The organism is Oxalobacteraceae bacterium OTU3CAMAD1 (assembly GCA_024123915.1).
In the GTDB taxonomy this organism is placed as follows: domain Bacteria; phylum Pseudomonadota; class Gammaproteobacteria; order Burkholderiales; family Burkholderiaceae_D; genus Rugamonas.
Genome location: CP099650.1, coordinates 6,791,638 through 7,253,010 on the forward strand (window position 1 = coordinate 6,791,638; position 461,373 = coordinate 7,253,010).

At 64.2% G+C, this 461,373-nt stretch carries 408 protein-coding genes, 1 tRNA gene and 4 pseudogenes (2 of these 413 cut by a window edge); 175 read left to right on the plus strand and 238 right to left on the minus strand.

Going from position 1 to position 461,373, the window contains the following annotated elements:
- From NHH88_29035 to NHH88_29055, 5 genes are all read left to right on the plus strand, one after another.
- On the plus strand, positions 1-357 hold the end of the coding sequence (locus NHH88_29035; protein USX17467.1) for an amidohydrolase. The gene continues 669 nt to the left of window position 1, outside the view; the window shows 357 of its 1,026 coding nt (coding positions 670-1,026); its start codon lies beyond the left edge, outside the window; it ends in the stop codon at positions 355-357.
- 26 nt (positions 358-383) lie between these two features.
- Positions 384-1,082, plus strand: a complete 699-nt coding sequence (gene ligK / locus NHH88_29040; GenBank protein ID USX17468.1) for a 4-carboxy-4-hydroxy-2-oxoadipate aldolase/oxaloacetate decarboxylase — start codon at positions 384-386, stop codon at positions 1,080-1,082.
- A 103-nt stretch (positions 1,083-1,185) separates the two neighbouring features.
- Positions 1,186-4,380 carry a diguanylate cyclase gene (locus NHH88_29045; GenBank protein ID USX13650.1) on the plus strand — a complete coding sequence of 1,065 codons (3,195 nt, stop codon included), beginning with the start codon at positions 1,186-1,188 and terminating at the stop codon, positions 4,378-4,380.
- Between the two features lie 109 nt (positions 4,381-4,489).
- Positions 4,490-7,297, plus strand: a complete 2,808-nt coding sequence (locus NHH88_29050; GenBank protein USX13651.1) for a valine--tRNA ligase — start codon at positions 4,490-4,492, stop codon at positions 7,295-7,297.
- Between the two features lie 379 nt (positions 7,298-7,676).
- Positions 7,677-8,381 carry a PEP-CTERM sorting domain-containing protein gene (locus tag NHH88_29055; protein USX13652.1) on the plus strand — a complete coding sequence of 235 codons (705 nt, stop codon included), beginning with the start codon at positions 7,677-7,679 and terminating at the stop codon, positions 8,379-8,381.
- A 24-nt stretch (positions 8,382-8,405) separates the two neighbouring features.
- On the opposite strand, the gene NHH88_29060 is transcribed toward NHH88_29055, so the two are convergent.
- Genes NHH88_29060 through NHH88_29070 form a run of 3 tightly spaced genes read right to left on the minus strand, consistent with a single transcriptional unit; the run spans position 8,406 to position 11,003 of the window.
- On the minus strand, positions 8,406-9,386 hold the full coding sequence (locus NHH88_29060; GenBank protein ID USX13653.1) for a threo-3-hydroxy-L-aspartate ammonia-lyase: 981 nt from the start codon (positions 9,384-9,386) through the stop codon (positions 8,406-8,408).
- A 26-nt stretch (positions 9,387-9,412) separates the two neighbouring features.
- Complete coding sequence (locus tag NHH88_29065) at positions 9,413-10,387, minus strand: ornithine cyclodeaminase family protein (protein USX13654.1); 975 nt, start codon at positions 10,385-10,387, stop codon at positions 9,413-9,415.
- Positions 10,377-11,003 carry a PAS domain-containing protein gene (locus NHH88_29070; protein ID USX13655.1) on the minus strand — a complete coding sequence of 209 codons (627 nt, stop codon included), beginning with the start codon at positions 11,001-11,003 and terminating at the stop codon, positions 10,377-10,379. The genes NHH88_29065 and NHH88_29070 overlap by 11 nt, the downstream gene beginning before the upstream one ends.
- A gap of 110 nt (positions 11,004-11,113) precedes the next feature.
- Here NHH88_29070 and NHH88_29075 point away from each other — a divergent pair, with 110 nt between their 5' ends.
- Complete coding sequence (locus NHH88_29075; protein USX13656.1) at positions 11,114-11,560, plus strand: DUF2147 domain-containing protein; 447 nt, start codon at positions 11,114-11,116, stop codon at positions 11,558-11,560.
- 7 nt (positions 11,561-11,567) lie between these two features.
- Here NHH88_29075 and NHH88_29080 read toward each other — a convergent pair whose 3' ends face one another.
- Positions 11,568-12,338, minus strand: a complete 771-nt coding sequence (locus NHH88_29080) for a ThuA domain-containing protein (protein USX13657.1) — start codon at positions 12,336-12,338, stop codon at positions 11,568-11,570.
- 115 nt (positions 12,339-12,453) lie between these two features.
- On the opposite strand from NHH88_29080, the gene NHH88_29085 reads away from it, so the two are divergent.
- Positions 12,454-12,927 (plus strand): YbaN family protein, encoded by a 474-nt coding sequence (locus NHH88_29085; protein ID USX13658.1) that lies wholly within the window; start codon positions 12,454-12,456, stop codon positions 12,925-12,927.
- A 43-nt stretch (positions 12,928-12,970) separates the two neighbouring features.
- Here the strand turns inward: NHH88_29085 and NHH88_29090 are convergent, their stop codons facing one another.
- The 14 genes from NHH88_29090 to tyrS all read right to left on the minus strand — a co-directional run bounded on the left by NHH88_29090 (position 12,971) and on the right by tyrS (position 24,787).
- Positions 12,971-13,546, minus strand: a complete 576-nt coding sequence (locus NHH88_29090; GenBank protein USX13659.1) for a hypothetical protein — start codon at positions 13,544-13,546, stop codon at positions 12,971-12,973.
- A gap of 57 nt (positions 13,547-13,603) precedes the next feature.
- Positions 13,604-14,617 (minus strand): CAP domain-containing protein, encoded by a 1,014-nt coding sequence (locus NHH88_29095; protein ID USX13660.1) that lies wholly within the window; start codon positions 14,615-14,617, stop codon positions 13,604-13,606.
- A 129-nt stretch (positions 14,618-14,746) separates the two neighbouring features.
- Positions 14,747-15,232, minus strand: coding sequence for a YaiI/YqxD family protein (locus NHH88_29100; GenBank protein ID USX13661.1), 486 nt, complete (start codon positions 15,230-15,232; stop codon positions 14,747-14,749).
- A complete protein-coding gene (gene ruvB / locus NHH88_29105; GenBank protein USX13662.1) occupies positions 15,232-16,287 on the minus strand; it encodes a Holliday junction branch migration DNA helicase RuvB in 1,056 nt (351 codons plus the stop codon). Before ruvB ends, NHH88_29100 begins: the two co-directional genes overlap by 1 nt.
- 15 nt (positions 16,288-16,302) lie before the next feature.
- The gene (locus NHH88_29110; GenBank protein USX13663.1) at positions 16,303-16,599 is read right to left on the minus strand and encodes a hypothetical protein; all 297 of its coding nucleotides are present in this window, start codon (positions 16,597-16,599) and stop codon (positions 16,303-16,305) included.
- A gap of 638 nt (positions 16,600-17,237) precedes the next feature.
- Positions 17,238-17,816 carry a Holliday junction branch migration protein RuvA gene (ruvA, locus tag NHH88_29115; GenBank protein ID USX13664.1) on the minus strand — a complete coding sequence of 193 codons (579 nt, stop codon included), beginning with the start codon at positions 17,814-17,816 and terminating at the stop codon, positions 17,238-17,240.
- Positions 17,817-17,844: 28 nt separating this feature from the next.
- The gene (gene ruvC, locus NHH88_29120; GenBank protein ID USX13665.1) at positions 17,845-18,405 is read right to left on the minus strand and encodes a crossover junction endodeoxyribonuclease RuvC; all 561 of its coding nucleotides are present in this window, start codon (positions 18,403-18,405) and stop codon (positions 17,845-17,847) included.
- A 201-nt stretch (positions 18,406-18,606) separates the two neighbouring features.
- Entirely contained in the window at positions 18,607-20,193 is a 1,587-nt protein-coding gene (gene purH / locus NHH88_29125) for a bifunctional phosphoribosylaminoimidazolecarboxamide formyltransferase/IMP cyclohydrolase (protein USX13666.1), read from the minus strand.
- Between the two features lie 83 nt (positions 20,194-20,276).
- Positions 20,277-20,510 (minus strand): Fis family transcriptional regulator, encoded by a 234-nt coding sequence (locus NHH88_29130; protein ID USX13667.1) that lies wholly within the window; start codon positions 20,508-20,510, stop codon positions 20,277-20,279.
- A 109-nt stretch (positions 20,511-20,619) separates the two neighbouring features.
- Positions 20,620-21,588 carry a tRNA dihydrouridine synthase DusB gene (gene dusB / locus NHH88_29135; GenBank protein ID USX17469.1) on the minus strand — a complete coding sequence of 323 codons (969 nt, stop codon included), beginning with the start codon at positions 21,586-21,588 and terminating at the stop codon, positions 20,620-20,622.
- A gap of 162 nt (positions 21,589-21,750) precedes the next feature.
- Positions 21,751-22,401, minus strand: coding sequence for a histidine phosphatase family protein (locus NHH88_29140; GenBank protein ID USX13668.1), 651 nt, complete (start codon positions 22,399-22,401; stop codon positions 21,751-21,753).
- Entirely contained in the window at positions 22,398-23,069 is a 672-nt protein-coding gene (locus NHH88_29145) for a YbhB/YbcL family Raf kinase inhibitor-like protein (protein USX13669.1), read from the minus strand. Before NHH88_29145 ends, NHH88_29140 begins: the two co-directional genes overlap by 4 nt.
- A gap of 21 nt (positions 23,070-23,090) precedes the next feature.
- Positions 23,091-23,537 carry a D-aminoacyl-tRNA deacylase gene (dtd, locus tag NHH88_29150; GenBank protein USX13670.1) on the minus strand — a complete coding sequence of 149 codons (447 nt, stop codon included), beginning with the start codon at positions 23,535-23,537 and terminating at the stop codon, positions 23,091-23,093.
- Positions 23,534-24,787, minus strand: coding sequence for a tyrosine--tRNA ligase (gene tyrS, locus NHH88_29155; GenBank protein USX13671.1), 1,254 nt, complete (start codon positions 24,785-24,787; stop codon positions 23,534-23,536). The genes dtd and tyrS overlap by 4 nt, the downstream gene beginning before the upstream one ends.
- A 157-nt stretch (positions 24,788-24,944) precedes the next feature.
- Here tyrS and NHH88_29160 point away from each other — a divergent pair, with 157 nt between their 5' ends.
- Both NHH88_29160 and NHH88_29165 read left to right on the plus strand, forming a co-directional pair.
- Positions 24,945-26,327, plus strand: a complete 1,383-nt coding sequence (locus tag NHH88_29160) for a M23 family metallopeptidase (GenBank protein ID USX13672.1) — start codon at positions 24,945-24,947, stop codon at positions 26,325-26,327.
- Positions 26,328-26,497: 170 nt separating this feature from the next.
- Positions 26,498-27,595, plus strand: coding sequence for an anhydro-N-acetylmuramic acid kinase (locus NHH88_29165; GenBank protein ID USX13673.1), 1,098 nt, complete (start codon positions 26,498-26,500; stop codon positions 27,593-27,595).
- 172 nt (positions 27,596-27,767) lie between these two features.
- Here the strand turns inward: NHH88_29165 and erpA are convergent, their stop codons facing one another.
- The 5 genes from erpA to NHH88_29190 form a co-directional block, all read right to left on the minus strand.
- Positions 27,768-28,133 carry an iron-sulfur cluster insertion protein ErpA gene (erpA, locus tag NHH88_29170; protein ID USX13674.1) on the minus strand — a complete coding sequence of 122 codons (366 nt, stop codon included), beginning with the start codon at positions 28,131-28,133 and terminating at the stop codon, positions 27,768-27,770.
- Between the two features lie 118 nt (positions 28,134-28,251).
- Positions 28,252-29,289 (minus strand): N-acetyl-gamma-glutamyl-phosphate reductase, encoded by a 1,038-nt coding sequence (argC, locus tag NHH88_29175; protein USX13675.1) that lies wholly within the window; start codon positions 29,287-29,289, stop codon positions 28,252-28,254.
- 315 nt (positions 29,290-29,604) lie between these two features.
- Positions 29,605-29,997, minus strand: a complete 393-nt coding sequence (rpsI, locus tag NHH88_29180; protein USX13676.1) for a 30S ribosomal protein S9 — start codon at positions 29,995-29,997, stop codon at positions 29,605-29,607.
- 9 nt (positions 29,998-30,006) lie between these two features.
- A complete protein-coding gene (gene rplM, locus NHH88_29185; GenBank protein USX13677.1) occupies positions 30,007-30,435 on the minus strand; it encodes a 50S ribosomal protein L13 in 429 nt (142 codons plus the stop codon).
- Between the two features lie 129 nt (positions 30,436-30,564).
- Positions 30,565-32,778: an NHL repeat-containing protein gene (locus NHH88_29190; protein USX13678.1), complete on the minus strand. Its 2,214-nt coding sequence runs from the start codon at positions 32,776-32,778 to the stop codon at positions 30,565-30,567.
- 143 nt (positions 32,779-32,921) lie between these two features.
- Here NHH88_29190 and NHH88_29195 point away from each other — a divergent pair, with 143 nt between their 5' ends.
- Positions 32,922-33,347 carry an OsmC family protein gene (locus NHH88_29195; protein ID USX13679.1) on the plus strand — a complete coding sequence of 142 codons (426 nt, stop codon included), beginning with the start codon at positions 32,922-32,924 and terminating at the stop codon, positions 33,345-33,347.
- A 93-nt stretch (positions 33,348-33,440) separates the two neighbouring features.
- On the opposite strand, the gene coq7 is transcribed toward NHH88_29195, so the two are convergent.
- Positions 33,441-34,082 carry a 2-polyprenyl-3-methyl-6-methoxy-1,4-benzoquinone monooxygenase gene (gene coq7 / locus NHH88_29200; GenBank protein USX13680.1) on the minus strand — a complete coding sequence of 214 codons (642 nt, stop codon included), beginning with the start codon at positions 34,080-34,082 and terminating at the stop codon, positions 33,441-33,443.
- Between the two features lie 43 nt (positions 34,083-34,125).
- The gene (locus tag NHH88_29205) at positions 34,126-34,560 is read right to left on the minus strand and encodes a hypothetical protein (GenBank protein ID USX13681.1); all 435 of its coding nucleotides are present in this window, start codon (positions 34,558-34,560) and stop codon (positions 34,126-34,128) included.
- A gap of 121 nt (positions 34,561-34,681) precedes the next feature.
- On the opposite strand from NHH88_29205, the gene NHH88_29210 reads away from it, so the two are divergent.
- The 4 genes from NHH88_29210 (at position 34,682) to NHH88_29225 (ending at position 41,368) form a co-directional block, all read left to right on the plus strand.
- Entirely contained in the window at positions 34,682-35,461 is a 780-nt protein-coding gene (locus tag NHH88_29210) for an ATP-binding cassette domain-containing protein (GenBank protein USX13682.1), read from the plus strand.
- A 3-nt stretch (positions 35,462-35,464) separates the two neighbouring features.
- Entirely contained in the window at positions 35,465-36,661 is a 1,197-nt protein-coding gene (locus NHH88_29215; protein USX13683.1) for an ABC transporter permease, read from the plus strand.
- 219 nt (positions 36,662-36,880) lie between these two features.
- Positions 36,881-37,774 carry an ABC transporter ATP-binding protein gene (locus tag NHH88_29220; GenBank protein ID USX13684.1) on the plus strand — a complete coding sequence of 298 codons (894 nt, stop codon included), beginning with the start codon at positions 36,881-36,883 and terminating at the stop codon, positions 37,772-37,774.
- 9 nt (positions 37,775-37,783) lie between these two features.
- Positions 37,784-41,368: an ABC transporter permease gene (locus NHH88_29225; protein ID USX13685.1), complete on the plus strand. Its 3,585-nt coding sequence runs from the start codon at positions 37,784-37,786 to the stop codon at positions 41,366-41,368.
- Positions 41,369-41,478: 110 nt separating this feature from the next.
- On the opposite strand, the gene NHH88_29230 is transcribed toward NHH88_29225, so the two are convergent.
- From NHH88_29230 to NHH88_29240, 3 genes are all read right to left on the minus strand, one after another.
- On the minus strand, positions 41,479-42,345 hold the full coding sequence (locus NHH88_29230; GenBank protein ID USX13686.1) for an IS3 family transposase: 867 nt from the start codon (positions 42,343-42,345) through the stop codon (positions 41,479-41,481).
- Positions 42,342-42,701, minus strand: coding sequence for a transposase (locus NHH88_29235; GenBank protein ID USX13687.1), 360 nt, complete (start codon positions 42,699-42,701; stop codon positions 42,342-42,344). Before NHH88_29235 ends, NHH88_29230 begins: the two co-directional genes overlap by 4 nt.
- A gap of 77 nt (positions 42,702-42,778) precedes the next feature.
- Entirely contained in the window at positions 42,779-44,326 is a 1,548-nt protein-coding gene (locus NHH88_29240; protein USX13688.1) for a methyl-accepting chemotaxis protein, read from the minus strand.
- A gap of 218 nt (positions 44,327-44,544) precedes the next feature.
- Between NHH88_29240 and NHH88_29245 the strand changes: the two genes are divergently transcribed.
- Positions 44,545-45,234: a hypothetical protein gene (locus tag NHH88_29245; protein USX13689.1), complete on the plus strand. Its 690-nt coding sequence runs from the start codon at positions 44,545-44,547 to the stop codon at positions 45,232-45,234.
- Between the two features lie 184 nt (positions 45,235-45,418).
- Here the strand turns inward: NHH88_29245 and NHH88_29250 are convergent, their stop codons facing one another.
- The 4 genes from NHH88_29250 to NHH88_29265 all read right to left on the minus strand — a co-directional run bounded on the left by NHH88_29250 (position 45,419) and on the right by NHH88_29265 (position 51,159).
- The gene (locus tag NHH88_29250) at positions 45,419-48,109 is read right to left on the minus strand and encodes a DNA topoisomerase III (protein ID USX13690.1); all 2,691 of its coding nucleotides are present in this window, start codon (positions 48,107-48,109) and stop codon (positions 45,419-45,421) included.
- A gap of 262 nt (positions 48,110-48,371) precedes the next feature.
- Positions 48,372-48,836 (minus strand): DUF494 domain-containing protein, encoded by a 465-nt coding sequence (locus NHH88_29255; GenBank protein USX13691.1) that lies wholly within the window; start codon positions 48,834-48,836, stop codon positions 48,372-48,374.
- Positions 48,837-48,913: 77 nt separating this feature from the next.
- Positions 48,914-50,044, minus strand: coding sequence for a DNA-processing protein DprA (gene dprA / locus NHH88_29260; GenBank protein USX13692.1), 1,131 nt, complete (start codon positions 50,042-50,044; stop codon positions 48,914-48,916).
- 8 nt (positions 50,045-50,052) lie between these two features.
- A complete protein-coding gene (locus tag NHH88_29265; protein ID USX13693.1) occupies positions 50,053-51,159 on the minus strand; it encodes a LysM peptidoglycan-binding domain-containing protein in 1,107 nt (368 codons plus the stop codon).
- 245 nt (positions 51,160-51,404) lie between these two features.
- Here NHH88_29265 and def point away from each other — a divergent pair, with 245 nt between their 5' ends.
- The 4 genes from def (at position 51,405) to NHH88_29285 (ending at position 54,365) form a co-directional block, all read left to right on the plus strand.
- Complete coding sequence (gene def / locus NHH88_29270; protein USX13694.1) at positions 51,405-51,947, plus strand: peptide deformylase; 543 nt, start codon at positions 51,405-51,407, stop codon at positions 51,945-51,947.
- Positions 51,948-51,949: 2 nt separating this feature from the next.
- A complete protein-coding gene (fmt, locus tag NHH88_29275; GenBank protein USX13695.1) occupies positions 51,950-52,906 on the plus strand; it encodes a methionyl-tRNA formyltransferase in 957 nt (318 codons plus the stop codon).
- Between the two features lie 94 nt (positions 52,907-53,000).
- Entirely contained in the window at positions 53,001-53,636 is a 636-nt protein-coding gene (locus NHH88_29280; GenBank protein USX13696.1) for a nitroreductase family protein, read from the plus strand.
- A gap of 138 nt (positions 53,637-53,774) precedes the next feature.
- Positions 53,775-54,365 (plus strand): 2-hydroxychromene-2-carboxylate isomerase, encoded by a 591-nt coding sequence (locus NHH88_29285; protein ID USX13697.1) that lies wholly within the window; start codon positions 53,775-53,777, stop codon positions 54,363-54,365.
- On the opposite strand, the gene NHH88_29290 is transcribed toward NHH88_29285, so the two are convergent.
- Both NHH88_29290 and NHH88_29295 read right to left on the minus strand, forming a co-directional pair.
- Positions 54,362-55,279, minus strand: coding sequence for a DUF2145 domain-containing protein (locus NHH88_29290; GenBank protein ID USX17470.1), 918 nt, complete (start codon positions 55,277-55,279; stop codon positions 54,362-54,364). The genes NHH88_29285 and NHH88_29290 overlap by 4 nt on opposite strands.
- A gap of 24 nt (positions 55,280-55,303) precedes the next feature.
- Positions 55,304-55,759 carry a hypothetical protein gene (locus NHH88_29295; protein ID USX13698.1) on the minus strand — a complete coding sequence of 152 codons (456 nt, stop codon included), beginning with the start codon at positions 55,757-55,759 and terminating at the stop codon, positions 55,304-55,306.
- A gap of 231 nt (positions 55,760-55,990) precedes the next feature.
- Here NHH88_29295 and metH point away from each other — a divergent pair, with 231 nt between their 5' ends.
- Positions 55,991-59,791, plus strand: coding sequence for a methionine synthase (metH, locus tag NHH88_29300; GenBank protein USX13699.1), 3,801 nt, complete (start codon positions 55,991-55,993; stop codon positions 59,789-59,791).
- Positions 59,792-59,957: 166 nt separating this feature from the next.
- On the opposite strand, the gene NHH88_29305 is transcribed toward metH, so the two are convergent.
- The 8 genes from NHH88_29305 to rsmB all read right to left on the minus strand — a co-directional run bounded on the left by NHH88_29305 (position 59,958) and on the right by rsmB (position 68,206).
- Positions 59,958-61,238: an HDOD domain-containing protein gene (locus NHH88_29305; protein USX13700.1), complete on the minus strand. Its 1,281-nt coding sequence runs from the start codon at positions 61,236-61,238 to the stop codon at positions 59,958-59,960.
- 88 nt (positions 61,239-61,326) lie between these two features.
- Positions 61,327-62,100: a class II glutamine amidotransferase gene (locus NHH88_29310; GenBank protein ID USX13701.1), complete on the minus strand. Its 774-nt coding sequence runs from the start codon at positions 62,098-62,100 to the stop codon at positions 61,327-61,329.
- 136 nt (positions 62,101-62,236) lie between these two features.
- Positions 62,237-62,494, minus strand: a complete 258-nt coding sequence (locus NHH88_29315; protein USX17471.1) for a DUF3567 domain-containing protein — start codon at positions 62,492-62,494, stop codon at positions 62,237-62,239.
- 113 nt (positions 62,495-62,607) lie between these two features.
- The gene (locus tag NHH88_29320; GenBank protein ID USX13702.1) at positions 62,608-62,994 is read right to left on the minus strand and encodes a GTPase; all 387 of its coding nucleotides are present in this window, start codon (positions 62,992-62,994) and stop codon (positions 62,608-62,610) included.
- A gap of 46 nt (positions 62,995-63,040) precedes the next feature.
- Positions 63,041-63,751 carry a response regulator gene (locus NHH88_29325; protein ID USX13703.1) on the minus strand — a complete coding sequence of 237 codons (711 nt, stop codon included), beginning with the start codon at positions 63,749-63,751 and terminating at the stop codon, positions 63,041-63,043.
- A gap of 62 nt (positions 63,752-63,813) precedes the next feature.
- A complete protein-coding gene (locus tag NHH88_29330; GenBank protein USX13704.1) occupies positions 63,814-66,114 on the minus strand; it encodes an ATP-binding protein in 2,301 nt (766 codons plus the stop codon).
- Positions 66,115-66,687 carry a DUF4390 domain-containing protein gene (locus NHH88_29335; protein USX13705.1) on the minus strand — a complete coding sequence of 191 codons (573 nt, stop codon included), beginning with the start codon at positions 66,685-66,687 and terminating at the stop codon, positions 66,115-66,117.
- Positions 66,688-66,775: 88 nt separating this feature from the next.
- Entirely contained in the window at positions 66,776-68,206 is a 1,431-nt protein-coding gene (gene rsmB / locus NHH88_29340) for a 16S rRNA (cytosine(967)-C(5))-methyltransferase RsmB (protein ID USX13706.1), read from the minus strand.
- A 257-nt stretch (positions 68,207-68,463) separates the two neighbouring features.
- Between rsmB and argS the strand changes: the two genes are divergently transcribed.
- From argS to NHH88_29375, 7 genes are all read left to right on the plus strand, one after another.
- On the plus strand, positions 68,464-70,173 hold the full coding sequence (gene argS / locus NHH88_29345; protein USX13707.1) for an arginine--tRNA ligase: 1,710 nt from the start codon (positions 68,464-68,466) through the stop codon (positions 70,171-70,173).
- A gap of 21 nt (positions 70,174-70,194) precedes the next feature.
- The gene (locus NHH88_29350) at positions 70,195-70,926 is read left to right on the plus strand and encodes an SPOR domain-containing protein (GenBank protein ID USX13708.1); all 732 of its coding nucleotides are present in this window, start codon (positions 70,195-70,197) and stop codon (positions 70,924-70,926) included.
- Positions 70,927-70,947: 21 nt separating this feature from the next.
- Positions 70,948-71,631: a thiol:disulfide interchange protein DsbA/DsbL gene (locus NHH88_29355; GenBank protein USX13709.1), complete on the plus strand. Its 684-nt coding sequence runs from the start codon at positions 70,948-70,950 to the stop codon at positions 71,629-71,631.
- Positions 71,632-71,698: 67 nt separating this feature from the next.
- A complete protein-coding gene (locus NHH88_29360; protein ID USX13710.1) occupies positions 71,699-72,478 on the plus strand; it encodes an SDR family oxidoreductase in 780 nt (259 codons plus the stop codon).
- Positions 72,475-73,305, plus strand: a complete 831-nt coding sequence (locus NHH88_29365) for a biotin--[acetyl-CoA-carboxylase] ligase (protein USX13711.1) — start codon at positions 72,475-72,477, stop codon at positions 73,303-73,305. Before NHH88_29360 ends, NHH88_29365 begins: the two co-directional genes overlap by 4 nt.
- A complete protein-coding gene (locus tag NHH88_29370) occupies positions 73,302-74,084 on the plus strand; it encodes a type III pantothenate kinase (GenBank protein ID USX13712.1) in 783 nt (260 codons plus the stop codon). The genes NHH88_29365 and NHH88_29370 overlap by 4 nt, the downstream gene beginning before the upstream one ends.
- 26 nt (positions 74,085-74,110) lie before the next feature.
- Positions 74,111-74,809 (plus strand): SPOR domain-containing protein, encoded by a 699-nt coding sequence (locus NHH88_29375; GenBank protein ID USX13713.1) that lies wholly within the window; start codon positions 74,111-74,113, stop codon positions 74,807-74,809.
- A 173-nt stretch (positions 74,810-74,982) separates the two neighbouring features.
- On the opposite strand, the gene NHH88_29380 is transcribed toward NHH88_29375, so the two are convergent.
- The 9 genes from NHH88_29380 to NHH88_29420 form a co-directional block, all read right to left on the minus strand.
- Positions 74,983-76,140 (minus strand): septal ring lytic transglycosylase RlpA family protein, encoded by a 1,158-nt coding sequence (locus NHH88_29380; GenBank protein ID USX13714.1) that lies wholly within the window; start codon positions 76,138-76,140, stop codon positions 74,983-74,985.
- Positions 76,141-76,150: 10 nt separating this feature from the next.
- Complete coding sequence (gene mrdA / locus NHH88_29385; GenBank protein USX13715.1) at positions 76,151-78,253, minus strand: penicillin-binding protein 2; 2,103 nt, start codon at positions 78,251-78,253, stop codon at positions 76,151-76,153.
- Positions 78,250-79,395 carry a rod shape-determining protein RodA gene (gene rodA / locus NHH88_29390; GenBank protein ID USX13716.1) on the minus strand — a complete coding sequence of 382 codons (1,146 nt, stop codon included), beginning with the start codon at positions 79,393-79,395 and terminating at the stop codon, positions 78,250-78,252. Before rodA (NHH88_29390) ends, mrdA (NHH88_29385) begins: the two co-directional genes overlap by 4 nt.
- Positions 79,396-79,404: 9 nt before the next feature.
- Positions 79,405-79,617 carry a hypothetical protein gene (locus NHH88_29395; GenBank protein ID USX13717.1) on the minus strand — a complete coding sequence of 71 codons (213 nt, stop codon included), beginning with the start codon at positions 79,615-79,617 and terminating at the stop codon, positions 79,405-79,407.
- A complete protein-coding gene (gene rodA / locus NHH88_29400) occupies positions 79,617-80,729 on the minus strand; it encodes a rod shape-determining protein RodA (GenBank protein ID USX13718.1) in 1,113 nt (370 codons plus the stop codon). The genes NHH88_29395 and rodA (NHH88_29400) overlap by 1 nt, the downstream gene beginning before the upstream one ends.
- 10 nt (positions 80,730-80,739) lie before the next feature.
- On the minus strand, positions 80,740-82,722 hold the full coding sequence (gene mrdA / locus NHH88_29405) for a penicillin-binding protein 2 (GenBank protein USX13719.1): 1,983 nt from the start codon (positions 82,720-82,722) through the stop codon (positions 80,740-80,742).
- A gap of 22 nt (positions 82,723-82,744) precedes the next feature.
- Positions 82,745-83,257 (minus strand): rod shape-determining protein MreD, encoded by a 513-nt coding sequence (gene mreD / locus NHH88_29410; protein ID USX13720.1) that lies wholly within the window; start codon positions 83,255-83,257, stop codon positions 82,745-82,747.
- Positions 83,254-84,414 (minus strand): rod shape-determining protein MreC, encoded by a 1,161-nt coding sequence (mreC, locus tag NHH88_29415; GenBank protein USX13721.1) that lies wholly within the window; start codon positions 84,412-84,414, stop codon positions 83,254-83,256. Before mreC ends, mreD begins: the two co-directional genes overlap by 4 nt.
- A gap of 87 nt (positions 84,415-84,501) precedes the next feature.
- Positions 84,502-85,545, minus strand: a complete 1,044-nt coding sequence (locus NHH88_29420; GenBank protein ID USX13722.1) for a rod shape-determining protein — start codon at positions 85,543-85,545, stop codon at positions 84,502-84,504.
- A gap of 271 nt (positions 85,546-85,816) precedes the next feature.
- Between NHH88_29420 and gatC the strand changes: the two genes are divergently transcribed.
- The 3 genes from gatC (at position 85,817) to gatB (ending at position 89,197) form a co-directional block, all read left to right on the plus strand.
- Complete coding sequence (gene gatC / locus NHH88_29425) at positions 85,817-86,119, plus strand: Asp-tRNA(Asn)/Glu-tRNA(Gln) amidotransferase subunit GatC (protein ID USX13723.1); 303 nt, start codon at positions 85,817-85,819, stop codon at positions 86,117-86,119.
- Between the two features lie 110 nt (positions 86,120-86,229).
- Positions 86,230-87,714, plus strand: a complete 1,485-nt coding sequence (gatA, locus tag NHH88_29430) for an Asp-tRNA(Asn)/Glu-tRNA(Gln) amidotransferase subunit GatA (protein USX13724.1) — start codon at positions 86,230-86,232, stop codon at positions 87,712-87,714.
- A gap of 22 nt (positions 87,715-87,736) precedes the next feature.
- Positions 87,737-89,197, plus strand: coding sequence for an Asp-tRNA(Asn)/Glu-tRNA(Gln) amidotransferase subunit GatB (gene gatB, locus NHH88_29435; protein ID USX13725.1), 1,461 nt, complete (start codon positions 87,737-87,739; stop codon positions 89,195-89,197).
- 68 nt (positions 89,198-89,265) lie between these two features.
- Here the strand turns inward: gatB and NHH88_29440 are convergent, their stop codons facing one another.
- Positions 89,266-90,201, minus strand: a complete 936-nt coding sequence (locus tag NHH88_29440; GenBank protein ID USX13726.1) for an alpha/beta hydrolase — start codon at positions 90,199-90,201, stop codon at positions 89,266-89,268.
- 197 nt (positions 90,202-90,398) lie between these two features.
- Here NHH88_29440 and NHH88_29445 point away from each other — a divergent pair, with 197 nt between their 5' ends.
- On the plus strand, positions 90,399-90,944 hold the full coding sequence (locus tag NHH88_29445; protein ID USX13727.1) for a CGNR zinc finger domain-containing protein: 546 nt from the start codon (positions 90,399-90,401) through the stop codon (positions 90,942-90,944).
- A gap of 99 nt (positions 90,945-91,043) precedes the next feature.
- Here NHH88_29445 and NHH88_29450 read toward each other — a convergent pair whose 3' ends face one another.
- Entirely contained in the window at positions 91,044-92,123 is a 1,080-nt protein-coding gene (locus NHH88_29450; protein ID USX13728.1) for a hypothetical protein, read from the minus strand.
- 189 nt (positions 92,124-92,312) lie between these two features.
- On the opposite strand from NHH88_29450, the gene NHH88_29455 reads away from it, so the two are divergent.
- From NHH88_29455 to NHH88_29480, 6 genes are all read left to right on the plus strand, one after another.
- Positions 92,313-93,014 (plus strand): response regulator transcription factor, encoded by a 702-nt coding sequence (locus NHH88_29455; protein ID USX13729.1) that lies wholly within the window; start codon positions 92,313-92,315, stop codon positions 93,012-93,014.
- The gene (locus NHH88_29460) at positions 93,007-94,248 is read left to right on the plus strand and encodes a hypothetical protein (GenBank protein ID USX13730.1); all 1,242 of its coding nucleotides are present in this window, start codon (positions 93,007-93,009) and stop codon (positions 94,246-94,248) included. The genes NHH88_29455 and NHH88_29460 overlap by 8 nt, the downstream gene beginning before the upstream one ends.
- 77 nt (positions 94,249-94,325) lie before the next feature.
- A complete protein-coding gene (locus NHH88_29465; GenBank protein USX13731.1) occupies positions 94,326-95,201 on the plus strand; it encodes an alpha/beta hydrolase-fold protein in 876 nt (291 codons plus the stop codon).
- 97 nt (positions 95,202-95,298) lie between these two features.
- On the plus strand, positions 95,299-96,978 hold the full coding sequence (locus tag NHH88_29470) for an alkaline phosphatase D family protein (protein USX13732.1): 1,680 nt from the start codon (positions 95,299-95,301) through the stop codon (positions 96,976-96,978).
- Positions 96,979-97,333: 355 nt separating this feature from the next.
- Complete coding sequence (locus tag NHH88_29475) at positions 97,334-97,705, plus strand: BlaI/MecI/CopY family transcriptional regulator (GenBank protein USX13733.1); 372 nt, start codon at positions 97,334-97,336, stop codon at positions 97,703-97,705.
- On the plus strand, positions 97,702-98,967 hold the full coding sequence (locus NHH88_29480) for a M56 family metallopeptidase (protein USX13734.1): 1,266 nt from the start codon (positions 97,702-97,704) through the stop codon (positions 98,965-98,967). Before NHH88_29475 ends, NHH88_29480 begins: the two co-directional genes overlap by 4 nt.
- Positions 98,968-99,018: 51 nt before the next feature.
- Here NHH88_29480 and NHH88_29485 read toward each other — a convergent pair whose 3' ends face one another.
- The 3 genes from NHH88_29485 to pyrE form a co-directional block, all read right to left on the minus strand.
- The gene (locus tag NHH88_29485) at positions 99,019-99,879 is read right to left on the minus strand and encodes a lysophospholipase (protein USX13735.1); all 861 of its coding nucleotides are present in this window, start codon (positions 99,877-99,879) and stop codon (positions 99,019-99,021) included.
- A complete protein-coding gene (locus NHH88_29490) occupies positions 99,879-100,250 on the minus strand; it encodes a hypothetical protein (GenBank protein USX13736.1) in 372 nt (123 codons plus the stop codon). The genes NHH88_29485 and NHH88_29490 overlap by 1 nt, the downstream gene beginning before the upstream one ends.
- 118 nt (positions 100,251-100,368) lie before the next feature.
- A complete protein-coding gene (pyrE, locus tag NHH88_29495) occupies positions 100,369-101,037 on the minus strand; it encodes an orotate phosphoribosyltransferase (protein USX13737.1) in 669 nt (222 codons plus the stop codon).
- 98 nt (positions 101,038-101,135) lie between these two features.
- On the opposite strand from pyrE, the gene NHH88_29500 reads away from it, so the two are divergent.
- Positions 101,136-101,909, plus strand: a complete 774-nt coding sequence (locus tag NHH88_29500; protein ID USX13738.1) for an exodeoxyribonuclease III — start codon at positions 101,136-101,138, stop codon at positions 101,907-101,909.
- Between the two features lie 179 nt (positions 101,910-102,088).
- Here the strand turns inward: NHH88_29500 and NHH88_29505 are convergent, their stop codons facing one another.
- The 13 genes from NHH88_29505 to NHH88_29565 form a co-directional block, all read right to left on the minus strand.
- On the minus strand, positions 102,089-102,976 hold the full coding sequence (locus NHH88_29505; protein USX13739.1) for a pseudouridine synthase: 888 nt from the start codon (positions 102,974-102,976) through the stop codon (positions 102,089-102,091).
- The gene (locus NHH88_29510) at positions 102,976-103,857 is read right to left on the minus strand and encodes a M48 family metallopeptidase (GenBank protein USX13740.1); all 882 of its coding nucleotides are present in this window, start codon (positions 103,855-103,857) and stop codon (positions 102,976-102,978) included. Before NHH88_29510 ends, NHH88_29505 begins: the two co-directional genes overlap by 1 nt.
- On the minus strand, positions 103,844-105,100 hold the full coding sequence (locus NHH88_29515) for an AmpG family muropeptide MFS transporter (protein ID USX13741.1): 1,257 nt from the start codon (positions 105,098-105,100) through the stop codon (positions 103,844-103,846). The genes NHH88_29510 and NHH88_29515 overlap by 14 nt, the downstream gene beginning before the upstream one ends.
- Positions 105,100-105,723: a methionine biosynthesis protein MetW gene (gene metW, locus NHH88_29520; protein ID USX13742.1), complete on the minus strand. Its 624-nt coding sequence runs from the start codon at positions 105,721-105,723 to the stop codon at positions 105,100-105,102. The genes NHH88_29515 and metW overlap by 1 nt, the downstream gene beginning before the upstream one ends.
- Positions 105,720-106,862: a homoserine O-acetyltransferase gene (locus NHH88_29525; GenBank protein ID USX17472.1), complete on the minus strand. Its 1,143-nt coding sequence runs from the start codon at positions 106,860-106,862 to the stop codon at positions 105,720-105,722. The genes metW and NHH88_29525 overlap by 4 nt, the downstream gene beginning before the upstream one ends.
- A 107-nt stretch (positions 106,863-106,969) precedes the next feature.
- The gene (gene ptsP / locus NHH88_29530; protein ID USX13743.1) at positions 106,970-108,715 is read right to left on the minus strand and encodes a phosphoenolpyruvate--protein phosphotransferase; all 1,746 of its coding nucleotides are present in this window, start codon (positions 108,713-108,715) and stop codon (positions 106,970-106,972) included.
- Between the two features lie 44 nt (positions 108,716-108,759).
- On the minus strand, positions 108,760-109,029 hold the full coding sequence (locus NHH88_29535) for an HPr family phosphocarrier protein (protein ID USX13744.1): 270 nt from the start codon (positions 109,027-109,029) through the stop codon (positions 108,760-108,762).
- A gap of 92 nt (positions 109,030-109,121) precedes the next feature.
- Positions 109,122-109,523 carry a PTS fructose transporter subunit IIA gene (locus NHH88_29540; GenBank protein USX13745.1) on the minus strand — a complete coding sequence of 134 codons (402 nt, stop codon included), beginning with the start codon at positions 109,521-109,523 and terminating at the stop codon, positions 109,122-109,124.
- Between the two features lie 66 nt (positions 109,524-109,589).
- Positions 109,590-110,549: a glutathione synthase gene (gshB, locus tag NHH88_29545; protein ID USX13746.1), complete on the minus strand. Its 960-nt coding sequence runs from the start codon at positions 110,547-110,549 to the stop codon at positions 109,590-109,592.
- Positions 110,550-110,738: 189 nt separating this feature from the next.
- Positions 110,739-112,040, minus strand: coding sequence for a glutamate--cysteine ligase (gshA, locus tag NHH88_29550; GenBank protein USX13747.1), 1,302 nt, complete (start codon positions 112,038-112,040; stop codon positions 110,739-110,741).
- Positions 112,041-112,229: 189 nt separating this feature from the next.
- A complete protein-coding gene (gene amt / locus NHH88_29555) occupies positions 112,230-113,528 on the minus strand; it encodes an ammonium transporter (protein ID USX17473.1) in 1,299 nt (432 codons plus the stop codon).
- Positions 113,529-113,779: 251 nt separating this feature from the next.
- Positions 113,780-114,118, minus strand: coding sequence for a P-II family nitrogen regulator (locus NHH88_29560; GenBank protein ID USX13748.1), 339 nt, complete (start codon positions 114,116-114,118; stop codon positions 113,780-113,782).
- An 11-nt stretch (positions 114,119-114,129) separates the two neighbouring features.
- Positions 114,130-114,882: a TorF family putative porin gene (locus tag NHH88_29565; protein ID USX13749.1), complete on the minus strand. Its 753-nt coding sequence runs from the start codon at positions 114,880-114,882 to the stop codon at positions 114,130-114,132.
- Between the two features lie 288 nt (positions 114,883-115,170).
- On the opposite strand from NHH88_29565, the gene NHH88_29570 reads away from it, so the two are divergent.
- Positions 115,171-115,431 (plus strand): accessory factor UbiK family protein, encoded by a 261-nt coding sequence (locus NHH88_29570; GenBank protein ID USX13750.1) that lies wholly within the window; start codon positions 115,171-115,173, stop codon positions 115,429-115,431.
- 169 nt (positions 115,432-115,600) lie between these two features.
- Here NHH88_29570 and NHH88_29575 read toward each other — a convergent pair whose 3' ends face one another.
- Both NHH88_29575 and NHH88_29580 read right to left on the minus strand, forming a co-directional pair.
- Positions 115,601-117,037, minus strand: coding sequence for a hypothetical protein (locus tag NHH88_29575; protein USX13751.1), 1,437 nt, complete (start codon positions 117,035-117,037; stop codon positions 115,601-115,603).
- A 136-nt stretch (positions 117,038-117,173) separates the two neighbouring features.
- Positions 117,174-118,826, minus strand: a complete 1,653-nt coding sequence (locus tag NHH88_29580) for a glycoside hydrolase 43 family protein (GenBank protein USX13752.1) — start codon at positions 118,824-118,826, stop codon at positions 117,174-117,176.
- 155 nt (positions 118,827-118,981) lie between these two features.
- Between NHH88_29580 and kduI the strand changes: the two genes are divergently transcribed.
- The 8 genes from kduI to NHH88_29620 all read left to right on the plus strand — a co-directional run bounded on the left by kduI (position 118,982) and on the right by NHH88_29620 (position 128,313).
- Positions 118,982-119,830 (plus strand): 5-dehydro-4-deoxy-D-glucuronate isomerase, encoded by an 849-nt coding sequence (gene kduI / locus NHH88_29585; protein USX13753.1) that lies wholly within the window; start codon positions 118,982-118,984, stop codon positions 119,828-119,830.
- Between the two features lie 9 nt (positions 119,831-119,839).
- Positions 119,840-120,595, plus strand: coding sequence for a 2-dehydro-3-deoxy-D-gluconate 5-dehydrogenase KduD (gene kduD / locus NHH88_29590; GenBank protein ID USX13754.1), 756 nt, complete (start codon positions 119,840-119,842; stop codon positions 120,593-120,595).
- Positions 120,592-121,671 (plus strand): hypothetical protein, encoded by a 1,080-nt coding sequence (locus NHH88_29595; GenBank protein ID USX13755.1) that lies wholly within the window; start codon positions 120,592-120,594, stop codon positions 121,669-121,671. The genes kduD and NHH88_29595 overlap by 4 nt, the downstream gene beginning before the upstream one ends.
- A gap of 13 nt (positions 121,672-121,684) precedes the next feature.
- Positions 121,685-122,899: an AGE family epimerase/isomerase gene (locus tag NHH88_29600; protein ID USX13756.1), complete on the plus strand. Its 1,215-nt coding sequence runs from the start codon at positions 121,685-121,687 to the stop codon at positions 122,897-122,899.
- Between the two features lie 193 nt (positions 122,900-123,092).
- The gene (locus NHH88_29605; protein USX13757.1) at positions 123,093-124,976 is read left to right on the plus strand and encodes a glycoside hydrolase family 97 protein; all 1,884 of its coding nucleotides are present in this window, start codon (positions 123,093-123,095) and stop codon (positions 124,974-124,976) included.
- Between the two features lie 12 nt (positions 124,977-124,988).
- Positions 124,989-126,263 (plus strand): oligosaccharide MFS transporter, encoded by a 1,275-nt coding sequence (locus NHH88_29610; protein USX13758.1) that lies wholly within the window; start codon positions 124,989-124,991, stop codon positions 126,261-126,263.
- 16 nt (positions 126,264-126,279) lie between these two features.
- Positions 126,280-127,470, plus strand: a complete 1,191-nt coding sequence (locus NHH88_29615; GenBank protein ID USX13759.1) for a glycoside hydrolase family 88 protein — start codon at positions 126,280-126,282, stop codon at positions 127,468-127,470.
- A 15-nt stretch (positions 127,471-127,485) separates the two neighbouring features.
- Positions 127,486-128,313 carry a hypothetical protein gene (locus NHH88_29620; protein ID USX13760.1) on the plus strand — a complete coding sequence of 276 codons (828 nt, stop codon included), beginning with the start codon at positions 127,486-127,488 and terminating at the stop codon, positions 128,311-128,313.
- Positions 128,314-128,439: 126 nt separating this feature from the next.
- On the opposite strand, the gene NHH88_29625 is transcribed toward NHH88_29620, so the two are convergent.
- Positions 128,440-128,994: a lytic transglycosylase domain-containing protein gene (locus tag NHH88_29625; GenBank protein USX17474.1), complete on the minus strand. Its 555-nt coding sequence runs from the start codon at positions 128,992-128,994 to the stop codon at positions 128,440-128,442.
- A gap of 47 nt (positions 128,995-129,041) precedes the next feature.
- Positions 129,042-130,778, minus strand: a complete 1,737-nt coding sequence (locus NHH88_29630) for a proline--tRNA ligase (protein ID USX13761.1) — start codon at positions 130,776-130,778, stop codon at positions 129,042-129,044.
- 202 nt (positions 130,779-130,980) lie between these two features.
- Here NHH88_29630 and NHH88_29635 point away from each other — a divergent pair, with 202 nt between their 5' ends.
- On the plus strand, positions 130,981-131,637 hold the full coding sequence (locus NHH88_29635; GenBank protein ID USX13762.1) for an RNA pyrophosphohydrolase: 657 nt from the start codon (positions 130,981-130,983) through the stop codon (positions 131,635-131,637).
- Positions 131,638-131,740: 103 nt separating this feature from the next.
- Positions 131,741-132,169: a DUF1841 family protein gene (locus NHH88_29640; GenBank protein ID USX13763.1), complete on the plus strand. Its 429-nt coding sequence runs from the start codon at positions 131,741-131,743 to the stop codon at positions 132,167-132,169.
- 58 nt (positions 132,170-132,227) lie between these two features.
- Here NHH88_29640 and mqo read toward each other — a convergent pair whose 3' ends face one another.
- The 3 genes from mqo to NHH88_29655 form a co-directional block, all read right to left on the minus strand.
- Positions 132,228-133,835 (minus strand): malate dehydrogenase (quinone), encoded by a 1,608-nt coding sequence (gene mqo / locus NHH88_29645; GenBank protein ID USX13764.1) that lies wholly within the window; start codon positions 133,833-133,835, stop codon positions 132,228-132,230.
- 375 nt (positions 133,836-134,210) lie between these two features.
- Positions 134,211-134,552 carry a cytochrome c gene (locus tag NHH88_29650; protein ID USX13765.1) on the minus strand — a complete coding sequence of 114 codons (342 nt, stop codon included), beginning with the start codon at positions 134,550-134,552 and terminating at the stop codon, positions 134,211-134,213.
- A gap of 11 nt (positions 134,553-134,563) precedes the next feature.
- The gene (locus NHH88_29655) at positions 134,564-134,908 is read right to left on the minus strand and encodes a cytochrome c (protein ID USX13766.1); all 345 of its coding nucleotides are present in this window, start codon (positions 134,906-134,908) and stop codon (positions 134,564-134,566) included.
- A gap of 218 nt (positions 134,909-135,126) precedes the next feature.
- Here NHH88_29655 and NHH88_29660 point away from each other — a divergent pair, with 218 nt between their 5' ends.
- From NHH88_29660 to NHH88_29670, 3 genes are read left to right on the plus strand one after another with little or no spacing between them, the layout of a single operon-like run.
- A complete protein-coding gene (locus NHH88_29660) occupies positions 135,127-135,981 on the plus strand; it encodes a MoxR family ATPase (GenBank protein USX13767.1) in 855 nt (284 codons plus the stop codon).
- Entirely contained in the window at positions 135,981-136,574 is a 594-nt protein-coding gene (locus NHH88_29665; GenBank protein ID USX13768.1) for a GNAT family N-acetyltransferase, read from the plus strand. The genes NHH88_29660 and NHH88_29665 overlap by 1 nt, the downstream gene beginning before the upstream one ends.
- Position 136,575: 1 nt before the next feature.
- Positions 136,576-137,745 carry a hypothetical protein gene (locus NHH88_29670; protein USX13769.1) on the plus strand — a complete coding sequence of 390 codons (1,170 nt, stop codon included), beginning with the start codon at positions 136,576-136,578 and terminating at the stop codon, positions 137,743-137,745.
- A 111-nt stretch (positions 137,746-137,856) separates the two neighbouring features.
- Here the strand turns inward: NHH88_29670 and NHH88_29675 are convergent, their stop codons facing one another.
- The 10 genes from NHH88_29675 to NHH88_29720 all read right to left on the minus strand — a co-directional run bounded on the left by NHH88_29675 (position 137,857) and on the right by NHH88_29720 (position 148,774).
- Positions 137,857-138,546, minus strand: coding sequence for a winged helix-turn-helix domain-containing protein (locus NHH88_29675; GenBank protein ID USX13770.1), 690 nt, complete (start codon positions 138,544-138,546; stop codon positions 137,857-137,859).
- A gap of 22 nt (positions 138,547-138,568) precedes the next feature.
- Positions 138,569-139,507, minus strand: coding sequence for a lysophospholipase (locus NHH88_29680; protein ID USX13771.1), 939 nt, complete (start codon positions 139,505-139,507; stop codon positions 138,569-138,571).
- 70 nt (positions 139,508-139,577) lie between these two features.
- On the minus strand, positions 139,578-140,276 hold the full coding sequence (gene kdpE / locus NHH88_29685) for a two-component system response regulator KdpE (GenBank protein ID USX17475.1): 699 nt from the start codon (positions 140,274-140,276) through the stop codon (positions 139,578-139,580).
- Positions 140,277-140,290: 14 nt separating this feature from the next.
- Positions 140,291-143,086 (minus strand): two-component system sensor histidine kinase KdpD, encoded by a 2,796-nt coding sequence (kdpD, locus tag NHH88_29690; GenBank protein ID USX17476.1) that lies wholly within the window; start codon positions 143,084-143,086, stop codon positions 140,291-140,293.
- Between the two features lie 15 nt (positions 143,087-143,101).
- Positions 143,102-143,692 carry a potassium-transporting ATPase subunit KdpC gene (kdpC, locus tag NHH88_29695; protein USX13772.1) on the minus strand — a complete coding sequence of 197 codons (591 nt, stop codon included), beginning with the start codon at positions 143,690-143,692 and terminating at the stop codon, positions 143,102-143,104.
- 10 nt (positions 143,693-143,702) lie between these two features.
- Positions 143,703-145,748: a potassium-transporting ATPase subunit KdpB gene (gene kdpB, locus NHH88_29700; GenBank protein USX17477.1), complete on the minus strand. Its 2,046-nt coding sequence runs from the start codon at positions 145,746-145,748 to the stop codon at positions 143,703-143,705.
- Between the two features lie 72 nt (positions 145,749-145,820).
- Complete coding sequence (gene kdpA / locus NHH88_29705) at positions 145,821-147,638, minus strand: potassium-transporting ATPase subunit KdpA (protein USX13773.1); 1,818 nt, start codon at positions 147,636-147,638, stop codon at positions 145,821-145,823.
- Positions 147,638-147,727 (minus strand): potassium-transporting ATPase subunit F, encoded by a 90-nt coding sequence (locus NHH88_29710; protein ID USX13774.1) that lies wholly within the window; start codon positions 147,725-147,727, stop codon positions 147,638-147,640. Before NHH88_29710 ends, kdpA begins: the two co-directional genes overlap by 1 nt.
- Positions 147,724-147,816 (minus strand): potassium ABC transporter ATPase, encoded by a 93-nt coding sequence (locus NHH88_29715; GenBank protein USX13775.1) that lies wholly within the window; start codon positions 147,814-147,816, stop codon positions 147,724-147,726. Before NHH88_29715 ends, NHH88_29710 begins: the two co-directional genes overlap by 4 nt.
- Positions 147,817-148,018: 202 nt before the next feature.
- Positions 148,019-148,774 (minus strand): TorF family putative porin, encoded by a 756-nt coding sequence (locus NHH88_29720; protein ID USX13776.1) that lies wholly within the window; start codon positions 148,772-148,774, stop codon positions 148,019-148,021.
- A gap of 223 nt (positions 148,775-148,997) precedes the next feature.
- On the opposite strand from NHH88_29720, the gene NHH88_29725 reads away from it, so the two are divergent.
- Together NHH88_29725 and parC are read left to right on the plus strand one after the other, a co-directional pair.
- Entirely contained in the window at positions 148,998-150,995 is a 1,998-nt protein-coding gene (locus NHH88_29725) for a type IIA DNA topoisomerase subunit B (GenBank protein ID USX13777.1), read from the plus strand.
- Between the two features lie 12 nt (positions 150,996-151,007).
- Positions 151,008-153,461 carry a DNA topoisomerase IV subunit A gene (parC, locus tag NHH88_29730; protein ID USX13778.1) on the plus strand — a complete coding sequence of 818 codons (2,454 nt, stop codon included), beginning with the start codon at positions 151,008-151,010 and terminating at the stop codon, positions 153,459-153,461.
- Positions 153,462-153,581: 120 nt separating this feature from the next.
- Here parC and NHH88_29735 read toward each other — a convergent pair whose 3' ends face one another.
- The 5 genes from NHH88_29735 to NHH88_29755 form a co-directional block, all read right to left on the minus strand.
- Entirely contained in the window at positions 153,582-154,061 is a 480-nt protein-coding gene (locus tag NHH88_29735; protein USX13779.1) for a hypothetical protein, read from the minus strand.
- A gap of 158 nt (positions 154,062-154,219) precedes the next feature.
- Positions 154,220-155,671, minus strand: coding sequence for an IgA Peptidase M64 (locus NHH88_29740; protein ID USX13780.1), 1,452 nt, complete (start codon positions 155,669-155,671; stop codon positions 154,220-154,222).
- Between the two features lie 188 nt (positions 155,672-155,859).
- Complete coding sequence (locus NHH88_29745; GenBank protein ID USX13781.1) at positions 155,860-157,131, minus strand: cyanophycinase; 1,272 nt, start codon at positions 157,129-157,131, stop codon at positions 155,860-155,862.
- 85 nt (positions 157,132-157,216) lie between these two features.
- A complete protein-coding gene (locus NHH88_29750; GenBank protein ID USX13782.1) occupies positions 157,217-158,536 on the minus strand; it encodes a cyanophycinase in 1,320 nt (439 codons plus the stop codon).
- Between the two features lie 107 nt (positions 158,537-158,643).
- Positions 158,644-161,418: a TonB-dependent receptor gene (locus NHH88_29755; GenBank protein USX13783.1), complete on the minus strand. Its 2,775-nt coding sequence runs from the start codon at positions 161,416-161,418 to the stop codon at positions 158,644-158,646.
- Positions 161,419-161,631: 213 nt separating this feature from the next.
- On the opposite strand from NHH88_29755, the gene NHH88_29760 reads away from it, so the two are divergent.
- Positions 161,632-162,780, plus strand: coding sequence for a M14 family metallopeptidase (locus NHH88_29760; protein USX13784.1), 1,149 nt, complete (start codon positions 161,632-161,634; stop codon positions 162,778-162,780).
- 25 nt (positions 162,781-162,805) lie between these two features.
- Positions 162,806-164,200 carry a YfcC family protein gene (locus NHH88_29765; protein USX13785.1) on the plus strand — a complete coding sequence of 465 codons (1,395 nt, stop codon included), beginning with the start codon at positions 162,806-162,808 and terminating at the stop codon, positions 164,198-164,200.
- A gap of 134 nt (positions 164,201-164,334) precedes the next feature.
- On the opposite strand, the gene NHH88_29770 is transcribed toward NHH88_29765, so the two are convergent.
- Complete coding sequence (locus tag NHH88_29770; GenBank protein USX13786.1) at positions 164,335-164,760, minus strand: GNAT family N-acetyltransferase; 426 nt, start codon at positions 164,758-164,760, stop codon at positions 164,335-164,337.
- 106 nt (positions 164,761-164,866) lie between these two features.
- On the opposite strand from NHH88_29770, the gene argH reads away from it, so the two are divergent.
- On the plus strand, positions 164,867-166,264 hold the full coding sequence (argH, locus tag NHH88_29775; GenBank protein ID USX13787.1) for an argininosuccinate lyase: 1,398 nt from the start codon (positions 164,867-164,869) through the stop codon (positions 166,262-166,264).
- Between the two features lie 76 nt (positions 166,265-166,340).
- Here the strand turns inward: argH and NHH88_29780 are convergent, their stop codons facing one another.
- A complete protein-coding gene (locus tag NHH88_29780; protein USX13788.1) occupies positions 166,341-166,961 on the minus strand; it encodes a hypothetical protein in 621 nt (206 codons plus the stop codon).
- A 796-nt stretch (positions 166,962-167,757) separates the two neighbouring features.
- Between NHH88_29780 and NHH88_29785 the strand changes: the two genes are divergently transcribed.
- The 12 genes from NHH88_29785 (at position 167,758) to NHH88_29840 (ending at position 181,601) form a co-directional block, all read left to right on the plus strand.
- The gene (locus NHH88_29785; protein USX13789.1) at positions 167,758-170,310 is read left to right on the plus strand and encodes a M4 family metallopeptidase; all 2,553 of its coding nucleotides are present in this window, start codon (positions 167,758-167,760) and stop codon (positions 170,308-170,310) included.
- 73 nt (positions 170,311-170,383) lie between these two features.
- Positions 170,384-171,595 carry a type II secretion system F family protein gene (locus tag NHH88_29790; GenBank protein USX13790.1) on the plus strand — a complete coding sequence of 404 codons (1,212 nt, stop codon included), beginning with the start codon at positions 170,384-170,386 and terminating at the stop codon, positions 171,593-171,595.
- A complete protein-coding gene (locus NHH88_29795; GenBank protein USX13791.1) occupies positions 171,592-173,274 on the plus strand; it encodes a GspE/PulE family protein in 1,683 nt (560 codons plus the stop codon). Before NHH88_29790 ends, NHH88_29795 begins: the two co-directional genes overlap by 4 nt.
- The gene (locus NHH88_29800; protein USX13792.1) at positions 173,261-174,169 is read left to right on the plus strand and encodes a hypothetical protein; all 909 of its coding nucleotides are present in this window, start codon (positions 173,261-173,263) and stop codon (positions 174,167-174,169) included. The genes NHH88_29795 and NHH88_29800 overlap by 14 nt, the downstream gene beginning before the upstream one ends.
- Complete coding sequence (locus tag NHH88_29805) at positions 174,166-174,744, plus strand: hypothetical protein (GenBank protein ID USX13793.1); 579 nt, start codon at positions 174,166-174,168, stop codon at positions 174,742-174,744. Before NHH88_29800 ends, NHH88_29805 begins: the two co-directional genes overlap by 4 nt.
- Positions 174,732-175,331, plus strand: coding sequence for a hypothetical protein (locus NHH88_29810; protein USX13794.1), 600 nt, complete (start codon positions 174,732-174,734; stop codon positions 175,329-175,331). The genes NHH88_29805 and NHH88_29810 overlap by 13 nt, the downstream gene beginning before the upstream one ends.
- Positions 175,328-175,873 (plus strand): hypothetical protein, encoded by a 546-nt coding sequence (locus tag NHH88_29815; protein ID USX13795.1) that lies wholly within the window; start codon positions 175,328-175,330, stop codon positions 175,871-175,873. The genes NHH88_29810 and NHH88_29815 overlap by 4 nt, the downstream gene beginning before the upstream one ends.
- Complete coding sequence (locus tag NHH88_29820) at positions 175,870-177,822, plus strand: general secretion pathway protein GspD (GenBank protein USX13796.1); 1,953 nt, start codon at positions 175,870-175,872, stop codon at positions 177,820-177,822. The genes NHH88_29815 and NHH88_29820 overlap by 4 nt, the downstream gene beginning before the upstream one ends.
- Positions 177,823-177,824: 2 nt before the next feature.
- On the plus strand, positions 177,825-178,325 hold the full coding sequence (locus NHH88_29825) for a prepilin-type N-terminal cleavage/methylation domain-containing protein (GenBank protein ID USX13797.1): 501 nt from the start codon (positions 177,825-177,827) through the stop codon (positions 178,323-178,325).
- Positions 178,326-178,329: 4 nt separating this feature from the next.
- Positions 178,330-178,707 (plus strand): type II secretion system GspH family protein, encoded by a 378-nt coding sequence (locus NHH88_29830; GenBank protein ID USX13798.1) that lies wholly within the window; start codon positions 178,330-178,332, stop codon positions 178,705-178,707.
- Positions 178,682-179,203, plus strand: coding sequence for a type II secretion system protein (locus NHH88_29835; GenBank protein USX13799.1), 522 nt, complete (start codon positions 178,682-178,684; stop codon positions 179,201-179,203). The genes NHH88_29830 and NHH88_29835 overlap by 26 nt, the downstream gene beginning before the upstream one ends.
- A 127-nt stretch (positions 179,204-179,330) precedes the next feature.
- Positions 179,331-181,601 (plus strand): M4 family metallopeptidase, encoded by a 2,271-nt coding sequence (locus NHH88_29840; protein USX13800.1) that lies wholly within the window; start codon positions 179,331-179,333, stop codon positions 181,599-181,601.
- Between the two features lie 12 nt (positions 181,602-181,613).
- Here the strand turns inward: NHH88_29840 and NHH88_29845 are convergent, their stop codons facing one another.
- Positions 181,614-183,245, minus strand: a complete 1,632-nt coding sequence (locus NHH88_29845; protein USX13801.1) for an S-layer protein — start codon at positions 183,243-183,245, stop codon at positions 181,614-181,616.
- 174 nt (positions 183,246-183,419) lie between these two features.
- Between NHH88_29845 and NHH88_29850 the strand changes: the two genes are divergently transcribed.
- Together NHH88_29850 and NHH88_29855 are read left to right on the plus strand one after the other, a co-directional pair.
- Positions 183,420-184,649, plus strand: a complete 1,230-nt coding sequence (locus tag NHH88_29850; GenBank protein USX13802.1) for a Xaa-Pro peptidase family protein — start codon at positions 183,420-183,422, stop codon at positions 184,647-184,649.
- 8 nt (positions 184,650-184,657) lie between these two features.
- Complete coding sequence (locus tag NHH88_29855; GenBank protein ID USX13803.1) at positions 184,658-184,888, plus strand: hypothetical protein; 231 nt, start codon at positions 184,658-184,660, stop codon at positions 184,886-184,888.
- Between the two features lie 134 nt (positions 184,889-185,022).
- On the opposite strand, the gene NHH88_29860 is transcribed toward NHH88_29855, so the two are convergent.
- From NHH88_29860 to paaA, 12 genes are all read right to left on the minus strand, one after another.
- Positions 185,023-185,454, minus strand: a complete 432-nt coding sequence (locus NHH88_29860; protein USX13804.1) for a hypothetical protein — start codon at positions 185,452-185,454, stop codon at positions 185,023-185,025.
- Positions 185,455-185,526: 72 nt separating this feature from the next.
- Positions 185,527-187,590, minus strand: coding sequence for a phenylacetic acid degradation bifunctional protein PaaZ (paaZ, locus tag NHH88_29865; protein USX13805.1), 2,064 nt, complete (start codon positions 187,588-187,590; stop codon positions 185,527-185,529).
- Between the two features lie 17 nt (positions 187,591-187,607).
- The gene (gene paaY / locus NHH88_29870) at positions 187,608-188,219 is read right to left on the minus strand and encodes a phenylacetic acid degradation protein PaaY (GenBank protein USX13806.1); all 612 of its coding nucleotides are present in this window, start codon (positions 188,217-188,219) and stop codon (positions 187,608-187,610) included.
- 9 nt (positions 188,220-188,228) lie between these two features.
- Complete coding sequence (gene paaF / locus NHH88_29875) at positions 188,229-189,554, minus strand: phenylacetate--CoA ligase (GenBank protein USX13807.1); 1,326 nt, start codon at positions 189,552-189,554, stop codon at positions 188,229-188,231.
- 17 nt (positions 189,555-189,571) lie between these two features.
- Complete coding sequence (gene paaI, locus NHH88_29880) at positions 189,572-190,024, minus strand: hydroxyphenylacetyl-CoA thioesterase PaaI (protein ID USX13808.1); 453 nt, start codon at positions 190,022-190,024, stop codon at positions 189,572-189,574.
- Positions 190,017-191,609 (minus strand): 3-hydroxyacyl-CoA dehydrogenase PaaC, encoded by a 1,593-nt coding sequence (gene paaC / locus NHH88_29885; protein USX13809.1) that lies wholly within the window; start codon positions 191,607-191,609, stop codon positions 190,017-190,019. The genes paaI and paaC (NHH88_29885) overlap by 8 nt, the downstream gene beginning before the upstream one ends.
- A gap of 2 nt (positions 191,610-191,611) precedes the next feature.
- On the minus strand, positions 191,612-192,403 hold the full coding sequence (gene paaG, locus NHH88_29890) for a 2-(1,2-epoxy-1,2-dihydrophenyl)acetyl-CoA isomerase PaaG (GenBank protein ID USX13810.1): 792 nt from the start codon (positions 192,401-192,403) through the stop codon (positions 191,612-191,614).
- A 12-nt stretch (positions 192,404-192,415) separates the two neighbouring features.
- Positions 192,416-193,495 carry a phenylacetate-CoA oxygenase/reductase subunit PaaK gene (paaK, locus tag NHH88_29895; GenBank protein USX13811.1) on the minus strand — a complete coding sequence of 360 codons (1,080 nt, stop codon included), beginning with the start codon at positions 193,493-193,495 and terminating at the stop codon, positions 192,416-192,418.
- 5 nt (positions 193,496-193,500) lie between these two features.
- Entirely contained in the window at positions 193,501-194,055 is a 555-nt protein-coding gene (gene paaJ / locus NHH88_29900) for a phenylacetate-CoA oxygenase subunit PaaJ (protein ID USX13812.1), read from the minus strand.
- A gap of 10 nt (positions 194,056-194,065) precedes the next feature.
- On the minus strand, positions 194,066-194,818 hold the full coding sequence (gene paaC, locus NHH88_29905) for a phenylacetate-CoA oxygenase subunit PaaC (GenBank protein USX13813.1): 753 nt from the start codon (positions 194,816-194,818) through the stop codon (positions 194,066-194,068).
- Positions 194,819-194,830: 12 nt separating this feature from the next.
- Positions 194,831-195,115 carry a 1,2-phenylacetyl-CoA epoxidase subunit B gene (paaB, locus tag NHH88_29910; GenBank protein ID USX13814.1) on the minus strand — a complete coding sequence of 95 codons (285 nt, stop codon included), beginning with the start codon at positions 195,113-195,115 and terminating at the stop codon, positions 194,831-194,833.
- 78 nt (positions 195,116-195,193) lie between these two features.
- The gene (paaA, locus tag NHH88_29915) at positions 195,194-196,180 is read right to left on the minus strand and encodes a 1,2-phenylacetyl-CoA epoxidase subunit A (GenBank protein ID USX13815.1); all 987 of its coding nucleotides are present in this window, start codon (positions 196,178-196,180) and stop codon (positions 195,194-195,196) included.
- A gap of 182 nt (positions 196,181-196,362) precedes the next feature.
- Between paaA and paaX the strand changes: the two genes are divergently transcribed.
- Entirely contained in the window at positions 196,363-197,301 is a 939-nt protein-coding gene (gene paaX, locus NHH88_29920) for a phenylacetic acid degradation operon negative regulatory protein PaaX (GenBank protein ID USX13816.1), read from the plus strand.
- On the opposite strand, the gene NHH88_29925 is transcribed toward paaX, so the two are convergent.
- Positions 197,293-197,529 (minus strand): DUF4160 domain-containing protein, encoded by a 237-nt coding sequence (locus NHH88_29925; GenBank protein ID USX13817.1) that lies wholly within the window; start codon positions 197,527-197,529, stop codon positions 197,293-197,295. The two genes, paaX and NHH88_29925, sit on opposite strands and share 9 nt — an antisense overlap.
- A 193-nt stretch (positions 197,530-197,722) precedes the next feature.
- Between NHH88_29925 and NHH88_29930 the strand changes: the two genes are divergently transcribed.
- Positions 197,723-198,853 carry a M14-type cytosolic carboxypeptidase gene (locus NHH88_29930; protein USX13818.1) on the plus strand — a complete coding sequence of 377 codons (1,131 nt, stop codon included), beginning with the start codon at positions 197,723-197,725 and terminating at the stop codon, positions 198,851-198,853.
- Positions 198,854-198,994: 141 nt separating this feature from the next.
- A complete protein-coding gene (locus tag NHH88_29935; GenBank protein USX13819.1) occupies positions 198,995-200,161 on the plus strand; it encodes a hypothetical protein in 1,167 nt (388 codons plus the stop codon).
- Positions 200,162-200,175: 14 nt separating this feature from the next.
- On the opposite strand, the gene pmbA is transcribed toward NHH88_29935, so the two are convergent.
- Positions 200,176-201,528 (minus strand): metalloprotease PmbA, encoded by a 1,353-nt coding sequence (gene pmbA / locus NHH88_29940; GenBank protein ID USX13820.1) that lies wholly within the window; start codon positions 201,526-201,528, stop codon positions 200,176-200,178.
- 94 nt (positions 201,529-201,622) lie between these two features.
- Between pmbA and NHH88_29945 the strand changes: the two genes are divergently transcribed.
- The 3 genes from NHH88_29945 (at position 201,623) to NHH88_29955 (ending at position 203,655) form a co-directional block, all read left to right on the plus strand.
- Positions 201,623-202,225 carry a DUF615 domain-containing protein gene (locus NHH88_29945; protein USX13821.1) on the plus strand — a complete coding sequence of 201 codons (603 nt, stop codon included), beginning with the start codon at positions 201,623-201,625 and terminating at the stop codon, positions 202,223-202,225.
- A 3-nt stretch (positions 202,226-202,228) separates the two neighbouring features.
- Positions 202,229-202,876: a molybdopterin adenylyltransferase gene (gene mog / locus NHH88_29950; protein USX13822.1), complete on the plus strand. Its 648-nt coding sequence runs from the start codon at positions 202,229-202,231 to the stop codon at positions 202,874-202,876.
- 113 nt (positions 202,877-202,989) lie between these two features.
- The gene (locus NHH88_29955) at positions 202,990-203,655 is read left to right on the plus strand and encodes an alpha/beta hydrolase (protein USX17478.1); all 666 of its coding nucleotides are present in this window, start codon (positions 202,990-202,992) and stop codon (positions 203,653-203,655) included.
- Here the strand turns inward: NHH88_29955 and NHH88_29960 are convergent.
- The 4 genes from NHH88_29960 to NHH88_29975 all read right to left on the minus strand — a co-directional run bounded on the left by NHH88_29960 (position 203,639) and on the right by NHH88_29975 (position 205,599).
- Positions 203,639-203,875 carry a hypothetical protein gene (locus NHH88_29960; protein ID USX13823.1) on the minus strand — a complete coding sequence of 79 codons (237 nt, stop codon included), beginning with the start codon at positions 203,873-203,875 and terminating at the stop codon, positions 203,639-203,641. The genes NHH88_29955 and NHH88_29960 overlap by 17 nt on opposite strands.
- Before the next feature lie 301 nt (positions 203,876-204,176).
- Complete coding sequence (locus NHH88_29965; GenBank protein ID USX13824.1) at positions 204,177-204,701, minus strand: hypothetical protein; 525 nt, start codon at positions 204,699-204,701, stop codon at positions 204,177-204,179.
- Positions 204,701-205,009: a hypothetical protein gene (locus NHH88_29970; protein ID USX13825.1), complete on the minus strand. Its 309-nt coding sequence runs from the start codon at positions 205,007-205,009 to the stop codon at positions 204,701-204,703. Before NHH88_29970 ends, NHH88_29965 begins: the two co-directional genes overlap by 1 nt.
- A gap of 35 nt (positions 205,010-205,044) precedes the next feature.
- Positions 205,045-205,599, minus strand: a complete 555-nt coding sequence (locus NHH88_29975) for a carboxymuconolactone decarboxylase family protein (GenBank protein ID USX13826.1) — start codon at positions 205,597-205,599, stop codon at positions 205,045-205,047.
- A 125-nt stretch (positions 205,600-205,724) separates the two neighbouring features.
- On the opposite strand from NHH88_29975, the gene NHH88_29980 reads away from it, so the two are divergent.
- On the plus strand, positions 205,725-207,056 hold the full coding sequence (locus tag NHH88_29980; GenBank protein USX13827.1) for an aspartate aminotransferase family protein: 1,332 nt from the start codon (positions 205,725-205,727) through the stop codon (positions 207,054-207,056).
- Positions 207,057-207,137: 81 nt separating this feature from the next.
- Here the strand turns inward: NHH88_29980 and NHH88_29985 are convergent, their stop codons facing one another.
- The 4 genes from NHH88_29985 to NHH88_30000 are packed head-to-tail and all read right to left on the minus strand — an operon-like array spanning position 207,138 to position 211,817.
- The gene (locus tag NHH88_29985; GenBank protein USX13828.1) at positions 207,138-207,989 is read right to left on the minus strand and encodes a fumarylacetoacetate hydrolase family protein; all 852 of its coding nucleotides are present in this window, start codon (positions 207,987-207,989) and stop codon (positions 207,138-207,140) included.
- 31 nt (positions 207,990-208,020) lie between these two features.
- The gene (locus NHH88_29990) at positions 208,021-208,950 is read right to left on the minus strand and encodes a 2OG-Fe(II) oxygenase (protein USX13829.1); all 930 of its coding nucleotides are present in this window, start codon (positions 208,948-208,950) and stop codon (positions 208,021-208,023) included.
- A 7-nt stretch (positions 208,951-208,957) separates the two neighbouring features.
- Positions 208,958-210,349 (minus strand): MFS transporter, encoded by a 1,392-nt coding sequence (locus NHH88_29995; GenBank protein ID USX13830.1) that lies wholly within the window; start codon positions 210,347-210,349, stop codon positions 208,958-208,960.
- Between the two features lie 10 nt (positions 210,350-210,359).
- Complete coding sequence (locus NHH88_30000; protein USX13831.1) at positions 210,360-211,817, minus strand: lysine 2,3-aminomutase; 1,458 nt, start codon at positions 211,815-211,817, stop codon at positions 210,360-210,362.
- 236 nt (positions 211,818-212,053) lie between these two features.
- Here NHH88_30000 and NHH88_30005 point away from each other — a divergent pair, with 236 nt between their 5' ends.
- Positions 212,054-212,527, plus strand: a complete 474-nt coding sequence (locus NHH88_30005) for a cache domain-containing protein (protein USX13832.1) — start codon at positions 212,054-212,056, stop codon at positions 212,525-212,527.
- Positions 212,528-212,591: 64 nt separating this feature from the next.
- Complete coding sequence (locus NHH88_30010; protein USX13833.1) at positions 212,592-214,268, plus strand: methyl-accepting chemotaxis protein; 1,677 nt, start codon at positions 212,592-212,594, stop codon at positions 214,266-214,268.
- On the opposite strand, the gene NHH88_30015 is transcribed toward NHH88_30010, so the two are convergent.
- Positions 214,170-214,745, minus strand: a complete 576-nt coding sequence (locus NHH88_30015) for a DNA-3-methyladenine glycosylase (protein USX13834.1) — start codon at positions 214,743-214,745, stop codon at positions 214,170-214,172. The two genes, NHH88_30010 and NHH88_30015, sit on opposite strands and share 99 nt — an antisense overlap.
- A 262-nt stretch (positions 214,746-215,007) precedes the next feature.
- Between NHH88_30015 and NHH88_30020 the strand changes: the two genes are divergently transcribed.
- From NHH88_30020 to NHH88_30030, 3 genes are all read left to right on the plus strand, one after another.
- Positions 215,008-215,874 carry an HDOD domain-containing protein gene (locus NHH88_30020; GenBank protein ID USX13835.1) on the plus strand — a complete coding sequence of 289 codons (867 nt, stop codon included), beginning with the start codon at positions 215,008-215,010 and terminating at the stop codon, positions 215,872-215,874.
- A 15-nt stretch (positions 215,875-215,889) separates the two neighbouring features.
- The gene (locus NHH88_30025; protein ID USX13836.1) at positions 215,890-217,122 is read left to right on the plus strand and encodes a hypothetical protein; all 1,233 of its coding nucleotides are present in this window, start codon (positions 215,890-215,892) and stop codon (positions 217,120-217,122) included.
- 338 nt (positions 217,123-217,460) lie between these two features.
- The gene (locus NHH88_30030) at positions 217,461-218,639 is read left to right on the plus strand and encodes a tetratricopeptide repeat protein (protein USX13837.1); all 1,179 of its coding nucleotides are present in this window, start codon (positions 217,461-217,463) and stop codon (positions 218,637-218,639) included.
- Between the two features lie 317 nt (positions 218,640-218,956).
- Here NHH88_30030 and NHH88_30035 read toward each other — a convergent pair whose 3' ends face one another.
- On the minus strand, positions 218,957-219,181 hold the full coding sequence (locus NHH88_30035; protein ID USX13838.1) for an addiction module protein: 225 nt from the start codon (positions 219,179-219,181) through the stop codon (positions 218,957-218,959).
- A gap of 167 nt (positions 219,182-219,348) precedes the next feature.
- Between NHH88_30035 and NHH88_30040 the strand changes: the two genes are divergently transcribed.
- The 5 genes and pseudogenes from NHH88_30040 (at position 219,349) to NHH88_30060 (ending at position 221,910) form a co-directional block, all read left to right on the plus strand.
- Complete coding sequence (locus NHH88_30040) at positions 219,349-219,705, plus strand: metalloregulator ArsR/SmtB family transcription factor (GenBank protein USX13839.1); 357 nt, start codon at positions 219,349-219,351, stop codon at positions 219,703-219,705.
- On the plus strand, positions 219,702-220,781 hold the full coding sequence (locus tag NHH88_30045) for an SRPBCC domain-containing protein (protein ID USX13840.1): 1,080 nt from the start codon (positions 219,702-219,704) through the stop codon (positions 220,779-220,781). The genes NHH88_30040 and NHH88_30045 overlap by 4 nt, the downstream gene beginning before the upstream one ends.
- A gap of 172 nt (positions 220,782-220,953) precedes the next feature.
- Complete coding sequence (locus NHH88_30050; GenBank protein ID USX13841.1) at positions 220,954-221,115, plus strand: type II toxin-antitoxin system VapB family antitoxin; 162 nt, start codon at positions 220,954-220,956, stop codon at positions 221,113-221,115.
- Positions 221,112-221,507, plus strand: a complete 396-nt coding sequence (locus tag NHH88_30055) for a PIN domain nuclease (protein USX13842.1) — start codon at positions 221,112-221,114, stop codon at positions 221,505-221,507. The genes NHH88_30050 and NHH88_30055 overlap by 4 nt, the downstream gene beginning before the upstream one ends.
- A gap of 54 nt (positions 221,508-221,561) precedes the next feature.
- A pseudogene (locus tag NHH88_30060) lies at positions 221,562-221,910 on the plus strand (transcriptional regulator).
- A 13-nt stretch (positions 221,911-221,923) separates the two neighbouring features.
- On the opposite strand, the gene NHH88_30065 reads toward NHH88_30060, so the two are convergent.
- Positions 221,924-222,424, minus strand: a complete 501-nt coding sequence (locus tag NHH88_30065) for a DNA-deoxyinosine glycosylase (GenBank protein USX13843.1) — start codon at positions 222,422-222,424, stop codon at positions 221,924-221,926.
- Positions 222,425-222,553: 129 nt separating this feature from the next.
- Here NHH88_30065 and NHH88_30070 point away from each other — a divergent pair, with 129 nt between their 5' ends.
- The 3 genes from NHH88_30070 to NHH88_30080 all read left to right on the plus strand — a co-directional run bounded on the left by NHH88_30070 (position 222,554) and on the right by NHH88_30080 (position 224,482).
- Complete coding sequence (locus NHH88_30070; protein USX13844.1) at positions 222,554-222,991, plus strand: DUF962 domain-containing protein; 438 nt, start codon at positions 222,554-222,556, stop codon at positions 222,989-222,991.
- A gap of 79 nt (positions 222,992-223,070) precedes the next feature.
- The gene (locus NHH88_30075; GenBank protein USX13845.1) at positions 223,071-223,991 is read left to right on the plus strand and encodes an EamA family transporter; all 921 of its coding nucleotides are present in this window, start codon (positions 223,071-223,073) and stop codon (positions 223,989-223,991) included.
- Positions 223,991-224,482 (plus strand): GNAT family N-acetyltransferase, encoded by a 492-nt coding sequence (locus NHH88_30080; GenBank protein USX13846.1) that lies wholly within the window; start codon positions 223,991-223,993, stop codon positions 224,480-224,482. The genes NHH88_30075 and NHH88_30080 overlap by 1 nt, the downstream gene beginning before the upstream one ends.
- Before the next feature lie 209 nt (positions 224,483-224,691).
- Here the strand turns inward: NHH88_30080 and NHH88_30085 are convergent, their stop codons facing one another.
- From NHH88_30085 to NHH88_30125, 9 genes are all read right to left on the minus strand, one after another.
- Positions 224,692-226,215 carry an ABC transporter permease subunit gene (locus NHH88_30085; protein ID USX13847.1) on the minus strand — a complete coding sequence of 508 codons (1,524 nt, stop codon included), beginning with the start codon at positions 226,213-226,215 and terminating at the stop codon, positions 224,692-224,694.
- Between the two features lie 11 nt (positions 226,216-226,226).
- Positions 226,227-228,917 (minus strand): zinc-dependent metalloprotease, encoded by a 2,691-nt coding sequence (locus NHH88_30090; GenBank protein USX13848.1) that lies wholly within the window; start codon positions 228,915-228,917, stop codon positions 226,227-226,229.
- Positions 228,918-229,092: 175 nt separating this feature from the next.
- On the minus strand, positions 229,093-230,322 hold the full coding sequence (gene hutI, locus NHH88_30095; protein ID USX13849.1) for an imidazolonepropionase: 1,230 nt from the start codon (positions 230,320-230,322) through the stop codon (positions 229,093-229,095).
- A gap of 25 nt (positions 230,323-230,347) precedes the next feature.
- A complete protein-coding gene (locus NHH88_30100; protein ID USX13850.1) occupies positions 230,348-230,923 on the minus strand; it encodes a HutD family protein in 576 nt (191 codons plus the stop codon).
- On the minus strand, positions 230,920-232,317 hold the full coding sequence (locus NHH88_30105) for a formimidoylglutamate deiminase (GenBank protein USX13851.1): 1,398 nt from the start codon (positions 232,315-232,317) through the stop codon (positions 230,920-230,922). The genes NHH88_30100 and NHH88_30105 overlap by 4 nt, the downstream gene beginning before the upstream one ends.
- Positions 232,314-233,102 (minus strand): N-formylglutamate deformylase, encoded by a 789-nt coding sequence (hutG, locus tag NHH88_30110; protein ID USX13852.1) that lies wholly within the window; start codon positions 233,100-233,102, stop codon positions 232,314-232,316. Before hutG ends, NHH88_30105 begins: the two co-directional genes overlap by 4 nt.
- A gap of 11 nt (positions 233,103-233,113) precedes the next feature.
- Positions 233,114-234,661: a histidine ammonia-lyase gene (gene hutH / locus NHH88_30115; protein USX13853.1), complete on the minus strand. Its 1,548-nt coding sequence runs from the start codon at positions 234,659-234,661 to the stop codon at positions 233,114-233,116.
- A gap of 12 nt (positions 234,662-234,673) precedes the next feature.
- The gene (locus NHH88_30120) at positions 234,674-236,377 is read right to left on the minus strand and encodes a urocanate hydratase (protein USX13854.1); all 1,704 of its coding nucleotides are present in this window, start codon (positions 236,375-236,377) and stop codon (positions 234,674-234,676) included.
- A gap of 126 nt (positions 236,378-236,503) precedes the next feature.
- On the minus strand, positions 236,504-238,141 hold the full coding sequence (locus NHH88_30125) for an amidohydrolase (GenBank protein USX13855.1): 1,638 nt from the start codon (positions 238,139-238,141) through the stop codon (positions 236,504-236,506).
- A gap of 189 nt (positions 238,142-238,330) precedes the next feature.
- Here NHH88_30125 and msbA point away from each other — a divergent pair, with 189 nt between their 5' ends.
- Positions 238,331-240,169 (plus strand): lipid A export permease/ATP-binding protein MsbA, encoded by a 1,839-nt coding sequence (gene msbA, locus NHH88_30130; GenBank protein USX13856.1) that lies wholly within the window; start codon positions 238,331-238,333, stop codon positions 240,167-240,169.
- On the opposite strand, the gene NHH88_30135 is transcribed toward msbA, so the two are convergent.
- From NHH88_30135 to ada, 8 genes are all read right to left on the minus strand, one after another.
- Entirely contained in the window at positions 240,166-242,079 is a 1,914-nt protein-coding gene (locus tag NHH88_30135; protein ID USX13857.1) for a response regulator, read from the minus strand. The two genes, msbA and NHH88_30135, sit on opposite strands and share 4 nt — an antisense overlap.
- An 11-nt stretch (positions 242,080-242,090) precedes the next feature.
- On the minus strand, positions 242,091-243,482 hold the full coding sequence (locus NHH88_30140; GenBank protein ID USX13858.1) for a sensor histidine kinase: 1,392 nt from the start codon (positions 243,480-243,482) through the stop codon (positions 242,091-242,093).
- Positions 243,482-244,528, minus strand: a complete 1,047-nt coding sequence (locus tag NHH88_30145) for an ATP-binding protein (protein ID USX13859.1) — start codon at positions 244,526-244,528, stop codon at positions 243,482-243,484. The genes NHH88_30140 and NHH88_30145 overlap by 1 nt, the downstream gene beginning before the upstream one ends.
- Entirely contained in the window at positions 244,516-244,983 is a 468-nt protein-coding gene (locus NHH88_30150; protein ID USX13860.1) for an anti-sigma regulatory factor, read from the minus strand. Before NHH88_30150 ends, NHH88_30145 begins: the two co-directional genes overlap by 13 nt.
- Positions 244,980-245,336, minus strand: coding sequence for an STAS domain-containing protein (locus NHH88_30155; protein USX13861.1), 357 nt, complete (start codon positions 245,334-245,336; stop codon positions 244,980-244,982). Before NHH88_30155 ends, NHH88_30150 begins: the two co-directional genes overlap by 4 nt.
- Positions 245,337-245,343: 7 nt before the next feature.
- Positions 245,344-246,204, minus strand: coding sequence for an STAS domain-containing protein (locus NHH88_30160; protein ID USX13862.1), 861 nt, complete (start codon positions 246,202-246,204; stop codon positions 245,344-245,346).
- A 162-nt stretch (positions 246,205-246,366) separates the two neighbouring features.
- Positions 246,367-247,305: a 2OG-Fe(II) oxygenase gene (locus NHH88_30165; protein USX13863.1), complete on the minus strand. Its 939-nt coding sequence runs from the start codon at positions 247,303-247,305 to the stop codon at positions 246,367-246,369.
- Positions 247,298-248,389: a bifunctional DNA-binding transcriptional regulator/O6-methylguanine-DNA methyltransferase Ada gene (gene ada / locus NHH88_30170; protein USX13864.1), complete on the minus strand. Its 1,092-nt coding sequence runs from the start codon at positions 248,387-248,389 to the stop codon at positions 247,298-247,300. The genes NHH88_30165 and ada overlap by 8 nt, the downstream gene beginning before the upstream one ends.
- A 161-nt stretch (positions 248,390-248,550) precedes the next feature.
- Between ada and hutC the strand changes: the two genes are divergently transcribed.
- The 6 genes from hutC (at position 248,551) to NHH88_30200 (ending at position 258,279) form a co-directional block, all read left to right on the plus strand.
- Positions 248,551-249,303, plus strand: a complete 753-nt coding sequence (gene hutC / locus NHH88_30175) for a histidine utilization repressor (GenBank protein USX13865.1) — start codon at positions 248,551-248,553, stop codon at positions 249,301-249,303.
- Positions 249,304-249,549: 246 nt separating this feature from the next.
- On the plus strand, positions 249,550-253,896 hold the full coding sequence (locus NHH88_30180; GenBank protein USX13866.1) for a PAS domain S-box protein: 4,347 nt from the start codon (positions 249,550-249,552) through the stop codon (positions 253,894-253,896).
- Between the two features lie 258 nt (positions 253,897-254,154).
- Positions 254,155-254,481, plus strand: coding sequence for a thioredoxin TrxA (gene trxA, locus NHH88_30185; GenBank protein USX13867.1), 327 nt, complete (start codon positions 254,155-254,157; stop codon positions 254,479-254,481).
- Between the two features lie 168 nt (positions 254,482-254,649).
- A complete protein-coding gene (gene rho / locus NHH88_30190) occupies positions 254,650-255,912 on the plus strand; it encodes a transcription termination factor Rho (GenBank protein USX13868.1) in 1,263 nt (420 codons plus the stop codon).
- A gap of 259 nt (positions 255,913-256,171) precedes the next feature.
- Positions 256,172-256,441 carry a type B 50S ribosomal protein L31 gene (locus tag NHH88_30195; protein USX13869.1) on the plus strand — a complete coding sequence of 90 codons (270 nt, stop codon included), beginning with the start codon at positions 256,172-256,174 and terminating at the stop codon, positions 256,439-256,441.
- Between the two features lie 113 nt (positions 256,442-256,554).
- Complete coding sequence (locus NHH88_30200; GenBank protein ID USX13870.1) at positions 256,555-258,279, plus strand: glycosyltransferase family 39 protein; 1,725 nt, start codon at positions 256,555-256,557, stop codon at positions 258,277-258,279.
- A gap of 67 nt (positions 258,280-258,346) precedes the next feature.
- Here the strand turns inward: NHH88_30200 and NHH88_30205 are convergent, their stop codons facing one another.
- Positions 258,347-258,733: a gel scht gene (locus NHH88_30205; GenBank protein USX13871.1), complete on the minus strand. Its 387-nt coding sequence runs from the start codon at positions 258,731-258,733 to the stop codon at positions 258,347-258,349.
- A 465-nt stretch (positions 258,734-259,198) separates the two neighbouring features.
- Here NHH88_30205 and NHH88_30210 point away from each other — a divergent pair, with 465 nt between their 5' ends.
- Positions 259,199-261,103, plus strand: coding sequence for an AAA family ATPase (locus NHH88_30210; GenBank protein ID USX13872.1), 1,905 nt, complete (start codon positions 259,199-259,201; stop codon positions 261,101-261,103).
- Here NHH88_30210 and NHH88_30215 read toward each other — a convergent pair.
- Positions 261,100-261,735 carry a hypothetical protein gene (locus tag NHH88_30215; protein USX13873.1) on the minus strand — a complete coding sequence of 212 codons (636 nt, stop codon included), beginning with the start codon at positions 261,733-261,735 and terminating at the stop codon, positions 261,100-261,102. The genes NHH88_30210 and NHH88_30215 overlap by 4 nt on opposite strands.
- A 242-nt stretch (positions 261,736-261,977) precedes the next feature.
- Here NHH88_30215 and NHH88_30220 point away from each other — a divergent pair.
- Positions 261,978-262,062, plus strand: a tRNA-Leu gene (locus tag NHH88_30220).
- A gap of 106 nt (positions 262,063-262,168) precedes the next feature.
- Here NHH88_30220 and NHH88_30225 read toward each other — a convergent pair.
- Positions 262,169-262,363 (minus strand): hypothetical protein, encoded by a 195-nt coding sequence (locus NHH88_30225; protein ID USX13874.1) that lies wholly within the window; start codon positions 262,361-262,363, stop codon positions 262,169-262,171.
- 188 nt (positions 262,364-262,551) lie between these two features.
- Here NHH88_30225 and NHH88_30230 point away from each other — a divergent pair, with 188 nt between their 5' ends.
- From NHH88_30230 to NHH88_30245, 4 genes are all read left to right on the plus strand, one after another.
- Entirely contained in the window at positions 262,552-263,058 is a 507-nt protein-coding gene (locus tag NHH88_30230; protein ID USX13875.1) for a hypothetical protein, read from the plus strand.
- Between the two features lie 137 nt (positions 263,059-263,195).
- Entirely contained in the window at positions 263,196-263,906 is a 711-nt protein-coding gene (locus NHH88_30235; protein ID USX13876.1) for a choice-of-anchor J domain-containing protein, read from the plus strand.
- Positions 263,907-263,967: 61 nt separating this feature from the next.
- Positions 263,968-264,291, plus strand: coding sequence for a hypothetical protein (locus tag NHH88_30240; GenBank protein ID USX13877.1), 324 nt, complete (start codon positions 263,968-263,970; stop codon positions 264,289-264,291).
- 100 nt (positions 264,292-264,391) lie between these two features.
- Positions 264,392-264,910 (plus strand): glycine zipper 2TM domain-containing protein, encoded by a 519-nt coding sequence (locus NHH88_30245; protein USX13878.1) that lies wholly within the window; start codon positions 264,392-264,394, stop codon positions 264,908-264,910.
- Between the two features lie 47 nt (positions 264,911-264,957).
- On the opposite strand, the gene NHH88_30250 is transcribed toward NHH88_30245, so the two are convergent.
- Together NHH88_30250 and NHH88_30255 are read right to left on the minus strand one after the other, a co-directional pair.
- Complete coding sequence (locus tag NHH88_30250) at positions 264,958-266,514, minus strand: carboxypeptidase (protein USX13879.1); 1,557 nt, start codon at positions 266,512-266,514, stop codon at positions 264,958-264,960.
- A 122-nt stretch (positions 266,515-266,636) separates the two neighbouring features.
- Entirely contained in the window at positions 266,637-267,971 is a 1,335-nt protein-coding gene (locus NHH88_30255; protein USX13880.1) for a BNR repeat-containing protein, read from the minus strand.
- A 103-nt stretch (positions 267,972-268,074) separates the two neighbouring features.
- On the opposite strand from NHH88_30255, the gene NHH88_30260 reads away from it, so the two are divergent.
- Positions 268,075-268,521, plus strand: coding sequence for a hypothetical protein (locus NHH88_30260; GenBank protein ID USX13881.1), 447 nt, complete (start codon positions 268,075-268,077; stop codon positions 268,519-268,521).
- A 14-nt stretch (positions 268,522-268,535) separates the two neighbouring features.
- On the opposite strand, the gene NHH88_30265 is transcribed toward NHH88_30260, so the two are convergent.
- Genes NHH88_30265 through NHH88_30275 form a run of 3 tightly spaced genes read right to left on the minus strand, consistent with a single transcriptional unit; the run spans position 268,536 to position 271,794 of the window.
- A complete protein-coding gene (locus tag NHH88_30265; protein ID USX13882.1) occupies positions 268,536-269,759 on the minus strand; it encodes an ABC transporter permease in 1,224 nt (407 codons plus the stop codon).
- Positions 269,756-270,562, minus strand: coding sequence for an ABC transporter ATP-binding protein (locus tag NHH88_30270; protein ID USX13883.1), 807 nt, complete (start codon positions 270,560-270,562; stop codon positions 269,756-269,758). Before NHH88_30270 ends, NHH88_30265 begins: the two co-directional genes overlap by 4 nt.
- The gene (locus tag NHH88_30275) at positions 270,562-271,794 is read right to left on the minus strand and encodes an efflux RND transporter periplasmic adaptor subunit (GenBank protein USX13884.1); all 1,233 of its coding nucleotides are present in this window, start codon (positions 271,792-271,794) and stop codon (positions 270,562-270,564) included. Before NHH88_30275 ends, NHH88_30270 begins: the two co-directional genes overlap by 1 nt.
- Positions 271,795-272,086: 292 nt before the next feature.
- Here NHH88_30275 and NHH88_30280 point away from each other — a divergent pair, with 292 nt between their 5' ends.
- The 4 genes from NHH88_30280 (at position 272,087) to NHH88_30295 (ending at position 277,545) form a co-directional block, all read left to right on the plus strand.
- Positions 272,087-272,797: a dienelactone hydrolase family protein gene (locus NHH88_30280; protein USX13885.1), complete on the plus strand. Its 711-nt coding sequence runs from the start codon at positions 272,087-272,089 to the stop codon at positions 272,795-272,797.
- A 32-nt stretch (positions 272,798-272,829) separates the two neighbouring features.
- Positions 272,830-273,819: an alpha/beta hydrolase gene (locus NHH88_30285; protein USX13886.1), complete on the plus strand. Its 990-nt coding sequence runs from the start codon at positions 272,830-272,832 to the stop codon at positions 273,817-273,819.
- A 97-nt stretch (positions 273,820-273,916) separates the two neighbouring features.
- On the plus strand, positions 273,917-276,550 hold the full coding sequence (locus NHH88_30290; GenBank protein ID USX13887.1) for an ATP-binding protein: 2,634 nt from the start codon (positions 273,917-273,919) through the stop codon (positions 276,548-276,550).
- Positions 276,547-277,545, plus strand: coding sequence for a response regulator (locus tag NHH88_30295; GenBank protein ID USX13888.1), 999 nt, complete (start codon positions 276,547-276,549; stop codon positions 277,543-277,545). The genes NHH88_30290 and NHH88_30295 overlap by 4 nt, the downstream gene beginning before the upstream one ends.
- A 7-nt stretch (positions 277,546-277,552) precedes the next feature.
- Here NHH88_30295 and NHH88_30300 read toward each other — a convergent pair whose 3' ends face one another.
- From NHH88_30300 to NHH88_30350, 11 genes are all read right to left on the minus strand, one after another.
- Entirely contained in the window at positions 277,553-278,773 is a 1,221-nt protein-coding gene (locus NHH88_30300) for a pyridoxal phosphate-dependent aminotransferase family protein (GenBank protein USX13889.1), read from the minus strand.
- Positions 278,774-278,881: 108 nt separating this feature from the next.
- Complete coding sequence (locus tag NHH88_30305) at positions 278,882-280,312, minus strand: HAMP domain-containing histidine kinase (GenBank protein USX13890.1); 1,431 nt, start codon at positions 280,310-280,312, stop codon at positions 278,882-278,884.
- On the minus strand, positions 280,305-281,012 hold the full coding sequence (locus tag NHH88_30310) for a response regulator transcription factor (protein ID USX13891.1): 708 nt from the start codon (positions 281,010-281,012) through the stop codon (positions 280,305-280,307). Before NHH88_30310 ends, NHH88_30305 begins: the two co-directional genes overlap by 8 nt.
- Before the next feature lie 281 nt (positions 281,013-281,293).
- A complete protein-coding gene (locus tag NHH88_30315) occupies positions 281,294-282,445 on the minus strand; it encodes a glycosyltransferase family 4 protein (protein ID USX13892.1) in 1,152 nt (383 codons plus the stop codon).
- A 43-nt stretch (positions 282,446-282,488) separates the two neighbouring features.
- Positions 282,489-283,664 (minus strand): glycosyltransferase family 4 protein, encoded by a 1,176-nt coding sequence (locus NHH88_30320; GenBank protein USX13893.1) that lies wholly within the window; start codon positions 283,662-283,664, stop codon positions 282,489-282,491.
- Entirely contained in the window at positions 283,661-284,581 is a 921-nt protein-coding gene (locus NHH88_30325; GenBank protein USX13894.1) for a GDP-mannose 4,6-dehydratase, read from the minus strand. The genes NHH88_30320 and NHH88_30325 overlap by 4 nt, the downstream gene beginning before the upstream one ends.
- Positions 284,582-284,591: 10 nt before the next feature.
- Positions 284,592-285,635, minus strand: coding sequence for a GDP-mannose 4,6-dehydratase (gene gmd / locus NHH88_30330; GenBank protein ID USX13895.1), 1,044 nt, complete (start codon positions 285,633-285,635; stop codon positions 284,592-284,594).
- Between the two features lie 175 nt (positions 285,636-285,810).
- Positions 285,811-288,129 (minus strand): NADP-dependent malic enzyme, encoded by a 2,319-nt coding sequence (locus tag NHH88_30335; protein USX13896.1) that lies wholly within the window; start codon positions 288,127-288,129, stop codon positions 285,811-285,813.
- Between the two features lie 283 nt (positions 288,130-288,412).
- Positions 288,413-289,120: a hypothetical protein gene (locus NHH88_30340; protein USX13897.1), complete on the minus strand. Its 708-nt coding sequence runs from the start codon at positions 289,118-289,120 to the stop codon at positions 288,413-288,415.
- A 729-nt stretch (positions 289,121-289,849) separates the two neighbouring features.
- A complete protein-coding gene (locus NHH88_30345) occupies positions 289,850-291,373 on the minus strand; it encodes a hypothetical protein (protein USX13898.1) in 1,524 nt (507 codons plus the stop codon).
- A gap of 126 nt (positions 291,374-291,499) precedes the next feature.
- On the minus strand, positions 291,500-294,343 hold the full coding sequence (locus NHH88_30350; protein USX13899.1) for a TonB-dependent receptor: 2,844 nt from the start codon (positions 294,341-294,343) through the stop codon (positions 291,500-291,502).
- 329 nt (positions 294,344-294,672) lie between these two features.
- Here NHH88_30350 and thiL point away from each other — a divergent pair, with 329 nt between their 5' ends.
- Positions 294,673-295,641 (plus strand): thiamine-phosphate kinase, encoded by a 969-nt coding sequence (thiL, locus tag NHH88_30355; GenBank protein USX13900.1) that lies wholly within the window; start codon positions 294,673-294,675, stop codon positions 295,639-295,641.
- On the opposite strand, the gene NHH88_30360 is transcribed toward thiL, so the two are convergent.
- Complete coding sequence (locus tag NHH88_30360) at positions 295,626-298,232, minus strand: EAL domain-containing protein (protein USX13901.1); 2,607 nt, start codon at positions 298,230-298,232, stop codon at positions 295,626-295,628. The genes thiL and NHH88_30360 overlap by 16 nt on opposite strands.
- A 305-nt stretch (positions 298,233-298,537) precedes the next feature.
- Here NHH88_30360 and NHH88_30365 point away from each other — a divergent pair, with 305 nt between their 5' ends.
- The 6 genes and pseudogenes from NHH88_30365 to NHH88_30390 all read left to right on the plus strand — a co-directional run bounded on the left by NHH88_30365 (position 298,538) and on the right by NHH88_30390 (position 302,015).
- Entirely contained in the window at positions 298,538-299,056 is a 519-nt protein-coding gene (locus tag NHH88_30365) for a CinA family protein (protein ID USX13902.1), read from the plus strand.
- A gap of 129 nt (positions 299,057-299,185) precedes the next feature.
- Complete coding sequence (locus NHH88_30370) at positions 299,186-299,938, plus strand: hypothetical protein (protein USX13903.1); 753 nt, start codon at positions 299,186-299,188, stop codon at positions 299,936-299,938.
- Positions 299,939-299,944: 6 nt separating this feature from the next.
- Complete coding sequence (locus NHH88_30375) at positions 299,945-300,529, plus strand: hypothetical protein (GenBank protein ID USX13904.1); 585 nt, start codon at positions 299,945-299,947, stop codon at positions 300,527-300,529.
- Positions 300,530-300,630: 101 nt separating this feature from the next.
- Positions 300,631-300,957 carry a metalloregulator ArsR/SmtB family transcription factor gene (locus NHH88_30380; GenBank protein ID USX13905.1) on the plus strand — a complete coding sequence of 109 codons (327 nt, stop codon included), beginning with the start codon at positions 300,631-300,633 and terminating at the stop codon, positions 300,955-300,957.
- A 14-nt stretch (positions 300,958-300,971) separates the two neighbouring features.
- A pseudogene (locus NHH88_30385) lies at positions 300,972-301,139 on the plus strand (GTP-binding protein).
- 9 nt (positions 301,140-301,148) lie between these two features.
- Entirely contained in the window at positions 301,149-302,015 is an 867-nt protein-coding gene (locus tag NHH88_30390; protein USX17479.1) for a cation diffusion facilitator family transporter, read from the plus strand.
- Between the two features lie 92 nt (positions 302,016-302,107).
- Here the strand turns inward: NHH88_30390 and cysK are convergent, their stop codons facing one another.
- The 3 genes from cysK to tcdA form a co-directional block, all read right to left on the minus strand.
- Positions 302,108-303,040, minus strand: a complete 933-nt coding sequence (cysK, locus tag NHH88_30395) for a cysteine synthase A (protein USX13906.1) — start codon at positions 303,038-303,040, stop codon at positions 302,108-302,110.
- A 71-nt stretch (positions 303,041-303,111) separates the two neighbouring features.
- Positions 303,112-303,654: an FKBP-type peptidyl-prolyl cis-trans isomerase gene (locus NHH88_30400; GenBank protein USX17480.1), complete on the minus strand. Its 543-nt coding sequence runs from the start codon at positions 303,652-303,654 to the stop codon at positions 303,112-303,114.
- A 214-nt stretch (positions 303,655-303,868) separates the two neighbouring features.
- Positions 303,869-304,714 carry a tRNA cyclic N6-threonylcarbamoyladenosine(37) synthase TcdA gene (tcdA, locus tag NHH88_30405; GenBank protein USX13907.1) on the minus strand — a complete coding sequence of 282 codons (846 nt, stop codon included), beginning with the start codon at positions 304,712-304,714 and terminating at the stop codon, positions 303,869-303,871.
- A gap of 73 nt (positions 304,715-304,787) precedes the next feature.
- Between tcdA and pdxH the strand changes: the two genes are divergently transcribed.
- Both pdxH and NHH88_30415 read left to right on the plus strand, forming a co-directional pair.
- Complete coding sequence (gene pdxH, locus NHH88_30410; protein USX13908.1) at positions 304,788-306,035, plus strand: pyridoxamine 5'-phosphate oxidase; 1,248 nt, start codon at positions 304,788-304,790, stop codon at positions 306,033-306,035.
- Between the two features lie 95 nt (positions 306,036-306,130).
- The gene (locus NHH88_30415; protein USX17481.1) at positions 306,131-307,402 is read left to right on the plus strand and encodes a cyclopropane-fatty-acyl-phospholipid synthase family protein; all 1,272 of its coding nucleotides are present in this window, start codon (positions 306,131-306,133) and stop codon (positions 307,400-307,402) included.
- 32 nt (positions 307,403-307,434) lie between these two features.
- On the opposite strand, the gene msrA is transcribed toward NHH88_30415, so the two are convergent.
- Complete coding sequence (gene msrA / locus NHH88_30420) at positions 307,435-307,986, minus strand: peptide-methionine (S)-S-oxide reductase MsrA (GenBank protein USX13909.1); 552 nt, start codon at positions 307,984-307,986, stop codon at positions 307,435-307,437.
- A 147-nt stretch (positions 307,987-308,133) separates the two neighbouring features.
- On the opposite strand from msrA, the gene NHH88_30425 reads away from it, so the two are divergent.
- Entirely contained in the window at positions 308,134-308,637 is a 504-nt protein-coding gene (locus tag NHH88_30425) for a flavin reductase family protein (GenBank protein ID USX13910.1), read from the plus strand.
- Between the two features lie 88 nt (positions 308,638-308,725).
- The gene (locus NHH88_30430) at positions 308,726-309,910 is read left to right on the plus strand and encodes an acyl-CoA dehydrogenase (protein USX13911.1); all 1,185 of its coding nucleotides are present in this window, start codon (positions 308,726-308,728) and stop codon (positions 309,908-309,910) included.
- A 45-nt stretch (positions 309,911-309,955) separates the two neighbouring features.
- Here the strand turns inward: NHH88_30430 and NHH88_30435 are convergent, their stop codons facing one another.
- The 13 genes from NHH88_30435 to NHH88_30495 all read right to left on the minus strand — a co-directional run bounded on the left by NHH88_30435 (position 309,956) and on the right by NHH88_30495 (position 324,832).
- On the minus strand, positions 309,956-311,410 hold the full coding sequence (locus NHH88_30435) for a serine hydrolase (GenBank protein ID USX13912.1): 1,455 nt from the start codon (positions 311,408-311,410) through the stop codon (positions 309,956-309,958).
- 139 nt (positions 311,411-311,549) lie between these two features.
- Positions 311,550-312,248 carry an outer membrane beta-barrel protein gene (locus tag NHH88_30440; protein USX13913.1) on the minus strand — a complete coding sequence of 233 codons (699 nt, stop codon included), beginning with the start codon at positions 312,246-312,248 and terminating at the stop codon, positions 311,550-311,552.
- Positions 312,249-312,313: 65 nt separating this feature from the next.
- Complete coding sequence (locus tag NHH88_30445; protein ID USX13914.1) at positions 312,314-313,693, minus strand: SGNH/GDSL hydrolase family protein; 1,380 nt, start codon at positions 313,691-313,693, stop codon at positions 312,314-312,316.
- Between the two features lie 184 nt (positions 313,694-313,877).
- A complete protein-coding gene (locus NHH88_30450) occupies positions 313,878-315,395 on the minus strand; it encodes a lipase family protein (protein USX13915.1) in 1,518 nt (505 codons plus the stop codon).
- 257 nt (positions 315,396-315,652) lie between these two features.
- A complete protein-coding gene (locus tag NHH88_30455) occupies positions 315,653-316,723 on the minus strand; it encodes an L-threonylcarbamoyladenylate synthase (GenBank protein ID USX13916.1) in 1,071 nt (356 codons plus the stop codon).
- A complete protein-coding gene (locus tag NHH88_30460; GenBank protein USX13917.1) occupies positions 316,720-317,925 on the minus strand; it encodes a 5-(carboxyamino)imidazole ribonucleotide synthase in 1,206 nt (401 codons plus the stop codon). The genes NHH88_30455 and NHH88_30460 overlap by 4 nt, the downstream gene beginning before the upstream one ends.
- Before the next feature lie 16 nt (positions 317,926-317,941).
- Positions 317,942-318,445 carry a 5-(carboxyamino)imidazole ribonucleotide mutase gene (gene purE / locus NHH88_30465; protein ID USX13918.1) on the minus strand — a complete coding sequence of 168 codons (504 nt, stop codon included), beginning with the start codon at positions 318,443-318,445 and terminating at the stop codon, positions 317,942-317,944.
- 1 nt (position 318,446) lies between these two features.
- The gene (locus NHH88_30470) at positions 318,447-319,340 is read right to left on the minus strand and encodes a phosphoribosylaminoimidazolesuccinocarboxamide synthase (protein ID USX13919.1); all 894 of its coding nucleotides are present in this window, start codon (positions 319,338-319,340) and stop codon (positions 318,447-318,449) included.
- 107 nt (positions 319,341-319,447) lie between these two features.
- Positions 319,448-320,512: a fructose-bisphosphate aldolase class II gene (gene fba / locus NHH88_30475; protein USX13920.1), complete on the minus strand. Its 1,065-nt coding sequence runs from the start codon at positions 320,510-320,512 to the stop codon at positions 319,448-319,450.
- Between the two features lie 77 nt (positions 320,513-320,589).
- Entirely contained in the window at positions 320,590-322,035 is a 1,446-nt protein-coding gene (pyk, locus tag NHH88_30480; GenBank protein ID USX13921.1) for a pyruvate kinase, read from the minus strand.
- A 263-nt stretch (positions 322,036-322,298) separates the two neighbouring features.
- Positions 322,299-323,504, minus strand: coding sequence for a phosphoglycerate kinase (locus NHH88_30485; protein ID USX17482.1), 1,206 nt, complete (start codon positions 323,502-323,504; stop codon positions 322,299-322,301).
- 76 nt (positions 323,505-323,580) lie between these two features.
- Positions 323,581-323,940 carry an AzlD domain-containing protein gene (locus NHH88_30490; protein USX13922.1) on the minus strand — a complete coding sequence of 120 codons (360 nt, stop codon included), beginning with the start codon at positions 323,938-323,940 and terminating at the stop codon, positions 323,581-323,583.
- Between the two features lie 136 nt (positions 323,941-324,076).
- The gene (locus tag NHH88_30495) at positions 324,077-324,832 is read right to left on the minus strand and encodes an AzlC family ABC transporter permease (protein ID USX13923.1); all 756 of its coding nucleotides are present in this window, start codon (positions 324,830-324,832) and stop codon (positions 324,077-324,079) included.
- Between the two features lie 147 nt (positions 324,833-324,979).
- Between NHH88_30495 and NHH88_30500 the strand changes: the two genes are divergently transcribed.
- Genes NHH88_30500 through NHH88_30515 form a run of 4 tightly spaced genes read left to right on the plus strand, consistent with a single transcriptional unit; the run spans position 324,980 to position 327,280 of the window.
- Positions 324,980-325,192 (plus strand): zinc-finger domain-containing protein, encoded by a 213-nt coding sequence (locus tag NHH88_30500; GenBank protein USX13924.1) that lies wholly within the window; start codon positions 324,980-324,982, stop codon positions 325,190-325,192.
- A gap of 35 nt (positions 325,193-325,227) precedes the next feature.
- Positions 325,228-325,656, plus strand: a complete 429-nt coding sequence (locus NHH88_30505; GenBank protein USX13925.1) for a nuclear transport factor 2 family protein — start codon at positions 325,228-325,230, stop codon at positions 325,654-325,656.
- A 21-nt stretch (positions 325,657-325,677) separates the two neighbouring features.
- Positions 325,678-326,682: an alpha/beta fold hydrolase gene (locus tag NHH88_30510; GenBank protein USX13926.1), complete on the plus strand. Its 1,005-nt coding sequence runs from the start codon at positions 325,678-325,680 to the stop codon at positions 326,680-326,682.
- Complete coding sequence (locus NHH88_30515) at positions 326,675-327,280, plus strand: DUF2946 family protein (GenBank protein ID USX13927.1); 606 nt, start codon at positions 326,675-326,677, stop codon at positions 327,278-327,280. Before NHH88_30510 ends, NHH88_30515 begins: the two co-directional genes overlap by 8 nt.
- Here NHH88_30515 and NHH88_30520 read toward each other — a convergent pair.
- Positions 327,255-328,970, minus strand: a complete 1,716-nt coding sequence (locus NHH88_30520; protein USX17483.1) for a M48 family metalloprotease — start codon at positions 328,968-328,970, stop codon at positions 327,255-327,257. The two genes, NHH88_30515 and NHH88_30520, sit on opposite strands and share 26 nt — an antisense overlap.
- Positions 328,971-329,094: 124 nt before the next feature.
- On the opposite strand from NHH88_30520, the gene moaC reads away from it, so the two are divergent.
- Together moaC and NHH88_30530 are read left to right on the plus strand one after the other, a co-directional pair.
- Positions 329,095-329,601 (plus strand): cyclic pyranopterin monophosphate synthase MoaC, encoded by a 507-nt coding sequence (gene moaC / locus NHH88_30525; protein ID USX13928.1) that lies wholly within the window; start codon positions 329,095-329,097, stop codon positions 329,599-329,601.
- Between the two features lie 294 nt (positions 329,602-329,895).
- Entirely contained in the window at positions 329,896-330,606 is a 711-nt protein-coding gene (locus NHH88_30530; protein ID USX13929.1) for a flagellar brake protein, read from the plus strand.
- 57 nt (positions 330,607-330,663) lie between these two features.
- Here NHH88_30530 and NHH88_30535 read toward each other — a convergent pair whose 3' ends face one another.
- From NHH88_30535 to recA, 6 genes are all read right to left on the minus strand, one after another.
- Positions 330,664-331,116: a prepilin-type N-terminal cleavage/methylation domain-containing protein gene (locus NHH88_30535; GenBank protein USX17484.1), complete on the minus strand. Its 453-nt coding sequence runs from the start codon at positions 331,114-331,116 to the stop codon at positions 330,664-330,666.
- A 208-nt stretch (positions 331,117-331,324) separates the two neighbouring features.
- Positions 331,325-331,900, minus strand: a complete 576-nt coding sequence (locus NHH88_30540; GenBank protein ID USX13930.1) for an FHA domain-containing protein — start codon at positions 331,898-331,900, stop codon at positions 331,325-331,327.
- Positions 331,901-331,971: 71 nt separating this feature from the next.
- Positions 331,972-332,853 carry a succinate--CoA ligase subunit alpha gene (gene sucD / locus NHH88_30545; GenBank protein ID USX13931.1) on the minus strand — a complete coding sequence of 294 codons (882 nt, stop codon included), beginning with the start codon at positions 332,851-332,853 and terminating at the stop codon, positions 331,972-331,974.
- Positions 332,854-332,866: 13 nt separating this feature from the next.
- Positions 332,867-334,036, minus strand: a complete 1,170-nt coding sequence (gene sucC, locus NHH88_30550) for an ADP-forming succinate--CoA ligase subunit beta (protein USX13932.1) — start codon at positions 334,034-334,036, stop codon at positions 332,867-332,869.
- Positions 334,037-334,616: 580 nt separating this feature from the next.
- Positions 334,617-335,081 (minus strand): recombination regulator RecX, encoded by a 465-nt coding sequence (gene recX, locus NHH88_30555; protein ID USX13933.1) that lies wholly within the window; start codon positions 335,079-335,081, stop codon positions 334,617-334,619.
- A gap of 157 nt (positions 335,082-335,238) precedes the next feature.
- Positions 335,239-336,348, minus strand: a complete 1,110-nt coding sequence (gene recA / locus NHH88_30560) for a recombinase RecA (protein USX13934.1) — start codon at positions 336,346-336,348, stop codon at positions 335,239-335,241.
- A 174-nt stretch (positions 336,349-336,522) separates the two neighbouring features.
- Between recA and NHH88_30565 the strand changes: the two genes are divergently transcribed.
- From NHH88_30565 to NHH88_30610, 10 genes are all read left to right on the plus strand, one after another.
- Positions 336,523-337,239: a response regulator transcription factor gene (locus tag NHH88_30565; GenBank protein ID USX13935.1), complete on the plus strand. Its 717-nt coding sequence runs from the start codon at positions 336,523-336,525 to the stop codon at positions 337,237-337,239.
- Positions 337,240-337,262: 23 nt separating this feature from the next.
- Positions 337,263-338,789, plus strand: a complete 1,527-nt coding sequence (locus tag NHH88_30570; protein USX17485.1) for a sensor histidine kinase N-terminal domain-containing protein — start codon at positions 337,263-337,265, stop codon at positions 338,787-338,789.
- On the plus strand, positions 338,782-339,096 hold the full coding sequence (locus NHH88_30575; GenBank protein ID USX13936.1) for a DUF4212 domain-containing protein: 315 nt from the start codon (positions 338,782-338,784) through the stop codon (positions 339,094-339,096). The genes NHH88_30570 and NHH88_30575 overlap by 8 nt, the downstream gene beginning before the upstream one ends.
- The gene (locus NHH88_30580) at positions 339,093-341,159 is read left to right on the plus strand and encodes a cation acetate symporter (protein ID USX13937.1); all 2,067 of its coding nucleotides are present in this window, start codon (positions 339,093-339,095) and stop codon (positions 341,157-341,159) included. Before NHH88_30575 ends, NHH88_30580 begins: the two co-directional genes overlap by 4 nt.
- Positions 341,160-341,245: 86 nt before the next feature.
- Positions 341,246-343,297, plus strand: a complete 2,052-nt coding sequence (locus NHH88_30585; GenBank protein USX13938.1) for a prolyl oligopeptidase family serine peptidase — start codon at positions 341,246-341,248, stop codon at positions 343,295-343,297.
- A 90-nt stretch (positions 343,298-343,387) separates the two neighbouring features.
- Positions 343,388-345,442: a prolyl oligopeptidase family serine peptidase gene (locus NHH88_30590; protein USX13939.1), complete on the plus strand. Its 2,055-nt coding sequence runs from the start codon at positions 343,388-343,390 to the stop codon at positions 345,440-345,442.
- 44 nt (positions 345,443-345,486) lie between these two features.
- Positions 345,487-347,508, plus strand: a complete 2,022-nt coding sequence (locus NHH88_30595) for a prolyl oligopeptidase family serine peptidase (protein USX13940.1) — start codon at positions 345,487-345,489, stop codon at positions 347,506-347,508.
- 52 nt (positions 347,509-347,560) lie between these two features.
- On the plus strand, positions 347,561-348,775 hold the full coding sequence (locus NHH88_30600; protein ID USX13941.1) for a 6-phosphofructokinase: 1,215 nt from the start codon (positions 347,561-347,563) through the stop codon (positions 348,773-348,775).
- Positions 348,776-348,908: 133 nt separating this feature from the next.
- Positions 348,909-349,478: a polyphenol oxidase family protein gene (locus NHH88_30605; protein USX13942.1), complete on the plus strand. Its 570-nt coding sequence runs from the start codon at positions 348,909-348,911 to the stop codon at positions 349,476-349,478.
- 23 nt (positions 349,479-349,501) lie between these two features.
- Entirely contained in the window at positions 349,502-350,224 is a 723-nt protein-coding gene (locus NHH88_30610) for a hypothetical protein (protein ID USX13943.1), read from the plus strand.
- A gap of 190 nt (positions 350,225-350,414) precedes the next feature.
- On the opposite strand, the gene purM is transcribed toward NHH88_30610, so the two are convergent.
- The gene (purM, locus tag NHH88_30615) at positions 350,415-351,458 is read right to left on the minus strand and encodes a phosphoribosylformylglycinamidine cyclo-ligase (protein ID USX13944.1); all 1,044 of its coding nucleotides are present in this window, start codon (positions 351,456-351,458) and stop codon (positions 350,415-350,417) included.
- A gap of 356 nt (positions 351,459-351,814) precedes the next feature.
- Between purM and hda the strand changes: the two genes are divergently transcribed.
- From hda to panB, 5 genes are all read left to right on the plus strand, one after another.
- Positions 351,815-352,501 carry a DnaA regulatory inactivator Hda gene (hda, locus tag NHH88_30620; protein USX13945.1) on the plus strand — a complete coding sequence of 229 codons (687 nt, stop codon included), beginning with the start codon at positions 351,815-351,817 and terminating at the stop codon, positions 352,499-352,501.
- Between the two features lie 10 nt (positions 352,502-352,511).
- Positions 352,512-353,183 carry an HAD-IB family hydrolase gene (locus tag NHH88_30625; protein ID USX13946.1) on the plus strand — a complete coding sequence of 224 codons (672 nt, stop codon included), beginning with the start codon at positions 352,512-352,514 and terminating at the stop codon, positions 353,181-353,183.
- A complete protein-coding gene (gene pcnB, locus NHH88_30630; GenBank protein ID USX13947.1) occupies positions 353,176-354,600 on the plus strand; it encodes a polynucleotide adenylyltransferase PcnB in 1,425 nt (474 codons plus the stop codon). Before NHH88_30625 ends, pcnB begins: the two co-directional genes overlap by 8 nt.
- A gap of 15 nt (positions 354,601-354,615) precedes the next feature.
- Complete coding sequence (gene folK / locus NHH88_30635) at positions 354,616-355,131, plus strand: 2-amino-4-hydroxy-6-hydroxymethyldihydropteridine diphosphokinase (protein ID USX13948.1); 516 nt, start codon at positions 354,616-354,618, stop codon at positions 355,129-355,131.
- A gap of 67 nt (positions 355,132-355,198) precedes the next feature.
- The gene (panB, locus tag NHH88_30640; GenBank protein ID USX13949.1) at positions 355,199-356,077 is read left to right on the plus strand and encodes a 3-methyl-2-oxobutanoate hydroxymethyltransferase; all 879 of its coding nucleotides are present in this window, start codon (positions 355,199-355,201) and stop codon (positions 356,075-356,077) included.
- Between the two features lie 42 nt (positions 356,078-356,119).
- On the opposite strand, the gene NHH88_30645 is transcribed toward panB, so the two are convergent.
- Entirely contained in the window at positions 356,120-356,797 is a 678-nt protein-coding gene (locus NHH88_30645) for an FxDxF family PEP-CTERM protein (protein USX13950.1), read from the minus strand.
- 274 nt (positions 356,798-357,071) lie between these two features.
- Between NHH88_30645 and tkt the strand changes: the two genes are divergently transcribed.
- Positions 357,072-359,138 (plus strand): transketolase, encoded by a 2,067-nt coding sequence (gene tkt / locus NHH88_30650; GenBank protein ID USX13951.1) that lies wholly within the window; start codon positions 357,072-357,074, stop codon positions 359,136-359,138.
- 120 nt (positions 359,139-359,258) lie between these two features.
- Here the strand turns inward: tkt and tal are convergent, their stop codons facing one another.
- From tal to NHH88_30790, 28 genes are all read right to left on the minus strand, one after another.
- Positions 359,259-360,329, minus strand: a complete 1,071-nt coding sequence (gene tal, locus NHH88_30655; protein ID USX13952.1) for a transaldolase — start codon at positions 360,327-360,329, stop codon at positions 359,259-359,261.
- A complete protein-coding gene (locus NHH88_30660; protein USX13953.1) occupies positions 360,326-361,009 on the minus strand; it encodes an HAD family hydrolase in 684 nt (227 codons plus the stop codon). Before NHH88_30660 ends, tal begins: the two co-directional genes overlap by 4 nt.
- Positions 361,006-362,025, minus strand: a complete 1,020-nt coding sequence (gnd, locus tag NHH88_30665; protein ID USX13954.1) for a decarboxylating 6-phosphogluconate dehydrogenase — start codon at positions 362,023-362,025, stop codon at positions 361,006-361,008. Before gnd ends, NHH88_30660 begins: the two co-directional genes overlap by 4 nt.
- 170 nt (positions 362,026-362,195) lie before the next feature.
- Positions 362,196-363,557, minus strand: a complete 1,362-nt coding sequence (locus NHH88_30670) for an aspartate aminotransferase family protein (GenBank protein USX13955.1) — start codon at positions 363,555-363,557, stop codon at positions 362,196-362,198.
- Between the two features lie 10 nt (positions 363,558-363,567).
- The gene (locus NHH88_30675) at positions 363,568-364,905 is read right to left on the minus strand and encodes a glutamine synthetase family protein (GenBank protein USX13956.1); all 1,338 of its coding nucleotides are present in this window, start codon (positions 364,903-364,905) and stop codon (positions 363,568-363,570) included.
- Positions 364,906-364,917: 12 nt separating this feature from the next.
- Positions 364,918-366,252 (minus strand): type III glutamate--ammonia ligase, encoded by a 1,335-nt coding sequence (gene glnT / locus NHH88_30680; GenBank protein ID USX13957.1) that lies wholly within the window; start codon positions 366,250-366,252, stop codon positions 364,918-364,920.
- Between the two features lie 15 nt (positions 366,253-366,267).
- Positions 366,268-367,767 (minus strand): aldehyde dehydrogenase, encoded by a 1,500-nt coding sequence (locus NHH88_30685; GenBank protein ID USX13958.1) that lies wholly within the window; start codon positions 367,765-367,767, stop codon positions 366,268-366,270.
- Positions 367,768-367,791: 24 nt separating this feature from the next.
- Positions 367,792-369,129, minus strand: a complete 1,338-nt coding sequence (locus NHH88_30690; GenBank protein USX17486.1) for an aspartate aminotransferase family protein — start codon at positions 369,127-369,129, stop codon at positions 367,792-367,794.
- A 142-nt stretch (positions 369,130-369,271) separates the two neighbouring features.
- A complete protein-coding gene (locus tag NHH88_30695; protein ID USX13959.1) occupies positions 369,272-370,642 on the minus strand; it encodes a glutamine synthetase family protein in 1,371 nt (456 codons plus the stop codon).
- A gap of 124 nt (positions 370,643-370,766) precedes the next feature.
- Positions 370,767-371,525 (minus strand): gamma-glutamyl-gamma-aminobutyrate hydrolase family protein, encoded by a 759-nt coding sequence (locus tag NHH88_30700; GenBank protein USX13960.1) that lies wholly within the window; start codon positions 371,523-371,525, stop codon positions 370,767-370,769.
- Between the two features lie 147 nt (positions 371,526-371,672).
- Positions 371,673-372,518, minus strand: coding sequence for an ABC transporter permease subunit (locus NHH88_30705; protein ID USX13961.1), 846 nt, complete (start codon positions 372,516-372,518; stop codon positions 371,673-371,675).
- A complete protein-coding gene (locus tag NHH88_30710) occupies positions 372,515-373,423 on the minus strand; it encodes an ABC transporter permease subunit (GenBank protein USX13962.1) in 909 nt (302 codons plus the stop codon). The genes NHH88_30705 and NHH88_30710 overlap by 4 nt, the downstream gene beginning before the upstream one ends.
- A 12-nt stretch (positions 373,424-373,435) precedes the next feature.
- The gene (gene potA, locus NHH88_30715) at positions 373,436-374,563 is read right to left on the minus strand and encodes a polyamine ABC transporter ATP-binding protein (GenBank protein ID USX13963.1); all 1,128 of its coding nucleotides are present in this window, start codon (positions 374,561-374,563) and stop codon (positions 373,436-373,438) included.
- A 102-nt stretch (positions 374,564-374,665) separates the two neighbouring features.
- On the minus strand, positions 374,666-376,036 hold the full coding sequence (locus tag NHH88_30720) for a glutamine synthetase family protein (GenBank protein USX13964.1): 1,371 nt from the start codon (positions 376,034-376,036) through the stop codon (positions 374,666-374,668).
- Positions 376,037-376,087: 51 nt separating this feature from the next.
- Positions 376,088-378,811, minus strand: coding sequence for a molybdopterin-dependent oxidoreductase (locus NHH88_30725; protein ID USX13965.1), 2,724 nt, complete (start codon positions 378,809-378,811; stop codon positions 376,088-376,090).
- Positions 378,812-378,835: 24 nt separating this feature from the next.
- Positions 378,836-380,074, minus strand: a complete 1,239-nt coding sequence (locus NHH88_30730) for an FAD-dependent oxidoreductase (protein ID USX13966.1) — start codon at positions 380,072-380,074, stop codon at positions 378,836-378,838.
- A complete protein-coding gene (gene nirD, locus NHH88_30735) occupies positions 380,071-380,418 on the minus strand; it encodes a nitrite reductase small subunit NirD (GenBank protein ID USX13967.1) in 348 nt (115 codons plus the stop codon). The genes NHH88_30730 and nirD overlap by 4 nt, the downstream gene beginning before the upstream one ends.
- A gap of 11 nt (positions 380,419-380,429) precedes the next feature.
- On the minus strand, positions 380,430-382,961 hold the full coding sequence (gene nirB / locus NHH88_30740; protein ID USX13968.1) for a nitrite reductase large subunit NirB: 2,532 nt from the start codon (positions 382,959-382,961) through the stop codon (positions 380,430-380,432).
- 17 nt (positions 382,962-382,978) lie between these two features.
- Entirely contained in the window at positions 382,979-384,283 is a 1,305-nt protein-coding gene (locus NHH88_30745) for an MFS transporter (protein ID USX13969.1), read from the minus strand.
- A gap of 399 nt (positions 384,284-384,682) precedes the next feature.
- Positions 384,683-385,354, minus strand: coding sequence for a type IV pili methyl-accepting chemotaxis transducer N-terminal domain-containing protein (locus NHH88_30750; protein USX13970.1), 672 nt, complete (start codon positions 385,352-385,354; stop codon positions 384,683-384,685).
- Positions 385,354-386,160, minus strand: a complete 807-nt coding sequence (locus tag NHH88_30755; GenBank protein ID USX13971.1) for an ABC transporter ATP-binding protein — start codon at positions 386,158-386,160, stop codon at positions 385,354-385,356. The genes NHH88_30750 and NHH88_30755 overlap by 1 nt, the downstream gene beginning before the upstream one ends.
- Positions 386,161-386,171: 11 nt before the next feature.
- Positions 386,172-387,068: a nitrate ABC transporter permease gene (gene ntrB, locus NHH88_30760; protein USX13972.1), complete on the minus strand. Its 897-nt coding sequence runs from the start codon at positions 387,066-387,068 to the stop codon at positions 386,172-386,174.
- A gap of 28 nt (positions 387,069-387,096) precedes the next feature.
- Positions 387,097-388,269, minus strand: a complete 1,173-nt coding sequence (locus tag NHH88_30765; GenBank protein USX13973.1) for an ABC transporter substrate-binding protein — start codon at positions 388,267-388,269, stop codon at positions 387,097-387,099.
- 432 nt (positions 388,270-388,701) lie between these two features.
- A complete protein-coding gene (locus NHH88_30770) occupies positions 388,702-389,325 on the minus strand; it encodes an ANTAR domain-containing protein (protein ID USX13974.1) in 624 nt (207 codons plus the stop codon).
- Between the two features lie 77 nt (positions 389,326-389,402).
- Positions 389,403-390,275, minus strand: coding sequence for an ABC transporter permease (locus NHH88_30775; GenBank protein USX13975.1), 873 nt, complete (start codon positions 390,273-390,275; stop codon positions 389,403-389,405).
- Entirely contained in the window at positions 390,272-391,129 is an 858-nt protein-coding gene (locus NHH88_30780; protein ID USX13976.1) for an ABC transporter ATP-binding protein, read from the minus strand. The genes NHH88_30775 and NHH88_30780 overlap by 4 nt, the downstream gene beginning before the upstream one ends.
- A gap of 4 nt (positions 391,130-391,133) precedes the next feature.
- Positions 391,134-392,153: an ABC transporter substrate-binding protein gene (locus NHH88_30785; GenBank protein USX13977.1), complete on the minus strand. Its 1,020-nt coding sequence runs from the start codon at positions 392,151-392,153 to the stop codon at positions 391,134-391,136.
- A gap of 26 nt (positions 392,154-392,179) precedes the next feature.
- Positions 392,180-393,049, minus strand: coding sequence for a TauD/TfdA family dioxygenase (locus NHH88_30790; protein USX13978.1), 870 nt, complete (start codon positions 393,047-393,049; stop codon positions 392,180-392,182).
- A 353-nt stretch (positions 393,050-393,402) separates the two neighbouring features.
- Here NHH88_30790 and NHH88_30795 point away from each other — a divergent pair, with 353 nt between their 5' ends.
- From NHH88_30795 to NHH88_30810, 4 genes are read left to right on the plus strand one after another with little or no spacing between them, the layout of a single operon-like run.
- Positions 393,403-396,165 carry a type VI secretion system tip protein VgrG gene (locus NHH88_30795; GenBank protein USX13979.1) on the plus strand — a complete coding sequence of 921 codons (2,763 nt, stop codon included), beginning with the start codon at positions 393,403-393,405 and terminating at the stop codon, positions 396,163-396,165.
- Complete coding sequence (locus NHH88_30800; GenBank protein USX13980.1) at positions 396,162-397,766, plus strand: hypothetical protein; 1,605 nt, start codon at positions 396,162-396,164, stop codon at positions 397,764-397,766. The genes NHH88_30795 and NHH88_30800 overlap by 4 nt, the downstream gene beginning before the upstream one ends.
- Positions 397,767-397,768: 2 nt before the next feature.
- Positions 397,769-398,380, plus strand: coding sequence for a hypothetical protein (locus NHH88_30805; protein USX13981.1), 612 nt, complete (start codon positions 397,769-397,771; stop codon positions 398,378-398,380).
- A 44-nt stretch (positions 398,381-398,424) separates the two neighbouring features.
- Positions 398,425-398,691 (plus strand): PAAR domain-containing protein, encoded by a 267-nt coding sequence (locus NHH88_30810; protein ID USX13982.1) that lies wholly within the window; start codon positions 398,425-398,427, stop codon positions 398,689-398,691.
- 345 nt (positions 398,692-399,036) lie between these two features.
- Here the strand turns inward: NHH88_30810 and can are convergent, their stop codons facing one another.
- From can to NHH88_30860, 10 genes are all read right to left on the minus strand, one after another.
- Positions 399,037-399,714, minus strand: coding sequence for a carbonate dehydratase (can, locus tag NHH88_30815; protein USX13983.1), 678 nt, complete (start codon positions 399,712-399,714; stop codon positions 399,037-399,039).
- 106 nt (positions 399,715-399,820) lie between these two features.
- A complete protein-coding gene (gene dnaJ, locus NHH88_30820) occupies positions 399,821-400,951 on the minus strand; it encodes a molecular chaperone DnaJ (GenBank protein ID USX13984.1) in 1,131 nt (376 codons plus the stop codon).
- A 128-nt stretch (positions 400,952-401,079) separates the two neighbouring features.
- A complete protein-coding gene (gene dnaK / locus NHH88_30825) occupies positions 401,080-403,035 on the minus strand; it encodes a molecular chaperone DnaK (GenBank protein ID USX13985.1) in 1,956 nt (651 codons plus the stop codon).
- A gap of 119 nt (positions 403,036-403,154) precedes the next feature.
- On the minus strand, positions 403,155-403,694 hold the full coding sequence (gene grpE, locus NHH88_30830) for a nucleotide exchange factor GrpE (GenBank protein ID USX13986.1): 540 nt from the start codon (positions 403,692-403,694) through the stop codon (positions 403,155-403,157).
- 281 nt (positions 403,695-403,975) lie between these two features.
- Entirely contained in the window at positions 403,976-405,097 is a 1,122-nt protein-coding gene (gene hemH / locus NHH88_30835; protein ID USX13987.1) for a ferrochelatase, read from the minus strand.
- Between the two features lie 156 nt (positions 405,098-405,253).
- Positions 405,254-407,212 (minus strand): DUF3466 family protein, encoded by a 1,959-nt coding sequence (locus NHH88_30840; GenBank protein USX13988.1) that lies wholly within the window; start codon positions 407,210-407,212, stop codon positions 405,254-405,256.
- A 97-nt stretch (positions 407,213-407,309) separates the two neighbouring features.
- Positions 407,310-409,235, minus strand: coding sequence for a hypothetical protein (locus NHH88_30845; protein ID USX13989.1), 1,926 nt, complete (start codon positions 409,233-409,235; stop codon positions 407,310-407,312).
- A 288-nt stretch (positions 409,236-409,523) separates the two neighbouring features.
- The gene (gene recN, locus NHH88_30850; protein USX13990.1) at positions 409,524-411,176 is read right to left on the minus strand and encodes a DNA repair protein RecN; all 1,653 of its coding nucleotides are present in this window, start codon (positions 411,174-411,176) and stop codon (positions 409,524-409,526) included.
- A gap of 29 nt (positions 411,177-411,205) precedes the next feature.
- Positions 411,206-412,114 carry an NAD kinase gene (locus tag NHH88_30855; protein USX13991.1) on the minus strand — a complete coding sequence of 303 codons (909 nt, stop codon included), beginning with the start codon at positions 412,112-412,114 and terminating at the stop codon, positions 411,206-411,208.
- A 175-nt stretch (positions 412,115-412,289) separates the two neighbouring features.
- Positions 412,290-413,285 (minus strand): DUF3667 domain-containing protein, encoded by a 996-nt coding sequence (locus NHH88_30860; protein USX13992.1) that lies wholly within the window; start codon positions 413,283-413,285, stop codon positions 412,290-412,292.
- Positions 413,286-413,420: 135 nt separating this feature from the next.
- Here NHH88_30860 and NHH88_30865 point away from each other — a divergent pair, with 135 nt between their 5' ends.
- The 4 genes from NHH88_30865 to gloA all read left to right on the plus strand — a co-directional run bounded on the left by NHH88_30865 (position 413,421) and on the right by gloA (position 416,050).
- Entirely contained in the window at positions 413,421-413,672 is a 252-nt protein-coding gene (locus NHH88_30865; protein USX13993.1) for a hypothetical protein, read from the plus strand.
- A 39-nt stretch (positions 413,673-413,711) separates the two neighbouring features.
- Positions 413,712-415,046 (plus strand): sorbosone dehydrogenase family protein, encoded by a 1,335-nt coding sequence (locus NHH88_30870; protein ID USX13994.1) that lies wholly within the window; start codon positions 413,712-413,714, stop codon positions 415,044-415,046.
- Between the two features lie 93 nt (positions 415,047-415,139).
- Positions 415,140-415,571, plus strand: coding sequence for an OsmC family protein (locus NHH88_30875; GenBank protein USX13995.1), 432 nt, complete (start codon positions 415,140-415,142; stop codon positions 415,569-415,571).
- A gap of 71 nt (positions 415,572-415,642) precedes the next feature.
- The gene (gene gloA, locus NHH88_30880; GenBank protein ID USX13996.1) at positions 415,643-416,050 is read left to right on the plus strand and encodes a lactoylglutathione lyase; all 408 of its coding nucleotides are present in this window, start codon (positions 415,643-415,645) and stop codon (positions 416,048-416,050) included.
- Between the two features lie 11 nt (positions 416,051-416,061).
- Here gloA and NHH88_30885 read toward each other — a convergent pair whose 3' ends face one another.
- From NHH88_30885 to NHH88_30900, 4 genes are all read right to left on the minus strand, one after another.
- Positions 416,062-417,405: a TolC family outer membrane protein gene (locus tag NHH88_30885; protein ID USX13997.1), complete on the minus strand. Its 1,344-nt coding sequence runs from the start codon at positions 417,403-417,405 to the stop codon at positions 416,062-416,064.
- Between the two features lie 87 nt (positions 417,406-417,492).
- Positions 417,493-417,816 (minus strand): rhodanese-like domain-containing protein, encoded by a 324-nt coding sequence (locus NHH88_30890; protein ID USX13998.1) that lies wholly within the window; start codon positions 417,814-417,816, stop codon positions 417,493-417,495.
- Between the two features lie 14 nt (positions 417,817-417,830).
- Positions 417,831-418,484, minus strand: coding sequence for a protein-L-isoaspartate O-methyltransferase (locus tag NHH88_30895; GenBank protein ID USX13999.1), 654 nt, complete (start codon positions 418,482-418,484; stop codon positions 417,831-417,833).
- A gap of 168 nt (positions 418,485-418,652) precedes the next feature.
- Entirely contained in the window at positions 418,653-419,297 is a 645-nt protein-coding gene (locus tag NHH88_30900; protein USX14000.1) for a TetR/AcrR family transcriptional regulator, read from the minus strand.
- Between the two features lie 206 nt (positions 419,298-419,503).
- Between NHH88_30900 and NHH88_30905 the strand changes: the two genes are divergently transcribed.
- Positions 419,504-419,914, plus strand: coding sequence for a DUF1330 domain-containing protein (locus NHH88_30905; GenBank protein ID USX14001.1), 411 nt, complete (start codon positions 419,504-419,506; stop codon positions 419,912-419,914).
- A gap of 75 nt (positions 419,915-419,989) precedes the next feature.
- On the opposite strand, the gene NHH88_30910 is transcribed toward NHH88_30905, so the two are convergent.
- On the minus strand, positions 419,990-420,865 hold the full coding sequence (locus tag NHH88_30910; GenBank protein ID USX14002.1) for an AraC family transcriptional regulator: 876 nt from the start codon (positions 420,863-420,865) through the stop codon (positions 419,990-419,992).
- A gap of 173 nt (positions 420,866-421,038) precedes the next feature.
- Between NHH88_30910 and NHH88_30915 the strand changes: the two genes are divergently transcribed.
- The 4 genes from NHH88_30915 to NHH88_30930 all read left to right on the plus strand — a co-directional run bounded on the left by NHH88_30915 (position 421,039) and on the right by NHH88_30930 (position 426,006).
- Positions 421,039-421,929: a LysR family transcriptional regulator gene (locus NHH88_30915; protein USX14003.1), complete on the plus strand. Its 891-nt coding sequence runs from the start codon at positions 421,039-421,041 to the stop codon at positions 421,927-421,929.
- Between the two features lie 177 nt (positions 421,930-422,106).
- Positions 422,107-423,921: an amidohydrolase gene (locus NHH88_30920; protein USX14004.1), complete on the plus strand. Its 1,815-nt coding sequence runs from the start codon at positions 422,107-422,109 to the stop codon at positions 423,919-423,921.
- 14 nt (positions 423,922-423,935) lie between these two features.
- Positions 423,936-425,333 (plus strand): alginate export family protein, encoded by a 1,398-nt coding sequence (locus NHH88_30925; GenBank protein ID USX14005.1) that lies wholly within the window; start codon positions 423,936-423,938, stop codon positions 425,331-425,333.
- Positions 425,334-425,379: 46 nt separating this feature from the next.
- The gene (locus tag NHH88_30930; protein USX14006.1) at positions 425,380-426,006 is read left to right on the plus strand and encodes a response regulator transcription factor; all 627 of its coding nucleotides are present in this window, start codon (positions 425,380-425,382) and stop codon (positions 426,004-426,006) included.
- A gap of 33 nt (positions 426,007-426,039) precedes the next feature.
- Here the strand turns inward: NHH88_30930 and NHH88_30935 are convergent, their stop codons facing one another.
- From NHH88_30935 to NHH88_30950, 4 genes are all read right to left on the minus strand, one after another.
- Positions 426,040-426,930 carry a hypothetical protein gene (locus tag NHH88_30935; protein USX14007.1) on the minus strand — a complete coding sequence of 297 codons (891 nt, stop codon included), beginning with the start codon at positions 426,928-426,930 and terminating at the stop codon, positions 426,040-426,042.
- Between the two features lie 22 nt (positions 426,931-426,952).
- Complete coding sequence (locus NHH88_30940; protein USX14008.1) at positions 426,953-427,441, minus strand: hypothetical protein; 489 nt, start codon at positions 427,439-427,441, stop codon at positions 426,953-426,955.
- Complete coding sequence (locus tag NHH88_30945) at positions 427,428-428,048, minus strand: RNA polymerase sigma factor (protein ID USX14009.1); 621 nt, start codon at positions 428,046-428,048, stop codon at positions 427,428-427,430. Before NHH88_30945 ends, NHH88_30940 begins: the two co-directional genes overlap by 14 nt.
- 189 nt (positions 428,049-428,237) lie before the next feature.
- On the minus strand, positions 428,238-430,706 hold the full coding sequence (locus NHH88_30950; GenBank protein ID USX14010.1) for a glycoside hydrolase family 95 protein: 2,469 nt from the start codon (positions 430,704-430,706) through the stop codon (positions 428,238-428,240).
- A 211-nt stretch (positions 430,707-430,917) separates the two neighbouring features.
- On the opposite strand from NHH88_30950, the gene NHH88_30955 reads away from it, so the two are divergent.
- Complete coding sequence (locus NHH88_30955; protein ID USX14011.1) at positions 430,918-431,541, plus strand: PEP-CTERM sorting domain-containing protein; 624 nt, start codon at positions 430,918-430,920, stop codon at positions 431,539-431,541.
- On the opposite strand, the gene NHH88_30960 is transcribed toward NHH88_30955, so the two are convergent.
- On the minus strand, positions 431,534-433,492 hold the full coding sequence (locus tag NHH88_30960; protein ID USX14012.1) for a beta galactosidase jelly roll domain-containing protein: 1,959 nt from the start codon (positions 433,490-433,492) through the stop codon (positions 431,534-431,536). The genes NHH88_30955 and NHH88_30960 overlap by 8 nt on opposite strands.
- A gap of 263 nt (positions 433,493-433,755) precedes the next feature.
- On the opposite strand from NHH88_30960, the gene NHH88_30965 reads away from it, so the two are divergent.
- From NHH88_30965 to NHH88_30975, 3 genes are all read left to right on the plus strand, one after another.
- Positions 433,756-434,124 (plus strand): helix-turn-helix domain-containing protein, encoded by a 369-nt coding sequence (locus NHH88_30965; protein USX14013.1) that lies wholly within the window; start codon positions 433,756-433,758, stop codon positions 434,122-434,124.
- 3 nt (positions 434,125-434,127) lie between these two features.
- Positions 434,128-435,474 carry a type II toxin-antitoxin system HipA family toxin gene (locus NHH88_30970; protein USX14014.1) on the plus strand — a complete coding sequence of 449 codons (1,347 nt, stop codon included), beginning with the start codon at positions 434,128-434,130 and terminating at the stop codon, positions 435,472-435,474.
- A 168-nt stretch (positions 435,475-435,642) separates the two neighbouring features.
- Positions 435,643-437,688 carry a diguanylate cyclase gene (locus NHH88_30975; GenBank protein USX14015.1) on the plus strand — a complete coding sequence of 682 codons (2,046 nt, stop codon included), beginning with the start codon at positions 435,643-435,645 and terminating at the stop codon, positions 437,686-437,688.
- Positions 437,689-438,119: 431 nt separating this feature from the next.
- On the opposite strand, the pseudogene NHH88_30980 reads toward NHH88_30975, so the two are convergent.
- From NHH88_30980 to NHH88_30990, 3 genes and pseudogenes are all read right to left on the minus strand, one after another.
- Positions 438,120-438,821, minus strand: a pseudogene (locus NHH88_30980) (methyl-accepting chemotaxis protein).
- Between the two features lie 348 nt (positions 438,822-439,169).
- Positions 439,170-439,643 (minus strand): annotated as a pseudogene (locus tag NHH88_30985) (MCP four helix bundle domain-containing protein).
- A 243-nt stretch (positions 439,644-439,886) separates the two neighbouring features.
- Complete coding sequence (locus tag NHH88_30990; GenBank protein USX14016.1) at positions 439,887-440,861, minus strand: hypothetical protein; 975 nt, start codon at positions 440,859-440,861, stop codon at positions 439,887-439,889.
- Between the two features lie 270 nt (positions 440,862-441,131).
- Between NHH88_30990 and NHH88_30995 the strand changes: the two genes are divergently transcribed.
- A complete protein-coding gene (locus tag NHH88_30995) occupies positions 441,132-441,464 on the plus strand; it encodes a CzcE family metal-binding protein (GenBank protein ID USX14017.1) in 333 nt (110 codons plus the stop codon).
- A 63-nt stretch (positions 441,465-441,527) separates the two neighbouring features.
- Here the strand turns inward: NHH88_30995 and NHH88_31000 are convergent, their stop codons facing one another.
- Both NHH88_31000 and NHH88_31005 read right to left on the minus strand, forming a co-directional pair.
- Positions 441,528-442,928, minus strand: coding sequence for a glycoside hydrolase family 88 protein (locus NHH88_31000; GenBank protein USX14018.1), 1,401 nt, complete (start codon positions 442,926-442,928; stop codon positions 441,528-441,530).
- A gap of 118 nt (positions 442,929-443,046) precedes the next feature.
- Positions 443,047-443,487 (minus strand): ester cyclase, encoded by a 441-nt coding sequence (locus NHH88_31005; GenBank protein USX14019.1) that lies wholly within the window; start codon positions 443,485-443,487, stop codon positions 443,047-443,049.
- An 89-nt stretch (positions 443,488-443,576) separates the two neighbouring features.
- Here NHH88_31005 and NHH88_31010 point away from each other — a divergent pair, with 89 nt between their 5' ends.
- From NHH88_31010 to NHH88_31030, 5 genes are all read left to right on the plus strand, one after another.
- Positions 443,577-444,500, plus strand: a complete 924-nt coding sequence (locus tag NHH88_31010) for a LysR family transcriptional regulator (GenBank protein USX14020.1) — start codon at positions 443,577-443,579, stop codon at positions 444,498-444,500.
- 78 nt (positions 444,501-444,578) lie between these two features.
- Entirely contained in the window at positions 444,579-445,595 is a 1,017-nt protein-coding gene (locus NHH88_31015) for a zinc carboxypeptidase (protein ID USX14021.1), read from the plus strand.
- Entirely contained in the window at positions 445,592-446,377 is a 786-nt protein-coding gene (locus NHH88_31020) for an alpha/beta hydrolase (protein USX14022.1), read from the plus strand. The genes NHH88_31015 and NHH88_31020 overlap by 4 nt, the downstream gene beginning before the upstream one ends.
- 12 nt (positions 446,378-446,389) lie before the next feature.
- Positions 446,390-446,671 (plus strand): YkgJ family cysteine cluster protein, encoded by a 282-nt coding sequence (locus NHH88_31025; protein USX14023.1) that lies wholly within the window; start codon positions 446,390-446,392, stop codon positions 446,669-446,671.
- Positions 446,672-446,781: 110 nt separating this feature from the next.
- Positions 446,782-449,181, plus strand: coding sequence for an EAL domain-containing protein (locus tag NHH88_31030; GenBank protein ID USX14024.1), 2,400 nt, complete (start codon positions 446,782-446,784; stop codon positions 449,179-449,181).
- Here NHH88_31030 and NHH88_31035 read toward each other — a convergent pair.
- Positions 449,178-449,336 (minus strand): hypothetical protein, encoded by a 159-nt coding sequence (locus NHH88_31035; protein USX14025.1) that lies wholly within the window; start codon positions 449,334-449,336, stop codon positions 449,178-449,180. The two genes, NHH88_31030 and NHH88_31035, sit on opposite strands and share 4 nt — an antisense overlap.
- 157 nt (positions 449,337-449,493) lie before the next feature.
- Between NHH88_31035 and NHH88_31040 the strand changes: the two genes are divergently transcribed.
- The 5 genes from NHH88_31040 (at position 449,494) to NHH88_31060 (ending at position 454,688) form a co-directional block, all read left to right on the plus strand.
- Positions 449,494-450,390: a LysR substrate-binding domain-containing protein gene (locus NHH88_31040; GenBank protein USX14026.1), complete on the plus strand. Its 897-nt coding sequence runs from the start codon at positions 449,494-449,496 to the stop codon at positions 450,388-450,390.
- A gap of 54 nt (positions 450,391-450,444) precedes the next feature.
- Complete coding sequence (locus NHH88_31045; GenBank protein ID USX14027.1) at positions 450,445-451,188, plus strand: transporter substrate-binding domain-containing protein; 744 nt, start codon at positions 450,445-450,447, stop codon at positions 451,186-451,188.
- 287 nt (positions 451,189-451,475) lie between these two features.
- On the plus strand, positions 451,476-452,315 hold the full coding sequence (locus NHH88_31050; GenBank protein USX14028.1) for an undecaprenyl-diphosphate phosphatase: 840 nt from the start codon (positions 451,476-451,478) through the stop codon (positions 452,313-452,315).
- Between the two features lie 25 nt (positions 452,316-452,340).
- Positions 452,341-454,164, plus strand: a complete 1,824-nt coding sequence (gene recQ / locus NHH88_31055) for a DNA helicase RecQ (protein ID USX14029.1) — start codon at positions 452,341-452,343, stop codon at positions 454,162-454,164.
- A 2-nt stretch (positions 454,165-454,166) separates the two neighbouring features.
- Complete coding sequence (locus tag NHH88_31060; protein ID USX14030.1) at positions 454,167-454,688, plus strand: DUF1993 domain-containing protein; 522 nt, start codon at positions 454,167-454,169, stop codon at positions 454,686-454,688.
- Positions 454,689-454,772: 84 nt separating this feature from the next.
- On the opposite strand, the gene NHH88_31065 is transcribed toward NHH88_31060, so the two are convergent.
- Positions 454,773-455,687, minus strand: a complete 915-nt coding sequence (locus tag NHH88_31065; GenBank protein USX14031.1) for an AraC family transcriptional regulator — start codon at positions 455,685-455,687, stop codon at positions 454,773-454,775.
- Between the two features lie 104 nt (positions 455,688-455,791).
- On the opposite strand from NHH88_31065, the gene NHH88_31070 reads away from it, so the two are divergent.
- The 4 genes from NHH88_31070 to NHH88_31085 are packed head-to-tail and all read left to right on the plus strand — an operon-like array spanning position 455,792 to position 459,456.
- On the plus strand, positions 455,792-456,688 hold the full coding sequence (locus NHH88_31070) for an EamA family transporter (GenBank protein USX14032.1): 897 nt from the start codon (positions 455,792-455,794) through the stop codon (positions 456,686-456,688).
- A 12-nt stretch (positions 456,689-456,700) separates the two neighbouring features.
- On the plus strand, positions 456,701-458,497 hold the full coding sequence (locus NHH88_31075) for an amidohydrolase (GenBank protein ID USX14033.1): 1,797 nt from the start codon (positions 456,701-456,703) through the stop codon (positions 458,495-458,497).
- 39 nt (positions 458,498-458,536) lie between these two features.
- Positions 458,537-459,046 carry a hypothetical protein gene (locus NHH88_31080; GenBank protein USX14034.1) on the plus strand — a complete coding sequence of 170 codons (510 nt, stop codon included), beginning with the start codon at positions 458,537-458,539 and terminating at the stop codon, positions 459,044-459,046.
- Positions 459,046-459,456 (plus strand): hypothetical protein, encoded by a 411-nt coding sequence (locus NHH88_31085; GenBank protein ID USX14035.1) that lies wholly within the window; start codon positions 459,046-459,048, stop codon positions 459,454-459,456. The genes NHH88_31080 and NHH88_31085 overlap by 1 nt, the downstream gene beginning before the upstream one ends.
- On the opposite strand, the gene trmB is transcribed toward NHH88_31085, so the two are convergent.
- Positions 459,457-460,137: a tRNA (guanosine(46)-N7)-methyltransferase TrmB gene (gene trmB, locus NHH88_31090; protein USX17487.1), complete on the minus strand. Its 681-nt coding sequence runs from the start codon at positions 460,135-460,137 to the stop codon at positions 459,457-459,459. It lies immediately after the preceding gene.
- A 305-nt stretch (positions 460,138-460,442) separates the two neighbouring features.
- On the opposite strand from trmB, the gene NHH88_31095 reads away from it, so the two are divergent.
- A protein-coding gene (locus tag NHH88_31095) for a GH1 family beta-glucosidase (protein ID USX14036.1) crosses the window boundary here: on the plus strand, positions 460,443-461,373 show its 5' portion. The gene runs 410 nt beyond the window's last position; only the first 931 of its 1,341 coding nucleotides appear in the window; its start codon is at positions 460,443-460,445; its stop codon lies beyond the right edge, outside the window.

Below are 461,373 nucleotides of genomic sequence, written 5' to 3' on the forward strand. Positions count from 1 at the left end.
GGCGGCGGCGCCGTGCCGTACCACTGGGGGCGCTTTCGCGGGCTGGCGCAGGAGCTCAACAAGCCGCTGCTGGGCGAGCATCTGTTGAACAACATTTTCTTCGACACCTGCGTCTACCACCAGCCCGGCATCGACCTGCTGACCCGGGTCATGCCCGTCAAAAACGTGCTGTTCGCCTCGGAGATGATCGGCGCCGTGCGCGGCATCGATCCCGAGACCGGCCACCACTACGACGACACCCGGCGCTACATCGAGGCGGCCGATTTGACCGACGCCGAGCGCCACGCCATTTTCGAAGGCAACGCGCGCCGGGTCTACCCGCGCCTGGACGCCGCCCTGACCCGGAAAGGATATTGAGCATGAGCATGAACATGAGCATGAGCATGAGCACGCCCCTGATGCACCAGCTGGGCGTCGTCAAGCGCGGCGTCGCGCGCGCCGACCTCGCCCAGGTCGACCTGCTGGGCGGCTTCGGCAGCGCCACCGTGCACGAGGCCATGGGCCGGGTCGGCCTGATGAAGCCCTATATGCGGCCGATCTACCCCGGCGCGCAGGTGTCGGGCACGGCCGTCACCGTGCTGCTGCATCCGGGCGACAACTGGATGCTGCACGTGGCGGCCGAGCAGATCGCGCCCGGCGACATCGTCGTCGCCGCCCTGACGGCCGAGTGCTCCGACGGCTACTTCGGCGACCTGCTGGCCACCAGCTTCATGGCGCGCGGCGCCAGGGCGCTGGTCATCGACGCCGGCGTGCGCGACGTGCGCGTGCTCACGGACATGGGCTTTGCCGTCTGGAGCAAGAATATCAGCGCCAAGGGCACGATCAAGGCAACAATCGGCTCGGTCAACATTCCGGTGCTGTGCGCCGGCGCGCTGGTCCACCCGGGCGACGCCATCGTCGCCGACGACGACGGCGTCGTCGTCGTGCCGGCGGCCGACGTCGCGCGCGTGGCCGCCGTCGCCCGGCAACGCGAGGACCTGGAGGCGGACAAGCGCGCCCGGCTGGCCGCCGGCGTGCTGGGGCTGGACATGTACGACATGCGCGGCGCGCTGGCGCAGGCCGGCCTGCGCTATATCGACTAGATCCATGGACTAGACCCGGCGGCCGGCCGCCGCCGGTGCGTGGCGAAAATCCGACGCCCGGCCGCTTCCATGTGGCGAGGTGGGCCGTGGTGGACTTCGGCTGATGTATAGTCGATTTATGCCACAATGCAACTTCCATCGTCCCGCCGCCGTTCCCCGCGATGCCGCCCCCGCGGCGGGCCGGCCGTGGCAGTGGCAGCTGCTGCTGGCGCTGTCGGCCCTGCTGCTGGCGCTGTGCGTGTCCCCGCGCGCCGCCGTCGCCGCCGAACCGGACCGCTGGGCGGCGCTGACCCACACGGCGTTCAAGCACCAGCCCTATGCCGACACCGGCGCCGGCCTGTGTTTCGCCCAGGACCGCGCCGGCTTCGTGTGGATCGGCACCCAGACCGGGCTGGTGCGCTGGGACGGCAACCGGCCGCGCAAATTCGTCGCCGCCCCGCTGCGCGACGACGCCCTGCCGGACAATTACATCACCAGCCTGCTCGTCGACGGCGCCGGGCGCCTGTGGGTGGGCACCAGCTCGGGCGGCCTGGCGCGCTACGACGCCGAGCGCGAGACCTTCACCCGCTTCCCGCACGGCCCGTCGGGCCTGGGCAACGCCCAGGTCACGGCGCTGGCCGACGACGGCGCCGGCGGCGTGTGGGTGGGCACCGGCGGCGGCCTCGATCACATCGACGCCAAGGGCGCGGTCACGCGCGGCGCCGCCACCACCGCGCCGCTCGACGCGCGCGCGGTGCCGGCCCACCCGGTCGGCACCCTGCTGCGCGAGCGCGGCGGCACGTTGTGGATCGGCACGCGCGAAGGCTTGCTCAGACTCGAGCGCGGCGCGCCGGCGCCGGTGGCCGTCGCGCTCGAAGGGCGCGACGGCGCCAACATCAGCACCCTGATGCAGGACAGCTCGGGGCGGATCTGGATCGGCACGCGCAACCACGGCGCCTTCGTCATCGACCCCGGCAGCGCGGCGGCGCGCGCGGTGCGCGAGGGCGGCCCGGCGCCGACCTTGGACCGGGAGCGCGTCACCGCCATCGTCGAGGCCGGACTCGGCGAGGTCTGGCTGGGCACCGACGGCGCCAACGGCGGCATCGTGGCGGTCGATCCGCTGCTGGGCACCACCCGCCGCATCCGCCACCAGCCCGACACCCCCGACTCCCTGTACGAAAACGATGTGCTGGCGATGTTCCGCGAGCGCAGCGGCATCCTCTTTGTTGCCACCATGGGGGCGCTGAGCCAGCACGATCCGCTGCCGCGCGCGGTGACGACGATACGGGCCACCGGCGCCGTCGCCGCCAACAAACTGAGCGTGCCAAGCATGCTGGCCCACCCGGACGGACGGCTGTGGCTGGGCGTGGTGGGCGGCGGCATCGACATCATCGATCCGCAACTGGGGACCGTCGCCCACCTGACGCCGGCGCCGCCGGGCACACCCGGCGCGCTGCCGACCGGCCGCGTGCTGGGGATGACCCTGGGGCGCGGCGGCACGGTCTACCTTGGCACCGAGCAGGGCCTGTACCACGCCAACGCCGACGGCGGCGGCGTGCGCCGCCTGGCCGTGCCGCAACGCCGCCCCGAGGCGGCGGTGTGGGCCCTGGCGCTGGTCGGGGACGTGCTGTGGGTCGGCGGCATGGACGGCTTGTGGGCCCTGTCGGCCCCATCGGCCGACGCCGGCGGGCCCCTGGCGGTGCTGCGCCACGAACAGCACAGCCTGGGCGATCCGCGCGTGACGTACCTGCTGCCGGTCGACGACGGCATCTGGGTCGGCACCCGCGTCGGCCTGGCCATGGTGGCCTACGGCGGCGGCGTCGAGATGGTGCCGACGGCGCTGGCCGAAGCGGACCGCCTGCCGCCCGGCTACGTATCGTCGCTGCTGCTGGACCGCCAGGGGCGCCTGTGGCTGTCGCAGTTCGGCACCGGCATCGTCATCCTCGAGCGCACCGACGCCGACGGGCGGCGCCGCTTCCGCCGGCTCGGCACCGCCCACGGGCTGGAGGACAGCGGCGCCAACATGCTGCTCGAGGACGCCGGCGGCGCCATCTGGGCCAGCACCGACGCCAACCTGGCGCGGATCGATGCGCGCACCTTCGCCATCCGCACCTACGGGCCGGCCGACGGCGTCCACATCCCCACCTACTGGACCGCCTCGGGCGTGCGCACGGCGGCCGACGAGCTGGTGTTCGGCGGCCTGTCGGGCGTGACGGTGCTGCGCCCGGAGCGCCTGCGGCAGTGGGACTACCGCCCGCCCGTGGTGGCCACGCGCCTCCTGGTCAACGACCTGGAGGTCCCGGCCGGCCGCTATAACCACGGCCATGGCGAAGGCGGCGGCAAGCCGGCGCCGATCGCGGTCACGCCCGAGGGACGCGGGCGCGGCTTCTCGCTCGAGTTCGCCGCGCTGGACTACTCGGCGCCCGAGCGCAACCACTACACCTACCGCCTGGCCGGCTTCGATGCCGACTGGATCAAGGCCGACGCGACGTCGCGCCGGGCCGGCTACACCAACTTGCCGCCGGGCGACTACGTGCTGCAGCTGCGCGGCTCGAACCGCAACGGCGACTGGTCGGCGCCGCTCGAGGTGCCGGTCAGGGTGATGCCGGCGTGGCACCAGCGCCCGCTCGCGCGCATCGCCGCCGGCCTGCTGGCGGTGGCGATGCTCATCGCGCTGGTGCACGCCCGCACCACCCTGCTGCGGCGCCGCCAGCGCGAGCTGCTGGCCATGGTCGATGCCCGCACGGCCGAGCTGCGCGCCACCCAGTCGCAGCTCGAACAGCTGGCCTACGGCGACCCGCTCACCGGCCTGGCCAACCGGCGCCTGTTCAACGACGAGCTGCGCCACCTGGTGGCGCAGGCCGCGCGCGGCGGCCCCGGCTTCACCTTGCTGTTGATCGACCTCGACCACTTCAAGCAGGTCAACGACACCCTGGGGCACGACGCCGGCGACGCCCTGCTGGTGGCCGCCGCCGCGCGCCTGCGGGCGGCGGTGCGCGAGACCGACCGGCCGTTCCGCCTCGGCGGCGACGAGTTCGCCGTGCTGCTGGGCCAGACCACCGAGCGCGCCACCATCGAACCGGTCTGCCTGCGCATCCTGGAGAACCTGGCGCAAGCGCTGCCGCACGGCGCGGTCACGATGCGCATCAGCGCCAGCGTCGGCGCCGCCGTCCACGACGGCGGGGACGGCCGGGACGGCCAGGAGGGGCGGGACGGCAATCCTGGCACCCACGAGGAGCTCTACAAGCGCGCCGACGTGGCGCTGTACCGGGCCAAGGCCGCCGGGCGCAACGGCTGGCACCTGGCCGGCGACGATTGATTTTTTAACACGCCGGCGGCGGCGGCGGCGGCGTCCGCCGTCGCGTCATCTATAATGGTCGTTTTCGCGTACGCGCGTTTCACCATCCACTACCTACATCAGCCAAATCATGGAATTAGCCAAGTCTTTCGAGCCTGCCGACATTGAACAATTCTGGCGCACCGAGTGGGAACAGCGCGGTTACTACGCCGCCACCCTCGACGCCGGCAAGCCTTCTTTCAGCATCCAGCTGCCGCCGCCGAACGTGACCGGCACCCTGCACATGGGCCATGCCTTCAACCAGACCATCATGGACGGCCTGACCCGCTACCACCGCATGCTCGGCCACAACACCGCCTGGATCCCCGGCACCGACCACGCCGGCATCGCCACCCAGATCGTCGTCGAGCGCCAGCTCGACGCGCAAAAGATCTCGCGCCACGACCTGGGCCGCGAGGCCTTCGTCAAAAAGGTCTGGGAGTGGAAGGAAAAATCGGGCTCCACCATCACCGGCCAGATGCGCCGCCTGGGCGCTTCGCCCGACTGGCAGCGCGAATACTTCACGATGGACGAGACGCGCTCGAAGGTCGTCACCGACGTCTTCGTGCGCCTGCACGAGCAGGGCCTGATCTACCGCGGCAAGCGCCTGGTCAACTGGGACCCGGTGCTGGGCACGGCCGTCTCCGACCTCGAAGTGGTGTCCGAAGAGGAAGACGGCTCGATGTGGTACATCCGGTATCCGCTGGCCGACGGCAGCGGTTCGCTGACGGTGGCCACCACCCGTCCCGAGACGATGCTCGGCGACGTCGCCGTAGCGGTCGATCCGACCGACGAGCGCTACGCGGCGCTGGTGGGCAAGATGCTGGTGCTGCCGCTGGTGGGCCGCGAAATCCCGATCATCGCCGACGAATACGTCGACAAGGCCTTCGGCACCGGCTGCGTGAAGATCACGCCGGCGCATGATTTGAACGACTACGCGGTCGGCCAGCGCCACAAGCTGCCGATGCTGTCGATTATGACCCTGGAAGCGAAGATCAACGACGAGGCGCCCGAGGCGTACCGCGGCATGGACCGTTTTGTCGCGCGCAAGCAGATCGTCGCCGACCTCGACGCGCAAGGCTTGCTGGAACAGGTCAAGCCGCACAAGCTGATGGTGCCGCGCGGCGACCGCACCGGCGTCATCATCGAACCGATGCTGACCGACCAGTGGTTCGTCGCCATGAGCCAGCCGGCGCCGGAAGGCACCTTCTTCCCGGGCAAGTCGATCGCCGAGGTCGCGCTGGAGAAGGTCGCCAGCGGCGACATCAAGTTCGTGCCGGAAAACTGGAGCACCACCTACAACCAGTGGCTCAACAACATCCAGGACTGGTGCATCTCGCGCCAGCTGTGGTGGGGCCACCAGATCCCGGCCTGGTATGACGAGGCCGGCAACATCTTCGTCGCCAAGACCGAGGCCGAGGCGCTGGCCAAGCAGCAGGCGGCCGGCGGCACCGGTCCGCTGCGCCGCGACAACGACGTGCTCGACACGTGGTTCTCGTCCGCGCTGGTGCCGTTCTCGACCCTGGGCTGGCCCGAGGAAACGCCGGACCTGAAAGCGTTCCTGCCGTCGTCGGTGCTGGTGACCGGCTTCGACATCATCTTCTTCTGGGTGGCGCGCATGGTGATGTTCACGCTGCACTTCACAGGCAAGGTGCCGTTCGAGACCGTGTACGTGCACGGGCTGGTGCGCGACTCGCAGGGCCAGAAGATGTCCAAATCGAAGGGCAACACGCTCGACCCGATCGACCTGATCGACGGCATCGGCATCGACGCGCTGGTGGAAAAACGCACCACCGGCCTGATGAACCCGAAGGCGGCCGAGAAGATCGCCAAGGCCACGCGCAAGGAATTCCCGGAAGGCATCGCCGCCTACGGCACCGACGCGGTGCGCTTCACGATGGCGTCGTACGCCTCGCTGGGCCGCAACATCAACTTCGACCTGGGCCGCGCCGAGGGCTACCGCAACTTCTGCAACAAGCTGTGGAACGCCACCCGCTTCGTGCTGATGAACACGGAAGAGAAGGATTGCTCCGCTAGCGTCGCCGACCTGTCGAACGCCGACAAGTGGATCATCTCGCTGCTGCAAAAGGCCGAGCAGGACGTGGCCAAGGGCTTCGCCGACTACCGCTTCGACAACATCGCCTCGACCATCTACAAATTCGTCTGGGACGAGTACTGCGACTGGTATCTGGAAGTGTCCAAGGTGCAGGTGCAAAGCGGCACCGAAGGCCAGCAGCGCGCCACCCGCCACACCCTGCTGCGCGTGCTGGAAGTGGTGCTGCGCCTGGCCCATCCGGTGATCCCGTTCGTCACCGAGGCGCTGTGGCAGGCGGTCGCGCCGCTGGCCGGCAAAGCGACGGCAGACAGCGGCCAGTCGATCATGACGCAACCGTACCCGATCGCCAACACCGCCAACATCGACGAGGCGGCCGAGGCGTGGATGCAGCAGCTCAAGACGCTGACCGACGCCACCCGCAACCTGCGCGGCGAAATGCAGCTGGCGCCGTCGCTGCGCGTGCCGCTGATCGTCGAGGCGGGCAATGCGGCCGACAAGGCGGCGATGGAAGGCTTTGCGCCATACATCCAGTCGCTGGGCAAGCTGTCGGAAGTGCAGATCGTCGACGCGCTGCCGGAATCGCCGGCGGCCGTGGCGATCGTCGGCACGACCAAGCTGATGCTGAAGGTGGAGATCGACGTCAAGGCCGAGCGCGAGCGGCTGTCGAAGGAGATCGCGCGCGTCGAGGGCGAGATCAACAAGGCCAACGGCAAGCTGTCGAACGAAAGTTTCGTCGCCCGCGCGCCGGCCGAAGTGGTGGCGCAGGAGAAGGAACGCGTGGCCAACTTCTCGGCGACGCTGGACAAGATGCGCGAGCAATTCGCCAAGCTGCCGGCCGCCTGATCAGCTAGCACGCCGGGGCGAGCCAACCGCCCTGGAAAATCAGCCGGTTCTTCTTCAAGGAAGCCAGCAAGTCAAGGAAGCCGCGCGGTGCGAACCGCGCGGCTTTTTCAATTCCCGGAAGGGATGCCCATTTTTTGGGCGTTTTACTAAAACCCGCTAACCCTGACTACCTCTCGATAGTCAGCACTACTTTGCGCGAGTTCGCACTAATGTGGAACTAAAGAGTGCTAATCCGTTCTAACGAATAAGCGTCTGAAGAATAGTGTCGATTAGCAATCTTTAGTAAGGGTTCGCGCATCCGCTACGGCCCACTCTTGATAAAATTTACTTTTTAGCAATTTCATGTTCTAATTGGCTATCTTTTTTGATACCTAACGACATGAAAAAATACATCACGGCAGTTTTGAGCGGTCTCTTGTTGTCCGCCTCCGCGCACGCGGCCACGGTCACCTACAACTACACCGCGTCCGTTTATCTGATTTACAACTACGATTACACCCAACCCTTTCCGTTGTCGCCCGGATCGATCGCGTTGGGCGACGGATCCGTCGGCATCGGCGACGTCTATCACGGCCAGTTCAGCTATGACACCGCCACGCCGCTCCACACCAATCCGAACGACTACGATCCGACCTACTCCGGTGCCGCGCCGCTGAACGCCTCAACCGCGCAATTCGCCAGCGGCGTGACGTTCGCGTCGACCCCGGGCGCGGCCCAGTCCAGTATTGGCCTGTTCGATAACAATCCGTATCTGCACGACTACCTCACCCTTAGCGCCTACGCGGACGGCGACGTCGGTGAACGCTCAATGACCTTCAACTTCGCCACCGACAACGAGTCGGCCTTGAACGGCATGACGATCCCGGGCTCGCTGAACGCGTTCGGGAGTCGCTTCATCTACTTCTCCGGACGGATCAGCCCTACCTCGACGTACACCATCATGGCCAACATCGACTCGCTGACGCCGGCCGGCACGGCCGTCACGGCGGTACCGGAGCCGGAGACCTACGCGATGCTGCTGGCAGGTATCGGCCTGGTTGGCTGGAGCGCCAGCAAGCGAAAGAAAGCGGTCGCGGCCAGTTAATCAGGTAGCAAGCCAGGTAGCAAATCAGGTAGCAAGCAAGGCGGCGTAACGCTCGATGTCGACGTTGCCGCCGCTGATGATCACGCCCACCCGCTTACCGCGGAGTTGATCCTTCATCGCCCGCGCGGCCGCCAGTCCCAGGCAGCCGGTCGGCTCCACCACGATCTTCATCCGCGCCGCGAAAAAACGCATCTCGGCGCGCAATTGCTCGTCCGTCACCGTCAAAATGCCGTCCACATCGCGCTTGATGATGGGGAACGTCAGGTTGCCGAGGTGCTGCGTCTGCGCGCCATCGGCGATCGTCTTCGGCGTGTCGATATGCACGATCGCGCCGCTGCGGAACGATTGCTGCCCGTCGTTGCCGGCCTCCGGCTCCACGCCGTACAACGTCGTCTTTGGCGACAACGCCCGCGTCGCCAACGCCGAACCGCTGAGCAAACCGCCGCCGCCCAGGCAGACAAACAGATAATCCAGCTCGCCCACCTCCTCGAACAATTCCTTGGCGGCCGTGCCCTGCCCGGCGATCACGTCGGCGTGGTCGTAAGGGGGGATCAAGGTCAGGCCATGTTTGGCCGCCAGGTCGCGGCCGATCTGCTCGCGGTCCTCGGTATAGCGATCATAGAGCACCACCTGCGCGCCATAGCCGCGCGTGGCGGCCACCTTCGACGGCGGCGCGTCGTGCGGCATGACGATGGTCGCCGGAATACCCATCAACTGCGCCGACAGCGCGATGCCTTGCGCGTGATTACCCGACGAGAAAGCCACCACGCCGGCGCGGCGCTGCTCGGCGTCGAACTTCGCCAGCGCGTTGTAGCTGCCGCGGAACTTGAACGCGCCCATGCGCTGCAAATTCTCGGCCTTGAAAAAGACCTGGGCGCCCAGTTCCGCGTCAGCCGTGCGCGAGGTCAGCACCAGCGTGCGGTGCGCGTGCCCGGCGATGCGCTCCGACGCGGCGACGACGTCGGCGTAGGTTGGAAGTAGTACCCCTATCTGTTGTTCGCTCATCTTGCTCCTTTGTTGTTCCGGTGTGATTACCAGGGCCAGGCGATGCTGGTCCCGGCGCCGTTAGCCAAGGCGCGCCGGTACAGCATGCGCGCCACTGTAAGATCCTGCAGGGCGATGCCCGTCATGTCGAAAATGGTGATGGCGTCGGCGGCGATGCCTTCGCGCGCCGGCGTTCCGGCGGCCAGCAGCGCGCCGAGTTCCCCGGCCGCGTTCCCGGCCGCCCATTGCAGCTCGCCGATGGCGCGCGCCTGGGTCAAATCGTCGGCCCACACGCGGGCCAGCGCCAGCAAGCCTTCCGGCAGCTCGCGCTTGCCGCGCGTGTCGCTGCCGACGCAGTTCAGGTGCGTGCCCGGCCTGACCGCCCGCGCGGAAAACAACGGGCCGCCGCCACGCGTGGCGGTGATGACGATGTCGCTTTCGGCGACGGCGGTATCCGGTGTGGCGCCGGCGGCGACGTCGCAGCGCGCGGCGAACAGCGCCTCGAATCGCGGATCGCGGCGGCCGTCGGATGTCAGGTAGCGCACGCGCCGTATGCCGGGCATGACGCGCAGCGCGTAGTCGGTGTGCGCGACGCCCTGCACGCCGGTGCCGAACACGCACAGGCTCTCGCTGTCCGGCCGCGCCAACGCCCGCAAACCCACCGCGCCGGCCGCCGCCGTGCGCGTGGTGGTGACGGCGTTGCCGTCGATGACGCATTGCGGCCTTCCCGTCGCCGGGTCGAACAGCATGATCGTCGCCTGGTGGCCGTCGGCGCCCCGCGCGCGGTTGCCGGGCCAGAAGCCGGCCGCCTTCATGCCCAGCAGCTCCCGCTCCGCCACGCCACCCGATTTGATGCCGAAGACGCCGGCCGGCAGCGCCTCGCGCACCAGCGGGAAGATCTTGCCGGCGCCGCCGGCGTGCAGCAGGAAGGCGTCATGCACGGCGTCGAGCACGTCGTCCGGTTGCAGCAGCGCGCCGGCCTGGTCGCGGTCCAATAAGAGCAGGCTTGCGTTATCTGGCATCGTTGTACACCGTGGCGCGTGAGACGTTTAAATAAGCGGCGACGATTTCCATCGCGCGCCGCACATCGCTCAATCCCGCTTCCTTCAACTCGCGCATCAGCGCCTTGCGCTCGTCGGCCTTGAGGGCGCGCGGCGTGGTCGCCAGCCGCGCCGCGAACTGGTCGATGCGCGCGCGGAGGGCGTCGGCGCCGGCCGGCTCCAGGGTCTCGCTGACGCCGGCGGCGGTGTTGACATTGCCGAACTGCGTCAGCAGGCTGTTCAGGCTGCGGAACACGGTCAGGTCGACATTCATGCACAGCGCGGCGACGTAGCGCCCCTCGCTGTCCTTGATGCCGATCGAGGTGCTCTTGGCCAGGCGGCCGTCGGCGAAGGTGTTTGGGTAATTGGCGATCACCTGCGCGAAGTCCGGGTCGGCGGCGCGCGCCAGTCCCAGCTCGGTGGCCGGCGCGCCGACACTGCGGCCCGACAGGTTGTTGTGGATGGCCAGGATGGCGTGCTCGGGGTCGAGCAAATCGTGCAGCACGACCTCGCAAAACGGCGCCAGCGTCTGGCCCAGGCCGTCGGCGACCTGCTTCATCTGCGCCAGCAGGTTTTGCTGTTCGGGTGTTTTTTTCATCTGCACATATTATCTTGTTTTAGATAATTTGTGTAATTCGATAGAAAATAGTACGACCGGTCATTTATTTGCTACACTCGTCTGACAAAAAATAACCCTTGGAGACCACCATGAAATTTGCCGCATTCGCCATCACCGCGTTGCTCTCGATCGCCCCCCTCGCCCCCGCCTTCGCCGCCGACACGCCGGTCGGCTTGTGGAAGAACATCGACGACGAGACCGGCAAGCCGAAGGCGCTGATCCGTATCACCGAGAACGCCGGCGCGTTCCAGGGCCAGATCGAAAAGCTGTACCGCGAACCGAACGAAGACCAGAACCCGAAATGCGACAAGTGCGAAGGCGCGCGCAAGGACCAGCCCATCGTCGGCATGGTCATCCTGTCGGGCTTGAAGAAGGATGGCGAGGAATTCAACGGCGGCGAGATCGTCGACCCGAAGAACGGCAAGGTCTACAAGGCCAAGATGCACATGACCGACGCCGGCAAGAAGCTCAACGTGCGCGGCTACATCGGCATGCCGATGCTGGGCCGCTCGCAGGTGTGGGTGCGCCAGGAGTAAGCCGCGCCTATTGTTGGATGCCCCTGCCGGTGGCGGTCCAGTAAATGCCGCCCATCAGGTGCGACAGGTATTGCGGGTCCTTGTACATCTCGCCGTTGTGCCCCAGCGAGGTGACGAACACGCGGCCCTTCTCCACCTGGTGGTACCACGCCACCGGGTGGTCCTTGCCCATGCCTTTAGCCACCTGCCCCGGCCAGATCTTGGTCGGATCGTAGGTGCTTTCGTCGACGTTGAGCACCGGGTTGATCTTGATGTTGTGCGGGTTGTCGAACACGTACCACTCGTCGCTCCAGATCCAGCGCGCCGGCAAACCGAACGTCGCCGGGAATGTCTTGTCGACCACCTCGGCCACGCCGGTCTGCAGCATCGGATGGTTGCCGACCCGGCGTCCGACCAGCTTCTCGAACCACGGCCACGTATTTGGCGGAATGATCAGCGCGCGATGCACCAGCATGGCGTTGCCGCCGTTGCGCATGTACGCCTCGAACTTCCTGCGGCGCGGCTCGCTGAGTTCCTCGCCCGGCGTGTTGAGGAACATCACCATCGCATACTGGCCCAGGTCGCCGTCGAACACCTCCGGCCGATGCGTGTACACCATCTCGAACGCGTGCAGCTTGGCCTGCTTCTCCAGGCTTTCGCGGGCGATCGGGATGTACTCGTAGTGGTATTTGCCGGGCATCGCCAGCACCAGGATTTTGTACTGGTCGTCGGCGCGCGCGCCGGTCGCGAACAGCAACAGGCCGGCCAGGGCCATGCAGGCCAATATGATTTTTCTCATTCGATGTCTCCACAAAGTTAGCGCTATCATCGGGGCGGGTCCAATATACACTTTTTCGCCCGAGTGGTGATACGATTCTTGTTAGGCTTGCAGCCCAGCAAGCAACGGAAACGCGATGAAAATTGTATTGAATCTGATCGGATGCGTGGCGGTCGCGCTTGGCGTCCTGGGCATTTTTCTGCCGCTGCTGCCGACCACGCCCTTCCTGCTGCTGGCCTCGGCCTGTTTCGCGCGCGGCTCGAGCCGGCTGCACAACTGGCTGCAAACCAACCGTGTGTTCGGCAAATACCTGCGCGACTACGAGAACGGCAAAGGCATCCCCTTGCGCGGCAAGGTCTGGATACTCATTTTCATGTGGACGTCGATGGCTTATTCCATCTGGCGCGTCGGGACGCCGTGGATAGGCATCATGATCGCGATGACAGGATTGGGCGTGACGATTTATCTGATCCGCTTCGTTCCCAACATGTCACCGCTCGCCGGTGCTGAACTTCCAGGCATTGGAACGGGCATGGCCGTTGACGATGCCGGCGAAAGCGGCGGTATAGACGGTGTTCGGCTTCATCCGCGCGACCGGCACGATCGTTAGCGCGAACGGCAGGCCGGCCCAGTTCGGCCAAAGCCGCTCACACTCAATGTTTCAGGCGATTTGTGGAGCGACCTTGAACGGGATTTGTTAACTTGACTGGTAGTCCGACCAACTGCTGCTGGCTTTTTGTATCGACCGCTAAATCCCAATTGCAAAATGTCCGACCGATACAAGCCATCAGCATTCCATCGTTTATATCGTTCGCCTCCAAAACAGATACTTGAGTCAACTTGCCTTCGGGCGATATACGTAAGCCATATAAGATGGACGCGCCATTTGCCGGCCAGCCTTCCCTGTCGACATGGCGCTGAATGCATTTCCCCAGTGCGCGATTATTCTCGTTTAATAAGCGCCTTATTTGTGCGCCAGTCTCTGGATAGGCATCGATTGAAAGCGCTTTGCCAGAACGAAAATTCCCTGTCGGATCGCTGGCCATATAACATGCCGCAGGTTCGTCCGCTAAGGCGGCACCTGCGCAAAAGGCCGCAACGGTAATAAAAAAACGCATCAAAATGCCCAGAAAAAAATAAAGAATTATTATAAAAAAATATTTTCCGGCCAACCCCTCGGCAAGACTCGGCTGTTTGCTGTGGGGATATCCGAGCGCGCAGGATATCATATTGCCTAACCGAAAAATACATCCATTCCCACGGGGAGGCAACGGACGCGCTTCATGTCACCGCTCGCCGGTGCTGAACTTCCAGGTCTTGGAACGGGCATGGCCGTTGACGATGCCGGCGAAAGCGACGGTATAGACGGTGTTCGGCTTCATCCGCGCGACCGGCACGATCGTGAGTGTAAACGGCGCGATCATCTCGTCGTTCCGCAGGACCGGCCCGGTGCTGGAGAACGTGCCGCCGACCGGACTGACCAGGATTCTGGCGCCCAGCGGCTGCCCGTCCGGCGTGGCGATCGATACATGATCGACAACGATGGCCGGTTTGCTCCGGGCCGCCGGGAACGATGTCGTTTTGAAGTTCAAGGTCACGGGCGGGCCCAGCTCGACGTACTCGGGCAGTGGCGAAGGCTCCTCGGTATGGTTGTAGAAAACGGTGGGCACCTTGGTCTGGTCGGGATACGGATACACGCGGATCGTCCCGTCGTCGGGCAGTTGCTCGACCTGCGCGGCCCCCATGGAAAAGTTCACCACGCACACGGTGTACTTGCCGAATACCGGATCGTTCCTGGTCGCCAACGCGGCGATGCCGACGTCGCGCATGCCGGAGAAAAACAGGCCGACATGGTAAATGCTGTTGGCCCAGCTCGCGGCGCAGCCGGCGAACCGGCCCGCGCCGTTTGAACCATGCACCACCTCCTCGATGTAGGCGGCGCCATAACCGGCGGCCTTGCCCCTGGCGGTGGCGTCGGCGCCCGTGAAGCCGGTGTTTCCCGCCGTCTCGGCGTGCAAGTTCACGAAGTCGCTGGTGTTCAGGTACCGGTGGTGCGCCAGGGCGGCCTGGTCGAGTCTGGCATCCTGGGCCAGCAAGCCGGAGCCCACTTTTTCACGCAGCATGTTGAGGGCGTTGAACACGTGCGCGTTGCCACTGTCCTTCGCATATGAGGGAGCGGCCACGCGCCGGACCAGCGCGGCGGGGTCGGCGGGAGGGATGGCGTCCGCCGGCGCGGGCATTGGAGGGGGGCCGACGACGGAACCGCCGGCGCAGGCGGTCAACAACGAGGCAATGGCCATTGCCGTAAAACGTACACAACGCACTTCAGTCTTCCCAAATATTTTTATAGGTATCGAATTTCACATCGGCACAAATTGATGCCAAAATGGAATTTCAATTGATTATATTCTATATTTGGTGGATGACTGTTATTGACCCTTTGTGCTGACGCCTGCCGACGCCGGCGGCGTCGCGTATTTACGCAGGTGCCGGTCGAGGCTGTTGGCGAAGCTCTGGCGGTCGCCCTGGTTGAAGGCGGCCGGCCCGCCGGTGTCGACGCCGCTGCCGCGCAATTCATCCATGAAGGCGCGCATGCTGAGCATTTGCGCGATGTTGTCGTTGGTGTAGAACTCGCCGCGCGGGTTGAGCGCGTAACCGCCCTTCTTCAACACGTCCGACGCCAGCGGGATGTCGCCGGTGACGACCAGGTCGCCCGGCGCCAGCAGGCGCACGATTTCCTGGTCGGCCACGTCGGCGCCGGACGGCACCTGCACCGAGCGGACAAAGCGCGACGGCGGCACGCGCAGCAGCTGGTTGGCCACCAGGGTGACCTGCATCTGCATGCGCTCTGCCACGCGGTAAAGAATGTCCTTGATGACGGCTGGACAGGCGTCGGCGTCGACCCAGATCTGCATCACAGGTCCCACAGTTCGCCGTTGGGATTGGTGCGCGGCGGCGTCACGCCGAAATGCTTGTACGCGGCCGGCGTGGCCACCCGCCCGCGCGGCGTGCGCTGCAGGAAGCCCTGCTGGATCAGGTAGGGTTCGAGCACGTCCTCGATGGTGTCGGCCGCCTCGCCGATGGCCGCCGCCAGGTTGCCGATGCCGACCGGGCCGCCGCCGAATTTATACAGCACCGCCTCGAGCAGCTTGCGGTCCATGACGTCGAAGCCGACGGTGTCGACGTCGAGCATGACCAGCGCGGCGTCAGCCACGGTCTTGGTGATGTCGCCGTTGGCCTTGACCTCGGCGTAATCGCGCACGCGGCGCAGCAGGCGGTTGGCGATGCGCGGCGTGCCGCGCGCGCGGCGCGCGATCTCGACGGCGCCGTCCGGCGCGATGTTCGCCTTGAGCAGCGCGGCGCTGCGGGTGACGATCTTGGTCAGTTCCTCGGTGTTGTAGAACTCCAGCCGGGCGACGATGCCGAAGCGGTCGCGCAGTGGATTGGTCAGCATGCCGGCGCGGGTGGTGGCGCCGACCAGGGTGAACGGTTGCAGGTCGAGCTTGACCGAGCGCGCGGCCGGGCCCTCGCCGATCATGATGTCGATCTGGTAGTCCTCCAGCGCCGGATACAGGATCTCCTCGACCACCGGCGACAGGCGGTGGATCTCGTCGATGAACAGCACGTCGTTCGCTTCCAGGTTGGTCAGGATGGCGGCCAGGTCGCCGGGGCGCTCGAGCACCGGGCCGGAGGTCTGGCGCAGGTTGACGCCCATTTCGCGCGCGATGATGTTAGCCAGGGTGGTCTTGCCGAGGCCCGGCGGGCCGAACAGCAAAGTGTGGTCGAGCGCCTCCTTGCGGTTGCGCGCGGCGGCGATGAAGATCTCCAGCTGGTCGCGGATCTTGGCCTGCCCGACATATTCATCGAGATGCTTGGGGCGCAGCGCGCGCTCGATCGCCTCTTCATTGGGCGACGACGGCGCCGCGTCGATGATGCGCTGTTCGGTGAAGCTGTCGGTTTGGATGCTCATTCAGTTGCTGGTTGCCTATTTAAATCTTGTTTGAAATATGCGTTGATAATAATTGTCTATCTGTCTTTTGGTGATCCGCAGTTGCCGCTGTTCCCGCTCAGTCAACATGCGATACGGAACATTCGCCAGCTCGGGCGGCGTATCGATTTTCACCACAAGTGATTCTACCTTGCCTTCAGCCATCAACTGCTTCCAGACCCTCAATGATTCTTTCAGCTGTAGTAGTTTGGCTGAGATATCGGGCTTCTGACGCAGTGAGGCATTCGAACCCGAACCCGAATCGTTGTCGCCACCAGTATTCAATGTGTCCATGTTTCCTCCGTAGCTCTGACAATCGCGCGCTCGTGAGTGCCAACTCTGCCGAGTGGTCCTTTCCCGTTAAAACCGTTGCGCCGATGACGCACCCTTTCTGCGCAAGGATATGACCTCTTAAATTGGCGAGTGTTCCGCCTTGGCCGATAAAGTCATCGACCAGCAGGTAGTTCAGGCCAATTACAATCAGACCTGCGAAAAGCACCTGTCGTTGCAGACGCTCATAGCCAGTTGCGCCAGTGTGACTTACTTTGTTCGCTTGAAATATTCTACGCTCCCGGGGCCAATTGAGAACATCAGAGATCAGCCACGCCACCGCCCGAGGTATGGCGTTGACACCAGACGCCTCCTCCGCATGCGCGCTGACCAGTATTGGCGCCAGTCGTTAAACCGCTTCCAGAGCTGCTCCAAAGTTTTAATGGAAACTGCATCGCTAACCAGTTCCATCGCAGCGAGACTATCCCCAGACTTGGCTGCGGCATACGCATGATGCGTCTTAACGAAGCTCTCGCCCGCGTGAATAAACACGGCGGGAAGATAACTCCAGGGAAAGCGTGTTGCTTGTTCCATAATCGGCGCCTCTGCTTTGCTCGACCTTCAAGCATAGGCGGCGGCAGCGGCGCTTCGTTTGAGGCGAATCAGCCTTTGGACAGCGCTTTCAAGGCTTGCTTGATGCCGTCCGAGACGCCGCTGCCGGCCGGCACGGTCTTGAGCGCGAGCAGCGCTTCCTTGTCCGAGTAGCCCAGCGCCAGCAGCGCGTTGAGGATGTCCGACTGCGAATCGGGCACCGCGTGGCCGCCGCCGGCGCCGATGTCCGCGCCCAGCTTGCCCTTCAGTTCCAGCAGCAGCCGCTCGGCGGTCTTCTTGCCGATGCCGGGCACCTTGATCAGGCGTCCCGACTCCTGCAACGTCACCGCCTGCGCTAGGTCGGAGATCGACATGCCCGACAAGATCGACAGCGCGGTGCGCGCGCCCACGCCGGTGATCTTGATCAACTGGCGGAACACGGCGCGCTCCTCGGCGTTGCCGAAGCCGAACAGCAGATGCGCGTCCTCGCGGATCGCCTGGTGCGTGAACAGCACCACCTTTTCGCCGACGTGCGGCAGGTTGTAGAAGGTGCTCATCGGCACATCGACCTCGTAGCCGACACCGGCGCACTCGACCAACAGTTGCGGCGGATTTTTTTCAAGCAGAATACCGGAGAGACGACCGATCATCGTGTTGTAGCCTTCTTAATTAGGGGAGTTAGCCGACCAGGCGGCCGTTCTTCATGCGCAGGCCGGCCAGCGGACCGCTCTTGGCGGTGCTGGTGCCCTGGCCGGCGCCGGCGATCAGGGTCAAGGTCTCGCGGCTGTGGGCATGGCAAATGGCGATGCCGAGCGCGTCGGCGGCGTCGGTGCCGGGCAGGCCGGGCAAGGACAACAGCCGCGCCACCATGTCCTGCACCTGCGCCTTGACCGCGCGGCCGGTGCCGACCACGGCCTGCTTGACCTGCGTCGGCGAATATTCAGCCACGCTGAGCTCGGCCGACACCAGCGCGCAAATGGCCGCGCCGCGGGCCTGGCCCAGCAGCAAAGTCGATTGCGGATTGACGTTGACGAACACCTGCTCGATGGCCGCGCACTCGGGCTGGTAGATGCGGGCGACCTCGGCCACGCCATCGAGGATCACCTTCAAGCGCGCCGGCAGGCCGCCCTCGCCGCTCTTGATGGTGCCCGAGGCGACGTAATACAGCTTCGCGCCCTGCTTGCGAATAACGCCAAAGCCGGTCGTGCGCAAGCCGGGGTCGATGCCGAGAATTATCATTGATGGATTGTATGCAGTAAAGAAAGCGCCCGCAAGGTAGCGGGCGCTTTTATGTTCGGATCATGTCCGGGACCGTCGATTGACCACGGAGCCACGTAGGGCGGATTAGGCGGAACGCCGTAATCCGCCATCTATGAGCCGCCGACGGAGCACGCATTGGCGGATTACGCTGCGCTAATCCGCCCTACGTGGAACCGCGGCTTAGTGGCGGAAGTGGCGGATGCCCGTGTACACCATGACGACGCCGCGCTCGTTGGCCGCGTCGATCACTTCCTGGTCGCGCATCGAGCCGCCCGGATGGATCACGCAGGTCGCGCCGGCGTCAACCACCACATCCAGGCCGTCACGGAACGGGAAGAACGCATCCGACGCCACCACCGAACCGGTCAGCGACAGGCCGGCGTTTTGCGCCTTGATCGAAGCGATGCGGGCCGAGTCGATACGGCTCATCTGGCCGGCGCCCACGCCCAGGGTCATGTTATTGCCGCAGAAGACGATGGCGTTCGACTTCACATACTTGGCCACGCGCCAGGCGAACATCATGTCCTGCAACTGCTGCGGCGTCGGCTGCAGCTTGCTGACCACCTTCACGTCCGTCAACAGCACGTTCTTCGCATCGGCCGACTGCACCAGCAAACCGCCGCCGACGCGCTTGAAGTCCATGGTATTGACGCCATTGCCCAGCGGGATTTCCAGCAAACGCACGTTCTGCTTGGCCGACAGGATCTGCTTGGCCTCCGCCGAATACGACGGCGCGATCAGCACCTCGACGAACAGCTTGGCGAGCTCGGTGGCGGCGGCCGCGTCGATCTCGACGTTGAAGGCGATGATGCCGCCGAACGCCGACGTCGGATCGGTCTGCAGCGCGCGCTTGTAGGCGTCGGCCGCGTCGGTGCCCAGCGCCACGCCGCACGGATTGGCGTGCTTGACGATGACGCAGGCGGCGCTTTGCTGGAAGCTGCCCATGCTCTTGACGCATTCCCACGCCGCATCGGCGTCGGCGATGTTATTGAACGACAGTTCCTTGCCCTGCAGCTGACGGTAGTTGCCCAGCGCGCCGTCGGTGGCGGCGACGTCGCGGTAGAACGCGGCCGACTGGTGCGGGTTCTCGCCGTAGCGCATGTCCTGCACTTTTTCGAACGCCACGTTCAGGGTGGTCGGGTAGGCGTTGCGGCTGGCGTGCTGGCGGTCGGCGCCCAGGCTGGTCAGGTAGTTGGCGATGGCGCCGTCGTACTGCGCGGTGTGCGCGTAGACCTTGGTGGCCAGCTTGAAGCGGGTGTCGTAGCTGACATAGCCGGGCGCGTTGTCGGTGGTCTTCATTTCCGCCAGCACCACGCCGTAGTCGGTCGGATCGCAGATGACGATCACGTCCTTGTGGTTCTTGGCCGCCGAGCGCAGCATGGCCGGACCGCCGATGTCGATGTTCTCGATGGCGTCGTCCAGCGAGCAATCTTCCTTGGCGACGGTGGCCTGGAACGGATACAGGTTGACCACGACCATGTCGATGGTCGGGATGGCGTGCTCTTCCAGCTTGGCCACGTGCTCCGGGAAATCGCGGCGCGCCAGGATGCCGCCGTGCACCTTCGGATGCAGGGTCTTGACGCGGCCATCGAGCATCTCCGGGAAGCCGGTGTAGTCGGCGACCTCGGTCACGGCCACGCCGTTGTCGGCCAGCAGTTTGGCGGTGCCGCCGGTCGACAGGATCTTGACGCCCATGGTGGACAGCGCGCGGGCGAAGTCCAGCACACCGGTTTTGTCGGAGACGGAGATGAGAGCTTGTTTAATCATGGCTGTGAAAGGCTAGGTGGGTTGATGTCTGAGTGCGGCCCGACGGCCGTTCCCAGCCGCCATGCCGGAAAAATCGCCGCTGTTTACAGCAGGCCGTGTTCTTGCAGTTTCTTGCGCAGGGTGTTGCGGTTGATGCCCAGCATCTGCGCCGCGTGCGACTGGTTGCCGTCGGCGCGCGTCATGACCACTTCCAGTATCGGCTTTTCCACGGTCAGCACGACCATATCGTAGATATTCGATGCCTGCTGCTCGCCCAGGTCGTTGAAGTAATCTTCAAGGCTCTTCTGGACTACTTCCTGGATACTTTCTTTGCTCATTTTGATGTCGTTCGCTAAATAATCTGTTGACGCTGGTAAATCACTCCGGGACTCATGATCCAGGCGCTTACCCTTCTGATATAACTTTTTTAGTGCTGGCTAACTGTTCTTATGCGGCTTGCAAAACTTCAGGGAGGCGGTATTGTAACCGCTCGCCGTAAGTCCACTGGGATTCGAAAAACTGGTCGACGGCGATCAACTGCTCGTCGGTGGACTCCAGCAGATTCATCTTCTGGCGGAAATCCTCGCCGCCCTCGAGGTCGCGCACGTACCAGCCGATGTGCTTGCGCGCGGTGCGCACGCCCAGGTAGTCGCCGTAAAACGCATAATGGGCGCGCAGGTGTTCGTCCATCAGCGCGCGCACTTCGTCCACGTACGGCGGCGGCAGATGGGTGCCGGTGCGCAGGAAATGCTCGATCTCGCGGAAGATCCACGGCCGGCCCTGCGCCGCGCGGCCAATCATGACGGCGTCGGCGCCGGTGTAATCGAGCACGAATTTGGCTTTTTCCGGCGTGGTGATATCGCCGTTGGCCACCACGGGAATGGCCACCGACTGCTTGACCGCCGCGATCATGTCGTACTCGGCGTCGCCGGTGTAGCCGTCGGCGCGCGTGCGGCCATGCAAGGTCAGCATGGCGATGCCCGCGTCCTCGGCGATGCGCGCGATCCTCAAAGCGTTCTTGTTCTCGCGGTTCCAGCCGGTGCGGAATTTTAAAGTAACCGGCACGTCGACCGCGCCGACCACCGCTTCGACGATCTCCCTGACCAGCGCCTCGTTCTGCAACAGGGCCGAACCGCACCAGCTATTGCACACTTTCTTGACCGGGCAACCCATATTGATATCGATGATCTGGGCGCCGCGCTCGACGTTGAAGCGGGCGCAGTCGGCCAAATCCTTGGGATCGGCGCCGGCGATCTGCACCGCCTTCGGCTCCATTTCGCCGGTGTGGTCGGTGCGGCGCGAGCTTTTCTCGGTCGCCCACAGGCGCGGATTGGACGCCGCCATTTCGGATACCGCGTACCCCGCCCCCAGCTGTTTGCACAGCTGACGGAAAGGCCGATCCGTCACACCCGCCATGGGAGCGACGAAAACGTTGTTGCGCAGTAAATGAGGGCCGATTTGCACTGGCGATACCTGATGGGGAAGAAGGAACCTTCTATTTTAACCGAAGGGGTGCTCAAATAATAAGCACTATTTTTTATGAAAACTGCAAATGTGCAGTCTGAACGTTATGAACGATCAGATCACATCGTCCATCGCGGCCAGACTCAGGTGCTCCACCTCGCCCCAGCTAGTTAGCGCTAACTTCCCATCGGAGAACGTGAAACGGTTGATGCTGGCGTTCTTGACCTGGAAATCGCGCGGGCTGTCGAGCTGCATGCCGACCGCCTCGCGGTAGGCGCACTCCAGCACGCCGCCGTGGGCGACGATGGCGACGGTTTTGCCCGGATGGCGCTCGGCCCACTCGCCGATGGCCGAGATGGCGCGCGCGTAAAACTGGCGGAAACTCTCGGCCACCCGCTCGCCGGGCGGCATCACCGCGTCGATATCGCGCGCCTGCCACAGGGCGAAGTCGGCCGGATACTGCTGCTCGACGTCGGTATACAACATGCCTTCGAAAACGCCGTAGCAGCGCTCGCGCAGGTTGGCGTCGGTGTGAACCTGGGCGCCGTCGTACTGGTCGGCCACGGCCTGGGCCGTTTGGCGGGCGCGCTGCAGGTCGCTCGAGACGATCACGTCGACCGACTCGGCGGCCAGCGCCTGGGCCAGCGCGCCGGCCTGGCGTTCGCCTTCGGCGTTGAGCGGGATATCGATATGGCCCTGCAGGCGGCGCACGGCGTTCCAGGCCGTCTCGCCGTGGCGGATCAGCAAAATATTCGTGTTGTTCATGCGGTCTTTTTTCTTGGCTTGCGGGCCGGTTCGGCGGCCAGGGCCGGATTCAAAGTGTAGGTGCCGATCAATTGCGCCTCGTCGACGATATGGCCGTGGATGGCGTTGAGCACGTCGACACAAGTAAAGCGCCCTTCCAATGCCAGGCGCGGCACATCGAGCGCATACATGCGAAAAATATAATGGTGGACGCGCTCATCGTTCCACGGCGGACAGGGGCCATCATACCCGTAATAGTCGCCGGCCATCGCCGGGTCGGTGGAAAACCACCGGGCGTAATCGTTGACGCCCTGCCGCATGGCGGCGCCGTTCAGACTGATTTCCGGACCCGGCTTGCCGCGCGCGGCCACGCCGTCCGACAACGCGCCCTCGGCGATCTGGTGCAGGCCGACCGGAATATCGATCAGGCTCCAGTGGAAAAAATCGTCGCGCGGCATACTCGCCGGCAAGGTAATGCCCGGGCGGTTGACGTCGGTGGCGTCGGTTGGGACGTCGCCGTCGATGCACAGCAACACCAGCGATTCGGTGCCGGCCGGCACGTCACTCCAGCTCAGCTGGGGATTGCGGTTGCCCGACAGCGTCACCTGGCCGTCGGCGCCCATGGCGGCAAAGGCACAGGCGGCTGGAATCGCGGTGCCGTCCCGAAAGCTCTCACTCGACAGTTTCATCTCTGGTCTCCCCGACTGTTCTTATTTAGAGGTGGTCTGCAGCCAAAACGTTACAGGTCCGTCGTTGGTCAGCGTGACTTTCATGTCCGCACCAAACTGGCCCGTTTGCACCACAGTGTGCCGCAAACGCGCCTGCTCGACGAAATAATTGAACAGGCGCAAGCCGTCGGCCGGCGCGGCGGCCGGCGTGAACGAAGGACGGGTGCCGGACTTGGTGTCGGCCGCCAGGGTGAACTGCGGCACCAGCAACAGGCCGCCGGCCACGTCCGTCACACTGCGGTTCATCTTGCCGGCGTCGTCCGAAAACACGCGGTAGCCCAGCATTTTGGTCAACAAGGTGTCGGCGTCCTTCTCGGTGTCGTGGCGTTCGGCGCACACCAGCACCATCAGACCGGCCCCGATGGCGCCGATGGTGGCGCCGTCGACCACCACTTTCGCGTCGCTGACCCGTTGCAGCAGCGCGATCATGCGGACAGGGTCACGCGGGCGAACTTGCGCTTGCCCACTTGCAGCACGAAGGTGCCGGCCTCGATCTTGACAGTTTTATCGCTGATGACGGCGCCGTCCAGGCGCACGCCGCCCTGGTCGATCATGCGCATCGCTTCCGAGGTGGACGGGCACAGGCCTGCCATCTTCAGCAATTGCGGGATGCCGACCGGCGCGCCGGCCAGCGACACTTCCGGCACGTCGTCCGGAATGCCGCCCTTGGAGCGGTTGACGAAGTCGTTGAGCGCCTCGTCGGCCGCCGCCTGCGAGTGGAAGCGGGCGACGATTTCCTGCGCCAGCGCCACTTTGGCGTCGCGCGGGTTGGCGCCGCCGTCGATCGCGGCCTTGAGCGCGGCGACGTCGGCGATCGAGCGGAACGACAGCAACTCATAGTATTTCCACATCATCACGTCGGAAATGCTCATGATCTTGGCGAACATGGTGTTGCCCGGCTCGGTGATGCCGATATAGTTGTTCTTCGACTTGGACATTTTGTCGACGCCGTCCAAACCTTCCAGCAGCGGCATGGTCAAAATGCACTGCGGTTCCTGGTCGTAGTCCTTCTGCAGCTCGCGGCCAACCAGCAAGTTGAATTTCTGGTCTGTTCCACCCAGCTCAAGATCCGACTTCAAAGCGACCGAATCGTAACCCTGCATCAAAGGATAAAGGAACTCATGGACCGCAATCGGTGTCCCACCCTTGAAGCGCTTGCTGAAATCGTCACGCTCCATCATGCGGGCCACGGTATAGTGCGAGGCCAGCTTGATGAGGCCGCGCGCGCCCAGCGGATCGCACCACTCGGAGTTGTAGCGGATTTCGGTCTTGGACGGATCGAGCACCAAGGACGCCTGCTTGAAATAGGTCATGGCGTTTTGCTCGACCTGTTCCTTGGTCAGCGGCGGACGCGTCATGTTGCGGCCCGACGGGTCGCCGATCATCGACGTGAAGTCCCCGATCAGGAAAATGACTTGATGGCCCAGATCTTGCAACTGACGCATCTTGTTGAGCACGACGGTATGACCGAGGTGCAAATCCGGCGCGGTCGGGTCCAGGCCGAGTTTGACGCGCAGCGGAACGCCGCTTTGCTCGGAACGCGCCAGCTTTTGGGCGAACTCGCTTTCGATCAGCAACTCGTCGATACCCCGTTTGGTGATGGCGAGCGCCTCTTGTACACGGTCGGTCAGGGGCAGTACCTTAGAGGGAACCGGCGGTGTGGAAGAAGGGGTAGTCATATATTTTGGGAGTTTTTTTCAAAAAAAGGTAGTCAGCCTCAGGAGTTTGTTATAATCCTCGATCCATCAATCTTGCCGTACGAAAACGAAACCCGACAATAATTAGAAGAAATAAAAGGTTCCTGAATAGTTCAAGCGGCAAATTTTAACTGATTGCATGAACCAAATACATAAATTCACGAGCTCACGCTTGTACAGTCTGATAGCTTCAACGCGCAAAGCGCGCATTGTCAGCGCCTCGGCACTGTTCCTCACAGTATGTGCGTTCGGTGCGGCCGGCGTCGCGCCGCTCGCCCCGGATCCTGCCGATCTGCCGGTTAAATCCGTGCAGGAAGCGGTCACGATGCCGGATCTTGCACCACAGATCAACGCACTTGAGCAACAATCGTCCAGCGAGCACTTCGTCCACGAAGAACGCATCCGCGCCGGCGACACCCTGGCCACCTTGCTCACCCGCCTGGGTGTGGAAGACGACGCCGCCGAAAACTTCATCAAAAAAGACAAGGTCGCCAAAGGCGTCATGCAGCTGAAGACCGGCAAGCGCGTTCAGGCGCAGACCGACGACGAGGGCAATCTGCAATGGCTGCGCGCGGTCGTGGTCGACGGCAAGGATATCCCTGTCAAGAATATCAAGATTTCCCGCAAAAACGACCGCTTTGTCGCGGAAGAAGAGCCGGCCAAGCTGGAACGTCGTGTCGAGATGCATGCCCGCACCATCACCTCGACCCTGTTCGCAGCCACCGATTCGAACGAAGACGGCACCAAACTGCCGGATACGATCGTCAAGCAAATCGTCGAGATGTTCTCGACCAGCATCGACTTCCGGGGCGACCTGAAGCGCGGCGACCATTTCAACGTGGTGTATGAGACGTTCTGGCAGGATGGGGAATTTGTTCGCGCGGGCCGCATCCTGGCTGGCGAATTCACCAACCGCGGCACGACGTATCAGTCGGTGTGGTTTGAAGATCCGCAGACCAGGCAGGGCGGCGGCTACTACAGCTTCGACGGCAAGGCGCTGAAAAAAGCCTTCCTGAAGTCGCCGGTGGAATTCTCGCGGATTTCGTCGGGCTTCTCGATGCGCGTGCATCCGGTCTCGGGCGAGTGGAAAGCGCACAAGGGCATCGACTTCCCTGCGCCGACCGGCACGCCGATCCGCGCATCGGGCGATGGCGTTGTCGATTTCGCCGGCACGCAGAATGGCTACGGTAATTTCGTCACCATCAAGCACTGGAACAATTACTCGACCGCTTACGCCCACATGAGCCGCTTTGCGCCTGGCGTCAAAAAAGGCACCAAAGTCAGCCAGGGCGACGTGATCGGCTATGTCGGCAGCACCGGCTGGTCGACCGGCGCGCATCTCCACTACGAGTTCCGCGTCGGTGGCGAAGCCAAGGACCCGAGCAAGCTCAACGTGACGGCGCAGGCGCCCTTGACGGCCGCCGAACTGTCGCGCTTCAAGGTCTACGCGTCGGACATGTCGCACCGCTTCGCGCTGCTGCAACCAGGTGGCTCGACCGGCACCCGCGTCGCGGCAAAATAAGCCACAACGCTTTACACTGCTTCATCCGAAACAGGCCGCCGCATCGGCCTGTTTTTTTTTCGTCTGTTTCTTTTGCCCTGTAACCATAATGCTCCGCCCAGACCGCTTGTTCCGTGCGACACCACACGTAAGGTCAGGCAAAATAGCTTTTTCAGCTTGAGGAAACAACAATGCCCCACTATATCGGTTTGATGTCCGGGACCAGCCTGGACGGCGTGGACGGCGCGCTCGCCGATTTCTCCGGCCACACGATCGACACGCTGGCGGCGGCCTATATAGCCTTTCCTCCAACACTGCGCGCCGAACTGATGGCGCTGCAATCTTCCGGCGACAACGAGATCGAGCGCGAGGCGCTGGCCGCCAACCAGCTGGCGCAGTTCTACGCCCAGTGCGTGACACAGCTGCTGGACGAGGCCGGCCGCACGGCGGATACGGTGCGCGCCGTCGCCGTCCACGGCCAGACCATCCGCCATCGCCCGGAACTGGGTTTTACGCGCCAGACCAACAACCCCGCCCTGCTGGCCGAGCTGTGCGGCATCGACGTCATCGCCGACTTCCGCAGCCGCGACATCGCCGCCGGCGGCCAGGGCGCGCCGCTGGTGCCGGCCTTCCACCAGGCGCTGTTCGGCAAGCCCGGCCAGGCCCGCGTGGTGGCCAACATCGGCGGCATCTCCAATATCAGCGTGCTGGACGGCGAAGGCGGCGTGATCGGCTTCGACACCGGTCCCGGCAATGTGCTGATGGACGCCTGGATCGCCCGCCACCTGGACAAGGAGTACGACGCCGACGGTGCGTGGGCGGCCAGCGGCAAGGAAATCCCCGAGTTGCTGCAGGAATTGCTGCACGAGCCCTATTTCGCGCTGCCGGCGCCGAAAAGCACCGGCCGCGACCTGTTCCACCTGGACTGGCTCGACACGCGGCTGGCCGTGTACGGAGACGCCGCGCCGGAGGATGTGCAGTTCACGCTGACCAAGCTGACGGCGGTCTCGCTGGCGCGGTCGATACAGGCCTATGGCGGCGGCGCGGACGCGGTGTATGTCTGCGGTGGCGGCGCCTACAACGGCGTGCTGATGAGCGAACTGGGCGCCGCGCTGGGCAACAACGTGCTGGTGGCGTCGACGCAAGCCCTGGGCATCGCGCCGAACCGGGTCGAGGCGTTGGCGTTCGCCTGGCTGGGTTACCGCTTCAGCGAACGCCTGGCCGGCAATCTGCCGACGGTGACCGGGGCCAAAGGTGAGCGGGTGCTTGGAGCACTCTACCCCCGCTAATCCAGGCGGGACCCAACCCCCTATGCGTTTGGCGACCTGTATGCGTCGCGGCTTAGGGGTCGTACCCCGTGGGGTACGACCCCGCGTGGCGGTGCGGGTTTGCTGGCAGAGCGCACAAAAACAAACGGCGGACAACCGAAGTTGTCCGCCGCATTGTGCAACTAGAACTGATTTATACCGAGAACGACGAGCCGCAGCCGCAGGTCGACGTCGCGGTCGGGTTCTTGATGACGAATTGCGCGCCTTCCAGGTCATCCTTGTAGTCGATCTCGGCGCCCACCAGATACTGGTAGCTCATCGAGTCGATCAACAGCTGGACGCCGTTCTTGACCATCGTGGTGTCGTCTTCGTTGACGATTTCATCGAACGTGAAACCGTACTGGAAGCCGGAACAGCCGCCACCCTGCACGAACACACGCAGTTTCAGGTCGGGATTACCCTCTTCCTCGATCAGCTGGGCGACCTTTTCGGCCGCGCTATCGGTGAAGATGATCGGCGACGGGATTACATCTACTAGTGATTCGGCGACAGCATTCATTTCAGACTCCTACGTGAAAACATTTAGGTCATTATAGACCGTTGGCGTTGTTTATGCTCCAGACCCCTCGAAAATGGGGGGTCTTATGGCAAATATCAACGCCAGATTGTGCGCAAAGTTACGGCAGCAACGCGATCTGCGTCAGGCCGGTCGATTCTTCCAGGCCAAACATCAAATTCATACACTGCACAGCCTGGCCGGACGCGCCCTTGACCAGATTGTCCTGCACCACCAGCACAATGACGGTGTTGCCGTTGTCCGGACGATGCAGCGCCAGGCGCAGCACGTTGGCGCCGCGCGTCGAACGGGTCTCTGGATGCGAACCGAACGGCATGACGTCGACGAAAGGCGAGTCTTTGTATTGCTCTTCGAACAGTGCTTGCAGTTCCTCGTTGCTCACTTCCTTGGTCAGGCGACCGTACAGGGTCGAGTGCATGCCCCGGATCATCGGCACCAGGTGCGGCGTAAACACCAGGCCAACCTTGTCGCCGGCGAACTTTTGCAGCTGCGCCACGGTTTCCGGCGTGTGGCGATGGCCCGACACGCCATAAGCCTTGAAATTGTCGCTCGACTCGGAGAACAAGGTGCCGATCTCGGCTTTACGGCCGGCGCCGGAGACGCCGGACTTGCAGTCGGCGATCAGCGAACCGGCGTCGATCACGCCGGCCTTGAGCAGCGGGTAGTAACCCAGCTGCATCGTGGTCGGATAGCAACCCGGATTGGCGACCAAGCGCGCGCCCTTGATGGCGTCGCGGTTCAGTTCGGCCAGGCCATAGGCGGCTTCTTCCAGCAGATCCGGGCAGGTGTGCTCGATCTTGTACCATTTTTCAAAGACGGCCTTGTCCTTGATGCGGAAATCGGCCGCCAGGTCGATGACCTTGACGCCGGCAGCCAGCAGCTCCGGCGCCTGCGCCATGGCGACGCCGTGCGGGGTGGCGAAGAACACCACGTCGCACTGCTTGAGGTCGGCCTTGTCCGGCGACGAGAAAGCGATGTCCACGCGCCCGCGCAGCGAAGGGAACATATCGGCAACCGGCAAGCCATCTTCCTTGCGCGACGTGATAGCCGTCAGCTGCACATCAGGGTGGACTGCCAACAGTCGCAGCAATTCCACTCCGGTGTAGCCGGTGCCGCCGACGATGCCAACTTTGATCATGTTCGTTCCTTCAGTGAAGTATTACAGAATAAGAGAGGGCCAAAAACCGCAAAAGAACCACGGAAACACGTAGGGCGGATTAGGCGGAACGCCGTAATCGGCCATGCGTGAGCCGCCAATGACGCCGGCATGGCCGATTACGCTGCGCTAATCCGCCCTACGTGTATCCGTTGCCATATCACCGTGTCTGGAGGGCCATTTTATCAGGCATGCGCTACGGGCGTATGACCATACCCCATAGCAAAAAAGCCGCCCGACACAAGGCCGGCGGCTTTTTCGACAGCACGCCGCAAGCGGCGCGCCATAGCGTAAATATTAACGCTTCGAGAATTGCTTTGCGCGACGTGCTTTGCGCAGACCAACTTTTTTACGCTCAACTTCACGTGCATCGCGGGTAACGAAGCCGGCGCGCGCCAGATCGCCCTTCAGCGCTGCATCGTAGTCGATCAGTGCGCGGGTGATGCCGTGACGCACAGCACCTGCCTGGCCGGACTCGCCGCCGCCGTGCACGTTGACTTTGATGTCAAAACGCTCGACGTTGCCGGTCAGTTCCAGTGGTTGACGAATAACCATCAGGCCGGTTTCGCGGGAGAAGTACTCAGCCGCTGGCTTGCCGTTAACGATGATTTGGCCAGTGCCAACTTTGATAAACACACGAGCTACTGCACTCTTGCGACGGCCGGTGCCGTAATTGTAGTTACCGATCATGTCAGTTCCTTAGATTTCGAGTGCTTTAGGTTGCTGGGCAGCGTGCGGGTGCGAACCTTCAGCGTACACTTTCAGCTTCTTGATCATTGCGTAGCCCAGTGGGCCCTTCGGCAACATACCCTTGACTGCTTTTTCCAGAGCACGGCCTGGGAAACGCTGTTGCATTTTCAGGAAGTTGGTCTCGTAGATGCCGCCTGGGTAGCCCGAGTGACGGTAGTAGGTCTTCTCGGTGGCTTTGGTGCCGGTCACGCGCAGTTTGCCTGCGTTGATGATGACGATGAAATCGCCGGTATCGACGTGAGGAGTAAATTCTGGCTTGTGTTTGCCGCGCAGTCGGAGTGCCACTTCGCTGGCAACACGTCCGAGGACTTTGTCCGTCGCGTCAATCACGAACCAATCGCGCTGGACTTCATGGCCCTTAGCGGAAAAAGTTTTCATGTTGACTTCCTAAATAGTAAAACACGCTCAAATGGTGGTTCCGCCATTGCTTCAGCGGACTCGGCCTTCTTATTTACTTTCCTGAGCGAACGGAAAGCCGACAAGTATAAGCGGGAACCACCGGCCGAGTCAAGCCGCCATTTGGCCTTCCGCGATCTTGTCCTCCACCAGCTTCGGCGGACCGTAGCGGAAGACATTGACCACATTGAAAGTCGTGTCCGGCACGTACAGACGCCCGTTCGCCGCGTGGATGAAATACGGCATCCACACCCCGCCCGCGTCCGGGTACTTCTTGAACACGGAAATGCCGGTTTCGTAGGTCAGCGTGTCCTCGCCGATGCGGAACACCTTCAGCGCCCGGTTGACCAGGTCGTTGACCATCAGCCGGTCGCCGTCGATGCAGACGCTGGCCGGCAGCATGAACTTTTCGTAATCGACATCGACATCGTCGCAATAGCCGAGGTAGCCGTAGCTCCACAAGCTCCTGCCCTCGCGGTCGAACACGCGCAGGCAGTTGTTGAACTGGTCGCAGACGAACAAGCGGTCGTTGGCGTCGATGGCGATGTCGCACGGCGTGAAATCCTCGTCCGCATGCCAGCGGAAGTTCTTGCGGAACACCACGTAGCCGGTCGGCTGGATCTGCCACATCGAAATGCGGTTATTGAGCGAGTCGGCGATATAGATCTCGCCCCGGCTGTTGACGGCGATGCCTTGCGGCGCCTTCAGGGTGCCGTCGCCGCCGATGCCCTCGCGTCCAAAAGGCACGCCATAGTTGATCAGGAAGCCAGACGGGCTGAACTGATACATCGACACCGTGCACATATTGAAGTTGGTGACGAAGATGATCGGCGTGCCCGGGCAAATCTGCCCCAGCGGCGGCGTGTGCGGGTAATAGACATCCATCGCCAGGTCGCCGGGCACGAAGAAGCCGCGCATCATGTCCTGCATCTGGTGGTAGGGGTCGCTGTCGGTATTAAAGGTTTTCATGCACCAGTTGCCGGAGTCGATATTCAGCGAACCGCGCCCGATGCGCGCCAGCGGATCGATGCCCGAATGCGCGCGGAACTGGTCGTACCAATATTGATAGACGCGCGTGGTGGCCGCGGCCCACTGGTCGATCCAGCTGCCGCCGGCGACCTCCTGCGGCGGCGCGCGGCGGTCCGGATCGATGCCGAGCACGGCCGTCATGCAGTTGAATTGAGAAGTCTTGCGCAGACGGTCCTGGTCGTCGCGCCGGTGGCCGACGGACGCGATCAATAACGCCTCCTCCTCGCCCTTCATGCGCGGGATGCGCACCTTGATGATGCTCGACGCAAACGGTTCGCTGATGAAAAACACGTCCGGCTCGGTGGCCGCGCACACTTGATAGGGGCCGACGAAGACCACGTCCTCCAGCACGCCATAAATCAGGTCCGACATCGAATGCACCGGCTCCATGCGGTGGTTCCACAACGGCTGCAGGCCGTTGACGATGGTGACCAGCTCGCCCTCCAGGTTGTACACGGCGATGGCGTTCTCGATGTGGCCCGGCACGAACACGCGGTCGCCGAGCACGCACACCGAGCGCATCACGTTGAACTTGCCGATGCCGGTCGGTTTACCGTGCTGGTGCAGCATCACCGTCTCGTGCGGCGCCTGTACGCATTCATCGACGATGGGCCAGTCGGTGCTGATCTTGAGCACCTCGTAGTGGCCGGTGTTGGCGAGGTAAATATTGCCCTTGGAATCACTGGCGATGCCTTGCGGCCACAGCAGCTCGTGGCCGCCGCCATGCTCGGCGCCCGGGCAGGCGACCCGGCGGAACTGGCTGACGAACTTGCCTTCCAACGTGAACTTGACGCAGCGGCTGGCCAAGTCGTCCTGGGTGTGGAAGAACTCGTCGCAGATGTAGAGGTAGTCGACGCCGTCGCGTTCGCGCACGGTGGTGATGCCGTTCGGATCGGACAGCGGCAGATAGTCGTCACCACCCTCGCCGAACGCAAAGCTGAACCACACCTCGTGCTCGTCGTAGCCGAAGGCGGCCACCCGGCCGTGGCCCATGTCGGTGCAATACATAATCTTGTCGGTCGGATGCGGGCACACATGGAAAGGCATCAGCAGGCGCGGCGCCTGCGGCGTGGCCTCGCCGGGGCCTTCGATCACATGCAGCAGGGTGGACAGGTCGGGAGAGAACACCAGCAGGCGGCTGTTGCCGGTGTCGCATACCCACAGCCGGCCGTAGCTGTCGGCATGCACGCCGACCGGGGAATTGAGCGTGAAATCGTCGGCCAGTTCGCCGACGCTCGTGCTGCCCGGCTTGGTCAGATCACCATATGAACAAAGGTACTCAATAGCTTGGCTCATTAAATGCTCCTTGATTTTAGTCAAACAAAGCGCATTAAATTATCAAGCGGCTTGTGTGGATGTCCAAGCTAAAAAACTTCGTGCAAGCCACTCGCGGCCGGACTCCTTTACAATACGGGCAACGATTTTTAACGGAGAGAATGATGGAATGCAAAGTCAGCTGGAACGGCCCGTCGGGCATGAGTTTTTTGGCCCAGACCGGCTCCGGTCATCTGGTCAACATGGACGGCGCGCCTGAGGGCGGCGGTCACAACCTGGCGCCGCGTCCGATGGAAATGGTGCTGCTCGGCACCGGCGGTTGCACGGCGTATGACGTGGTGCTGATTTTGAAGAAGGGCCGCGCGGATATTCGCGGCTGCGAGTGCACCTTGAAGGCGGATCGCGCGGACGTTGATCCGAAGGTGTTTACCAAGATTAACTTCCACTTTGTCGTGACCGGCAAGGGCTTGAAGCCGGAGGCGGTGGAGCGCGCGATTTCGCTGTCGCACGATAAGTATTGCTCGGCGTCGATCATGCTGGGCAAGATGGCCGAGATTACGCATACCTTCGAGATCGTCGAAGTCGAGTGATGTCGTCTGGCGCCGCTGGCGGCGCTTGCATGGCGGATTACGCTTCGCTAATCCGCCCTACGTGTCTCCGTGGTCCGTTCAATTTGGTGGCCGTTAAATGTAATACGCGGTGCTGGTCATGATCTTGCCCATCACCGACATCACGGCTTGTACGGGCGCTGGCGTTTGCGCGGCGCCCAGCGCCTGCGCGGCAGCGCCGTGCTCGATCTCGTCGATGCGCATCTGCTCGACGATCGCGCGCGACTTGGCGTCCTGCGGCGGCAGCTTGTCCAGATGGCTGGCCAGGTGCGCTTCCACCTGGCGCTCGGTCTCGACCACAAAACCCAGGCTGCGGGCGTCGCCCAGCACCGCCGCCACCGTGCCGAGCGCATACGCGCCGGCGTAAAACAGCGGATTCAGCACGCTGGTGTGCGAGCCCAGCTCGTTCAACCGCTGCGCGGTCCACGCCAGATGATCTTCCTCTTCCCTGCCCGCCTGCTCGAACTGGGCGCGCATCTCCGCCGTCTTGGCGAAGCGGCCCTGCGAGTTGTACAGCGCCTGCGCGCAGACTTCGCCCACGTGGTTGACCCGCATCAGCCCGGCGCTGTGGCGCTGCTCCGCCTCGCTCAGCTGGCCGTCGTCGGACCTTAGTCCGGGGTTCGGGCGCGACGCCGAGGCGACGCCGGCGATCACGCGCAGCGCCTTGTCGGCGTCGGCGATAAAACGGTCCAGTGGGGTGTGGTGGAATGCGGCCATGGCGGTTCGTGGTTCGTCAAAACCACCATTATAGAGGCGCGTTTTAATTCGCGTCCGTCTCTTCGCGCAGTTGCCGCTGGCGCTCGATGTAGTCGGCCACAGGGCCGCGCACGTCGATCTTGGAGATATCCTTCGCCACGCCGAGGTTCAGCCCCAGCAGGAAGGGAATGTTCTCGACCGGCACGTCGTTGCAATGCTCGGAGAAGGCCTTGAGAAAGCGCTTGGACTCGACCACCCGCACCACCTTTTCTCCGCTCATGTATTGCAGAATGCTGGTGATGCTGTGGCCCTTGCCGATCGTGTGATAGATGAAACGGTTGAACTCGCGGTCCAGCACCTTGAAATCCAGGGTTTCCTTGGTCATCAGGCCGGCCAGGTAATACAGCCCCAGCGCAACGCGGAAGAAGCCAGTGCATTCGGTGCGGTCGACTCCGCACTGTGTCACCGCGAGTATTTTTTCCTGCAGTTGAGCATTCATAGTCCGCCGTTCTCCCTGTCATCACTATAACAAGACATTTGTCGCCATACTTGCTTGCAAGCCAGAATTTTTACATGCTATTCTAGAAATCTTTAATAAAAGAACAGCAAAGGGCAGCGAAATGATCGAGGTAAAAGGGCTGGCCAAACGCTTCCGTTTGCCCTCGCGTGGCGGCAAAGCCGCGCCGGCGCTCGATCCGCGAGATCACGACGGCTGGTTTCACGCGGTGCGCGACGTCAGCTTCAGCTGCGCGCCCGGCGAGGTGCTGGGCCTGCTCGGTCCCAACGGCGCCGGCAAGACCACCACCCTGCGCCTGCTGTCGACCGCGCTCAAGCCCGACGCCGGCAGCATCCACGCCAACGGCGTCGACCTGCTGCACAACCCGCTCGTGGCGCGCCAGCACATCGGCTTCCTGTCCGGCAGCACCGGCCTCTACGGACGCCTGACCGCGCGCGAGAACGTCGAATATTTCGGCCGCCTGCACGGCATGCGCGCCGAGCACCTGAAGCGCCGCTGCGACGAACTGTTCGACCTGCTGCAAATGCACGAGTACGGCAACAAGCGGGCCGACCAGCTCTCCACCGGCATGAAGCAGAAATGCTCGATCGCCCGCACCGTCGTGCACGAGCCGAAGATCGTCATCCTCGACGAACCGACCACCGGCCTCGACGTCATGGCCGCGAAGGTGCTGCTCGACTTCATCGCCAGCTACAAGGCGCTGCGGGTGCCGCTGATCTTTTCCACCCACCACCTGCACGAGGTGGAAAAACTGTGCGACCGGGTCTGCATCATCAACCACGGCAAGACCGCCTTCCACGGCACCGTCGACGCCCTGCGCCACCTCGGCGGCAGCGCCGATCTGTACGACGCGTTTGTCGGCGTCATCAACCGGGGAGACTGAGCCATGTGGACCATCTATCTGAAGGAATTGCTGGAGCTGGTGCGCGACCGCAAGACGTTTTTCTTTACCGTCTTCGTGCCGGTCATCGCCATGCCGCTGATCTTCACCGGCTTCGGCATGCTGTCGACCAATATGTTCAAGCAGGCCAGCCAGGCGCAGATGACCTACGCTATTTTCGGCAAGGAGCACGCGCCGCAACTGGCCGCCCGCTTCGCCGAGGAAAAAGGCTTGCGCGAGGTGGTGCTGTCGGGTCCCGACGAGATCAAGCGCGCCATCGGCGACGACCGCATCAAGTTCGCGCTGGTGATACCGGCCGACCTGGAAAGCACCCTGGCGCGGCACCAGCAAGGCGTCATCGAACTGCATTACAACAGCGCCTCGGCGATCGACATGACGCGCAAGCGCGTGGCGGCGGTGCTGGGCAATCACAACAACGCGGTGCGCGAGCTGGCGCTGCCGGCACTCAACCTCAACAAGGACCAGCTGCGCTTCGCGCTCGATCCGATCAAGCTGGAGGACCGCACCACCGCCAACAAACGCGAGCAAACCGGCGCCATGATCGGCGGCCTGGTGCCCTACATCCTGCTGATGGTGTGCCTGGTGTCGGCGATGTATCCGGCCATCGACACCGGCGCCGGCGAAAAGGAACGCGGCACCCTGGAAACCTTGCTGCTGGCGCCGGTCTCGCGCACCAGCATCGTACTGGCGAAATTCCTGATGCTGTTCACCGTCGGCCTGACCTCGGCGCTGTTGATGATCGCCAGCATTGGCGGGCTGATGATCTTCGGCGAGTCGCTGATGAGCGGCGACGTGGCGCAGATGGCGCGCTCGATCGGCCTGTTCGACCTGGCCATGGTGGCGTTGATGCTGGTGCCGACGGCGGCCATGTTCGCCGCCATCCTGCTGTCGATCTCGGTGTACGCGAAAAGCTACAAGGAGGCCTCCGGCCTGATCTCGCCGTTGATGATCGTCACCATCCTGCCCACCCTGGCGGCGCTGCTGCCCGGCGTGGAAATGAACTGGAAATGGGCCATGGTGCCCCTGACCAATGTTTCCCTGGCGATGAAAGAGCTGGTCAAGGGCACGATGGATTACAGCATGTTGTCGGTCATTATGCTGTCGACCACGGTCACCGCCGGCGCCCTGCTCGCGCTATGCCGCTGGTGGTTCAACCGCGAGGCGGTGCTGTTCAGAAATTGATGCCGAGAATGGTATTGAATCGGGCAAGTTGTCTATTCAAGCAAGTGGTTATGAACGGCGTTCTGGTAGGCCGTTTGAGCAGTCTGGCGCGCAGTTTCCGCCGCCCATCGCAATGGCGCCCCATGTATAGAACAAATTCAATACAATGCCATCATGTGAAAAGTGTATGGCCGTGCAGAAATGCTGGTTGTGCAGCGGCAGAATCATTCAGGAGTCAGCATGGAATTACGCATCAGCAACTTGTCTAAAACCTACGGCAACGGCGTCGTGGCGTTGGACAATATTTCGCTTACCATCCCCACCGGGATGTTCGGCTTGCTCGGCCCCAACGGCGCCGGCAAGTCGACCCTGATGCGGACCCTGGCGACGTTGCAGGAATGCGATTCCGGTTCGGTGTTCCTCGACGACATCGACGTGCTCGACGAAAAAGACGAAGTGCGCCGCCTGCTGGGCTATCTGCCGCAGGACTTCGGCGTGTATCCGAAGGTGACCGCCTACGAACTGCTCGACCATTTCGCCGAGCTCAAAGGCTTGTCCAACCGCAACCGCCGGCGCGAGGTGGTCGACGGCCTGCTGCAGCAAACCAATCTGTTCGACGTGCGCCACCAGCGCTTGGGCGGCTTTTCCGGCGGCATGCGCCAGCGCTTCGGCATCGCCCAGGCGCTGTTGGGCGACCCCAAACTGATCATCGTCGACGAGCCGACCGCCGGCCTCGACCCGCAAGAGCGGGTGCGCTTCCATAACCTGTTGTCGGACATCGGCGAGGACAAGACCGTCATCCTGTCGACCCACATCGTCAGCGACGTTGCCGACCTGTGCGCCAACATGGCGATCATCAACAAGGGCCACCTGCTGCTGTGCGGTCCCACCCAGGAACTGATCCACGAGGTCAGCGACAAAATCTGGGCCCGCTTCATCGACAAGCGCGACCTGCAATCGTTCCAGCTGCGCCACCCGGTCATCTCGTCGCGCCTGCTGTCGGGCCGCACCCTGATCCACGTCTACAGCGAGAACGATCCCGGCGACGGTTTCGAGGAGGCCATCGGCGACCTCGAGGATGTCTACTTCGCCACCATCGCCGGCCGCCACCAAGCCGCCGCCACCTGCGACTAAGGCGGCCGCATGTTCGCCATCGCCTTTTTTGAAGCGCGCCAGCGCCTCAAGCTGCTGTCGACCTGGGTCTACTTCGTCGGGTTCCTCGCGCTGTCGCTGCTGTGGATGGCCGCCGCCGGCGGCTTCTTCAAGGAAGCCCAGGTCACCTTCGGCAGCCTGGCGATCAATTCGCCGCGCTCGCTGATGTTCACCGTCAGCGCGCTCGGCTCGCTGGGCGTGGTGGTGATCGCGGCCATGATGGGCCGCTCGGTGCAGCAGGATTTCGAGTACGACATGCAGCACTTCTTCTTCAGCGCGCCGATCAAGAAGCACCAGTACATGTTCGGCCGCTTCCTCGGCGCCTATTTCACCTTGGCGGTGATCTTCACCAGCATCATCCTCGGCGCCTGGCTGGGCAGCATGCTGCCGGGCATCGACCCGGAACGCCTGGGCTTGCCGGGCCCGCTGGGCTACCTGATTCCCTACCTCGTCGTCATCCTGCCCAACATCTTCATCTTCGGGGCCGTGTTCTTCATCCTCGCCGCGCTGACGCGGCGCATGCTGCCGGTCTACATCAGCAGCGTGGTCATGCTGATCGGCTACATCGTCGCGCCCGGCCTGGCGCGCGACCTCGACTATAAAACGCTGGCCGCGCTGATCGACCCGTTCGGCACCACCGCCGTGCTGCGCCTGACCGAGTACTGGCCCATCATCGAGCGCAACACGCGCATGGTCTGGCCGGAGGGCGTGTACCTGATCAACCGCGTGCTGTGGTCGTCGTTCGCGCTGGCCGGCCTGCTGCTGGGCTACTGGCGCTTCCACTTCATCGCCACCGTCGACAGCGGCGCCAGCGGCAGCGCCAGCCGTGGCGAGGGCGAGCAACCGCCGCACCTGTCGGCCGTCTCGACCAATACGCAGGAAACGCCGGACTTCAAATCGCGCAGCCTGGCCGGACTGCTCATCAAGATGAGCTGGCTGAACCTGCGCGAAACAACCAAGAACATCTATTTCGTCGTCATCGTGCTGGCCGGCGTGCTGATGATGTTCGCCAGCGCGCTGGACATGGGATCGATGTTCGGCACCAATACCTACCCGGCCACCTACCTGATCCTCGACTCGGTGACGGAAACGTTCGAGCTGTTCATGCTGGTGATCACCACCTTCTACGCGGGCGAGCTGATCTGGCGCGAGCGCGAGGCGCGCATGGCGCAAATGCTAGACGCGCTGCCGATCCCGAGCTGGCTGCCGCTGCTGGCCAAGCTGTTCGCGCTGATCGGCCTGCAGGCCCTGCTGATGTTGGTCGTGATGCTGTGCGGCATGGCGATCCAGATCTGCAAAGGCTATTTCATCCTGGAGCCGGGGCTGTATCTGTACCAGCTGTTCCTGATCCAGCTACCCGAATACGCGCTGGCGGCCGTGCTGGCGATCGCGCTGCAGGTGCTGATCAACCAGCGCTACCTGGCCTATTTCGCGATGATCATGTACTACGTCGCGATGTTGACGATGAGCTCGATGGGCGTGGAAGAACCGATGCTGGCCTACGGCACCATGCCGCACTTCATCTATTCCGCCATGAACGGCTACGGCCACTACCTGCCGCGCGAGCGCTGGTTCGAGGCGTACTGGGGCGGCGCCGCGCTGCTGCTGGTGGTCGGCTCGCTGTTGTTCTGGGCGCGCGGCACCAACGACGGCTGGCGCCAGCGCATGCAACTGGCGCGCCACGCGCTGACCAGGCCGGTGCTCACGGTGATGGCGGCCGGCGCGCTGGTCTTCGCCGGCGCCGGCGCGGTACTGTTCTACAACACGCACATCGTCAACTGCTACAAGTCGACCTACGAAAAAGACGCCGAGCGCGCCGACTACGAACGCAAATACAAGCAATACGCGGCGCTGCCGCAGCCGCGCATTACCGACGTCAAACTCGACGTCGCCATCACGCCGGCGCAGCGCAGCCTCAAGGTCAAGGGCCGCTACGTGCTGCAAAACAAGACCACGCAGCCGGTCAGCGACATCATCGTCCAGCAGGACGCCGACGCCACCGGCTACAAGGCGCGCTTCAGCCAGGAAGTGCGCGCGGGCCTGCGCGACACCGACCTTGGCTTCTACACCTACAAGCTGGTCAAGCCGCTGGCGCCGGGCGCGAGGCTGGCGCTCGAGTTCGAGGTCGACTACGTGCCCAAGGGCATCTTGGGCATGGGCCAGGACACGCCGGTCGTCCACAACGGCACCTTCTTCAACAACAGCGTGCTGCCGCGCATCGGCTACCAGCAGGAGAACGAGCTGAGCGAGGCACGCGACCGCAAGAAGCACCAGCTGGCCGCGCGCGAACGCATGTTGCCACGCGACGATGCACGCGGCCTGGCCAACAATTTCAGCGGCAACGACGCCGACTGGATCAACTTCGACGCCATCGTCAGCACCAGCGCCGACCAGATCGCCATCGCGCCAGGCACGCTGGTCAAGGACTGGACCAGCAAGGGCCGGCACTACTACCATTACAAGATGGACCAGCCGATCCTGAACTTCTACGCCTTCCAGTCGGCGCGCTACCTGGTCAAGCGCGACTGGTGGCAGGATGTCGGCATCGAGATCTACTACCACCCGGGCCACGAATACAACCTCGAGCGGATGAACAAGGGCATCAAGGAATCGCTCGACTACTACACGCGCAACTTCGGACCGTACCAGCACAAGCTGGTGCGCATTGTCGAATTCCCGCGCTACGCCACGTTCGCGCAATCGTTCCCGAACACGATTCCGTACGCCGAATCGCTGGGCTTCATCGCCAAGGTCAGCGACAGCAATCCGAAGGACATCGACTACCCGTTCTACGTCACCGCGCATGAAATGGCGCACCAGTGGTGGGGCCACCAACTGGTCGCCGGCAACACACGCGGCGGCAGTGTGCTCAGCGAGACGCTGGCCGAATACTCGGCGCTGATGGTGATGAAGAAGAATTTCGGCGCCAGCAAGATGCGTCGTTTCCTGAGCTACGACCTGCACCAATACCTGCTGGGACGCGCGCTGGAGCGCAAGAAGGAACTGCCGCTGGCCGACAACGAAAACCAGAACTACATCCAGTACCGCAAGGGCAGCCTGGCGATGTACCAGTTGCAGGACGTGCTGGGCGAGGACAGGATCAACGGCGCGCTCAAGGAACTGCTGGCCAAACATGGGCGCAGCGGCGGGCCGTATCCGAGCGTCACGGTGCTGGTCGACGCGCTGCGCGCCATCACGCCGCCGGAATACGCCTATCTGGTCGACGACCTGTTCAACCACATCGTGCTATATGAAAACCACGGGGTATCGGCGACGGCGCGCAAGCTCAACGATGGCAAATACGAAGTCAGCTTCGTCGTCAGCGCGGCCAAGGTGCGCGCCAACGACCAGGGCGAGGAGCGGGACGTGGCGTTGAAGGACTACATCGACATCGGCGTCGACGACAAGGACGGCAACAGCCTGCTGCGCGAGCGCAAGCTGATCGACCGCAAGGACAACAGCTACACGGTCGTCGTCAGCGGCCGTCCGGCCAGGGCCGGCATCGACCCCGACAACAAGCTCATCGACCGCAAGCCCGACGACAACATGGTCAACGTCGAACTCCAAGCCCAATAAACCCCGGGGGTCAGGTCCGACATTCGGACACGGGCCCGTCCGTAAAGTGGTTCTACGGACGAGGTCGTGTCCGAATGTCGGACCTGAGGTGTTCCGGGTTTCGCGGACAGTTAATGAAGCACACGAAACTGCGCTTCAAAGGATGCAGGCGTTTGATAGCCCAAGGTCTGATGCAAGCGCATCCGATTGTAGTACACCTCGATGTAATCGCGAACCACGCCCAGGGCCTCGGCTCTCGTTGAAAAGAGTTGCCTATGCATGGTTTCGTTTTTCAGGTTTGAAAAGAAGCTTTCCGCCACGGCATTGTCCCAACAATTGCCTTTGCGACTCATGCTCGGCAGCGCCCCGTGTTTGGCTAGCAGGTTGCGGTAGTCGGCGCAGCCGTACACGGAGCCTTGGTCGCTGTGGAAGATGATCCCGGGCGCAGGTCGCCGGTGTTCCATCGCCATGGACAACGCCGCCATCGGTAACGTGGCCGCCTGCCTGGTGTCCGTCGACCAGCCCACCACCCGGCGTGCGAACAAGTCCAGTACCACGGCCAGATGCAAGAATCCCTCTTTAGTGCGCAGCACTGTCATATCGCCGACCCACACCTGGTTCGGAGCGCCGACCTGAAAGGCGCGCTTGACCAAGTCCGGCGCTGGTGGCAGCACCCGTTCTTTCGCCTTGCTGGCGCGAAAACGCTTGGCGCGGGTAGTTTGTATGCCCTCCAGCTTTCTCAGCCTGGCCACGCGGTGTTTTCCACAACAGATGCCTGCGCTATTGAGCAGGCGCCACGTTTTCAATATCCCGGGTGCCGAGCGGTGGCGCATATGGATCTTGACGATCTCTTGGCGCATGGCCAGATCTTCCCGGCTTCGCAGGCTCGGCGGTGCCGTCTTGAAGGCGTAGTAGCCGCTGCGGCCCACGTCGAGCGCCAGACACAGCGCTTTGACTGAAAACTCGCTTCGATGCTCGTCGATGACGGCGTACTTCACTTCTTGAGGCGAGTTAAGTACGCATCTAACTTTTTTAGGATGGCCAGCTCCTGTTCGGCCTTGGCCAGTTGGCGACGCAGTTGCTCGACCTCGCTCAATTCACTGACCGCAGGACGACCTGGCGAGCGCAATTGGCCGCCAGATGGCTGCTCTTCGAGCTGCTTGGCCCATTTGTAGAGCTGATTACGACGCAAACCAAGCTCCAACGCCAAGGCCGTCGCGCTCTGCTTGTCATCATGTAGCCGGGAGATCGCAGCGCGCTTGAATTCATCCGTAAACACGGCCCGCTGCTTCGGCACCGGCTCCGCCGATGTCGGAATGATCTCTCGTTTGGAAGGTGACTGTTTCTTTTCCATGAATATCCTCTCAGGACGTATTGTCCTCTATTTGGATGTCCATGAAACCCGGGCTATCTCAACCTGACCCCGCTGTTTTAGGCGGCGACTTTGAAGATGCTGACGATGGCGCGCAGGTCATCGGCCTGATCGTTCAGCGATGCGGCGGCGGCTGCGGCCTCCTCCACCAGCGCGGCGTTCTGCTGCGTGACCTGGTCCATCTGGATCACCGCTTGGTTGACCTGCTCGATGCCGGCGCTTTGCTCGTGGCTGGCCGAGCTGATCTCGCCCATGATGTCGGTGACGCGCTGGATGCTGTCGACCACGTCGCTCATCGTCATGCCCGCTTGCGTGACCAGGGTGCTGCCGGCGTCGACCTTCTGCAGCGAGTCGTCGATCAGCGCCTTGATTTCCTTGGCGGCCGTGGCGCTGCGCTGCGCCAGGCTGCGCACTTCGCTGGCGACCACCGCGAAGCCACGCCCTTGCTCGCCCGCGCGCGCCGCTTCCACCGCCGCGTTCAAGGCCAGGATGTTGGTCTGGAAGGCGATGCCGTCGATGACGCTGATGATGTCGACGATCTTGCGCGCCGAGCCGCTGATCGCTTCCATCGTGTCGACCACGTCGGCCACTTCCGTGCCGCCGCGCCGCGCTACTTCCGACGCCTTGACCGCGAGCTGGTTGGCCTGGCGGGCGTTGTCCGAGTTCTGCTTGACGGTCGAGGTCAACTCTTCCATCGACGCGGCCGTCTCTTCCAGGCTGGAGGCCTGTTCCTCGGTGCGTGCCGACAGGTCCATATTGCCGGCGGCGATCTCGCTCGACGCCGTCGAAATGCTTTCGGTACCGTGGCGCACGTCGTTGACGATGCCGATCAAGCCGTCGTTCATCGAGCGCAGCGCTTGCAGCAGGCGTCCGGTCTCGTCGGTGGTGCTGACTTCGATGGTCGATGTCAAATCCTTGTTGGCCACGGCCACGGCGATGTCGACCGCCTGGTTCAACGGCACGGTGATGCCGCGCGTCAAACGCCAGGCGCAAACGACGCCCAGCGCCAGCACCACCATACCGAAGACGATCATGAAACGGCGGCTGTTCTGATAAATCGTCTCGATCTCGGCGGCGTTGGCGTCGATGCTTTTACGCTGCATGTCCAGCAGACCGCTCAGCGAAGCCAGGTAGGCCTTGCCGTCCGGCGTGAAGCGCTGGTCGAGCACCTCTGCGGCTTGCTCGATCTGGCCTTCCTTCTTCAGCTTGACGATGGTGTCGCGCGACGCCAGGTAGCGCTTGCGGTTGGCCATCATCTGCTCGAACAGGGTTTTTTCCTGTTCGGTCTCGAGCAACGGCTCGACCTTCTTCTGCAAGCCGTTGACTTCGGCGGTGGAGGCGACCGTTTCCTCGGCAAAGAACGGGCCGAGCGACGGATCGGAGCTCTTCGAAATCGCCGACGTGCGGCGCACGCTGGTATGGATCAACCGATACCAGTCGCTGATCATGCGTTCCTTGGCCAAAGGCTGTTGCATCATGTCACGGGTAGCCTCGGCCACGTCTTGCATATGCGTGATGCCGATCACGGTCATCAAAGTCATCATGGCGAGGACCAAGCCGAAGCCTGCGGCAAGGCGCGTGCCGATTTTTAAATTTTTCATGGTCAAAATCCCGGTCGGGGAAAATATCTGGAAGTTAGAGCGGTGCGAAGTTTGAGAACCGCGAATCGGGCGGAAGGAGTGAATTGCCCCGAAGAATCAATAGTTTAGCACAGCAACTAATTTACTGCTGTAATAAAAGATTGTGATAACAGGTCGTTAAATATGTCAAAAAAGTAATTTCAGCAGGCTTTACCGGCGATGCCGGACCACTTACCATGTTGGACATGACAACCTTTATTCAGCGGTGCAAAACCGCCCTTTTCGCATTGGCGCTGACTGCCACCGCCGCCAACGCGGCCGACGCCACCCATGGACAACACGGCATGGCGCTGTTCGGCGGCAAGGAGGGGCTGTACGCGTCCCATTTACCATTGTTTCACGCGCCGCACGACCACCAGGTGATCCTGCGGGTGCACGTGGCAGATCCAACGACCGACGCTGCGCTGCGTGCCCGGCTCGACGGCAAGACCGCGCTGTGGACCATCGCGCCGGAAAAATTTGAGCTGTCGCGCCTGGCACCGACATCGGCCGCGCCGCTGCGCCAGTTCAACGCCGACCTGGTCCAGGGCCATTTCGAGCGCGGCGGCTTGACGCAATATGCGGCGGCCACCATCGTGGTCGACCAGGTGATCATGTTCCGCCAGCTGTCGCCGGCGGCGAAGGCCAACGCCACCGCCAGCTATATGCAGATCGGCGGCGGCAAGCAGCGCTATCTGATCAAGCAAATCGACAGCCGGCCGGACTTCGACCACATCGTCGCCTACACGGCCGCCGCCAATGCGCCGACGATGCGCATCACGCTGGGCAAGCCCACGCTCCGGCAGCCGTCCGACCAGGCGCTGGCCGACGCGCTGCACGTGCCCGTCAGTGCCATCACCGGAACGGTGTACTTTGAAACTGACGATTTGAAGTAAGGGAACTGCTGGCCCAAACGGTATCCCATATGCCGCATCAAGTCCGAGACAATATAAACGATGCTATCGCATCGTTTTCATCACGAAAATTAGCGAATTTCTCGAAAATGATGCATCTGCATCGATAAAAAAAGGACCGCGAAGTTGCCTTCGACGGTCCTTTTTTATGCTTGCCAGCCGAAGCTTACTCGGCGGTCGCAGCGGCCTTCTTCGGCGCGGCCTTTTTAGCCGGCGCTTTCTTGGCAGCAGCTTTCTTGGCTGGCGCGGCCTTGGCGGCGGCCTTCTTGGCCGGCGCTTTCTTGGCCGGAGCCGCCTCGGCCGCCGCGCCGTCGGCGCCCTCGTCCGCTCCCGCTGCCGCTTTGTCAGCCGCAGCTTTGCCCTTGGCGGGCGCCTTGGCCTTGCGCTCCTCGAACTCGAAGCTGATCTTGTTGTCCTTGCCCTTGACCAGGAAGGCCTTGAACGGACGACGCGTGCGCTGCGAAACAAAACCCGGCAGCAGATCGGTCTTGCCTTCGTTGATCAGCTTGGCCATCTGCTCAGGCAAAATCTCCTGCTGCAAGATGATGCGGCCGCTGCGGAAGTCGCACGTCTTCGGCTTGGCGACGCTGTTTTCGCAAACATACGCCAGACCCATTTCGTACACGCCGCCGGCGCACTTCGGACAAGGCCCCAGCGGGGTCTGACCGGTGAAGTCGACCGCTTCCGCGTCTTCCGAATCGTCGTTCTGGCCGAAGTCGAACTCCAGCTTGAAGTTCTTGATCTCCTCGTCGCGCACGATGCGCAGGATGGCCGCGAACGGACGTCCCATCTTCGAGCGGAAACCTTGCAGCGGACCGATGGTGCGTTCCTTGAGCAACTGTTCCACTTCCTCGATTTCAAACTGGCGGCTGCCCGGCGTTTTGCTCATCGAGAAATCGCACTTGGTGCAGGCGAAACGGCGATAGTTCTCTTTAACCACGCTGGCGCAGTTCGGGCACGGCGTCGTCAACGTCGCGTAATCGCCGGGGATCGTGTCGTTGTTGTATTCCTTGGCGCGTTTGACGATGACCTGCGTCATCTGGGCGATTTCGCGCATGAATTCCTCGCGCGAGATCTTGCCCTTTTCCATCTGCGACAACTTGTATTCCCACTCGCCGGTCAGTTCCGGCGCGGTCAGTTCGTTGACACCAAGGCCGCGCAGCAACGTCATCAGCTGCGACGCCTTGGCGGTCGGCATCAGTTCCCGGCCTTCGCGCAGCAGATAGCGCTCGGTCAGCAAGCCCTCGATGGTGGCCGCGCGCGTCGCCGGCGTGCCCAGGCCCTTGCCGGCCATGGCGTCGCGCAACTCGTCGTCCTCGACCAGCTTGCCGGCGCCTTCCATGGCTGACAGCAACGTCGCCTCGGTGTAGCGCGCTGGCGGCTTGGTGACCAGGCCGTTCGCGTTGACCTTGTCGGTCAGCACTTTCTCGCCCTTGGCGACCGGCACCAGATTGCCGTTGGCGTTGCCTTCCTTGTCGTCGTCGGTCGATGCTTCCTTGCCGTAGATCGCCAGCCAGCCCGGGTTGGTCATGACCTTGCCTTCAGTTTTGAACTGATGGCCGGACACTTCCGTGTAGCGGGTGGTGACCTGGAACTCGGCGGGCGGGAAGAACACGGCCATGAAGCGGCGCGTGACCAGGTCGTACAGCTTTTGTTCCGGCTCGGACAGGTTTTTCGGCGCGATCGTGGTCGGGATGATCGCGAAGTGATCCGAGATCTTGGTGTTGTCGAAGATGCGCTTGTTCGGCTTGACCCAGCCCTTGTCGAGGATCTGCTTGGCGAACTGGTGGTAGTTCGGATTCTCCTTGACCACTTCCAGCGCCTGCTGCACGGTCGGCATGTAGTCTTCCGGCAGGTGGCGCGAATCGGTACGCGGGTAGGTCAGCACTTTGTGCTTTTCGTACAGCGCCTGGGCCAGGCCCAAGGTGTTCTTGGCCGAAAAGCCGAAGCGCGAGTTGGCTTCGCGCTGCAGGCTGGTCAGGTCGAACAGCGCCGGCGCCATCGACGTGGTCGGTTTGGCTTCCTCGGTGACGATGCCCTGCTTGCCGCGGCAAGCCGTGGCGATCGAATCGGCGGCGGCCTTGCTCCACAGGCGCTCGGCGCGCTTCTCCGGATCGGTCTCGTCCTTCTTGAACTTGGTGTCGAGCCAGCGGCCTTCATACACGCCGGCGGCGCACACGAACTCGGCGCGCACTTCCCAGAAGTCGCGGGCGACGAATTTCTTGATCTTCTCTTCGCGCTCGACCACGATCGACAGGGTCGGCGTCTGCACGCGGCCCACGGTGGTCAGGTAGAAGCCGCCCTCTTTCGAGTTGAACGCGGTCATGGCGCGGGTGCCGTTGATGCCGATCAGCCAGTCCGCTTCCGAGCGGCAGCGCGCGGCGTCGGCCAGCGGCAGCATTTCCTCGTCGGTGCGCAGATGGGTGAAGCCTTCGCGGATCGCGCCGGGCGTCATCGACTGCAGCCACAGGCGCTTGACCGGTTGCTTGGCCTTGGCGTTCTGGGCGATCAAACGGAAGATCAGTTCCCCTTCGCGGCCCGCGTCACATGCGTTGATGAGGGTGGTGACGTCTTTACGCTTGATCAGCTTGTTCAGCACCTTGAGGCGCGCCTCGGTCTTGGCGATCGGATTGAGCGCGAAGTACGGCGGGATCATCGGCAGGTGCGCGAAGCTCCATTTGCCGCGTTTGACGTCGTGCTCTTCGGGCACGGCGATTTCCAGCAGGTGGCCGACGGCGGAGGACAGCACGTACTCGTCGGATTCAAAGTACTCATCGTGCTTGGTGAAGCCGCCAAGCGTCTTCGCGATGTCGTTCGCGACAGAAGGCTTCTCGGCGATGATGAGGGTTTTCGTCATATTTCGTATCTCGTTTTTTAACACTTGGGGTGGGTACAGCATGCGCATCATACATGGATCGCGCCGCAGTCTGCACTTTTGCGCCGCCGATGGCAAGGCCGGTGTGTGACAGTCTTGTCAAAGCGCAAATGATAAGCGGGTTGTCGGCAGGACTGCAAGCAAACCGCGCAGTGCCATAGCGCGAGTATGCGGCTAAGATGAGGCAAATGTGTTGCTTTTTGGAACGGAGAACGGTCACCGGCGGGCACGCCGGCTGTTCTTATTAGTGCAGCAGGCGCGGCGCCTGGTCTTCGTCCGAGCCGAACAGGTCGTCGAACATCAGCGCGTCCGGTTCCTTGCCTTGGCTCCAGAGCAACATCAGCACGATGACCTTGAGCTTGCCCAGGGTGACCGGCGCCTCTTCGAGCGCCAGCGCCCGCTCGACAACGATTTCACGTTGCAGCGGAGACAAGACCTTGGCCGATTCGAGGAACTGGATGAAGCCGATCGCGGCGGTGCCCAGCACGTCCTGCTCTTCCTCGACGTAGAAGCGGGTGCCGGTCGAGGCGGCCGTCAACGACTGCTCGACGCCGGCCATGGCGGTCAGGTCGTTGAGCCAGACCAATGCCTCGGAAATCTCGACATCGTCAAAACCAACAGCCGACAGCTTCTTGGCCAACGCAGCCGGTTCGGGGCAAGCATCGGGACGGTAATAAGTCTCGTAGAGATAAACAAGGATGTCGAACATGGCTCTACTCTATCAGCTAAAACAGATCGGACACAAGTACCGCACAGCTTGCCTATCAGTTTGCCATTGTCATCCGCTCACGAACGCAACCGTTGAAACATTCCGCCCGGCAAACGCTCCAGCAAACCGGCCAATTCCAGCGCCAGCAACTGCCCCTGCAGCTCGGCGGCGGACTGGCCCAGCATGACGGCCAGGGTGTCGGCGCGGGCCGGATGCTCGCCGATCGCGTCGAGCACCCGGTCGACGAAGCTGTCGTCGATCGCGGGCCGGGCGCCGGCCATGCCGTCGGTTGCCATTTGCATATCCTCCAGCACGTCGGCGGCCGTCTCGACCAGCTTGGCGCCCTCGCGTATCAAGCGGTGGCACCCCTTGGCCAGCGCCGCGTGGACCGACCCCGGCATGGCGTACACGTCGCGCCCCTGGGAGATGGCCAGCCGCGCCGTGATCAGCGAGCCGGACTTGGCGGCCGCCTCCACCACCAGCACTCCACACACCAGGCCGCTGATGATGCGGTTGCGGCGCGGAAAATTGTCGCGCAACGGCGGTGTGCCGAGCGGGTACTCGCTGACGATACACCCCTCGTCGGCGATCCGGCGCGCGAGGTTGCCATTGCTGGCGGGATAGATGCGGTCGGCGCCGGTGCCGATCACGGCCAGGGTGCCGCCTTCGCCGCACAGGCCGCCCGCATGCGCGGCCGCGTCGATGCCCAGCGCCAGGCCGGAGACGATGGTCAATCCCGCGTCCGACAGCGCGTGCGCCATGCGCTCGGCGTTGAGCATGCCCTGGACGCTGGCGTTGCGCGACCCGACCACCGCCAGCGACCTGCGCGTCAGCAGCTCGGCGCGCCCCTTGACGTACAGCATCAACGGCGCGGCGGCGATCTCGCGCAGCTGCGCTGGATAATCGGGATGGTCGAGGGTCAGGAAAAGGTTGCCCGGCTGCTCGCGCCAGGCCAGCACCGCGTCCGCCTGGGCCGTCAAGGCGTCCGCCTCGGACGGCGATGGCGGCCGCAGCAGGGCGTCGGCCTGGTCGGGTTTGACCAGCGCCAGCAATTGCTGGCGGCTGGCGTCGAAGATGGCTTGCGGCGAACCCAGCTTGTCGAGCAGCCGGTGCGCGCTCAGCAGGCCCACGCCTTCGGTGCGCTCCAGGCGCAACCAGGCGATTAGCGCGGGCGCCGTGGGAGGGGTGAGGTTTTCCGTGGCTTGCACGGCGGGGGTTACTCCGGCGACTTGGCGACGTCGCCCACTTCCACCGGCGCCGTCACCTGCATGATCAAGCCGTAGGAAATATGCTTGAACACGCGGAAGATAAACAGGGTGCCCACTCGCTCGTCCGGCAGCCTGACCTGCTGTTCGCGCATCCCCAGCCAGCTTTTCGGCGCGGTGGAATCGCGAACAGTTCTTCCCGCATGGTACAGCTGCAGCACGGCGCCGACATCGAGTCCGTCAAGCTTTCCGCGATTAATACTGACCACCTGGTTCTGGCCGGCGTGCGTGACGCCGCCGTAGATGGCCATCACGCGCGACTCCACCGCTTGCTCGGGCGGATGCGGCACGTAGTTCTGCATCGGCATCGGCGGAATGGCGCGCAACTGGTCGCCCTTGCCCATTTCCTCCTTGGCGCTGGCGACAACGAAGGTGTGCACATCGCCGCCGCCGGCGGGCTGCGCGGCGGCCTGCAATTTGAGCGTGCCTAAATAGAAGGCCTCGTGGCCAATCACTTCTTTGGTCACCGGGTCGCGCAGCGGGTTACCCGGCCGGAACACCTGGAACGAGGTATTGCCGTTGAGCTCGCCACGGACGTAGGCCTTGTCGTCCTTGCCGATGAACACATGGTCGTCCTGCGTGGCGATGATGCGCGGCGCACCCTTGAGCTCGTCGTTTTCGATGATCAGCGGCTGGCTCAGGAAAGGCTCGATGACGCCGGCCGGTATCGACGGCACCGCGTCCTTGCCCAAGCCCTCGACGCGCACACCAGGCGAGCGGCGCTGGACGGCGGGATCGTTGACGCCGCCGTTGGCCGCGAGCCTGTTGCCCAGGCGCAGGCGCCCCGCCGCGCGGTCGAGCCAGATGATCTGGCCCGGATAAATCCAGTGCGGATTGGCGATTTCGTCGCGGTTCATGCCCCAGACGGTGGGCCAGCACCACGGCTGTTGCAGGAATTTACCGGAAATATCCCACAACGTATCGCCCCGGACCACCGTGTGCTGGTCGGGGGCGTCGGCGCGGAACTCGCACGTGAGCGCGGCCGCCGGGGCCGCCACCACGCCGCAAAATAGCGCCGTCCATACTAAGCGGGTGCCGACTGTGCTAAAATTTTTCATTAGTAGGTCCGGTAGATGCGCCAGAAACCAGCGCCGGCACACAACAGCAAGCAGTGTCCTTATCAGAGGATAAGGTTGCTAATTTGAATCAAATTCTGCCCATAAAACCCTGAACTAGCAAGCGAAACCGCGCTACGGCAAGCAGCGCGGCTGTTGCATTTTTGGTGGAAAAAAATCGCCGCGGCACCGTCTTTCAGGACTGCGCGTTATCAAGGCAATCACATAGTTATCAACACAGTACAGACATGGCCATTTTAAATATTCTGCGTTACCCCGATCCGCGCCTGCACAAGGTCGCCAAGCCAGTCACCGTCTTCGACGAGCGTTTGGAGAAATTGGTCGCCGACATGGCCGAAACCATGTACGACGCGCCCGGCATCGGCCTGGCCGCCTCGCAGGTCGACGTGCACGAGCAACTGCTGGTCATCGACATCACCGAGACCAAGGACGACCTGGTCACCTACATCAACCCGGAAATCATCTGGGCCAGCGACGAAAAGCAGGTCTACGACGAAGGCTGCCTGTCGGTGCCCGGCGTCTACGACGGCGTCGAACGCCACGCGAAAATCAAGGTGCGCGCGCTCGACGTCAAGGGCCAGCCGTTCGAAGTGGAAGCCGATGGCCTGCTGGCCGTCTGCATCCAGCACGAGATGGACCACTTGCTGGGCAAGGTGTTCGTCGAGTACCTGTCGCCGCTCAAGCGCAACCGCATCAAGACCAAGATGATCAAGGAAGAACGTGGCCTCGAGCGCGAAGCGCAACTGCGCGCGCAGGGCCGCCGGTACTGATCATGAAAGTCATCTTCGCCGGCACCCCGGAGTTCGCCGCCGTGGCATTGCAAGCCCTGCACGAGGCCGGCTTCGAAATCCCGCTGGTGCTGACCCAGCCCGACCGCCCCGCCGGTCGCGGCATGCATTTGCAACCGTCGGCCGTCAAGCAATACGCCGTCGCGCACGGCATCGAGGTGCTGCAGCCGCTGTCGCTGCGCACCGACAGCAAGGACCCGCAGCGTGCCGAGGAGGCGCTGGCCGCCCACGCGCGCCTGCTGTCGACCCCGTATGACGTGATGGTGGTGGCCGCCTACGGGCTGATCCTGCCGCGCAGCACGCTCGACATCAAACCCTGCCTCAACATTCACGGCTCGCTGCTGCCGCGCTGGCGCGGCGCCGCTCCGATCCACCGCGCCATCGAGGCGGGCGACGACGAAACCGGCATCACCATCATGGAGATGGAGGAAGGCCTGGACACCGGCCCGATGCTGCTGATCGAGCGTGTCGCCATCGGCGAGGGCGACACCACCGGCATGGTGCACGACAAACTGGCCGCGCTCGGCGGCAAGATGATCGTCGAGGCGCTGCGCAAGATGGAACACAACCAGCTCGAAGCGGTCACGCAGCCGGAAGAAGGCGTCACCTACGCCGCCAAGATCAGCAAGGAGGAAGCGGCGCTGGACTTCAGCCAGTCCGCCATCGAGATCGGCCGCAAGATCCGCGCCTTCAACCCCTTCCCCGGCGCGCACGCCACGGTCAACGGCGTCAACGTCAAGCTGTGGGGCGCCGAAGTGGTGGAAGCCGACAGCAAGAGCCCGGCCGGCAAAGTGCTCGCGGCCGACGCGCAGCACGGCATCGTGGTCGCCTGCGGCAGCGGCGCGCTGCGCCTGACGGAACTGCAAAAACCGGGCGGCAAGCGCCTGCCGGCCGCCGAGTTCATCAAAGGTTTCCCGCTGGAGAACCTTACTTTCGAGTAAGTTCTGGGCGGCTTCAAGCAAGCTCTCCGATTGCACGCTATGATGGTTCCCCGCTTCCAGCCGCGCCTGGAAGCACTTTTGACAGGAGCCCCGCATGACCGATTTGACCGACAAACTGCACTGGCGCTACGCCACCAAAAAATACAATCCCGCCAAGAAAGTGGATGCCGAGAAGCTCGAGCGCATCCTGGAAGCGGTGCGCCTGGCGCCGACCTCCAGCGGCCTGCAGCCGTTCGAGGTGTTCGTCGTTGAAAACCCGGAGCTGCGCGCCAAGATCCGTGAAGTGGCCTGGGGCCAGTCGCCGGTGACCGAAGCATCGCACCTGCTGGTGTTCGCGGCCTGGGACGACATCACCGAAGCGCGCATCGACATGATGTTCGACCTGACCAACGAGCAGCGCGGCACCGTCAACGAAGGTTGGGAAGCCTACCGCGCCAAATTGAAAGGCATCGTCGCCGCGCGCGGCCAGCAGGGCAACTACGAATCGGCCGCCCGCCAGACGTACATCGCGCTGGGCGTGGCGCTGGTCGCCGCCGCGTTCGAGGGCGTCGACAGCACGCCGATGGAAGGCTTCAGCCCGGAAGCCGTCGACGATATCCTGTCGCTCAAGGAGCGCAACCTGCGCAGCGTCGTGATCCTGCCGCTCGGCTACCGGGAACCCGAAGGCGACTGGCTGGAAGGCCTGAAGAAAGTACGCCGTCCACGCGAAAAGCTGGTAACGGTCCTGTAACGCCGAAATACCTCGGAGACACGTAGGGCGGATTAGGCGGAACGCCGTAATCGGCCATCTTTGCGCCGCCGACGGCGCAACCATGGCCGATTACGCTACGCTAATCCGCCCTACGTGATTTAACGAAGGAGCCATGCCATGCCCATCGAATTCTGGTTCGACTTCGCCAGCAATTACAGCTACCTGAGCGTGATGCGCATCCGCCGGCTCGCCCCCGGCGGCGTGGTGTGGCGCCCCTTCCTGCTCGGTCCCATCTTCAAGGACGCGGGCTGGAACAACTCGCCCTTCGTCCTCCAGAAAGACAAAGGCGCCTACGTCTGGCAGGACATGCCGCGCCAATGCGCCAAGTACGGCCTGCCGTGGCGCCAACCAACCGACTTCCCGCGCAACTCGATGCTCGCCGCGCGCGTCGGCATCCTAAGCGAAAACCAGCCATGGATGTCGGACTTTTGCGAACGCGTCATGCTGGCCAATTTCGCCGACGACCGCGACATCGCCAGCGCCGACTGCATCGCTGACATCCTGTCGGCCCTCGGCCAGGACGCCGACGCCATCCTGCGCGACGCGCAAACCGACGACAACAAAGCCCGCCTGCGCGCCCGCACCGAACAAGCCAAGGCGCTGCACATCTTCGGCGCCCCGACCTTCATGGTCGGGGACGCGATGTTCTGGGGGAACGACCGGCTAGACGACGCCCTCGCCCACGCACAGCGCGACGCTAAGACCTAGTCCAACCGCACCACGCGATCGCCCTCTTCCGGCTTGCAGCCATCGGCGATCGGCGTCCAGCCGCGCCGGACGACGATCTGCCGATCATCATGGCAAAGCTCTACACGCTCGCTGGCGGGGAAGCGCGCCCGCACAAAGGTCTCTATCGTCGACGGCAGGCTGACCCGCAGCTTCATCTCCGCCACATCCTGCTGCGGATGATCGCTCAAGTGCACCAGCGGCACGAAGTACGACGCCAGCATCAGCAACCGTGACTTCACATCGACCGGCTGCGGCGCATACCCCTGTCCGCGCAGCCAATCCTGCGCGCGCTCGCGCAGATCGCCGCCGTCGGGCAGGTCGCCCCAGCCGGCTGCCAGCATCTCCATCACCCACTGATTACAGTTCTGATAGCGCGTGCCGTAAGCGTAGGCATTGGCGCTGTATTGCGCGGCCAACATGCTCTGCACGCGCGGCCGGTCCAGCAAGGCAGGACGCAAGGCCAACACCGATTCCGGCGGCAGCCGCACGATGCTCAGGTAGCCCACTTTGGGATCGTCGGTGCCCATGGCGAAACCGGCCAGGCCCTGATCGAAAATACGCGGCCGGCTCTCATCGCAGGCGTAGTACAACTGGCGCGCCGACCACACGCCCTCCTCCGAGCGCCACGCCAGCGACGCATGCGAATAGCGGATGCCGAAGCGCGACAAATCCAGGCCGGAGCGGCTGACCAGCGCCACGCTGTCGCCGCCGCCCGCCAATTCCTCGCGCAGCACGCCGGCGAAGCGCAGCAGGCGATCCTGCTCGGCCGCCGTCAGCGGCTGCGCGCGGTCGCAAAAGCGCGACGCGTTGGACGTGCCGGAAGCGCCGGCATGCGCCGCGCCGGACGCGCAGGCCACACCTAAAACGGCGCACGCCAGCAGCAGCGGCGCCAGCGCGCGCACGATCTTCACAACGATTTAAAGAGTGACCGGACGCGAAGCCAGTTCGCTGTACCACTCGTCGGCCAGCACCAGATAGAACGGCTGGCGCGTGTCGCCGCGACCGAACTCGATGCCGTAGACGCGGTTTTGCGCGTACATCTTGTCGCCGGCGGCCAGTTGCTGCTGCTCGAAGGTCGTCTGCGGCATGTCCAGCACGATGCGATCGTCCGGATTGTCGGCCTGCAGGGTCAGGCGGGTGCGGCCCGCGCGGTCCGGCGTTTGCGCGATCTGGATGATGCGGTAATCGCCATCGGCCACCTTGCGGTCGCCCTTGGAGCTGTCGCTGGAACCGGACAGGGAATCGGAAACGCTGCCGCTCGACGCGGAACCGGCGCTGGAGGCCGAGGAAGCGAAACTCTCGGCGTTGGCGCCCAGCGCCAGGGTCAATGCGCCGGCGGCGGCGATGCAACGAAATGCGAAGGAGATGGACATCAGAATTCCTTTAATTTACGAACGGGAAGTATAAATGCTTCCCCCTGTCCGCAGAGACAAAAGTTCAAAAGCGAACCGATGTGTACAGTATTTAGGGATCGATAAACCTTGTCAACCGAATTTCTGTTGCTGAGATGCAGCGGTGGCCTGAAGCTTATTCAGGGATGCCGTATAATTTTAGACCGGCGACCGCTCTCGTCCGCCGCGCCCTCCGATCAAAGAAAGTAATAAATGAATAACTCCGTGTCCCATACCGTCATGTCCAAGACCGATGCCCAACTGCGCGAAATCCTGGCGCGCCGCATCATGATCCTCGATGGCGCGATGGGCACGATCATTCAACAGTACAAACTGGACGAGACCGCCTACCGTGGCGGCCCGACGGGACGCTTCATCGACTTCGCCGCCCCCGCCGACAGCGGCGCGCGCGAGTTGTTCGTCAAGGGTAACAACGAACTGCTGACGTTGACGCAGCCGCACGTGATCCAGGAGATCCACGAGCGCTACCTGGCCGCCGGCGCGGACCTGATCGAAACCAACACCTTCGGCGCCACCACGATCGCGCAGGACGACTATCACATGGCCCACCTGGCCTACGAGATGAACCTGCAGGCGGCCAAGCTGGCGCGCGCCGCTTGCGACAAGTACAGCAGCGCCGACAAGCCGCGCTTCGTCGCCGGCGCGCTCGGGCCGACGCCGAAAACCGCGTCGATCTCGCCGGACGTCAACGACCCGGCCGCGCGCAACATCACCTTCGACCAGCTGGTCGATGCCTACCACCAGCAAACCAAGGCGCTGGTCGAAGGCGGCGTCGATGTGCTGCTGGTCGAAACCATCTTCGACACCCTGAACTGCAAGGCCGCGCTGTTCGCGATCGATAAATTCTATGCCGAGAACCCTGGTGTGCCGCGCCTGCCGCTGATGATCTCGGGCACCGTCACCGACGCGTCGGGCCGCATCCTGTCCGGCCAGACCGTGCCGGCCTTCTGGAACTCGGTGCGCCACGCCAAGCCGCTGACGATCGGCCTCAATTGCGCGCTCGGCGCGGCACTGATGCGCCCCTACGCGCAGGAGCTGTCGCAGATCGCCGACACCTTTGTCTGCATCTACCCGAACGCCGGCCTGCCCAACCCGATGAGCGATACCGGCTTCGACGAACTGCCGGCCGACACCTCGGCGCTGCTGCGCGAGTTCGCCGACGCCGGCTTCGTCAACATCGCCGGCGGCTGCTGCGGCACCACGCCGGACCACATCAAGGCCATCGGCGAGATGCTCGCCACCACCACGCCGCGCGCGGTGCCGGACGTGCCGGTGGCGCAGCGCCTGTCGGGCCTCGAACCGTTCACCATCGACGAGAGCTCGCTGTTCGTCAACGTCGGCGAGCGCACCAACGTCACCGGCTCGAAGGCGTTCGCGCGCATGATCCTGAACGAGCAGTACGACGAGGCGCTGTCGGTGGCCCGCCAGCAGGTGGAAAACGGCGCCCAGGTCATCGACATCAACATGGACGAAGCGATGCTCGATTCGCAGGCGGCCATGACGCGCTTCCTGAACCTGATCGCCTCGGAACCGGACATCTCGCGCGTGCCGATCATGATCGACTCGTCGAAGTGGTCGGTGATCGAGGCCGGCCTCAAATGCGTGCAGGGCAAATCGATCGTCAACTCGATCTCGATGAAGGAAGGCGAGGAGGAGTTCATCCGCCAGGCGCGCTTGTGCCTGAGCTATGGCGCCGCCGTCATCGTCATGGCCTTCGACGAAAAGGGCCAGGCCGACACCTTCGAACGCAAGACCGAAATCTGCGAACGCGCCTACATGCTGCTGGTCAACACCGTCGGCTTCCCGCCGGAAGACATCATCTTCGACCCGAACATCTTCGCCATCGCCACCGGCATCGAAGAGCACAACAACTACGCGGTGGACTTCATCAACGCCACCCGCTGGATCAAGGAGAACCTGCCGCACGCGAAGATCTCGGGCGGCGTCTCCAACGTCTCGTTCTCCTTCCGCGGCAACGACCCGGCGCGCGAGGCGATCCACACCGTGTTCCTGTACCACGCCATCAAGGCCGGCATGACGATGGGTATCGTCAACGCCGGCATGGTCGGCGTCTACGACGACCTGCCGGCCGAACTGCGCGAACGCGTCGAGGACGTGGTGCTGAACCGCCGCGACGACGCCACCGAGCGCATGATCGACATCGCCGGCACCCTGAAGGCCGGCGCCGGCAAGCAGGACGCGCAGAACCTCGAATGGCGCAACGCCCCGGTCGAAAAGCGCCTGGCGCACGCGCTGGTGCACGGCATCACCCAGTTCATCACCGACGACACCGAGGAGATGCGCCAGCAGGTATTGGCCGCCAACGGCCGTCCGATCCACGTGATCGAAGGCCCGCTGATGGACGGCATGAACATCGTCGGCGACCTGTTCGGACAGGGCAAGATGTTCCTGCCGCAGGTGGTCAAGTCGGCGCGCGTGATGAAGCAGGCCGTGGCCCACCTGATTCCGTACATCGAAGAGGAAAAGCTGGCCGAGGAAAAACGCACCGGCATCGTCGCCAAACCGAAGGGCAAGATCGTCATCGCCACCGTCAAGGGCGACGTCCACGACATCGGCAAGAACATCGTCTCGGTGGTCCTGCAATGTAATAACTTCGAAGTGGTGAACATGGGCGTGATGGTGCCCTGCTCCGAGATCCTGGCGCGCGCCAAGCTGGAAAACGCCGACATCATCGGCCTGTCCGGCCTGATCACGCCGTCGCTCGAGGAGATGGCCTACGTGGCGAAAGAGATGCAGCGCGACGAGCATTTCCGCATGCTCAAGATCCCGCTGCTGATCGGCGGCGCCACCACCAGCCGCGCCCACACGGCCGTCAAGATCGCCCACAACTACGAGGGCCCGGTGGTGTACGTGCCGGACGCCTCGCGTTCGGTGTCGGTGGCGCAGTCGCTGCTGACGCCGGAGAGCCGCCAGCAGTACATCGACGACATCGCATCGGACTACGTGCGCATCCGCGAGCAGCACGCCAACAAGAAGGCGCTGCCGATGCTGTCGCTGAAGGACGCGCGCGCCAACAAGATGAAGCTCGCCTTCGACGGCGCCAGCGCGCCGGTCAAGCCGAAGTTCATCGGCCGCCGCGAATTCAAGAACGTCGACCTGGCCACCATCGCCCGCTACATCGACTGGGGCCCGTTCTTCCAGACCTGGGACCTGGCCGGTCCGTTCCCCGCCATCCTGACCGATGAAGTGGTGGGCGAAGCGGCAAGCAAGGTGTTCGAGGAAGGCCAGGCGCTGCTCAAGAAAGTCATCGACGGCCGCTGGCTGACCGCGAACGGCGTCATCTCGCTGCTGCCGGCGAACACGGTCAACGACGACGACATCGAGATCTACACCGACGACACGCGTACAACCGTCGACTTCACGTATTACGGCCTGCGCCAGCAGGGCGTCAAGCCGGTGATCGACGGCGTGCAGCGGCCGAACCAGTGCCTGTCCGACTTCATCGCCACCAAGGAATCGGGCGTGAAGGATTACATCGGCATGTTCGCCGTCACGGCGGGCCTGGGGATCGAAAAGTACGAAAAGCGCTTCGAGGACGCGCACGACGACTACTCGTCGATCATGCTCAAATCGCTGGCCGACCGTCTGGCCGAAGCCTTCGCCGAATACCTGCACGAGCGCGTGCGCAAGGACCTGTGGGGCTACGCCGCCGCCGAATCGCTGAGCAACGACGACATGATCGCCGAGAAATACGCCGGCATCCGTCCGGCGCCGGGCTACCCGGCCTGCCCGGAGCACACGGTCAAGCGCGACATGTTCAAGACCATGCAGGCCGGTGAGATCGGCATGGAGCTGACCGAATCGTTCGCCATGTATCCGGGCGCGGCCGTCTCCGGCTTCTACTTCGCGCATCCGGAATCGAAGTACTTCGTGGTCGGCAAAATCGGCGAAGACCAACTGGCCGACATGGCCGCGCGCCGCAAGGTCGACAAGGCCGAGCTGGAGCGCTGGCTGGCGCCGAACCTGTCTTAAGAACCATGAGCCCACGTGGGGACACGTAGGGCGGATTAGGCGGCACGCCGTAATCGGCCATGCATGCGCCGCCGATGGAGCATGCATTGGCGGATTACGCTGCGCTAATCCGCCCTACGTGGTTCCGGGGTGATTGGGAAGTCACGGCAGAGCGTGACCGCCACCATTACAGCGCGTACCGCACCACGTTATCGCTCCACTCGAACGCGGCCAGCTCCAGCTCCACCAGCTCGTCGGTGGACATCGCCAGATTGCGCAGCGCCGGCACGATGTGCTCGTCCATCTCCTCGATGCGCTCGATGCATTCGGCCAGCTTGAGCAGGTCGCCGTAGAAACCATCGCGGTACAGCAGCGCTTTCGAAACGTCATCATTCACCGGAATCTGCGCCAGGATCTCCGCCATCGGCATGCCGAACAACGTGTCCATCAGCGACATGATGCCGACCGTGAAGGCGATGTCGGCCACGTGCCGCTGGCTCGGCCGCAGCTTGCCGGCCAACAGTTCCAGCAGGCGCCCGCGCGTGGTCGCCAGCATCAGCAATGGCGTCATGCTGTGGCCGCGCTTGCTCGGCTCGGCATATAGCATGATCTGCAGCCAGCGCTGCAACTGGCGCCGGCCCAGCAGGGTCACCGCCTGGCTCAAGGAATCGATGCGCTGGCGCGCGCCCACCGCTGGCGTGTTCACCAGCCGCAGCAGATTAAGCGCCAGCGAGACGTCGCGCTTGATCGCGCGCTCGATATCGATATTGTCGGCGTCCGACGTGACCAGGGTCATCAACTCCATCACCGCCAGCTGCGACGGCGACAGCTTCTTGCCGCTCATGATCACCGGACGCGAGAAGTAATAGCCCTGGAAATAATCGAACTCCAGGTCCAGCGCGTTTTTGAATTCATCGCGGGTTTCGACCTTCTCCGCCACCAGCTTCTTTTTCTGCTGGCGGAAGCGCGGTGCCAGCTTCATCAAGGTCGACAGCGGCGTGCTGCGCATGTCCATTTTGACGTATTCGATCCACGGCAGCAGCGCGACGACGGCGTCGTTCTCGCCGCTGACATCGGCCAGCGCGAAGCGGAAGCCCTGGCCGGCCAGCTCCTCCACGCGCGCCAGTAGTTGCGGCGTGGCCGGCTCGCTGGCGCACACCTCCAGCACCATTTTTTCGCGCGGCAGGAAGGAGAAAATGTCGGTCATGACGACATCGGCGTCGACATTGACAAAGCCGAGCGCGTCGCCGACGGTCCTTTCCATGCCCAGCTGCGAGGCGTGGGCGATCACCGCCGCTGTCGCCGAGAGCTCGGTGGTGATATGGGCCGGCCCCACCGGAGCATTACGGAAAAGCAATTCGTAACCGAACAGGTTCTGGTTGCGGTCGAGGATGGGCTGGCGTCCCAGATAGAATTCGCGCACGCGCAGATTGCGCGGGCCGGCGTCATGTTGGGAGAGATCGATCATTGCTTCTGCCATTCTTGTCAGGGAGCGAATATTTCGCTGTACTAAGATTTTGACAGTAATGACCCCGGCTGTCTTGAGAATTTAGCGTTTAATCAATCGCTTGTGGCACACCGTCGATAAAAAGCTTCAGTTCGCCACTGGCAAAAGCTGTCCATTTTTCATTGGTCGTTAGCGGTTGGGTAACGATAATCGCCACCCTGTCGTTGGGCGTGGTCACCTGGGAGAAATCGACGCTGACATCTTCGTCGGACAGCTTGGCGGTGTCGAACGGATATTTGCGCACCAGATAGAACAAATTGGTCGAGCAATGGGCGAACAGTTCGCCGCCGGACGACAGCAGCATGTTGAAGGTGCCATGGGCGGCGATCTCGTCGACCAGCGCGCCCAGGGCGGCGCGCAATTCCGCCAGCGCGGGCCGCTGTTCGCCGAAACGGGCGCGCAACTGCTGCAAAATATAGCAAAACGCGCGCTCGCTGTCGGTGTTGCCGACCGGCCGGAAGGCGCCGTTCAGCAGCGGATGGAATTCCTTGAGGTCGCCGTTATGGGCGAAGACCCAGTACTGCCCCCACAGCTCGCGCACGAACGGGTGGCAGTTCTCCAGCGCGACCTGGCCCTGCGTGGCCTTGCGGATATGCGCGATGACATTGGTGGATTTGATCGGATAGCGCTTGATCAGCTCGGCGATCGGGGAAGCGATAGCCGCCTGGTGATCGACGAAGTGGCGCACGCCGGCGCCTTCGAAGAAGGCGATGCCCCAACCGTCATGGTGGGTGTCGGTATGGCCGCCGCGCATGGCGAAGCCGGTAAAACTGAACACGATGTCGGTCGGGACATTGCAGTTCATGCCGAGTAGCTGACACATTATTTCTTTTCTCTTCGATTAATTTGCGACTGACAATTGCGACAGACAATATAACAGCCCCAAACGCCAACAGGGCGGATTACCCTAAGGTAACCCGCCCTGTCGATTCAATCCAGCGGTTAAACGGCTCAAGTCGTCAGTGCAACAGCACCGGATGGCTCATGAGTTCGTCATAACTGCCCAAAAATTCATCAATCTCGGCCATGGTCGGCTCGCCGGCGATCAGTTCGTTGACGTCGCGGCGGAAATTCTGTGCCAGGATGCCGTTGATAAAAATCTCCCGCTTGCCGCCTTTGTCGACGATTTCATAGCCGCCAAAGCGCAATGCATCCAGACTACGATCGGCGCCGAATTCGACAACGCTGTATTGCTCGCTGTTATAGATGAGGTTCATTTTGCTTCCTTTCTCCAGGGGCGAAACACTGCTCGGTTTCACTTCACTACCCACATGGGGCTTAAAGTGGACGATTCAAGTCTAAAGAACAGGACCCGATCTGCAGGCAGGGCTTAGGCCGCGATGTCGGATTGCAAATCTAGCAAGTCGCCGTACGGGGGCTCGGACAGCCATGCACGCAGCAGTTCGAGGTGTTCAGCAGTGGCCAGACTAATGTAGAGCCGCGCCGGTGGATGACGCAGCACACGGTTCAATGTTACCCGCAAAACGAGATTCCCGCTGCAATGGAGACAGCCAGGGGCAATTCGCAACACTTTTGGAACAGGAGCAACATCGACGGGAGCGTCGGCGGGATCGAAGGCGAGCGCCGAACCGCCGTCCGACAGACCTTCCAGAATAATAACAGTGGGCAATTCCATGCCGCCGTCGAAGGCCAGGCGCGCGGCGATGGCCGCTTCGCGCGTACCGGCGCGGTCGCCGGTCACCAGCCAGGTCGGCACCGGCGCCCGGACGGCGGCGCCGGCTACCCCAACACCACTCACGGCGTCAGAGGTTTTTTTTGGCCAGCTTGCCCGGCTCCACGCCCAGCTGCTTGAGCTTGCGGTACAGGTGGGTGCGCTCGAGGCCGGTCTTCTCGGCCACGCGTGTCATGCTGCCGCCTTCGCGGCCCAGGTGGTGCTCGAAGTACATGCGCTCGAAGGCGTCGCGCGCCTCGCGCAGCGGCAGGTCGAACGACAGGTTGAACATATGGTTGTCGGCGCCGGCGATGGTGGCGCCGCCGCGCACCGCGATCGCGGCCGCAGGGTTGGGCGGGTTGAAGCCGACGCTGGGCGCCTCCTCCTGCTGGACCGCCGCCGGACGTGGCGCCAGCACCGGCGCGCGCACGGTTTCCTGCGCCCGCGTCAAGCCCTGCTGAACCGCCTTGAGCAGCTTTTGCAGCGCGATCGGTTTCTCCAGGAAATTGAGCGCGCCGATGCGCGTGGCCTCGACTGCCGTATCGATAGTCGCATGGCCGGACATCATGATCACGGGCATGGTCAGCAAGCCATCGCGCTGCCATTCCTTGAGCAAGGTGACGCCGTCGGTATCCGGCATCCAGATATCGAGCAGCACCAGATCCGGCGCGCCGCCGGCGCGCGCTTCGCGTGCCTGCTGGGCGTTCTCGGCCAGCTGTATTGCGTGTCCCTCGTCGCTCAAGATTTCCGAGAGCAACTCGCGGATACCCATCTCATCGTCCACTACCAGAATGTTTGCCATCTTCCCTTGCCTTCCTCATTTTCGCCATCGATGCGGCAAATGATTTTGTATTGAACTTAACTTTAAGTATTGTGCGTCGTCGGTGCTAACTTTAACAGCAAAATCAGTATAGACGCGCCACTTCCATCGACATGATTCTGGATATCAATCCTGCCCCCATGCTCGTCGATAATTTTCTTCACCATCGCCAACCCCAAGCCGGTGCCGCGCGCCTTCGACGTCACGTACGGTTCGAACGCCCGCGCCAGGATCTTGGGCGCGAACCCCGGGCCGTTGTCGACGATCGCCAAACGCACCGCCACGCGCGTGCTGCCGTCCGCACCCTGATAATGGATGGCTTCGCTGACGACGTCAATGCGCGGCTGCATATCGGGCCGCCCGGCCGCCTGCTCGGCCATCGCGTCCTGCGCGTTTTGCAGCAGATTGTGGATCACCTGGCGCAGCTGCGTCGCGTCGCCCATCACCAGCGGCAGGCCGGCGGCCAGTTGCGGGTGGATGATGTCGTCGCCCTCGCCGCTCACATACAGGTGCAGGATCTCCTCGACCAGCGCGTTCAGGTCGAGCGGCTCCAGCACCGCCGGCGGCGTGCGCGCGTAGTCGCGGAAATCGTCGACCATGCGCTTCATCGCCGCCACTTGGTTGACGATGGTCGCCGTTCCCTTATTGAGCAGCGCCACGTCGTCCGCAGCCAGCTTACCCTCAAGTTTCATTTGCAGGCGTTCGGCTGACAACTGGATCGGCGTCAGCGGATTCTTGATCTCGTGGGCCAGGCGGCGCGCGACTTCCCCCCAGGCGATCGAGCGCTGCGCCGAGATGACGTCGGAGATATCGTCGAACACCACCAGGTAGCCGCTGCCGCCCTCGATCGGCAGGCGCGAGCCGCGCGTGAGCAGGGTCAAATCGTTGTCGTCCAGGCTGGCCGAGCGGCGCGGCACCTCGATCTGGCGCTGCCAGTGCATGCGCTGCAGGTTGCGGCCGGCGGCCGACTGCGCGCTCTGCGCGGCGAACGCGGCGACGATGGCGGCGCCGAATTCCTGCATGCCCTCGACCTCGTTGAGCTTGCGCCCGATCATCGTCACGCCGGCCTGCTGCAGGATGCGCTCGACCGAATCGTTGAAGCTAATCAGATGGAACTCGTGGTCCAGCACCATCACGCCGGCCGACATATTGGCCAGCACCGACTCCAGGTGGGCCTTGGCGTTTTGCAGCGCCGCGCGGTTGCGCTCGACGGCGCTGCGGGCGTCCGACAGCTGGCGCGTCATCGTGTTGAACGACTGCGTCAACGTGCCCAGCTCGTCGGAGGTGGCCACGATCGGGCGCGGCGACAGGTCGCCCTCGGCCACCGCGCGCGTGCCCTCGGCCAGCAGCAGCAGCGGCTGCGCCAGGTCGCTGGCGATCAGGAAGGCGCTAGCGATGGCGCCGAACACGGCCAGCAGCAGGGTCAACGTCAGGGTGACGATGTACATCTTGCGCAGGCCGACGCGGGCGACGAAGCGCTCCTTGTAGTTGGAATAGGCGCTGCGGATGGTCTCGCCGTCGGCGGCAAGTTGCGCCGGCGCCAGCTGGATCAGTTGCAGGTAGCGCGGCGCCAGCTGCGTGCCGTTGGGCCGCACGCGGTCGGGAATGGCCATCACCACCCGCAATCGCAGCTGGCTGAGGCTGTCCTGGGCGTTGACGGGCGCGTCGACCAGGTCGCTGCGCAGCTCGTTGCCGCCCTCGGGCGCGCCGTAGGATTCGTCGCTCTTGGCCTTGGCCATCATCTCGCGGGTCGGCAGGTCGGCGCTGAGGTTGCCGCTGCGGCTGGCGCGGGCGCTGACCACCAGCCCGCCCTCGGCGTCGACGATGATGGCGTTCTGCATGCCGGGCTGCTCCTTGACCAGCTGGGCCAGGATGAGGCGCTCGGTGCCGTCGCCCTCGCCGGCCAGGCGCTGCGTGGTGCGGGCGGCGGTCGCGGTCAGCTCGTTCAGGGAACGGTCCAGGCCTTCGCGGCTCAGGTTGATGCCCGATTCGAGCGCCTCCTCGACCGGCACGTTGAACCACGATTCGATCGAATGGGAGACGAACTGCACCGACACCAGGAAGATCACCAGCCCGGGCAGCACGCCGACGGCGGCGAACAGCAGAACCAGCCGCGTCATCAGCTTGGAGCCGAACTTGCCGCTCTTGTAGCGGGCATACAGGCGGAACAGCGACACCGCCACCAGCAGCAGCAGCGCCACGGCCACCGCCGCGTTCAGGCCCAGCAGCCAGGCGTAGTAGCGGTCGAAAAAGCCGGAATTGTCGGAGGCCGAGGCGAGCAGGAACAGCAGGATGCTGACGACGGCGCCGCCGATGACGGCAAAGTACCGGAGCGCTGTGCTCACCTACTCGGCCCTGTAGAGGAAGGTTTTCTTGTCGGACGCCAGGCGCCATTCATTATTATTGAGGGCGTTGATCTGGATCGGCTTGGGCAGGTAGTTCGGGTCCAGCCCCATGCTCAGCTTGACGCTGTAAGTCTCGCCGACCTTGAGCGCGCCGCGCGGCGCGACGATCCAGCGGTTGGGGCGGCGGATCAGGAACAGCGCGTCGTCGAGCGACGAGAAACTTTGCCGCACGCTGCCGATGACGGCCACGTGGTACTGGCGCGTGAGCACGTTGTACGACAGGCTGATGGTCTGGCGCGCAACAATAGCCTTCTCGTCGAACCAATACCAGCGCGGACGGGTGAATTCGATGCTGGTGGTGAAATACAGCACGACGCCGTATTGCAGGGTGTCTTCCAGGCCGTGGCTGAGGTCGAAGCCGTAATTGGCCGACAGGCGGTAGCCCTCGTCGGTCGCCTCCACGTAGGCCCGCTTGATCTCGACGCCGTCGGCAGCGCTGGCCGCCTGCGGCAGCGCGCAGGCCAGTATCAGCAGCAAGGGCCCGATCAGCAGGCGAAAAAATCGTTGTATCACGTGTGGGCCGGTGCTCAATAGGTGCGTAATACGCGGGGGTGCGACGGGAAATGCAGCAAAAAAACAGGCGAAAAACCAGGCAAAACGCTTACGCATTTTTCTGGAAAAGCGCGTAGAACAAACCATCGTGGTCCTGGCATTCGCCGCCGGCCGGCAGCAATTGACCGGGCGCGTCGAGCCGCACCGCATTGTTGCGCACGGCGAAGGCGGCGGCCTGCGCTTCCGATTCCTGCGGCCACAAGGAACACGTTACGAACAGCAATTTACCATCCGGGGCAAGCATCTGCCAAAGGTTGTCGAGGATTTTGGCCGAAAGTGTTGCAAGTTGGAGCGTGTCGCCCTTGCGGCGCAGCCAGCGGATATCCGGGTGGCGGCGCACGATGCCGGAGGCCGTACACGGCACGTCGGCCAGGATGCGGTCGAACGGTTTGCCGTCCCACCAGGTCGATGTTTGCGCCTCGGCGGCCTGCAATGCGGCTTTCAGCTGCAATCGCTGCAGATTTTCCTCGACCCGCGCCAGGCGCTTGGGGTCGGCGTCGAGCGCCGTCACATGGACATCCGCGTCGGCGCCGGCCAGTTCCAGGATGTGGCAGGTCTTGCCGCCAGGGGCGGCGCAGGCGTCGAGCACGCGCATGCCGTTTTGCACGTCCAGCAGCGGCGCTGCCAGCTGGGCGGCGGCGTCCTGCACCGACACCAGGCCGTCGGCGAAGCCGGGAATGAGGCTCACGCCGACCGGTTTGGCGAGGCGCACGGCGTAAGGGCCGATTTGCGTGGCGTCCATGCCGGCTTGCGCCAGGGTCGCCAGATACTGCTCCACCGAGGTTTTGCGGACGTTGACGCGCAACGTCAGCGGCGGCGCGGTGTTGCCGCTCGCCAGCACCGCCTGCCAGTCCTGCGGCCAGGCCGCGCGCACCGCGTCGATCCACCATTGCGGGTAGTTCCACTTGGCCAGCGGCTGCAGCAGCGCCGTCTCCAGCAGCGCCTTGCGCTCGCGCAGGAAGCGGCGCAGCACGGCGTTGACCATGTTTTTGGCGCGCGCGGTGTCCGGGTGGGCGTCGGCCGCCGTCACGGTCTGGTCGACAACGGTGAATTCCTCGTACGGCTTGACGGCGTCCGGCGCCGTCATCAGGGCCAGCGCGCAGGCCAGCAGCGCGCCGACCAGCGGGTCCGGCGCCTTGGGCGCCATCAGCGCGATCAGGGTCTCGCTCTGGCCCAGCTGGCGCATGCAGCGGTAGGCGATGTCCTGCATGGCGCCGCGCGCCTGCGGGGTGAGGTCGTTTTTGGCTTCGCTTTTGGCCCATACCTGCGCCAGCGCCTGCGGCAGATTGGTGCCGGTGCGGACCTGGGCCACCGCGTGGGCGGCGCCGATCAGGCTGAAAGCGAGCGAATCTGGCCGCAAGCCGGTCTGGAAGCTGGTTTGCAGCGCCGGTTTCAGGTCACGCGCATGGCTGGCGCGCAGCTTGGGCGCTGCCGCCTTGGCGGGTGACTTCAGTGAGAGCGTCGGGCGCTGCTTGTTCATATGCTAATTCCAGAGAGCGGCCGGCAGCCGTGATCGCGCAGTATACAGTAGTGCCACAGCAGCGCCTATGACAAGTCGCTGACAAGAATGTAAAAGTCGGTTAGCCGCAAGCCCGTCGCGCTGCGGCGCGGGCGCTCGGCTACCCTCACCGGCGCCGTGCAAACCAGTATAATGACCATTGTTTGGCCGGTGCCAGAGCGCCGGCCGTTTTCGCTTTCAGATGAATTTTTTAGCGCGGCCCGGCCGCCATTTCGCTCATGCTCGCCCAACAAAAACAAGATATCACCGCCCTGTTCCAGGCCGCCCTCGCACCGATCCTGGCCGGGACGGAAGTCACCAGCAACGTCGTGCTGGAGCGCCCGCGCGACCCGTCGCACGGTGACGTGGCCTGTAACATCGCCATGCAACTGGCCAAGCAGCTCAAAATGAACCCGCGCGAACTGGCCACCAAGGTGGTCGAGGCGCTGCTGGCCAACCCCGCCGGCAAGGGCCTGGTGGAGTCGGCCGACATCGCCGGTCCGGGCTTCATCAACCTGCGCGTGAGCGCCGCCGCCAAGCAGGCCGTGGTCAAGGCGGTGCTGGCGCAGGGCGCCGCCTACGGCAGCAGCGATACGGGCGACGGCAAGAGCGTGATCATCGAATTCGTCTCGGCCAACCCGACCGGCCCGCTGCACGTGGGCCACGGCCGCCAGGCCGCGCTGGGCGACGCGCTGTCGTCGCTGTTCGGCTCCCAGGGCTACAAGGTCACCCGCGAGTTCTACTACAACGACGCCGGCGTGCAAATCCAGACCCTGGCCAATTCGGTCCAGGCGCGCCTGCGCGGCTTCAAGCCCGGCGACGCCCAGTGGCCCGAATCGGCCTACAACGGCGACTACATCGCCGACATCGCCGAGGACTTCAAGGCCAAAAAGACCGTTTCGGCCTCCGACGGCGCCCCGGCCACCGCTTCCGGCGATATCGACGACATCGAATCGATCCGCGCCTTCGCCGTAACCTACCTGCGCAACGAGCAGGATATCGACCTGCAGGCCTTCGGCGTCAAGTTCGACAACTACTACCTCGAATCGTCGCTGTACGCCGACGGCAAGGTCGACGCGGCCGTCGACATGCTCAATAAATCCGGCAAGACCTACGAAGAGGAAGGCGCGCTGTGGCTGCGCACCGAGGACTACGGCGACGACAAGAACCGCGTGATGCGCAAGAAGGACGGCACCTACACCTACTTCGTGCCGGACGTGGCCTACCACATCGTCAAGTTCCAGCGCGGTTTCGGCCAGGCGATCAACGTCCAGGGCTCCGACCACCACGGCACCATCGCCCGCGTGCGCGCCGGCCTGCAGGCGGTCAACGTCGGCATCCCGCAGGGGTTCCCGGACTACGTGCTGCACAAGATGGTCACCGTGATGAAGGGCGGCGAGGAGGTCAAGATCTCCAAGCGCGCCGGTTCCTACGTCACCGTGCGCGACCTGATCGAATGGTCCGGCGGCGGCGACATCACCAAGGGCCGCGATGCGGTGCGCTTCTTCCTCATCTCGCGCAAAGCCGACACCGAATTCGTGTTCGACGTCGACGTCGCGCTGAAAACCTCGGATGAAAATCCGGTGTATTACGTGCAGTACGCGCACGCGCGTATCTGCCGCATGCTCGAACAGTTCACCGGCGACGTCGCCGCGCTGGCCGATGTCGACCTGTCGCCGCTGACCGCGCCGACCGAGGCGACCCTGCTGGCCACCCTGGCCGCGTACCCGGAGACCCTGGCGCGCGCCCAGGCCGAACTGGGCCCGCACCAGATCGCCTTCTACCTGCGCGACCTGGCCGCCAACCTGCACAGCTTCTATTTCGCCGAACGCGTGCTGGTCGACGACGAGGCGCTCAAGGCGGCCCGTATCGCGCTGATGGTCGCCACCCGCCAGGTGCTGCAAAACGGTTTGGCGCTGATCGGCGTCTCCGCTCCCAACAAAATGTAATTGCGAAGGATATCCCGCACAATGAATTTCCGTACCAGTCTCACCCCGCGTTCGCGCCAACAGGGCAACACCTTCATCGGCATCGTCATCGGCCTGGTCATCGGCCTGACCGTCGCCGTCGTCGTCGCGCTGGTGATCAACAAGGGGGCCTCCCCGTTCACCGACAAGGGGCGCAGCAACAAGAGTACGGAAACGACCGCGGGCCAGGCGGCCGATCCGAACAAGCCTATGTACGGCAGCAAGGAAGCGGCGCGCGCGGCGGCCAAGGACTTGAGCCGGGATACGCCAACCGCGCCGCCTGCGGCGCCCGCCGCGCCGGCTCCGGCCGCGCCGAAAGCGCCCGCGGCCGATCCGCTGCAGGCGGTGGTCGACCGTATCCAGGGTGCCGCGGCCGACAAGCCGAAAACCGTTCCTTCGGCGTCGAACGTGACGCCGACGCCGGTCGCCAAGACCCCGGCCAACACCGCCGCACCGGCGGCGGGCGCCACCGCCGCGCCGGCCAACGGCGGCGACGAAAAGTACATCTATTACCTGCAGGCCGGCGCCTTCCGCGAGGTGGCCGACGCCGAAAGCGCCCGCGCCAAGCTGGCGTTGCTCGGCTTCGAGGCCAACCTGTCGGACCGCACCACCGACACCGGCGTGCTGCACCGGGTTCGCATCGGCCCGTTCAACCAGGTCGAGGCGATGAACAAAGTCCGCAGCAAGTTGTCTGAAAACGGCGTCGACGTCGCAGTCGTGCGCAATCAAAAGTAACGAACCAAGCCAGGAGTAATGATGCGAATTCTGAAATACGTTTTGAGCGCGCTGATGCTGAGCGCAGTCGCCTTTTCACCGATGTCGGCTTCCGCATCCCCGGCCGAACCGAAGAACGGCGTCGAATACAAAACCTTGCCGACGCCGCAGCCCGTCGACACCGGCAAAAAGGTGGAAGTGATCGAGTTCTTCGACTACGCCTGCCCGCACTGCCACGCGCTGGACCCGTCCTTGACCGCCTGGGTCAAGAAGCAAGGCGACAACATCGTCTTCAAGCGCACGCACATTTCGCGCACCAACACCGAGCTGCCGCAGCAAAAAATGTTCTACACGCTGGAAGCCATGGGCCTGATGACCGAGGCGATCAACACCAAGATCTTCAACGAGATGCACGTCAACCGCAACCGCATGAACCGCGACGAGCTGGTGTTCGACTTCATCGCCAAGCAGGGCATCGACCGCCAGAAATTCATCGACACCTATCGCAGCTTCGGCGTGCAGGCCCGCATCCGCAAGGCCACCGCGATGATGGACACCTACGGCGTCGACTCGTGGCCGATGTTCGCCATCGACGGCAAGTATGTGACGTCGCCATCGATGTCCGACGAAGGCTCCAAGACCGCCACCAGCGAAGCCCAGCTGCACACCCAGGGCCTGCAAGTGATGGATATCCTGGTCGCGAAAGCGAAAGCGGAAAAGAAGTAAGCATGTCCTCCAAAGACGCGTTGACAACGGCTTCGGCCCGGCAGCCGGCGCCACCTGGCGCCCGGGCATGAGCGGTCAGCGCGTCTTCATCACCGGCGCCTCCAGCGGCATCGGCGCCGCGCTCGCGGCGCAATACGCGTCGCAGGGCGCCGTCCTGGGCCTGCTGGGCCGGCGCGGCGACGCGCTCGATAGCCTGATCGCCTCATTCCCCAATTCGGAAAAACACCGCGCCTACGTCGTCGATGTGCGCGACCACGCCGCCATCGCTGCTGCCGCGCGCGACTTCCTGGCCCATGCCGGCGGCATTGACGTGGTCATCGCCAACGCCGGCATCTCGGCGGGCACCTTGACCGAGTTCGCCGAGGACATCGCGGTGTTCGACAGCATCATCGCCACCAACGTGGTCGCCACCGCCGCCACCTTCGCGCCGTTCATCGCGGCGATGAGGGCGCAGCGCACGCCGGCGCGGCTGGTCGGCATCGGCAGCGTGGCCGGCATACGCGGCCTGCCTGGCGCCGAGGCGTACAGCGCCTCCAAGGCGGCCGTGATCAGCTACTGCGAATCGCTGCGGTTGGAGATGAAACCCTACGGCCTCAAGGTCGTCACGCTCTGCCCCGGCTACATCGATACGCCGATGACGAAGGTGAATCCTTATCCGATGCCGTTCCTGATGGCGCCTGAAAAATTCGCCGCCAAGGCCGCGCGCACCATCGCCGCCGGCGCCAGCTATGCCGTCATTCCGTGGCAGATGGGCGTGGTCGCAAAGGTGCTGCGCCTGATGCCGAACGCCGTCTACGATTTCGCCTTCGCCAGGGCGCCGCACAAACCGCGCAAGGCCGCACCATGACCGCCGCATCCCTATCGTTGTCGCCGGACGCCGTCGCCGCCCGCTGCGCCACCAGCGCCACCCACGTGGCGATCGAAGTCGTCGCCGAAACCGGCTCCACCAACGCCGATCTGCTGGCCCGCCTCGACACCTTGGACGGCCCGCTGCTGCGCATCGCCGAAAACCAGACCGCCGGCCGTGGCCGCGCAGGGCGCAGCTGGCTGTCCACGCCGGGCGCCGCGCTGATGTTCTCGCTGGCCTGGCGCTTCAAGGGACCGTTGCACCGCATGACCGGCCTGCCGATGGCGGTCGGCGTGGCGCTGGCCGAGACCATCGCCTCGCTGGGCGTACCGGTGCAAATCAAATGGCCCAACGACCTGCTGCGCGACGGTAAAAAACTGGCCGGCATCCTGGTCGAAACGCAAACCTCGCGCAAGGACGTCGATGGCGCCGTCTGGGCCGTCATCGGCGTCGGCATCAACCTGCTGATGCCCGACGAACTGGAAGAACAGATCGGCCGCGCGGTGGCCGCCGCGCCGTGGCTGGCGAAAATGGACCGCAACGAATTGATGGCCGCCTTACTGAGCCGCCTGGCCGCCGTGCTGGCCGAATTCGACGACACCGGCTTCGCGCCCTTCGCCGAGCGCTGGAACCTGCTGCACGCGTGGCAGGGGCGGGACGTCGTCATCCTCGACCACGGCCAGGTGCTGCAACAGGGCCGCGCCGCCGGTGTCGACGCCATCGGGCGGCTGATGCTCGACACGGAGCACGGACGGGTCGAGGTGCTGTCCGGCGACGTCTCGCTGCGCCTGTCGTCAACCATCCCCTCCTCCATCGGATTATCATGATTTTACTGATCGACGCCGGCAACACCCGCGTCAAATGGGCGCTGGCCGACGCGGACGCGCAGCCCGGCACGTGGCTGGCGCATGGCGCCGTGGTCCACGCCGACCTGACGCAGCTTGAACTGATCTGGAGCGAAGCCGTCGCCCAGCGTCCGGTCGAACGCATCCTGATCGCCAACGTGGCCGGCAACGCGCTGCGCGTCCACCTCGAGTATGTGCTGCAGCGGACCTTCCCCGCCATGCCGCTGGCGCAGGCGCAGGGGGTAGCTATAAGCTGGTTCGAATCGCGGCCGTCGCTGGCGGGGCTGACCAACGGCTACCGCAATCCCGCGCAACTGGGCTGCGACCGTTTCGCCGCCGCGATCGCCGGCCACACCCTGGCGCCGGGGCGCGCCATCATCGTCGCCAACTGCGGCACCGCCACCACCATCGACGCCATCACCGCCGACGGCGTATTCCTGGGCGGGATGATCCTGCCCGGCCTGGGCTTGATGGCCAGTTCGCTGGCGCGCAACACGGCGCAGTTGCCGCAAATTGCGCAAGACGGTAAGCTGCCTGACGGATTCGCCGACAATACCGACGACGCCATTTTGAGCGGCTGCCTGGCCGCGCAGAGCGGCGCCATCGAGCACGCGTTCGCGCGGCACCAGGCGGCGGAATGCATCATCTCCGGCGGCGCGGCGCCCTACATCGCGCCGATGCTCAAGGTGCCGCACCGTATCGTCGAAAATATCGTGTTGATAGGCCTGCACGCCGCCGCCGGCGCCGGGCGGACCGACTGAATCGAATTGCCCCACCGAGGAAGCCCGTGCTGAAGTTTATTTTCTGGTCGCTGTTAGCCGTCAACGCCGCGCTGTTCGCGTATGGGCGGGGCTATCTCGGTCACTTCAGCGGCAACGAGCGCGAACCGGCGCGCCTTGTCAATCAGCTCAACGCCAATCAGCTGACCATCGTTTCGGCGGAGCGGGCTGGCCATGCGCCTGCCGTTGCCGCCGCAGGCGACGCGGCCAGCGCGCCGGTTGACGGCAAGGCCGCGCCGCAGCCGCTGGCGTGCGTGGAGATCGGCAGCTTCGTCATCGCCGACGCGCGCCGGTTCGAAGCGCGTCTGGCCGCATTGAATCTGGGCGACCGCCAATCGCGCCGCAACCTGCCGGGCACCGAGATATCGAGCTACATCGTGAACATCCCGCCGATGGGCAGCAAGGAAGCCGCCGACAAAAAAGCGGCCGAACTGCGCGGACTGGGCGTGACCAACTTCTTCGTCATGCCGGACAATTCACCGATGCGCTGGGCGATCTCGCTGGGCGTGTTCAAGAGCGAAACGGCGGCGCAGAACCAGCTGGCGGCGCTGGTCAAGCAAGGCGTACGCACCGCGCGCGTCACGCCGCGCATGAGCGGGAGCAAGCTGCTGGCGTTCCAGTTCCGCGACGTCGACGCGGAATTGCAAGCGGATCTGGAAAAGATCCGCGCCGATTTCCCGAACACGCAAACCCACAGTTGCAAATAAGGGCCAGCAAAAGAGTATCCGCCGAGGAGATACGTAGGGCGGATTAGGCGGAACGCCGTAATCGGCCATGCATGCGCCGACGATAACGCATGCATGGCCGATTACGCTGCGCTAATCCGCCCTACGTGGTTCAGACAACGCATGCGTCAATACGCACCCCGACTGCCCATGCCTCAGCGCTGAACCACAATCGGCTTGAGGCTCAACGCCGGCGGCAATCCCTGCGCCGCCTGCAACGCCTCCTGGCGGCTGGCAAACGGCCCGCCGAACAAACGGTGCACAGGCCCGCTCTGCACCACTTCCAAGGTCGAAAAACCATTCCCCGTCAGCTTGCCCCGCACGGCTTCCGCATTCTCCGCCCGGGTATAAGCGCCAAGCTGCAGATAAAAGCCGCTGGTGGCCGCCGGCACGCTATCGGCCAGCATCAACGTCTCGATTTCGGACTTAGTGCCCGACGCCGCACCCGGCGCAGCCGCCGAAGCAACCGCCGGCGCGGCAGCCACACCGCTACCCGATACCGCCTTCGGCGTCAGCACCAACGGCTGCGGCGTCGTCGAAGGCTGCTTGCTACTCTCCCCCGCATACGACGACAATCGCGCCCCGGACTGCGACGACGTCTGCAAGCGCGGCGCCTTCGTGCCCGACACGCCCTCTTTCGTCGCCAGCATGCGGTCGATCTCCTCGGGCAGAATGCGCTCGATCTTCAGCTCATGGCTGCCCTTGCCCAGCAAGCCCAGTTTCAGCGCCGCCGTGTACGACACGTCGATGGCGCGCTTGGCATGGAACGGCCCCCGGTCGTTGATACGCACGATCACCGTCGCCCCGCTGACCATGTTCGACACCCGCGCGTACGACGGAATGGGCAGCGTTGGATGCGCGGCCGTCATCTTGTACATATCGTAAATCTCGCCCGACGACGTGCGCTGGCCGTGGAATTTCTTGCCGTACCAGGTGCCCATGCCCACCTGCGTGAAAGGCTCGTTGTCCGTGATCGGCGTATAGGTCTTGCCGAAGACGACATAGGGGCGGTTGGAGCGCGGCAGCAGCGGATCGTTGCGCACGTCGGCATCCGGCACATTGGCCAGATTCTCCGGCGGCGCGTCGCCGGGACCGTCGTCCTGATAGTAGCCGCCCCGCCCCGAGTTAGCCGGCGGCAGCACCGGCAGGCCGGTGGCAGGCTTGGTGGTGGACGGCGCCTTGATCACAGGTCCCGAGGCACGTGGTGGCCGGGAGGTCGTTTCGTCCGATGTCGGAACGGTGCCGCAGCCAGCCAGCGCCAGCAGGGCCAGTGCCGCGCAGGCGTTCCGTAGTTGGCTTCGGTTCATACACATGGCGTCATCCTCATTGGTTTTTCCGCACCACCGGTGCCGGTTGCGTGGTGGGCGCAGGAGCGGCCGGCGCCGGGGCTGGCGCGGGCGCCGGCGCGGCCGGTGCCGCCGGCTGTGCCGGCGCCGTGCCGTTCGCGTCGCCGGTCACACCGACGCCACGCTCCAGCCTTGCGGCGGCGGCCTGCTCTTCCAAGGTCTGACCTTCCACCGGCACGATTTCTTCCGCGTCTTCTTTTTCCACTTTGGTTGTATCCTTTCCGGCGGGGCGTTTGCCCAGCAGGTAATAGTCGAGGGCCTTGCGCGCGATAGGCGCAGCTTCCAGGCCGCCCTTGCCGGCGTTTTCCACGACCAGCGCGATCGCGATGCGCGGCTTCTCGGCCGGCGCGAAGGCGGTAAACAGCGCGTTGTCGCGCAGGCGTTCCGCCAGTTTGGCGGCATTGTACTTGTCGCCTTTCTTAATCGTGATCACCTGTGCCGTACCGGTCTTGCCGCCGACCCGGTATTGGGCACCGGTGAATGCCCGAACGCCGGTGCCGCCGGCCTCCGTGGTCACGCCGACCATCGCGTTCTTGATGAAATCGATGTTCTCCTGCTTGAGCGGAATCCGATAGCTCTCCTTCGACACCGTCAGCGCGCGCGCGCGCGTGGCCCCGTCCTCGATTATCTTGACCAAATGGGGCTTCATCACCACGCCGTCGTTGGCCAGGTTGGCCACCGCGTGCGCGATCTGCAGCGGGGTGTAGGCGTTGTAGCCGGAGCCGTTACTGATCGAGATCGTATCACCACCTACCCAGCGCCCGGCCGCACCCTTGAAACGCTTGCGCTTCCACTCCTGCGACGGCAGCACGCCGACCTTCTCGTTGAAAAGGTCGATGCCGGTCTTCTGGCCGAAGCCGAAAGGCTTCATGAAATCGTGGATCATGTCGATCCCCATGTCATGACCCAGCTCGTAGTAATAGGTGTTACAGGAGACGACGATGGACTTGTGCATGGCGACCGAACCATGGCCGCCGACCAAGTCGTCGTTGAATTTGTGGCCGCCCAGGTAGTAGTAACCCGGATCGTAGGTGGCCTGGGTGGTGGTGCGCTTGCCCAGCTCCAGCGCCGCCAGCGCCATGAACGGCTTGAAAGTGGAGCCCGGCGCATAGGTGCCCGACAGCGGCCGGTTCACCATCGGCCGGTCCAGCGAGGTGTTGAGTTCATTCCAGCTCTGCGTATCGATACCGTCGACGAACAGGTTGGGATCGTAACCGGGCCGCGACACGTAGGCCAGGATGTCGCCGGTGGAAGGCTCGATCGCCACCAGCGCGCCACGTCGGTCGCCAAAGGCGTCTTCCACAACCTTCTGCAACTCGATATCGATCGACAGGATCAGATTACTGCCCGGGATGGCGGGCTTGCGCGACAAGGTGCGCACCGCACGTCCGCCGGCCGTCACCTCCACCTCTTCATAGCCGGTGCGGCCGTGCAGCTGCTGCTCGTAGCTTTTTTCCAGCCCCTCTTTGCCGATATGGTCGGTGCCTTTATAGTTGGTGGCGTCCTCGCCGTCGTCGATGGCGTTGGCCTCGGCGCGGCTGATGCGGCCGATGTAGCCGATCACGTGCGACGCCGTCTCGCCCAGCGGGTACTGACGGAACAGGCGCGCCTGCACCTCGACGCCACGGAAGCGGAAGCGCTGCGCCGAAAATCGCGCCACCTCCTCGTCGGTCAAGCGGGTGCGCAGCGGCACGCTCTCGAAGCGCTTCGATTCCTCCATCAGCTTCTTGAAGCGCTTGCGGTCCTTGACTTCGATATTGACCAGTTTGGCCAGCTCGTCGATCGTCTCGTCCAGCGTGGCGGTCAGCTTGGAGGGCGTGATCTCCAGCGTGTAGGCCGAGTAATTGCGCGCCAGGATAACGCCGTTGCGATCCAAAATCAGCCCGCGATTGGGCGTGATCGGGACGATGGCGATACGGTTCTCCTCCGCCTTGACGACAAAGTCGTCATGTTTGATCACCTGCAGCCAGATGAAGCGCGCCAGCAGCAATCCAAAGCAGACGAACACCGCCAGCCCAAGCACCGCGATCCTCGTGCGGAACTCTTTCAGTTCGCGCTCGGTGTCTTTCATCTCCATCATGCCAGCGCACCCCAGGCCGGCGCGCCGGAACCGCTACGCACACCGCGGCTGTGCCGCTGGATGCTCATTAAAATGCCGGCGCCAAGGCCCAGTGTCAGCAGCGCCGTGCCGCCATAGCTCATGAAAGGAAGCGGCACGCCGACCACCGGCACGATCCCGCTGACCATGCCCATGTTGACGAAAGCGTAGGTAAAGTAAATCATCGTAATGGCGCCCGCCAGCAGGCGCGTAAAGAAAGTGGATGCATTGAGGGCGATGGAGAGTCCGCGCCAGATCAGCAGCAGGTACAGCACCATCAGCACCAGATTGCCGGTTAGGCCGAATTCCTCGGAGAAGACGGCGAAAATGAAATCGGTGGTGCGCTCGGGGATGAACTCAAGGTGCGTCTGCGTGCCCTGGGTCCAGCCCTTGCCCGCCGCGCCGCCGGAGCCGATGGCGATCATCGACTGGATGATATGAAAGCCCTTGCCCAGCGGGTCGTGATAGGGATCGATCAAGGTCAGCACGCGCTCGCGCTGGTAATCGTGCATCGCGGACCACAACAACGGCATGCCGACGCAGGCGGCCGCGCCCAGCGCGGCAAGCGCCTTCCACGACAGGCCGGCGAGGAAGATCACGCAGGCGCCGGCCGCCACCACCAGCAAGGCCGTGCCGAGATCCGGCTGGCGCGCGATGAGGACCACGGGAACCGCAAGCAACAACGCGGCGACCGCATACGCCTGCCAGCGCAGCTGGCCGGCCTGGCGCTGGAAGAACCACGCCAGCATCAGCGGCATGGCGATCTTCATGAATTCGGACGGCTGCAGCTGGATGCCGATGGTGATCCAGCGGCGCGAACCGCCTTTGATCGTGCCCACCAGCGCGACGGCGACCAGCAGCGCCACGGCCAGCGCGTACACCGGCACGGCGAGGCGCATCAGCGTTTGCGGTGGAATGTTCGCGGCCAGCCACATGACGAAGAAGGCGGCGGCGATATTGCGCAGCTGATCGGACACCTTGCCCGGAATGGCGATGCCGGCCGAATACAGCGTGACCAGTCCCACCGACAGCAAGGCGAGGATGATGAGCGCCAGCGGAATGTCGAACACCATGACATGGGGGCGGAGGCGCTGCCAAGGCGAGCGCCCGTCGTTGAAATGCATGCGGCGCCCTTACTTCGCGCCGGCGGGCGGCTGCCCCGACGGCTGCGCCGCGGCGCGATTCTGTTCGGCCATGACGGCATAGTCGTCATGCCGCACCACCTGCAACCAGACGATGCGCGCCATCAGCAGCCCGAGGCCGATGAACGCGACCATCGCCAGTCCCTTGAGGCGGCGGCGGAAGCGGCGCGCGTCGACGTCGTGGGTATCGGTATCGGCGCGCATCACGTTTGCACCAGCTTGCGGTGGCGCTGGATGCTCATCAAAATACCGCCGGCGATGCCCAGGGTGAGCAACGCGGTGCCGCCGTAGCTCATATACGGCAGCGGCACGCCGACCACCGGCAGGATGCCGCTGACCATGCCCATGTTGACGAACGCGTAGGTGAAGTAAATCATTGTCATGGCGCCGGCCATCAGGCGGCTGAAGAAATTGGGCGCGTTCCCGGCGATCATCAGGCCACGGCCGATCAACAGCAGGAACAGCAGCATCAGCACCAGGTTGCCCACCAGGCCGAACTCCTCGGAGTAGACGGCGAAGATAAAGTCGGTGGTGCGCTCCGGGATGAATTCCAGGTGGGCCTGCGTGCCCTGCGTCCAGCCCTTGCCGGTGATGCCGCCCGAGCCGACGGCGATGGTCGACTGGATGATGTGGAATCCCTTGCCCAGCGGGTCGGAGGTCGGATCGATCAAGGTCATCACGCGTTCGCGCTGGTAGTCGTGCAGCAGCGACCAGATCACCGGGAGGCTGGCGGCGAAGGCGGCCAGCAGGCCGGCCAGCGCCTTCCACGACAGGCCGGCCAGGAAGATGACCGAGAAGCCCGCCGCCACCACCAGCAGCGCGGTGCCGAGGTCGGGCTGCCTGACGATCAGACCCACGGGCATCATCAGCAGCAGCGCGGCGATGCCATAGCTTTGCCAGCGCAGCTGCCCGGCGCGATGCTGGAAGAACCAGGCCAGCATCATCGGCGTGACGATTTTCATGAATTCGGACGGCTGGATGTCGATCCCGACGTGCAGCCAGCGCCGGGCGCCAAGCTTGATGGTGCCGACCAGCGCCACCGCCACCAGCAGGATCATGCCGACCGTGTAGGCCGGCACCGCGATACGCATCATCATCTGCGGCGAGATGTTGGCGACGACCCACATCACCGCGAACGACAGCAGGATGTTGCGCATGTGGTCTTCCATCTTGCCCGGAATGCCGATGCTGGCCGAGTACAAGGTGATCGAACTGACCGTCAGCAGCATCAGGATGATGAAGGTCAGCGGTCCGTCGAAAACCGTGAAGTACGGGCGAAGGCGGCGCCACAGGGAACGCCTTTCGTTGATGCGCATGCAGATCCTTTTATTCGGTGTTGCCCGGGGTTTCAGCACCCGGCTTTTTTTCATCGACCACGCCCTGTTCGGCCTGGAGCTCCGGCAAGGAGCGCAGCACCGCGTCCTCCTTCGGCACGGGCGTGGTGTCCTTGTCGCCGGCGCGCTTGCCGAGCATGTAGTAGTCCAGGGCCTTGCGCACGATCGGCGCGGCCACGGCGGCGCCGAAGCCGCCGTTCTCCACCACCACGGCGATGGCGATGCGCGGCTTGTCGGCCGGCGCGAAGGCCGTGTAGAGGGCGTTGTCGCGCAGGCGCTCGGCGACCAGGGCGGCATTGTACTTCTCGTTCTTCTTGATGGCGAACAGCTGCGCGGTGCCGGTCTTGCCGCCGGAGGTGTAGCCGGCGTTGGCGAACGCGCGCGCGGCCGTGCCGCCGGTGGTCACGCCGACCATCGCGTTCTTGATGAAGTCGATATTCTGCTGCTTGAGCGGGATGCGGTAGCTTTCCTTGGGCACCGTCAGCCGGCGCGCGCGCGTGGCCGGGTCTTCGACGATCTTGACCAGGTGCGGCTTCATCACCACGCCGTTGTTGGCCAGGTTGGCCGTGGCGTGCGCCATTTGCAGCGGCGTGTAGTTGTTGTAGCCGTTGCCGATGCTGATCGAGATGGTGTCGCCGCCGACCCACTTCTGCGCCGCCACGTTTTTCTTGAAGCGGTTGCGCTTCCATTCCTTCGACGGCAGCACGCCCTGCTTCTCGTGTTCCAGGTCGATGCCGGTCAGCTGGCCGAAACCGAAAGGCTTCATGAAATCGCTGATCGCGTCGATCCCCATCTCGTTGCCGAGGATGTAGTAATACGTGTCGCAGGAGTCGACGATGGACTTGTACATGTCGACGGTGCCGTGGCCGCCCGGCTTGTCGTCGCGGAAGCGGTGCCCGCCCAAGGTGAAGTAGCCCGCGTCCGAGATCGACTGGTTCGGCGTGCGCTTGCCCAGCTCCAGCGCCGCCAGCGCCATGAAGGGCTTGAAGGTCGATCCCGGCGGATAGGTGCCCGACAGCGGGCGGTTCACCATGGGCCGGTCCAGCGAAGTATTGAGTTCGTTCCAGCTTTGCGAGTCGATGCCGTCGACGAACAGGTTGGGATCGTAGCCGGGCCGCGACACATAGGCCAGGATGTCGCCCGTCTCCGGTTCGATCGCCACCAGCGCGCCGCGCCATTCGCCGAAGGCTTCCTCGATCACCTTCTGCAGCTCGATGTCGATCGACAGTATCAGGTTGCTGCCCGGCGTGGCGTTGGTGCGCGACAGCGTGCGGATCGCGCGCCCGCCGGCCGACACCTCCACCTCCTCGTAACCGGTGGTGCCGTGCAGGTGCTTCTCGTAGCTTTTTTCCAAGCCTTCCTTGCCGATATGGTTGGTGCCGTTATAGTTGGCGGCATCATCGGTTTCGGCGATGGCGCGGGCCTCGGACTGGTTGACGCGGCCGATATACCCGATCACGTGCGAGGCGATCTCGCCCTGCGGGTACTGGCGGAACAGGCGGGCCTGGATCTCCACGCCGGGAAAGCGGAAGCGTTGCGCAGAGAAGCGGGCCACCTCCTCGTCGGTCAGCCGGGTGCGCAGCGGCACGCTCTCGAAGCGCTTGGACTCTTCCAGCAGCTTGCGAAAGCGCTTGCGGTCCTTGACCTCGATGGAGACCAGTTTGGCCAGTTCGTCGATCGTTTCGTCCAAGGTCATGGACAGCTTGGCCGGCGTGACCTCCAGCGTGTAGGCCGAGAAGTTACGCGCCAGGACCACGCCGTTGCGGTCCAGGATCAGGCCCCGGTTGGGCGCGATCGGCACGATGGCGATGCGGTTGTCCTCCGCCTTGACGGCGTAGTCGGCGTGCTTGACCACCTGCAGCCAGATGAAGCGCGTCAGCAGCAGCCCGAAGCAAATGAACACCAACCCGCCCAGTACCGTCAGGCGCAGACGGAACTTGTGCAGTTCGCGCTGGTTGTCCTTAAGCTCAGTCATGGCGGGGCCGGGATCAGATCGATCAGATCGGGCGGGTGTGGTCGCGGTCGACCGCGCGCCGCTGGGGCGCCAGCAGCAGCCAGGTGGCGATCGGCCACAGGGCCACGGCGATCACGCTTTCGACGAAGTAGTACCAGCTCGGGAACTTACCGGAGACGAAGAAGCGGATCACCAGCTGGATCGACTGCGCCATGAGCAGCAGCGGAAACACGTGCATCGCCTGCGTCAGCAGCGGGAACCACAGCACGCGCCGGTGCAGCATGATGGCGAAGTACGACAGCAAGGTATAGGCCAGCGCGTTCTCGCCCAGCAGGGTCGAGTCGTGGACGTCCATCAGCAGGCCAAGGAAGAAGGCGGTGCCGATGCCGACCTTGCGCGGCTGGTGGACGCCCCAGAACACCAGCACCAGCGCGACGAAATCGGGCACGCCGACGAACTGCCCCCACGGCAGCAAGTTCAGTAAAAAGGCGCAGAACAGGCTGAAGGCGATGAACAGCGGGCTGACCGGCAGCAGAATATAGTGTGGACGGTTCATCGTGCCGGCTCCTTCGGTGTGGTGGCGGCGGCCGGTGCTTGTGCAGCCGGTGCGGCCGTCGCCGGCGTGGTGGTCGTGGGTTTGGCTGCCGCGCCAGTGGCAGGCGCGGTGGCGGCGCCGTCTGTCGGCGCGACTTTGGGCGGCAGCGGCGGCGGCATCACCGGCATCAGTCCCGGCGCCGCGTTGTTGACTGGGGCGGTGGCAGCGGCGGCCGGCGCGGCCTGGCCGTCGGCGCCCTCTTTCGCCGGGTCCTTGACGGGCGCCATCTTGTTATTGCCCTTCTTCGGCGTGCGCGGCTCTTCCTCGGGCGGGCGCGGAGGCAGCTCCGGCGTCGACATCAGGATCAGCAACTGGGTATTGTTGGCGACGCCGGCCAGCGGCTGGCAGATCACGCCGCCGAAGGAACCGCCGGCGCTGTTTTCCACCTGCGTCACGCGCGCCACGGCCAGGCCGGCCGGATAGATGCCGTCCAGGCCCGAGGTGACGACGATGTCGCCGACCTGGATATCGGCGTTGGGCGCGGTGAAGCGCAGCTCCAGCGCGCCGATCTTGCCGCGGCCATAAGCGACGCTGCGCAAGCCGTTGCGCAGCAGCTGGACGGGAATGGCCTGTTCTTTATCGGTCAGCAGCGTGACCTCGGACGTGAACGGGAACACCCGCGTCACCTGCCCGACCACGCCCTGGTTGTCGATCACCGGCATGCCGAGCATGACGTCGCTCTTGATGCCGCGGTCGAGGATGATCTTGCGGCTGTTGGCGTCGCGCGCGTCGTACAGCACCTCGGCCAGCATCGACTTGACGGGCAGCTGCTCGCGCGCGCCCATCAGCTTGCGCAGCTGGTTGTTCTCGACGGTGCGAAGCTGCGCCTGCTGCAGCGCCTGGGCGTCGGCGATCTGCTGGCGTTTGAGCTCATTGACCTGCTTTTTCATCGACGACAAGGTGGAGAAGTAGTCGCCGACGCCGTAAATGGCGTCGCGCGGCAGCAGCGCGACCATCTGCAGCGGATACAACACGGTACCCGCGACCTGGCGCACGGTCGACAGGGTGCGCATGCGCGCGTCGACCAACAGCAGTGCAATCGATATGCACGCGAACACCGTCATCTTGACCCGGGCCGAAGCGCCTTGCTTGAAAAGTGGCGGAGGACTGTATTCCATGACTTCCAATAATCCGGCGCTCCCGCGCCAACGAGACTGTCAACTCACCCAAAGCACCGGGGCCGCTGTTTCGCGGCCCCGTCTTGATCATTCGTAGGAGAAGATCGAGCCCAGTTGGTCCATCCGCTCCAGCGCCATGCCCGATCCCCGCACCACGCAGGTCAGCGGGTCTTCGGCCACCAGCACCGGCAGGCCGGTTTCCTCCATCAGCAGGCGGTCCAGATCGCGCAGCAGCGCGCCGCCGCCGGTCAGCATCATGCCTTTTTCGGCGATGTCGGCGCCCAGTTCGGGCGGCGTCTGTTCCAGCGCGTTCTTCACGGCCGAGACGATGTTATTGAGCGGATCGGTCAGCGCTTCGAGGATCTCGTTGGACGAAATCGTGAACGAGCGCGGAATACCCTCGGACAGGTTGCGGCCCTTGACTTCCATCTCCTTGACTTCCGATCCCGGGAAGGCCGAACCGATGGCCTTCTTGATCGCCTCGGCGGTCTGCTCGCCGATCAGCATGCCGTAGTTGCGGCGGATGTAGTTGACGATCGCCTCGTCGAACTTGTCGCCGCCGACGCGCACCGAACCTTTATAGACCATGCCGCCCAGCGAGATGATGCCCACCTCGGTGGTGCCGCCGCCGATGTCGACCACCATCGAGCCGGTGGCGTCCGACACCGGCAGGCCGGCGCCGATCGCGGCGGCCATCGGTTCTTCGATCAGGTACACCTGCGAGGCGCCGGCGCCGAGCGCCGATTCGCGGATCGCGCGGCGTTCGACCTGGGTCGAGCCGCACGGCACGCAAATGATGATGCGCGGGGAAGGACGGAAGAATTTGGAGTCGTGCACCATGCGGATGAACTGCTTGAGCATTTGCTCGGTGACGGTGAAGTCGGCGATCACGCCGTCTTTCATCGGGCGGATCGCCTCGATGTTGCCGGGGACTTTGCCCAGCATCTGTTTTGCTTCCTTACCAACCGCTTGTATCGTTTTCTTGCCGTTAGGACCGCCCTCTTGGCGGATCGCGACGACCGATGGTTCATCCAGGACGATGCCCTGGCCGCGGACGTAAATCAAGGTGTTGGCCGTGCCCAAATCGATGGCCAGATCAGTGGAAATATACCTGCGTAAAAAACCAAACATGTGTGTCCTGTGGCGCCGCTGGGTGCGCGTAAGCTGTAGAAAGATGTCCTGTGGAGAGCGGCGGCGGCAATGATTCAGCCCCGGCAACGCATCAACCCGCCATTCTACCTTATAATTTGAATGCGATTTGCCGAAAATCCACCCAAAAGTGTATCGGCTCAGCTTGCAAGTTAAGCGGCAATCGTCCGCTTTTGCCAGCGATTAGCCAGAACTTCAAGTTTTTTATCAATGTAACAATTAAACCCCGCGCGGCCCGTCCGCGCCATTCGCTATGTCCCTGACCCTATCCGACGTAACACGCATTGCCAAACTGGCCCAGCTTGAGATGAGCGAGCAGCAGAGCGCCACCGCGCTCGAGCAGCTGAATGGCATTTTCGCGCTGGCCGAACAGATGCAGGCGGTCGACACCGACGGCGTCGCCCCGCTGAGCCACCCGCTGGCGGCGCACATGAACAACATCGCCCTGCGCCTGCGCGAGGACGCGGCCACCGAGTCCAATCGCCGCGAGGACTACCAGGCCGTCGCGCCAAAGACACAGGATGGCCTGTATCTGGTGCCGAAAGTGATCGAATAAGCAAGCCGAAAAAGCAAGCCGAGTAAGCAAGCCGACCACGCGCGTGGCTTTTGCCACGAGGCTTAGCCCCCATCTTCGCCTCGATCATCCCCGAATTGAATTGAAACGCCATGCACACCAAAACCCTTAAAGAGCTGTCCGCGCTCCTGCAAAGCAAAGCCGTCACCGCCACCGAGCTGGCCACGCACTTCCTCGACCGCATCGAGAAGAGCGACCTGAACGCCTTCCTGCACGTGGACCGCGCCCTGACGCTGGCGCAGGCCGCCGAGGCGGACGCCCGCATCGCCGCCGGCACCGCCACCCCGCTGACCGGCGTGCCGATCGCCCACAAGGATATCTTCGTCACGCGCGACTGGCGCTCGACCGCCGGCTCGAAGATGCTGGCCGACTACGTCAGCCCGTTCGACGCCACCGTCGTCGAGAAGTTCCGCAAGGCCGGCATGGTCACCTTGGGCAAATTGAATTGCGACGAATTCGCCATGGGCTCGGCCAACGAGAACTCGGCCTTTGGCCCGGTCAAGAACCCGTGGGACAAGAACGCCGTGCCGGGCGGCTCGTCGGGCGGCTCGGCCGCCGCCATCGCCGCGCGCCTGGCGCCGGCCGTCACCGGCACCGACACCGGCGGCTCGATCCGCCAGCCGGCCGCCTTCTGCGGCATCACCGGCATCAAGCCGACGTACGGCCGCGTGTCCCGCTTCGGCATGATCGCCTTCGCCTCGTCGCTCGACCAGGGCGGCCCGATGGCGCAAACGGCCGAGGACTGCGCACTGCTGCTCAACGCCATGGCCGGCTTCGACGAACGCGATTCGACCTCGCTGACGCCGGAACTGGGCGGGGTCGACGAAGACTTCACGCGTGAACTGGGCCAGCCCCTGACCGGCCTGCGCATCGGCGTACCGAAGGAATACTTCGGCGAAGGCCTCGCGGCCGACGTCGAACAGGCCGTGCGCGCCGCGCTGGCGCAGTACGTGGCGCTGGGCGCGACCCTGGTCGACATTTCGCTGCCGAATACCGCGCTGTCGATCCCGGCCTACTACATGATCGCTCCGGCCGAGGCGTCGTCCAACCTGTCGCGCTTTGACGGCGTGCGTTACGGCCACCGCGCCGCCGACTACAAGGACCTGTCGGACATGTACCGCAAGAGCCGCGCGGAAGGCTTCGGCGCCGAAGTCAAACGCCGCATCATGGTGGGGACGTATGTGCTGTGCCACGGCTACTACGACGCCTACTACCTCAAGGCGCAAAAGATCCGCCGCCTGATCGCGCAGGACTTCGAAGCGGTGCTCAACGGCCCGAACGCCGTCTGCGACGTCATCATGGGCCCGGTCGCGCCGACCGTCGCCTGGGACCTGGGCGACAAGTCCGACGACCCGGTGGCCGCCTACTTGGCCGACATCTTCACTCTGTCGACCAGCCTGGCCGGCCTGCCCGGCATGTCGATCCCGTGCGGCTTCGGCCAGGGCGACAAGAACGCCAACCGCCCGGTGGGACTGCAAATCATCGGCAAGCATTTCGGCGAAGCGAAGCTGCTCAACGTCGCCCACCAGTACCAGCTGGCGACCGACTGGCACACCCGCGCTCCGGCCGGCATCTAACATAGAACAGAGCGAGAATCATATGGAATGGGAAGTCGTCATCGGTCTTGAGAACCACGTGCAGCTCACGACCGAATCAAAAATCTTCAGCGGCTCGCCGATCAAGTTCGGCGCCGAGCCGAACACGCAAGCCAGTCCCGTGGACCTGGCGCTGCCCGGCGTGCTGCCGGTGATGAACAAGCAGGCCGTCGACCGCGCCATCCGCTTCGGCCTGGCCGTCGGCGCAAAAATCGCGCCGGCGTCGATCTTCGCCCGCAAAAACTACTTCTATCCGGACCTGCCGAAGGGCTACCAGATCAGCCAGTTCGAAGACCCGGTGGTCATCGGCGGCTCGCTGACGTTCGGCTTCGAAAAGGATGGCGAATTCGTCACCAAGACCGTCAACCTGACGCGCGCCCACCTGGAAGAAGACGCCGGCAAATCGCTGCACGAGGACTACGCCGGCATGAGCGGCATCGACTTGAACCGCGCCGGCACGCCGCTGCTGGAAATCGTCTCCGAGCCGGAAATCCGCAGCGCCGCCGAAGCGGTGGCCTACGCCAAGGCGCTGCACTCGCTGGTGATGTGGCTCGGCGTCTGCGACGGCAACATGCAGGAAGGCTCGTTCCGCTGCGACGTCAACGTCTCGGTGCGCCCCAAGGGACAGAAGGAATACGGCACCCGTTGCGAGATCAAGAACCTGAACTCGTTCCGCTTCATCGAGGAAGCGGTGCACGTCGAAGTGCGCCGCCAGATCGAGTTGATCGAAGACGGCGGCAAGGTCGTGCAGGCGACGCGCCTGTACGATCCGGACCGCAAAGAGACGCGCGAAATGCGCAGCAAGGAAGACGCGCAGGATTACCGCTACTTCCCGGACCCCGACCTGCCGCCGCTGGTGATTTCGGACGAATGGATCGCGAAGGTGAAGGCCTCGATGCCGGAACTGCCGGCCGCCATGCGCGCGCGTTTCGTCAGCGAGTACGCGCTGCCGGAATACGATTCGCTGGTGCTGACGGCGTCCAAATCGATGGCGACCTACTTCGTCGCCGTGGTGGAAAAAGCCGGCAAGGAAAACGCCAAGGCCGCCGCCAACTGGCTGATGGGCGACGTCTCGTCGACCCTGAACCGCGAAGGCGTGGACCTGGACGACTCGCCGGTATCGGCCGCGCAGCTGGCCGCGATGTTGAAGCGCATCGCCGACGGCACGATCTCCAACAAGGCGGCGAAGGAAGTCTTCGCCGGCATGTGGGAAGCCAAATCTTCGGATGAGAACCTGGTCGACACCATCATCGAAGCCAAGGGTCTGAAGCAGATCTCGGACACCGGCGCGCTGGAAGCCATCGTTAATGACGTCATCGCCGCCAACGCCAAATCGGTGGAGCAGTACCGCGCCGGCAAGGAAGCGGCGCTCAACGCGCTGATCGGCCAGGCGATGAAGGCGTCGCGCGGCAAGGCCAACCCGGCCCAGCTGACCGAGCTGCTGAAGGCCAAGCTGGCCGAATAAGCCTTTTCGCAAAACTGAAAGAAAACGCCCCGCCAGCCACAAGGCTCGCGGGGCGTTTTCATTTGTCGTCAAGGCTTGACGTTACGGTTCAGGAATTCCAGCATTTGCGTGGCGATCTCCTGGCCGTGGGTCTCGATGGCGAAGTGGCCCGAGTCCAGGAAGCGCACTTCGGCTTTAGGATTGTCGCGTTTAAACGCTTCGGCGCCGGCCGGCAGGAAGAACGGATCGTTCTTGCCCCAGATCGCCAAGGTCGGCGGGCGGTGGCTGCGGAAAAATTCATGCAGCTGGCTGTACTGCTTGATGTTCTGGCCGTAGTCGAGCAGCAGGTCCATTTGCACCTCAACGCCGATGCGCTCTATCGCCGCGTGCGCCAACTGCCATGTCTCTGGCGCAATCAGCGACGCATCGCGCACGCCCTCGGTGTACTGCCATTTGGTCATGTCCAGCGTATTGAAGCGGCGCAAGGCCTCGCGGTTGGCGGCGGTGGGATCGGCCCAGGCCTTGCGCATATCGGCCCACCCGTCGCTCAAGCCCTCTTCGTAGCCATTGCCGTTCTGGCTGACGATCGCCGTGACTTTTTGCGGATTCCTCACCGCCAGGCGCCAGCCGACCGGCGCGCCATAATCGAACACATACATCGCGTAGCGCTCCGCCCCCTTCGCCACAGTGAAGGCGTCGATCACGGAGGCGAGGTTGTCGAAGGTGTAAGCGAACTGCTTGCCGGGCATGACGCTCGTCTGGCCGAAGCCCGGCAAATCCGGCGCGATCACGTGGTATTTGGTCGCCAGTTGCGGGATCAGATCGCGGAACATATACGAAGAGGCGCCAAAGCCATGCAGCAGCAACACAACGGGCGCCTTGGCCGGGCCAGCCTCGCGGTAGAAGATGTTGACGCCCTGGACTTCCAGCGTACGGTGATGGACTTGCGCGGTATTGTCGGCGGCGTTGGCGACGAGGGCGGTGGCTAGGCTGGCTGCGGCGAACAGCGACGGTTTGAGGTTCATGTCGATTCCTTCGGCTAGTAAATGTTGAGCGGCTTGAATAACCGCTATAATTGACTCAAATTGGTTACTTAAGACGGAGTATCCGAAGTTTTAAGTAACCTGTCAACACAAACTTTAACGGTTATCAGATCATGAGAGCACAAAAGCATCCCGCTAGCGGGGTATCGGAAGCGCCGAGGGTGGGCGACCATCTGGCGATGGATCTGCTGAACACCGAGGCCAGCGTGGACGGCGAAACGGTCGACTATTGGGATAGCGGAGAGGACGTTCTGGCGTGGCTGGCGCGCCATGGCATCGCGCCGGTCGGCACGGAAAGCCCGGTGGACCTGGCCGCGCTGCTGACACGGGCGAAAACGCTGCGCGCGTTGGCAAGGCGGCTGATCGGGGAACGCAAGGATGACAGGCTCGGCGATATTGCCGGCCTCGACGCGTATCTGCAAGCCCACCTCACCGCGCCGCACCTGGCACGTGACAGCGAAGGCGGCTTGACTCTCACGCGGCAGGTCCGCGCCGACCCGGTCTCATCGATGTTGGGTGCGGTGGCCGAGGCAACTGCGCAACTACTGGTCGAAGGCGACTTCCACCTCGTCAAGCAGTGCGAGCACCCCGAATGCATCCTGTGGTTTTACGACCGCACCAAAGCGCACAAGCGGCGCTGGTGCAGCATGGCCCTGTGCGGCAACCGCTACAAGGCGGCCCAGTTTCGGAAGAAAGCGGGCCGGGGGACGGATACGGTCGAATGATCAGGTTGTACCCGCTGCTCTTCCACATCGCGATTGTGCGGGTCACTGGCTGATGCCCAAGGTTACTCGTGACCCCAGCGATGATGTGCAATGGCTGGCCTACCCGTACGGGCAAGGCGGATTCTCCTGCGCCGGTTCATGCCGCGCCGGCTCGTCTTCCTCCACATGGTCGCTGCCGACCCAGGCGCCGGCCTTGATGGGATTGAGCAGCACCGCGCCGTATTGGCCGTTCTTGCAGCCCAGGCCGACAATCTGCTGACGGTCGTTGATGCTGTAGGCTCCCTGGATGAACCAGCCGCTCGCCGGGTCCACCATGGCGTTCAGATCGCGCATGCCGAAGCGCCGGTGGTAGATGAAGGAGCGCCCTGTGTTTAACGAATACGAACCGACCACCTGGCCCAGATTATTGATCCCGCGCGCCCGCGACTTCGACCCCGGCGCCAGCGTGCCGAGGTCCAGCATGACGCCATCCTCGTACAGGAAGGCATGCTCGCCGTCGGGGTCCCCTTCGGGAAGCTCCGAGCCGCCCACCACTTGGCCACGCTCATTGATGCCAAAGGCCCAGCTGTTCCTACCACCGAGTGTGCCCAGGTCCGTCATGACACCGTTCTCGTATAAGAAGGCGTGCTCCGGCCCGCCGCCCCACTCGGACCACTGATACTCGGCAATGCCGGCGATCTGGCCACGATTGTTCATGGCCGTCGCAGAGCTAAATTTGCCCGCAGGTAAGGTGCCGAGGTCGTGGATGACGCCGTCGCGGTACAGGAAGGCACGCCCGTAGCCGTCCTTGACCACTGTGCCGGCCACATGGCCGGCCTCGTTGATGGCGTTGGCCGTCGAACCCGGGCCGGCGAACTCGTGCATGACGCCGTCGCTGTACAGAAAGGCGCGGCCCTCGCCGGGGCCATCCGACAAACCGCCCACGACCTGTCCCGAGCTATTGACGCCTTCACCTATGCCGTACGTTGGACTCGGCAGTTGCGTGAACACGCCGTGTGAATACAGGAAGGGCTTGCTTACCACCCTGCCGGTGACGTGACCCGCATTGCTAATACTCTGGGCCAAGCTTTTTTCGGACGTGAGTCCCACGGCGGTGAAGGCATAGCGCGGCGACGCTTGGGCGGCCACGAGAATGGCGGTCAAAGCGGTCAACAACAAACAACGGCAGGCGTGTGACATGATAGTCTCCTGGAGGGATGGGCCTCTATGCACACTACCGATTTGGGATGGGCCGGCTTGGAGAAATATCAACCTGCCGGCCCTTGTCCGCCGCCGACCCCGGCATGGTTGGTTGCCGCTATACTGCTGTGCGGCAGCGACCGCCACCCGTCGCACTTGCCGCGTCCACGTCCATCGCGCACCCAGATAATGAACCGCAACTCCCTGACCATCCTGGTGGTGGAAGACCACCCGACGATCGCGCGCCAGATCGTGGACTTCCTCGACGGCCTCAAGTGGCAAACCGACCATGCCGCCACCGGCGCGCTCGCCATCGAACTGGCGACGCGCGAGACGTACGATGTCGTTCTGCTCGACCTCAATCTCCCCGACATCGACGGCCTCGACGTCTGCCGCGCGATCAAGGCGCGCGCGCCGCGCAACGTGCCGATATTGATGCTCACCGCCCGCGACGCGTTCGAAGACAAGGCGCGCGGCTTCAACGGCGGCGCCGACGATTATCTGACCAAACCGTTCGACCTGCGCGAACTCGCCCTGCGTTGCGAGGCGCTGGCGCGGCGCGCGCAACTGCATGTCGGCCAGGAAGTGCGCGTCGGCCCGCTGACCTTGCTTCCCAGGGAAAAGCGCACGCTCCACAACGGCGTCCCGGTGCCGCTGACGCAGACCGGTTTCAAGATTCTGTCCGCGCTAAGCGCCGCGCACCCGCACGCGGTGTCCCGGACGGCGCTGACGCACGCGCTGTGGGGCGCGAACCCACCGGACAGCGACGCCCTCAAATCGCACATCTACGCGCTGCGCAAACAGCTGGAACTGGCCGGCGCGCCGGACATGGTCGCCACCATCCCGCAGCTCGGCTACCGCCTCAAGCTGGATGCGGAGGACCGTGTTTAAATCTATCCGCCACGGGCTGTTCGCGGCGCTGGCCGGCTTCACGGTGCTGCTGTGCGTTGGCTATACCGGCCTGGCGCTGATCATCTCCTACGTGACCGAGGACATGCTGGTCGACCGCCTGCTGGAGCGGGAAGCGGCCGTCGTGACCGCGCAATTCCGCTCGGGCGGCGACATACAGTCGACCGGCAACGACCTGATTCGCGTCTACCGGAACGCCGGCGCGCTGCCGCCCGTCGTGCGCGCGCAGGTGGCGGCCGGGCGCGAGCGCGGCGAGATATTCACCGACACCGGCCAGCACTTTCATCTGCGCACGCTCGACCTGCATGCGGCGGACGGCCGGCGGCGGCTCTACCTGCTGGCCGACGCCGGCCCGCTGCTGGTGGTGTCCAAACTGTTCCAGGATGTCGGCGGCGTGCTGGTCGCGGTCGCGCTGGGGCTGATCGCCTTGGCGCTGCTGCTCGCCTACCTGCTGTCGCGGCGCCTTGTGCTGCCGCTGCAGGTATTGGCCGACGAAGTAAAAAGCCTGGCGCCGGAGGGGTCGACCGACTTCAGCGCCCGGCAACGCCGCGATGAAATCGGCTACCTGGCGGACAAGCTCGGCACCACGATAGCCGCGTTGCACGCGGCGCTGCACCGGGAGCAGGCGTTTACCCGCGACGTCAGCCATGAGTTGCGCACGCCGCTGACCGTCATGAACAACGTCCTCGGCCAGGCCGCGTCGCGTCCGCTGCAAGCGCATGAGCTATCGCAGCTGCGGGCCGGCCTCGGCGAGCTCGGAGGCACCGTCGACGTCCTGTTCGCGCTGGCGCGCGCGGAGCACATCGCTAACGAGACGGTCGACCTGCGCGGCTGCATAGAGGACAGCCTGCTGCGCCTGCTGGAGGCGGCCGACTGGGACGGCGACCGCCTCGCGCTGCATCTGCCCGACCGGCTGGAGGTCACGGGAAACCGCCATCTGTCCATGCTGTTGCTGAACAACTGCCTGGGCAACGCGCTGTTCCATGGCGGCGCCGGCTCCCGGCTGAGGCTGTCGTTCGCGGACGGCGTGCTCAGCCTCGCAAACACGATCAATCCGGACCGGGCGGGCACGATGCAAGGCTTTCTGCACGGCCAGCATCTTTTGCGGCGCATCGCCAAGGCCATGGGCTGGGAAATCGCCTTCCACGCCGAAGCGGCGGCGTATCGGGTCGACATCGTACCCCTCGTGCCTCCCTTGCCACTACGCCCGCGCTGAAACCGGCCCGATTTCACCGCGATTTCACCGCCGGTTTTCTATGCTGCGTACTCCTCAACTTCTTCCGGGTACGCACCATGAAAATCCTGATCAGCCTGTTGGTCCTCGCATACGCCGCGCCGGCGTCTTTCGCGCAGGTGAAATCCCTTCCCCACAAGGAGGAAAAGCGCCGCTACCTCGTCTACACGCCGCCGTCGTATGACAGCGAGCCCCGCAAGGCCTTTCCGGTGGTGTTCAACTTCCATGGCGGCGGCATGACCATGGCCGAACAAATGCTCTACACGCAAATGAACCGCGCCGCCGACCGCCACCAGTTCATCGTCGTCTACCCGTCGGGCATCAAGCAGGACTGGAACGTCGGTTTCGGCATGTCCTATCTCGACGGCACCGACGACATCGGCTTTACCGAAGCACTGCTCGCCAGACTGAAGCAGGACTACCGCGTCGACGCCGAACGCGTGTACGCCACCGGCCTGTCGCGCGGCGGCTTTTTCGCGCTGCGGATCGCCGCCGAGTTGCCCCACCTGTTCGCGGCCGTCGCCTCGGTTGGCGCGCCGATGCCGGAACCGGTAATCAAACACCACACCAAGCCCGGCAAGGTCGGCGTGCTGCTGCTGCACGGCACCGCCGACCAGGTCGTGGCCCATGGCGGCAAGCCGACCGGGTATTTGTCGGCGGAGGAGACCTTCGGCTATTGGGCGAAATGGAACGGCGCCGGCGCCGACAGCGCCAGCCGCCGTGTCATCGACGCCGATCCCGGCGACGGCACCGACGTGACCTGGCTCGAACAGGGCAACGGCCGACAAAGCGTGGCGCTGGCGACCGTCAGGGAGGGCGGCCACACGTGGCCGGGCGCGGACCCGTTCAACGTCGGCCTGCCGATCGGCAAAACCACCCGCGACATCGATGCCAACGACGTCATCTGGCGCTTCCTCGACAAGCATCGCCGCTGACACCGGCGCTCTTTCCGCGTCCGATACACCATGTCATGAAAGCGTCATGCGGGCTGCTTAAGATACGCGTTCTTTCACTTTCGGCAACAGCCCAGCCATGACACCATCGAATTCGCGTCGCAAGTTCATCCGCAACTTTTCGGTCGGCACCGCCGCCATTTCGCTCAGCGCCTGCGGTGGCGGCGACCCGTACTACCAGCCGGTCAGCTTTGCGCACGGCGTGGCCAGCGGCGACCCGCTGAGCGACCGCGTGATCCTGTGGACCCGTGTGACGGCGACGCCCGGCGCCGACGACATGGACGTGGGCTGGATGGTGGCGGAAGACAGCGGATTCGCCAAGATCGTCGCCTCCGGCACGGCCCGCGCCGGCGCCGCCGGCGATTACACGGTCAAGGTCGACGCCACCGGCCTGTCGGCCAACCGCGCCTACTACTACCGCTTCCGCTGCCAGGGCGTGGACTCGCCGGTCGGCCGCACCAAGACCTTGCCGACCGGCGCCGTGTCGCGCGCCCGCTTCGCCGTCTTCAGCTGCTCGAACTACCCGACCGGCTACTTCAACGTCTACGGCGACGCCGCCAAATTCGACGACATCGACGTCGGCCTGCACCTGGGCGACTACATCTACGAATACGCGGCCGGCGGCTACGCGTCGCAGAACGCCGCCGCCCTGAACCGGGTGTCGCAGCCAGCCACCGAGATCATCACCCTGACCGACTACCGCCGCCGCTACCAGCAATACCGCACCGACCCGGACCTGCAGGCGGTGCACGCGCGCATCCCGTTCATCGCCGTCTGGGACGACCACGAGCTGGCCAACGACACCTGGCGCGACGGCGCGGAAAACCACAATCCCGCCACCGAGGGCCTGTGGGCCGCGCGCCGCCTGATGGCGATCCAGGCGTATCACGAATGGATGCCGATCCGCGTGCCCGATGCCAAGCGGCCCGACCGCATCTACCGCTCCTTCGACTTCGGCAACCTGCTGTCGCTGCACATGCTCGACACCCGCGTGATCGGCCGCGACAAGCAACTGGCCTACGCCAGCTACGCCGGCGCGGACGGCAGCTTCAACAGCGCGGCCTTCGCGGCGGACGTGTCGAACCCGACGCGCCAGCTGATGGGGACCGAGCAGACAGCGTGGCTGCAAAGCCAGATGAGCAAATCGACCGCCACCTGGCAAGTGCTGGGCCAGCAGGTGCTGATGGCGCGCATGCTGCTGCCGGCGCCGATGGTGCTGACCGCCACCGGCTACTCGTCCTATCTCGCCATCGCGGCCAAGGTGCGCGCGGGCGTGGCGCTGAGCGATGCGGAACAACAGCAACTGGCCGCGCCCAAAGTGCCCTACAACCTCGACGCCTGGGACGGCTATGCCGCCGCGCGCGAGACGGTGCTCGGCATGGCGCGCACGCTCGACAAGAACCTGGTGGTGCTGGCCGGCGACACGCACAATGCCTGGGCCAGCGACCTGGCCGACATCAACGGCCAGGCGGTCGGCGTCGAATTCGGCGTGCCGTCGGTAAGCTCGCCGGGCTTCGAGAGCTACTTCCCCACCGCCGCGCCGGCCACCGTGGCGGGCGGCATGGAACAGCTGATCGGACCGCTGCAATACGCCGAGACGGCCTCGCGCGGCTTCGTGGTGCTGACGGTCACGCCGACCGAAACGCGCGCCGAATACCGTTACGTCGACACCATCCAGTCGAAGACCTACACGGCGTCGGTCGGCAAGACCTTGCGCATGTTGCCGGGAGCGGCCAACCGGAAGATCGTCGCGGGCTGACACCACCCTCCACACACGCGCTGGCCCTGCTGGTGGGCGAAGACGGTAAAATTCAGCGATCGAAAGTGACAAGTCGAGCGGCCACGAGGACCTGGTCGAAGCGGCCCGCGTCAGCATCGCGAATGCAAATTCGTTCCCGGCAGGCTGCGCGGCAAGCCGCAAGAAGCGTGGCTGCAGATGCAATATGTCTGGACCTTGGACTAATAAGCAGCGCCGCGCCAGTCATCGAAATGATTGAACTAAACATACTTGTCTAGATAAAACAACGCCCTGCCCAGCTCTGCAAATTAAAGTATACATTTTTGTCTAGACAGACTAATCTACAAATACTTTAGCAAGCTTACAAGAGGCGATGATGTCCATTCCCAAACCGACGACGGCGGAGCTCGACCTGCTGCAAACCTTGTGGCCGCTCGGCTCGGCCACGGCCAAGCAGGTGCACGAGGCCATGCTGGCCGACAAACCCGAGCTGGCCTACGGCACGGTGCTGCGCCTGATGCAGATCATGCACACCAAAGGCATCCTCATCCGCGACGAAAGCCAGCGCTCGCACGTCTATGCGCCGGCACAGGCACAGGACGCGCTGCAAACCAACCTGCTCAAGGACCTGGTGCAAAAGGCCTTTGCCGGCTCGGCCAAGGCGCTGGTGCTGGCGGCGCTGCGCAGCGGCATCTCCAAAAAGGAGCGTCAGGAGATCGAGCAACTGCTGAAGGACGACGACAAATGAGCCACCTCACGTTCGCCCTGGGCCTGACCTTGATTCACTTCCTGTGGCAAGGCCTGTTGATCGGCTGCGCCACCGCGCTGGCGCTGGCGTTGATGCGCAACACGCGCGCCGAGTACCGCTACCTGCTGGCCTGCTCGGCGCTGATGGCTTGCCTGTGCTGGCCCGCGCTCGAGCTGTATCAGCGGCTCGGCGACTCGACCGCCGCCGCCGGCGTCGACTTCCAAATGATCCAGCTGGCCGCGCAGACCATCACCGGCGCCGGCGAATCGTTCGACTTGCGCGATTCGCTGCGCGGCATCGTCGGCCTGTGGGCGCTATGCGCGGCCGCGCTGGCGCTGCGCATGGCGTTCGGGCTGTTGTGGATACAACGCGCCATACGCGAAGAGGCGCCCCGCCACCGCGCCGACCGTCTGCGATGGGAGGCCAGCCTGGCGCGGCTGGCGCTGCGCTTCGGCGTGACGCGCACCGTACGCCTGCGGATCGTCGACACGCTGGCCAGCCCGGTCACCGCCGGTTGGTGGCGTCCGGTCGTGCTGGTGCCGGCGTCGCTGGTGTCGGGCATGCCGCCCGATCTGCTGGGCGCGCTGCTGGCGCACGAAATGGCGCATATCAAACATCACGACTATCTGGTCAACCTGCTGCAGAACGTGATCGAGACGGTGTTGTTCTACCACCCGGCGGTCTGGTGGATATCGAACCGCGTCCGGGTCGAGCGCGAACTGATGGCAGACGATTTAGCAGCAAGGACACTGGGCGAACCGCGGCGTCTGGCCCTTGCACTTTCAGAACTGGAAAAACTCCAGTTCTCCACCCACCACCTGGCCCAAGCGGCCAACGGAGGAAATTTAATGGAACGGATTCAACATTTGGTACGCCCCGCACCGCGGGCCCTGAACTGGAAAGCGGCGATCCCGATGCTCGGCCTGGCGCTAGCCAGTCTGGCGATCTACGCCGAGGCCGTCGCCGCCGACAAAGTCGCCGGGCAGACGCACGGCGCGGTGATGGACATCAACAGCTGCGCAAAGCCCGTGTGGCCGGATGGCGCTATTGCCCGCAAGGAGGAAGGCACCGTGACGCTGGCCTTCACGGTGGGTACGGACGGCAAGTCCAAGCGCTCCGAGGTGGTCAAGTCCAGTGGCTTCGCCCACCTGGACGAGGCGGCGCGCACCGGCATTGAGAAGTGCACGTTCAAGCCCGCCACCAAGGCCGGCAAACCGTTCGAGTCCACCATTGAGATGCAGTATGTCTGGGTGTTGAAGTAAGCACGACGGCGCGGGCCAGGCCCGCGCCCGCCGCCTCCGGTCCGATGACGATCAGCCGGCAGGCGGCAGCCGCATCCAATCGAGGATGTCGGCGAAGATTTGCTCGCGATTGAGCTCGTTGAAGTTCTCGTGATAATTTTGCGGATGGCGCTGATACGTCAACAGCGCCGCCGGCACCGACTTAAGCATCGCTTCGGCCGCGTCGGCGTCGGCCAGCTTATCGTCCCCCGCCACGACGGCAAACAAGCGATGGTTCCACGCCGGCAGCCGCGCCGCCAGCCCCCGCTGGGCCGCCGTCAGCGCGTTGCCGAAGCGGACCGTGATCTCGGTGGCGCGCACCCCGTCGCGCTCGTCGGCGTGATGGCGCGCGGTGATGGCGCCGTCGTGCGTGAGCACGTCCGTCAACGGCGCCAGCGGCACCTTCATGCGCGGCGCCAGCACCCCCAGCACGCCTGCCAGCGCCAGCAGCAGCGGCGACACCTTGATCGCGTTGACATAGTACGGCGACGAAAAAATGAAACCCTCGATGGCGGCGTCGCCGGCGAAACCGCCCAGTCCCAGATGGGTGGCGATCAGCGCGCCCATCGAGTGGCCCATCACGAAGATCGGCACGCCGGGATACTCGCGCTTGACCCATTGCAGGAACAGCACGCTGTCGTCGAGGAACACGTGGAAGCCGGGGATATCGACCCGGCGCGCGTCCTGGTGCCCGCACAGGTCGTAGGCGACGGTGGCGACGCCGTGCTGGCGGAAGAACAGCGCCGGGGTGACGTAGTCGCCGCCATGCGCCATGCCGCCGTGGATGGCGAGCAGCACGGCGCGAGGCGGCGCCGCCGCCGGCTCCCAGATGTGAATGCGCCGCTCGGCCTGCCCGCAACGAAAACCGGCAAGCCGCGTTTCGGCGAAGCGCATCAGGCGATGATGCTGAGCGTGATGCCCATTTCGACCAGCAAGGTCAAATCGGCCAGGGTGAAGTCCAGGCTGGGCGTCGCCGCGCCACGCTCGGTGGTGAAGGAGATGCGCAGTTCGGCGGCGACATCCGAGCGTTCGAAGTGGATGCCGCGCGCCTGGCATTCGGCCAGGTAGTGGCGGATCTGCTTGAGCAGCTCGTCCGGGTTCTCGTCCGTGCCGATGCCGACATAGAAACCGGAATCGATGCGCACCCGGCCGTCGGGCTTGACGTCGCCCTTCTGCCAGTCGCTATCCGGTTCGGTTGGCAAGCCGTCGCGGACGTCTGCCAGTCCGGCGTCGTCGCCGTGCACCTTCATTGTTGCGATGTTCATGGATCTGCCTTGTTTGTCCACGGTCTAAATGCCGTCTCAAAAGGTTACACCATAGAAATATCAAAGTCTAGCAATATGGCCGATTCGACAATCCATCAGCGCCAGACCAAATGATAGATCAGGCGATTCCGTAGCGTTCGCGATACGCCGCCACGGCGTCTTTATGCTGCAGCAACTGCGGATCGGCGCCCTTGCCGTTCAAATAGGCGAACAAATCGTCCAGGTTGCCGATCGAAATGACCGGGATATTGTAGAGTTTGGACACTTCCTGCACCGCCGAGTTCGGCGACATGACGCCGTCGGCGTTGGCCGAGCGCTCCATGCGGTCCAGCGCGATCAGCACGGCGCATGGCTCGGCGCCGGCGGCGCGTATCATGTCCACCGATTCGCGCACCGAGGTGCCGGCCGAGATCACGTCGTCGATGATGACGACCTTGCCTTGCAGCTTGGCGCCGACCAGCGAGCCGCCCTCGCCGTGGGCCTTGGCTTCCTTGCGGTTGAAGGCGAACGAGGTGTTGCGGCCCTTGCCGGCCAGCGCCACCGCCGTGGCCGACGCCAGGGTGATGCCCTTGTAGGCCGGGCCGAACAGCATGTCGAACTCGACGCCCGAATCGAGCAGGGTCTGGGCGTAGAACTGGGCCAGCTGGGCCAGAGTCGCGCCGTCGTGGAACAGGCCGGCGTTGAAGAAGTACGGCGACTGGCGCCCGGCCTTGGTGGTGAACTCGCCGAAGCGCAGCACACCGGTGTCGACCGAAAACTCGATAAATTGCTGACGTAAATTGTTCATGCTGCCTCATTTCTTTAAAGTGGCCGTATTTTAACGCTACACTAACGCATTCCAAAATTCTGTCTCATTTTTAAGCACTCTTTTTTAAGCACCTCTCCATGCCAAAAATCATTTCCGCCAACCTGAACGGCATCCGTTCGGCATCCTCCAAGGGCTTTTTCAAGTGGATGGCCACGCAGGACGCCGACTTCATCTGCGTACAAGAACTCAAGGCGCAGGCGCCGGACATGACGCCCGAGTTCCTGAACCCGGGCGGCTACCACGGCCACTTCCACTATGCCGAGAAAAAAGGCTACTCCGGCACCGGCGTCTACAGCAAAATCGAACCGGACCGCGTGGTCATCGGCTTCGGCGCGCCGGAATTCGACGCCGAGGGCCGCTATGTCCGTTGTGATTTCGGCAATCTTAGCGTGATTTCGGTGTATTGCCCGTCGGGATCGTCGGGCCCGGAGCGGCAGGAGGCCAAGTTCCGTTTCATGGCGCTGTTCCTGCCGCACCTGCAGCAATTGCATGCCGAGGGCCGCGAAGTGGTCATCTGCGGCGACTGGAACATCGCGCATAAAGAGATCGATTTGAAGAACTGGAAGGGCAACAAGAAGAATTCCGGCTTCCTGCCGGAGGAACGCGAATGGATGACGCGGGTGTTCGACGAGGTGGGTTTTGTCGACGTGCACCGAGGCCTCGACCCGCGCGAGGAGCAGTACACGTGGTGGAGCAACCGTGGGCAGGCGTATGCGAAGAACGTCGGCTGGCGCATCGACTACCATGTCGCGACCCCGGGCATCGCCGCCAAGGCCACCACGGTGGCGGTCTACAAGGAAGAAAAGTTCTCGGACCACGCGCCGTTGATCATCGAGTACGCGCACGACTGAGCGCTGCGACGTCGAAAACACCTCGGAGGCACCTCGGAAATACCCCGGAAACACGTAGGGCGGATTAGGCGGAACGCCGTAATCGGCCATGCATGCGCCAACGTAACGCATGCATGGCCGATTACGCTTCGCTAATCCGCCCTACGTGATTGACGGGTGATCAACCACCGACTAAACAATCACAAGCTGCGGCGGCTGCTGAACTCGCGCCAGTCGTTTGTCAGCGGGTCCAGGAACGAGATGCGGCGCGCCAGCAGTTTCAACGGCTGCGACACGTCGTCCGCCTTGCACGGCAGCGCCACCGGATAAAACGCGTCGTTGATGATCGGGATGCCGAGCGATGACAGATGCAAGCGCAACTGGTGCTTGCGGCCCGTGTGCGGAAACAGCCGGTACAAGGTGCAATCGGCGCGGTGCTCGATCACCTCGATGATGGTCTCGGAATTGGGCTCGCCCTCCTCCTCCTTCATGATGAAGAACTTGTCGCCGTCGACCATCCGGCTGCGGTACGTGAACGGATACTCGACACCCTTCAACGTCGGCGCCAACGCCTCGTATTCCTTCTCGATCACCCGCTTCTGGAACATCGATTGATACGCGCCACGGCTCTCCTGCTTGCGCGAGAAGATTACCACGCCGGCCGTCTCGCGGTCGAGCCGGTGGATCGGCGTCAGCGCTTGCTCGCCCAGCGTCTTCTTCAGCCGCACCAGCAAGGTCTCGTGCAGGAAGCGCCCGCCCGGCGTCATCGGCAGGAAATGCGGCTTGTCGACCACCACCAGATGCTCGTCCATGAAGAGGATCTCTTCGGCGAACGGTATCGGCGTCTCCGCCTCCAGCTCCCGGTAGTAAAAGATGCGCATGCCACGCTTGAAGGGGCTGTGCGGCGCCAGCGGCTTGCCGTCGCCGTCGACGACCTCGTCGCGCGCCATGCGCTCGTACCAGGTCGACGCCTCGACGTCGGGAAAGCGCGCCACCAGAAAGGTGATCAGGTCCGGCCACTGTCCTTCCGGCAGCCACAGATAGCTGGGCGCGACCCCGTCGCGCATCGGCAACGGTGGCCGCGACATCAGGACTTCGGCAGCGCCAGCGAGTGGTACTTGGGCAGGTTGTTCGGGTCCAGCCCCTTGGCGCGGGCGTACACCGGCAGCACCAGCGGCATGTTCTTGTTCATGTTGGCGATGCGGTCCTTGCCGGTCGGGTGGGTCGACAGGAAGCTGATCGGCTGGCTCTTGTTGATCGCGCCCATCTTCTGCCACAACGCCACGCCGGCGCGCGGATCGAAGCCGGCGCGCGCGGCCAGGTCGATGCCAACCAGATCGGCCTCGGTTTCATCGCCGCGCGAGAACGTCAACGCAGCGCCCTGGGAGACCATGCCGGCCGCCGCGTCGCCCAGACGCGGATCCACGCCGAAATAGGCCGAGCCGATGGCGCCGAGTATGCGCGAGCCGACCTGCGTGACGGTGTTCTTGCCGGCCTGCTCGCGCGCGTGTTCGCGCAGCGCGTGGGCGATCTCGTGCCCCATCACCGCCGCCACTTCATCGTCGGTCAGATTCAGCTTGGTCAGGATGCCGTTGTAGAAGGCGATGCGTCCGCCCGGCATGCAGAAGGCGTTGACGGTGTCCGACTTGAGCAGGTTGACTTCCCACTTCCATTGCGCCGCGTCCGGATTCCAGCGCGTGGTGAAGGGAATCAGGCGCTTGGCGATGGCGCGCAAGCGTATCAGCTGCGGATTGTTGTCGCTGGCGACGGCATCCTTGTCGTGCGCCTGCTTCAGCATCTGATCGTACTGAAGCTTGGACTGTTGGTCGAACTGCGCGGAATCGCCGCCAATCCCGCGCATGCGCGAGAGTTTTTCGACCGGAATGCCGTCGTTTTGCGCGTAGACCGGCAAGGCGCCCATCACACAGACCAGCGCCATGGCGGCGCTCTTCAATTTAAGCTTTTTCATTTGCACTATTCCAAGGAGCGATTTTCGGCAGCATCATCATCGCCGGGAAGGCGAGGATGAAACACACGATAAAGAACCAGAACCAACCCGTTTCGGCAACAATATAACCCACGGAGGAATTAATGAATGTGCGCGGGACCGCAGCCAGACTGGAAAACAACGCGTACTGGGTGGCAGTATAGCGGGGATCGGTCGCCCTTGACATAAATGCCACCAGCGCCGCCGATCCCAACCCCAGGCTGGCGAACGCCTCGAACCCGAACACGGCGCTCAATAGCACCGGGTCCGGCCCCACGTTGGCCAGCCAGGCGAAGCCCAGAATCGCGATCGCCTGCAGCACCCCGAACACCCACAGCGCGCGGTTGATGCCCAGTTTGATCATCCAGATGCCGCCGACGGCGCCGCCGGCCAGGCTGGCCCACCAGCCGGTGGCGTTGGCCGCGAGGCCGATCTGCTTGGTGGTGAAGCCGACATCGAGGAAGAACTTGGTCGACAACGCGGTCGCCATGCTGTCGCCGATCTTGTACAGCAGGACGAACATAATGATGATGACCGCCTGCTTCAAGCCGTCGCGCAGGATGAATTCGCGGAACGGCAGCACCACCGCCTCCTGCAGGTTCTTGGGCGGCGCGCCGTAGACGGCCGGCTCCTTCGCCAGCAAGGTGCAGACGAAGCCCGGCAGCATGAACGCGGCGACGATCCAGAACACCGCCTGCCACGACATCGTATCGGCCAGCACCAGCCCCAGCGCGCTGGGGATCAGGCTGGCCGCCTTGTAGGCGTTGACGATGATGGCCGCGCCCAGGCCCTGCTCGTCCTCGGCCAGGATCTCGCGCCGGTAGGCGTCGACCACCACGTCCTGGCTGGCCGACAGGAAGGCGATGACGCCGACGAAGACGGCGATCAGGGTCAGCTCGAGCTTGGGGTCGAGCATGCCCAACCCGCCGATGACCAGGAACAGGCCGATCTGCGTGACCGCCATCCAGCCGCGCCGCCGGCCCAGCGGGCCGATGGTGTAGCGGTCCATAAACGGCGCCCACAGGAACTTGAAGGTGTACGGGAACGTCACCAGCGCGAACAGGCCGAGCGCCTTCACATCCAGTCCGGACTTGGCCAGCCACGCCTGCATCAGGTAGATCAGCGTGTACAGCGGCAGCCCGGAGCTGAAGCCCAGGAACAGAATGGATACCGTGCGGCCGTTCAGATACGACAGCCAGTGTCGCTTCTGCTCCTGGGCGGCCATCAGTGTGCTGCCTTCGAGTCGACTTTTTTCCGCAGGCGGAACACCGCCAGGTCGCCACGCAGGTTGGGCAGGAACGACACGCGCCGCCCCTCGGCCAGGGCGACGTATTCGATCACTTCCAGCCCGCATTCGACGGCCAGGTCGCGGAAATCGTTGATGGTGGCGCAGCGCAGGTTGGGCGTGTCGTACCACTCGTACGGCAGCGACTCGGACACCGGCATGCGGCCCTTGAGCAGCGACACGCGGTGCGGCCAGTAGGCGAAGTTGGGGAACGAGACGATTGCCTCTTTGCCGACGCGGACGATATCGCGCAGCAGTGCTTCCACATGCTTCATCATCTGCAAGGACGACAGGCACAGCACCGTGTCGAAGGAGTTATCGCCGAACAGCGACAAACCGTTCTCCATGTCCTGCTGGATCACCTGCACGCCGCGTTTCGTGCTGTCCAATACCTTGTCGTCGGCGATCTCGATGCCGTAGCCGCTGCACTGCTTGTCGCTTTGCAGGTAGTCCATCATCACGCCGTCGCCGCAGCCGACGTCCAGCACGTGCGCGTTGTTCGGCACCCAGTGGGCGATGAAGGCCAGGTCCGGACGGGCCGTGCTTAGTTGGGTGAAGTTCATGCTGGCTCCTTGATATCGTTCCACACCTGGTCGTAGTACGCGCGCACCAGTTTCAGGTAGCGCGGGTCCTCCAGCAGGAAGGCGTCGTGGCCGTGCGGCGCGTCGATTTCTGCGTAGGTCACCCGACGGCGGTTGCTCACCAGCGCCTGCACGATCTCCTGGCTGCGCTCCGGCGAGAAGCGCCAGTCGGTGGTGAACGAGGCCACAAAGAACTTGGCGCGGGTGCCGGCCAGGGTCTTGGCCAGGTCGCCGCCGTGGTGGCGCGCCGGGTCGAAGTAGTCGAGCGCCTTGGTGATCAGCAGGTAGGTGTTGGCGTCGAAGTATTCGCTGAACTTGTCGCCCTGGTAGCGCAGGTACGATTCGATCTCGAAGTCGACGCCGAAGCCGAATTTGTAGTTGGCCGGATTGTCGCCCGGGACGCCGGCGATGTCGTCCACCGCCGCGCGCAGCCTGCGTCCGAATTTTTCGGCCATGTCGTCGTCGGACAGGTAGGTGATATGGCCGACCATGCGCGCCACGCGCAGGCCGTTCTTCGGCACCACGCCGTGCTCATAGAAGTCGCCGCCATGGTAGTCCGGGTCGGACAGGATGGCCTGGCGGGCGACGTCGTTGAAAGCGATGTTCTGCGCCGACAGCTTGGCCGTCGAGGCGATCACCACGCAGTGGCGCAGCCGCTCCGGGTACATGATGGACCAGGCCAGCGCCTGCATGCCGCCCAGCGAGCCGCCCATGACGGCGGCGAACTGGGTGATGCCCAGCGCGTCGGCAAGGCGCGCCTGCGCGGAGACCCAGTCTTCCACCGTGACGACCGGGAAGGCGGCGCCGTAAGGCTTGCCGGTGGCGGGGTTGTTGTGCATCGGGCCCGTCGAGCCGAAGCACGAGCCGAGGTTGTTGATGCCGATGACGAAGAACTTGTCGGTGTCGAGCGACTTGCCGGGACCGACCATGTTGTCCCACCAGCCCAGGCTTTTCGGTACGCCCTCGTATTCGCCGGCGACGTGGTGCGAGGCGTTGAGCGCGTGGCACACCAGCACCGCGTTCGATTTGTCGGCGTTGAGGGTGCCGTAGGTTTCGTACATCAGCATGTAGTCTTGCAGCGCGGCGCCGCTTTGCAGCGGCAGCGGCTGCGCAAAATGCATGGTTTGCGGTTTGACGTATCCCAGGGATGACATATTTTAATTAGAGTTTTGGGGCGGCCCCACGGGCCATGTATCAGGGCGGGACCGCGAGGATGGGTCCCACCGACTTACATCAGCTGCAATTGTTCGACCGCGTCTGCAATTGCACCTGGTTCCATCGAGCGCATGATCTTGCGGGTTTGCGGAACGATCCGCGCAAGGTCGCTATTCAGGATTTCCTGCTTGACCGACAGCAGCTGCGCCGGGTGCATCGAGAATTCGCGCAGTCCCATGCCCAGCAGCAGGCGTGTCAGTTTGACGTCGCCCGCCATTTCGCCGCACACGGCGACTTCGATCCCGGCTTTATGCCCGGCCGCAATCGTCATCGAGATCAATTGCAGCACCGCCGGATGCAGCGGATTGTAAAGGTGCGCGACCTCATAATCAACCCGGTCGATCGCCAGGGTGTACTGAATCAGGTCGTTGGTGCCGATCGACAGGAAGTTCATGCGCTTGACGAACATCGGCAGCGACAGCGCCGCCGCCGGGATTTCGATCATCGCGCCCACCGGCACCGTGTCGTCGAATTTGATCTTCGCCTCGCGCAGTTCGGCCTTGGCCTGGGCGATCATCGCCAGCGACTGGTCGATCTCGAACGCGTGCGCCAGCATCGGAATCAGAATTTTCACCTTGCCGAACGCCGACGCGCGCAGGATGGCGCGCAGCTGGGTGAGGAAAATCTGCGGCTCGGCCAGGCAATAGCGGATCGCCCGCAGGCCCAGCGCCGGATTGAGCGCGGTGTGCTCGGTCTGGTCGAGCGGCTTGTCGGCGCCGATGTCGAGCGTGCGGATCGTCACCGGCCGGCCCTTCATCGCCACCACGGCGCGCTTGTACTGCTCGAATTGTTCGTCCTCGGACGGGATCTTGCTGTTGCGGCCCATGAACAGGAACTCGGAGCGGAACAGGCCCACGCCGTTGGCCCCCGCCTCCATCGCCGCCGGGCAGTCGTCGGGCAGCTCGATGTTGGCCAGCAGCGTGATCTCGGTGCCGTCCTTGGTGATGGCCGGCGTCTTCTTGAGCTTATTGAGCTTTTTGCGGGCGCGCAGCGCGGCGCCCTGGCGCTCGCGGTACTGCTCCAGCACCAGCGCGCTGGGGTTGGCGATGACCACGCCGGCGTCGCCGTCGATGATCAGCCAGTCGTCCTGCTCGATCAGGGTGGAAGCGCCGGACATGCCGACGGCCGCCGGAATATCCAGGCTGCGCGCGACGATGGCCGTGTGCGAGTTCTGGCCGCCGACGTCGGTGACGAAGCCGATGAAGGAGCGGTCGCGGAACTGCAGCATGTCGGCCGGCGAGATGTCGTGGGCGACGATGATCATCTGCGCCTGGAATTCGTCGCCGCTGTTGGTGGTCGGCGGCAGGATCTGCGCGGTGCCCATCAAGACCTTGAGCACGCGCTCGGCCACCTGCTGGATGTCGGCCTTGCGCTCGCGCAGGTACGGGTCCTCGATCTCGTCGAACTGCGCCGACAGCTCGTCGATCTGGGTCAGCAGCGCCCATTCGGCGTTGTAGTGGCGCGCGCGGATAATGTCGAGCGGCGCCTCCGAGATCATCGGGTCCGACAGGATCAGCGCGTGGACGTCGATGAAGGCGCCCAACTCGGTCGGCGCGTCCTTGGGCAGCTCGTTCCACAGCGTTTGCAGTTCCTTGTGCACCTGGGCCAGCGCCTGCTGCAACCGCACCACTTCCGCTTCCAGATGCTCTTCGGCCACCAGGTAATGCTTGACGTCGAGCGCCGCCGGCGCCAGCTTGTGCGCGCGGCCGATGGCGATGCCGCGGGAGACGGGAATGCCGTGCAGTGTGAAAGAAGCCATGGGTGGACCAGTGAAAATGCGGGAACGGCTACGATCCGAGGGCATTACTCGCCTTCGCCGAACTTGTCGTTGACCAGCGCCGACAAGGCGGCGATGCATTCGCTTTCATCGGGGCCGTCGGCCTCCAGGGTGACCTTGGCGCCCTTGCCGGCGGCCAGCATCATCACGCCCATGATGGACTTGGCGTTGATGCGACGCGCGTTACGGGTCAGCCATACGTCGCTTTGAAACTTTGCTGCCAGTTGGGTAAATTTGGCGGAAGCGCGGGCATGCAGTCCGAGCTTGTTGATAATCTCAAGTTCTTGTTGAATCATTTTTCTTTTGTCTCAATGAGAAATCGGCGCAGCATCCGTTACAAAACATCCACCGCGCAAAATAAGCCGCACAAAAAATTCCCGCGTCGTCACTACACGACGCGAATCCGGTTGTCGACGCGCACCGCTCCGCTTTGCGCGCCGGCCAGGGCCATCTCGACGACCACGTCGAGCGTGTCGCGCCGGTAGGTGATGGCCCGCAGCAGCATCGGCAAACTGATGCCGGCGATGACCTCCACCCGGCCCGCGTCCGCCAAGCGGTCGCAACAATTGGCGGGGGTACCGCCCTTGACATCGGTCATGATCAACACGCCGTCGCCGTCGTCGAGCCGTTTGATCGCCGCCGCCGCCAGGGACTGCACTTCACCGAGGTCCTGGTCGGCGATCACATCGATCGCCTCGAGCCGCTCGGTCGGACCACGGAACACATGCGCGCAGGCGGCGATGAACGCCTGTCCCAGCGGTGCGTGCGTCATAAGCAGTATGCCAACCATATTCTTAAACCGCCAGTGAGCGCGGAGGTTTTTGAGGCCGTCCGGCAAAATTATTTTGAATAATCATCATCGAGCCGGGGTCGCCACTTCCACGGCCGCCTCCACCGCATCCATGAACATCGCCGCCACCGGGAAACCGGCCTGCTGGGTGATTTCCTGGAAACAGGTCGGACTGGTAACGTTAACTTCCGTCAGGCAATCCCCAATCACGTCCAATCCTACCAGCAACAAGCCGCGCGCGGCCAGTATCGGCCCCAGGGTATTGGCGATTTCGAAGTCCCGTTCGGTCAAAGGTTGCGCTACGCCAAGGCCGCCGGCCGCCAGATTGCCCCGCACCTCGCCGTTTTGCGGGATGCGCGCCAGCGAAAACGGCACGGGCTTGCCACCGATGACGAGGATGCGCTTGTCGCCCTTGGCGATGTCCGGAATGAAGCGCTGGGCCATGATGGTGCGCTTGCCGTTGTCGGTCAGCGTCTCGATGATGGCGCCCAGGTTCATCGCGTCCGGCTTGACGCGGAAGATGCCGGTGCCGCCCATGCCGTCGAGCGGCTTGAGGATGACGTCGCCATGCTCGGCCTGGAAGGCGCGGATGCGCGCCTCGTCGGCCGTCACCAGGGTCGGCGAGGTGAACTCGCTGAACTGGGCGATGGCCAGCTTTTCGTTGTGGTCGCGGATGGTCGACGGCTTGTTGAAGACGTTGGCGCCCTGCTTCTCGGCCAGCTCCAGCATATAAGTGCCGTAGATGTACTCCATGTCGAACGGCGGGTCCTTGCGCTGGATGATGGCGTCGAACTCGCCCAGATTGGTTTCCACGGCCGGCGCGGCGCGGAACCAGTCGGTGGCGTCGTCCAGGATGGTTATTTGAGCAACATTGGCGTAGGCCACGCCGCCGTTGACGGCCATGTCTTTTTGCTCGAAGGCGTAGACGGTATGGCCGCGTTTGGCGGCCTCCACCATCATGGCGTAGGTCGAATCCTTGTACGTCTTGAAACTGGCCAAGGGATCGGCGAGGAAAGCTATTTTCATGGGCGCATCCAATCTGGGTAATGCCTGATTTTAGCCGAGATTCGCCGGGGACACCGGCTCAGGCCGGTTGGAGGCCGCAGAGTGAGCCCCGCACTAACCCGCAAGGCCAGTCGGGGTCGTACCCCTTGGGGTACGACCCCTGCGTGCCGCCGTGCGGGTTAAAAGCTGGCGCCGCCGCGACGTAAGCGCTCAATACACTTCCGGATTCGGATCGGTGCGTTCCATTTCCAGCGACGCCGCCAGCAGCGCCAGCCGCGCCACCACGCCGTAGACGTAGAAGCGGTTCGGCGCCGCCGTGCCCGGCTTCGCCTTCAAATCCGGCACCGCGTGCTGCTGCGCGAACGCCAGCGGCACGTACTGCGAACCGGGCGCGTTGAGGTTCTGGTCGACGCCCTTTTCCGCGTGCACGCGGTAGAAACCGCCGACCACGTAGCGGTCGATCATGTACACCACCGGCTCGGCGACGTCGTCCTTGATGCTCTCGAAAGTCGGCACGCCCTCCTGGATGATGAAGTCGGTCACTTCCTTGCCATCCTTGATGACGATCATCTTGTCGCGCTGGGCCTGGCTCAAGTCCTTGATTTCGCTGGAATCCTTGATCGTCAGGATGCTGGTGCCGTAGGTCCCGGCGTCCGGCTTGACGATCACGAAGGGCTTGTGCTCCTTCATGCCGTATTCCTTGTACTTCTTCTTGATCTTGGCCAGCAGCGCGTCGACATTGGCGGCCAGGCAATCGTAGCCGTCTCCGGTGCGGAAGTTCACCGCGTCGCACTTGGCGTGGAACGGGTTGAGCATCCACGGATCGACGCCGATCAGCTTGCCGAACTTCTTGACCACCTCGTCGTAGGCGTTCAGGTGGTTGCTCTTGCGGCGCACGGCCCAGCCGGCGTGCAGCGGCGGCAGCAGGCTCTGCTCATGGATGTTCTGCAAGATCTCCGGAATGCCCGCCGACAGGTCGTTGTTGAGCAAAATCGTGCACGGATCGAAGTCCTTCAACCCGACGCGGCGGCCGTTGGCCGAGCGCACCAGCGGCTCGACCACCAGCATGTTGCCGTCCGACAGAGCGATCGGGGTCGGCTGCGTCACCTCAGGCGACAGCGAACCGAGGCGCACGTGCAGGCCGGTCTGGCGGAAGATTTGCATCAGCCGCGCGACGTTTTGCCAGTAGGTCGGGTGGCGCTGGTGGATTTCCGGGATCAGCAGCAGATTGCGCGCGTCCGGACAATATTTGTCGATCGCGGCCATCGCGGCCTGCACTGACAGCGGCAGCATTTCCGTGGCCAGGTGGTTGAAACCGCCCGGGAACAGGTTGGTATCGACCGGCGCCAGCTTGTAGCCGGCGTTGCGCATATCGACCGAGCAATAGAACGGCGGCGTGTGTTCTTGCCATTCCAGACGGAACCAGCGCTCAATGGCCGGCGTGGCGGCCAGGATTTTTTCTTCGAGATCGAGCAGCGGACCGGTCAGAGCCGTGACGAGATGGGGAACCATGATTACTTCCTTAAATGTGCGGGAGGACGGCCCTCCAGGCAACAGAACCTCAAATATTACCTTGCAGATAGCCCAAATCAGGGCGAAAACCCTATTTTAAAGGTGGAAATGGCGCGCAAACGAAAAAAGCGCCTCATTCGAGGCGCTTTTGTGGGCACCCGCCGAAGCGGGTTATTACAACAACAACGATTAAGCGTGGTAAGCGGACTCGCCGTGGGTGGTGATGTCCAGGCCTTCGCGCTCTTCCTCTTCAGGAACGCGCAGGCCGATGACCACGTCGACCAGCTTGTAGGCGATGAACGAGACGACAGCCGACCACAGGATGGTGACGCCGACGGCGGTCGCCTGGGTGGTGACCTGGCCCATGATCGAGTAGTCAGCCGATGCCTTGTTGGCAACGTAGTCCCAGATGCCCTGGCCGCCCAGCGATGGCGAAGCGAACACGCCGGTCAGCAGCGCGCCGAGGATACCGCCGACGCCGTGGACGCCGAACACGTCCAGGGAGTCGTCGGCGCCCAGCAGGCGTTTCAGACCGTTCACACCCCACAGGCAGACGACGCCGGCGGCCAGGCCGATGACCAGCGCGCCCATCGGACCGACGAAACCGCAGGCCGGGGTGATGGCGACCAGGCCGGCCACCGCACCCGAGGCGCCACCCAGCATCGATGGCTTGCCTTTGAAGATCCACTCGGCGAACACCCACGACACGGTCGCGGCGGCGGTGGCCAGCAAGGTGTTGACGAAGGCCAGCGCGGCGATGTCAGCGGCTTCCAGCGCCGAACCGGCATTGAAACCGAACCAGCCGACCCACAGCAGCGAGGCGCCGATCATGGTCATGGTGACCGAGTGCGGGGCCATCGATTCGCGGCCGTAGCCGACGCGTTTGCCGATCATGTAGGCACCGACCAGGCCGGCAACAGCGGCGTTGATGTGCACCACGGTGCCGCCGGCGAAGTCCAGCGCGCCTTTTTGGAACAGGAAGCCCGCTTTTGCCGCTTCGGTGGCGGCGGTGGCCGCGTCCTTGATCGCGTCCGGACCGGTCCAGAACCAGACCATGTGGGCGATCGGCAGGTAGGCGAAGGTGAACCACAGCACGACGAAGGCAAGCACGGCGGTGAACTTGGCGCGTTCGGCGAAGGCGCCGACGATCAGGCCGCAGGTGATGGCGGCGAACGTGGCCTGGAAGGCGACGTAGATAAATTCAGGAATGACCACGCCCTTGCTGAAGGTGGCGGCGTACGAGAACGCGCCCTTGGCCGGATCGAAGATGCCGTTCAGGAAGGCACGGTCGAATTTGCCGTAGAAGGCGTTGCCTTCGGTGAATGCCAGCGAATAGCCGTACACGCACCACAGCACCACGATCAGGGCGAAGACCATGAACACCTGCATCAGGATCGACAGCATGTTTTTGGAACGGACCAGGCCGCCGTAGAACAGCGCCAGGCCGGGAATCGTCATCAGGATCACCAGCAGGGTCGAGACCATCATCCAGGCGGTGTCGCCCTTCTGTGGCGTTGGCGCCGGTGCTGCGGGCGCTGCCTCGGCGGCCGCAGGCGCGGTGGCGGCGGGCGCGGCGGCCGGAGCGGCCGGCGCTTCAGGTGCGGCGGCGGCGGGCGCGGTGGCGGCGGCAGGCGCATCAGCCGGTTTGGCCTCCTGGGCGTGGACCGGCGCGGCGAGTGCGAACAGGATGGAAACCCCAGCGAGCAATGTTGTTATAGTTTTCTTCATCAATCTTCCCCTTAAAGAGCTTCGTGGCCGGTTTCACCGGTACGAATACGGATCACCTGTTCCAGGTTGTACACAAAGATCTTGCCGTCACCGATTTTGCCGGTGCGGGCAGCGCCTTCGATCGCTTCGATCGCCTGTTCGACGATGGCATCGTCCACCGCCGCCTCGATCTTGGTCTTCGGCAGGAAGTCCACGACGTACTCGGCACCGCGATACAGCTCGGTGTGGCCTTTCTGGCGACCGAAGCCTTTCACCTCGGTCACGGTGATGCCTTGCACGTTGATCGCCGACAAGGCCTCGCGGACCTCGTCGAGCTTGAACGGCTTGATAATGGCGGTAATCATTTTCATGCTGGCCTCGCTTAGAAGGTTTTGGAAATGGTAAGCACAGCCCCGGTTTTGCCGAGGTTTTTACCGCGTCCGACGTAGGTGTCCGTATTGGTAAAGACCGCCGCCAATGCCACCGTCGCTACGCCGAAATCTTTGGTGAAGCCCACTTTGTAATCGCTGTAGCTGGACGCGCTGTTGTTCTTGACCTTCTGATGGCCGGCGTGCAGGTTCAGGATGTAGCCGTCGTAGACGTCCTGGTTGAACTGGGCATCGACGTAGCCGCTGTTTTTACTGTCGGCAAAGCCGAACAGGTTGGTCGTCGAGTGCGAATATTTGAGCGAGAACGGGCCGGTGCCGACTTGCGCGTACAGCTCGAAGGTGTTGGCGCTCGGGGTCAGGCCGTTCGACGGGTAGATGTAGTACAGGCCACCGACGTCGTAGGTGAAATCCTTGGTGATCTCGCCGCGCTTGCCGGCGTAGACATCGACTTCGATATTGGCATCGCCGCCACCGTCCTTGACCCACTTGATGGAGGAGGCCCAGGTACCGACATACAGACCGGTCGGATTGTTGACGTAATCCACGCCGCCTTGCAGCGCTGGATTCAGACGGGTTTGCGATATGCCGCGATAGCGGTAGTCGCTGGTAACAGCAATGTTGTAGCTGATTTGGTTGTCTGGTACGGCTGCGGCTGCGGGTTGCGCGTCCTGGGCCTGCGCCGAGGCGCTCATGGTGGCGAATGCGATGGTCAATGCTGCGATCAGAGTCAGGTTCGTGCTTTTCATAATTTTGTCCTTGTAGTTATCGAACTTAGTCACAGATAGGGAATACGGTTACGGGTAAAATCCTTTTGAGGCAAAGCAGTGAGCGGCATTCATTTACCTCTTTAGCAGAATGCGTGCCAGCTAATGTTGCTCGGTAGATAGCCGCCGTAGCATCCGCGACAACGGACGTACTCCGACGAAAGTGAGAATTTGAAAGTGTCGAACGCAAGAGTCTTTGGTTTTGCACCACAATGACGCATGTCTGCACTTTTATAGTGCATACATAACCCCATCAGATCAAGGAATATTATGGATATGAACACTTTTTTTAACGACTTGCAAAACAAGATCAGTCAAGCCGTCCAAAACTCACCAGCAAAGGACATTGAGAAGAACGTCAAGTCCATGATGACGCAGGGATTCTCCAAATTGGACCTGGTGACGCGCGAGGAATTTGATGTTCAAACGCAAGTTTTAGCGAAAACCCGCGCGAAGCTGGAAACGCTGGAAACGCGTCTGGCGGAACTGGAAGCGAAAGCGGCGGCGCCTAAAAGCGATATCATCATCTAAGATGGTCGGAGGTCGCGGCGTTGCCATAGTGACACGTAGGGCGGATTAGGCGGAACGCCGTAATCGGCCATGCATGCATCGTCAGCGACGCATGCATGCATGGCCGATTACGCTTCGCTAATCCGCCCTACGTATTTCCCAGGTATTTTGATTGCCTGTCCGGCTAGGACTATTTGTATGTCACGCCTTCGACGAACTTGCCGATGTCGAGCACGTTCGCTTCGGCGCCCTTGATCTTGCGGCCGCCGACCGTCACGTTGTCGATGGTGATGTTCTTGACCTTGCGCGTCTCGTCATAGCCGTAGATCGCCGACGCGCTGGGGGAGCCGTTGCCGGAAAAATGAATGTTGCGCAACGTGACATTCTCGATGCCCCGCCCCGGGCTCGTATTGTATTTTGGCGTGAAGGCGATGTGCAGGTTGAACAGCTTGCCCTCTTCGATGCGCTCCACCCTGATATCTTCAAACACCACATCCCGCACCAGGTTGTCGTCGGCCGCCATAATGCCGATCGCGCCCTCGTATTCGGGGTCGTCCTCGTCGTGATCCAGAATGTCGATATTGCTGAAGCGGATGCGCTCCAGCACCTCCGGCTCCGGATGTACGGGCGACGGCGTGTTGCCGTGGATGCCGATCATCACCGCGTGCGCGATGTCGGCCCAGAGGGTCGAGTCCTTGACGACGATGTCGCGCGTGTTGCCCCAGATATCCCAGCGGTGGTTATATAAGGTGATGCAGTCGTCGGACGTGCGGATGAAGCTGTCGGCAACCGTCACCCGCTCGCAAGCGAAGTGGCCCAGTCCGTCCGACCACTTGCCGCCGCCAATGGTGCGGATGTTGCGCTCCTCGATATCCTGCGAGGTGATGCAGCGCATCGTCCCGTGTATCTGGTTGAAGAAGATCGGACCGTCGATCACCACGTTCTTCGAATCCTTGATCGTCAGCATATCGACGCTGTCGAACAGACCGTCGCTGATGACCTTCACGTTTTGCACGCCGTTGATGATCAGCGGGCGCTTCAGCATGGCCGAGCCGTCGATGTACACCGTGGTGTTGGAGCGCAGGTTGAAGTCGCCATCGTGCACGCCTGGGCCGAAGTACACCACCGGCTGGGTAAAGTCCGGCGTTTCGCCCTTGCCGATCGCCTCGTTGGGCTTGCGGGCTGGCGGCTTGGGCATGTCCTTGCGGATCGCGTGCGTGAACAGGTGCAGGTTGTGCAGGCGGTCGTCGTCGAATTCGATGCTGAGGTTGGCGGGACGGTTCAGCGTGAAGAAGGCGGTCTGGCCTTTGATGACCGGTTTGATGCCTTTGGCGTCCGGACGGATCGCCACGCTGGAGAAGCGGCCGTTGTTCTTTTGTACCGCGACTTCCACCGGGCCGTCGAAGTTGAAGTAGACCATCGAGGCGGTGCTTTGCGTATCGAGGTCCACTTTGACTTTGTATTCGTACAGGTCCTGCCAGACGCCGCCGGGGGTACGCACGCGTACCGTGAAGTCGTCGCTGTGGTGCGAGTACCTGATCTGCTCGGGGAATGGGAATACCTGCACCTGCGCCGAGGACGACGCACACCACAGCAAAGCCGCCGCCGTCAGTATCTTTTTGAACACGCTAGTCTCCTGATTTTATTTTCATGTTATCGATAACTTTAACACAGCCATGGTATCACGTAGGGCGGATTAGCGCAGCGTAATCGGCCATGGATGCGTCTCGTTGACGCATGCATGGCCGATTACGGCGTTCCGCCTAATCCGCCCTACGTGGAACACGTGTGACTCCCGTGACGCGGAAATAGTCGACGTCCATGTACGATGGCTTCTTTCCCGCCGCCGGCCAGCGCGTGCTGACCAGGCCGACCTGCGCGCCCACCCAGCGTCCCACGGTCGCCTGGAACGGCTTGCCTGCCGGCGTGAACTGTATGCCGTCGAGGCTATACGAAAACTTCACCATCGCGCCATCGCCAACCTCGGCGCGCAGATACACCGGCTCGCGGCCCACGTTGCGCAACGGTTCGACGCGCTCCTTGCACGTCAGCGCCGGCTCCTCGCAGGTGGACAACACCAGCTTTGTCACCCCATCGCTCTGGCGCAAACCCAGCCACGCATACCGGATCCCCAGCACCAGCAATCCGGCCCGCTGAAGATCGGTCCCGCGCGCCTCGATCTTTGTATCGACCGTGAAGACAGGCGCGGGGAACTTCTGCGTCAACACCGACGGCACCTCGCGCGCGCTGCCCTCCTCCGGCGCGGCCAAGGCCGGCAGCCGTAGGAAGCCCGGCCGCGCCTTCAGCGAATACCAGCCGCCTGCCGCGTTCGGCGCCGGATTGGCATTCCACTGCCACTGCAAGCCAAGCGCCCCAGCGCCAAACTCGTCCCCGGTCGGCGGCACCAGGATGCCGCGATCCTTGCCGGCCGGCTTGGCGTGGGTCAGCACCGGCTCGCCGACGCCGGTGTTGTCCTTGTCCACGCCGATCACCGGCCAGCCGTCGCGCCATTGCATCAGCTGCAAAAGAACGACCCGCCCGTACGCACCCTTGTCCTGGAAATGATAAAACCAGTCGCGCCCGTCCACCCCATCCACCCACGCGCCCTGGTGCGGCCCGTTGATCGTGGAGGTACCCTGCGCCATGACGATCTTGTCCTCGTACGGCCCCTCGATATTGCGGGACCTGAACACGGATTGCCAGCCGTGCTCGACGCCGCCGGCCGGCGCGAAGATGTAGTAGTAGCCATCCTTCTTGTGCAGCTTCGGACCTTCGACCGTGTGATAGCCCGGCAATTTTCCGCCGTCGATGATGTCCCTGCCGCGCTCGTCGAGCAGCTTGCGGGCGTCCGCGTCCATGCTGCGCAAGGTCAAAATGTTGTTGATGCCGGAGCGGCTCTTGGCCCAGCCGTGCACCAGCCAGGCTTTGCCGTCGTCATCCCACAGCGGCGCTGGATCGATGATGCCTTTACCGGCCAGCAGCAGATGCGGCGCGCTCCAGGGGCCGGCGAAGTTTTGCGCCGTCATCACATAGACGCCGAAATCCGGGTCCGGATAGAAAATCCAGAATTTGCCGGCATGGTGGCGCAGCGACGGCGCCCAGACGCCCTTGCCCGGCTGCGGCTTGGCGAACACATCCTCCGGCACCAGCTTCGGCAGCGCGTGGCCCACCAGCTCCCAGTTGACCATGTCGGACGATTGCAGCAGCGGCAGCCCGGGCGCGTTGCTGAAGCTCGACGACGTCATATAGAACATCTGCCCGACGCGGATCGCGTCCGGGTCGGAATAGTCGGCGTACAGGATGGGGTTTTGATACTGGCCGTTGCCCAGGTCGGCGACCCACGGCTGGCTGGACGGCGGCTGCGCGGCGGCCGAGGCGGCACACAGGCTCAAAAACAGGGCGACAGCGGTTTTCAACAGACCACTCCTCACGAATCACTCTTCAAGTTGATCAGGCCGGATCCCAAAAAACCACGATCCCCGGCTTCCTGTGCGTTGCTTTTCAAACGGGTATGCCATTATACTTGTTATCGATAACAGATATCAGTAGAATTCATTGCCAGGAGACCCAGATGTACGAAAAAATATTTCATGCCACTCATCCGGACATGATGACGCAAGTTAGCAATGAACAGTTACGCGAGCGCTATTTAATCAGCAACCTGTTCGTCAGCGACCGGATCAAGCTCAATTACTGCCACCACGAGCGGTTCGTGATCGGCGGCGCCGCGCCCGTCGCCGAGGCGATCAAGCTGCCGACGCACACGGAGCCGGTCTCCGCGCTGGGCCAGCCCTTCCTGTCGCGCCGCGAGCTGGGCGTGATCAACGTCGCCGGCGGCGCCGGCCGCATCACCGTCGACGGCCAAACCTTCGACATGGCGCCGCTCGACGGCCTGTATATCCCGATGGGCAGCAACGATGTCAGCTTCGAATCGGTCGATGCGGCCAATCCGGCGCGCTTCTACCTAGCCTCGACGCCGGCCCACGCCCGCCACGAACTGACCAAGATCACGCACGCCCAGGCCGTTCCGCTGGAGCGCGGCAGCGCCGAGACATCGAACGCCCGCACCATTTATCAGTACGTGATTCCCGGCGTGTGCAAGTCGGCGCAACTGCTGCTCGGCTTGACGATACTGAAGACCGGCAGCGTCTGGAACACGATGCCGCCGCACCTGCACGACCGCCGCTCGGAGGTCTATTTCTACTTCAACCTCGACGAGCAGCAGCGCATCTTCCACTTCATGGGGGAGCCGGATTCGGCGCGCCACATCATCGTCGCCAACGAAGAAGCGGTGGTCTCGCCGCCGTGGTCGATCCACATGGGTTCTGGCACGGCCAACTACGCCTTCATCTGGGCCATGGGCGGCGAAAACCTCGACTACACCGACATGAACGTGCTCGATATCTGTCAGCTGAAATAAGGAGCATCGATGTCCGAACTGTTTAACTTGACCGGCCGCACGGCGCTCGTCACCGGCGCCAACACCGGACTCGGCCAGGCGATCGCGATCGCGCTGGCAGGCGCCGGCGCCGACATCGTCGCCGCCGGCCGCAGCCCCGCCGACGACACCGCCGCGCAAGTCCAGGCGCTGGGCCGCCGCTTTCTGTTCGTGCGCGCCGATTTCGGCTCCACCGAGCCGGTGCAGCGCGTGGTGGAGGAGGCGATCGCCTTCAACGGCCAGCTGGATATCCTGGTCAATAACGCCGGCACCATCCACCGCGCCGACAGTCTCGACGTCACCGAGGAAAACTGGGATGCGGTCATGAACACCAATCTGCGCACCGTCTTCTTCCTGTCGCAGGCGGTGGCCAGGCACATGGCGACGCGCCACGGCGGCAAGATCATCAACGTCGCCTCGCTGCTGTCGTTCCAGGGCGGCATCCGCGTGCCGGCCTACGCCGCCAGCAAGAGCGCGCTGGCCGGACTGACGCGCGCGCTGGCCAACGAATGGGCGACCAAGGGCATCAACGTCAACGCGCTGGCGCCGGGCTACTTCGAAACCAACAACACCACCGCGCTGCGCGAGGACGCCCAGCGCTCCGAGGCGATACTGGCGCGCATCCCGGCCGGACGCTGGGGCAAGCCGGACGACCTGGCCGGCGCGGCGATGTTCCTGGCCGGCCGCGCCAGCGACTATGTGCACGGCATCACCCTGCCGGTGGACGGCGGATGGCTGGCGCGATGAACGATACGAACCGCATGAGTGAACGGGCTGAAAAAGAAACGCGCCGCGCGTGGCAACTGGCGTGGGACTTCGGCCGCGCCGAGGTGCAGGCCCTGGGCGGCATGCTCGGCCCGGTGAGCCTGCGGCTCGACGACGAGCGCGAGCTCGACATCATGCACGTGGCGCCATGGGCCAGCACCACCGGCGCCGCCGCCCTGCCCGGCCTGCTGCGGCGCATGCGCGGCGAATGGCCGTGCGTGCCCTTCGGCCGCACCGACGATCCCGGCGCCCTGCCGTCCGGCTGGCTGCGCACCATAGACAATGACAGAGCCAGCGGCGACGAGTGGATGCACGGCTACGCCGCCAACCACCACTGGCACTGCATTGAGGCCACGCCGCACCGCGTGCACCTGGCGATCGACTACCCGGCCGGCAGCGCAATCGCTCGCGTCGAACGGGTGATCGCGGTCGATCCGCGCGCCGCCGCGCTCGATATCAGCCTGGGCATCTGGTCGCGCCGCCCATCGCGCATACCGGTCGGCCTGCATCCGACCTTCCGCATTCCGCCCACGCCGGGACGGGTGAAGGTGGTGCTCGGCGAGCACGCCGGCATCCACAGCTATCCGACCGCCGCGCCCGGCGCCGTGTCGCGCCTGGTGCCCGACACGCGCTCCGGTTCGCTGTCGGCCATGGCCGGCGTCGATGGCGCACTCGATCTGGCGCAATTGCCGCTGATGATGCCGACCGAGGAGCTGATGCAGGTGAGCACCCTGGCGGCCACGGACGGGGCGCCGCCGTTCGCGCTGCACTACCTCGATTACGACGCCTGCGTCGGCATGTGGTGGGACACCGTGCAATTGCCGGACCTGATGCTGTGGATCAGCAACGGCGGCCGCATCAATTACCCGTGGATGAGCCGCCATCTGGCGATCGGCGCCGAGCCGGTCAACAGCCTGTTCGACCTGGGCCGCGTCGCCCGCGCGCCGGCCGGCCATCCGCTGGAAGACAGGCTCGGCGTCGCGCTGCGGCCGGAAGAACCGTGGCACACGCGCTACCGCATCGCCGCCTGGCCCAACGCCACGCCCCCCACCCGCTAAGGAGAACCGGACCATGCATCCCGACTTTCGCTCGCGCGACATGCTGCTGTCGCACATTGCGCACACCATGCGGTTCTACCACCCGCGCTGCATCGACCCGAGCGGTGGATTCTTCCACTTCTTCCTGGACGACGGCACCGTCTACGACCACCACACGCGGCACCTGGTCAGCAGCACGCGTTTCGTCTTCAACTACGCCAAAGCCTACCGCCAGTTCCGCGACCCGGCCTATCTGGAAGCGGTACACCACGGGGTCGCCTTCCTGCGCAACGTGCACCGCAACGCGCGCACCGGCGGCTACGCGTGGCAGTTGTCGTGGCGCGACGGCAAGAAGCAGGTCACCGACGGCGACAACCATTGCTACGGCCTGGCGTTCGTGCTGCTGGCGTACTCGCAGGCGCTGGCGGCCGGCATCACGGAGGCGCGTGTCTATATGAAGGAGACGTTCGATCTGATGGAGAAGCGCTTCTGGCAGCCCGAACACGGGCTGTACGCCGACCAGGCCAGCGCCGACTGGCGCGTGCTCGATCCGTATCGCGGGCAGAACGCCAATATGCATGCTTGCGAGGCGCTGATCGCCTCCTTCGAGGCGTCGGGCGAGACGCATTATCTGCAGCGCGCCGTCACCCTGGCGCGCAATATCACGATGCGCCAGGCCGGGCTGGCCGGCGGCATGATTTGGGAACACTATCAGGCCGACTGGTCGGTGGACTGGCACTACAACCGCCACGACAAGAGCAACATCTTCCGTCCGTGGGGTTACCAGCCGGGGCATCTGACCGAATGGGCCAAGCTGCTGTTGCAGCTGGAGCGGCATCCGGTGGCGCTCGACGGCGAGGTTGAGTGGATGGCGCCACGCGCCGCGCAATTGTTCGACATTGCGCTGGGCAAGGCGTGGGATGCGGAGCATGGGGGGATTTTCTATGGCTTCGGGCCTGCGGACGAGATTTGCGATGGCGACAAGTATTTCTGGGTGCAGGCCGAGAGTTTCGCGGCGGCGGCCATGCTGGCCGAGCGAACCGGCGATCCGAGGTATTGGGATTGGTACGACAAGATCTGGGCGTATAGCTGGGAGCACTTTGTCGACCACGAACATGGCGCGTGGTACCGGGTGCTGGGTCCATCGAACGCCAAGCTCAGTAATCAGAAGAGCCCGGCCGGGAAGGTGGATTACCACACGATGGGCGCATGTTATGAGGTGCTCAATCTGATCGCAAGCGAGCCCTGACAGTCTACAATCGATCCATAAGACAACTATAAACGAGACAAGAATGAATACACTGGCCCACACAAGCCACGCGTTACTACGGAGACACGTAGGGCGGATTAGGCGGAACGCCGTAATCGGCCATCTTCGAACCGTCGGCGACGCATGCATTGGCGGATTACGCTGCGCTAATCCGCCCTACGTGTCTCCGCGCATGATCTTGGTTCTGCTGCTTGCGGTTGCTGCGCAGAGCCACGCGGCGGAGCAACAGCATCTGGCCACCGTGCAGTCGCCCGATAAGAACCTGCAGTACATCTTCTATCAAACCACGGCAGCCACCGGCGAGCGGCAGCTGTATTACCGCGTCAACTACAAACACAAGCCCGTCATCCTCGATTCGCTGCTGGACCTGCAACTGGACAACCACCTGTCCGAAAGCTCGATGGCGCTCAAAATCGACCGCCACAAAAAATGGTTCGACAACCTGGCCATCACCGGCAACAGCACCACCACCCACGCCGCCACCTGGAAACCCCTGCACGGCGAACAAGCCGAGATTCCGGACAACTACAACCAGCTGACCGTGAACATGGTCAAGGACGACAATCCCGACTACACGATGAAGCTGGAAGTGCGCGCCTACAACGAGGGCGCCGCCTTCCGCTTCGTGTTCCCGGAAAACCCCAAAGGCAGCTACTACCGCGTCACGCAGGAAAACACCGAGTTCACCCTGCCGGTGGAAACCAAAGCCTGGTTTGCCGGTTGGGCGCAGGCGCCGTACAAAAAGCTGGAACTGGCCAACTGGCCCGACGAAGCCGAACGCCCGCTGACGCTTGAAGTGCTCGGCGGCATCCACGTCGCCCTGCTCGAAGCGCAAATGGTCGACTACTCGCGCACCAAGTTCAAACTGAGCAAGACCAAGCCGAACACCATCGTCACCGCGATGCACGACCCGGCCGACCTGATCTCGCCGTTCGCCACGCCATGGCGCGGCATCATGATCGCAGAATCTGCCGGCGCGCTGGTCGACAACAACCATTTCATCCTCAACCTCAACCCGCCGTCGAAGATCGCCAAGCCGGACTGGATCAAGCCCGGCAAGATCATGCGCGTGATGACGCAGACCACCGCCGCCGCCAAGGCCAACATCGACTTCGCCGTCAAGCACAAGCTGCAATACGTGCTGTTCGACTGGAAATGGTACGGCCCCGCCTTCTCCTTCGATTCCGACGCGACCAAGGTGGCGATACCGGACTTCGACCTGCCGGCGATCATCAAATACGGCAAGGACCGGGGCGTCGGCATCTGGCTCTACGTCAACCAGCAAGCGCTGCTGACGCAGTCGGATACGCTGTTCAAGACCTACAAGGACTGGGGCGTCAAAGGCGTGAAATTCGGGTTCGCCCAGGTCGGCTCACACCGCTGGTCCACCTGGGTCAACAAGGCCATCCAGCAGGCGGCTGATGCCCAGATCATGGTCAACATCCATGACGATTGGCGCCCCACCGGCGAACAGCGCACCTGGCCCAACCTGCTGACTTCCGAAGGCGTGCGCGGCAACGAGGAAATGCCCGACGCGACGCATAACACGGTGCTGCCGTTCACCCGCTATCTGGCCGGTGCGGCCGACTACACGATCTGCTATTTCGATCCGCGCATCAAAACCACGCATGCGCATCAGCTGGCGCTGGCGGCGATCTACTACAGCCCCTTGCAGACCTTGTACTGGTACGACCGGCCCGAAAAGGAAAACAACGAGCCGGAGCTGGAATTCTGGGACAAGATTCCGGTGAGCTGGGACCAGAGCAAGGTTATCTCGGGCAAGCCGGGAGAATCCGTCACGGTCGCGCGCCGCAGCGGCGCCGACTGGTTCATCGGCGCCATCACCAACAACGATGCGCGCAACGTCAGCATTCCATTGAACTTCCTGGAAAAGGGCAAGAAGTACCAGGCCACCCTCTATGCAGATGACGCAGCCGCACCGACAACGACCAAGGTCGGCATCGAGCGGCGCGCGGTCGATGCCTCCAGCGTTATCGAGGCCAAGCTGTCGGCCTCGGGTGGCGTCGCCATCTGGATCACCCCGGCCCAGCCATAACAGGAACCCGTCATGACCCAAACCCAATCGCATTTCCGGTTCCTGAGCGTCTTCGTCTTTGTGTACTTCTTTGCGCAGGCGATGAGCATCTCGCTGCTGACCCTGTGGCTGCGCAACACGCTGAAGTTGTCCGGCACCGAGGCCGGCGTGGTGTTCGCCGCCAACTTCGTCGCCGCGATGTGCTCGCAGCCGATCTACGGCTTCATCTCCGACAAGGTGGGCATGCGCAAGCACATCCTGTGGACCGTCAGCGCGCTGTGCACAATGTGCGGCCTGTTCTTCATGTTCGTCTACGCGCCGCTGCTCAAGGCCAACCTGCTGCTGGGCGCGGCCATCGGCGGCCTTTACCTGGGCGTGACCTTCATCGCCGGCAGCTACGCGATCGAATCGTATGTCGACCGCATCGGCCGCCGCTACGGCTTCGAATACAGCCGCGTGCGCCTGTGCGGCTCGCTCGGCTTCGCCAGCGCCGCGATGATGACCGGCCACCTGTTCAACATCAATCCCGGCATCAACTTCTTCATCGCCTCCGGCGCCGGGCTGTTGATGATTATCATGCTGCTGGTGTGGCGCACCGAGACCGACACCGGCACCGTCACCGAAGCGAACAAGGTCAAGCTGGCCGACGCGCTCGGCCTGCTGCGCGATCCCAAGTTCTGGCGCTTCATGGTGTTCATCCTGGGTGTGACGAATCTGTATCTGGTGTTCGACCAGCAATTCCCCAGCTACTTCGCCTCGCTGTTCCCGACGCCGCAAATGGGCGCGGCCATGTTCGGCTATCTCAACTCCGCGCAGATCTTCATCGAGGCGGGCGGCCTGTTCCTGTCGCCGATCCTGGTCAAGCGCATCGGCGCCAAGAACGGGCTGATGCTGGCCGGCGCCATCATGATGCTGCGCATCGGCGGCTCCAGCTTCGCCGTCGGGCCGGTGTCGATTTCGGTGCTGAAGATGCTGCACTCGGTCGAGTTGCCGATACTGGTGGTATCGGTTTTCCGCTACATCGCCCACCACTTCGACACGCGGCTGGCCTCCACCCTGTACATGGTCGGCGTCAGCTTCGGCCACTCGCTGGGGCTGGCGATCCTGTCGCCGATGGTCGGCAAGAGCTACGACCTGATCGGCTTCCCTTCGACTTATCTGGTGCTGGCGGGACTGGGACTGGTGTTCTTGGTGCTGTCGGCCTTCGCGCTGGAACCGACGCCGGCCGAAACGCCGCGCCGCAGCGCCAGCAAGCCCCAGGCTGACCGCGACGCGGACGCCGTCGAGCCACTGCAAAAGACTCTGTGATCATCAAGGAAAACCTATGTCCGTATCCCTGAACGCCGCCGTCATCGAACCGTTGAAAGGCGCCACCCCGCCCGACCAGCAAAGCCGGCAGATGCTCACGCGCGCGCTCGACCAGGCGCTGGCGTCGATCGACCGCAACCTGGCCCACTTCGGCGACGAGTTCCCGGCGCCATCGAGCACGGCCGGCGTCTACCCGGCCATCGGCAATATCGAATGGACCAACGGCTTCTGGACCGGCATGCTGTGGCTGGCCTACGAAGCGACCGGCGCCCAGCGCTACCGCGACGCCGCCGAGCGCCACGTGCTCAGCTTCCACCAGCGGCAAGCGGAAAAGATCAACGTCAACCACCACGACCTGGGATTCCTGTACAGCCTGTCGTGCGTGTCGGCGTACAAGCTCACCGGCAGCGCCGTCGCAGCCGAGGCGGCGATGGGCGCGGCGCATCTGCTGCTGGAGCGCTACCAGCCGCGCGCCGGCATCATCCAGGCGTGGGGCGACCTGAACGATCCCGAGCAAAGCGGCCGCATGATCATCGACTGCAACCTCAACCTGCCGCTGCTGTACTGGGCCAGCGAGCACAGCGGCGACCTGCGCTTCCGCCAGGCCGCCGACCGGCATATCGACATGGCGGCGCGCCACATCGTGCGGCCGGACGGCTCGACCTTCCACACCTTCTTCTTCGACACGGCCACCGGCCTGCCGCGCCACGGCAAGACGCACCAAGGCTTCGCCGACGACTCGTGCTGGGCGCGCGGCCAGGCGTGGGGCATCTCCGGCTTCCCGCTGGTGTTCCGCCACAACGGCGACACGCGTTTGCTGGACTTGTCCAAGGTGCTGGCCAACTACTACCTGAACCGGTTGCCGGAAGACGGCATCTGCTACTGGGACTTGATCTTCACGTCGGGCGAGGAAGAGCGCGACAGCTCGGCCGCCGCCATCGCCGCCTGCGGCCTGCTGGAGCTGGCCAAGAACCTGCCGCTGCTCGACCCGCTGCGCGCCGATTACGAGGCCGCCGCGTTGCGCACCGTGCGGCAGCTGTCCGAACACTACGCGGACACGAGCGGCGCGGCCGGCGGCGGGCTGCTACGGCACGCCGTCTATCACAAACCGCACCGCATCGGCATCGACGAAAGCTGCATCTGGGGCGACTACTTTTATTTCGAATCCCTGGTGCGCCTGAGCCGCACGTGGGAACCCTACTGGTAACGAGGACATCAACACATGACACTGACACACAAACTGCTCGCCATCGACGAAGGCCGCCAGCGCATTTCCCTGGTCGACACCACGCGTCCGGGGGCGCTATGGTCGCGCGATCTGGCCGACTTCCCGCTGGCGCGCGACATGCAGCGCCTTGACGACGACCGCGTGTTGATCGGCTTTGAACGTGGCTTCTTCGAGCTGCGGATCGGCACGGGCGAAGTACTGGCCTCGTGCGACCGCTGGAGCGACGTCACCTCCGTGTGCCGTCTGGACGATGGTTCGACGCTGGTGGCAGGCTACAACCTGGATGGCGCCGGCGGCATCAACGTGCTGACATTGGACCGCGATTTCAAACTGACGCACACGGCCCGCCGCGACGGCGACTACGTGCGGCTGATGCGGCGCACGGCCGGCGGCGGCTATCTGCTGTGCATGAACGATCACATCCTGGAGACCGACAGCGCGCTCAATGCCGTGCGCGAGTTGCGGGCGCCGGGCTTCTTTCATGCGTGGAAGGCGGAGCAATGCGCGGACGGCACGACGTTGGTCTCGGCCGGATATGGTGGTTTCATGGCGCGCTTCGACGCGCAAGGCGAGTTGCTTGCAACGTTTGGTGGCGAAGCCGACGTGCCGGCGGAAGTCGCGCCGTTTTTCTACGCCACCTTCCAGCAGTTGGACGATGGGCGGCTGATCGTCGCCAACTGGCAGGGCCACGGTCCGGACAACGGCGGCAAAGGACGGCAGTTATTAGAATTCGACAGTGAGGGGCGCCTGCTCGGCAGCTGGTCCGATCCCGAGAACATCTCGTCACTTCAGGGTATTTTGATACTGGGGCCTGGGACATAGACAAATTCTGAACCACGTAGGGCGGATTAGGCGGAACGCCGTAATCGGCCATCGACGAGCCGCCGACGGCGCAACCATGGCCGATTACGCTTCGCTAATCCGCCCTACGTGGTTTAGAAGACGTTCCTACTTCCAATTATTCCACGCCGTGAGTACGGCGTTCGGGTATTGCGGCCTGCCACGGCTGCCGTTGTAGCGGCCCAGCGCGAGGTAGAGGTTGCCACCTTCCATATCGATGTACATGCGCAAGATCGCGCAGCCGTACCGCAAGTTGGTTTGCATATTGAACAGGGCGCTGCGGTCGCGGTCGCCGATTACGTTGGTCCAGAACGGCATCACTTGCATATACCCGCGCGCGCCCACCAGCGAGACCGCGTACTTGCGATACGCCGATTCGACCTGGATCAGGCCCAGCACCATGCCCGGCTCCAGCCCGGCGCGGCGCGACTCGTACCACACGGTGGCAAGGAATTCATGGCGGGTTTGCTCGTCGGGCAGCTTGCGCTTGAGGCGCGCCGACATCTGCGCCAGCCAGCCTTCGTAACGCAGCCGTTCGGCGTCGTTACGGAAGGTGATGCGCGGCGGCGTCGCATCCTTGATGCTGTTGGCGAGGGCGACGCGGACCGAATCGGCCAGCGCCTCCTCCTTCTGATTGCCGGCTTGCGCGGCCGGCGCCATCATCGATGACAGCGCCAGAGCCAACAATGCGCCGGCTAGACTACATTTGTTCACTGCGACATTTTGCCCTGGATGAAGCTGATCACATCGGCCACCGGCACGGCGGTCGCTTCGGTGTCGCGGCGGCCCTGGTATTCCAGGTTGCCTTCCTTCAGGCCACGGTCGCCAATGACCACGCGGTGCGGCACGCCGATCAGCTCCCAGTCGGCGAACATGCCGCCCGGACGCAGGCCACGGTCGTCGAGGATGACGTCGATTCCGGCCGCCTGCGCGTCGGCGTACAGCTTCTCGGCCGCTTCCTTGACCGCTTCGCTGCGGTCCATGCCCATCGGGCACAGCACCAGTTCGAACGGCGCCAGCGATGTCGGCCAGATGATGCCCTTGTCGTCGAAGTTCTGCTCGATCGCCGCGCCCAGGATGCGGGTGATGCCGATGCCGTAGCAACCCATCTGCAGCGGCGCCGGTTTGCCGTTCTCGTCGAGGAAGGTGGCCTTCATCGATTCCGAGTACGCGGTGCCGAGCTGGAACACGTGGCCCACTTCGATGCCGCGCTCGATCGCCAGCACGCCCTTGCCGTCGGGCGAGGCGTCGCCTTCGACGACGTTGCGCAGGTCGGCGACGATGGCAGGTTCGGCCACGTCGCGGCCCCAGTTGGCGCCGGTGTAGTGGAAGCCGGCGTCGTTGGCGCCGCAGACGAAGTCTGCCATGTTGGCGACGGTGCGGTCGGCCACCACGGTGACAGCGGCCTTGGTGCCGATCGGACCCAGGTAGCCGGGCACGCAGCCGTACACTTCCAGGATTTCCGCCTCGGTCGAGAAGCGGTGATCGGCCAGGCCGGCCACTTTGCCCATCTTGACTTCGTTCAGCTCATGGTCGCCGCGCAGCAGCAACATGAAATACTGTTTAGCCACTTTGCCGTCTTTTTCGGTCTCGACGGTCAGCGCCAGCGTCTTGACGGTCTGCGCCAGCGGCAGCTTGAGCTGCTCGGCGACCAGCTCGCACTTGGTGGCGTCCGGCGTGGAAACTTTGGTCAATTCTTGGGCGGCGGCTGGACGGGTGGCGTTCAGCGGCAAGGCTTCGGCCGCTTCCATGTTGGCTGCGTAGTCGGAGGTCGGGCAGTAGACGACCGCGTCCTCGCCGGTGCTGGCGATGACGTGGAATTCGTGCGAACCGGTGCCGCCGATGGCGCCGTTGTCGGCCGCCACGGCGCGGAACTTCAGGCCGAAGCGGTTGAAGATGCGCACATAGGCGTCATACATGATCTTGTACGACGCTTGCATGCCGGCCAGGTCGCGGTCGAACGAGTAGGCGTCCTTCATGGTGAACTCGCGGCCGCGCATCAGGCCGAAGCGTGGGCGGCGTTCGTCGCGGAACTTGGTCTGAATGTGGTAAAAATTCAACGGAAGTTGACGGTACGATTTAATTTCCGAGCGGACAACGTCGGTGATGACTTCCTCGGCGGTCGGCTGGAAGGCGAATTCGCGGCCGTGGCGATCCTTGATGCGAAGCAACTCTGCGCCCATCTTGTCCCAGCGGCCCGTTTCCTGCCACAGTTCGGCCGGCTGGATCAGCGGCATCAGCAGCTCAATGGCGGCGGACTTGTTCATCTCTTCGCGTACGATCGCTTCGACTTTGCGGATGACGCGCAGGCCCATCGGCATGTACGTGTAGATGCCCGAGCCCAGGCGCTTGATCATGCCGGCGCGCATCATTAACTGGTGACTGACGATCTCGGCGTCGGAAGGCGCTTCTTTAAGCGTGGAAATAAAAAATCGTGAGGCGCGCATACGGTGAATTCTTTTTAAAAAGAGAGAGTTATAATCAACCTAATTTTAAAGGATTAGCTGGCTGATGCGTCCATACTTTATACAAATGCGTTCAATAGATGGCCCTTCGACCGTTTTCGTACCCCGAAAACCCAGCCGAAGAGTCTTTTTATGGGCAAAAATATAAGCAGGGAGCTCAGTCGCAGAAAGTTTGAGGTGCAATATGCTCGATCGGGAGGGGTTTCGGCCCAACGTCGGCATCATCCTGCTCAACGCCCAGAACGAGGTGTGGTGGGGCAAACGCGTGCGTGAGCATTCGTGGCAGTTTCCGCAAGGTGGCATCAAATACGGAGAAACGCCTGAGCAGGCGATGTACCGGGAGTTGGAGGAAGAGATCGGCCTGCGGGCCGAGCACGTAAAAATCGTCGGCCGCACCCGCGACTGGCTGCGCTATGAGGTGCCGGATCATTTCATCAAGCGGGAAATCCGCGGCCATTACCGTGGGCAGAAGCAGATTTGGTTCCTGCTGCGCATGTGCGCGCGCGACAACGACGTCAACCTGCGCCTGACGGACCATCCGGAATTCGACGCCTGGCGCTGGCACGAGTACTGGGTGCCGCTCGATGTGGTGATCGAGTTCAAGCGCGACGTCTACCAGCGCGCGCTGCAGGAGCTCTCGCGCTTCCTGACTTGGCCGGCCAACGGCCATGATCGACGCCAGCACGGCTCGCGCTACCTGCGCCAGCCGCACGCGCCGCGTCCGAACCCGGAACCACCGGGATCGGCCTGCGCGCCGGCCGAGGCGGTTTCAACGGCCACCGCGACCACCGTGGCCGCCGTCGCGGCAGGGCCGGCCGAGCCGGTCAAAAGCGACAGCTGAACGGTTAGCAGGACGGCAATAAAGACAGCAACAAGGACCACAACAAAAAAAGCGGGGCAGGCACACTGTCCCGCTTTTTTTTCGCCGGAGGTACAATGGCGGCATGTTCAATCCATCATCCGACGACGTCCGCCGCTTCTTCTGCGAGGCCTACCGCAAGCAGCGGGCCAACGAAATCCTCACCCCGCTCGAAGCGATGGCGGCCGACTGGGCGCGCCACCACCCCGAATACCACGACGTACTGGCCGACGTCGACACGGCGCTGTCGCGCGACTACTCGGTGGAGGGCGCGCAAGCCAATCCCTTCCTGCACCTGTCGATGCACCTGTCGATCGACGAGCAGATCTCGATCGACCAGCCGCGCGGCATCCGCGACGCCGCCACCGCCCTCACCCTCAAGCTCGACTCCGCGCACGAAGCGCAGCACGAGATCATGGAATGCCTGGGCGAGATGATCTGGAACGCCCAGCGCACCGGCACCCCGCCGGACGGCGACGCCTACATCGAAGCCGTCAAGCGCCGCATCAAATAAAACAACGGATGAAAAAAGCCACGCGGTTGCGTGGCTTTTGTCTTTGCGGCGGCTTGCTTTACTTGGCTGCGGTCTCCGCCGGAGCGGCGGCGACTGCCGGCTCGTCCAAGGTGAACGCCTTCAGACCCAGGATGTCGCTGCTGTAGTGGCGAATCTTGTTCGCCAGCACAGGATCGCTGTTCAGCTTGTGACCGTAGGACGGCACCATGGCCTTCATCTTCGCGTCCCATTCCGGCGTGGCCAGCTTGGCCTTGAACGCGGTCTGCAACACTTTGATCATGATCGGCGGCGCGGTCGAGGCGCCGGGCGAGGCGCCCAGCAGCGCGACGATGCTGCCGTCGGCCGAACCGACCACTTCGGTACCGAACTGCAGCAGGCCGCCTTTTTCAGGGTCGTCCTTGACGATCTGTACGCGCTGGCCGGCGTTTTGCAGCGTCCAGTCTTCCAGCTTGGCGGTCGGCAGGTACTCTTTCAGCGCGGCCAGACGGTCTTCAGGCGAGTTCATCACCTGGCCGACCAGATACTTGGTCAGCGGGATGTTGTCGTAGCCGGCTTGCAGCATCGGACGGACGTTGCCGCTGTCGATCGAGGCCGGCAGGTCGAGCCACGAACCGTTTTTCAGGAACTTGGTCGAGAACGTGGCGAACGGGCCGAACAGCAGCGCTTTCTTGCCGTCGATGATGCGGGTGTCCAGGTGCGGCACCGACATCGGCGGCGAGCCGACCGACGCCTTGCCGTACACCTTGGCCGCGTGCTGGTCGATCAGCGCCTGGTTGGTGGTGACCAGCCATTGGCCGCCGACCGGTACGCCGCCGTAGCCCTTGGCTTCCGGGATGCCCGATTTTTCCAGCAGCGGCAGCGAACCGCCGCCGGCGCCGATGAAGACGAACTTGGCGCGCACGGTCTTGACCGAGTCGTCGGCCAGGTTCTTGACGGTGACGTTCCAGTTGCCGTCGGTGCCGCGCTTGATGTCTTCCACCTGGTGACGCAGGTTGAGGGTGGTGCCGTGGGTGTCGGTCAGGTGCTTGACCAGCGCGCGCGTGAGGTTGCCGAAATTGACGTCGGTGCCGATTTCCATGCGGGTGGCGGCCACTTTCTGGCCCTTGTCGCGGCCGGTCATGATCAGCGGCGCCCATTGCTGGATGACGGCCGGATCTTCCGAGTACAGCATGCCCTTGAACAGGTTTTCCTTCTGCAACGCGGCGTAGCGCTTGCGCAGGAAGTTGATGTTGTCGTCGCCCCAGACAAAGGCCATGTGCGGCACGTTGTTGATGAAGGTTTGCGGCGCGCCGATGTACTTGTTCTTGACCTGGTAGGCCCAGAATTGCTTGGAAATCTCGAACTGCTCGTTGATTTCGACCGCTTTCTTGGTCTCGATGTGGCCGTCGGCCGCTTCCGGCGTGTAGTTCAGCTCAGCGAAGGCCGAGTGGCCGGTGCCGGCGTTGTTCATCGCATCGGAGCTCTCGGCGGCGACCGAATCCATGCGCTCGTAGATGGCCATGGTCAGGCTCGGGTCCATTTCCTTGAGCATCGCGCCCAGTGTGGCGCTCATGGTGCCGGCGCCGACCAACAGCACGTCGACCGGTTTGTCGGCTGAGGGCGCCGGCGATTTGCTACATGCCGCCAGGATCAGGCACGACATCAAAATTAATAATGACTTACGCATACGTAACTCCATTCATAGGTACTGACTGTATTCGGGACTGGCGTTACCGGCCATCCCGCACGCGATGGCGCCGGGAAGTGGCATTCGAAGGTGGCTGGTCGTCCTTGGCGGTGACTGCGCGCGGACGAAGAGGGTGACGGCTGCCGATGCTTGCCCAATGCTTATTGGCGGCGAAAACCGACAATAGAATTGAGCGAGTGTCCATAGATATTATCAAGAAAGAGGATTTTAGCAGCGCAAGGTTGGCGCAAGATGAGGGATAACACTTAAGGAAGGCGGAAGAAACTACGTAGACGGGCGCAAAAAAATCGGCAAAAAGATGCAAAAAAGCCACGCAATGCGTGGCTTTTCGGGGCTGGAGGTCACCGCGATGGCCTAGCGGTGCACCACCAGGCTGCCCGGCAGGCTGTTGAAATACGCCGCCAGATCCTTGATGTCCTGATTGGTCAGCGGCTTGACCTGGCCGGTCATGATGGCGTTGTTGCGGCCGTTGGCGCCATCGCCGCGCTTGTAGCCGATCAGCGCGTGCTGAAGGTAATCCTTGTGCTGGCCGGCCAGCTTCGGATAGCTGGGGTCGATCGGGGAGTTGTAATCCTTGCCATGGCAGGTGAAGCAGCTGTACTTGTCGGCCACGGCCTTGCCGGCGGCGACATTGCCGCCAGCGACGGCGGCGAACGACAGGGTGGAACAGAACAGTGCGGCGATCAGTTTTTTCATAGTGGCGGTCCTCATTTCGCGGCGGTGCGCGTCTGCTGCGCATAGAAGGCTGCAACGTCGGCGATATCCTGGTCCGACAGGCTGGCGGCGATGCCCTTCATGGATGGGTGCTTGCGATCGCCCTTCTTATAGGCCTGCAGCGCGTTTTCAATATACTTGGCCGACTGTCCGCCGATCATCGGCACCTGAAACACTTCCGGGAAGGTGGCTTTATAGCCCGGAATTCCATGACAACCGATACACATTTCAACCTTGGCCTTGGCGTTCTGGGCGTTGCCCACGATTTCCGCCGCGGTGGCGACCTGGACGGTCTGGGCGAGGCCTGCGAGCACGAGAAGTGCGGTGATTTTTTTCATGGTGTTTGCAAGGTAAGTAATCGGATACTACCGCGGATGCAAAACTTGACTTTTGCACTATTAGCCTGCGATTCTAACTCAAGAAATTTTTCTAAGCTACACAGAATCATTGCCGGAACAACACAGTGCCGAGGCCGCCTATCGGGGTGATACCGGGCCACAACATCGGCCAATCTCCCCTATACTCGACAAATCCCATTTTCACCGAGACATAACGCATGCAAGCCACCCCACGCTTTGAGGGTTCCGACCAGTACGTCGCGACCAATGACCTGAAACTGGCCGTGAATGCGGCCCTGACGCTGCAACGCCCGCTGCTGATCAAGGGCGAGCCGGGCACCGGCAAGACCATGCTGGCCGAGGAAGTGGCCGCCGCGCTGAACATGCCGCTGATGCAATGGCACATCAAGTCGACCACCAAGGCGCAACAAGGTTTGTACGAATACGACGCGGTGTCGCGTTTGCGCGACTCCCAGCTCGGCGACGAGCGTGTGCGCGACATCCAAAACTACATCGTCAAGGGGGTGCTGTGGCAGGCTTTCACGGCGCCGGAGCCGGTCGTTTTGCTGATCGACGAAATCGACAAGGCGGACATCGAGTTCCCCAACGACCTGCTGCGCGAGCTCGATCGGATGGAGTTCTACGTCTACGAGACGCGCGAAATGGTACGCGCGGTGCACCGCCCGCTGGTGATCATCACCTCCAACAACGAAAAGGAGCTGCCCGACGCCTTCCTGCGCCGCTGCTTCTTCCACTATATTAAATTCCCCGACCGCGACACGATGGAGCAGATCGTCGCCGTGCACTACCCTAATCTGAAGAAGGATCTGCTGGCGCAGGCGCTGCAAAGCTTCTACGAGGTGCGCGACGTGCCGGGCCTGAAGAAAAAGCCGTCGACGTCCGAATTCCTGGACTGGCTCAAGCTCCTGATGGCCGAGGACATCCCCGCCGAGGCGCTGCGCAGCCAGGACGCCAAAGCCATCGTGCCGCCGCTGCACGGCGCGTTGCTCAAGAACGAGCAGGACGTGCATCTGTTCGAGCGCCTGGTGTTCATGTCGAGGACCAACCGCTGATGAAAGTCCCCTCCCCGGTCATCCTGGAATTGAACGGCGTGCGCCTCGAGCCCCTCGGGCCGCAGCACGCCGAAGGCCTGCTGGCCGCCGCGCAGGACGGCGAGCTGTGGACCCTGCGAGTCACTTCCGTGCCGGCGCCGAACGAAGTGGACGCCTATATCGACAAGGCGCTGGAGATGCGTCCCACCCGGCTGGCCTTCGCCGTGATCGACACCGTCACCGGTGCCGTCGTCGGCACGACCAGTTATCACGACATCGTCCCGGGCATCGCTCGCATGGAGATCGGCTACACCTGGTACGCCAAAAGCCGTCAGCGCAGCCACGTCAACTCCACCTGCAAGCTGCTGCTGATGACGCACGCGTTCGAGAAACTGGGCGCGGCGCTGGTCGGACTGCGCACCGATAACTTCAACCACGCCTCGCAGGCGGCCATCGAGCGCCTGGGCGCGCGCAAGGACGGCGTGCTGCGCCACCACGCCGTGCGGCGCGACGGCACCGTGCGCGACACGGTCATGTACAGCATCACCGCCGGCGAATGGCCGGAGATCAAGGCGCAGCTGCGCTACCGTCTGGAACGGCACGGGAAGGCCTGAGATGCTGATCGATTTCTTCTTCACCCTCAAGGACGCCAAGATCCCGGTCACGATCAAGGAGTTTTTGACCCTGCTTGAAGCCATGCGAAAAAACGTCATCGACGCCTCGCTCGACGACTTCTATTACTTGTCGCGCCTCACCTTGGTGAAGGACGAGGCGCACTTCGACAAATTCGACCGCGCCTTCGGCATGTACTTCAAGGGTATTAACGATGTCTTCGAGACCAACAGCGCGATCCCGCTGGACTGGCTGCTGCAGCGCATGAAGCGTGAGCTCAGCGACCAGCAAAGGGCCGAGCTGGAGAAATTCGGCTACGACAAGCTGATGGACCGCCTGCAGGAACTGCTCAAGGAGCAGAAGGAGCGCCACGAAGGCGGCAGCAAATGGATAGGCACGGGCGGCACCTCGCCCTTCGGCAACGGCGGCACCAATCCGGAGGGCGTGCGCATCGGCGGCAAGGGCGGCAACCGCACGGCGGTCAAGGTGTGGGAGGCGCGCGCGTATAAAGACTACGACGGCGACAAGGAAATCGGCACGCGCAACATCAAGGTCGCGCTGCGACGCTTGCGCAAGTTCGCGCGCCAGGGCGCCGAGGAGGAACTGGCGCTCGACGCCACCATCCGCGCCACGGCCAGCAACGCCGGCTACCTGGACATCAAGATGCAGCCAGAGCGCAAGAACAACATCAAGGTGCTGATGCTGTTCGACGTGGGCGGGACGATGGACGATCATATCGAGCGCACCGAGGAGCTGTTCTCGGCGTCGAAGACGGAGTTCAAGAACATGGAGTTCTTCTACTTCCACAACTGCGTTTATGACTATATGTGGAAGAACAACCGGCGCAGGCATTCGGAGCGGTTTCCGACGTGGGACATCCTGCGCAAGTATCCGGCGGATACCAAGCTGATTTTTGTCGGCGATGCGACCATGAGTCCCTATGAGGTGCTGCAGCCGGGGGGATCGGTCGAGTACAACAACGCGGAAGCGGGCAGCGAGTGGCTGGCGCGCTTTACCAACGCGTTTCCGAAATTCGTCTGGCTCAATCCGGAGCCGGAGGGAATTTGGCAGTACCGGCAATCGGTCAGCATCATCCGCCAGCTGATGAACAACCGGATGTTCCCGCTGACGATGGATGGGCTGGAGCGTGCCATGCGGACCTTGAGCAAGTGAAACCCGCAAGGCCACAAAGGGGTCGGACCCCATGGGGTCCGACCCCGCGATGGCTCACCGCCTTGCGGGTTTGGTTACGCCGTTGAACGCGGTCGCCCGTCGCCACGATCATCAGAAAAACGCCGCCAGCCTGTTGCCACCGGTGGCCGTCAACGTCAACTCCCGCGAATCCCGCTCGCGGCGCAGCCACCCTTGATTTATCCAAGCTTCCAACATCGCCACGGCCAGCGGTCCGGCAAAGTGATCTCGCCGCTCGGACCAGTCGACACAGCCGTACAACTGCCGCCGCCCTGTCCGCGCTTCCAGCACCTCCTTCGGCACACCCATTTGCGCCAGTCCCTCGCGCCCTGCCGCCGTCAACGCATAATCGCGGCCGCCCTCCTCCATCACCCAGCCCTGCGCCACCATCGCCTCGCACAAGCGCACGCCAAGCTCCCCCGCCAAATGCCCATAACAACTCCGCGCATGACGCAACCCGCGCATCGCCGGCTCCCGCCAACGCGTGGACTCCGGCAGCGCGCCATCGGCCACCCGCAGCAGCGCCTCCAGCGCATGCGCGACATCCGCATCGGCCAACATGAAATAGCGGTGCCGCCCTTGCGCCCGTACCTGCGCCAGCCCCTCGTCCACCAGCAGCTTTAGGTGCTGAGAAGCGGTGGAGGCAGCCACACCCGCATGCTCGGCCAGCTCGGTGGCCGTATAACAACGCCCGTCGAGCAGCCGTGACAACATCAGCGCCCGCGTGGGATCGCCAATGGCGGCGGCCACGCGCGCGAAACGCGGCTGTCCCGGCGCCATCATGGTCGCACCGCCTCGATCATCATCATCCTCCACGCTCCTGCAAAAACTTGTTCACCTCATTGTAGAGGAGTCCGCGCCGCGCCTCCAGATGCATCAAATGCGTGGCGCCGGGGATAATCGCAGACACGCGCACGGCGCCGCCCAGCTCTTCCAGCAGGCGACGGGCGTCGTCGGCATCACAGACGCTGTCCCATTCGCCACGCACCAGCAAGGTAGGCGCCACAATGAGCGACGGATCGTAAAGCGCCTTCCCCGACCACATGGCCCGAACATCCAACTGCGGCCCGGCCGGCGTGCTCACCGCCGGCGGCGTGCGCAGGTGGGCATCGGAATCCGTTTTCAGGAAGGCCGCGCCCCAACTCTCAAAATGCGCTTCATCGAATACCTGCGGCTGGCCGCGCGGCACATCCTCGACAAAGCGGCGGTACTGCGCCCACAGCGTCAGCGGATAATGCGACGGCTGGCTGGCGGCCGACGGCGGCGGCGCGATTGCCGCCGATGCGCGTACCGTCACGGGCGCAAACAGCACCAACGCATCGACTTCATCCTGATACGCGGCGGCGTATGCGGCGGCCACCGTCGCGCCCCACGAATGTCCCAGCAACGATAGTCGACGCTGGCCGTTGCGCTGCCTTACCGCACCTACCGCCCTCCGCAACTGCGGCAGAACTTCGGCCAGGCTGCCGACAGCGTGGCCGGAAGCGACAGCATAGCGCTCGGACTCCCCATAGCCGGCAAAGTCGAGCCCCCAAACGGTGAAGCCGGCATCGTTCAAGGCATCGGCCCAACTGCGGCCGTCCAGCGCGTAAAGCACCGACAGATCCGCCCCGAATGTGGAGCCGTGAACGTACAGCACGTCGCCGCGCGAGCCGGCGGCGCGCCGCACCTGCATCGCCAGCTTCGGCCCATCAGGGCTGGTCACAAAAAAACGCTCATGCGGCACGGTTGTCTGCTCAGGCATATAGTCTCCTCGATAACGATGCGTAGACTATAGCGGCGCGATCGCCGCGACACTTCGGCGCGGAGCGAAGTTAGAATTGCAGGCGATAACCAACAGCTGTTTCGGTCAATAGGTGACGGGGCTGGGCCGGATCGGCCTCCAGCTTATGCCGCAGATGCCCCATGTAGATGCGCAGATAGTGGCCGTTCTCGCCTTGCGACGGCCCCCATACGGCGCGCAGTAACTGCGGATTGGTCATCACGCGGCCGGCGTTACCCACCAAAACCGCGAGCAGGCGATACTCGGTCGGCGTGAGGTGGACATTCTCCCCGGCGCGCGTGACGCGGCGATTCTTCAAGTCCACCGCAACGTCGCCGAAGACGATCAGGCCATCATTGTCGGCCGCCGGCTGGCGCTGGCGCCGCAAGGTGGCGCGCACCCGCGCCAGCAACTCGCCGACGCCGAACGGTTTGGTCAGATAATCGTCCGCCCCGGCGTCGAGCGCGCGGATCTTGTCGGCTTCGTTGACCCGCGCCGACAACACGATCACCGGCACCGTCGACCATTTGCGCAGATCGGCGACGAAATCGATGCCGTCGCCATCGGGCAGACCCAGATCGAGCACGATCAGGTCCGGTTTGCGGGTGCCGGCGTCGATCAGGCCACGCTGCATGGTCGCTGCCTCGTGCACCTGCCAGCCCTCCTCCTCCAACGCGGCACGCACGAAACGGCGGATCTGCGGCTCGTCCTCGACCAGCAAGGCAATGGGGGCGGTCGCTACGTCATTCATCTGCGTCATTCATATCAGCTATCCTGTTCCAGCTCCTGCATCTCCGGCATTTCCGGCGGCGTGCCAAGCGGCAGCGAGATCGTGAAGCCCGCTCCGCCCAACGGCGACGGCAACGCCGCGATGCGCCCGCCGTGCGCCTCGACAATGGCGCGGCAGATCGCCAGCCCCAGACCGACACCCGGCTTGGCCGATTCCCGTTCGCCGCGCGTGAATTTCTCGAAGACGGCTTCCTCGCGTCCCGGCGGCAAACCCGGACCGTCATCATAAACCAGGATATTGATCCAGGCGCCATGCAGTTCGGCGGCGATGACGATCTGCGATCCCGGCGGCGTATATTTGCCGGCGTTTTCCACCAGGTTGCACAGTACCCGTTCGATCAGCACGGCGTCGTAGCGCAGCAGCGGCAGGTCGGACGGCAACCGCGTGCGCACCAAATGGCCCTTCAACAGCGAGGCGCTGGCGCGCAGCGCGCTGCCCACCACCTCCTCCAGCGGCTGCCATTGGAGGTTGAATTTCACCTCCCCGCTCTGGATGCGCGCCATGTCGAGCAGATTCGAAACCAGGGCGCTCATGCGCAGCGCCTCGTCGTGCAGCGCGGCCGCCATATCCAACTGTGAGGGCGCGAGCGCAGGTTTCGATCCGGCCAGCGATTCGGACAGGCCGACCAGAGACGTCAGCGGCGTGCGCAGGTCGTGCGACAGCGCCGCCAGCAGCGAATTGCGCAGCCGCTCGGACTCCATGTTGACCAGCGCATTCTGCGCCACTTCAATGTAATGCACCCGTTCCAGCGCAATGGCGGCCAACGCGGCGAAGGTGTCGAGCTGCTGCCGCTGCTCGGGGATCAGTATCCAGCGCGCGTTCGCCGGTTCGATCGCCAGCACGCCGCGCGTGCGCATCGGCGCTTCCAGAGGCAGGTAGAAAATCCGGCTGGCCGGCAAGGTGCCGGTGCCCAGGCCCGCGCTTTCGGCGTGGTCGAACGACCATTGGGCGATAGCCATGTCGAGCGCGGAGCGGTGCGCGATATAGGCGGCATCGACGGCCTGGGCGCCGCCTCCGCCGTTGCCGGCTGGAGGCATCCGAAGATGGCCCTCGTCGTCCGGCACCATCAGGGTGGAGCGTGCGTGGAAGGCGCGCTGGACCGCCGCCTGCGTGGTCTCGAATATTTGCTCGGTTTGCAGCGCGCCGGACAGCTCGCGCGCGAACTCGTACAGCGCGCGCGAGCGCTTTTCGCGCTGCGATGCGATGCGCGCCTCGAAGCGCAGGCCGGCGGTCAAATGGCCGGTGATCAGCCCCACCGCCAGCATCACGACAAACGTGATCACGTACTGGAAATCGGTCACGGCGAACGTGAAGCGCGGCGGGACGAAGAAGAAGTCGAAGCAGGCCACACTCACGCAGGTGCCCAGCACCGATGGTCCGCGACCAAAGCGCACCGCCACCAGCACCACCATCAGCAAAAACAGCATCGCGATGTTGGCCAGGTCGAGCCAGACCGCCAGCGGCGTTGCCACCAGCGCGGTGGCAACGCTGGCCGCGACGGCGATCAGGTAACCGGTGGCACGGCTGCGCAGCCACGGCACTTTCACGCCGGGATCATCGGCGTCGCCGGCCAAGGCGCCTGCGCCGTCGTCGCGGCCAATGGGAACCGGCGATGCCGTCTCCGGCTCCTTGCTCGCCCGGCCAATTTCAATCAGGTCCAGGTCCGGCGCGTAGAGCGCCAGACGCTTGATATGCGGCGGGCGCCAAGGCCAAGTCGGCTGGGCGCGGCCGACCACGATCTTGGACAGGTTGTGTCCGCGCGCGTACTCCACGGCCGCCAAGGCGATGTCGCGCCCGGAAATGACCGCCGTGGTCGCGCCAAGGCTTTCCGCCAGCTTGAGGGTTCTGAGGATCTGCTCGCGCCGCGCGGCGGGCAGCCGGTGCAGCGAGGGCGTCTCGACGTAGATCGCATGCCAGCCGGTGCCAAGCTGGCCGGCTAGCCGCGCCGTGCTGCGCACCGTGTGCTCGCCGCCGGGACGCGGGCCGACGCAGGCCAGCAGCGCGGCGCCGGTCTTCCAGATGTCTGCGATCGATTGCTCGACGCGGTAGGCGCGCACGTCGTCCTCGACCCGGTCGGCGGTGCGGCGCAGCGCCAGCTCGCGCAGCGCGATCAGATTCCCTTTGCGGAAGAAGTTCTTCGACGCGCGCTCGGCCTGCAGCTCCTGATAGACCTTGCCGCTTTTAAGACGCGCCAGCAGCTCGTCGGCCGGGATATCGACCAGCACCACCTCGTCGGCCTGGTCGAACACCGTGTCGGGCACCGTCTCGCCGACCCGGATGCCGGTGATGCCGCCGACGACATCGTTGAGGCTTTCAAGATGCTGCACGTTGACGGTGGTGAGCACGTCGATGCCGGCGTCGAGCAGTTCTTCGATGTCCTGCCACCGTTTGGGATGGCGCGAGCCGGGCGCGTTGGAGTGCGCCAGTTCGTCCATGAGGATCAGCGGCGGGCGCCGGGCAAGCGCGCCATCGAGATCGAATTCGCTCAGGGTTTTGCCGCGATAGTCGATCCGCTTGGGCGGCAGCACGTCCAGGTCCCCCAGCATGGCGGCCGTCTCGCCGCGTCCGTGGGTTTCGACCACGCCGACCAGCACTTCCTGCCCTTCGGCCCGCAGCTTGCGGGCGGCGGCCAGCATCGCGTAGGTCTTGCCGACGCCGGCCGAGGCCCCGAAGTAGATGCGCAGCTTGCCGCGTGCCGCCTTGCGCTCCTGCGCCTGCACCTGCGCCAGCAGCGCATCGGGGTCGGGTCGTTGGCTCTCGTTGGGGAACATGGACATGCGGTGATTCTACCGCTTGTCGAGGCTTGCCGTCCCATCCAGCGCCAGATTCAGCACCAGAACATTGACCCTCGGCTCGCCGAAGAAACCGAACACCTGGGCGATCTGATGGCGGTCGATCAGCGCCAGCACCTCCTTGGCGGGCAGCTTACGCTCGGCGGCGATGCGGCCGGCCTGATAGCGCGCGGCGGCCACGCTGATCTCGGGATCGAGGCCGCTGGCGGACGCCGTCACCAGATCGACCGGAATGGGAGCGCTGTTGGAGGGATCGGCCGCCTTGAGCGCATCGATTCGCCCCTTGACGGCATCCAGCAGCGCGGGGTTGTTCGGTCCCTGGTTCGAGCCGCTGGACCCGGCCGCGTTGTTTGGCATAGGCCCAGTGGCCGACGGACGGCCCCAGAAATACTGCGGCGACGAGAACGACTGGCCGATCAGCGTCGAGCCGACCTCCTTGCCGCCTGCTTCCACCAGGCTGCCTGCCGCCTTGGCGGAGAACGCGGCGGCACCGATGCCGGTGACGGCGAGCGGGTAGACCACGCCGCAGATCAGGGTCAAGGCGCTGAAGACGACGACGGCGGGACGAATTGCGGAAAACGACATGATGTACTCCTTAAACCAGGTTAAGCGCCGACAGCAGCAGGTCGATGGCCTTGATGCCGACGAACGGCAGGATGATGCCGCCCACGCCGTACAGCAGCAGGTTGCGGCGCAACAGCGCGACGGCGCCGATGGCGCGGTAACGCACACCTTTGAGCGCCAGCGGGATCAGCGCGACGATGATCAGCGCGTTGAAAATGACCGCCGACATGATGGCCGACGACGGGCTGGCCAAGTGCATGATGTCGAGCGCCTTCAATTGCGGATAAGTGCCGACGAAGGCCGCCGGAATAATCGCAAAGTATTTGGCGATGTCGTTGGAGATCGAGAACGTTGTCAGCGAACCGCGCGTCATCAGCATCTGCTTGCCGATTTCGACGATCTCCAGCAGCTTGGTCGGATTCGAATCCAGGTCCACCATGTTGCCGGCCTCCTTGGCCGCCTGCGTGCCCGAGTTCATCGCCACGGCGACATCGGCCTGCGCCAGCGCAGGCGCGTCGTTGGTGCCGTCGCCGGTCATCGCCACCAACCGGCCCTCGGACTGGTAGCTGCGTATCAGTTTGAGCTTGTCCTCCGGCGTCGCCTCGGCCAGGAAGTCGTCCACGCCCGCCTCGGCGGCGATGGCGGCGGCGGTCAACTTGTTGTCGCCGGTGATCATGACGGTCTTGATGCCCATGCGGCGCAACTCGGCGAAACGCTCCTTGATGCCGCCCTTGACGATGTCCTTCAACTCCACTACGCCCATCACGCGGCCACCGTCAACCACCACCAGCGGCGTGCTGCCGCGCCGCGAGATGTCGTCGACGGCGCGGGTCACCTCGGCCGGGTATGGAAGGCCCAGGGACTCGACGTATTTGCGCACGGTGTCGGCTGCCCCTTTGCGGATCGCCCGGTCGCCGATATCGACGCCGCTCATGCGGGTTTGGGCGGTGAACGGCACGAACACCGCGTTCAGCGACGCCATCTCGCGCTCGCGCAGGTTGAACTTCTGCTTCGCCAGCACCACGATGCTGCGCCCTTCCGGCGTTTCGTCGGCCAGCGAGGCCAGTTGCGCGATGTCCGCCAACTGCTGGTCGGTCACGCCGGGCGCCGGCACGAATGACGACGCCTGGCGGTTGCCGAGCGTGATGGTGCCGGTTTTATCGAGCAGCAGCACGTCGACGTCGCCTGCCGCCTCCACCGCGCGGCCGGAGGTGGCGATCACGTTGGCCTGCATCATGCGGCTCATGCCCGCCACGCCGATGGCCGACAGCAGGCCGCCGATGGTGGTCGGGATCAGGCATACCAGCAGCGCGATCAGCACCGTGATGGTGACCGGCGTGCCGCTGCCGCTGGCCGCCACGGAAAACAGCGAAAACGGCAGCAAAGTCACGGTGACGATCAGGAACACGATGGTCAGCGCCACCAGCAGGATCGTCAGCGCGATCTCGTTCGGCGTTTTCTGGCGTTTGGCGCCTTCGACCATCGAGATCATGCGGTCGAGGAAGGTCTCGCCGGGGTTGGCGGTGACCTTGACCACCAGCCAGTCCGACAGCACGCGGGTGCCGCCAGTGACGGACGAGAAGTCGCCGCCGGACTCGCGGATCACCGGCGCAGATTCGCCGGTGATGGCGCTTTCGTCGACCGAGGCCACGCCTTCGACCACTTCGCCGTCGATCGGGATCACGTCGCCCGCCTCAACGAGGATGTAGTTACCCTTGCGTAGATCGAGCGCCGGCTGCGGCAGCCAGGTGGTGCCATGGTTCGGCGTGGCCAGTTTCTTGGCGACCACGGTTTGCTTCAAACTGCGCAGCGACGCCGCCTGCGCCTTGCTGCGGCCCTCGGCCATGGCCTCGGCGAAGTTCGCGAACAGCACCGTGAACCACAACCAGACGGTAATCGCCAGGATGAAACCGGGGCTGGTCTCGCCCTTGCCGAACAGCGCCTGCACATACAGCAAGGTGGTGATGATGCTGCCGACGTAGACCACGAACATCACGGGACTGCGCACCTGCGTTGCGGGACTGAGCTTGCGGAACGAGTCGGCGATGGCCGGCATCAGCAGCTCGCTATCGAACATGCCCTGCTTTTTGACCGGTGGATTGGTAAAGATGGTCATCTCTTTTTGGATAGTCTGCGACATGGTGATTCCTTATTTTGCAAACAGCTGCAAGTGGTCGACCATCGGGCCGAGCGCAAGCGCCGGAACATAATTGAGCACGCCGACCAGCGCCACCACGCCGCACAGCAGGCCGATGAACATCAGGCCGTGGGTCGGCATCGTGCCGGCATTCGCCTGCAAGCGGTTTTTACCGGCCAGCGAACCGGCGATGGCCAGGATCGGCACGATCATCGCGAAGCGTCCGAACCACATCGCCACCGCCAGCATGCTGTTGTAGAACGGCGTGTTGGCGGACAGGCCGGCGAAGGCGCTGCCGTTGTTGTTGGCGGCGGAGCTGAACGCGTACAGTATCTCGGAGAAGCCGTGGGCGCCGGGATTGGCGATGCCGGCCTTGCCGACGTCCGTCATGACGGCGATGGCGGTACCGACCAGCACCAGGGTCGGCGTCACCAGGATGGCGATGGAGGTCATCTTCATCTCGTAGGCCTGGATTTTCTTGCCCAGGTATTCCGGCGTGCGGCCGATCATCAGGCCGGCGATGAATACGGCCATGATAGCGAAGATCAGCATGCCGTACAGGCCGGAGCCGACGCCGCCAAAAATCACCTCGCCGAACTGGATCAACAGCATCGGGATCATGCCGCCGATCGGCATGAACGAATCGTGCATCGCGTTGACCGCGCCGCAGGAGGCGGCCGTCGTCACGGCGGCGAACAATGCCGAGGCGCTGATGCCGAAGCGGGTCTCCTTGCCTTCCATATTGCCGCCCGATTGCAGCGCGCTCATGGTCTGGTCGACGTTGAGCGCCTGTAGCGCGGGATGCGCCTGCTGCTCGGCGCCCAGCACCACGACCGTGGTGGCGACGAACAGCAACGTCATCGCGCCCAGCACCGCCCACCCCTGGCGCGGATCGCCCACCATGCGCCCGAACGCGAAGCACAAGCCCGCCGGGATCAGGAAGATGGCCAGCATCTGCATGAAGTTAGTCAGTGGCGTCGGATTCTCGTATGGATGCGCCGAGTTGGCGTTGAAGAAGCCGCCACCGTTCGTACCCAGCATCTTGATCGCCTCCTGCGATGCGACCGGTCCCATGGCGATGGTTTGCGTTTTGGCGATCAGCGTCTCGGTGACCGGCTCGCCCTTGGCGTCCTTCAGCGACTGGCCGTCGGCGCCGACTTTGGGCTGCGTGTAGGTGACCGGATCGAGCAGGGTCACCTCTTTATAGGCGGAGAAGTTCTGGATCACGCCCTGCCCCATCAGGAACACGGCGAAGACCAGCGACAGCGGCAGCAGCACATACAAGGTCGAACGGGTGGCGTCGACCCAGAAGTTACCGATCGACTTGGCCGAGCGCGAGGAAAAGCCCCGGATCAGCGCATAGGCGACGGCCATGCCGGTGGCGGCGGAGAAGAAATTCTGGCCGGTTAGCGCCAGCATCTGGGTCAGGTAGCTCATGGTCTGTTCGCCGCTGTAGCCCTGCCAGTTGGTGTTGGCGACGAAGCTGACGGCGGTGTTGAACGAGGAATCGGGGCTGATGTTGGCCATGCCCTGGGGATTGAGCGGCAAGAAGGCCTGCAGGCGCTGAAGCGCATAGACGGCCAGCGCGCCGATGCCGTTGAAGGCCAGTAGAGAGATGGCGTAGGCTTTCCAGTTCTGGCCTTCGGGCTTGCCGTCTTTACCGGTAATGCCGGCGGCGCGGTACAGCAGCGCCTCGATCTTGCCGATCCAGCCCATGCCCGGAATGGCGCCGTCGTCGCCGACGCGCGTCAACAGGATGCCCAGCGGGTAGGCCAATGCGATGACGGCGGCCAGGAACACCACCAGCAGAACGATCGATTGCATGGTCATCACAGTTCCTCCGCTTTCAGCAGCGCCACGATCAGATACACCAGCAGGCCGCCGGCGGCGACCGCGCCGATCACGTAGAAGAGGCTCATGGCTGGCCTCCCAGCTTGTCGCAACCGGCGGCAAAGGCCACGGTCACGGCGAAGAACACCACCATCGCACCGATAAATACTATGTCCATCACACCCTCACAGGTCTTGTTTTGATACTGGGAAGGTTAGCGGGATGGGTCTAAAGATTTTGTAAAGACTTGGAGGGGCGGTGTAAACAAACCGTAAAAATCAACGAAAGGCGCCGGTTCACCGCCGCACCCGAACCGTTGCGGGGTCGTACCCCGCTGGGTACGACCCCTGCTCGGATCTGCGGGTTGGGTGCTAAAAAGATTAAAAGACCTTACTGATGGTCAGTTGCAGCGCGGTCTTGCCGAGGAACTTGCCGTTGGCCGGCGATGCGTAGGCGGTCTTGCCGGCGTTCGTGCCGATCACCGCCAGCGCGCCGGTCACCACGCCGAAGTCCTTGGTTGCGCCGATCTTCCAGTCGGTGTAGCTCGAGGCATCGTTGTTCTTCACCTTCTGGTGGCCGGCGTGCAGATTGACGGTGTAGCCATCGCCGGTGTCGATGTTCGCGCCGACATCCACGTAACCGCTGTTTTTGCTGTCGACGAACCCAAACAAATTGGTCACCGCGTGCGAGTACTTAATATAGGCAGGTCCAAAACCCAGCTGCCCGTAAATCTCGGTGGTGTCGGCGTTGGCGAAGCCGCGCACGTTTTTCAGGTCGTTGGGCGGATACACGTAGGTCAGCACGCCCACATCGTATGACACGGCCTCGCCGACCTGCCCGCGCTTGCCCGCATAGATATCGACTTCGACATCGCCGTCCCCGCCCGCGTCCTTGGTCCATTTGATGGTCGACATCCAGACGCCGGCATACAAGCCGGTTGGATTGTTCACATAGTCGGCGCCACCCTGCAGCGCCGGCTTGAGGCGGGTCTGCGAGATCCCCCGGTAGCGGTAGTCCGAGAGGACGGCCGCATTGAAACTGGTCTCGTTATCCGGCTTGGGAGCGTCCTCCCCGGCGTACGCGTGGGCGCACGCGAAGGCGGCGCAGGCGGCTGCGGCGAGCATCAATCTGTTCATAAATCGGTTCTTTCGGGTGGTTGTGAGACAAAACAGCTTAGTCACACGCCCGTAAAAACGGTCTAAAAAGTCACGCTGCCGTTGTAAACATCGTGTATAAATTGGCCCGCAGCTATTTTTTGTCCCGTTTTAGGCCTCGATAGCACCCGGTTGAGGATAGAATACGCAAACGAACGTATAAAACTGTACATAAACCCAGTATTAAAATCACAAGCTTGAACGTATGGCCACTAAAAAACCAGTTTCCGACTACAGCGAATCATCCATCCGGGTCCTCAAGGGCCTGGAACCAGTCAAGCAACGTCCGGGCATGTACACCCGCACCGAAAATCCGCTGCACATCATCCAGGAAGTGATCGACAATGCCTCCGACGAGGCGCTGGGCGGCCATTGCAAGAACATCATCGTCACGCAAAACGCCGATGGCAGCATCACCGTCGAAGACGACGGCCGCGGCATCCCGGTGGGCCTGCACCCTGAAGAAGGCGTGCCGACGGTGGAAATCGTCTTCACCCGCCTGCACGCCGGCGGTAAGTTCGACAAGGGCTCGGGCGGCGCATACGCCTTCTCGGGCGGTCTGCACGGCGTCGGCGTGTCGGTCACCAACGCGCTGTCCAAGCGCCTGGAGATCACCGTCTGGCGCAAGGAGCCCGATGGCACCGGCCTGCACAAGCTGGCCTTCGAGCACGGCGACGTGGTCGAGCCGCTGTCCTCCGTAGTCGCCCCGCGCGACGGCAAAAAGTCCGGTACGCGCGTCACCGCCTGGCCGGACGCCAAATACTTCGACTCTCCCGCGATCTCGCAGACCGAACTTCAGCGCTTGCTGCGCTCCAAGGCGGTGCTGCTGCCCGGCGTGACCGTCACCCTGGCCAACGCAAAGACCGGCGAATCGCAAACCTGGCAGTACAACGACGGCCTGCGCGGTTACCTGACCGAGGCACTGGCCCAATCGACCGATGGCGAGACGCTGATCCCGCTGTTCGAGGGCGCGCAGTTCGCCGGCCCGGACGCCGAAGGCTTCGCCGAAGGCGAAGGCGCGGCATGGGTGGTGGCATGGACCGAGCAAGGCGCCGTGGTGCGCGAATCCTACGTCAACCTGATTCCGACGCCGAACGGCGGCACCCACGAATCGGGCCTGCGCGACGGTTTGTACGGCGCCGTGAAGAACTTCGTCGAGATGCACTCGCTGCTGCCGAAAGGCGTCAAGCTGCTGCCGGAAGACGTGTTCGCGCGCGTCTCGTTCGTGTTGTCGGCCAAGGTGCTGGACCCGCAGTTCCAGGGCCAGATCAAGGAACGCCTCAATTCACGCGACGCCGTGCGACTGGTGTCGACCTACTCCAAGCCTGCGCTGGAACTGTGGCTGAACCATCACGTCGACTACGGCAAGAAGCTGGCGGAGCTGGTCATCAAACAGGCGCAATCGCGCCTGCGCTCCCTGCAAAAAGTCGAGAAGAAGAAATCGTCCGGCGTGGCCGTTTTGCCGGGCAAGCTGACCGACTGCGAATCGACCGACGTGCATCGCACCGAATTGTTCCTGGTCGAGGGTGACTCGGCGGGCGGTTCGGCCAAGATGGGCCGCGACAAGGAGTTCCAGGCCATCTTGCCGCTGCGCGGCAAGGTGCTCAACTCGTGGGAGACGGACCGCGACCGACTGTTCGCCAACAACGAGATCCACGACATCTCGGTCGCCATCGGCGTCGACCCGCACACGGCCGACAGCACGCCCGACCTGTCCGGTCTGCGCTACGGCAAAATCTGCATCCTCTCCGATGCGGACGTCGATGGCTCGCACATCCAGGTACTGCTGCTGACGCTCTTCTTCAAGCACTTCCCCGGCCTGATCGCCAACGGGAATATCTGCATCGCGCGTCCGCCGCTGTACCGCGTCGACGCGCCGGCGCGCGGCAAGAAGCCGATCCAGAAGCTGTATGCGCTCGATCCGGGCGAGTTGGTGGCCATCGAGGACAAGCTGCGCAAGGATGGCCTGAAGGAAGGCGCCTGGGCGATCTCCCGCTTCAAAGGCCTGGGAGAGATGAACGCCGAACAGCTGTGGGAAACCACGATGAATCCGGACACCCGCCGCCTGCTGCCGGTGTCGCTGGGCGCTTTCGCCCACGGCGAATCGGCCGCGCGCTTCAATATGCTGATGGGTAAAGGCGAAGCCGCCGCCCGCCGAGCGTGGATCGAAGAACACGGCAACGAAGCCGAAGCCGATATTTAATTTTGAACGACTATGACTCAAGCAAATCTCTTTGACGAATCCGCGCCGGCGCTGGCGCAAGCCGGCCAGCCCCCTGTGCCTCCCGTTCCGCCGCAAGGCGGCGACGGCGGCGTCCCGCCAGACGGCGGCGATGGCGGCGTCCCGCCAGACGGCGGCGATGGCGGCGTCCCGCCAGACGGCGGCGATGGCGGCGACGGCGGCGAAACGCTGACCCTGTCCACCTTCGCCGAACGCGCCTACCTCGATTACGCCATCTCGGTGGTCAAGGGCCGCGCGCTGCCGGACGTGTGCGACGGCCAGAAGCCGGTGCAGCGCCGCATTCTGTACGCGATGAACGAAATGGGCCTGAACCCGACCGCCAAGCCGCGCAAATCGGCCACCGTGGTCGGCGACGTGCTGGGTAAATTGCACCCGCACGGCGACCAGTCGGTGTACGACGCCATGGTGCGCATGGCGCAGGACTTCTCGCTGCGTTACCCGCTGGTCGACGGTCAGGGTAACTTCGGCTCGCGCGACGGCGACGGCGCTGCGGCGATGCGATACACCGAAGCGCGGCTCACGCCGATCGCCAAGGTGCTGCTCGACGAGATCAATCTCGGCACCGTGGAATTCCAGGCCAACTACGACGGCTCGACCGAAGAACCGTGCCTGCTGCCGGCGCGTCTGCCGATGGTGCTGCTGAACGGCGCCTCCGGTATCGCGGTCGGCCTGGCGACGGAAATCCCGTCGCACAACCTGGGCGAGGTCACGCAGGCGGCCGTCGCCATGATCCGCAATCCAAAGATCTCGCACAGCGAGTTGATGGCGCTGGTGCCCGGTCCGGACTTCCCGGGCGGTGGCCAGATCATCACGCCGGCGGCGCAGATCAGCGAAATGTACGCCAACGGGCGTGGCAGCATGAAGGTGCGCGCGCGCTGGAAGATCGAAGAGCTGGCGCGCGGCCAGTGGCAGGCGGTGGTCACCGAACTGCCGCCGGGCACCTCGTCGCAGAAGGTGCTCGAAGAGATCGAGGAGCTGACCAATCCCAAGATCAAGATGGGCAAGAAGGCGCTGTCGCCGGAACAGCTGGCGCTCAAGTCGCTGATCCTCAACTCGCTCGACACCATCCGCGACGAATCGGGCCGCGCGGCGCCGGTGCGCCTGGTGTTCGAACCGAAGTCGAAGAACCAGGATCAGACGGAATTCATGCTGATGCTGCTGGCGCATACTTCGCTGGAATCGTCAGCGTCGATCAACCTGGTGATGATCGGCGGCGATGGCCGTCCGCGCCAAAAGGGCCTGGGCGAGATTCTGCAGGAATGGATCGACTTCCGCTTCATCACCGTCACCCGCCGCACCAAGTTCAAGCTGGGTAAGGTCGACGCGCGCATCCATATTCTGGAAGGCCGCGAGACCATTCTGCTGAACATCGATGAAGTGATCCACATCATCCGCAACTCGGACGAACCGAAAGCGGCACTGATGGAGCGCTTCCGCCTGTCGGACATCCAGGCCGAAGACATCCTGGAAATCCGCCTGCGCCAACTGGCGCGTCTCGAAGCGATCAAGATTCAGCAGGAACTGGCCGAACTACGTAAAGAGAAGCAGCTGCTGCAGGACCTGCTCGACAATCCATCGTCGATGAAGCGCGCCATCATCAAGGAAATCGAAGCCGACACCAAGCAATACGGCGACGCACGCCGCACCTTGATCGAAGAAGCGCAGAAAGCCGTGGTCGAACAGAAGGTGGTGGACGAACCGGTCACCGTCATCATTTCGGAAAAAGGATGGATACGCGCGCGCACCGGCATCGGCCACGACGCCACGCAGTTCACGTTCAAGGCAGGCGACACGCTGTATGGCGCGTTCGAGTGCCGCACGGTCGACAACCTGCTCGCTTTCGGCAGCAACGGCAAGGTGTACTCGGTACCCGTGGCCGCGCTGCCCAACGCGCGTGGCGACGGCGTGCCGATCACCACCCTGATCGACCTGGCTTCCGGCGCCCGCATCCAGCATTACTTCGCCGGTCCCGCCGCCACGCAGCTGATGATGGCCACCAGCGCGGGCTTCGGCTTCATCGCCAAAGCCGGCGACATGGTCAGCCGCATCAAGGGCGGCAAGGCGTTCGTCACCCTGGACGAGGGTGACGTACCGCTGCCACCGGCGGTGGTGGCGGAAGGCGCCAGCGCGGTCGCGGTCTTGTCGGCCAACGCGCGGGTGCTGGTGTTCGGCATGGACGAAATGAAGGTGCTGACCAATGGCGGCCGTGGCGTCATCCTGATGGAGCTGGACGACAAGGAGACCTTGATCGCGGCCAAACCGATCAGCCAGAAAGGCGTGATCGTCTCCGGTATCGGACGTGGCGGCAAGGCGCAGGAAGAGCGTCTGTCGGCATCGGCACTGGCTGTCCACTTCGGCAAGCGCGCGCGCAAAGGCAAAGCGCTGGCGACCAAAATCAAACCCACATCGCTGACGCCTATTACCTAGCGCTGCGGGTTTGGGGTCGGACCCTGCGGGTCCGACCCCGCCTTGCATTGCGGGTTTGCATGCGATCGAAAAGCGAAAAAAAAAGACGGGCAAGCCCGTCTTTTTTCTATTGCGCGCTAATTAATGCTTAGCGGCGGCTTCTTTGACTTCGGCAGCCGATTTGGCTTTCACCGCGTCGGTCTTGTTGGCGGCCAGCGCTTTGTCTTCGGTGGCGTCAACGGTTGCCTTGATCGCTTTGGCGTCGGCTTTCACGGCCTTTTTGTTGGCCTTTTCTTCGGCTTTAGCGATGTTCTTTTCGCCTTTGGCGGCAGCTTTGGCTTTGTCTTCTGGATCAGCCTTGGCGATTTTTTCGTTCGCTTTGGCGGCTTCCACGTTTACTTTAGCCTGGGCTTCGTCGTGGGTCTGATTGGCTTTGGCGACAGCCTTGTTGGCTTTTTTGTCTGCTTTAGCGTCAGCTTTCAGCTCTTTCTGCTCGGCCTTGGCGACGTCCTTGTTGGCTTCTTGCTGCGCCTTGGTGACTTCGGTGGTTTGCGCAGGGGTTTGTGCGAAAGCAGCGGTTGCGAACAGGCCGGCGATCAGGGTAGCGATGATTTTGCTCATGATATTTCCTCTCAAGTTTAATTTGGATGCGTTCTTATCTTATTAAAGCAAGGCCTCCGGCCTTGCCTGCGTTGCGCTCTTGTTTAGAAGCGCCAGATCACGTATCCAGAATAGCAACCCAAGCCGATGAGCTCTGTACGGTACCGTACTAAAACCGATTATTCGCTTTTCGGCCGGGAGTAGAGGTCGATGATGGTGCTGATCCCGTCCGCGCACACCGAACAGAATTTATCGCTGCGATCGAACATGATGCACTGCATCTCGGGACGGTAATACCCCTTGGCCTCGTAGTTCGCTCCCTCGAACGCGCCCACCGTGTGGCGGTGCGGATCACGGGAGAACAGTTCATTGGTGTGCTGCAGGTCCTTGTGGAACAAGGCGCTCATCTCCGATTCCGGCCGGTTGGCCTGGCGCAGCGCGACACGCTCCTTCTGATACGCGCGCGATGCCGCCTCGTATTCGTCCTTCTTCCACGGCGTCGGCAACGGCGTGCCCTCCTTGACGAACTTCTTCCACTTCACATTGGCCGGATCATGCAGCGCCGTAGCATTCGGCTCCCACGGTTCCTGGCGCGTGGCGCCGCCCGTGGCGTAGGCCACCGGCGAGGTGTAGTACTCGTCGGCCAGCCCGGCGAAGTGGTGGCCGAATTCGTGCACGAACAGATAGTTGGCCCAATCGTTGTTGGCCGCCGCTGTGCTGAACTGGCCGAAGATGCCGCCACCGCCATAGGTGTCGTTGTTGACGAGGATCTCGATGAATTCATACGGCGCGTTCTGCGCAAGTTCGCGCAGCGCGCGGTTGTCGGTGGTCAGCACATAACGCTCGCTGCCGAAGATGTCGTAGCGGGTGCCCAGCGGCGAGGCGTGATGCACGCCGGTCGACGGACGCGACACGCCCGATTCCTGCGTCGGCAAAGCCAGCGCCCAAACGTTGAAGTCCTTGGCGCGCTCCTTGAACGGCGAGGTGTTGAACAGATGGTCGGCCAGGCGGCGCGCGGTGGCCTCGAACTTCTTCATCTCCCCGGCCGTGTAGCCGTCGCCCAGAATCAGCAGATCGACCTTGTCCTTCGAGGGGCCGTTGACGCGGATGCCGATCGGCTTGGCCGGCGCGGGCGCCTGTTTGCGCACCACATCCATCGCGTCGGTATCGACGCTGGTCGTCCAAACCACCGAAAAGGCGCCGCGTTCGTCGCGCTTGAGGATGCGCACCTTCACCGGCTTGTCCGGTTTCGGAAAGCGCACCGACTCCTGGAAGCCGCGATTGGTCTTGCCGGCTTCCTCGGTGCTGGCCCACTCCGCGAAGACGGTCGAAAAACCGCGCGAGTACAGCACCTTGCCGGATGCGGCGTCGACCACCTCCACCAGGTTGTTACCACGATTGGTATCGTCGATGGTGCGGCGCATGTCGCCCGGCCACGGCAACGGCTCGATCACCACGCGCTCCATCGCGTACTGCTCGTTGAGCGCGTTGCCGCTGTGGATGTAGTCGAGACGGACGGTGGCCGGCTGGCCGCCCGCAGCAGGCGCTGCCGCCAACGCGGGAACGGCGCCTACGGACAACGCCAATAACAGCGCCGAGACAAAGCGGCGGGAGTGAACGAAGAGGCTCATGGGATTCCTGGCAAACGGTTGAAAACGTGACCGTTATTTTAGGTTGTTGCCGGTTCAGTGCCGCGAAATTTAGTATGGTTTAGCGTCACGCGCGGCAATTTTAGTAAGGAATAGCGCGGGCTAGCAAGGGTTAGCAAAGATTAGCGGCATTTAGTAAAAGCGATTTTTAGCGCCCCCGCCCTCCCCGCCTAGTTTTCCCGCGTCGTCATCGACTGGCCGATGTCGAGCGGACGGATATCGAGCCGGACGTTGAGGATCGAGTAGCTTTGCGCCGCAGCCGACGCCGACGCGTAGCCGACGCTGTCGCGCGTTTTGCTGAAGGTGAACTGGAATCCCAGCTCCGGCAGCAGCGATTGCGGGCCGCTGGTGGCGATGCCAATCGCTTCGACGCGGCGGTTGACGATCAGGCTTTCCATCAGTTCCACCACAGCGTTGCGGCCCAGGATATCGGGCGAGAACACCGGCTGGTGCAGCACCGCGTGCTCCGCCCGCAGCCGGCCGCCGGCCTTGGCCTCGGACGGCGTGAAGACATGCGAAGCCAGGTCGTAGCGGTCACCCCGATCCAGATAGCTGATCACCGCGTTGGAGACGTTGAAGCCAGCGCTGGCGGCATCGGTGGTGGCGCGCGACAGGTCGATCAGCAGCGCGCCCTTGTGGCCGACGATTTCCACGTTGCGGCGGCTGTCGACCACCATCGCCGTATTCTCGTCGATCCCCAGCCCGAACTTGTAGCCTTTCTTGAGCATGGCCGGGATCATGCGGGCGAAGCGTCCGCGCACCAGCAGGTGCTGGTCGACGAAGACGTCGTCGCCAATGAAGCCCAGGCCGGGCGCGATTTCACGGCCGTCGTTGACGCCGCCGCGCAGCATACCGAACACCGAACGCGGCGCATAAAACATGGTGCTGCTCATGATGGCGGCGCCGGCGCTGTCGCCGGCCACCACGCCGCCGTTGCGGTAGACGTCCCACACCGCCTCCAGCACCGCGCTGCGGCTGCCGTCCTCGCGCACCAGCGCGTGCGTGATGCGGGACTGGTCGCCGCCGGAGAAGAACACGCCGCCGGCGCCGCGCACGGCCGCCGCCAGCTCGCCATCCTCGGCCACCTGGCGGAAATCGCTGCCGTCCAGGCGCACCGCCAGCGGCACCACGAAGGCGGCGGCGCCATAGCCATTGAGACGCTCGACGATCCTGTCGCCGGTCCGCTGCGGATCGGCCGCCGCCGACGGCAGCACGGCGATGCGCGCGCCCGGTCCGCCGGCCAGCGCGACGATGCGCTGCCAGACGTCGGCGTTGTCGCCCCGCAGGCCGCCGCCGATGATCACCAGCGAACCCTTGGGAGCGGCCGGCGCCGGCTTGGCCGCCGATACAGGCGCCGCCATGCCGGCGGCGCCCTCCAGCGGAACGGCCAGCATCAGGACCGCCCCGATCAGGTGCTTCAACATGGTGCCCGGTGTGCGCATGGTGGCCGCCTCCCCAAATAAAAAGGGACGGCGCTTGGGGTGCCGTCCCTTTCGCCGTCCCTTTCAATATAACCCGGTTTGCCCGCTACCGGTATCGGTAAAGCGGCTGCTGGAGCTGGATCGGCCGGATGTCCATCCTCAGTTTGAGCACCGAATACGCCTCCACCTCGGTGGAGCTGTAACCGACGCTGTTGATGGTTTTACTGAACCGGAACTCGAATCCCAGGTCCGGCGACGAGTCGCGCGGATTGCCGAAGGCGATGCCGATGGCCTCCTGCTGGGCGTTGTCGATCAGGTTCACCATCAGGTCCAGCACCGCGTTGTTACCGAGGATGTCGTTGGTGTAGACGGTGCCGCGCATGTCCGGCTGGTTCGGATCGAGCTTGTTGTCGGCCTTGTCGGCCGACGGCGTGAACTCGCGCGAGACCAGGTTGAATTTGTCGCCCCGGTCCAGATAACTGATGGTGGCGTTGCTAATATTGAAACCCTTGATGCCACGGTCGGTGATCGCCGCCGACAAATCGAGCAGCAGCGCGCCGCTGTAGCCGATGATTTCCACGTCGCGGCGGGCGTTGACCACCATCGCGCTGTTCTCGTCGATGCCCAGGCCGATCTGATAACCTTTTTTCAACATCACCGGGATCATGCGGGCGAAGCGGCCGCGCACCAGCAAATGCTGGTCGACGAAGACGTCGTCGCCGATGAAGCCCAGGCCCGGGGCGATCTCGTTGCCGTCGGTGACACCCTGTTTGAGCATGTCCAGGGTCGCCTTGGCGTCGTAGAACATGGTGGTGCTCATGATGGCCGCGCCGGCGCTGGAGCCGGCCACCACGCCGCCGTCGCGGTAGACGTCCCACACCGCCTCCAGCGCCAGCGTGCGCGAGCCGTCCGGGCGCACCAGCGCCTTGGTGATGCGGGCCTGGTCGCCGCCGGTGAAGTAGATGCCGGTGGCCGAATGGATCAGCGCCACCACCTCCGGGTCCTCGGCGGCCTTGCGGTAATCGCTGTTGGGCAGGGTTACGCCGAGCGGGATGAAGAACGCCTGGGCGCCATATTGATTGAGTTTGTTAACCGTGTTTTGCGCCGATTTTTCCGGATTGATCGAGGCCGAGCCGAACACGCCGATGCGCGCGCCACGCCCGCCGGCCAGCTGCACGATGCGCTGCCAGACTTCCGCGTTGTCGGCGCGCAGGCCGCCGCCGATGACGACCAGGTTGCCCGCCGGCGGCGCCAGCACGGGCTTGGGCGGCGGCACCGCCTTGGCCGGCTTGCTGGCCTTGGTCCCCGACTGCGCCTTGGCCGACGACGTGGCGGCCGCTCCCTGGGCCGCATGCGCACTGACGCCGGCGAACACCAGCAGCCAAAGCAAGCAAAGGCGCTGGAACGTAGAACCTGTAAATTTCATGTTGCCCTTCCAATGATGAAACCGGCGCCGGGGCTTGCGCGCGGCGCCGTGGTAATACAGATGATACCAATCAATTACTTAAGCATGTATTACATTGTGGGGGGCTTTCATTTGAAGGCGTAGCTGGCGTTGGCGAAGAAGCGCCGGCCGCGCGGATCCGTGTAGGTCGGATCGTAGCCGGACAGGAAGAAATAGGCCTGGTTGGAGAACGGCGGCGCCTTGTCGAACAGGTTCTGGATGCCGGCGCGCAGCTTGAACGCCTTGCTCACCTGCCAGGCGCCCGACAGGTCCCACAGCGAGTAGGAGCTGACGCGATTCGGCGCCACCACCGTGCCGTCGTCCGTGTTGATGGCCGAGTTCTGGTCGTGGTAGCCGCTCGAGAAGGTGTTCGACAACGTGGCCGAATACGGCCCCATGTCCCAGTCGAAGTTGACGGTATGGCGCCAGCGCTGCACCACGCCGTCGGTGACGAAGCGTCCCAGGTTGCTGACATACGGGTCGCCGACGTCGTTCTGGATCTTCGAGGTGAGCACGTAGGTGCCCGACAGGCGCCCGCCGAAATTGCCGGCCCAGGTGCGCACGCCGTTGTAGTCGAGGATCACATCGATGCCCGAGGCCTTTTGCGCGCCGCGGTTTTCCTTGCGCAGTTCGATGTAGTCGATCACGCCGTCCTCGTCGCGGTGCACCAGGTTGCCGTACTTGGCCAGGTTGCCCAGGATGATGTCGTCGCCGATCTCGCTGATCAAGTCGGTGCGCTCGATGTTCCAGTAGTCGACCGTCATCGACGCGTTTTTAGACGGCTGGATCACCATGCCGGTCGAGAACTGGCGGCTGCGCTCGGGCTTGAGGTTGGCGTTCGAATAGCGGCGCGTGCTCCAGTTGTCGGCGCAATCGGCCAGCGTGGCGTCCTCCACGGCGCAGGCCACGGGATCGGGTAAGGTGGCGGTGACGCTGTAGATGTTGGCGCGATACAGGTCGGTCATCGACGGCGCGCGGAAGCCGCGCCCGGCCGAGGCGCGGAACAGCATGGTCTTGGTCGGGGTGTAGCTTACGCCCACCTTCGGACTGGCGGCGCCGCCGACCACCTGGTAATGGTCGTAGCGCGCCGACAGCTGCGCCTCCCACTGCTTGGTGAAGGGCAGCAGCAGTTCGCCGTACACCGCCTTGACCTTGCGGCTGTTGCTGTAGGCGCGCTCCTCCTCCGGCGCCGGATCGTTGTTGATGTTGTCGCTCAACAGCAGCTCCGACGGGTTGTAGCTGGTGCGCTCGCGGCGGTACTCGCCGCCGACGGCCAGCGCGGCGTCGCCGCCGGCCAGCGCGCCGATCGCGTGCGAGAGCTTGAAGTCGACCGAATCCATGGTGCCGCGCGCGCGCCGGGCGACGTCGTCGACCTGGATGCTGTTGAGCAGGTCGATGCCGGCCTGGCTCGACGGCCCGAACGGGTTGATCAGGCCGTCGGCGATCCCTTGCAGCATCTTGTCCTTCAACAGGTAGCCGTGGGTGTCGCGGTCCTTGATCTTGTTGACGCTGTGGTTGACGCCGACGTCGTAATCCCAGCCGTTGGCGGTGCCGGTCAGGCCGACCACGAAGCGCTGGCTCTCGCTGGTCAACTCGGTGGCGCGGCGCCCGGCCTCGTTCATGCGCATGCGCAGGCCGACGGTCACCGGCGCGTCCGGATCGGCGTCCTCGTCCGGCGAAAGCGTGAAGCCGGCGAAGGCGGGGATCTTCTTGTAGTCGATCTCGGCGTCGTCGGCGCGCGCGCCCGAGCCGATGTACTTCGTTTTCGAGCGGCTCAGCGCCACCTCGGCGTACAGCTGGCTGTTCGGGGTGAGCTGCAGCACGCCGCGCGTGAGCAGGTTGGTCTTGTCCGACTCGGGGAACAACTCGGTATCGCGCATGTAATCGTAGGTGCAGGCGTCGATGCCGCCGATGCCGGCCGGCAGATACAGGTTGGCCGGCGCCGCGCACGCGGGCACCGACGGATTGATGGTGCGGTTGGTGATCGGCTTGCCGTTGATGAGGAAGTTCTGCTCCTGCAGTTCGTCGCGCTGGGCGCTGGAGAGGCGGATGTTGGCCGGCGACGTGTAGCCCGACAGCAGGTGCGGCAGGCGCTCGGCCACCCGCAGGTCGCCGATGAATTTGCGCTGCGAGGTGCTCAGCGCGTTGGACTTCTGCACGTCGGCCACGGCGAACACGTTGAAGCCGTCCTTGGCCAGGTCGCCGAAACCGGCCGTGATGCTGGCCTTGCGCTTGCCGGCGCCGCCCTCGTCGGTCTTGAGGCCGTAGGCGTTCAGTTCCACGCCCTGGTAATCCTTGCGGGTGATGAAGTTGATCACGCCGCCGATGGCGTCGGTGCCGTACAGCGCCGAGGCGCCGTCGAGCAGCACCTCGACGCGCTGGATCGCGGCGGCCGGGATGTTATTGAGGTCGACGCCGGTGTCGTCGCCGGGGGAGGCGAAGTTGGCCATGCGGCGGCCGTTGAGCAGCACCAAGGTCGACGAGGTGCCGATGCCGCGCAGGTTGGCGCTGTTGAAGCCGCGCTGGTCGCCGCCGACGTTGATGCTGGCGCCGTCGGTCAGGCCGCCGACGTTGGCCGACAACCGGGCCAGGATTTCGGAAGCGGTGGTCACGCCCACCTTGTCGATCTCCTCGCGGGTGATGACCTGCACCGGCAACGCCGTTTCCGACTCGATGCGCTTGATCGCCGAACCGGTGATCTCGACCCGTGGCATCGGCTTGGCGGCGACGGCGTCCGGCGCCGCCGCGTCCTGGGCCAGCGCCAGGCCCGGTTGGCCGAGCACGCCGATCACCGCGCCCAGACCGATCGCGCGGCGCACCGAGCGCGCCATTGTGGAAATTCGCATGCCGTGCAATTCAGCCATAATTCTCTCTTCGCGGGTTGTTATGCTATATGTAAATAGTTCCAATCAACTAACTGTACGCAGTTCGCGTGGAAAACTCAAGAAAGCACCGTCCGATTCGGCCCGAACGATTTACTTTGTGAAAATAGTGCTACATACTCAAGCGTTGTGCACGCGTTGTGCACGTTCGCCAAGCACGTCAACCGCACCGTCAACCTTCCCTGCCAGACCATCATGCAAGTACAAAAACACCCCCTCTCCGGCCCGCACAGCAGCACCGCGTTCGAACTGACCAGCCTGCACTTCGGCACCCCGGGCGCCGGCAAAAAGGTCTACATCCAGGCCTCGCTGCACGCCGACGAGGTGCCCGGCATGCTGGTGGCGCAGTTCCTGCGCAAGCGGCTGGTGGCGCTGGAGGCGGCCGGCCAGATCGCCGGCGAGGTCATCCTGGTGCCGGCGGCCAACCCGATCGGGCTGGCGCAGGCGATCCACGGCGCCGCCTTCGGCCGCTTCGACCTGACCACCGGCGTCAATTTCAACCGCAACTACAAGCACGTGTTCGACGAGCTGAAAAAATCGCTCGACGGGCTGCTCGGCCAGGACGCCGACGCCAACGTGCGCCTGATCCGCGAGCACGCGCGCGCCGCCATCGCCGACTGGCGCCCGTCGACCGACGCCGACACCTTGAAAAAAGCGCTGATGACGATGGCCGTCGACGCCGACATCGTGCTCGACCTGCACTGCGATAACGAGGCGGTGATGCACATCTACGCCGGCACGCCGCTGGCCGACGCCATCGCGCCGCTGTCGGCGCTGATGGGCGCGCACGCGCTGCTGCTGGCCTACCAGGCCGGCGGCGAACCGTTCGACGAGGCGTGCAGCCGCCTGTGGTGGGACCTGGAGCGCCACTTCGAGGGCAAATATCCGATTCCGCCGGCCTGCCTGTCGACCACCGTGGAGCTGCGCGGCGAGATGGAGGTGGGCTACGACCTGGCCGAGAAGGACGCCGCCGGTTTGCTGCGCTTCCTGGCCTTGAACGGCGTGCTGCGCGACGACGGCAGCGGCGCCGGCGCCGCCGCCATCGCCGCCGCGCCGCTGCCGGCCGCGCTGTGCGAGGCCACGCCGCTCGAAGGCGTCGAGCCGCTGTACGCGCCGCACGCCGGGGTGCTGGTCTACACGCGCGAGCTGGGCGCGCGCGTCGCGCCCGGCGACGCCGTCGCCGACTTGATCGACCCGGTCAGCGGCGAGACGACGGTGGTGCGGGCCGGCGTGGCCGGCGTGTTCTTTGCCCGCAGCGCCCACCGCCACGTGCTGCGCGGGATGAACGTCGGCAAAGTGGCGGGCGCCCAGGCCTACCGCGCCGGCGATCTGCTGAGCCAATAAAAACAATACCAACCACGCCGCTCCCATGACCACCAAAAAATTCAAACTGCCGCACACCTTCGTCTTGCTGTTCATCATCCTGGCGCTGATCGCCGCCGCCACCTGGCTGGTCCCGGGCGGCAAATACGACACCCACCTGGTCGACGGCAAGCAGCTGATCGTGCCGGACAGCTTCCACTACGTGCCGAGCGCGCCGCAGGGGGTGGTGGCGCTGCTCAAGGCGCCGATCAAGGGCTTCGTCGAGGCGGCGCAAATCATCGGCTTCGTGCTGATCGTCGGCGGCGCCTTCGCGGTACTGCAAAAGACCGAGGCGATCGACTCGATGATCAAGGCGCTGGCGCGCGCGCACAAGGATTCGGCCTTCATCCAGAAGGCGCTGATCCCGGTGTTCGTCACACTGTTCTCGCTGGGCGGGGCCACCTTCGGCATGAACGAGGAGGCCATACCGTTCATATTGATTTTCGTGCCGCTGGCGCTGGCGCTGGGCTATGACACCATCACCGGCGTCTCGATCCCCTTCCTCGGTTCGCAGGTGGGCTTCGGCGCCGCCTTCCTCAACCCGTTCAACGTCGGCATCGCGCAGGGCATCGCCGGCGTGCCGGTATTCTCCGGCTGGGGCTACCGGCTGATCGCCTGGACCATCGCCACCGCCATCACCGCGGCCTTCCTGATGTGGTACGCGGCGCGCGTGAAAAAGAATCCGCAACTGAGTCCGACGTACGCGCTCGACCTGGAAAAGCGCAAGGAGCAGCCCGAGGGACTGGGAGAGCTGCACGCCATGACGGCGCGCCACAAGCGCGTGCTGTGGATCTTCGCCGGCTCGCTGGCCATCATGGTGGCCGGCGTGGTGCACTACGGCTGGTACATCGACGAAATCGCCGCGCTGTTCCTGACCATGGGCGTGGTCATCGGCCTGGTGGGGCGGCTCGACTCGGGGCAGATCGTCGAAGGCTTCATCCAGGGCGCGCGCGACCTGGTCGGCACGGCGCTGGTGATCGCGCTGGCGCGCGGCACGATGATCCTGGCGCGCGACGCGCAAATCATCGACACCATGCTGCACGGTTTGACGCCGCTGGTGCAATCGTCCAGCCCCATTTTCACGGCATGGAAAATGTTCGGCATCCAGACGGTGATCAACTTCTTCATCCACTCGGGCACCGGCCAGGCCGCGCTGACGATGCCGATCATGGCGCCGCTGGCGGACCTGGTGGGCGTGACGCGCCAGACCGCGATCCTGGCGTTCCAGTTCGGCGAGCTGACCACGCCGATGATCCCGACGTCGGGCATCACGGTGGGCGTGCTGGCGCTGGCGCGGGTGCCATGGATCACCTGGGCCAAGTGGATGATCCCCCTGCAACTGATCTACGCGGTGATGGCGATGGCGCTGCTGGTGCCGCCGGTACTGATGAACTGGCAGTAGGATAAAGAGCCAGTCTATGAACCCCGGGGGTCAGGTCCGACATTCGGACATTGGGGAGCAATTGGGGAACCTTTGCGGGTTGAAAAAGTTCCCGATTTGGTCGATTTGTCCGAATGTCGGACCTGACCCCGGGGTTAGCTGCGGTAGACGTCGGGGCAGTAGCGTTCCATCAAGGTCGCCGGGCGCACCGGCGGCGTGAACCCGAACTGCGCGTACAAGCCGTGCGCGTCGGCGGTGGCCAGGGTGAAGCGCCGCAAGCCCTGCAAATCCGGATGCGCGACGATCGCCTCGACCAGGCGCTTGCTGTAGCCGTGGCCCCGGTGCTCCGGCAGCACGAACACGTCGACCAGGTTGGCGAAGGTGGCGCAGTCGGTCACCACGCGCGCGAAACCGATCTGGCGCCCGTCCAGATACGCGCCGAAACACAGCGAATTGGCGATGGCGCGCTCCAGCACCGCGCGCGGCATGCCGATCGCCCACGTCGATTGCTCGCTGAGGAATTGGTAAATCAGGGGAACGTCAAGTTGCCCCTTGTCGGTGCTGATCTGCAGGGTCGTCATGTTTTATGTGGCCAAAATAGCAATAATGACATATTTTTGAGCAGTTGACGGTTTATAATCCGTCCTGACAATCGACACCAATACCGCGAAAGCCATTCCCACCACTATGACCGCACAACTTTCCAAAAAGAGCGAAGCCTGGTCGGCCCGCTTCAACGAACCTGTTTCCGACCTCGTCAAACGCTATACCGCCTCCGTCTTCTTCGACAAACGCCTGGCCAAGGCCGACATCCAGGGCTCGCTGGCGCACGCCGAGATGCTGGCCGCGCAGGGCATCATCAGCGCCGCCGACCGCGCCGAGATCGAGCGCGGCATGGCGCAAATCTCGTCCGAGATCGAAGCCGGCCAGTTCGAATGGCTGCTCGACCTGGAAGACGTCCACCTGAATATCGAAAAACGCCTGACCGAACTGGTTGGCGACGCCGGCAAGCGGCTGCACACCGGCCGCTCCCGCAACGACCAGGTGGCCACCGACATCCGCCTGTACGTGCGCGCCGCCATCGACGACGTGGTCGAACTGCTCGGCGCCCTGCGCGGCGCGCTGACCGACCTGGCCGAGAAGAACGCCGACACCATCATGCCCGGCTTCACCCACATGCAGGTGGCGCAGCCGATCACCTTCGGCCACCACATGCTGGCCTACGTCGAGATGTTCGGCCGCGACGCCGAACGCATGCTCGATTGCCGCAAGCGCGTCAACCGCCTGCCGCTGGGCGCGGCTGCGCTAGCCGGCACCACCTTCCCGATCGACCGCGAACGCGTGGCCAAAACGCTGGGCTTCGACGATGTCTGCCACAACTCGCTGGACGCCGTCTCCGACCGCGACTTCGCGATCGAATTCACCGCCGCCGCCTCGCTGATCATGACGCACGTGTCGCGCATGTCCGAGGAGCTGGTGATCTGGATGAGCCCCCGCGTCGGCTTCATCGACATCGCCGACCGCTTCTGCACCGGCTCGTCGATCATGCCGCAAAAGAAAAATCCCGACGTGCCGGAACTGGCGCGCGGTAAGACGGGCCGCGTCTACGGCCACCTGATGGGCCTTCTGACCCTGATGAAGGGCCAGCCGCTGGCCTACAACAAGGACAACCAGGAAGACAAGGAACCGCTGTTCGACACCGTCGACACCGTGGTCGACACCTTGCGCATCTTCGCCGACATGGCCGGCGGCATCAGCGTCAAACCGGAGGCGATGCGCGCCGCCGCGCTGCAAGGCTATGCCACCGCGACCGACCTGGCTGACTACCTGGTCAAGAAGGGCCTGCCGTTCCGTGACGCCCACGAAGCCGTGGCCCACGCCGTGCGCGCCTGCGACGATTTAAAAATCGACCTGTCCGAAATGACCTTGGAGCAGCTGCGCGCCTACTCGGCCCTGATCGAGGACGACGTGTTCGCCGTGCTGACGCTAGAGGGCTCGGTGGCCGCGCGCGACCACGTTGGCGGCACCGCGCCGAACCAGGTGCGCAAGGCCATCGCCCGCGTGCGCGAACAACTCGCCAAGTAACCCGGCAGGGCGGGGTCGTACCCCGAGGGTACTCGGCGCCCCCGTACGACCCCAGGTTGGCTGTGCGGGTTGAAAATCAGTGCATCACCAGCCGTGACAGCACCGAGAACGCCGCGCCGGTCTGCTCCTGCTTGAGCAGGATGGTCAGCTCGGTGTAGGTGCAGATCATGTTGACCAGATTGATCTTGTCCCAAGCCAGCTGTTTGAGAATGGCGTGATAGATGCCCGGCTCGCGGCTGGTGTCGGGATTGAGGTGCAAGGTCACGGCGTTCAGATCGTCCTGCCGCGCGAGCAGCCGCTCGCCGGCGAACACCTCCTCCACCACCGGCATCAGCACCCGGCTGCAGATCACCATCACCTCGTTGACGCCGCGCGTCACCGTCACGAAGGCGCCGCGCAAAGGTTCGGCCTTGGCCAGCAGCTCGCGGTGGCATTCGTGAATGCGGTCGGAGTGGCGGAACGTGTATTCGGTCAGCTCCGTGCGGGTGGTCAGCTCGCCGGTTTTGTGCACCAGCGAGATCCCCCTGCTTGGCTGCTCCGGCAGCCGTTCGGCCACGCGCCGCAGCGCCATCACCACGGCGGCCTGCCCCACCGGCTTCCACAGATCGCTCTCGATCTGCGGCTGCAGCTGGCGCGCCAGCTCCGACAGGTTGATCAATCCCCGTCTCAGTCCTTCCGTCAGAAAGGACGACTCCATAACAATGCGTTCCACCTTGGTGGCAATCGATAGCATAAAAGATCCCCCTGCCCGCGCGCCGGCGGACAAAACCTGAACAACTAGCTGGCGCTGCGTCCCGCGGCCCACCGTGATCGGCGGCCGCGGACGATGCGATACCCGCGCCGGCGTCCCGGATAGGGACTGGCCGGCGGCCGGTATGCAGCTAACGTGACAAACTACGCGACCGCGCTAGATGGGAGGCGGCAGCGCGGTACGGTTGGCGCGCAGGAAGCGCGTGGCGATGCGAACGTGTTGAGGGTGTGTGGTCATTTTCTCTTTTTCCTGAAGTTCCCGGGTCGCGCTTGCGGGGTCGTGCCCCTGCGCTTTTTATGCGCCGGCTCGTGGCAACAAGCTGCGGCCGGCATGACCTAGTTTAATTCGCAAGATTAAAAATTTGCAACAGCCTTGCTGAAAAGATGAGCATAGTGTTGCATAGCAACCGAAACTTGCGGCATCGATCAACTTCATGATTGATTTACGACAAAACGCGGCAATCGTGCGCGTGATAACCGGCCTTACGTGCTAGGGCTACCCACCTCCAAAGCCATAGATCCGCCACCCTAAATGTCTCATTTGAGACATTTTTTTGGTCCGCGACCAATTTTCAAAGATTTTTGACTTCGTGATCTTGAAAAGAATAGTGTCGTTTTTACTCGCCGTTTTGACGCAAAAAAAATCGCCGCGCAGCCATCCGTCAGCGCGGTATCGGAGACGCCGAGTTGGCCGCCACCATGGCCAGGCAAACCTTCGCGCACCTACCCACCCTGGAGAAGAGATGAACCAACGTAAGACCCTACTTACCGCATCCGTCGTCGCCGCAATGTCCCTACTCGCTTCGAACGGCGCCTGCGCGGCCGGCCCGCTGATGGCGGCCCCAGTCAACCTCGCCTCTCCACAAGAGACGGCGGGACTGGTCGCCAAACTGTCCGCGCTCGACGCGCGGCGCGGCATCGGCAGCGACAACAGCTTCCGCATCGCCAGCCAGCATCCCGGCGTCGTCGGCGAGAAGATCGTGCGCGCGCAGCACACCTACAAGGGCCTGCGCGTGTTCGGCTCCGAATCGGTGGTGGTGACCAACGGCGCCGGCGACATCGTTAGCGAATCGGTGGCGGACCGCCGCGCCGGATTGGATGCCAACGCCGCCAGCACCAACTCGCAGTCGGGCCGCCAGCTCGCCGCGCCCGTGACGGACCTGACGCCGGCGCTGAGCTCCGGCGACGCCATCGACAAGGTCGTCAAGGCAGTGGCGCCGCGCGGCGTACACCGCTGGACGCCCAGCGCCGAACTGCTGATCTATCCGGTGATGAAATCGGTGCGCGTGCCGTCCGCCGTCAACAAGTCCGAGGCCGCGCTCAACGCGCTCGATCTGGAGGAAGTGGTCGACCGCTACGTACTGGCCTACTACGTGCAAACCCGCATGGCGCAGGACCGCAAGCCGGTCTACTACGACACCATCATCGACGCCAAGACCGGCGCCGTGGTCGCGCAATGGAAGGCGCTGCAAACCGTGACCGGCACCGGCAACAGCCAGTACAACGGCGCGGTCCCGATCAATACCTCGCAGTCGGGCAGCACCTTCCAGATGCTCGACTCCAGCCGTGGCACCGGCGGCAAATTCGGCGGCATGGCGATCACCAACGCCAACCACGCATCGGCCGACAGCCCGAGCCCGGGCACCATCTACACCAACAGCAGCAACACCTGGGGCGACGGCCAGCAGTACATCAACGGCGGCAGCACCACCAACGCCAACGGCCAAACGGCGGCGGTCAACGCGCTGTGGGGCCTGATGAACACCTACGACACCAACAAGAACGTCCTCGGCTGGCAATCGCTCGACGGTAACAACACGGCGACCTACATCGCCGCCCACGTCGATACCGCCTACGACAACGCCTTCTTCGACCCTGGCTGCAAATGCATGTACATCGGCGACGGCGGCAGCAGCTTCTACAACCTCGGTTCGATCGACGTGATCGGCCACGAAATGTCGCACGGGATCACCGACGCCACCTCCAACCTGACCTACGCGGGCGAGTCGGGCGGCTTGAACGAATCGCACTCCGATATCGGCGGCGAAATGGTCGAAGCGTACGCGCGCGCCGGCGGCACCGGCACCGTGATCCCTGCCACCGGCAACGATTGGATGACGGGCAAGGAGATCGCCCGCAACGGACAGCCATTGCGCTGGCTGTACAAGCCAAGCAAGGATGGCCGCAGCCCGAACGCCTGGAGCAGCACGATCAAGAACATCGACGTCCACCTGTCGAGCGGTCCTAACAACCGCATGTTCTATTTCCTGTCGCAGGGATCGAACGCCACCACCACCAGCGACTACTACAGCCAATACCTGATCAAGAGCCCCGCCGCGATGACCGGCATCGGCAACGACAAGGCCTATCGCATTTGGTTTAAAGCGTTGACCACCAAGTTCACGTCGTCGACCAACTACGCCGACGCCCGCGCCAAGGTGCTGCTGGCGGCGCAGGAGCTGTATGGCACGGGTTCGAAGGAAGCCATCGCCGTGCAGCGCGCCTACGCCGCCATCAACGTCGGCGCGGACGTCGACGAAACCGGCGGCGGCTCCGGCGTCTCGATCTCGACCCAGCCGGCCAGCGTGACCGTGGCCGTGGGCGCGACCGCGTCGTTCAGCGTCGGCGCCAGCGGCGGCACGTCGCCGTACACCTACAAGTGGTTCCGCAACGGCGCGCAGATCAGCGGCGCCACCTCGGCCACCTACTCGCTGACGGCGCAAACGGCCGACAACGGCGCGGTGTTCAACGCCGTCGTCAGCGACTCGTCGTCGCCGGTCAAGACCGCGACGTCGGGCAACGCCACCTTGACCGTCGGCAGCACCGGCGGCGGCGCCGAGAAGATCGTCAACGGCGGCTTCGAATCCGGCACCACCGGTTGGGCCGGCACCACCGGCGCGATTGGCACCTTTACCGGCCAGACGGCCTTCGAAGGCGCGCGCTACGCCTGGTTGGGCGGCAACGGCAGGACCGCGACCGAAACGCTGACGCAGAGCGTGGCGATTCCATCGGCCGCCACCAGCGCCACGCTGACCTTCGCGCTGCACGTCGACACCGCCGAAAGCGGCACCACCGCCTACGACAAACTGGTCGTGACCGTGAAGAACAGCGCCGGCACCGTATTGGGAACCCTGGCCACGTATTCGAACGCGAATGCGGCCAGCGGCTACCAGACGCGCACCTTCAACCTGGCCGCCTACAAGGGCCAGACCGTGACCTTGTCGTTCGCGGCCACGGAGGACTCGTCGCTGCAAACCTCGTTCGTGGTCGATAAAGTCAGCCTGGTCACGCAATAAGCGTAGAAGGGGGCGGCGACGGCAGCATGGTCGCCGCCCTGTTTTTGAAGCCACTCGGTATGCAAAGTATGCGATGCAGTTTCGATTACAAGTGCAGGGCGGGCCTGGGGGCCGGCAAACCATAGCGATCGACGCCGCCAGCGAGGCGGAGGCGGTCCGGCAGGCGGCGCGCAGCGGCTGGCGCGTGCTTGCCATCGATAGCACCATCAGCACCGGCAACACCGGTGCGGGGGAGCGTGTACGCCCCGGCATCGGAAAGCAGCCCTTCCCGCTGCTGCAATTCAGCCAGGAGCTACTGGCGTTACTCGAAGCGGGACTCAATCTGAGCGAGGCCACCGCCACGCTGCTCAACAAGGAAACCCGCGCAGTCGCGCGCGCGACACTGACGCTAATACAGCGCTCGCTCCAGCAAGGCAAGAGCTTTTCCGACACCCTGGCGGACTTCCCCGCCGTATTCCCCGAACTGTACGTGGCCACCGTGCGCGCCGCCGAACGCTCCGGCAATCTGCCGGAGGCGCTGGCGCGCTTCGTCGGCTACCAGTTGCAGTTCGACGCCATCCGCAAAAAGCTCGTCTCGGCGGCGATCTACCCCGCCATGCTGCTGGTGGTCGGCAGCCTGGTCACCTTATTCCTGCTCGGGTACGTGGTGCCAAAATTCAGCGTGGTGTATGAAGGCTCCGGCCGCGATATTCCCTGGGCGTCGCAGATGCTGCTCGGCTTCGGCCAGGCCCTGGCCGCCCATCCCTGGCTGTGCGCCGGCGCACTGGCCGCCGTCAGCCTGGCGGCGGTGCTCGGCATAACCAACGCCGCGCTGCGACAGCGGCTGGTGCTGGCGGTGCTGCGGCTGCCGGTGTTGTCTGCCAAGGCGGCGGAATTCCGGTTGTCGCGCTTCTACCGCGCCCTCAGCCTGCTGCTGCACGCGGGCATCCCGCTCGCCAGGGCGCTGGCGATGACCAACGCCATGCTGCTGCCCTCGCAACAATCGCAATTGGTGCAGACCCGCCGCGCGGTCGAACAGGGGCTGCCCTTTTCCACCGCGCTGGAACAGAACGCGCTGGCCACCCCGGTGGCGCAATCGCTGCTCAAGGTCGGCGAGAACACGGGTCGCCTGGGCGACATGCTGGAACGCTCGGCCAAATTCCACGACGAGGAGTTCGCGCGCTGGGTCGACTGGGCTTCGCGCCTGCTGGAACCGGTTTTGATGACGCTGATCGGTGTGGTGATCGGCGGCGTGGTGGTGTTGATGTACATGCCGATCTTCGAGTTGGCGGGGAGTTTGTCATGAATGCACGCGAACCGGCCGTCCTCGGCCCCGACATGCTGCATAGCGCGCGCGCCGACGCGCTGGCGCAGGGCCGTCCGCCGATGACGGTGATGGAGGAAATGTCCGGCCTGACGCCGGAGGAATTTACGCGCCAGCTCGCGCAGCTGTTCTGCTATCCGGCCTGGCCGATGGCACGGCTGCAGGCGGCGCTGCCGGCCTTCGACCTGTTGTCCTTCACCGACTGCGCCCAGCGCGAATGCGTGCCGCTGCGCGCCGATGGCGGCGCCCTGGTGCTGGTGATCGGCAATCCGTTCGCGGACGACACCTTGCAGTGGGCCGACTACGCGATCGGCGCCGGCTACACCGTGGCGCTGGCGCATCCGGACGACCTGACCGCCTATCTGGCGCAGCAGGAGAACGTGCAGCAGGCCATGCAGGACATGATGGAGGACGGCAGCCACGGCGAGCTGTCCGGCCTCGATCAGAGCATCGAGGACATCTCGCTGATACGCATCAGCGAAGACAGCAGCCCGGTCGTCAAGCTGGTCAACTCGACCATCTACGACGCGCTCAAATTCCAGGCCAGCGATATCCACCTCGAGTGCGACGCGGCCAGTTTGATCATCAAATACCGTGTCGACGGGGTGCTGGTGCAGGCGGGCCAGGTGCAGGGCTTGCAGATGGCGGAGCAGATCATTTCCCGCATCAAGGTGCTGGCGGAACTGGACATCGCCGAGCGCCGCATCCCGCAGGACGGCCGCTTCAAGGTGCGCGTGAAAGGCAGCGAGATCGACTTCCGCGTCTCGATCATGCCCAACATCTTCGGCGAGGATGCGGTGCTGCGGTTGCTGGACCGGCGCGCGCTGACCGAGGCGGCGCAGGCGCTGCGGCTGGAAAACCTGGGCCTGAACAGCGACGCCATCGTGCAAATCCGGCGCCTGGCCGCCAAGCCGCACGGCATGCTGCTGGTGACCGGGCCCACCGGCTCCGGCAAGACCACCACGCTGTACGCGGCCATCACCGAGATCAACACGGGCCGCGACAAAATCGTCACCATCGAAGACCCGGTGGAGTACCGCCTGCCGCGCGTGCTGCAAATCCCCGTCAACGAAAAGAAGGGCCTGACCTTCGCGCGCGGTCTGCGCTCCATCCTGCGCCACGATCCGGACAAGATCATGATCGGCGAGATCCGCGACGACGAAACGGCGCAGATTGCGGTGCAGGCGTCGCTGACGGGCCACCTGGTTTTCACGACGGTCCACGCCAACAACGTGTTCGACGTTGTCGGCCGCTTCCTGCACATGGGCGTAGACCCGTACAGCTTTGCCGCCGCGTTGAACGGCATCGTCGCGCAACGGCTGCTGCGGCTCAATTGCGAGCATTGCGCGGTCGATATCGAGCCAGATCCGCAGGACTTGAAGGACAGCGGCCTGGCACGGGAGGATGTGGGCGAATGGCGTTTCAAGGCCGGCGCGGGGTGCGGTCATTGCCGGGGCACTGGCTACAAGGGCCGCAAGGCGGTGGCCGAAGTGCTGATACTGAACGACGCCATGCGCGAGATGATCTGTACCCGCGCGCCGGTCTCGCGCATGAAGGAGGAAGCCGCGACGATGGGATTCCGCCTGGCGCGCAGCGCCGGGCTGGATCTGGTGCGGCAGGGCGAAACCACTTTACTGGAGCTCAATCGTGTCACTTATTGAACGTCTGACCCGGCCTCTCCAGTCGGCCAGGTTACGCCCCCTTGCCGGGCGCCGCCTGCATATTCTGCTGGCGCCGCAACAGCTGTCTTGCGTTGTGCGCCAGGGCAGCCGTGTCATCGAGGGCAGCGCGCAGCAAATCGCGCTGGTCAATCCAGGCGGGCATTGGCAAGCCAGCCTCGATGCGCTGCGCGCGTTGCTGATCGAATCGGCGGCGACATGGGCAGGCCTGCAGCTTGAAATCAGTCTCTCCGGTCGCTGGAGCCATATGGTGGTGGCACCGTGGAGCGAAGCGCTGCTGTCGGAACCGGGCGCCGCGCACTTCCTGCAATCGCAACTGACCGCCCTTTATGGCGACGCCGCGCGCGGCTGGCATGTCGTCGGCGACGACGCGCCTTACGGGCAGGCGCGCGTCGTCTGCGGCATCGACGCCACGTTGCTGCACGCGCTCAAGGAATTGGCCGAAGAATGCGGTCACTCGTGCCGCGTCGTCGAACCCCTGCTCTGCACAGCGCTGCGCTCTCTGGCGGCGGAGGATGCACGCGCGCCCTCCGCCGCCCTGGCGCTGATCGAACCCGGACGTATCACCATGGCGGCGCTGGATCGGGGACGAATCGTGGCGATCCAATCGCAACCGGCCAGCGGAGCATGGCGGCAGGAGCTGCCGCAAGCCTGGCAGCGCTGGACCCTGCGCCTGCCGGAGTTGGCCGCCATCGAGCACGTCGCCGTGGTCGATCCGGGCACCGCCCCCGGTATTGGTCCCAATATCGCGTCCGGCGCCATCGTCCAACTGGTCGCGGATACCCTGCCGCCGCGCTTCCGTATCGTCGCCAACCCATTCGGCGTCGCCGTGATGGCGCCGCAGCCGGCGACCGCTTCATCGGGAGTCGCGGCATGACCCGCCTTGATTTTATTCCACGCGCAGCGCCGCTAACCGGCTGGCGGCTGGCTGTGCTTGCGGTCGGATTGCTGATGCTTCTGCCGGCGGCCATCAACTGGACGGCGCAGCGACAAACCGTCGCTCGTCTGCACGCACGGCTGGACGCGCAGTCGGCAACGCTGCAACCGCAACGCCTCACACGCCCCGCCCTGGCGCCGGCCCAGCAGCAGCAAATGGACCTTCAGGTGAAGGCGGTGGCGGAGGCGGTGCGTCAACTGAACCTGCCTGTCACGCGGCTGCTCAAGACTATCGAAGCCCGCGAGGATATGCGCATCGCCCTGCTGGGACTCGATCTGAATGGCGAGCCTGCGCAGGACGGCGAAGCGGCCGCGCTATCGACGCCGGCCGGAACTTTAAAGATCAGCGCCGAAGCGGAAACCGCACAAGACATGATCAATTACCTCGCCTTCCTCAATCAACAAAGGATGTTCCGGTCGGTGTACCTGCTCAAGCACGAGATAACCAGCGCGGCAGCCGGCGCCGGCGGTGAACGTCCGTATCAATTCCAGCTGGAGGCGCAATGGCGGCAGTAAAACCCGGCAAAGCTATAAAGCTGAACATAGCCCCCAATCTGGCGGGCCGGCTGGTTTGGGAGGCGCGGCGCCGGATGCGTCTCGCCGGCGCCGGTGCCGTCGTCGGCATCGCTTGCGCCCTGCTTGCGCTGCTGGCTCAATGGCACGCGACGCAACTGGAACAGCAGCTGATCGCCCTGACCGAGCAGCTGAACACCGCCGCGCGCACGGCCGCGATCCCCCCCGCCCCGGTGGTCACCACCGCCAGCGGCGTCGCCGCGTTCTTCAATCATCTGCCGCCGCATGACGCGATTCCCGACCAGCTCAAGGAACTGGTGCGGGTGGCGCAGCAAAGCAATATCCCCCTTTCCAAGGCGGAATACAAACCCGAGCAGGACGCCAACGCCGGATTCCTGCGCTACCGGATCACGCTGCCCGTCAAAGCCGATTTCGCCAACGTGCAAAGCTTCCTCATCACCGCGCTGCAAACGCTGCCGACGCTGACGCTGGAGTCGGTCGCGTTCAAGCGTGAGCAAATCGAGGCGGGCGATGTCGAAGCCCGCATCCAGTTCGTTCTGCTGGTGCGGCGACAGGAGGAGCGGCGATGAGGAAAATCGTACTTGGCACGGCGGCCGTGGCCACCTTGCTGGCGGCGTGGTTCGCGCCGGAGCAGGATGGCGGCGTGGTGGGTCCGGCGGCGGCCACCACTCGCGAGGTCTCGGTCCCCGCCAGCGCTCCGCAACCGGACGCGCTTCCTGCGGAAATCACCGCCGTGCAGGCGGCGCCTCCGGTCGGCGTCGATCTGCAAATCCACTCCCGCGTCGCCGACGATGAACTGGGTAACGTGTTCGCCAAACAAAGCTGGGCGCCGCAGTCGCCGCTCAAGGTGATGGCGGAACAATCGGCGCCAGCGCGCCAGCGCGCCACGCCATCCGGTCCGCCGCCGCTGCCGTTCCAGTTCATGGGACGCTTCTCCGACGAGGGCAAGACCGCCTACTTCCTGCAGATCGACGGTCAGAACGTGGTCGCCCGTCCCGGCGAAAGAATCAACGACAGCTACCTGCTCGACAGCGTAAGCGGCGACACGATGAACTTCATCTATCTGCCGCTCAATCAGAAACAATCTCTCGTCGTAGGGGACACCAATTGAACAAGACCATCGCCACGCGCTTCCACGTGATCGCAACCAGCCTACTGCTGTGCGCCTGCGCAGGCAACCAGACCTTCAAGGAAGGCAACGCGCTGCTGGACGCCGGCCAGATCGACCAGGGGCTGGCCAAGCTGGAACAGGCGGCCAAGGAAGACCCGCACAACGCCGAATACCGCATCGTGCTACTGAACCGCAGGCTCAAATTGGTCAACACCATGAACAGCCGCGCCGACGCGCTGCGCCTCAAGGGCCAGGGCACCGAAGCTGCCAAGCAGTACGAGCAGGCGCTGGCGATCGATCCCGCCAACCAGGTCGCGCGCCAGGGGCTGTCGGCGCTGACGCAGGACCAGCGCCACCAGCAGGTGATGGCGGACGCCGAAGCACTTTACCAGCGCGGCGGCGAAGCGGATCTGGCGCAGGCACAGGAACTGCTGCGCCCCGTGCTGGCACAGCGCCCGGGCCAGCGCGACCTGCTGCGGCTCAAGGCGCGCTTGAACGACGCGCAGACGCGCCTGCGGCCAGCTAGTGGACGTCTGGCCGCCGCCTACCGCAAACCCGTCACGCTGGAGTTCCGCGACGCGCCGGTGCGCGCGGTGTTCGATTTCATCGGCAAGGTGTCCGGCCTGAATTTCGTCTTCGACCGCGAGGTCGATCCGGCGCTGCGCGCGACGATCTCGGTGCGCGACACCAGCATCGAGGAGGCCATCGGCATGCTGCTCAGCGCCAATCAGCTGGAGCAAAGCATCACCGGCGACCGTTCCATCACCATTTATCCGAACAATCCGCAAAAGGTGAAGGACTACCAGCAGCTGGTGGTGCGTAACTTCCTGCTGGCGAACGCCGACGTCAAGACGGTTGCGTTTTCGCTCAAGACGCTGCTCAAGGCCAGGGACATCGTCACCGATGAACGTATCGGCAGCATCATCATGCGCGACACGCCCGCCATGATCCGCATGGCCGAGCGGATCATCTCCATGCAGGATGTGGCGGATCCGGAAGTCATGCTGGAGGTGGAGGTGCTGGAGGTGAAGCGCACGCGCGGCCAGGAGCTGGGCATACGCTGGCCCGATTCGGCCGGCCTGACCTTGCTGGGCAGCGGCGAGTTCGGGGCGTTGAACGTGGGCGATCTGCGGCACATCAACAGCGGCAAGATTGGACTGGAACTTGGTTCCGTCAAACTCAATGCCAACAAGACCGACACGGACAGCAATATCCTGGCCAATCCGCGCATCCGCGTGCGTAACAAGGATAAGGCCAAGGTACTGATCGGCGACCGCGTGCCCGTGATCACGGTGACGACCAACAATGGCGTGAGCGCGGACAGCGTCAATTATGTGGACGTGGGCCTGAAACTCGATGTCGAACCGAACGTGTATCTGGACGACGAGGTGGCCATCAAGATCAACCTGGAGGTGAGCAGCGTGGTCAAGGAGATCATCAGCAAATCCGGAACCCAGGCCTACCAGATCGGCACGCGCAGCGCAGCCACCGTGCTAAGGCTGAAGGATGGCGAGACACAGGTGCTCGCTGGCCTGATCAACGACGAGGATCGCACCACGGCCAACAAGATTCCGGGCATCGGCGATCTGCCGATGATGAGCCGCCTGTTCGGCAGCCAGAAGGACGACTCGACCCGCAGCGAGATCGTGCTGTCGATCACGCCGCGCATCCTGCGCTCGATACAGCGTCCGGAACTACCGGCGGCGGAATTCTACTCGGGCACCGAATCCGATGTCGGTGGACGCGGTCAGGCCGGCGTCACCTTGGCCTCGGCCGGTGACATGGCGCAGGGCATGGTGCAAGACAGCGCGCCCACGCAACCGGCTGCGGACAACCCGGCGATAAGCAGCGGTTCGGGCATGACCGGCGCCGATAGCGCGCTGATGCCACAGGCGGCCAAGCCCGAGCCCACCGGCCAGGCGCCCTATGCGCCGAAGAAGGGGCAATAGCCATGCCCAGGGCAAGCCAGCGTGGCTTTACCTTCATCGAATTGATGATCACATTGGCCATCCTCGCCACGCTGGCCATGGTGGCCGCGCCGATGGCGCAGGTGGCGGTGCAGCGCGAGCACGAACGCCAGCTGCGCACCGCGCTGATCGAGATCCGCGAAGCCATCGACGCCTACAAGCGGGCCGCCGACAACGGCCGCATCAAATTGGCGATCGGCGACTCCGGCTATCCGAAGAAGCTGGAAGATCTGGTCAACGGCGTGCCGGACCTGCGCAGCCCGCGCAAGCAGAACATGTACTTCCTGCGCCGCCTGCCGCGCGATCCCTTCGCGCCGCCCGACGGCAATGGCAACGGCTTCGCCAGCGGCGGAGCAGGCGGCGGCTGGGCGCTGCGCTCTTATGCTTCGCCGCCGGACAACCCGACCGAGGGCGAGGACGTCTTCGACATCAGCTCCCGTTCCACAAAAACGGGATTGAACGGCATTCCGCTCCGTCTATGGTGACGTCATGAACCGCACAAACAAGGGATTCACACTGGTCGAACTGCTGGTGGTGCTGGCGATCATATCGCTGCTGCTGACGATTGCCCTGCCCCGCTATTTCAGCTCGGTCGACAAATCGCGGGAGATCGCGCTGAGGGAGAACCTGCAGGTTCTGCGCAGCGGCATCGACAAATACTACGCCGACAATGGCGAATACCCGGCCGCGCTGGCGGATCTGGTGAACCACCACTACTTCCGCAAAATCCCGCTGGACCCGGTGACGGAATCCGCAGCGACTTGGCAATTGCTGCCGTCCGCAGACGCCGAGAAGCCCGGCGTGGCCGACATCCGCAGCGGCGCCAAAGGAAAGACGCGCGATGGCACGCCATATCAACAGCTCTAGCCAACTCCCCAAGCTACACCAGCGCGGCTTTGCCTATCTGTGGACGCTGATGCTGGTGGCGTTCATGGGCGTTGGCCTGACCATCGGCGCGGAGCTGTACGCGACCGCCGCGCGGCGCGACAAGGAGCGCGAGCTGCTCTTCATCGGCCACGAGTTCCGTCATGCGCTGGAGCGCTACTACAACGCCGGCGCGGCGGGCCAGAACCAGTATCCGCTGACGATGGAGGATTTGCTGAAGGACCCGCGCTTCGCCAATCCCAGGCGCCACCTGCGCCGGCTGTACACCGATCCCGTCACCGGCAAGGCTGAATGGCATCTGGTGCTGCAGCAGGGCCGCATCGTCGGCATCCGCTCCACGTCGACGCAGCGGCCGATCAAACAGGACAACTTCGACGACGACGATGCGGGGCTGGCCAGGAAGTCGCGCTACGCCGATTGGGTCTTCACCTATCCCCATGATCTTTTCACGGCCTCCCAGGGCGTCAATCAGAAGTAGTGCATAATTAATAATATTTTGATCTGTGACATAACGCCACCCGCGCGGACGGTCTAGCGTGGGTCATCCGCTTTTGCGGACTCGGCGCCATCAATCGATGCCCGCCGGAACGGATTCGGAGGATGAGATGAACCTGCACACGCCCTTACTCGTCACACGCGTTGCCACACGCATTGCCGCATGCATCGCCACCGCCGCCATGGCCGCCACCGCCGGTGCGCAACCGGGCATCCAGCTGATGGCGGCGCCGATCGCGCCCCCATCCCCGCAGGAGAGCGCGGGCCTGGTATCGAAGTTGACGGCGCTCGAAAGGTCGCGCGGCATCCCGGCCGATTACAGCTTCCGCATCAGCGTCCAACATCCCGGCGTCGTCGGCCAGAAGATCACGCGCGCGCAGCATACCTACAAGGGCCTGCGGGTGTTCGGCTCCGAGTCGGTGGTGGTGACCAACAACGCCGGCGACATCGTCAGCTCCTCGGTGTCGGACCGGCGCCCCGGCCTGGTGCCCAGCGCGGCCGCGACGCCAGTGGACATGACCCCGGCGCTAACGTCCGAACAAGCGATCGACGTCGCCGTGAGATCGGTCTCGCCGCGCGGCGTTCACCGCTGGACGCCAAGCGCCGAACTGCTGCTCTATCCGATCATGAAAACGGTGCGCACGGCCTCGGCGGCCAACAAACCCGAATCAGAACTCAATGCGCTCGATGTCCAGGATGTGGTCGAGCGCCACGAGCTGGCCTACTATGTGCGGACCCGCATGGCGCAGGATGGCAAGCCGTTCTACTACGACACCGTGGTCAATGCCAAGACCGGCGCGATCATCACCCAATGGCAGGCGCTGCAAACCGTCATCGGCCAAGGCAAGAGCCAGTACAACGGCGTGGTGCCGATCAGTACATCGCAATCGGGCGGCATGTTCCAGATGCTGGACCCGCTGCGCGGCACCGGCGGCAAATTCGGCGGCATGGCCATCACCAACGCCGATCATAGTTCGTCCAACAACCCCAATCCGGGCAGCGTCTACACGAACAGCACCAACAACTGGGGCGACGGCTTGCAATACAACGGCGGCAGCACCACCGACGCCAACGGCCAGACCGCCGCCGTCAACGCCTTATGGGGCCTGATGAACACCTACGACACCAACAAGAACGTGCTGGGATGGCAGTCGCTCGACGGGAACAACACCGCCACCCACATCGCCGTCCACGTCGACAAGAACTACGATAACGCGTTCTACGACGACAGATGCAAGTGCATGTACATCGGCGACGGCTCCTTCTTCCTCAGCCTCGGATCGATCGACGTGATCGGCCACGAAATGTCGCACGGCGTCACCGCCTCCACCGCGGACCTGATCTACGCCGGCGAGTCCGGCGGCTTGAACGAGTCGAACTCCGACATCGGCGGCGACATGGTGGAAGCCTACGCGCGCGCCGGCGGCACCGGCAACGTGGTGCCCGCCACCGGCAACGATTGGATGACGGGCAAGGAGATCAGCAAGAGCGGCGAGCCGCTGCGCTGGATGTACAAGCCTAGCAAGGATGGAAGCAGTGCGGATGCCTGGAGCAGCTCCCTCAAGAACCTGGACGTGCACCACTCCAGCGGGCCGAATAACCGCATGTTCTACTTCCTGTCGATGGGATCCAACGCCGATCCGGCCACCGACCATCACAGCAAATACCTGGTCAAGAAGCCGGCGGCGATGAGCGGCATCGGCAACGACAAGGCCTATCGCATCTGGTTCAAGGCGTTGACCACCAAGTTCACGTCGTCCACCAACTATGCGGACGCCCGCAACAAGGTGCTGGCATCCGCGCAGGAGCTGTACGGGGCCGACTCCAAGGAAGCCATCGCCGTCAAGCGCGCCTACGCGGCCATCAACGTCGGCGCCGATATCGATGAAGAAGGCGGCGACGGTGGCGGCGGGGACGCCACCGAACTTGTGGTCAACGGCGGCTTCGAAGACGGAACCACCGGCTGGCGCGGCACCACCAGTACCATCGGCAGCCTGTCCGGTCAGACCGCGCACGAAGGCACGCGCTTCGCCTGGATGGGCGGCAAGGGCCGGCGCACCAGTCAAACGCTGACCCAGGCGGTGACGATACCGGCGGAAGCGACCAGCGCGGAGCTGAGCTTCGCGCTGCACGTCGACAGCGCCGATACAACCAACACCGCCCACGACACGCTGGTGGTCACGGTGCGCGGCAGCTTGGGACGGGTGCTGCGCACCTTGGCCACCTACTCCAATGTCGATGCCGCCGACGGCTACAAGGTCCGCACCTTCGACCTCAGCGAGTTCAAGGGCAGGCAGGTGACCCTGCACTTCGCGATGCGCGAGAACGCATCGCTGAAAACCTCCTTCGTCCTCGACAAGGTCAGCCTGCTCGCCAAGTAAGGGCTGGTCCGGTTACCGCAGCGTGACGAACACCGGGTTCGAATAGAACCACAGGCTGCGGTAGTTACGGTCGTTGATGTCGTTGAAGCGCTGGGTGTTGTCGGTTGTGCCGGTGCGTTGATCCGCCAGCGGTTCACCGCCCTGCGTCAAGCCGGCGACATCGGTGCCGAGATTGGTGCCGCGCAGGCGGTAATACTGGTTCTTGGTGGCGGTGGTCTCGTAGCTGATGGTGAAGTAGCCGTCGGCGTCGACCTTCCAGTCGGCGCTGGTGAAGCGCTTGACCACCTTGGTGCTGGCGTTGGTGGCCACGCTGTATGCCGCGCTGCCCTGCGCAGCTTTGGTTCCCACATCGCCGACGATCAGGTCGACGTGGTCGACCACCGGTTTGACGTTGGCGGCGGTGCCGCTGTCGACCGGCTTCTCGTAGTTGTTCTTCGCCGGCGTCTTGAAGCGGATCGTGACGACCACCTTCTCGCCGCTGGCGACCTTGAGCTCTCCGCCCATCTCCTTGCGGTCATCCCTGCTGGCCAGGTTGAAGTCCAGCGCGTTGATCAAATCACCGTAGACCGAGAACATTTTTCCCGATCGCAGACCTTGCAGCAGGTCCTTCATGGCCGGTGCACCCTGCGCGGCGTTGAACACGTAGTTCTTCGCGTACTCGCCCGGGAAGTAGCCGCTGCTGTTGCCGTTGACGATCTTGAAATGGGTGTCGGAATCGGTCAGGTTCCAGACGCGGCGTCCCTCGCCCAGCAGCGCGTCCCACACGCCGCCGACCTTGGCCACCACGTAATCGACGCCCCCGTAGGCGCGCAGCGGCGCGTTTTCCGGCGTGTAGGCGGCGGTGTAGCCGCCGCGATCCGGCTCCATCTGGTTGCCGACCATGCCTTCGATGGCGAACATGATGTTCGGCGCGATGTCGTTAAAGCGGCGGAAATCATCGACCGTGTAGCTGCCCTTGTTGCGGGACGGGTGATTGATGACCGCGTAGCTGGTGTCCGGATAGTTGTCCTTCAACCAGCTGATCGCCTTGAGGGCGTCGTCGGCGGTCTTGTTGTAGCGGGTCTCGCCGTACTTCGCCTTCCACACGGCGACGTCGGCGGCGTCGAACATGGCCGGGTCGCGGGTGGTGAACAGGTATTCGAATTCCTTCATCCCCTTGACGCTGGCGGTCAGCTTATCCGTGCCCTGGAAGATGCCGACGCCAATATGGTCGTGGGTCGGCATATCCCATTCGAAGCCGCTGAAAATCAGCTTGTCGGCGTAGGTGCCGCCCGCCTGCAATGCCTGCACGCGCGGGATCTCGTAGCGCTCCACGCCGACCGACATCGGGATCGAGGTATCGAGCTTCGCGCCCTTCTCGTCGCGCGTCGATACGCGCAGGTGGTTGGACACCGCCATCCAGTCCAGGCCAAACGTGGTGAAGGCTTTGCCCAGTACCTTGTCCAGCGTCTGGCTGACATCCGCGTCGGCCGACTGCGTGGTGTGGGTGTGCAGATCGCCGGCGATCCAGCGGCCGCTCGGCAACGGCGGCACATTGCTGCCCACCGGCTCGTCGCCCCCGCCGCAGGCGACAGCCGCGACAAGGATCGCGGCGGCCGTCGGAATCAACAGGAGACGGGTGGAGAAGGCTTTTTTGCGCTGCATGCTATTGTCCTGAAAGTGAGTGCGGAGAAGCCGGCACACTAGCATTTGCTTGTTACGGCACGATGACGGAGCAAGACGGAGGGGAAAGGTGCCCCGCGCAAAACTGCTATCATCGGGGGCTGTCGCGGGCCGGTTCCGCGCGCGTTCGAAAACTCAAACAGGGATGTTAAAAAAATGACTATTGGCGGAAAGACCATAGAGCAGGCTTTGTCGACGTTATCCGACATGACCGCAGGCGCGGTCCCGATCGGCAAGGAGGAGCATCTGCAGCGCGTCGAACGCGCCCAGGCCTTCATGCGCAATCAGGGCATCGCGGCGATCTATGTTAACGCCGGCGCCAACATGACCTACTTCACCGGCACCAAGTGGCATGCCAGCGAACGCATGGTCGGCGCCATCATCCCCGCCAGCGGCGCGGTCGAATACATCGCCCCGGCGTTCGAAGAAAGCACGCTGAAGGACTTCATGCTGGTCGAGGGCGCGGTCAACTGCTGGCACGAGCACGAAAGCCCGTACCAGTTGTTCGTCGATACGCTCAAGCGCATGGGCATCGCGCCCGCCGCCGCTGGCGCCACAGCGCCGCGCGTGGGCATTTGCGAAAGCGCTGCCTTCTTTATCTACGACGGCATCCGCCCGCTGGCCGAAGGCTACGCGCTGGAGAACGCCAGTACCGTGACCGCGCATTGCCGCACCCGCAAATCGGCCAACGAGATCGCCCTGATGCAGCGTGCCAAGGACATGACGATGGCGGTGCACGTGGCCGCCGCCAGCATTCTGCGCGAAGGGATCACCACCGTCGAAGTGGAGGAATTCATCGACCGCGCGCACCGCAAGGTCGGCGCATCGGGTTCGTATTTCGTCATCGTGTTGTTTGGCGAGGCCACCGCGTATCCGCATGGCGTGAGCTATGTGCAGACGCTCAAACCGGGCGACACTGTGTTGATCGATACCGGCTGCAAGCTGCATAACTACATCTCCGACATCACCCGGACCTACGTCTACGGCGAGATCAGCGAGCGTCAGCGTTCGGTGTGGAACAGCGAGAAGGCGGCGCAACTGGCGGCCTTCAACGCGGCGCAACTGGGCGTGCCGTGCGAGGAAGTGGACCAGGCGGCGCGGCGTTCGCTGGAAGCCGACGGTTTCGGCCCGGGCTACAAGCTGCCAGGCCTGCCGCACCGCACCGGCCACGGGATCGGGCTGGATATCCACGAGTGGCCGTATCTGGTGGGCGGCAACAAGACGCCGCTGGACGTGGGCATGTGCTTCTCGAACGAGCCGATGATCTGCATCCCCGGCGAATTCGGCGTGCGCCATGAGGACCATTTCTACATGACCGAGAACGGTCCGAAATGGTTCACCGAGCCTGCGCACAGCATCGACGATCCGTTTGGCCTGGCGCGCTGAGAATCACCATGCAGACTGCGACGATACTCAGCCTGGCCGCATCGATAACGTGTGTCGGCCTTTTCACGAAACAGAAGAATTGGGTACTGGCGGCGGCTTTCGCCTTTTCCTCGATCTACACGATCTTGGACAAAGCGATCTACATCGCGGCGGTGCCGTCGTTTGTCATTCCCTGGTGCGCGTATATCTTTTTCGCGCTGGTGGGGTACGAGGTTTTCCGGAAAGTCGTCCTCAGCTAACGATTTGATGTTGATAACGCGGGGCGGATTAGGCGGAACGCCGTAATCGGCCATGGTTGAGCCGCCAGCTACTCAACCATGGCCGATTACGCTTCGCTAATCCGCCCTACGTGTTTTAGTGGTGCTTCTAACGTTTAAGCCTGGATGCGTTTGAGTGCGCGGTGGAAGCGCAGCGGGACGGTGACGGGGAACTCGTTGCCCACCGGCCGGCCGACGATGATCGGGCCGAACATCGCGCGCAGCGGCGAGGCGCTCTTGCGCACGAAGGTGCGGCCTTGCGCCGTTTCCTCCGCCGGGATGTAGCCGAATTGGGCGATCCGGCCCAGGAAGGCCGTGCTGCTCTCCGCCGACACCATGCCGCGCACCGGCAGATGCTCGATCGCCGCCGATGCGATGTAGCCGGCAAAGCCCAGCAACACTATCCGCAGCACGCCGACCAGATCCCAGCCACGCGGCAGCTGCGTTACCACAAATAGACATAACACCGCCACCGCGATGGTCAGCCAACTGCGCGGGTTTTCCAGCGGGTTGAGAACGATTTTGTGTTTGGTGATGGTGCTCGCCATGACTGCCGCCTGCTTAAAAATAAAGCGCTATTGTGACCGGCGGCAGTCAAAAAGGAAAGCACCCCTCCCCCATCACGAACGTTTCATCACCAGGGTGAGGATGTCGTAACTGGCCACCAGCTCGTCGTTCTGGTTGGTGACCTGCACGTCCCACGCGACCACGCCCTGGCCGACGCCCTTGTCGTCGGTGCGGTTGCGGTCCACTTTGCGCTTGCAGGTCAGGCGCGCGCGGATGGTGTCGCCGATGGCGACCGGCGTGATGAAGCGCAGGTTGTCCAGCCCATAATTGGCCAGCACCGGGCCCGGCGCCGGCGAGACGAACAGCCCGGCCGCCGCCGACAGCACGAAGTAGCCATGCGCGATGCGTTTGCCGAACTGCGTGTCCCTGGCGGCGATATCGTCGAAGTGCATGTAGAAGTAGTCACCCGAGACGCCGCCGAAGTTGACGATGTCGGCTTCGCTGACCGTGCGGCGGTGAGTGAGCAACGAGTCGCCGATCTTGAGGTCCTCGAAGTGTCTGCGGAACGGGTGCACTTCGCTCTCCTGCACCCTGGCCCCGCGCACGTACTCGCCGGTGACGGCCGCCAGCATCGTTGGCGAACCCTGAACGGCCGCGCGCTGCAGGAAATGGCGCACCGCGCGGATGCCGCCCAGCTCCTCGCCGCCGCCGGCGCGTCCCGGACCGCCGTGCTTGAGCTGCGGCAGCGGCGAACCGTGGCCGGTGGAGTCGACCGACGCTTCACGTTCCAGTATCAGCACCCGCCCGTGCGAGGCGGCGGCCACCGGCACGGCGTAGGCGGCGATGGCCGGCTCCTTGGTCACCAGGGTCGACACCAGGCTGCCCTTGCCGCGCGCGGCCAGCGCCAGCGCTTCGTCGATGCCGTTGTAGCTGATGATAGTGCTGACCGGACCGAAGGCTTCGACATCGTGCACGGCGTCGTTCACCATGCCGTCGCGGCACAATAGCAGCGTGAGTGCGAAGAAGGCGCCATCGGCGACACCGTCGCCCACCGGCTTGAAGCCGTCGCTCTCACCGAACAGCACCTCATTGCCGCGCGCGAGCATCGCCAGCCGCTCGCCGACATCGCGCTGCTGCTCCCTGGATGCCAAAGCGCCCATGCGCACGCCTTCGACGGACGGATCGCCGACGCTGACCTTGGCCAGGCGCTCGCGCAGCCGCGTGCCGACCGCGTCGACCATGTTCTCCGGGACGATGATGCGGCGGATCGCGGTGCACTTCTGCCCCGCCTTGCCGGTCATCTCGCGCGCGACCTCCTTGACGAACAGGTCGAACTCGGCGTCGTCCGGCGTCACGTCCGGCGCCAGGATGGCGCAATTGAGCGAATCCGCTTCGGCGGTAAACGGCACCGAGTTGGCGATCAGGTTGCGGTTAACGCGCAGCTTGGCGGCGGTATCGGCGGAACCGGTGAAGGTGACCACGTCGGCGCCGCCAAGGCGGTCCAGCAGGTCGCCGGTGCTGCCGATGACCAGTTGCAGCGCCCCTTCCGGCAGCAGGCCGGATTCGTGCATCATGCGCACCACCGCCTCCGTCAGGTAGCTGGTGGCGGTGGCGGGCTTGCCGATGCACGGCATCGCCGCCAGGAAGCTGGGGGCGAACTTCTCCAGCAGGCCCCAGATCGGGAAGTTGAAGGCGTTGATGTGCACCGCCAGGCCGCCGCGCGGCACCAGGATGTGGGTGCCGGAGAAGCCGCCGTTTTTACCCAGCGCCATGGCGGGACCTTCGTGCAGCACGTTCGACGACGGCAGCTCGCGCCCGCCCATGCTGGCGTAGGCGAACAAGGTGCCGGTGCCGCCTTCGATATCGACCCAGCTGTCGGCGCGGGTCGCGCCGGTCAGGTGCGAGATCGCGTACAGCTCCTCCTTGCGGCCGACCAGATACAGCGCCAGCGCCTTCAGGCGCGCAGCGCGCTGCTGGAAGTCGAGTTTCATCAATGCCGGCACGCCGGTCTTGCGGGCGTACGTGACGGCTTCGTCGAAGTCGATCCGCTCGGCGTGGGTGTGGTAGATCAGCGAGTTATTCAAGGCGCTGTGCAGCGGCGTCGAGGCTTCGCGGCCGATCCAGCGGCCGCCGATCAGGCTTTGCAGGGTTGATACCGGGGTTGAAATTCGTGACATGTTGTCTTCTCCGTGATTTATGCCGAGGCGTTCTTATGCAGGTGCAGCGGCAGCGAGCTTTCCCACTCGATGCGCTTGCGGTCCGCTTCCACTTCGGTCAGCGCGTCGACCTCGCGCATGGTTTGCATGGACCGCACGGCCAGCTCCTGGTATTGGCCGGTGCCGGCGGTCTTCCATTGAATCTCGTCGTCGCGCAGTTCGCGCATCACCTTGGCCGGCGTGCCCACCACCAGACTGCGGGCCGGCACTTCCATGCCGGCGCGGACGAAGGTCATGGCGGCGACGATGCTGTCGGCGCCGATGACGGCGTTATCCATGATCACGCTGTTCATGCCCACCAGCGCGTTGCGGCCGATGCGGCAACCGTGCAGCACCGCGCCGTGGCCGATATGGCCGTCCTGCTCGACGACAGTGTCGGCGCCGGGAAAGCCATGCATGACGCAGGTGTCCTGCAGGTTGGCGCCCTCCTCCAGTACCAGCCGTCCGAAGTCGCCGCGCAGCGCCGCCAGCGGACCGACATAGCAACGTGGTCCGACGATGACGTCGCCGATCAGCACCGCGCTCGGATGCACGTAAGCGGTCGGATGGACAACCGGGGTAACGCCATTGATTTCATAGACCTTGACCATGTTCGCCCCTCAGGCCCGGTCGCGCGGACGCTGGTCGACCACGCGGCGCGCCTTGCCGGTCAGCGTGCGCTCGATGCCGTTCGCGGCCATCAGTCGCACCTTCGTCGTTACGCCGACGTTGGTCTTGATGCGTTGTTCCAGCTCACGGGCCAACGCCTCGGTTTCGCCGGCCGGCAGGTCGCCCGCTTCGACGCGCAGTTCGGCCAGCACATCCAGCTTGTCCAGATGTCCGTCGCGGGAAACGATCAACTGATATTGCGGGGCCAGTTTGGGCATCTTGAGTATCAGTTCTTCAATCTGCGAGGGGAAGACGTTGACGCCCCTGATGATCAGCATGTCGTCCGAGCGGCCGGTGATCTTGCCGATGCGGCGCATCGAGCGCGAGGTGGCCGGCAGCAGCCGTGTAAGGTCACGCGTGCGATAGCGAATGATCGGCAGCGCCTCCTTGCTCAGCGACGTGAAAACCAGTTCCCCCTCCTCGCCATCCGGCAGCACTTCTCCCGTTTCGGGATCGATGATCTCCGGGTAGAAATGGTCTTCCCAGATCACCGGCCCGTCCTTGCTCTCGATGCATTCGCTGGCGACACCCGGCCCCATGACTTCGGACAGGCCGTAGATGTCGACCGCGTCGATGCCGGCGCGCTGCTCGATCTCGGCGCGCATGGCATCGGTCCAAGGCTCGGCGCCGAAAATGCCGACCTTGAGCGAACTGGCGGCGGGGTCAAGCCCCTGGCGCTGGAACTCCTCGATGATGTTCAACATGTACGACGGCGTGACCATGATGATCGACGGCTTGAAGTCCTGGATCAGTTGCACCTGCTTCTCGGTCTGGCCGCCGGACATGGGGATCACCGTGCAGCCAAGCCGCTCGGCGCCATAGTGCGCGCCCAAACCGCCGGTGAACAGGCCGTAGCCGTAGGAGATGTGCACCATGTCGCCGCGACGTCCGCCAGCCGCACGGATCGATCGCGCGACCACGTTGGCCCAGGTGTCGATATCGTTCTGCGTGTAGCCGACCACCGTCGGCTTGCCTGTTGTGCCGCTCGACGCATGCACCCGTACCACCCGGTCCTGGGGCACGGCGAACATGCCGAACGGGTAGTTGTCGCGCAGTTCCTTTTTGCCGGTGAACGGGAATTTGGCGATGTCTGTCAGCGTGCGCAGGTCGTCGGGATGCACGCCGGCGGCGTCGAAGGCGGCGCGGTAGTGCGGGACGTTGTCGTAGGCGTGCTTCAGCGACCACTGCATGCGTTGCAGCTGCAAGGCTTGAAGCTCGTCCTTGCTGGCGCGCTCGATCGGCTCCAGATCGGACGGTTCGGGAATGCGTTGCACCATCGGTGTCTCCTCCGTATTTATATGACTTCACCGCCGACGCGCAGCGACTTACCCCGGAACAGGGCAACCGTCCGGCCTTCCTGATTAGTGACCTTGACGTCGTAGACGCCGCTCTTGCCGTTCAGCGCCAGCTCCACCGCTTCGGCGGTGAGGACGTCGTGCAGCCTGCCCGGCGCCAGGTAATCGATGGTGCAGGCGGCGCCCACAGTGTTCAGGTTGTAGCTGTTGCAGGCGAAGGCGAACGCGCTGTCGGCCAGCGTGAAGATAAAGCCGCCGTGGCAGCTCTGGTGGCCGTTGAGCATATCTGCGCGTATGGTCATGGACATGCTGGCGCGACCAGGACCGACCGCGTTGATCGTCATGCCCAGCCCCTTGGAGGCGGGATCGCGCGAGAACATCGCGTCGGCGACTTTCTCCGCCAACGCTTGCGCATCGGCCGAAGACGGAATCGAAGGCAGTGGCTTATGCATGAAAACCGGCTCCGCTGGCGTGCTTGCGGCGCAGCAGCGGCGAGACCCGATAACGGTCCTCCCCGTAGCTCGCGGCCAGGTTGGTCAACACGGTGACGATCTGGCCGATGCCTACCGAATCCGCCCACGCGAGCGGCCCGCGCGGATAGTTGACGCCCTTCTGCATGGCGATGTCCGCCGCCTCGGCGCTGCACACGCCCTGGTTGACGGCGTCCGCAGCCTCGTTGGCGAGCATGGCGACGGTGCGCATGACGGCCATGCCGGGAACGTCCTCCAGACGGGTGACGGCAAAGCCGGCGGCCTGGAACAGGCCCACCACCGACTGGTACGCGGCCCGAGAGCATTGATCGGCGCAGGTGACGGCGATGCGGGTGGCGGTGGCGTAATCCAGCGCCAGGTCGAACAGAACGGTATCCGGATGCTGGTTGTCGCGCGCCCGGTCGGTGGCGCTGCGGCCGTCGGTCAGGTAGACGGCGGCGCCGTTGCAGTGGAACGCGGGCGCGCCATCCGCACCGGCGGCGTGACCGCGCGCCTCCGGCGACTGTCGATGGGTGACGTTGATACCTGCCGCGCGCAGACGTTCGGCCAGCGCGTCGGCCGCAGCGCTGCCCGCGACGCGCGGCGCGCCGGCCTTCGCCCCCTGTTCGACGGTGTAACTGACGAACTCCGGCACCGGCTGCGCGGCTTCGGTTTGCGGCTGCGGCAAAGCACTGGCGCCGTCGCCGTAGAGATAAAAACCCCGTCCCGATTTACGACCAAGATATCCGGCGTTGACCATCTCCTGCTGCAGCACCGACGGCGTAAAGCGAGGGTCGTTGAAGTAGGCATTGAACACCGATTGCGTCACCGAGAAGTTGACGTCATGCCCGATCAGGTCCATCAACTCGAATGGCCCCATGCGGAAGCCGCCAGCTTCGCGCATGACGGCGTCGATGGTGGCGGCATCGGCGGCTTGCTCGTTGAGCAGGCGCCAACCTTCTGCATAGAACGGCCGCGCGACCCGGTTGACGATAAAGCCCGGGGTCGATTTGGCGTGCACCGGATTCTTGCCCCACGCCGCGGCGGTGTCGCAGACGGTTTGCGCGACGGCGGCGTCGGTCGCCAGGCCGCTGATCACTTCGACCAGCGCCATCAACGGCACCGGATTGAAGAAGTGCATGCCGACCAGTCGCTCCGGCCTGCGCAGCTTGGCGGCGATAGCGGTGACCGAGATCGACGACGTGTTGGTGGCAAGGATGCAGTCGTCGGCGACGAACGCTTCCAGCTCGGCGAAGAGGCCGCGTTTGGCGTCCAGGTTCTCGACGATGGCTTCAACCACTAGACCCGCGCCAGCAACATCGTCCAGCGTGACGGCTGCCCGCAGGCGGGCGATTGCCGCCGCCGCGTCGACGGCGCTCATGCGCTCCTTCGCCACCAGCTTGTTGAACACCAGCGCGATATCGGAGATGGCCTTGGCCACCGCTTCGGGACGGGTATCGTACAACTTGACGGTGTAGCCGGCGACCGCGGCCACCTGCGCGATGCCTGCGCCCATGGCGCCGCTGCCGATGACGGCGACCAGGCGGTCCTTGCTCAAAGCTGCCATGCTTATTTCCCCTGGAATTGCGGTGCGCGTTTTTCCATAAAGGCGGCGACGCCTTCGCGGTAGTCCTCGGTGCGACCCAGTTCGCTCATCATGCCGCATTCGAGCGTCAACTGCTGTTGTAAGGTGTTGTGCGGACTGGCGTACAGCGCCTGCTTGGTGAAGGCCAGGCCCTTGGTTGGCGCGGTGGCGAAGTGGCGTGCCATGGCCATGGTTTCGGCGGCCAGTTCCTCGTCCGGCACCGCTTTCCAGATCAGGCCCCAGGCTTCGGCTTTCTCGGCGCTGAGTTTTTCGCCCAACATGGTCAGGCCCATCGCCCGGGCGCTGCCGATCAGGCGTGGCAGGAAGTAGGTACCGCCGGTGTCCGGGATCAGGCCCAGTTTGCAGAACACTTCGACAAACGATGCCGACTTGGCGGCGAGGACGATGTCGCACGCCAGCGCGAGATTGGCGCCGGCGCCGGCGGCCACGCCGTTGACGGCGCAGATGACGGGCATCGGCAAGCCGCGCAGCGCCAGCACCAGCGGCGCGTAGTTCTTTTCGACAGAGTCGCCCAGGTCGACGGCACGCGCTCCCGGCTCCACCGCGCGGTCCGACAAATCCTGGCCTGCGCAGAAGCCGCGCCCGGCGCCGGTGAGTATCAACACGCGCACGCTCTTGTCGGTGCCGACCTTGTGCACGGCGTGCCGCACCTCGTCATGCATCGCCTGCGTGAAGCTATTGAGCTTGTCGGGACGGTTCAGCGTGAGCTGGGCGATGCCGTCGTTGATCTCAAAAAGGATGTTCTCGTAGTTCATGGCGTCTCCGTTTTATTCGGCCTGGTCGAAGTCGATGACGACTTTATCGGTGATGGGGAAGCTCTGGCAGCTGAGGACATAGCCACGCGCGATCTCATAGTCTTCCAGCGCGTAGTTGACGTCCATGTCGACTTTACCTTCGAGCAGTTTGCAGCGGCAGGTGGAGCACACGCCGCCCTTGCACGAATAGCGCATGTCGATGCCGGCGCGCAGGCCGGCATCGAGCAGCGATTCCTTGTCCTGGTCCATGGTGAAGCTGCTGGCGCTACCATCCATGATGACGGTGACTTCGGTTTCGTGGCGCGCCGCAGCCGGATCGAGCGCGCGCGGCTTGTGCTGGTGTTTGGGGATGCTGGCGGCGAACAGTTCGACCTTGATGTTCGACTTCGGCATACCGGCTTCCTGCAGCGCTTCGGATACGCCCAGCATCATGTCTTCCGGACCGCAGATGAAGGCGACGTCGATATCGTCCACGCGTACCCAGTGGCGCAGGAACTGCGCGCATTTGTCCTTGGTGATGCGTCCGTTGAACAATTCGATGTCCTGCTGCTCGCGGCTCATGACGTAGGCCAGCTTCAAGCGGTCCATGTAAGTGTCTTTGAGGTCCGACAGTTCTTCCTTGAAGATCACCGACGACGAGGCGCGGTTGCCGTAAAAGAGCGTGAAGCGGCTGTGCGGTTCGGCCGCCAGCGTGGTCTTGATGATCGACAGGATGGGGGTGATGCCGCTGCCGGCGGCGAAGGCCAGATAGTGCTTGTGGTTGGCGGCGTCCAGCGGCACGTTGAAATGGCCCATCGGCGGCATGACGTCGAGCGTCAAACCAGGTTTGATCGACTCGTTTGCCCAGCTGGAGAAAAGCCCGCCCTGCGTGCGCTTGATGGCCACGCGCAGCGCGCCGTCCTGCACGGCCGAACAGATCGAGTAAGAGCGGCGCACGTCCTCGTCATCGATGATGGCGCGCAAGGTCAGGTGCTGCCCCTGCTGGAAGCGGAAGCTGTCTTGCAGCTCGGGTGGTAGGGCAAAGGTGACGGCGATGGTGTCGCGCGTTTCGTTGCGCACTTGCGAGACGGTCAGCGGGTGGAATTTGCTCATGGTCGTTAGTGGCACTTGAAGTAATCGAAAGGCTCGCGGCAGTCCAGGCACTTGTACAGCGCCTTGCAAGGCGTGGAGCCGAACTGGCTGGTGACCTCGGTGTGGTGTGAGCCGCAATTGGGACAGGCGATGGCAAGGCGCGGCTGCGGGCGGCGCGAGATGGCCGCCAGCGCGCCGCGTGGACCACCCGTCAGGCCGCTGATGTCGATCACCTGTTCGGCCGGCGGCGCGATGCCGTAGCCCGACAGCTTGGCCTTGCCCTCCTCGCTCATCCAGTCGGTGGTCCAGGCGGGCGACAGCTGGTTTTGCAGGCGCACATCCAGGACGCCATGCGCGTGCAGCGCCTCGGTGATCGCCTCGGCGATCACCTGCATCGCAGGGCAGCCGGAATAAGTCGGCGTGATGGTGACCGTGCAGGCGCCATCGTCCAGCCGCACGTCGCGCACGATGCCCAGGTCGACGATCGAGATGACCGGGATTTCGGGATCGGACACCTCCGCCAGCCACGACCAGACCTGGGCGGAGTTCAACACGGGGGGCTCTAAAACAGCGGCAGTCATCTTGATACTCCTACCACTCGGCGCCGGGATAGGCGCGCTGCAGGAACTGCATCTCGGCCAGGATGTAGCCAAGGTGCTCGGTGTGGCGCCCCTGCTTGCCGCCCTTTTGCATCCAGGCGTCGGCCGGCGGCATGGTCAAGGTGGCTTCGGTGAAGATCTCGGCAACGTGCGCCAGCCATTGCGCGCGCAGTTCGTCGGCCGGCGGCGCGATGCCCTCGTCCACCATGGCGTTGTCGATGGCGTCGTAGGCGAACACTTCGCCGCTGTACATCCACAGCTCGTCGGCGGCGGCCTGCGTGCGCGCGTGCGCCAGTTCGGTGCTGTCGCCCAGGCGCACGATCAAGTCGCCGCTGCGGCGCAGGTGGTACGTGACTTCTTTGAGCGATTTCTCGGCGATGGCGGCGATGCGCGGATCGGCGCTGCGCGTCAGGCCTTCGATCAGGAAGTAGTGCCAGGTGTCGAAGTAAAACTGCCGCATCATGGTGTCGGCGTAGTTACCGTTCGGCTGTTCGAGCAGCAGGCAGTTCTTGAAGTCATGGGCGTCGCGGTGGTAGGCCAGCTTGTCCTCGTCGCGGCCGGCGCCTTCCAGTTCGGCGGCGTATTCGTACCACAGGCGGGTCTGGCCGAGCAGGTCGAGCGCGACGTTGGTCAGCGCCATGTCCTCCTCCAGCGCGGGGCCTTTGCCGCATAGTTGCGAGAGCTGCTGGCTAAGTATCAGGGCGTTGTCGCCCAGGCGCAGAAGGTAATTGACTTTGTTATCCACGATGCGCTCCGCTTACAGGTTCTTGACTTCGGCCGGCATCGGGAAGAAGGTCGGGTGGCGATAGACCTTGCTGTTGGCCGGCTCGAACAGCGCGCCCTTGTCGCTTGGGCTGCTGGCGACGATGTCGGCGGCGCGCACCACCCAGATGCTGACGCCTTCATTGCGGCGCGTGTAGACATCGCGCGCGTTGTTGACGGCCATTTCGGCGTCCGGGGCGTGCAGGCTGCCGACGTGTTTGTGCGCCAGGCCGTGCTGGCTGCGGATGAAGACTTCCCACAGGGGCCATTCTTTGCTCATGTCTTGTTCCTCCTTTTTTTGCTGGTGGCTGCGCTTTGGGCCGATTACGCTTCGCTAATCCGCCCTACGTGGATCCGATCAAGCGGCGGCTTTCGTGGCCTGCTTTTCGGCGTGGACGACCAGCGCTTCGCGGAACCATGCGCCGTCCTCCCAGGCTTTTACCCGGGTGCGCAGGCGCTCGCGGTTGCACGGGCCGTTGCCCTTCAAGACGTTGTGGAATTCGCTCCAGTCGATGGCGCCGAATTCGTAGTGGCCGGTCTCCGCGTTGAATTTCAGGTCCGGGTCCGGCACCGTCAGGCCGAGGAACTCCGCCTGCGGGACGGTCTGGTCGACCATGCGCTGGCGCAGTTCATCGTTGGAGAACAGTTTGATGCGCCACTGCGCCGATTGCGCGCTGTTAACCGATTCGGCGTCCGAGGGGCCGAACATCATCAGCGACGGCCACCACCAGCGATTGAGCGCATCCTGCGCCATCGCCTTTTGCTCCGGCGTGCCCCGTGCCAGCGACATCATGATGTCGTAGCCCTGGCGCGCGTGGAACGACTCCTCCTTGCAGACGCGGATCATGGCGCGCGCATACGGGCCGTACGAGCAGCGGCACAGCGGGATCTGGTTGATGATGGCCGAGCCGTCGACCAGCCAGCCGATGGCGCCCATGTCGGCCCACGACAGGGTCGGATAATTGAAGATGCTGGAGTATTTGGCTTTGCCGCTGTGCAGGGCGGCCAGCAACTCGTCGCGCGAGACGCCCAAGGTTTCGGCGGCGCTGTACAGATACAGGCCATGGCCCGCCTCGTCCTGGATCTTGGCCAGCAGGATGGACTTGCGCTTCAAGGTCGGCGCGCGCGTGACCCAGTTCCCTTCCGGCAGCTGGCCGACGATCTCGGAATGCGCGTGCTGGGAAATCTGGCGGATCAAGGTTTTGCGGTAGGCATCCGGCATCCAGTCCTTGGCCTCGATCTTGACGCCGTCGTCGATGCGGGCCTGGAAGGCGCGCTCGTCGGCGGCCATGTCGTCGGCCGTGCGTACGGTGCTCAGGCCGGTTTCCACCATTTGTGCGTACATAGCTGTCTCCTCGTGTCACATCATATTACGATACACAATCTCATTTTACTACGATTTTTTTGAATCATATTAGAATAGAGTATCCCGATAGAAAGAAGCCACAAGCGGGCGACAAATAAATGCTGCGCCGCAGTCGAGGCAAAGTAAACTATTGTTTCCATGTACAGAACCGACGTTTGCCTATGAATTATTCCGAATGGATAGCGGATTGCCTCGCCGGCGATCCGCCGCGCTCGAAGTCGCTGGTGGTGACCATCTTCGGCGACGCCATCGTGCCGCACGGCGGCATGGTGTGGCTCGGCAGCCTGATCGAGTTGCTGGCGCCGTTCGGCGTCAACGACCGGCTGCTGCGCACGTCCGTGTTCCGGCTGGCGCAGGAAGGTTGGCTGGGCGCGCAGCGCGACGGCCGGCGCAGCTCGTACGCGATTACGCCCGACGCGATGGCGCGCTTCGTGCACGCCTACCGCCGCATCTACGCGCCGCTCAATGTGCATTGGGATGGCAGCTGGACCTTGGTGCTGAATGGCGACGGCGCGCTCAACGCTGCCGAGCGCAGCGCCGTGCGCAAGGAGTTGCTGTGGGAAGGTTACAGCGTGATCGCGCCCGGCATCATGGGGCATCCGGCGGCCGACGGCGGCGCGCTCAACGAGTTGCTCAAGCGGCTGGGCGTGGTGGGCAAACTGTTCGTGGTGCAGGCCAAGTCGATGGAGCGCGTCGCCGGCCGGCCGTTGAGCGATCTGGTGGCCAGCGGCTGGGATGTCAGCGACGTGGCGCTGGGGTACGAGAGCTTTATCGCGCGCTTCGAGCCGCTGTTGGCCGCGCTGCGCGGGCAAGGCGGCGAAGTCAAGCCGACGCCGGAGCAGGCATTTGTGATACGGACACTATTGATACATGCCTACCGGCGCGTGCAGTTGCATGATCCGCAATTGCCGGTGGAGTTGTTGCCGACGCCGTGGCCGGGGGCGCTCGCCTACGAGCTGGCGCGCGGTATCTATCAGGCGGTCTACGCGGATGCCGAGCGGCATGTCGAAGCAGTGCTGCGGCGCGAGGATGACGCCGCGCCCGCCGCCGAGCCGGCGTTTTTCGAGCGGTTTGGCGGACTAACGTCAGGGCTAGCGTAACCACGTGCGCCAGATCTGGCGCATTTGCACAACATGGTCGGCGATGAATTGTTCGGCCTCGCGCAGTTGCCGGTTCGATAAGCCGGTGTGCCACACCAGCGCGACATCGGGCTCGAGCCAGAACTTGGCCGTGCCGTCCGGGTGCGACACGTGGATGTGCATGCGCTTGTCGCCCCGGGCGAAAAAATAGTAGCGGAAGTCGTCGGCCTGGAATAGCGGCGGGTTCATGGCGGGCTCCTGGGCGGCGTTGAAGTCACTTCAACTTAGCAAACCGGCCGGCGTCCGGCTTGCGCTGGCGCAGGCGCACTTTGACCAGCGGCCGATCGGCGGGCGCCCGGCGCCGCCGCGAGCCTGTATGATGTCGGCACTGCGCCAAAAGTGCAAAAATACTCTTTACACTGAATCCACCAGGACTTACGCAATGTCTATCAAAATCAGCCAGCAATTCGACGCCGGCGCCATCGAAGTCGTGCGCGCCGACGATCCGGCGGCCATCGACCTCAACATCCGCAAGGATTCCCACGCCGACATCACGCAATGGTTTTATTTCCGCGTCCAGGGCGCCAAGGCGACGCCGTTGAACCTGCGTTTCCTTAACGCCGGCGCCGCCGCCTACCCGGACGGCTGGAAGGATTACCAGGCCGTCGCCAGCTACGACCGCGACAGCTGGTTCCGCGTGCCGACCACCTATGACGGCCAGGTCATGACGATCAGCCACACGCCGGAATACGACAGCGTCTACTACGCCTATTTCGAGCCGTACTCGTGGGAACGCCACTTGGCGCTGCTGGACAACGCGCAACTGTCGCCGCTGGTCAAACAGGTCGACCTGGGTAGCACCATCGACGGCCGCGACCTGAACATGCTGGTCATCGGCGATCCGGAAGCGGAGCAAAAGGTGTGGGTCATCGCGCGCCAGCATCCGGGCGAGACGATGGCCGAATGGTTTGTCGAAGGCATGGTCGAGGCGCTGCTGGACCCGGCCAATCCGTTCGGCCGCCAATGCCTGAAGGAAGCGGTGTTCTACGTGGTGCCGAACATGAATCCGGACGGCTCGGTACGCGGCAACCTGCGCACCAACGCGGCCGGCGCCAACCTGAACCGCGAGTGGCTCAATCCGACGATGGAACGCAGCCCGGAAGTGTTCCTGGTCAAGAACAAGATGCTGGAGATCGGCTGCGACCTGTGCCTGGACATCCACGGCGACGAAGGCTTGCCGTACGTGTTCGTGGCCGGCAGCGAATCGTTGCCGGAGTTCACGGCGGATCAGGCCGAGGCGCAACAGTATTTCATCGACAACTTCCTGATCGCCAGCCCGGACTTCCAGGACGAGTATGGCTACGGCGAAACGCCGTACACGCCGGAAACGTTGACGATGGGCTCGCCGCACATCACCCATGCGTTCGGTTGCCTGTCGCTGACCCTGGAGATGCCGTTCAAGGACAACGCCAACGATCCGGACCCGGACACGGGCTGGAACGGCGCCCGCAGCGCCGAGCTGGGCCGCGCCGTGTTGCAGCCGGTGTTGCAGTCGCTGCTGGCGCAGCAGTAAAGATGGAACCCCGGGCCGCCGCCATGGCGGCCTGAACGGCGCTTGAGCTCAGCCTCTGCGGCGCGACAATATGCGTGTCGCGGGGAAAAATACACTGGACCTCATACGGCACATCCCGCGTGCCGTTTCGGGAGGTTCAGCATGATCACCTTGATACTGTCGATGCGCCGCGCGCTCGCCTGCGCCATACTGCCCGCCCTGGCATTGCTGCTGGGCGCCTGCAGCACCCCCTACAGTCCACCACAATTTGTCGAGCCGAACCCGCAATTCCCCGGCCTGATCGATCTCGCCGCGCGCGCCGACGGCCGTCACGCCGACGTGTTGCTGGTGCACGGCATGTGCACGCACGACGCCAGCTGGGCGGCGCGAGTCGTCGCCCAGCTGACGCAGGCGCTCACCGACGCCACCACGCCACCCGATGCCCGGCCCCACACTGTGCCCCGCCCCGCCGTCGATCCGCAGATCCAGATCGTGCCGTCGACGGTCGAGACCCCGGCAGGGCGGCTGCGCTTCGATGCGCTGATCTGGTCGCCGCTGACGGTGCCGCTCAAGCGCCAGCTGTGCTACGACCAGACCGACAAATCGCCCATCTGCGCGGGCGAGCCGCCTTATCCCTTCATCCGCGCGCGCATCAACGCCCGCGTGAAGGATGTGCTGATCGACGATTGCCTGCCCGATCCGTTGATCTATCAGGGGGTGGCGCGCGACGAGATCCAGCGCCGCATGCGGGACGCGATCTTGCAGGTGCTGGCCGCCAGCGACGCGCCGGCGGGCTTGCCGCTGATGGTGGTGTCGGAGAGCCTGGGCAGCAAGATCCTGTTCGATACGCTGCTAGGCATGACGCACGAGCAAGCCGACTCGCGCGCGTCGCAAGTGGCGATACGCGCCGTCGATCGCTTGCGCTTTCTGGTGATGGCGGCAAATCCGATTCCGTTGCTGTCGCTGGCCGATCAGCAGATCACGGGAGGGGATGTGGGTGCGGTTCGCCAGGCTGTACCGGTTCCGCCCGACAGTTTGCAAGTGCTGTTGCAGGAGCGTCTGGCACGGCGGCCCCGTTCCTTGTTGAATCCGACCCTGCCCCTGGTCGCGTTGAGCGATCCGAATGATTTGCTGTCGTACACGCTGCCGTCCGAGCGTTATGCGCGCGAGGATGTCACGGTGTACAACATCCTCGTGTCCAACGCGCCGACCTGGCTGGGTTTGCTGGAGCGCCCGGACCGCGCCCACCTGGATTACCTGGACAATCCGGACGTGGGCCGGTTGATCGCCTGCGGCCTGCCGTCAAGCGCGCTTTGCAAGCCGAAGTAGCGAGACGCTGATCGTCAGCCGCCCGCCACCACCATGTTCTCGATCAGGATAGAGCCGGTTTCCTTGTTGCCGCGCACCAGCGTATCGGTGCCGACGGCGACGATCTGCGCCAGCATGTCTTTCATATTGCCGGCGATGGTGATCTCCTCGACCGGATACTGGATGATCCCGTTCTCGACCCAGAAGCCTGACGCGCCGCGCGAATAATCGCCGGTCACGTAGTTGGTCCCCTGGCCCATCAACTCGGTCACCAGCAGGCCGGTGCCCATTTTCTTCAGCATCGCCACGAAGTCGTCGCTCTTTTTCGTCAACGTCGACGTCAGCGACAGGTTGTGCGAGCCGCCGGCGTTGCCGGTGGTCTTCATGCCCAGCTTGCGGCCCGTGTACGTCGACAGGAAGTAGCCCTGCACCACGCCATCCTTGACCACGTCACGCTTGACGGTGCGCACGCCCTCGTCGTCGAACGGCGCCGAACCCACGCCGCCGACGATGTGCGGGTCTTCCTTGATCTGCACATGCTTGGGCAGCACCTGCTTGCCCAGCGAGTCGATCAAAAAGCTCGACTTGCGGTACAACGCCCCGCCGGACGTCGCCTGCACGAAGGCCCCCAGCAGACCAGCCGCCAGCGGCGCCTCGAACAGCACCGGGCAAGTGCGCGTATCGATGGTGCGGGCGTTCAGGCGCGCCAGCGCGCGCTCGGCGGCGTAACGGCCGATGGACTCGGGCGACGACATCTTTTTAGCGTCGCGCACCGACGAATACCAGTCGTCGCGCTGCATCTTGGAGCCCTTGCCGGCGATCGGCGCCACCGACAGCGTGTGGCGCGAGAACGGATAGCCGCCGATGAAACCGCGCGAGTTGGCCGACACGAAATGCGACTGCTGCACATGCACGTTGGCGCCCTCGGAATTGGTCACGCGCGGATCGACGTCGAACGCCGCCGCCTCGGCGCGTTGGGCCAGCGCCACAGCTTCCTCGGTGCTCAAATCCCACGGATAGAACAGCTTCAGGTCGCGCGGCGACAGTTCCAGCATGTCCTCGTCGGCCAGGCCGGCGCAATCGTCGTCGGCGGTGAAGCGGGCGATGTTGTAGGCCGCTTCCACCGTCGCCTTCAGCGCCGCCGGCGAAAAATCGGAAGTGCTGGCATTACCGCGCCGCTGGCCGATGAACACCGTCACGCCCATACCCTTGTCCTTGTTTTGCTCGATCGTCTCGATTTTGCTCTTGCGGACGGACACCGACAAACCACTGCCTTCGCTGATTTCGACGGCGCAATCGGTGCCGCCCTGCCCCTTGGCAAACGCCAGCACATCGCGTGCGAGCTGCTTCAACTGGTCCTGAGTGTGGGTGAAATGGGTATCGCTCATGGGCTGTTTTCTTCGGTTGGCCGCTAAAACAGTTATCATAGCAGTCGTTTACAGTTTACAGGGGCAGGTACACGCCCCACCGAAAGTTGATATTATGGTAAATCCAAATCGCGGCGCGGTCGGCTTCAGCTCCACCGAATTCGAGCAAGAATACGAACGCCCTTCCAAATCCGAGATGAAGCGCCAGTCCGACGCCCTGCAGAAAATGGGCGAAACGCTGGTCGAAGCGGCCCGTGACCGCGTCAAGCGCGTGCCGATGCCCGAGGACGTGCGCGACGCCATCCTCGAGTGCCAGCAAATCACCAACCACGAGGGCCGCCGCCGCCAGATGCAGTTCGTCGGCAAGAAGATGCGCACCCTCGACGAAGCCGAAGTGGCCGAGATCCAGAAAGCCATCGACAGCTGGAAAGGCGCCTCCAAGTCGGAGACGGCCGCCATGCACGCGCTGGAACGCCGCCGCGACAAGCTGCTTGCCGATGACAAGGCGCTGACCGTGCTGCTCGAAGAGAACCCGGAACTGGACGTGCAGCAGCTGCGCACCCTGATCCGTAACGCGCGCAAGGAACAGGCCGAGAACAAGCCGCCGAAGGCCTACCGCGAGATCTTCCAGATCCTTAAGCAGGTCGAGGGCAAGAAGAAGCAAGCGGCCACCGACGAAGGCGACAACGCCGACGACAGCGAGCAAGATGACGAGTAATAGATGACGAGTAATACAGCCATAGACGGCGTCACCGCCGTCGATCCCGCGCAATTGCTGGTCATCGGCCTGGTGTCGGTCTCGGACCGCGCCAGCGGCGGCGTGTATCAGGACCAAGGCATCCCGGCGCTCGAGGATTGGTTGGCGCGCACGCTGACCACCCCCTATCGCCTTGAAACCCGCCTGATCGCCGACGAGCGCGCGCTGATCGAAGCCACGCTGACCGACCTTGTCGACATCGACCGCTGCCACCTGGTGCTCACCACCGGCGGCACCGGCCCGGCGCGGCGCGACGTCACGCCGGAGGCCACGCTGGCCGTCGGCACCAAGGAAATGCCCGGCTTCGGCGAGCAAATGCGTCAGATCAGCCTGCACTTCGTGCCGACCGCGATCCTGTCGCGCCAGACGGCGGTGATCCGCGAGACGCCCGACCACGCGGCCCTGATCATGAACCTGCCGGGCCAGCCGAAAGCCATCGCCGAAACCCTGGGCGGGCTCAAGGACGCCGACGGCGCCGTCATTACCGGCGGCATCTTCGCCGCAGTGCCCTACTGCATCGACCTGATCGGCGGTCCCTACATGGAAACCGACCCGGCCGTGTGCAAGGCGTTCCGTCCCAAATCCGCGCTGCGCCCGCAGCCGGCCGCCTGAAGCGACACCCCATGGCCGGCATGCGCGCCTCGCGCCGCCGCTGGCTGGGCGCCGCCGGCGCCGCCGGCCTGCTATATTTCGCCCAACGACTATCCGCATCCCCAAGGAGCCCCATGAGCACGCTGCTGCAAACGATCGAAAAAGAAACCGGTGCCAATCCGAGTGTCGCCATCATCTGGATGCACGGCCTGGGCGCCGACGCCAACGACTTCGCGCCGATGCCGCAGGAGCTCGACCTGCGCGGCCTGCCGCCGATCCGCTTCGTCTTCCCTAATGCGGAGACGATGCCGGTCACGGTCAACGGCGGCTACGTCATGCGCTCGTGGTACGACATCGTCGCCAGCGACCTGGGACGGCAGGAGGACGAGGCGGGCCTGCGCGCCTCGCAGCTGAAGGTCGAAGCGCTGATCGCGCGCGAGAACGCGCGCGGCATCCCGACCTCGCGCATCATCCTGGCCGGCTTCTCGCAAGGCTCGGCGATGACCTTGCAAACGGGCGTGCGTCAGAAGGAAAAGCTGGCGGGCATGATGTGCCTGTCGGGCTACCTGCCAATCGCCGCCAAGGCCGGCGCCGAGCACACCCAGGAAAGCCTGGCTACGCCGATCTTCATGGCGCACGGCCGCATGGACCCGGTGGTGCCGCTGGCGCGCGCCGAGCAATCGCGCGACGCGTTGAAGCAGCTCGGCTACGACGTCGAATGGCACGAATACCCGATGCAGCACTCGTTGTGTCAGCAAGAGATCGTCGACATCAGCGCCTGGCTCAAGCGCGTTCTTTGATACAGGCGTCGGCCAGTTGCTCCCATTCCGGCTCAACGCGGTCGGAGTTGGAAAGCAAGATGATCGACATGCGCTGCTGCGGAAGACGCAGCAGCAGCGTGTGAAAGCCCCACAGCGAGCCGCCGTGGAAGACCACTTCCTGGCCGCCGCGCCGGGTCCATTCCAGGCCGAAGCGGTAGTCCGGCACCGTGCCGTCGTCCAGCGGCGACGGTTGCAGCATCGCGTCCAGCAGACTGTCGGGCTGCGCCCATTGCCGGTGCCAGCTTTATCGGCGGCGGCGGAGAGCAAGTTGCGAGCATTCGGCGAACTGCCAGCAGGCTTTAAATGGCTTCTCCCGTTAATAAAGCATGAGTAGGAAGCCTCCACCGCCAACAGACGCCATCGCTGGCCTTCATTTACCACTACAGCAACGCCACTGGGTTGGGTTAGCGACCATGCGGCGTCAATGCCAAGTATTACGTCCTTCACTTCGTGGCCTCCCTGGTCCGTCGCGTTCTCGGTAGTCTGGTTCAGTTCTAACGCTACACCGTGCCAGCGGCCTCGCGCATGTGCGTGAAATTAATGGCGTCGCCACCAGTCGAGACTGCGGAAATGTGTAGGTCGAGATCGTCCGTCAACAGCAAGGTATTTTTCTGCACCAAGGAAGTCAAACCGGCATCGGTTAACCCTAGTCGCGCGAACAGATTGGCATCGATCGCTGGACCATCCACATGGCATGACTTGAGCAAGCCGGGGCTTTCCAGGCAAAACAATGGATAGAGCCGCAGCGACAGCTCGTGCCTTAATCCGCCGCCAACAATCTGTCTGGCCAAATTGCTGGTCTCGGTCAACACGTGCTGGGTAGTAAGAATTTGACCAAACAGGCCAACAAACTGGGATACAATATCCGCATCGTCGATGCCATATTTGGACAAACGCTTTTGGCCTATCGCCGATGGCAACAACTTCCCGAATAGGTATAACAACAAGACATTGGTATCGATAAGAATGCCACGAGCGCTATGCTTACGGACCAACTTGAGCAATTGTTGCTCCAGGCTGGACATTACGATACCTGCCGAATATCCATTTTGACAAACTCGCCCGAAGCCGCATCGATAAAGACCGTTTTATAAACGCGATGGTCGATTTGGCTGGGCGCAGGATTAAAGATGGCGCCAATAGTGTTCGGGGTCTGCATGACCACCCCATTGTGCCGTAGAAATCCAAGCGTTACCGCCCACAGCTCACGGCCGTTATCTTTGATCTTCTCGATCTCCTCCAAGGCCATCGCCTTCGGAGGATCATCCTCGTATAACTCGAGCAACGCGTCCTTGGCGGCCTTCACCGCCTCCTTCACATTGATTTCCGCCATGACGAACCCCTTGAACGTTAGGCATCAGTATAAAGCTATTCCGGCAGCGGCACGGCGGCGGATGCCGGCACCTCCGTCTGGGCCGCGTTCATCACCATCGCCAAAAAAGTGTAGTAGCCGTTGATCCCCATCAAATCGACGACGCCATGCTCGCCGAACATCGCCAGCGCCGCCGCGTACGTGTCGTCGTCGACGCGCTGCCGTTGATGCAGCATCACGCAGAAATCGTGCACCAGCGCTTCGTCCGGCGCCATGTCCTCGGGCCGCCGGCGCGCCGCGATCGCCGCGATCACGCCGTCGGCGATGCCGTGGTCGCGCGCGATCGGCTCGTGGATCGCCCACTCCACCTGCTGGCTCCACTGGCGCGCCGTCACCAGGATCGCCAGCTCCGTCAGCCGCGTGCCGATGGCGCTGCGGTAGCGCAGGTACTCGCCCATGCGCTGCGCCGCCGCCATCAACTCCGGACTGCGGACCAGCGGCACGAACGGCCCGTACAACGCGCCGCGCGGGCCGTCGATGACCGCCTGCGCCGCCACCTGCTGGCTCGCGCTCATGTGTGCGAAGGGAATCGGTCCCAGTCGATCGTTCATAGCATTCTTCCTTGTGGCTTTGGGAAACAATTTACTTATGTTCAGGCATTTATCAAGGGAATACAAGCCGATCGGCGCTATCTTCTGCTGTCGGTCACACTCTTCCCCACGCCAGAAAGGACGCCATGAGCCACATCATCCACCGCAACCTGCGCCGCCCGCCGCCCCTGGCCGTCAGTGCCTCCGGGCTGACGGTGCGCGACAGCCAGGGCAACAGCTATCTTGATGCCAGCGGCGGCGCCGCCGTCTCGTCGCTGGGCCACGGCCACCCCGACGTGCTGGCCGCGATGCACGAACAGATCGACCGCAACGCCTACGCCCACACCGCCTTCTTCACCTGCGAACCGGCCGAGGAACTGGCCACCCGGCTGGCCAACGACGCCCCCGGCGACCTCAATCACGTCTACCTCGTCTCCGGCGGCTCGGAGGCGATGGAGACGGCGCTCAAGCTGGCGCGCCAGTACTTCGTCGAGGCGGGCAACACCGAACGCAGCGTCTTCATCGCACGCCGCCAGAGCTATCATGGCAACACGCTCGGCGCGCTGGCCATCGGCGGCAACGAGTGGCGCCGCCGCCCCTTCGAGCCGCTGTTGATGAACGTTCCGCGCGTGTCGCCCTGCTACGAATACCGCCACCGTCCCAAGGACCAGAGCGTCGACGACTACACCGACGGCCTGCTGCGCGAGCTGGAGGCGCGCATCCTCGCCGCCGGGCCTTCGCGCGTGATCGCCTTCTGCGCCGAGACGGTGGTCGGCGCCACCTCCGGCGCCGTGCCGCCCACGCCCGGCTACTTCCGCGGCGTGCGCCAGCTGTGCGACCAGTACGGCATCCTGTGGATCGCCGATGAAGTCATGTGCGGCATGGGCCGCACCGGCACCCTGTATGCGTTCGAGCAGGAGGGCGCGCTGCCCGACCTGGTGGTGCTGGGCAAGGGCCTGGGCGCCGGCTACCAGCCGATCGGCGCGGTGTTGGCGCGCGAGCACATCGTCGACCGCCTGCGCGGGGGTAGCGGCGCTTTCCAGCACGGCCACACCTACATGGGACATCCGATCGCCGCCGCCGCCGCGCTGGCGGTACAGAAGGTGATCCAGCGCGACAGCCTGTTGGGCGAGGTGACGGTGCGCGGCGCCAGCTTCCGCCGCATGCTGCGCGAGGCGTTCGGCGAGCATCCGCATGTCGGCGATATTCGCGGGCGCGGGCTGTTTATCGGGATGGAGATGGTCAAGGATCGCGAGAGCAAGGCGCCGTTCGATCCGGAGCTCAAGCTGCACGCGGCGATCAAGGAACAGGCGATGGCGGTGGGATTGATGGTGTATCCGATGGGCGGCACCATCGACGGCCGGCTGGGCGACCATATTTTGCTGGCGCCGCCGTTCACCAGCACCGAGGCGGAGTTGGCGGAGATTACCACGCGTCTTAAGGATGCCGTTAAGCGGGCGTTTGCCAGTGTGTTGTGACACCACGGACATCAAACCGCACACCGGACGATGGGGTCGTACCCGCTCGGGTACGACCCCGCGAGGGAGCGTAGTGCGGGTTTAGCGCGCTTGCCAGGCGATGACGTCCTGCTGCTGCTCACCCAGGCCGGCGATACCCAGGCGCAGCGTGTCGCCTTTTTTCAGGAAGCGCTGCGGCTTGCGCGCTTGCCCCACGCCCGGCGGGGTGCCGGTGGCGATCACGTCGCCCGGCTCCAGCGTCATGAACTTCGACAGATAGCTGATGATCTGCGCCACCGAGAACACCATCGTTTCGGTGCATCCGGTTTGCATGCGCTTGCCGTTCAGATCCAGGTACAGATCGAGCTTCTGCACGTCGTAGATGTCCTCCTGCGTCACCAGCCACGGGCCGATCGGGCCGAAGGTGTCGCAGCCCTTGCCCTTGTCCCATTGCGTGCCCATCTCCAGCTGGAAAGCGCGCTCCGAGACGTCGTTGACCACGCAATAGCCGGCCACGTATTTCAGCGCGTCCTGCTCGCTGACGTACTGCGCGCGCGTGCCGATCACCACGCCCAGCTCCACTTCCCAGTCGGTTTTCTTCGACCCTTGCGGCAGCATCACCGGATCGTCGGGGCCATTGACGCAGGTAACGGCCTTCATGAACACCACCGGCTCCTTCGGCGCAGGCATGCCGATTTCGGCCGCGTGGTCGGAATGATTGAGGCCGATGCCGATGAATTTGCCGACGCGCGCGATCGGCACGCCGTAGCGTGGATTGCCGCGCACCAGCGGCAACGATGCCTGGGGAATTTTCTCCAGCTTGCGCAGCGCCTTTGCCGACAGCTGCTCGGCGCCGATGTCGTCGATCACGCCGGACAGGTCGCGCAGCTTGCCTTCGTCGTCGATCAGGCCTGGTTTCTCTTTGCCGGGACGGCCGTAACGCACAAGTCTCATACAGTTCCTTGGTTAAGATGTCTGCGACATTCTAACCGTAGCGTCCCTGTCTCAACCACTTGTTGGCGATGATCTTGGTGCCGCTGACCACCGGCGCGCCGCCGTGCAGCGTTTGCCGGTCCGGCTGGTGGTTGGCGTCGGTGTTGAGGAACCACAGCGCGTTGCCCTTTTTAGGGAACACTTCCAGCCCGATGCCGGGGAAGACGGTGCCGCCGCCCTGCTCGACATCGCTCAGATAGAGGATGAAGGTGGCCAGGCGCTGGCCGCCGCGCTGCAAGTGGCTTTGATGGCCGCTGCTGTCGGGGTCGAGCCAGTCGAAGTGCGGCCGGTACTCCTGGGTGCTGTTGTACTTTTGCAGCTGGAACGGTTCGCCGCATTCGGCCGGCCAGTGCGCCAGCGCCGCCAGGCGCCGTTCGATGCGCTCGGCCACCTCGGCCTCGCCGCGCTGGATGAAGGCCATCTCGCTGGTGCGGCCCTCGTGCACCACGCTGGCGCCGTCGGCCTCGTCGGTGACCGTCGAGCGGGTGTAGCGCGTGCCGCAATGGGCGACGATGGCGTCGCACTCCTCCATGCTGAGCACATTGCCGAGCAGGATCACCTGCGGCTGTTTGAGCACAAACAGCAGCTCCACCTCGCGGTCCGGGGCGGCGACGCGATTGCGTTCGATGTCGATGAAGGGCATCTGCTGCGGCGCCACGAAGACGCTCTGCGCCGCCACCGGCTCACTGACGCCGGCGCCGTCGCTGCCATCGGCCCGGGCCCGCATGCGCAGGGCTTCGTCGATGGCGGCGCTGGCCGCGGCCATGCTGTACTGGCCCGAGCGGGCCATGCTGTTCGCCATATCCAGCGGGCTGCACGCGCGCGCCAGATTCTCCTTGATCCAATCCTGCCAGCTGCGCGGCAGGGAGGTGAACGCGTTGTCCGCGCTGTTTCCGTTCTGGGCCTGTTGAAGTTTGGTCATCGCGTCATTAAGGGCTGGTCGCCGGGTTGCCGGAATGGAGGTCCATTCTACCGGAACCCGCCGGCCGTCTCCAGTGCCGCCACACGAACCAACCCAACCCGGGCAACTGCAGCAACACCAGCACCGCGAAGCCGACCTGGTAGGCCTGGGCCGGATACTGCTGCATCAGGTTGGGCCGCCAGCAGCCGACCACCATGCCGAAGCCCGCCTGCACCGCGAACGCGCCCAGGAAAATGAGCAGGTTCAGACAGGTCGCGGCCCGTCCCGTCAAGGTTCCGGGCAGGTTCTGCGCGATGATCGCGTACTCGATACCGGTCACCGTGCCCACCAGCGTGAACAGCACCGACAAGGTCTGGAAGCTGGGCGACCAGTTGAACACGAAGCCCAATTGCACCAGGATGAACAGCGCCACGCCGGCCGCCGCCACGCGGATCGGCGGCACCCCGCGCCGGCCGGCCCACTCGGTGATCATGCCCACCGCGATGGCTCCAAAGATGATAGCCGCCATGCTCAGATACAGCAGGTAGCCGACCGCCTCGTCCGAAAAACGCGCCACGTCGGTCAGCCAGCGGCTGATCCACAGCCCCTGCATGCCGAAGAACACCGTGTGCGGGATCAGCACCAGCATGGCCGCCTCGCGGAAGGCCGGATGGCGGTACACCTCGCCCATCGTCGCCAGCAGCGATCCTTTACCCGATCCTGGCGGCGACAGCGGCTGCGACGGCGCCAGCATGCGGATCAGCAGGCCGGTGGTCACCGCAGCGATGGCCAGCACGACGAACAGGCCGCGCCAGTCCGTGTAGTGCAAGGCCAGGCGCACCGGCAACGTGGCCGACGCCGCCCCCAGGCCGCCGACGGCGATCAGGTAGCCCTGCACCGACGGCATGCGCGACGGCGCGATCCAGGTCGATATCGCTTTCACCGCCGACATGAAGCAGCCGCCCACGCCCAGACCGATGACGGCGCGCGCCACCAGCAGTTCGGCGAAGGTGTCGCCGCCGGAGAAGGCCAGCGCGCCCACCGCCGCCACGATCAGCATCGGCAGCTGCACCTTGGCCGGTCCCCAGCGATCGAGCGCAATGCCGACCGGTAGCTGCACCAGCGCGAAGGCGAAAAAGAAGGCGCTGGTCAGCAGCCCCAGTTGGCCGGGCGTGAGCGCAAGCGCCGTCACCAGTTGCGGCGCCACCGTCGCGTTCACGGTGCGCATCAACGCCGACAGGAAGTGGCCCAGCGCGAACGGCAGGAACACCAACAGGAACACGGCGCTTCCCGACAGTTTGCGCGCTGGCTCCCCCACCCCGCAAACCGGAGGCGCGGGGTCGGACCCCGTGGCCGCATTGCGGGTCGGCGGTGGCGGCATGCACACCAGGTCCTCCCGCGTCCGTTCCCCGGTCAGCATGGCGCCACCCCTATGCGGCGTTCGGTGCGCTGCAACCGGCCGACACCGCGGCGGCGGCGGCCTCCTGCCGCGCCGAGATCAGCGGGATCACCTTGCGGTGGCCGGGCGTCTCGATGCCGTACTCGCTGCGGCTGCCGCCCTCCTCCTCAAAGAAGAACTTCTCCTTGCCGAAGGCTGGTTTCAGATGGTCCATCCAGGTCGCGTTGGGATCGTACTTGGCGTAGAACGGACGGCGCACCCAGTTCGGATTGCGGGCTTGCAGGAACTGCAGCGCGAAGACCTTCTCGCCGCCGATGGTGACCACGCCGTCGATCACCACCTTGCCGGGAAAGGCGCTCATCGACGGACCGCGCACGGTGCGCGCCAGGCCCGACACCATCTGGTAGGCCTCCTGGAAGATCTCGTGCGCGCGCGCCAGCGGCAGCTCGAAGTACTCGCGCGGGCCGGTGTCGCGCTCGACGAACATGTAGTACGGAATCGCGCCCAGGCGCACGCCGGTCTGCCACAACTCGGCCCAGCTTTTCGGGTCTTCGTTGATGTGGCGGATCAGCGGGCCTTGCATGCGCAGGGTGGCGCCGGTGCCGACGATGCGCTTGACGGCAAGCTGGGCGATCTCCGAGCGCAGCTCCACCGCGTGGTTGTAGTGGCCCATGATGGCCATGTTCTTGCCGCTGGCGACCACCCGCTCAAAGAGGCGCAGCAGATCGTCGGCGTCGCGGTCGGTGACGAAGCGCTGCGGCCAGTACGCCACCAACTTGGTGCCGATGCGGATGTTCTGGATATGCGCCAGCTCCGGCACCAGCAGCGGCTCGATGTAGGCCTCAAGCGAGCGGGTGTTCATGATCAAGGGATCGCCGCCCGTGATCAGCACATCGGTCACCTCCGGATGCAGCTTCAGATAGGCCGCCAGCTCGTGCGACTCGCGGGCGTCGAACTTCATGTCGTCCATGCCGACAAACTGCGGCCAGCGGAAGCAGAAGGTGCAATAGGCGTGGCAGGTCTGGCCGGCGCTGGGGAAGAACAGCACCGTCTCCTTGTACTTGTGCTGCAGGCCCTTGACCGGCGCGTCGTTCACGCGCGGCACGTTGTGCGTCATCTGGCCGGCGGGATGGGGATTCATGCGCATGCGGATCTTGCGCACCAGTTCTGCCATCGCCGGCTGGTTGGCGTGCCCCAGCACCAGTTCGCGCAGCTGGGCGTAGTCGTCCGCCTGCAGCATGTCCTTGTGCGGGAACACCAGGCGATAGATCGGATCGTCGGGGATGTTGTTCCAGTCGATCAAATGGTCGAGCACATATTCGTTGGTGCGGAACGGCAGCACATGCGACACCACCTGCACCGCCTCCTGCAAATCGGGCGGGATCCATTCCCACTGGCGCGAGTTGGCGATGGTCTGGCGGATGAAGGGTTTGAACTTCGGCGCCTGCGCGGCGCTTGGGGTACCGGACGAAATCAGGTTGGTGGTCATGGCGGTTTCCTATCGCTTTTGTTGGGTGGCGGAAACCCCATCGTAGGCTGGCCATGGGCCATTGAAATTGCCGAAAATCAAGTGACGCTTGGAAAGATTTAGAGACTGGGCGCAAGCGACAATAAAACCACGCTCGTAATTGCCATACGGCCACACCTTGCGGCAGCGCAATCCCGGCGACCGGGGCGGGCGTAAAGTTTACCCGAGCAATCCCCCTCACCTGACAAGGACCCACCATGAAACTGCACTTCGCGCACTTCGCATCGGCCGCCGTCGCCGCGACCGCCCTGTTCAACCAGTCCGCCGCCATCGCCGCCGAACCGACCGAGAAAGACGCCATCGCCATGGCCGAAAAAGGCGCCGCCTTCATGAAGGCCAACGGCAAGGAAGCGATGATCAAAAAGATCACCGCCAAGGACCCGGACATCATCCAGGGCTCGCTGTACGTCGACATGCGCGACATCAACACCGGCATCGTGCTGGCACACCCGGTCAACCCGTCCATCGTCGGCAAGGACTTGACCGACGTGCCCGACGCCAGCGGCAAGAAATACCGCCGCGAGATCATCGAGCTGGCCGCCAAAAAAGGCAGCGGCTGGGTCGACTACCAGTACAAGAATCCAACGTCCGGCAAGATCGAGCCGAAGACCACCTACATCCTGCGCGTCGGCGACGTCGTGCTGGAGGCGGGCATCTACAAGAAGCAATAACGACGCAGCGCGCCGCTTATCTACCCAGCTTCGCACCAAGCCCGCCCCCACGCCGGAGAGCACCATGTTGAAGAAATTACGTATAGGTCCCAAACTGCTGCTCGCGCCCGGCCTGGTGCTGGTGCTGTTGATCGTCACCGCCGCCGCCGGCTACTACGGCATGGTGTGCCAGAACGCCTCGATGGAGAACCTGGTGCGGGTGCGCGCCGAGCGCCTCAAGGCGGCGGCCGACGTCTCCGGCGAGGCGCGCTACGCGCACGCCCACATCTACCAGTTGCTGGCCTGGGTCAACGGCAGCTTCGCGCAGTCGCGGCTCGACGCCCTGGGCAAGCAGATCAAGGCGCGCCACGCCGGCGTCGAGGGCGGGCTGCGCCGGCTGGCCGCCGAGTCGGGCGTCAACGAGGCGGAGCGCAAAATCGTCGAGCAATCCCTGCAGTCGCTGGCGGCCTACCGCAAGGCCGTGCTCGAAACGATGGAGATGGCGCAGATGGATCAAAGCATCGCCACCAACTCGATGGCCAAGGCCGAAACGCAGTTCTTGCAACTCAACGACCAGCTGGCGAAAATGTCGGCGCTGCAAAAGCAGTTGAGCGAGCAGGCGCACGCCCGCGCCACCGGCGACTTCGCCACCCTCACCACCACGATGGGCATCGTCGTGCTGCTGTCAATCGCGCTCTCGCTGGGCGTGACGATGGCCGTGCGCGGCGCCATGCTGCGCGACATCCGCGGCATCGCCGACGTCGTCGTGGCGCTGGCGGCGGGCCGTCTCGGCACCGGCCGGCGCAATGACGGGCGCGATGAAATCGCCGACACCGCGCGCATGCTCGATCAAACCATGAGCAACCTGACGCAGACCCTGGGCACGATCCTGACGGCGGTGCGCTCGATCGACACCGCCGCCCACGAGATCGCCAGCGGCAACCTCGATCTGTCGACCCGCACCGAAATGCAGGCCAGCTCGCTCGAACAGACGGCCAGCGCGATGGACAGCCTGACCCGGGCGGTGCAGCAGAACGCCGCCAACGCCCAGCAGGCCTGCAAGCTGGCCGCCAGCGCCACCGATATGGCCCAGCGCGGCGGCGCGGCCGTGCAGCAGGCGGTGCAGACGATGACGTCGATCCGCGCCAGCTCGCGCCAGATCGTCGACATCATCAGCGTCATCGACAGCATCTCGTTCCAGACCAACATCCTGGCGCTCAACGCGGCAGTGGAAGCGGCGCGCGCCGGCGAGCAGGGACGCGGCTTCGCGGTGGTGGCGTCGGAGGTGCGCACCCTGGCGCAGCGCTCGGCGGCGGCGGCCAAGGAAATCAAAACGCTGATCGCGGCCTCGGTGGCCACCATCGACAGCGGCAGCGCCTCGGTGCACCAGGCCGGCGAGCGCATGGGCGACATCGTCGACTCGGTGCGCGAGGTCAACGACATCATCGCCCGCATCAGCGACGCCAGCGCGGAGCAGGCGCTGGGCATCGCCGAGGTGAACCAGGCGGTCGGCCAGATGGATGACGTGACGCAGCAGAACGCGGCGCTGGTGGAACAGGCGGCGGCCGCCGCCGAAAGCCTGCAGGACCAGGCGGTGCACCTGTCGCAGGCGGTGTCGGTGTTCAAGGTCGAGCCGCCGGCGGCGCCCGCCTCCGCCCCGGCCTCAGGCGCGCATGGGTTTGCTCAAAAAGCGCGAGCCGGCCACGCCGAAGCGCCACGGCAGCTCCATGGCTTTCGAAATGCCGATGCGCGGGCCGGCTAACACCTCGACCGGCAACGCGTGATCGGGCGGCAGCAGCAGGAACGGCGGCGCGTCGAGCGGCAGATTGTTATGCGCGCGCGTCACGCCCAGCGCCTGGCATAGCCGCCCCGGTCCGGCGCACAGCAGGCGTTCGTCGTCCATGCCGCGCCGCTCGCGCATCACATCCAGCCCTGCCACCGGCTCGAGCGCGCGGATCAGCACCCCGGCGCCATGGCCCTCTTCGCGGCAAACGAAATTGAGGCACCAGTGCAGTCCGTGCGAGCGGTACACATAGCTGCGCCCGGGCGGGCCGAACATCGAGAAATTGCGCGGCGTCTCGCCGATGTAGCAGTGCGAGGCCGGCTCCTCGCGGTCATAGGCCTCGGTCTCGACGATGCGTCCGCCGACGCCATCCACCAGCACCGTCACACCGATCAGGCGGCGCGCCACCTCGTGCGACGGCGCGGCGAAATTGATTCCTGCGATAACATTGGTCATGGGCGATATTGTAAATGCCAATCTGGGCCGCGCGACCACGGACGGGCTATTGAATCGTTATCGAAGCGACATTAATTTTGTATCGCGGGCGAAAATTAACGACAAAATGTAGCTGTGCAGCAATAATATTGGGAGAAATTCGCGCAAACGGCGCGCGCTTGCGGCGATAATGTCGCGTACGCATGCTCATTTGCACGCCTAACATTTGCCGCGCCGGCCGTCCTTCCCCGGCCCTGCGCAGCCTTTACCCCTGAAGAACAACATGACGACAGTTGCAGCCCAAGCCATGCCAGTAGAAAACGCGGTGGAAGAAGCGCTGATGCGCTCCATCCGTATTCCTCCACGGCCAAGTCTGCTTGTCGACCTGCAGCGCGAGCTGGCCCAGTCCGACCCGTCGCCGCGCCGCATCGCCCGCATCATCGGCAACGACGTCGGCATGTCCGGCGCGCTGCTCAAGCTGGCCAACTCGCCGTTCTTCGGCGCCGCCCGCAAGGCCAAGTCGGTCGAACAGGGCATCAACTTCCTCGGCGTCGACCAGTGCGCCGCATTGCTGACCGGGCTGCTGGCGCGCCAGGCCATCGAAGGCAAGGAATCGGACCTGAACGCGTTCTGGGAAGTGTCGGCGCGGCGCGCCCAGGCGCTGGTGTTCACCTCGCGCAAGCTGCGCATCGCCCCGCCGGACATCGCCCACACCTTCGGCCTGTTCTGCGACATCGGCGTGCCGCTGTTGATGAACCGCTTCACCGACTACGCCGACACCTACGCCGACGCCTGCCACGAGGCCGAGCTGCCGTTCACCGCCGTCGAGGACCAGCGCTACAGCACCAACCACGCCGCCATCGGCTGCCTGCTGGCGCGCAACTGGGGGCTGTCGCCGGACGTCTCCTGGGCGATTTTGCTGCACCACGACTACCGCGTGCTCGACGACCCGGCCACCGACGACGCCGTGCGCTCGCTGGTGGCGCTGTCGCTGCTGGCCGAAAAGGGCATCGAACGCTTGCACGGCCGCCCCATGTCGTATGAATGGGAAAAAGGCGGCGCGCTGGCCTGCCAGCACCTCGGCCTGACCGAGGACGAAACCGCCGACCTGCTCGACGAACTGCACGAAGCCTTCCACCACGAACGATAAGACGACCACACCTACATGCCTAAGAACAAGCGCCCCGTACCGCGCAAATCCGCCAACTCCCCGGAACTCAAGGACGAGCAGCAAACCACCGAACTGTGCGCGCTGGCGCTGGACCTGTCGGACGGTGAATTCAACAACGATATCGTGGCCGAAAGCACCCGCGCCGAACTGGCGCAAAAGGCGCTCGACTTCCAGCGCCTGCTGCGCAAGCTGCTCAACCAGGGCAAGGACGAGGTGCTGTACGGCGCCATCGAGCTGGCGCGCGACGAATCGATCAACGGCGCGGTCGACGGCTACCGCTACCTGCGCAACGCCGTCGAGGAAGGCGCCGCCACCCTGCTGCTGCGGCGCGAGGGCGCGCCCGAGATGGAGATCGACGCCTTCGCCATTCCGGTGTTCGTGCACAGCCAGGGCGGGCTCGACCCGGCCGCCGACTTCCAGGACGGCGACGCCTACGACGCGCTGCTCGCCAGCTTCAACGACGCCGGGCTGGAAAGCCCGACGGCCAAGGTGGTGCTGGTCAGCCACGCCTATGATTTGACCGAGTTCGAGCGTGTCAGCTACGGCCAGTTGCACAGCATGGTGCGCGAGGCGGCGCAGTCGCTGACGGAGAAAAAAATCACCGCCGCGCCGGCGCTCGAGCGCAGCATGGCGGACGGCTGGACAGCCGTCGGCTTCGGCCCGGACGACAGCGCCGTCGAGTTGCGCTTCCTGCTCGGCTTCTCGCTCAAACGCGCCGACGACGCCTTCTACAAGGTGCCGGCCGGCGAGAAGGCGGCCGACGCCCACTTCGCCAAGCGCGCCGAGCGCTACCAGAAATGGACGGAGCAATACGGCGCGCTGGTGGCGCGCTGCCTGGGACGCGGCCGTGGCGCCGATCCGGCCCTGACGCTTAATTTCCTGTACCAGGACTTGTTCTTCGGCGCCCGCGCGCAGGGGCAGTCGGAGTACGACATGCTGGGCATCCTGTCCGAGCTCAACCAGGCATTGGGCGCGCACGCGCCGGACCAGGTCAGCGCCATCATCGCGCCGACCGATGTCGACGATGAAATGCTGCTGCGGGTGCAACTGTCGGCTGGTACGGAGGTGCTCGCCACGTGCGATAAGCCGCTCGACATCACCGCCGATCTCGAGGTGGAGGTCGACGACCTGCGCGATGCGCTGGCCAGCATCGGCATCGAAGCGGTATCGGTCGCGCTGCGTTTCGACGGCCAGGGGCAGCCCGTCGATGTGCGACCTCTCGCGTAGCACTCATGCGCCGCTGGCGGCTCGTGGCCGATTACGGCGTGCCGCCTAATCCGCCCTACGTGTCTCCACGGATCGCATGATCCGCCGGCCGTTGCCACGTGCCGCGACGGATCGCATGGTTCGCGGGTCGTTGCGCGGGGCCGCTATCTGATGCGTTACAGCGGAGACACGTAGGGCGGATTAGCGCAGCGTAATCTCCCACCGCGCCGCCCGCGACGCAACATGGATACTCGTTGACAGCACCGGATTAGCGGCAGATACTTTCCCCAAGGCGGAACACAGAGTCCGCTGCCTGGTGCGGCGCCGGCCTTGTGCTCCGCAGCAAAGGGAGACAAGTCATGAAGCCATGGGCCATGCTCTGGTGCGCCGTCGCGTTCTGCGTCAGCGGCTGCGCCAGCCAATCACCGGCGCAGCGCGCCCCGGTATCCGAACTATTCCACGACCAGCTATTCAAGGCGCCCGCCGCGCCGATCGACACCAACGCCATCTTCGCCCTGAGCGACCGCATGCGCGACTACCTCAAGCACAACCTCGTGCATCGCGGCGCCGGCCAGGACGCGCGCCGCGCGCTATTCGACGCCCTCTACACCCGCGACCAGCTCAAGCTCGAATACGACTCGGCCATGACGCGCAACGCCGCCGAGACCTTCGACGCGCGCGCCGGCAACTGCCTGTCGCTGGTGATCATGACGGCCGCCCTGGCGCGCGAGCTCAACTTCACCGTGCAGTTCCAGCAAATCCACATGGACGAAAGCTGGAGCCGCTCGGGCAATCTGTACTTCGCCGCCAACCACGTCAACCTGATGCTTGGCAAGAAGCGCACCTCCTACCTCGACGGCTACCAGGTCAACAACGCCAACGCGCTGACGGTGGACTTCATCCCCATCCCGCCCAAGGCGCGCGAAAGCGCCCGCCTGCTCGAGGAACAGACCATCGTCGCCATGTACCTCAACAATCGCGCCGCCGAACTGCTGTCGGCCGGCAGCATCGACGACGCCTACTGGGCAGCGCGGCAAGCCGTCCAGGCGGACCCGGCTTTCATGAACGCCTACAACACGCTTGCTGTCGTCTACCAGAACCACGGCGACCAGATGCAAGCGGAGCAGACCTTGCGCTACGCGCTGCGGCACGCGCCCAACAACACCATCTACCTGTCGAACCTGGCGCAGACCCTGGAGTCGCTGCAGCGTCCGGCCGAGGCGGCGGCGGTGCGCGAGCGGCTGGCGCGGCTCGAGCCGTTCCCGCCGTTCCACTTCTTCCACCTGGGACTGGAAGCGGTCAATCTCGGCGACTACCAGCGCGCGCGCAGCCTGTTCGAGCGCGAGCTCGAGCGCTCACCCGACTACCACGAGTTCCACTACTGGCTGGCGGTGAGCCAATACCAGCTGGGCAACCTGCGCGCCGCCGACAAGCACATGCGCAAGGCGCTGGAGAACAGCACCACGCAAGGGCAGAACGCGCTGTACGCCGCCAAGCTCGACCGTATCCGCGCCTATGAAGCGAAAGTGATCAAGTAACGGTAATCTGGAGGCAATGCAAAACCACTACTTACGTCTCGCCCAATAGTTGGGACGACGCCGTTGATGTGCCAGCGCTAACACCCTCAGTTCATCGTGGCTTACTTGATAGATGACGCTGTAAGGAAACCTACGAAGAAAATATCGGCGCCGGTTCCCGCGAAAGATTGCTCCCAGTTGTGGTGAAGAAGCGATAAGGTTTACAACCCGCTCAAACTCATCTACAAAGGCTCTAGCCAAACCAGTGTCCGCGTGAAGTACATAATAGTCCGCCGCAGCCTGCAACTCCGAAAGCGCCGCAGGAACGACTACCAACTTCACTTCAGGCCTGCGCGTATCAAGGCCAAGGCTTCATCAATGGGTATGGCTTTGACCTTACCGCTCTCGATATCAGCGTTGCGTCGCTCGACTTCCGAAGCCAGCGCCTCGTCGATATCAGCTTCCTGCGCCAAGCTGGTCAGCAGCAATTGCACAAGGGACTCCCGCTCATCGGACGTGAGCTTCAACGCCTGCGTTGTCAGTAACTCAAATTGCGATTGCATGGGGGGCCTCTCAATCAATCGGTACCCATCGTACTGCGAATGCACGGTCCTCCGCAACCGCAGGCTTGTCGAGAATGCGCCATATAGCGCGGCCAAAAGATGTCGGACCGCAAACGTCCCGGTAAAAGCGCTTGACACCGAATTTTACCAAGCCTATATTCACCCATATGGATGAATATAAAAACACACAGCTTGACGAGCTGTTCGCGGCGGTATCCGACGGCACCCGGCGCGCGATCCTCGCGCGATTGGCGGAGTCCGATGCGCGGGTGACGGAGCTGGCGGGCGCGTTCCCGATTTCGCTCAACTCCACCTCCAAGCACATCCGCATCCTCGAGCGCGCGGGACTGGTCACGCGCACCGTGCGGGGACGCGAACACATGCTGTCGCTCAACGCCGCGCCGATGGCCGAGGCCGTCGAATGGATGGAGTTCTACCGCCGCTTCTGGGATAACCGCCTGGCGGCGCTGGAGGACTTCGTGGTCAAGAAACGCAACACGGACAAACCCGGGAGCAAACAATGACACCAGCAGAAAACAACGGCAGCACCGGCACTATCGTGGTCAAGCGCACCATCCCCGCCACCGTCGACGAACTATTCGACGCCTGGCTGGACCCGGAAAGCCTCGCACAGTGGATGCATCCCGGCACCACCGTGCGCAGCACGGCCAGCGTCGATGCGCGCGTGGGCGGCGCCTTCGAAGTGCTGATGCACCACCCCGGCAAGCCTTTGCGTCATCACGGCGTGTATCGCCAGATCGAACGCAACCAAAAGCTCGTGTTCACCTGGATCTCCGACGCCACGCACCACACCGAAACGCTGGTGACGGTGGAGTTCAACATCGCCAGCGCCGGCACCGAGATCGTGCTCACGCACCAGCGCATGCCCGACCGCGAGGCCGGCGACTCCCACGCGCAGGGCTGGACGGAGGCGTTCGATTTGCTGGAAGACCTGGTCACCGCCAAGCCGATCACCCTCTTCACCTTCGATTGGGTTCCCCAAATGCCCAGGGGCTATGTGCGGGATCTGCGCGTGCGCTGGGCGCTGGAGGAAGCCGGTCTGCCCTACCGCGTCCAGGGCGTACCGTTCGGCGACCGCGATGCCGAGCATTTCGCGCACCAGCCCTTCGGCCAGGTACCGTGGCTCACCGATGGCGACCTGTCGATCTTCGAGAGCGGCGCCATCCTGCTGCATCTGGGCGAGCGCAGCGACACGCTGATGTCCGCCGATCCGCGCGGCCGCACGGAGACGCTGGAGTGGCTGTTCGCCGGCCTCAATTCGGTCGAGATGGCGAGCCTGCCCTGGAGCCTGCTCCACTTCACCGGCAACACCAGCGACACGCCGGGCTGGAAGTTTCTGGACGACTTCCTCCACCTCCGCCTCAAGCATCTGGAGACGGTGCTGGCCGGGCGCGAATGGCTTGCCGGCCCCTTCTCCATCGCCGACATCATGATGGCCGACGTGTTGCGCCTGGTGGATCGCTTCGACGGCTTGGCCGCGTATCCCGCTTGCGGCGCCTACGTCGCGCGCGCCATCGCCCGCCCACCGTTCGTGAAGGCCCATGCGGACCAGATGGCGCATTTCGCGGCGGCGGATTAGGCAGAGCGGGCAGTCAGCAAATCAGTACCTTTTCCGCTCCCGCAGGAGCTGCAGGCTAGTGCCGACGTAGATGAAATCCGATTGCGGTACCGCCCTACCAGGGCTACCATGTGTAGATCTAACTTGGGCTATGCATATCATGAGAACCAATATTTTCATCGACGAGAAGCTAATGGAAGACACCCTCCGGCTTACCGGTCTGAAAACCAAACGTGAAGCTGTTGAGCTTGGATTGCGTACATTGCTACGCCTCAAACAACAGGAAAAAATACGACAATTTCGTGGGAAGCTAATTTGGGAAGGCGACCTCGACACCATGCGAATCGACAAGTGACCTTGGTCGACTCAAGCGTGTGGATCGATTTTTTCAGGGGCACGACTACGCCTCAAACCATGCTGCTGGATAACTTACTTGGCAGCGAACCTGTCGCAACTGGCGATCTGATTTTAACTGAGGTGTTGCAAGGATTTCGAACCGACCGAGATTTCAACAAAGCAAAGAAGCTGCTGACTTCATTGACTATAGTTGTGCTCGGCGGTGAGAGGATAGCGATTCAGGCAGCGAGAAATTACCGGGCGTTGCGATCGTTAGGCGCTACTGTGCGCAAAACCATCGACACGGTAATTGCCACTCGCTGTATTGAGGACAAATATCATCTGCTATATAGCGACAGGGATTTTGACCCATTCGTCGCCCACCTTGGTCTTCGCTCGGCACTGCCATGAGTTCTCTTTCCAATTCTCTGCGGATGCTGACCGTGTGCAGGAGATAAAAACTCGATGAAACCGATAGTGATTGGCATCATGCCGCAAGAGCGTATACGCGAGCGTGTTCTTGCGATCGCTCGTGGCAGCTATAAACCAAAACCGAATGAACCCAAGGTCTGGTTCACATCCATGAAATCATTGGCAGAGGTCCTCAGTGACGAGAACCGCGCGCTGTTGCATATCATCTTGAAAACGAAACCGGAATCCATATCAGCTTTAGCCGAGCACGGGGCGCAAATCCAGCAACCTGTCGCGCACGCTCAAGACCATGTCCAACTATGGCATCGTGGAGCTAAGGCGAGAACGGAATCTAGTACGGCCGGTGGCAAAGGCGACCGTGTTCCGCATCGTCGCTCAGTGAGCATTGAAATGGACTAAAGCAAATCTTTCCAGCGCTCTAGTTTTTCCGCCAACGTCAGCGAGGCATGGGCCGGCGAGGTCGACGGCAACACCACAGTACGATATCCCTCGGCCGCGAACTGCGGCGCAAATTTTCCCGACGTCTGGCCGTTAAAGCCGACCGTCTCCAACAACGGACACAGCTCGCGCAGCCGCGCGAAGTCGTTCGCCGCCGGCTTGCGGATCGCCGAGTCAAGACTACCTTCGCGCTCGCACGCGCCCAGCACATCCCACAGCCCGAAGCCATGCGCCAGCAGGCGCGGCAACCGCTCGGCATACGGCAACTGCGCCAGCGGCTCCCCCGTCAGCGCCGACAGGATGGGCCACAGCAAATTGCGCGGATGCGCGTAGTACTGCTGCGCGGCAAGCGAGGCCGCGCCGGGAAAGCTGCCCAGCACCAGGATGCGCGTGCGCGCGTCGATCACGGGCGCGAGGCCGGTCAGCGCTGGGGAGATCAAATCGGTGTCATCGGGCATGCCGGCATTTTACCGGAGCCCGCCACGGCGCGGCGCCCGCGGAAGCGGCCTCTGCCTCACCGGCGAAAAACGGGTGTAGAATTTACCGGCGGCCAGACCGCGCCATAAAAACAATTGCAGGAGACAACCATGCCGCAACCGCGCACCATCGATCTGTTGCTCGCCAAGTACAGCGAGAGCCATCTGAACCCCACCAACGAAGTGATCCACTTCATCTGCGTACCGGTCATCGTGTTCACCTTGCTGGGACTGGTGTGGGCCATCCATCCGCTGGCGGCCGTGGCGGTGACGGTGGCCTCGCTGATCTACTACTTCACCCTGTCCAAGCCCTTCGCGCTGGGCATGCTGGTGATGGCCGCCGTCATGCTCGCCATATTGGCCGCGCTGCCGCCGCAAGCGGTGCTGCCGCTGTCGCTGGCGATTTTCGTGCTGGCGTGGATCGGCCAGTTCATCGGCCACAAGATCGAAGGCAAGAAACCATCGTTCTTCGACGACCTGCGCTTCCTGCTCATCGGGCCGCTGTTCGTGCTGGGCTTCCTGTACCGCCGCTTCCGGCTCGCCTACTGACGCACCCCGTTCAGCGACGGGACATCGCCAAAAAGATGGCCGCTAGGCAAGTTGTCAATAAGCCAGCTATACTTGTTCGATGTCCTCTCCATTGCTCTTCGTTATCGCCTGCCTGATCTGGGGCTCCACTTTCTTCGCCATCACCTTGCAACTGGGCGACGTCGCCCCGGCCGTCTCGGTGGCCTACCGCTTCGGTCTGTCCGCCGCCGCGCTGTTCGCCTGGTGCGCGGTGCGCGGCGACAAATTGATGCTGTCCTGGCGCGCCCAGCGCTGGCTGATGCTCCAAGGCGGCGCTACATTCGCGCTCAGTTACATCTGCACCTACTCGTCCGAGCAATATCTGGTGTCGGGCCTGGTCGCCGTGCTGTTCGCGCTGATGGTGTTCTGGAGCCCCATCCTCAACCGCATCGTCTTCGGCACGCCGGTCAGCTGGCGCACCTGGAACGCCGGCATCATCGCCGTCGCCGGCGTCACCTTGCTGTTCTTCCACTCGATCCAGGGCGCCTGGCACGACATCATGAGCGGCGGCGAAGGCCATTTCCTGCTCGGCCTCGGACTGGCCCTGACGGCCACCGTCGCCAGCACCGTCGGCAACCTGATCGTCGTCAAGGTGCGCGTGGAGTCGTCCAACGTGCTGCTGACGATGGCCTGGTCGATGATGTGGGGCACGCTGATCGTCGCCGCTTGGGTGCTGGTCACCGGCCAGTCGTTCACCCTGTCGAGCGAACCGAAGTACTGGGGCGGCCTGCTCTACCTGTCGCTGTTCGGCTCGGTCATCGCGTTCGCCGCCTATTTCACGCTGATCCACCGCATCGGGTCGGACAAGGCCGTCTACATCACCGTCGTCACACCGGTGATCTCGGTGCTGTTGTCGATCCAGCTCGAACACTTCCGTCCCGGACCGCTGGAATGGATCGGCATGGTATTGTGTTTGTCGAGCGTCGCCTGGGCGCTCAAATCCGATTCCCCTGTTATAAAAGAAAGTGTAGAAGCAGCCTGATGAACAACTCCGACCTGACCATCCGCCCGGCCGAGCCGGCCGACGTCTCCGCCATTTTCGGCATGATCTTCGAGCTGGCGGTGTTTGAAAAGCTCGAACACATGGTCGTGGCCAACGAGTCCATGCTGCACGAGAGCCTGTTCGGCGACAAACCCGGCTGCGAGGCGCTGGTCGGCGAGGCCAACGGCGAGGTCGTCACCTTCGCGCTGTTCTTCCACAACTTCTCCACCTTCCTGTGCAAAAAGGGGCTGTACCTGGAGGATTTGTACGTCAAGCAAGCCTGCCGTGGCCGGGGATACGGCAAGCAGATGCTGGTGGCGCTGGCGCGCCTGGCGGTCGAACGCGACTGCGGCCGCTTCGAATGGTCGGTGCTGGACTGGAACACCAACGCCATCAAACTCTACGAGGGCATGGGCGCCACCGTCATGCCTGAATGGCGCATCTGCCGCGTCACCGGCGAGGCGCTGACCGAGCTGTCGGCGCAAGCATAAACAACAAAAGGGCAAAAAAAATCCCACGCGGCGTCAGCGCCCGTGGGAGGAACCCGTTGTCAGTGGGAGGGAGATTGAATCAACGACTTCACTATAGCCGCGCCGCCGGCGCCCCGCCTCCCGCCTTACAAACCCTTACCCGTCTTCAAATCTGCTTACATTTGCTTTACAAAAATGAGCTTTCTTTAGTAAAAGATTGTCTGCTGGAATTAAAGCCGTTGTGACCGGGAACGGACGGCCAGCCGCTCCAGCAGCTCGAACACGGCCTGCGTCAGCAACGCCAGCACGGCCGCCGGAATGGCGCCGGCCAGCAGCATGTCATTGTCGTTCAGCGCCAGGCCGATGGTGATGCGCTCGCCGTAGCCGCCCGCGCCGATGAAGGCCGCGATGGTCGCCGTGCCCACGCTCATCACCGCCGCCGTTTTGACGCCGGCCAGGATCACCGGCAGCGCCAGCGGCAGCTCGACCAGCATCATGCGCTGAGACGGACGCAGGCCCAGCGCCAGCGCCGCCATCCGCAGCCCCGCCGACACCTGCAGCAGGCCGGTGCAGGTATTGCGCACGATCGGCAGCAGCGCGTAGACCACCAGCGCCACCAGCGCCGGCACGGTGCCTATGCGTCCCAGCAAGGGAATCAGCAGCGCCAGCAGGGCCAGCGACGGCACGGTTTGCAGCACGCCCGTCAACCCCAGCACCAGTTGCCGCAGGCGCGGGAACACCGCCGCCATCACACCCAGCGGAATGCCGACCACGCACGCCATCGCCACCGCGAACAAGACCAGCGTCAGGTGCTGGCGCGTCAGCGGCCACAGATTTTTGTCGAAGATCTTGGCCAGCAGGCCATCGCGCGCGGCGGGCGGTGCTTTGGCGTCGGCGGGGGCGGCCACTGTTCCAGCGGCCTTGGCGGCGCGCGCCGCCAGCCAGTCGCGCGCGACATTGGTGAAGCTCTTGCCGTCGATTTCGGCGGCGGCGTTCATGGCGATCATGTCGTCGGCGCTGATGCGCCCCTCCAATTGGCCGATCGCCTTCCATGCGGCGGGAAAGCGCTGCGCCGCGTCGAGCCGGTACAGCAGCACGGCGTCGTAGCGCGGGAAGTAGGCGCGGTCGTCATCCAGCACCCGCAGTCCGTACTGGCGTATCTTGGCGTCGGTCGAATAGATATCGATGACATCGACCTGGCGCTGCATCAAGGCCTCATAGGCGATGCCGTGATCCAGGCCCTCCGGCCGCTGCTTCAAACCGTAGCGGGCGGCCAAGCCCGGCCAGCCGTCCGCGCGGCCGATGAATTCATGCGACAGCCCGAAACGCAGCTTGTCGCGCGCGGCAAGATCGCTCAGCTTCCGCACGCCCTCGGCGTCGCCGCGCGTCGCCAGTGCGTAAGTGTTGTTGAACCCCAGCGGCACCGCCACGCCCAAGCCCATCGGCGCCAGTTCGCGCCGTATCTGCTCCAGCGGCGCGGCCTTGGTGTGCTTGAGTATCTCCAGGTCGATGGTGCCGAGATATTCCGGATAGACGTCGATGCGGCCCGCCTGCAAGGCCGCCAGCACGATGGCGGTGTTGCCCAGTCCTTGCAGGTGGACGACCTTGGCGTGCGGCGCGGCCGTCTGCCTCAGCACCTCGCCGAGGATATAGGATTCGGTGAATCGCTTGGAGCCGACATGCAGCGTGTCGCCATCCTGCGCGGCGGCCGCGCCGCCGATCAACAGTCCAAACGTCAGGAGCGCCCTGCCCAACCAGCCCCCCATCAGGTGCCCACCCGCAGCATCGGCGCCTTCAGCGCCTGGCTCAGCGTCTCGTAGCTCTCCGACAGATGCGCCTTGACCTCGCGGCTGGCCGGCCGCGCCATCGCGCCGCGCAGCTCGCGCTGCAGCGCCAGCGCGTTTTCGCGCTGCAGGCTGCGCGCATCGGCCGGCATCGACGGCGCGGCGCGCAGCAGCATGGTGGCGACGCGCTTCAGATGCTCGCGCTGAAGATTGCGGCGCATGCCGGTGATGTCCTTGCCGGTCTTGAGTTCACTCCACACCGCGTCCTGCACGCTGGTGTACAACTCGTCGAGGCCCAGGCCCAGTTTGGGATTGTCCAGCTTCTCGCGCGAGTCGATCAGCCGTATGGCGACGGCGTCGGACATCAGCTGATCGAGCACGCCCGCCTGCAAACCCAGCACCCTGCCGCCCACCGACACGTCGGCCTTGCCGCGCATGGTGAAGGTATCGGCGCCCAGGCGGCTGATCATCGCCGGGGTGAAGCTGAAGCTGTCGGATCTGAACAGGCTGTTGGTCAGCATCGTCAGCGCCGCCCGCTGGCGCGGCAGCGGCACCGGGGTGAAGGTGGCGCGGCCGGTACCGGCGTGGTCGCGCAGATAGGTGACGCCACCCACGTACTTGACCACCACCGGCATCGTGCGCGCAAATTGCTGGAAACCGTAGTCGAAGCTGCGGCGCAGCGATTCGTAGCTCTCGCCGGGTTTGAGCGTGCGGTTTTGTATCCGGTCCCACAACTCGCGCGAGATCGCCAGCCGGCGCTGGAAATACGCCAGCGGATCGCTGCCCAGATCGAACACGTTCACGTCCGGATCGGAATTGAAACCGCCTGCGTCCTGGTCGGTGCCGAAGGCCAGCAGCGGTTCGTTCGAACGGGCGGCGATCCTCGCCAGCTCCTGCTTCTCCTGCGCCGGTTCGATCGGCTTGTATGCATACTCGATCGCCCAGTAATCGTAAGGTCCCAGCGCGGACGTCACATACTCGCCCTGTTTCTCCCCCTTGATCGCCAGGTTGAACGGTGTGTAATCCATCACCGAACCGGTCATGCCGTGCTCCTTCGTGAAGACCGGGTCCTGCAACTGCTTGATGCTGTAGATCGTCGACGAGCGGAAGTTATGCCGCAGGCCCAGGGTGTGCCCCACCTCGTGCATGATCACCGAGCGCACATACGCCTGCGCCACGGCGTCGGCCTCGGGGCTGCCCATTTCCAGCTCGCCGCGCGCCTCCAGCAGGCCCATGGCAAAGCCCATCTCGTCCCCGGATTGCAGCATATAGTCGCAGCGGTCTTCATGCTCCGCGCCGTCAGCATGGGGCATGAAAGCCGCCGTCCGGTCCATTCCGTCCTCGCTCACCACGCGCCGCACGGTGCGCGAAAAACCGTCGGACATGCCGATATCGGCGTCGAGTATCTCGCCGGTGCGCGGATCAACCTGGCGCGGTCCGATGGCGAAACCGACGTCGCTGCCGACGAACCAGCGCACCGACGCGTGGCGCGCATCCATCGTGTCGAAATGGTCGGCGGAGGTCTGCTGCTTGACCACCACCGCATTCTTGAAACCGATCCGCTCGAACGCGGCGTTCCAGGCCAGTATGCCCTGGCGCACCGACTCGCGGTACTTGTCCGGGATGTTCGCATCCATCCAGTAGACAATGGGCTGCTTCGGCTCCGACAACGCCTGTGCCGGATCCTTCTTCTCAAGACGCCAGCGCGACACCATGTGCACGGCCGTCGTCGGCGTAACGTCGTCCGAGAAGTCCTGGTTGGTGGTGACGAAATGGCCCACGCGGTCATCCGCGCGGCGGCTCGCCATCGGTTCCGCCGGCAGCGGCATGAACGTGTAATAGAAGCCCAGGAACATGCTGCGCGGGTCCGGCAGCGTGGTCGGTGGACTGGCGATCGCCGTCGGAATGGCGGGCATGACCAGCGGCGGGGCCGGTATGCGCGGCACCGCGTAATGCGCGTTGACCTGGAACCCGGTCATCGTCTCGTCGCTGCGCACCGACGTGAAACTGCTGTTGCGCGCATCCATTGCGTACGGCAGGCGGAAGGCCGATTCCAGCCGGGTCGAAAAGCCGGGAATGTCGCCGAACAGCAGGATGTTGGCGTCGATCAGCACCGACTGGTTCTTGGCATTGGGGCCACTCGACACCGGCGCGATCGCCACCAGGCTGTCCGAGAATCCTTGCGCCACCACCTTCGCCTCGGGCGTGCCGCCGATGGCCTTGAACTGCGTGTTCTTGGCGATCATTTGCACCAGGTTGCCGATGCGGTGGAACGTCACCACGCGGCTGAAGCCCATCTGGCTGCCGTACACGCCGCGCTCCCCCAGCCCGTTGGGCATGTTCACGGACATGAACAGCGGACGGTCGAACTGGTCGGGCCGCAGCTCGATCCAGACCTTTTCTTCTTTTTGATACAGGTTGAAGAAGCCGGGGTGCTGTTTGGCGCCGCGCACCAGTTCCGCGAAAGGCCGGGTGGCGGCGGCCGGCGCCACGGCCGGCGCGGGCGCGGCGGCCGGTTGCAGCGGCGTGGTGGCGACCACCGGCACCTCGGTCGATGGCGATGGCGCCGGTGGCGCGGGAGGCGTCGGCGGCACCGGATCCTGTGCGAACGCCAGCGCTTGCACGCCCAATGACAGAAAAACGGCGACGCGCAGGGATTTCAAGGCAAACATGGTGTTCCTGTTACAGGTTGTGGGATCGGGATAATGTAACCGAAAGCCCCGGTAACGGAACGATTTTTTTGATCAGCACGACCTCTGTAACCCGCACGGCCGTGCGGGGTCGTACCCCTCGGGGTACGACCCCTAAGTGGTGACGCATGTGTATCGCTAAGGGCCGGCCGGGTTTTCAGCCGTGGGGCGAACGCCAGACGCCGGCGTTGACCACGCCCGCGCAGGGATTCATGCCGATGGCGTAGGACAGGTCGGCCGGGCGGGCGATGCGCCACAGCGCGAAGTCGGCCCGCTTGCCCGGTTCCAGCGTGCCGATATCCGCCTGCCGGCCCAGCGCGCGCGCCGCGTGCGCGGTGCAGCCGGCCAGCGCCTCGAGCGGCGTCAGTCGCCACAAGGTGCAGGCCATGTTCATCGCCAGCAGCAGGGACGTCATCGGCGACGTGCCGGGATTGCAGTCGGTGGCGACGGCCATCGGCACGCCGGCAGCGCGCAGGGCGGGCACCGGCGGCGGCGTGGTATCGCGCAGGAAGTAGTAGGCGCCCGGCAGCAGCACCGCCACCGTGCCGGCGGCGGCCATCGCGGCGATGCCGTCGTCGGTCAAATGTTCGAGGTGGTCTGCCGACAAACCGCCGTAACGCGCCACCAACTGCGCGCCGCGCTGGTCGGACAGCTGCTCGGCGTGCAGCTTGACCGGCAAGCCATGCGCCTGCGCGGCCTGGAACACGCGCTCGGTCTGATCGTGCGAAAAGCCGATCCGCTCGCAGAAGGCGTCGACCGCGTCGATCAGGCCCTCCCGCGCCAGCGGCGCGATCATGTTGCGGACTTCGTCGATGTAGTCGTCGGCGCGGCCGGCAAACTCCGGCGGCAGCGCGTGCGCGCCAAGGAAGGTGGTGGCGACATCGACCGGGAATTTGCCCGACTCGTCCCGGCCGATACGGCGCGCCACGCGCAGCATCTTAGCCTCCGATTCCAGGGTCAGGCCGTAGCCGGACTTGATCTCGATGGTGGTCACGCCCTCGGCCAGCAGGCTGCGCACGCGCGGCAGGCTTTGCGCCAGCAATTCGTCTTCCGACGCGGCGCGGGTGGCGCGCACGGTGGACATGATGCCGCCCCCGGCGCGCGAGATATCCTCGTAGGTTGCGCCGTTCAGGCGCGCCTCGAATTCATCGCTGCGGGTGCCGGCGTGGACGATGTGGGTGTGGCAGTCGATCAGGCCCGGCGTCAGCCAGCAGCCCTCCCCGTCATGCGTGGCCGCCGCCCGCGCATCGGCGGGCAGCGCGGCCCGTGGTCCCAGCCACGCGATGCGGCCGTCCTTGACGGCGATGGCGGCATCGCGGATTTCGCCGTAGCCCCCGTCCATGGTGGCCAGGTGCACATTGGTAAACAACACATCCCACGCGGTCATGCCATGCCTTCGTATTTTTCTGATTCTAGTTATTGACGATATCGACCACGAACACGGTCGCCTGCGCCGCCTCCAGGCTCCACACCTGTTCGGATTCGATCACCAGCATGTCGTAGCGCACCATGGCGATGCGTTCGCGCGCACTGCAGACGGACACGCTTTCGCCGTCGGCCAGGAACACCAGCGTGGTGCTGGCGCGCCGGTTCAGCTCCAGCGTGCCGCGCACCACGCACGCTTCCAGCCGGTGGCGGCAGCGGCCGCGCCGCGTCATCACATTGAAATCGGTGGTGTTGGCGCCGGTGACGGTGGCGTGCACCGCATCCTCGCCGGCGAACTCGATCAACGGCTCGCTGGGACTAAGCACCACGCGCTCGTCGCCGAAATCGAGCAGCACGCCGTCGCCGTCGACCAGCGCCAGGGTGCGGTCGATACCGGGAAAAACCGAGAACGGGCCGTCCTGGCTGATGGTTGCCAGGCTGACGCGCCAGTCGAAATCGTCAAAACCGGCGCCGGGGGGAGAGACGGCGATTTCGGTCGTGCTGCCGCCGCCGTTCTTCCACGGCGCGGGCATCAGGCTTGCATACTGGATCAGCTGGGTCATCGGAACTCCCTCAGTTCGGCCATCGTCTGCTTGAAGCGCGCAGCGATCGCCCGCTGCGCCACGTGCTGCTGGTTGCGTACTACCCACTGGCCGCCGACCATGACGTCCTTGACCAGATTGTCGTTGCCGCTGAAGACGAAACTGCCGAGTACCTCGTCCAGCGCCAAGCCATACAGATTCGGGTGATCGTCATCGAGCACGATCACATCGGCGCGAAGCCCGGGCGCCAAGGCGCCCACCGGACGTCCCGCCGCCTGCGCGCCGCCGCGCAAGGCGCCCTGCCACAGAAAATCGCCGACATTGCGCTCCGTGGCCGACACCGCGATATTGCGGCGCTGGTGCTGCAGGCGCTGGCCGTATTCCAGCCAGCGCAGTTCCTCCACCGGGCTTTGCGAAATGTGGCTGTCGCTGCCGATGCCGAAGCGACCGCCCGCCGCCAGGAAATCCTCCAGCGGGAACAGGCCGTCGCCCAGGTTCGCCTCGGTGGTCAGGCACAGGCCGGCCACCGCGCCGCTGCCCGCCATGCGATCGACTTCGCCGCGCGTCAAGTGGGTGGCGTGCACCAGGCACCAGCGCTCGTCGACGGCGACGTGATCGAGCAGCCACTCGACCGGGCGGCGCCCGCTCCAGTCCAGCGACTGCCGCACCTCCGGCTGCTGCTCGGCGATGTGGATGTGCACCGGGCGACTGGATGGCAATGCCGCCAGCACCGCGTTGATTTGTCCCACCGACGCCGCGCGCAGCGAATGCGGCGCCACGCCGACCTCGGTTTGCGCGTCGCGCAACGGTTCCAGCGCCTCGATCACACGCAGCACATCGGCGACGTCGGTCTTGAAACGCTGCTGTTCGGGTTTCAGGGCGCTCTCGCCAAAACCGGAATAACTATACAACACCGGCAGCATCGTCACGCCGATTCCGGCCAACCGTGCGGCGGCTATCACGCGCTCTGCCGTTTCGGCCGGGCGCGGGTACATGGCGCCGTCCGGCGCCCGTTGCACATAGTGGAATTCGCACAGCGAGGTGTAGCCGTGGCGCAGGCATTCGGAGAACAGCTGGGCCGCGATGGCCTCGATGTGCGCGGGGGTGATGTTGCGGGCGAAACGGTACATCAGGTCGCGCCAGGTCCAGAAGCTGTCCTGGGCGCCGCCTGCCTTGTGCGGCCCGGCCTTTTCCGTGCGTCCGCCCAGCGCCCGCTGGAAGCTGTGAGAATGCAGGTTGATCATGCCCGGCAGCGCATACTCGACGGTTTCGACGGCTTCGTCGCCCTCCTCGGCAGTCGCGCCCGCGCGCACGGCCGTGATGGCGCCCGCCGCGTCCCACTCGATCAGCACATCGGTGCGCCAACCGTCCGGCAGCAGCGCGTGGCGTGCAAAAAGGGCAAAGAGCTTGCTCATCGGCGCACCCAGTCGGCGGCGGCCTGCGTCATCTCGCGCAGCAGCCCCCTCACCTGCTCGGCGCGGTCGGTCCGGTAACCGTACGGCGCTTCCTCGTCCATATAAGTCGACTGGCACATCTCCAGCTGGATCGCGTGCACGTTCGCACCCGGCCTGCCGTAGAAGCGCGTGATATGACCACCCTTGAAACGGCCGTTGACGGCCACGCTGTAGCGTTCCTGCGCCAGCGCGCGCGACACCACCGCTTCGCTCAGCCCCGGCGCGCAGGTGACGCCGTCGGCGGTGCCGAAGTTCAGGTCGGGCAGCTTGCCCTCGAAGAAACGCGGCACGTGCGAGGCGATCGAATGCGCGTCCCACAACGCCACCGCGCCGTGCAGCGCCAGCAACCGGTCCAGCTCCGCGCGCAGCCGCTCGTGATACGGTTTCCAGTAAAGGCCCAGGCGGCGTTCGACCTCCGCCTGGTCCGGCACCCGGCCCTCCAGATACAGCGGCTCGCGGTGGAAGGTATCGACCGGGCACAAACCCGTCGTGTCCTGCCCGGGATACAGGTTGGTGTTTTCCGGCGGCCGGTTCAAATCGATCACATAGCGCGACCACCGCGCCGACAGGGTCGATGCGCCCATCTCGCCAAGGAAATCGTACAGGCGCGCCAGATGCCAGTCGGTGTCCTGCTTGTCAACGGCGGCAGGCGTCATCGTCGCCGCGACGTCGTCGGGAATGTCCGTGCCCACGTGCGGCATGGACACCAGCAAGGGAATGCTACCTGCTTTGAACTGATAATCCATGGCGCCCCCGGTTATGGATGCAGCGATATAAACAACTCCTTGCACGACGCGCTCAACTCGCCGCGCATGACCATGCCCTTGGCGGCCTCGATATCCGGGGCGAAGAAGCGGTCCTGGTCGTAGACCGCCACATTCCGGCGCAATTGCGCATGCACGTGCTCCAGATGCGGAGAGGTCGTCAGCGGCCGATGGAAATCAATCCCTTGCGCCGCCGCCAGCAGCTCGATACCGATGATCACCGCCGTATTCTGCGCCATGTCGTCCAGACGGCGCGCCGCGTACGTCGCCATGCTGACGTGGTCCTCCTGGTTGGCGGAAGTGGGGATGGTGTCGACGCTGCCCGGATGGGCCAGCGACTTGTTCTCCGACGCCAGCGCGGCGGCGGTGACGTGGGCGATCATGAAGCCCGAGTTCAGGCCCGGTTCGCGCACCAGGAACGGCGGCAGGCCGGACAAAGTGGCATCGATCAGCAGCGCGATGCGGCGCTCCGAGATGCTGCCGATTTCGGCGATCGCCAGCGCCAGCGTGTCGGCGGCGAAGGCCACCGGCTCGGCGTGGAAGTTACCGCCCGAGACCACCACCGACAGCTCGCCGTCCTTGAACAGCAGCGGATTGTCGGTCACGGCGTTGGCCTCGATCAGCAGCGTGCGGGCGGCGTTGCCGATGATGTCCCAGCAGGCGCCCATGACTTGCGGCTGGCAGCGCAGGCAATACGGATCTTGCACGCGCTCGTCGCCGACCAGGTGCGAGGCGCGGATCGCGCTGTCGCTCACCAGTCGGCGGTAGATCGACGCGGCGGCGATCTGGCCCGGCTGGCCGCGCACCTCGTGCACGCGGGCGTCGAACGGCGAATCGCTGCCCTTGGCGGCGTCCAGCGACAGCGCGCCGGACACCATGCCCGCCTCCAGCAGGCGTTCGGCCATGAACAAGCCATGCAGCGCCAACGCGGCCGAGACCTGGGTGCCGTTGATTAGCGCCAGGCCCTCCTTCGCGGCCAGCACCACCGGTGCGATGCCGGCGGCCTTGAGGGCGTCGGCGGCCGGCGTGATCTTGCCGTTGAAGCGCACGTCGCCCACGCCCAGCATGGCCAGGGTCATGTGCGACAGCGGCGCCAGGTCGCCCGAGGCGCCGACCGAACCCTTGGCCGGGATGGCGGGCATGATGCCGGCGTTGTACAGCGCGATCAGGGTCTCGACGATCAACGGGCGCACGCCGGAGTAGCCGCGCGCCAGGCTGCCGATCTTCATCAGCATGATCAGGCGGCAGACGGCGTCCGACAGCAGCTCGCCGGTGCCGACCGAATGCGACAGGATCAGGTTGCGTTGCAGTTGTTCCAGCTTGTCGTCCGGGATGCGGGTCTTGGCCAGCAGGCCGAAACCGGTGTTGATGCCGTAGGCGGCGTCGCCCTTGGCGACGATGGCGCGCACGGCGGCGGCGGACGCCTCGATCACCGGCCAGGCTTCGGCGGCCAGCGACAACGGAGCGGCGGCGGTCCATACGGCGCGCAGTTCGGACAGCGTCATCGCGCCGGGCTTGAGGGTCAATGCGTTAGTGTTCATAGGTACTCTGAATTATTTGATCATAGGGAGGTTCAGGCCATTGCGCTTGGCGCAGGTGACCGCGGTCTCGTATCCCGCGTCGGCATGGCGCATCACGCCGGTGCCGCTGTCGTTGACCAGCACCCGCGCCAGGCGGCGCGCGGCGGCATCGGTGCCGTCGGCAACGATCACCACCCCGGAGTGCTGCGAATAGCCCATACCAACCCCGCCGCCGTGGTGCAGCGACACCCACGTCGCGCCGCCGGCGGTATTCAGCAAGGCGTTCAACAGCGGCCAGTCGGACACGGCGTCGGTGCCGTCCTTCATGCTCTCGGTCTCGCGGTTAGGGCTGGCGACCGAACCGGTGTCCAGGTGGTCGCGGCCGATGACGACCGGCGCTTTCAGCTCGCCGTTGCGCACCATTTCGTTGAAGGCCAGGCCGGCGATGTGACGCTCGCCCAGTCCCAGCCAGCAGATGCGCGCCGGCAGGCCCTGGAAGGCGATGCGCTCGCGCGCCATGTCCAGCCAGCGGTGCACCTGCGCGTGGTGCGGGAACAGCTCCTTGATCTTGGCGTCGGTCTTGTAGATATCCTCCGGATCGCCGGACAGCGCCACCCAGCGGAACGGGCCACGACCCTCGCAGAATTGAGGACGGATGTAAGCCGGCACGAAGCCCGGGAAGTCGAAGGCGTTTTGCACGCCATGGTCGAATGCCACCTGGCGGATGTTGTTGCCGTAGTCGACCACCTTGGCGCCCAGCGCCTGGAAGTCCAGCATCGCCCGCACGTGTACCGCGCACGAGGCGGTGGCGGCATCCTTCAGCGCTGCGTGGCGCGCCTCGTCGTGCTGCGCGGCCTTCCATTCTTCCACGCTCCAGCCTTGCGGCAGGTAGCCGTTGATCAGGTCATGCGCGGAGGTCTGGTCGGTGACCATGTCCGGCACCACGCCGCCGGCCTTGGCGCGTCGCACCAGCTCCGGCAGCACGTCGGCGGCGTTGCCCAGCAGGCCGATGGAGATCGCGTCGCCATTGGCCTTGTGCAGTTTGATCATCTCCAGCGCCTCGTCGATGCTGGCGGCCTGCTTGTCCAGGTAACGGGTGCGCAGGCGAAAGTCGATGCTGCTTTGCTGGCACTCGATGGTCAGCGAGACCGCGCCGGCCATGGTCGCGGCCAGCGGCTGCGCGCCGCCCATGCCGCCCAGGCCCGCCGTCAGCACCCAGCGGCCTTTGAGGTCGCCGCCGAAATGCTGGCGGCCCGCCTCGGCGAAGGTCTCGTAGGTGCCCTGCACGATGCCCTGGGTGCCGATGTAGATCCAGCTGCCGGCGGTCATCTGCCCGTACATGAACAGGCCTTTGCGGTCCAGTTCATTGAAGTGCTCCCAGTTGGCCCACTTCGGCACAAGGTTCGAATTGGCGATCAGCACGCGCGGCGCGTCCTCGTGGGTCTGGAACACGCCGACCGGCTTGCCGGACTGGATCAACAGGGTTTGATTGTCTTCCAGCTCGCGCAGCGAGGCCAGGATCTGGTCGTAGCACTCCCAGTTGCGGGCGGCGCGGCCGATGCCGCCATAGACCACCAGATGCTTGGGATTTTCCGCCACTTCCTTGTCCAGATTATTCTGGATCATGCGGTAGGCCGCCTCGGCGCCCCAGTTCTTGCAAGTCAGTTCCGGGCCACGGGGCGCGCGGATCTCGCGGCTGCCGTCGAATCGTGGATCGCTGTCTAAATGGCTGGTCATGGGGCCTCCTGTGGATGATGCCCACAAGGATAAGTTGTATAGACAACCAAGTCAACCCCTAACCCAACGGCTGGGGTCGTACCCTGTACGGGGTACGACCCCGGGTCACCGGGTTGGCCGTCGCTACTACTTTTTGTACACGCGCTTACCGCCCATCCAGGTCTGCAGCACAACGGTCTTGCCGATCTGCTCGGGCGCCACCTTGAACACGTCGCGGTCGATCAGGATGAAATCGGCCCACTTGCCCGGCTCCAGGGAACCGATGACGTTTTCCTGGTTGGCCGCGTAGGCCGCGTCCAGCGTGAAGCAGCGAAATGCCTCGTTCATCGTCATCGCCTGGTTCTTGTACCAGCCGCCGGCCGGCACGCCGGCGTTGTTCTGGCGCGTGACGGCGGCGTGCAAGCCCTCGAACGGATTGGGCGACTCCACCGGGAAGTCGGACCCGCAGGCGATCTTCGAACCCTGGTCGAGGAAGGTGCGCCAGGCGTAGGCGCCCTTGATGCGCTGCGGGCCGACCCGGTGTTCGGCCATGTTCTGGTCCGACGTCGCGTGCGTCGGCTGCATCGACGGGATCACTCCCAGCGGCTTGAAGCGCGGGATGTCCTCCAGCGCCACCACCTGCGCGTGCTCGATGCGGTGGCGCAGTTGCGCGTTTTTATATTGGGGGATCAGTTGCGCGTAGGCGTCGAGGATCTGGCGGTTGCCGGCGTCGCCGATGGCGTGGATATTGACCTGATAGCCGGCCCGCATCGCCTTGTTCATCTTGGACAGCATCTCGTCGTTGGGGTAGAACAGCAGGCCCTTGGTCGACGGCATATCGCTATAGGGCGACATCAAGGCCGCGCCACGGCTGCCCAGGGCGCCGTCCGAATACAGTTTGACGGCCGCCAGCGCGTAGACGTCGTTGGCGTAGGACTTGAGCGGGCCTTCCCTGGACAGCTCGTCGAAGTCGCCGGCGGTGTCGCCGATCATCGCGTACACCCGCGCGGTCAGCTTGCCGTGGTCCGCGTAGTCGCGATACAAATCGTCCTGCGCCACCTTGATGCCGGCGTCGTGCACGCTCGTCAGGCCCACCTTGGCCAGCGCCGCCAGCGCGTTGTCCAGTGTGCCGCGCGCCTGCGCGGGTGTTGGCAGCGGCACAACCTTGTTCACCAGCTCCATGGCGCTGTCGACCAGCACCCCGGTCGGCTTGCCGTTGGCGTCGCGCTCGATCTTGCCGCCGGCCGGATCGGGCGTGTCCTTGTTGATGCCAGCCATTTCCAGCGCCTTGGTGTTGACCCAGCTGGCGTGGGCGTCGACCCGGTGCAGCAGCACCGGCCGGTCGTTGACCACGGCGTCCAATTCGGCGGCGGTCGGGAAGCGGCCCAGCTTCCACACCTCCTGGTTCCAGCCGTAGCCGACGATCCAGGCGTTCTTCGGGTGGCTGCGGCTGAATTCCGCCACCGCGCGCACCGCGCCGCCCAGCGACGTCGCGCTGAACAGGTCGACCCCGGAGGCGATCTCGCCCAGCTCGAACACGTGGCCGTGGGCGTCGATCAGCCCAGGCAGCAGGGTTTTGCCCTGGGCGTCGATGTGCTGCGCGTCCGGCAGCTTGGCCGCCGTGTCCTTTTCGCTGCCCACCGCGATCACCCGTCCCAGATCGTCGAACCCCAGCGACGTGAAGCGCTGCAAGGTGCCCGCCGCCGTCAGCGTGTAGCCGTTGGCGTGGTCGATGATGGTGTCGGCGTGGGCCGGCGCCAGGATGGTGGACAGGGCAAAAGTCATTGCCGCTGCCAGCGGGGAACGTTGCAAAGGGGCGGTACGCATCAAATCTCTCCATTCGGAAGCAAGATCAGAGTGTAACCAAGTTTGCGCCGTGGTCAATCGAACTCGCCTTGGGTGTCGGGGTTTTACACCCGGGCGCCCGGGCGGGAGGGGTACAATGGCGGATTCGCCGCTCTCAGAACGCCACACGTGTCCAGCCGCCTACTCTATATCCGCCTGCTCAACCAGTTCCGCCCCTACGCCGGGATCGTCGCCGTCACCCTGTTCGCGGTCGGCGTGGCCGCGGCCACCGACGTGCTGCTGATTAACCAGCTGAAGAACGTGATCGACGCGCTGGCGCCGGCCGAAAACGCGACCGGCGCCCCCGCGACGGGCATCCTGGCCTGGGTGCGCGAGCTGCTCGCTCCCCTGCTGCCGAGCGACCCGGCGCGCGTGGCGCTGTGGACCATCCCGGCCGTCATCCTCGGCCTGGCGGTGATGCGCATGGTCTCCAGCTTCGTCGGCGAATACGGCGCCGCGTGGCTCAGCAGCCGGGTCCAGGCCAACCTGCGCGAGCAGATGTTCGCCCGCATCATGCGCCTGCCGAACGGCTATTTCGACCAGTCCTCGACCGGCACCACGCTCTCGCGCGTGGCGTTCGACGCCGCCCAGGTGTCGCAGGCGGTCCTCAACGTCGTCAACGTCGCCGTGCGCGACTCGGTGCAAACCATCGGCTACCTGATCACGCTGTTCCTCGTCGACTGGCAGCTGGCAGTGTTTTGCCTCGGCCTGTTGCCGCTGGTGGCGGCCATCGTCACCTTCACCGGGCGCCGCATGCGCCACCTGAGCAAAAGCGCGCAGGCGGCCATGGGCGAGTTGACGAATGTGCTTGACGAGAGCATCAGCGGCCAGCGCGTGGTGAAGATTTTCGGCGGCCAGCAATACGAGCAGACCCGCTTCGACGATGTGGTCAAGACCAACCGCCAGCTGGCCGTCAAGCACGCGGCGACATCGGCGCTCAACTCCGGCATCATCATGCTGCTGATCGGGATCACGCTGTCGTCGGTGATCTACTTCGCGCTGATCCGCAACCAGGCCGGCGCGCTCACGCCGGGCGACTTCGTCGCCTTCATGTCGGCGCTGATGGCGATGCAGTCGCCGATCAAGAACCTGACCAAGATTAACGAACCGATGCAGCGCGGCCTGGCCGCCGCCGAATCGGTGTTCGGCCTGATCGACACCGAGACCGAAGCCGACACCGGCACCAAAACGCTGGCGCGCGCCGAGGGCCGCCTGCAACTCGACGATGTCAGCTTCCACTATCGCGGCGCCGACGGCCAGCCGCTATCGCCGGACGCGCGCCCCGCCCTGGACCACGTCTCGCTGGACATCGCCGCCGGCGAAACGGTCGCCCTGGTGGGCAGCTCCGGTAGCGGCAAGACCACCCTGGCCGGCCTGCTGCCGCGCTTCTACGACGTCGGCGCCGGCGCTATCAAGCTCGATGGCGTCGACCTGCGCGAATACACGCTGGCGTCGCTGCGCAGCCAGATCGCGCTGGTGAGCCAGGACGTGGTGCTGTTCAATGATACCCTGGCGGCCAACATCGCCTACGGCGATCCGGCGCCGTCGATGGAGCGCATCGAGGCGGCCGCGCGCGCGGCGCACGCGCACGAGTTCATCGAGCGCCAGCCGGGCGGCTACCTGGCGCCGGTGGGCGAAAACGGTTTACGGTTGTCCGGCGGCCAGCGCCAGCGTTTGGCCATCGCCCGCGCCTTGTACAAGAACGCGCCGATCCTGATCCTCGACGAGGCCACCAGCGCGCTCGATACCGAATCGGAGCGGCTGGTGCAGTCGGCGCTGGAAGTGTTGATGAAGGGCCGCACCACGGTCGTCATCGCGCACCGCCTGTCGACCATCGAGAACGCCGACCGCATCGTGGTGCTCGACGGCGGCCGCATCGCCGAAGCGGGCAGCCACGCCGCGCTGCTGGCGCAAAACGGCATCTACTCGCGGCTATATCAAACGCAAAAAAGCGTCCAAATCGCTTAAAGCAGGCGCAGCGTCTGCTGCAGCTCGTCGAGCGCGGCCGGTTTGACCAGGTGGAAATCGAAGCCGGCGGCGGCGGTCTTTTCGCGGTCCTCGGCCGAGCCGAAACCGGTGTGCGCGATCAGCCGGATGCGCGACAGCGCCGAATCGGCGCGCAGCATGCGCGCCAGCGCGTAGCCGTCGACGTTCGGCATGCCGATGTCGAGGATCATCGCGTGCGGCGCGAATTCGCGCGCGCTCGCCAACGCCGTCGCCGCGTCGTGCGCCAGCCGCACCTCGTAACCCAGCACCTGAAGCAAATCGCTCAACACCTCACCCGAGTCGACGTTGTCGTCGACCACCAGCAGCCGGTTCAGGCCTTTGGCCGACGCCGGCGTGGGCAAACCCGCGCCTGCCGAGAAGGATGCCCCGGCCTGGGCGGCGCCGGGCGCCACCAGCACCGGCAGCTCGATGACGAAGCTGCTGCCCTGGTCCGTGCCGGCGCTTTCGGCGTACACCGTCCCGCCATGCATTTGCACCATCTTCGACACCAGCGACAGGCCGATGCCCAGGCCGTCGTGCGCGCGGTCGTGCGTCGACGCGCCCTGCGCAAACATGTCGAAGATGCGCGGCAGGTTTTCGGTCGAGATGCCGATGCCGTTGTCGCGCACCGCGATGCGCACGCGGTCCGGCGCCGGCAACGTCACCTCCAGCCGGATCTCGCCGCCAACGACGGTGAACTTGGCCGCGTTGTGCAGCAGGTTGCCGACTGCCTGCGCCAGCCGCACCGGGTCGCCGTGCAGGCGAATCGGCTGCGGCGGAACGGCGACGGTCAAGGTGTGGCCGCGCGATTCCATCAACGGCCGGGCCGTCTCCAGCGCCGGTTCCAGCACCGTTTGCAGCTCCAGGTCCTCCAGCTTCAGCGCCAGCTTGCCCTCGGAGATGCGGGCCACGTCGAGCAGGTCGTCCACCAGCCGCGCCAGATGGCCCACTTGGCGCATGATCACCTGGCGCGCCTTGCGGTGCACCTCCACCTGGCTGGCGTCCGCCACGCCCATCAGCGCGACCGCGTTGCGGATCGGGCTCAATGGGTTGCGCAGCTCGTGCGCCAGGGTCGCCAGGAAGTCGTTCTTGTTGTCGTCGGCCGCGCGCAGCAGGCCTTCCATGGTTTTACGCTGCGTAATGTCGCTGCTGATGCGGGCGATGCGGTAAGGCGTGTGGCCGGCGTCGCGCACCTGGAAGGCGCGGTCGCGCACCCAGCGCAAGGTGCCGTCGGCCAGCAGCAGGCGGTACTCCTCGTCGTAATGCTCGCCGTGCTGCGCCGCTTCCCAGCGGGCGGCGACGGCGATGCGGTCGTCGGCGTGGAGGGCGTTGAGCCAGTCGCCGGTGTTTTGCTGCAGCTGCGCCGCCGCCCGGCCCCAGAAGGTATCGTAGGCGTTGTTCACATACAGCAGGTCGCGGCTTTGCAGGTCGAACATCCAGAACACGTCCTCGATGTTCTCGGTCAGTTGGCGGAAGCGCTCCTCGCTGTTGCGCAGCTCCGTCTGCGTGCGCTGCAGGCGCAGCAGCGCGTTGACATTGGCCACCAGTTCGTCGGCCTCGATCGGCGCCGCCAGGTAGTTGTCGGCGCCGCCCTCCAGGCCACGGATCTTGTCGTCGCGCCCCGTCAGCGCGGCCGACGTTTGCAGCACCAGCACGCCGGCCGTCAGCGGATCGTCCTTGATCCGGCGGCACACCTCGATGCCATTGATGTCGGGCAGTTTAACGTCCAGCAGCACCAGCGCCGGCAACATCTGGCGCGTCAGCGCCAGTCCGTCAGTGCCGTTGGCCGCCTCCACCACCTTGAAGCCGGCGCCGTGCAGGATGCGCGTCTTGACATAGCGCGCGCCGTCATTGTCGTCGACATTGAGGATCAATATGCTGTCATGGTTCATGGCGTTGTCTTTCATGGCGCGCTGTCGATGACGCCTTCGGGCCGGCGCGGCAAATGCAGCGAAAAGGTCGAACCGGCGCCGATCACACTGGCCACGTCCACCGAACCGCCCAGCAGCTGCGCCAACTGGCGGCACAGCGGCAACCCCAGGCCCGTGCCCTTGGCGCCGGCCTGCAGCGGATGGGCGATCTGGCTGAATTCCTCGAAAATCAGTTGCAGGTTGTCGGCCTCGATGCCGATGCCGGTGTCGCTGACGGTGAAGGTGAGCTGGTCGCCGCCATCGTCGAGCAGCGCCACCTCCACCTGGCCGGCCTGGGTGAACTTGAGCGCGTTGGAGATGAAGTTGCGCAGGATCTGCGCCACCTTGGGCTCGTCCGACAGCAGCCGGCAAGGCGCCGCCGGCGCGACGAACACCAGCTCGACGTCGGGATTGCGCGTCAGCGGCCGCAGCATGCCCTTGAGGGTGCTGAAGAGGTTCTCGATGTCGATCGGCGCGATCGTCAGCTCCACCTTGCCCGCTTCGATCTTGGCCAGGTCCAGCAGGTCGTTGACCAGCTCCGACAGGTCGAAGGCGGCGCTGGCGATGTAGCCGACCTGGCGCTCCTGCTCCGGGGTCAGCTCGCCGTCCATGCGGTCGAGCAGCAGCTTGGCCAGCGCGCGGATCGAGCTCAATGGCGTGCGCAGTTCGTGACTGGTGTTGGACAGGAAGCGCGATTTCATCTCGTCGGCCTTGCGCAGGCGCTCGGCCTTTTCCTCGATCTCGGCGTACAGCGCCACCACGCCGCGGTTGGTGTCCTCCAGCTCGCGCGTGAGCGACAACAGGTCGTCCTGGCGCTCGCGCAGCTCGGCCAGGGCGGCGCCCAGCTCGCGGTTTTGCTGCTGCATTTCCGAATACGTGTTCTGCACCGGGCTGGCCGCCAGCTCGGCGCCGACCCGCGCCAGGCCGGCGGCGTCGATGCGCTGGCCGGCCGGCAGATCCTTGCGCATGACCACCGTCAGGCCGCCGCCGGCCGCGTGTTCGACCTCGCAGTCGTCCATCAGCCGCCGGGCGGTGAGGATGGCGTTGTCGAACTGCGCCGCCGCCGATTCCATCTCGACGCCTGCCGCCGCCACGGGCGGCGTGAAGGCCGACAGCGAACCCTGCGCCGACACCGGCCGCGCCTCGGCCCGGATCGACACCGTCAATTGCGCCACCAGGCCGCGCTGGTCGAGCGCGAACTGCCCGCGCCCGCCCGACAGCCGGCCGTAGGCGCAGCGCGCCACCTCGGAGACCGCCGTCGCCACCCGCACCTGGTCCTGCACGCCGAAGCCGAGCAGGCCGGAGATCTGGCGCGCGCGCTGGCGCACCAGCACCACGTCAGGCTCGCTATCGATGCCAACTTGCAGAATGCGGGTAAGCGACATCAACGTTCTCCAGGACAGCGTTGCACCAACACGCAGGCGTCGTCGCGCACGCGCGCGTGGTCGCGCAGCAGCACCGCCGCAATGATCGCCGGATCGCACGCTGCCAGGCCCGGGTACTGCGCCAGGTCCCACTGCGTGGCGATGCCGTCGCTGGCGAGGATCACCAGCGCGCCGGGCGGGCATGGCAGCACGAACTCCTGCACCTTACGAATATTGTGGCCGACGATGCCGTTGTGCGACATCATCTGGCGGCGTTCCTCGCCGTCGATCACACAAGCGCCGATGTTGCCGACGCCGGCGAAGGACAGCTGGCGCGCCTCCAGGTCCAGCAGCGCGATCGCCTGCGCCGCGCCGCGCGTGGGCCGCAGCGCCGCGTGGCATACCTCGATCTGTTGCGCCGGACGCATGCCCGGCTGCAGCGCCATCGCGTCGACGGCGGCGCGGCCGGCCTTGGCCGCTTCCGGTCCGTGTCCCAGGCCGTCGACCACCATCAACGCGATGGCGTGCCGCTGGCGCGCCACCAGCCAGGCGTCGCCGCTCTCGGTCTCGCCGGCCAGCGGCAGGCAAACCGCGCCCGACAAGGAAGGGGACGGCGCTGGCGCCGGCGATGGCGCCCCCGCGCCGGTGCGCGGCCACAGCCGCATGCAGAACACCGCACCCTTGCCGGGCACGGCGTAAACGTCGAATTCGTCGGCCAGGCGGCGCATCGCCCCCAGGCCGGTGCCGGCGGTGCCGGCGCTGGAGACGCCGTCGCGCAGCGCCTGCCCCAGGTTGGCGATGCCGGGGCCCTTGTCGAGCGCCAGAATCTCGACGCCGGCGCTGTCGCCGCTAAACACCGGCAACAGCGCAATGCGCCCCTCGCCGGCGTGCTTGAGGATGTTGGTGGCGGCCTCGCTGATGACGATGGCGACCTGGCCGCTTCGCACATCGTCGAAGCCGGCGTCCTGCGCCATGCGCTGGCCGCAACGGCGGGCGCTGGCGATATCACTCGGATGAACAATTGAAAACCACTGCTGGCCGTCGAACGAACTGGCTATTTTTTCCATTTGACGACCGCCACGGCGGTGCCCTCTCCACTGCGTGAATCGATGTCGAATTCGTCAACAAGTCTTTTGGCGCCGCCCAGGCCGAGGCCCAGGCCGCCGCCGCTGGTGTAACCGTCGCGCAGCGCCTGCGCGATGTCGGCGATGCCTGGGCCGTCGTCGGCGAACACCAGCCGCAGGCCATGGCGCACGCCATCCGTCAGGTCCTGCGCGACAACCATGCCGCCGCCGCCATATTTAATGGTATTGCGCGCCAGTTCGCTGGCGGCCGTCACCAGCTTGGTCTGCTCGACCAGGCTCAGTTTGAGCGCCAGCGCGTGCTCGCGCACCACCCGGCGCACGGCCACGACATGCTCGTCGGTGCGCAACGGCAACGTTTGGCTGGCGCGCACCATGCGGTCCGCTTCCAGCAGCGGCGAGGCGAAGCGGACCGGGTCCGCTGACGACGCACCGTTCATTGATAACTCTTGCCGAGCAGGGCCATGCCTTTTTCGACATTGAGCGCGGTTTTCACGCCCGGCAGGGTCAGTCCCAGCTCGACCAGGGTGATGGCGACGGCCGGCTGCATGCCCACCAGCACGGTCTGGGCGTCGAGCACGCGCGCCATCGCCGCCGTGTTGCTGATCATGCGGCCGATGAAGGAGTCGACCAGGTCGAGCGCCGAGATATCGATCAGCACACCCTTGGCCTGATCCTTGACGATGCGCTCGGTCAGGTCGTCCTGCAGGGTCATCGCCAGGCGGTCATGCATGTCGACCTGGATCGTCACCAGCAGCAGGTCGCCGATGCGCAGAATAGGGATGCGTTCCATCGGCGGCTCAGGCTTTGCGGGAAATGGTCGAGCCGACCCGTGCCAGCGCCACGATGAAGGCGTCGGCCAGGGTGGCCTTGGTCACCACGTCGTCCAGGTTCACGCCCAGGTGGACGATGGTTTGGGCGATCTGCGGGCGGATGCCGCTGATGATGCAGTCGGCGCCCATCAGGCGGGCGGCGGCGATGGTCTTCATCAAGTGCTGGGCCACCAGGGTGTCGACGGTCGGCACGCCGGTGATGTCGATGATGGCGATGGCGGCGCCGGTTTCGACGATCTTCTCCAGCAGGCTCTCCATCACCACCTGGGTGCGGGCGCTGTCGAGGGTGCCGATCAGCGGCAGCGCCAGGATGTCGGTCCACAGCTTGACGACCGGCGTCGACAACTCCAGCAGCTCCTGCTGCTGGCGCACGATGATCTGGTCGCGGCTCTTCTGGAACACCTCGATGGTGAACAGGCCCAGCTTGTCGAGCAGGGTGCTGACGTTCCACAGCGCCTCGGCCAGCAGCTCCGGCTCGCCCGCCAGCGTCTGGCGCAGGCTGCCGAACAGCGACTGCTTGAGCGAGAACACAAAGGTCGCCGTCTCGCTCGGGGTCGAGCCCTGCTTGGCGCGTTGGCCGGAGATCTCGGTCAGCTGGTCGCGCACCTCGTCCCAGGCGCGGCCTTCGATGCTGTCGAAGCCGCCATTCAAGGTTGCTTCAGGCAGCAAGGTCAGGAACTGGCGACAGTGGCGGCGCAATTGTTCCTGCGAAGCGCTGTCGCTACGGAATGCCATGCTTTCCAGATTTGCGATCCAGTCGGCGCCGATCTCGGCCTGGTGCTGTTGAATCAGGGCGCTGATACGGCGCGCGTTGTCGTTGGTGGTCATCAAATCCCCGGAGGTTGTCGTGCAAATTAAATAATGGCAACTAATAGTACCAAAGCATTGCGGCTTTCCGATGTTCAATTGACCACGCGCGCGGCCGCTGCGCAGGCAGCATAACAGGGGGAGAGATAGTACGGAGGGGAAACCGAAGGAATATTCGAATATTCAGGTGGCGTCGTGAAAAATGATGCCCAGCGTATGGCGCAGCGGCCCGGTGTTGGCGCCGGCCACGGCCCGCAGCCGGCTGACGCCATGCCGCATCGCCACCCGGTAGACGCCGCGCGTGCCCTGCACCGGCCGGTGGTTGACGGGGAAAATCACCATGTCGCCGCGCCGCAGCGGCACCACCTCCACCCGCGATTGCATGCGCGGGCGCTGCTCGGTCAGCACGAACTCGCCGCCATCGAAGTGCTTGCCCGGCTCGCTCAGCAAAATCGCCGCCTGCAGCGGGAACACGTGTTCGCCGTACAGGTCCTGGTGCAGGCAGTTGTAATCCCCCGCCCCGTATTGCAGCAGCAGCGGCGTCGGGCGGTTCTGGCCGGCGGCGTGGCAGCGCGCCAGGAAGTCGGCGTGTTCGGCCGGGAAGCGGGTGTCGATGTCCATCGCCTCGTGCCAGCGGTTGGCGATGGCGGCCAGCGGCGCGTACAGCGCCTGCCGCAGCGCCGAGATCATCGACGGCAGCGGGTAGCGGAAGTACTGGTACTCGCCGCTGCCGAAGCCGTGCCGCGCCATCACCACGCGGCTGCGAAACAGCTGCGGCTGCGCGTATTGCGCGGCCATGGCGGCGCTTTCGTCGGCCGTCAGCATGCCGGGGACGATGGCGTAGCCGTGCGCGGTGAGCTCGTCGGCGATGGCTTGCCAATCCAGCCCCGCCACGTGCACGGCGATGCCGGCCGCCGCGCCGACCGCCCGACGGGCGTTGGCCAGCGCCAGCGCGCCGGCCGCGGCAGCGGTAGCGGTAGCGGTGGCCGCCGTATCGGCGCCGGCCGGCGCGGTGGCATCGCCTGGCGGCCTGGCCGGGGGCGCGCCCACCGGCGGCGTCTTGCGCGGCTGGCGCGCCGGCGCGCCGGCGCTGAAATCGAACTCCCCGTTGTCGCTACTCATTGCCCAGCCTCTCCCTGTCCAACAGCGCCGCCTTGCGGTCCACGCCCCAGCGGTAGCCGGAAATCGAGCCATCGTTGCGCACCACCCGGTGGCAGGGAATCGCCACCGCCAGCGCGTTGGCCGCGCAGGCGCCGGCCACCGCCCGCGCCCCCTTGGGCGAGCCCACCAGCTCCGCCAGCTCGGCGTAGCTGACGGTGCGCCCGGCCGGTATCTCGCGCAGCACCTGCCACACCCGTTGCTGGAACGCCGTCCCGCGCACGTCCAGCGGCAGATCGAGGCCGATTTCGGGCCGTTCGACCATGCCCACCACGCGCGAGACCACCTGTTCGTACTCGGCCTCGGCGCCGATCAGCTCCGCCTTGGGAAAGCGGTCCTGCAGGTCGCGCACCAGGAAGTCCGGGTCGTCGTCGATCAGGATCGCGCAGATGCCCTGCGCCGTGCTGGCCACCAGGATCGCGCCCAGCGAACAGGCGGCGATGGCGAAGCGGATCACCGTGCCGGCGCCGCCGGCGCGGAAGGCGGTCGGCGTCATGCCCAGCACTGCCGGCGAATTGGCGTAGAAACGGCCGCTGGAATTGAAGCCGGCGTCGTAAATCGCCTCGGTGACGGACGCCTGCCGCGTCAAGCCTTCCTGCACCCGCCGCGCGCGCCGCGCCTGGGCGTACGCTTTCGGGGTGATCCCGGTCACCGCCTTGAACATCCGGTGAAAGTGGAAGCGGCTCACGCCGACGGCGGCGGCCAGGCGGTCCAGGTCGGGCGCCTCGTCGGCGGCGTCGATCAGGCGGCAGGCCTCGGCCACCAGCGCGGCCTGGCGCTCGGCCAGCGGCGGCAGCTCGGGCTTGCAGCGCAGGCAAGGCCGGAAACCGGCTTGCAGCGCCGCCTCGCGGCTGTCGTGGAAGGCCACGTTCTTGCGCAGCGCAGGGCGCGCCCCGCACGACGGCCGGCAGTACACGCCGGTGCTGCGCACCGAATACCAGAACACGCCGTCGGCGCCGGCGTCGCGCTGTTGCACGGCCGCCCAGCGCGACTGCTCGTCGGCGTAGGGGACGGTCGTTTCGGTTGGTTTATCGATTACCTTGTCCATCTCGGACTCCATCGTTGAATTGGAATGGTGCCATGCTATCGGGCGACGCATGACGTCGCACTCCAACTCTTGCTTTTGAATTCCTCCTTTTGAATTGTACCCGTGCCGGGTGCTAAAATGCCCCGCTCCGCCGCCTGCGGAGGCGCGTCAGGAGAACCCGTTTGGACGATCAAAGCGATCAGCAACAAAAAAGCCCCCCGCCGGCCACCCCGGACGGCACGCCTATTTTCCAGCGCATCAAAGACCATTTGCTGGCCCAGATCGCGGCCGGCGTCTGGAAGGAAGGCGACGTGATCCCGTCCGAACAGGCGCTGGTCAAGCAATTCGGCGTCTCCCGCATGACCGTCAACCGCGCCGTGCGCGAACTCACGGCCGAACAGGTGCTCACCCGCCGCCAGGGCTCCGGCACCTATGTCGCCCAGCAAAAATACCAGGCCACGCTGCTGGAGATCAAATCGATCGCCGACGAGGTGCGCGCGCGCGGCCACGTCCACCGCAGCAGCCTGCAGCAGCTCGAACGGGGCAAGGCCAGCGAGCTGATGGCCAAACAGTTCGACCTGCCGGCCGGCCACCCGCTGTTCCATTCGGTGATCATCCACTTCGAGAACGCGGTGCCGATCCAGGTCGAGGACCGCTGGGTCAATCCGCTGTGCGCGCCGGACTACATGGAACAGGACTTCGCCAGCATCACCCCCAACGAATACCTGATGAAGGCGGCGCCGCTGCAGGGCGCCACCTACAGCATCGAGGCGCTGGCCACGCCGCGCGACATCGCCGACATGCTGGCCATCGACACCCGGCAGGCCTGCCTGGTGCTCAAGCGCCAGACGCTGTCGGGCGGGCGCATCGCCAGCATCGCCACCATGTGGCATCCCGGCCACCGCTACCAGTTCGCCGGCAGCTTCGCCCAATAAGGCCCTTCGCCACGGCGACGGCGCGTGACTCCCAACTGGCAAGTCGCGCGGCGCGCCGCTTTCTCACCGAATGTCACGTCCGGGCCCGGACGCGGGGCGTTTTTGGGCCTCAAATGTGTCTTTTTCGGGGCGCCGCGGCCCCGCCGAGACGCAATTCCCTTCTTTTCTTATCGATGAGATCACAGCGGTTAAAACTGCTATAGTTGGCTGCCTCCAGACACCCACTGTCACCGGAAAGGGAAGCTCTTGCCGCACAGCCGTTCCCGCGTTCGCCCGAGCTCCTGGCGCCGTTTGCCGCGCCGGGTGGCGGCGTTCGTCCTGCTGCTGGCCGGCGCGCTGCACGGCGCCCAGGCGGCCGAAAAGGTCACTATCCAGCTCAAATGGCGGCACCAGTTCCAGTTCGCCGGCTACTACGCCGCGCAGGACCAGGGCTACTATCGCGACGCCGGCCTCGATGTCACGCTGGCCGAGGCGGTGCCCGGCAGCGACCCGCTGCAAAACGTCGCCGGCGGCGCCGCCCAGTACGGCGTCGGCAACACCGGCCTGCTGCTGGCGCGCGGCGCCGGCCAGCCGGTGGTGGTGCTGGCCTCGATCTTCCAGCATTCCGCCGCCGCGCTGCTGGTGCGCCATGGCCCCGGCGGCGAACCGCGCCCGTGGGCCGGCAGCCGCGTCATGCTGGCGCCGAACAACGAAGAGCTGACCGTCTACCTGAAAAAACTGGGCGTGCGCAGCGACAGCCTGCATCTGCCCGCCCATACCCACAACTACGACGACCTGCTGCAGGGCCGCGTCGACGCCATGTCGGTCTACACCACCGAGGCGCCGTTCGTCCTCGAACGCACCAACCTGGCCTACGCGATCTACTCGCCGCGCGCCGTCGGTCTCGATTTCTACGGCGACGTGCTCTACACCACCGAGAGCGAATTGCGCGAGCATCCGGCGCGCGCGCGGGCGCTGCGCGAAGCGACCCTGCGCGGCTGGCGCTACGCCATGGCGCACCAGGGCGAGATCGCCGACCTGATACGGGCCCGCTATCCCGAGCGCAACAGCCGCGAGCTGCTGATGTTCGAGGCGCGCCAGATCGCCTCGCTGCTGGAGCAGGACCTGATCGAACTCGGCTACAGCAATCCGGAGCGCTGGGGCGCCATCGCCCGCGCCTACGCCCAGCAAGGCATGCTGCCGGCCGACTTCAAGCTCGACGGTTTCCTGTACCAGCCGGAGGGATCGAACCGGCTGCTGCGCTACGGCGGCTTCGCGCTCGGCGCGTTGCTGCTGCTGGTAACCCTGGGCGGCGCCTGGCGCCTGCGCAAGCAATCGGCCGCGCTGTCGGCCGCGCGCGCCGAGCAAAACAGCGCCGAGCGGGTCGCCGGCCTGGCGCTGGAAGGCTCGGGCGCCGGCACGTGGGAATGGCGCATCGACAGCGGCGCCCTGACACTGTCGGCGCGCTATTGCGAACTGCTCGGCTACGACGGCGGCCCCGGGGCGTCCAGGCCGGCGCCGGCGCAGCCGCTGGCACAACCGTTCGCGCAGTCGATCGAACAATGGCGCGGCCATGTCCATCCCGACGACCTGGCGCAGGTCGAGCGCGGCATCCAGGATTGCCTGGCCGCCCCGCCCGACGGCAACGTCCAGATCAGCAGCGAGCACCGCATGCGCTGCAAGAACGGCAGCTGGAAGTGGGTGCTCATGCGCGGCATGGTGATCGAGCGCGACGCCGCCGGCAGGCCGCTGCGCGCGGTCGGCACCCTGGCCGACATCAGCGACCGCGCCGCCGCCGAGCAGGCGCGCCTGTGCGCCGTGGTCGACGCCACGCCGGGCGCGGTGCTGATCGCCGACAAGAGCGGGCGGGTGCGGCACGCCAACCCGGCCTGCGCCGCCAGCTTCGGCTACGATGGCGACATGGCCGGGCGCTCGGTCGACCAGCTGGCGCCGGAGGCGATGCGCAGCAACGGCCGCGGACGCGAGCTGTTCGCCCGCGCCAACCTGCCGGGTCGGGTGCTGAGCGCCCACCGCGCCGACGGCAGCACCTTCCCGGCGATGGTGCACATCACCCAGGTGGAACTGGGCGGCCAGGAGCTGGTGATCATGGCGCTGCGCGACATGACCCAGCGCCAGCGCGCCGAGGAGGCGCTGCAGGCCAGCTCCGAGCGCTACCGCCTGATCGTGCAGACCGCCGCCGAGGGCATCTGGATGAGCGACGCCGACGACCGCACCACCTTCGTCAATCCGACCATGGCGCGCATGCTCGATTACGACGTCGAGCAGATCATGGGCCGCGCCATGACCGACTTCATGGACGCCGACGGGCGCCTGCAGCTGCACCACCACCTGCAGCGGCGCCTGGCCGGCGAGGCGATCCAGGGCGACGTCAGCTTCCGCCGCAGCGACGGCAGCACCGTCTGGTGCCTGCTGTCGACCACCGTCATCAATTCCGACGCCGGCCACTACGCCGGCACGCTGGCCATGCTGACCGATATCACGGCGCGCCGGCAGGCCGAGGGCGCGCTGCGCGGCTCGAGCCAGCGCCTGGCGTCGATCTTCAACGCCGTCACCAACGGCCTGGTGATGGTCGACGGCAACGGCGCCATCCTCGAGCGCAACGCCGCCGCCGCGCGCATGCTGGCGCACGCGCTGCCGATCGAGCCCAACGGCGCCAACGGCGGTGGCGGCGGTGGTGGCGGCGGTGGTCTATGGTGCGGCGTGCGCGAGGACGGCACCCGCTTCGACGCCGCCAGCCATCCGGTGCGCCTGGCCATCGTCACCGGCCTGTCGGTGCGCGACGTGGTGATGGGCATCGCCCAGCCCGACGGCGCCGTGCACTGGCTGTCGATCAACGCCGAACCCATTCCCGACCAGGGCGGCGCCGTGCCGCTGGTGGTGGCCAGCCTGACCGACATCACCGACCGCAAACGCGGCGAGGACGCGCTGCGCGAGTTGAACGAGCATCTGGAGGAGCGCGTCGCCCAGCGCACGCTGGAGCTGGACCAGGCGCGCCAGGTGGCCGAGGAGGCCAGCCAGACCAAGGGCCAGTTCCTGGCCAACATGAGCCACGAGATCCGCACGCCGATGAACGGCGTGATCGGCATGGCCTACCTGGCGCTCAAGACCGATCTCGATCCGCGCCAGCGCGACTACCTGGAAAAGATCCGCTTCGCCGGCGAGCACCTGCTGGGCATCATCGACGACATCCTCGACATCTCCAAGATCGAGGCCGGCAAGCTGGCCATCGAGCAGGTCGACTTCGCGCTCGAACATGTGATCCAGACCCTGACCACGGTGGTCGCGCCCAAGGCCGCCAGCCGCGAGCTGGAACTGGTGTTCGACCTCGATCCGACCCTGCCCAAGGTGCTGCGCGGCGATCCGCTGCGGCTCGGCCAGGTGCTGATCAACTACACCAACAACGCCATCAAGTTCAGCGAAAAGGGCCGCATCGACGTGCGCGTGCGCCAGGTCGTCGGCGACGCCAACGGCTGCCTGCTGCGCTTCGAGGTGAGCGACTGCGGCATCGGCCTGTCCGAGGGCGAGATCGAAAAGCTGTTCCAGTCGTTCCAGCAGGCCGACACCTCCACCACGCGCGAATACGGCGGTACCGGCCTGGGCTTGTCGATCTGCAAGCAGCTCGCGCAGTTGATGGGCGGCGAGGTCGGGGTGCGCAGCCGGCCCGGCCACGGCAGCACCTTCTGGTTCACCGCGCGCCTGGGCGTCTCGAGCGCCAGCGTGCCGGCGCTGATCGACCGCGTCAAGGACGCCGCCGCCGAGCTGCTGGCGTCCTCGCGCAGCGCGGCGGTGATGGCCGCGCTCAAGAACGCCCGCATCCTGCTGGTCGAGGACAACACCTTCAACCAGCAGATCGCGCTGGAGATGCTGGAGGAGGTCGGCTCGTCGGTGTGCCTGGCCGCCAACGGCATGGAGGCGCTCGAGCTGCTGCGCCAGACCGCCTTCGACTGCGTGCTGATGGACGTGCAAATGCCGCTGATGGACGGCCTGGAGGCGACCCGCCGCATCCGCGCCGACCCGCGCCTGGCCGACATCCGGGTGCTGGCCATGACGGCCACGGCCACCAGCGAGGACCGGGTGCGCTGCATCGAGGCCGGCATGGACGATTTCATCTCCAAGCCGATCCAGCCGGCGCTGATGTACCAGACCATCGCCAACTGGCTGCCCGAGCGCGACAGCACGCGCGAACGGCCGGCGGCGCCGGCGCGCCCGGCCTTCAAGACCACCTTGGGCGGCGATCCGGCGGTGATCGACCTGTCGATCCTGGCCAAGCTGCTGGGCTACCATCCGCACAAGGTGCGCAAGTTCGCCTTCAAGTTCCTGCAAAACAGCCAGGACGTCATCACCCGCATGGAGGCTGCGCTGCGGCGCGGCGACATGACCACGGTGCGCGACCTGAGCCACCGGCTGAAGTCGCCGGCGCGCACCGTCGGCGCGCTGGGCATGGGCGAGCTGCTGCTGGAGCTGGAGGAACTGCCGCTGGACGATCCGGCCAGCGCGGCCAGGGCGCAGGCGCTGCTGGCCGACCTGTGGCCGCTGCTGGAAAAGATCACCGAACAGATCATGACCAACACCACCTTCGCCGACGACAACTAGGGTCCAGGTTATCGCCCAACGGCGGCCCAACGGCGGCCCAAACGGCGGCCTTTAGACATTCCGCCGCACATTTTTAAAAAATGGGTTATTATTTCAGCCATCCCCGCCTGCCGACCTTGTTGCCATCCCATCCAAGACATTGAATTCGCGCAATTGGCCACCATCTGTTGCCTGTAACCGGCAACGTTGTAGGCGATTGCGGACAACATGGCATAATCTCCAGGCGTTATTGACCCACTGACCTCGATTGAGGAATATATGAGCGAAAATATCAAACACATCACCGATACTTCTTTTGACGCCGACGTCCTGAAGTCCGACCGCCCTGTGCTGGTCGATTTCTGGGCCGAATGGTGCGGTCCTTGCAAAAGCATCGCCCCGATCCTGGAAGAAGTGGCCAAGGAATACGACGGCAAGATCCTGATCGCCAAGATGGACGTCGATTCGAACCAGGCCGTACCGGCCAAGTTCGGCATCCGCGGCATCCCGACCCTGATCCTGTTCAAGAACGGCGTTCCTGCCGCTCAAAAAGTCGGCGCGATGGCAAAAGGTCAACTGACTTCTTTCATCGACAGTAATATCTAAGTACGGTAGTATTTGGCTGCATCGACGGCGCCGCGCCCGCGGCACCTTCGATGGACAGGCAAAAAACGATGGCCCGGCCAGACCGCAGCCCGTTTTATAATTAAACAGACAACACCACGCAGTTCCCTCCCCTACCTTTACTTTCCCGTCACGGGACACTCAACACATATGCATCTATCTGAATTAAAGGCCCTACACGTCTCGGCATTGCTGGAGATGGCCATCGGTCTTGATATCGACAACGCGGCGCGTCTGCGCAAACAGGAACTGATGTTCGCGATCCTGAAAAAGCGCGCGAAATCCGGTGAACAGATCTTCGGCGACGGCGCCCTGGAAGTGCTGCCCGACGGCTTCGGCTTCCTGCGCTCGCCGGACGCCAGCTACATGGCCTCCACCGACGATATCTACATTTCCCCTTCCCAGATTCGCCGCTTCAACCTGCACACGGGCGATTCGATCGAGGGCGAAGTGCGCACCCCTAAAGATGGCGAGCGCTACTTCGCGCTGGTCAAGGTCGACAAGGTCAACGGCGAATCGCCGGAAGCCTCGAAGCACCGCATATTGTTCGAGAACCTGACGCCGCTGCACCCGAACGAGCCGCTGCGCCTGGAACGTGACATCAACGGCACCGAAAACATCACCGGCCGCATCGTCGACCTGATCGCGCCGATCGGCAAGGGCCAGCGCGGCCTGCTGGTGGCGTCGCCGAAATCCGGTAAATCGGTCCTGCTGCAGCACATCGCCCACGCGATCACCTCCAACCACCCGGACGTGACCCTGATCGTGCTGCTGATCGACGAACGCCCGGAAGAAGTGACCGAGATGCAGCGCTCGGTGCGCGGCGAAGTGGTCGCCTCGACCTTCGACGAACCGGCCACCCGCCACGTGCAGGTCGCCGAGATGGTGCTGGAAAAAGCCAAGCGCCTGGTCGAGATGAAAAAAGACGTGGTCATCCTGCTGGATTCGATCACCCGCCTGGCGCGCGCCTACAACACCGTGATCCCTGCCTCGGGCAAGGTATTGACCGGTGGCGTCGACGCCAACGCGCTGCAGCGTCCGAAGCGTTTCTTCGGCGCCGCCCGTAACATCGAAGAAGGCGGTTCGCTGACCATCGTCGCCACCGCGCTGATCGAGACCGGTTCGCGCATGGATGACGTGATCTACGAGGAATTCAAGGGTACCGGCAACATGGAGGTGCACCTGGAGCGCCGCCTGGCCGAGAAGCGCGTCTACCCGGCAATCAACCTGAACAAATCGGGCACCCGCCGCGAGGAACTGCTGATCAAGCCGGACCAGCTGCAGAAGATCTGGATCCTGCGCAAGTTGCTGTACTCGATGGACGAGATCGAGGCGATGGAGTTCATCCTCGACAAGATGAAGGCCACTAAAAACAACGGTGAGTTCTTCGACATGATGCGGCGCGGCGGCTAAAAACCCGCAAGGCGGCCACAGGGGTCGTACTCCGTACGGGACTCGGCGTCCCCGTACGACCCCACGGCTCCGGTGTGCGGGTTGATATTCGCCCACCGCATCATAACAAACAGGCAACCTCGGTTGCCTGTTTCCGTTTACGGCTGTATAATCCCCGGTCGCACTATCTAAACCACTGGCAAGTGATCGGCAATCGGGTCAAGAAGCAGGATCGACCGACGAAGTGCTGTTTGGCTACCAAACCTACCGAGACTTACACATGAAACCAGAAATCCATCCAGAATACCGCGACGTAGTGTTCCACGACCTGTCGTGCGACTTCAAATTCGTCACCCGTTCGACCATCCAGACCCGCGAAAAGATCCAGCACGAAGGTAAAGAATACCCGCTGATCAAGATCGAGGTGTCGGCTGAATCGCACCCGTTCTACACCGGTAAGCACAAAATCGTCGACACCGCTGGCCGCGTTGAGAAATTCCGCCAGAAATTCGGCGCCGTCGGTTCGAAGACCCAAGTCGCTCAAGGTTAATTCCTTCCCGCGATTCAAAAAAAGCAGCCTCTGGCTGCTTTTTTTGTTTGTCGGCCTCGCCTCTCGCCGGTTTTCCTTCATACTCCCGTCTACCTCAATTTGCACACTGATCGATGAAGCCAGTTCGTCTTCCCGCCGCCGCCACCCTGGCGCTGCCACGCTGGGCCCTGTTCGCCCTCGGCCTGCTCTACATCCTGCCCGGCCTGATCGGCCGCGATCCGTGGAAGAACGACGACGCCGCCAGCTTCGGCATCATGTGGACGATGGCGCACGGCACCTGGCAAGACTGGCTGTGGCCCAACATCGCCGGCCTGTCGATGCCCGACGAGGGCCCGCTGGCGTTCTGGATCGGCGCGCTGGGCATGAGACTGTTCGGCTGGCTGCTGGGCGACGTCATGGCCGCCCGCGTCGGCACCGTCGCCATTTTCGTGATCGGCGTGTCATCGCTCTGGTTCGCCACCTTCAACCTCGGCCGCCGCCAGGACGCGCAACCGTTGCGCCTGGCCTTCGGCGGCCAGCCCGAGCCGGACGACTTCGGCCGTACCCTGGCCGACGCCGCCGTCCTGATCTACCTCGGCTGCCTGGGCTTGCTGCTGCACAGCCACGAGACCACCTCCGAGGCGCTGCAGGTGTCGCTGACGGCGTTCATGCTGTACCGCACCGTGCGCTACGTCGAGGCGCCGTCGCTGCGCAACGCCGCCCTCAGCGGCCTGGCCATCGGCCTGCTGACGTTGACGCGCGGCTGGGTCACGCCGGTGTTCCTCATGCTGGCCGTGTTCGCCTGCACGCGCCTGCTGGCCCAGCCGGTGCTGCGCGCGCTGCGCGACCTCGGCTTGGCGCTGCTGGTCGCCGCCGCCGTCGCCGCCTTGTGGCTGGTGCCGGCCGAGGCGCTGCGCCCGTACAACCAGCAACCGCTGCAGGCGTGGATGGAATGGAACCTGAACCAGGTCGCGCTGCCCACCATCGCCGCCTTCAAATACTTCTTCCGGGTCGGGGTCTGGTTCTTCTGGCCGGCCTGGCCGTTCGCCGGCTGGGCCGTCTGGGCCTGGCGCCGCCAGCGCCTGGCGCTGCACATCGTCGTGCCGCTGGCCTTCGTCACCATGGGTACGCTGCTGAGCTTGTCCACCGAGGTGCCCGAGCAGGGCCAGTTGCTGGTGCTGCTGCCGCCGCTGGCCGTCATGGCCGCCTTCGGCCTGCTGACGATGAAGCGCGGCGCCATCAACGCTATCGACTGGTTCTCGGTGATGGCGCTGACCTTGTGCGGAGCGGTCATCTGGCTGTTCTGGGTCGCCAAGCTGACCGGCTGGCCGGCGCAGTTCGCCAAGAACGCGTTGAAACTGGTGCCGGGCTTCACGCCGGAGGTGGGGTTGGTGGCCGTGCCGGTGGCGCTGCTGGCCACCGCCGGCTGGTTCGCGCTGGTGCACTGGCGCGTGTCGCGCCGTCCGACGGTGCTGTGGCGCGCCGTGGTGCTGTCGTCCGGCGGCGTGATCCTGATCTGGATCTTGCTGATGACGTTGTTCCTGCCGGACGTTAACTACAGCAAGAGCTACGCCAGCGTGGCGCGCCAGATCGCCGAGAAGATTCCGTCGAAGGCCGATTGCATCGAAACGAATGTGGGACCGGCGCAACGCGCCTCGTTCGCCTACTACGCGCAACTGCCGTTCACCGGTGTCGAGGGCGGGCGCTGCAACCTGCTGCTGCTGCAGGACAGCACCAAGGTGCGCGACAACCGCGAGATCCAGCCGCAGCATCGCGGCAAGCAGTGGGCGTTGATTTGGGAAGGTCGCCGGCCGGCAGACCGCTCCGAGCGCTTCCGCCTGTACCGCCGGGTCGACTAAAAGACTGGGCTGAAAAACTCGGGCGCCGGCGGTCGCGACGCGGCCGCCCGCCCAGGGCATGGTCGCATCAGCGACGCGCCATCATCATCGTGTTGGCGGGCAGCTTGGCGGCCATCGGCAGCTTTTCAAAGTTGCTGATGCCAACCGTCTCGCCCTGTTCGGTGAAGACGATGCGGGTGCCGGCCTCGGTAACGAACACCGTCGGCGAGGAGGCGAAGATGCGCACGCGCTGGCCCTTGTCGAGTTGCGTGTAGAAGTGGTTGCCGTTTTGCGTGAACTGCAGGATCTGGCCGTTGGTCAGCTGATAAGCGTTTTTGAAATCGGCGAACTCGCCCGGCGTCACGTAGTAGCGGGCCGGCTTGGCCTTGATCTGCACGCTGCTGTCGTCGGCGTGGGCTGCGGACATCGAGGTGAGGACGAGGGCGGCGGCGATGCTGAACAGGGTCTTTTTCATGGTGTGCTCCGTAAGGTTGTTGGTTCATAAACTGCTCGGGGATCACCGCTGGAATGTGCTGTTCAGCGGCTGACGTGATCACATTAACAAAAGCCGGCGCCAATATCCGGCGTTTGCGACGAGCGGTAAAACGGCGGTCTTCAAAAGCAAAAAACCCCGACGAACGGAATGCGCCCGGACCCTGCCCCGGGCCGCCCGGCCCTAGCGGCCGCGCGCGCCGCCGGCTGTTGCACGACACGCTTTTTTGTTGAGCAAAAGCGAGACAAAACCAAAAAGGACCGCTATAGTTCACATAGGATGAGTTGCCGCACGGCATGTTAGTTTCACAAGATTCGTCCCACGTTAACCCTTAGCAACACCCGGCTGCGCCACACCGCGCACCGGCAACGGCGGCCTCGGCTGCTGCGCCCCACTCCCGCGCACCAGCCCGACACTCAGCTGCCCACTCCAGGTTGGATAGCGCATATGTTTACTCTTCACAAACTTCAATCCGCATTACGCAACAATTACGTCCGCGCCGCGCTGCTGCTGCTGGCGATCGCCGCCGCCGCGCTGTTCAGCTGGCGCAGCGACGTGCCGCAGGACACCGGCCCGATCATGCGCTCGCAGGACATTTCGCAGATCACCGCGCTGGCCACGCAACGCGAGCGGCTCGAATACCTGATGGTGGCCGCGCCGCTGTCGGAGGCGCCGCGCTATATCTTCAAGCTCAAGGGCGACCCGATGCTGCGCGTGATCAAGGTGCCCAGCACCTCGCACCTGAGCCTGGAGCGCGAAGTCCTGCTGCGCAATAACATTCCCTACTCCATCGCGCGCGAGGACTACCTGGCGTCGCACAAGGCGGTGCTGGTCGACGAGGACGACAGCAAGCTGGCGCGCGCCGGCGGCTTCCTGCGCCGCCACGCGGTCGATATCCTGCTGATCGGGCTGGTCCTGTTCCTGCTGCGCCACGGCATCCCCGGCACCGGCGTCAGCGCCACCGTGCTCGATCCGTCGCAGCTCAAGGGCAATATGGACGACCTGATCGGCATGGAAGATATCAAACAGGAAGTGCTGCACCTGGAAGACATGATCCGCAACCGCGCCGTGTACCGCGAGCACGACATCGACAAGCCGTTCAACGTCATGCTCACCGGCCCGGCCGGCACCGGCAAGACCAAGCTGGCCGGCTACCTGGCCAAACGCCTCAACGTGCCGCTGATCCAGGCGTCGGCGTCGGCGCTCGAATCGGGCTACATCGGCGGCGGCTCCAAGGCGCTGCACGCGCTGCACCGCAAGGCCTGCGCGCGTGGCAGCTGCATCATCTTCCTCGACGAGGCGCAGGGCTTGTTCATGCCGCGCGGACGCGGCGAAAAGAAATGGGAAGACGACACCGCCAACACGCTGCTCGGTCTGCTCGACGGCGTGCGCAGCGACAAGGGCGCCGGCGTGATCTGGGTGGTCGCCTCCAACTTCGACGACGCCTCCTCGCAGATGGACGAGGCGATGCTGCGCCGCTTCTCCGTCAAGATCAACTTCCGCCTGCCCAACAAGGGCGAGCGCAGCGAGCTGCTGCGCTCCTTCCTCTCGCGCAAGGCCCAAGGTTGCGTCGATTGGGACGCGCTCAACCTCGACCACGTGGCCGAGATCACGGCCAACCTCAGCCCGGCGCTGTTGCAGACGGTGGTCGAGCGCGCCAGCATGATCGCCATCCAGGAGAAGACCGTGATCAACACCGACTTGATGTTCCGCGCCTTCGAGCGCGCCACCATCGGCCTGACCGACCGCGCCACCACGGCCGAGAAAACCCGCCAGCGCGAACGCGTCGCGCTGCATGAGCTGGGCCACTTCTTCATGCAGATCGATCCGTGGCTGCGCGAGGGCCTGCCGCTGGCCGAGGTGAAGGAACGTTCGCCGCTGCTCAAGATCAGCACCGAGTCGGTGTCCAAGCTCGGGGCGCTCGGCTACGTGCTGTCGGCGTCGGACGACGTCGCGTTGCGCACGCTCGAAGAGCTCGAACGCGACGTGATTCAGCTGTACGGCGGCGTGGCGGCGGAGGAGCTGTTCTACGGCGCGCGCGGCATCTCGGTCGGTAGCCAGAACGACATCCAGAAGGCCACGTCGATGCTCGACATGATGGTCAACAAGCTGTCGATGTACTCGCGCTCCAAGCTGGACTACTCGCAGTTCAAGAACAAGGAAAACGACCTCGACCAAGTCCAGGCCAAGGCGGACGAGCTCTACACGTACACCTTGCAATCGATCAACGATTACCGCGACCAGATCAGCGAACTCAAGGATGTGTTGATGGACCAGTATGTGCTGTCGAAGGATGCCATCTTCGCGCTGCTGGAGCAGCAGCATCAACAGCGTTTGCTGAAGGCTGCCTAGCGGCTTAATCCCTGGGACAGCGCCAGCACCAGTTGGGAAAGGTTGACGGCGACCACGAGCCACATGACGAGCTCGACGCGGCCCAGCCGATGGTCGACCCTTTCCACCCGCTGGTCGACCGTCTCAAGGCGCTGGTCGACCCTTTCCACACGCAGGTCGACCGTCTCAAGGCGATGGTCGACCCTTTCCACCCGCTGGTCGACCGTCTCAAGGCGATGGTCGACCCTTTCCACCCGCTGGTCGACCGTCTCGAGGTGCTGGTCAACCCTTTCCACCCGCTGGTCGACCTTGTCAACCCGCGTGGTCAGGTTGTCGACCCTGACGGAAAGCGCCGCCACATCGGCACGCAACAGCGAGACCTCATGTTCGAGCGTCTGCAAGCGCCAGACCAAACCATTCAGCCGCTCCTCAAGCACAGTCGCTTTGACCGTCAGCGCGGCGACTTCCTTACGCATCGCGCCGACCATCTCACTGTGACTGCGCAGCACCCGCTCAAGCGCCGCCAGGCGCTCGTCCTGGTCGACCAGCTGCTCGCCGTGGGATTCGAGCTGTTCTGTGTGCGCCGCGTTCACCAGTTCGGTAAGCGCATCAACCCGCGCGGCCAGCATATCCACTCTCTCGGACAATTCCATAGCCCCCTCCACTCCTTCCGGTGCACGACTAAAGTTTATACTGTTTGCGGGAATACGATGGTCGTTCATGCATCCATTGTCGGACACAAAAAAACGGACTCATCCGACAAAGACAGCGCGGTTTGATCTGCGTCGAGCAGGAGCGGTGTCGGGCGGGACGGCCTCCCACTTGCTTAAAAACCAAATAGTGCGCATCAAGGCTTGCGGCTGCGAAGCAAATCAGTGATAATGCGGGTCGCGTTGCCGGGATGGCGGAATAGGTAGACGCACGGGACTCAAAATCCCGCGCCGCAAGGCGTGCCGGTTCGATTCCGGCTCCCGGCACCATGAATGTGAATTGAGTACGAAACACACTGCTTCACCAAACGACAAAACCCGCATCGCCATCAGGCTCTGCGGGTTTTTTGTTGGATGGCGCCGGCGCGCCGGCCCGTCACTGGTGACGGCGGATGGCGTCGCTCTTCCTGCGGGTCTCCGGATAGGCCAGCACGCGGCGGATCGCTTCGGTGGGGACCTTATACGTTTGCATATACGCCCAGGCGATCGCGCTCCCCTGCGACTCGGCCAGCCAAATTCCATGTTCCACCGCCGCGCTCAGCGAAGCGTTGTGTCGTTGTTCTGTTTGCATGTGCTCTCTCCCAATGGACACGCAAGTTATCATAAAAATAAAAACAATGTCGCGTGCGAACTAAAGTGCAGCCATTATACTGTATAAAAAGACAATTTCCCCCACCACGCCCCCACCCCTTCGTTAGGCCCCGAACAGACGCGGCCCCACGCCCCCTTTATGCTGGGGTTTTTAACTCGGGAGCAGTCATGGGCTTTGACCTCGGAAACTTATTGCAGCAGTTCGCGGGACATCCAACCGCGGCCGATCCGGAAGGCGTCGCGCAGGCGTTCTCGCACGTTGTCGGCGATACGCCGCGCTCTTCCCTCGCGCAGGGATTGGCTTCCGCCTTCCTGTCGAACGAAACGCCGCCTTTCGGCCAACTGGTCAGCCAGCTGTTCGTGCGCAGCGATCCGCAGGTGCAGGCCGGCTTGCTGAACCAGCTGCTGGACGACGTCGGTCCGGCGATGCTCACTGCCCTTGCCGGCAGCGTCGGCGAACTGTTCACCGCCAATGGCCATGCGACATTGACACCCGGGCAGGTGGCCGAAATCACCCCGCCGCAAGTGGCCGAAATCGCCACCACCGCGCAACAGCACAATCCCGGCGTCGTCGAGCGCGTCGCGACTTTTTTCGCGGACCATCCGCAACTGGTCAACTCGCTGGACAGCGCCAGCTTGAAGGTCGCGCTGGGCAAAATGGCCCAGGTGCACTAACCGGCTCCGCAGCAACGACAAAGTAAGGATCAAACGACGGCAGGGTTGTTTTGAGTTTAATGCCAATAAGTTAAGCATGCTATTTTGACCATGGCGGCGGGCGCCCGCTCGCCGTTTTCCACTTACTGGAGGTTAAGATGGCTGTTCCATTCAAATCCGCTTTGATTTCAGCTTTCGCATTGGCGTTGACCCTGGGCCTGAGTAGCGGCGCCTCGGCCGATCCACTGACCGAAAACTTCGACGCCGGCGTGCCCGCAGGCTGGACCGTCAACAACCTGAGTCAACCGCCGGGCACGCTCGACTGGTTCCAGGGCAACGAGTTCGTCTTTCCAGCGCAGCAGGGCGCGCCGAACTCCTATCTCGCCGCCAACTTTGAATCCGGCGGAGAGGTCTCCACCATCAGCACCTGGCTGATACTGCCCACGTCCACCTACCGCAATGGCGACACGCTGTCGTTCTACAGCCGCACCGCCGACTTTTCGGAATGGCCGGACCGGCTGGAGGTCCGCTTCAGCAACGTCGGCGGCACCGATGTCGGCACCACCGCGACCAGCGTGGGCACCTTCTCCACCCTGCTCATCAGCATCAATTCCGCGCTGACGGTGGGTGGCTATCCGGAAGAGTGGACCCGCTACAGCGCCACCCTGAGCGGCCTGACCGGCCCGACCAGCGGGGCGTTCGCGTTCCGCTACACGGTCACCGACGGCGGGCTGTTCGGCGCTAACTCGAACTACATCGGTATCGACACGGTGCAAATCACCGCCGTGCCCGAACCAAGCGTGTACATGATGATGGCGTTCGGACTGGGCATGGTCGGCTACATGCGCAGGCGTCAATCCCGCGCTTAAGCGGGCGACTGTGGGGCGGGTCCGCCTTAGCGTGGGCCCGCCCCCGGCGTAGAATGTCGCCATGGCTACCAAATCCCCGAAATCCCCCACCTTTCCCGGTCCGTTGACGGCGCGCGGCGCCGTGCTGGCGGTACTGCTGTCAGATAGCGACCAGTCCGGCAATCCGCCGCTGCAAGGGCGCACCTCGCTCGCGGCCATCATCAAGAGCTTGAAGCGCAAATATCACTGGCCGGTCGAAGTCAGCAGCTTTCCGTCGAACGGCGCCGATGGCCGGGCCACCTGGGCCACCGTCTACAGCATGCCCGCCGCCGTGGTGGAACGCGCGCTCGACCGGGGCGGACGCGAATGGCTGGAGCGCCGGAGCGCCGCCAGGGACGCGCCGTAACATCTGCTTACTCTGGAAACACTTTCTACGTCACCCCCTTCCCTTCCCGCCCCGTTATAGGAGCAAGCGCCACAGATGGCGATATTCAGGAGAGAAGAAAATGGAACATACCGTACCTAACCGCATGCACCCGTTGCTGGCCGTCGCCGCGTTTTCCGTGACCATCGTCAGCCTCGTCGGCGCCGCCTCCATTCTCGGCCTGCTGCCGTACTCGCAAGCGAAAGGCAGCGCGGCGCCGGAGATCAGCGCCACCGTGCCCGCGATGCAGGCGAACCAGCCGCTGACCGCGCAGGTGCAACCGCAGCAGCAGCCACAACCGCAGCCACGCCAGATCGTCGAGCGCCGCACCGTCGTGCATCACACGTATGCGCCGGCCCGCCAGGCAAGCCGCAATGACGACCGGAACGAAGTGGCGCAGGCGCCGGTACAACGCGCTCCGGCCCCCGCGCCGGCACCGCAGAACAGCGCGGTCGGCATCGGCCTGGGCGCGGTGGTGGGTGGCCTGCTGGGCAACCAGGTGGGCGACGGGAAAGGCAGGACGCTGGCAACCATCGCCGGCGCGGTCGGCGGCGCCTATGCCGGCAACGAAATCGCCAAGCGCAATCAGCAAGAACAGTAAGCCAGAGTCGCGGTCCGGCGCATTCCCGCGCCGGACCGGGAACCCGGTTAGTACTTGGCCGGCGCGTTGGGCGCCGGTGTCGCCTGTCGGATGAAGTCGCGCAGATCCTCGTTGGCGCTTGCCAGGTCTTCCGACCGCAAATACATCATGTGCCCGCTGCGGTAGCCTTCAAAACGCAGGCGGTCCTTCATCTTGCCGCTCGGGTCCAGCTGCCACATCGTGTACTTGGCGTCGAAGTAGGTGCAGGCGCCGTCGTAGTAGCCTGACTGGATCATCACCTTCAGGTAGGGGTTGGCGGCCATCGCCAGGCGCAGGTTCTCGCCGGTCTTCTCGTTCTTGAAATCCCACGGATGGACGTCGCCGAACAGGTTGTACTTGATGTCGGTCTTGTAGCCCAGGTCCACCCGCAGATACTGGTTGATGGCCGGCGTGAACGAGTGCAGCCACGACGTCAGTTCGGCGTTGTAATCGACCTTGTCGCCCGAATCGGTCTTGTCGATGCCGAGGTAGCGCGAGTCGAGGCGGCCGACGGTCTTGCCCTGCTTGCGCAGCAACTCCTTCCAGAAACTATCCACCGGCACCGACAGGTTATTCTGCAGCACATAGGTTTCCGACAAACCGGAGTAGCGCGCGAACTTGGCGGCGATCTGCGCCTTCTTCTGCGGATCGATAAAGCCGCCGCGCGCGGTCGCCGGCAGCAGTTCGTCGACGGTGAAGGCTTCGACTTCCGGCAGCAAATCCTTCAGGTCGCGCGCCTGCAAGTCGGCCGGCAGCACCTTTTGATACCACGCGGTGGCGGCGAAGTACGGCAGCGCCAGCGCGTCGGCGACAATGCCGTCGCGCTTGAGGCCCAGTTCCGTCGGCGACACCAGCACCACGCCGTTCAAATACATCCACTGGGCGTTCTGCAATTCCAGCGCCAGGCCGGCCACGCGCGAGGTGCCGTAGCTCTCGCCGATCAGGTATTTCGGCGACGTCCAGCGGCCTTCGCGCGAGACGAAGGTGCTGACCCATTCGGCCAGGTACGCGATGTCGGCGTTAACGCCGAAGAAGCGAGCGCGGTCGCCCTTGCCGTCCAATACGCGCGAGAAGCCGGTGTTGACCGGATCGATGAAGATGATGTCGGCGACGTCGAGTATCGAGTGCGGGTTGTCGCGCACGCCGTAGGGTTGGGTGGGATAGCCTTCGGCGTCGAGGTTCAGCACCTTGGGGCCGGTGTAGGCGACGTGCATCCACACCGACGCCGATCCCGGACCGCCATTAAACGACAGCACCAGCGGACGCCTGCTCTTGTCGGCGACGTCGGTGCGCTGGTAGTAGGTGTAGAACAAGGTCGCGCTGACCTTGCCGTCCTTGTCCCACACCGGCTGCGTGCCCGCCGTGACCTTGTACGGCACCGCCTTGCCTTTGATGGTCACGGTCGCGGTTTTGCTCACACGCGAATCGGCCTTGATGACGCGCTCGTTGGCCAGCAGATCGGCCGCGCGCTCCTTGCCCGGCGCCGACGGTGCTTTGTCGACTTTGTCGGCTTTGTCTGACTCGTGGTCCTGGGCGCAGACGGCCGCGCTGACGGCCAGCAGCATGAGGGCAAGCTTGGATTTCATGGGCTACTCTTGACGTTAAAGAATCAATGGTAGTCCAATCAAATACCACTCGACAACAAAATACGTGCTACCGGCGGTACCGATTTGTCACATATTGTTTCCAACGTGGTTTCAACGCGGCTTTAGCGCGGCCGCCAGTCCAGCACGCGCACCGGCCGGGGCGGCACCGCCGCCTGTCCCTCGCCGTCGACCTGCTGCACGTCCTGCACGAACAGGCTGAGCACGCCGTTGCGCCGCCACAACTCGGTGTCGAAACTCGGCTCCCACGCGCCCACCGAGGTGGTGGTCAGATCGTCCACCCGCCACTTGCCGCCGACGAAATCGCTGATGCTGACGACCGACACCTTGCTGCCGCGCTCCTCGTCGCGGAACACCAGCAAGCCGCCCGGCGTGCCCGTGCCGGGGCCGGCATCGACCATGATTTGCGGGCGCGCGATCGGGATGCGCTTGGTGCCCTGCCCGCTCAGCGAAAACGCCGTCTTGCGGAAATCGAGCGAACGCGCCGTCCAGCCGGCGCCGGTGTGGAACACCACGTGGTACTGCGGAACCGTCGAACCGGCGTCGCGCCAGTAGCTGGCGATGTAGGGGTTGCCGTCGCGGTCGGCCGCCATCGAGGTCTGGTTGATCAGCTCGCTGTTTTGCGGGATGCGCAGCGCGTACTCGGCGCTGCCGGCACTGATCGGCAAGGTGTAGGGCTGGCCGTCCGATTTCTCCCAGGTCATGCCGCCGTCGCGCGAGCGCGCGTAGGCCAGGTCGTGGTTGCTGGCCACGTCCGGCGATTCGCGCCACACCCACGACAGGTGCAAGGTGCCCATGTGGTCGAGGAAGGCTTGCCAGTACGCGTTGCGCTTGCCTTCGCCGGTGATCAGGTTGGTGTGCAGCCGCGACCAGCGCTGCGTCTTCGCGTCGTAGCGGTTGATGACCAGGTCGCCCCGGCCGGAACCGCCCAATCGGTAGAAAAACAGCAGATTGCCGTCCGGCAGACGGTAGAACTCGGGATACGACACCGATTCCTCGTCGGCGCCGACCATGGCCAGCTTGGCGCCCAGTTCCAGCGATCCCGGCGTCACGCCGCGCGCGTAGCGCAGCGCGTTGTTGTGGTGGTCCCAGGACACGTGCAGGTAGCCGGCGCCGTCGAGCATAAGGCTGATGGCGTTGTGGGCGTCGGCGGCATTGCCCCGATACGGCGTGCGGTGCGTGGTCCAGCGGGACGTGCCCAGCTTGCGCTTGCCCAGTACCAGATAGCGCTCGGCGTCGTAGTAGCCGACATATTGCGTGTGCTGGTCCGAGACGAGCGAATTCTTGCGGAACACCACGGCGTTGACCGAATTGTTGGCCCAGCCTGGGCCGACGACCGATTCCGTCGGCGCCTTGGCGGAGTCTGCCGCTGTCGCCCACGATGACGCGGCGGCGACGCATACGGCCACCAGGGCCGCCGACAACAAGTTGTTCTTCATCTCAGTCGTCCTTCTTGACACATATCAAATGCAACTTTAGTTTCCTTTGGGAAAATATGCCATATAATATCCCTCGCTCCACCCGCGCCCAAAAAATGCCGCCATGACAACCGATATCCTCGACACCGCCCCGCACGACGCTCCTTTGGAATTCTGGGAGCAACGCATCAAAGCCAGCCGCTGGTTGATCACCAAGACCGTGGCGCTGGGCGCGTGCGCCGCCGTGCTCGGGTTATTGGGCCAGGGCTGGCTGGAGCACGCGGCGCCGCTGTTTCCCTTCATCAGCCAGAATTATGGCATCTGGCAAGCGGTCTATCTGCTCTCCCTGCTGATCATTTTCCTCATCTGGGCGGCCGCGATGCGGCAAAAACTGGGGCTGCTGGAAAATAGCAAAAAGGGTTTTCAGGTGCAGCAGCGCATCGCCGAGTACAACGAGCGGCGCGCGCAGCAGGCGCTCGAGGCGCGGGAGCGGCGCAAGAAGCTGGAAGAGGACCGCGACCCGGTGTCGTTCTTCAAGAGCGCCACGCGCAGCAAGAAGTTCGACTACTAAATTCGACAGCTTCTTCACTCGTAGCGCAGGCAATCGACCGGCAGCAGCTTCGACGCCCGCCGCGCCGGATAGAATCCGAAGAACACACCCACCAGGCTGGAAAAGCCGCACGCCACCACCACCGCCTGCAAGGTGATGAACACGTCGAACTTGCCGGTCGCGGTGATCCCGGCCGCCGCCGCCGTGGCCAGCAGTATCCCGAACACTCCGCCCACCAGGCAGATGACCACCGCCTCCGTCAGGAACTGCAGCAGCACGTCGCGCGGCTTGGCGCCGATCGCCATGCGGATGCCGATCTCGCGGGTGCGCTCGGTCACCGACACCAGCATGATGTTCATGATGCCGATGCCGCCAACGATCAGCGAGATCGCGCCGATCAGCCCAAGCAGCGCGGCCAAGCCGGCGCTGATGGTCTTGGCCGTTTCGGCGAACGAGGCCAGGTTATCGATGCGGAAGTCGTCCGGCTGCTCGAACTTGATGCGGTGACGGTCGCGCAGCGTTTCGTTGATGTCCTGGATGGCGTCCTGCAGGTTGCCGCCGGACTTGCCCTGCGCGACCACGTAATGCACGTTGCCGGGGAAGGGCATCTTCACCAGGTTGGCGGCGGCGGCGGTGATCGGCACCAGCACGTAGTCGCTCAAATCGCCGCCGTCGACCTGCTTGCCTTCGCCGTACAGCACCCCCACCACCTGGAACGAGACGTTCTCGATACGGATGTATTTGCCCAGCGGGTCGATCTTGTAGAAGAACTGGTCGGCGATCTTGCGGCCGATGACCACCATGCGCGCGGCCGAGCGCACGTCGGCGTCGCTGAAGGCGCTGCCCTTGTCGATCTTCCAGCCACGGATCTTGAACATGTCCGGCGTCACGCCATGCACCGTCTTCGACGCGCTCTCATTGCCGACCGCCAGATTGAAGCCGCCCTGCAGCGTCGGCGCGGCGCCGGCCAGCGACGGCAGCCGGTTCAGCGCCGCCGCGTCGAGCATCGTCAGGGCCGGGGCGGCGCCGTTGCGCAGGCGTTGCTGCTGCGCGCGATCGCCGCCGGGGGAGATGAACAGCATGTTGGTGCCCAGCTGCTCCAGCTGCTTGCCAATGAAGCGTTTCATGCTGTCGCCGACGGCCAGCAGCAGCACCACCGAGGCGATGCCGATGATAATGCCCAGCATCGTCAGCAGGGTGCGCAGGCGGTTCGCCAGCATCGAGCGGAACGCCTCTATCGTGATCTGTAAAGGATTCATGGCGCCGCCACGCTGGTCGTCGCGACGGGTGGGTGAGGTGGATGGCCGAGGGCCGCCTCCTGGCTCAGCGCCATCTCGCGCAGGCCTTCGGCGGCCGGGCCGTCGTACAGCACATGGCCGTCCTTGAGGCGCATCAGCCGCTTGCTGTAGGCGGCGATGTCCGGTTCGTGCGTGACCAGCAGGATGGTGATGCCGCGCTCCGCGTTCAATTGCTGGAACGAGCGCATGATCTCCTCGCTGGTCTGCGTATCGAGATTGCCGGTCGGTTCGTCGGCCAGGATCAGCGGCGGATCGCCGACCAGCGCGCGGGCGATCGCCACGCGCTGCTGCTGGCCGCCGGACAGCTGGTTCGGCGTGCGCTTGGCGTACTCCCTCAATCCCACGCGCTCCAGCTCCACCAGCGCCTTGGCGTGCGCCTTCGCGCGCGAGACGCCGGCGTAGATCAATGGCAGCGCAACGTTCTCCGCCACGCTCATGCGCTTGATCAGGTTAAAACTCTGGAACACAAAGCCGATGGTGCGGTTGCGGATGGTGGCCAGTTCCGCGCGCGACAAGGTCAGCGTGTCGACGCCGTTGAGCAAGTAGCTGCCGCCGGTGGCCTGGTCCAGGCAGCCGAAGATGTTCATCAAGGTCGACTTGCCGGAGCCGGACTGCCCCATCACCGCCAGGAAGTCGCCGCGCGGCACCGCCAGGTCGATCCCGAACAGCACCTTGGTCTCGACGCCGCCCGAGAAGTAGCTCTTGGTGACGCCGCGTATGTCGATCAGGGCATTGGCCACCCCGCCATCGGATTGCGGCGTCATCAACGCACACCGTCCTTGTTCTCGACGATCGCGCGGGTGACGACCTTGTCACCCTTCTTCAAGGCGCCGCCCACCACCTCGGTGTAGCGGAAGTTCGACAGGCCGATCTTGACGTCCATCGGCTGCGGCTGATTTTTGGCGTCGAGCGTGTAGATCTTGAAGGTGCGCGTGAGGTCGGCCTTGGTGCGGAAGGCGGCATCGTCTTCCGGCGGCGGCGCGTCCAGCGCGGTGTCGGCGTCGGCGCCGGCGCCGGCCCCTGCGCCCTTGCCCTTGGCCGACTTGGCCTGCCGCTCAAGCTCCTCGTCGCTGAGGCGGAAGCGCAGCGCGGCGGTCGGGATGCGCAGCACATTCTCGCGGTTGCCCACCAGCAGACGCACCTGCGCCGTCATGCCCGGCTTGAGCAGTTCGTCCTGGTTGTCGACGTCGAGCACCACGTTGTAGGTGACGACGTTCTGCACCACGTTGGCGGCCAGGCGGAATTGCCGCATGCGCGCCTCGAATTCCCGGTCGGGATAGGCGTCGACGACGAAGCGCGCCTGCTGTCCCTCCTTCAGCGCGCCGACGTCCGCCTCCGAGACGCTGGTGTCGATCTGCATCTTGGTCAGGTCCTGCGCGATCTGGAACAGGGTCGGCGTGGTGAACGACGCCGCCACCGTCTGCCCCAGGTCCACGGTGCGCTTGATGATCACCCCGTCGATCGGCGAGCGGATCACGCTGTTGTTCAGGTCCGCCTGCGCGCGCGCCAGCTGCGCCTGCGTCAATTGGATATTCGCCTGCGCCACGTCGACCTCGCGCTTGGACTGGTCCAGCGCCAACGGCGAGATGAAGCTTTGCGTCACGAGCGTCTGGTTGCGCTGGTGCGTGGCCTGCGCCAGCCGCAGCGAGGCGCGCGCCGACGCCAGTTGCGCCTCGCCCTGGCGGATCTGCGCGTTGAAGATGGTCGGGTCGAGCGTCAGCAGGATCTGGCCCTTTTTCACGCGGTCGTTGAAGTCCGCCTTCAGCACATTGACCGTGCCCGAGACCTGCGAACCGATGTTGATCAGGGCGACCGGATTGATGGTGCCGGTGGCAGTCACCGTCTGCGTGATGGTGCCGGTATCGACGGCCGCGACGCGGAACCGTGGCGGCTCCACCACGGGGGTCTGGCTTTTGGAATAGAACGCCAGCGCGGCGCCGCCGATCACGATCACGCCAACCGCCAGCGCGATCTTTTTCTTGGTGAAAAAGGCCATCGTTTTTTATCTGTCTCATAGTGGAGATCCGGCCATATGCGGATCAACCCGGCAAGTATTGAGCAGTTTTGCAAAAAACGCAATCCGGCGCTTTGAATCGCCGTCCCTCAAAACGGGGATGGAGACGCGTATCACTTAGGGGGTGGCCCCCCGCACCCCGATGTCGGGATATGCAATTTTGCAATCCAACTTTGCAGGAATGGCCGTTCCCAGCGGCCAAAATCAGCCCTACCATGCACTCCATTGTCAGGCCACAACGGCCCGCGAACGCCTCACCCCACGGAGCAAAAACATGAACGCATCCCTCAAAGAATCCCTCACCGTCACGGTTGCCGACGGCAGCTTCCAGTGCTACGTCGCGCGGCCGTCCAACAGCGACAGCGCGCCGGTCATCGTGGTTTTGCAGGAGATCTTCGGCGTCAACGCCGGCATCCGCAGCATCTGCGACGACTACGCCGCCAAGGGCTACATCGCCGTCGGCCCCGACCTGTTCTGGCGCGCCGCGCCGGGCCTGGACATGTCCGAGGCCAACCCCGGCGACTGGGAGCGCGGCTTCGCGCTGTACAGCGCCTATGACTTCGGCGCCGGCGTCGGTGACATCGCCGCCACCGTGGCGGCAGCCCGCGCCATGACCGGCGCCTCCGGCAAGGTCGGCGTGACCGGTTACTGCCTCGGCGGGCTGATGACCTTCCTCACCGCCGCCCGCGCCGACGCCGACGCCTTCGTCGCCTACTACGGCGGCGCCACCGAAAACTACGCCGCCGAAGGCGTCAACGTCAAACGCCCGCTGCTCTACCACCTGGCCGGCGACGACGAATACATCGGCAAGGACGCGCAGGCGGTCATCAACGCCGCCCTCAAGGACAACGCCAACATCGAGATGCACACCTACCCGGGCTGCAACCACGCCTTCGCCCGCCCGGGCGGCGACCACTACGACGCCAACGCCGCGACCTTGGCCAACGGCCGCACCGACGCCTTCTTCAAACAGCACCTGAACTGATTTTAAATCCCATCGACCAATAAGGAAAAACCATGTCCAACAACGATAACCATCAAGTCAATCCATCCCGTCGCTCCGCCATGGTCGGCGGCGCGTTCGCCGCCGCCGCCGCAGTCGCCACCGCGCTGCCGCTGGCCGCCGTCAGCACCGACAGCCAGGCCGCGACCACGGGCGGCAAGATCCAGAAGACCGCCAGCACCATCACCACCCGCGACGGCGTCGAGATCTATTACAAGGATTGGGGCCCGCGCAACGGCCAACCGGTGATCCTCAGCCACGGCTGGCCGCTCAACGCGGACAGCTGGGAATCGGCCGCCTTCCACCTGGCGAACAACGGCTTCCGCGTGGTCAGCCACGACCGCCGTGGCCACGGCCGTTCGAGCCAGCCATGGGACGGCAACGACATGGACCACTACGCCGACGACCTGGCGCAACTGATCGAGGCGCTCAACCTGAACAACATCATTCTGGCCGGCTTCTCCACCGGCGGCGGCGAGGTGGCGCGCTACGTCGGCCGCCACGGCACCAAGCGCGTCGCCAAGCTGGCGCTGATTTCCGCCGTCACGCCGCTGATGCTCAAGACCGACACCAATCCGGGCGGCCTGCCGCTGTCGGTGTTCGACGGCATCCGCGCCGCGTCCGAGGCCAATCGCGGCCAGTTGTACCTGGACTTCGCCTCCGGCCCGTTCTACGGCTACAACCGCCCCGGCGCCAAGCCGTCGCAGGGCCTGATCAACGCCTTCTACAGCCAGGGCATGCAGGCCGGCCATAAGAACACCTACGATTCGATCGCGGCGTTCGCCCAGACCGACTTCCGCGACGACCTGAAAAACTTCGACAAGCCGACCCTGATCATCGCCGGCGAGGACGACCAGGTGGTGCCGATCGACGCCGCCGCCCGCGCCGCCGCCAAGATCGTCAAACATGCCAAGTTGATCACCTATCCGGGCGCGCCGCACGGCCTGACCGACACCCACAAAGAAAAGTTCAACGCCGACTTCCTGGCCTTCGCCAAGTCCTGACAGGACGCGCAACAACAGTTCCCCAAAAACCGCCTTCGGGCGGTTTTTTATGTGATATGGTCGCCCTTCCGCAGGCCCAGGCAGCACCCGATATCACATGAATACCCACTTACTACAGCAACTGTTCTCGCCGCCGGACGATCCATCGCTGATCAACTACGGCACATACTCCCCCATGCTGGTCACGCTCTCCGTCCTGGTTGCCATTTTTTCATCATGGATGGCCTTGCAGGTGGTGGGCCTGGCGCACGCCAGCACCAGCCGGGGGCGCGCCCTGCGCACCATCATGCTCGCCAGCGGCAGCCTGGCGCTGGGCTGCGGCGTGTGGGCCATGCACTTCATCGGCATGCTGGCCTTTAACCTGTGCACCGTGGTCGATTACGATCCCGGCACCACCCTGCTGTCGGTGCTGCCCAGCCTTGGCGCCTCCTGCGTCGCGCTGGCGATCATCAGCCGCAGCAAGCTGACCACCGCCACCCTGTTGACCGGCGGCCTGCTGGTGGGCGCGGGCATCGGCGCCATGCACTACACCGGCATGGCGGCGATGCAAATGGATCTCGCCCTGCGCTACGATCCGGCGATGTTCGCGCTGTCGATCGTCGTGGCCGTGGTGCTGTCCACGCTGGCGCTGTGGATCCGTTTCGGCCTGCGCAACCTGCGCGGCCGGCTGCACCGCCACGTGCTGGGATTGATCAGCGCCAGCGTGATGGGCTGCGCCATCGCCGGCATGCACTACACCGGCATGGCGGCCGCGCGCTTCGTCGGCCAGCTTCCCCCGGGCGCCGTGCCGGAACAACGCGGCACCTACCTGGCGCTGGCGACCGGCCTGATCACGGTCGCCATCACCATTTTCATCATGTCGGCCAACGGCCTGCTGCGCTACCGTGAACTGTTCCGCCAGAAAAGCGAAAGCGAGAGCTGGATGCGCGCGCTGCTCACCACCACCATCGACGGCGTCATCACCATCGACCGCGCCGGCACCATCCACGAATTCAATACCTCGGCCGAGCGCATCTTCGGCTGGACGCGCGAACAGATCGTCGGCCGCGATATCCGCCTGCTGATGGCCGACCAGGAACGCGCCGAACGCGAAGGCCTGCTCAAGTACCTGGGCGAGGACAGTTCGATGCTACCGGCCAAGGGCCGCGAGGTGCTGGGGGTGCGCAAGGACGGCGCCATCGTGCCGGTGCGCCTGGCGATCGGCCACGCGGCGCTGGCCGACCGCGATCTGTTCGTGCTGTTCATCACCGACATCAGCGAGCGGCGCGCCATCATGCAGGCCTTGCGCGACAGCGAGCAGCAATTGCGCTCCCTGGTCGGCAACATCCCCGGCATCTCCTTCCGCAGCAGCATGGAGTTCGACGCGCCGCCGCTGTTTATCAGCGACGGCATCGAACGCCTGACCGGCCACCCGGCCAGCGATTTCACCGGCGCCGGGCGCACCCGCAAACTCAGCTCCCTGATCATGCCCGAGGATCGCGCCGGCGTGGCAGCGGAAATCGCCCACAGCATCGCCGCGCTAACGCCCTACAAGATTGAATACCGTGTCGTCCACGCCGACGGCGGCACCCGCTGGGTATGGGAAAACGGCGCCGTCACGCGCGACGAGGAGCGGCCGGAGATCGTCTGGATCGACGGCGTGATCCTCGACATCACCGAACGCCATCAGATGGAGCAGGAACTGCGCGAGGCCAAGGAGATCGCCGAACAGGCGGCGGCTGCGCGCGCCAGCTTCGTCGCCAACATGAGTCACGAGATCCGCACGCCGCTCAACGCCATCCTCGGCTTCACCAAGGTGCTGCTCGACACCGATCTCGATGCCAGCCAGCGCCACCAGCTGGGCACCGTGCACAAGGCCGGCCGCTCGCTGCTACGCCTGCTCAACGGGGTGCTCGACACGGCAAAGCTGGACAAAGGCGCGGTGGAACTGGAAAATGCCGACTACAACCTGGCGGAGCTGATCGACGAACTGGCGTCCACCTTCGGCGGCAACGCCCGCAACAAGGGCTTGCGCATCGAGGTCGATTACGACCCGGCGCTGCCGGCATGGCTGCACGGCGACCAGCTGCGCATGCGCCAGGTCATCGGCAACCTGGTCGACAACGCCATCAAGTTCACCGAGGCCGGCACCGTCACTCTGCGCGCGCGGCGCGAAGCAGGTTGCCTGTGCATCGAGGTGCGGGACACCGGCATCGGCATCGCGCCGCAACGGCTGCAAGCGATCTTCGACCAGTTCACCCAGGCCGACGCCTCGATGACGCGGCGCTTCGGCGGCACGGGACTGGGCACCACCATCAGCCGCCAGCTGGTCACCTTGATGGGTGGCCGGATCTGGGCCGAGAGCACGCCGGGCCGGGGCGCAACCTTCCACGTCAGGCTGCCGCTGGAGGCGGCCGGCGACCAGACCGGTCGACATGCCGGCGAGGATGCCGGCGCCGATGTGCCGGCGGCATTCCGGCCGCCGCCGCCGGCCGGAATGCCGCCGGCCGGCTACGACGCCGCCCTGGTGCGCGCCAAGGCCTGCCTGCTGCTGCCGGCGCTCAAACGCGGGGAATTGAACGACGCCGCGCTGGCGGCGCTGGCGGCGGGCGTCGGCGGCGCCGGCGCGCCGGCCGCGCTGACGCGGCAAATGGCCGACATCGAAAACGCCTTGAATGAATTTGACTTACCGCTCGCGCACGCGACACTGGAAGCCATGCTGGAGAGCCTGGCCGAGGAGGAAAACCAATGATAACGACGCACCAACCAAACATGCCGTTGATCCTCGCGGTCGACGACGAACCGAACAACCTGCAGCTGCTGCGCCACATCCTGCAAGACCAATACCGCCTGCTGTACGCCAAGGACGGCGCGCGCGCGCTGGAGCTGGCGCGCCAGGAGCTGCCGCAGCTGATCCTGCTGGACGTGATGATGCCGGGGATGACGGGCTACGACGTCTGCCGCGCGCTCAAGGCCGACGGCGCCACCGCCGACATCCCGGTCATCTTCGTCACCGCGCTGACCGAAGGCGAGGATGAAGTCATCGGCTTCGACGCCGGCGCCGTCGACTACATCACCAAACCGGTCAACCCGGCGATCGTGCGCGCGCGCGTGCGCACCCACTTGTCGCTGGTGCGCGTGGACGAACTCAAACGCACGCGCCTGGAGATCGTCCAGCGCCTCGGCCTGGCCGCCGAATACAAGGACAACGAGACCGGCCGCCACGTGATCCGCATGAGCCACTATTCGCGCATCCTCGGCCTGGCGCTGGGCATGGGCGAGGCCGAGGCGGACGACCTGCTGCACGCGGCGCCGATGCACGATGTCGGCAAGATCGGCATCCCCGACAGCATCCTGCGCAAACCGGGGCCGCTGGACGCGGACGAATGGAAGATCATGCAATCGCACGCCGCGATCGGCGGCGAGATCATCGGCCAGCACGCGCACGGCATGCTGGCGATGGCGCACCAGCTGGCGGTGACGCACCACGAAAAATGGGATGGCAGCGGCTATCCGAACGGCCTGGCCGGCGAACAGATTCCGCTGGTGGGACGCATCGTCGCCATCGCCGACGTGTTCGATGCGCTGACGTCGGCGCGGCCCTACAAGGAGGCCTGGCCGGTGGAGAAGGCGGCCGAGCATTTGCTGCAGCAGCGCGGCAAGCATTTCCAGCCGGAGCTGGTCGACCTGTTCCTGAAACAGATGCCCGCGCTCCTTGAGGTCAAGGAGCGCTGGGCAGAGCATTGAGTAGGCCTCAGGCCACCATGCGCAACGCGCGTCCCGCCATGCGCGCCATCACGCCGACCACGTGGTCGATCTGCGCCTTGGTATGGCCGGCGTTCATCATGAAGCGCAGGCGCGCCTGGCCCACCGGCGCGGCCGGGAACTGGATCGCGTCGACATGGATGCCCTCGCGCCGCAGCTCGATGGCGTAGCGCTGGCAGGTCTCGGCGTCGCCGATCAAGACCGGCAGGATCGGTGTCTGCGTCGAGATGATGGTGTAGCCCAGCGGCGCCATCTTCTCGATGAAATAGCGCTGGTTGTCCCACAGGCGCTGGCGGCGCTGCGGCTCCTCTTCCAGTAAATCCAGGGCCGCCAGCAGCGCGGCCGCCTGGTCCGGCGGCGGCGGGCAGGTGAAGCCGTAGGCGGAACTGGTCAGGCGGATCACGTCGGCGACGTCCGGTTCGACGGCGACGAAGCCGCCGATCGAACCGAGCGCCTTGCTCAGGGTCCCCATCTGCATGATGTTCTCGCTGTAGCAGTTGAAATGCTCGGAGGTACCGCCGCCGTTGGCGCCCAGGATGCCGGTGGCGTGGGCGTCGTCGATGTACAGCAGCGCGCCATAGCGCTCGGCCAACGCCACCAGGTCCGGCAGCGGCGCGATCGTGCCCTCCATGCTGAACACGCCGTCGCTGACGATCAGCGGCGTGGTGCCCTCCTCGGCGCCGGCCTTCAGCAGCGCCTCCAGGTGGTTCATGTCGCAGTGGCGGTAGTTGTAGCGCAGCGCGCCCGACATCTGGATGCCTTCGCGGATGCTGATGTGATTGAACTCGTCCGAGTAGTAGGCGTACTTGTGGCGCTTCTTGGTGCGGAAGCCGTGCAGCCGCGCCAGCGTGGCCGCCTTGACGATCGACGACAGCACGCCGATGTTGGTCATGTAGCCGGTCACGAACAGCACCGCGTCGCCCTTGTGCTTGAGCGCCCCCAGGCGCCGTTCCAGCTCGCGGTACACTTCCAGGTCGCCGCCCAAGAGGCGCGATTCGCAGTTGCCGACGCCGTAGCGGTCCAGGCCCTGCTTGGCCGCCGCCACCAGGCGCGGATGGTTGGCCAGCGCCAGGTAGTTGTTGGTGCTGAAGGAGACCACGGTCTCGCCGCGCGTGACGAAGGTCGGATCGGGCAAGGTGCTGTGCACCAGCGAGTCGTGGTGGATCGGGTGGTGTTGCAGCCAGTGGGCGATGTCGCTTAAATCGTGCATGGTCTTGGAGAGTCGAGTGAGCGTATATCCATGATAGGAGCGCGCGCCTCTCCGCAAGCTTGCGGTCACATTACAGGTAGGATAGCTTGACGCCGCGCCCCCCCGCCTTCAACCCGGCGCCAGCGGCAGCAGGATGCGCGCGACCAGGCCGGGCGCGCCGTCCTCCAGCGCCAGCGAGCCGCCGTGCGAGGTGGCGGTGGCGCTGACGATGGACAATCCCAGGCCGTTGCCGGGCAAATGGCGGCTCTTGTCGAGGCGATAAAAGCGCTGCGTCACGTTGCCGCGTTCCGCCTCCGGGATGCCGGGGCCATTGTCGTGGATGGCGATCGAGGCCTGGCCGTGGTGAAGGCCGGCGCGCACGCGGATGGCGGCGCCCGGCCCGGCGTACTTGATGGCGTTGTCGAGCAGGCTGGCGACGGCGCTGGCCAGCAGGTTGCGGTCGCCGTCGACGTACAGCGAGGCCGGCGCGTCGACCGTCAGCGCGATGCCGCCATCCTCGGCGATGGCCTCGTACATCTCGCCGATGTCGGCCACCACCCGCCCCAGGTCGAGCCGCTCGAACAGGCGCGCGCGCATGCCCGATTCCGCCTCGGCGATCTGCAGCAGGCGTTCGAACAGGCGTATCAGATCGTCGATGTCGTCGATGGCGTCATGGGCGGCGCCGGACAGGCGCGGCACCGTCATCTCGTGGCGCAGCGCGTCGTCGAGCCGCCCGCGGATGCGGCTGAGCGGCGTGCGCAGGTCGTGGGCGATGGCGTCGGAGACGTGGCGGATGCCCTCCATCAGCAGCTCGATGCGGTCGAGCATGCGGTTGATGTCGCGGTTGAGCAGCGCGAATTCGTCGCCGCCGGAGACGGGGATGCGGTGACTGAGGTTGCCCGCCTCGATCTGCGCGGCGGTGCGGCGAATCTCGCCCAGCCTCCCCTCTATGCCACGGCGGAACAGCAGCGCGCCGCCCACCGTCAGCAACAGCGACACGCCGGCGCCGGCCAGCAGCGCGCGCCAGATCACTTCGCGCACCGCGTGCTGCTCGCTCAGGTCGCGCCCGACGATCAGCAGGCCGCCGTCGCCCATGGGCCGCAGGTACAGGCGCGCCGGCCGGTCATGGCCATTGCGCTTGACGACGGTGGTGAACATGGCCGCCGCGCGCCGCCGCCCAGGCGCGGTGGCGACGCCGGCCGGCACGGCGTCGAGGTTGCCGGCTGCGGGCGCGCCGTCGCTGGTGAGGAGCTGGAAAATCTCGCGGTCGGTGTCGATGCCGTCGGCCAGCTGGCGCCGCACCTCTTCCACCAGCGAGCCGTGGCCGGGGAAGCCCGCGTGTTCGAGCAGGCGCTCGGATTGCATGACGATCTTGCCGTCGAGGTTATCGTCGAGCACACCGATGGTGCCGGTGTAGAACACCGCCGACACCACCACGATCGAGAAGGTACCCAGCAGGCCGTAGCCCAGTGCCAGCTTGGCGGCGATCGACGCCCGCCCAAGCGGGCCGAAAGGCCGCTTGACCGGGAACCCGCCGACGCGGTTGGACGAATCAGCCAAGCGCCTGCCCCGTGTCGCCGGCCGCGCCGGCGCCCATGCGGTAGCCGACGCCGCGCAAGGTGTGGATCAGCATGACGGGGAAATCCTTGTCCACCTTGGCGCGCAGGCGGCTGATCTGGACGTCGATCACATTGGTCTGCGGGTCGAAGTGGTAGTCCCACACCGATTCGAGCAGCATGGTGCGCGTGACGACCTGGTTCTCGTTGCGCATCAGGTACTCGAGCAGCCGGTACTCGCGCGGCTGCAGGGTGATGACCTTGGGGCCGCGCGTGACGCGCATGGTGCGCAGGTCCAGGGTCAGGTCGGCCACCTGCAGCTGGGTGCTGTCGGCGCCGGGGGCGCTGCGCCGCAGCAGCGCCTCGACGCGCGCCAGCAGCTCGGAGAAGGCGAAGGGCTTGGACAGGTAGTCGTCGGCGCCGCCGCGCAGGCCCGTCACGCGGGCGTCGATGGTGGTCAGCGCGCTGACGATGATGACGGGGGTCTGCTTGCCCAGCGCGCGCAGCTTGTCGACGATGGACAGGCCGTCGATGCGGCCCGGCAGCATGCGGTCGAGGATGATCAGGTCCCACTGCTCTCCGGTGGCGTAATCGAGTCCGTCCGGACCGGTCGCGCAGGCGGTGACCAGATAGCCCGCTTCGCGCAGGCCCTTGCAGATGTAGTTCGAGGTTTCTACTTCATCTTCGATGACCAGGCAGCGCACGCGGTTCTCCATCATTTGGGGCGATGGCGGTATTCTACCCGCTTGCGGAGTACGCGGCTTGGGGCGCCGTCGGCGGCTCGTGGCCGATTACGGCGTGCCGCCTGATCCGCCCTACGTGTGTGTGCTGTTTTTCTGGAGTGGTGAACTCCCGCCCGGACGACGTCGTTGCGTCGCACAGGGGGTGGCACCATCTTGGTAGCGCCATCAATGAGGACCGTCGGCAGGGCGCGGAGTTCGGTGACCATGATAGCCGCCGGCCTCCCTAAAAGACTTGCGCCAGATCAAACAGCGCGGTCGCGCGGGGCCGGGCGCTTGCCGCCGTGGCGCGCCGACAACTCGCGGTACAGCGCGTGGTAGTTCTCGGCCATGCGCTCGGCGGTGAACAGCTCCCAGTAGCGCGCCTCGGCGCGGCGGCCCATCTCGGCGGCGCGCTCCGGCTGCTCCCACAGCAGGCGCATGGCGCCGCTGAAGGCCTGCGGGTCGTTGGGCGGCACCACCAGCCCGGTCTCGTTGTCGATGTTGATGTAGGTGGTGCCGGTGCCGATCTCGCTCGAGATCATCGGCTTGCCGAACATCGCGCCCTCCAGCAGCGAGATGCCGAACGCCTCCGAGCGCAGGTGCGACGGGAACACCATCGCGTAGCACAGGCGCAGCAGCGCGATCTTGTCCTCCTCCTCCACCGCGCCGACGAAGGTCACGTGGGTCAGCCCCAGGCGGGCGGCGTGCTCCTTGAGCTCCTGCTCGATCGGCCCGGCGCCGACGATCACCACCGGATAATCGATGTTGGCCATGGCGTCGAGCAGGATGTGCAGGCCCTTGTAGTAGCGCAGCACGCCGACGAACAGGAAGAAGCGCCCGCCGCAGCGCTCGCGCCACTTGTCCATCACCGCCGCCGACGGCTGCGGATAGATGCTTTTATCGAGGCCGTAGGTGATGGTGCGGGTCTTGTGTTCGAAGCGCTTGAGCACCGGCGACGAGGCAAGGTAGTTGGGCGAGGTGGCGATGATGGTGTCGACGCTGCGCAGAAAGCGGCGCTTGAGCGGGCTATAGACGCGCAGCAGGTTCTTCTGCCGCACGATGTCCGAGTGGTAGGTCACCACGCTCGGCTTGTTGATGCGCGCCATGAAGTGGGCGATGTCCATGAACGGCCACGGAAAATGGTAGTGGATCACGTCGGCCTTGCGCGCCAGGCGCGCCAGCGCGCGGATCGCCGCGAACGAAAAGCCGGTCGAGGCGATCTCGAAGTCCATGCGCACGCGGTGCACGGTATGGCCCTCGAACTCGATCTGCGCCGGGCCGCTGTCGCGGGTCAGGGTCAGCACTTCGTTGGTCACGCCGAGGCGGCCGGTCCCCACGCACATCTGGCGGATGACTTGCTCGATTCCGCCCCAGGTGTCGGGGTAGTAGGTCTTGTAGAAATGAAGGACGCGCATGGCTGGTGGTCGGGCTGCTCGGCGCAGCCGGGGTTATGTGGCGTTAGTGTGACAGGACGTCATGATACACGGCGGCGGTGCGGCGGGCCGCCTCGTCCCAGGTCAGTTCGAGCGCGCGGCGCCGGCCGGCGGCGACCAGGCGCTGGCGCAGCGCGTCGTCGCGCGCGATAGACGTCATGGCGGCGGTCATCTCCGGCACCGACAGCGGATCGAATTCGAGCGCGGCGCCCTGCGCCACTTCCGGCATCGAGGTGGCGTTGGAGGTGGCCACCGGAATCCCGCTGGCGAAGGCCTCGACCACCGGCAGGCCGAAACCCTCGTACAGCGACGGGAAGACGAAGGCGCCGGCGCCCGCGTACAGGTGGCGCAACTGGCCATGGTCGGTCAGCTTGTCGAGCCAGACGACGTTCTCGCCGCGCTGCTGCGCCGCCTTGACGCGGTTGACCAGCTCCTCGCTGCGCCAGCCCGGCGCGCCGACGATGACCAGCTGGCGCGCAGAACGCAGCACCGGCGGCAGCGCCAGATAGGCCTCCAGCAGGCGCGCGATGTTTTTACGCGGCTGCAGCGTGCCGACGAACAGGAAGTAGCCGGCCTGCAGCTTGTACTGCGCCAGGGTCGCGTCGCGCGCTTCGGCCGCCGGGGCGTCGAACCATTCGGCGCCGACGCCGTGGTGCACCACGCTGATGCGGCGCTCGTCGACGCCGAAGCACTCGACCAGTTCCCGGATCGAATAGCGCGAGCCGGTGATCACATGCTGCGCCTTGCGGGCGGCCTTGGCCTGCAGCCAGTTCTTCAGGCGCCGCATCTTCGGGCTGCACCACTCGGGATGGGAAATCGGCAGCGCGTCGTGCAGGGTCGCCACGACCGGGCAGTCCATGCGCACGATGCGGTAGTCGGTGGCGTGGAACAGGTCCAGCGGCGGCGCGTCCTTGCCCATCACGCGGCTCGCGTGCAGGTGCACGCTGGCCGGCAGGACCAGGTCGCCCAGGGTCGCCAGCGGAAACGACAGCGGCAGCGCGCGGCCCACCGTCAGGCGGCCGGCGTCGCCGGGCGGAGCAAAGCTGAACGGCAGCACCTCGCAGCCGGCGCCGGGCAGGTGCTCGAGCAAGGCGCGGCTGTAGACGCCGATGCCGTCCAGGCGGCCGCCGGTGAGCACCGGTTCGACGGTGGTGGTGGACAGGCCGACGCGCAGCCGGGGCGTGGCGCCCACGGCGCTCAAGCCTGGTACATCCAGCGCAGCGTGTCGGCCAGCGGCACGGTGGCAACCGGACCGGTGACGGCGGCCAGGCGGCTGTTGTCGCCGACCAGCCGCACCACTTCGTTGGCGCGCACGAAGGCGGGATTGACGTGGACGTTGATCTTGTAGCCGGCGATGTCGGCCATCATGTCGAGCGCCTCGCCGAGCGAATAGGCGTGGCCCGAGCAGATGTTGAACGCCTGGCCGGCGGCGGCCGGCGCGGCCAGCAGGCGGCGGTAGCTGCGCGCCACCATGCGCACGTCGGAGAAGTCGCGCCACACGTGCAGGTTGCCCAGCTCGATGTCGGCGGCCTTGCGGCGGAAGTGCGAGACGATTTTCGGCAGCAGGAAGTTCTCGTGCTGGCCCACGCCGGTGTAGTTGAAAGGCCGCACCACGATCAGCGGCAGCTTGTCCTGCCACAGGCGCGCCATGTATTCCATCGCCAGCTTGCTGACGGCGTAATCGTTGGCCGGCGCCGCCGGGACGTCCTCGCCGATCACGCCGACGTCGGTGTTGCCGTAGATGTTGGCGCTCGACGCCAGCAGCACGGCCGACGGTTTTTTATCCAGGCCGGCCAGCGCCTCGAGCAGGTTGCGGGTGCCGGCGACGTTGACGCGGTAGATTTGTTCGACGTCGCCGTGGCCGACGAAGGCGATGGCGGCCAGGTGCGCCACCACGTCCGGCCGCACCTCCTGCACCACGGCGGCCAGGCCGGCGCGGTCGTTCAGGTCGACCGGGTAGCGCCCCTCGGCCGGCGTGCCGTCCGGGGAAATGGTGCCGAAGACTTGATAGCCGGCCGCGCGCAGCTCCTGCTCGACATACAAGCCGGTGAAGCCGGACAGGCCGGTGATCAACGCCCGCTTGCCCGTGCCCTCGCTGCCCTCCAACGCCGCCGTCACCGCGTCCGCCTTAGAAGGAGAAGCCGGCTTTGTTGCGACGCAGGTCGGCGTCGACCATCATCTGGCACAGCTCTTCGAGCGTGGTCTTGGGCGTCCAGCCCAGTTTTTCGGTGGCCTTGGCCGGGTCGCCGATCAGCAGCTCGACTTCGGCCGGACGGTAGAACTTCGGATTGACGCGCACCAGCACCTTGCCGGTCTTTTTGCAGGTGCCGATCTCGTTGTCGGCCGCGCCGCTCCACTCGATGGCCACGTCGACCGCCTTGAAGGCCATGCTGACGAAGTCGCGCACGGTCTCGGTGCGGTTGGTGGCCAGCACATAGGTGTCCGGCTCGTCGGCCTGCAGGATGCGCCACATGCCTTCGACGTACTCCTTGGCGTAGCCCCAATCGCGCTTGGCGTCCATATTGCCCAGCTCAAGCACCTCGAGCTGGCCCAGATGGATCTTGGCCACGGAATCGGTGATCTTGCGGGTGACGAATTCACGCCCGCGCAGCGGCGACTCGTGGTTGAACAGGATGCCCGACGAGCCGAAGATGCCATACGACTCGCGGTAGTTCACCGTCATCCAATGGGCGTACAGCTTGGCCACACCGTACGGGCTGCGCGGATAAAACGGGGTGTCTTCTTTTTGCGGCACGGCCTGCACCTTGCCGAACATTTCCGAGGTCGACGCCTGATAGAAGCGGATCTTCGGATTGACGATGCGGATCGCCTCGAGCAGGTGGACCGGGCCGACGCCGGTGATCTCGGCGGTGGTCAGCGGCTGGTCGAACGACACGCCGACGAAACTCTGGGCGGCCAGGTTGTACACCTCATCCGGCTGCACCGTCTGCATCAGGCGGATGCTCGACGCCAGGTCGGTCAGGTCGTACTCGACCAGGTTCAGATTCGGATGCGACTGGATGCCAAGCTCTTCGATACGCCAGAAATTCACCGAGCTGGTACGACGATAGGTACCGGTGACCTGATAGCCCTTTTCCAGCAGCAGTTCGGCCAGATAGGCGCCGTCTTGACCGGTGATGCCTGTGATCAGAGCTTTTTTTGTTGTCGTCATGGTGTGTGGCTACAAATATAAGTAAAAATAGGCGGTTATTGTAACAGGGTCGTCACATCTCGCGGCTCGCGGCGGAAGCGAACATTACATAAATTACATCCGGTTACAGGCCCCGCGCCATAAAAAAACCGGCCGCGCCCCGGGAGGCGTGCGGCCGGCTTGTGCGCAGCGCGGTTTAGACCTTGCGCTGTGCCACCGAGTCGACCACGCACAGCGCGGTCATGTTGACGATGCGGCGCACCGTCGCCGACGGCGTCAGGATGTGCACCGCCTGGGCGCAGCCGAGCAGGATCGGGCCGACCGCGATGCCGTTGCCGGCCGCCGTCTTGACCAGGTTGTAGGCGATGTTGGCCGAGTCCATGTTCGGCGCCACCAGCAGGTTGGCGTCGCCGGTCAGGGTCGATTCCGGCATGATGGCGTGGCGCAGTTTCGAGTCGAGCGCGGTGTCGCCGTGCATCTCGCCGTCGATCTCCAGGGTTGGATCGAGCTTCTTGACCAGCGCCAGCGCGGCGCGCATCTTCTGCGCCGACTCGCTGTTGGACGAGCCGAAGTTCGAGTGCGACAGCAGCGCGGCGCGCGGCGACAGGCCGAAACGACGCATCTCCTCGGCCGCCATGACGGTGATGGCCGCCAGCTCGTTGGCCGTCGGGTTCTCGTTAACGTGGGTGTCGACCATGACGAGCTGGCGCTCCGGCATGATCAACACGTTCATCGCCGCGTAGACGCAGGCGCCTTCGCGCTTGCCCAGCACCTGGTCGATGTAGTGCAGGTGCAGCTGGGTGGTGCCGAAGGTGCCGCAGATCATGCCGTCGGCGTCGCCCTTCTTGATCATCATGGCGCCGATCAGGGTGTGGCGGCGGCGCATTTCCAGCTTGGCGTATTCCTGCGTCACGCCCTTGCGGCTGGTCATGTCGTAGTAGGTCTGCCAGTAGTCGCGATAGCGGTCGTCGTGGTCAGGGTTGATGACGTCAAAATCGACGCCGTGCTTCAGGCGCAGGCCGAACTTGGCGATGCGCGTCTCCAGCACGGCCGGACGGCCGACCAGGATCGGGCGCGCCAGTTTTTCATCGACGATGACCTGCACCGCGCGCAGCACGCGCTCTTCTTCGCCCTCGGCGTAGACGATGCGTTTGAGTTCGGCGGCGGTGCTCTTCGCGACCTGGAACAACGGCTTCATGAAGGTGCCACTGCGGTAGACGAATTGCTGCAGGCTGTCCGCGTACGCTTGCAGGTCCTTGATCGGACGGGTGGCGACGCCCGACTCCTCGGCCGCCTTGGCCACGGCCGGCGCGATCTTGATCAGCAGGCGCGGATCGAACGGCATCGGGATCAGGTACTCGGGACCGAACGACAGGTTGGTGAAGCCGTAGGTGGTGGCGACGATGTCGGACTGCTCGGCGTGCGCCAGTTCGGCGATCGCGTGGACGACGGCGATCTCCATCTCGCGCGTGATGGTGGTGGCGCCGCAATCGAGGGCGCCGCGGAAGATGTAAGGGAAGCACAGCACGTTGTTGACCTGGTTCGGATAGTCCGAACGGCCGGTGCAGATGATGGCGTCGCCGCGCACGGCCTTGACGTCGTCCGGCAGGATCTCCGGATTCGGATTGGCCAGCGCCAGGATCAGCGGGTTCGAGGCCATGGCCTTGACCATGTCCTGTTTCAGCACGCCGCCGGCCGACAGTCCGAGGAAGATGTCGGCGTCGGGGATCACTTCGGCCAAGGTGCGGGCCGAGGTGTCGCGCGCGAAGCGTTCCTTGTCCGGGTCCATCAGCTCGGTGCGGCCCTTGTAGACCACGCCGGCCAGGTCGGTGACGTAGATGTTCTCCAGCGGGAAGCCGAGATCGACGATCAGGTCCAGGCAGGCCAGCGCGGCCGCGCCGGCGCCGGAGACCACCAGTTTGCAGTTTTTAATATCTTTGCCGACGTACTGGATGCCGTTCATGATGGCCGCGCCGACGATGATGGCGGTGCCGTGCTGGTCGTCGTGGAAGACCGGGATCTTCATGCGCTCGCGCAGCTGGCGCTCGATGTAGAAGCACTCGGGCGCCTTGATGTCTTCCAGGTTGACGCCGCCGAAGGTCGGCTCGAGCGAGGCGATGATGTCGACCAGCTTGTCCGGGTCGAGCTCGTTAATTTCGATGTCGAAGACGTCGATGCCGGCGAACTTCTTGAACAGCACGCCCTTGCCTTCCATGACAGGCTTGGCGGCCAGCGGGCCGATGTTGCCCAGTCCCAGCACGGCGGTGCCGTTGGTGATGACGGCCACCAGGTTGCCGCGCGCGGTATATTTATAGGCGGCGGCCGGGTCGATAACGATTTCTTCGCACGGGGCGGCCACGCCCGGGGAGTAGGCAAGCGCCAGATCGCGCTGGTTGGTCAGTTGCTTGGTCGGCGTAACGCTGATTTTGCCTGGGGTCGGGAACTCGTGGTACTCGAGCGCTGCGACGCGCAATTGTTGACGAATTTCTTCTTTTTTCTCAGATGACGAATCCATGCTGTGCTGCCTTCCTGTTTGTGCGGTCGGAAAGCCTACGATTTTATCAGACCAATTCTTTCATTTAAGTAGGTATTTTCACCAACGGTGATAACGGTTATTGGCATAAGTTATCGTTCCCGGGGGCAATTGACCGAATTTTCGGCGTTTTTAGCGGCTTTAGGCTATCAATAGCTTCAACATAATCACATTTGAATAACAATTTAGTTTAGCTATTGATGCAGGATTGTTGATTGAGATTGTCAATATTGACCGCCCCCGACTAAAAAAAGGTCGTAGCCGCTCAGTCGCCCCCTCCGCCACACCCACCACCGCACCCGCCCCCGCAACCGGCACCACAGTCGACCCCACCGCCGCAATCGTTGCCGCTCCAATCTTCCGCTGTGACGGAATCGGGTCCCAGATCGGCGGCACAATAAACGGCTGTTGTGCCGCCTGCGCCCCGCGCGGCGCCCCGCCGTATGTCTTCGACACAATCCGGAAGGTAGACGAAGCCGTTCTTGATCTCCAGCGTTCCGTCCAAGGCGAACAGCAGTGGAAGCCGCGAGGGCTTTTTGTGGTTGATGCGTTCCTGCTCGCAGACGAGCTTCCAGGTGCGTCGCAAGCCTTTCTGCGTCTTGCGGCCCACGCCGACGTCGTGCGCCGGGGTGTGGTGCAGCGTCTTACCAAATGCGCGACGACAGAAATTCTCATAGAGCCGCGTGGACAGGATCATCTCATGCCAGAGATCATCGGCGACTTGCGAAGGCATCGCTAGAAAATACCTCCGGCGTTCGTGGTGAGCCAGAAAGAACTGGCGTAGCCCCCGAACGACTGTTTCGCAGTCGGCCGTCGATAAATGTGGGTGACGGACACGTAGCACGCCCAATAATTCCGGCGGTGGCATGAAGTTTTGGATGAACTCCTTCCGGCTTCGATTCCTGCTGCTCTCGTAGTAAATCACGCAAGCAGAAATCAGCAAGGCGGCGCCTAGACAAAAGACCATTTCCATGTTCCCTCCCCTTAACTTTAAGTGCAACAGCAATATTCCGTTTCACCGCATACGAGCACCATGCGCGTGCACTACTGCCCGTTCAGTTTCCGTGTGGCAAACCTTAACTCTAAGCCGTCCTGAACGACCGGCGAAATCGCAAACATTGCTTCTGCGCTTTTTTAGTAGTGCTCGGCCACGCTGAGGATGCGACGCGGCGGGAACCGGCAAAGGCGTGCAATCGGGGACGGTCAGCGGCAATTGCTGCAATCGCGTATTGATGCGGCTCTCCTCCCGGAGTGGGGGGAAGTGTGCCGGAAAAATGGTACCGATGTATCCACTGCGGCACCATTTGGCGGATGAGTTTTTATGCGATCTGCTGGATTTCCGTAAGGACCCCGACTCGCGGTATGTATTGAAAGCTTGGCTTGATCAAAATCAAAACCAAAGAACCGAAGCTGGCAGCGTTTTCGAACATGCGGATAGATTGTTATTCCGGGCTAGCGTTTTAAGTCGGCAACGGAGCTTGGCGAATTACGCTACGCTAATCCGCCCTACGTAAATTAAATGGTGCTTGCCTTGGCGACCTTCGTGCAAGTCCCCACAGTCCTCGTGGAGGACCGCCACTTCTTCTCCGGGAGGATGCGTATGGGCTCAGCTACAAAAGCCTGGCCATCAACCTGTCCGACGTGGCGGCGATGGGCGCGGTCGATTGCTCCTGCGTCTCTCTCCGCACCGAAAGGCAACACCTTATTTTTGGAGCGTCGCAACGACAGTCACCACCGACATGGGGCGCGAATCCACGGACAAGCTGGCGCCGCATGCTGCGGGTTCCAACGCCGTGAGGTTATCCTTTGCCTGCGTAATAAAAGTTTTGCAGGTCAATTTGCCGCGTTTGGCGTCGGGCAGTCGGATGTCCAGCCGCCGCGAAACGATACCCGGATTGACCATCACTATCGCCACTTCATTGGTCTTGGGATTTTCAGCCACCAGCACATCCGGGTTGTCGGATTTTAAGAACCGATATCCCGGCCTAATGAATTTGGTGAAATTCGCAAACGCCCAGAATTTCTTCGTCACCTGATATTCCGGTCGCTCAAGATTCGAAAAGTCAGCCTTGATTAATCCCCAGTTCGAACTGTTCTTGGGATCGGAAGAAGACTTATTTTCGATGGCTTGCCACAGGACCCACGCGCTGGGGTTCATGCTGTTGATGTCGGTGATTATCTGCTGGGCCAGCGCAATGGCTGGACGCATGTCGTTGACGTCTTCACGTACATTGCTCGGCGATAGATCGGCTTCCGACATCCACAACCGTTTTCCAGAAACTTCCGCAATATCCCTCACCCCACTTTTTCCGATCCATTCGTAGGTATGGACGTTGATTTGCCGGATGACGGCTTTCGCATCGGCTGACAAACCAGCCCAATCTAGAAAAAAAGTCTGGGGATTGGTTTCGTCCGGCCCGGCTATTTCCGTCTGCATGCCGTATTCGTTCAACACCTGGGCCAGCGCAATAAAAATTCGTGACTGCGCTTCCGGCGACCAATGCGCGCCTTCCTGTGTGTTCGTGGAAAACCAATAGGGCGTATTGGGCTCATTGACCGGCGACAATGTCCTAAAACGAATGCCATGGCGTCGCTCAAGCTCCGCTGTTACCCGCGCCAAATACTTCGAAAATTTGGTTTCAAAACCAGGAAGAAGGTTGTCCTCCAACGCATTGACGTTACCGGAAACTTTTCCGCTGCGCGTCATGAAATATGGCGGGGAGTTTGAAAACGCCTCGAAGATCAATTCATGCGGAGTTACCCGGGCTTTTATCGCATCAAGCCACCAGCGCTGCCCCGCATCCGCAGACCATTCCCAGGCATCTTCGGCGTCCGGATTCCACCCATCCATCCCGGATCGCTCGCCCGGCTTGCGCCAGAATCCTGGGACATCTCCACCAAGGCGCAAATACGAAGGCGTCTCGGGCGCATTGCCGCCGCCAATATTGTACCGCCCGATATTCAGCGAAAGACCGTCCCGCCCATAGAGCAAATCGGCCAACTGGGTGCGATGTGGCTCGGCGAATCTCCCTGACACGTGGGCAAACCAGGCCAGCGCGGTTCCCCATCCTTCGAAAGGAGGACCCGCATGCCGCCGGTCGACGTTAACAACTGCCGACACATACTCGGGCTTTTGGTCGCCGTTTCCGGCATGCGCACCGCTTTGCAGGGAACACAGTCCCATTAAAACCGGTAACGAAAAAATCCGCAGTGAACGGGAGATCATGGTTGGAATCCTCTGGTTGCAATACTTCATTCCTGGTTACCCTCACCAGACTGGAAGTACGCGCTGCGGAAAGATGCGCGGCGCGTTCGCCCATGTCAGCCTTGCGTGGGGCAACCCCGCGAGGTGCTAGAAGCTTGCTTTCAGCGACACGCTATACCGACGGTCGTTAAGTTGCCACAACAAACCGCCCGAGGGGCGCTCGACATACGTACGGTACATGGAGTTATTCAAATTAACGGCGTCCGCCGAAAGCGTGAAGATCTTGTTAATTTGGTAGCTCACCGAAGCATCGATTGACGAGTAAGGCGCTGCATATTGGTTTGCACCAAAAACCCCACTACCATTGATTTGGTCCAGGTAAGCGGAACGCCAGTTGTACGCCACACGGGCCTGTATAGCTCCCAATTCATAGAGGGCGATCAGGTTGTAGCTGTTCTTGGACAACTTCGGCAACGGAGCAAGAGACCCGGGCTTGATCTCAACTTTCGAGTCCACATAGGTATAGTTTGCCTGTAAGCCCAATCCACTGAACGGGCCCGGCAGGAAATCGAAGAATTGCGTAAAGCCGGCTTCAATGCCTTTTACCGAACCCTTACCCAGATTGATGCTGGTTCCAACATCGTAGATGACTCCACCGAAATTCATCGGCTCGATGCCGCCGGCCAGGTAACCCTTGATATCCTTCTTGAATACACCCAGGAACGCCAGATTGGACGGCCCCCAATAGTATTCCGACGTCAAATCATACGCGGTCGCAGTCATAGGCTGCAGGAAGGGATTACCGGAACTGCCGGTCGGGCGTCCGTTAGCGTTGTACTGCGAGGGGATGTTCGGATTCAGCTGAACGTGGGCGGCCATATCGCTAAAGTTTGGCCGTGTCATCGTCTTGCTATAGCCGAAGCGGAGCTGCAAATCGTCGTTCACGTGCAGCCGTGTGTTGAGGCTGGGGAGAATATTCGAGTAGCTATTCTTGAGAGTCGCTTGGCGCGCCCCAGTGCTTTCCTGGATAAAGCCAATAGAGGTCTGATCGGTCCTTACAGCTCGCACACCGGCGGTGCCATCGAGTTCGTAACCGAATACGGCTGTACTAAAGTCGCCGGTCAGGAAGAGGGACCGCGTCTTTTCGCGTTGGTCGTTGATATCCCCGGGAGCAAACGACGTATCGAACGTATATGAATTTGGCTTTCCGTCGAATAACTGCGCGTACGTCTTGACGGTTCGATCGTAAACGCTCGAGTTGGGATCGGCGTACTCGGGGAACACCGCAACGGGGAAGCCAACGCCCGGTTTCATGAAGTTGCTTGGAGGCCCAACGTAGGCGAGATTCGGATGCTGTGCCACTGGAATCAGCGGGCATGCGCCCCAGTTAGGGTTGGTGCCCGTATCGTTACAGACGCCGGTATTCTTCCAGTTGCCCCGCAGGTGCACCTTGGTATCGGCCAAGCGTATGCCGGCGTGCAGCTTGGTAAAGAAACCATTACCCAGGTGGTAGTCGAAATCCTGGCTCAGCGCCGACATTTTCAGCTCATGGCGGTCGAACCCATTCGCCAGCCACTCATAATACCAATTCTTCGGATCGCCAAAACGCGCGTAGGGGGCGCTTGGGTTGGCTGGATCGATGATGGAAAAGGCGGGGATCTTGCCGCGCACGTCGAAGGCCAGATTCAGATTCGGGATGTTGGCAACGCTTCTGCTTTCGTTGTCGTAAAGCTTAACGGAGTCGCCATTGCGTTCAGCGTCATAGTTGGCGCGTTGGTAAGCGAAGTCGGTCTTTGACCTGAGCTTATCCGAGATGCGCCACTTAAGGTTCACGGCGGATAAGTTGGTGCGATTGCGAACATCCTGGTCGAAGCGCGAGGCCGAGAAAATTTGCGGCGACAAAATGCCGCTCGTGGCGCTGCCATCGGCCGCCCAAGTCCAGGTGGAACCCGCCGCCGCGTGCGGGTCGTTGTTCTTGTCGTCGCCGTAGATGTATTCTCCGCGACGAATAAACCGATATTTTGAATAGAGATTCTGCGCCGTGAAAAGGATGTCGTCGTTCACCTGCCATTGGTAGGCGAGCGCCAGACCCTCGCGCTTGCGGCTACCCGAGTCCGCGTACATTTCGAAGGAAGTCGGCACATAGAGTTCGGAGAGACCTCCCGTGTTCGGCATCGAATTGAAGGCCGCAACCTTGGCCGCCGAGGGAGCTTGCGCCGGGTCGTTGGTACATCTTCCAACCGTCGCGGTAAGACAGTGCTGCTGCTGTTGAAGAACGGCATCTTGGCGGTAGTGGGTCTCACTGACCGTTGCATTCACCAGGATGCCCATGCCGCCGACGCCCGTATTGAACCGCCGGCTCAAAAGGCCCGACACCGACGGTGAAGACTTACGAGCTCGATCGTAGTAGTTGGACTTTACCGTCAGAACGTTGAGGTCTTCTTTAGAATCGAATGGCATCCGCGTGCGGATGTTGACCACGCCGCCGATACCGCCTTCGATCAAGTTGGACGCTGCGTTCTTATAGACGTCAACTCCGGCCATGAGTTCGGAGGGGAGTCCTTCCAGGTCCGGTGCCCGCCCACCGCTGGCCGTAAAAAAGTCTCGTCCGTCGATCAAGTTGCGGACCTGTGTAATGCCACGGATCGTCATCGCGGGCTCGGTGCGATGGTCGTAATCCGTGCCGCCCTCACCATAGCGGCGCTGGATCTGCACCCCGGCGACCCGCTGCAGCGACTCGACAACATTCACGTCCGGCAGCTTTCCGATATCGGTTGCCTGGATCGAGTCGACGATCTGATTGGCGTCCCGCTTGAGATCGCGAGCCGACTTCAACGCCGCTCGCTGACCGGTGATGACAACGCTGACCGGGGGGGTCGCCTCCTCGCTTGCACTGGCAGGGTTGGCCTCTTGCGCATTCGCGACAAATGGCGCCGCCATCGCGAGCGCACAAGCTTGAGCCAAAATCGTTTTTTTATGATTGTTTCGCACAGCTAGTCTCCTCTAATATTATCGGGCAGTGCCCTCTTATGTCTGTCGGCTCGATATCAATCACATTCCAGCTATGGCCGGAACGCCGCTCGGGCCCAACAGGTCCCTGACGCCCGTGTCAACGGGATCGCCATATTCCTTCTCCTCGATGGTTACCGCAATTCAAGTGTATTCCTGTCAATTATGAAACTGGTATCATGCTTTTAACGCAACCCATTTCGTTTTCGTATATCGAAGCGTGGAGGGAGGAATGCGGTCGCTGGCCGGCGGGGCGCGCTCGCTGTGCGCATTTGCCGTGCCCTTCTCCACCCGGCTGGGTACAATAGGGCATGCTCTCCGAATTCGACCTCATCAAGGAATACTTCCAGCGCCCGCAGCAGCCGGGCCGGGCCACGCTCGGCATCGGCGACGATTGCGCGCTGCTCACCCCCACTCCAGGCATGCAGACGGCGATTTCGTCCGACATGCTGGTCGAGGGCCGCCACTTCTTCGCCGGCGAGGACGCGTATCGGCTCGGCCACAAGAGCCTGGCCGTCAACCTGTCCGACCTGGCGGCGATGGGCGCGCGGCCGGTGGGCTTCACTTTGGCGCTGGCGCTACCGCTGGCCGACCGCGCGTGGCTGGCCGGCTTCTCGCAAGGACTGTTCGCGCTGGCCGACGCCTTCAACATCGAGCTGATAGGCGGCGACACCACCAAAGGTCCGCTGACTATCTGCATCACCGTGTTCGGCGAGCTGCGTCCCGGCCAGGCGTTGCGCCGCAACGCCGCGCAAGCGGGCGACGATATCTGGGTCTCGGGAACATTGGGCGACGCGCGCCTGGCGCTGGCCGGCTACCGCCTGGAACAATCGATGGACGCGGCCAGCCTGCATACGGCGTCGGTGCGCATGCACACGCCGGTGCCGCGCGTGGAGCTGGGCGCCGTGTTGGCGGAACAGGGCATCGCCCGCGCGGCCATCGATATCTCCGATGGCCTGGTCGGCGATCTCGGTCACATCCTGGCGATGTCGAATGTGGGCGCGACCTTGAATGTGGACGCGCTGCCGCCGGGCGAGGCGCTGACGGCCTTCCCGCAGGAGCTGCGGCGCGTGTTCACCGCCGCCGGCGGCGACGATTACGAGTTGTGCTTCACGGCGCCGGCGTCGGCGCGCGCGGCGGTCATCGCGGCCGCCGGCAGCGTGGCCACGCCGGTCACGCGCGTCGGCAGCATCGAGGCACAATCGGGCCTGCGCCTGGTGGACGCCGCCGGCCAGCCGCTAGACCTCAAACTCGCCGGCTTCGATCACTTCACGTCCTGAAGCGCGGTCACATCCTCGTCCGGCTGTCCCACCCTGCGTCCGCTGCCGTGCATCAGCCAGTAGTGGTGGAAGGCCAGCCGAATGTTGTCGCGCAGTTGCGTGTCGTCCCACGGCTTGGTGTAGAAGCGGTAGATGGCGCCCTGGTTGACCGAGTCGAGCACCGCGTCGAGCCCCATGAAACCGGACAGGATGATGCGTATCGTCTCCGGGTACATGTCCTTGACCTGGCCGAGGAACTCGGTGCCGTTCATGCCTGGCAAACGCTGGTCGCACAGGATCACCTGCACCGGGTGCAGCGCCAGCAGCTCGAACGCTTCGGTGGCCGATCCGGCCGTCAGAATCTGATAGGCGTCGCGCTGGAACAGCTGGTCGAGCGACCATAATATATCCGGATTGTCGTCGACGATGAGCAGCGTTTGCGCCGGCTGGTTGGGCGCGGCCGGATCGACCGGCAGGCAGCGCCCCGATTCGACCAGCACCGCCATGTCGGCTGGCGCCACCGGACGGCTGAAAAAATATCCCTGGATTTCGTCGCAGCGGCTGCGCCGCAGATATTCGAGCTGCGCGCGCGTCTCCACGCCCTCGGCGATCACGCGCAGCTTGAGGCTGTGCGCCATGCTGATGATGGCCGTGGCGATGGCGGCGTCGTTCGGATTGGTGGTGATCTCGCGCACGAAGGCGATGTCGATTTTGAGCTTGTCGATCGGGAAGCGCTGCAGATACGCCAGCGACGAGTAGCCGGTGCCGAAATCGTCAATCGCCACCTTGATGCCGATCGCCTTCAGATTGGTCAGCACCATGATCGTGCGCTCGGCGTTGGACATCAGCGCGGTCTCGGTCAGCTCCAGTTCGAGCAGGTCCGGCGGCACCTCATGGCGCACCAGCGCAGAACGCACCACCTGTTCCAGGTCGCCCTCGATGAATTGGCGGCTGGCGACGTTGACGGCCACGCGCACGGCGCCGACGCCGCTGCGCAGCCAGGCGCCGATCTGCTTGCAGGCGGCGTCGATGATCCAGGCGCCGACGCGCACGATCAGGCCCGTATCCTCCAGCACCGGCACGAACTCGGACGGGAACACCAGCCCGAAGCCGGGCCGCTGCCAGCGCAGCAACGCCTCGGCGCCGGCAATGGCGCCGGTGTGCAGGTTCACCTTGGGCTGGTAGTACAGCAGCAGTTCGTCGTTGTCGAGCGCGCGGCGCAGCGCCAGCTCCATGTCCAGCCGCGCGAGCACCTGCACGTTCATGCCGGCGGTGAAGAAGCGGTAGCCGTCGCGGCCCGCCTGCTTGGCGCGCTCCATCGCGGTGTCGGCGTATTTGAGCAGCGTTTCGGGATCGGTGGCGTCGTCCGGATACATGGCGATGCCGATGCTGGCGCTCAGCACCGCCGGGTGCCCGTTCAAGTCGAACGGCAGGCGCAGCGCCTCCCTCACCTCGTTGGCCGTGTGGACGGCGTCCTGCTGGTCGCGCGGCATCGACAGGATCAGCGCGAATTCGTCGCCGCCCATGCGACCGACCGTGTCGCGCAGGCGCACGCATTGCACCAGCCGGTTGCTGAACTGGCGCAGCAGCTCGTCGCCGAGCGCGGCGCCGAGCGAGTCGTTGATATTCTTGAAGCGGTCCAGCGCGATGAACAGCACCACGATGCGCCACGATTTTTCCTGCGCCAGCGAGATCGCGTCGGCCAGGGTCTGGAAAAACAGCGTGCGGTTGGGAAGACCCGTCAGGCTGTCGTAATGGGCCATGTGCTGCAGCAGCTCCTCCGAATGGCGCCGCTCGCTGATGTCGCGCGCCACGCCCAGCATGACGTTCGACTGGCCGGGCCGATTGAGCAACTGCCAGTAGATCTCCACCGGCACCGAGACCAGGTCGCGCCGCATCAATTCGAGTTCGGCCAGCTCCGGCGTGCGCGCCTGGCCGATGGCGGCGGCGTAGTCGTCGAGCCGGTGCGCCTGCGCGCGCAACAGCGCCTGCGTGCCCAGTCCCAGCCGGCTGGCGGTCTGGCCCAGCATCTCGTCGCGCGGGTAGCCCAGCATGCGGCAGGCGCCGTCGTTGACGTCGACCAGTTCGGCGGTGGCCGCGTCGAGCAGGAAGATGGCGTCGGCGGTGGCGTCCATGGCGCTGCGGAAGCGCTGCAGTTCGAGGGTGCGCTCGCGTACCGTCTGCTCCAGGCGCACGTTGTAGTTGCGCGCCTCGCGGTGCAGCAGGCGCACCTCGAGCATATTGCGGATGCGGGTGAGCACCTCGACCGGGTCGATCGGCTTGCTCAGGAAGTCGCGCGCGCCCGCTTCGAGCGCCTTGAGTTTATGGTCCGGCTGCGCCGTCACCACCAGCACCGGCAGCCAGGAATCGGCCTCGAGCGGGCGCAGCGCGTCCATCACTTCGAAGCCGTCCATGCCGGGCATCTGCAAGTCGAGGATGATGAGGTCGTATCGATGTCGGCTGTGCCAGTCGGCCACCACGCGCGGGTCCGTGGTGGAGGTGACCGCCTCATAGCCGGTCGACTTGAGCAGGAATTCGAGCAGCTCCACGTTGACGACCTGGTCGTCGACGATCAAGATGCGTGCGTGAAAAATATCGGTCTGGCTGATCATGGGATGCGCCTCCGGTGGGCTATCGAACCGGCGTTCTGGCCGGATCAGTCCGCTTTCTTCCCGCAAGCGACTTCGGCTTGCTTGACTGGTGCGCGTTTCCGCAGTTTTTAGGTAGAGCACGCCACGCAGTGCTATTGAGTGTACGCAAGTTCAAATCGCCGGTCTAATGTTTTTATGCAAAGTTAGGTTTGCTGCTAATCAGCAGTGCATCGCTGGCAACGATTGTGATCTGCATGGTACAGTGGCAGCACACCCTGCGGGATATCCCAGCCGGCTCCCGAACGCCGCTTCAGAAGGAGATTTAGATGAGTATCGAGACGAAACACGAGACGAAAACCGATAACGCCACCACCATCCTCGACCTGGCCGCGCAGGTCGGCAAGGCGCTACAGGACAAGGGCCTGATCCTGGCCACCGCCGAATCGTGCACCGGCGGCGGCGTGGCGCAGGCCATCACAGAGATCGCCGGTTCGACGGCCTGGTTCGACTGCGGCTTCATCGCCTATTCCAACGCCTCCAAGAGCGAGCTGCTGGACGTGTCGGCCGCGCTGATCGCGCAGATGGGCAGCGTTTCCGAGGAAGTGGCGGCGGCGATGGCGAGCGGCGCCCTCGGTTCGAGCAACGCCCATCTGGCCGTCTCGACCACCGGCATCGCCGGCCCGACCGGCGCGGTGCCGGGCAAGCCGGTGGGCACCGTCTGCTTCGGCTGGGCCAACGCCGACACCGTCCACACCGAGCGCCTGGTCTTCAGCGGCGACCGCAAGGCGGTGCGCGAGCAGACCGTGATCCACGCGCTGCAGGGCCTGCTGCGTTTCATCGACTGACACCCGGTCTTTTCTCCCCAACGGCGCCATCACGTCAGTGATGGTTGCCTTCCTGCCACAAAACAATTACTCTCGATGCGTTCGAGCGCGATGGTGCGCCCATTTCCAGCAGATTCAGGGGTGATTTCGATGCAAAACACGGTACATTTTATTCTTCAAGGTAAAGGCGGCATCGGCAAGACCTTGGTCTCGACCATCCTCGCGCAATGGCTCGCCAGCAAGGATGCGGACGGGGATTTGGAAGCGCCGCGCCAGCCGCTGCGCTGCTACGACACCGACCAGGAGAACGCCACGTTTTCGCGCTACAAGGCAATGGACGTCAAACATGTGCCGGTGATGACCGACAGCCGCACCATCGACCCCAAGCGCTTCGACGCGCTGATGATCGACATCCTCGAAGAAGAAGGCAACTGCGTCATCGACAACGGCGCCAACACCTTCTCGCCGCTGATGGGCTATCTGCTTGAAAACGATTGCTTCGCGCTGCTCGAGGAATCGGGCCGCAAGGTTTACATCCACACCATCGTCGGCGGCGGCGACACTTTGCACGACACGGCGATGGGCTTCGTCTCGACCGCCAAGGCCACCAAGGTGCCGCTGGTGCTGTGGGAAAACGAGCACTTCGGCCTGCTGCAATCGGCGTCCGGCAAGCAGTTCACCGAGTCGCAGACCTACGCCGACAATTCGTCGCGCGTGCGCGGGCGCATCGTACTGTCGGCGCGTAACGCCGACACCTTCGGCGCCGACATCAAGAAGATGAACACGGCGCGCCTGACCGCCAACGAAGTGCGCGAAAGCGACAAGTTCAACGTCATGGAAAAGCAGCGCATCAAGGTGGTGTTCCGCGACTTGTTCGAGCAGCTTGACAAGGTCGAGTGGTAAGCGGCCATGGATCAGCAAAAGCTGCGGAGTCTGGTGTTTGAAAAAACCGGCGTCAAGATCGACATCGACGATCCGATTTTTGCGCTGGTGGCGCTGAACGAGGCGGTGTTGGAGGAAGCGGTCGAGCGGCATATCGCGGCCATCGATGCAGCCTCGCTCGAGTTGACGCAGCATGCGCGCCTGGCCGGTGGCTTGCCGCCGGCGCAGGAGTCGGCGCGCAAGGCGGCGGCGCTGGATGCGACCAACGAGCCGGTGACGGGTGCGGCGCCCTCCACTTCCGGCGCTAATGCCGGCTACGTGCCGACGCCGCCCGGTCCGGTGCGGCCGATCGCCACGCAGTCGCCGGCGATCACGCCGCGCGAGTTGCGGTTGCTGGGGGCCGCTGCGGGTATCGCCATACTCAGTGCACTGATCGTTGTTGGAGCGCAGGCGCTGTTTTCCAAACCGGCGCCGGCACCTGTGATCGAACAGGCCAAGACGCTGACGCCGGAGCAGACGCTGGCCTTGCGCAACGCTGAAAAATTGACCAAGGCCATCGAGAAGCTGGACCCGAAGGTGCGCAGTCAGTTGCAGGCGGAGTTGCAGAAATAGCGATGGGGCGGCGGATGCGGCATCCGCCATTTAGCCCTATGGATCTCTTTTTTCGTGCTAACATGTGAATACCTGTTCACATGATGAGTTGTACAAAATACATGAGTTGCCAACACGACTATACCGGCATCGATCCCGCCATCGCGCAATTGGCCGATCTGTTTCACCTGCTGGGCGATCCGACCCGCTTGCGCATCGTGCTGGCCTGCGTGGCGGCGCCGATCGCCGTCAGCGACATCGCCACCTCCCTTGAACTGAGCAGCTCCCTGGTGAGCCACCACTTGCGCTTGCTGCGCGCGGCGCGCATTGTGAAGTCCGAGCGACAGGGCAAGCAAGTTTTCTACTCCGCCGCCGATGCGCATATCAGCGACGTCCTGAACGATATGCTCGAACATATCGCCGAACCTGCCAACGGGAACGAAGCATGAGCAAGCACCACGACCATCACGACCACGATCACGGCCATGATCACGGCCACCACGATCATGATCATGAGCACGGACATGATCACGGACATGCGCCCGCCAAGCCCGCCGTAAAAGGCCACTCCCACGATCACGGTCATGGGCATGGGCACGATCACGCGCACGGCCATCACCACCACGGCGATCCCAACACCATGGGCCGCGCCTTCGCCATCGCCATCGTGCTCAACCTGGCCTTCGTCGGCATCGAATTCTTCTACGGTTTCCTGGCCAACTCCACCGCGCTGATGGCCGACGCCGGCCACAACCTGTCCGACGTGCTGGGCCTGATGCTGGCCTGGGGTGCGGCCATCCTGGCCAAGCGCCTGCCGAACCAACGCTACACCTACGGCCTGCGCAGCACCTCGATACTGGCCGCGCTGTTCAACGCGATGCTGCTGATGGTCGCCTGCGGCGGCATCGCCTTCGAGGCGGTGCAGCAACTGGCCCATCCAGAGCCGGTGGGCGGCTTGACTGTGTCGGTGGTGGCCGGTGTCGGCATTCTGGTCAACGGTTTCTCGGCGTGGTTGTTCATGTCCGGGAGCAAGGACGACATCAATATCCGTGGCGCCTATCTGCATCTGGCCGCCGACGCCGCCATCTCGCTGGGCGTGCTGGTGGCCGGCGTGATCGTCCGCTTCTCCGGCTGGAATTGGGTCGATCCGGCGGTCAGCATGGTGATCGTTGCCATCATCGTCTACAGCACCTGGTCGCTGCTCAAGCAGTCGCTGCGGATGATGCTGGCGGCCGTGCCGGACAATGTGGACCGGGGCGAGATCGAGCGGTTCCTGCGCGAGCGGCCGGGTGTGACCGAGGTGCACGACCTGCATATCTGGGCGATGAGCACCACCGAGACCGCGCTGACCGCGCAGCTGGTCACGCCGGGGGGTTATCCGGGCGACGTGGCGGTTGATGACATTTCCCGGCAGCTGCGCGAGGATTTTTCGATCCAGCACAGTACCTTGCAGGTGCGGCTGGGTACCACCGTGCATGAGTGTTGTTTGCAGGAGCCGGCGCATTAGGGACGAGCCGGCGACGGCTCGTGGATGGCGGATTACGCTTCGCTAATCCGCCCTGCGTGGTTCCGAGGTAAGTCGGCGCGCGGGCCGGCGCACTAGTCCGCGAACTTGGCGTATAGCGCGGTGCTCAGGTAGCGCTCGCCGAACGACGGGATGATCGTCACGATCATCTTGCCGGCGCTTTCCGGTCGACGCGCCACTTGCAGCGCGGCCCACAGCGCCGCGCCGGAAGATATCCCCACCAGCAAGCCTTCCTGGCTGGCCGCCTGGCGCGCGGTCTCGAAGGCGTTGTCGTTGCTCACGCCGATGATCTCGTCGTACACCCTTGTGTTGAGCACGGCCGGCACGAAGCCGGCGCCGATGCCCTGCAGCGGGTGCGGTCCCTTGACGCCCTTGGCCAGCACCGGCGAAGCCTCCGGCTCGACCGCGATGCAGCGGAACTCCGGCTTGCGCGCCTTGATCACCTCGCCCACGCCGGTGATGGTGCCGCCGGTGCCCACGCCGGCCACCAGGATGTCGGCGCGGCCGTCGGTGTCGTTCCAGATTTCCTCGGCCGTGGTGCGGCGGTGCACATCCGGATTGGCGGGATTGTTGAATTGCTGCGGCATCAGATAGCGGCGGTCGCTCTCGGCCAGCGCCTCGGCGCGGTGGATGGCGCCCAGCATGCCTTCGTTGCCCGGCGTGAGGATCAACTCGGCGCCGTAGGCGCGCAGCAGCATGCGGCGCTCGCGGCTCATGGTGTCCGGCATGACCAGCGTGCAGCGGTAGCCGCGCGCGGCGCAGACCATCGCCAGCGCGATGCCGGTGTTGCCGCTGGTCGGTTCGAGGATGATGGTGTCGGGATGGATCTGGCCGGCCGCCTCGGCCGCTTCGATCATGGACAGGCCGATGCGGTCTTTCACGCTGTGGGCCGGGTTGCAGTATTCCAGTTTGACCAGTACGTCGGCGGCCAGGCCCTTGGTCAATCGATGCAGCCGCACCAGAGGGGTGTGGCCGATCAGTTCAGTAACGTCGTTGGCAATTTTCATGGAAAAAACCTCCGCGCGATGGGGAGTAGCCAGTCTACTCCTCCCGCGCGGACAACGACGCATTTATACGCTTACTTCACATCCATCAGTTCGACGTCGAAGATCAGCGCCGAATTCGGCGGGATGCCGCTGCCCGGCGACGGACGCGAGCCGTAGGCCAGCTCGGACGGAATGATCAGGGTGCGCTTGCCGCCGACCTTCATGCCCTGAATGCCCTGGTCCCACCCCTTGATGACGCGGCCGGCGCCGAGCACGAAGTCGAGCGGTTCGCCGCGTGGAATCGACGAATCGAACTGTTTGCCGTGCATGTTTTTCGCCAGTGGACGATACAGCCAGCCGGTGTAGTGCATGTAGACGGTGGCGCCGGTGCTGGCCTCCTTGCCGGTGCCGACCTTGGTGTCGGTGATGATCAGTTGCTCGGCGGCCGGGCCGGGGGTGGCCGAACCGACGACCATCGGCGGCGGTGGCGGCGCGACGGCGGGCGTGGCGGTGGTGGTTGGCGCCGCAGGTGCTGGTTGCGCGGTTTGCGCCGCCGGAGCGGCCGGGGCCGCTGGTGCTGCAGGAGCGGCGGGAGTCTGGGCCTGGGCCACGGAGGCCGCCAGCGCGCACAGCATTGCTACTAAAACGGAACTACGCGTCATGTTTTTTCTTTCAATGAGTTTCTGTGGACAGCACGGCGGCCGTGCCAGCGCGCACAATGATAGCAAACCTGCCCGGCGCACCGGATAAAATTGGCGGTTAAGACAAACCCGCGCGCTTTCGCCTGGCCGCCGGCGTCATCACTTAGGGGTCGTACCCGCAGGGTACGACCCCGCCCGGCAGTGCGGGTTAAAGCGGCTCCAGTGCCGCCTGCGCGCCATCGGCCAGCTGCCGCAGCACGTGGCCGGCGGCGACCATGCCGAAGGTGGCCGTGACCACCATCGCCGAGCCGAAGCCGGCGCAGTTCAAGCCGGTCACGCCGCCGGCGCGGTCGTCGCCGTCCACCGCGCACACCTCGCCCGTTTCGGGAAACTTGAGCGGCTCCATCGAGAACACCGCATCCACATGGAACTTGGTTTTCTCGCCGCGCGGATAGCCGTACTGGCTGCGCAAGACCTTGCGCACCTTTTTCAGTAGCGGTTCCTGCTCGGTGCGGGCCAGGTCGCGCACGGCGATCTGGGTCGGGTCGGTCTGGCCGCCGGCGCTGCCGATGATGACCAGCGGCAGCGCGTGCTGGCGGCAATACGCGATCATCGCGGCCTTGGCCTTGACGCTGTCGATGGCGTCGACCACGTAGTCGAACTTGCCGGCGCCTATCATCTCGTCGAGATTGTCGGCGCTGACGAAGTCTTCGATCTGGTTGACCACGCAGTAGGGATTGATCTGCCCGATGCGCTCGGCCAGCGCGCTGATCTTGGCCTGGCCGACGGTGCCGGTCAACGCCTGGATCTGGCGGTTGATGTTCGATTCGGCCACGTTGTCGAGGTCGATCAGGGTCAGTTGGCCGATGGCGCTGCGGGCCAGCGCCTCGACGATCCACGAGCCGACGCCGCCGACGCCGACCACGCACACGTGGGCGCCACGGAAGCGCGCCAGCGCGCGTTCGCCGTACAATCGGGCGATGCCGCCGAAACGGCGGTCGAAGTCGATGGCGTCCGGGCCTTGGTCGACATTAAGGTCAGAGATACTGTTCATCCCGCCATTTTACCGGACGCGGCGACAAGAATTATTCTAGAATGACTTTCCCACCCAGCCTGAGCCCCACGCCATGAGCAACGCAGCAACTAATTCCCTGTTCGACACCGCCCCCGACTTCAGCCAGCCGATAGCAGTTTTGAAACATTGCCACGACCGTATCCGCAAGCAATTGTTGACGATGCAAAACCTGCTGGCCCACCTGCCCGCCCACGGCGCCGATTCCGAGGCGCAAAAAGCCGCGCAGGCCGTGCTCAAATATTTCAACAACGCCGCCCACCTGCACCATGACGACGAAGAGCAGAACCTGATGCCGATGTTGCAGGCCACTGCCCGCGACGCCGACGCCGCGCTGCTCGACGAATTGGTGCCGGGCATCCTGGCCGATCATCAGGATATGGACAAGGACTGGGAAATCGTCCGCGCCCAACTGGAAAAAATCGCCGCCGGGCACAGCGCCGAACTGTCCGCGCCGGACGTGCAGCGCTTCTGCGACGCCTACGCGGCCCATATGGCCAAGGAGGAAGCCAACATCGCGCCGATGGCCAAGCGCCTGTTCAGCCCAGAGCAGATGGCGCAACTGGGCAGCGCCATGCAATTGCGACGCGGCATCACGCCCGAACTGCCGCAAAGCCAGGTGCCTGAACAGCAACAGGTCGCCGTCGCCAACGCCGTGGCCGACGGCGTGGTGCTGGCCGATCTGCGCCTCGATTACGGCCGCGCCAGCCTGACGGAAGCGGACGTCCTCGATGACCCGATCGCGCAGTTCGGCAAATGGTTCGACGAAGCGCTGCACGCCAAGGTCAACGAGCCGAACGCGATGAGCGTTGCCACGGTGGGCGCCGACGGCAGGCCGACTTCGCGCATTGTGTTGATCAAGCAATTCGACCAGCGCGGCTTCACCTGGTACACCAACTACGACAGCCAGAAGGGACAGCAATTGCGCGACAACCCGCACGCGGCGCTGCTATTCTTTTGGAACGAACTCGAGCGTCAGGTGCGCATCGAAGGCAAGGTCGTCAAAACTTCGGCCGAGGAAAGCGATCAATACTTCTATAGCCGGCCGGTGAAAAGCCAGATCGCCGCGATCGCCTCGCGGCAGAGCGCGCCCGTCGCCAACCGGGAACAGATGGAAGCCAATTACGATGCGGCGGCCGCCGTCAGCGGCGAGCATCCGGTGCGGCCGGAACACTGGGGCGGTTACCGCCTCGAACCGGTGCGCATCGAATTCTGGCAGGGGCGCCGCTCGCGCTTCCACGACCGGATCGTGTATGTCAAACAGGCAGATGGCAGCTGGATCAAGGAGCGCTTGCAGCCGTAACCACGGCACGCGAACGCGCGCCGATTCGGAAATCCAGACCATCGCTTGCGGTGGTCTTTTTATTTCTGAACCGGAGGTGCATCGTGTTAGCACAAGTGTTCGTACAAAATCGCTTCAGCGCCTGGATCGCCGGCATCCGGCGGCAGATCGCGCTACCGCTGCGCATTGAATTATGGAACGGCCAGTGCGTCGACTTTTCCAGCGAGGCGCCGCGCGTGACGATACGCCTGCCCAACGTGTCGGCCGCGCGCTACCTGCTCAAGCCGTCGCTGGCCAACCTGGGCACGGCGTATGTCGAAGGCGCGATCGAGGTCAAGGGCGCGGCGCGCGACATGATCGCCGTCGTCAACGCGCTGGCGCGCACCACGCTCAAGCCCGAGCGCAAGTTCTCGCGCCTGGCGCGCGGCATGAAGCACGACAAGCACAAGGACGCCGAGGCGATCCGCTACCACTACGACGTCTCCAACGATTTCTACGCGCAATTCCTCGATCCCAACATGGTCTATTCCTGCGCCTACTTCGAGGACGGCGACGAGGACCTGGCCGCCGCCCAGCTCAAGAAGATCGACCACATCCTGCGCAAGATCGCCCTGCGACCCGGGCACACCTTGCTCGACATCGGCTGCGGCTGGGGCGCGCTGGTGATCCGCGCGGCACAGCAATACCGGGTGCGCTGCGTCGGCGTCACCCTGTCGGAAAACCAGTGCGCGCTGGCCAGGCAGCGCGTGCGGCGGGCCGGGCTCGAGCACCTGGTCGAGATCCGCCTGCAGGACTACCGCGACGTGCGCGGACAATACGACCGCATCACCAGCGTCGGCATGTTCGAGCATGTCGGCCTGCGGCATTTGCCGGAGTATTTCGCCGCCATCGAACGCCTGCTGGCGCCGGACGGATTGGTGATGAATCACGGCATCACCTCCACCGATGCAGATAACGGCCAGACGCCCTATGGCGGCGGCGAGTTCATCGACAAATACGTTTTCCCGCATGGCGAGCTGGCGCACGTGGGCAGCGTGCTCAAGGCGATGCAGCAAGGCGGTCTGGAGGCCTACGACGTGGAAAACCTGCGCCGGCACTATGCGCGCACGTGCGCCATCTGGACCGACAATTTCGAAGCGCACGCCGAGCGCCTGCGCGCGCTGGCCGGCGACAAGCGCTACCGGATCTGGCACGTATATCTGGCGGGCTGCAGCTACGCGTTCGAGCAGGACTGGATCAGCCTGTATCAAATCGTCGGCCACAAGGCGGGGCAACGCAGCGGCACGTTGCCGTGGTCGCGCAAATACATGTACCCGGCCACGCCAGGCCCCGTTTTGGCATCGGACACGGACGACCGCTCAGGCGCGGAGACACGTAGGGCGGATTAGCGTAGCGTAATCCGCCCTACGTGGTTCAGAAGTCATTTGCTGCGGTGGCCGTGGATCTTACGGAACTTGGCCACCTTGGGCGCGACCACGAAGGCGCAATATCCCTGCAACGGATGCCGGCGGAAATAATCCTGGTGATAGTCCTCGGCCTTGTAATACGGCTGGGCCGGCGACAACTCGGTGACGATGGGCGCGTCCCACACATTGGCCATCTCGGCAACGACCTGGCGCGCGGTCGCCTCCTGCTCCGGCGAATGGTAATAGATGACCGAGCGGTACTGCGTGCCGACATCGTTGCCCTGGCGGTTCAGGGTGGTCGGATCGTGGATCGTGAAGAAAATCTCCAGGATGTCGTGATAGGCGATGACAGATGGATCAAATTGCAATTTCACCACTTCCGCGTGGCCGGTGTCGCCGACGCACACTTGTTCATAGGTGGGATGGGGCATGGCGCCGCCGGTGTAGCCGGACTCTACGCTAACTACCCCCTTCACCTCCAGGTACACGGCCTCCAGGCACCAAAAGCAGCCGCCGCCCAGAACCGCCGTCTCCAACGCCGCGCTCGGCGCGCCATTGCTGCCCATTGCTCCCTCCGTATCGAAGCCGCATGCCATGGCCCACTGTAACGCAATCGCGCGCCGCACGCAGCTAGTTTACCGCCTCCCCGTGGGACGCAATCCGACGCCGCCACAAATCTTTGGCATAATGGCTAAAAGAACCCAGGCCGAGCCATGCATACCATTTCCCCCCGCGCTGAAGAACGCGCTTTCGACACCGTCCATTTCCGCCAGGCCCTGGGCCAGTTCGCCACCGGCGTGACCGTGATCACCACCCGGCTGGCCGACGGCACGTTCCGCGGCCTGACGGCCAGCTCCTTCAACTCGGTCTCGCTCGATCCGCCGCTGGTGCTGTGGAGCCTGTCGAACGGCGCCAACAGCATGCCCATCTTCACCGGTAACTCCCATTATGTAATCAACGTGCTCAGCGCCGGCCAGGCCCACCTGGCCAAGCTGTTCGCCACGCGCGGCAGCAACCCATGGGAAACGGTCGAGTACGAACTGTCGCGCACGGGCCAGCCCATCCTCAAGGGCGGCTCGGCCTGGTTCGAATGCCACAACCGCAGCCGCTATCCGGAAGGCGACCACGTCATTTTCGTCGGCGAGGTCGAGTTGTGCGAATTTACGCCGGCGCCGCCGCTGATCTTCCACAGCGGCCAGTTCGGCAGCCTGGGGTAAAAACGGAAATTGGTGTCGCCATTTGAAAAGCCGGGGTCTGCGGCGCGGCATAGAATGCTGGCAGCATTCACCATAATGAGAGACCACCATGAGCCAAGCCCGCGCCCAATTCCACTGGGATGACCCCTTGTTGCTGGACCAGCAACTGACCGACGACGAGCGCATGGTGCGCGACGCCGCCGCAGCCTATTGCCAGGACAAGCTGGCCCCGCGCATCCTGGAGGCGTTCCGCCACGAGAAGATGGACACCTCGATCTTCCGCGAAATGGGCGAACTGGGCCTGCTGGGCCCGACCATCCCCGACCAGTACGGCGGCCCCGGCCTGAACTACGTCTCCTACGGCTTGATCGCGCGCGAAGTCGAGCGCGTCGACTCCGGCTACCGCTCGATGATGAGCGTGCAATCGTCGCTGGTGATGGTGCCGATCTTCGAATTCGGCACCGAGGCCCAGCGCCAGAAATACCTGCCGAAGCTGGCGACCGGCGAATGGATCGGCTGCTTCGGCCTGACCGAGCCCAACCACGGTTCCGATCCCGGCTCGATGATCACCCGCGCCAAGAAGGTGCCGGGCGGCTACGCGCTGACCGGCGCCAAGATGTGGATCACCAACTCGCCGGTAGCCGACGTCTTCGTGGTCTGGGCCAAGGACGACGAAGGCGCGATCCGCGGCTTCGTGCTGGAAAAAGGCATGGCCGGCCTGAGCGCGCCCGCCATCCACGGCAAGTTCGGCCTGCGCGCCTCGCTGACCGGCGAGATCGTCATGGACAACGTGTTCTGCCCGGAGGAGAACGCCTTCCCGGACGTGCGCGGTCTGAAGGGCCCGTTCACCTGCCTGAACTCGGCGCGCTACGGCATCGCCTGGGGCGCGCTGGGCGCGGCCGAGGCATGCTGGCACATCGCCCGCCAGTACGTGCTGGACCGCTCGCAGTTCGGCCGTCCGCTGGCCGCCAACCAACTGGTGCAAAAGAAGCTGGCCGACATGCAAACCGAAATCACCTTGGGCCTGCAGGGCTGCCTGCAACTGGGCCGCATGAAGGACGCCGGTACGGCGGCGGTGGAAATCACCTCGATGATGAAGCGCAATTCCTGCGGCAAGTCGCTCGACATCGCCCGCGTGGCGCGCGATATGCTCGGCGGTAACGGCATCTCGGACGAGTTCGGCGTCATCCGCCACATGGTCAACCTGGAGGTGGTCAACACCTACGAAGGCACGCACGACATCCACGCCCTGATCCTGGGCCGCGCGCAGACCGGCATCCAGGCGTTCCAGTAAGCGACGCAACGCGGATTCGGCCGGGCCGGCGAATCCGCGTCACCTTCATTTCGGGCCGCCCAACGCCCGCGATTTCTCGTACAGCTTCTTCGCCTTGTCATTGTCGCCTTGCGCCTGCCAGGCCTCCGCCAGGCTATCCCAGGCATTCGCCGACGACGGGAACAACAGCGTATTCAGTTCGAACAAGCGGATGGACTCCGCCACCCCGATGATTTCACGCACCGCATAGCCTGTTCCGTTGACGGCGCCCTCCAGCGCCGCGCCACGCACGGCGGGATTCGTACGCAGTTTGGCGGCCTGCGCCGCCGCGCCACCATCGGCGGAAGGCTCGAACGCGTAATCGATCAGTCCCGCCGACACCGCCTCGGTCGGGAAGTCCTTAGGCGCCACCGCCGCCATCACGCTGTTCACCAACGTGCGCGACCAGACATTCTTTACGCTGCCACTGGTCAGATAGATGAAAACATAGCCATCGCCCGCTGGTGTATCCCGGAAAGTCCACCGGAGCCTCACCCGCGCGCCGCCGTCATGGCCGACATGCCGGTACTCGCCGCTCTCGCCATATTCCCAACCGGCGGCAAACACGCCGCGCTGGCCGTTGGACAAGGTCGGCGGCTGCCACAAGCGCGCCAGGGTCGCCCGGTCCACCAATGCGCCGCTGCGCAGCGCTTGAAGGAATGTGGCAAGGTCGTCCAAGGTCGAATACAGCTCGGCGTGACCGTAGGCGTATTCCGGCCATGACACCACCGGGCTGGGCTCCAGCCGGCCATTCTTGCTGGTATAAGCGGTCACTGCCCCGCCTTGGGGCAACGCCCCGCCTTGGGGCAACGCCCCGCCTTGGGGCAACGCCCGGCCGCCCAGCGAGGTATGGCCGAGGCGCAGCTTATCGACGATGCGCTCATGCGCGATTTGCGCGTACGGCTTGCCGTAGCGGGCTTCCAGCAGAGCCGTCAGCACGAGGTAATTGGTCTGCGTGTAGCGCGACGCCGAACCGGGCGCAAATTGCAGCGGTTTGCCGGCAAGCGCGGTCAGCGCGGCCGGCAAGGTGCCCGGAAACGACGGCATCGCCTGCGCCTCGTTGAAATACTCCGGCACGCCCGACGTATGATCGAGAAACTGGCGCACGGTGATCGCCTGCCACGCGGCAGGCAGCAATGGCACATGGGCGCTGGCCGGTCCATCGAGGTCGACCTCGCCCCGCTCAACCAGCTGCATGACGAGCGTGCTGGCGAACAGTTTCGCCAGCGAATACACGGGGAAAATGTCAGTGGTGCGCACCGGCCTGCCGCTGGCGATGTCGGCCTGCCCTTCGGCGCCACGGAACAACACTTTACCGTTGTGCGCCACCAGCACGGCCTGCCCGGCGATGCCATAGCGCTCCTGGTTGACGTGCATCTGCCTTGTGATCGCAGCGGAAAGGCGATCCGGCGCGGCGCGCGCCACGGCAGGCAATACCAGCTCCAGCATCAGTGCAAGACAATGGAAACGCCGCAAGCTCAAGATATGCCCTCCGCAGATTAAGTGCCCGCCGACCGGGCGCAACCGGACACAGTATATGATGGTATTTAAGCAAAAGTGGATGCGTCCGGGCGAAAAAAAACCGCTGCACATCGCAGCGGTTTTTTTACCCGGGGCACAATCAGAAATTGAAACCCTTGAAGTTGTAGCCGACGCTGACGCTCACCGCCAGCGGATCGAGGCGGATGTCCTGGGTCTGGCCGGTCGAGAAATGCACTTTGGTCTTCAGCATGGTCTTGATCACGGTCGCATCGACAAACCACTGCTCGTTGATCTTGACGGTGCCGCCGATCTGGTAGCTGGCCGCCCACTTGTCGTCGACCTTGAAGGTCGCGCCCGGACCGCCGGTGTTCAGGATCGCCGTCAGCTGGCCCGAACCGCGTTCCTTCTGGAAGTGCGCGTACGTGATGCCCAGGCCGACGTATGGCCGGAACATCGCGTTCGCCGGCAGGAAGCGGTACTGGATGAACGCCGTCGGCGGCAGCACTTCCGACGTGCCCAGCCTGCCCGTGCCCTCGATCGAGCCCGCGCCGACCAGGTCGTGCTTGTACGGCAGGCCCAGGTCGATTTCAGCCGAAATATTATCGGTGACCATGTACGCGAATGCCACGCGCGGTTTGGTGTCCGGGTCGATGTCGGCCTTGGTGCCCGGCAGCGCCGGCGCGGACACGTCGCCGGAGTCGACCTTCGGCGTGATCTTGTTGATACCGGCGGTGACCAGCCAGGTGCCGGCGGTTTGTTGCGCCGACGCGGCCGTGGCCACCGACATCGCGGCGGCCAGCGCCAGCAGTTTTACGGTGGTGTTGAAACCCTTGTTCATATCGTCTCCTGATTTTTTAATGTGTTGTCCGGCGCGCCGCCTTGGGCGGCGGCCCGAAGACAGAATTACAGCCAGCCCTTGGTCACCAGGCTTCTGGACACGTAGCGGGCCAGCAGCAGGTTGTTGAACGGGGTCGGGTGGACTTCATCGGCGAACGAGTAGTGGCTGACGTCGCCCGGCTTGAGGTTGCTGCCGTTGCACACCAGCGAGGTGCCCAGCGCGTTCTTCGGCGAGGTCAGGTCGCAAGCCGGCTCGGTCACGTTGGTCAGGCCGTAAGGGCCGGGATTGGTCGCCTGGTCGTGGCTGACGGCGAACACGTCGACGATCACCACCTTCGGTTCCGCCGACAAGCCGGCGGTCAGCGCGGTGTTGAAGGCGCTGACCATGGCGTTGATCAGCGCCTGGGTCGCGGCCGACTGGCCACGGCCCGACGGCGTGGTCGCCACGTCCGGCAGGTTGTTCACCGTCACGAAGTTGGCGCCGTTGGCGATGATCTGCGTCTTGACCAGGTTGGCCAGCTCGGTGCCGGCGGCGCCCAGCGCGGCGACCAGTTCCGGTCCCTTGGCGGTGGCGTAGTCCAGTCCGGCCTTGTTGCCGGCGGCGGTTGCGTCGGCGGTCGCCTTGGCGACCATCGGGCCGTAGACGGCCTGCGTAGCGACCGCCGAGTTGCCCGGCTGTACGGCGGCGGCGCCGATGGCCACCTGGGTGATGCTGGCCTGGCTGCTGCCGGCACGCGCCGCTTCCGTTTGCGCGGCAAAGGCGATGGCCTGGGCGGCGGTTTGCGGATTGGTCGCGCCGGCCGCCAGTTGTGGCACCAGGCTTTGCAAGTAAACAGGGCCGCCAGCGGCGGTGCCGGCAGCCGTGGCGCCGGCGCTCAGCGCAGCCAGCTGGAACAGCACGTCGTTACCGCCGGCCATGACGAACACCATCTCATCGCCCTTGAACTTGCCGCCGACCGCCTTCAGGTGGTTGGCCACCTGGGTGACGACGGGAATGGTCAGCGCGCCCAGCGCGCTGCCGGTCAATTTGTTGCCCGGTCCAACAGGATTGGTGACGCGGGCGCCGCCCTGGGCGTAGCCGTAGCAGCCGGCATTGGCCTTCTGAGGCACCGAGAAGCCTTTGGTGGGGTCGCCGTCGAGGCCGGTGACCGCCGCGCAAGGCGCTGGCAGGCCCAGCTGAGCGGCGACCAGTTCGGTCCAGTTTCTGCCGGTCAGGGTGGAGGCGATCGCGGTGTTGTCGCCGTTGATGGTGAACTTGCCGCCTTTGAGCGCAGCGACGGTGCCGACGGCATACGAACCCACGTCGGACAGGCTATCGCCAAACGACACTTGCGCGCTGTACTTGTTTTTGATGGTCTGATCGCCCGGCTTCGGGTCGGCGCTTCCGCCGCAACCCGCCAGGACGGCCAGAGTCATTGCAGCGAGTGCAAATTTGGTGTTGCGCATATTGTCTCCTGTAAATATTCTTTTATGATTTGATACGAACGGGCGTGCTATTCGCATGCCAGCTAATATGCCAGCGCCGGCCGTGCTTGTATAGCAAAACACCCGACAAACTGTCTAGTTGTGCGAAAAAAGGAACAATTGCTCGGCTTTTTCCGTGCAAGCTTAATTTTCCTCAACTGGCAGGCTAGCGGTTTGCGGCAGAATCGAAAAACGCCCGCGCTTCCCGCAAGCAAAGCGGCGCCACCAGGCCGGCATGATAGCTGTCTTTCACCGACTTGTTGGCCAAACGAAGCGCCTGCTTGGCGGCCGCGAATTGCAGCCGGGTGGTCAAGTACGGCGCCGTCAGCGACGTCTCCTCCAGATCCAGTCCCGTCACCGCCGTCGCGCCGTTGGCGGCGAAGTAGGCGCCCGCCGCCAGGGTGTTGATGAACGACACCACCGGATCGTCATTACCGCCGCAAAAGAACAGCGGCACGGCCGGCGTGTAGGTGCGCAGATCGTTTTTAAGCAGCCAGCGGCGCAACGGCTGGGCCGGCGCGCAAGCGAGCGGACTGGCGGCGCTGGTGTTGCACGGGTTGGCCCTTAAATCGGCCAAGTAGGCGTCGCGGTAGGCGGTCCGGATCAAATGATCGGCCCCGAAGAACGACGCATAGCCGCTCGCCTGCGGCAAGGAATCCTGCGCGAACAGCACATCGTCGGGCAGCTTGCCGGCGGCCACCAGATCGCCGAACCCGCGCGCGCCAGGCAGCAGCGCATCGATGCCGGTGGCGTACCTGGCCTCGTAGATATCGGCCGTGCCTGCATAGAGCGCGGCGCCGGCGCGCTGGCCGGCGTTGATCACCAGCGGCAGGAAGCCGGTCGCCCCCACCGTCGGTGCGCCCCGGAAAATGGTATCGCCGGTCAACAACAGCGCATACGGGCCGGACAGCGGCGCGGCGGCGGTGACGGCGAACTCGCCGGCGTAATCGGCCTGCATCGCGCGCTGCGTCGCCAGCGCCACATAGCCGCCCTGCGAATAGCCGCTCAGCATCAGCCGGCTCGACGCGCCGGCCTTCATCGAGCCGAAGGCGGCGCGGGCGGCGCGCAGGGCGTCGACCATATCGCTCGATTGCTGGGCGGCGTCGAGGTAGGCGTGATAGCCCAGCGACGAGCCCGCATAACCGGCATAGTTGGGCGCCACCACGATGTAGCCCTGGGCGGCGAACAAGGCCGCGATCATCAGCGGTTCGCTGGCCGACAGGTCGGCCATGTCGGTGGTCTTTTTCACGGTGGTGCCATGCGCGTACAGCAGCACCGGCCGGCTACCCTGGCAGGCCGGGTCCTTACCTGACGGAACCATGACGGCGGTGCTGGCGTCGGTGGCGGCCGCCATCGCATCGACGGTATGATATTTGAGCGTATAGGTGGTGATGGCGCATACGGGTGTGCTGGTCAAGGCCGTTCCCAGCACCACCGACGCATCGACCAGCAACTTGAGTTCGCCGGGCTCCAGTGTCGTGGCGGCGGCGCCGCCTGCCAGCGTCACCGGCACCAGCATCGCGCCGCCGATGACGGCCCCGCGCGGCGGCGGTGGCGGCTGCAAGACCGGCGGCTGGACCACAACCGAGCTACTGCTCTGGCCGTTGGCCCCACCACCGCCGCCACCACCACACGAAGTCAACACCACCGCCCCTGAAATCAGCATCAATGTAGCCCAGCGCATATCGCCTCCGACCAAGATGGCCGGGCGAGCTTTTCGGCCGGCAACAATTCATCTTAGCACTGGAGTCCGGAAATTTCCTCCAAAGCGAGCGCAACGAAACACCCCAAAAAAACTTGGGGGTCAGGTCCGACATTCGGACAAACTGAGAAAAACGGGAACTTTTAGCGCGCCAAAAAGTTCCAAAATGTCCGAATGTCGGACCTGACCCCGGTGGTTTTTTTGGAACTTTTGGCGCGGTGTTTGCTGCTCGGGGATGATTAACGCAGCAGGGAGTCGATTATGCCGGCGGAGCCGAACACTGACCGGCGCAGGCGGTCGTTGACGCCCAGCCATTGCGCATCTTGCGGCGGGGTTTCGACCAGGATCACATCCGAGCCGGTCTGGTCCATGTCGCGCAGGGCGGCGTAGAGGCCGTATGCGTAGCCTGCCGGATCGGCGGGCAGCATTTGCTGGCTGGACACCAGCTGCGGCAGCGCGTGGCTGATGATGGCGACCTTGATGCCCTTGGCTTGCAGCTGCTGCAGCTTCGCGGCTAAGGTGGCGCCGTCGAGCATCGTTACAGGCGTACGCGGCGCGTAATGCGATTCGAGCGTGCCGGAGGCGCGCGGCGCGGCCTGGTCCGGCGCGGCGGGCAGGCTGCCGATGACGTCGGCGATTTGCTGGGCTCTGATATGGCCGGGACGCAGCAGCACCGGGCCGTGCGTCGCCAGCCGCGACAGGTCGACGATGGTCGATTCGATGCCTACCTGGCTGGGGCCGCCCTCCAGCACCGTGTTCAATAAGGCGGCCGAACAGGCGTCATCGCCAGTGATCGAGCCTTCATCCTCGTCGTCCAGCGCGAATTCGTCGCGCACGTGCTGGGCCGTGGTCGGGCTGACGTTGCCAAACTTGTTGGCGGACGGCGCGGCCACACCTCCCTTGCCGCCCCTGAAGGCGCTCAGCAAGGCGATCGCGACAGGATGCGATGGGCAGCGGATGCCGACCGTGTCCTGGCCGCCGGAGACGGCGTCGGGAATGTGGCCGGCGCGCTTCAAAATCAGGGTCAGCGGTCCCGGCCAGAAGGCGGCGACCAGTTGCCGCGCCTCGTCCGGGATGTCGGTGACCCAGTAGTCCAAATCGGCGCCGGGCGCGACGTGCACGATCACCGGGTGATCGTTCGGACGGCCCTTGGCCTGGTAGATGCGCGCCACGGCGGCAGGGTTCTCGGCGTCGGCGCCGAGGCCGTAGACGGTCTCGGTCGGGAAGGCGACCAGGCCGCCCTCCTCCAATACAGCGGCCGCAGCCGCAATGTCGGCGGCGTCGGCTACCGCGTGATGCTGTTTCTTCACGGCGCGATACCCAGGATGGCGCAGGCGGCGTTCAGCTGGCGTTGCGCCTCATCCAACGTCGGGGCGACGATGGTCAGGTGGCCCATCTTGCGGGCGCGGCGCGGATCGTCCTTGCCGTACAGATGCAGGCAGGCGCCCGGCAGGGCCAGGATGCGATCCCAGGCCGGCTCGCGGGCAGTGTCAGTTTCCCCCGTGCTGTCCCCTTCGAACCAGACATCGCCGAGGATGTTGAGCATGACGGCCGGCGAATGCTGGCGCACGTCGCCCAGCGGCAAGCGCGCCATCGCGCGGACCTGCTGCGCGAACTGGCTGGTGACGCAGGCGTCCATCGTGTAGTGACCGCTGTTGTGCGGACGCGGCGCCATTTCGTTGACCACCAGGCTGCCGTCGGTCAGCACGAAGAATTCAATGCACAGCACGCCTACGTAGCCAAGTTCGGCCACGATCGCCTGCGCCGCCTGCTGCGCCACTTTGGCGCTGGCGTCCGAAACGTTGGGGCCGGGCACGGTGGTGGTGAACAGGATGCCGTCGCGGTGCACGTTCTCGGCGATCGGATAGACCACGGACGCGCCATCGGCGCCACGCGCGGTCAGCACCGAAACTTCGTAGGCCAGCGGCAGCATCTTTTCCAGCAGGCAGGTGACCTTGTCCATGCTTTCAAACGCGGCGCGCACGTCCTCGCGCGACTTCACGCGGACCTGGCCCTTGCCGTCGTAACCCATGCGTACCGTCTTCAGAATGCCCGGCAGCAGATCGTCGGCGATATCGTCGATATCCTGCTGCGATGCGATGACTTTGTGCGGCGCCGGCAGCACGCCCGAGCGCGGCGCGCAGTCGACAAAGAATTTCTTCTCGGCGATGCGGTCCTGCGCCACCGACACGCCATGCGCGTTGGGGGCGACGAACACGCGTTCGGCCAGACGCGAGAGGCTGTCGGCGGGCACGTTCTCGAATTCAGTGGTGACGGCCAGGCATTGTGCGGCCAGCGCGTCTAGGCCAGCGGCGTCGCTGTAGCCGGCGTTGACCAGGCGCTGCGCTACCTGGCCGGCGGGGCATTCATCGGCAGGCTCGAGCACGGCGACCTGATAACCCATGCTTTGGGCGGCCTGGGCGAACATGCGACCCAGTTGACCGCCACCCATCACGCCCAGCCACGCCGCTGGATTGGCGGCAGGCAGAAGTGGAGAAAAATCTTTACTCATCGATTTATTTCAAACGTTATTCAAGCGGCAGCGTCATGGCCTTGGCGGCTTCGGTCTGCGTCACGCGGAAGGCTTCCAGCTTGTCGGCCAGCGCGTCGTCGTTGGCGGCGATCATGGCCACGGCCGTCAGCGCGGCATTGGCGGCGCCCGCCTCGCCGATGGCGAAGGTCGATACCGGCACGCCCTTCGGCATCTGCACGATGGACAGCAACGAATCCTCGCCGCGCAGATACTTCGACGGCACCGGCACGCCCAGCACCGGCACGATGGTCATGGCCGCGACCATGCCCGGCAGGTGCGCGGCACCGCCGGCGCCGGCGATGATGGCGCGCAAGCCGCGCGCACGCGCGCTCCTGGCGTACGCGTACATCTCGTCCGGCATGCGGTGCGCGGAAATGACTTGCGCCTCGAACGGCACGCCGAACTGCTTGAGGATGGCGACCGCGTTTTGCATCACGTCCCAGTCCGAGGACGAGCCCATGATGACGCCGACCAGCGGTTTGTTGTTAGCGTCCGCCATCTCAGGCCTTCAGCTTCTGGCCGGTCAGGCGCTCGATCGCTTCGAAGTACTTGGCCTGGGTTTTGTCGATGACGTCGGCCGGCAGCGCAGGCGCCGGCGCGGTCTTGCCCCAGTCCAGCGTTTCCAGGTAATCGCGCACGAATTGCTTGTCGAACGACGGCGGCGACATGTCCGGCGCGTACGAATCCGCAGGCCAGAAGCGCGACGAGTCGGCCGTCAGCACTTCATCCATCAGGTGCATGACGCCGTTTTCGTCCAGGCCGAATTCGAACTTGGTGTCGGCGATGATGATGCCGCGCGTGGCAGCGTAGTCCGCTGCTGCCGTGTACAGTTTGATGCTGATATCGCGCATTTTGGCGGCCAGTTCGGCGCCGATGCGGCTTTCCATGTCGGCAAAGCTGATGTTCTCGTCGTGCTCGCCCAGATCGGCTTTCGCGGCCGGGGTGAACAGCGGTTCAGGCAATTTCTCCGCCTGGCGCAGGCCCGCAGGCAACTCGATGCCGCAGATGCTGCCCGTCGCCTGGTAATCCTTCCAGCCCGAACCGATGATGTAACCGCGCACCACCGCCTCGACCATGATCGGCTTCAGACGCTTGGCGACCACGGCGCGGCCTTTGACCTGCTCCACCTCATCGGCTGCCACCACGGACTCTGGCGCGACGCCGGTCAGGTGGTTCGGCACGATGTGGCCCAGTTTCTCGAACCAGAAATCGCTCATCTGGTTCAAAACCATGCCCTTGCCGGGGATAGGTTCGTTCATGACAACGTCGAAGGCCGACAGGCGGTCGGTGGTGACGATCAGAATTTTATCGTCGCCGACGGCGTAGTTGTCGCGGACTTTGCCATGGCCGAGCAGTGGCAGGGATTTGATGGAGGATTGGTAAAGGCTGTTCATAGCGGAGAATGTATTAACCAAACGTAGAAAAAGCGAAAACCGGCGACAAGGAAACCTTGCCAGCCGGTCAAGAGATTCGGGCAACCTTCGCCCGTCCAACCCGAATTTTACTTCACAATCTGTTGCAGCTCGCCGGCCTTGTAACGCTCGGCCATTTTTTCCAGCGTAACTTGCTTGATTTTCGATGCCTGACCGGCGCAACCGAACTGCTCGAAACGGGCGCGAACGATTTGTTCGGCGGCCAGACGGGCAGGCTTCAGGTAATCGCGCGGATCGAATTTCGATGGGTTCTGGAACATGAACTGACGGATCGCGGCGGTCATCGCCAGGCGGATGTCGGTGTCGATGTTGATCTTGCGAACGCCGTGGCGGATGCCTTCCTGAATTTCTTCAACCGGCACGCCGTAGGTTTCTTTCATGTCGCCGCCGAATTCGCGGATGATGGCCAGCAGTTCCTGCGGCACCGACGACGAACCGTGCATCACCAGGTGGGTGTTAGGAATGCGCGCGTGGATTTCCTTGATGCGGTCGATCGCCAGGATGTCGCCGGTTGGCTTGCGGGTGAACTTGTAGGCGCCGTGCGAGGTACCGATGGCGATGGCCAGCGCGTCGCACTGGGTTTGCTTGACGAAGTCGGCGGCCTGGTTGACGTCGGTCAGCAGCTGCTCGCGGGTCATGGTGCCGTCGGCGCCGTGGCCGTCTTCCTTGTCGCCCTTCATCGTTTCCAGCGAACCCAGAACGCCCAGCTCGGCTTCCACGGTAACGCCGATGGCGTGCGAGAACTTGACCACTTCACGCGACACTTCCACGTTGTACTCGTACGATGCGACCGACTTGCCGTCCGCTTCCAGCGAGCCGTCCATCATCACCGACGAGAAGCCGGAGCGGATCGCGGCCATGCAGACCGCCGGCGATTGGCCGTGATCCTGGTGCATAACGACCGGAATGTGTGGGTAGGCTTCAATCGCGGCGTCGATCAGATGACGCAGGAACGCTTCGCCGGCATACTTGCGGGCGCCAGCGGATGCTTGCATGATGACCGGGCTGTCGAGCGCGTCGGCGGCGGCCATGATGGCTTGCACTTGTTCCAGATTGTTGACGTTGAAAGCAGGAATGCCATAGCCGTTTTCAGCGGCGTGGTCCAGCAGTTGACGCATGGATACGAGGGACATGATGTGTACTCCAAACAATAAAAAAACTTGGTTGCCGGAGCGTTGCGCCCCCGTTCCGCGGGGGCGCGCTATCGGACTTACTTAATACCTACTTTGACGATCTTGAGCGCGTTGGTGCCGCCGGCCTGGCCCATCTGGCCGCCCCACGTCACAACGATCATATCGCCCTTCTTGACGATGCCGTTCTGCACCAACAAGTCTTCGGCAGCCTGAAGCACGGCGGCGCTGTCGCCAGCCTGCGCTAAATTGTATGCCTTCACGTTGCGGTACAGCGCCGCCTTGCGCTGGGTCGTCACGCTCGGCGTCAACGCGTAAATCGGCGTGTCGATGTTGTGACGGCTCATCCACAGCGCGGTCGAACCGGACTCGGTCAGCGCGATGATCGCCTTGACCGCCAGGTGGTGCGCGGTGAACAGCGCGCCGTAGGCGATCGACTGGTCGATGCGGGTGAAGGTCACATTCAGGAAGTCGGCGTCGAGCTTGTTGTACTCGGACTGCTCGGCTTCCACGCAAATGGCGGCCATCATTTCTACGGTCTCGATCGGGTAGCGGCCGGAGGCGGTTTCCGCCGAGGTCATCACCGCGTCGGTACCGTCCAGCACGGCGTTGGCCACGTCGGACACTTCGGCGCGGGTCGGCACGGCGTTGAAGATCATCGACTCCATCATCTGCGTCGCGGTGATCGCCAGCTTGTTCGACTCGCGCGCCATTTTGATCATGCGCTTTTGCAACGCCGGCACCGCCGCGTTGCCCACTTCCACCGCCAAGTCGCCACGGGCGACCATGATGCCGTCGGAGGCGTCGAGGATCTCCTGCAGCACAGGGATCGCTTCGGCGCGCTCGATCTTGGCGATCATCATCGGCTTATGGTTGAACGGCTCGCCGGCGATATTGGCCAGCGTGCGCGCCATTTCCATGTCGGTTGCGCTTTTCGGGAACGAGATCGCCAGATAATCGCACTGGAAGCTCATCGCCGTCTTGATGTCTTCCATGTCCTTGGCGGTCAGCGCCGGCGCGGTCAGTCCGCCACCCTGGCGGTTGATGCCCTTGTTATTGGACAGCTCGCCGCCGATTTTCACGGTGGTGAAGATTTCATGGCCGACGATCTTGTCGACCACCAGCACGATCAGGCCGTCGTTCAGCAGCAGCTTGTCGTCGGCGCGCAGATCCTGCGGCAGCGCCTTGTAATCCAGACCGACGCGTTCCTGGTTGCCCAGTTCGCCGTTCTCGCCCCACTTGGCGTCCAGGATGAACTTGTCGCCGTTGGTCAGATCGATCTTACCATTTTCAAATTTGCCCACGCGGATCTTAGGACCCTGCATGTCCGCCATGATCGCCACTTCGCGACCGCATTCGGCCGCCGCCTCGCGCACCAGCTTGGCGCGGTCGATATGGTCCTGCGCCTTGCCGTGCGAGAAATTCAAACGCACGACATCCACCCCGGCGCGTATCATTTTTACCAGAACGTTGAAGTCTGTAGAGGCCGGGCCGATCGTTGCGACAATTTTGGTACTACGGGACATAGGATTCCTTAGCGTTGGGTCATGCGGAAAGCCCCCGCGACACCGGCGGGAACCAGGAAAAAACCAGGAAAGCTGCACTGTAAGCTCGTGTTGAGCTTGGTGTCGCCCGTTTCGAAGCTGCCAAAGTGGCTACCGATGTAGCCAAACTACAAACCTTTGTAGCAAACTTTCACAAACCGGGCTTTTTTCAGCTATTACTAGGATTTTACTGGCAATTTGCTACACCGCACGACCGTGCTTTTTACGTCACATTGAGTCAAAAGTTATTGCGCCGCAGCACGCTGCGTCAGGATCTCCACCGCTGGCAAGGTCTTGCCTTCCAGGAATTCCAGGAAAGCGCCGCCGCCGGTCGAGATGTAACCGATCTGCTCGGTGATACCGTATTTGGCGATCGCCGCCAGGGTATCGCCACCGCCGGCGATCGAGAACGCCTTGGAGTTGGCGATGGCCAGCGCCAGGGTCTTGGTGCCTTCGCCGAACTGGTCGAACTCGAACACGCCGACCGGACCGTTCCAGACGATGGTGCCGGCGCCCGCGATTTGCGCGGCCAGGGTGGCGGCGGTTTTAGGACCGATATCCAGGATCATGTCGTCGTCGGCGACGTCTGCCACGTCCTTGACGGTGGCGACGGCGGTTGGCGAGAATTCCTTGGCACACACGACATCGACCGGGATCGGCACTTGCGCGCCGCGCTTTGCCATGATGTCGATGATGGCCTTGGCTTCTTCCACCAGTTCGTTCTCGACCAGCGATTTACCGATGTTCAGGCCGACGGCCTTCATGAAGGTGTTGGCGATGCCGCCGCCAACGATCAGATTGTCGACCTTGTCGGCCAGCGCTTTCAGAATCGACAGCTTGGAAGATACTTTGGAACCGGCGACGATGGCCAGCAGCGGACGGGCCGGGGCGCCCAGCGCCTTGCCCAATGCGTCCAGCTCGGCGGCCAGCAGCGGACCGGCCGACGCGACCGGCGCGAACTTCGCGATGCCGTGGGTCGAAGCCTCGGCGCGGTGGGCGGTGCCGAAAGCGTCGTTGACGTAGATATCGCACAACTTGGCCATTTTTTGCGCCAGTTCGTCGTTGTTCTTCTTCTCGCCCTTGTTGACGCGGACGTTTTCCAACAGCACGACCTGGCCCGCTTGCAGGTTCTCCAGACCGGCGCCATCGACCCAGTTCTGTTTCAGCTCGACCGGCTGGCCCAGCAGCTCGGACAGGCGCGCGGCGACTGGCGCCAGGCTGTCTTCCGGTTTGAACTCGCCTTCGGTCGGGCGGCCCAGATGGGACGTCACCATCACTTTGGCGCCGGCGGCCACGGCCGCCTTAATGGCGGGAACGGAGGCGCGAATGCGCGTATCTTCGGTGATATTGCCCGCATCATCCTGCGGCACGTTCAAGTCGGCACGGATGAAGACGCGCTTGCCTTGCAGCGCATTCTGGGCGATGAGATCTTGCAGACGGATGAAGTTCAAAACAGCGGACATGGCGACCCAAGGGTGAGTTGAAAGAAGACCGCTATTTTACCGCAAGCCGAGCCGTGTTTTATTGTTATTGAAATACAGGAACAAGGGTAGACAGCAAGCTGGGAAGCAAGCGTAGTGCCGTGAAGAAAGCCATGCCGAAGATAATCGTTTCGAGCATGTTGCGACGCAGCAAATAATAGCCGGTGGCCACCACGCCGGCGATTAATTTCAGGTTACTGAAATCGAGGACCGCGTGGCCGTCCGGGGCCAGCAGCAGATCCGGGAAGATAATGGCTGCAAGCGCGCAGGCCGGCGCATAGCGCAGCATTTCCTGCACCCGTTTGGGGATGGTGATGTGATGGCCGATCAGCCAAAACGAACTGCGGGTGGCGGCGGTGGCCAGCGCCAGCACACCGATGACGACCCAAATTTCCCAATCAGCCATGTGTGAATGCCAACCTTTTTCAACGTTATCAAGATATTCACTGAGACACGTAGGGCGGATTAGGCGGAACGCCGTAATCGGCCATGCATGCGTCAACGAGGCGCCAGCATGGCCGATTACGCTGCGCTAATCCGCCCTACGTGTTTCCTCGGTTACGCCACTTCTCTGCGCCCTCTTCGACTGCCATGGAGGTCAGCATTCCTACCAGCACCGCCAGCAACAGGCCCAACTTGTAGGGCAAACCCGCCGCGACCACCGACACGCCGCCCGCGACGAGCACGCCGCACAATGCCGGCCGTCCCACCATCAACGGGATCATCACGCAAATAATGGCCAACGTGCCGGCAAAACCCAGCCCCCACTCCGGCGGCACCGTGCTGCCGAGGAAGATGCCGGCGATCGAGCCGACCTGCCACGCGCCCCAGTTCGGATACATCAAGCCCTTCAGATAAGACAGCTTGCCAACCTGAGGCGCTTCGGACGGATATTTTTGCAAAAACAGCGCCACCGTCATATCCCCGGAGACATAGCCGAGCAAAAACCGGCGCGTCCACGGAAGATGTGCGAAGTGCGGCGCCAGCAAGGCCGCGAAGATAACGAAACGCAGATTGACGACAAACGCCGTCAGGAAGATGACCCAGATCGGCGCGCTCGCCGCGATCAACGGCAGCGCCGCCAGTTGGGCGGAGCCGGCGAACACCAGCAACGTCATACCCAACGCCTGCGGCACGCTCAAGCCGGACTTGACCATCGCGATGCCCACCACCAGCCCCCAGGCGCCGATGCCGAACAACGTGGGAGTGCCGACCTTCAGCCCTTCCCGCCAGGAAGGCTCATGGTGTTCCGGCACGTAGCGGCCGGGCGCGGGAGGGGTACTGCTCGGTTGGGTCATGTGGCTTCAGCTACTCAGGTGGTTGTGGCATTCCCGCCACACAGCAGGCCACACCCGTATTGTGGAGGCGCTATTTTACCGATGATTTTTGCTCAATGCGCAATTCCGTTAAAATCGTGGTTTTCACGCCTTTCGGAGCATTACAACATGACCAACGCCAACACGTCCGCCGCAGCCGCCACCAACGCCGTTGAGCTGGATGGCAAGGATTTGCCGGCACATTGCCCGAACCCAGCGATGCCGCTGTGGTCGTCGCACCCACGCGTGTTCCTGGAATTCAACCACGACGGCGTCGCCAAGTGCCCTTACTGCGGCACCGCCTACCGCCTGAAGCCGGGCACCGTCGTCGGCCACCATTAATATGCACACCGCCAGCCGCGTCCTCCGGAGCCAGCATGCCCATTAAACGAGAAAAACAGTTGAACGGCAGCGCCGTCGAGGTGGAAACGGCGTTCTACGCCGCGCTCAACCGCGCCGACCTGGACGCGCTGATGGCCCTGTGGGCCGACGACGAAGAGATCGTCTGCGTCCATCCGGGCGGCACCCGCCTGATCGGCCACGCGGCGATCCGCTCCTCGTGGAGCAAGATCCTCGAACACGGCGGCCTGCACATCATGCCGTCGCAGCTGCACGAAACCCACAATCTGATGAGTTCCGTGCACACGGTGGTCGAAGGCACGACCGCCGCCAGCGGCGAACCGGCGCACCTGCTGGCCACCAACGTCTACGTCAAAACACCGCGTGGCTGGCGCATCGTGCTGCACCATGTGTCGGTCGCGCCCGGTCCTGTGCCCGCCGACACGGCGACGCAAATCCTGCATTAACGCCACCATCGACCGTCCGCCGTGAAGTACACCGCTCCGTTCTGGCTGCCTAGCGGTCACCTGCAAACCATCTACCCGGCCGTCGCCATCGCCAAGCCGGCGGTGACGTTCCGCCGGGAACGCTGGGATGCGCCGGACGGCGACTTCGTCGATGTCGACTTCGTCGACGGCAAGCCGGGGCAACCGTTCGTCGTGCTATTCCACGGCCTGGAAGGCTCGTCCGACAGCCACTACGCGCGCGCCCTGATGGCAGACATCGCCGCGCGCGGCTGGTCCGGCGCGGTGCCGCATTTCCGTGGCTGCTCCGGCGAGGCCAACCGCGCGCCGCGCTTTTACCATTCCGGCGACGCCACCGAAGTCGACTGGATCATCCGCCGCCTGCACGCACAGCGCGTCGAACAAGGCGGCGGCAAGTTCTACGCGGCCGGCGTCTCGCTGGGCGGCAACGCGCTGCTGCGCTGGCTGGGCGAATCGCAGCACCAGGCCGACTTCGTCGACGCCGCGTGCTCGGTGTCGGCGCCGCTGGACCTGGCGCAGGGCGGCGCCTCGCTGTCGAGCGGCTTCAACATGATCTACACGCGCATGTTCCTGCAAACGCTCAAGCCCAAGTGCATCGCCAAGCTGCGGGAGTTCCCCGGCCTGTTCGACCTCGACGCGCTGCACGCGGCGCGCGACCTGTACGCCTTCGACAACGTCGTCACGGCGCCGCTGCACGGCTACCGCGACACCGACGACTACTGGGACCGCGCCAGCGCCAAGCACGTGCTCAACGACATCACCGTGCCCACCCTGGTGCTCAACGCCAGGAACGATCCCTTCCTGCCCGGGCGCCATCTGCCGCAGCGTGCGGCACCAAACGTCGTATTGGACTATCCTGACCACGGAGGCCATGTCGGCTTCGCGGTCGGCGGGCTGCCGGGCAAGCTGCACTGGCTGCCGCAGCGTCTGATTCACTTTATGGAAGGCGCCAACGACGGTATGGACAACGGTATGGACAAGAAGCGGATGGCCAAGAAACATGGATGACATCGTCAAGCAGGCCTTGGCCAAATGGCCGAACGTGCCGCACTGCTACGGCTGGCTGGGTCTGGACGCGCGCGGCAACTGGCGCATGCGCGACGAGCGCGCCCAGCAGCAGAATCTACCCGGCGACAAGCTCGCGCACGAGGCGCTGATCGCCTTCATCGTGCGCAACTACGCGGCCGACGAACGGGGTTGCTGGTATTTCCAGAACGGCCCGCAGCGCGTCTACGTGAACCTGGAAGCGACGCCCTACATCGTGCGCACCGATCCGTCCAGCGGATGGCTGCTGCACACGGGCACAGCGATGGGCGGCATCGACAAAGCGGTGTTGACGGAGACCGGCGCGCTGGTCTTGCGCAGCGGTGAAATCGTCGCCCAGCTGGACGACCGCGACTTCGCGCAGGTGCTGCCATTGCTCAGGATGAACGACGAGCCGGTGGCCGACGAGACCTTGCTGGAATGGATGGAGAGCGACGCGCACTCGGTCGCCTCCACGTTGACGCTGACCGATCACGAGCGTCAGGTGCCGGTGTACCGCGTGGCCGCCGCGCAGTTGGCGGCGCACTTCGGCTTCGTCAGCGAACCGACCGCCCCGGCGTAAGGTCCGGGGAACCCTGGCGCAGCCGGTCGAACGGATTGGTCGACTGGTTGGAGAACGGGCTGTTCGGGTTTTTGGTACGGTCGTCGTCCTCGGCGCGGGAACCCGAACGCATCTCCGCCTTGAACGCCGGGCGGTTCTCGGCCTCGCGCAAATCCTTCTTGCCTTTTTCGCCCAAGTCCTCGCGCCGGCGCGCCTGCAACTCGCGCTCACGCGCATCGATCACGGCTTGGTCGTAGAACGACGCATCGGGCGCCTTGCGCGCATAGCCCAGCTGGTCGAGCGCCGACAGCACCCCACCCTGCAACACGTACGACTCGGCCAGCGCCATGTGCTGCAACGCCACCTTGCCCTGCTTCGAATACGTCTGCGCCAGCAAATCGTAGGCGTTCGGATCTTCGCGGTACAACTGCACCTGTTCGCGCAGATAGCTGCCCGCCTCCTCGTACTTGCCGGCGGCGATCAGCGCCTCGCCGTACAGGTGCGCGATGCCGCGCGACAGCGGATAACGCTGGTGCGCCGCCTCGGCGTCGACCACCGCCTGCGCGAGGACGGCCTTGTCGTTGGTCTGCGCCAGTTTGATCTCGATGGCCGTGCTGACGAAGATCGCATCTGACGACGGCTTCGGCGCCGCACTGAAGGTGCCGGCGGCGGGCGCCTTGCCGAACGTCGCGCGCGCCTTGTCCAGCCACACCTGCGCGTTGGCGGTGTCGCCTTTTTTCAGCGCCAGGAAGGCCATACCGTACTGCCCCGCCGTCAGCTGATGGCGGTTCTCCTGCAACATCTGATTCTCAAAAAACGTCTTCGACTCGGCATAGCCCTGCGACGTCTGATCCTGCAACACGCGCGCGCGCGACCGAACCAGATAGAAATCGAGGCTGTCGACCCGCTGCTTGTACGGCTGGTCGCGGATGCGCGCCTGGATGTCGGCGATGCGCTCGGTCGTCAGCGGATGACTCTGCAGGTAAGCAGGCACCAGATCGCTGTAATTGCGGCTGGCAGCCTGCATGCGCTGGAAGAAGCCCACCATGCCGGTCGTATCGAAGCCGGCCTCGCCCATGATCTGGAAACCGATGCGGTCGGCCTCGCGCTCGGCGTCGCGGCCGAAATTCAGTTGACGCTGGATCGCCAGTCCCTGCCCGCCCATGAACACGCCCATGGCCGCGTCGCCGCCGGCACGGGACGCCAGCGCGGCCAAGATCATCGCCGCCAGCGGGATCAGCGCATCCTGCTTTTGCTGGCCGATGGAACGGGCGATGTGGCGCTGCGCCACGTGGCCGATCTCGTGGCCGAGCACGGACGCCAGTTCCGATTCGGACTGCGCCGCCAGCAGCAGCGCCGAGTGCACGGCGATAAAGCCGCCCGGCAACGCGAACGCGTTCAGGTTCGGATCGCGCACGGCGAAGAAGTAATAGTCGAAATTGGCCTCGCCGCGCGCGTCCGGGCGGGCCGCCACCAGCGCGTTGCCGAAAGTGTTCAGGTACTCGAGGATGGGACCGTCGTCGAGGAAATCGCGGTCGCGCCGGATATCGCGCATGATCTCCTCGCCCAGCTTGCGCTCCATCAGCGGCGACAGGTCCTGGCGTTCGGTATCGCCCAGCGCCGGCAGATTGGGAATCCTGGCGGGCGCGAGCGCGTTCTGCGCCATGGCCATCGGCATGGCGACCAGCAGGGCAGCCGCGATCATGCGCATGCGCAGCGGACGGCGGCCATCGTAAGGAGGGGGGCAACGGTTCGATTTCACGGTGATATGATACCCGCATCTTGGGTGCTTCCGCACAGTGCCCGCCACTGAATTATTTTGTTAGCTCTTCATCATGACCGACACCACATCCGCTCCGCCATCCGACCACCTGACCCACTTCGACGCCTCCGGGCAAGCCCACATGGTCGACGTCGGCGCCAAGCAGGAAACCCACCGCATCGCGCTGGCCAGCGGGACCATCCGCATGAAGCCGGAGACCCTGGCGATCATCACCGGCGGCACGGCCAAGAAGGGGGATGTGCTCGGCATCGCGCGCATCGCCGCGATCATGGCGTCCAAGCGCACCAGCGACTTGATCCCGCTGTGCCATCCGCTGGCGTTGACGCGGGTGACGGTGGATTTTGAGACGGATGTGGGGAATTCGAGTGTGCACTGCAAGGCGCAGGTGGAGACTTACGGCAAGACCGGCGTGGAGATGGAGGCGCTGACTGCGGTGCAGGTCGGCCTGCTGACTGTTTACGACATGTGCAAGGCGGTGGATCGCGGGATGGTGATGAGCGACATCCGGGTGATGGAAAAGCATGGTGGGAAGTCGGGGGATTGGAGCGCGACGAGCTAGTTCGCTCCCGGCGATGCTATCGCATCCGACTTATCCACGGCGGCGCCGGCCATCGCCTCCCCCGGCGGGCACGGAGGACAACACCGCCGTTATTAAAATTCACAAATCCGCATCTTTTTTCCGTAATAAATCGTCAAAACACAACGCTTTTCCCCCTTAGTCCTTGTCCATGGCAGCCTGATCGATGGCTGCTTTGTTACTCTAAGTTAACGCGTATATAATAAATAGCACGGAAGTAATTTTTTGACAGTTACGTTGCCGTGGTCGCCGATGCGCCTGCGAGAAAGAACTTGAATGAGCAGCAACCCGCCCCCGAGCGAAGCCAAGACTCAGGAATACGAATTCGAACAGATGAACCTGCAGGTGGGCGGCAGGATCCAGTTCATCACGCATCGGACCATGAAGCCGATCCAGCACTTTTCGACCATCATCGGCTGGGTCAAGGATGAATATTTGATCGTGAAGGTGCCGTTTGAGAACAACGCGCCGATCTCGATCAACGATGGCGACAAGCTGACCATCCGCGTGTTTTCCGGCGTGAACGTCTGCTCGTTCTCGTGCGTCGTGCAGCGCGTGTTTCCTCGTCCGTTCTTTTATGCGCATCTGTCGTTCCCGGTGTCGATCCAGGGGACCAGTCTGCGAGCGGCGATGCGGGTGAAGGTGGATATTCCGGCGCAGGTGACGACGCCGACTGGCACGTCGTCGGTGTTCCTGGTGAACCTGAGCGTGTCCGGGGCGCTGATCGAGTCGCCGAAACGGTTGCCGGAGGATGATGCGCAGGTTGGGCTGTCGTTCTATTTGATCGCGCAGCCGGGCAACCGGCAGGTGCGCGTTAATCCGAATGCGACGATCCGCAATATCAATGTGGTCAAGCCGGCGGCCGGGGATAAGCCGGAGGTGTTCACGTACGGCGTGCAGTTTGTGGATTTGGATCCAGTGCATTACACGATGTTGCAGAATTTGACGTATGAGGCCTTGATCGCGGATCGGCAGAAGATTGTGTAAGGATTCGTACCAATAAAAAAAACCGGCCGAGGCCGGTTTTTTTATGCAACATCGCTGTTATGGTGTGATGTTGTTTTTCAAGAGCGCTGTCTTGGCTGCGTCATGGGTGACCGTGGTTGTGGTAGTCCATACGAGATTGGTGGCGCCAGCCGCGATCGCCGGCGTGTAGGTCACGGTTTGGCCGTTGACGCCGGTACCCAGACCACCTTGCAAGGTCAATACGACAACCCCGTCCGCAACCGTTGCCGAAAGGACTTCCTTGGTGGTGGTGAACGCGGCTGGAATGCCGTTTTGGCCGGTATCGCAGTCCGTCAGCACGCCGCCGGCTTCTTGCGCACACAATGCGACAGCCGTTTTCAGCGAGTCGGCGGCGCCTTGGATATTGGCGACTTTTGCTTTGACCGTGTAGTCGCTATACGCAGGGATCGCGACCGCTGCCAGAATGCCGATAATCGCAACCACGATCATCAGTTCGATCAGGGTGAAGCCGGCCTGTGCTTGTTTCTTCATCATTTTCATGGATTTCATTTTGCGACTCCTGTGGGGTGAAAAAATTGGGTGGTACACCTGTCTTATCGCAAGCGGTGTGCCAGCCTATTTTTTAAGCAAAACGGGCCGGAATATTTTCAGAAACCTCATTTTCTCCCCTCAGAGTGCCGTTTTTTGTCAGTTCGTACCGCCGCGTTTTGTCAGCTGTGACAATGCGTGACAATTATTGTCAGGCGATGCGGAAGGCCATCTGCGTGCCGCCGAGGTCGATGACATCGCCATGCGCGAGCCGCCATGCCTGCTTTCCGACCGCGACGCCATTGACCAGCGGCGCCTGCCCTCCCTCGATATGCGTCAACGTATACACATCCGGCTGGCGCTCGATCACCACCACCTGCACGCCGGTGCGGCCGAGCGTGGTCTGGGGCTTGGTCAGCGCCATTTGTTTACCAGTATTGTTGCCATTTAAGACTTCGATGTGGGCCAGCAGCGGCTCGGCGGCCATGCTCGGCCGCACGCCGTCGGCAACGAACTCGACCTGGAACTTGGCCATCTTGATGAGGTCCTGGTGCTGGAGGAAATGCTTGCCAATGCGGTGGCCGTTGACGAAGGTGCCGTTGGTGCTGTGCAGGTCTTCCAGGAAGGAGTCGTCGAGGATGGTGACGATGACGGCGTGCTCGCCGCTGACGGCCGGGTGCGCCAGCACGATGTCGTTGCGCGGATGGCGGCCGATGGTCATCCGTTCTTTGCTCAGCTGAACCTGCTGTTCCACCTGGCCGTCGCGTGTGACGATGATCTTCGCCAAATCCGATTCTCCAAAAAATAAAGGGGAGCGCTAGGCTCCCCTTCATTATTCCACATTCAACCGGGCTGTTATTACAGCATGGCTTTCAGCAGACGCGCCATTTCGGACGGGTTTTTGGTGACGGTGATGCCGCAAGCTTCCATGATTTCCAGTTTGGCTTGTGCGGTGTCGGCGCCGCCGGAGATCAGCGCGCCGGCGTGGCCCATGCGCTTGCCCGGAGGAGCGGTAACACCGGCGATGAAGCCGACGACCGGTTTTTTCATGTTGTCTTTGATCCAATAAGCCGCGTTGGCTTCGTCTGGACCGCCGATTTCGCCGATCATGATAACCGCGTCGGTGTCAGGATCGTCGTTGAACATCTTCATGACGTCGATGTGCTTCAGACCGTTGATCGGGTCGCCGCCGATGCCGACTGCCGACGATTGGCCCAGGCCCAGCGCCGTCAGCTGACCGACTGCTTCATAGGTCAGGGTGCCCGAACGCGAAACCACGCCGATACGGCCCTTCTTGTGGATGTGACCTGGCATGATGCCGATCTTGATTTCGTCCGGGGTGATCAGACCTGGGCAGTTAGGGCCCAGCAGCAGGGTCTTCGAGCCGGCTTTGGCCATGCGGTCCTTCAGGGCCATCATGTCGCGGACAGGAATGCCTTCGGTGATGCAAATTGCCAGGTCCAGCTCGGCTTCCACGGCTTCCCAAATAGCGGCGGCGGCGCCTGCTGGTGGGACGTAGATGACCGACACGTTGGCGCCGGTTTCTTTTTTCGCTTCAGCGACGTTGGCGAAAATTGGAATGCCTTCGAAGTCTTCGCCGGCTTTCTTTGGGTTCACGCCTGCGACGAACGCATTTTTGCCGTTCGCGTAATCGCGGCAGCCACGGGTGTGGAACTGGCCGGTCTTGCCGGTGATCCCTTGGGTAACGACTTTGGTATCTTTATTGATCAGAATGGACATGTTGATTCCTTAATTAAGCTTGACCGGCAGCGGCGGCGACGACGCTCTTCGCTGCATCTTCCATGGTGTCGGCAGCGATGATAGGCAGACCGGAATCGGCCAGCATCTTCTTGCCCAGGTCTTCGTTGGTGCCCTTCATGCGGACGACCAGCGGCACGTTCAGCGAGACAGCTTTCACAGCGGTGATCACGCCTTCGGCGATCACGTCGCAGCGCATGATGCCGCCGAAGATGTTGACCAGGATGGCTTTCAGGCCTGGGTTTTTCAGCATGATCTTGAATGCTTCGGTGACTTTCTCAGCCGTCGCACCGCCGCCCACGTCCAGGAAGTTGGCCGGCTCGCCGCCGAACAGCTTGATGGTGTCCATGGTGGCCATGGCCAGACCGGCGCCGTTAACCAGGCAGCCGATGTTGCCGTCGAGGGAGATGTAGGCCAGGTCGAATTTCGATGCTTCGACTTCAGCTGGATCTTCTTCGTCCAGATCGCGGTAAGCGACGATTTCCGGTTGACGGAACAGCGCGTTGGCGTCGAAGTTGAACTTGGCGTCCAGAGCGATGACTTTGCCCGAACCGGTCAAGATCAGCGGGTTGATTTCGGCCAGCGACGAATCGGTTTCCCAGTAGGCTTTGTACAGGCCTTGCAGGTTGGCGCGGGCGTCGGCGATCGACTCGGCAGGCACGCCGATTTTGGTCGAGATCGCGTCGGCATCAGCGTCGGTCAGGCCGACGGCTGGATCGATGGCGATCGAGTGCAGCAGTTCTGGGTGGGACTCGGCAACTTCTTCGATGTCCATGCCGCCTTCGGAGGAAGCCATCAGGACAACGCGCTGCGAAACGCGGTCGGTGACCAGCGAAACGTACAGTTCTTTCTTGATGTCCGCGCCTTCTTCGATCAGCAGGCGGCGTACTTTTTGGCCTTCAGGGCCGGTCTGGTGCGTGACCAGCTGCATGCCCAGGATCTGCTCGGAGAATTCTTTGACTTGTTCCAGCGATTTCGCAACTTTCACGCCGCCGCCTTTACCACGGCCACCGGCGTGGATTTGTGCTTTCACAACCCAGACCGGGCCGCCCAAGGTTTCCGCAGCTTTAACTGCTTCTTCAACGGACATGCACGGAATACCGCGCGGAACCGTCACTCCGTATTTTCGGAGGATTTCTTTGCCTTGATACTCATGGATTTTCATGCTGGCTTCCCTTCTGATGCTGATGTGTATAAATCGGTTGATACTGCGAAATGTGTGATGCTAGATAAGCAGATGTTGCTACGCGCTACCCGGTGCTGCTTTGTCCACCCAGCGCGGGTAAAACCGGCCCGTGCGACGGCGTCGTGACGCAGTGCGGGGCAATGTTTTGGAATTGAGGGGTGTGGCGACGATCAGGGGGGTGCTGCCAGCGCGAGGGCCGGAGGTGAAACAGGCGTCAATCTTCCATAGGCAACCGGTATGCGGATATGCTGGGACGACCGTGCGGAACGCACGACAGTGAACTGGTATTGACAGTGACATAAGAATATACCGCTCTCGCGGCATGAGTTAGTTAGCAGCCTTGCGCATTTCTCTTATCGAAAATGCACGTTGCCGTAGCTTCTACGGACAACCACCGCACCCACGGTGCTGCAAAAACCCTAAAAGTGTAGCACACCCCAGCCCGACTTGCGACGTGCCTGATGCCAAGTTCTTCATAAATGCTGCGGCGCGGGGGAAATGGTGTCGCGTGATGGCACCGCCGGATTTCGATATCTGGTGGAAAGGGGATGTGATGAATTTAGTGGTCGTCGAACTCGTCGAGGTCGACGCCTTTCATCGCGGCTTGCACGGCGCGCTGGGAAAAACCACGCAGCATCAGAAACCGCATCTGCTTGTTGCGCTCCTTCGGGTCGGTGGCGACCACGCCGAATTTGCGCTCCCACACTTCGCAGGCGCGCGCCGTTTCGCTGTCGGCCAGGCCGGCTTTAAGTTCCTGCAACGCTTCGCCTTTGACGCCGTGGCTCTGCAATTCCGCCACGATCCGGCTGTTGCCGAAGCGCGCGGAGCGGCGGTGGATCAGCGATTCCGAAAACCGCTCCTGCGATAGCCAGTTGTTTTTTTCCAGCAGGTCGAGCAAGGCTTCGATGTCGTCGCCCTCCTCCGCATACTTGGACAGCTTGCGGCCCAGCTCCAGCCGGCTGTGTTCGCGCATCGACAGAAACCGCAGCGCGCGTGCCTTCAGGCTAAGTTGAGGTGCGGCCATAAAACCCTCTGCACAATGAGAAAACCACCGGCCATGTGGCGCGGTGGTCGGTTGGGGCATCGGCGGGGCGGCGTTTTAACCCGCACGACGCATAGCCCCGGGGTCTGACGGGGACGCCGAGACCCCTTGGGGTCAGACCCCTCTGGTGTGGGGTTGCTTACGCCGCGTCGGCCTTGTCGCCTTTGTCCGCCTTGTCGACGGACTTCAGCTTGACGACGCTCTCGGCCTTGTCGGCGGCCAGCGGCGGCAAGGTGCGCACGCCCAGCGATTCGCGGACCTTGTTTTCGATTTCCCACGCCAGCGCCGGACGCTCCTGCAGGAAGATACGGGCGTTGTCCTTGCCCTGGCCGACGCGCTCGCCGTTGTAGCTGTACCACGAACCGGACTTCTCGACGATCTTCGCTTCCACGCCCAGGTCCAGGATTTCGCCTTCGCGCGAGGTGCCGGCGCCGTACAGGATGTCGAAGTGCGCTTCCTTGAACGGTGGCGCGATCTTGTTCTTGACGACCTTGACCTTGGTTTCGTTACCGATCACCTCGTCGCCCGACTTGATCGAGCCGGTGCGGCGGATGTCCAGACGCACGGAGGCGTAGAACTTCAGCGCGTTACCACCGGTGGTGGTTTCCGGCGAACCGAACATGACGCCGATCTTCATACGGATCTGGTTAATGAAGATAACCAGGGTGTTGGTGCGGTTGATCGAGCCGGTCAGCTTGCGCAGCGCTTGCGACATCAGACGGGCTTGCAGGCCCGGCAGCGAATCGCCCATGTCGCCTTCGATCTCGGCGCGTGGCGTCAGCGCGGCGACGGAGTCGATGACGACCAGGTCGACCGAGCCCGAACGCACCAGCGCGTCGCAGATTTCCAGCGCTTGCTCGCCGGTGTCCGGCTGCGAGATCAGCAGTTCGTGCAGGTTGACGCCCAATTTTTGGGCATAGCCGACGTCCAGCGCGTGTTCCGCGTCGATGAACGCGCAGGTGCCGCCCAGTTTTTGCATTTCCGCGATGGTTTGCAGCGTCAGCGTGGTTTTACCGGACGACTCAGGACCGTAGATTTCCACCACGCGGCCGCGCGGCAGGCCGCCCACGCCCAGCGCGATGTCCAGGCCCAGCGAGCCGGTCGACACCACTTGCACGTCCTCGATCGGCGCGTTGGCGTCCATGCGCATGACGGAGCCTTTGCCGAATTGCTTTTCAATCTGTGCCAGCGCGGCGGCCAGCGCCTTGGCTTTTTCAGATGCGGGAATTACAGCTTTTTTGTCGTCCATAATGTGCTTTCAACCAGTGGGTGGTGGGACAATTCGTCGGTTCAGGCAGTACTGTATAAAAAAACAGTGATCAATGCAAGCGGATTTCTACAGAATCGGCGAAATCGTACAAAAACTCGCCACCTTGCGGGAAATGAAACACAATACAAGCTTCTGTAGCCGGAGTGTTCTGACATGCGTATTTTACTAGCCGAAGATGACAGCGTGCTGGCCGATGGGCTGACGCGTTCGCTGCGCCAGTCCGGCTACGCCATCGATTGCGTCCGCAACGGCCAGGAGGCCGACACCGCCCTGTCGACCCAGGAATTCGATCTGCTGATCCTGGACCTGGGCCTGCCCAAGCTGTCCGGCCTGGAGGTGCTGCGCCGCCTGCGCTCGCGCTCGTCGCTGCTGCCGGTGCTGATCCTGACGGCGGCCGATTCCATCGAACAACGGGTCAACGGCCTCGACCTGGGCGCCGACGATTACATGGCCAAGCCGTTCGCGCTGTCCGAGCTGGAGGCGCGGGTGCGCGCGCTCACGCGCCGGGGCGCCGGCGGCGGCGCCACCATCATCAAGCACGGGCCGCTGTCGTACGACCAGGTCGGCCGCAGCGCCTATATTAACGACCAGATGCTGGACCTGTCGGCGCGCGAACTGGGCCTGCTGGAAATCCTGCTGGCGCGCACCGGCCGCCTGGTATCGAAAGAACAACTGGTCGACCACCTGTGCGAATGGGGCGAGGAAGTGAGCAACAACGCCATCGAGGTTTATGTGCACCGGCTGCGCAAAAAGATCGAGGTGGGCGGCGTGCGCATCGCCACCGTGCGCGGGCTGGGCTACTGCCTGGAGAAATATTCCGAAGCGGCCCGCGTCAGCGCCAACGTCGACATCGGCGACGCCGTCAAGTGAACCGCCTGCCCGCGCCCGAGCAGTTGTCCGAGCAGTTCAAGGACGCGGACGCGGACGGCCCGGAATACCAGCCGCCCGCCGCCGAGGCCGACGAGGGCGTGCAAAACTCGCTGTTCGGCGAGATCCTCGACTGGATGCTGGCGCCGCTGCTGTTGCTGTGGCCGATGAGCATCGCCATCACCTACCTGGTTGCGAAGTCGATCGCCAACCAGCCGTTCGACCACGCGCTGGAGGACAGCGTGACGGTGCTGGCGCAGCAGGTGCGCTCGATCGACGGCAAGATCATCAAAAGCCTGTCCGGCTCGGCGCGCGACATCCTGCGCGCCGACGACGTCGACAATGTGTACTTCCAGATCCACGGCCCGCGCGGCGAGCACATCGACGGCGACCGCGACCTGCCGCCGCCGCAGGTGGAAGAGGACGAACACTACCGCGCCGGCAGCGTGCGCTTCCGCAACGACAGCATGCACGGCACGCCGGTGCGCGTGGCCTATTCTTATGTGCGGCTGGAAAGGGTCGGCGACGACGAGCCGCAGCTGGCGCTGGTGCAGGTGGCCGAGACCCTGGAAAAGCGCGGCCAGTTGGCCAACGAGATCATCAAGGGCGTGATCCTGCCGCAGTTCATCATCCTGCCCATCGTGCTGGCCCTGGTGTGGTTCGCGCTGGCGCGCGGGCTGTCGCCGCTGGCGCAGTTGCAGGAGCGCATACGCGCGCGCGGCTCGGACGACCTGAGCCCCATTGAATCGAGCGACGTGCCGGAGGAGATTTCGCCGCTGGTGCGCTCGCTCAACGAGATGCTGGCGCGGCTGTCGCTGTCGATCGAGATGCAAAAACGCTTCATCGCCGACGCCGCGCACCAGATGCGCACGCCGCTGGCGGGCATGCGCATGCAATCGGAGCTGGCGCTGCGCCAGACCGACGGCGGCGAGATCCACCGCTCGCTGGAACAGCTGGCCAAGAGCTCGCAGGCGGCCACGCGGCTGGTGAACCAGCTGCTGGCCCTGGCGCGCGCCGAGAACCAGCCGCAGACCGGCACCGCCATGCTGCCGCTGGAACTGTCCGAGCTGGCGCGTAGCGTGGTGCAGGATTGGGTGCAGGCCTCGTTCTCGCACCGCATCGACCTGGGCTACGAGGCGCCGCACCACCCGGTGCAGATCGTTGGCGATCCGACCATGCTGCGCGAGCTGCTGTCCAACCTGATCGACAACGCGCTGCGCTACACGCCGGCCGGCGGCAGCGTGACGGTGCGGGTGCGCGGCCACCAGGGCGAGCCGGGCTATCTGGAAGTCGAGGACACCGGCCCGGGCATCGCCAAGGCCGAGCGCGAGCGGGTGTTCGAGCGCTTTTACCGCATCCTCGGCCACACCGCCGAAGGCAGCGGCCTGGGGCTGGCGATCGTACGCGAGATCGCCCAGCAGCACGGCGCCGAGGTCGACATCTACAGCAATCCCCGTTCGCTGCAACCGAAGCTGCCGGGCTGCCTGTTCCGCGTCAGCTTCCCGCCGCCGCCACCGCCGGAAGAAGAAAACGAAGCGCCACATTATGGATGACACCAAGGCCCCGACCACCCCACCGCTGACGCGCAAACAGCACTGGCGCAAGACCCGCGCCATGACCGGCTGGCTATTGCTGCTGTGGCTGCTCACCGGCTTCTGCGTCGCCTTCTTCGCGCGCGAGCTGACGGGGCTCAGCGTGTTCGGCTGGCCGTTGTCGTTCTACCTGGCCGCGCAGGGCGCCTCGCTGGTGTCGCTGGCCATCCTGGCGTTCTACGCCTGGCGCATGCGCCGCCTCGACCTGGCGGCCACATCGCCCAGGTCATCGGTCCAGCCATCGGCCCTGAAGGAGCCGCGCGCTTGAAAGAGAACAGTTCCTTCTTCCGGCGGCTGAGCCGCTACTACCTGCTATTCACGCTCGGCTTCGTCTTCTTCCTGATCTCGCTGGCCGTGCTGGAACAAGAGGGCATGCCGCGCGTGTGGATCGGCTACCTGTTCATGTTCGCCACCATCGTGCTGTACGCCACGCTGGGCGTGCTCAGCCGTACCTCCAACGTGCTGGAATACTACGTCGCCGGGCGCCGCGTGCCGGCCATGTTCAACGGCATGGCCACCGCCGCCGACTGGATCTCGGCCGCCAGCTTCATCAGCCTGGCCGGCGGCCTGTATCTGCACGGCTTCGACGGCCTGGCCTACATCATGGGCTGGACCGGCGGCTATTGCCTGGTGGCGCTGCTGATCGCGCCCTACCTGCGCAAGTTCAGCCAGTACACCATCCCCGACTTCCTGGCCGTGCGCTACGGCGGCGCCAGCGGCGACATCAGCCGGGGCGGCCGCGCTGTGCGCATCATCGCCGTCATCGCCACCATCATCGTCTCGTTCACCTACGTGGTGGCGCAGATCTACGCGGTCGGGCTGATCGCCTCGCGCTTCACCGGCGTCGACTTCTCGGTCGGCATTTTCCTCGGCCTCGCCAGCATCCTGGTGTGCTCCTTCCTGGGCGGCATGCGCGCCATCACCTGGACCCAGGTGGCGCAATACATCATCATCCTGGTCGCCTTCCTGATGCCGGCCATCTGGCTGTCGGCCAAGCACAGCGACAACCCGATCCCGCAGGTGGCCTACGGCAAGCTGCTGCCGCAGCTGAGCGCGCGCGAGGCGGTGCTGCAGGAGGACCCGAAGGAGGCCGAGGTGCGCGCCATCTTCCGCCAGCGCGCCGACGATTATCAGTTGCGCCTCAACACCCTGCCATCGTCGTGGGAGGCCGGACGGCTGCAAATGCAGCGCAAGCTCGACGACGTTAAGCTGCGCAACGCCTCGCTGCTGGAGATCCGCAACGCCGAGCGCGCGATGATCGCCTATCCCAAGGACGCCGACGAGGCGGCGCGCATGTGGTCGGACGCGCGCGCCCAGAACCTGGCCCGCGCCGAGCCGATCACGCCGCACGCCACGCCCTACCCCGGCGATCCGGCCACCTCCGACATCAAGCGCAACAACTTCCTGGCGCTGGTGTTCTGCCTGATGTTGGGCACGGCCGCGCTGCCGCACATCCTGATGCGCTCGTACACCACGCCGTCGGTGCACGAGACGCGCGTGTCGGTGTTCTGGACCCTGTTCTTCATCCTGCTGATCTACCTGACCATCCCGGCGCTGGCGGTGCTGGTCAAGTACGACATCTACAGCGCGCTGGTCGGCAGCGACTTCTCGCACCTGCCCAACTGGGTGTCGTACTGGAGCAATGTCGACAAGATCAATCCGCTGTTCAGCATCAGCGACATCAACCGCGACGGCGTGGTGCAGCTGGCCGAGATCACCATCGACGCCGACGTGCTGGTGCTGGCCACGCCGGAGATCGCCGGCCTGCCGTACGTGGTCTCCGGCCTGGTGGCGGCCGGCGGGCTGGCGGCGGCGCTGTCGACCGCCGACGGCCTGCTGCTGGCGATCTCCAACGCGCTGTCGCACGACATCTATTACAAGATCGTCGACCGCACCGCCTCCACGCAAAAGCGCGTGACGATCTCCAAGCTGCTGCTGCTGGGGGTGGCCTTCATCGCCGCCTACGCCGCCTCGACCAAGCCCGGCGACATCATCTCGCTGGTCGGCGCGGCGTTCTCGCTGGCCGGCTCGGCGATGTTCCCGGCGCTGGCGCTGGGCGTGTTCTGGAAGCGCGCCAACCACCAGGGCGCCGTGGCCGGCATGATCGCCGGCTTCTCCGTGTGCCTGTATTACATGTTGCACACCAATCCCATCCTCGGCGGCAGCGCGGCCGGCCAGTGGTTCCACATCGCGCCGATCTCGGCCGGCATCTTCGGCGTGCCGGCGGGCCTGCTGACGATGGTCGTCGTCAGCCTGATGACGCCGGCGCCGGACCCGGAGACCGCCGCGCTGGTCGATTACATTCGCGCGCCCGAACACAAGGACATGTAACGTTACATTTCAGGCATCAAGGAGATATGACGGATTTGATAACTGGATGATACCCTGCGGAAGTTATCCTACTTTCATAGAGTGTCATGAAATTCAAGCCATTGCTCGTCCGTTCCACACTTATCGCGTTGACCTTGCTGGCGTTGTCGCCGGCGGCGACGGCAGCCGCCGACGATGCGCCGGCCATCACCGCCGCCGCGCGTCCGCCGATCGCCGACTTCTTCAGCAATCCCGAGTTCAGCGGCGCGCTGCTCTCGCCCAGCGGAAAATATCTGGCCGTGCGCATGGGCAAAAAGGACCATCGCGACATGCTGGCCGTGATCACGCTCAGCGACAACAGCGTCAAGGCCGTGGGCAACTTCAGCGACGCCGACATCGGCAGCTTCGACTGGGTCAACGACGAGCGGCTGGTGTTCACCGCCACCGACCGCACCGTCGGCCAGGGGGACGCGCGCTACGCCCCCGGCCTGTACTCGGTCAACCGCGACGGCAGCAAGTTCATCCAGCTGGCCAGCCGCGCCGGCCAGCCCTTCATCACGGCGGGCGGCGCCACCGCCATCCACAGTCGCGAGCTGCTGCCGTGGAATACCTATTTGCTGGGCCAACGGACCAAGCAGGATTCCGAGTTCGTCTACGTGGTCAAACCGGCCATCCAACGGCCCGGGCAAATCGACTACATCGAGCTCGAACGCCTCAACACGCTGACCGGGCGCTACACGGCGTTCAGACGGCCCGGCGACAGCATGTCCTGGCTGCTCGACAACGACGGCGAGCCGCGCCTGACTGCCACGGTCGAGAAGGGCATCAAGACGATCTACTACCGCGACCCGGCCAAGGAGCAGGAATGGCGCAAGCTCGTCAGCTTCAACAACTACACCGGCGGCAAGGGCGCGTTCAGGCCGCTCGCGTTCGGGCCGGACGGCACGCTGTATGTGACCAGCAACGCCGGCCAGGACAAGACGGCCGTCTACACCTTCGATCTGGCCGCCAATAAAATCTCGGAACAGCCGGTGATCGTGCTCGACGGCTATGATTTCACAGGCAATCTCATCTTCGGGGACAACAAACTGCTGGGCGTGCGGCGCCTGACGGACGCCTGGGACACGACCTGGCTCGACGCCGGCATGAAGGCGATGCAGGCCAAGATCGACGAGATGCTGCCCAACACCATCAACCTGCTGTCCCTGCCGACCCGGCCGGAGTCGCCGTGGGTGCTGGTGGAATCGTACTCGGACCTGTTTCCACCGCGCGCGATGCTCTACAACAGCGACACCAAAAAACTCAATTTGATCGGCGGCACCCATCCGCAAATCGATCCGACGCGGATGGCGCCGCAATCCTTGGTCCACTACAAGGCGCGCGACGGCCTGGTGATTCCGGCGTGGCTGACCATGCCGCGCGGCGCCAACAAAAACCTGCCGCTGGTAGTGCTGGTGCACGGCGGCCCCTACGTTCGCGGCGGCAGCTGGGGCTGGGATGCCGACGCCCAGTTCCTGGCCTCGCGCGGCTACGCGGTGCTGGAGCCGGAGTACCGCGGCAGCACCGGCTTCGGCAGGAAGCTGTTTCGCGCCGGCTGGAAGCAATGGGGCTTGAAAATGCAGGACGACATCGCCGACGGCGCGCGCTGGGCCATCGCCCAGGGCACCGCCGACGCCAAGCGCATCTGCATCGCCGGCGCCAGCTACGGCGGCTATGCCACGTTGATGGGCCTGGTCAACGATCCCGACCTGTACAAATGCGGCATCGACTGGGCCGGCGTGACCGACATCAACCTGCTGTACGACGGCCAATGGAATTACACGTCCGACCTGGACGACGCCTGGAAGCAATACGGCATGCCGACCCTGGTCGGCGACCAGGTCAAGGACGCCGAGCAGTTGAAGGCCACCTCGCCGCTGGTGCAGGCGGCGCGCATTAAGCAGCCGCTGCTGCTGGCCTACGGCGGCGCCGACATGCGCGTGCCGCTGCCGCACGGCACACGGTTCTACAAGGCCGTCAAGGAAGGCAACCCCAACGTCGAATGGATCGAGTACGAGGAGGAAGGCCACGGCTGGGCGTTGCCGAAAAACCGCATCGACTTCTGGGGACGGGTGGAGAAATTCCTGGACAAAAATATCGGCCCTGCGGCCGCGCCGTAGGCCGCCAGCAACAGCATCATGGAGAAATGTGGCGGATTTGATAACCCGGTGGTATTGTTCGACACTTCCAATATTCCACCGCCCGCCCCAATGCGATTTCATCAGCTGTTAGTCCGCGCCACCCTGACGGCCGCCGCCGCATGCATGGTCCAAATCCCGACCGCACACGCCGCCGACGCGGCGGCCTTGGGCGCCGCGACCACGCAAGCGCCGCCGATCGCCGCGTTCTATGACAACCCAAGCTTCAGCGGCGCGCTGCTCTCGCCCAGCGGCAAGTATCTGGCCGTGCGCGTGGCCGGCAAGGACAGCCGCGATCGCCTGGGCGTGATGACGTTGAGCGACTCCAGCGTCAAGGTGGTGGGCGCCTTCACCGACGCCGACATCGGTTCCTTCCAGTGGGTCAACGACGAGCGGTTGGTGTTCACCGCCACAGACCGCAGCGTCGGCCAGGGCGATGTGCGCTATGCGCCGGGGCTGTTCGCGATCGACCGCGACGGCAGCAAGTTCCTGCAACTGGTCGCCCGCAGCGGCAAACCGTTCGTCACCGGCGGCAGCTTCGGCGCCCGCAGCCGCGAAATGCTGCCATGGAACACCTATTTGCTGGGCCAGAAGAACGGCCAGAATTCCGACGACATCTACGTCACCTACCGCGCCGTCACCAACCATGGCCAGATCGACTATGTCGATCTGCAGCGCCTCAACACGACCACCGGCCGCTATACGTCGTTCAAGCGTCCCGGCAACAGCATGAACTGGCTGCTCGACAACAACGGCGAGCCGCGCCTGACCACCACCATCGAAGGCAGGACCAGCACCATTTATTACCGCGACCCGGCCAAGGACGACGAATGGCGCAAGCTCGTCAGCTTCGACGCCTACACCGGCGGCAAGGACGCCTTCAGCCCGCTGGCCTTCGGGCCGGACGGCACCTTGTACGTGATCAGCCATGCCGACCAGGACAAGTCGGCCGTGTATACCTTCGACTTCGCCACCAACAAGATTTCCGACCAACCGGTGGTGCGGCTGGCGGACTACGACTTCAGCGGCAGCCTGCTGTTCGGCAAGGGCAAGCTGCTCGGCGTGCGCCGCCTGACCGACGCGCGCGACACCGATTGGCTCGACGACGGCATGAAGGCGATGCAGGCCCAGGTCGACCGGATGCTGCCCAACACCGTCAACCTGCTGTCGCTGCCGACACGGCCGGCGTCGCCGTGGGTGATGGTGACGGCTTATTCCGACCTGTTCCCGGCGCGCACGATGATCTACAACAGCGACACCCAAAAATTGCGCCTGCTCGGCAACAGTCATCCGCAAATCGACCCCGAGCGGATGGCCCAACAAACGCTGGTGCGCTACAAGGCGCGCGACGGTCTGGAGATTCCAGCCTGGCTGACCCTGCCCAAGGGCGGCGGCAAGAACCTGCCGATGGTGGTGCTGGTCCACGGCGGCCCCTACGTGCGCGGCGGCAGCTGGGGCTGGGATGCGAACACCCAGTTCCTGGCCTCGCGCGGCTACGCGGTGCTGGAGCCGGAGTTTCGCGGCAGCACCGGCTTCGGCACCAAGCATTTCCGCGCCGGATGGAAGCAATGGGGCTTGAAGATGCAGGACGACATCGCCGACGGCGCGCGCTGGGCCATCGCCCAGGGCACGGCCGACCCCAAGCGCATCTGCATCGCCGGCGCCAGCTACGGCGGCTACGCCACCTTGATGGGCCTGATCAACGACCCGGACCTGTACAAATGCGGCGTCAACTGGATCGGCGTGACCGACATCAACCTGCTGTACGACGGCCACTGGAACTTCACCTCCGACCTGCCCGACGGCTGGAAGCAGTACGGCATGCCGGAGTTGATCGGCGACCAGGTCAAGGACGCCGAGCAACTGAAGGCCACCTCGCCGCTGCTGCAGGCGTCGCGCATCAAGCAACCGCTGTTGCTGGCCTACGGCGGCGCCGACCGGCGCGTGCCGCTGCCGCACGGCACCAAGTTCCACAAGGCAGTGAAGGAGGGCAACCCCAACGTCGAATGGATCGAGTACGAGGAGGAAGGCCACGGCTGGACGCTGCCGAAGAACCGCATCGATTTCTGGGGCCGGGTGGAGAAATTCCTGGACAAGAATATCGGCCCGAACATGACGCAGCCCTGAGCGCCAAAGCCGTTCGTTAATCAAAATATCTAACTATAATAACTATGAGACTCAACCAACTCCTCCTCCGCAGCGCCCTGGCGGCGGCTGCCGCCTTCGCCGCCCAGTGGTCCGCCGCGCATGCCGCCGACACGCCGGCGGCGGCCACTCCCCCGGCGCGGCCGCCGATCGCCAGCTTCTTCTCCAATCCGTCCTTCAACGGCGCCATGCTGTCGCCCAACGGCCGCTATCTGGCCGCCTTCACCGGCGCCCAAGGGCGGCGCGACGGCCTGGCAGTGGTCGACCTCGGCGACATGAGCGCGCGCATGGTGGCCCAGTTCTCCGACACCGATATCGGCGAGGCGCGCTGGGTCAACAACGACCGCCTGATGTTCAGCACGACCGACAAGACCACCGGCCAGCGCGACCTGCGCTTCGGTCCCGGCCTGTTCGCGGCCAACCGCGACGGCAAGGGTTTTCGCCAGTTGGCCAAGCGCAACTCGCCGTTCGTCACCAGTGGCGGCGACAGTGAAATGCTGCCATGGCACACCTTCATGCTCGAGCAGGACGGACCGCAGACCGGCGAGGACATCTACGTCAGCGACGCCGGCATCGTCAACCCCGGCATCCTGGTCTCGCTGGACCTGCTGCGCCTGAACACCCGCACCGGCGGCGCGAAACCGGTCGACCATCCCGGCGTGGCGCGCTCGTGGCTGCTCGACCAGAACGGCGAACCGCGCCTGGTCGAAACGCTGGACAAGAACATGCGCTCGATCCGCTACCTGGACCCGGCCACGCGGCAATGGCGCGTGCTGGCGACCTTCGACGCCTATGTCGGCGGCGACAACGAGTTCGATCCGCTGGCCTTCGGGCCCGACGGCGCGCTGTACGTCACCAGCAACCGTGGCGGCGACCGCAGCTCCCTGTATCGTTACGACCTGGCCCACAACAAACTGGGCGCATCCCTGGTAAGCCTGGACGGCTTCGATTTCCGCGGCCATCTGATCATCAGCAACAACAAGCTGCTCGGCGTGCGGGTGCATGCCGACGCCGTTGGCACGGCATGGTTCGATCCGGCCATGAAGGCGCTGCAGCAAACCGTCGACGCCAGGCTGCCCGGCACCATCAATCTGATCACACCCGCCCGCCGTCCGGAAACGCCGTGGGTGCTGGTGCAATCGTTCTCCGACCAGCAACCGTCGCGCTACCTGATTTTCAACACCGAGACCAAGCGCATGAGCGAGGTCGGCACCGTCGCCCCCGACATCAAGCCGGCCGAGATGGGCACGCGCGAGCTGGTGCGCTACGCCGCGCGCGACGGCCTCGACATCCCGGCCTGGCTGACGTTGCCGCCGGGCGGCCAGCACAAGAATTTGCCGATGGTGGTGCTGGTGCACGGCGGCCCCTTCGTGCGCGGCGGCAGCTGGAACTGGAACGCCGACGCCCAGTTCCTGGCCTCGCGCGGCTACGCGGTGCTGGAGCCGGAGTTTCGCGGCAGCACTGGCTATGGCGAAAAACATTTCCGCGCCGGCTGGAAGCAATGGGGCTTGAAGATGCAGGACGATATCGCCGACGGCACCCGCTGGGCGATCGCCCAGGGCACCGCCGACGCCAAGCGCATCTGCATCGCCGGCGCCAGCTACGGCGGCTACGCCACCTTGATGGGCCTGATCAACGATCCCGACCTATATAAATGCGGCATCGACTGGGTGGGCGTCACCGACATCGGCCTGATGTACGACGCCGGCTGGCGCTACAGCTCGGACATCTCCAACGACTGGAAGCAGTACGGCATGCCGCAGCTGGTAGGCGACCGGGTCAAGGACGCAGAGCAACTCAAGGCGACCTCGCCGCTGGAGCAGGCGGCCCGCATCAAGCAGCCGTTGCTGCTGGCCTACGGCGGCGCCGACCTGCGGGTGCCGCTGGTCCACGGCGTCAAGTTCTACGACGCCGTCAAGCGCACCAACCCGAACGTCGAGTGGGTTGAATACGCGGAGGAAGGCCACGGCTGGGCGCTGCCGAAAAACCGCATCGATTTCTGGGGCCGGGTGGAAAAGTTCCTGGATAAAAACATCGGTGGGAAGTAAAAAATTCGCTGTATAGTCACGGCTCAGTCTTATCAACGATAAGGAGCGGAACATGTCCTCAGGGAAAATTCTGGTCGCACAGGGCGGCGGCCCGACCGCCGTCATCAACCAGTCTCTGGCCGGCGTGGTGCTGGAGGCGCGCCGTTTCCGCGACGTCACCCGCGTCTACGGCGCCATGCACGGCGTGCGCGGCATCATCAACGAGGACTTCGTCGACCTCACGCGCGAGACCAGCAGCAACCTCGAACTGGTGGCGGCCACACGGTCGTCGGCGCTCGGTTCCACCCGCGACAAGCCGGACCTGCCGTACTGCGAAGAAATCTTCAAGGTGCTGCGCGCGCACGAGATCGAACAGTTCTACTACATCGGCGGCAACGACTCGTCCGACACGGTGCGCATCGTCAGCGAACAGGCGCAGCAGGCCGGCTATCCGCTGCGCTGCATGCACATCCCCAAGACCATCGACAACGACCTGGTCGGCAACGACCACACGCCCGGCTTCCCGTCGGCCGCGCGCTTTGTCGCGCAAGCGTTCGCCGGCGCCAACCTGGACAACGCCTCGCTGCCGGGCGTGTATGTCGGCGTGGTGATGGGCCGGCACGCCGGCTTCCTGACTGCCGCCTCGGCGCTAGGCAAGAAATTTCACGACGACGGCCCGCACCTGATCTACCTGCCCGAGCGCGTGTTCTCGCTCGACCAGTTCCTGCTCGATGTGAAAGCGGTCTACGAGCGCTACGGCCGCTGCGTGATCGCCGTCTCCGAAGGCATCCACGACGCCTCCGGCGAGGCCATCGCCAGCCTGCTGGCCAAGGAAGTCGAACGCGACGCGCACGGCAACGTGCAATTGTCGGGCACCGGCGCGCTGGCCGACCTGCTGTGCGACGAGATCAAGGCCAAGCTGGGCATCAAGCGCGTGCGCGGCGACACCTTCGGTTATCTGCAACGCTCGTTCATCGGCTGCGTGTCCGACGTCGACCAGCGCGAAGCGCGCGAGGTGGCCGAAAAAGCGGTGCAGTTCGCCATGTGGGGCGACCGCGACGGCTCGGTCGCCATCAAGCGCACCGGCTTTTACTCGGTCGACTACGAACTGCAGGCGCTGCAAGCGGTGGCCGGCAAGACGCGGGTGATGGAGGATGAGTTCATCAGCGCCAGCGGCACCGACGTCACGGAAGCGTTCCGGCTGTATCTGCGTCCCCTGCTCGGCTCGGGCATGCCGGACGCCTTCCGCCTGCGCCCGGCGCCGGTGGAGAAAATCCTTAAACGCTAAGTATCGGTAAATACAGGAATCAATGGTTATCAGAAGCACGGTTTTAGCATCGGTGGCATCGGTCGTACACGGTTTCGGCGGGCGGCACGACGACATGGCGCGGCACTTTCCAGAGTATTGGGAGCGGCGTCCGATGCAGCACGAACGGCACGGCACGCATATCGCCATCGCCGACAGCGAGCACCAGGACTGCGGCGAGGCCGACGGCATGTTCACCGAACGCCCCGGCCTATTGCTGGCCATCGCCACCGCCGACTGCGTGCCCGTGCTGTTGGCGCGCAAGGACGGCAAGGCCGTGGCCGCGCTGCACGTCGGCTGGCGCGGCGCCTACGCCGGCATCATCGCGCGCTTCGCCGAGATGCTGGCCGCGCGCGGCGAGCGGGCCGGCGACTGGCTGGCAGCGACGGGACCGGCGGCGGGCGACTGCTGCTATCAAGTCTCGCCGGAGCTGATCGCGCAATTCGGCGAGCGCTACGCCATGCCGGCGCGCGTCATTTCGTCGGAAGCGGGCAACCTGAACCTGGCCGGCATCGCCGCCTGGCAACTGGAGCGCGCCGGCTTCGTCAATTTTTCAGCCGCGCCGGAATGCACCATGTGCCATCCCGGCGACACCGGCTTCGCCTACCACAGCTACCGGCGCGACCGCGAAACGCGCACGCCGATCAAGGACGTCCAATGGTCAGTCATCGCCATCTCCCAATAATCCCGATAAGCTCGGCTTTAGCGTTGTCGCTCGCCATCGGCGCCGCCCCGGCCGCGTCGGCCGCGACGCTCGACCTGACCTTGCAGGATCAGGCGCGGCAGCGCGCGATCCCGATCGAACTGTCGCTGCCGGCCGTTCCGTGCACCAAGGCGCCCTGCCCGGTCGCCCTGCTCAGCGGCGGCTACGGCAACGGCTACAAGGAGTATCGCTTCCTGGTCGAGGAGCTGAACCGCGCCGGCTGGCTGGTGGTCAGCGTCGACCACCAATTGCCGACCGACGCCAAGCTCGACAGAAACGAAGATGTGGCACCGCAACTGAAGACCATGCGCCGCCGTGGCGTCGCCAACCTGCGCTTCGTGCAGGACAGTTTGAGCAAATCGCACCCCGGCTACGACTGGCGGCACGTGACCCTGATCGGCCACTCGCTGGGCGGCGACATCTCGGCCGAACGCGCCAGCGAAGGCGACCCGACGATCACCCGCGTGGTCACCCTGGACAACCGGCGCGGCGCGCTGCCGCGCACGGCGGCGGTGAAAGTGCTCTCGATCCGCGCCAGCGACACGCAAGCCGACCCCGGGGTGCTACCGGACGCGCAGGAGCAAAAACAATACGGCACCTGCATCGTCAGGCCGCCCGGCGCCAGGCACAACGACATGTACGACGGCGGCGGCGCCGAGCTCAAGGCCGCGATCGCCAAGGTCACGCAAGCGTTCCTCGTCAAAGGCGTGTGCGAAGCCGCCCCGTAATCAAAAGCACTCCAGGGTCAGGTCCTCCATTGCTACACGGGCTGGTCGGTATGGGTCGTTGGCGGGTCGCAGATGGCCGATTACGGCGTGCCGCCTAATCCGCCCTACGTGGTTTATTTTTGCTCAGTTCAATAAAAAAGCGGACGACGCGTTGGCGTGGTCCGCTTCTTTCTCGCAGGTAAACCTAGGCTTACACGACGATGGTCTGGTGCTCGTCGCCGACGCGGGCGCGGATCTTGCCGATGGTGTAGACGATCTCGCCGGCTTCTTCCAGCTGGGCGATGGCGGCGGCTGCGTTTTCCTGCGAGACGATCACCGTCATGCCGATGCCGCAGTTGAACACGCGGTGCATCTCGGCGTCGGCCACGCCGCCGTGCTGTTGCAGCCACGTGAACAGCGGTGGCAGCGTCCACGACTTCGAGTCCAGCTCGGCCACCAGGCCAGGCTGCAGCACGCGCGGGATGTTTTCAACCAGGCCGCCGCCGGTGATGTGCACCATGCCTTTGACTTCCATCGAGGCCATCAGCGCCAGCAGCGGCTTGACGTAGATGCGGGTCGGCTGCATCAGCACGTCGGCTAGTTTACGGCCATGGAAGTCGCCTTCCAGGTCCGGCTTGGCCACTTCGATGATCTTGCGCACCAGCGAGTAACCGTTCGAGTGCACGCCCGACGAGGCCAGGCCCAGGATGACGTCGCCAGGGGCGATCTTGGTGCCGTCGATGATCTTCGATTTTTCCACCGCGCCGACCGCGAAACCGGCCAGGTCGTACTCGCCGGCCGGGTACATGCTCGGCATTTCAGCCGTTTCGCCGCCGATCAGCGCGCAACCGGCCTGCTCGCAGCCCTGGGCGATGCCCTTGATGACGTCGGTGGCGATGGCCACGTCGAGCTTGCCGCAAGCAAAGTAATCCAGGAAGAACAGCGGCTCGGCGCCCTGCACCAGGATGTCGTTGACGCTCATGGCGACCAGGTCGATGCCGACCGTGTCATGGCGGTTGAGCTCGAATGCGAGCTTGAGCTTGGTGCCGACGCCGTCGGTACCGGACACCAGCACCGGCTCCTTATACTTCTTGCTGATCTCGAACATGGCGCCGAAACCGCCCAGGCCGCCCATGACGCCCTCGCGCATGGTGCGCTTGGCGAAAGGCTTGATTGCTTCGACTAAAGCGTCGCCCGCGTCGATATCGACGCCGGCGTCACGGTAGGACAGGGAAACATTTGAAGTTTGGCTCATGGTGTATTTCGCAGCGGAGGCGGTAAAATAGAAGGCGGAGACCGTTTCGTAACAAAATCGCACGTTTTCGGCGCTTTTCTGCACAAATCCGCGCAAATAAGCCTGCGCGAACCCGGTCAATCCGCTATTTTATCAAAATGCCTCGTCCACCTGCCGTTTTTAACCATCTAAATCACATTCCATGCCATTTCCCCTCGCGCTGGCGCACAAGCACACGGCATTCTGGCTGGCGGCGGGCGACCCATCCCCTTGGCATTTCGGCACCACGCGCCCCGGCGCCCCTCTATAATGCGTGACGTATCTAAAAAAAGCGTCAAGAAAAGCGTTATGCAAACGATCAAACCAAGGCGAACGCCATGAAACAGCTGGTGCTCGATTTAGGCGCGGACCAGGCGCACAGCCTCGCATCGTTCGAGGTGGGACAGAACGCCGAGGCGGCGGCGCTGATGGCGCAATTCGCCGATCGCAGCTCGCGCGAGCACTTCGCCTACCTGTGGGGCCTGGGCGGGGTGGGCAAGACCCACCTGCTCAAAGCCCTGGCCAGCGCCGGCGGCGAGGACGAGCAGCGCCGCGCGCGCTACATCTCGCCGTTCTCGATCGAGTCCGAGTTCCTGTATTCGCCCGAGGTGGACCTGTACCTGCTCGACGACTGCGAAAAACTGTCGCCGGTGGCGCAGATCGACGCCTTCGCGCTGTTTAACGAAATCCGCGCCAACAACGCCTTCATGGTCTGCAGCGGCGCCGTCGCCCCGGCCGTGCTGCCGGTGCGCGAGGACCTGCGCACCCGCATGGGCTGGGGCCTGATCTACCAGATCCACGGCCTGACCGACGACGAAAAGGTGGCCGCGCTGGGCGCCGCCGCCACCGCCCGCGGCTTGACGCTGTCGCCCGGCGTGATACCCTACCTGCTGTCCCATTTTCAGCGCGACATGCGATCGTTATCGACGATGCTCGACTCGCTGGACCAGTATTCCCTTGAAACCCAACGCCCGATCACCCTGCCGCTGTTGCGCGAGTGGTTGCAGGCGGAAGCGAAAGAATGACGAATCCCGCATGAAGCTTGCCCTCTTTGACCTTGACCACACGCTGCTGCCGATCGACTCCGACCACGAGTGGGGCGAGTTTTTAGTGCGCATCGGCGCAGTGGACGCGGCCACCTTCAAGCGCCGCAACGACGATTTCTACGCGCAGTACCAGGCCGGCACGATCGACCCGGTCGAATACCTGGAGTTCGCGCTCGGCACCCTGGCCGGCTTTTCGCCCGTGCGGCTGGCGGAAATGCAGGCCCAGTTCATGAACGAGGTGATCGTGCCGGCGATCCGCCCGGCCGCGCTGGCGCTGCTGAAAAAGCACCAGGACGCCGGCGACCTGGTGGCCATCGTCACGGCCACCAACCACTTCGTCACCGCGCCGATCGCCAAGGCGCTGGGCGTGGAGCACCTGATCGCGGCCATGCCGGAACTCGACGCCGAGGGCGTCATGACCGGCCGCCTGCTTGGCACGCCGACGCAGGGCCCCGGCAAGATCGTCCACACCAAGGCCTGGCTGGAAAAGATGGGCAAGACGCTGGAGGACTTCGACACCGTCTACTTCTACAGCGACTCGCACAACGACCTGCCGTTGATGTCGATCGTCTCGCACCCGATCGCCACCAACCCGAACGCCACCCTGAAAACGCACGCCACCGCTCAAGGCTGGGCTTTAATTGAACTATTCAATGATTAAGAAACTGATCCGAAAAATCCTCGGCACCAAAGACAAAACCGCCAAGGCCCGCGACACCAACACGCCGGTGATACTCGGCCCCGACGCCCACGGCATCGATCCGAAGCTGCTGTCGTCGAACGCGGTGCGCGTCACCAGCACCTTGCAGGAAGCCGGCTTCGAGGCCTTCGTCGTCGGCGGCGCGGTGCGCGACCTGCTGCTGGGCGTGAAGCCGAAAGACTTCGACATCGCCACCAACGCCACGCCGGAGCAGGTGCGCAAGCTGTTCCGCCGCGCCTTCATCATCGGCAAACGCTTCCAGATCGTGCACGTGATGTTCGGCCAGGACCTGCTGGAGGTGACCACCTTCCGCGGCACCACCTTGGACAACGCGCCCAAGGACGACCATGGCCGCGTCCTGCGCGACAACACCTTCGGCTCGCAAGCGGAGGACGCGGTGCGGCGCGACTTCACCATCAACGCCATGTACTACAACCCGGCCAACCAGCAGGTGCTGGACTACCACGGCGGCATCGAGGATATCCGCGCCAAGACCTTGCGCATCATCGGCCAGCCGGAGGCGCGCTACCGCGAAGACCCGGTGCGCATGCTGCGCGTGGTGCGCTTCGCCGCCAAGCTCAAATTCACCATCGAGCCGGTCACCGCCGCGCCGATTCCCGTGATGGCGTCGCTGATCGACAACGTGCCGCCGGCGCGCGTGTTCGACGAGATGCTCAAGCTCCTCATGAGCGGCCACGCGCTGGCCTGCCTGCAGCAGCTGCGCAAGGAAGGCCTGCACCACGGCCTGCTGCCGCTGCTCGACGTGGTGCTGGAGCAGCCGCTGGGCTTCAAGTTCGTCACGTTGGCGCTGGATTCGACCGACTCCCGCATCGCCGCCGGCAAGACGGTGTCGCCGGGCTTCCTGTTCGCCTCACTGCTGTGGCACCAGGTGCTGGAGAAGTGGACCGCCTACCGCGCGGCAGGCGAGCAGACCATTCCGGCGCTGCACCTGGCGGCCGACGACGTACTCGATTCGCAGACCGAGAAGCTGGCCTTGCAGCGCAAGATCGGCACCGACATGCGCGACATCTGGTCGATGCAGCCGCGCTTCGAGCGCCGCACCGGCAAGTCGCCTTACAAGCTGCTGGAGCACCTGCGCTTCCGCGCCGGCTACGACTTCCTGCTGCTGCGCTGCGCCTCCGGCGAGATCGACGCGGAGCTGGGCGAATGGTGGACCGCCTTCTACGAGGGCGACGAGGCCACCCGCGAGGACTTGATCGCGACGGCCGGCCAGTCGTCGTCTTCGTCGGGCCCCGGCGGCGCGGCGAGCAAGCGCAAACGCGCGCCGCGTCGCGGTGGCCGTAGCAAAGGCCCGGCGGCGGGCGGCGAAGGCGACGCGCCAAGCGCAGGCAGCACCGGCGCCGGCGGCGGCGAGTAATCCGTCCACACAGCCATGGGCATCATCGGCAAACAGGATGAAGGCGGCTTCGCCTTCATCATCGCCTACATCGGCATTGGCGCCAACCTTGGCGACGCGCGCGCCAACGTCGCCGACGCCCTCGAACGCCTGCAACGGCTGCCCGGCTGCACCCTGATGGCCGCTTCAAGCCTGTACCGCACGGCGCCGATCGAGTCCGGCGGCGACGACTACATCAACGCCGTAGCCCGCGTCGCCACCACCCTGGACGCCGAGGCGTTGCTGCGGGCGCTGCACGACATCGAACAGGCGCACGGGCGCGAACGGCCCTACCGCAACGCGCCGCGCACCCTGGACCTGGACCTGCTGCTGTACGGCGACGCCATCATCGCCAGCCCCACCCTGACGGTGCCGCACCCGCGCATGACCGAACGCGCCTTCGTGCTGGTGCCGCTGCTGGAACTGGCGCCGGCGATCCATATTCCGGGACGCGGCCCGGCGCGCGACTACGCGGCCGGCGTCGCCGGCCAGGGCATCGCCCCGGCCACCTGACCTTCTGCACGCGATAGCATTCAGGACTACACTATCGCGGTCCGACTTCATCTCTAAAGGAACCACCATGTCTGGTTATTTGCAAGGAAACGAACTGGCCGCGAGCCAAAAGCCCGCCGCCACCACCTCACCTGCACCGGCCAAAGCGGCCGCCACCAAGGCTGTCACCGTCCACACGCTGGCCAACCTGCGTTCGACCGGTGAAAAAATCTCCATGCTGACGTGCTACGACGCCAGCTTCGCCTCGCTGATGGACCGCTGCGGCGTCGAGATGCTGCTGATCGGCGACTCGCTCGGCATGGTCTGCAACGGCCACCAGTCGACGTTGCCGGTCACCGTCGCCGAAGTGGCGTACCACACGGCATCCGTCGCGCGCGGCAGCAAGTCGGCGCTGATCGTCGCCGACCTGCCGTTCGGCGCCTACGGCACGCCGGAGACGGCGTACGCCAACTCCGTGCAGCTGATGCAGGCCGGAGCGCACATGGTCAAGCTGGAGGGCGGCGCATGGCTGGCCGACACGGTGCGCTTCCTTACCGAGCGCGGGATTCCGGTCTGCGCGCACCTGGGCCTGACGCCGCAATCGGTGCATCAACTGGGCGGCTACAAGGTGCAGGGCAAGACCACCGACAGCGCCGATCTGCTCAAGGCCGACGCGTTGAAGCTGCAAGCGGCCGGCGCCTCGGTGCTGGTGCTCGAGGCGATACCGTCGGCGCTGGGCAAGGAGGTCACCGACCTGCTGGCGATACCGACGATCGGCATCGGCGCGGGTCCGGACTGCTCCGGCCAAGTGCTGGTGATGCATGATTTGCTGGGCGTCTTCCCGGGCCGCAAAGCGCGCTTCGTGAAGAACTTCATGGAAGGCCAGAGCAGCATCGACGCCGCCATCGGCGCGTACGTCGCGGCGGTCAAGGACGGCAGCTTCCCGGCGCTGGAGCACTGCTTCTAAAACGCCACGGCGGCCCGCATGGGCCGCCGCTGGTTTTGCCGATTACGCCTGCTTGCGCTTGCGGCGGGCGATAAAGCCGAGCAGGCCCAGACCGGCCAGCATCATGCCGTAGGTTTCCGGCTCCGGCACCGGCGTCACCGCTGCGGCACCCGACAGGTGCAGGTCGTTCACCGTCGCCCACACGCCCGGCTGGTTGCCCGCCGTGACGCTGAACGACACCAGATTGCCCGTCGAGACAAAGCCGACGAACGAGTTCAGTTCCGGCGCGTCGAGCGTATAGGTGACCGTCGCGCCGGTGCTGTCGGTGGCCGACAGCGTCAGGTAGCTGGCCGGCGTGGAGAACCCGAAAAGGTCCGAGCCGAAGAAGAAGCCGCCAACGCCCGCCACCGGGGTGCTCGGCGCGAACGTGATCAGATCGATGCGGTTGTTGCCGGTGAGCCAGATGTCCGAGCCGTCGTCCGAGGCGCCATAGAGTATCGGCGAGGTCGGCGCGGTGCCGACCGTGTATTCATAAATGCCGGCGGTGCGCGTGAGCGGCCCTTGATAACTATCGATCTCGAGGTCGTCGAAGGTGTCGACGCCGGTGGTGCCCACGGCCCCCAGATAAGACGACTGGCTGGTGTAGGTGGTGATGTCGGCATGGGCGGCGCTGGCTGCCAGCAGGAACACAGCGGAAGCGGCGGAAGCGAGGACGGATTTGGCGGAAAACAATTTACCCAAGATACAGCTCCTAATCAAAAGTTAATTTTCGAAGACTTCAACTGGTTTTTTTGCAGTGCGGCATGACGACTATAAGCTTGTCATTTGGATATTGCAAAGATTATATTCGTTTTTGATAAGTGTTTTTCCTTCTTACGTGATGGCCGCCCTCCGTGCATGGCAAGGTGGCATGCCGCACAGAGTCACTAGCATGGCTGAGGTAGCCTGACGGAGGCGGCCGCCCCATTCCGGCGTCGGCCTCCTTCGCATTGCTACGCACCACGAGGAGTCACGCATGAACACCACCGACCAGCTCAGCGTCAACACGCTGCGCTTCCTGGCCGTCGACATGGTCCAGCAAGCCAACAGCGGCCACCCCGGCCTGCCGCTCGGCGCCGCCCCCATGGCCTACGTGCTGTGGACGCGCTTCCTGAAACACCACCCCGCCGATCCGCACTGGTTCGACCGCGACCGCTTCGTGCTGTCGGCCGGCCACGGCTCGGCCCTGCTCTACGGCCTGCTGCACCTGAGTGGCTACGACCTGCCGCTGGAAGACCTGCGCCAGTTCCGCCAGTGGGACAGCCGCACGCCTGGGCATCCGGAGCGCGGCCACACGCCCGGCGTGGAAATCACCACCGGCCCGCTGGGCCAGGGCTTCGCCAACGGCGTCGGCATGGCCATCGCGGAGGCCAGCCTGGCCGCGCGCTACAACCGCGAAGGCCACAACGTCATCGACCACCACACCTACGGCATCGTCAGCGACGGCGATTTGATGGAGGGCGTGGCGTCGGAGGCGGCCTCGCTGGCCGGCCACCTCAAGCTGGGCAAGTTGATCTACCTGTACGACGACAACCAGGTCACGCTGTCGGCCGGCAACGACATGACCTTCAGCGAAGACCGCGCCGCGCGCTTCGCCGCCTACGGCTGGCATATCCAGACGGTGGAAGACGCCAACAACATCGAGGCGATCGAGCAGGCGCTGGCCACCGCGCGCGCCGAGGTGCACAAGCCGTCGCTGATCCTGGTGCGCAGCCATCTGGGCTTCGGCTCTCCCAACAAGCAAGACAAGATCGACGCCCACGGCTCGCCGCTGGGCGCCGACGAAGTGACGCTGACCAAGCGCGCGCTGGGCTGGCCCGAGCAGCCGCCGTTCCTGATTCCCGACGGCGCGGACAGCCCCATCACCAACGGCGGCGCGCATGGCGCGCACCATCAGGCCGAATGGATGGACCGGCTGGCCGCCTACGAGCGCGCCTTCCCCGACGAGGCGCGCGAACTGAAACAGCTGATGCAAGGCGGCGCAGGCGCCGGCGAACTGCCGGCAGGCTGGGATGCCGACATCCCGGTGTTCCCGGCGGACGCCAAGGGCGTGGCCACGCGCACCGCCGCCGGCAAGGTGGCCAACGCCATCGCCGCCAGGCTGCCGGCGCTGATCGGCGGTTCGGCCGACCTCGATCCGTCGACCTTCACCGCGCTGACCGGCTTCGGCGACTTCCAGCCGGACGGCATGGACGAGAGCACCGGCGACCGCCAGGGATCGAACGGCGGCGGCTGGAGCCGGCGTGGACGCAACCTGCACTTCGGCGTGCGCGAACACGCGATGGCGGCCATCAGCAACGGCATCGCCGCGCATGGCGGCGCGCTGCCGTTCAACGCCACCTTCTTCGTGTTCTCGGACTACATGCGGCCGGCGATACGGCTGTCGGCGATGATGGGATTGCAGGTGGTGTACGTGTTCACGCACGACAGCATCGCCCTGGGCGAGGATGGCGCCACGCACCAGCCGATCGAGCACCTGGCCAGCCTGCGGGCGATACCGGGGCTGGCGGTGATACGGCCGGCCGACGCCAACGAGACGGCGGTGGCGTGGAAGGTGGCGGTGGAATCGGCCGGGCGGCCGGTGGCGCTGGTGCTCACGCGCCAGCATGTGCCGACGCTCGACCGCGAGCGCTATGCGGCGGCCGAGGGCTTGCGGCGCGGCGCGTATGTGGTCAGCGAGGCGGCCGGCGGCAAGCCGCAACTGGTGCTGATCGCGACGGGCTCCGAGGTGGATCTCGCGTTGCGGGCGCAGGCGCGGTTGCTCGAGGATGGCGTGCGGGCGCGCGTGGTGTCGATGCCGAGCTGGGAATTGTTCGAAGATCAGCCGCAGGGGTATCGCGACGAGGTGCTGCCGCCGGAACTGGAGGCAAGGCTGGCGATCGAGGCCGGCGTCGCGCAGGGCTGGCATCGGTACGTCGGGCAGCGCGGCAAGGTGCTGTCGATCGAGGGCTATGGCGCCTCCGCGCCGGGTGACCGGCTGCTGCGGGAGTATGGCTTCGGGGTGGAGAATGTGCTGTTGATGGCGCGGCAGGTGCTGGGCTGACGGAATCGTTCAACCCGCACTGCGGTGAATTGGGGTCGTACCCCGTACGGGGTACGACCCCGCCCCGTGCGGGTTGGCGGCCGGCTCAATCGACCGGCGCCAGGTTCCACAACATAGGAGTTACCGACCGCTCTTCTCCGCGATCACCTCGAGCAGCTTCGCCCACGATTTGCTGAACGCCTCCGCGCCCTCGCGCTGCAAACGCTCCGCCAACTCGTCGCCATCAATGCCGGCGTCGGCGAACTTCGCGATCACCTTCTCCGCATCGCCCCCCTCCGGCGGCATGCTGCCATTGACGATGCCATGATCGGCAAAAGCCAGCAAGGTCTTCTCCGGCACCGTGTTGATCGTATTCGGCGCCGTCAGCGACGTCACGTACAGCACATCCGGCGCCTCCGGGTCCTTGGTCCCGGTGCTGGCCCACAGCAACCGCTGCGCCAACGCGCCCCGCTCCGCCAACAGCTTCCAGCGCTGCGACGCCAGCAGCTCACGATACGCCACATAGGTGCGTCGCGCCATCGCGATCCCCAGCGTGTTGTTCGAACCCTCCGGCCCCTTGTCCTTGACCGCCGTATCCCAGCGGCTGACAAACACCGACGCCACCGACGCCACCTTCGGATCGAGCCCCTTCTCAAGCCGCCGCTCGACGCCGCGAATATACGCCTCGGCCGCCGCCAGATACTGCTCCCGCGAGAACAGCAACGTCACATTGACCGGAATGCCTGCGAAGATCGCCTCCTCGATCGCCTTCACGCCCTCCGGCGTGCCGGGTATCTTGATGAACGCATTAGGGCGGTCCAGACGCTTGTGCAGCGTCCTGGCCTCGCGCAGCGTGCCCTCGGCGTCATGCACCAGCAGCGGCGAGACTTCCATCGACACCCAGCCGTCATGCCCCTGCGACGCCTTGTACATCGGCAGGAACAGATCGGCGGCGGCGCGCAGGTCCTCCAGCGCCAGTTCCAGGAACAGCGCCTCGCCCGACTCGCCGGCGGCGCTGCGCTCGGCGATCGCCTTGTCGTAGAAATCGGCGCCGTGTATGGCCGCTTCAAAAATGCTCGGATTCGACGTCAATCCTTTCAGGTCGTACTCATGGATGTACTTCTCCAGCGTGCCGCTGGTGAGCAATCCGCGCGTGATATTGTCCAGCCACAGGCTTTGCCCGAGCTCATACAGACGCAGTGCAGGGTTCATGGTGTGCTCTCCTTTTCACGGCCGGCGAACGCCGGCAACTGATGCTGCAATAGATCGCCGATACGTTCGACGGTCAGGTCCGGGGTGGTGAAGCTGGCGACATCGGGCGCGGTGGCGTAGTGCCCCTGGCGCGGGAACACGGTGGTCAGGCGATCGCCCCAGCCGGACTTCATCGCCGCCAGTATCCTCACCTTATCATCGACCATCACATAGTGGCGCGCCGGGTAGGCCTTCTCGACCTCGCACAGCATGGTCTCCTTGTGGATGTAAATCAGCACCCGGCCGTCGACTGCGTCCCACAGTCCGGAATACTCCACCTTGCGCGGCTGGAAGACCACGTCGCCGTCGGACAGGATCACGACCTTGCCCCACCGGCCCAGGTGTTTGATGACCTCCAGCGCCTGCGGATACAGGCGGTCGGCGAAGCGGTAGTTCATCAGCCAACCGGCCATCAGCAGCAGGCGCGGTTCGTTGAGCGACTCGACGCGGTAGCGCTGCAGTGCGCCCAGATAGTCGACATACCCCAGCTCGGAGCGCAACTCCTCGAAGATCGCCCAGTAGCGGTCGCGCGCCTCGGCGCCGAACTCGCGCTCCAAATGGTCGCGCAGGTCGCGCTGAACCGCGTCGTTGTCCATCAGGGTGTTGTCGCAGTCGATCAGAAAGACGATATCGTCCATCATGGCTTGACCGGTTTCTCGGCGTGGCCGCCGAAGCCGGCGCGCATCGCCGACAGCACCTTGCCGGAGAACTCCGCGTTGCCGCGCGAGCTGAATCGCTCGAATAGCGCGGAACTCAGGATCGGCACAGGCACGCCTTCGTCGATGGCGGCGTTGATGGTCCAGCGGCCCTCGCCGGAGTCGGAGACGCGTCCGGCGAATTGGTCCAGGTTCGGGTCCTTGAGCAGCGCGTCGGCGGTCAGGTCGAGCAGCCAGGAACTGATCACACTGCCGCGACGCCACACTTCAGTGATTTCACCCAGATCAAGGTCGTACTGGTAATGCTCGGGATTGCGCAGCGGCGTGGTCTCGGCGTCGACCTCGTGTTCGAGTTTGCCGATATTGGCGTTGCGCAGGATGTTCAATCCTTCGGCATAAGCGCCCATGATGCCGTACTCGATGCCGTTGTGGACCATCTTGACGAAGTGGCCAGCGCCATTCGGTCCGCAGTGCAGGTAGCCCTGTTCCGCGCTGCTATTGGGCTTGTCGCGGCCAGGTGTCGGCGTGGCGGCCTCGTGGCCCGGCGACAGCGACACGAACAGCGGCTTGAGATGGCCGACGATCTCCTTCTCGCCGCCGATCATCAGGCAGTAGCCGCGCTCCAGGCCATGCGTGCCGCCGCTGGTGCCGACATCGACGTAGTGCAGCCCGAGCTCCTTGAGCTGCGCGCCGCGCCGGATATCGTCGTGGTAGTGCGAGTTGCCGCCGTCGATGACGATGTCGCCCGCCTCCAGCAGTGGTTTGAGGGTGTCGAGCGTGGCGTCGACCGATGCCGCCGGCACCATCAGCCAGAGCACGCGCGGCGTCTCCAGCTGCGACACCAGATCCTCCAGCGAGGAGGCGCCGGTGACGCCCTCGCGCAGTACCGACTTCACCGTCTCCGCGTGCCGCGCATAGGCGACGCACTGGTGACCGTCCCTGGCGAGCCGCCAGACCATGTTGGCGCCCATGCGCCCCAGACCTACCATGCCGATTTTCATATCATATCCTCGCACTGTCAAAGTGCGCGGGCATGTCGAATGCAGGCCCCGCGCTCTGCCGAGGGTAGACCTGGCGGGCCATCCCATCGGTTCGCTGGAGCACATAGCGGACTCATCAATAGGCCGTTTGCGGGCCGATTTGTATCGCGATTGTTTCAGCGGTGGCTTTGTTAAACCAGCTCTCGCAGGCAATCGTCGAACGCGGAAAGCAAGCGGTCGACATCTGCCTCGGTGGTGCAGGGGCAGACCAGCAGCATGTTGTGGAAGGGCGTGATCAACAGGCCGCGATTGAGCAGGTACAAATGGATGATCTGTTCCAGTTCGCCGTCGAGGATCTTCTGCGCCTCGCCGCCGTTGCGCGGCGCGGTGGGAGCGAACTGGAATTCCGTGCGGGCGCCGACCCGCGTCACACACCATGGCAGCCGGTGGCGGGCGATGACGTCGCGTAGCCCATGCTCCAGCGTCGCGGCCAGCGCGAACATGTGCTGGTACGCCGCATCGGTCATCACCTGTTCCAGATTGGCGCGCATCGCGGCCATCGCGAACATGTTGGCGCTCAAGGTGGTGCCGACGCCGGAGTGGCCCGGCGGCGCCGCGCGTTTGGCCTGCTCGACCCTGCGCGCCAGCTCTTCGGTGAAACCATACACCGCGCAGGGGATTCCACCGCCAACGGGTTTGCCGATCACCAGCGCGTCCGGCCGCATGCCGTGCGCCTGCGCGTAGCCTCCCGGGCCGCTGCTGATGGTATGCGTCTCGTCGATCACCAGCAGCGCGCCGTGACGCTGGATGATCCGCTGCGCCGCTTCCCAATATCCAGGCTCCGGCAGCACCATGCCGATATTGGTCATCACCGGCTCGGCCAGCACGCAGGCGACGTCGCCGCGCGCCAACGCCGCCTCCAGCGCCGGCAGATCGTTGAATTCGACGACCACGGTATGATCCGTCAGCGTGTGAACCTGTCCCAGAAGGCTGTCGCGCTGCGTCGGCACACCGTCGACCAGATCGACGAACACGTCGTCCACCGTGCCGTGATAGCAGCCATTGAAAACCAACACCTTGTCGCGCGCCGTCGCAGCGCGCAGCCAGCGCAGTACGAAGCGGTTGGCGTCCGAAGCCGACAGCGCGAACTGCCAGTACGGCAAACCGAAACGCCGCGCCAGTTCGGCCGCCACCGGCGCCGCGTCCTCCGACGGCAGCATGGCCGTGTAACCACGCGTGGCCTGGCGCGCCACCGCCTGCGCCACGGCGGGCGGCGCGTGACCGAACATGGCGCCAGTGTCACCCAAGCAGAAATCGACATACTCATGGCCGTCGATATCGCGGAAGCGCGCGCCGGAAGCCTCGCCCACCGTCAGCGGGAACGGTGTCGACCAGTCGTTCATCCAGTGCATCGGCACGCCGAACAGCAGGTGTCGCGCGGCCTCTGCCGCCAGCCTGGCCGATTCGGGATTGCGCGAAGTGTAGCTGGCGCGCTCCCGCGCCGCCAGCGCCTGCGCGCGCGGCCAGTTCAATCCATCGCGTGTGTTGTGCATCGCGCCCTCCTCACACCAGCAGCATCAGATGCTCGCGCTCCCAGGAACTGATCACGCGGCTGTAGGTGGCGAATTCCAGCTCCTTGACTTCACAGAACGCCTGCACGAACAACTCGCCCAATATTTCGCTCAGGGGTTTGCATTCACGCAGCCGTAGGATCGCATCCTCCAGATTGCGCGGCAGCTGGTCGTGCACATGCTCCGCACTGCCCTCGGTCGGCTCGGAAGGCGTCAGGCCGTCGACCATGCCGAGGTAGCCGCACGCCAAGGTCGCCGCCATCGCGAGATAGGGATTGACGTCGACACCCGGCACGCGGTTCTCCACGCGGCGATTGGTCGGCGTGGAGTTGGGTATGCGGAAGCCGCAGGTGCGGTTGTCGTAGCCCCAATGCACATTGGTCGGCGCCGACATGAAGCGCGACAGCCGCCGGTAGGAATTGACATGCGGCGCAAACAGCAGCGTGGCCGCCGCCGTGTACCGCTCCAGGCCCGCGATATAGCTGAAGAACAGGGGACTGGGCTCACCCTTTTTATCGCTGAAGATGTTGTTGCCGGTCGCGGCATCGAGGATGCTTTGGTGGATATGCATCGCGCTGCCCGGCTCCGTCTCCATCGGTTTGGCCATGAAGGTGCCGAAGATCCCGTGCCGCAGCGCCGTCTCGCGCACCGCGCGCTTGAACAGGAACACGCGGTCGGCCAGTTCCAGCGCGTCGCCATGGGTGAAGTTGATTTCCATCTGGCCGGCGCCGGCTTCGTGGATCAGCGTTTCCACGCCCAGCTGGTGCTGTTTGCAGAAGGTCGACAGCTCCAAGAAGAAGGGATCGAAATCGTTGACGGCGTCGATGGAGTACGATTGGCGGCCGGACTCGGTCTTGCCGCTGCGGCCCAGCGGTGGCGTCAGCGGCTCGTGCGGATTGCTGCTGCGGGCGACCAGATAGAACTCCATCTCCGGCGCCACCACCGGCTGCCAGCCGCGATCGGCGTACAGCTTGAGGACCTTGCGCAGCACCGCGCGCGGCGACAGCCCCACCGGCGTGCCGTCGAAGTTCTGGCAATCGTGGATCACCAGCGCGACGTTTTCCGCCGCCCACGGTACCTGCCGCAGCGTCGCCAGATCGGGAACGCAGATCATGTCCGGATCGGTGGCGCCGGTGTAGGGCAGGTTGTTCGGCTGCTCGCCGTTGACGGTGTTGAGCAGGACGCTCTTGGGCAGGCGCATCTCGCCTTCGCTGAGGAACAGGTCCTTGGGCAGGATTTTCCCGCGCGCGATGCCGGTCATGTCGGCGATCACGCATTCCACCTCGTGGATATTGCGGTCGCGTAGAAAATCCTTCATTGCCTGGGTCATGCCTCTCTCCTGTTAGAACCAGTCGATATATCGCGAGGTTTCCCACGCGCTCACATGTTGACTGTATTCGTTCCATTCGGCGCGCTTCAACGCGACGAATTCCTTGATAAAGTCATCGCCTAGCGCGGCCGTCAACACAATGTCGGCTTGCAGCGCGGCTGCGGCTTCGCCCAAATTTTGCGGCAGTATTTTCAGTCCGAGTTCGGTGCGCTGCGCATCGGACATCTCGTAGACATCCTGGTTCACGGGCTCTCCCGCCTCCAGGGAGCTTTCAATGCCATCCAGGCCGGCGGCGATCACGCCTGCCAGCGCCAGATATGGATTGGCCGAGCTGTCCGGCAGCCGCCATTCGATACGCTTGTAGACCACGCGGGCGACGGTGGTGCGGTTGTTGTTGCCGTAGCCGATAAAGGCCGGTGCCCAGCTGGTGCCGGAAAGCGATTGTCCGCACATCAGCCGCTTGTAGGAATTAACGGTGGGGGCGCACAGCGCGGTCAGCGCCGGGGCATGGCGCAGCAGCCCGGCCATGAAGTGATAGGCCAGCGGGGAAAGATCCAGCTCGCGGCTATCCTTCTCGTCGCCGAACACTGGCTTGCCGTCTCGATCCGTCAGCGACAGATGGAAATGCAGGCCGCTGCCCGGGCGGTCGGCAAACGGTTTGGGCATCATCGAAAACAGCATGCCCTCCTCCTCGGCGATGTGATGCGCCGCCATCTTGAACAGCATGAAGTTATCGGCGGCCTTCAGCGCGTCGGCGTATTTGTAATTGACTTCGAACTGGCCGGTCGCGTCCTCGTGGTCGATCTGGAACACGCCAAGTCCGCACTGGTCCAGCGACGCGGTCAGCTTCTCCAAAAAGGAGCGGCGGCGCAACAGGCTTTTGGTGTCGTAGGATGGCTTTTCCAGCGTGTCGGCCAATTCGGCGTCGTAGCCATTCTGTCCCTTTTGCAGCAGGAAGAACTCGGGTTCCAATCCCGCGTTGAGCGTCCAGCCATGCTTTGCCAGGCGCGCCACCTGCTTGCGCAAGATCTGGCGCGGACAAACATCGAACGGCTGGCCGGCGACATGACCGTCGAGCACCACGCGCGCGTAACCGGGCAGCCAGGGCATGGCCTGCAAGGTAGAAAGATCGGCGCGGCCGTAGTATTCCGAGCGCGCACCGTTACGCGGCAGGCCCGTGCCCCAGATCGACGGGCCGGAAAAACCCGCGCCCGGATAGATGATGTCGTCCAGGTGGGCCAGCGGTATCAGCTTGCCTTTTGCCGCGCCATGGATGTCGGTGAATTGGGCGAAGATGTACTTCACGCCCTGTGCAGCCATCTCCTCCTGTCGTTCCGCGTTGCTCATCCAACTCTCTCTTGATCAGCCGATCTGAATCCAGGTGGTTTTCAGTTCGGTGTATTTATCGAAGGCGTGCAGCGACTTGTCGCGACCATTGCCGGACTGCTTGTATCCGCCGAACGGCACGGTGATATCGTCGCCGTCGTACTGGTTCACGTGCACCGTGCCAGCCCGTAGCGCGCGCGCCGTCTGTATCGCCTTGGTCATGTCGGATGTCCACACCGCCGCCTGCAAACCGTAAGGCGTGGAATTGGCCTGCTTGATGGCTTCCTTCAAGTCGGTAAAGGCCAGCACGGACAGCACCGGCCCGAAGATCTCCTCGCGCGCGATGGTCATGTCGCTGTCGACCTGGTCGAACAATGTCGGCTCGACGAAGAAGCCACCGGTCTCGGTGCGCGCCTGGCGTCCGCCCGACAGCAGCTTGGCGCCGCCCGCCTTGCCGGCCTCGATGTAGCCCATCACCGTCTTCAGCTGCGTCGCGTCGACGATGGCGCCCATCACCGTGTTTTCGTCGAGGGGATCGCCCGGCTGGAAGTCCGGCATCATCGCCAGCGCCTTCTCGATGAACTGGTCCTTGATCGACGCTTCGACGAACAGGCGCGAAGGCGCGTTGCAGCTCTCGCCCTGGTTGAAGTAGATCGAGCCGATGGCCGAGGCCACAGCCGCATCCAGGTCGGGACAATCGGCGCAGACGATATTGGCCGACTTGCCGCCCAATTCAGTCCACGCGCGCTTGAGGTTGGACTGGCCGGCCATCTGCAAAATCTGCTTGCCGACGCGCGTCGAACCGGTGAAGCCGATGCAGTCCACATCCATGTGCAACGCCAGCGCGGCGCCGGCCTCGTGGCCGTAACCGGGCAGCACATTGAACACGCCGGCCGGAATGCCCGCCTCCAGCGCGATATCGGCCAACCGCAGCGCCGTCAACGGCGACTTCTCCGACGGCTTGAGCACCACGCTGTTGCCGGCAGCGAGCGCCGGCGCGATCTTCCACGCCGCCATGATCATCGGGTAGTTCCACGGCACGATGGCGGCGACAACGCCCACCGGCTCGCGCGTGATCAGCGCCAGGCTATTCTCGGCGGTCGGCGCAATCTCGTCATAGATCTTGTCGATCGCCTCGCCGTACCAGCGCAGGCAGTTGGCGGTCGCGCCCACGTCGACGCTCTGGCTGTATTTAATCGGCTTGCCCATGTCCAGCGTTTCGAGCAGGGCCAGCTCCGGGCCATACTTTTGCACCAGGTCGGCGAACTTGATCATGATGCGCTTGCGTTGCGCCGGCGACATGCCCGCCCAGCTGCGCGCTTCGAAAGCCTCGCGCGCGCTGGCCACGGCCGCGTCGACATCGGCGCCGTCGCAGCGCGCCACCATGCCCAGCTTGCGGCCGTCGATCGGCGACCGATTCTCGAACTGCTGCTCGTTCTTCGCCCACACGCGCTGGCCGCCGATGAAGGCGCGGCCATCCATCTGCAGGCTGGCCGCCCGCTCATGCCATGATGTTGCCACCGTCTTTGTCGTCATTTTTCGCTCCAATCCAATTCAGGGTTAGACCCAGCCGCGTTCCTTGATGTCGGCGTAGGTCAGGTCCAGACACTTGCGGATCAGCGCCACCATCTCGTCGATCTGGGCAACCGTCATGACCAGCGGCGGCGCGATGATCATGCGATCGCTGACGGCGCGCATGATCATGCCGTTGTCGAACATGTATCCACGGCAGACCATGCCCACACCCAGCGCCTCGTCGAACGTCACGTTATCGTGCGGAACGGCGCCCTTGGTGCGCACCAGGTTGAGGCCCGCGACAAAGCCGCAGCTGTCTGCGTATCCGACCAGGGGATGGTCGGACAGTTCCGCGAAGCGCTTCTTCAGATAGGGGCCGGTCTCGCCGGCGACGCGCTCGACCAGCTTCTCGTCTTCGATGATGCGGATATTCTCCAGCGCGGCCGCGCAGGCGACAGGGTGGCCGGAATAGGTGAAGCCGTGATTGAACTCGCCGCCCTGCCCGATCAGCACATCGGCCACACGGTCACCGACCAGCACCCCGCCCAGCGGCACATAGCCGGACGTGACGCCCTTGGCGAAAGTGATCAGATCGGGCTTGATGCCGAACAGCTCCGACGCGAACCACTTGCCAAGACGCCCGAAGCCGCAGATCACCTCGTCGGCGATCAACAGGATGCCGTACTTGTCGCAGATGCGCTGGATCTCCGGCCAGTAGGTCGCCGGCGGGATGATCACGCCGCCGGCGCCCTGCACCGGCTCACCGATGAAGGCCGCGACCTTGTCGGCGCCGACCTCCAGGATTTTCTTCTCCAGCCAGGACGCGGCTTCGATGCCGAATTCGTCCTCCGTCATGCCGCGCCCCGACTCCAGGTAGTTCGGCTGGCCGATATGCACGATGCCCGGAATCGGCAAGCCGCCCTGCGCGTGCATGCCGTCCATGCCGCCCAGCGACGCGCCGGCCACGGTGCTGCCGTGATAGGCGTTGTGACGGCTGATGATGGTGTGGCGTTCCTTGTAGCCCAACACGTCCCAGTAACGGCGCACCATGCGCAGATTGGTGTCGTTGCCTTCCGAGCCTGAGCCGGTGAAGTAGACGTGGTTGAACTGCGGCGGCGAAATCTTCGCCAGCTTGGCGGCCAGCTGCACCGCCGGCACGTTGGTGGTGTTAAAGAAGCTGTTATAGAACGGCAGCGTCTCCATCTGCTTGTACACCGCTTCCGAAATACTGGTGCGGCCATAGCCGACGTTGACGCACCACAGGCCGGACATGCCGTCGAGGACCTTTTTGCCTTGGGAGTCCCACAGATAGATGCCCTCGCCGCGCACCATCACGCGCGCGCCCTTTTCACCCAGCGCCTTATGGTCGGTGAACGGATGCATGTAGTGGGCCGTGTCCAGCTTCTGGATCGCGGCGGTGTCGTACACCTGCGGCGCGGCCGGATTTTTTACCGACGCGACCAGCGCGGCGCTTGGTGCTAATGAGTTGTTAGGCATTGTGATTCCTTGTTGGAGAGTTGGACGGTCAGACGTGCAGCAGCAGGTGTTCGCGTTCCCACGGGCTGATGACGGTCATGAACTCCTGATGCTCCAGGTCCTTGATGGCGGCGTAGACGTCGATGAAGCGGCCGCCCAATACGCTGCGCAGTTTGTCCTCGGCGCGCAAATGCTGCAGCGCTTCCGGCAAGCCTTGCGGCAATTCGACCTTCAGGTCGTAGGCGCTGCCCACGGTCATCGGCGTCGGTTCCAGCTGCTCGGTCATGCCGAGATAACCGCAGGCCAGCGTGACGGCCAGCGCCAGGTACGGATTGGCATCCGCGCCGATGATGCGGTTTTCGACGCGGCGGTCCTGCACACCCGATTCCGGCACGCGGAAACCGACGGTGCGGTTGTCCATGCCCCACTGGATGTTGATCGGCGCGGCCGTGTGGCGCACCAGGCGGCGGTACGAATTGACATACGGCGCGACGATCGCCATCGCCGACGGCATGTAGCGCTGCAGGCCGGCGATGTACTGCTTGAAGATCGGCGCGGCCGATCCATCCTCGGCGCTGAAGATGTTCATGCCCGTTTTGACGTCGACCACGCTCTGGTGCACGTGCATCGCGGAACCCGGTTCGCCCGCCATCGGCTTGGCCATGAAGGTGGCGTACATGTCGTGCTTGAGCGCTGCCTCGCGCAGGGTGCGTTTGAAGAAGAACACCTTGTCGGCCAGTCCCAGCGGATCGCCGTGCAGGAAGTTGATCTCCATCTGACCGGCGCCGATTTCGTGAATCAAAGTGTCGACATCGAGGTTCATCAATTCGCAGTAGTCGTAGATGTCCTCGAACAGCGGATCGAATTCGTTGACGGCGTCGATGCTGTAGACCTGACGACTGGTCTCCGCGCGGCCGCTGCGCCCGATCGGCGGACGCAAAGGCAGGTCCGGGTCGGTGTTCTTGGCAGTCAGGTAAAACTCCAGCTCCGGCGCCACCACCGGCTTCCATCCTTTGTCCTCATACAGCTTGAGCACCCGGCGCAGCACGGAACGCGGCGCGAAATCGACCAGACGCCCGTCGGAGAAGTAGCAATCGTGGATCACCTGCGCGGTCGGGTCGCTGGCCCACGGCACCATGGTGATGGTGGTCGGATCGGCCTTGAGGATCATGTCGCGGTCGGTGCTGGAGATGGCGCGGTCGTAGCCAGCGTCCTCGGTGGGGTAGTTGCCGGTCACGGTCATGCCCAGCACCGCTTCGGGGATGCGCATGCCGCGCTCCTGGGTGAATTTACCGCGCGGGAGAATCTTCCCGCGTGCCACGCCCGTCAGATCGGGCACCAGGCATTCAATTTCGGTGACGTGTTTTTCGTTCAGCCACAGATCCATATCTGTGTATGTAAAGTTCTCGCGGATTGCCATGTGATTCTCTCATTGTTGTTTTGATCGTGCGCGGGGCCGCCTGCGGGCCGCCGTTGCCGTGGTCCTGCGGGATGACGCGAAAAGGGGCACTAAGGGACCCGCCGCGCCCACTGTTCGTAGGTCTTCATGCGTCTCTCCCTTGCTTGTAGATGCGGCAGGCCTCACCGAAGGCCTGGAACAACTTGATGGAGTCGGGGTTCTCTGATAACCGCCACTCGGGGTGCCACTGTACCGCGAGCGTGAATCCCGTGTCGCCCGGCAGGCTGTAGGCCTCGACCAGGCCATCGTCGGCGCGGGCCTCCACCACAAGCGACGGCGCCAGTTTGGCGATGCCCTGCCCGTGCAGCGAATTGACCATAATGGTCGGTACGCCACCCAGTATTTGCGCCAAACGACCGTCCCGCTCCAAGGTCACGCTGTGCGACGCGGCGTATTGCTGCTCCAGCGTCAGCGTCTTGTGCTCACGGTGATCGGACATGCCCGGCACATCGTGCACGGCCTGGTGCAACGTGCCGCCCAGCGCCACGTTCATCTCCTGGAAGCCACGGCAGATCGCCAGCAGCGGGATGCCGCGCTCGATCGCCGCGCGGATCAGCGGCAGCGTGGTGGCGTCGCGCGCGGGATCGCGCGGCAGCAAGGGATCGAACACCGCTTGCCCATACAGGGCGGCGTCGACATTTGAGGGGGAACCGGTCAGCATGATGCCGTCCGCAAGATCGAGCAGCGCGTCGAAATCGGTGGCCGCGCCCAGCGCCGGCACGATCAGCGGCGTGCACCGGGCGCCGTCGGCCACGGCGGCGACGTATTTGAGATGCGCGGTGTGGCTGGCGTGGACGCCAACCAGATTGACGCAAGCGGGAACGAGAACGATAGGGCTGCGCATGTTTATCAATTTAGCATGAATTACATGATCATATTCCTATTTCTCTGAAAACCGGGCCGCCGCCCGCTTGCACCCCGCACTGCGGCATGCGGGAGTCGTACCCAAATGGGTACGACCCCGGTTGGCATTGCGGGTTGCGCCTCTCAATCAGCCTTTGGCTGCCGACGAAATCTGCTTCTGACGCAGCCGCTCGTTACGGGCGATGTAGAGGCTCGATGCGATCACGCCGATGGTGACGACCAGGATGGTCAGCGCGGCGACCGCGTTCACGCGCGGGTCCAGCCCCAGACGGGCGCGCGAGAAGATCACGATCGGCATCGTCGACGAACCGGGGCCGGACAGGAAGGCCGACAGCACCACGTCGTCGAGCGACAAGGTGAACGTCAACAGCCACGCGGAACCCAGCGCCTGTTTGATGTTCGGCAGCGTCACCAGGAAGAACACCTGATACGGTCTGCAACCCAGGTCCATCGCCGCCTCTTCCAGCGACTTGTTCATCTCCTGCAGACGCGATTGCACCACCACCGCCGCATAGGCCATGCCCAGCAAGGTGTGGCCGATCCAGATCGTCATCATGCCGCGCTCGGGGAAGCCGAACACCTTCTGCACCGACACCAGCATCAGCAGCAGCGACAGCCCGATGATCACCTCCGGCATCACCAGTGGTGCGCTGACCATGCCGGCGAACAGCGTACGGCCGGTGAAGCGGTGATAGCGATTGAGCACGAAAGCGGCGAAGGTGCCCAGCACCACCGACGCGCAAGCCGTCATCAGCGCGATGCGCAGCGACAGCCCCAGGCCGCTGATGATCTCCGAATCGTTCATCAGCGCCGCGTACCATTGCAGCGAGAAGCCGGTCCACACCATGTCCTGGCGCGAGCTGTTGAACGAGAAGACCACCAGCACGACGATCGGCAGATACAGGAACAGATAACCCATCGACAGCCAGCCGCGCCCGAACCAACGCTGCATAAAAGTGGTATTGCCTTTCATGAGCGGGCCTCCTGCTCTGCCTTGTATTTATTAAAGATCGCCATCGGCACCAAAATCAGCAGGATCACCACCACCGTCACCGACGACGCCAGCGGCCAGTCGTTATTGGTGAAGAATTCGTCCCACAACTGGCGGCCGATCATCAGGGTCTCTGGACCGCCCAGCAGCTCCGGAATCACGTATTCGCCGATGGCCGGAATGAAGACCAGCATCGATCCGGCGATGATGCCGGACTTCGACAAAGGCACGGTGATGCGCCAGAACGCTTGCAGCGGCGTCGCACCCAGATCGGCGGCCGCCTCCAGGAAGCGGGTATCCATCTTCACCAGGTTGGCGTACAGCGGCAGGATCATGAACGGCAGATAGGCGTAGACCATGCCGATGATCAGCGAGAACTGGGTGTTCATCAGGTGCAGCGGCTCGCTGATGGCGCCGATCCCGGTCAGGAAGTTGTTGACGATACCGTTGGTCGCCAGTATGCCCTTCCACGCGTAGATCCGCAGCAGGAAGGAGGTCCAGAACGGCAGCATCACCAGCATCAGCAGCACCGGCCGGACGGTCGGCTTGGCGCGCGCCATGAAGTAGGCGAACGGATAACCGATGATCAGGCATAGCGCGGTGGTGATGGCGGCGAACTTGAGGGAGCTGAGATACGTCAGCACATACAGCTCGTCCTCGGCGATAAACAGGTAGTTCGATATCTTGACCTTGAGCGTGATGACGCCGTCGACGAGCGTCATCAAGGTGCCGAACGGATTGCCCATGTCCGACTCGGTGAAGCTGATGCGCAGGACGATCAGGAACGGAACCAGGAAGGCGAACGTCAGCCAAAGGAAGGGCACGGCGATGACGACGCGGCGGCCGGTCAGCCATCGCAAGGTCAGTAAATTCTTCAGAAAAGTCATGACCGTTCCGCCTCAGCTGGTCAGCACGACGACGTCGGCGCCGTCCCACCAGGCGTAGACGCGCTGGTCGCGCTTGAGCGCGGCGTCGTCGTGGCGGGCGGCGTTGGTGCGCGAGACCTTGATCTCCATGCCGCTGTCCAGACGTACGTGGTACAAGGTCTCGTTGCCGAAGTAGGCCATCGCGGTGATGGCGCCCTGCACGCAGTTGTAGCCATGCTCGCCGGCGTTGGCGCGCTGCTCCAGGGTCGGCGCCTCCGTTTGCAGGGCGATCTTCTCGGGCCGCACGGCCACCGCCACCGGCATGCCCATCACCCCGGTGATGCCGTGGGTGACGTAGTGGCGGCCCTCGGGCGTGTCGATGATCACGTGGTCCGGTTCATCGACCGTGACGCTGCCGTTGAACAGATTGACACTGCCGATGAAGTCCGCCACAAAGCGGCAGTTCGGCGTTTCGTAGATCTCGCCCGGCGGGCCGACCTGCAGGATGCGGCCTTCGCTCATGACGGCGATGCGGGTCGCCATGCTCATCGCCTCGTCCTGGTCGTGGGTGACCATCACGCAGGTGACGCCGACTTCCTCGATAATGCCGACCAGTTCCATCTGGGTGCGCTCGCGCAGCTTCTTATCGAGGGCGCCGAGCGGCTCGTCGAGCAGCAGCAATTGCGGCCGCTTGGCCAGGCTGCGCGCCAGCGCCACGCGCTGCTGCTGGCCGCCTGAGAGCTGGTGCGGCTTGCGCTTGCCGTAGGCGGTCAGTTGCACCAGATTGAGCATCTGCTCCACGCGCGCGGCGATTTCGTCCTTCGGCAGGCCGTCGCGGCGCAGGCCGAAGGCGATGTTGTCCCACACCGACAGGTGCGGGAACAGCGCGTACGACTGGAACATCATGTTGATCGGGCGCTGATACGGCGGCACGCTGACGATATCCTTGCCGGCGAGCGTGATCTGACCCTGGGTCGGCGTCTCGAAGCCGGCCAACATCCGCAGCAGGGTCGATTTGCCGCAGCCCGAGCTGCCCAGCAATGCGAAAATCTCGCCCTTGTTGATGGCGACCGAGACGTCGTTGACAGCGCGGACACCGTCGAATTCCTTAACCAGATTGCGGATCAGGAGGAAGGGTTCAGCAGCTCGCTCTATGGTCATGTTATAGAAATATAAATGATATTAATAATATATCAGAAACGACCATCCGCCGGCCGCCCGATTTTTGGACACGTGATTATAAATGCTGCCACTTATAGTCGCCTATACATGCAGCAATAAGTGTTCCCGCTCCCATGGGCTGATGACGGTCATGAACTCCTGGTGCTCGACCTCCTTGATCGCCGTGTAGACGTCGATGAAACGCTCGCCCAGCACCTCGCGGATGCGGTCCTCGCGGCGCAGCCACTCCAGCGCCTGGGGCAATCCCTGCGGCAGTTCGGAGGCGTGGTCGTAGGCGCTGCCGGAAATCATCGGCGTCGGCTCCAGCTTGTCGACCATGCCAAGGTAGCCGCAAGCCAGGGTCACGGCCATCGCCAGATAGGGATTGGCGTCGGCGCCGATGATGCGGTTCTCCACGCGGCGCTGTTCGACGCCGGAGATCGGAATGCGGAATCCGACGGTGCGGTTGTCATTCCCCCACTGGACGTTGATCGGCGCGGCCGTGTGGCGCACGATGCGGCGGTACGAATTGACGTACGGCGCCATGATCGCCATCACCGCCGGTGTGTAACGCTGCAGACCGCCGATGTAGTGGCGGAAGTCCGCCGACGGCGAGCCGTCCTGCGCGCTGAAGATATTGCGGCCGGTCGCGGCGTCGCTGACGCTTTGGTGCACATGCATCGCCGACCCGGGCTCGCCGGCCATCGGCTTGGCCATGAAGGTGGCGTACATGTCGTGCTTGAGCGCCGCCTCGCGCAAGGTGCGCTTGAAGTAGAACACGTTATCGGCCAGCGCAAGCGGATCGCCATGCTGGAAGTTGATGCCCATCTGGCCGGCGCCCGTCTCGTGGATCAGGGTGTCGACGTCGAGGTTCATCAACGCGCAGTAGTCGTAGATGTCCTCGAACAGCGGGTCGAACTCGTTGACGGCGTCGATGCTGTAGACCTGGCGGCTGGTCTCGGCGCGGCCGCTGCGGCCGACCGGCGCCCGCAAAGGCAGGTCGGGATCGATGTTCTTTTCGGTCAGGTAGAACTCCAACTCCGGCCCCACCACCGGCTTCCAGCCGCGCTCCGCGTATAGCTTCAACACGCGGCGCAGCACGGAGCGGGGTGCGAAATCGACCAGGGTGCCGTCGGCGAAGTAGCAATCGTGGATCACCTGCGCGGTGGGATCGACCGCCCACGGCACGGTGGTGATGCTGCCGGGGTCCGCGCGCAGGATCATGTCGCGGTCGGTGGAGGAAATGGCGCGGTCGTAGGCCGCATTGTCGACGGGGTAGTTGCCGGTGACGGTCATGCCAAGCACCGCCTCGGGGATGCGCATGCCGCGCTCCTGGGTGAATTTCGCGCGCGGCAGGATTTTCCCGCGCGCGACGCCCGTCAAATCGGGCACCAGGCATTCAATTTCAGTGACTCGGTTCTCGTTGAGCCACAGGTCCATATCGGCGTCGGAGAAGTTTTCACGGATAGACATGTTCGCTCTCTGTGGTGATGATCAAGCGATCGATAGTCTAATTTACCATATTTACAACCTTGCCTCCGCCGCCTCCACGCGCGTTTGCACAAGAATCTTCTTGATTTCGGGGACGCAGGAGCCGCAATTGCCTCCCGCCTTGAGGCAGGACGTCACCTGCGCGACCGTTTGCAAGTCCTTCTCGATGATGGCGTTGCAGATCGTGTTGCGGCCCACGCCGAAGCACGAGCACACGGTCGGACCGGTGTCGGCGCCCTTCTCGACCGGCATGCCGACCAGCAGGCCAACGCGGTCGATTTCGCTCAACTGCTCCTTGACGAACAGGCTGGCCAGCCACGCGCGCGACGGCATGTCCTGGCGCGGCGACAGGAAGATGCACTGTTCGATGCGGTCGTTCACCACGTGCACAGCGCGGTACACGCCGGCGGTGCGGTCTTCGTATTCGAGCCAGTCGGCGTCCAGATCCTGCACACCCAGCACGCCACGCGCCCACTGGCCGAAATCGGAGATGGTATTGCGGCCGGCCAGCTCGTAGCGGGCGAATTCGCGGCCCTGGATGCGGGTCCAATGGGCCACGCTGTCCAGATCCACTTCCGTGCGGCTCAGGATGAAACTGTGCCAGTTGACGCGGAACTGCTCGATGCGCACCGGCGTGTGTTTGAATTCCGGCTCGCCCGACACCGGATCGACTACCGGGTTGACCAGCGCGCCGACGCGGGCGTCGGACGAGGTCTGGCCCGACCAGTGGATCGGAATGAATACCGTGCCGCGCGGGATGCCGCCGCCGTGCTGCACGCGCGCCACCATCGCGCCCCATTCGGAGCTGACGCGCGCCAGATCGCCCTCGCGCACGCCGTGCAGCAGCGCGTCCTGCGGGTGGATGTCGACGAACGATTCGGAGATGTGGTCCGCCAAGGTGAAGGACTTGCCGGTGCGCGTCATCGTATGCCACTGGTCGCGCACGCGGCCGGTGTTGAGCGCCAGCGGGAAGTCCTCGCTGATGGCGTTGGCCGGCGCGCGCGGCACGGTGACGATGAAACGCGCCTTGCCGTCGGCATGGGCGAAGCGCTTGTCGGCGAAAAGGCGCTCTTCCACCTCCATGCCGCCGTCGGCGCCACGACGCACCGGCCACTGGACCGGTTCCAGGCCGTCGTACTCGTTCTTGTTCAACTGCGCCAGGCCGGACATGTCGAAGGCGCGCGGCACGTCGGCGGCGCTGTTGCGGAAGCCGCTCAGGCGCGCGTGTTCGTCGAATACGCTGTTAGCGCCAGCGAAGTCGAAACCGCTGAAGCCCATGCGCTGCGCGAACAGCGCGAGGATCTTCCAGTCGGCCATCGCTTCACCGGGGGCAGGCAGGAAGGCGCGCTGTCGCGAGATGCGGCGCTCGGAGTTGGTGACCGTGCCCTCCTTCTCGCCCCAGCCCAGCGCTGGCAGCAGCACGTCGGCGTAGGCGTTGGTGTCGGTGTTCTGCATGATGTCGGTGGCGACCACCAATTCGCACTTTTCCAGCGCGCGCCGCACCTGGTCGGCGTCCGGCATGCTGACCACGGGATTGGTGGAGATGACCCACACCGCCTTGACCTTGCCATCTTCGATCGCCTTGAACAGGTCGACCGCCTTCAGGCCAGGCTTGTCGGCCATCGCCGGCGACTCCCAGAAGGTCTGCACGACCTCGCGGTGGTCTGCGCGGTCCAGGTCCATGTGCGCGGCCAGCATGTTGGCCAGGCCACCCACTTCGCGTCCGCCCATGGCGTTGGGCTGGCCGGTGATAGAGAACGGTCCCATGCCCGGCTGGCCGATGCGGCCGCCGATCAGGTGACAGTTGATGATGCTGTTGACCTTATCGGTGCCGGAAGACGACTGGTTCACGCCCATCGAATAGGCGGTGATGGTCTTGTGCGTGGCCGCGAACAGTTCGTAGAACTCCATCAGCACCGGCAGCTCGATGCGGCAGATCTTCGCCACGACGGCGGGATCGCTGCAATCGGCGTTGGCGGTGGCGAGCGCCGCGTCGAAACCGTTGGTGTGGTCGGCTACGAACGTGGGATCGACCGCGCCGATCCGGTTCAAATAACTGAGCAAGCCGTTGAACAGCCAGACGTCGGTGCCCGCCTTCACCGGCAGGTGCAGGTCGGCCAGCTCGCAGGTCGCCGTGCGGCGCGGATCGATGACGACGATCTTCATCTCCGGCCGGCTTTCCTTGGCCTTCAGGATGCGCTGGAACAGGATCGGATGGCACCATGCGGTGTTGGAGCCGACCAGCACCACCATGTCGGCCAGTTCCAGGTCGTCGTAGCACAGCGGCACCAAGTCCTCGCCGAAGGCGCGCTTGTAGCCGGCCACCGCCGACGACATGCACAGGCGCGAGTTGGTGTCGATGTTGGCGCTGCCGATGTAACCCTTCATCAGCTTATTGGCGACGTAATAGTCCTCGGTCAGCAGCTGGCCCGATACGTACAAGGCCACGGCGTCCGGGCCATGCTCGTCGATGATGGCGCGCCAGGTGCCGGCGACCTTGTCCAGCGCCTCGTCCCACGAGACGCGGCGCAAGCCTTCCTCGCCGCGCACCTGCGGGTACAGCAGGCGGCCGTCCAGGCTCACCGTCTCGCCCAGCGCGGAACCCTTGACGCACAGGCGCCCCTTGTTCGCCGGGTGCAGCTTGTCGCCGGCGATGGAGACCGTGCCGTCGCCCTTGGGGGTGGCGCTCACACCGCAACCGACGCCGCAATATGCGCAGGTGGTGCGGACTGACAGATGGTCTTGGGACAGGTTCAAAATTCGCTCGCTTAGACTATTGGATCACGCGGCCCTGGCGCTGAGCGCCTCGCCGAATAACAGGGTTTGCCGGATCGAGGTGATGTCGGTGTTGTTCTGGATCAGGCCAAAATACCACGGGCCGTCCTTGACGTCGCCATAGAGCACGGCGCCGGTGACGCGGTTGTTCTTCAACACCAGCCGCTTGTAGACGCCGCGCCGCGCATCGCGCAGCACCAGGTCCTCGCTCCCCTCGCCGCCGACAAAATCGCCGACCGAGTACAAGTCTACACCGGTGACCTTCAGGCGTGTGGGCGAAGTTTGCTGCACGTAGCGGCGCACGCCGGCGCCGGCCAGATGCGCACCGCAGACGCGGGCCTGGTCCCAGATCGGCGCCACCAGTCCGAAAGTGGCGCTGCGGTGCTGCACGCACTCGCCCACGGCGTAAATGCGTGGATCGTAGGTTTGCAGCGTGTCGTCGACGATGATGGCGCGATCGCAATGCAAGCCGGCCGCCTTGGCCAGCTCGATGTTCGGCCGCACGCCGGCGGTCATCACCACCAGATCGGCCGGGATCTCGGTTCCATCCTTGAAGCGCACGGCGGTGGCGCGGTCGGTGCCGACGATTTCGGCGGTCTGCGCGTTCAGCATGAACGTCAGGCCCTTGTCTTCCAGCGCCTTTTGCAGCAGCTGTGCGGCGGGTTTGTCGAGCTGCTGGTTCATCAGCGCGTCGGTCACGTGGACCACGGTGACGGACATGCCCTGGCGTTGCAGGCCATTGGCCGCTTCGAGTCCCAGCAGGCCGCCACCGATAACAACAGCGTGCTTGTGGTTGCGCGCCGCCTCCAGCATCGATTCCACATCCTGGATATCGCGGAAGGCCAGCACGCCCGGCAACTGGTGGCCCGGCACCGGGATGATGAACGGCTTGGAGCCGGTGGCGATCAGCAGGCGGTCGTAGCGTACTTCCAGGCCGGAGCGGGCGCGCACAATGCGCTTGCGGCGGTCGATATGCTCGACCGGATCGCCCGCGTGCAGCGTGATGCCATGCTGGACGTACCACTCACGCGTGTTGAGCATGATGTCGTCCATCGTCTTCTCGCCGGCCAGCACCGGCGACAGCAGGATTCGGTTGTAGTTACCATGCGGCTCGGCGCCGAACACGGTGATGTCGTACATCTCGGGATCGAGCTTGTGCAGCTCCTCGACCGTGCGCATGCCGGCCATGCCGTTGCCGATAACGACCAGCGCAGGCTTCGATTCCACGCGCTCCGGGGGTTTCATAGGCCTACCCAGACTTTGCCGTCGGCCACGCGGGCCGGATAGGTGCCGACCGAATTGGCCGGCGCCTCCAGGCATTCGCCGGTTTGCAGGTCGAAGTGCTGCTTGTAGATCGGCGAGGCGACCACGATGCGCTCGCCCAGGCTGCCCACCAGGCCGCGCGACAGCACGGCGGCTTCCGAATTCGGATCGTAGTTATCGATGGCGAACACGCGCGGACCGCCGTCGTTGACGTGGAAGACCGCGATCTGCGCGTTGTTCAGCAGTGCGCACACGCCGGTGTTGGGCACGATGTCGTCCAGGTTGCAGACGGCGATCCAGTTATCAGTTTGAATATCGCGATGCATTTGTATTCTCCTTAAGCTGCGCTGACGGCGATCGGAATCACGCGTTTGCGTTCTTCCACGGTGGCGGGACGAATCTGGCCGCGTTCTTCCATGAAGACGACGTTGTCGTCGCCTTTCTCGCTGTTGACGAAGGTGCGGAAGCGTTTGCGGGTTTCCGGATTCTCTACGGCTTCTTTCCACTCGCACGCGTAGGTGTTGACGACATGCTGCATGTCGGCTTCCAGGTCGGCGGCGATGCCCAGCTTGTCCTGCACGACGACCTGCTTCAGGTAATCGAGGCCGCCTTCCAGGTTCTCGCGCCAGGTGCTGGTGCGCTGCAGGCGATCGCCGGTGCGGGTGTAGAACATCAGGAAGCGGTCGATGTACTGGACCAGCGTGGCCTTGTCCAGGTCCGTCGCCAGCAGCTCGGCGTGGCGTGGCTTCATGCCGCCGTTGCCGCAAACGTAGAGGTTCCAGCCCTTTTCGGTGGCGATGATGCCCACGTCCTTGCCCTGCGCTTCGGCGCACTCGCGGGTGCAGCCGGAGACGCCGAACTTGATCTTGTGCGGCGTGCGCAGGCCCTTGTAGCGGTTTTCCAGCTCGATGGCCAGGCCGATCGAATCGTCGACGCCATAACGGCACCAGGTCGAACCGACGCAGGATTTGACCGTGCGCAGCGACTTGCCGTAGGCGTGGCCGGATTCGAAACCGGCGGCGATCAGCTCTTCCCAGATCAACGGCAGCTGCTCGACGCGGGCGCCGAACAAATCGACGCGGGCGCCGCCGGTGATCTTGGTGTACAGCTGGTACTTCTTGGCGACCATGCCGACCGCGATCAGGCCATCGGCCGTCACTTCGCCGCCCGGCATGCGCGGCACGACCGAGTAGGTGCCGTCCTTCTGGATGTTACCGAGGAAGTAATCGTTGGTGTCCTGCAGGCTGGCGTGTTCCTTCTTCAGCACGAAGTCGTTCCACACCGAGGCCAGGATGCTGGCGGCCAGCGGTTTGCACACGTCGCAACCGAGACCCTTGCCGTGCTTGTGCAGCAGATCGTCGAAGGACTTGATCTGGCCCACTTTAATCAGGTGGAACATCTCCTGGCGCGAGTAGGCGAAGTGTTCGCACACGTGGTTGTTGACGGCCATGCCGAGCTTTTTCATCTCGGCCTTCATCACCTGCGTCACCAGCGGTACGCAGCCGCCGCACGAGGTGCCGGCGTTGGTGCAGCTTTTCAGATCGCCGATGGTGCAGGCGCCGGCGGCAACCGCCGCGCACAGCGCGCCCTTGGAGACGTCGTTGCACGAGCAGATTTGCGCGCTCTCCGGCAAAGCGTCCACGCCCAGGCCAGGCTTGGCGGCGCCGTCCGATTGCGGCAGGATCAGGAACTCCGGCGATTCCGGCAGTTCGATTTTGTTCAACATCATCTGCAGCAGCGTGCCGTATTCGGCAGCGTCGCCGACCATGACGGCGCCTTGCAGGTATTTGCCGCAGTCGGAGACGACGATCTTCTTGTAGATCTGTTTGCGCTCGTCGGTGAACTGGTACGAGCGGCTGCCGGCGACGCTGCCATGCGGGTCGCCGATACTGGCCACGTCCACGCCCATCAATTTCAGCTTGGTGCTCATGTCGGCGCCGGCGAATTCGCCCACTTCGCCCAGCATGTGCTTGGCCGCGACGCGCGCCATTTCGTAGCCCGGCGCCACCAGGCCGAAGATCAAGCCGCCCCACAGCGCGCATTCGCCGATGGCGTAGACGTCCGGGTTAGAGGTGACGCAGTTGTTGTTGATCTCGATGCCGCCGCGCGGACCGACGGTCAGGCCGCATTCGCGCGCCAGCATGTCGCGCGGACGGATACCGGCCGAGAAGACGATCATGTCGGCGTCCAGGTGGCCGCCGTCGGCGAACTCCATGCGGTGGGTGCCGTCGATGCCGTCGACGATGGCGGTGGTGTTTTTGCCGGTATGGACGGTCACGCCCAAGTCTTCGATTTTACGGCGCAGAACGCGCGCGCCGCCATCGTCCACCTGCACCGCCATCAGGCGCGGCGAGAATTCGACGACGTGGGTTTCCAGTTTCAGGTCGCGCAGCGCCTTGGCGCATTCGAGGCCCAGCAGGCCGCCGCCGATGACGACGCCGGTCTTGGAGCGCTGGCCGCACTCCATCATCGCTTCCAGATCCTCGATGGTGCGGTAGACGAAGCAATCCTTGCGCTCCTTGCCCGGCAGCGGTGGTACGAACGGATAGGAACCGGTGGCCATCACCAGCTTGTCGTACGGGAGCACGTCGCCGTCGCCGGTGGTGACGGTCTTGGCGGCGGTGTCGATGGCGGTGGCGCGGGTGTTCAGGCGCAACACCATGTCGTCCCGTTCGAAGAAGCCGGGCTTCACCAGCGACAGGTCTTCCGCCGTTTTACCGGAGAAGAATTCCGACAGGTGCACGCGATCGTAGGCGGGACGCACTTCCTCGCACAGCACCGTCACCTGCAGGTTGGTCTTGCCGCTGGCGGCCAGGCTTTCCAGGAATTTGTGGCCGACCATGCCGTGGCCGATAACGATGATTTTCATAGCGGTTCCTTTAAACTTTAAGCTGCCAGTTTGTTGGCGATTGCGGATTCTTCGATGGCTGCGCTGCTGAAGCGTGCTGCCAGTGCGCACAGCGCGGTCGCGGCGACGACGATGCCCAGGATGCTCAGCGTCTGCTGCGTGTCGCCCAGGCCCTTCATCAGGAAGCCCGCGGCCACCGCGCCGACGTTGCCGCCGGCGCCGATGATGCCGGCCACGCCGCCCAGGGCGCGCTTGTCGACGAAGGGCACCACGGCGTAGGTCGCGCCGCAAGCCATGTGGGTGAACAGGCCGAAGATCAGCATCGCGCCGATCGCCAGGGCGGCGGTGCCGGCGTGGGCGAACATCAGCAGGCCGGCGCCTTCGCCCAGCATCAGCACGAACAGCAAGGTGACGCGGTTATTCAGGTTGCCCTTGGCGGCGAATTTGTCCGAGGCCCAGCCGCCCAGTGCGCGGGCGAACAGCGCCAGCAAACCGAAACTGCCGGCGGCCATGCCGGCCTGGCCCAGGGTCAGTTTGAAGTGGTCGACGTAGTAGATCGCGGCGATGTTGTGGATGAAGATCTCGATGCCGAAGCAGGCGCCGTAGGTGATGAACAGCAGCCATACCCGGTAGTTGGCGGCGGCCAGCTTGAAGCTCTCCCAGCCACCCTTCTTGCCGCCTTCGATCGGGATGCCGGCGGCGCGCAGCTCGCTGTAGTTACCTTGCGGGCAATCCTGGGTGTAGCGATAGTAGACGCCGGCCATGATGATCATCAGGATGCCCGGCACGATCAACGCTGCGCGCCAGCCGAAGGTCTCGGAGACGCCCAGCATGACCATCGCCGTCATCAGCAGCGGCATGACAGCCTGCGCGACGCCGCCGCCGGCGTTGCCCCAGCCTGCGGCGGCCGCGTTGGCGGTGCCGACCACTTTAGGGCCGAACATCACCGAGGTGTGGTATTGCGTGATGACGAAGCTGGCGCCGGCCGCGCCGATCCCGAGGCGGAAGAACAGGAAGCTCTCGTAGCTCTGGGCGAAGGCCACGCCGATCACCGGGATGGAACCGAGCAGCAGCAGGCCGGTATAGGCCTTGCGCGGGCCGAAGTGGTCGCACAGCGGGCCGACGATCAGGCGCACCAGGATCGTGATGGCGACGGCGGCGATGTTGATGTTGGCGATCTGGGCGACGCTCAGACCGAATTCGCCTTTAATCACCGGCATCAGCGGCGCGCAGGCGAACCACGCGAAGAAGCAGACGAAGAACGCCATCCAGGTCAGGTGGAACGCCCGCATTTGCGGCGTTGAGATCGAGAAGAGCTTGATGCTGGTAGCTTTGCTGGCCATTTTTTTATCCCGGTTCAGAAAACAAAAAGGCGTCCGCGCAACCAAGGTGATAGAAACCAGGTCGGGCGGACGCCGTTGTCCTGCCGGTCCGTCTTTGGACCAGCTGTGTGTATTTGGGGGGGATCGCCGTTGATCCCCTGCTCCTTCTAATGCAAGAGGCGTGCCAATGGTCTGGAGAGGGGCGCTACAGAGGGAGAATGCGGGTTTGAGGTCTCAGTAAAGAAATTACAAGCTTATCGTGGTGCGATGTTGCGGTGCATGATGCACGCTCGCGGTGCGCGATGGCGGTGCGTTGTGCAAAGAACAAACCGGCGGGCCGATGCGGCCTGCGGCGTGCGCGTCATAAGGGTCGTACCCCATGGGGTACGACCCTAGTTGGCGGTGCGGGTTGGTTGGCGCCTAACCGGCGGCGGCCAAGGCGGCGGCCACCATCTCGTCGATTTCGCCGCTGATGCTGGACAGGACGCCCGCCACCACCGAGAACTCCTTGCCGGCCGCGCCGGCGCGCGCGGCGACGATGCGCGCGTTGAAGGCGACCATCCGCGCCTGGCGGTTGATCGTCTCTATATCCGTGATCACGCCGCGCAGCTGCTTGCGCACCAGGCGCGCGTTCCGCTTGGCCTGCTCCTCGTAGATGCCGGTGATCTGGTTCAGTATTCCCAACGTTGGCGTTGTGATACGCACCAGCTCCGCCAGCAGTTCGGCCGCCTGCCCCGAACCGCGCGCGATCGCGTTCAGCGTGCGCTCGCCAAGATCGGCGAAGGCGACGATCTGGCGGTCGCCGTCCATCTTGCCGTGGTAGGCTTCGCGCAGCTCCGGGCAGAACACGCCCGGCAGGCCGTCCGCCTCGCTCAGGAGCGACTTGTGGGCGCCCCGGAACAGCGCCAGCGCCTCCTGCGCCGTCGCCGCGCCCTCTTGGTGCCCCTGCGACGCCAGCAGCGCGTACAGCACGATGCGCTGCGACGTGAAGCGGCGTCGCCCCGACAGGTTGATCAAGGCGCTGAATACTTCACCGGTCAACGCCTTGTTGGCGGCGCCGGCCGGCGCCAGGGCGCCCGTGGACATGTCCATTACGCGGCTTCCTTCGCGGGATGCGCCTGTTTTCGGTACAAGAACTCCAGTACAGCCGTGCGGTACTCGGTGTAGCGCGCGTCCTGCGCCAGCGCCACGCGGTCGCGCGGACGCTCCAGCTGCACGTCGACGATCTCGCCGATGGTGGCGGCCGGGCCGTTGGTCATCATGACGATCCGGTCCGACAGCAGCACCGCCTCGTCGACATCGTGCGTGACCATCACCACGGTGGACTTGGTGGCGGCGACGATCTTGAGCAGCTCGTCCTGCAGGTGGGCGCGGGTCAGCGCGTCGAGGGCGCCGAACGGTTCGTCCATCAGCAGCACTTTCGGCTCCATCGCCAGCGCCCGGGCGATGCCGACGCGCTGCTTCATGCCGCCCGAGATCTCGTGCGGACGCTTGGTTTCGGCGGCCGTCAGGCCCACCAGCGCCAGCGCCTGCATGGTGCGCTCGCGCAGCTGCGCCTTCGATTCGGTCTTGCCGAACACCCGTTCGACACCCAGGTGGATGTTTTCATAACAGGTCAGCCATGGCAGCAGCGAGTGGTTCTGGAACACCACCGAGCGCTCCGGCGACGGTCCGGCGATCTCGCGGTTGGCGCACAGCAGAACCCCGTCGGTCGGCTTGAGCAGCCCGGCGATCAGGTTGAGCAGGGTCGATTTGCCGCAGCCCGAGTGACCGATCAGGGTGATGAATTCGCCCTTGCGCACCGTCAGATCGATTTCACGCAGCGCGTGGAACACACCTTTTTTGGTGTGGAAGACCATCTCCACGCCTTCGACATCGATGAATTTTGGATCGTCCATGACAGTGCTCCTTAGTTGGATACTTGTTCGTAGGTGAAGGCGCGGGCCAGCGCCATCAGGGCCTGCTCCAGCAGCAGACCGACAAAGCCGATCGCCACGATCGCGATGATGATGTGCGGGACATTCAGGTTGTTCCACTCGTCCCATACCCAGAAGCCGATGCCCACGCCGCCGGTCAGCATTTCCGCCGCGACGATGACCAGCCACGCGGTGCCGATCGACAGGCGCACGCCGGTCAGGATGTAGGGCAGCGCCGATGGCAGCAGGATCTTGGTGAGCACCTTCCACTCCGACAGATTGAGCACGCGCGCCACGTTCATATAATCCTGCGGCACGCGCTGCACGCCGACGGCGGTGTTGATGATCATCGGCCAGATCGAGCAGATGAAGATCGACCAGATCGCGGCCGGATTGGCCGACTGGAACACCAGCAGGCCGATAGGCAGCCAGGCCAGCGGCGACACCGGCTTGAGCAAACTGATAATTGGGCTGAACATATTGCCGATGAACTGCACGCGGCCGATCAGGAATCCCAGCGGGATACCGACCATGGCGGCCAGGCCGAAGCCGATCGCCACCCGCTGCAGGGACGCCAGCAGGTTCCAGCCGATGCCCTGGTCGTTCATGCTGTTGCGGTAGAACGGATCGGAGAACAACTTGATCGCCTCCTGCAAGGTCACCAAAGGTGTCGGGAAGGAGGTGTTCTTAACGGTGATGATCTGCCACACCAGCACCAACAGCGCGGCGCCCAGCAACGGGGCGACGATCTTCAGGGCGGTGGCGGAGACCTGCTTGCGCGCCCGCGCCGTCGAATTGGCGGCGAGCGGACGGCGTGGACGGCGGGCCGGTTTGGTGTCGAGTTCCGCAGCTATCGGGGCGGCGCTATCGGGTTTGAGCATGGCGTTCATGGCGTTCCTCTATCTGGCTAGGGAAGAATCAGGCTTTGATCTTGAACGAGGCGGCGAACGCTTTCGGGTCTTTGCCGTCCCACACCGAACCGTCCATCAGCTTCGATGTACGCAGCGGGCTTTTCGGAATCGGCGTCTTGGTCATCGTCGCCGCGTCCTTGTACAAATCGATCTGGTTGACCGAGGTGGCCACGGCCAGGTAGTTCGGATCTTCCTTCAGCAGGCCCCAGCGGCGGTGCTGCGTCATGAACCACATGCCGTCCGACAGGAACGGATAGTTCACCAGGCCGTCGTTATAGAACTTCATGTGATTCTGGTCGTCCCAGGTCTTGCCCAGGCCATTCTGGTAGCGGCCCATGATGCGCTGGTCGATCGCGTCCTTGCTGGTGTTGACATAGGATTTGTCGGCGATGACCTCGGCCATCTTGTTCTTGTTGGCCAGCGAAGCGTCGATCCATTTGCTCGCCTCCAGGATGGCGGCCATCATCGCGCGGCAGGTGTTCGGGTTCTTCTTGGCGAATTCCAGCGTCGAGCCAAGCACCTTCTCCGGGTGGTCCTTCCAGATGTCCTGGGTGGTGGTGGCGGTGATGCCGATGCCGTCCATGATGGCGCGGTGGCCCCACGGCTCGCCCACGCAGAAGCCGTCCATGTTACCGACGCGCATATTGGCCACCATCTGCGGCGGCGGCACGGTAATGACCTTAGCGTCCTTCATCGGGTTGATGCCGTTGGCGGCCAGCCAGTAGTACAGCCACATGGCGTGGGTGCCGGTCGGGAAGGTCTGGGCGAAGGTGTACTCGCGCTTTTCGGAGTTCATCAGCTTTGCCAGCGAAGCGCCATCGACGGCGCCCTTGTCGGCCAACTTCTTCGACAGCGTGATCGCTTGGCCGTTGTTATTGAGGCCCATGAGCACCGCCATGTCCTTCTTCTGGCCGCCGATGCCCATCTGGACACCGTACAGCAGGCCATACAGCACATGGGCCGCATCGAGGTCGCCGTTGGCCAGCTTGTCGCGCACACCGGCCCACGAAGCCTCTTTACTGAGCACGAATTTTACGCCGTACTTCTTGTCGAAGCCCAGCACCGAGGCCATGACCACCGACGCGCAATCGGTCAGTGGAATAAAGCCGATCTTGATTTCTTCCTTTTCCGGCTTGTCCGAACCCGCCGCCCACACGCCACCCGTCGATAAACCCAACATACTTCCTCCGGCTACTAAACCCGCACCATGAATCACTTTTTGAATTGCCGCTCTGCGCGAAACATTAACGTCGCTGGCGGCTGGTGGCAAGGTGGAATCTGCTGGTAGCTTCTTATCGTTCATGACTATCCCTCTGTAGACAGTAAAACCGTTCGGACAAAAAAAACGCCTACCCCGCATGAACGCATTCATGTTCGGTAGACGTCGTTGTCTGGTGTGCCCCACCGCCGTTGGCAGGGCTCATCGGCGCATCATTGCGCTTGCCTACAGGCTATGCAATGTCCGTGCCAGCACTGTTTACAGAGGGAGGAAAAGAAAGCGCCATCGGCCGGCGCACCGCTAAATGACTGGCTCGCGGCGAAAAAAGCGCACCGGCGGTGCGCCTCGCATCATTTTGGACTGGGAATAAAATAAAGTACTAACGCGGCGCGATCAGCCGAGCAAATCCTCGACGTCGAGGATGCGCTGGGCGACCTCCGAGAGCTTGAGGTTCTTGCTCATCGCCATACCGCGCAGCTTTTGGTAGGCCTGCTCCTCGGTGAAGCGCTGGCGCTCCATCAGCAAGCCCTTGGCGCGTTCGATGACCTTGCGCTCGGCCAGCTTGCTCTTGGTGTCGGACAGCTCGTCGAGCAGCTTCTGCTCGCGTTTAAAGCGCGCCAACGCCACCTGCAGCACCGGTTTGATGCGCTCGCCCTGCAGGCCGGCCACGATATAGGCCGACACGCCGGCCGCCATCGCCGCCTCCATGCTCTCGGTGTCCTCGCTCTCGGTGAACATGACGATGGGGCGGCGCTCGTCGCGCGTGGCGATGACGATGTGTTCGAGGACGTCGCGCGCGTCCGACTCGGCGTCGACGATGATCATATCGGGCTGCAGCTGGGCGATCCGCTCGGGCAGGTACATGTCCGGCGGCAGCGAGGCGACGATGTCGTAGCCCGCTTCCAGCAGGCCGATACGCAGCACCCTGGCCCGTTCGACCTGGGCGCGCAACGACTCATCATCCTCGTCGCCGGCGTGGATGATGGCGTTGACAACCACGATACGTAAATTACGCATGGTCATACCAAACCGATAATTTTGATGTGCATGGGCAGATTCTAAGGCACAAAGGCCAAATTCTGCCAGTCCTCAAATTACCGTTGCATGCCCCAGCGCTTGACGGTGACGCTTTCGAGTGGTCGGAATACCACGTTTTCCACCAGCAGTCCGATGAGGATCACGGCGGCCAGCCCGGCGAACACCTTGTCGGTGTAGAGCTCATTGCGGTTCTGGAAAATGTACCATCCCAGCCCACCTTGGCCGCCGGTGGTGCCAAAAACCAGCTCGGCGGCGATCAAGGTGCGCCAGGCGAAGGCCCAGCCGATCTTGAGGCCCGACAGGATCGACGGCAGCGCCGCCGGCACCAAAATGTGCAGCACCAGCCGCAGGCCGCTCAGGCCGTAATTGCGGCCGGCCATGCGCAGCGTCTCCGGCACGCTCTGGAAACCGGCGTAGGCGCCCAGCGCCAGCGGCCACAGGACAGCGTGCACGATCACGAAGATCAGGCTCCCCTTGCCCAGGCCGAACCACAGCAGCGCCAATGGCAGCAGCGCGATCGCCGGCAGGGGGTTGAACATCGACGTCAGGGTCTCCAGCAGGTCGCGGCCGACGCGGGTGGATGCGGCCAGCGCCGTCAGCACGAAGGCGGCGGCGATGCCGGCCACATAGCCTTGCAGCAGAACGGCCAGCGAGATGCGCACGCGGTCGAGCAGCTCGCCGCTGGCGACGCCGCTGATAAAGGCTTGCGCCGTCTGCACGAAGCCGGGAAGCAGCAGGTCGTTGTCCTGCCACCGGGCGACGCCTTCCCACAGCACCGCCAGCAGGATCAGGATGACGCTCTTGCGCAGCCATGCAAGCTCCCACACGCGCCGGGCCAGCGGCAGCGGGATGTCGACCGCACGCGGGGCGGCCGTGTTGGTGGCGTAGACGTACTCCTGGCGCACCGGCGGATTGAGGACGAGGCTCATAGCACGCGACTCCGCGCATGCGGCGCGCCGGTGACGGCGGGCGCGGTCGCCGGCACTGCAGCGGGATTGCCCTGCGCGGGAGCGCCGAAGAGCAATCCGTGGATGCGCTGGGTCGCCGCCTGGAAGTCGGCGCCGCCGGCGCTGTCCAGGCCAAACTGATGGCTGTTCAGTTCCGCCCTGACCTGCCCGGGGTGCGGCGACAGCAACAGTATGCGGTTACCCACCACCAGCGCCTCCTCGATCGAATGGGTGACGAACAGCAGCGTGAAACGCAGCTCTTCCCACAGCCGTCCCAGCTCCTCCTGCATATTGCGGCGCGTGAGCGCGTCCAGCGCGGCAAAGGGTTCGTCCATCAGCAGGATCTCCGGCTGCATTGCCAGCGCGCGCGCGATCGCCACGCGCTGCTTCATGCCGCCCGACAGCGTGTGCGGATGCGCGTCCTCGAATCCGCCCAGTCCCACCTTGGCGATCCAGTGCCTCGCGCGCTCCTCCGCGTGATGACGGTTCAGGCGTTTGGTCATCAGCAGCGGGAACATGACGTTCTCCTTCACCGTCTTCCACGGCGGCAGCTGGTCGAACTCCTGGAACACGACAATGCGGTCCGGCCCGGGCCCGTCGATGGTCCTGCCGTCGATGCTGATGCTGCCGGCGGCGGGCTTGATGAAACCCGCCGCCGCCTTCAGCAGCGAGGACTTGCCGCAGCCCGAAGGCCCCAGCAACACGAACCGGTCGCCGCGATAGACGTTGAAGCTGACGTCGTGCGTGGCGCGCGTGGCGCCATATTCCAGGCTCACGCCATCGGCGATCAGCAGCGGCGCGATACCGGTATTGGGACGGACCACTTGGAAGGCCATGGTGTCAACCGCCTTTCGTGATGACCGGGTCGTCGAAGAAGTAATCGCGCCAGCTCACCGGCTTCTTCTTGATCGCGCCCACGCGGTGCAGGAACTGCGCCAGGCCGAGGGTATTTTGCGGCTCGACGCTGAAGCGCACCTCCGGGTTCTTGAAGATCTTCAGCAGCAGATCGCGATCGACCTTGCTCTTCGAGACGCGGATGTAGGCATCGGCCGCGCCTTCCGGATTGGCGCTCGCGTACTTCGCCGCCTCGGCCAGCGCGCCGGTGAAGGCGCGGTAGGTCTTCGGATTCTCGGTGCGGAATTTCTCGGTCGCGTACAGCACGGTGGCCGAACTCGGGCCGCCCAGCACATCGTAGGAGTTCAGGATGATGTGCGCATTCGGATTGCCCGCCAGTTCCTGGTCTTGGTAAGGCGGGTTGCCGAAGTGGCCGTTGATCTCGGTACCGCCGGCGATGATGGCGGCCGCCGCATCCGGGTGCGGCAAGGTCTGGGTGAATTTATCGAGCCGCGCGAACTCCTTGTCGCCCCACTGCTTGGCCGCCGCGTACTGCAGGATGCGCGCCTGCACCGACACCGTCACCGCCGGCAGGCCGATGCGGTCCTTCTCGGTCAGGTCGGCGATCGTCTTCACCTTGGGATTGGTGCTGACCAGGTAGTAAGGGAAGCTGCCCAGCGAGGCCACGCCTTTGACATTCTGCCGGCCGGCAGTGCGGTCCCAGATCGTCAGCAGCGGCCCGACGCCGGCGCCGGCGATATCGACGGCGCCGGACAGCAGCGCATCGTTGACGGCGGCGCCGCCCGACAACTGCTTCCACTCGACCTTGACGTCGACGCCGTGTTTTTTACCTTCCTTCTCGATCAACTGCTGGTCCTGCGCGACGTTGAGCAGCAGGTAGACCACGCCGAACTGCTGGGCGATGCGTAGGGTGCCTTCGGCCTGCGCGCTGGAGGTGGCGGCGAGGCTCAGGACAAGGGTGGATGCGATGGCGGCGGCAAGGGTGCGGGGAGTAAGTCTGGACATTGGATTCCTTGTTTTATTCGGGGATATCAGAAAGGCGCGTCGCCCTCGATGGTGGTGCGATAGAGCTTGCGGCGCAAGTGGTCGGGCGTGCCGCCAGCCAGGTGCATCAGCGAGCGGTTGTCCCAGAAGACCAGATCGTGCGGCGCCCACTTGTGGCGGTAGATATGCGCCGGCAGCACGCTGTGCGCGAACAACTCGGCCAGCAGCGCGCGGCTTTCGTCCTCGGGGATTCCGACGATGTGCGTGGTGAAATGCTCGCTGACGAACAACGCCTTGCGGCCGGTCTCCGGATGCGTGCGCACCACCGGATGCGTCACCGGTTTGACCTCGTCGATCTGCGCCTGCGTCAGCGCCGGGCGGAAGGGACTGCGGCGGCGCAGTTCATCGTACTGGGTCAGGTAGCTATGTTCGGCGCGCGCGTCCTGCACGGCGTGGCGCAGCGCGGCGGGCAAGGTGTCCCACGCCAGATGCATATTGGCGAACAGCGTATCGCCGCCCTCCGCCGGCAGCTCCTGCGCGTGCAGCAGGGAGCCGAGGCTGGGCTTCTCCTTGTACGACAGGTCCGAGTGCCAGAAGTGGCCGGCGTCGCCCAGGCCGATCGGCTGGCCGTCCTCGATGATGTTGGAGATGATCAGCACCTCGGGATGCGCTGGCAGCTGGAAGTTACGCAGCACGTGGATTTGCAGCGGCCCGAAACGGCGGCTGAAATCGACCTGCTGCTGCGGCGTGATGCGCTGGTCGCGGAACACCAGCAGGTGGTGATCGAGATGCGCTTTATGGATGCGTTGAAACTGGCGCGGCGACAGTGGACGGCTCAGGTCCAGGCCGAGGATCTCGGCGCCGAGCGGCGCATCGAACAATTCGATGTCAAAAGCGGATTGAAGAACGGCAGACATGGCACACGCCCATTGAATGAGTAGTCGCCTAGTCTATGCCGCACTCCATATTTAGAAAACGAAGCATATCCGATAACGATATTCGAATTTTGCCTAGCCATACTGAACTTACGTATTTGACTGGCCGCAAAAAGGACGGACACAGCGATGGACAACATGATGGCGTAGTGGGCAGAATCGATGATCAGCCTGCTTCGGGCAGTCCCGAACTCAACAGTGTGGTAGTAGCCGATTGAATAATACAATAGTAGAATTTCATTTTAGCATTTTTACCAACACTCAATTTATCAGCGCTAGGGCATCATCTCATCCTGGTTTGCGCTGCTTTAATCACTGTAAGGTAGCCGTTCATCATGGCCGATCTGAATAACTTTGTGTCGCTGAACCCTGCACTTTTTGAACAACACGATCGGCTCGTCAAATTAACCACCCCGCTGGGCGACGATATCCTTTTACTGCAACGCGTACTCGCCCATGAGCGTCTTAGCCGGGGCTATGAGTACACGATTGATTGCCTCTCAGCAAACCACGATATTGAGCTAAAAAAACTCATTGCACAGCCTGTTACTTTGTGGGTACGCCAGACAGACCGAGCGTATCTGCCCGTTCATGGCTATGTGCATATGGCGAAACGCCTGGGCAGTGACGGCGCGTTCACGTTCTACCAGATGTCATTTGCGCCGTGGTTGCACTTCCTGAAATTTCGAAAAGATGCCCGGATCTGGCAAGACAAAACCGCCGACGACATTCTTCGCGACGTCTTTAATGTTCATCCGCAGGCCCAAGGAAATTTCCGTTTTGATGTGAGGGAGCCGGCCCTGCCGCGTTCGTACTGCACGCAGTACGAGACCGATTGGCATTTCGTGCAGCGACTAATGGAAGAAGAAGGCTGGTACAGTTTTAACGAGCAACAGCCCGATGGTTCCGGGCATGTACTGGTGATCACCGATACCGCATTCGAGCTCAAGCCTATCGCTCAGGAACAAATTCACTTCCACGCGGGAAGCACCGAAGACGAACTGAACAAGATCACACATTGGAGCGCGGACCGAAGTTTGGCGCCCAGTCAACTCACCACCAGAACCCACGATTACAAAGCGCCAGACGTGTCTAAGCAGAGCAATACCGTCGTGCATTCCGAGCATGGCGATCTGCCCGGCCAATTGGAGGTCTATGAATACACCGGCGCTTATACCTACTCAAAACAGGAGCACGGCGACAAACTGGCACGCTTAAAAGTGGAGCAATGGGAGTCAAGCATGAAGCGCTTCTCTGCCATTTCCGGCGTGCGTTCTCTGCCAGCGGGTGGCTGGTTCACCTTCGAAGACCATCGAGTGCATGAACCCGATGCACCCGAGGACCGACAGTTCCTGGTCATTGCGGTGGAATGGTGTATTGAAAATAATTTACCGCTCTCGAATACGGTGAAGGATTTCCCCGGCAGTCTCTTACCGCAGTTGAATGCCTCTAAAGCCTCCATGGGGCTTGACTCGGCGCAGGGCCAGTCCGCCTCGATAAAATTAATGGAAAACGGGCATACGGGCCACTGCTTTAACCGCATGGAAGTCCAGCGCCGTAAAGTGCCGTTCCGTAGCCCGTTTGAACACCCCAAGCCAACGTTGCATCCGCAGACCGCCGTGGTGGTCGGTCCCGCGGACGAAGAGGTTTATACCGATCACCTCAACCGCGTCAAAGTCCAGTTTCGCTGGGATAGGCAAAATCCCGGCGATGAGCGCGCCTCATGCTGGGTGCGTGTCAGCTATCCCAACGCCGGTCAAGGCTGGGGGGGCATCAATGTGCCGCGCATCCGGCAGGAAGTCATCGTCACTTTCCTCGATGGCGATGCGGACCGGCCGGTCGTTACGGGGCGACTCTATAACGAAGATCAGGCCCCTCAATGGCATACGGACGGCAGGCTGTCGGGTTATAAGTCCAAGGAATACAAAGGCAGTGGTTTCAATCAGCTGGTGCTCGACGACACGACCACGCAAAACAGAACCCATCTTTATAGCAGCAGCGCCCATTCGCAGCTCAATCTCGGTTACCTAGTCAGCCAGCAAGGCAATCAACGCGGGGGCTTTTATGGTTCAGGGTTTGCGCTCAGCACTGATGATTTCGGCGCCGTCGTCACGCAAAAGGGCCTGTACCTCAGCACCTTTGGCCGTCCGGGACCGCAAGGTACTCAGCTCGATACGATCGAAGCCACTGCGCAACTTAACGCCGGCGCGTCGCTCACCAAAACGCTGTCTGAAACAGCATCGAAAGCGGGCGCCGAGGCGCTGATCGGCCAAGACGCGCTCAATCAGTTCATCGATGCCACCCAGGACCGATACGACGGCGACGGGCAAGGCGGCGCCAATCGGTTCAAAGAGCCGATATTGCTGGCGGCATCGTCCTCAGGAATCGGGCTGGCCAGCGCCAAAGGCACGCATGTGCACGCCGGCGCCGAAGTAACGCTGTCGTCGGGCACGGATATCAACATCGCGACAGGCAAAAGCCTGCTCGCCAGCATCGCAGAAAAAATCAGCCTGTTCGCCTTCAATGCCGGCATCAAATTATTTGCCGCCAAAGGCAAAGTTGAAGTTCAAGCACAAAGCGACGATCTCGATCTGATCGCCGAAAAAGTGGTGCGACTGCTATCGACGACGTCGCGCATCGAAATCCATGCCAAAGAAGAGGTGATGATCTCCGCCGGCGGTTCATTCATAAAGATCAACAGCTCCGGCATTACCAATGGCACGTCCGGCACTTGGACCGCGCAGGCGTCGATGCACACCATGCCAGGACCGGCGAACAAATCATACGTGATGCCCCACGTAGCCAAATCTGAACTACAGAAGACCGATGTGGAGTTTCGTCATCTCACCGATTGGGGAGCACCGTTGGCGGGTGCCGCGTATAAAGCGACGTTGAGCGACGGCAGCATACGCAAGGGCATACTGGACGCGCTGGGAGTAGCCCGCATCAGTGATGTGCCACCAGGCGTCGGCGCCAAGATTGAATATGACTATAAGCCGTTACAGGCAAGTTCCACGGTCAGTACCGAACTGGACGACGACGTGCATGAACTACTGAATTGGACACCACGCGGCGCGAAAAACAAAGGTCAGGCATGACCACGCCGCCAGATGACAAAGGCATTCTGGACGACGCGTGGGAGCAGATCGTCGGCGGCATGGATTGGCTCAAATCCGTGCTTTTTGGCGAATTCGCCGACCATCGCCCCCTCTCTGCCGTCATTGCCGATATGCTGGTGAGTTTTCTGCCTGGCGTAGTGATCGTCACCAGTGCCCGTGACGCGGTCGCAGTCATTTTGCGGCTGGCCAACCATCCAGAGAAGCGCGAAGATGTGATGGAGTGGGTGCTGCTGAGCGCCTGCCTGATCGTCATCGCATTGCCACTTGCGATGGCCGCTGGCGGCCTCGCGGCGGCCGGTGTCGGTGCCATTGTCGGCGGCATCGCCGGCTCGGAGTTGGGCGCGGCGTTGCGGGCAGTCATGCTGCTGTTAATTAAGGAAGCGTCCAAGCTTGTGGAACTGGTGCGGTTCCTACAAAAATTCATCAAGGGAGACATCTTAAAATTTTTGCGCGCGGTTAAATTTGCCCAATACGAGAAGCCTCTGATTCAGGCACTGAGCAAGATCAGTGGCAAGCTTCTCGAAATCGTCAAGTCGCTACGTACCCATCTGGAAAGTCTGCGCTACTTCGATAGCGTAAAGGACGCCATTACCAAGCTGGTCGAGTGGGAGAAGATGTTTTATGCGGTACAGCAGGACGCGCTCAAGCACATTCCGAAGGCGCTTGTCGAACTTGACGCCCGACTCGGAAAATTGTTGGCACAGACCGCACCCAAGGAAGCGCACACGGTTTCCGCAGGCGTGCAGGCCGATAAAACGGCCGCAGCGGTCCCAGCAACACAGCGGGTCAGGGACACGCCGGGCAAGGTACTGGCGAAGGTAGAGGATAAGGCGCCTGCGGCAGGTGCTAAGCCCAAGCCAGCCGCCAAGCCCACGCCCGAACCAAAGGGAACTCCAAAGCCAGTTCCGGATCCCCCGCTAAAAGACACCCCTGAGCCGGTCAAGCCGCCTGAGGATGGGGCCAATACGAAGAAGCAAGCTGTGGCTGATGCAGCGGCGGCGGCAGACAAGGAGCGCATTACGCAGTTATCCAAGGAAGGAAAGATTGCTGAAGCGCAAGCGATTTTACAACCTCATTTAGACGCTGCTAAAAGCGCGACGAACCCAGCAGAAAAAAGAGCTGCGATGGATGCCATCGTGTCGAGATTGGATGTAACCTCGGACAAAGAAAAAATGTTTTGGTCTGGCAATAAAGACTTAGCGGCAAAAATCGCAACAGAAAAGGGGAAAACCATCTTAGAACAGACGCCTGGTGGTAAGGTGATTGACGGATGGGACGATCTAAATAATACTTTTTCCTGGAATCCGGCCGACATGGAACCACACGGCTGGGATTTATGGGGCAATGTGTCTTCAAACTATTCGAAAGATGCTTTGGGCGAAATTGATGTCATACAGGACTTCGAAAAATTTCCTGGAGGAGGCCCTACTTGGCGTGGAAGAGAGTGGCCGACCATCGTGAATGAAGGAAAAGTGAGTTCAATCAATATTTTTAGCATGGACCGCTCGGGCAACATACTTGACACGATGAAAGTCGACCCCTATGGCGATGCTGCCGAGAAATTATTTGGAGGCAAGTAAATATGACAGCCGCATTTAGCGAGTTTATGCGTCAATACAAGATGACCGGTAGCGAAAAGGCGGACGGTTACAGCCAATCCGCTTTTATTGGATTGGATGAGCATGAAAAAGAAGAGGTCTTTAACATTTTAGCGACGGAGCTTCCCTATTCAGTTCAATGGCTATTTTTTCTAAATAAAGAAAGAGCCTTGCCTCTTGTTAAACAAGAAGAAAAAAAATTGCGTGGTGATGGGTATGCACGCGTGTACATGCTTCAGGAAGAGTTACTCGATCACACAGGCGATCTTTCCTATCAAAAACATATGATTGAAGATTACCCGAGTTACGTTGATTACCTAAAACCATTGGTGGTAGATGCAATTGGCCGAACGCCTCCGACCGTAGAGTCAGTTAGCTTTCTTAAACACGTTATCTTGACCGAAACCGACAGTGATGCGGTAGCAAGAGCAGCACGCAGATTGCTAAGCGCGCTTAACGTTCCGCGCGTCACCGAAGCTGACCAGACTAACTATAGAAAGTTAATCGGAGAATTGCGAAGCGACAACATCAAGGAGAAACTAAATGTCTTCACGCGACTAACAAAGCTTGAAACCGAATTATCATCGAATGCCTGAGTGGGAAATTTTAAACTCATCAAACTCCTGAGATAGGAATTAGCATGGCGCTGCCCATTGTTCGTTTGGGGGACATGACTTCTCATGGTGGCACCGTTATCACCGCATCGCCGACTCACAGTATCGGAGGCATTGGCATCGCACGCATGGGTGACAACATTGCGTGCCCGCTGCCTGGACATGGCGTAAATGTTATTGTCGAGGGTGCGACGACTTATCTCGTTGGCGGACGAATGGTCGCTTTGCACGGTCACAAGTGCGCTTGCGGATGTACGCTTATCTCCAGCCTCGCTTCGGCAACGCACGGTTAGCACATTTTTTGGTATCTTCTGGATGTATCGAAAGATGAAGGGAATATACAAACTGGTGTTCAGAATTTTGAATAACAGTAACTCAAGCAAGGCGTCAAAATCCACCGCAGGCTCGGCACGCTCACGGCGACTGGCCACCCAATGGAGCGCAAATGACAACCCTAAGAGCCTGGATGGGCGAACGCCTTGATACGCCTGAGAAAGCGCGTACCACGCTGTCGAATATTGCTGCCGGTGGTGGCGTAGTTGGTTTTGTCCTAACGCTGGTAGCCGTACTAATCGCTCACGTCTGAGGAAGATCCTCAGACGTACTCTGGCCTGACGCGCAGCGTCAGACCAGCCGGTTTATCCCAACTGATCCTCATACTTGCCCAACCTGACCGCCGAACGCGGCGCTAACTCATGCGCGGCGGTGACGGTCATGCCCAGGTCGTGCAGCTTGCCGTCCTCGATACCGTAGACCCAACCATGCACGGTCACTTCCTGGCCGCGATCCCATGCATCCTGCAGAATCGTGGTCTGGCAAACATTGGACACCTGCTCCACCACATTCAACTCCACCAGCCGTTTCGACCGCTCCTGGCTTGGCATCACATCGCCCATATACCGCTCGTGCTTCTGGTTGACGTCCTGCACGTGGCGCAGCCAATTGTCGACCAGGCCGAAACGCTGGCCGGTCATCGCCGCGTGCACGCCCTTGCAGCCGTAATGGCCGACGATGATCACATGCTTCACCTTCAGCACATCGATCGCGAACTGCAGCACCGACAGCGCGTTCAAATCCGAATGCACCACCACGTTGGCGATATTGCGGTGGACGAACACGTCGCCCGGCGCAAGGCCCAGCAGCTCGTTCGCCGGCACGCGGCTGTCCGAACAACCGATCCACAGATATTCCGGCGCCGCCTGCGTGGCGAGCCGGTTGAAGAAATCCGGATCGCGTTCCACTTCCGATTCGGCCCATTTGCGGTTGTTTTCCAACAGGCCGCGCAACGGGGAATTGCTGATGTCTTGATCGCTCATGAATGCTCCTCTTGTACATAAGAAGACCGCCGAGCCGCCCAAAAAATGGGCTGCGCGGCGGTCCGATATTACGCGTCCTGTGTGACGACTGGGTTACACAAAACCGTTACTCAAAAAAGTCCTTCACCTTGTCACGCCAGGTTTTGCTTTGCGGGCTATGCTTGGCGCCGCCCTCGGTGGTCAGCTTCTCGAAGTCGCGCAGCATGTCCTTCTGCTTCTCGGTCAGCTTGACCGGGGTCTCGACCGCCACGTGGCAGAACAAGTCGCCCGCAAAGCCGGAGCGCACGCCCTTGATGCCCTTGCCCTTGAGGCGGAAGGTCTTGCCCGACTGGGTGCCCTCCGGGATCGTGAACGATACTTTACCAGAGAGCGTCGGCACTTCGATCTCGCCGCCCAGCGCCGCCTTGGCGAAGGAGATCGGCATCTCGCAATGCAGGTCGTCGCCCTCGCGCTGGAACACCGTGTGCGGCTTGATGTGGATCTCCACATACAAATCGCCCGACGGTCCGCCGTTGGTCCCCGGTTCGCCGTTGCCGGACGAGCGGATACGCATGCCGTTGTCGATGCCGACCGGGATCTTCACTTCCAGCGTCTTGTTACGCTTGATGCGGCCCTGGCCCGCGCACGCGGCGCATGGCTCGGGAATGACCTTGCCGGTGCCGTGGCATTTCGGGCAGGTCTGCTGGATGCTGAAGAAGCCCTGCTGCATGCGCACCTGGCCGTGGCCCGCGCACGTGGTGCAGGTGACCGGCGAGGTGCCCGGCTTGGCGCCGGAACCGTGGCAGGTGTCGCACTTGTCCCACGACGGCACGCGGATCGTCGTGTCGAAGCCGTGGGCGGCCTGCTCCAGCGTGATCTCCAGGTTGTAGCGCAGATCGGCGCCGCGATAGACCTGCGGGCCGGCGCTGCGGCCACGGCCGCCGCCACCGAAGATGTCGCCGAAGATGTCGCCGAAGGCGTCGCCGAAACCGCCGGCGCCGCCGCCAAAGCCGCCACCGCCGCCCATGTTCGGATCGACGCCGGCGTGACCGTAACGGTCATACGCCTCGCGCTTTTCCGGATTGGTCAGCATCTCGTAGGCTTCTTTGACTTCCTTGAATTTTTCTTCCGACTCTTTGCTATCCGGATTGCGGTCCGGATGGTATTTCATCGCCAGTTTGCGATAGGACTTCTTGATCTCGTCTTCCGACGCGTTTTTTGCGACACCAAGTGTCTCGTAGAAATCACGCTTTGCCATTTTGTCGGGACCTTGCTGTATTTATACTGTGTGCTGATTACGCTAAAAAGCCGAGCTGGCACCGCTTACACGGCCGCTCGGCTCGGCGCTCGCCGCTTCGTAGGGGAAGCGGCGCTCTTGCGGACAAATTACTTGCTGTCTTTGACTTCTTTGAAGTCGGCGTCGACCACGTCGTCCTGCGGCTTGGCCTGTTCGGCGCCAGCGCCGGCGCCCGGACCACCCTGGCCGCCTTCAGCACCGCCGGCCGCAGCCTGCTGCGCCTGCATGTCGGCGTACATCTTCTCGCCCAGCTTCTGCGAAGCGGTCGACAGCGCGGCCACTTTGGCGTCGATATCGGCCTTGTCGCCCGACTTGATCGAACCTTCCAGTTCGGTGATCGCAGCTTCGATCGCCTCTTTCTCGCCCGCTTCCAGCTTGTCGCCGTATTCGGTCAGCGACTTGCGGGTCGAGTGCACCAGCGCGTCGGCCTGGTTGCGCGATTCGGCCAGCTCTTTCACTTTCTTGTCTTCTTCGGCGTTGACTTCGGCGTCCTTCACCATCTTCTGGATTTCCGCCTCGGTCAGGCCGGAGTTGGCCTTGATCGTGATCTTGTTCTCTTTGCCGGTGGCCTTGTCTTTCGCGCCGACGTGCAAAATGCCGTTGGCGTCGATGTCGAAGGTCACTTCGATCTGTGGCGTGCCGCGCGATGCCGGCGGGATGCCTTCCAGATTGAATTCGCCCAGGCCCTTGTTACCGGCGGCGATTTCGCGCTCACCCTGATAGACCTTGATGGTCACGGCAGGCTGGTTGTCGTCGGCCGTCGAGAACACTTGCGAGAACTTGGTCGGAATCGTCGTGTTCTTGTGGATCATCTTGGTCATCACGCCGCCCAGGGTTTCGATACCCAGCGACAGAGGCGTCACGTCCAGCAGCAGCAAGTCCTTGCGCTCGCCCGACAGCACGGAACCTTGAATCGCTGCGCCGACGGCGACCGCTTCGTCCGGATTCACGTCTTTGCGCGGATCCTTGCCGAAGAACTCTTTAACTTTTTCCTGCACCTTAGGCATACGGGTCATACCGCCGACCAGGATGATGTCGTCGATGTCGGACACTTTGACGCCGGCGTCCTTGATCGCCATGCGGCATGGCTCCATGGTCGCGTTGATCAGTTCCTCGACCAGCGATTCCAGTTTGGCGCGGGTCATCTTCAGGGTCAGGTGGACCGGCGCGCCGTTCGCCATGGCGATGTACGGCTCGTTGATTTCGGTCTGCTGCGACGACGACAGTTCGATCTTCGCGCGCTCGGCCGAAGCCTTGATGCGCTGCAGGGCGATCGGATCTTTTTTCAGATCCAGGCCGTTGATCTTCTTGAACTCGTCGATGATGTAATCGATGATGCGCTGGTCGAAGTCTTCGCCGCCCAGGAAGGTGTCGCCGTTGGTGGCCAGCACTTCGAACTGCTTCTCGCCATCGACATCGGCGATTTCGATGATCGAGACGTCGAACGTGCCGCCGCCCAGGTCATACACGGCGATCTTGCGGTCGCCCTTGTCGTTCTTGTCCAGGCCGAAGGCCAGCGCGGCCGCGGTCGGCTCGTTGATGATGCGCTTGACGTCCAGGCCGGCGATGCGGCCGGCGTCCTTGGTCGCCTGGCGCTGCGAGTCGTTGAAGTACGCCGGCACGGTGATGACCGCCTCGGTGACTTCTTCGCCGAGGTAGTCTTCGGCGGTTTTCTTCATCTTGCGCAGCACTTCGGCCGAAATCTGCTGAGGCGCCAGTTTCTTGTCGCGCACGCCGATCCACGCGTCGCCGTTGTCGGCCTTGGTGATCGTGTAAGGCATCAGGCCGATGTCCTTCTGCACTTCTTTTTCGTCGAACTTACGGCCGATCAGACGCTTCACCGCGAACAGCGTGTTCTTCGGATTGGTCACTGCCTGGCGCTTGGCCGGCGAGCCGACGAGAATTTCACCATCTTCTTGGTAAGCAATGATCGATGGCGTCGTGCGCGCGCCTTCGGCGTTTTCGATTACCTTTGGCTGACCATTTTCCATGATGGAAACGCAGGAATTTGTGGTTCCCAGATCGATACCGATAATTCTACCCATGATTTTTCTTCCTCTTTGCTAAGTTCAGATGGTACTAATATGTGGAAAAGCTGTATGTTTTCAAGTGCTTAAGTTCGGCTGACGGCGAAAAAAATTAAATTAGTCAACCTCGCCCGGCATCACTTCGCTTGCGCGGCGGTCACGATGGCGGGACGCAGCAGGCGGTCCGCGATCATATAACCTTTTTGCAGCACGGAAACTACGGTATTGGCTTCCTGGTCCGCCGGCACCACGGCAACGGCTTGGTGCTTGTTCGGATCGAGCTTGTCGCCTTGCGCCGGCTGGATCTCCAGCAGACGGTTTTTCTCGAACGCCGACGTCAGCTGCTTGAGCGTCATTTCCACCCCTTCCTTCAGCGATTCGACCGATGGCGACTCGACCTTCAGGGCCATTTCCAGGCTGTCTTTGACCGGCACCATCGCTTCGGCGAAGCTTTCAACCGCAAACTTATGCGCCTTGGCAACGTCTTCCTGGGCACGGCGGCGGATGTTCTCGCTGTCGGCTTTGGCGCGCATGAACGCGTCATGCATTTCCGCCAGACGTGCTTCGGTGCTGGCCAGCTGTTCTTCCAGGGAAGGCTGCTGGTCAGGAGTCGATGGCGCGGCCGGCTCGGCGGCCGCTTCCGGATTAGGTACTGCTTGATTTTCCTGATCTTGCATCTAAAGACTCCTACTATCGTATTTGTTTGACATTACTTTTGTTACCGCACTGGCTGCAAGTGGGGCGATATCCTATGTTTTCAAGGGTTATTCTGCCCACCATTTAATCAGCCTGGTCACGGGCCCGCGCCGCGCACGGGCGGCATCGGGCCGATCCAACAGCTGGCTATTTTAACAGGCTGGCACTCACCGACCGCAAGTGCTGATTATCGCGGAACGGGGCAGGTGTGGTGTAGTTGTCACTTTTTCAGCGCTTTGGGCGGCTGCGCCCCGGGACGGCCCTAGTCGGCGGCGCCCAGTTGCAGCGCGGCGGCGCGGCCGGTTTCCGCGTCCTTGCGGCGCTCGTCGTGCTGGGAGGGCGACATCTGGGTCGGCCAGCCGATCATGTGCTGCTCGGCGATCTCGCCCAGCGCGGCGATCCAGTCGGGCGATTCGTTCAGGCAAGGGATGTAATGGAAACTGGCGCCTTGGCGACCGCCCGCCGCTTTTTCGAAGTCGTGCCGCACCTCCATCGAGATCTCTTCCAAGGTCTCCAGGCAATCGCTGATGAAGCCGGGGCACATGATGTCGATGCGCTTGACGCCGTCGCGCGCCAGTTGGGCGACGGTAGGCGCCGTGTACGGCTGCAGCCACTCGGCCTTGCCGAAGCGCGACTGGAAGGTGACCATGTACTGCTCCGGCTTCAACTTCAGCGCGGTGGCCAGCAGGCGCGCCGTCTTGAGGCATTCGCAGTGGTAGGGGTCGCCCAGCATCAGGGTGCGTTTGGGCACGCCGTGGAAGCTCAGCACCAGCTTGTCCGGGCGGCCGTTGGCTTCCCAGTGGGTCAGCACCGAGTTCTGCAGGGCGCGGATATAGGCGTCGTGGTCGTGATAGTTGCGCACGAAACGCAGCTCGGGAATGTTGCGCACCGAGCCGTAGTGCTGGAACACCGCGTCGTAGATCGAGCCGGTGGTGGTGCCGGAATACTGCGGATAGGCCGGCAGCACCAGGATGCGCTCGCAGCCGTCGGCCTTGAGCTTGGCCAGCACCTCGGGAATCGACGGCGAACCGTAGCGCATGGCCATGGCCACGGTCAGGTTCTCGTGGCCGCGTTCGCCGAGCGCGCCCAGCAGGTACCCCGCCTGGGCGGCGGTGTGCACTTTCAGCGGCGAGCCCTCGCGGGTCCAGATGGTGGCGTACTTCTTGGCCGACTGGCCGGAGCGGAACGGCAGGATGATCAGGTTCAGGATGAACCACCAGACCGCGCGCGGGATTTCCACCACGCGCCGGTCCGACAGAAACTCCCTCAGGTAGCGGCGCACCGCCGAGCTGGTCGGCGCGTCGGGCGTGCCCAGGTTGACCAGCACGATCGCGCTGCGGCCGACGGTGCCGTGTTTGTAGGGAGGTTCTTTGGAAAAGGTCATGGGGGCCGATGGCGGTTTGAATAGGACAGTTCGCCATTATAGATAAGAAACGGCAATCACTCCGGGGTCAGGTCCTCCATTGCTGCACAAGCTGGTCCGTTGAGGCATCCATAGCTCGGTTCGTGTAGCAATGGAGGACCTGACCCCGGAGGTATATCAACGCAGCGTCAGCCCGCCCTCCACCACCACGGTACGGTCGGCGCCGGCCGGCAGTTGTGTCGCCTCGTTGTCGTAATCGACCACTTCGGCGCCGGTGGCCGCGTCCGCGTGCGTCACCCGCAGCCGCAGGCGATCGAGCCGCGCGCCTTGCACGGCGCCGCCATCGACGGCCTCGAGCACGAAGCGGTAGCCCGCCCGGCCGTCAAGCCGGCCGGCGCCCACCATCCGCGCCCGGCCCTCGCCGGTCCTGGTGACGCGCGTCACCGCCTCGCTGCGGAAGCGAGACGGCCCGGAGAACCAGGCCACGGGCGCGTCGGCGGCGGCGCCGTCGGGAGGTGCCGCGCCGTCCAGCGGCGCCCACAGCGAGAACCGCAGCGGCGCGTGGTGCGCCCCGCGATGCCCGGACGCCACGCCCCCTGCCAGCGTTCCCTCGCCGCTGAGCGCGGCCCGTCCCGGCCCGGGCACGTAGACATGGCGCCGCAACTCGGTGGCGCGTCCGCCCGAATCGGTGACCACCACCGTGACGGTGTACACCCCCGCCGCGCAGAACCGGTGCCGCAGCCGCACCTGGCCATACCCGCCGGCCTCGATGAGCGTCGGCGCCGGCGACGCGCAGCCGTCGGTCCAGACCGCGCTGGCCCGGTGGGTTTGCGCCCAGGCGTTGTCGACGAAGTTGATCGTCAGCGCCAGCTCCTGGCCCAGTTCGACCACGTTCGGCAGGCCGGCGATCGGGCCCAGCACTGGCGCGTCGGTGCCGCGCAGGCCCGGGCGCAGCATGACCAGCCCGGCGTTCGAGTTCGCCAGTATCGTGCCGCCGTCATTGATCGCCAGCGCCTCCAGCAACTCCAGGCCGGCCGGCGCCCGGTACAGGCGCATGTTCAGGTCGACCGGCATGGCGGTGAACGAGGGCCAGCGCACCGCGCGCCGGCCCTCGCCGGTCGCGCGCAAGGTCAATCCCGCGATCTCGCCACGCTCGTTGATATCGGCCGCGTGGCTGAACAGGCTCGCGTCGACCGGCAACCGCACCAACCCGCGCCCCAGGGTCCACTGGAACGCCTTGCGCTGCCCGCCGGTCTCGCCGCTGCCGACCAGCGCACCGCGATTGTTCAGGTCGCCGAAACGGTAGTCGACGCCGGCCTCGATCCGCAGCGTGCCCGTGGCGCGGCCCCAGAACAAGCCATCGAAGTTGGCGAAAGGCATATCGGCGATGATGCCGGCTACTTCGTTGCGGTCGTTGATGCGTAAGCCGTACCCTAAGCCGCCGGGGGCCGGCGTCAGGTCGGTCTGGGCGCCCGCCCGGTCCCACAAGACGGCGTGGGGCAAGGTATCTTCGCTGGCGCCGCTGGTGAAGCCGGTCGAGTAGCCAAGCAGGTTGATGGCGTTGGCTTGGGCGTACGGCGCGAGCGGCGGCCCGAGCTGCGTGACGCTGCCGTCCGGATTCCAGCGCACCGCGCGCGAAGCGACGTCGGCACCGGACACCTGGCCGACGATCTCGTTGCGGTTGTTGACGTCCCGCGCCGCCGACGGCGGCGGCCCCGGCAGCGCGCGCATGCCGCCGGCCTGCGTCCAGGCGTAGGCGCGCGGGCCGGTTTCGGCCGGGCCGGTCGAGGCGCCCACCACCATGCCGCGGCTGTTCAATCCGAGCACCGACGTAAAACCGCCGCCGAGCGAGCCGATGGGCCGGATGCGGTCGCCGTCGAAGAAGCGACTGTTAGTGTTGGGAAAATCTTCGTCGGTGAACGCCGCCTGGCCGCGCTCGTTGAGCAGCGCCGCGGTCGGCTCCGGTCCCAGGTTGATCACCGTGTAGAGGCCGGCGGGCAGTTGCCCGGCTTGGTTGTTTTTCGGCTCGGCCGGCGTGGTTTGTGCGCCGGCCCAGAACGGCAGCGACGCGAGCAACGCCGCCCCTAACGCGGCGCCCCGGCGCGTGCCGAGGCCGCACATCGATGGAGTGTGCATGATGGATTTTCCTTGCAAAAGATTAGCGCAAGCGGGCGCCTGCACCGACGGGACCGGCTCGCGTGGAAAGCGCGCCGGTCCCGCACCCTCGCTGCCGCTAACGGCGCACCGTCAGCCCGCCCTGCGCGACGGCCGCGCGATCGGCGCCGGCGGCCGCGCCCGGCGTGCCGTTGTCATAGTCGACCACCTCGGCGCCGCTGGCGGTGTCGAGGTGCGTCACCCGCACCCGAAGCCGGTCGGCGGCGGCGTTCCCCGCACCGCCATCGACCGCCTCCACGACGAAGCGGTAGCCGTCGCGGCCGTTGAGCCGGCCCGTGCCCTCCACCCGCGCCTGGGCGTCGGTCGATGTCGCCAGCGTTACCGTCTCGCCGTGGAACTCGAACGGACCGGAAAAGCGGACCACGGGCTTGCCGGCGGTGGCCGCCGCCTCGCCCAGCGGCGCCCACAGCGCAAAGCGAAGCGCGCTGCTCCGCCCCCTGGTCCCGGCCGCCGTCGCACCGGCCAGCGTGCCTTGGCCGGTGAGCGCGGGCGCAGCGAACGGCACGACCAGGAAGTTGCGCCAGGTTTCGGTGGAGCGCCCGCCCGAATCGGTGACCAGTACCTTGACGGTGTGATAGCCCCCGGCGCAGAAGTTATGTTGCAGCCGTATCTGGCCGGTGCCGCCGCCCTCGCCGACCGTGGTCGACGACGACGGGCAACCGTCGGTCCAGACCGCGCTGGCCGTGTGGGTTTGCGTGGTGTTGCTGTCTGAGAAATTGAGCGTCATCGTCAGATCCTGGCCGAGATCCACCACCGCCGGCAAGCCGATGATGGGGCCGAGCACGGGCGCGTCGGTGCCGCGCCGGCCGGGGCGCAGCAAGACCAGGCCGGCGTTAGAGTCCGCCAGGATGTCGCCGCGTTCGTTGATGCGGTAGGCCGCCCGCAATTCCAGGCCCGCCGGCGCCCGGTACAGTTGCGTGGTCAGGTCGATCGGCACGGCGGTGTACGACGGCCACAGCGCCGCGCGCCAGGGCGCGCCCTCGGCCGCGGCGATCGCGCCGACGATCTCGCCCCGGTCGTTGATGTCGTACGCCTGGCTGATGGTGCCAAAGCCGAGCGGCAACGGCACGATGCCGCGCCGCAAGGTCCAATAGAAGCCCCGGGGCCGGCCGGCGATCTCGGCGCTGGCGACGATTTCGCCCCGGTTGTTGATGTCGCCCAGCCCGAATCCGGGGCCGGCATCGATGCGCACGGTCCCGGTCTCGCGGCTCCAGAAAAACCCCTCGATGCGGCCGGTGGGGTAGTTGAACACGCCGGCCACTTCATTGCGTTCGTTGATGCGCAGGCCGAATCCGTCCCCGCCGTCGAACGGGCCCAGGTCGGTCTGTGCGCCGTTCCGGTCCCAGAATGTGGCATGGGCGCGGATGTCGCCGTTGGCCACCGTCGTGTAGCCGGTCGAGGCGCCACGGTTGTTGATGGCGGTTCCTTCCGATACGAAGGCTGGAAGCGGCCCCAACAATGTCGTGCTGCCGTCCGGATTCCAGCGGATGGCGCGCGCGAGCACGCCGGGCGCCGAGACCCAGCCGACGATCTCGTTGCGCTCGTTGATGTCGAGCGCGGCCGACGGCACGGCGCCGGGCAGCAGGCGGATGCCGCCGGCCAGCGTCCACGAGAACGCTCGCGGGTCCATCTCCGTCTCGCTCCTGGTAGACCCCACCACCACGCCACGGTCGTTCAATCCGGACACGAGCGTGAAACCGCCCTCGGTCGGGCCGATCGGCCAGATGCGCTCGCCGTCGAAGAAGCGGCTGACGGTGTCGGGGGCGTTGAAGCCGGTGAACGCCACCTGGCCGCGCTCGTTGAGCACGGCGTTGGCCAACTCCGGCCCCAGGTTGATCACCGTGTAGAGGCTGGCGCGCTGCTGGTCGATGGGCTTGGCTTGCGGCTCGGCCGCCCACGACGGCAGCGACGTGAACAAAGCGGCGATGGCGGCGGCGATGAAGCGGCGGCGCGCTCCGGTGTTGCGGATCGATTGAAGTTGCATGATGGCTTCCCCTTGCAAGAAAATGCGCGCAAGCAGGCGCTTGCACTGCAGCCACTCGGGTCGCGTCGGGAACGCTGGTCCGGTGCTGCCTCCAACTCTAGGCGCACGCGGCGGGTTGGCGCTGATGAGGCGCAAACGTACCGGCGACAGTGGCGCAGGTCTTTCGGGCAAGGTTGAGGAGGGGAATTTCGTGGGGCGGTATTGCATGCGTCGACGTGACGCATGCAATGGCGGATTACGCTTCGCTAATCCGCCCTACGTGATTTAGAACTGATCCTGCGCTATCGATCAGGAGGCGAGCAGCTCGCGGGCGTGCTTGCGCGTGGTGGCGGTGATCTCCAGGCCGCCCAGCATGCGCGCCACTTCCTCCACGCGGGCCTTGGCGTCGAGCACGTCGATGCGCGAGGCGGTCTTGCCGTTGTCCAAAGTTCCTTTGGCGACCTGGAAGTGCTGGCCGGCCTGGCTGGCGACCTGCGGCAGGTGCGTGACGCACAGCACTTGCCGCTCCTGCCCCAGGCGGCGCAGCAGGCGGCCGACCACTTCGGCCACGCCGCCGCCGATGCCGCTGTCGACCTCGTCGAAGATCAGCGTCGGCGTGGTGGTGGCGTTGGAGGTGATGACGGAAATGGCCAGCGAGATGCGCGCCAGCTCACCGCCCGACGCCACCTTGGCCAGCGGCCGCGCGGCCACGCCGGCGTGGCCGGCCACCAGGAACTCGACCTGCTCCAGGCCGTGCGCGGTCGGCTCGGCGGCGTTGAGCGCGACCTCGAATCGCCCGCCCGTCATGTTCAATTCCTGCATCGCCTTGGTGACCGCTTCGCCCAGCTGGCGCGCGGCCTGCGCGCGCGTGGCGCTCAGGCGCCCGGCCACGTCCATGTAAGCAGCCTTGAGTTTTTCCTCCTGCTTGCGCAAGCCCTCGATATCGCTGGCGTCGGCGATTTGCGTCAGGCGCTCGGCCAGCTTCGCGTGCTCCGCCGGCAGATCCTCCTCGGTGACGCGGAACTTGCGCGCGGCCGAATGGATCGCCTCCATCCGCGACTCCACCTGGCGCAGCCGTTCCGGGTCCAGGTCGACGCGGTCGAGGTAATCGTTGATCGCGTACACCGCCTCCTGCAGCTGGATGCGCGCCGGTTCGATCAGGTCGACGATGGCTTGCAGGCCAGTGTCGATGTTGGCCAGCTTGCCGAGTTTCTGGTTGAGCGACGACAGCTGCGACAGGATAGGATGGTCCTCCGATTCCGACAGCGCGGCCAGCGCTTCCTGCGCGCCTTCGAGCAGGCTGGCGGCGTGCGACAGGCGGCTCTGCTCATTGGTCACCTCGGCCCATTCGCCCGGTTTGACAGCCAGCTTTTCCAGCTCGTTGACCTGCCACTCCAGGCGCTCGCGCTCATACAGCACATTGGCGGCGTTGGTTTCGAACTCCTGCAGCTGCCTGGCCAGCGCGCGCCACGCCTTGTGGCTGGCCGCCACCGCCTTGACGTCGGCGCCGGCGCCGGCCTGGCCGTCGAGCAGCACGCGCTGCGCCTCGGTTTTCATCAGCGACTGGTGCGCGTGCTGGCCGTGGATGTCGACCAGCATGTCGCCCAGCTCGCGCAGCTGCGAGGCGGTGGCGGCGATGCCGTTGATGTAGGCCTTGCTGCGGCCGGCGTTGTCGATCACGCGGCGCAGCAGCGCGCCGCCCTCGTCCACCGAAAACTCGTTGGCGGCGAGCCAGTCGCGCGCCTGCTCGCTGACGGCGAAATCGGCCGTGATGTCGGCCTTGGCCGCGCCTTCGCGCACCACGCTGGCGTCGCCGCGCCCGCCCAGCGCCAGGGTCAGCGCGTCGATCAGGATCGATTTGCCGGCGCCGGTCTCGCCGGTGAAGACGGTGAAGCCGGCGGAAAATTCCAGTTCTATCGAGTCGACGATGACGAAATCACGGATGGACAGGGTACGGAGCATGGATGCCTGGGGGTGATGGTGAATGCGGGTTAATTGAGTTTGCCTTCGCCCGACGGATACTCGTTCCAGTGGAGCTTTTCGCGCAGCGTGTTGAAGTAGTTCCAGTCCTCCGGATGCAGGAAGGTGATCGCGTGCGGCGAGCGCTGGATCACGATCTGGTCCTGCGTTTGCAGGCTGGCGAAGGTTTGCATGTCGAAGTTGACGCTGCAATCGCGCCCGCGCACGATCTCGATGACGATCTGGCTCGATTCGGGCAGCACGATGGGGCGGTTCGACAGCGCGTGCGGCGCGATCGGCACCAGCACCACGCCGCCCAGGCTCGGATGCAGCAGCGGGCCGCCGGCCGACAGCGCGTACGCGGTCGAGCCGGTCGGGGTGGAGATGATCAGGCCATCGGAGCGCTGGTTGTACATGAAGTGGCCGTCGACGTCGACCCGCAGTTCGGCCATGCCGGCGCCGGCGCCGCGCGCGACGACGACGTCGTTGACGGCCAGGCCGAAGTGGATGTCCTTGCCGTCGCGGCGCACCCGCCCCTCGAGCAGGGTGCGGCGTTCGGCCTTGTAGCTGCCGCCGAGGATCTTGGCCAGCACGTCGAGCATGCCCTCGAGCGGGATGTCGGTCATGAAGCCGAGGCGTCCCTGGTTGATGCCGATCAGCGGCACGTCGAAGGGCGCCAGCTGGCGCGCGATGCCGAGCATGGTGCCGTCGCCGCCCATGACGATGGCGGCGTCGCATTCGGCGCCGATCTCGCTGGCGCTCATCGCGCGCACGCCTTCGAAGCCACCGGCCAGGTGCTCGGCGGTCTGCTCCTCGAACACCACCGTGCGTCCGCCCCGGCGCAGGAAGTCGACCACGCTGCCCACCGAGTCGGCGATGCCGTCGGTGTTGGGGCGCACGGCCAGTGCTATGGTTTGAAAATCGGCGTGCGTGGCGGTCATAAAAGTCTCGGCAAAAAGGTGGGATCGACGACACGCAGCAGAGTAACCCATAACGCCGGCTTCTGCCATCACCCGTCGGCCCACCCGTTACTGTACGTTTAGACAGTATTTTCCGCAGTATAGTGTGCGGGCCGCCAGACTGCAAGCACCGGCCCGCATTTGAACCGCTGCCGTCTCAATGCAAAGTCATGATGCCGCTGGCCGCGCTCAGGGCGCTGGCCAGGAAGACGCAGATCATGAAGGACGCCATCAGCACCGACCAGCGCCAGAACGTGCCGAAGCGGCTGCGGTGGTAGACGCGCCGCATCGCCCACGGCAGATAGATCAGCAGCCAGCACCACAGCACGAAGTCGACGATGCCCACATTGATCAGCAACATGGCGCAAAAGACGAAATAGGCGAAGGCGTTGGTGTGCAACGCGAACAGCACATGCTCGCCGAAGCGCCGCCCCGATCCCAGGTAGAGGACCTTGAGGAACAGCGCGAACACCGGCATCAGGCAGAAAATCGCGTACGGCGCGTACTTATAGAAGGCGTCGGCGAACACCTTTTTCTGCTGCTCCTGCGATAGCGCGTCGAAGATATGCCACTGATGGCGCACGCTCGGCCAGCCGCTCAGCATATCGTCGAACTCCTTCGGGCCGAACTCGTTGTCCTCCTCCGGTTTGGCGGGCTTCGGCTCCCTGCTGTCGGGTGCGCCGGCTTTGAGGTCTTTTTCCATCTCGGCGATGGCCGCTTCCGCCGCCGCCTTGCTCGCTTGCGCGTCCGGCGCGTCGCGCTTGACGGCGGCGGCCACCTCGGCGCCCGGCTTGGCCTTCCCGTCGATCACCGGCTCGAAACCGCCGGTGAACTTGAGCACCGCGAAAAACAGCAGGCTCAAGGTGAGATAGATGCGCAGCGGCTGCACGAAACGCACACGGCGTCCACGAATGTATTCATTGGTCAGCAAGCCCGGGCGGAACAGCAGGCGCGACATCGTGCCCCACAGCTTGCCCTCGATCGCCACGTAATGGCCGATGAACTCGTGCAGGAATTCGCGCGTGCTGGCGTGGTGCAGGTGGGCCTCCTGGCCGCAACTGGCGCAAAACGCGCCGGTGAGCACCGCCTCGCAATTGGGGCAACGGCCGGCCGGCGCGTGGCTGTCCGGGAGGGAATGTGCGGCAGTGCTCATGCGATCTACCCTGGTCGAGGAAAAGTAGACTAAATGATAAACGAGTTCCCGCCGATGTTGTCGAAATTCAATCTAGCGACCGACGGAAAACCAACTCGCTAATATCGTTACAACAACGACACGAAGGAGAGCATGATGAAGGACAAACAAATCAACACCACCGAGAAAATAAAGAACGACGACCAGCAGCGCCTGCCACACGAGCGCGACGAGTCGCCGGACGGCCAGGAGATCGAGCCGCGCAGCGTCGGGAAACAGGCTGCCGCCGATGTCGACAGCGGCATGGTCGACACCGACGCGCGCAACAAACCGGGAGTCGAACATATCAAGACGCCGGTGCCGCGCGACGCCACGGCGCGGCCGCAACCGAACACGAAACGTGATTAAAAATTAAAAGCGACAACTCAACAGGCTAACGACATCATCATGAAAAACACCACCGCAAGCGCACTTCTGATCCTCGGCGCCGTGCTGGCGCCCCAAGTGGCGCTGGCGCAGGGCGCCTCCTACCCGGTCGGCTACGGCCCCAACCCGGCGCTGCCTGAGCCGAACAAATCGCTGATCCCCACCGTCAACGTCGCGCCGGTGGACCGCTGGACCGCGCAGGAAACCCCGCAGCCGGCCGCCGGTTTCGCCGTCACCGCCTACGCGCGCGGGCTCGACCATCCGCGCTGGGTCTACACCCTGCCCAACGGCGACGTGCTGGTGGCCGAAACCAACGCCCCGCCCAAACCGGACGACAGCAAGGGCATCAAGGGCGCCGTCATGAAGCACCAGATGAAAAAGGCCGGCGCCGTCACCGAGTCGGCCAACCGCATCACCCTGCTGCGCGGGCTCGACGCCAAAGGCGTGGCGCAGACCCGCACGGTCTTCCTCAAGGGATTGAATTCGCCGTTCGGCATGGCGCTGGTCGGCAACAACCTGTACGTGGCCAACAGCGACGCCATCGTGCGCTTCCCGTACAAGGAAGGCGAGACCAGCATCACCGCGCCCGGCGTCAAGGTCATGGACTTGCCGGCAGGCACATTGAACCACCACTGGACCAAGAACATCATCGCCAGCCCGGACGGCAAATTCCTGTACGCCACGGTCGGCTCGAACAGCAACGTCGGCGAAAACGGCATGGACGTCGAGGAAGGCCGCGCCGCGATCTGGGAACTGGACCTGGCCACCAACAAGTCGCGCCTGTTCGCCACCGGCCTGCGCAACCCGAACGGCATGGGCTGGGAGCCGCAAACGAAAACCCTGTGGACCGCCGTCAACGAGCGAGATGAACTGGGCAACGATCTGGTGCCCGACTATATGACGTCGGTCAAGGACGGCGGCTTCTACGGCTGGCCGTACAGCTACTTCGGCCAGAAGGTCGACGCCCGCGTCAAGCCGCCCAAGCCGGAGCTGGTGGCCAAGGCCATCGCGCCCGACTACGCGCTGGGCGGCCACACGGCCTCGCTGGGGCTGACGTTCTACGAGGCCAAGCTGTTCCCGCAGAGCTACCAGGGCGGCGTGTTCATCGGCCAGCACGGCTCGTGGAACCGCAAGCCGCACAGCGGCTACAAGGTTGTGTTCGTGCCGTTCAGCGGCGGCAAGCCGTCGGGGCCGCCGCAGGACTTCCTGTCCGGCTTCCTCGACAAGGACGGCAAGGCGCAGGGCCGGCCGGTCGGCGTGGCGGTCGACAAGGCCGGCGCGCTGCTGGTGGCCGACGACGTGGGCAACATCATCTGGCGCGTGGCGCCGGCCGCCGCCAAGACGGCGGCGCGCTAGCGGGCGGCGTCAGTGTGCGGAAGCGAACGGACTCGGCCGCACACTGCCGCCATGATGACACTCCCATAGACAGACCCACACACGGAGAACATCATGAGCAACGAACGCGCAGGATCGGCAGTATGGAGCGGCGGCCTGAAGGACGGCGCCGGTAAGATCTCCACCGAGAGCGGCGCCATGGATGGCGTGCAATACGGCTTCCACACGCGCTTCGAGGACGGCCCCGGCACCAATCCGGAAGAATTGATCGGCGCGGCCCACGCCGGCTGCTTCACGATGGCGCTGTCCGGCATCTTGGCCGAGGCCGGCATCACGGCCAAGCATCTGGCGACCACGGCGACGGTCACCCTGGACAAGGTCGACGGCAGCTTCGCCATCACCAAGGTGCACCTGAACCTGGTGGCCACGATCCCCGGCGCCGACCAGAAGAAATTCGACGAGGCGGCCCTCAAGGCCAAGCTGAACTGCCCGGTGTCGAAGCTGCTCAACGCCGAGATCACGCTCGACGCCCAGTTGCAGGGCTGACGCCGGGGCAAGCAGGGATGCGGCAAAACGCATAGAATCCCGGTTTCTCACTTCACCAACGAAAGACCACGATGCGTATTTTGCACACCATGCTGCGAGTCGGCGACCTTCAGCGCTCGATCGATTTTTACACCAAAGTGCTGGGCATGAAGTTGCTGCGCACCAGTGACAACCCGGAGTACAAGTACACCCTGGCGTTCCTGGGCTACGGCTCCAATCCCGACCATGCCGAGCTGGAGCTGACGTACAACTACGGCACCACCAGCTACGACATGGGCAACGCCTACGGCCACATCGCCATTTCGGCCGACGACATCTACGCGGCGGCGGCGGCGGTGCGCGCCAACGGCGGCACCGTCACCCGCGAGCCGGGCCCGGTCAAGGGCGGCTCGACGGTGATCGCCTTCGTCACCGACCCGGACGGCTACAAGATCGAATTGATCGAGCGCAGTTTCGACGGCCAGGGCGCGGGGCTGTAAGCACGACCGGTTTAACGCGCCAACAACGCGTTGACCGGCGCCAGATCGTCTTCCTTCAACGTGCCGGCGGCCGACTTCAGGCGCAGGCCGTTCATGATGGTGTCGTAGCGCGCCCGCGACAGGTCGCGCTGGGTCGCGTACAGCTGGCGCTGCGCGTTCAGCACGTCGATGTTAATCCGCACGCCGACCTGGTAGCCCAGCTTGTTCGAGTCGAGCGATGACTTGCTCGACAGTTCCGCCGCCTCCAGCGCCTTGACCTGGGCCAGACCGCTGTTCATGCCGAGGAAGGCCTGGCGCGCGTTCTGCGACGCCAGCCGCTTGGTCGATTCCAGATCGTTGCGCGCTTTATCTTCCAGCGCGATGGTTTCGCGCACCTTGCTGGTGATGGCGAAGCCATTGAAGATCGGAATATTCCAGGTCACGCCGATGGCGTTGCCCTTCTGCGTGCCGGACGCGGTCTGGCTGGTGTGCTGGGTCTGCGCGATCAGGTTCGCGGTCGGCATGTGGTTGGCGCGGTTGCGCGAGATTTCGCGCTTGGCGATTTCCAGCGACAACTGGGCCGAGATGACGGCGAAGTTCTGGCCTTCTGCCGAGCTGATCCATGGATCGACGGCGGCCGGCTCCGGCGCGGCGATGGTCACGCCGACGCGCAGCGGCGCCAGTTCGCCCGGCGCCTGCCCGATGATGACCTGCAGCGCGGTGCGCTTGTTGTCCAGATCGTTGATGGCGGCGAACTCCTGCGCCACCACCAGATCGTAGGCCGCCTGCGCTTCGTGGGTGTCGGTGATGGTTTGCGTGCCGACCTCGAAGTTGCGCTTGGCCGAGGCCAGCTGCTCGGTGGTCGCCACCTTCTGCGCCTGGGTCGAGGTCAGGTTGTCCTGCGCCGTCAGCACATCGAAATAGGCTTGCGCCACGCGGGTGATCAAGTCCAGGCGCGCCTGGGCGAACGTGGCCTCGGCCTGCGCCTGCGACAACTTGCTCTGCTGATACGTCTGCCACAGGCCCCAGTTGAACAGCGGCTGCGACAGCGCCACGGTATAAGTGTTGGAATGGAAATCGGTGTTGCGCTTGTTGGCGACGACCGGCACGCCGCCGATGACGTCCACCTGGCCGACATTGAACGGCGTGAAGTCGCCCGTGTTGCGGGTGTTCGAACCATTGGCGCTGATGGTCGGCAGCAGGCCGGAGCGCCCTTGCGTGATCCGCTCGCGACCAGCTTCAACCGAAGAGCGGGCGCTGGCGTACGTGGCGTCGTTCGCGAGCGCTTGCTGATAGACTTGAAGAAGATCGGCCGCCTGTGCGTTGAGCGTCAAAAAGGCGCTGGTGATCAGCACGGCGATAAGGGGTCTCTGCATTGCATTCTCCGTTGGAGTCGTCAAAAAAGTTGATCAAATCAAAAACACTGCCACCCTGGCGCCGTGCCGGTTCCGTCGCGCGCGGCCCTAGTACTTCGGCATCGCCGGGTCCACCTGCAAGGCCCACGCGTGGATGCCGCCGGTCAGATTGACCGTCTTGCCGAAGCCGTTACGCTCCAGGAAGGCGGCCACCTGCAGGCTGCGCGCGCCGTGGTGGCAGATGCAGACGATCTCGGCGTCCTCATCGAGGTCGTCGATGCGCGCCGGTATCGTGTTCATCGGGATCTGCACCGCGCCGTCGATGCGGCAGGTCTCGAATTCCCAATTCTCGCGCACGTCCAGCAACACCGGCTTGGGACGCGCCTCGTCGGCCAGCCACGCGGCCAGTTCCGGAGCGGTAATATGCTGCATACGCCGCCCGCCGCTTAAAACTGGAAGGCCGACGGCGTCGTCGCCGAGGCCAGCGGCTTGACGCTGGTCTCGAACAAGGTGCGCGTGTCGTAGCCGGCTTCGCCGGTACGGGTAATCAATTGCGCCTTCATCGCCGGCGCCTGGCCGATGATGACGGCCAGACGTCCGCCCACCTTCAACTGCTGCAACAGCGACTCCGGCAGCACCGGCAGCGAGCCCGACACGACGATCACGTCGTACGGCGCGCCGTTCGGCCAGCCCTGTGCGCCGTTGCCCAGCTCGACCTTCACATTGGTCACGCCGTTGTCGGCCAAATTCTTTTCCGCCAGCGCCTTCAGTTCCGGCGAGATTTCCACCGTCGTCACGTGGCGGCCCTTGTGCGCCAGCAGCGCGGCCATGTAGCCGGAACCGGTGCCGATCTCGAGCACGTTCTCGTGCTTTTTCAGGTTCACGTCCTGCAGCAGGCGCGCCTCGATCTTAGGCATCAGCATCGACTCGCCGCCTGGCAGCGGGATCTCGGCGTCGACGAAGGCCAGCGCCTTGTGCGCGGCGGGTACGAAATTCTCACGTTTAACCACGTGCAACAGCTCCAGAACGTCCGGGTCGAGGACGTCCCAAGGACGGATTTGCTGTTCGATCATGTTGAAACGGGCTTGTTCGATATTCATCTTATGACTCGGTCGGGATTAAATAATCCGTCATTTTATCGTTGAACTGGCATGGAGGCACATATTAACGAGTTGACGGCCATATCGCGGAAAATTGCGACAGTCTGCAGTTTAAGGGGGATGAACCTACCAAATTGGCAACTTGGACGGAAAACGCCACGGGGCCGCTCACGGGGCGACCGCTTCCAGCCCGCCCAAGGTGGTGCCGATGAAGGTGTCCATGAAGGCGCGCGGATCAATGGCCGGCATCTCGCAGGCCGGCATGAAGGAGTTGGTCCACATCATCAGCATCATCACCGGCGCGATCAAGACAGGCGTCATGACGGCCGGATCGACCGGCCGGAACTCGCCCCGGCCGATGCCGCGCACCAGCACGCTGGTGATCAGGTCGCTGCCGCGCTTGACCACCTCTTCGTTGTAAAACTTGGCAAGTTCTGGGAAATTGTGGCCTTCGGAGAGCATCAGCTTCGTAATGCCCGCCAGGTGGGTGGTGCAGATCTCGTCCCACCAGGCCATCAGGATGGTGCGCAGCAGCTCGCCGCTGTGGCCTTCGAACACGGCCGCGTCCTGCTCGGCCTCACCGATGGCTTGCACGATGTTCTCGCGCACGACGGCCTTGAACAGCTCTTCCTTGTTGGTGAAATACAGGTACAGCGTGCCCTTGGACACGCCGGCGCGCTTGGCCACGTCTTCAAGACGGGTGGCGGCATAGCCACGTTCGACGAACTGCTCCAGTGCGGCGGCCAGCAACTCCTGCGGCCGCGCGTCCTTGCGCCGCTCCCAGCGTGGCTTGGTGTCTTGAGAGGCTTGCATGGGTGGTTTTCATTTAACTTACTTATAAGTCATTAATATAAGCGCAAGGGTCCGCAGCGTCAAGCGGGCCTTGGGCTGATAGTCGCGATTGATGTTGCTGAGGAAACCTTAGATCAGGCAAAAACGCGGTCGGAAACGGCAAACGTATTTCTTGATCGACAGGGATACTGAGTGCTGGATCAACCAGTAACTCAACAGGAAACACTATGAACAACCTCATTGCACGCGCAGTCCTCGGAGTCGCCATCGTGTTCGCCACGGCCACGGGACAGGCGCAGGACGCGCAGCCAGCTTCGGCCACTTCAGCCAAGGCGCCGGCGCGCGCCTACCTCATCGGTAATTACGTGATCCGTGACCAGGCGATGTTCCAGCGGTACCTGGAGGCCGCCAACGCGCTTGCCCCGAGGTACGCCGTCAAGGTCATCGTCTTCGATAACAACACGCGCAAGCTTGAGGGGAACGCGCAGGCGGTGACGGTCATCGCCGAGTTTCCCAACATGGCCGAGGCCGAGCGCTTCTACTATTCCGCCGAGTACACCGAGGCAAAGAAATTGCGCGTCGGATCGACCGAAGGCTTGGTCGTGCTGGCCGAAGGGTTGAGTCCAGCGGGGAAATAAGCGGCAGGCCCGCCTTGGCAGTGGGTTCGCTGGCAAGCAGGAATGACACTTGGTGTTACGCCCGATTTCGCGGCCCTAAGTGAGCCTGTCCATCCGCCATGCGGCTGGGGTAACGCCCATCATCTTGCGGAAGGTCCGGCCAAAATGCACCGCGTCCGCGAAGCCGGTGGCTTCGGCGACGTCCTCCAGGCGATCATTGGTGTTCAACAGCAGATCCTTGGCCCGCTCGACACGGGCCTGTAACTGCCACTGATACGGCGCCACCCCGGTCGACGCCTTGAAGGCGCGGCAGTAGTGCGATTGCGACAAACCGGCCAGTTCCGCCAGTGCCGCGAGTTCCACCCGCGCCGGCAACTTCGCCTCTAGAAAATTCATCGCATCCTTCAACTGGATCGCCGAGAGCCCGGACTTGCCGCCTTTTTCCTCCTTGGGGCGTTCGAACACCAGGGATGCGATCGCCGCCGTGAGCGAGTCGCCATACAGTTGCGCGGTGGGGTCGGAGCAGTGGATCGCATCCGCAAGCAAGCGGATCAACGTCCACAACCGGTCATCCGAAAAGCGCAGGCGCGGAACGTCGATCGGTCCCAGCGACCCGGGCATGCCCAGACGCTCCTGTAGCATATTGCCGTCGAAGCTGATCGTTGCGCACTTGAGATAGCTCGGTTCCGCCGCATGTCCCCACAGCTCCATCTCCGCCGGCACGAACCACATCGGTCGCGGCTTGTAGGCATGGGGATTGGGTATGTGGGGCGCCGACCGGGGCTCGGCGTGGTCCCGCCCGACCTCTTCAAGCTGGGCGCCGAGCCGGGTCGACCTTTCGTTGCGTTCCAGTCGAACCAGCACGCTGCCCGTGCAGGTGTATTCCACCAGATCGACGTTCACGCCATTCCAGCCACGGCTGGAGGTCGTCAGCGTGGCCACGTTCTCGGGGAGTTGGATTGCTTTTGACATAAAAATGGGATGTACCCGCGCTCTTCTTTTCAATGTGACAAGGGATCGTATCACCGCAGAAATCGCTTCGGTAGTTGCACAGTCCGACTAACTGTGTGACGCTAATAGGAACGCGCTGCGGCGCGGCGGCATCTTTCTGGAAAAGCTAGTGTGGCGAAATAGGGAGCGTGGTAGTGGACATCGAAGAATTGCGGACATTTGTGGAAGTGGCCGATGCCGGCGGGATCTCGGCCGCCGCGCTCAGGCTCGGTGTCGCCAAGTCGATTGTCAGCCGCCGGCTCGCCAGGCTGGAAGCGGACCTGGGCGTCCAGCTGCTGTCCCGCACCACGCGCGGGGCGGCGCTGACGGAAGCCGGGGCCACGTTCCGCGACCATGCGGCCAGGGCCTGCGCCGAGGTCGATCTGGCAAGGGAAACGATCGCACCGGCCGGCGAGTTGCGCGGCCGCTTGCGCATCGCCGCCCCGCTGACGTTCGGCCCGACGCACTTCGCCCCACTGCTCGCGGAGATGGCGCGACGCCATCCGCAGCTGCAAATCCACACCTGCTATAGCGACCATGTCGTCAACCTGGTCGCGGAAGGCTATGACTGCGCGATACGCGTCGGCTATCTCCAGGACTCCAATCTCGTCGCTCGGTGCGTCGGGCCGGTTCACGCAACCACCGTGGCGAGTCCGGAATATATCAAGGCCCACGGGGCGCCCACGACGCCGGAAGAACTGCTCGCCCACCAGGCGCTGATGCAGGGTACGGAAACATGGCATTTCCTGGACGGCGAGAAAACCATATCGGTACGCCCGCAAGGACGCTTCAAGGCGGACAACGGCGCGGCGCTGGTGGCCGCCGCGGTCGCCGGCCTCGGCGTCGGCCATCTCCCTGACATGATCATTCGAGAACATTTGAGCTCCGGCGCGCTCATCCCTGTCATGACGCGGTATCCGGTGCTGCCGGCGGCGGCATACGTCGTCCGGCCACCCGGCCAGCATCCGGCAAAAAAGGTACGCATGCTGGCCGAGCTGCTGATCGAGTATTTCGAAACGATGCCTTCCGTTGCAAGACGCCCGTAGCGCTGAACCCGGTCGCTTGATCCCATGAGCGAATCGTACTGCCGACAGCAAGATTGATCAGTGACTGCGCCGGGCCCGGCCAGTAGCATCTTCCCCATTCCACGCACACCGCTGCCGATTCCGGTCCACCGACCGGGACCGGTGCGGCGTGGTGTTTAACTCCATCAAAAAAGGGGAATGGCATTGAAGTCAATACTACTGATCGGACTCATGGTGCTGAATGGCCTGGGCAACGCCCATGCGCAAACCAGTCAAGAGGCCCCAGGCGCGGACCTGATCGTGCACAACGCAAAAGTCTTCACCGGGAATCGCGCACAACCGGCGGCGTCCGCCGTCGCCGTCAAAAACGGCCGCATCTACTCGGTCGGCACCGATGCCGAGATGCTGGCGTTAAAGAGCGCCAACACCAAGGTCATCGATTCCCGGGGCCGACGGCTAATTCCAGGCATCATCGACGCGCATACGCACGTGCTCAATGAGGGCGGCTACAACTACACCTTGCGCTGGGAGGGCGTGCCGACGCTGCGCCGCGCCTTGGCGATGCTCGGCGAGCAAGCCAAACGCACACCGAAAGGCCAATGGGTGAAGGTGATCGGCGGCTGGTCGCCCTACCAGTTCGAAGAGAAGCGCTTCCCCACCATGGAGGAACTGCGCCGGGCCGTCCCCGATCGCCCGTTGATCGTCCAGTACGCCTACAACCGCGCCTTCATGAACCAGCTGGCGATGGACGCCCTCGGCGTGGGTACCGACAAGTTTCCCATGTTGCCGGGCACCGAGCTGGAGAAGGACAAGCAGGGCAAGTACACCGGCGTGGTCCATGGCTACACATTCACGTTCATCGCCCTGGAAACCATGGTTCCCCAGCTCTCCTTCGATGAGGAGGTGAGCTCGCTGGTCCAAACGATCCACAGTCTCAACCGCTTCGGGGTCACCTCCATCGTCGATGCGGGCACCGGCTTCCGAGGGTATCCGAAGGCCCAGCGCACCGTTGACGTCGTCGCCCGCGACAATCGCCTCAACATCCGCATGCCCTTCGTCGACATCCAGTTCGGCGACGCCGCCGACTTCAACGTGGTCGACGCGCAGGTCAAGGCGATCACGAAGACGGCGCCGATCAGTCCCGGGCACAACCTGCATCCGCAACTGGCGCACGGCCACGTCTACCGGGGCGCCGGCGAGTTGCTGTCGGTGGAGGTGCACGATCACGAGAACTTCGACCGCCCGGCGGTCATCATCGAGCCCGCCAAGATGCGGGAACTGGTGGAGCGGGACATCTCCAAGCTGGTCCAGCGGCGCATCCCCTTCCGTGAGCACATCAGCTATGACGAGAACATCACGCCCTTCCTCGACGCGCTCGAACAGCTGAACCAGAAGACGCCGCTCGACGGCCTGCGCTGGAGCCTCGAACACGCCGAGACCATCAGTCCCGCGAACATCGCCAGGGTCAAGGCGCTGGGCGGCGGCATCGCCCTGGACACCAAAATGGCGCTGCATGGCGACGGCTTCATCAAGACCTACGGCCGCGAAAAGGCGTTGCAGACCCCGCGCCTGCGCCAGCTCGTCGACAGCGGCATCCCGCTGGCCATGACCACCGACGCCTTTAGGGCCGCGTCGTTCAATCCGTGGGTCGGCATCAGCTGGATGGTGTCGGGCAAGTCGATCTCCGGCGCCGAAGTGCTGGCCAAGGACAACCGCCTGTCCCGCGCCGAAGCGCTGGGACTGTTCACCCGCAAGGCGGCATGGTTCCTGAACGCCGAATCCGAGATGGGCATGATCGCCCCAGGCCACCTGGCCGACTTCGTGCTGCTGGACCAGGACTACTTCGAGGTTGAAGAGTCCCGGATCAAGTCCATCGCCTCCGTCCTGACCGTCATGGACGGCCGGGTGGTGTATGGCGCGCAGGAGTACCAATCGCTGGCGCCGGTACTGCCGGAGATCCTGCCGGTCTGGTCGCCGATCAAACACTTCGGCGGCTATTACCAAGCCCGGTGAGGAGCGGTCCCAAAATGTCGAAGAGCCGGGTAGCGGGCATGCGCGCGGCGCTCGTCATCCCCTTGCTGCTGGCGACCGATGCCGCGCTGGCGCAGTTCCGGCCATTGCGGTTCGACGACGACTTTAGCGCTCAACGCCGGCAATGCATCGGCAACGGCAGCGGCAACGCCAACGCCAACGGCGGCGCCTGCTGGAAGGACCGCCCGGTCGCGGATGGGGTACGCCTCAGTATCGGCGGCGACGTGCGCTTGCGCTACGAGCATGCCGGCAATCCGCGCTATGGACTGGAACGCCAGGACCGATGGGGGGTATTGATGCAGCGCGGCTCCGTCTTCGCGGACCTGCGCGTGGGCGGGCACTGGCGCGGCTTCGCCCAGTTGGCCAGTTCGTTCACCAACGGCCGCGCCGCAGGCCCATCCCCGGTGGACGAGAACCGGCTCGATCCCACCAACTTATTTCTCGAATGGCAATCGGAGCGGGATGGCGAAAGCGGCATGGGCGTGCGTGTCGGCGTCCAGGAGCTGCAGTTCGGATCGGGGCGCAGCATCGATGCCCGCGAGGGCCCGAACGTACGGCGCAGCTTCGAAGCCGTCCGCGCCTATGCGACCAGCGGCCCCTGGCGTGTCGACGCCTTCGCGGCGGCGCCCCGGCAGAACCGTCCGGGCAGCTTCGACGACGCCCACTCGCGGACCCAAAAGCTGCATGGCGTCTACGCGACCCGTACCGGAGGCCTGACCTCCTGGGACGCCTACGCGCTGTATTACGACGACGCCGTGGCCCGCTACGCCCAGGGCGTGGCACACGAACGCCGCTGGTCGCTCGGCACCCGCGTGTTCGGGAGCCGCACAGTCTGGGACTGGAACTGGGAAGCCGCCGCGCAGGGAGGACGTTTCGGCGACGCCCGGATCGGCGCCTGGTCGCTCGCCACCGATACCGGCTACACGTTCGGCGGCGTGGCCGGCCAACCGAGAGCGGCGCTGCTCCTCGCCATCGCCAGCGGCGACAAGGACCCCGGGGACCAACGCCTCGGCACCCTCAACCCGATCTACCCGCGCGGTAATTATTTCGGCGACGAAGCGACGCTCGGGCCGCGCAACTTCGCCAACATCCACCCGGCGCTGACCATGCGGCTCGCGCCCCGGGTCCAGCTGAACGCCAGCCTCGATTTTTTCTGGCGTTACAGCCTGCGCGACGGCGTCTACGCACCCAACGGCACGTTGATGCGGGCCGCCGGCGGTAGTCGTGCCCGCTACGTGGCGACCATCGCATCGCTCGGCGCCACCTGGACGCTGGCCCCGGGCTGGTCGTCGACCGCTGTGGTCGCCTACGCGCAGCCCGGCGCCTTCCTGCGCGAGACCGGCGCCGACGATGCGCTGAGCTTCATCAGCATCAGTGCGCAATACCGGTTCTGACCAAGTCCGGGGCCGCGCTCGATACAATGTTAAGGAAAAAAAACGGATGAGTGACGTCGATGCACAGCAAGAAAACCAACTCAATATATTGATTGCCCATGGCGACGCGATTGTCAGCGCCGGCCTGGCCGCGTTGCTCGCGCAACAGGCTGATTTGCACATCACCATCGCCAAGGACGACGCCGCAGCCAGCCATGCGAACACCGATGTCATCATCCTAGATCACCAAGGCGCGATGGAACACATGCGTCGCCGGGCCGGCGCGTACCCGGGGGACAGGCGTCCCCGCGTGCTGATTGTCACCCAGCTGGATCGTGAATGGGATGTGTACACCGCCATGATGGCGGGCGTGCACGGCTACCTGCTGCAAAACGCCGACCTCGAACAACTGCTGAGAGCCGTGCATACACTGGGCCGTGGCATGCACTATCTCAGCGCCGACTTGAGTCACTGCGTGGCCCACAGCTCCAACCGGATCGGCCTCACCGGCCGCGAGACGGACGTGCTGCAGTTGCTGGCACAAGGCCTGTGCAACAAGTCGATCGCGCGGGAACTGGGCATCGGCGCCGGTACGGTGAAGACGCACGTCAAGGGCCTGTGCGACAAGCTTGGCGCGACGGCGCGCACCCACGCCGTGGTGCTGGCCATGCGACGCGGCTTGGTGGCGAAATAGGCCCGACGGCTCGACGCCGCCTTTGGCGACGCCCTACCAGCCCTTCATGGACGCGTCCGTGATATCGTTGACCGTGTAGTCGGATGGTACCTTGAACAGCGCGGCGGCCGGCTCCCCGCGCTTCAGGTTGGCCAGGCGGTAGATGGCGTCGCCGCTACGCGCATCGCTGTGTTTCGAGTACAGCGCGATGTGCAGTTCGGGCGAATACCAGGCTTCGTTCGTCACCACGATCGGCTGACGGTTGCCCACCTCGCCAGCCGGGATCTCGTAGCTGCGCAGTTTGCCTTCGGCCTTGACGCCATCGATGGTCTTGACGCCGAGGTCTTTGGTGCTGGCCTTGGAAGCCCATTTCGCCTCGCCCATGGCGGCGGCGACCTGCGGTCCGAAATTCGGGTTGACGCTGATATTGGGCGGCATGCGCTTGATGACAATCTCTTCGATGTCCTTGTTGTCGACCGCCGGCGGCTTACCCTCCTTGCGCTGCGCCTCGATGCGCGCCTTGATGGCGGTACCGGCGGCGGTGCCGGCGGCAGCGCCGAACGCGGCGGCTTTGGCCCCCAGCTTGTCGTGATTGAGCTTGAAAGCCATCCGGCTGAGCGGGCTCAGGGTGTAGACCGTGTTGTCGGCGGCGGTATGGATCGTCACGCCTTGCACCTCGCCACTGGCGGAAAGGATTTCCTTGCGCGTGTTGCCCTGGCTGTCGCGGTAGTACATGGAGATGATCTTGGTGGCGATCTGATTGCCGTCGCCCAGGGTGCGCTGGCTCTCGCGGATCTCCTCGGCGCTGTACGGCGCGTTCTTGACCGGCTTGCCAAGCAGGCCGTCGGCCGGCCAGGCGCTCGGCTGGCCCGGGACGTCGTTGGCCCAGGCCGGGGCGAACAGGCAGGTGAGCAGGGTGGCGAGTACTAGTTTCTTGGTATCCATGACAATCCTCTGGTGGTTGGGGTTAATTCAGGGTTGAAAGACGCAGTGCCAGCGGCTGGCCGTCGGCGCCGACCAGCATTTCGGCACGCACCCGACCGCCGGCCGTTTCGGGCGTGAGCGGTATGCCCAGCGCGGCCAGCGCGGTGCGTGCGACTTCGGTCTCGACGATGCGCGGATCGGGCTCCTGTCGGATGCGTTCGAGGGATTCGAGGGCAATGAAGGCGCCCCTGCCGGCGGCCGCTGGCGGGCTGGCGCCGTCGCCGCCGGGCTGTACACCGCCCGGCGACAGCAGCAGCAGCGTCAGCGCAAGCGCCGCGCTACCCAAGCCGCCGGCCAGGCCCCACCGGGCATGCGACCAGCCCTGGTACCAGCGGCGCTTCGGATGCCGTTGGGCGAAGGCGGCCATCAATGCCTGCTCCACAGCGGGCGGGGTGTCGTGTTCCGCCAGCGTGCCGCGCAGGGCATTCAATGGTTGGATCAGTTGCGGGTCTCGGGATTCATCGGCATGCATGATCGGCTCCTTCTCGGTTCGCATTCTGCAGGCTGGGGCGGTGCGCCGCCAGGTGTTTGGCCAGCGCCGCCCGGCCACGCGACAGGCGTGAGCGGACGGTGCCGATATCGACCTGGCAGATCGCCGCGATCTCCAGGTAGGACAGGTCATGCAGTTCGAACAGGATGACGGCGTCGCGGAAGACCGGCGCCAGCCGGGCCAGCGCGCACCGCACTTCCTCGGCCAGTTCGTTGTCCAGCATGCGCGAGAGCGGCTCTGCGTCCTCGCTGCCAACCTCGCTGTCGACTTCTCCATCGTCATCCGGCTCGGGCAGGCTGTCGTGGCGCCGGCGCGGCTCTTCGTGCTTGAGCACCAGGTTGCGCGCCACGCCGAACAGGAAGGTACGCAGCTCGCCGCGCAACGGGTCGAACTTGAAGCTGTCCGTGAGCAGGCCCATGAACACTTCCTGCACGATGTCGGCGGCGGTGTCGGCCGAGCCGCTGCGCAACAGCGCGAAGCGAAACAGCGGGGCTTGGTGGCGCTGGTACAGGGCCTGGAAGGCCGCTGCCGTGCCGGCGCGCATCTGGCGCAGCAAGTCGGTATCGTGGGTAGGGGTCAGGGTCGTCATCGTTGGGCCTTTAATGGTATTCCGGCGCGGCGGCCGAAAAGTTCCCAACAATCGTGTTCGAATTCCCGGGCCCGCATCAGGGCAGGCGCCAGGGGTAGTACTTCATTGCTAAACCAACCATCGGCCATGCCGAGGGAAAGCGCCGCCCGTTCGCGGAGAACAAGCTTGCCGGGCGGCGCAAATGCAGGGCTACATCACCGCGCCCGCTCCTTTTTTGTCCAATACGACCTGTATCAAGCGGTCGCGATAGCGCACCCGCACCTTGTCGTGGGGCTTGCCGCGCAGGCGCAGGCGCTTCATCTTGCCGTCGGCCCAGTCCAAATCGAGCTCGACGCCGCCCTTGGCGCGCACGCCGCGCAGCGCGCCTTCCGGCCACGCCTTCGGCAGCGCCGCGAGGATATGGATCTCGCCGCCCCAGGACTGCACCAGCATGTCCAGGATCGCCGCCGCGCCGCCGAAGTTGCCGTCGATCTGGAACGGCGGATGGGAATCGAACATGTTCGGATAGGTGCGCTCCGGCCCCAGCAGCCCTTGCAGGATCGAGTAGGCGCGCTCGCCCTCGCCCATGCGCGTCCACAGCGCCAGCCGCCACGCCGTCGCCCAGCCGGTGGATCTGTCGCCGCGCCTGTTGAGCGTGACCTTCGCCGCCGCGATCAGCTCCGGCGTGTCGCGCAGGTTGATTTGCTCGCTCGGATACACCGCGTACAAATGCGAGACATGGCGGTGCTGCTGCTCCGGCGCGCCGGCATCCCAATCCTCCAGCCATTCCTGCAACTGCCCCTGCGCGCCGATGCGGTCGGCCGGCAAGCGGGCGCGCATCGTCTCCAAGGTGGTGGCGAAGGCGCCATCGCCGTCCTTGAGCAGCGCATGGGCCTTGAGCGTCCAGCCGAACAGGTCGCGTACGATCTGGCGGTCCATGGCCGGGCCGGCGCAGGTGGCCACGCCGTTGTGATGCTCATTCTCGGGTGAGATCGACGGCGACGTGACCAGCCCCCTGCCCTGCGGATCCTCGACCAGCGTATCGACGAAGAACAAGGACGCCCCTTTCAGCAGCGGATAGATGCGGCGCAACCAGGCCTGGTCCGGGTTGTATTCGTAGTGCTCCCACAACGCCTGGCACAGCCAGGCGCCGCCGCACGGCCACATGCCCCATTTCGGGCCGTCGATGGGCGCGGCGGCGCGCCACAGATCGGTGTTGTGGTGCGCCATCCAGCCGCGCGCGCCGTAGCCCTTGCGCGCGGTGACGGCGCCGGTGACCGCCAAGTCCTCCACCATGCGCGCCAGCGGTTCGACGCACTCGCCCAGGTTGGCCGATTCGACCGGCCAGTAATTCATCTGGGTGTTGATGTTGATGGTGTACTTGGAGCCCCACGGCGGATTGGTTCCCTCGTTCCACAAGCCTTGCAGGTTGGCCGGCTGGCTGCCGGGGCGCGACGACGACATCAGCAGGTAGCGGCCGTACTGCACATACAGCGCCGCCAGCGCGGCGTCCGGGCGCGCCTCGACGGCGGCGATGCGTTCGTTGGTCGGCGTCGCGGCGGCGGCATCGGAACCCGCGCTCGAGCCGATCCTCAGCGACAGCCGGCGGAACAGCTTCCGGTGCGCGGCAAGGTGCTCGGCGCGCAAGCGCGCATACGGCTTGGCGGCGGCGGACTCGGTTTGCGCGCGCACGGTCTTGAGCGGATCGCCGCCGACATCGGCGTAGTTGATGTAGCTGGTCGCCGCCGCCACCAGCAGCGTCACCGTGCGCGCGCCGCGCACCTCGATGCGCTCGCCGCGCGTGGTGATCGTACCGTCGCCGACGGCCTTCACGCGCACCGCGTAGCGCAGCGCCGCCGGAATGCCCATCGATTCGATATTGCGCCCTTCGACCAGCAGCGCATCGCGGCCATCGGCGCGCACGGACAAGGTGGACGGCGGCTGGCCGGCGCGCGGCGGTTCGCGATAGTCCCACGGCGCGCCGATCGGCGCCGCCGCCTCTTTCCGCTGGCCTTCGTAGTCGGTCACGCCGTACTTGGCATCGGCTGGATGCCGGTAACCGAGATCGAAATCGAGCGTGCCGCCCTGCGCGGTCAGGCGTATTACCAGCACCTGGTCGGGCGCGCTGGCGAACACTTCGCGCAGGTGCCGCGCCTTGCCGTCCGTGAAACGGGTGGTGGCGATGGCAGTGTCCAGTTCGAGCGAACGCCGATAGCCGCCGGCGCCCGCGATGCCCGCGAAGTCGAGCAGCAGGTCGCCGGCCGCGCCGTAGGGCATCTGCTTCATCGGCGTGGCCATCATCGACGAGGAGATCAAATCCGCCGCCTCGGCGAACTTGCCTTGGTCGATCAGCTTCCTGACCGCAGGCAGCGCCTCCAGCGAACGCGGATTGTTCGGGTCGTACGGCCCGCCCGCGTACAGCGTGTCCTCGTTGAGCTGGATGCGCTCCTGGGCGACCCGTCCGAAGCACATCGCCCCCAGGCGGCCGTTGCCGACCGGTAGCGCTTCGACCCACGCGCCGGCTGGCCGTTGGTACCAAAGTTCGAGATTTTCACGGCCGCCGCCCGCCGTGGTGGCGACCACCGTGGCGCCTGCCAGTCCGGGAAACGCCATCGCCAACCCGGCCGACACCAGCAGCTGCCGCCGGCCTTCAGAAACACCGTTCGTCTTCTTGTTCAAGTCATCCTCCAGATGGAATCAATTATCCTTTTATTAAAACAAAGCAGCGTAACCGAATATTCAAGCCAATTGTAAAAACGACGAGCGCTCCCGACTCACTTGATGAATTTAATTGTCCGTGTTGAGAATTTTTGGAATGTCCCGCAAAGGCCGTCAAGTGCACAATCGGCAACACCACGTCTATCCCAGCCCCAACCAAGAAGTATCCACCATGAAAAAAAACCTCTGCGCACTGATCACCGCCGCCGGCCTGCTGCTGGCCGGCGCCGGCCATGCCGGCGTCATCGGTTTCGATGACATCGACACCGCCGGCGACTTCGCCAGCCTGAACGACATCAGCCCCTACGCCGGCCTGACCTGGAGCGACGGCTGGTACGCCGGCGACAACGGCCTCGACGGCTACGCCAATGCCGCCCGCTCCGGCACCCGCTACGCCGTCAACGGCTTCGGCGACGACGACATCAGCGTCGCCAGCGCCACCGGCTTCAACTTCACCGGCGCCTGGTTCGCCACCGCCATGGGCGGCGCCGACAAGGCCGGCTGGATCAACATCCGCGCCTACGACGCCGCCAACCAGCTCATCGGCACCACCGGCAACGTCGCCATCGGCGACAACTACCAATGGGTGGGCGCCGCCTTCAACAACGTCTCGCGCCTGAGCATCACGCGCGACACCGGCTGGTATGTGATGGACGACTTCACCACCGCCGGCGTCGCAGCGCCGGTGCCCGAGCCGGACACGATGCTGATGCTGGGCGTCGGCCTGCTGACGGTGCTGGGCCGGGCAATGTCGCGCCGCCGGTCGGCGCAGGCCGCCGGCAAGTCGTCTACTTGACTTCCATCTCGAACGGCGCCGCCGGCAAGTCCTCGGCGCTGTAGAGATTCACGTAGGGCGCGTCGGCCCAGGCATAGCGCACATGCGTGGTGCCAGCCAGGTTGGCGCCTTTCAAGGTCACCGTGTCGCCCTGCGCCACCGCCGGCACATACCGGCACGAGGCGCCGGCGCACGCCTCGAAGCCGATCGCCTGGCCGGCACTGTAGGTGCGCAAGCCGCCGCCGGCATTCTTGAACTTGATCAGCAAATCCTCGCCCGCCCGCGTCACCCCGGCCGCCTGCGGCCCGCCGGGCGCGACCGCCTCACCGTAGGCCAGCGCGCGCGCCGCCAGCGCCAGCCGCTCGCCGATCACGGCCTTCTGCGGTGGATGGATGTCGGTGCGGTCGCCGACGTCGATGGTCACGGCCAGGCCGGCCAGCGGGTCGTCGCGAACGGTTTTGGCCTGGGCCTCCCGCAAGCGCGCCCAGCCCGAGTCTACCGGTTTGATCGGGGCCGGACCGAACGACGACAGCTGGACCACCAGGAAGGGCAAGCGCGGCTGGCCGAAAGTCTTGCGCCAATCGGCGATCATCAGCGGCAGCAAGGTCTCGTATTCCTTGGCTTCGCCGGCGTTGGACTCGCCCTGGTAAAACGCCGCCAGTTTGAACTTGTAGCCGGTCAGCGGCGCGATCATGGCGTTGTGCAAGGTCGACAGGCTGGTCGGCACATCCCATGGCGCCGCCGGTATCGACAGCCCTTTCAAGCGCGTGCCCGCCTGGTATTTCCACAGGGCCGACAGGGCGATGAACCGGCCGTCGCCGGTCTTGACGCCGCGATGCTCTGGCTGCCCGGTCAACCCTCCGCCGCCGAGCACGCGCACGGCGATCACGTTGCGGCCGGGTTTGAACACGCCGGCCGGCACGGCATAGTCGCGCCACATCCACGCGATGTTGCCGCCACCGACGAACACCCCGTTGACCCAGGTGCTGTTATAGGTGTCGATGGGGCCGAGCTGGAGCTTGTTCGCCGCGCGCGCCTGCGCCTCGTCCAGGGTCACCGTGGTGCGGAACCAGGCGCCGCCGTCGAAGTCCGCCAGCGCCGGAATACCGGCTTCCTTCCACGATCCGTTCGGCGTCAGGCTCGGCCACGCGGAGTCGTCGAAGTCCGGCAAGCTCCACTTGCGCTGCGCCTTGGCCTGCGGATCATGTTCCTCCCACCATTGCTGGTGCCGGCGCGCCTCGTCGGCCATCGCCTTGGCCGGATTCGACGCCATGTCGGCCAACGCGTCGATTCGCCGGGCGTAGGCCGGCAGCGTCTTCAGCGACGACGCGCCGATCCAGCCCTGTATCGTGGTGCCGCCCCAGCTCGAATTAATGAAGCCGACCGGCACCTTCTGGCGCTGCTGCAAGCTGCGCGCCATGTAATAGCACACCGCCGAGGCCTCGCCGGCTGTCTTGGATGACACCACCTCCCAAGCCAGCGGCCGCTTCAGATCGTCCTGGAGGGCGGCGTCGCTGACAAGTTGAACGTTGACGAAGCGCAGGTCAGGATTGGCGGGGAAGTCGGGCCATGCGCCGGTGGAGAGCCGCGCCGGGAACGCCATGTTCGACTGGCCGCCGCACAGGTAGACGTCGCCGATCATGATGTCCTTGAGCGTGGTGGCGCCACCGTCGCCGCTGACGGACAGGGTGTGCGGTCCGCCGGCCGGCATCGCCGACAGGTTCAAGCGCCATTTTCCGTCCGCCGCCGCGATCGCCTCGGCGGTCTGGCCGCCCAAGCCCACCGTGACGCGCTGGCCAGGGCCGGCCGTGCCCCACACAGTCAATGGTTCGCCGCGCTGCAACACGGCATGGTCGCCGAAAATGGCCGCGAACGCAGGCGGCGGGGTCTGCGCCATCGCAGGAACGGCGATCGACGAGGCAAGCACAATGAAGAGCAGGCCGGCAACACGGCTACGAGGTGGACTTTTCATGTTGAGATGGACGGAAGTTTTCGCAGCATGCAGTGTGGCTGTATTTCCTGCCTTGGAACAGCTTTTTCCGATAGCGAAAACCGCCATCCGCAATTATATTTTTTACCAATCACGTCCCATCGCCCATCCCGAATAACAGTTTATAGACTGTATTTTGATATAACAGCCTTAGGGCTGTATTTTGGCGTAGAAAACAGGGTTTACCTTGTTTTTACATATAACAGGCTATAAACTGTAACCACTAGCATCAAACGGAACTGTATATGCGATTCCCTCTCCAAACCATTGATCAGTTAAAGCCGCTGATCCAGGGCTTTCGAAAGCGGGCCGGCCTGACACAGACGGCGATGGCTGAAAAACTGGGAATAACCCAGCAAAGCTATGCGCAAATCGAATCAAACCTGGGCTCCACGAGTGTGGAACGCCTCTACACGATTCTGCGCCTGCTCGATGTCGAACTCAATTTCTCGCCGCCGGATTCATCCAAGGGGGAGAGCCAAGGTGACGCGCGGATGGCTGCGCAAACTCGTGACGCCTATGTCGCCAAGAAAACAAAGACCAAAACGCCTGCAGCGAGGTCGATCAAGCTTCCACCACGAGCTATCCAGCAGCCCGACAAGACCAAATGGTGAACCATGGCGCGCGCACGTAACCGAGGCAGCCTGAACGTCTGGCTAAATGGCAGTCCGGTAGGAAGGTGGACCAATGCCGCCAACACCGCCACTTTCGAGTACTTCGACCAGTGGATCGAGCACGAGCAAGGACGTCCGCTATCGTTGTCCATGCCCTTCCGGGCGGACAACGCCGCCTATGCGGGCGACGTGGTGACGAACTACTTCGACAACCTGTTGCCCGATAGTGAACCCATTCGGCGGCGACTGGCCCAACGTCATCAAACCGGTGGAACGTCACCATTCGAACTGCTCGCCGCCATCGGCCGCGACTGCGTTGGCGCGGCCCAGTTGCTGCCGGTCGACCAAGCCCCGGACGACCTGTTTGGCGTCCACGGCGAGCCGCTCGATGAACAGCGGATCGCGAAACTGTTGCGATCCACCACGGCGCCCGCCGGAGGATTGGCCCGTGCGGAGCCAAACGCCGATCTTCGGCTCTCGATCGCCGGAGCACAAGAGAAGACCGCCCTGCTCTGGCGCGACGGACAATGGCTGCTACCGACAGGTAGCACGCCCACCACACACATACTAAAACTTCCGCTCGGCCTGGTTGGCGACATGCAGGCGGACTTTCGAACCTCGGTGGAAAACGAATGGCTCTGCTCGCAAATCATGGAGCTGTTCGGCTTGCCCATCGCGCGCACCGCGATCCTGCAATTTGAAGACCAGAAGGTATTGGCCGTCGAGCGTTTCGACCGCAAGAATTCCGACGACGGCACGTGGATAGCGCGCCTGCCGCAAGAAGACATGTGTCAGGCCACCGGTTGTTCACCGCTGCAAAAATATCAGCGCGAAGGCGGCCCGGGCATTGAACGTATCATGCAGTTGCTCTTCAGCTCCGATGCCGCGGAGACCGACCGCTTGAACTTTTACAAGACACAACTCATATTCTGGCTGCTAGTTGCAACGGATGGCCATGCGAAAAACTTCAGCATTGCCATACTGCCGGGAGGACGTTACCGCGCAACGCCCTTGTACGACGTGCTGTCCGCCCACCCCATCATTGGCACCGGAAGGAATCAGATCCAGCCGCGTGACGCCAAGCTGGCGATGGCGGTCCGGGGCAGCACCAATTACTACGAGGTCTACCGGATTCAACGCCGTCACTGGTCCGCGATGGCCCGGCGGGTGAACCTGGGCGCCCGGACAGCCGAAAGAGTCATCGGGGAATTGCTTGCCCAAACGCCGCAGGTCGTACAAGACGCCTACCGGAGAATTCCCGCAGGGTTTCCGCAAGACGTGGCGGACAGCATTCTGCAGGGCATGCTGCGGCAACTGGCGACGTTGCGGGGACAGCCGCCGGGTGGTTGAAGGAAAAGACGAGCGCGCCCGTCGTTCGCCGAATCGAGCCCAAACGTAGGGTTTTCCTTACTGCAATATCAGCCCAGGCCTATGCTTGCCGTTCGGATACGGCGGTACCCTGTTCTCCAGGATAGAGATCGGGGGCGTCAAGTGGCGGAGTTCAGAAATCGGCGGTGGTTGAACCGGACGTGGCCGTACGTGCTGGCCGCCGTCGTCCTGTTCACGCCGCCGCTGGCGCTGGCCCGGTCCGATCTGGACAAGCGGATTATCGGCCTGCGCGACCAGATCCGCCTGGCGCCCGAGCGGGCGCTGTTCCAATTGCTCGACCTGCAAAGCCGATACCGCACCGGACCGGCGCGCAGCCAGGCCGAGTTGCTGGTACAGATCAGCACCGCGCGCAGGCAGCTGCGCCAGTTCGACGCGGCCGAAGCGACCGCCACCCAGGCCATCGCCTATGGCCGCTCCCTTGGCGACGACGTCATCGTCGCCAAGGGAATGCTGGCCACGGCGGCGGTGGCGTACGAGCGCGAGGACTTCAAGGCCGGTCACCAGATGGTGTTCGCGGCGGAACAGCTGGCGTTGCGCGGCGGCGACAAGTCCTTACTGGTCGAGGCCGAGCTCGCCGCCGGCGCCGCCAGCATCGAGCAAGGCCGCTTCCCGACCGCGCTGGCCAAGTTTCAAGTGGCGGTCGACGCCGCGCGCCAGTTGCCGGACGACCCGATGCAGTTATTCTCCGCCGTCCGCGCGCTTAACGGCCTGTATGTCCGGACCAGGGAACGCGACAAGGCTTTCGCCACGCTGGGCGAGCTGGCGGCGATAACGGAAAAACAGGGCCTGCCGATCCAGATGGTATTGCTCAAGGCCAGCGAACACTACGTGGAGTCGGCCCTCGGCCAGCCCGAACGCGCCGTGCGCGCGCAACTGGACAGCCTGGCCCTGATACGCAAGCTGGGCACCAATTACCGGCTCAACGCCACGCTCAACAACCTGGCCGACGGTTATCTGAGACGGCGCGACTACGCGCGGGCGGCGCAGTACGCGGGCGAGGCGTTGCGGGTGGCGCAGGATGGCAACCCCGAGGGCAGCGACGCAACCGCGCTGGTGAACCTGGGCCACGCCTACCTGGGCATGGGACGCATCGCCGAAGGCAAAAAAAACTTTGAGGCCGGCCTGGCATGGTTCGAAAAGTCCAACAGTAAACCCGACCAGCAGGAAGCCTATCTGGAATATGGTCAGGCGCTTGAAAGAGCCGGCGACATGGCCGGCGCGGTGGCGGCCTACCACCGCGAGCGCGCCATTTCCAACGAGCTGTTCGAGATCCGGCGGCAGCAGGCGCTGCTGGAACTGCAGGAGCGCTACGAGGCGGACCGCAAGCAGCGGCAGATCGAGTTGCTCAGCAAAGAGAACGACAACCGCCGCCAGCAGCAACGCGTCTGGTGGCTGCTGGCGGCGCTGTTCGCGCTGGCGTCGGTGGTGGTCGGCCTGCTGTACCGCAAGGTGCGCCAGGCCAACGCCTGCCTGGAAGTCAAGAACTTCGAGCTGAAGGCGCAGTCGACCCTCGATCCGCTGACGGGGCTGTACAACCGGCGCCACTTCCAGGACACCATGGCTTGCCTGGGCGCGCACGACAAGCCGCCGGCCCACGCCGGCGGCGACGACATCGTCGGCGCCATGTTCCTGCTCGACGCCGACCATTTCAAGCAGATCAACGACACCTACGGCCACGCCGCCGGCGACGCGGTGCTGAAGATGATCGCCGAGAACCTGCGCATCGCGCTGCGCGAGACCGACATGATCGTGCGCTGGGGCGGCGAGGAATTCCTGGCCTTCATCCCCGCGCTGCCGCGCCACCGCATCGAGGAGGTCGCGCGGCGCATCCTGGCCGGCATCGCCGCGCAGACCGTGCGCCACCAGGAGTACGAAATCTCGGTGTGCGTCTCGGTCGGCTACGCCCCGTTCCCGCTGGCGCCGGCGGGCGTGCCGCTGTCCTGGGAGCGGGTGGTCAACCTGACCGACATGGCGCTGTACCTGGCCAAGGCGAACGGCCGCAACCGCGCCTTCGGCGTGCGCGGCTTCGACAACTTCCAGCGCACCTCGATGGAGGAGGTCGAGCAGGACCTGGAGCGCGCCTGGCGCGCCGGCTATGTGGATCTGAACCTGGTACTGGGCGGCGCGCCGGAGGCGCCGGCGCAAGACCACCACGTGGTCGCCTTGGGTGCTTAGCCTGGGCTGTCCATCCCATCCCGCAATCCATTTTTAACGTTTTGATCGAGAATCTCTGTATTTTTAACGTTTTCATCCAAAAAAGAATGTTTTGGGAGAGACTAGACCTGTTTAAACAAAAATGTTGCGGGGCTGAACATGGAGGCACTGGACAGAGCGGCGCGAGATCGTCGTGCCGGTGACGCTGCAACTGTGCGCCACCACGGCGCCCTGCATGCCGTCGGCGTGACGGCGAACATCGACGCGCCCGGTTAGAACTCTTCCCATTCGCCGCCGGGGGCGCCGCTGCCGGCGGTTGCCAGTTTCAGCGGCTTGGCGGCCACTTGGGGACGTGGCGCAGGGCGGCTCGCGGTGGCGGCCGTTTTGGCGGCCAATGCCGGCCGTTTGGCCACCGCCACCGCCGGCGCCGGCATGTCGACGCTCTCGCTGGTCTTGAACACGCTGACCAGCTCGGCCAGCCTGGCCGCCTGGTCCTGCAGCGCCTGCGAGGCCGCCGCCGCCTCCTCCACCAACGCGGCGTTTTGCTGGGTGGTGTTGTCCATCTGGACGATGGCCTGGTTGATCTGGTCGATGCCTTGCGTCTGCTCCTGGTTGGCCGCGCTGATCTCGCTCATGATGTCGGTGACGCTACGGATGCTGTCGACGATGCCCTGCATCGTCGAGCCCGCCTGATCGACCAGCGTGGCGCCGGCCTCCACCTGCTCGACCGAGGCGCCGATCAGGGCCTTGATCTCCTTGGCGGCGGCGGCCGAGCGTTGCGCCAGGTTGCGCACCTCGGAGGCGACCACGGCGAATCCCCGGCCCTGCTCGCCGGCGCGGGCCGCCTCGACCGCCGCGTTCAGCGCCAGAATATTGGTCTGGAACGCGATGCCGTCGATCACGCCGATGATGTCGACGATCTTGCTCGACGACGCATTGATCGAGCCCATCGTCTCGACCACCCGGGCCACCACCGCGCCGCCCTTGGTGGCGATGTCCGAGGCCGAGATCGCCAGTTGGTTGGCCTGGCGGGCGTTGTCGGCGTTCTGTTTGACGGTCGAGGTCATCTCCTCCATCGACGACGCGGTTTCCTCCAGCGAGCTGGCCTGCTCCTCGGTGCGCGACGACAGATCGAGGTTGCCCACCGCGATCTGGCGCGTGGCCGCGCCGATGCTGACGGTGCCGGCGCGCACCTGGTTGACGATGCCTTCGAGGCTGGCGCGCATCTCGCTCATGAAGAACAGCAAGCTCTGCTTGTCGTTGGCCTGCACCTCGACATGCACATTCAAATCCCCCTTGGCGATGTTGCGCACGATCTCGGCCGCATAGGCAGGGTCGCCGCCAAGCTGGGTCCGCACGCTGCGCAGCACGGCCACCACGATCAGGATGCTGAGCGCGATCGCGGCGGCGCTCAAGCCGATGATCCAGGCACGCGCGCCGTCGTACATCACGTTGCCGTCCGCGCTGGCCTGCCTGCCGCCGGCGACATTGAGCTCGACGAGCTTCAGCAAATCCCCGCTGGCCTCGTCGAACTGCACTTGCGAATTGCCGCGCACCAGGTTTCTCGCCTCGTCGTTGGCGTTGGCGCGCGACAGCTCCAGCACTTTCTTGTGTTCTGCCAGATATTCGTTCCAGTTTTTCAGGAACGCATCATACATTTTCCGTTCCTGCGGTGAGCTGATCAGCGCAGCGTATTCGGCACGGTTTTTCTCGAATTGCACCATCAGTTTCGCCATCTCCTGCTCGTACCGGCTCATGTCCCTGGCGTCGGCCGAGAGGATGTGCTGGAGCGCGGCGATGCGGAAGTCGGACGTGTTGGTGTTCATGTCCGAGGTGGCGCGGACGCTGGGCATCCAGTTGATTTCCATGTCGGTGGAGGTCTGGTTGACCCGTCCCAACTGCACGACGGAAAAGATGGCGACCACCAAGGTCAGCGTCAACACGGACGCGAACGAGACGATCAATTTGGTGGACATTTTTAAGCTGGAAAACCATTGCATGACATTGCTCCCCGTTTTTGATAAGGCTTGCAATTGCGGTGACCGGCGCTGTTGGAGGGATGATATGGATGTTGATCCAGATCACTTTAGTCCGAACATTGCTTGTAGTCCAGAAGTGAAATCGAGGTTGTGAACAGTCGGCAACACCCATCCCCGCATGTCGCCTCCGTCAAGCGAGTCCATGTATTCATTGGGTCGCTTTAATGTTGCATCCCGCTGTTAGCGGGCTCGCGGCCACTTGGCGTACACCGCCAGCGGGATCAGGAATGGATACAGGCTCCAGATCGCGCGGCCGTCCACCCGCACCGACAAGGCTGCGTAAGCAGGGGGCAATGCCATCAGCAACAGCATGGTTTTCAACGGCGTCAGCGACGGCGGAATGTGTTTCCAGCCGAGCGCCGCCAGCGGCACGACGATGACCGCCGCGCTGGCCACCGACAACAAGGTGCGCACGTCGTGCAACGCGGCCCACAACGTCCCCAGGCTGGGCACCCACAGGTAGCTGGGCAGGCCGGGCAACAACCACCACCGGACCAACAGCAGCCAGCCGGCCGCGACGGCCAACGCCGCGATGCCGGCGGCGATGCCGACGCGTCGAAACACCAGCAGCCACACCAGCAGCAGGATGTTTTCCTCGCGGATGGCGGTCGCGGCCAACGCGGCGCCGACGGCCAGCCACGGCTGGCCGGTGATCACGCCCAGCACGAACAGCGTGCGGGCGCACAAGGCGCCGGGGTCGGTCAGCAGGTAGGACGCGTACCAGAACGTCGGCACCGAGAACACCAGCAGCAAGCCGGCGAAGACGACCTGCCGGCGGCTCCCGCCGACGCGGGCGACGATCCACGACAGGGCGCCGGCGGCAACGCTGATCGCCAGCCAGTTGACCGCCGCGAAGGTGTTGCGCAACTCGCCCGGCAGGTACGCCGCCAGCGCCGGGATCAGCAGCCGGTAGGGAAATGGCGCGCGCAATTCGCTGAACGCCGCCTCGCCGCGCAGATACCTGGCGGTGTTGAAATAGGCCAGCGAGTCCTCGACCGTCCGGCCCCAATGCGGCTGCATCAACAGCAGCGCGGCGGCGCCGAGGAACGCGAACAGGACGCCCCAGTGGAGCGCGCGCCAGTCGGACATCGTGGGGTGGCGGGGCGCCGGGCGGACATGGTCTCCGGGGGCGCCGGTCTGGAAAGTAAAAAACATAGGGACGGTGGACTGGGCGAACGGGCGCCATCGGGAACAAGGGTGGCAATTATAAGATCGAAACCGCCGACTAGCTGTTTTTAACAACATTTCCGGAAATGTATCCCGGCCCGCATATGCCGCCCGGCATATGCCCTCCCCCCCGGTCGGCAGATTTTAGGTGTCGACAACCTCCCCATACTGTGTTCATCGGCAGCAAATCGAATGCTGCCGGCAAACCTGTCCGCAAGAATGGACTCAACCGTCGCACAATTTGAAGGAACTACCATCATGTTTAAATCGATCCGCACCGCAGCCCTGGTCACCGCCCTGTTCGCCACGACCGCCACCGCTTTCGCGGCCACCGTCGACACGGCCAAATACGGCACCACCGCGCCGGCGGCCGGCGCCCACCGCCAGATCGTGATCACGGAAAAGACCAAGCACGTCCGCGTGGAAAACGGCGAGACCGTGGAATTCAAGGTCAACGGCACCAGCTTCACCTGGCACTTCCAGACCTTGCATCACGAGACGTCGTTCGACCTGGCCAAGATCGCCCCGGCCGGCACGTTCAAGAAGAAGGTAACGGTCTACGTCGCCTCCAACCCGCTGTACCGCAGCTAAGCGGCAGCGTGGGTCCGGCCAGGCGGCCGGGCCCACATTTCACCTGAAACAACATCGAACGGATCAGTGCTCGCTGATCTTCGAGCCGTTCTCGCGCGGCATGTAGTGGTAGGTGCGCAGCTTGTGCTGGATGTCGATGGCCGGGTTCTTGAGCAGCTTGACCATCTCGGCGCCGGCCAGCAGCACCGGACCGTAGCCGTGCATCGCGTCGACGCTGACCGGACGGTTGTAGTAGTACACCTGGTCGCTGGCGAAGGTGGTGCCGACGCAGGTGCCTTCCACTTGTCCCTTGGCGTTGATGCGCGTGCTCAGGCCGATCCATCCGGCCTGGGCGATCGAGCCGTAGGTGGTCGGGCTGATCCAGCCCTCGTTGATCGCGTGCGCGTACACGTAGACGAAGATCGCGGTGGCCGACGTTTCCAGATACGAATCGTTACGGTCGAGCATCTGATGCCACAGGCCGGTGCCCGACTGCAGCTCGGCGATGCCGCGCAGGCTGGCGCGCAGCTGGGCCAGCACCTTCGGATAGGCTGGATGGTCCTTCGGCAGCACGTCGAGCAGGTCGCTCATCGACAACACCGCCCAGCCGTTGGCGCGCGCCCAGTAGAAGTGCGGCGCGTCCGGGTTGTTGGCGTTCCAGCCGTGCGTGAACAGGCCCTTGCGCTCGTTGAACAGGCGCTGGGCCATCGTCAGCACGTTGGAGGCGGCGTCGTCGAACCAGGCCTTGTCGCCGGTCAGGTGGCCCATCTCGGCCAGCGCCGGAATGCCCATGTACATGTCGTCGGCCCACAGCGACGAGGCCTGCGGACGCTGGCGCGCGAAGGTGCCGTCGTCGAGGCGGTACTGCTTCTTCTGAACGTAGCCGCTGCAGGTGTCGATCATCCCTTTCAGATCCGGGCCGACCTTGGCGAAGCGGGCGCGCACCAGCGCGGCGCACATCGAGCCGCTGTCGTCGAGCGAGCGCGGCTCCAGAAAGCGGGTGAAGCTGTTGGCCCGGCCCAGCTTGAACTGGGTTTCCTGCGCCTGGAAGTACGGCTGCGTGTCCTTGAAGAATTGCAGGTGGCGGCGGGTGACGTCGCTGTAGCGCTTGTCGCCGGTGACCTCGGCCGCCTTCAGCAAGCCGGAATGGATCACGCCCATCTCGTACACCATCAGGCCGAAGTCGCCGGGCGACTTCTCGAACACGGCGCCGGCGACCGGCTTCTTGAGGTCGGTGACCGGCTTGCCGGTCGCCTTGTCGACGATGCGGGTCGGCGTGATGCTGTCGATGTAGCCGCGCACGCGGTCGAGCGCGCCGACGATCTCGGCCTCGGTCGGCTTTTTGTAGGGGACCGGATAGGTGCCCTCGCCGGCGTCGTTGGCGCTTTTGTTGTCGGGGTTGCGGAACGGGCCGTCGGCGTGAACGGCGCCGGCGGCGAGGACGGCGGCCACCAGCAGGGCCAGTCGGCGAGGCAATTGCTTCATTGTCAACCTTTCTATTTATATCGGTAAAATTGAATCTCCGATACGAAGGCTAGGCAAGGTCGGGGATTACGTCAAGCACTAATTAAACGTTTACCTATCAGACCACAATTTCAAGTGGTCAGACCGCCTTCTGCGGCCACGCCCCCACTTGATTGAGCATGCCGAACCAGTCTTCCAGGTGCCAGGTGCGGGTGATGCGGTCGGCCGACAGATGGTGGAACTCGTGGATGGCGATGTCGATCGGCTTGCCGGTCGGCGCGATGCCGAGGAACTCGCCGAGATGGGTGCCGGTGATGCGCGCGCGCACGGCGGCGCGGCCGTCGCGACCGAAAATATCGAGGATCGTGATCTTCACGTCCGGGAAGGCGGTGGTGAACAGCCCGATCACCGGTTTCATGCCCGCCAGGCCGGGCTGCTGGTTCGGACCGAGCGGAATATCCTCCCAATCGACCGCCAATGCCAGGTCGAGCCGGTCGGGCTGCTTGTCGTTAAAGGCGCAGTAAAGGTTTTCGATGGCTTGCTGCTGGGCCGTGGTCAGGCCGTTGTCCTGGATGGTCATGGTGTGCTTTCGAGTGGTTGATGCGTTCACTTTAGCGGCGACGCGCGCACAACTCCAATCGATAATGGATATGCAGTAATATCCATGCTATGGATTTACATGGAATCGACCTCAACCTCCTCGTCGCCTTCGACGCCCTGATGTGCGAGCGCAACGTGACGCGCGCGGGCGTGCGCATCGGCCGCACGCAGCCGGCAATGAGCGCGGCGCTGGCCCGCCTGCGGCTGCTGCTGAAGGACGAACTGTTCGTGCGCAGCGCGGCCGGTCTGCAGCCGACGCCGCGCGCGCTGGAACTGGCCTTGCCGCTGGGCGAGGCGCTGGCCAGCATCCAGCGCACCCTGGACTTCACCCAGGCCTTCGACCCCATGAAATCGACCTTGCGACCAACCTTGGGGCTGTCGGACCACCCGGCCTTTGTCGTGCTGCCGCCGCTGCTCCAGCGGCTGGCGCGGGTGGCGCCGGGTGTCACGCTGCGGGTGCGCGCCTTCACCGCGCGCGAGGACGCGCTGGCGCTGCTCGACGCCGGCGAAGTCGACGCCGCCATCGGTGTGCCGGGCGGCAGCACGCCGCGCATTCCGACCGCGCCCCTGTTCGAGGAGCGCTTCGTCTGTGTGGCGCGCAAAGACCATCCGCTGGCGAACAACAAGACCGTCACGCTCGACGCCTTCCTGGCGCACCAGCATTTACTGGTGTCGCCGGAGGGCGACGGCGTCGGCCACGTGGACGTGAAGCTGGCGCAGCTGGGCCGCAAGCGCGACGTCGCCATCGCCCTGCCGCAGATGTACGCCGCGCCGGCGATCGTCGCCGCCAGCGACGTGCTGGCCACGATGATGGAAGGCGCGGTGCGGGCCAGCGGCCTGCGCGGCGCGCTGGCCGTGCTGCCGCTGCCGGCCGAGCTGGACTTGGCGCCGGTGCCGTTCGTGCTGCACTGGCACCGCCGCAACGACGCCCATCCGGCCCAGCGCTGGCTGCGCGAGCAGATCGCGCTGGTGTGCGGGCCATTACGCAACTGAAAATATCGTTCCGTGCGGGCACGGCGAAGCTGGGCACTTCGGCTACACTAGCTGGCATATTCCCAGCTGCGTCCGCCCATGCCCGAGAAGAACCTGCCCGAACTGATCACCCTGAAACGTCTGATCGACGAAGGTGGACGCCATCTGGAAGTGAGCACCCCTTGTACGGTGGCCATGGACGGCCGCCAGTTCCCCGTCTACACGATCGCCCTCGGCAATCCGAGCCCGGACGTGCCGGCGCTGGGTTTTTTCGGCGGCATCCACGGTCTGGAGCGCATCGGCACGCAAGTCATCCTGTCCTTCCTGGAGAGCCTGCTGGCGCGGCTGCGCTGGGACAGCACCCTGCACCAGCAACTTGAATCGATGCGGCTGGTGTTCATGCCCTTGGTCAATCCCGGCGGCATGTGGCAGGCCACGCGCTGCAATCCGCAGGGCGTCGACCTGATGCGCAACGCGCCGCTGAGCGCGGTGGAAAAAGTCCCGTTCATGCTGGGCGGCCAGCGCTACAGCCACCATTTGCCGTGGTATCGCGGCGTGGCCGGCGCGCCGATGGAGCCGGAAAGCCAAGCCGTCTGCGACCTGGTCGCGCGCGAACTGCTGACGCGCCAGTTCAGCATGGCGCTCGACTGCCACTCCGGCTTCGGCCTGCGCGACCGCATCTGGTTTCCCCACGCCCACACGGCCACGCCGATTCCGCACCTGGCCGACATCGGCGCGCTCGAGCAGTTGTTCACCCAGAGCTATCCCAATCATAACTACGTGTTCGAGCCGCAAAGCCGCCAGTACCGCACCCATGGCGACCTGTGGGACTACCTGTACCTGAACGGCACCACCGGCAGCGACCGCGCCTTCCTGCCGCTGACCCTGGAGATGGGCTCGTGGCTGTGGGTGAAGAAAAATCCGCGCCAGATCTTCGACCGCGTCGCCTTCTTCAATCCGACGGCGGCGCACCGCTTGCAGCGGGTGCTGCGGCGCCACCTGATCTGGTTCGACTTCCTGATGCGGGCCGCCAACAGCCATGGGCGCTGGATGCCGGAGGGCCTGGCGCGCAAGGTGCAGCACCGGCGCGCGCTGTCGCAGTGGTATCACACATGAGCATCGTGGCCGAGGACGCCGGCACCTGGGTGCTGTTGCGCGGCCTGATGCGCGAGCAGCGCCACTGGGGTCGCTTTCCCAACCAGTTGGCCGAGACGGTGGTCGGCGCCGAAGTCGTCACGCCCGACCTGCCCGGCAACGGCCAGCGGCATGCGCTGCGCAGCCCGACGACGGTGGCGGACATGGTCGCGTTCTGCCGCCAGGATCTGCTGGCGCGCGGCGCGCGCCCGCCCTATTCGCTGCTGGCGCTGTCGCTGGGCGGCATGGTGGCGGTGGAATGGGCCAGCCGCCATCCGGGCGAGTTGACCCGCTGCGTGCTGATCAACACCAGCATGCGTCCCCACAGCCGCTTCCACGAGCGGCTGCGCTGGCAAAACTATGGCGCCATCGTCAGGCAGTTGCTCGATGGCGGCGTCGACCAGCAGGAACGGCTGATCCTGCGCCTGACCAGCCGCCACGGCGACGCCGCCGAACGCGCCGGCCTGCTGAACCGCTGGCTGGGTTACCAGCGCGAGTTTCCCGTCACGCGCGCCAACGCGCTGCGCCAGCTGTGGTCGGCCGCGCGCTTCCGCGCCCCGGCGGCGCGTCCCGCCGTGCCGCTGCTGGTGTTGAGCAGCGCCGGCGACCAGCTGGTCGATCCGCGCTGCTCGCGCCGGCTGGCCGAGGCTTGGCAAGCCGAGCACCGCGAGCATCCCGACGCCGGCCACGACCTGCCCCTGGACGACGGCGCCTGGGTCGCCGGCCAGGTCGGAAAATGGCTGGCCGCCGGCAAAGCCGGGTAAAATACCGGCCCTATGACCTCGACCACACCGGCGATGGCATGCCGCCCGAACTGTGGCGCCTGCTGTACCGCCCCCTCCATCTCCAGCGCCATCCCCGGTATGCCCAACGGCAAGCCGGCCGGCGTGCGCTGCATCCAGCTCCAGGACGACAACCGCTGCGGCATCTTCGGCAGGCCGGAGCGCCCGGCCTGCTGCGGCGGTTTGCAGCCGTCCGCGGAAATGTGCGGCGCCAGCCGCGAGCAAGCGATGCTGTGGCTGGACGAACTGGAGCGCGCCACCGCGCCGGCCAACTGACGCCCCTTGGCGAAACATCCGTTACCAAGGAACGTAGTGCCAAACCCGCTGTCCAACCATGGGTGCCTTGCCGCGAGAGCAGGCACACTTACATGCGAGCGGCGGACCACATGGACAAAAAACACGAACACCGCAACGATGCCCGTACCGTCTTATTCGTCGACCCGAACGGCGACATCCTGACCTGGGACCGCGAAAGCGCCGCCGCGTTCGGATGGCCGGACGGCCAATCAAAAAACATCGCCGACGTGCTGGCGCCGGAGGCGCGCGAAGACTGGAAGCGCGACGCCGCCGCGCTGCTGTCGGAGGGCGGCAGCCGGACCGTCGACGTCGCCGCCGACGACGCGCGCCCGCGCCGCGCCCACATGCGGCTGTGGCCGCAGTACGCGCCGGACGGCCAACTGGCCGGCTGCGCCATCGATATCGCCGCCGCGCAGCCAGGCGGCCGGCGCAGGGCCGACATGATCGGCGCGCTGCCGCTCAGCGCCATCATCAAACTGTTTCCGGGAACCTTTTATGTGATCGACCGCGAAGGCCGCTTCGTGCTGTGGAACAGCAACCTGGAACGCATGACCGAAATGACGTCGCGCCAGCTCGAACGACTCAAGGTGTCACAGCTGTTCAACAAGGAGGACCGCGCCCGGGTCGAGGAAAATCTGCGCGCGGTGATCGACCAGAACCAGGAGGCGCTGATCGAGGCCAGCTTCGTCAGCCGCAGCGGCAAGGCCAGCACCTTCCTGATGTCCGGCACGCGCATCCGTTGCGAGGACGAGCATTACGTCTGCGGCATCGGGCTGGACATGACCCGCCGCCACGAACAGGAAATCCTGCTGCGCCTGCGCGAGCGCGCGCTGCACGCGGCCAGCAACGGCATCATCATCAGCCGCTGCGCCGGCAAGGACAATCCGATCGTCTACGTCAACCCGGCTTTCGAACGCATCACCGGCTACAGCGCGCAGGAAGTCATGGGCCGCGATTCGCGCTTCATGGCGGCGCCCGGACTGGACCAGGACGCCCGCATGCAGCTGCGCGAGGCCATCTGCGAGCGGCGCGAGGCCAACGTGATTTTCCGCAACCTGCGCAAGGACGGCGAGCTGTTCTGGAACGAGCTGACCATCACGCCGGTGCACGACGACAACGGCATTGTCACGCACTACATCGGGGTCATCAACGACGTCACCGCCGTCAAGCAGCGCACCTCGCACCTGGAACACCGGGTCAACCACGATCCCCTGACCGGGCTGGCCAACCGCAACCTGCTGTGGGACCGGCTTGAGCAGGCGCTGCATGTCGCCCAGCGCAACAAAACGCTGGTGGCGACGATGCTGATCGACCTGAACAAGTTCAAGCTGATCAACGACACCTTCGGCCACGAGGCCGGCGACGTGGTGCTGACCGCAGTCGCCAGGCGCATGCTGGCGTCGGTGCGCGACAGCGACACCGTCGCCCGGCTCAGCGGCGACGAATTCGTGCTGGTGCTGGCCAACCAGCCGTCGCTGCGCTACACCTTGCGCATGATCGACCGGCTGCGCGAGGCGCTGGCGGTGCCGGTCGCCTTCGACAGCACCGAGATCGCCATCGGCGCGGCCATCGGCGTGAGCATCTATCCGCACGACGGCGATTCCCCGGTCGACCTGGTCAAGGCGGCCGACATCGCCATGTACCACGCCAAATCGGCCGGCAAAAGCGATGTGCACTTTTATTCGGCGGACATGAAGTCGTCCTCGGACGCCAAACACAAGATGGAAGCGGACATGCGCGCGGCACTCGACAAGGACGAGTTCTTTTTGCTGTTCCAGCCGCGCCTGTGCACGCGGACCGATCGCTACGGCAGCGTCGAGGCGCTGCTGCGCTGGCGCCACCCCGAACTGGGGGTGTTGACGCCGATTTCGTTCATGGCCGAGGCCGAGGAGAACGGCATGGTGCGGGCGATCGGCGCACGCGTGCTCGATCTCGCGGTGCAGTTCCTGCGCGACATGCGCGACGAGGGCTTCGTCGATCTGGCGGCCTCCATCAATGTCGGCTACCGCGAAATCAGCCAGCCGAACTTTATCGCCGACATCCATCGGCGCTTGATGGACGCCGGTTTGCCGGCCGACAGCCTGGCACTGGAAATCAACGAAAAGAATTTGGTGCGTAACCTGCAACTGAGCCGCGATGTAACACGGCAAATGCATGACGCCGGCATTAAACTGTCCATCGACGAGTTCGGCAATGGTTTTACCAGCTTGAGCAACCTGCCCGCGCTGGGGGCGTCTCACCTGAAACTAAACAAGACGGCGGTCAGCGGGATTTCCCAGGACGGCGACCATGGCACGCTGGCGACCATACTGATCGACGTCGGCCACGATCTGAAAATAGAGGTGGTCGGCACGGGCGTGGAGACGGAACTGCAAGCGGCGTTCCTGCGTGAGAACGGCTGCGACGAACTGCAGGGCAGCTTTATCAGCCACCCGCTGGCGGCCAGCGCCCTCAAACCGCTACTGGTGCCGCATTCCCGGCGCACCTAGCGCACCGCCATCTGCGACAACAATTGCATCAGCTGCGCATACACGCGCGCGTAGAATTTCGCCCGGGACTTGGACGCGGGCGCCACGGACGGCGTTTGCGGGCATGCGGCCACACCGTTACGGGGGACATTGGACGACGGAGTGGAATGGGACATGATGCCTCCTGGCTGGTTCATTGACGCCTCTCCCATCGATAAAATCTTACTCATGGAGTTTCAGCGGCGTATGGGGTATATTTTCATCCCGCATGCACGCGCGATCAAACGAGTTATTTTCGATTGATGCATAAGAAAAATTTAGCCTCAGGATGCCATGAACAAACCGTTGCGCTCCCTGTCCGGCCTCGTCGACTTCGACTGCGCGGCCCGCTGGGGCAGTTTCAAGCTGGCCGCACAGGAACTGCACAAGACGCCGGCGGCGATCAGCCTGCAGGTCAAGCAGCTCGAGGCCGCGCTCGGCTTCGAGCTGTTCATCCGCCACCCGCGCCACATCACGCTGACGGAAAAGGGGCAGGAGCTGGCCGTGACGGTGCGCCGCGTGCTGGGCGAGCTGCGCGCCAAGGTCGAGGCGCTGCGGGGCGACGACGAGGAGAAAATCCTGCGCATCTCGACCACCCATTCGCTGGCGATCAAATGGCTGGTGCAGCGCATCGACCGCTTCACCAAGCTGTATCCGGAGCTCGATATCCGCATCGACTCGACCGACCGGCTGGTCGATATGAACGACGACAACACCGACGTCGCGCTGCGCATCACGGAGGTCGACAACGACGATCCCGACTTTCTGTTCCACGTGCGGCTGGTGGCGGTCTACAGCCCGTCCTTGCTGGCACAAGGCGAGACGGCGCTGACCCCGGCCGACCTGCGGCGCTTTCCGCTGCTATACGAGGACTCCACCGAAAATTGGATCAGGTTGCTGCGCGATCACGGCTTGCTCAAGGGAAAGCACGACTTTTCGCGCTCCTACACCAACGCGGCGGTGCTGGTGCAGGCGGCGCTGGCCGGCCACGGCGTCGGCCTGACCCATTACACCATCGCCTATGAAGACATCCGCAGCGGCGCGCTGAAGATGATCCCCGGCTTCACCGCCACCTACGGGCGCGGCTACCGGCTGCTGGTCAACCCCGGCAAGCGCGGGATGAGCAAAGTTGCCCACTTCAGCGCCTGGCTGCGCGCCGAGATCGCCGAGGTCGAACGGTCATTCGATTGACGCCGCGCGGGGAATGGGCTACCTTTTGCGCAGTCAATATCCCCCGGGCGCCGCATGACCGCATCACTCCGTGCACTACTCCCCCTCCTCGCCGGCGCGCTGCTGGCGGCGCAGCCATCAATGACCACAGCGGCGGCGACGGCGGAGCCGGCCCAACGCACGCTGCGCTTCGTGCAAAAGATCGAAGACGCACCCGCCCAGTCGGGTCCGCGCAAGGGCGGCTTCCAGGAGGCCTTGGGCAACGCGCTGGGCAAGCAGCTGGGCATGAAGGTGCAGTTCCTCGGCCTGCCACGCAAACGCATGACGAGCGCGCTCGAATCGGGTGACGGCGACATCGTCTGCGGCTATCTGCCCGCCTGGTTCAAGGGCGACTTCAACTGGAGCCGCACTTTCATCCCCACCTCCGAGGTACTGATCGCCTCGAAACGGGTGCCGGCGCCGGCGTCGATCGAGGCCGTGCGCGGCAAAACCGTCGGCACCGTGCTCGGCTTCCACTACCCGGACATCGAACAAAAGCTCGGCGCCGACTTCGTGCGCGACGACGCTCCATCGCTCAACCTGACGGTGCGCAAGTGGCAGGCCGGGCGCTTCGACTATTTCCTGACCACGGGCCAGTCGATCGAGAAGCAATTCCCCCACGGCGAGCTGGCGGCCGGCTACAACCTGCTGGTCGTCAGCGAGGTCAAGAGCGGTTGCGCCGTTTCGCGCAAGGGCCACGTCACCGTGGAACAGGTCAGCGCCGCCCTCGACGCGCTGGAGAAAAACGGCGAAATGACGCGGTTGCTGCGGCTGCGCTGACCGCCATTTTTACCGCACTGCGACACCGCCCCGCGCGACGCGCGGCGGCGGGCTTTCAACCCGCAAAGCCAGGCGGGGTCGTACCCCAAGGGGTACGCCCCCTCACCACTGGTGCGCGCTCCGCCCTCGGGGGCGCCGGGTTGCGACTTTTTATGTCGCACCGCACAATTTCGTATTACGGTTGAGTTAGATTACGAAAAGACAACGCCGAACATGGTAAGCTTCGACCCCGGCGGCACAAACATCGCGTCTTTCCCTCAAACTCCCTCGCGTAACTACTTAATTACATGGATATTGTTCTCGCACTAAAAGCCATCATCATGGGCCTGGTCGAAGGTTTCACGGAATTCCTGCCGATCTCCTCCACCGGTCACCTGATCCTCACCGAGCACCTGCTGGGCTTTCAGGGCATGGAAGAACAAATGAACGTCTTTGAAATCGTGATCCAGGCCGGCGCCATCTTCGCCGTCTGCTGGGAGTACCGCGCCCGCATCGCCAAGGCCTTCGCCGGCGTGACCTCCGACCGCGCCCAGCAACGCTTCGTCCTCAACATCGGCATCGCCTTCCTGCCGCTGGCCGTGCTGGGCCTGATCTTCGGCAACCTGCTCAAGACCTACCTGTTCAAGCCGGTGCCGGTGGCCATCGCGCTGATCGTCGGCGGCATCATCATCCTGCTCGTCGAGCGCCACGCGGCGGCCAACCCGGTCAGCGTGCGCGTGCGCTCGGTCGAGGACATGACGCCGCTCGACGCCTTGAAAATGGGCATCGCCCAAGCGTTCGCGCTGATTCCGGGCACCAGCCGCTCCGGCTCGACCATCATCGGCGGCATGATGTTCGGCCTGTCGCGCCAGGTGGCCACCGAGTTTTCCTTCCTGCTCGGCATTCCGACCCTGCTGATCGCCTCCGCCTATTCGCTGTACAAGGCGCGCGCGCTGCTGTCGGTGTCGGACCTGCCGATGTTTACCCTTGGCACCGTCGCAGCCTTTATTTCCGCTTTCTTCTGCGTGCGCTGGCTGCTGCGCTATATCGCCACCCATACTTTCACGATATTTGCGTGGTATCGCATCGCTTTTGGCCTGCTGGTGCTCATCACAGGTTACACTGGCGTGATCGTCTGGAAGGACTAACTTTTTGAGTAGTTGCAGTGGCATCATGAATCACCAGGAAAATAACGAACGCGCCCTCGACCTGCTGCAAACCGTGTTCGGCTATCCGGCGTTCCGCGGCCAGCAGGCCGAGATTGTCGGCCACGTCAGCGGCGGCGGCGACGCGCTGGTGCTGATGCCCACCGGCGGCGGCAAGTCGCTGTGCTATCAAATTCCGGCGCTGGTGCGCGACGGCGTCGGCGTGGTCATCTCGCCGCTGATCGCGCTGATGCAGGACCAGGTCGACGCGCTGGCCGAGGTCGGCGTACGCGCCGCCTTCCTGAACTCCACCCAGACCTACGAGGAAGCCCAGCGCATCGAGCGCCTGGTGCGCACCGGCGAGATCGACCTGGTCTATGTCGCCCCCGAGCGGCTGATGACGGACCGCTGCCTCAACCTGTTCCAGGCCTCGAAGATCGCGCTGTTCGCCATCGACGAGGCGCATTGCGTCTCGCAGTGGGGCCACGATTTCCGGCCGGAGTACATCAAGCTGTCGGTGCTGCACGAGCAATTCCCCAACGTGCCGCGCATCGCGCTGACCGCCACCGCCGACCCGCAAACCCGCGCCGAAATCGTCCACCGCCTGCAACTGGGCGACGCGATGCAGTTCGTGTCGTCGTTCGACCGCCCCAACATCCGTTACCAGATCGTTGAAAAGGCCAACGGCCGCAAGCAATTGCTCGACTTCATCACCACCGAGCATGGCGGCGATTGCGGCATCGTCTACTGCCTGTCGCGCAAGAAGGTCGAGGAAACCGCCGAATTCCTCAACGAAAACGGCGTGCGCGCGATGGCCTACCACGCCGGCATGGACCACGCCAAGCGCGCGGCCAACCAGGCCAAGTTCCTGCGCGAGGAAAACATCGTCATGTGCGCCACGATCGCCTTCGGCATGGGCATCGACAAGCCGGACGTGCGTTTCGTCTGCCACCTGGATCTGCCGAAAAGCATCGAAGGCTACTACCAGGAGACCGGCCGCGCCGGCCGCGACGGCGCCCCAGCCAATGCCTGGATGGCCTACGGCTTGCAGGACGTGGTGCTGCAGCGGCGCATGATCGACGAATCGGAAGCCGACGAAACCTTCAAGCGCGTGCTGGGCAACAAGCTCGACGCGATGCTGGGGCTGTGCGAAACCCTGAGCTGCCGGCGCGTGCGCCTGCTCGACTACTTCGGCGAGCGCTCCGGCCCGTGCGGCAACTGCGATACCTGCCTGATTCCGCCGGTGTCCTTCGACGGCACGGTGCCGGTGCAAAAGCTGCTGTCGGCCGTGTACCGCGTCGACCAGCGCTTCGCCGCCGGCCACGTGATCGAAGTGCTGCGCGGTGTCGAGACGGAACGCATCAAGACCTGGCACCACGATTCGCTGTCGGTGTTCGGCATCGGCGCCGACCGCAGCGAGCAGGAATGGCGCGCGATCCTGCGCCAGGCCATCGCGCTGGGACTGGTGACGGTCGACCACGAGTCATACAGCTCGCTCAAGCTGACCGACGCCGCGCGTCCGGTGCTCAAGGGCGGACAGAAGGTGCAGCTGCGGCAGTACCAGAAACCGGTCAAGCAGAAAAGCGCCAGCCGCGCCTCCAAGGGGTATGTGGAGAGCGACCTGTCGACCGGCGAGCAGGCCATCTTCGACAAGCTGCGCTGGTGGCGGGTGGAGACGGCGCGCGCGCACGACGTGGCGGCGTACATCATCTTCAACGACGCGACGTTGCGCGAGATCGCCAAGGCGCGTCCCACCACCCTGTCGGACCTGCGCGGCATCTCCGGCGTCGGCGAAAAGAAACTGGCCTCCTACGGCGACGAGATCGTCGCCATGATCAGCGAAATGGAGTAAGCATGCACCCGTCGGCGGTTTTTCATCGTTCGCTCGCGCAGTTGTGCGGGATGTTGGGCAAGATCGAGGCGGCCGAGGGTGAAGCCGGCGTTGGCGATGGTTTGCTGGCGGCGCGACTGCACGAGGACATGCTGCCGTTCGCGCAGCATGTGAGGGCCACCGCCAACTTCGCGCTGCGCGGCTGCTGTCCGTTGGCCGGGGTGCCGGTGGTCAGCTTCAATGGCGACGAAATCTCGTTCGCCGGGTTGCAGTGGCAGGTGGTCGAGACGATGCGCTTTATCGCCGACATCCCGCCGTCGCAATTCAATGGACCGGCCGACCGTATCTGCAACGACCGCGCGGGGTTCGCCGACCTGGCGCTGCCGGCCGACGAATACCTGAATTTGTATATCCTGCCGAATTTCTATTTCCACCTGAGCATGGTGTACGCGATCGCGCGCAGCCGTGGGGTGGCGATCGGCAAGGGCGATTTCGATGGGTATCACATCTACGCACCCGGATTTTCGTGGGAAAAACCCGCATAGCCATGCGGGGTCGTACCCCGTACGGGGTACGACCCCTAAGAGGCGGCGCTAGCGTCGAGGCGAAAGTTTAACGGGTTGTACGGCCTACGCCACGACACTCCGGTATCGGCTCGGCGGCGCGCCCACGCTGTCGCGGAAGCGGTGACTGAAATGGCTTAAATCCGCATACCCGCACGCATCGGCGATCTGCTGCAAGGGCTGGCTGGTGGTCTTCAACAACCGCCGCGCGTGCTCGATGCGCCGCTGCGCCACCCAAGCCGACGGCGGCATGCCGAACGAAATCCTGAACATGCGCGCCAGGTGATACTCCGACAAGCACGCCAGCTGCGCCAACGTCCCCAACGAAATTTGCAGCGCCAGATTGGCCTCGATATAGTCGGCCAAACGGCGGCGCACCACCGGCGCCAGCCCGCCACGCACCCGCTGCGCAGGCGCCGGCATCGATTGCGACAGCAGCAGATGGCTCAAGGTCTCGTGCGTCACCTCGTTGGCGCGCAGCTGCGCGTCCGGCCCCTCCCACGACATTTCCGCCAGCCCCGCGCACAACGCGCCGATGCGCTCATGCTCGAAATAGGTGCGGTCGGCCAGGGTCAGTTCGCGCGGCTCGCGGTCCAGCTCCACCACCGCGCGCCGCGTGAAATGCTCGGGCAAAAAATAGACGTGCAAGAACCGCAGCGGCCCGCGCACCATCCAGCTCGACTCGTGCCAGTCCGGCAGCGTGCAAAGCCGCTCCGGCGCGCCGTAAAGTCCCGGCAGCTCCCCGCGCTCCGTACGATAACCGCCGCCCATGTAGTACGACAGCGTATGGTGTCCCGGCTTGTTGTAGCTGGTCTCGGCGATCTCGGTGTCGCGCCGCCAGATGGCGACCGCCAAATCATCCCCAAGCCAGGCGAAACGCTCCAGCTGCGCGTCCGTCTCCGACATCGTCCGGAACACGGCGTGCGAAATCAGCCCGTCGGGCGCGGGCGATAGCGAATTGGGAGAGGAACGTGCTGGCATGATGGGTAAAGTCTAGCACGGGCGGCTCCCACCGCCTCGGCCCCGCCGCGAAATGCGCAATTTCAGACAAGCCGCCGGCGGCGCCGCTCCGGCATGCTGACGACATGAATATCTTCCTTTACCTTCTGACTGTCCTGATCTGGGGGACCACCTGGATCGCCATCACCTTCCAATTGGGCGTGGTGCCGGCGCCGGTATCGATCGCCTATCGATTCTGGCTGGCGGCCGCCGTGCTGATGGCCTTCCTGCTGATCACCCGCAAACCCTGGTGGCCGCCGCGCCAGGCCTGGCCCTATCTGTTCGCGCAAGGCATCGCGCTGTTTTGCCTGAACTTCCTGTGCTTCTACTACGCCAGCCAATGGGTCACCAGCGGGCTGGAAGCAGTGGTCTTCTCCACCGCGCCGCTGTGGAACGCCATCAACGGCCGCATCTTCCTCGGACGGCCGATCCGCCGCCAGGTGATGATGGGCGCCCTGCTCGGCCTGTGCGGCATCGTGCTGCTGTTCGCGCCGCAGATGGCCGGCCACTGGAACGACAGCAAGGTGCTGTTCGGCCTCGCGCTGACCCTGGCCGGCACCTTGTGCTTCTCGTGCGGGAACCTGCTGTCGAGCCGCATGCAGTCGCTGGGCCTGACGCCCGCGCTGACCAACACCTGGGCCATGCTGATCGGCTCGACCACCCTGGGCGTTGCGGCGCTGGCGATGGGCATGCCGTTCGCGCTCGATCCGTCGCCGCGCTATCTGGGCGCGCTGCTGTATCTCGCCATTCCCGGCTCGGTGATCGGCTTTACCGCGTATTTACTGCTGGTCGGCCGTATTGGACCGGACCGCGCGGCATATTCCACGGTATTATTCCCCATCGTGGCACTGACCATTTCGACCATTTACGAGGGCTACCACTGGACGCCGCTGGCCTTGAGCGGGCTGGCGCTGGTGTTGGCGGGGAACCTGCTGGCGTTTCTGCCGCTGGCGCCGCGCACCAAACTGATGGAGGCCGCATAACCCGGGGGATGCATGACCAGCAGGGCTTATTTCGCAGGACTGACAATACTGGCCGCTTTTTCAGCGTACGCCGTCGAACCAGCCGCCGATACCATTTACCGCAACGGCTATGTTTATACCGTCGACGCCAAGGACAGCGTGCATGAAGCGCTGGCCGTGCGCGCCGGCCGCATCGTCTACGTCGGCGACAACGCCGGCGTCCTGCCGCTGACCGGCAAAGCGACCAAGGTCGTCGACCTGAAAGGCCGCATGCTGATGCCCGGCCTGGTCGACGGCCATATGCATCCGCAATCGGGCGGCAGCCGCCTGCTCAATTGCAGCCTCGATTACCAGGCACTGACCGTCGCCCAGTTCCAGTCGCGCATCCAGGCCTGCATCGACAAGGACAAGCGCAGCGGAAAACCCTCCGGACCCGACCGCTGGCTGGTGGTGGTCAACTGGTTCCAGCAAGGGATGCTGCCGGAAGGCGTGGAAACCACCGCCGCCACGCTGGACGCGCTGAAAACCGACCGCCCCGTCCTCGTCCGGTCTTCCTTCGGCCACTCGGTGCAGCTGAACTCCAAGGCGATCAAACTGGCCGGCATCACGCGCGACACCAAAGACCCGGCGGGCGGAAAAATCACCCGCGATGCCAGTGGCAACGCCACCGGCCTGCTGGAGGACGCCGCCCAGGACATGGCGATGAACCTTCTACCGCCGCTGACGGTGGCCGAGAACCTGGCCGCCTCCACCGCCGCGCTGGCGGCGATGCGCAAGCAAGGCATCACCTCCTTCCTCGACGCCTACACCGATCCGGAGACGATGACCGCGTTCACCGACCTGCACAAACAGGGCAAGCTGACCGCGCGCGCCCATTTCGCGGTGCTGGTCGATCTGGACAAGGGCGCGACGCCGCAAAGCGCCGTCGCCGACCTGCTCAAGCAGCAGAAGCAGTTCGACCAGGGGCCGACCACGGTCGCGCCGTCAATGCAGGTGCGCCACGCCAAACTGTTCATGGACGGCGTGATCTCGGCGCCCGCCTTCACCGGCGCCATGCTGGAGCCTTATCTGGTCAACAAAGGCACGGCCGACAAGCCGGACTGGCAACCCGGCGCCAGCAACGGGCCGGCCAGCTACTTCACCCAGGAGGCGCTGAGGACCACGCTGACCGAACTGGCCAACGCCCGCATCGATCCGCACATCCACGTCGATGGCGACCGCGCCGTGCGCGAGACGCTGGACGCGATCGAATACCTGCGCACCACGCCGGCCGGCAAGGACGTGCGCCCGGCGCTGGCGCACGACGAAATCGTCGACCCGGCCGACTATCCGCGCTTCGCCAAGCTCGATGTAACGCCGGTGCTGTCGTTCCAGTGGGCCAAGCCGGCGCCCGACACCGTCGGCGCATTAAAGGACTATATGGGGCCGGCGCGCTACGCCACCGTCCAGCCGCAGGCGCTGCTGCTCGACGCCGGCGCCCGCATCGCCTATGGCAGCGACTGGCCGGTCGATCCGCTGGACGAATGGTTCGCGCTCAAGGTGGGCGTGACCCGCACCGCCGCCCCGGACGCCGGCAAGGAATACGCAGGCCGGCTTGGCAAGCAACCAGGCCTCCCGCGCGCCGCCGCGCTGCGCGCCATCACCATGAACGCGGCGTACACGCTGCGGCAGGAGGCGCTGACCGGCTCCCTGGAAGTGGGCAAGCTTGCCGACATGATCGTCCTGGACCGGAATTTCTTCACGATCCCGGCGCAGGACATCGCCAACACCAAGGTGCTGCAGACCGTCGTGGGCGGCAAAATTGTGTATCAGGCCAAGGGCATGCGTTAAGATGTCGGCCTCACACGCCAGCACTTGAACAGACCCGCCATGCAACTCGCCATCTCCCTGTTGATCATCATCGCCACCGCGCTGGTGGTCTATGCGATCATCAAGACCAATCCCGCCAAGCCGACGGTGCTGCCACCGCGTCCGGCGACGCCGTACGAGCCGAAACTGCCGGACGCGCCGGCGGCGCTGCACTGGTCCGACGACGGCCGCTTCCTGGTCGAAGTGGTCAACGAGTCGCGCTATCAGCACACGCTGAAGGAACTGGCCGGCGACCATGGCGACCACCAGGCCAGGGTGCCGTATCTGGCCACGCTGGTGCCCGACGACGCCAATCCGTATGAAAGCGCCGCCGTCGCCGTCTTCCTTAACGGCCGCATGGCCGGCTACCTGTCGCAGAAAGCCTCGCTGGCGTTCCGCGCCAACCTGAAACGAGAGGAAGTCGCCGACCGGATCACCACCTGCGACGCGCAGGTGCGTGGCGGCGGCGTTTGGAAAAACGGCCGCCTGTCGTATGTCGTGGTGCTGGATATGGAGACGCTGGAGGCGTGATGAAGTCACTGGCCGCACTGATGTCAATAACATTCGCGATGGCGGCCGGCGCGGCCGCCGGCCAGACCTTGATCGTGCACTACAGCGAACGGGCGGGGATCCACTACACCAACCAGCAAGGCCAGTTGGCCGGCGACGCGGCCAAGCCGGTGACCGAGGCTCTAACCGCCGCCGGCATCGCCTACGAAATCCGCCGCACGCCGGCCAAGCGCCAGCTCGTGCTGCTCAAGGAGAACCGCGAGCCGGCTTGCATGATGAGCTGGGTCGATATGCCTGGGCGCGACAACAAGGGAAAATTCTCCGACGTGATCTCGCGGGGCGAGTACGAACGCCGTCTCTGGTGCAGCAAGATGGTGCCGGACGATGTGATCAAGCGCTTCAACGCGGCGCTGGCCGCGCAGGCGAAATAACTACTTCTTGGTGAAGACCAGGTCCCACACGCCGTGGCCCAGTTTCAGGCCACGGTTTTCAAACTTGGTCAGCGGACGGTAGGCCGGCTGCGCCGCGTAGGCGTCGGCGGTGTTTTGCAGGCCCTCTTCGGCGCCCAGCACTTCCAGCATCTGCACGGCGTAGTCTTCCCAGTCGGTCGCGCAGTGCAGGTAGCCGCCCACGGCCAGCTTTTGCACCAGCAGCTTGACGAACGGCGCCTGGATCAGGCGGCGCTTGTTGTGGCGCGCCTTGTGCCACGGGTCCGGGAAGAAGATATGCACGCCGTGCAGCGAGCCGTCCGGGATCATCTGGTTCAGCACCTCGACCGCGTCGTGCTGGATGGCCTTCAGATTGGTCAGTCCCTGTTCGTCGATCAGCTTGAGCAGGCTGCCCACGCCGGGCGTATGCACTTCGACGCCGATGAAGTCCTTCTCCGGCATCGCGGCGGCGATGTGCGCGGTCGTGCCGCCCATGCCAAAGCCGATTTCCAGCACCACCGGCGCCTTGCGGCCGAACACCTGCTCGTAGTCGAGCGGCGCCTTGGTGTAACCGATCATGAACTTCGGCCCCTGCTCCTCCAGCGCGCGCGCCTGCGCGGTCGACAAGCGGCCGGCGCGGGTCACGAAGCTGCGGATGCGGTGTTCGGTTGGGTCGTAGAGCATCGGCCGCGCCGGGCCGTCTTTAGGGGTTTCGGAAGACATGATGGAAGCTGGTGGATAAGCTGATAAATAATGAGGCAGCATTATATCAGTGCGCCCAGAACGTAACCCCGCAGGTCGATCAGTCGCGGGGTCGTACCCGACGGGTACGACCCCTCTGACGGTGGCGGGTTAAACGCCCGGGGGCCGTCAGCAAATGATTGACACTCACAGGGAGTTGAGGTCTAATCGTGAAAAGAGGCGTGAAATCGTTTTCAAACGTCAAAATGCCCTCCCCGCCCCGTATCCAACCTGCTAGAACGACAAAAATGACCGATTTCACGCAATTCCCACCCTCGTTTACCTGGGGCATCGCCACCAGCGCATTCCAGATTGAAGGCGGCGCGACCGCCGACGGCAAAGGTCCGTCGATCTGGGATACTTTCAGTCACACCCCCGGCAAGATCATCGACGGCACCAACGGCGACGTCGCCTGCGACCACTACAACCGCTACCCGGAAGACGTGGCCATCATGGCCAGCCTGGGCGTGGACGCCTACCGCTTCTCGATGGCGTGGTCGCGCGTGCAGCCAACCGGCAAAGGCGCCTGGAACGAGGCCGGCTTCGCCTTCTACGACCGTCTGCTGACCGAACTGGAAAGCAAGGGCATCGACGCCCACGTGACCTTGTACCACTGGGACCTGCCGCAAGGCCTGGAAGACGAAGGCGGCTGGCTCAATCGCGACACCGCTTATCGCTTCGCCGACTACGCGGCCGAAGTGGCGCGCCGTTTCGGCAATCGTCTGAAAACGATTGCGACGCACAACGAGCCATGGTGCACGGCCAACCTGGGCTACGGGAATTCGCAGTTCGCGCCCGGCGTGACCGACCTGAAAAAATCGGTGCAGGTCTCGCACCACCTGCTGCTGTCGCACGGACTGGCGATGCAGGCGATGCGCGCGGTCGGCAGCTCGGCCAAGCTGGGCATCGTCCTGAATCAGTGGACCGCCGACCCGGCCACCGACAGCGCGGCCGACATCGCGATGGCGGAATTCGAATACGCCCGCTCGGTGCAGTGGTTCATGGATCCTATCTTCAAGGGCAAATACCCGCAGCTGGCGCTCGACACCTACGGCGCCAACGGCCCGGATATCCACGAGAACGACTTCAAGGACATCCAGCACCGCATCGACTTCCTGGGCGTGAACTACTACTTCCGCTCCTACTGCAGCGCCGAAGTGCCGCCGCGCCAGCCGGAAG

What these genes read in the sequence shown, in the direction of transcription:
- NHH88_29485 (USX13735.1), bottom strand. Translation starts at nt 99,879, where the DNA reads ATGCGCTTCGCCGAAACGCGGCTTGCCGGTTTTCGTTGCGGGCAGGCC.
- NHH88_31065 (USX14031.1), bottom strand. Translation starts at nt 455,687, where the DNA reads ATGCCAGCACGTTCCTCTCCCAATTCGCTATCGCCCGCGCCCGACGGG.
- can (USX13983.1), bottom strand. Translation starts at nt 399,714, where the DNA reads ATGAGCGATCAAGACATCAGCAATTCCCCGTTGCGCGGCCTGTTGGAA.
- NHH88_29680 (USX13771.1), bottom strand. Translation starts at nt 139,507, where the DNA reads ATGCCTGAGCAGACAACCGTGCCGCATGAGCGTTTTTTTGTGACCAGC.
- NHH88_30150 (USX13860.1), bottom strand. Translation starts at nt 244,983, where the DNA reads ATGAACGGTGCGTCGTCAGCGGACCCGGTCCGCTTCGCCTCGCCGCTG.
- argH (USX13787.1), top strand. Translation starts at nt 164,867, where the DNA reads ATGACCGCACAACTTTCCAAAAAGAGCGAAGCCTGGTCGGCCCGCTTC.
- NHH88_29480 (USX13734.1), top strand. Translation starts at nt 97,702, where the DNA reads ATGAGCCACCTCACGTTCGCCCTGGGCCTGACCTTGATTCACTTCCTG.
- NHH88_30230 (USX13875.1), top strand. Translation starts at nt 262,552, where the DNA reads ATGGGCTTTGACCTCGGAAACTTATTGCAGCAGTTCGCGGGACATCCA.
- NHH88_30445 (USX13914.1), bottom strand. Translation starts at nt 313,693, where the DNA reads ATGCGCAACACCAAATTTGCACTCGCTGCAATGACTCTGGCCGTCCTG.
- NHH88_30965 (USX14013.1), top strand. Translation starts at nt 433,756, where the DNA reads ATGCGATTCCCTCTCCAAACCATTGATCAGTTAAAGCCGCTGATCCAG.
- NHH88_30795 (USX13979.1), top strand. Translation starts at nt 393,403, where the DNA reads ATGGCCGATCTGAATAACTTTGTGTCGCTGAACCCTGCACTTTTTGAA.
- purH (USX13666.1), bottom strand. Translation starts at nt 20,193, where the DNA reads ATGATTAAACAAGCTCTCATCTCCGTCTCCGACAAAACCGGTGTGCTG.
- NHH88_31010 (USX14020.1), top strand. Translation starts at nt 443,577, where the DNA reads ATGGATTTACATGGAATCGACCTCAACCTCCTCGTCGCCTTCGACGCC.
- NHH88_30155 (USX13861.1), bottom strand. Translation starts at nt 245,336, where the DNA reads ATGGAACGCATCCCTATTCTGCGCATCGGCGACCTGCTGCTGGTGACG.
- NHH88_29860 (USX13804.1), bottom strand. Translation starts at nt 185,454, where the DNA reads ATGGCGAGCACCATCACCAAACACAAAATCGTTCTCAACCCGCTGGAA.
- NHH88_29625 (USX17474.1), bottom strand. Translation starts at nt 128,994, where the DNA reads ATGATGGCGCCGGCCGCGCAAGCCGGCAATCAGAAGGAGGAGGCGCTG.
- NHH88_30015 (USX13834.1), bottom strand. Translation starts at nt 214,745, where the DNA reads ATGACCAATGTTATCGCAGGAATCAATTTCGCCGCGCCGTCGCACGAG.
- NHH88_30070 (USX13844.1), top strand. Translation starts at nt 222,554, where the DNA reads ATGCCGCAACCGCGCACCATCGATCTGTTGCTCGCCAAGTACAGCGAG.
- NHH88_31000 (USX14018.1), bottom strand. Translation starts at nt 442,928, where the DNA reads ATGAAGCAATTGCCTCGCCGACTGGCCCTGCTGGTGGCCGCCGTCCTC.
- hemH (USX13987.1), bottom strand. Translation starts at nt 405,097, where the DNA reads ATGACCTTTTCCAAAGAACCTCCCTACAAACACGGCACCGTCGGCCGC.
- NHH88_30340 (USX13897.1), bottom strand. Translation starts at nt 289,120, where the DNA reads ATGGAAATGGTCTTTTGTCTAGGCGCCGCCTTGCTGATTTCTGCTTGC.
- NHH88_30360 (USX13901.1), bottom strand. Translation starts at nt 298,232, where the DNA reads ATGATCAGCCAGACCGATATTTTTCACGCACGCATCTTGATCGTCGAC.
- NHH88_30745 (USX13969.1), bottom strand. Translation starts at nt 384,283, where the DNA reads ATGGCCAGCAAAGCTACCAGCATCAAGCTCTTCTCGATCTCAACGCCG.
- NHH88_29945 (USX13821.1), top strand. Translation starts at nt 201,623, where the DNA reads ATGGTAAATCCAAATCGCGGCGCGGTCGGCTTCAGCTCCACCGAATTC.
- NHH88_30770 (USX13974.1), bottom strand. Translation starts at nt 389,325, where the DNA reads ATGCGTAATTTACGTATCGTGGTTGTCAACGCCATCATCCACGCCGGC.
- NHH88_31045 (USX14027.1), top strand. Translation starts at nt 450,445, where the DNA reads ATGACCGCATCACTCCGTGCACTACTCCCCCTCCTCGCCGGCGCGCTG.
- NHH88_30495 (USX13923.1), bottom strand. Translation starts at nt 324,832, where the DNA reads ATGACCCAACCGAGCAGTACCCCTCCCGCGCCCGGCCGCTACGTGCCG.
- NHH88_30885 (USX13997.1), bottom strand. Translation starts at nt 417,405, where the DNA reads ATGCAGAGACCCCTTATCGCCGTGCTGATCACCAGCGCCTTTTTGACG.
- NHH88_30515 (USX13927.1), top strand. Translation starts at nt 326,675, where the DNA reads ATGGATGACATCGTCAAGCAGGCCTTGGCCAAATGGCCGAACGTGCCG.
- NHH88_30250 (USX13879.1), bottom strand. Translation starts at nt 266,514, where the DNA reads ATGAAATCCAAGCTTGCCCTCATGCTGCTGGCCGTCAGCGCGGCCGTC.
- NHH88_29205 (USX13681.1), bottom strand. Translation starts at nt 34,560, where the DNA reads ATGAATGCTCAACTGCAGGAAAAAATACTCGCGGTGACACAGTGCGGA.
- NHH88_30240 (USX13877.1), top strand. Translation starts at nt 263,968, where the DNA reads ATGGCTACCAAATCCCCGAAATCCCCCACCTTTCCCGGTCCGTTGACG.
- NHH88_30720 (USX13964.1), bottom strand. Translation starts at nt 376,036, where the DNA reads ATGTCTATCCGTGAAAACTTCTCCGACGCCGATATGGACCTGTGGCTC.
- rplM (USX13677.1), bottom strand. Translation starts at nt 30,435, where the DNA reads ATGAAAACTTTTTCCGCTAAGGGCCATGAAGTCCAGCGCGATTGGTTC.
- glnT (USX13957.1), bottom strand. Translation starts at nt 366,252, where the DNA reads ATGAGCAACGCGGAACGACAGGAGGAGATGGCTGCACAGGGCGTGAAG.
- NHH88_30785 (USX13977.1), bottom strand. Translation starts at nt 392,153, where the DNA reads ATGTCCAGACTTACTCCCCGCACCCTTGCCGCCGCCATCGCATCCACC.
- purE (USX13918.1), bottom strand. Translation starts at nt 318,445, where the DNA reads ATGGCGGACGCTAACAACAAACCGCTGGTCGGCGTCATCATGGGCTCG.
- NHH88_29960 (USX13823.1), bottom strand. Translation starts at nt 203,875, where the DNA reads ATGCTGCAACCGTCGCCGCTGGACGACGGCACGGTGCCGGACTACCGC.
- NHH88_30010 (USX13833.1), top strand. Translation starts at nt 212,592, where the DNA reads ATGTTGAAGAAATTACGTATAGGTCCCAAACTGCTGCTCGCGCCCGGC.
- NHH88_30380 (USX13905.1), top strand. Translation starts at nt 300,631, where the DNA reads ATGAGTTGCCAACACGACTATACCGGCATCGATCCCGCCATCGCGCAA.
- mrdA (USX13719.1), bottom strand. Translation starts at nt 82,722, where the DNA reads ATGACTGAGCTTAAGGACAACCAGCGCGAACTGCACAAGTTCCGTCTG.
- NHH88_29595 (USX13755.1), top strand. Translation starts at nt 120,592, where the DNA reads ATGAACGATACGAACCGCATGAGTGAACGGGCTGAAAAAGAAACGCGC.
- NHH88_30895 (USX13999.1), bottom strand. Translation starts at nt 418,484, where the DNA reads ATGAATATCGAACAAGCCCGTTTCAACATGATCGAACAGCAAATCCGT.
- NHH88_29380 (USX13714.1), bottom strand. Translation starts at nt 76,140, where the DNA reads ATGTGTATGAACCGAAGCCAACTACGGAACGCCTGCGCGGCACTGGCC.
- NHH88_29675 (USX13770.1), bottom strand. Translation starts at nt 138,546, where the DNA reads ATGATGGCGCCGGGACAGCCGCGTTTCGCGCGCGTGGCCGCCGCCATT.
- NHH88_29570 (USX13750.1), top strand. Translation starts at nt 115,171, where the DNA reads ATGGATATGAACACTTTTTTTAACGACTTGCAAAACAAGATCAGTCAA.
- NHH88_29045 (USX13650.1), top strand. Translation starts at nt 1,186, where the DNA reads ATGTATAGTCGATTTATGCCACAATGCAACTTCCATCGTCCCGCCGCC.
- hutH (USX13853.1), bottom strand. Translation starts at nt 234,661, where the DNA reads ATGAACACTAACGCATTGACCCTCAAGCCCGGCGCGATGACGCTGTCC.
- NHH88_30200 (USX13870.1), top strand. Translation starts at nt 256,555, where the DNA reads ATGAAGCCAGTTCGTCTTCCCGCCGCCGCCACCCTGGCGCTGCCACGC.
- NHH88_30375 (USX13904.1), top strand. Translation starts at nt 299,945, where the DNA reads ATGGATCAGCAAAAGCTGCGGAGTCTGGTGTTTGAAAAAACCGGCGTC.
- NHH88_30595 (USX13940.1), top strand. Translation starts at nt 345,487, where the DNA reads ATGAGACTCAACCAACTCCTCCTCCGCAGCGCCCTGGCGGCGGCTGCC.
- NHH88_31050 (USX14028.1), top strand. Translation starts at nt 451,476, where the DNA reads ATGGATATTGTTCTCGCACTAAAAGCCATCATCATGGGCCTGGTCGAA.
- NHH88_29715 (USX13775.1), bottom strand. Translation starts at nt 147,816, where the DNA reads ATGGACATAGTATTTATCGGTGCGATGGTGGTGTTCTTCGCCGTGACC.
- NHH88_29650 (USX13765.1), bottom strand. Translation starts at nt 134,552, where the DNA reads ATGAAAAAACTGATCGCCGCACTGTTCTGTTCCACCCTGTCGTTCGCC.
- NHH88_29770 (USX13786.1), bottom strand. Translation starts at nt 164,760, where the DNA reads ATGACGACCCTGCAGATCAGCACCGACAAGGGGCAACTTGACGTTCCC.
- NHH88_30625 (USX13946.1), top strand. Translation starts at nt 352,512, where the DNA reads ATGAAGCTTGCCCTCTTTGACCTTGACCACACGCTGCTGCCGATCGAC.
- NHH88_30045 (USX13840.1), top strand. Translation starts at nt 219,702, where the DNA reads ATGACACCAGCAGAAAACAACGGCAGCACCGGCACTATCGTGGTCAAG.
- NHH88_29610 (USX13758.1), top strand. Translation starts at nt 124,989, where the DNA reads ATGACCCAAACCCAATCGCATTTCCGGTTCCTGAGCGTCTTCGTCTTT.
- NHH88_30145 (USX13859.1), bottom strand. Translation starts at nt 244,528, where the DNA reads ATGGAAAAAATAGCCAGTTCGTTCGACGGCCAGCAGTGGTTTTCAATT.
- NHH88_30565 (USX13935.1), top strand. Translation starts at nt 336,523, where the DNA reads ATGCGTATTTTACTAGCCGAAGATGACAGCGTGCTGGCCGATGGGCTG.
- NHH88_30005 (USX13832.1), top strand. Translation starts at nt 212,054, where the DNA reads ATGAAACTGCACTTCGCGCACTTCGCATCGGCCGCCGTCGCCGCGACC.
- NHH88_29850 (USX13802.1), top strand. Translation starts at nt 183,420, where the DNA reads ATGACTATTGGCGGAAAGACCATAGAGCAGGCTTTGTCGACGTTATCC.
- pdxH (USX13908.1), top strand. Translation starts at nt 304,788, where the DNA reads ATGAGCAACGCAGCAACTAATTCCCTGTTCGACACCGCCCCCGACTTC.
- NHH88_30075 (USX13845.1), top strand. Translation starts at nt 223,071, where the DNA reads ATGTCCTCTCCATTGCTCTTCGTTATCGCCTGCCTGATCTGGGGCTCC.
- NHH88_29265 (USX13693.1), bottom strand. Translation starts at nt 51,159, where the DNA reads ATGAAAAATTTTAGCACAGTCGGCACCCGCTTAGTATGGACGGCGCTA.
- NHH88_30960 (USX14012.1), bottom strand. Translation starts at nt 433,492, where the DNA reads ATGAAAAGTCCACCTCGTAGCCGTGTTGCCGGCCTGCTCTTCATTGTG.
- NHH88_30135 (USX13857.1), bottom strand. Translation starts at nt 242,079, where the DNA reads ATGAACCATGACAGCATATTGATCCTCAATGTCGACGACAATGACGGC.
- NHH88_29130 (USX13667.1), bottom strand. Translation starts at nt 20,510, where the DNA reads ATGAGCAAAGAAAGTATCCAGGAAGTAGTCCAGAAGAGCCTTGAAGAT.
- NHH88_29355 (USX13709.1), top strand. Translation starts at nt 70,948, where the DNA reads ATGCGAATTCTGAAATACGTTTTGAGCGCGCTGATGCTGAGCGCAGTC.
- NHH88_29810 (USX13794.1), top strand. Translation starts at nt 174,732, where the DNA reads ATGGCGGCAGTAAAACCCGGCAAAGCTATAAAGCTGAACATAGCCCCC.
- NHH88_30900 (USX14000.1), bottom strand. Translation starts at nt 419,297, where the DNA reads ATGCAAGCCTCTCAAGACACCAAGCCACGCTGGGAGCGGCGCAAGGAC.
- NHH88_29840 (USX13800.1), top strand. Translation starts at nt 179,331, where the DNA reads ATGAACCTGCACACGCCCTTACTCGTCACACGCGTTGCCACACGCATT.
- NHH88_30750 (USX13970.1), bottom strand. Translation starts at nt 385,354, where the DNA reads ATGGACATGTCCACGGGCGCCCTGGCGCCGGCCGGCGCCGCCAACAAG.
- NHH88_29970 (USX13825.1), bottom strand. Translation starts at nt 205,009, where the DNA reads ATGGCGGAAATCAATGTGAAGGAGGCGGTGAAGGCCGCCAAGGACGCG.
- NHH88_29995 (USX13830.1), bottom strand. Translation starts at nt 210,349, where the DNA reads ATGCTGACCGGGGAACGGACGCGGGAGGACCTGGTGTGCATGCCGCCA.
- pmbA (USX13820.1), bottom strand. Translation starts at nt 201,528, where the DNA reads ATGAGCGATACCCATTTCACCCACACTCAGGACCAGTTGAAGCAGCTC.
- NHH88_29755 (USX13783.1), bottom strand. Translation starts at nt 161,418, where the DNA reads ATGGCTGAATTGCACGGCATGCGAATTTCCACAATGGCGCGCTCGGTG.
- NHH88_30800 (USX13980.1), top strand. Translation starts at nt 396,162, where the DNA reads ATGACCACGCCGCCAGATGACAAAGGCATTCTGGACGACGCGTGGGAG.
- recA (USX13934.1), bottom strand. Translation starts at nt 336,348, where the DNA reads ATGGACGACAAAAAAGCTGTAATTCCCGCATCTGAAAAAGCCAAGGCG.
- NHH88_30195 (USX13869.1), top strand. Translation starts at nt 256,172, where the DNA reads ATGAAACCAGAAATCCATCCAGAATACCGCGACGTAGTGTTCCACGAC.
- NHH88_29475 (USX13733.1), top strand. Translation starts at nt 97,334, where the DNA reads ATGTCCATTCCCAAACCGACGACGGCGGAGCTCGACCTGCTGCAAACC.
- kdpD (USX17476.1), bottom strand. Translation starts at nt 143,086, where the DNA reads ATGTTCCCCAACGAGAGCCAACGACCCGACCCCGATGCGCTGCTGGCG.
- NHH88_30780 (USX13976.1), bottom strand. Translation starts at nt 391,129, where the DNA reads ATGGCCTTCCAAGTGGTCCGTCCCAATACCGGTATCGCGCCGCTGCTG.
- fmt (USX13695.1), top strand. Translation starts at nt 51,950, where the DNA reads ATGAAAGTCATCTTCGCCGGCACCCCGGAGTTCGCCGCCGTGGCATTG.
- gshB (USX13746.1), bottom strand. Translation starts at nt 110,549, where the DNA reads ATGAAAATAGCTTTCCTCGCCGATCCCTTGGCCAGTTTCAAGACGTAC.
- NHH88_30365 (USX13902.1), top strand. Translation starts at nt 298,538, where the DNA reads ATGAGTATCGAGACGAAACACGAGACGAAAACCGATAACGCCACCACC.
- NHH88_30470 (USX13919.1), bottom strand. Translation starts at nt 319,340, where the DNA reads ATGAACAGCCTTTACCAATCCTCCATCAAATCCCTGCCACTGCTCGGC.
- dusB (USX17469.1), bottom strand. Translation starts at nt 21,588, where the DNA reads ATGGCGGGTGTGACGGATCGGCCTTTCCGTCAGCTGTGCAAACAGCTG.
- panB (USX13949.1), top strand. Translation starts at nt 355,199, where the DNA reads ATGTCTGGTTATTTGCAAGGAAACGAACTGGCCGCGAGCCAAAAGCCC.
- NHH88_30875 (USX13995.1), top strand. Translation starts at nt 415,140, where the DNA reads ATGAGCAACGAACGCGCAGGATCGGCAGTATGGAGCGGCGGCCTGAAG.
- NHH88_29285 (USX13697.1), top strand. Translation starts at nt 53,775, where the DNA reads ATGCCCATCGAATTCTGGTTCGACTTCGCCAGCAATTACAGCTACCTG.
- NHH88_30910 (USX14002.1), bottom strand. Translation starts at nt 420,865, where the DNA reads ATGTCAAAAGCAATCCAACTCCCCGAGAACGTGGCCACGCTGACGACC.
- hda (USX13945.1), top strand. Translation starts at nt 351,815, where the DNA reads ATGAAACAGCTGGTGCTCGATTTAGGCGCGGACCAGGCGCACAGCCTC.
- purM (USX13944.1), bottom strand. Translation starts at nt 351,458, where the DNA reads ATGAGCCAAACTTCAAATGTTTCCCTGTCCTACCGTGACGCCGGCGTC.
- NHH88_30425 (USX13910.1), top strand. Translation starts at nt 308,134, where the DNA reads ATGCATACCATTTCCCCCCGCGCTGAAGAACGCGCTTTCGACACCGTC.
- NHH88_30000 (USX13831.1), bottom strand. Translation starts at nt 211,817, where the DNA reads ATGACCACCAACCTGATTTCGTCCGGTACCCCAAGCGCCGCGCAGGCG.
- rho (USX13868.1), top strand. Translation starts at nt 254,650, where the DNA reads ATGCATCTATCTGAATTAAAGGCCCTACACGTCTCGGCATTGCTGGAG.
- nirB (USX13968.1), bottom strand. Translation starts at nt 382,961, where the DNA reads ATGAAAATCATCGTTATCGGCCACGGCATGGTCGGCCACAAATTCCTG.
- folK (USX13948.1), top strand. Translation starts at nt 354,616, where the DNA reads ATGGGCATCATCGGCAAACAGGATGAAGGCGGCTTCGCCTTCATCATC.
- NHH88_30675 (USX13956.1), bottom strand. Translation starts at nt 364,905, where the DNA reads ATGACCCAGGCAATGAAGGATTTTCTACGCGACCGCAATATCCACGAG.
- ptsP (USX13743.1), bottom strand. Translation starts at nt 108,715, where the DNA reads ATGGCTTCTTTCACACTGCACGGCATTCCCGTCTCCCGCGGCATCGCC.
- NHH88_30275 (USX13884.1), bottom strand. Translation starts at nt 271,794, where the DNA reads ATGGCCTTTTTCACCAAGAAAAAGATCGCGCTGGCGGTTGGCGTGATC.
- ruvA (USX13664.1), bottom strand. Translation starts at nt 17,816, where the DNA reads ATGATCGGTCGTCTCTCCGGTATTCTGCTTGAAAAAAATCCGCCGCAA.
- NHH88_30335 (USX13896.1), bottom strand. Translation starts at nt 288,129, where the DNA reads ATGGATTCGTCATCTGAGAAAAAAGAAGAAATTCGTCAACAATTGCGC.
- NHH88_29935 (USX13819.1), top strand. Translation starts at nt 198,995, where the DNA reads ATGATCACCTTGATACTGTCGATGCGCCGCGCGCTCGCCTGCGCCATA.
- NHH88_31040 (USX14026.1), top strand. Translation starts at nt 449,494, where the DNA reads ATGAACAAACCGTTGCGCTCCCTGTCCGGCCTCGTCGACTTCGACTGC.
- paaZ (USX13805.1), bottom strand. Translation starts at nt 187,590, where the DNA reads ATGTCACGAATTTCAACCCCGGTATCAACCCTGCAAAGCCTGATCGGC.
- NHH88_30810 (USX13982.1), top strand. Translation starts at nt 398,425, where the DNA reads ATGGCGCTGCCCATTGTTCGTTTGGGGGACATGACTTCTCATGGTGGC.
- mog (USX13822.1), top strand. Translation starts at nt 202,229, where the DNA reads ATGACGAGTAATACAGCCATAGACGGCGTCACCGCCGTCGATCCCGCG.
- trxA (USX13867.1), top strand. Translation starts at nt 254,155, where the DNA reads ATGAGCGAAAATATCAAACACATCACCGATACTTCTTTTGACGCCGAC.
- NHH88_30295 (USX13888.1), top strand. Translation starts at nt 276,547, where the DNA reads ATGATAACGACGCACCAACCAAACATGCCGTTGATCCTCGCGGTCGAC.
- tal (USX13952.1), bottom strand. Translation starts at nt 360,329, where the DNA reads ATGAACCCTGCACTGCGTCTGTATGAGCTCGGGCAAAGCCTGTGGCTG.
- gatA (USX13724.1), top strand. Translation starts at nt 86,230, where the DNA reads ATGCACACCAAAACCCTTAAAGAGCTGTCCGCGCTCCTGCAAAGCAAA.
- NHH88_29505 (USX13739.1), bottom strand. Translation starts at nt 102,976, where the DNA reads ATGTCGCGGCCACCGTTGCCGATGCGCGACGGGGTCGCGCCCAGCTAT.
- NHH88_29060 (USX13653.1), bottom strand. Translation starts at nt 9,386, where the DNA reads ATGAGCGAACAACAGATAGGGGTACTACTTCCAACCTACGCCGACGTC.
- NHH88_29075 (USX13656.1), top strand. Translation starts at nt 11,114, where the DNA reads ATGAAATTTGCCGCATTCGCCATCACCGCGTTGCTCTCGATCGCCCCC.
- NHH88_30700 (USX13960.1), bottom strand. Translation starts at nt 371,525, where the DNA reads ATGCGCAGCCCTATCGTTCTCGTTCCCGCTTGCGTCAATCTGGTTGGC.
- NHH88_29830 (USX13798.1), top strand. Translation starts at nt 178,330, where the DNA reads ATGAACCGCACAAACAAGGGATTCACACTGGTCGAACTGCTGGTGGTG.
- NHH88_30315 (USX13892.1), bottom strand. Translation starts at nt 282,445, where the DNA reads ATGCGCGTCCTTCATTTCTACAAGACCTACTACCCCGACACCTGGGGC.
- kdpC (USX13772.1), bottom strand. Translation starts at nt 143,692, where the DNA reads ATGTCGTTTTCCGCAATTCGTCCCGCCGTCGTCGTCTTCAGCGCCTTG.
- NHH88_29560 (USX13748.1), bottom strand. Translation starts at nt 114,118, where the DNA reads ATGAAAATGATTACCGCCATTATCAAGCCGTTCAAGCTCGACGAGGTC.
- NHH88_29795 (USX13791.1), top strand. Translation starts at nt 171,592, where the DNA reads ATGAATGCACGCGAACCGGCCGTCCTCGGCCCCGACATGCTGCATAGC.
- NHH88_30440 (USX13913.1), bottom strand. Translation starts at nt 312,248, where the DNA reads ATGAACAAGGGTTTCAACACCACCGTAAAACTGCTGGCGCTGGCCGCC.
- NHH88_31020 (USX14022.1), top strand. Translation starts at nt 445,592, where the DNA reads ATGAGCATCGTGGCCGAGGACGCCGGCACCTGGGTGCTGTTGCGCGGC.
- NHH88_30235 (USX13876.1), top strand. Translation starts at nt 263,196, where the DNA reads ATGGCTGTTCCATTCAAATCCGCTTTGATTTCAGCTTTCGCATTGGCG.
- mqo (USX13764.1), bottom strand. Translation starts at nt 133,835, where the DNA reads ATGCGTAAGTCATTATTAATTTTGATGTCGTGCCTGATCCTGGCGGCA.
- NHH88_29815 (USX13795.1), top strand. Translation starts at nt 175,328, where the DNA reads ATGAGGAAAATCGTACTTGGCACGGCGGCCGTGGCCACCTTGCTGGCG.
- NHH88_29165 (USX13673.1), top strand. Translation starts at nt 26,498, where the DNA reads ATGCCCCACTATATCGGTTTGATGTCCGGGACCAGCCTGGACGGCGTG.
- NHH88_30270 (USX13883.1), bottom strand. Translation starts at nt 270,562, where the DNA reads ATGACGCCGCAATCCGATGGCGGGGTGGCCAATGCCCTGATCGACATA.
- NHH88_30120 (USX13854.1), bottom strand. Translation starts at nt 236,377, where the DNA reads ATGACCAGCCATTTAGACAGCGATCCACGATTCGACGGCAGCCGCGAG.
- NHH88_29765 (USX13785.1), top strand. Translation starts at nt 162,806, where the DNA reads ATGACCACCAAAAAATTCAAACTGCCGCACACCTTCGTCTTGCTGTTC.
- coq7 (USX13680.1), bottom strand. Translation starts at nt 34,082, where the DNA reads ATGGCCGCATTCCACCACACCCCACTGGACCGTTTTATCGCCGACGCC.
- NHH88_30920 (USX14004.1), top strand. Translation starts at nt 422,107, where the DNA reads ATGGCATTGAAGTCAATACTACTGATCGGACTCATGGTGCTGAATGGC.
- NHH88_29070 (USX13655.1), bottom strand. Translation starts at nt 11,003, where the DNA reads ATGAAAAAAACACCCGAACAGCAAAACCTGCTGGCGCAGATGAAGCAG.
- NHH88_30845 (USX13989.1), bottom strand. Translation starts at nt 409,235, where the DNA reads ATGCAACTTCAATCGATCCGCAACACCGGAGCGCGCCGCCGCTTCATC.
- NHH88_30670 (USX13955.1), bottom strand. Translation starts at nt 363,557, where the DNA reads ATGCACAACACACGCGATGGATTGAACTGGCCGCGCGCGCAGGCGCTG.
- NHH88_30030 (USX13837.1), top strand. Translation starts at nt 217,461, where the DNA reads ATGAAGCCATGGGCCATGCTCTGGTGCGCCGTCGCGTTCTGCGTCAGC.
- argS (USX13707.1), top strand. Translation starts at nt 68,464, where the DNA reads ATGCTCGCCCAACAAAAACAAGATATCACCGCCCTGTTCCAGGCCGCC.
- NHH88_29605 (USX13757.1), top strand. Translation starts at nt 123,093, where the DNA reads ATGATCTTGGTTCTGCTGCTTGCGGTTGCTGCGCAGAGCCACGCGGCG.
- NHH88_30100 (USX13850.1), bottom strand. Translation starts at nt 230,923, where the DNA reads ATGACCCAGCTGATCCAGTATGCAAGCCTGATGCCCGCGCCGTGGAAG.
- NHH88_30520 (USX17483.1), bottom strand. Translation starts at nt 328,970, where the DNA reads ATGCGCATGATCGCGGCTGCCCTGCTGGTCGCCATGCCGATGGCCATG.
- NHH88_30685 (USX13958.1), bottom strand. Translation starts at nt 367,767, where the DNA reads ATGACGACAAAGACGGTGGCAACATCATGGCATGAGCGGGCGGCCAGC.
- NHH88_30865 (USX13993.1), top strand. Translation starts at nt 413,421, where the DNA reads ATGAAGGACAAACAAATCAACACCACCGAGAAAATAAAGAACGACGAC.
- NHH88_29090 (USX13659.1), bottom strand. Translation starts at nt 13,546, where the DNA reads ATGATATCCTGCGCGCTCGGATATCCCCACAGCAAACAGCCGAGTCTT.
- paaJ (USX13812.1), bottom strand. Translation starts at nt 194,055, where the DNA reads ATGACTGCCGCTGTTTTAGAGCCCCCCGTGTTGAACTCCGCCCAGGTC.
- NHH88_29395 (USX13717.1), bottom strand. Translation starts at nt 79,617, where the DNA reads ATGCGCGCCGATACCGATACCCACGACGTCGACGCGCGCCGCTTCCGC.
- NHH88_30390 (USX17479.1), top strand. Translation starts at nt 301,149, where the DNA reads ATGGGCCGCGCCTTCGCCATCGCCATCGTGCTCAACCTGGCCTTCGTC.
- grpE (USX13986.1), bottom strand. Translation starts at nt 403,694, where the DNA reads ATGCAAGATCAGGAAAATCAAGCAGTACCTAATCCGGAAGCGGCCGCC.
- NHH88_29295 (USX13698.1), bottom strand. Translation starts at nt 55,759, where the DNA reads ATGTCCATCTCCTTCGCATTTCGTTGCATCGCCGCCGCCGGCGCATTG.
- NHH88_30890 (USX13998.1), bottom strand. Translation starts at nt 417,816, where the DNA reads ATGCAGCATATTACCGCTCCGGAACTGGCCGCGTGGCTGGCCGACGAG.
- NHH88_30280 (USX13885.1), top strand. Translation starts at nt 272,087, where the DNA reads ATGAACGCATCCCTCAAAGAATCCCTCACCGTCACGGTTGCCGACGGC.
- cysK (USX13906.1), bottom strand. Translation starts at nt 303,040, where the DNA reads ATGAAAATTGCCAACGACGTTACTGAACTGATCGGCCACACCCCTCTG.
- NHH88_29095 (USX13660.1), bottom strand. Translation starts at nt 14,617, where the DNA reads ATGGCCATTGCCTCGTTGTTGACCGCCTGCGCCGGCGGTTCCGTCGTC.
- NHH88_29735 (USX13779.1), bottom strand. Translation starts at nt 154,061, where the DNA reads ATGAGCAAAATCATCGCTACCCTGATCGCCGGCCTGTTCGCAACCGCT.
- NHH88_30705 (USX13961.1), bottom strand. Translation starts at nt 372,518, where the DNA reads ATGAAAGGCAATACCACTTTTATGCAGCGTTGGTTCGGGCGCGGCTGG.
- NHH88_30225 (USX13874.1), bottom strand. Translation starts at nt 262,363, where the DNA reads ATGCAAACAGAACAACGACACAACGCTTCGCTGAGCGCGGCGGTGGAA.
- NHH88_29525 (USX17472.1), bottom strand. Translation starts at nt 106,862, where the DNA reads ATGCATTTTGCGCAGCCGCTGCCGCTGCAAAGCGGCGCCGCGCTGCAA.
- NHH88_29825 (USX13797.1), top strand. Translation starts at nt 177,825, where the DNA reads ATGCCCAGGGCAAGCCAGCGTGGCTTTACCTTCATCGAATTGATGATC.
- NHH88_29140 (USX13668.1), bottom strand. Translation starts at nt 22,401, where the DNA reads ATGAACAACACGAATATTTTGCTGATCCGCCACGGCGAGACGGCCTGG.
- NHH88_31080 (USX14034.1), top strand. Translation starts at nt 458,537, where the DNA reads ATGCAACTCGCCATCTCCCTGTTGATCATCATCGCCACCGCGCTGGTG.
- ruvB (USX13662.1), bottom strand. Translation starts at nt 16,287, where the DNA reads ATGAGCATCCAAACCGACAGCTTCACCGAACAGCGCATCATCGACGCG.
- gshA (USX13747.1), bottom strand. Translation starts at nt 112,040, where the DNA reads ATGGTTCCCCATCTCGTCACGGCTCTGACCGGTCCGCTGCTCGATCTC.
- NHH88_30600 (USX13941.1), top strand. Translation starts at nt 347,561, where the DNA reads ATGTCCTCAGGGAAAATTCTGGTCGCACAGGGCGGCGGCCCGACCGCC.
- NHH88_29615 (USX13759.1), top strand. Translation starts at nt 126,280, where the DNA reads ATGTCCGTATCCCTGAACGCCGCCGTCATCGAACCGTTGAAAGGCGCC.
- NHH88_29720 (USX13776.1), bottom strand. Translation starts at nt 148,774, where the DNA reads ATGAACAGATTGATGCTCGCCGCAGCCGCCTGCGCCGCCTTCGCGTGC.
- dnaK (USX13985.1), bottom strand. Translation starts at nt 403,035, where the DNA reads ATGGGTAGAATTATCGGTATCGATCTGGGAACCACAAATTCCTGCGTT.
- NHH88_30080 (USX13846.1), top strand. Translation starts at nt 223,991, where the DNA reads ATGAACAACTCCGACCTGACCATCCGCCCGGCCGAGCCGGCCGACGTC.
- NHH88_29465 (USX13731.1), top strand. Translation starts at nt 94,326, where the DNA reads ATGAAAATCCTGATCAGCCTGTTGGTCCTCGCATACGCCGCGCCGGCG.
- NHH88_29360 (USX13710.1), top strand. Translation starts at nt 71,699, where the DNA reads ATGAGCGGTCAGCGCGTCTTCATCACCGGCGCCTCCAGCGGCATCGGC.
- NHH88_31075 (USX14033.1), top strand. Translation starts at nt 456,701, where the DNA reads ATGACCAGCAGGGCTTATTTCGCAGGACTGACAATACTGGCCGCTTTT.
- ruvC (USX13665.1), bottom strand. Translation starts at nt 18,405, where the DNA reads ATGATAATTCTCGGCATCGACCCCGGCTTGCGCACGACCGGCTTTGGC.
- metH (USX13699.1), top strand. Translation starts at nt 55,991, where the DNA reads ATGAATAACTCCGTGTCCCATACCGTCATGTCCAAGACCGATGCCCAA.
- NHH88_29245 (USX13689.1), top strand. Translation starts at nt 44,545, where the DNA reads ATGACAACCTTTATTCAGCGGTGCAAAACCGCCCTTTTCGCATTGGCG.
- NHH88_29235 (USX13687.1), bottom strand. Translation starts at nt 42,701, where the DNA reads ATGGAAAAGAAACAGTCACCTTCCAAACGAGAGATCATTCCGACATCG.
- NHH88_29835 (USX13799.1), top strand. Translation starts at nt 178,682, where the DNA reads ATGGCACGCCATATCAACAGCTCTAGCCAACTCCCCAAGCTACACCAG.
- NHH88_29565 (USX13749.1), bottom strand. Translation starts at nt 114,882, where the DNA reads ATGAAAAGCACGAACCTGACTCTGATCGCAGCATTGACCATCGCATTC.
- NHH88_30345 (USX13898.1), bottom strand. Translation starts at nt 291,373, where the DNA reads ATGATCTCCCGTTCACTGCGGATTTTTTCGTTACCGGTTTTAATGGGA.
- NHH88_29930 (USX13818.1), top strand. Translation starts at nt 197,723, where the DNA reads ATGTCTATCAAAATCAGCCAGCAATTCGACGCCGGCGCCATCGAAGTC.
- NHH88_30765 (USX13973.1), bottom strand. Translation starts at nt 388,269, where the DNA reads ATGTTGGGTTTATCGACGGGTGGCGTGTGGGCGGCGGGTTCGGACAAG.
- NHH88_30165 (USX13863.1), bottom strand. Translation starts at nt 247,305, where the DNA reads ATGAGTAGCGACAACGGGGAGTTCGATTTCAGCGCCGGCGCGCCGGCG.
- pyrE (USX13737.1), bottom strand. Translation starts at nt 101,037, where the DNA reads ATGAACAATTTACGTCAGCAATTTATCGAGTTTTCGGTCGACACCGGT.
- gmd (USX13895.1), bottom strand. Translation starts at nt 285,635, where the DNA reads ATGACGACAACAAAAAAAGCTCTGATCACAGGCATCACCGGTCAAGAC.
- hutI (USX13849.1), bottom strand. Translation starts at nt 230,322, where the DNA reads ATGACCGCGTGGGATGTGTTGTTTACCAATGTGCACCTGGCCACCATG.
- NHH88_30535 (USX17484.1), bottom strand. Translation starts at nt 331,116, where the DNA reads ATGAAGAAACAAGCACAGGCCGGCTTCACCCTGATCGAACTGATGATC.
- NHH88_29250 (USX13690.1), bottom strand. Translation starts at nt 48,109, where the DNA reads ATGACGAAAACCCTCATCATCGCCGAGAAGCCTTCTGTCGCGAACGAC.
- NHH88_29660 (USX13767.1), top strand. Translation starts at nt 135,127, where the DNA reads ATGCAAGCCACCCCACGCTTTGAGGGTTCCGACCAGTACGTCGCGACC.
- NHH88_30285 (USX13886.1), top strand. Translation starts at nt 272,830, where the DNA reads ATGTCCAACAACGATAACCATCAAGTCAATCCATCCCGTCGCTCCGCC.
- NHH88_30955 (USX14011.1), top strand. Translation starts at nt 430,918, where the DNA reads ATGAAAAAAAACCTCTGCGCACTGATCACCGCCGCCGGCCTGCTGCTG.
- NHH88_29085 (USX13658.1), top strand. Translation starts at nt 12,454, where the DNA reads ATGAAAATTGTATTGAATCTGATCGGATGCGTGGCGGTCGCGCTTGGC.
- NHH88_29665 (USX13768.1), top strand. Translation starts at nt 135,981, where the DNA reads ATGAAAGTCCCCTCCCCGGTCATCCTGGAATTGAACGGCGTGCGCCTC.
- NHH88_30370 (USX13903.1), top strand. Translation starts at nt 299,186, where the DNA reads ATGCAAAACACGGTACATTTTATTCTTCAAGGTAAAGGCGGCATCGGC.
- NHH88_30695 (USX13959.1), bottom strand. Translation starts at nt 370,642, where the DNA reads ATGGCAATCCGCGAGAACTTTACATACACAGATATGGATCTGTGGCTG.
- rsmB (USX13706.1), bottom strand. Translation starts at nt 68,206, where the DNA reads ATGAACAAGCAGCGCCCGACGCTCTCACTGAAGTCACCCGCCAAGGCG.
- NHH88_30210 (USX13872.1), top strand. Translation starts at nt 259,199, where the DNA reads ATGTTTACTCTTCACAAACTTCAATCCGCATTACGCAACAATTACGTC.
- NHH88_30065 (USX13843.1), bottom strand. Translation starts at nt 222,424, where the DNA reads ATGCCCGATGACACCGATTTGATCTCCCCAGCGCTGACCGGCCTCGCG.
- NHH88_30905 (USX14001.1), top strand. Translation starts at nt 419,504, where the DNA reads ATGAACAACCTCATTGCACGCGCAGTCCTCGGAGTCGCCATCGTGTTC.
- kdpE (USX17475.1), bottom strand. Translation starts at nt 140,276, where the DNA reads ATGAATGACGTAGCGACCGCCCCCATTGCCTTGCTGGTCGAGGACGAG.
- thiL (USX13900.1), top strand. Translation starts at nt 294,673, where the DNA reads ATGCTCTCCGAATTCGACCTCATCAAGGAATACTTCCAGCGCCCGCAG.
- NHH88_29500 (USX13738.1), top strand. Translation starts at nt 101,136, where the DNA reads ATGCCAAAAATCATTTCCGCCAACCTGAACGGCATCCGTTCGGCATCC.
- NHH88_31025 (USX14023.1), top strand. Translation starts at nt 446,390, where the DNA reads ATGACCTCGACCACACCGGCGATGGCATGCCGCCCGAACTGTGGCGCC.
- ada (USX13864.1), bottom strand. Translation starts at nt 248,389, where the DNA reads ATGGACAAGGTAATCGATAAACCAACCGAAACGACCGTCCCCTACGCC.
- NHH88_30205 (USX13871.1), bottom strand. Translation starts at nt 258,733, where the DNA reads ATGAAAAAGACCCTGTTCAGCATCGCCGCCGCCCTCGTCCTCACCTCG.
- trmB (USX17487.1), bottom strand. Translation starts at nt 460,137, where the DNA reads ATGCTCTACGACCCAACCGAACACCGCATCCGCAGCTTCGTGACCCGC.
- NHH88_29805 (USX13793.1), top strand. Translation starts at nt 174,166, where the DNA reads ATGACCCGCCTTGATTTTATTCCACGCGCAGCGCCGCTAACCGGCTGG.
- NHH88_30160 (USX13862.1), bottom strand. Translation starts at nt 246,204, where the DNA reads ATGACCACCAACGACAACGCGCGCCGTATCAGCGCCCTGATTCAACAG.
- NHH88_29985 (USX13828.1), bottom strand. Translation starts at nt 207,989, where the DNA reads ATGAGACTTGTGCGTTACGGCCGTCCCGGCAAAGAGAAACCAGGCCTG.
- NHH88_30260 (USX13881.1), top strand. Translation starts at nt 268,075, where the DNA reads ATGACAACCGATATCCTCGACACCGCCCCGCACGACGCTCCTTTGGAA.
- NHH88_29750 (USX13782.1), bottom strand. Translation starts at nt 158,536, where the DNA reads ATGAAATTTACAGGTTCTACGTTCCAGCGCCTTTGCTTGCTTTGGCTG.
- ligK (USX17468.1), top strand. Translation starts at nt 384, where the DNA reads ATGAGCACGCCCCTGATGCACCAGCTGGGCGTCGTCAAGCGCGGCGTC.
- NHH88_30090 (USX13848.1), bottom strand. Translation starts at nt 228,917, where the DNA reads ATGTTTGCCTTGAAATCCCTGCGCGTCGCCGTTTTTCTGTCATTGGGC.
- NHH88_30990 (USX14016.1), bottom strand. Translation starts at nt 440,861, where the DNA reads ATGTTTTTTACTTTCCAGACCGGCGCCCCCGGAGACCATGTCCGCCCG.
- NHH88_29540 (USX13745.1), bottom strand. Translation starts at nt 109,523, where the DNA reads ATGGTTGGCATACTGCTTATGACGCACGCACCGCTGGGACAGGCGTTC.
- paaG (USX13810.1), bottom strand. Translation starts at nt 192,403, where the DNA reads ATGAACTACGAGAACATCCTTTTTGAGATCAACGACGGCATCGCCCAG.
- NHH88_29365 (USX13711.1), top strand. Translation starts at nt 72,475, where the DNA reads ATGACCGCCGCATCCCTATCGTTGTCGCCGGACGCCGTCGCCGCCCGC.
- NHH88_29210 (USX13682.1), top strand. Translation starts at nt 34,682, where the DNA reads ATGATCGAGGTAAAAGGGCTGGCCAAACGCTTCCGTTTGCCCTCGCGT.
- NHH88_29515 (USX13741.1), bottom strand. Translation starts at nt 105,100, where the DNA reads ATGGCCGCCCAGGAGCAGAAGCGACACTGGCTGTCGTATCTGAACGGC.
- NHH88_29535 (USX13744.1), bottom strand. Translation starts at nt 109,029, where the DNA reads ATGATTCAACAAGAACTTGAGATTATCAACAAGCTCGGACTGCATGCC.
- NHH88_30730 (USX13966.1), bottom strand. Translation starts at nt 380,074, where the DNA reads ATGAAACCCCCGGAGCGCGTGGAATCGAAGCCTGCGCTGGTCGTTATC.
- NHH88_29445 (USX13727.1), top strand. Translation starts at nt 90,399, where the DNA reads ATGGATCTGCTGAACACCGAGGCCAGCGTGGACGGCGAAACGGTCGAC.
- paaC (USX13809.1), bottom strand. Translation starts at nt 191,609, where the DNA reads ATGGCAGCTTTGAGCAAGGACCGCCTGGTCGCCGTCATCGGCAGCGGC.
- NHH88_30925 (USX14005.1), top strand. Translation starts at nt 423,936, where the DNA reads ATGTCGAAGAGCCGGGTAGCGGGCATGCGCGCGGCGCTCGTCATCCCC.
- nirD (USX13967.1), bottom strand. Translation starts at nt 380,418, where the DNA reads ATGCATCGCGATATTCAAACTGATAACTGGATCGCCGTCTGCAACCTG.
- NHH88_29450 (USX13728.1), bottom strand. Translation starts at nt 92,123, where the DNA reads ATGTCACACGCCTGCCGTTGTTTGTTGTTGACCGCTTTGACCGCCATT.
- kduI (USX13753.1), top strand. Translation starts at nt 118,982, where the DNA reads ATGTACGAAAAAATATTTCATGCCACTCATCCGGACATGATGACGCAA.
- NHH88_29725 (USX13777.1), top strand. Translation starts at nt 148,998, where the DNA reads ATGGCCACTAAAAAACCAGTTTCCGACTACAGCGAATCATCCATCCGG.
- NHH88_30790 (USX13978.1), bottom strand. Translation starts at nt 393,049, where the DNA reads ATGTCTGCCGTTCTTCAATCCGCTTTTGACATCGAATTGTTCGATGCG.
- NHH88_29620 (USX13760.1), top strand. Translation starts at nt 127,486, where the DNA reads ATGACACTGACACACAAACTGCTCGCCATCGACGAAGGCCGCCAGCGC.
- rodA (USX13718.1), bottom strand. Translation starts at nt 80,729, where the DNA reads ATGCGCATCAACGAAAGGCGTTCCCTGTGGCGCCGCCTTCGCCCGTAC.
- NHH88_29510 (USX13740.1), bottom strand. Translation starts at nt 103,857, where the DNA reads ATGAAAAAGCTTAAATTGAAGAGCGCCGCCATGGCGCTGGTCTGTGTG.
- NHH88_30575 (USX13936.1), top strand. Translation starts at nt 338,782, where the DNA reads ATGGATGACACCAAGGCCCCGACCACCCCACCGCTGACGCGCAAACAG.
- pcnB (USX13947.1), top strand. Translation starts at nt 353,176, where the DNA reads ATGATTAAGAAACTGATCCGAAAAATCCTCGGCACCAAAGACAAAACC.
- kdpB (USX17477.1), bottom strand. Translation starts at nt 145,748, where the DNA reads ATGTTCGATAGCGAGCTGCTGATGCCGGCCATCGCCGACTCGTTCCGC.
- NHH88_29440 (USX13726.1), bottom strand. Translation starts at nt 90,201, where the DNA reads ATGAACCTCAAACCGTCGCTGTTCGCCGCAGCCAGCCTAGCCACCGCC.
- NHH88_29225 (USX13685.1), top strand. Translation starts at nt 37,784, where the DNA reads ATGTTCGCCATCGCCTTTTTTGAAGCGCGCCAGCGCCTCAAGCTGCTG.
- NHH88_29790 (USX13790.1), top strand. Translation starts at nt 170,384, where the DNA reads ATGCAGTTTCGATTACAAGTGCAGGGCGGGCCTGGGGGCCGGCAAACC.
- NHH88_29670 (USX13769.1), top strand. Translation starts at nt 136,576, where the DNA reads ATGCTGATCGATTTCTTCTTCACCCTCAAGGACGCCAAGATCCCGGTC.
- paaB (USX13814.1), bottom strand. Translation starts at nt 195,115, where the DNA reads ATGAGCAAAGAATGGCCCCTGTGGGAAGTCTTCATCCGCAGCCAGCAC.
- NHH88_29780 (USX13788.1), bottom strand. Translation starts at nt 166,961, where the DNA reads ATGGAGTCGTCCTTTCTGACGGAAGGACTGAGACGGGGATTGATCAAC.
- paaI (USX13808.1), bottom strand. Translation starts at nt 190,024, where the DNA reads ATGCATAAGCCACTGCCTTCGATTCCGTCTTCGGCCGATGCGCAAGCG.
- NHH88_30860 (USX13992.1), bottom strand. Translation starts at nt 413,285, where the DNA reads ATGAGCACTGCCGCACATTCCCTCCCGGACAGCCACGCGCCGGCCGGC.
- parC (USX13778.1), top strand. Translation starts at nt 151,008, where the DNA reads ATGACTCAAGCAAATCTCTTTGACGAATCCGCGCCGGCGCTGGCGCAA.
- NHH88_29310 (USX13701.1), bottom strand. Translation starts at nt 62,100, where the DNA reads ATGTGTCAGCTACTCGGCATGAACTGCAATGTCCCGACCGACATCGTG.
- NHH88_30265 (USX13882.1), bottom strand. Translation starts at nt 269,759, where the DNA reads ATGAATCCTTTACAGATCACGATAGAGGCGTTCCGCTCGATGCTGGCG.
- NHH88_30870 (USX13994.1), top strand. Translation starts at nt 413,712, where the DNA reads ATGAAAAACACCACCGCAAGCGCACTTCTGATCCTCGGCGCCGTGCTG.
- argC (USX13675.1), bottom strand. Translation starts at nt 29,289, where the DNA reads ATGATCAAAGTTGGCATCGTCGGCGGCACCGGCTACACCGGAGTGGAA.
- NHH88_29305 (USX13700.1), bottom strand. Translation starts at nt 61,238, where the DNA reads ATGATCGATCTCTCCCAACATGACGCCGGCCCGCGCAATCTGCGCGTG.
- msrA (USX13909.1), bottom strand. Translation starts at nt 307,986, where the DNA reads ATGGGCAGCAATGGCGCGCCGAGCGCGGCGTTGGAGACGGCGGTTCTG.
- NHH88_29640 (USX13763.1), top strand. Translation starts at nt 131,741, where the DNA reads ATGTTCAATCCATCATCCGACGACGTCCGCCGCTTCTTCTGCGAGGCC.
- paaF (USX13807.1), bottom strand. Translation starts at nt 189,554, where the DNA reads ATGGTGCAACGCATTCCCGAACCGTCCGATCTGGAGCCGATCGAGCGC.
- NHH88_29145 (USX13669.1), bottom strand. Translation starts at nt 23,069, where the DNA reads ATGAAACTGTCGAGTGAGAGCTTTCGGGACGGCACCGCGATTCCAGCC.
- NHH88_29965 (USX13824.1), bottom strand. Translation starts at nt 204,701, where the DNA reads ATGTCCAGCCTGGAGCAACAATTGCTCAAGTTGGTCCGTAAGCATAGC.
- NHH88_30590 (USX13939.1), top strand. Translation starts at nt 343,388, where the DNA reads ATGCGATTTCATCAGCTGTTAGTCCGCGCCACCCTGACGGCCGCCGCC.
- NHH88_30290 (USX13887.1), top strand. Translation starts at nt 273,917, where the DNA reads ATGAATACCCACTTACTACAGCAACTGTTCTCGCCGCCGGACGATCCA.
- NHH88_30450 (USX13915.1), bottom strand. Translation starts at nt 315,395, where the DNA reads ATGCGCTGGGCTACATTGATGCTGATTTCAGGGGCGGTGGTGTTGACT.
- NHH88_29760 (USX13784.1), top strand. Translation starts at nt 161,632, where the DNA reads ATGCAAGTACAAAAACACCCCCTCTCCGGCCCGCACAGCAGCACCGCG.
- NHH88_31005 (USX14019.1), bottom strand. Translation starts at nt 443,487, where the DNA reads ATGACCATCCAGGACAACGGCCTGACCACGGCCCAGCAGCAAGCCATC.
- NHH88_29315 (USX17471.1), bottom strand. Translation starts at nt 62,494, where the DNA reads ATGAACCTCATCTATAACAGCGAGCAATACAGCGTTGTCGAATTCGGC.
- NHH88_29080 (USX13657.1), bottom strand. Translation starts at nt 12,338, where the DNA reads ATGAGAAAAATCATATTGGCCTGCATGGCCCTGGCCGGCCTGTTGCTG.
- gnd (USX13954.1), bottom strand. Translation starts at nt 362,025, where the DNA reads ATGAAAATCGGCATGGTAGGTCTGGGGCGCATGGGCGCCAACATGGTC.
- erpA (USX13674.1), bottom strand. Translation starts at nt 28,133, where the DNA reads ATGAATGCTGTCGCCGAATCACTAGTAGATGTAATCCCGTCGCCGATC.
- NHH88_29195 (USX13679.1), top strand. Translation starts at nt 32,922, where the DNA reads ATGGAATGCAAAGTCAGCTGGAACGGCCCGTCGGGCATGAGTTTTTTG.
- fba (USX13920.1), bottom strand. Translation starts at nt 320,512, where the DNA reads ATGTCCCTCGTATCCATGCGTCAACTGCTGGACCACGCCGCTGAAAAC.
- NHH88_30025 (USX13836.1), top strand. Translation starts at nt 215,890, where the DNA reads ATGCCTAAGAACAAGCGCCCCGTACCGCGCAAATCCGCCAACTCCCCG.
- mreD (USX13720.1), bottom strand. Translation starts at nt 83,257, where the DNA reads ATGAACCGTCCACACTATATTCTGCTGCCGGTCAGCCCGCTGTTCATC.
- NHH88_30245 (USX13878.1), top strand. Translation starts at nt 264,392, where the DNA reads ATGGAACATACCGTACCTAACCGCATGCACCCGTTGCTGGCCGTCGCC.
- NHH88_30105 (USX13851.1), bottom strand. Translation starts at nt 232,317, where the DNA reads ATGAGCAAGCTCTTTGCCCTTTTTGCACGCCACGCGCTGCTGCCGGAC.
- NHH88_29190 (USX13678.1), bottom strand. Translation starts at nt 32,778, where the DNA reads ATGAGCCAAGCTATTGAGTACCTTTGTTCATATGGTGATCTGACCAAG.
- NHH88_29055 (USX13652.1), top strand. Translation starts at nt 7,677, where the DNA reads ATGAAAAAATACATCACGGCAGTTTTGAGCGGTCTCTTGTTGTCCGCC.
- NHH88_30755 (USX13971.1), bottom strand. Translation starts at nt 386,160, where the DNA reads ATGGACGATCCAAAATTCATCGATGTCGAAGGCGTGGAGATGGTCTTC.
- paaK (USX13811.1), bottom strand. Translation starts at nt 193,495, where the DNA reads ATGAGCAAATTCCACCCGCTGACCGTCTCGCAAGTGCGCAACGAAACG.
- NHH88_29745 (USX13781.1), bottom strand. Translation starts at nt 157,131, where the DNA reads ATGCGCACACCGGGCACCATGTTGAAGCACCTGATCGGGGCGGTCCTG.
- tyrS (USX13671.1), bottom strand. Translation starts at nt 24,787, where the DNA reads ATGACTACCCCTTCTTCCACACCGCCGGTTCCCTCTAAGGTACTGCCC.
- NHH88_30505 (USX13925.1), top strand. Translation starts at nt 325,228, where the DNA reads ATGCCCATTAAACGAGAAAAACAGTTGAACGGCAGCGCCGTCGAGGTG.
- recQ (USX14029.1), top strand. Translation starts at nt 452,341, where the DNA reads ATGAATCACCAGGAAAATAACGAACGCGCCCTCGACCTGCTGCAAACC.
- NHH88_31085 (USX14035.1), top strand. Translation starts at nt 459,046, where the DNA reads ATGAAGTCACTGGCCGCACTGATGTCAATAACATTCGCGATGGCGGCC.
- NHH88_30970 (USX14014.1), top strand. Translation starts at nt 434,128, where the DNA reads ATGGCGCGCGCACGTAACCGAGGCAGCCTGAACGTCTGGCTAAATGGC.
- mrdA (USX13715.1), bottom strand. Translation starts at nt 78,253, where the DNA reads ATGATGGAGATGAAAGACACCGAGCGCGAACTGAAAGAGTTCCGCACG.
- NHH88_29050 (USX13651.1), top strand. Translation starts at nt 4,490, where the DNA reads ATGGAATTAGCCAAGTCTTTCGAGCCTGCCGACATTGAACAATTCTGG.
- NHH88_30300 (USX13889.1), bottom strand. Translation starts at nt 278,773, where the DNA reads ATGCACGATTTAAGCGACATCGCCCACTGGCTGCAACACCACCCGATC.
- metW (USX13742.1), bottom strand. Translation starts at nt 105,723, where the DNA reads ATGAACTTCACCCAACTAAGCACGGCCCGTCCGGACCTGGCCTTCATC.
- NHH88_30050 (USX13841.1), top strand. Translation starts at nt 220,954, where the DNA reads ATGGAAGACACCCTCCGGCTTACCGGTCTGAAAACCAAACGTGAAGCT.
- sucC (USX13932.1), bottom strand. Translation starts at nt 334,036, where the DNA reads ATGAAAATCCATGAGTATCAAGGCAAAGAAATCCTCCGAAAATACGGA.
- NHH88_30035 (USX13838.1), bottom strand. Translation starts at nt 219,181, where the DNA reads ATGCAATCGCAATTTGAGTTACTGACAACGCAGGCGTTGAAGCTCACG.
- NHH88_30020 (USX13835.1), top strand. Translation starts at nt 215,008, where the DNA reads ATGACGACAGTTGCAGCCCAAGCCATGCCAGTAGAAAACGCGGTGGAA.
- kduD (USX13754.1), top strand. Translation starts at nt 119,840, where the DNA reads ATGTCCGAACTGTTTAACTTGACCGGCCGCACGGCGCTCGTCACCGGC.
- NHH88_31015 (USX14021.1), top strand. Translation starts at nt 444,579, where the DNA reads ATGCCCGAGAAGAACCTGCCCGAACTGATCACCCTGAAACGTCTGATC.
- gloA (USX13996.1), top strand. Translation starts at nt 415,643, where the DNA reads ATGCGTATTTTGCACACCATGCTGCGAGTCGGCGACCTTCAGCGCTCG.
- NHH88_29065 (USX13654.1), bottom strand. Translation starts at nt 10,387, where the DNA reads ATGCCAGATAACGCAAGCCTGCTCTTATTGGACCGCGACCAGGCCGGC.
- mreC (USX13721.1), bottom strand. Translation starts at nt 84,414, where the DNA reads ATGGAATACAGTCCTCCGCCACTTTTCAAGCAAGGCGCTTCGGCCCGG.
- NHH88_29845 (USX13801.1), bottom strand. Translation starts at nt 183,245, where the DNA reads ATGCAGCGCAAAAAAGCCTTCTCCACCCGTCTCCTGTTGATTCCGACG.
- kdpA (USX13773.1), bottom strand. Translation starts at nt 147,638, where the DNA reads ATGACCATGCAATCGATCGTTCTGCTGGTGGTGTTCCTGGCCGCCGTC.
- rpsI (USX13676.1), bottom strand. Translation starts at nt 29,997, where the DNA reads ATGATCGGTAACTACAATTACGGCACCGGCCGTCGCAAGAGTGCAGTA.
- paaY (USX13806.1), bottom strand. Translation starts at nt 188,219, where the DNA reads ATGGTCAAGGTCTATGAAATCAATGGCGTTACCCCGGTTGTCCATCCG.
- NHH88_29160 (USX13672.1), top strand. Translation starts at nt 24,945, where the DNA reads ATGAACCAAATACATAAATTCACGAGCTCACGCTTGTACAGTCTGATA.
- NHH88_31030 (USX14024.1), top strand. Translation starts at nt 446,782, where the DNA reads ATGGACAAAAAACACGAACACCGCAACGATGCCCGTACCGTCTTATTC.
- dtd (USX13670.1), bottom strand. Translation starts at nt 23,537, where the DNA reads ATGATCGCGCTGCTGCAACGGGTCAGCGACGCGAAAGTGGTGGTCGAC.
- NHH88_30255 (USX13880.1), bottom strand. Translation starts at nt 267,971, where the DNA reads ATGAAGAACAACTTGTTGTCGGCGGCCCTGGTGGCCGTATGCGTCGCC.
- NHH88_30460 (USX13917.1), bottom strand. Translation starts at nt 317,925, where the DNA reads ATGAGTAAAGATTTTTCTCCACTTCTGCCTGCCGCCAATCCAGCGGCG.
- NHH88_29280 (USX13696.1), top strand. Translation starts at nt 53,001, where the DNA reads ATGACCGATTTGACCGACAAACTGCACTGGCGCTACGCCACCAAAAAA.
- NHH88_29110 (USX13663.1), bottom strand. Translation starts at nt 16,599, where the DNA reads ATGGACACATTGAATACTGGTGGCGACAACGATTCGGGTTCGGGTTCG.
- NHH88_29855 (USX13803.1), top strand. Translation starts at nt 184,658, where the DNA reads ATGCAGACTGCGACGATACTCAGCCTGGCCGCATCGATAACGTGTGTC.
- NHH88_31035 (USX14025.1), bottom strand. Translation starts at nt 449,336, where the DNA reads ATGTCCCATTCCACTCCGTCGTCCAATGTCCCCCGTAACGGTGTGGCC.
- NHH88_30660 (USX13953.1), bottom strand. Translation starts at nt 361,009, where the DNA reads ATGATGGACGATATCGTCTTTCTGATCGACTGCGACAACACCCTGATG.
- NHH88_30945 (USX14009.1), bottom strand. Translation starts at nt 428,048, where the DNA reads ATGACGACCCTGACCCCTACCCACGATACCGACTTGCTGCGCCAGATG.
- NHH88_31070 (USX14032.1), top strand. Translation starts at nt 455,792, where the DNA reads ATGAATATCTTCCTTTACCTTCTGACTGTCCTGATCTGGGGGACCACC.
- NHH88_30530 (USX13929.1), top strand. Translation starts at nt 329,896, where the DNA reads ATGAGCAGCAACCCGCCCCCGAGCGAAGCCAAGACTCAGGAATACGAA.
- NHH88_29100 (USX13661.1), bottom strand. Translation starts at nt 15,232, where the DNA reads ATGCAGATCTGGGTCGACGCCGACGCCTGTCCAGCCGTCATCAAGGAC.
- NHH88_29215 (USX13683.1), top strand. Translation starts at nt 35,465, where the DNA reads ATGTGGACCATCTATCTGAAGGAATTGCTGGAGCTGGTGCGCGACCGC.
- NHH88_29420 (USX13722.1), bottom strand. Translation starts at nt 85,545, where the DNA reads ATGTTTGGTTTTTTACGCAGGTATATTTCCACTGATCTGGCCATCGAT.
- rodA (USX13716.1), bottom strand. Translation starts at nt 79,395, where the DNA reads ATGCATTTCAACGACGGGCGCTCGCCTTGGCAGCGCCTCCGCCCCCAT.
- NHH88_29990 (USX13829.1), bottom strand. Translation starts at nt 208,950, where the DNA reads ATGACCAAACTTCAACAGGCCCAGAACGGAAACAGCGCGGACAACGCG.
- NHH88_29370 (USX13712.1), top strand. Translation starts at nt 73,302, where the DNA reads ATGATTTTACTGATCGACGCCGGCAACACCCGCGTCAAATGGGCGCTG.
- ntrB (USX13972.1), bottom strand. Translation starts at nt 387,068, where the DNA reads ATGAACGCCATGCTCAAACCCGATAGCGCCGCCCCGATAGCTGCGGAA.
- moaC (USX13928.1), top strand. Translation starts at nt 329,095, where the DNA reads ATGACCGACACCACATCCGCTCCGCCATCCGACCACCTGACCCACTTC.
- NHH88_29350 (USX13708.1), top strand. Translation starts at nt 70,195, where the DNA reads ATGAATTTCCGTACCAGTCTCACCCCGCGTTCGCGCCAACAGGGCAAC.
- def (USX13694.1), top strand. Translation starts at nt 51,405, where the DNA reads ATGGCCATTTTAAATATTCTGCGTTACCCCGATCCGCGCCTGCACAAG.
- NHH88_29630 (USX13761.1), bottom strand. Translation starts at nt 130,778, where the DNA reads ATGCGCGCCTCACGATTTTTTATTTCCACGCTTAAAGAAGCGCCTTCC.
- NHH88_30585 (USX13938.1), top strand. Translation starts at nt 341,246, where the DNA reads ATGAAATTCAAGCCATTGCTCGTCCGTTCCACACTTATCGCGTTGACC.
- NHH88_30995 (USX14017.1), top strand. Translation starts at nt 441,132, where the DNA reads ATGTTTAAATCGATCCGCACCGCAGCCCTGGTCACCGCCCTGTTCGCC.
- NHH88_30935 (USX14007.1), bottom strand. Translation starts at nt 426,930, where the DNA reads ATGGATACCAAGAAACTAGTACTCGCCACCCTGCTCACCTGCCTGTTC.
- NHH88_29220 (USX13684.1), top strand. Translation starts at nt 36,881, where the DNA reads ATGGAATTACGCATCAGCAACTTGTCTAAAACCTACGGCAACGGCGTC.
- NHH88_30430 (USX13911.1), top strand. Translation starts at nt 308,726, where the DNA reads ATGAGCCAAGCCCGCGCCCAATTCCACTGGGATGACCCCTTGTTGCTG.
- NHH88_30490 (USX13922.1), bottom strand. Translation starts at nt 323,940, where the DNA reads ATGGCTGATTGGGAAATTTGGGTCGTCATCGGTGTGCTGGCGCTGGCC.
- NHH88_29785 (USX13789.1), top strand. Translation starts at nt 167,758, where the DNA reads ATGAACCAACGTAAGACCCTACTTACCGCATCCGTCGTCGCCGCAATG.
- paaA (USX13815.1), bottom strand. Translation starts at nt 196,180, where the DNA reads ATGTACGCACAAATGGTGGAAACCGGCCTGAGCACCGTACGCACGGCC.
- NHH88_29740 (USX13780.1), bottom strand. Translation starts at nt 155,671, where the DNA reads ATGAGCCTCTTCGTTCACTCCCGCCGCTTTGTCTCGGCGCTGTTATTG.
- tkt (USX13951.1), top strand. Translation starts at nt 357,072, where the DNA reads ATGAACACCACCGACCAGCTCAGCGTCAACACGCTGCGCTTCCTGGCC.
- NHH88_30940 (USX14008.1), bottom strand. Translation starts at nt 427,441, where the DNA reads ATGCATGCCGATGAATCCCGAGACCCGCAACTGATCCAACCATTGAAT.
- NHH88_30690 (USX17486.1), bottom strand. Translation starts at nt 369,129, where the DNA reads ATGCATCCGTTCACCGACCATAAGGCGCTGGGTGAAAAGGGCGCGCGC.
- NHH88_29955 (USX17478.1), top strand. Translation starts at nt 202,990, where the DNA reads ATGAGCACGCTGCTGCAAACGATCGAAAAAGAAACCGGTGCCAATCCG.
- NHH88_29255 (USX13691.1), bottom strand. Translation starts at nt 48,836, where the DNA reads ATGTTCGACATCCTTGTTTATCTCTACGAGACTTATTACCGTCCCGAT.
- NHH88_31060 (USX14030.1), top strand. Translation starts at nt 454,167, where the DNA reads ATGCACCCGTCGGCGGTTTTTCATCGTTCGCTCGCGCAGTTGTGCGGG.
- NHH88_29490 (USX13736.1), bottom strand. Translation starts at nt 100,250, where the DNA reads ATGAACATCGCAACAATGAAGGTGCACGGCGACGACGCCGGACTGGCA.
- NHH88_30855 (USX13991.1), bottom strand. Translation starts at nt 412,114, where the DNA reads ATGACCGCCACGCACGCCGATTTTCAAACCATAGCACTGGCCGTGCGC.
- NHH88_29600 (USX13756.1), top strand. Translation starts at nt 121,685, where the DNA reads ATGCATCCCGACTTTCGCTCGCGCGACATGCTGCTGTCGCACATTGCG.
- NHH88_29635 (USX13762.1), top strand. Translation starts at nt 130,981, where the DNA reads ATGCTCGATCGGGAGGGGTTTCGGCCCAACGTCGGCATCATCCTGCTC.
- NHH88_30710 (USX13962.1), bottom strand. Translation starts at nt 373,423, where the DNA reads ATGACTTTTCTGAAGAATTTACTGACCTTGCGATGGCTGACCGGCCGC.
- NHH88_30605 (USX13942.1), top strand. Translation starts at nt 348,909, where the DNA reads ATGCAGCACGAACGGCACGGCACGCATATCGCCATCGCCGACAGCGAG.
- tcdA (USX13907.1), bottom strand. Translation starts at nt 304,714, where the DNA reads ATGAACAGTATCTCTGACCTTAATGTCGACCAAGGCCCGGACGCCATC.
- NHH88_30500 (USX13924.1), top strand. Translation starts at nt 324,980, where the DNA reads ATGACCAACGCCAACACGTCCGCCGCAGCCGCCACCAACGCCGTTGAG.
- NHH88_30140 (USX13858.1), bottom strand. Translation starts at nt 243,482, where the DNA reads ATGTCGCTTACCCGCATTCTGCAAGTTGGCATCGATAGCGAGCCTGAC.
- paaX (USX13816.1), top strand. Translation starts at nt 196,363, where the DNA reads ATGAATTATTCCGAATGGATAGCGGATTGCCTCGCCGGCGATCCGCCG.
- recN (USX13990.1), bottom strand. Translation starts at nt 411,176, where the DNA reads ATGCTCCGTACCCTGTCCATCCGTGATTTCGTCATCGTCGACTCGATA.
- NHH88_30775 (USX13975.1), bottom strand. Translation starts at nt 390,275, where the DNA reads ATGAGCCTCGTCCTCAATCCGCCGGTGCGCCAGGAGTACGTCTACGCC.
- NHH88_30040 (USX13839.1), top strand. Translation starts at nt 219,349, where the DNA reads ATGGATGAATATAAAAACACACAGCTTGACGAGCTGTTCGCGGCGGTA.
- NHH88_29455 (USX13729.1), top strand. Translation starts at nt 92,313, where the DNA reads ATGAACCGCAACTCCCTGACCATCCTGGTGGTGGAAGACCACCCGACG.
- NHH88_29470 (USX13732.1), top strand. Translation starts at nt 95,299, where the DNA reads ATGACACCATCGAATTCGCGTCGCAAGTTCATCCGCAACTTTTCGGTC.
- sucD (USX13931.1), bottom strand. Translation starts at nt 332,853, where the DNA reads ATGTCCATTCTGATCAATAAAGATACCAAAGTCGTTACCCAAGGGATC.
- gatC (USX13723.1), top strand. Translation starts at nt 85,817, where the DNA reads ATGTCCCTGACCCTATCCGACGTAACACGCATTGCCAAACTGGCCCAG.
- NHH88_29980 (USX13827.1), top strand. Translation starts at nt 205,725, where the DNA reads ATGAGCCACATCATCCACCGCAACCTGCGCCGCCCGCCGCCCCTGGCC.
- potA (USX13963.1), bottom strand. Translation starts at nt 374,563, where the DNA reads ATGACCATAGAGCGAGCTGCTGAACCCTTCCTCCTGATCCGCAATCTG.
- NHH88_30840 (USX13988.1), bottom strand. Translation starts at nt 407,212, where the DNA reads ATGCACACTCCATCGATGTGCGGCCTCGGCACGCGCCGGGGCGCCGCG.
- NHH88_30400 (USX17480.1), bottom strand. Translation starts at nt 303,654, where the DNA reads ATGCTGTGCGCGCTGGCGGCCTCCGTGGCCCAGGCCCAGACTCCCGCC.
- NHH88_29710 (USX13774.1), bottom strand. Translation starts at nt 147,727, where the DNA reads ATGAGCCTCTTCTACGTGATCGGCGCGGTCGCCGCCGGCGGCCTGCTG.
- NHH88_29975 (USX13826.1), bottom strand. Translation starts at nt 205,599, where the DNA reads ATGAACGATCGACTGGGACCGATTCCCTTCGCACACATGAGCGCGAGC.
- NHH88_30930 (USX14006.1), top strand. Translation starts at nt 425,380, where the DNA reads ATGAGTGACGTCGATGCACAGCAAGAAAACCAACTCAATATATTGATT.
- recX (USX13933.1), bottom strand. Translation starts at nt 335,081, where the DNA reads ATGGCCGCACCTCAACTTAGCCTGAAGGCACGCGCGCTGCGGTTTCTG.
- NHH88_29925 (USX13817.1), bottom strand. Translation starts at nt 197,529, where the DNA reads ATGAACCCGCCGCTATTCCAGGCCGACGACTTCCGCTACTATTTTTTC.
- NHH88_30215 (USX13873.1), bottom strand. Translation starts at nt 261,735, where the DNA reads ATGGAATTGTCCGAGAGAGTGGATATGCTGGCCGCGCGGGTTGATGCG.
- NHH88_29325 (USX13703.1), bottom strand. Translation starts at nt 63,751, where the DNA reads ATGGCAAACATTCTGGTAGTGGACGATGAGATGGGTATCCGCGAGTTG.
- NHH88_30125 (USX13855.1), bottom strand. Translation starts at nt 238,141, where the DNA reads ATGACTTTTGCCCTGTCCACCATCCTGGCGCCGGCCCACGCCGACACC.
- pyk (USX13921.1), bottom strand. Translation starts at nt 322,035, where the DNA reads ATGTCCCGTAGTACCAAAATTGTCGCAACGATCGGCCCGGCCTCTACA.
- NHH88_29655 (USX13766.1), bottom strand. Translation starts at nt 134,908, where the DNA reads ATGAAAAAAATCACCGCACTTCTCGTGCTCGCAGGCCTCGCCCAGACC.
- dnaJ (USX13984.1), bottom strand. Translation starts at nt 400,951, where the DNA reads ATGGCAAAGCGTGATTTCTACGAGACACTTGGTGTCGCAAAAAACGCG.
- amt (USX17473.1), bottom strand. Translation starts at nt 113,528, where the DNA reads ATGATGGTCTCGACCCTGCTGGTGATCCTGATGACGATTCCCGGCCTG.
- NHH88_30805 (USX13981.1), top strand. Translation starts at nt 397,769, where the DNA reads ATGACAGCCGCATTTAGCGAGTTTATGCGTCAATACAAGATGACCGGT.
- hutG (USX13852.1), bottom strand. Translation starts at nt 233,102, where the DNA reads ATGGATTATCAGTTCAAAGCAGGTAGCATTCCCTTGCTGGTGTCCATG.
- gatB (USX13725.1), top strand. Translation starts at nt 87,737, where the DNA reads ATGGAATGGGAAGTCGTCATCGGTCTTGAGAACCACGTGCAGCTCACG.